The sequence below is a fragment of the Rummeliibacillus suwonensis genome, from assembly GCF_007896435.1.
GTDB lineage: Bacteria > Bacillota > Bacilli > Bacillales_A > Planococcaceae > Rummeliibacillus > Rummeliibacillus suwonensis.
In genome coordinates, this window is record NZ_VCBL01000001.1 from 645,016 (window position 1) to 1,106,388 (window position 461,373).

433 protein-coding genes, 1 tRNA gene, 1 other RNA gene, 3 pseudogenes, 3 riboswitches and 7 other annotated features (2 of these 448 cut by a window edge) are annotated in these 461,373 nt (G+C 36.2%); of the genes and pseudogenes, 357 read left to right on the plus strand and 81 right to left on the minus strand.

What is annotated here, in order from left to right; genetic code table 11:
• On the minus strand, nt 1–148 hold the beginning of the coding sequence (locus FEU33_RS03030; protein ID WP_146547953.1) for a gamma carbonic anhydrase. Its footprint begins 380 nt before the window's first position; the window shows 148 of its 528 coding nt (coding positions 1–148); its start codon is at nt 146–148; the stop codon falls past the left edge of the window.
• A gap of 126 nt (nt 149–274) precedes the next feature.
• On the opposite strand from FEU33_RS03030, the gene FEU33_RS03035 reads away from it, so the two are divergent.
• Nucleotides 275–1,075: an alpha/beta hydrolase gene (locus FEU33_RS03035; RefSeq protein ID WP_146547954.1), complete on the plus strand. Its 801-nt coding sequence runs from the start codon at nt 275–277 to the stop codon at nt 1,073–1,075.
• Between the two features lie 97 nt (nt 1,076–1,172).
• Here the strand turns inward: FEU33_RS03035 and FEU33_RS03040 are convergent, their stop codons facing one another.
• The 4 genes from FEU33_RS03040 to mnmL form a co-directional block, all read right to left on the minus strand.
• Entirely contained in the window at nt 1,173–1,697 is a 525-nt protein-coding gene (locus tag FEU33_RS03040; RefSeq protein ID WP_186731298.1) for an isoprenylcysteine carboxyl methyltransferase family protein, read from the minus strand.
• Complete coding sequence (locus FEU33_RS03045) at nt 1,688–2,755, minus strand: type III polyketide synthase (protein WP_146547955.1); 1,068 nt, start codon at nt 2,753–2,755, stop codon at nt 1,688–1,690. Before FEU33_RS03045 ends, FEU33_RS03040 begins: the two co-directional genes overlap by 10 nt.
• Nucleotides 2,756–2,930: 175 nt before the next feature.
• The gene (mnmM, locus tag FEU33_RS03050) at nt 2,931–3,500 is read right to left on the minus strand and encodes a tRNA 5-(aminomethyl)-2-thiouridylate-methyltransferase MnmM (protein WP_146547956.1); all 570 of its coding nucleotides are present in this window, start codon (nt 3,498–3,500) and stop codon (nt 2,931–2,933) included.
• Nucleotides 3,497–4,468, minus strand: coding sequence for a tRNA modification radical SAM protein MnmL/YtqA (gene mnmL, locus FEU33_RS03055; RefSeq protein ID WP_146547957.1), 972 nt, complete (start codon nt 4,466–4,468; stop codon nt 3,497–3,499). The genes mnmM and mnmL overlap by 4 nt, the downstream gene beginning before the upstream one ends.
• A 518-nt stretch (nt 4,469–4,986) precedes the next feature.
• On the opposite strand from mnmL, the gene FEU33_RS03060 reads away from it, so the two are divergent.
• From FEU33_RS03060 to FEU33_RS03135, 16 genes are all read left to right on the plus strand, one after another.
• On the plus strand, nt 4,987–6,156 hold the full coding sequence (locus tag FEU33_RS03060; protein ID WP_146547958.1) for an MDR family MFS transporter: 1,170 nt from the start codon (nt 4,987–4,989) through the stop codon (nt 6,154–6,156).
• A gap of 201 nt (nt 6,157–6,357) precedes the next feature.
• Nucleotides 6,358–6,567, plus strand: a binding site (T-box leader).
• Between the two features lie 87 nt (nt 6,568–6,654).
• The gene (leuS, locus tag FEU33_RS03065) at nt 6,655–9,072 is read left to right on the plus strand and encodes a leucine--tRNA ligase (RefSeq protein ID WP_146547959.1); all 2,418 of its coding nucleotides are present in this window, start codon (nt 6,655–6,657) and stop codon (nt 9,070–9,072) included.
• A gap of 741 nt (nt 9,073–9,813) precedes the next feature.
• The gene (locus FEU33_RS03070) at nt 9,814–10,443 is read left to right on the plus strand and encodes a Bax inhibitor-1/YccA family protein (protein ID WP_146547960.1); all 630 of its coding nucleotides are present in this window, start codon (nt 9,814–9,816) and stop codon (nt 10,441–10,443) included.
• Between the two features lie 483 nt (nt 10,444–10,926).
• Nucleotides 10,927–11,604 (plus strand): response regulator transcription factor, encoded by a 678-nt coding sequence (locus FEU33_RS03075; RefSeq protein ID WP_146547961.1) that lies wholly within the window; start codon nt 10,927–10,929, stop codon nt 11,602–11,604.
• Nucleotides 11,597–12,904, plus strand: a complete 1,308-nt coding sequence (locus tag FEU33_RS03080) for a sensor histidine kinase (RefSeq protein WP_186731299.1) — start codon at nt 11,597–11,599, stop codon at nt 12,902–12,904. The genes FEU33_RS03075 and FEU33_RS03080 overlap by 8 nt, the downstream gene beginning before the upstream one ends.
• A gap of 431 nt (nt 12,905–13,335) precedes the next feature.
• Nucleotides 13,336–14,001, plus strand: coding sequence for a copper amine oxidase N-terminal domain-containing protein (locus FEU33_RS03085; protein WP_186731300.1), 666 nt, complete (start codon nt 13,336–13,338; stop codon nt 13,999–14,001).
• A 372-nt stretch (nt 14,002–14,373) separates the two neighbouring features.
• Complete coding sequence (locus FEU33_RS03090) at nt 14,374–14,625, plus strand: hypothetical protein (protein ID WP_146547964.1); 252 nt, start codon at nt 14,374–14,376, stop codon at nt 14,623–14,625.
• A 2-nt stretch (nt 14,626–14,627) separates the two neighbouring features.
• The gene (locus FEU33_RS03095; RefSeq protein ID WP_146547965.1) at nt 14,628–15,545 is read left to right on the plus strand and encodes an FAD:protein FMN transferase; all 918 of its coding nucleotides are present in this window, start codon (nt 14,628–14,630) and stop codon (nt 15,543–15,545) included.
• Nucleotides 15,538–16,068, plus strand: coding sequence for a ferric reductase-like transmembrane domain-containing protein (locus tag FEU33_RS03100; RefSeq protein ID WP_243881249.1), 531 nt, complete (start codon nt 15,538–15,540; stop codon nt 16,066–16,068). Before FEU33_RS03095 ends, FEU33_RS03100 begins: the two co-directional genes overlap by 8 nt.
• 261 nt (nt 16,069–16,329) lie before the next feature.
• Nucleotides 16,330–17,028, plus strand: coding sequence for a response regulator transcription factor (locus FEU33_RS03105; RefSeq protein WP_146547966.1), 699 nt, complete (start codon nt 16,330–16,332; stop codon nt 17,026–17,028).
• 4 nt (nt 17,029–17,032) lie between these two features.
• Nucleotides 17,033–18,391 (plus strand): sensor histidine kinase, encoded by a 1,359-nt coding sequence (locus tag FEU33_RS03110; RefSeq protein ID WP_146547967.1) that lies wholly within the window; start codon nt 17,033–17,035, stop codon nt 18,389–18,391.
• Between the two features lie 99 nt (nt 18,392–18,490).
• Nucleotides 18,491–19,198 carry a polysaccharide deacetylase family protein gene (locus FEU33_RS03115; protein ID WP_244950970.1) on the plus strand — a complete coding sequence of 236 codons (708 nt, stop codon included), beginning with the start codon at nt 18,491–18,493 and terminating at the stop codon, nt 19,196–19,198.
• Nucleotides 19,195–19,794, plus strand: coding sequence for a DedA family protein (locus tag FEU33_RS03120; protein ID WP_146547968.1), 600 nt, complete (start codon nt 19,195–19,197; stop codon nt 19,792–19,794). Before FEU33_RS03115 ends, FEU33_RS03120 begins: the two co-directional genes overlap by 4 nt.
• 383 nt (nt 19,795–20,177) lie before the next feature.
• Nucleotides 20,178–21,353: an MGDG synthase family glycosyltransferase gene (locus FEU33_RS03125; RefSeq protein WP_146547969.1), complete on the plus strand. Its 1,176-nt coding sequence runs from the start codon at nt 20,178–20,180 to the stop codon at nt 21,351–21,353.
• A gap of 13 nt (nt 21,354–21,366) precedes the next feature.
• Nucleotides 21,367–21,930, plus strand: a complete 564-nt coding sequence (locus FEU33_RS03130) for a hypothetical protein (RefSeq protein ID WP_146547970.1) — start codon at nt 21,367–21,369, stop codon at nt 21,928–21,930.
• 60 nt (nt 21,931–21,990) lie between these two features.
• Complete coding sequence (locus FEU33_RS03135; RefSeq protein WP_146547971.1) at nt 21,991–22,449, plus strand: DUF2231 domain-containing protein; 459 nt, start codon at nt 21,991–21,993, stop codon at nt 22,447–22,449.
• A gap of 88 nt (nt 22,450–22,537) precedes the next feature.
• On the opposite strand, the gene FEU33_RS03140 is transcribed toward FEU33_RS03135, so the two are convergent.
• Entirely contained in the window at nt 22,538–23,803 is a 1,266-nt protein-coding gene (locus FEU33_RS03140) for a BaiN/RdsA family NAD(P)/FAD-dependent oxidoreductase (RefSeq protein WP_146547972.1), read from the minus strand.
• Nucleotides 23,804–24,121: 318 nt separating this feature from the next.
• On the opposite strand from FEU33_RS03140, the gene FEU33_RS03145 reads away from it, so the two are divergent.
• Complete coding sequence (locus tag FEU33_RS03145; protein WP_146547973.1) at nt 24,122–25,732, plus strand: putative polysaccharide biosynthesis protein; 1,611 nt, start codon at nt 24,122–24,124, stop codon at nt 25,730–25,732.
• Nucleotides 25,733–25,741: 9 nt separating this feature from the next.
• Nucleotides 25,742–26,467: a pseudouridine synthase gene (locus FEU33_RS03150; RefSeq protein WP_146547974.1), complete on the plus strand. Its 726-nt coding sequence runs from the start codon at nt 25,742–25,744 to the stop codon at nt 26,465–26,467.
• A gap of 328 nt (nt 26,468–26,795) precedes the next feature.
• Here the strand turns inward: FEU33_RS03150 and FEU33_RS03155 are convergent, their stop codons facing one another.
• On the minus strand, nt 26,796–27,017 hold the full coding sequence (locus FEU33_RS03155; protein WP_119415054.1) for a DeoR family transcriptional regulator: 222 nt from the start codon (nt 27,015–27,017) through the stop codon (nt 26,796–26,798).
• A 328-nt stretch (nt 27,018–27,345) separates the two neighbouring features.
• Here FEU33_RS03155 and pepV point away from each other — a divergent pair, with 328 nt between their 5' ends.
• From pepV to trmB, 4 genes are all read left to right on the plus strand, one after another.
• Entirely contained in the window at nt 27,346–28,746 is a 1,401-nt protein-coding gene (gene pepV, locus FEU33_RS03160; protein WP_146547975.1) for a dipeptidase PepV, read from the plus strand.
• A gap of 1,483 nt (nt 28,747–30,229) precedes the next feature.
• Complete coding sequence (locus FEU33_RS03165; RefSeq protein WP_146547976.1) at nt 30,230–32,545, plus strand: right-handed parallel beta-helix repeat-containing protein; 2,316 nt, start codon at nt 30,230–30,232, stop codon at nt 32,543–32,545.
• A gap of 637 nt (nt 32,546–33,182) precedes the next feature.
• Nucleotides 33,183–34,232 carry a nuclease-related domain-containing protein gene (locus FEU33_RS03170; protein ID WP_146547977.1) on the plus strand — a complete coding sequence of 350 codons (1,050 nt, stop codon included), beginning with the start codon at nt 33,183–33,185 and terminating at the stop codon, nt 34,230–34,232.
• A 336-nt stretch (nt 34,233–34,568) separates the two neighbouring features.
• Nucleotides 34,569–35,222 (plus strand): tRNA (guanosine(46)-N7)-methyltransferase TrmB, encoded by a 654-nt coding sequence (gene trmB, locus FEU33_RS03175; protein WP_146547978.1) that lies wholly within the window; start codon nt 34,569–34,571, stop codon nt 35,220–35,222.
• A 184-nt stretch (nt 35,223–35,406) separates the two neighbouring features.
• Here trmB and FEU33_RS18635 read toward each other — a convergent pair whose 3' ends face one another.
• Nucleotides 35,407–35,583 (minus strand): hypothetical protein, encoded by a 177-nt coding sequence (locus tag FEU33_RS18635; protein WP_186725710.1) that lies wholly within the window; start codon nt 35,581–35,583, stop codon nt 35,407–35,409.
• A gap of 224 nt (nt 35,584–35,807) precedes the next feature.
• On the opposite strand from FEU33_RS18635, the gene FEU33_RS03180 reads away from it, so the two are divergent.
• Nucleotides 35,808–36,674 (plus strand): YtnP family quorum-quenching lactonase, encoded by an 867-nt coding sequence (locus tag FEU33_RS03180; protein ID WP_146547979.1) that lies wholly within the window; start codon nt 35,808–35,810, stop codon nt 36,672–36,674.
• Nucleotides 36,675–36,879: 205 nt separating this feature from the next.
• On the opposite strand, the gene FEU33_RS03185 is transcribed toward FEU33_RS03180, so the two are convergent.
• Complete coding sequence (locus FEU33_RS03185) at nt 36,880–37,194, minus strand: hypothetical protein (protein ID WP_146547980.1); 315 nt, start codon at nt 37,192–37,194, stop codon at nt 36,880–36,882.
• Nucleotides 37,195–37,370: 176 nt separating this feature from the next.
• Here FEU33_RS03185 and FEU33_RS03190 point away from each other — a divergent pair, with 176 nt between their 5' ends.
• From FEU33_RS03190 to FEU33_RS03235, 10 genes are all read left to right on the plus strand, one after another.
• Nucleotides 37,371–38,444 (plus strand): M42 family metallopeptidase, encoded by a 1,074-nt coding sequence (locus tag FEU33_RS03190; RefSeq protein WP_146547981.1) that lies wholly within the window; start codon nt 37,371–37,373, stop codon nt 38,442–38,444.
• A 223-nt stretch (nt 38,445–38,667) separates the two neighbouring features.
• Nucleotides 38,668–39,216 carry a DUF84 family protein gene (locus tag FEU33_RS03195; RefSeq protein WP_146547982.1) on the plus strand — a complete coding sequence of 183 codons (549 nt, stop codon included), beginning with the start codon at nt 38,668–38,670 and terminating at the stop codon, nt 39,214–39,216.
• A gap of 210 nt (nt 39,217–39,426) precedes the next feature.
• Nucleotides 39,427–39,948: a hypothetical protein gene (locus tag FEU33_RS03200; protein ID WP_146547983.1), complete on the plus strand. Its 522-nt coding sequence runs from the start codon at nt 39,427–39,429 to the stop codon at nt 39,946–39,948.
• Between the two features lie 10 nt (nt 39,949–39,958).
• Nucleotides 39,959–40,270: a thioredoxin family protein gene (locus FEU33_RS03205; protein ID WP_146547984.1), complete on the plus strand. Its 312-nt coding sequence runs from the start codon at nt 39,959–39,961 to the stop codon at nt 40,268–40,270.
• Between the two features lie 27 nt (nt 40,271–40,297).
• On the plus strand, nt 40,298–41,113 hold the full coding sequence (locus FEU33_RS03210; protein WP_146547985.1) for a DUF1444 domain-containing protein: 816 nt from the start codon (nt 40,298–40,300) through the stop codon (nt 41,111–41,113).
• The gene (gene ytpR / locus FEU33_RS03215; RefSeq protein WP_146547986.1) at nt 41,110–41,718 is read left to right on the plus strand and encodes a YtpR family tRNA-binding protein; all 609 of its coding nucleotides are present in this window, start codon (nt 41,110–41,112) and stop codon (nt 41,716–41,718) included. Before FEU33_RS03210 ends, ytpR begins: the two co-directional genes overlap by 4 nt.
• Before the next feature lie 352 nt (nt 41,719–42,070).
• The gene (locus FEU33_RS03220) at nt 42,071–45,352 is read left to right on the plus strand and encodes a DNA translocase FtsK (RefSeq protein ID WP_244950971.1); all 3,282 of its coding nucleotides are present in this window, start codon (nt 42,071–42,073) and stop codon (nt 45,350–45,352) included.
• Nucleotides 45,353–45,719: 367 nt separating this feature from the next.
• Entirely contained in the window at nt 45,720–47,024 is a 1,305-nt protein-coding gene (gene murC, locus FEU33_RS03225) for a UDP-N-acetylmuramate--L-alanine ligase (RefSeq protein WP_146547987.1), read from the plus strand.
• A gap of 274 nt (nt 47,025–47,298) precedes the next feature.
• Nucleotides 47,299–47,763, plus strand: coding sequence for a DUF948 domain-containing protein (locus FEU33_RS03230; protein WP_146547988.1), 465 nt, complete (start codon nt 47,299–47,301; stop codon nt 47,761–47,763).
• Between the two features lie 13 nt (nt 47,764–47,776).
• Nucleotides 47,777–48,355 (plus strand): YtxH domain-containing protein, encoded by a 579-nt coding sequence (locus FEU33_RS03235; RefSeq protein ID WP_146547989.1) that lies wholly within the window; start codon nt 47,777–47,779, stop codon nt 48,353–48,355.
• Between the two features lie 192 nt (nt 48,356–48,547).
• Here FEU33_RS03235 and FEU33_RS03240 read toward each other — a convergent pair whose 3' ends face one another.
• A complete protein-coding gene (locus FEU33_RS03240) occupies nt 48,548–50,704 on the minus strand; it encodes a rod shape-determining protein (RefSeq protein ID WP_146547990.1) in 2,157 nt (718 codons plus the stop codon).
• A gap of 383 nt (nt 50,705–51,087) precedes the next feature.
• On the opposite strand from FEU33_RS03240, the gene FEU33_RS03245 reads away from it, so the two are divergent.
• Together FEU33_RS03245 and ccpA are read left to right on the plus strand one after the other, a co-directional pair.
• Complete coding sequence (locus tag FEU33_RS03245) at nt 51,088–52,173, plus strand: bifunctional 3-deoxy-7-phosphoheptulonate synthase/chorismate mutase (protein ID WP_146547991.1); 1,086 nt, start codon at nt 51,088–51,090, stop codon at nt 52,171–52,173.
• 110 nt (nt 52,174–52,283) lie between these two features.
• Nucleotides 52,284–53,285, plus strand: a complete 1,002-nt coding sequence (gene ccpA / locus FEU33_RS03250; RefSeq protein WP_146547992.1) for a catabolite control protein A — start codon at nt 52,284–52,286, stop codon at nt 53,283–53,285.
• Nucleotides 53,286–53,374: 89 nt separating this feature from the next.
• Here ccpA and FEU33_RS03255 read toward each other — a convergent pair whose 3' ends face one another.
• Genes FEU33_RS03255 through FEU33_RS03265 form a run of 3 tightly spaced genes read right to left on the minus strand, consistent with a single transcriptional unit; the run spans nt 53,375 to nt 55,834 of the window.
• Nucleotides 53,375–54,562 carry an acetoin utilization protein AcuC gene (locus tag FEU33_RS03255; protein ID WP_186731301.1) on the minus strand — a complete coding sequence of 396 codons (1,188 nt, stop codon included), beginning with the start codon at nt 54,560–54,562 and terminating at the stop codon, nt 53,375–53,377.
• Nucleotides 54,529–55,179, minus strand: a complete 651-nt coding sequence (locus FEU33_RS03260; protein ID WP_146547993.1) for an acetoin utilization AcuB family protein — start codon at nt 55,177–55,179, stop codon at nt 54,529–54,531. The genes FEU33_RS03255 and FEU33_RS03260 overlap by 34 nt, the downstream gene beginning before the upstream one ends.
• Before the next feature lie 22 nt (nt 55,180–55,201).
• Nucleotides 55,202–55,834, minus strand: coding sequence for a GNAT family N-acetyltransferase (locus tag FEU33_RS03265; protein ID WP_146547994.1), 633 nt, complete (start codon nt 55,832–55,834; stop codon nt 55,202–55,204).
• A gap of 193 nt (nt 55,835–56,027) precedes the next feature.
• Here FEU33_RS03265 and acsA point away from each other — a divergent pair, with 193 nt between their 5' ends.
• Nucleotides 56,028–57,752, plus strand: coding sequence for an acetate--CoA ligase (acsA, locus tag FEU33_RS03270; protein ID WP_425328603.1), 1,725 nt, complete (start codon nt 56,028–56,030; stop codon nt 57,750–57,752).
• Between the two features lie 366 nt (nt 57,753–58,118).
• Here acsA and FEU33_RS03275 read toward each other — a convergent pair whose 3' ends face one another.
• Nucleotides 58,119–60,809 carry a transglycosylase domain-containing protein gene (locus FEU33_RS03275; RefSeq protein ID WP_146547996.1) on the minus strand — a complete coding sequence of 897 codons (2,691 nt, stop codon included), beginning with the start codon at nt 60,807–60,809 and terminating at the stop codon, nt 58,119–58,121.
• 573 nt (nt 60,810–61,382) lie between these two features.
• Nucleotides 61,383–61,583, plus strand: a binding site (T-box leader).
• Nucleotides 61,584–61,690: 107 nt separating this feature from the next.
• Here FEU33_RS03275 and tyrS point away from each other — a divergent pair.
• Complete coding sequence (gene tyrS / locus FEU33_RS03280) at nt 61,691–62,959, plus strand: tyrosine--tRNA ligase (RefSeq protein ID WP_146547997.1); 1,269 nt, start codon at nt 61,691–61,693, stop codon at nt 62,957–62,959.
• A 339-nt stretch (nt 62,960–63,298) separates the two neighbouring features.
• Here the strand turns inward: tyrS and FEU33_RS03285 are convergent, their stop codons facing one another.
• Both FEU33_RS03285 and FEU33_RS03290 read right to left on the minus strand, forming a co-directional pair.
• Complete coding sequence (locus FEU33_RS03285; protein WP_146547998.1) at nt 63,299–64,111, minus strand: cobalamin-binding protein; 813 nt, start codon at nt 64,109–64,111, stop codon at nt 63,299–63,301.
• 126 nt (nt 64,112–64,237) lie between these two features.
• Complete coding sequence (locus FEU33_RS03290) at nt 64,238–64,486, minus strand: glutaredoxin family protein (protein WP_146547999.1); 249 nt, start codon at nt 64,484–64,486, stop codon at nt 64,238–64,240.
• 264 nt (nt 64,487–64,750) lie between these two features.
• Here FEU33_RS03290 and FEU33_RS03295 point away from each other — a divergent pair, with 264 nt between their 5' ends.
• Both FEU33_RS03295 and FEU33_RS03300 read left to right on the plus strand, forming a co-directional pair.
• Nucleotides 64,751–65,014, plus strand: a complete 264-nt coding sequence (locus FEU33_RS03295; RefSeq protein ID WP_146548000.1) for a metal-sensitive transcriptional regulator — start codon at nt 64,751–64,753, stop codon at nt 65,012–65,014.
• A gap of 162 nt (nt 65,015–65,176) precedes the next feature.
• Nucleotides 65,177–65,473, plus strand: a complete 297-nt coding sequence (locus FEU33_RS03300; protein WP_146548001.1) for a rhodanese-like domain-containing protein — start codon at nt 65,177–65,179, stop codon at nt 65,471–65,473.
• 206 nt (nt 65,474–65,679) lie between these two features.
• On the opposite strand, the gene FEU33_RS03305 is transcribed toward FEU33_RS03300, so the two are convergent.
• A complete protein-coding gene (locus FEU33_RS03305; protein ID WP_376752495.1) occupies nt 65,680–66,036 on the minus strand; it encodes a CotD family spore coat protein in 357 nt (118 codons plus the stop codon).
• A gap of 582 nt (nt 66,037–66,618) precedes the next feature.
• Here FEU33_RS03305 and FEU33_RS03310 point away from each other — a divergent pair.
• From FEU33_RS03310 to FEU33_RS03315, 3 genes and pseudogenes are all read left to right on the plus strand, one after another.
• A pseudogene (locus FEU33_RS03310) lies at nt 66,619–66,968 on the plus strand (zinc-binding dehydrogenase); the annotation flags it as partial.
• A 199-nt stretch (nt 66,969–67,167) separates the two neighbouring features.
• Nucleotides 67,168–67,293 carry a hypothetical protein gene (locus FEU33_RS19245; RefSeq protein ID WP_280524826.1) on the plus strand — a complete coding sequence of 42 codons (126 nt, stop codon included), beginning with the start codon at nt 67,168–67,170 and terminating at the stop codon, nt 67,291–67,293.
• Nucleotides 67,294–67,428: 135 nt separating this feature from the next.
• Nucleotides 67,429–67,953: an isochorismatase family protein gene (locus FEU33_RS03315; RefSeq protein WP_146548002.1), complete on the plus strand. Its 525-nt coding sequence runs from the start codon at nt 67,429–67,431 to the stop codon at nt 67,951–67,953.
• A 378-nt stretch (nt 67,954–68,331) separates the two neighbouring features.
• Here FEU33_RS03315 and rpsD read toward each other — a convergent pair whose 3' ends face one another.
• Nucleotides 68,332–68,934 carry a 30S ribosomal protein S4 gene (gene rpsD / locus FEU33_RS03320; protein WP_146548003.1) on the minus strand — a complete coding sequence of 201 codons (603 nt, stop codon included), beginning with the start codon at nt 68,932–68,934 and terminating at the stop codon, nt 68,332–68,334.
• 405 nt (nt 68,935–69,339) lie between these two features.
• Here rpsD and FEU33_RS03325 point away from each other — a divergent pair, with 405 nt between their 5' ends.
• Nucleotides 69,340–71,190 carry a sensor domain-containing diguanylate cyclase gene (locus FEU33_RS03325; protein WP_146548004.1) on the plus strand — a complete coding sequence of 617 codons (1,851 nt, stop codon included), beginning with the start codon at nt 69,340–69,342 and terminating at the stop codon, nt 71,188–71,190.
• Nucleotides 71,191–71,299: 109 nt separating this feature from the next.
• Here FEU33_RS03325 and FEU33_RS03330 read toward each other — a convergent pair whose 3' ends face one another.
• Complete coding sequence (locus FEU33_RS03330; RefSeq protein WP_146548005.1) at nt 71,300–71,785, minus strand: GAF domain-containing protein; 486 nt, start codon at nt 71,783–71,785, stop codon at nt 71,300–71,302.
• Between the two features lie 17 nt (nt 71,786–71,802).
• Nucleotides 71,803–72,603, minus strand: coding sequence for a histidinol-phosphatase HisJ (gene hisJ / locus FEU33_RS03335; RefSeq protein WP_146548006.1), 801 nt, complete (start codon nt 72,601–72,603; stop codon nt 71,803–71,805).
• A 146-nt stretch (nt 72,604–72,749) separates the two neighbouring features.
• Between hisJ and ezrA the strand changes: the two genes are divergently transcribed.
• The 11 genes from ezrA to FEU33_RS03390 all read left to right on the plus strand — a co-directional run bounded on the left by ezrA (nt 72,750) and on the right by FEU33_RS03390 (nt 84,319).
• Nucleotides 72,750–74,441: a septation ring formation regulator EzrA gene (gene ezrA, locus FEU33_RS03340; RefSeq protein WP_146548007.1), complete on the plus strand. Its 1,692-nt coding sequence runs from the start codon at nt 72,750–72,752 to the stop codon at nt 74,439–74,441.
• 88 nt (nt 74,442–74,529) lie between these two features.
• A complete protein-coding gene (locus FEU33_RS03345) occupies nt 74,530–75,666 on the plus strand; it encodes a cysteine desulfurase family protein (protein ID WP_146549889.1) in 1,137 nt (378 codons plus the stop codon).
• Nucleotides 75,667–75,670: 4 nt separating this feature from the next.
• A complete protein-coding gene (gene thiI, locus FEU33_RS03350) occupies nt 75,671–76,873 on the plus strand; it encodes a tRNA uracil 4-sulfurtransferase ThiI (RefSeq protein WP_146548008.1) in 1,203 nt (400 codons plus the stop codon).
• Between the two features lie 80 nt (nt 76,874–76,953).
• Entirely contained in the window at nt 76,954–77,157 is a 204-nt protein-coding gene (locus tag FEU33_RS03355) for an alpha/beta-type small acid-soluble spore protein (RefSeq protein WP_146548009.1), read from the plus strand.
• A gap of 539 nt (nt 77,158–77,696) precedes the next feature.
• Nucleotides 77,697–77,903: an alpha/beta-type small acid-soluble spore protein gene (locus FEU33_RS03360; RefSeq protein WP_146548010.1), complete on the plus strand. Its 207-nt coding sequence runs from the start codon at nt 77,697–77,699 to the stop codon at nt 77,901–77,903.
• A gap of 167 nt (nt 77,904–78,070) precedes the next feature.
• On the plus strand, nt 78,071–79,657 hold the full coding sequence (mbcS, locus tag FEU33_RS03365; protein ID WP_146548011.1) for an acyl-CoA synthetase MbcS: 1,587 nt from the start codon (nt 78,071–78,073) through the stop codon (nt 79,655–79,657).
• A 319-nt stretch (nt 79,658–79,976) separates the two neighbouring features.
• Nucleotides 79,977–80,888, plus strand: coding sequence for an EamA family transporter RarD (gene rarD / locus FEU33_RS03370; protein ID WP_146548012.1), 912 nt, complete (start codon nt 79,977–79,979; stop codon nt 80,886–80,888).
• A 54-nt stretch (nt 80,889–80,942) separates the two neighbouring features.
• Nucleotides 80,943–81,953, plus strand: coding sequence for a signal peptide peptidase SppA (gene sppA, locus FEU33_RS03375; protein WP_146548013.1), 1,011 nt, complete (start codon nt 80,943–80,945; stop codon nt 81,951–81,953).
• 14 nt (nt 81,954–81,967) lie between these two features.
• Complete coding sequence (locus FEU33_RS03380) at nt 81,968–82,561, plus strand: RDD family protein (RefSeq protein WP_146548014.1); 594 nt, start codon at nt 81,968–81,970, stop codon at nt 82,559–82,561.
• A gap of 54 nt (nt 82,562–82,615) precedes the next feature.
• Nucleotides 82,616–83,122, plus strand: coding sequence for a thiol peroxidase (gene tpx / locus FEU33_RS03385; protein WP_146548015.1), 507 nt, complete (start codon nt 82,616–82,618; stop codon nt 83,120–83,122).
• Between the two features lie 261 nt (nt 83,123–83,383).
• Entirely contained in the window at nt 83,384–84,319 is a 936-nt protein-coding gene (locus FEU33_RS03390) for a class I SAM-dependent methyltransferase (protein ID WP_146548016.1), read from the plus strand.
• A gap of 175 nt (nt 84,320–84,494) precedes the next feature.
• On the opposite strand, the gene FEU33_RS03395 is transcribed toward FEU33_RS03390, so the two are convergent.
• Nucleotides 84,495–84,953 (minus strand): universal stress protein, encoded by a 459-nt coding sequence (locus FEU33_RS03395; RefSeq protein WP_146548017.1) that lies wholly within the window; start codon nt 84,951–84,953, stop codon nt 84,495–84,497.
• A 1,011-nt stretch (nt 84,954–85,964) separates the two neighbouring features.
• Here FEU33_RS03395 and ald point away from each other — a divergent pair.
• Complete coding sequence (gene ald / locus FEU33_RS03400) at nt 85,965–87,077, plus strand: alanine dehydrogenase (RefSeq protein WP_146548018.1); 1,113 nt, start codon at nt 85,965–85,967, stop codon at nt 87,075–87,077.
• A gap of 95 nt (nt 87,078–87,172) precedes the next feature.
• Here the strand turns inward: ald and FEU33_RS03405 are convergent, their stop codons facing one another.
• Nucleotides 87,173–88,270 carry a M24 family metallopeptidase gene (locus FEU33_RS03405; RefSeq protein ID WP_146548019.1) on the minus strand — a complete coding sequence of 366 codons (1,098 nt, stop codon included), beginning with the start codon at nt 88,268–88,270 and terminating at the stop codon, nt 87,173–87,175.
• Between the two features lie 161 nt (nt 88,271–88,431).
• Between FEU33_RS03405 and FEU33_RS03410 the strand changes: the two genes are divergently transcribed.
• Both FEU33_RS03410 and FEU33_RS03415 read left to right on the plus strand, forming a co-directional pair.
• Complete coding sequence (locus FEU33_RS03410) at nt 88,432–89,112, plus strand: metal-dependent hydrolase (RefSeq protein WP_146548020.1); 681 nt, start codon at nt 88,432–88,434, stop codon at nt 89,110–89,112.
• Between the two features lie 106 nt (nt 89,113–89,218).
• Entirely contained in the window at nt 89,219–90,529 is a 1,311-nt protein-coding gene (locus tag FEU33_RS03415; RefSeq protein ID WP_146548021.1) for a DRTGG domain-containing protein, read from the plus strand.
• A gap of 50 nt (nt 90,530–90,579) precedes the next feature.
• Here FEU33_RS03415 and FEU33_RS03420 read toward each other — a convergent pair whose 3' ends face one another.
• Nucleotides 90,580–90,897 carry a YtpI family protein gene (locus tag FEU33_RS03420; protein ID WP_146548022.1) on the minus strand — a complete coding sequence of 106 codons (318 nt, stop codon included), beginning with the start codon at nt 90,895–90,897 and terminating at the stop codon, nt 90,580–90,582.
• A 115-nt stretch (nt 90,898–91,012) separates the two neighbouring features.
• Between FEU33_RS03420 and FEU33_RS03425 the strand changes: the two genes are divergently transcribed.
• The 8 genes from FEU33_RS03425 (at nt 91,013) to FEU33_RS03460 (ending at nt 101,070) form a co-directional block, all read left to right on the plus strand.
• Nucleotides 91,013–91,951 (plus strand): DHH family phosphoesterase, encoded by a 939-nt coding sequence (locus FEU33_RS03425; protein ID WP_146548023.1) that lies wholly within the window; start codon nt 91,013–91,015, stop codon nt 91,949–91,951.
• Between the two features lie 21 nt (nt 91,952–91,972).
• Nucleotides 91,973–95,062 (plus strand): DNA polymerase III subunit alpha, encoded by a 3,090-nt coding sequence (gene dnaE, locus FEU33_RS03430; RefSeq protein WP_146549890.1) that lies wholly within the window; start codon nt 91,973–91,975, stop codon nt 95,060–95,062.
• A 130-nt stretch (nt 95,063–95,192) separates the two neighbouring features.
• Nucleotides 95,193–95,840: a FadR/GntR family transcriptional regulator gene (locus FEU33_RS03435; RefSeq protein WP_146548024.1), complete on the plus strand. Its 648-nt coding sequence runs from the start codon at nt 95,193–95,195 to the stop codon at nt 95,838–95,840.
• Between the two features lie 2 nt (nt 95,841–95,842).
• Nucleotides 95,843–96,700 (plus strand): acetyl-CoA carboxylase, carboxyltransferase subunit beta, encoded by an 858-nt coding sequence (gene accD / locus FEU33_RS03440; RefSeq protein ID WP_146548025.1) that lies wholly within the window; start codon nt 95,843–95,845, stop codon nt 96,698–96,700.
• Nucleotides 96,700–97,686, plus strand: a complete 987-nt coding sequence (gene accA, locus FEU33_RS03445) for an acetyl-CoA carboxylase carboxyl transferase subunit alpha (protein WP_146548026.1) — start codon at nt 96,700–96,702, stop codon at nt 97,684–97,686. Before accD ends, accA begins: the two co-directional genes overlap by 1 nt.
• Nucleotides 97,687–97,878: 192 nt before the next feature.
• The gene (gene pfkA, locus FEU33_RS03450) at nt 97,879–98,838 is read left to right on the plus strand and encodes a 6-phosphofructokinase (RefSeq protein ID WP_146548027.1); all 960 of its coding nucleotides are present in this window, start codon (nt 97,879–97,881) and stop codon (nt 98,836–98,838) included.
• An 18-nt stretch (nt 98,839–98,856) separates the two neighbouring features.
• Nucleotides 98,857–100,617, plus strand: coding sequence for a pyruvate kinase (gene pyk / locus FEU33_RS03455; protein WP_146548028.1), 1,761 nt, complete (start codon nt 98,857–98,859; stop codon nt 100,615–100,617).
• Between the two features lie 63 nt (nt 100,618–100,680).
• Entirely contained in the window at nt 100,681–101,070 is a 390-nt protein-coding gene (locus FEU33_RS03460; RefSeq protein WP_146548029.1) for an FxsA family protein, read from the plus strand.
• Here the strand turns inward: FEU33_RS03460 and FEU33_RS03465 are convergent.
• The gene (locus FEU33_RS03465) at nt 101,051–102,076 is read right to left on the minus strand and encodes an AI-2E family transporter (protein ID WP_146548030.1); all 1,026 of its coding nucleotides are present in this window, start codon (nt 102,074–102,076) and stop codon (nt 101,051–101,053) included. The genes FEU33_RS03460 and FEU33_RS03465 overlap by 20 nt on opposite strands.
• A 197-nt stretch (nt 102,077–102,273) precedes the next feature.
• Here FEU33_RS03465 and citZ point away from each other — a divergent pair, with 197 nt between their 5' ends.
• From citZ to rplT, 18 genes are all read left to right on the plus strand, one after another.
• Nucleotides 102,274–103,389, plus strand: coding sequence for a citrate synthase (gene citZ, locus FEU33_RS03470; protein ID WP_146548031.1), 1,116 nt, complete (start codon nt 102,274–102,276; stop codon nt 103,387–103,389).
• Between the two features lie 76 nt (nt 103,390–103,465).
• The gene (gene icd, locus FEU33_RS03475; RefSeq protein WP_146548032.1) at nt 103,466–104,731 is read left to right on the plus strand and encodes an NADP-dependent isocitrate dehydrogenase; all 1,266 of its coding nucleotides are present in this window, start codon (nt 103,466–103,468) and stop codon (nt 104,729–104,731) included.
• Between the two features lie 81 nt (nt 104,732–104,812).
• Entirely contained in the window at nt 104,813–105,751 is a 939-nt protein-coding gene (gene mdh / locus FEU33_RS03480) for a malate dehydrogenase (RefSeq protein WP_146548033.1), read from the plus strand.
• 118 nt (nt 105,752–105,869) lie between these two features.
• Entirely contained in the window at nt 105,870–106,334 is a 465-nt protein-coding gene (locus tag FEU33_RS03485) for a MaoC/PaaZ C-terminal domain-containing protein (RefSeq protein WP_146548034.1), read from the plus strand.
• Nucleotides 106,335–106,376: 42 nt separating this feature from the next.
• The gene (locus FEU33_RS03490; RefSeq protein ID WP_146548035.1) at nt 106,377–107,093 is read left to right on the plus strand and encodes a response regulator transcription factor; all 717 of its coding nucleotides are present in this window, start codon (nt 106,377–106,379) and stop codon (nt 107,091–107,093) included.
• Entirely contained in the window at nt 107,093–108,628 is a 1,536-nt protein-coding gene (gene pnpS, locus FEU33_RS03495; RefSeq protein ID WP_146549891.1) for a two-component system histidine kinase PnpS, read from the plus strand. Before FEU33_RS03490 ends, pnpS begins: the two co-directional genes overlap by 1 nt.
• A 679-nt stretch (nt 108,629–109,307) precedes the next feature.
• On the plus strand, nt 109,308–111,935 hold the full coding sequence (gene polA / locus FEU33_RS03500) for a DNA polymerase I (protein WP_146548036.1): 2,628 nt from the start codon (nt 109,308–109,310) through the stop codon (nt 111,933–111,935).
• 12 nt (nt 111,936–111,947) lie between these two features.
• Nucleotides 111,948–112,820 carry a bifunctional DNA-formamidopyrimidine glycosylase/DNA-(apurinic or apyrimidinic site) lyase gene (gene mutM, locus FEU33_RS03505; protein WP_146548037.1) on the plus strand — a complete coding sequence of 291 codons (873 nt, stop codon included), beginning with the start codon at nt 111,948–111,950 and terminating at the stop codon, nt 112,818–112,820.
• Nucleotides 112,821–112,834: 14 nt separating this feature from the next.
• Nucleotides 112,835–113,434 carry a dephospho-CoA kinase gene (gene coaE / locus FEU33_RS03510; protein ID WP_146548038.1) on the plus strand — a complete coding sequence of 200 codons (600 nt, stop codon included), beginning with the start codon at nt 112,835–112,837 and terminating at the stop codon, nt 113,432–113,434.
• A 130-nt stretch (nt 113,435–113,564) separates the two neighbouring features.
• Nucleotides 113,565–114,587 carry a glyceraldehyde-3-phosphate dehydrogenase gene (locus FEU33_RS03515; protein ID WP_146548039.1) on the plus strand — a complete coding sequence of 341 codons (1,023 nt, stop codon included), beginning with the start codon at nt 113,565–113,567 and terminating at the stop codon, nt 114,585–114,587.
• 566 nt (nt 114,588–115,153) lie between these two features.
• Complete coding sequence (gene nrdR, locus FEU33_RS03520; protein ID WP_146548040.1) at nt 115,154–115,630, plus strand: transcriptional regulator NrdR; 477 nt, start codon at nt 115,154–115,156, stop codon at nt 115,628–115,630.
• 27 nt (nt 115,631–115,657) lie between these two features.
• Nucleotides 115,658–117,469 (plus strand): DnaD domain protein, encoded by a 1,812-nt coding sequence (locus FEU33_RS03525; RefSeq protein ID WP_146548041.1) that lies wholly within the window; start codon nt 115,658–115,660, stop codon nt 117,467–117,469.
• A 1-nt stretch (nt 117,470) separates the two neighbouring features.
• On the plus strand, nt 117,471–118,418 hold the full coding sequence (gene dnaI / locus FEU33_RS03530) for a primosomal protein DnaI (protein ID WP_146548042.1): 948 nt from the start codon (nt 117,471–117,473) through the stop codon (nt 118,416–118,418).
• 83 nt (nt 118,419–118,501) lie between these two features.
• Nucleotides 118,502–118,741, plus strand: a binding site (T-box leader).
• A 279-nt stretch (nt 118,742–119,020) separates the two neighbouring features.
• Nucleotides 119,021–120,958: a threonine--tRNA ligase gene (thrS, locus tag FEU33_RS03535; protein ID WP_146548043.1), complete on the plus strand. Its 1,938-nt coding sequence runs from the start codon at nt 119,021–119,023 to the stop codon at nt 120,956–120,958.
• A gap of 520 nt (nt 120,959–121,478) precedes the next feature.
• Nucleotides 121,479–122,999 carry an acetaldehyde dehydrogenase ExaC gene (gene exaC / locus FEU33_RS03540; protein WP_146548044.1) on the plus strand — a complete coding sequence of 507 codons (1,521 nt, stop codon included), beginning with the start codon at nt 121,479–121,481 and terminating at the stop codon, nt 122,997–122,999.
• A 462-nt stretch (nt 123,000–123,461) separates the two neighbouring features.
• Complete coding sequence (infC, locus tag FEU33_RS03545; RefSeq protein ID WP_146548045.1) at nt 123,462–123,968, plus strand: translation initiation factor IF-3; 507 nt, start codon at nt 123,462–123,464, stop codon at nt 123,966–123,968.
• Nucleotides 123,969–124,000: 32 nt separating this feature from the next.
• On the plus strand, nt 124,001–124,201 hold the full coding sequence (gene rpmI, locus FEU33_RS03550) for a 50S ribosomal protein L35 (protein WP_146548046.1): 201 nt from the start codon (nt 124,001–124,003) through the stop codon (nt 124,199–124,201).
• A gap of 51 nt (nt 124,202–124,252) precedes the next feature.
• On the plus strand, nt 124,253–124,612 hold the full coding sequence (gene rplT, locus FEU33_RS03555; protein ID WP_146548047.1) for a 50S ribosomal protein L20: 360 nt from the start codon (nt 124,253–124,255) through the stop codon (nt 124,610–124,612).
• 406 nt (nt 124,613–125,018) lie between these two features.
• On the opposite strand, the gene FEU33_RS03560 is transcribed toward rplT, so the two are convergent.
• The gene (locus FEU33_RS03560) at nt 125,019–125,459 is read right to left on the minus strand and encodes an Rrf2 family transcriptional regulator (RefSeq protein ID WP_146548048.1); all 441 of its coding nucleotides are present in this window, start codon (nt 125,457–125,459) and stop codon (nt 125,019–125,021) included.
• Nucleotides 125,460–125,627: 168 nt separating this feature from the next.
• Here FEU33_RS03560 and hmpA point away from each other — a divergent pair, with 168 nt between their 5' ends.
• The 12 genes from hmpA (at nt 125,628) to FEU33_RS03625 (ending at nt 140,300) form a co-directional block, all read left to right on the plus strand.
• A complete protein-coding gene (gene hmpA / locus FEU33_RS03565; protein WP_146548049.1) occupies nt 125,628–126,815 on the plus strand; it encodes an NO-inducible flavohemoprotein in 1,188 nt (395 codons plus the stop codon).
• Nucleotides 126,816–127,298: 483 nt separating this feature from the next.
• Nucleotides 127,299–128,837, plus strand: coding sequence for a DUF5776 domain-containing protein (locus FEU33_RS03570; RefSeq protein ID WP_146548050.1), 1,539 nt, complete (start codon nt 127,299–127,301; stop codon nt 128,835–128,837).
• Nucleotides 128,838–129,187: 350 nt separating this feature from the next.
• A complete protein-coding gene (locus FEU33_RS03575; RefSeq protein WP_146548051.1) occupies nt 129,188–130,648 on the plus strand; it encodes a DUF5776 domain-containing protein in 1,461 nt (486 codons plus the stop codon).
• A 305-nt stretch (nt 130,649–130,953) separates the two neighbouring features.
• The gene (gene dut / locus FEU33_RS03580; RefSeq protein ID WP_146549892.1) at nt 130,954–131,391 is read left to right on the plus strand and encodes a dUTP diphosphatase; all 438 of its coding nucleotides are present in this window, start codon (nt 130,954–130,956) and stop codon (nt 131,389–131,391) included.
• Nucleotides 131,392–131,675: 284 nt separating this feature from the next.
• Nucleotides 131,676–132,764: a M42 family metallopeptidase gene (locus FEU33_RS03590; RefSeq protein ID WP_146548052.1), complete on the plus strand. Its 1,089-nt coding sequence runs from the start codon at nt 131,676–131,678 to the stop codon at nt 132,762–132,764.
• A gap of 1,170 nt (nt 132,765–133,934) precedes the next feature.
• Nucleotides 133,935–134,510 carry a TetR/AcrR family transcriptional regulator gene (locus FEU33_RS03595; protein ID WP_146548053.1) on the plus strand — a complete coding sequence of 192 codons (576 nt, stop codon included), beginning with the start codon at nt 133,935–133,937 and terminating at the stop codon, nt 134,508–134,510.
• 96 nt (nt 134,511–134,606) lie between these two features.
• On the plus strand, nt 134,607–135,722 hold the full coding sequence (locus FEU33_RS03600) for an ABC transporter permease (protein WP_146548054.1): 1,116 nt from the start codon (nt 134,607–134,609) through the stop codon (nt 135,720–135,722).
• Entirely contained in the window at nt 135,723–136,400 is a 678-nt protein-coding gene (locus FEU33_RS03605; RefSeq protein ID WP_146548055.1) for an ABC transporter ATP-binding protein, read from the plus strand. It begins immediately after the preceding gene.
• Between the two features lie 54 nt (nt 136,401–136,454).
• The gene (locus tag FEU33_RS03610; RefSeq protein ID WP_146548056.1) at nt 136,455–136,775 is read left to right on the plus strand and encodes a heme oxygenase; all 321 of its coding nucleotides are present in this window, start codon (nt 136,455–136,457) and stop codon (nt 136,773–136,775) included.
• Between the two features lie 199 nt (nt 136,776–136,974).
• Nucleotides 136,975–137,943 (plus strand): ornithine carbamoyltransferase, encoded by a 969-nt coding sequence (gene argF, locus FEU33_RS03615; RefSeq protein WP_146548057.1) that lies wholly within the window; start codon nt 136,975–136,977, stop codon nt 137,941–137,943.
• 1,190 nt (nt 137,944–139,133) lie between these two features.
• Nucleotides 139,134–139,652 carry a hypothetical protein gene (locus tag FEU33_RS03620; protein ID WP_146548058.1) on the plus strand — a complete coding sequence of 173 codons (519 nt, stop codon included), beginning with the start codon at nt 139,134–139,136 and terminating at the stop codon, nt 139,650–139,652.
• Between the two features lie 15 nt (nt 139,653–139,667).
• Nucleotides 139,668–140,300: a hypothetical protein gene (locus tag FEU33_RS03625; protein ID WP_146548059.1), complete on the plus strand. Its 633-nt coding sequence runs from the start codon at nt 139,668–139,670 to the stop codon at nt 140,298–140,300.
• 103 nt (nt 140,301–140,403) lie between these two features.
• Here the strand turns inward: FEU33_RS03625 and FEU33_RS03630 are convergent, their stop codons facing one another.
• Entirely contained in the window at nt 140,404–141,792 is a 1,389-nt protein-coding gene (locus tag FEU33_RS03630) for an FAD-binding oxidoreductase (protein ID WP_146548060.1), read from the minus strand.
• A gap of 556 nt (nt 141,793–142,348) precedes the next feature.
• The gene (gene sspI, locus FEU33_RS03635) at nt 142,349–142,555 is read right to left on the minus strand and encodes a small acid-soluble spore protein SspI (RefSeq protein ID WP_146548061.1); all 207 of its coding nucleotides are present in this window, start codon (nt 142,553–142,555) and stop codon (nt 142,349–142,351) included.
• A gap of 103 nt (nt 142,556–142,658) precedes the next feature.
• Here sspI and FEU33_RS03640 point away from each other — a divergent pair, with 103 nt between their 5' ends.
• The 5 genes from FEU33_RS03640 (at nt 142,659) to FEU33_RS03660 (ending at nt 150,305) form a co-directional block, all read left to right on the plus strand.
• Nucleotides 142,659–143,639 (plus strand): zinc-binding dehydrogenase, encoded by a 981-nt coding sequence (locus FEU33_RS03640; RefSeq protein WP_146548062.1) that lies wholly within the window; start codon nt 142,659–142,661, stop codon nt 143,637–143,639.
• 16 nt (nt 143,640–143,655) lie between these two features.
• Entirely contained in the window at nt 143,656–144,417 is a 762-nt protein-coding gene (locus tag FEU33_RS03645; RefSeq protein ID WP_146548063.1) for a TrmH family RNA methyltransferase, read from the plus strand.
• A gap of 71 nt (nt 144,418–144,488) precedes the next feature.
• Nucleotides 144,489–144,723 (plus strand) — a binding site (T-box leader).
• Between the two features lie 46 nt (nt 144,724–144,769).
• Nucleotides 144,770–145,807, plus strand: a complete 1,038-nt coding sequence (pheS, locus tag FEU33_RS03650) for a phenylalanine--tRNA ligase subunit alpha (protein WP_146549893.1) — start codon at nt 144,770–144,772, stop codon at nt 145,805–145,807.
• Between the two features lie 12 nt (nt 145,808–145,819).
• Nucleotides 145,820–148,225, plus strand: a complete 2,406-nt coding sequence (gene pheT, locus FEU33_RS03655) for a phenylalanine--tRNA ligase subunit beta (protein ID WP_146548064.1) — start codon at nt 145,820–145,822, stop codon at nt 148,223–148,225.
• A gap of 289 nt (nt 148,226–148,514) precedes the next feature.
• Nucleotides 148,515–150,305, plus strand: a complete 1,791-nt coding sequence (locus FEU33_RS03660) for an oligopeptide ABC transporter substrate-binding protein (protein ID WP_146548065.1) — start codon at nt 148,515–148,517, stop codon at nt 150,303–150,305.
• Between the two features lie 271 nt (nt 150,306–150,576).
• On the opposite strand, the gene rnhC is transcribed toward FEU33_RS03660, so the two are convergent.
• Nucleotides 150,577–151,512 carry a ribonuclease HIII gene (gene rnhC / locus FEU33_RS03665; RefSeq protein WP_146548066.1) on the minus strand — a complete coding sequence of 312 codons (936 nt, stop codon included), beginning with the start codon at nt 151,510–151,512 and terminating at the stop codon, nt 150,577–150,579.
• Nucleotides 151,513–151,599: 87 nt separating this feature from the next.
• Here rnhC and zapA point away from each other — a divergent pair, with 87 nt between their 5' ends.
• From zapA to FEU33_RS03730, 14 genes and pseudogenes are all read left to right on the plus strand, one after another.
• The gene (gene zapA, locus FEU33_RS03670) at nt 151,600–151,872 is read left to right on the plus strand and encodes a cell division protein ZapA (protein ID WP_146548067.1); all 273 of its coding nucleotides are present in this window, start codon (nt 151,600–151,602) and stop codon (nt 151,870–151,872) included.
• Entirely contained in the window at nt 151,865–152,404 is a 540-nt protein-coding gene (locus FEU33_RS03675; protein ID WP_146548068.1) for a CvpA family protein, read from the plus strand. Before zapA ends, FEU33_RS03675 begins: the two co-directional genes overlap by 8 nt.
• A 93-nt stretch (nt 152,405–152,497) precedes the next feature.
• Nucleotides 152,498–154,201, plus strand: coding sequence for a DNA polymerase/3'-5' exonuclease PolX (gene polX, locus FEU33_RS03680; RefSeq protein ID WP_186731302.1), 1,704 nt, complete (start codon nt 152,498–152,500; stop codon nt 154,199–154,201).
• A 12-nt stretch (nt 154,202–154,213) separates the two neighbouring features.
• Entirely contained in the window at nt 154,214–156,580 is a 2,367-nt protein-coding gene (locus FEU33_RS03685) for an endonuclease MutS2 (protein ID WP_146548070.1), read from the plus strand.
• 26 nt (nt 156,581–156,606) lie between these two features.
• Entirely contained in the window at nt 156,607–157,020 is a 414-nt protein-coding gene (locus tag FEU33_RS03690) for a DUF350 domain-containing protein (protein ID WP_146548071.1), read from the plus strand.
• Nucleotides 157,021–157,629: 609 nt separating this feature from the next.
• Nucleotides 157,630–157,849 (plus strand): annotated as a pseudogene (locus FEU33_RS19385) (hypothetical protein); the annotation flags it as partial.
• 131 nt (nt 157,850–157,980) lie between these two features.
• The gene (locus FEU33_RS03695) at nt 157,981–159,669 is read left to right on the plus strand and encodes an AMP-binding protein (RefSeq protein ID WP_146548072.1); all 1,689 of its coding nucleotides are present in this window, start codon (nt 157,981–157,983) and stop codon (nt 159,667–159,669) included.
• Between the two features lie 99 nt (nt 159,670–159,768).
• Nucleotides 159,769–160,353: a fatty acid metabolism transcriptional regulator FadR gene (locus tag FEU33_RS03700; protein ID WP_146548073.1), complete on the plus strand. Its 585-nt coding sequence runs from the start codon at nt 159,769–159,771 to the stop codon at nt 160,351–160,353.
• A 63-nt stretch (nt 160,354–160,416) separates the two neighbouring features.
• A complete protein-coding gene (locus FEU33_RS03705; RefSeq protein ID WP_146548074.1) occupies nt 160,417–161,190 on the plus strand; it encodes an enoyl-CoA hydratase in 774 nt (257 codons plus the stop codon).
• 21 nt (nt 161,191–161,211) lie between these two features.
• Nucleotides 161,212–161,985, plus strand: coding sequence for an electron transfer flavoprotein subunit beta/FixA family protein (locus FEU33_RS03710; RefSeq protein WP_146548075.1), 774 nt, complete (start codon nt 161,212–161,214; stop codon nt 161,983–161,985).
• Nucleotides 161,986–162,015: 30 nt separating this feature from the next.
• A complete protein-coding gene (locus FEU33_RS03715; RefSeq protein WP_146548076.1) occupies nt 162,016–162,996 on the plus strand; it encodes an electron transfer flavoprotein subunit alpha/FixB family protein in 981 nt (326 codons plus the stop codon).
• 216 nt (nt 162,997–163,212) lie between these two features.
• Nucleotides 163,213–163,527 carry a thioredoxin gene (gene trxA, locus FEU33_RS03720; protein WP_146548077.1) on the plus strand — a complete coding sequence of 105 codons (315 nt, stop codon included), beginning with the start codon at nt 163,213–163,215 and terminating at the stop codon, nt 163,525–163,527.
• A gap of 67 nt (nt 163,528–163,594) precedes the next feature.
• The gene (gene uvrC / locus FEU33_RS03725) at nt 163,595–165,370 is read left to right on the plus strand and encodes an excinuclease ABC subunit UvrC (RefSeq protein WP_146548078.1); all 1,776 of its coding nucleotides are present in this window, start codon (nt 163,595–163,597) and stop codon (nt 165,368–165,370) included.
• A gap of 58 nt (nt 165,371–165,428) precedes the next feature.
• Nucleotides 165,429–165,611: riboswitch (Lysine riboswitch) on the plus strand.
• Between the two features lie 121 nt (nt 165,612–165,732).
• Entirely contained in the window at nt 165,733–166,965 is a 1,233-nt protein-coding gene (locus tag FEU33_RS03730) for an aspartate kinase (protein ID WP_146548079.1), read from the plus strand.
• Between the two features lie 356 nt (nt 166,966–167,321).
• Here FEU33_RS03730 and FEU33_RS03735 read toward each other — a convergent pair whose 3' ends face one another.
• Nucleotides 167,322–167,741, minus strand: a complete 420-nt coding sequence (locus FEU33_RS03735) for a DUF2507 domain-containing protein (RefSeq protein WP_146548080.1) — start codon at nt 167,739–167,741, stop codon at nt 167,322–167,324.
• A 269-nt stretch (nt 167,742–168,010) separates the two neighbouring features.
• Here FEU33_RS03735 and FEU33_RS03740 point away from each other — a divergent pair, with 269 nt between their 5' ends.
• From FEU33_RS03740 to FEU33_RS03785, 10 genes are all read left to right on the plus strand, one after another.
• On the plus strand, nt 168,011–168,619 hold the full coding sequence (locus FEU33_RS03740) for a succinate dehydrogenase cytochrome b558 subunit (RefSeq protein ID WP_146548081.1): 609 nt from the start codon (nt 168,011–168,013) through the stop codon (nt 168,617–168,619).
• 61 nt (nt 168,620–168,680) lie between these two features.
• Complete coding sequence (gene sdhA, locus FEU33_RS03745; RefSeq protein ID WP_146548082.1) at nt 168,681–170,432, plus strand: succinate dehydrogenase flavoprotein subunit; 1,752 nt, start codon at nt 168,681–168,683, stop codon at nt 170,430–170,432.
• A gap of 2 nt (nt 170,433–170,434) precedes the next feature.
• Complete coding sequence (gene sdhB / locus FEU33_RS03750; RefSeq protein ID WP_146548083.1) at nt 170,435–171,208, plus strand: succinate dehydrogenase iron-sulfur subunit; 774 nt, start codon at nt 170,435–170,437, stop codon at nt 171,206–171,208.
• Between the two features lie 270 nt (nt 171,209–171,478).
• Nucleotides 171,479–171,931 carry an acyl-CoA thioesterase gene (locus FEU33_RS03755; protein ID WP_146548084.1) on the plus strand — a complete coding sequence of 151 codons (453 nt, stop codon included), beginning with the start codon at nt 171,479–171,481 and terminating at the stop codon, nt 171,929–171,931.
• A gap of 94 nt (nt 171,932–172,025) precedes the next feature.
• Complete coding sequence (locus FEU33_RS03760) at nt 172,026–172,244, plus strand: helix-turn-helix domain-containing protein (protein ID WP_119415556.1); 219 nt, start codon at nt 172,026–172,028, stop codon at nt 172,242–172,244.
• A gap of 75 nt (nt 172,245–172,319) precedes the next feature.
• A complete protein-coding gene (locus FEU33_RS03765; protein ID WP_146548085.1) occupies nt 172,320–172,790 on the plus strand; it encodes a MarR family winged helix-turn-helix transcriptional regulator in 471 nt (156 codons plus the stop codon).
• A gap of 1 nt (nt 172,791) precedes the next feature.
• Nucleotides 172,792–173,586 carry a glutamate racemase gene (racE, locus tag FEU33_RS03770; RefSeq protein WP_146548086.1) on the plus strand — a complete coding sequence of 265 codons (795 nt, stop codon included), beginning with the start codon at nt 172,792–172,794 and terminating at the stop codon, nt 173,584–173,586.
• A 377-nt stretch (nt 173,587–173,963) separates the two neighbouring features.
• Entirely contained in the window at nt 173,964–174,557 is a 594-nt protein-coding gene (locus FEU33_RS03775; RefSeq protein WP_146548087.1) for an XTP/dITP diphosphatase, read from the plus strand.
• Nucleotides 174,558–174,569: 12 nt separating this feature from the next.
• Entirely contained in the window at nt 174,570–175,073 is a 504-nt protein-coding gene (locus FEU33_RS03780) for a metallophosphoesterase (RefSeq protein WP_146548088.1), read from the plus strand.
• Nucleotides 175,074–175,145: 72 nt separating this feature from the next.
• Nucleotides 175,146–175,219 (plus strand) — tRNA-Arg (locus FEU33_RS03785).
• A 937-nt stretch (nt 175,220–176,156) separates the two neighbouring features.
• Here the strand turns inward: FEU33_RS03785 and FEU33_RS03790 are convergent.
• Complete coding sequence (locus FEU33_RS03790) at nt 176,157–176,549, minus strand: DUF1259 domain-containing protein (RefSeq protein WP_146548089.1); 393 nt, start codon at nt 176,547–176,549, stop codon at nt 176,157–176,159.
• A gap of 150 nt (nt 176,550–176,699) precedes the next feature.
• On the minus strand, nt 176,700–177,125 hold the full coding sequence (locus FEU33_RS03795) for a ferritin family protein (protein ID WP_186731303.1): 426 nt from the start codon (nt 177,123–177,125) through the stop codon (nt 176,700–176,702).
• Nucleotides 177,126–177,903: 778 nt separating this feature from the next.
• Between FEU33_RS03795 and FEU33_RS18640 the strand changes: the two genes are divergently transcribed.
• Nucleotides 177,904–178,071 carry a hypothetical protein gene (locus tag FEU33_RS18640; protein WP_186731304.1) on the plus strand — a complete coding sequence of 56 codons (168 nt, stop codon included), beginning with the start codon at nt 177,904–177,906 and terminating at the stop codon, nt 178,069–178,071.
• A gap of 20 nt (nt 178,072–178,091) precedes the next feature.
• On the opposite strand, the gene FEU33_RS03800 is transcribed toward FEU33_RS18640, so the two are convergent.
• Nucleotides 178,092–178,403 (minus strand): hypothetical protein, encoded by a 312-nt coding sequence (locus FEU33_RS03800; protein ID WP_146548090.1) that lies wholly within the window; start codon nt 178,401–178,403, stop codon nt 178,092–178,094.
• 298 nt (nt 178,404–178,701) lie between these two features.
• Between FEU33_RS03800 and FEU33_RS03805 the strand changes: the two genes are divergently transcribed.
• The 3 genes from FEU33_RS03805 to FEU33_RS03810 all read left to right on the plus strand — a co-directional run bounded on the left by FEU33_RS03805 (nt 178,702) and on the right by FEU33_RS03810 (nt 180,606).
• Nucleotides 178,702–179,625: a DMT family transporter gene (locus tag FEU33_RS03805; protein ID WP_146548091.1), complete on the plus strand. Its 924-nt coding sequence runs from the start codon at nt 178,702–178,704 to the stop codon at nt 179,623–179,625.
• Nucleotides 179,626–179,727: 102 nt separating this feature from the next.
• Nucleotides 179,728–179,895 carry a hypothetical protein gene (locus tag FEU33_RS18645; protein WP_186725714.1) on the plus strand — a complete coding sequence of 56 codons (168 nt, stop codon included), beginning with the start codon at nt 179,728–179,730 and terminating at the stop codon, nt 179,893–179,895.
• A 408-nt stretch (nt 179,896–180,303) separates the two neighbouring features.
• On the plus strand, nt 180,304–180,606 hold the full coding sequence (locus FEU33_RS03810) for a hypothetical protein (RefSeq protein WP_146548092.1): 303 nt from the start codon (nt 180,304–180,306) through the stop codon (nt 180,604–180,606).
• 299 nt (nt 180,607–180,905) lie between these two features.
• On the opposite strand, the gene FEU33_RS18650 is transcribed toward FEU33_RS03810, so the two are convergent.
• The 3 genes from FEU33_RS18650 to FEU33_RS03825 all read right to left on the minus strand — a co-directional run bounded on the left by FEU33_RS18650 (nt 180,906) and on the right by FEU33_RS03825 (nt 184,566).
• Complete coding sequence (locus tag FEU33_RS18650; protein ID WP_186731305.1) at nt 180,906–181,805, minus strand: sensor histidine kinase; 900 nt, start codon at nt 181,803–181,805, stop codon at nt 180,906–180,908.
• Nucleotides 181,806–182,349: 544 nt separating this feature from the next.
• Entirely contained in the window at nt 182,350–183,540 is a 1,191-nt protein-coding gene (locus FEU33_RS03820) for a beta-ketoacyl synthase N-terminal-like domain-containing protein (RefSeq protein WP_146548094.1), read from the minus strand.
• 837 nt (nt 183,541–184,377) lie between these two features.
• Complete coding sequence (locus FEU33_RS03825; protein ID WP_146548095.1) at nt 184,378–184,566, minus strand: hypothetical protein; 189 nt, start codon at nt 184,564–184,566, stop codon at nt 184,378–184,380.
• Between the two features lie 193 nt (nt 184,567–184,759).
• Here FEU33_RS03825 and FEU33_RS03830 point away from each other — a divergent pair, with 193 nt between their 5' ends.
• The 4 genes from FEU33_RS03830 to FEU33_RS03845 are packed head-to-tail and all read left to right on the plus strand — an operon-like array spanning nt 184,760 to nt 189,104.
• Nucleotides 184,760–185,494, plus strand: a complete 735-nt coding sequence (locus FEU33_RS03830; RefSeq protein ID WP_146548096.1) for an ABC transporter ATP-binding protein — start codon at nt 184,760–184,762, stop codon at nt 185,492–185,494.
• On the plus strand, nt 185,454–187,928 hold the full coding sequence (locus FEU33_RS03835) for an ABC transporter permease (RefSeq protein ID WP_186731306.1): 2,475 nt from the start codon (nt 185,454–185,456) through the stop codon (nt 187,926–187,928). The genes FEU33_RS03830 and FEU33_RS03835 overlap by 41 nt, the downstream gene beginning before the upstream one ends.
• Nucleotides 187,929–187,948: 20 nt before the next feature.
• A complete protein-coding gene (locus tag FEU33_RS03840) occupies nt 187,949–188,458 on the plus strand; it encodes a PadR family transcriptional regulator (RefSeq protein WP_146548098.1) in 510 nt (169 codons plus the stop codon).
• A 4-nt stretch (nt 188,459–188,462) separates the two neighbouring features.
• On the plus strand, nt 188,463–189,104 hold the full coding sequence (locus FEU33_RS03845; RefSeq protein ID WP_146549895.1) for a hypothetical protein: 642 nt from the start codon (nt 188,463–188,465) through the stop codon (nt 189,102–189,104).
• Between the two features lie 50 nt (nt 189,105–189,154).
• Here the strand turns inward: FEU33_RS03845 and FEU33_RS03850 are convergent, their stop codons facing one another.
• On the minus strand, nt 189,155–190,135 hold the full coding sequence (locus tag FEU33_RS03850) for a GGDEF domain-containing protein (protein WP_146548099.1): 981 nt from the start codon (nt 190,133–190,135) through the stop codon (nt 189,155–189,157).
• A gap of 39 nt (nt 190,136–190,174) precedes the next feature.
• Nucleotides 190,175–191,035, minus strand: a complete 861-nt coding sequence (locus tag FEU33_RS03855; protein WP_146548100.1) for an EAL domain-containing protein — start codon at nt 191,033–191,035, stop codon at nt 190,175–190,177.
• A gap of 929 nt (nt 191,036–191,964) precedes the next feature.
• Here FEU33_RS03855 and FEU33_RS03860 point away from each other — a divergent pair.
• The 28 genes from FEU33_RS03860 (at nt 191,965) to FEU33_RS04000 (ending at nt 230,621) form a co-directional block, all read left to right on the plus strand.
• Complete coding sequence (locus FEU33_RS03860) at nt 191,965–192,564, plus strand: hypothetical protein (RefSeq protein WP_146548101.1); 600 nt, start codon at nt 191,965–191,967, stop codon at nt 192,562–192,564.
• An 80-nt stretch (nt 192,565–192,644) separates the two neighbouring features.
• Entirely contained in the window at nt 192,645–193,328 is a 684-nt protein-coding gene (locus FEU33_RS03865; RefSeq protein WP_146548102.1) for a hypothetical protein, read from the plus strand.
• Nucleotides 193,329–193,347: 19 nt separating this feature from the next.
• Nucleotides 193,348–195,324: a DUF6792 domain-containing protein gene (locus FEU33_RS03870; protein WP_146548103.1), complete on the plus strand. Its 1,977-nt coding sequence runs from the start codon at nt 193,348–193,350 to the stop codon at nt 195,322–195,324.
• A 12-nt stretch (nt 195,325–195,336) separates the two neighbouring features.
• Nucleotides 195,337–195,669, plus strand: a complete 333-nt coding sequence (locus FEU33_RS03875; protein ID WP_146548104.1) for a hypothetical protein — start codon at nt 195,337–195,339, stop codon at nt 195,667–195,669.
• A gap of 103 nt (nt 195,670–195,772) precedes the next feature.
• The gene (locus FEU33_RS03880; RefSeq protein ID WP_146548105.1) at nt 195,773–196,066 is read left to right on the plus strand and encodes a WXG100 family type VII secretion target; all 294 of its coding nucleotides are present in this window, start codon (nt 195,773–195,775) and stop codon (nt 196,064–196,066) included.
• A 326-nt stretch (nt 196,067–196,392) separates the two neighbouring features.
• Nucleotides 196,393–196,632, plus strand: a complete 240-nt coding sequence (gene yukD, locus FEU33_RS03885; RefSeq protein ID WP_146548106.1) for an ESX secretion system protein YukD — start codon at nt 196,393–196,395, stop codon at nt 196,630–196,632.
• A 14-nt stretch (nt 196,633–196,646) separates the two neighbouring features.
• Nucleotides 196,647–197,960, plus strand: a complete 1,314-nt coding sequence (essB, locus tag FEU33_RS03890; RefSeq protein WP_146548107.1) for a type VII secretion protein EssB — start codon at nt 196,647–196,649, stop codon at nt 197,958–197,960.
• 33 nt (nt 197,961–197,993) lie between these two features.
• A complete protein-coding gene (gene essC / locus FEU33_RS03895; RefSeq protein WP_146548108.1) occupies nt 197,994–202,415 on the plus strand; it encodes a type VII secretion protein EssC in 4,422 nt (1,473 codons plus the stop codon).
• Nucleotides 202,412–205,147, plus strand: coding sequence for a type VII secretion protein EsaA (esaA, locus tag FEU33_RS03900; protein ID WP_146548109.1), 2,736 nt, complete (start codon nt 202,412–202,414; stop codon nt 205,145–205,147). The genes essC and esaA overlap by 4 nt, the downstream gene beginning before the upstream one ends.
• Entirely contained in the window at nt 205,134–205,622 is a 489-nt protein-coding gene (essA, locus tag FEU33_RS03905; RefSeq protein WP_146548110.1) for a type VII secretion protein EssA, read from the plus strand. The genes esaA and essA overlap by 14 nt, the downstream gene beginning before the upstream one ends.
• A 257-nt stretch (nt 205,623–205,879) precedes the next feature.
• The gene (locus FEU33_RS03910) at nt 205,880–206,059 is read left to right on the plus strand and encodes a hypothetical protein (protein ID WP_146548111.1); all 180 of its coding nucleotides are present in this window, start codon (nt 205,880–205,882) and stop codon (nt 206,057–206,059) included.
• The gene (tnpB, locus tag FEU33_RS03915; RefSeq protein ID WP_146548112.1) at nt 206,056–206,409 is read left to right on the plus strand and encodes an IS66 family insertion sequence element accessory protein TnpB; all 354 of its coding nucleotides are present in this window, start codon (nt 206,056–206,058) and stop codon (nt 206,407–206,409) included. Before FEU33_RS03910 ends, tnpB begins: the two co-directional genes overlap by 4 nt.
• A 62-nt stretch (nt 206,410–206,471) precedes the next feature.
• A complete protein-coding gene (tnpC, locus tag FEU33_RS03920) occupies nt 206,472–208,049 on the plus strand; it encodes an IS66 family transposase (protein ID WP_425328574.1) in 1,578 nt (525 codons plus the stop codon).
• A gap of 965 nt (nt 208,050–209,014) precedes the next feature.
• Nucleotides 209,015–210,382, plus strand: coding sequence for an amino acid permease (locus FEU33_RS03925; RefSeq protein WP_146548114.1), 1,368 nt, complete (start codon nt 209,015–209,017; stop codon nt 210,380–210,382).
• 279 nt (nt 210,383–210,661) lie between these two features.
• A complete protein-coding gene (locus tag FEU33_RS03930; protein ID WP_146548115.1) occupies nt 210,662–211,567 on the plus strand; it encodes an HNH endonuclease in 906 nt (301 codons plus the stop codon).
• Nucleotides 211,568–211,681: 114 nt separating this feature from the next.
• Complete coding sequence (locus FEU33_RS03935) at nt 211,682–212,677, plus strand: tetratricopeptide repeat protein (protein ID WP_146548116.1); 996 nt, start codon at nt 211,682–211,684, stop codon at nt 212,675–212,677.
• A 105-nt stretch (nt 212,678–212,782) separates the two neighbouring features.
• Nucleotides 212,783–214,075, plus strand: a complete 1,293-nt coding sequence (gene tig, locus FEU33_RS03940) for a trigger factor (protein WP_146548117.1) — start codon at nt 212,783–212,785, stop codon at nt 214,073–214,075.
• A 184-nt stretch (nt 214,076–214,259) separates the two neighbouring features.
• Nucleotides 214,260–215,528 carry an ATP-dependent protease ATP-binding subunit ClpX gene (clpX, locus tag FEU33_RS03945; protein ID WP_146548118.1) on the plus strand — a complete coding sequence of 423 codons (1,269 nt, stop codon included), beginning with the start codon at nt 214,260–214,262 and terminating at the stop codon, nt 215,526–215,528.
• A 639-nt stretch (nt 215,529–216,167) separates the two neighbouring features.
• A complete protein-coding gene (lon, locus tag FEU33_RS03950; RefSeq protein WP_146548119.1) occupies nt 216,168–218,495 on the plus strand; it encodes an endopeptidase La in 2,328 nt (775 codons plus the stop codon).
• Nucleotides 218,492–219,073 carry a ribosome biogenesis GTP-binding protein YihA/YsxC gene (gene yihA, locus FEU33_RS03955; RefSeq protein WP_146548120.1) on the plus strand — a complete coding sequence of 194 codons (582 nt, stop codon included), beginning with the start codon at nt 218,492–218,494 and terminating at the stop codon, nt 219,071–219,073. Before lon ends, yihA begins: the two co-directional genes overlap by 4 nt.
• A gap of 758 nt (nt 219,074–219,831) precedes the next feature.
• Entirely contained in the window at nt 219,832–221,196 is a 1,365-nt protein-coding gene (gene hemA / locus FEU33_RS03960; protein WP_146548121.1) for a glutamyl-tRNA reductase, read from the plus strand.
• 98 nt (nt 221,197–221,294) lie between these two features.
• Nucleotides 221,295–222,125, plus strand: coding sequence for a cytochrome c biogenesis protein CcsA (gene ccsA / locus FEU33_RS03965; RefSeq protein WP_146548122.1), 831 nt, complete (start codon nt 221,295–221,297; stop codon nt 222,123–222,125).
• A 19-nt stretch (nt 222,126–222,144) separates the two neighbouring features.
• Nucleotides 222,145–223,077: a hydroxymethylbilane synthase gene (gene hemC / locus FEU33_RS03970; protein WP_146548123.1), complete on the plus strand. Its 933-nt coding sequence runs from the start codon at nt 222,145–222,147 to the stop codon at nt 223,075–223,077.
• Nucleotides 223,067–223,846 (plus strand): uroporphyrinogen-III synthase, encoded by a 780-nt coding sequence (locus FEU33_RS03975; protein ID WP_146548124.1) that lies wholly within the window; start codon nt 223,067–223,069, stop codon nt 223,844–223,846. Before hemC ends, FEU33_RS03975 begins: the two co-directional genes overlap by 11 nt.
• Entirely contained in the window at nt 223,827–224,810 is a 984-nt protein-coding gene (gene hemB / locus FEU33_RS03980; RefSeq protein WP_146548125.1) for a porphobilinogen synthase, read from the plus strand. Before FEU33_RS03975 ends, hemB begins: the two co-directional genes overlap by 20 nt.
• A 3-nt stretch (nt 224,811–224,813) precedes the next feature.
• The gene (gene hemL, locus FEU33_RS03985) at nt 224,814–226,106 is read left to right on the plus strand and encodes a glutamate-1-semialdehyde 2,1-aminomutase (protein ID WP_146548126.1); all 1,293 of its coding nucleotides are present in this window, start codon (nt 224,814–224,816) and stop codon (nt 226,104–226,106) included.
• A 468-nt stretch (nt 226,107–226,574) separates the two neighbouring features.
• Nucleotides 226,575–227,150 carry a hypothetical protein gene (locus FEU33_RS03990; protein ID WP_146548127.1) on the plus strand — a complete coding sequence of 192 codons (576 nt, stop codon included), beginning with the start codon at nt 226,575–226,577 and terminating at the stop codon, nt 227,148–227,150.
• Nucleotides 227,151–227,525: 375 nt separating this feature from the next.
• Nucleotides 227,526–227,744, plus strand: a binding site (T-box leader).
• Nucleotides 227,745–227,993: 249 nt separating this feature from the next.
• Nucleotides 227,994–230,621, plus strand: coding sequence for a valine--tRNA ligase (locus FEU33_RS04000; RefSeq protein ID WP_244951035.1), 2,628 nt, complete (start codon nt 227,994–227,996; stop codon nt 230,619–230,621).
• Between the two features lie 664 nt (nt 230,622–231,285).
• Here FEU33_RS04000 and FEU33_RS04005 read toward each other — a convergent pair.
• Both FEU33_RS04005 and FEU33_RS04010 read right to left on the minus strand, forming a co-directional pair.
• The gene (locus FEU33_RS04005) at nt 231,286–232,095 is read right to left on the minus strand and encodes an ATP-grasp domain-containing protein (RefSeq protein ID WP_146548130.1); all 810 of its coding nucleotides are present in this window, start codon (nt 232,093–232,095) and stop codon (nt 231,286–231,288) included.
• A gap of 4 nt (nt 232,096–232,099) precedes the next feature.
• Nucleotides 232,100–232,966 (minus strand): ATP-grasp domain-containing protein, encoded by an 867-nt coding sequence (locus FEU33_RS04010; protein ID WP_146548131.1) that lies wholly within the window; start codon nt 232,964–232,966, stop codon nt 232,100–232,102.
• 238 nt (nt 232,967–233,204) lie between these two features.
• Here FEU33_RS04010 and FEU33_RS04015 point away from each other — a divergent pair, with 238 nt between their 5' ends.
• Together FEU33_RS04015 and FEU33_RS04020 are read left to right on the plus strand one after the other, a co-directional pair.
• Nucleotides 233,205–234,479, plus strand: a complete 1,275-nt coding sequence (locus tag FEU33_RS04015; protein WP_146548132.1) for a bifunctional folylpolyglutamate synthase/dihydrofolate synthase — start codon at nt 233,205–233,207, stop codon at nt 234,477–234,479.
• Between the two features lie 60 nt (nt 234,480–234,539).
• On the plus strand, nt 234,540–236,246 hold the full coding sequence (locus FEU33_RS04020; protein ID WP_146548133.1) for a sensor domain-containing diguanylate cyclase: 1,707 nt from the start codon (nt 234,540–234,542) through the stop codon (nt 236,244–236,246).
• A 48-nt stretch (nt 236,247–236,294) separates the two neighbouring features.
• Here FEU33_RS04020 and FEU33_RS18655 read toward each other — a convergent pair whose 3' ends face one another.
• The 4 genes from FEU33_RS18655 to FEU33_RS04035 all read right to left on the minus strand — a co-directional run bounded on the left by FEU33_RS18655 (nt 236,295) and on the right by FEU33_RS04035 (nt 239,518).
• Nucleotides 236,295–236,450 (minus strand): hypothetical protein, encoded by a 156-nt coding sequence (locus tag FEU33_RS18655; protein WP_186731424.1) that lies wholly within the window; start codon nt 236,448–236,450, stop codon nt 236,295–236,297.
• 137 nt (nt 236,451–236,587) lie between these two features.
• On the minus strand, nt 236,588–238,543 hold the full coding sequence (locus FEU33_RS04025; protein ID WP_146548134.1) for a PilX N-terminal domain-containing pilus assembly protein: 1,956 nt from the start codon (nt 238,541–238,543) through the stop codon (nt 236,588–236,590).
• Between the two features lie 4 nt (nt 238,544–238,547).
• Nucleotides 238,548–239,030 (minus strand): type II secretion system protein, encoded by a 483-nt coding sequence (locus FEU33_RS04030; RefSeq protein WP_186731308.1) that lies wholly within the window; start codon nt 239,028–239,030, stop codon nt 238,548–238,550.
• A complete protein-coding gene (locus tag FEU33_RS04035) occupies nt 239,030–239,518 on the minus strand; it encodes a type IV pilus modification PilV family protein (RefSeq protein WP_146548136.1) in 489 nt (162 codons plus the stop codon). The genes FEU33_RS04030 and FEU33_RS04035 overlap by 1 nt, the downstream gene beginning before the upstream one ends.
• 268 nt (nt 239,519–239,786) lie before the next feature.
• Here FEU33_RS04035 and FEU33_RS04040 point away from each other — a divergent pair, with 268 nt between their 5' ends.
• Nucleotides 239,787–240,011 carry a hypothetical protein gene (locus FEU33_RS04040; protein WP_146548137.1) on the plus strand — a complete coding sequence of 75 codons (225 nt, stop codon included), beginning with the start codon at nt 239,787–239,789 and terminating at the stop codon, nt 240,009–240,011.
• Between the two features lie 84 nt (nt 240,012–240,095).
• Here FEU33_RS04040 and FEU33_RS04045 read toward each other — a convergent pair whose 3' ends face one another.
• The 3 genes from FEU33_RS04045 to FEU33_RS04055 all read right to left on the minus strand — a co-directional run bounded on the left by FEU33_RS04045 (nt 240,096) and on the right by FEU33_RS04055 (nt 242,919).
• Nucleotides 240,096–241,775: a hypothetical protein gene (locus FEU33_RS04045; RefSeq protein ID WP_146548138.1), complete on the minus strand. Its 1,680-nt coding sequence runs from the start codon at nt 241,773–241,775 to the stop codon at nt 240,096–240,098.
• A 123-nt stretch (nt 241,776–241,898) separates the two neighbouring features.
• Nucleotides 241,899–242,483 (minus strand): hypothetical protein, encoded by a 585-nt coding sequence (locus FEU33_RS04050; RefSeq protein WP_146548139.1) that lies wholly within the window; start codon nt 242,481–242,483, stop codon nt 241,899–241,901.
• Nucleotides 242,476–242,919 (minus strand): type IV pilus modification PilV family protein, encoded by a 444-nt coding sequence (locus FEU33_RS04055; protein ID WP_146548140.1) that lies wholly within the window; start codon nt 242,917–242,919, stop codon nt 242,476–242,478. The genes FEU33_RS04050 and FEU33_RS04055 overlap by 8 nt, the downstream gene beginning before the upstream one ends.
• A gap of 311 nt (nt 242,920–243,230) precedes the next feature.
• On the opposite strand from FEU33_RS04055, the gene FEU33_RS04060 reads away from it, so the two are divergent.
• The 26 genes and pseudogenes from FEU33_RS04060 (at nt 243,231) to pheA (ending at nt 264,954) form a co-directional block, all read left to right on the plus strand.
• Nucleotides 243,231–244,622, plus strand: coding sequence for a G5 domain-containing protein (locus tag FEU33_RS04060; RefSeq protein WP_146548141.1), 1,392 nt, complete (start codon nt 243,231–243,233; stop codon nt 244,620–244,622).
• A 19-nt stretch (nt 244,623–244,641) separates the two neighbouring features.
• On the plus strand, nt 244,642–246,306 hold the full coding sequence (locus tag FEU33_RS04065; protein WP_146548142.1) for a GspE/PulE family protein: 1,665 nt from the start codon (nt 244,642–244,644) through the stop codon (nt 246,304–246,306).
• 11 nt (nt 246,307–246,317) lie between these two features.
• On the plus strand, nt 246,318–247,361 hold the full coding sequence (locus FEU33_RS04070) for a type IV pilus twitching motility protein PilT (protein ID WP_146548143.1): 1,044 nt from the start codon (nt 246,318–246,320) through the stop codon (nt 247,359–247,361).
• On the plus strand, nt 247,358–248,563 hold the full coding sequence (locus tag FEU33_RS04075; protein WP_146548144.1) for a type II secretion system F family protein: 1,206 nt from the start codon (nt 247,358–247,360) through the stop codon (nt 248,561–248,563). The genes FEU33_RS04070 and FEU33_RS04075 overlap by 4 nt, the downstream gene beginning before the upstream one ends.
• A 104-nt stretch (nt 248,564–248,667) precedes the next feature.
• Complete coding sequence (locus FEU33_RS04080; protein ID WP_146548145.1) at nt 248,668–249,111, plus strand: prepilin-type N-terminal cleavage/methylation domain-containing protein; 444 nt, start codon at nt 248,668–248,670, stop codon at nt 249,109–249,111.
• Nucleotides 249,112–249,247: 136 nt separating this feature from the next.
• On the plus strand, nt 249,248–250,228 hold the full coding sequence (gene pilM / locus FEU33_RS04085) for a type IV pilus biogenesis protein PilM (RefSeq protein ID WP_146548146.1): 981 nt from the start codon (nt 249,248–249,250) through the stop codon (nt 250,226–250,228).
• Complete coding sequence (locus tag FEU33_RS04090) at nt 250,225–250,812, plus strand: PilN domain-containing protein (protein WP_146548147.1); 588 nt, start codon at nt 250,225–250,227, stop codon at nt 250,810–250,812. The genes pilM and FEU33_RS04090 overlap by 4 nt, the downstream gene beginning before the upstream one ends.
• Entirely contained in the window at nt 250,809–251,642 is an 834-nt protein-coding gene (locus FEU33_RS04095; RefSeq protein ID WP_146548148.1) for a hypothetical protein, read from the plus strand. The genes FEU33_RS04090 and FEU33_RS04095 overlap by 4 nt, the downstream gene beginning before the upstream one ends.
• Nucleotides 251,643–251,908: 266 nt before the next feature.
• On the plus strand, nt 251,909–252,664 hold the full coding sequence (locus FEU33_RS04100; protein WP_146548149.1) for a prepilin peptidase: 756 nt from the start codon (nt 251,909–251,911) through the stop codon (nt 252,662–252,664).
• Nucleotides 252,665–252,751: 87 nt separating this feature from the next.
• Nucleotides 252,752–253,372, plus strand: coding sequence for a hypothetical protein (locus FEU33_RS04105; protein WP_146548150.1), 621 nt, complete (start codon nt 252,752–252,754; stop codon nt 253,370–253,372).
• 95 nt (nt 253,373–253,467) lie between these two features.
• Complete coding sequence (locus FEU33_RS04110; RefSeq protein WP_146548151.1) at nt 253,468–254,079, plus strand: Maf family protein; 612 nt, start codon at nt 253,468–253,470, stop codon at nt 254,077–254,079.
• The gene (gene radC, locus FEU33_RS04115; RefSeq protein ID WP_146548152.1) at nt 254,069–254,767 is read left to right on the plus strand and encodes a RadC family protein; all 699 of its coding nucleotides are present in this window, start codon (nt 254,069–254,071) and stop codon (nt 254,765–254,767) included. The genes FEU33_RS04110 and radC overlap by 11 nt, the downstream gene beginning before the upstream one ends.
• A 96-nt stretch (nt 254,768–254,863) precedes the next feature.
• On the plus strand, nt 254,864–255,880 hold the full coding sequence (locus tag FEU33_RS04120; protein WP_146548153.1) for a rod shape-determining protein: 1,017 nt from the start codon (nt 254,864–254,866) through the stop codon (nt 255,878–255,880).
• A gap of 13 nt (nt 255,881–255,893) precedes the next feature.
• On the plus strand, nt 255,894–256,796 hold the full coding sequence (mreC, locus tag FEU33_RS04125; protein WP_146548154.1) for a rod shape-determining protein MreC: 903 nt from the start codon (nt 255,894–255,896) through the stop codon (nt 256,794–256,796).
• A 2-nt stretch (nt 256,797–256,798) separates the two neighbouring features.
• Nucleotides 256,799–257,323 (plus strand): rod shape-determining protein MreD, encoded by a 525-nt coding sequence (gene mreD / locus FEU33_RS04130; RefSeq protein ID WP_146548155.1) that lies wholly within the window; start codon nt 256,799–256,801, stop codon nt 257,321–257,323.
• Nucleotides 257,324–257,346: 23 nt separating this feature from the next.
• A complete protein-coding gene (minC, locus tag FEU33_RS04135) occupies nt 257,347–258,018 on the plus strand; it encodes a septum site-determining protein MinC (RefSeq protein ID WP_146548156.1) in 672 nt (223 codons plus the stop codon).
• A 1-nt stretch (nt 258,019) separates the two neighbouring features.
• The gene (gene minD, locus FEU33_RS04140; RefSeq protein WP_146548157.1) at nt 258,020–258,817 is read left to right on the plus strand and encodes a septum site-determining protein MinD; all 798 of its coding nucleotides are present in this window, start codon (nt 258,020–258,022) and stop codon (nt 258,815–258,817) included.
• Nucleotides 258,818–259,232: 415 nt separating this feature from the next.
• Nucleotides 259,233–259,754, plus strand: a complete 522-nt coding sequence (locus tag FEU33_RS04145; protein ID WP_146548158.1) for a peptidoglycan DD-metalloendopeptidase family protein — start codon at nt 259,233–259,235, stop codon at nt 259,752–259,754.
• A complete protein-coding gene (locus tag FEU33_RS04150; protein WP_146548159.1) occupies nt 259,754–260,371 on the plus strand; it encodes a site-2 protease family protein in 618 nt (205 codons plus the stop codon). The genes FEU33_RS04145 and FEU33_RS04150 overlap by 1 nt, the downstream gene beginning before the upstream one ends.
• Nucleotides 260,372–260,405: 34 nt before the next feature.
• Nucleotides 260,406–260,481 (plus strand) — a sequence feature (ribosomal protein L21 leader region).
• 13 nt (nt 260,482–260,494) lie between these two features.
• Entirely contained in the window at nt 260,495–260,803 is a 309-nt protein-coding gene (gene rplU, locus FEU33_RS04155; RefSeq protein WP_146548160.1) for a 50S ribosomal protein L21, read from the plus strand.
• Nucleotides 260,804–260,818: 15 nt separating this feature from the next.
• On the plus strand, nt 260,819–261,160 hold the full coding sequence (locus tag FEU33_RS04160; RefSeq protein WP_146548161.1) for a ribosomal-processing cysteine protease Prp: 342 nt from the start codon (nt 260,819–260,821) through the stop codon (nt 261,158–261,160).
• 12 nt (nt 261,161–261,172) lie between these two features.
• Nucleotides 261,173–261,469: a 50S ribosomal protein L27 gene (rpmA, locus tag FEU33_RS04165; RefSeq protein WP_146548162.1), complete on the plus strand. Its 297-nt coding sequence runs from the start codon at nt 261,173–261,175 to the stop codon at nt 261,467–261,469.
• 274 nt (nt 261,470–261,743) lie between these two features.
• Nucleotides 261,744–262,286 carry a Spo0B domain-containing protein gene (locus FEU33_RS04170; protein WP_146548163.1) on the plus strand — a complete coding sequence of 181 codons (543 nt, stop codon included), beginning with the start codon at nt 261,744–261,746 and terminating at the stop codon, nt 262,284–262,286.
• Nucleotides 262,286–263,575, plus strand: coding sequence for a GTPase ObgE (obgE, locus tag FEU33_RS04175; protein ID WP_146548164.1), 1,290 nt, complete (start codon nt 262,286–262,288; stop codon nt 263,573–263,575). The genes FEU33_RS04170 and obgE overlap by 1 nt, the downstream gene beginning before the upstream one ends.
• A 19-nt stretch (nt 263,576–263,594) precedes the next feature.
• A pseudogene (locus FEU33_RS04180) lies at nt 263,595–264,051 on the plus strand (ACT domain-containing protein).
• A 15-nt stretch (nt 264,052–264,066) separates the two neighbouring features.
• Entirely contained in the window at nt 264,067–264,954 is an 888-nt protein-coding gene (gene pheA, locus FEU33_RS04185; protein ID WP_146548165.1) for a prephenate dehydratase, read from the plus strand.
• 290 nt (nt 264,955–265,244) lie between these two features.
• Here the strand turns inward: pheA and FEU33_RS04190 are convergent, their stop codons facing one another.
• The 3 genes from FEU33_RS04190 to FEU33_RS04200 all read right to left on the minus strand — a co-directional run bounded on the left by FEU33_RS04190 (nt 265,245) and on the right by FEU33_RS04200 (nt 267,676).
• Nucleotides 265,245–265,778, minus strand: a complete 534-nt coding sequence (locus tag FEU33_RS04190) for a transcription repressor NadR (RefSeq protein WP_186725719.1) — start codon at nt 265,776–265,778, stop codon at nt 265,245–265,247.
• Nucleotides 265,779–265,883: 105 nt separating this feature from the next.
• Nucleotides 265,884–267,065, minus strand: a complete 1,182-nt coding sequence (locus tag FEU33_RS04195; RefSeq protein WP_146548166.1) for a tyrosine-type recombinase/integrase — start codon at nt 267,063–267,065, stop codon at nt 265,884–265,886.
• A 401-nt stretch (nt 267,066–267,466) separates the two neighbouring features.
• Nucleotides 267,467–267,676, minus strand: coding sequence for a helix-turn-helix transcriptional regulator (locus tag FEU33_RS04200; RefSeq protein WP_146548167.1), 210 nt, complete (start codon nt 267,674–267,676; stop codon nt 267,467–267,469).
• Between the two features lie 422 nt (nt 267,677–268,098).
• Here FEU33_RS04200 and FEU33_RS04205 point away from each other — a divergent pair, with 422 nt between their 5' ends.
• The 16 genes from FEU33_RS04205 to FEU33_RS04280 all read left to right on the plus strand — a co-directional run bounded on the left by FEU33_RS04205 (nt 268,099) and on the right by FEU33_RS04280 (nt 281,196).
• On the plus strand, nt 268,099–268,422 hold the full coding sequence (locus FEU33_RS04205; RefSeq protein ID WP_146548168.1) for a hypothetical protein: 324 nt from the start codon (nt 268,099–268,101) through the stop codon (nt 268,420–268,422).
• Nucleotides 268,423–269,449: 1,027 nt separating this feature from the next.
• On the plus strand, nt 269,450–269,878 hold the full coding sequence (locus tag FEU33_RS04210) for a hypothetical protein (RefSeq protein ID WP_146548169.1): 429 nt from the start codon (nt 269,450–269,452) through the stop codon (nt 269,876–269,878).
• Nucleotides 269,879–269,940: 62 nt separating this feature from the next.
• A complete protein-coding gene (locus FEU33_RS04215; RefSeq protein ID WP_146548170.1) occupies nt 269,941–270,150 on the plus strand; it encodes a hypothetical protein in 210 nt (69 codons plus the stop codon).
• A gap of 471 nt (nt 270,151–270,621) precedes the next feature.
• Nucleotides 270,622–271,092, plus strand: coding sequence for a hypothetical protein (locus FEU33_RS04220; RefSeq protein WP_146548171.1), 471 nt, complete (start codon nt 270,622–270,624; stop codon nt 271,090–271,092).
• Between the two features lie 101 nt (nt 271,093–271,193).
• A complete protein-coding gene (locus FEU33_RS04225; protein WP_146548172.1) occupies nt 271,194–271,751 on the plus strand; it encodes a YfbU family protein in 558 nt (185 codons plus the stop codon).
• A 140-nt stretch (nt 271,752–271,891) separates the two neighbouring features.
• Nucleotides 271,892–272,419 (plus strand): hypothetical protein, encoded by a 528-nt coding sequence (locus FEU33_RS04230; protein WP_146548173.1) that lies wholly within the window; start codon nt 271,892–271,894, stop codon nt 272,417–272,419.
• Nucleotides 272,416–272,868 carry a hypothetical protein gene (locus FEU33_RS04235; protein ID WP_146548174.1) on the plus strand — a complete coding sequence of 151 codons (453 nt, stop codon included), beginning with the start codon at nt 272,416–272,418 and terminating at the stop codon, nt 272,866–272,868. Before FEU33_RS04230 ends, FEU33_RS04235 begins: the two co-directional genes overlap by 4 nt.
• Before the next feature lie 432 nt (nt 272,869–273,300).
• Nucleotides 273,301–274,557: a LysM peptidoglycan-binding domain-containing protein gene (locus FEU33_RS04240; RefSeq protein WP_186731310.1), complete on the plus strand. Its 1,257-nt coding sequence runs from the start codon at nt 273,301–273,303 to the stop codon at nt 274,555–274,557.
• Complete coding sequence (locus FEU33_RS04245) at nt 274,558–275,421, plus strand: phosphotransferase (RefSeq protein WP_146548176.1); 864 nt, start codon at nt 274,558–274,560, stop codon at nt 275,419–275,421. It begins immediately after the preceding gene.
• A gap of 136 nt (nt 275,422–275,557) precedes the next feature.
• Nucleotides 275,558–276,178, plus strand: coding sequence for a Holliday junction branch migration protein RuvA (ruvA, locus tag FEU33_RS04250; RefSeq protein WP_146548177.1), 621 nt, complete (start codon nt 275,558–275,560; stop codon nt 276,176–276,178).
• Nucleotides 276,179–276,196: 18 nt separating this feature from the next.
• Nucleotides 276,197–277,201, plus strand: a complete 1,005-nt coding sequence (ruvB, locus tag FEU33_RS04255) for a Holliday junction branch migration DNA helicase RuvB (protein ID WP_146548178.1) — start codon at nt 276,197–276,199, stop codon at nt 277,199–277,201.
• Between the two features lie 193 nt (nt 277,202–277,394).
• Nucleotides 277,395–278,444, plus strand: coding sequence for a tRNA preQ1(34) S-adenosylmethionine ribosyltransferase-isomerase QueA (gene queA / locus FEU33_RS04260; RefSeq protein WP_146548179.1), 1,050 nt, complete (start codon nt 277,395–277,397; stop codon nt 278,442–278,444).
• 3 nt (nt 278,445–278,447) lie between these two features.
• Nucleotides 278,448–279,590, plus strand: coding sequence for a tRNA guanosine(34) transglycosylase Tgt (gene tgt, locus FEU33_RS04265; protein WP_146548180.1), 1,143 nt, complete (start codon nt 278,448–278,450; stop codon nt 279,588–279,590).
• A 45-nt stretch (nt 279,591–279,635) separates the two neighbouring features.
• The gene (yajC, locus tag FEU33_RS04270; RefSeq protein WP_146548181.1) at nt 279,636–279,914 is read left to right on the plus strand and encodes a preprotein translocase subunit YajC; all 279 of its coding nucleotides are present in this window, start codon (nt 279,636–279,638) and stop codon (nt 279,912–279,914) included.
• 154 nt (nt 279,915–280,068) lie between these two features.
• Nucleotides 280,069–280,293: a hypothetical protein gene (locus FEU33_RS04275; RefSeq protein WP_146548182.1), complete on the plus strand. Its 225-nt coding sequence runs from the start codon at nt 280,069–280,071 to the stop codon at nt 280,291–280,293.
• Nucleotides 280,294–280,557: 264 nt separating this feature from the next.
• The gene (locus FEU33_RS04280) at nt 280,558–281,196 is read left to right on the plus strand and encodes a DUF421 domain-containing protein (protein ID WP_146548183.1); all 639 of its coding nucleotides are present in this window, start codon (nt 280,558–280,560) and stop codon (nt 281,194–281,196) included.
• Here the strand turns inward: FEU33_RS04280 and FEU33_RS04285 are convergent.
• Entirely contained in the window at nt 281,191–282,708 is a 1,518-nt protein-coding gene (locus FEU33_RS04285; protein ID WP_146548184.1) for a putative polysaccharide biosynthesis protein, read from the minus strand. The genes FEU33_RS04280 and FEU33_RS04285 overlap by 6 nt on opposite strands.
• Nucleotides 282,709–282,753: 45 nt before the next feature.
• Here FEU33_RS04285 and FEU33_RS04290 point away from each other — a divergent pair, with 45 nt between their 5' ends.
• The 8 genes from FEU33_RS04290 to dtd all read left to right on the plus strand — a co-directional run bounded on the left by FEU33_RS04290 (nt 282,754) and on the right by dtd (nt 295,062).
• On the plus strand, nt 282,754–283,113 hold the full coding sequence (locus FEU33_RS04290) for a post-transcriptional regulator (RefSeq protein ID WP_186731311.1): 360 nt from the start codon (nt 282,754–282,756) through the stop codon (nt 283,111–283,113).
• A gap of 489 nt (nt 283,114–283,602) precedes the next feature.
• A complete protein-coding gene (gene secDF / locus FEU33_RS04295; protein WP_146548186.1) occupies nt 283,603–285,873 on the plus strand; it encodes a protein translocase subunit SecDF in 2,271 nt (756 codons plus the stop codon).
• Between the two features lie 598 nt (nt 285,874–286,471).
• Entirely contained in the window at nt 286,472–288,400 is a 1,929-nt protein-coding gene (locus tag FEU33_RS04300; RefSeq protein WP_146548187.1) for a S8 family peptidase, read from the plus strand.
• A gap of 41 nt (nt 288,401–288,441) precedes the next feature.
• Nucleotides 288,442–288,777, plus strand: a complete 336-nt coding sequence (locus tag FEU33_RS04305) for a hypothetical protein (RefSeq protein WP_146548188.1) — start codon at nt 288,442–288,444, stop codon at nt 288,775–288,777.
• 75 nt (nt 288,778–288,852) lie between these two features.
• Nucleotides 288,853–291,198 (plus strand): single-stranded-DNA-specific exonuclease RecJ, encoded by a 2,346-nt coding sequence (recJ, locus tag FEU33_RS04310; RefSeq protein WP_146548189.1) that lies wholly within the window; start codon nt 288,853–288,855, stop codon nt 291,196–291,198.
• Between the two features lie 2 nt (nt 291,199–291,200).
• Nucleotides 291,201–291,713 (plus strand): adenine phosphoribosyltransferase, encoded by a 513-nt coding sequence (locus FEU33_RS04315; RefSeq protein ID WP_146548190.1) that lies wholly within the window; start codon nt 291,201–291,203, stop codon nt 291,711–291,713.
• A 695-nt stretch (nt 291,714–292,408) separates the two neighbouring features.
• On the plus strand, nt 292,409–294,604 hold the full coding sequence (locus tag FEU33_RS04320) for a RelA/SpoT family protein (protein ID WP_146548191.1): 2,196 nt from the start codon (nt 292,409–292,411) through the stop codon (nt 294,602–294,604).
• Nucleotides 294,605–294,621: 17 nt separating this feature from the next.
• Nucleotides 294,622–295,062, plus strand: coding sequence for a D-aminoacyl-tRNA deacylase (dtd, locus tag FEU33_RS04325; protein WP_146548192.1), 441 nt, complete (start codon nt 294,622–294,624; stop codon nt 295,060–295,062).
• Between the two features lie 199 nt (nt 295,063–295,261).
• Here the strand turns inward: dtd and FEU33_RS04330 are convergent, their stop codons facing one another.
• Nucleotides 295,262–297,091 (minus strand): SH3 domain-containing protein, encoded by a 1,830-nt coding sequence (locus tag FEU33_RS04330; RefSeq protein WP_186731312.1) that lies wholly within the window; start codon nt 297,089–297,091, stop codon nt 295,262–295,264.
• 115 nt (nt 297,092–297,206) lie between these two features.
• Nucleotides 297,207–297,443 (plus strand) — a binding site (T-box leader).
• Between the two features lie 346 nt (nt 297,444–297,789).
• Between FEU33_RS04330 and hisS the strand changes: the two genes are divergently transcribed.
• The 4 genes from hisS (at nt 297,790) to FEU33_RS04350 (ending at nt 302,344) form a co-directional block, all read left to right on the plus strand.
• Nucleotides 297,790–299,064, plus strand: a complete 1,275-nt coding sequence (hisS, locus tag FEU33_RS04335; RefSeq protein ID WP_146548194.1) for a histidine--tRNA ligase — start codon at nt 297,790–297,792, stop codon at nt 299,062–299,064.
• 16 nt (nt 299,065–299,080) lie between these two features.
• Nucleotides 299,081–300,859, plus strand: a complete 1,779-nt coding sequence (gene aspS / locus FEU33_RS04340; RefSeq protein ID WP_146548195.1) for an aspartate--tRNA ligase — start codon at nt 299,081–299,083, stop codon at nt 300,857–300,859.
• 250 nt (nt 300,860–301,109) lie between these two features.
• A non-coding RNA gene (gene ssrS, locus FEU33_RS04345) (6S RNA) lies at nt 301,110–301,291 on the plus strand.
• 291 nt (nt 301,292–301,582) lie between these two features.
• Nucleotides 301,583–302,344, plus strand: coding sequence for a tRNA threonylcarbamoyladenosine dehydratase (locus tag FEU33_RS04350; protein WP_146548196.1), 762 nt, complete (start codon nt 301,583–301,585; stop codon nt 302,342–302,344).
• Between the two features lie 181 nt (nt 302,345–302,525).
• Here the strand turns inward: FEU33_RS04350 and FEU33_RS04355 are convergent, their stop codons facing one another.
• Nucleotides 302,526–303,350, minus strand: coding sequence for a uroporphyrinogen-III synthase (locus tag FEU33_RS04355; protein WP_146548197.1), 825 nt, complete (start codon nt 303,348–303,350; stop codon nt 302,526–302,528).
• Nucleotides 303,351–303,745: 395 nt separating this feature from the next.
• On the opposite strand from FEU33_RS04355, the gene FEU33_RS04360 reads away from it, so the two are divergent.
• The 4 genes from FEU33_RS04360 (at nt 303,746) to FEU33_RS04375 (ending at nt 306,938) form a co-directional block, all read left to right on the plus strand.
• Complete coding sequence (locus tag FEU33_RS04360; protein WP_146548198.1) at nt 303,746–304,060, plus strand: PadR family transcriptional regulator; 315 nt, start codon at nt 303,746–303,748, stop codon at nt 304,058–304,060.
• A 2-nt stretch (nt 304,061–304,062) separates the two neighbouring features.
• Nucleotides 304,063–304,593, plus strand: a complete 531-nt coding sequence (locus tag FEU33_RS04365) for a DUF2812 domain-containing protein (RefSeq protein WP_186731313.1) — start codon at nt 304,063–304,065, stop codon at nt 304,591–304,593.
• A 214-nt stretch (nt 304,594–304,807) separates the two neighbouring features.
• Nucleotides 304,808–305,707 carry an ABC transporter ATP-binding protein gene (locus FEU33_RS04370; RefSeq protein WP_146548200.1) on the plus strand — a complete coding sequence of 300 codons (900 nt, stop codon included), beginning with the start codon at nt 304,808–304,810 and terminating at the stop codon, nt 305,705–305,707.
• A complete protein-coding gene (locus FEU33_RS04375; RefSeq protein WP_146548201.1) occupies nt 305,700–306,938 on the plus strand; it encodes an ABC transporter permease in 1,239 nt (412 codons plus the stop codon). The genes FEU33_RS04370 and FEU33_RS04375 overlap by 8 nt, the downstream gene beginning before the upstream one ends.
• A gap of 79 nt (nt 306,939–307,017) precedes the next feature.
• Here FEU33_RS04375 and FEU33_RS04380 read toward each other — a convergent pair whose 3' ends face one another.
• Nucleotides 307,018–308,304: a replication-associated recombination protein A gene (locus tag FEU33_RS04380; RefSeq protein WP_146548202.1), complete on the minus strand. Its 1,287-nt coding sequence runs from the start codon at nt 308,302–308,304 to the stop codon at nt 307,018–307,020.
• 147 nt (nt 308,305–308,451) lie between these two features.
• On the opposite strand from FEU33_RS04380, the gene cymR reads away from it, so the two are divergent.
• From cymR to mtnN, 19 genes are all read left to right on the plus strand, one after another.
• Nucleotides 308,452–308,871, plus strand: a complete 420-nt coding sequence (cymR, locus tag FEU33_RS04385) for a cysteine metabolism transcriptional regulator CymR (protein ID WP_146548203.1) — start codon at nt 308,452–308,454, stop codon at nt 308,869–308,871.
• A gap of 14 nt (nt 308,872–308,885) precedes the next feature.
• On the plus strand, nt 308,886–310,028 hold the full coding sequence (locus FEU33_RS04390; protein ID WP_186731314.1) for a cysteine desulfurase family protein: 1,143 nt from the start codon (nt 308,886–308,888) through the stop codon (nt 310,026–310,028).
• Between the two features lie 19 nt (nt 310,029–310,047).
• On the plus strand, nt 310,048–311,169 hold the full coding sequence (gene mnmA, locus FEU33_RS04395) for a tRNA 2-thiouridine(34) synthase MnmA (protein WP_146548205.1): 1,122 nt from the start codon (nt 310,048–310,050) through the stop codon (nt 311,167–311,169).
• Between the two features lie 14 nt (nt 311,170–311,183).
• Complete coding sequence (locus FEU33_RS04400; RefSeq protein WP_146548206.1) at nt 311,184–311,843, plus strand: tetratricopeptide repeat protein; 660 nt, start codon at nt 311,184–311,186, stop codon at nt 311,841–311,843.
• Between the two features lie 19 nt (nt 311,844–311,862).
• Nucleotides 311,863–314,349, plus strand: a complete 2,487-nt coding sequence (gene recD2, locus FEU33_RS04405) for an SF1B family DNA helicase RecD2 (RefSeq protein WP_146548207.1) — start codon at nt 311,863–311,865, stop codon at nt 314,347–314,349.
• A gap of 764 nt (nt 314,350–315,113) precedes the next feature.
• Nucleotides 315,114–317,777, plus strand: coding sequence for an alanine--tRNA ligase (gene alaS, locus FEU33_RS04410; RefSeq protein WP_146548208.1), 2,664 nt, complete (start codon nt 315,114–315,116; stop codon nt 317,775–317,777).
• 412 nt (nt 317,778–318,189) lie between these two features.
• Complete coding sequence (locus tag FEU33_RS04415; protein WP_146548209.1) at nt 318,190–318,456, plus strand: IreB family regulatory phosphoprotein; 267 nt, start codon at nt 318,190–318,192, stop codon at nt 318,454–318,456.
• A 2-nt stretch (nt 318,457–318,458) separates the two neighbouring features.
• Nucleotides 318,459–318,878, plus strand: coding sequence for a Holliday junction resolvase RuvX (gene ruvX, locus FEU33_RS04420; protein WP_146548210.1), 420 nt, complete (start codon nt 318,459–318,461; stop codon nt 318,876–318,878).
• Between the two features lie 9 nt (nt 318,879–318,887).
• On the plus strand, nt 318,888–319,178 hold the full coding sequence (locus FEU33_RS04425; protein WP_146548211.1) for a DUF1292 domain-containing protein: 291 nt from the start codon (nt 318,888–318,890) through the stop codon (nt 319,176–319,178).
• A gap of 32 nt (nt 319,179–319,210) precedes the next feature.
• Complete coding sequence (locus FEU33_RS04430; RefSeq protein ID WP_146548212.1) at nt 319,211–319,510, plus strand: DUF1292 domain-containing protein; 300 nt, start codon at nt 319,211–319,213, stop codon at nt 319,508–319,510.
• Between the two features lie 129 nt (nt 319,511–319,639).
• On the plus strand, nt 319,640–320,758 hold the full coding sequence (gene mltG, locus FEU33_RS04435; RefSeq protein ID WP_146548213.1) for an endolytic transglycosylase MltG: 1,119 nt from the start codon (nt 319,640–319,642) through the stop codon (nt 320,756–320,758).
• 137 nt (nt 320,759–320,895) lie between these two features.
• A complete protein-coding gene (locus FEU33_RS04440; RefSeq protein WP_146548214.1) occupies nt 320,896–321,528 on the plus strand; it encodes an O-methyltransferase in 633 nt (210 codons plus the stop codon).
• A 6-nt stretch (nt 321,529–321,534) separates the two neighbouring features.
• Nucleotides 321,535–322,464 (plus strand): peptidase U32 family protein, encoded by a 930-nt coding sequence (locus FEU33_RS04445; protein WP_146548215.1) that lies wholly within the window; start codon nt 321,535–321,537, stop codon nt 322,462–322,464.
• Between the two features lie 15 nt (nt 322,465–322,479).
• On the plus strand, nt 322,480–323,754 hold the full coding sequence (locus tag FEU33_RS04450; protein WP_146548216.1) for a peptidase U32 family protein: 1,275 nt from the start codon (nt 322,480–322,482) through the stop codon (nt 323,752–323,754).
• Nucleotides 323,754–324,392, plus strand: coding sequence for a uridine kinase (udk, locus tag FEU33_RS04455; RefSeq protein ID WP_146548217.1), 639 nt, complete (start codon nt 323,754–323,756; stop codon nt 324,390–324,392). Before FEU33_RS04450 ends, udk begins: the two co-directional genes overlap by 1 nt.
• A 472-nt stretch (nt 324,393–324,864) precedes the next feature.
• Entirely contained in the window at nt 324,865–325,341 is a 477-nt protein-coding gene (gene greA / locus FEU33_RS04460) for a transcription elongation factor GreA (protein WP_146548218.1), read from the plus strand.
• 132 nt (nt 325,342–325,473) lie between these two features.
• Entirely contained in the window at nt 325,474–325,614 is a 141-nt protein-coding gene (locus FEU33_RS18660; protein WP_186731315.1) for a hypothetical protein, read from the plus strand.
• A gap of 505 nt (nt 325,615–326,119) precedes the next feature.
• A complete protein-coding gene (locus FEU33_RS04465) occupies nt 326,120–326,923 on the plus strand; it encodes a YrrS family protein (protein ID WP_146548219.1) in 804 nt (267 codons plus the stop codon).
• Between the two features lie 101 nt (nt 326,924–327,024).
• A complete protein-coding gene (mtnN, locus tag FEU33_RS04470; protein ID WP_146548220.1) occupies nt 327,025–327,717 on the plus strand; it encodes a 5'-methylthioadenosine/S-adenosylhomocysteine nucleosidase in 693 nt (230 codons plus the stop codon).
• A 627-nt stretch (nt 327,718–328,344) separates the two neighbouring features.
• Here the strand turns inward: mtnN and sigK are convergent.
• Nucleotides 328,345–329,043, minus strand: coding sequence for an RNA polymerase sporulation sigma factor SigK (gene sigK / locus FEU33_RS04475; RefSeq protein WP_146549897.1), 699 nt, complete (start codon nt 329,041–329,043; stop codon nt 328,345–328,347).
• A 390-nt stretch (nt 329,044–329,433) separates the two neighbouring features.
• Entirely contained in the window at nt 329,434–329,973 is a 540-nt protein-coding gene (pssA, locus tag FEU33_RS04480; protein WP_146548221.1) for a CDP-diacylglycerol--serine O-phosphatidyltransferase, read from the minus strand.
• An 87-nt stretch (nt 329,974–330,060) separates the two neighbouring features.
• On the opposite strand from pssA, the gene FEU33_RS04485 reads away from it, so the two are divergent.
• From FEU33_RS04485 to FEU33_RS04540, 12 genes are all read left to right on the plus strand, one after another.
• On the plus strand, nt 330,061–330,846 hold the full coding sequence (locus FEU33_RS04485) for a phosphatidylserine decarboxylase (RefSeq protein ID WP_146548222.1): 786 nt from the start codon (nt 330,061–330,063) through the stop codon (nt 330,844–330,846).
• Between the two features lie 60 nt (nt 330,847–330,906).
• The gene (locus FEU33_RS04490) at nt 330,907–331,428 is read left to right on the plus strand and encodes a YqeG family HAD IIIA-type phosphatase (protein WP_146548223.1); all 522 of its coding nucleotides are present in this window, start codon (nt 330,907–330,909) and stop codon (nt 331,426–331,428) included.
• Nucleotides 331,425–332,528: a ribosome biogenesis GTPase YqeH gene (yqeH, locus tag FEU33_RS04495; RefSeq protein WP_146548224.1), complete on the plus strand. Its 1,104-nt coding sequence runs from the start codon at nt 331,425–331,427 to the stop codon at nt 332,526–332,528. The genes FEU33_RS04490 and yqeH overlap by 4 nt, the downstream gene beginning before the upstream one ends.
• A gap of 12 nt (nt 332,529–332,540) precedes the next feature.
• The gene (gene aroE / locus FEU33_RS04500) at nt 332,541–333,374 is read left to right on the plus strand and encodes a shikimate dehydrogenase (RefSeq protein ID WP_146548225.1); all 834 of its coding nucleotides are present in this window, start codon (nt 332,541–332,543) and stop codon (nt 333,372–333,374) included.
• A 4-nt stretch (nt 333,375–333,378) separates the two neighbouring features.
• Complete coding sequence (yhbY, locus tag FEU33_RS04505; RefSeq protein WP_146548226.1) at nt 333,379–333,684, plus strand: ribosome assembly RNA-binding protein YhbY; 306 nt, start codon at nt 333,379–333,381, stop codon at nt 333,682–333,684.
• A 12-nt stretch (nt 333,685–333,696) separates the two neighbouring features.
• Nucleotides 333,697–334,269 (plus strand): nicotinate-nucleotide adenylyltransferase, encoded by a 573-nt coding sequence (locus tag FEU33_RS04510; protein ID WP_146548227.1) that lies wholly within the window; start codon nt 333,697–333,699, stop codon nt 334,267–334,269.
• Nucleotides 334,256–334,837 carry a bis(5'-nucleosyl)-tetraphosphatase (symmetrical) YqeK gene (gene yqeK, locus FEU33_RS04515; RefSeq protein WP_146548228.1) on the plus strand — a complete coding sequence of 194 codons (582 nt, stop codon included), beginning with the start codon at nt 334,256–334,258 and terminating at the stop codon, nt 334,835–334,837. The genes FEU33_RS04510 and yqeK overlap by 14 nt, the downstream gene beginning before the upstream one ends.
• Nucleotides 334,834–335,187, plus strand: coding sequence for a ribosome silencing factor (gene rsfS / locus FEU33_RS04520; protein ID WP_146548229.1), 354 nt, complete (start codon nt 334,834–334,836; stop codon nt 335,185–335,187). The genes yqeK and rsfS overlap by 4 nt, the downstream gene beginning before the upstream one ends.
• Nucleotides 335,184–335,921 (plus strand): class I SAM-dependent DNA methyltransferase, encoded by a 738-nt coding sequence (locus FEU33_RS04525; protein ID WP_146548230.1) that lies wholly within the window; start codon nt 335,184–335,186, stop codon nt 335,919–335,921. The genes rsfS and FEU33_RS04525 overlap by 4 nt, the downstream gene beginning before the upstream one ends.
• A gap of 70 nt (nt 335,922–335,991) precedes the next feature.
• Complete coding sequence (locus tag FEU33_RS04530) at nt 335,992–336,696, plus strand: helix-hairpin-helix domain-containing protein (protein WP_146548231.1); 705 nt, start codon at nt 335,992–335,994, stop codon at nt 336,694–336,696.
• Between the two features lie 77 nt (nt 336,697–336,773).
• Nucleotides 336,774–337,364 (plus strand): ComE operon protein 2, encoded by a 591-nt coding sequence (locus FEU33_RS04535; RefSeq protein ID WP_146548232.1) that lies wholly within the window; start codon nt 336,774–336,776, stop codon nt 337,362–337,364.
• Nucleotides 337,365–337,471: 107 nt separating this feature from the next.
• Entirely contained in the window at nt 337,472–339,652 is a 2,181-nt protein-coding gene (locus tag FEU33_RS04540; RefSeq protein ID WP_146548233.1) for a DNA internalization-related competence protein ComEC/Rec2, read from the plus strand.
• 23 nt (nt 339,653–339,675) lie between these two features.
• Here FEU33_RS04540 and FEU33_RS04545 read toward each other — a convergent pair whose 3' ends face one another.
• The gene (locus FEU33_RS04545; RefSeq protein ID WP_146548234.1) at nt 339,676–339,810 is read right to left on the minus strand and encodes a YqzM family protein; all 135 of its coding nucleotides are present in this window, start codon (nt 339,808–339,810) and stop codon (nt 339,676–339,678) included.
• A gap of 165 nt (nt 339,811–339,975) precedes the next feature.
• Here FEU33_RS04545 and holA point away from each other — a divergent pair, with 165 nt between their 5' ends.
• Nucleotides 339,976–340,986, plus strand: coding sequence for a DNA polymerase III subunit delta (gene holA / locus FEU33_RS04550; protein ID WP_146548235.1), 1,011 nt, complete (start codon nt 339,976–339,978; stop codon nt 340,984–340,986).
• Nucleotides 340,987–341,106: 120 nt separating this feature from the next.
• Here the strand turns inward: holA and FEU33_RS04555 are convergent, their stop codons facing one another.
• The 4 genes from FEU33_RS04555 to rpsT form a co-directional block, all read right to left on the minus strand.
• On the minus strand, nt 341,107–341,346 hold the full coding sequence (locus tag FEU33_RS04555) for an LptA/OstA family protein (RefSeq protein ID WP_146548236.1): 240 nt from the start codon (nt 341,344–341,346) through the stop codon (nt 341,107–341,109).
• Between the two features lie 13 nt (nt 341,347–341,359).
• Nucleotides 341,360–342,019, minus strand: coding sequence for a peroxiredoxin (locus FEU33_RS04560; RefSeq protein ID WP_146548237.1), 660 nt, complete (start codon nt 342,017–342,019; stop codon nt 341,360–341,362).
• Between the two features lie 337 nt (nt 342,020–342,356).
• Nucleotides 342,357–343,229, minus strand: coding sequence for a DMT family transporter (locus FEU33_RS04565; protein ID WP_146548238.1), 873 nt, complete (start codon nt 343,227–343,229; stop codon nt 342,357–342,359).
• A gap of 300 nt (nt 343,230–343,529) precedes the next feature.
• The gene (gene rpsT / locus FEU33_RS04570; RefSeq protein ID WP_146548239.1) at nt 343,530–343,778 is read right to left on the minus strand and encodes a 30S ribosomal protein S20; all 249 of its coding nucleotides are present in this window, start codon (nt 343,776–343,778) and stop codon (nt 343,530–343,532) included.
• A 164-nt stretch (nt 343,779–343,942) separates the two neighbouring features.
• Here rpsT and gpr point away from each other — a divergent pair, with 164 nt between their 5' ends.
• The 44 genes from gpr to FEU33_RS04780 all read left to right on the plus strand — a co-directional run bounded on the left by gpr (nt 343,943) and on the right by FEU33_RS04780 (nt 388,624).
• Nucleotides 343,943–344,950: a GPR endopeptidase gene (gene gpr / locus FEU33_RS04575; protein ID WP_146548240.1), complete on the plus strand. Its 1,008-nt coding sequence runs from the start codon at nt 343,943–343,945 to the stop codon at nt 344,948–344,950.
• Nucleotides 344,951–345,002: 52 nt separating this feature from the next.
• Entirely contained in the window at nt 345,003–345,845 is an 843-nt protein-coding gene (gene spoIIP, locus FEU33_RS04580) for a stage II sporulation protein P (RefSeq protein WP_146548241.1), read from the plus strand.
• 60 nt (nt 345,846–345,905) lie between these two features.
• Nucleotides 345,906–347,741, plus strand: a complete 1,836-nt coding sequence (gene lepA / locus FEU33_RS04585) for a translation elongation factor 4 (RefSeq protein WP_146548242.1) — start codon at nt 345,906–345,908, stop codon at nt 347,739–347,741.
• 756 nt (nt 347,742–348,497) lie between these two features.
• A complete protein-coding gene (locus tag FEU33_RS18665; RefSeq protein ID WP_186725728.1) occupies nt 348,498–348,647 on the plus strand; it encodes a hypothetical protein in 150 nt (49 codons plus the stop codon).
• A gap of 202 nt (nt 348,648–348,849) precedes the next feature.
• On the plus strand, nt 348,850–349,080 hold the full coding sequence (locus tag FEU33_RS04590) for a hypothetical protein (protein WP_146548243.1): 231 nt from the start codon (nt 348,850–348,852) through the stop codon (nt 349,078–349,080).
• A gap of 455 nt (nt 349,081–349,535) precedes the next feature.
• The gene (locus FEU33_RS19250; RefSeq protein ID WP_280524835.1) at nt 349,536–349,658 is read left to right on the plus strand and encodes a hypothetical protein; all 123 of its coding nucleotides are present in this window, start codon (nt 349,536–349,538) and stop codon (nt 349,656–349,658) included.
• 14 nt (nt 349,659–349,672) lie between these two features.
• A complete protein-coding gene (gene hemW / locus FEU33_RS04595; RefSeq protein WP_146548244.1) occupies nt 349,673–350,806 on the plus strand; it encodes a radical SAM family heme chaperone HemW in 1,134 nt (377 codons plus the stop codon).
• Nucleotides 350,807–350,905: 99 nt separating this feature from the next.
• Nucleotides 350,906–351,919: a heat-inducible transcriptional repressor HrcA gene (gene hrcA, locus FEU33_RS04600; protein WP_146548245.1), complete on the plus strand. Its 1,014-nt coding sequence runs from the start codon at nt 350,906–350,908 to the stop codon at nt 351,917–351,919.
• Between the two features lie 25 nt (nt 351,920–351,944).
• On the plus strand, nt 351,945–352,538 hold the full coding sequence (gene grpE, locus FEU33_RS04605) for a nucleotide exchange factor GrpE (RefSeq protein ID WP_146548246.1): 594 nt from the start codon (nt 351,945–351,947) through the stop codon (nt 352,536–352,538).
• Nucleotides 352,539–352,582: 44 nt separating this feature from the next.
• Nucleotides 352,583–354,412 (plus strand): molecular chaperone DnaK, encoded by a 1,830-nt coding sequence (dnaK, locus tag FEU33_RS04610; protein ID WP_146548247.1) that lies wholly within the window; start codon nt 352,583–352,585, stop codon nt 354,410–354,412.
• A gap of 479 nt (nt 354,413–354,891) precedes the next feature.
• Nucleotides 354,892–356,022 (plus strand): molecular chaperone DnaJ, encoded by a 1,131-nt coding sequence (gene dnaJ / locus FEU33_RS04615; RefSeq protein WP_146548248.1) that lies wholly within the window; start codon nt 354,892–354,894, stop codon nt 356,020–356,022.
• Between the two features lie 18 nt (nt 356,023–356,040).
• A complete protein-coding gene (gene prmA, locus FEU33_RS04620) occupies nt 356,041–356,985 on the plus strand; it encodes a 50S ribosomal protein L11 methyltransferase (RefSeq protein WP_146548249.1) in 945 nt (314 codons plus the stop codon).
• Nucleotides 356,986–356,997: 12 nt separating this feature from the next.
• Nucleotides 356,998–357,735, plus strand: coding sequence for a 16S rRNA (uracil(1498)-N(3))-methyltransferase (locus FEU33_RS04625; protein ID WP_146548250.1), 738 nt, complete (start codon nt 356,998–357,000; stop codon nt 357,733–357,735).
• A 592-nt stretch (nt 357,736–358,327) separates the two neighbouring features.
• A complete protein-coding gene (locus tag FEU33_RS04630; protein ID WP_146548251.1) occupies nt 358,328–358,525 on the plus strand; it encodes a hypothetical protein in 198 nt (65 codons plus the stop codon).
• Nucleotides 358,526–359,425: 900 nt separating this feature from the next.
• A complete protein-coding gene (gene vanR, locus FEU33_RS04635; RefSeq protein WP_425328576.1) occupies nt 359,426–360,133 on the plus strand; it encodes a VanR-ABDEGLN family response regulator transcription factor in 708 nt (235 codons plus the stop codon).
• Nucleotides 360,111–361,274, plus strand: a complete 1,164-nt coding sequence (locus FEU33_RS04640) for a sensor histidine kinase (RefSeq protein ID WP_425328577.1) — start codon at nt 360,111–360,113, stop codon at nt 361,272–361,274. Before vanR ends, FEU33_RS04640 begins: the two co-directional genes overlap by 23 nt.
• Nucleotides 361,275–361,371: 97 nt before the next feature.
• Nucleotides 361,372–362,346, plus strand: coding sequence for a D-alanyl-D-alanine carboxypeptidase family protein (locus tag FEU33_RS04645; protein ID WP_146548254.1), 975 nt, complete (start codon nt 361,372–361,374; stop codon nt 362,344–362,346).
• A gap of 50 nt (nt 362,347–362,396) precedes the next feature.
• On the plus strand, nt 362,397–362,900 hold the full coding sequence (gene vanZ-A / locus FEU33_RS04650) for a glycopeptide resistance protein VanZ-A (protein ID WP_146548255.1): 504 nt from the start codon (nt 362,397–362,399) through the stop codon (nt 362,898–362,900).
• Between the two features lie 177 nt (nt 362,901–363,077).
• A complete protein-coding gene (gene mtaB / locus FEU33_RS04655) occupies nt 363,078–364,427 on the plus strand; it encodes a tRNA (N(6)-L-threonylcarbamoyladenosine(37)-C(2))-methylthiotransferase MtaB (protein ID WP_146548256.1) in 1,350 nt (449 codons plus the stop codon).
• A 98-nt stretch (nt 364,428–364,525) separates the two neighbouring features.
• The gene (locus FEU33_RS04660; protein WP_186731316.1) at nt 364,526–365,395 is read left to right on the plus strand and encodes an N-acetylmuramoyl-L-alanine amidase family protein; all 870 of its coding nucleotides are present in this window, start codon (nt 364,526–364,528) and stop codon (nt 365,393–365,395) included.
• A 304-nt stretch (nt 365,396–365,699) separates the two neighbouring features.
• Nucleotides 365,700–366,368 (plus strand): deoxyribose-phosphate aldolase, encoded by a 669-nt coding sequence (gene deoC, locus FEU33_RS04665; RefSeq protein ID WP_146548258.1) that lies wholly within the window; start codon nt 365,700–365,702, stop codon nt 366,366–366,368.
• 116 nt (nt 366,369–366,484) lie between these two features.
• Nucleotides 366,485–366,658, plus strand: coding sequence for a 30S ribosomal protein S21 (rpsU, locus tag FEU33_RS04670; RefSeq protein ID WP_146548259.1), 174 nt, complete (start codon nt 366,485–366,487; stop codon nt 366,656–366,658).
• Between the two features lie 265 nt (nt 366,659–366,923).
• Nucleotides 366,924–368,915, plus strand: a complete 1,992-nt coding sequence (locus FEU33_RS04675) for an ABC1 kinase family protein (protein WP_146548260.1) — start codon at nt 366,924–366,926, stop codon at nt 368,913–368,915.
• Nucleotides 368,916–369,275: 360 nt separating this feature from the next.
• Nucleotides 369,276–370,028: an NfeD family protein gene (locus FEU33_RS04680; protein WP_146548261.1), complete on the plus strand. Its 753-nt coding sequence runs from the start codon at nt 369,276–369,278 to the stop codon at nt 370,026–370,028.
• A gap of 38 nt (nt 370,029–370,066) precedes the next feature.
• A complete protein-coding gene (gene floA, locus FEU33_RS04685; RefSeq protein ID WP_186725863.1) occupies nt 370,067–371,047 on the plus strand; it encodes a flotillin-like protein FloA in 981 nt (326 codons plus the stop codon).
• Between the two features lie 36 nt (nt 371,048–371,083).
• Nucleotides 371,084–371,551 (plus strand): hypothetical protein, encoded by a 468-nt coding sequence (locus FEU33_RS04690; RefSeq protein ID WP_146548263.1) that lies wholly within the window; start codon nt 371,084–371,086, stop codon nt 371,549–371,551.
• A 48-nt stretch (nt 371,552–371,599) separates the two neighbouring features.
• A complete protein-coding gene (locus FEU33_RS04695; protein ID WP_146548264.1) occupies nt 371,600–371,839 on the plus strand; it encodes a hypothetical protein in 240 nt (79 codons plus the stop codon).
• A gap of 5 nt (nt 371,840–371,844) precedes the next feature.
• Nucleotides 371,845–372,963 (plus strand): sporulation protein YqfD, encoded by a 1,119-nt coding sequence (locus FEU33_RS04700; RefSeq protein ID WP_146548265.1) that lies wholly within the window; start codon nt 371,845–371,847, stop codon nt 372,961–372,963.
• Between the two features lie 2 nt (nt 372,964–372,965).
• A complete protein-coding gene (locus FEU33_RS04705) occupies nt 372,966–373,922 on the plus strand; it encodes a PhoH family protein (protein WP_146548266.1) in 957 nt (318 codons plus the stop codon).
• A 650-nt stretch (nt 373,923–374,572) separates the two neighbouring features.
• Entirely contained in the window at nt 374,573–376,702 is a 2,130-nt protein-coding gene (locus tag FEU33_RS04710; RefSeq protein ID WP_146548267.1) for an HD family phosphohydrolase, read from the plus strand.
• A gap of 16 nt (nt 376,703–376,718) precedes the next feature.
• Nucleotides 376,719–377,207, plus strand: a complete 489-nt coding sequence (gene ybeY, locus FEU33_RS04715; protein ID WP_146548268.1) for an rRNA maturation RNase YbeY — start codon at nt 376,719–376,721, stop codon at nt 377,205–377,207.
• Complete coding sequence (locus FEU33_RS04720) at nt 377,194–377,556, plus strand: diacylglycerol kinase family protein (RefSeq protein ID WP_146549898.1); 363 nt, start codon at nt 377,194–377,196, stop codon at nt 377,554–377,556. Before ybeY ends, FEU33_RS04720 begins: the two co-directional genes overlap by 14 nt.
• Nucleotides 377,557–377,566: 10 nt before the next feature.
• Nucleotides 377,567–377,974, plus strand: coding sequence for a cytidine deaminase (locus tag FEU33_RS04725; protein ID WP_146548269.1), 408 nt, complete (start codon nt 377,567–377,569; stop codon nt 377,972–377,974).
• On the plus strand, nt 377,961–378,872 hold the full coding sequence (gene era, locus FEU33_RS04730; protein ID WP_146548270.1) for a GTPase Era: 912 nt from the start codon (nt 377,961–377,963) through the stop codon (nt 378,870–378,872). Before FEU33_RS04725 ends, era begins: the two co-directional genes overlap by 14 nt.
• Before the next feature lie 21 nt (nt 378,873–378,893).
• A complete protein-coding gene (gene recO / locus FEU33_RS04735; RefSeq protein ID WP_146548271.1) occupies nt 378,894–379,691 on the plus strand; it encodes a DNA repair protein RecO in 798 nt (265 codons plus the stop codon).
• Nucleotides 379,692–380,357: 666 nt separating this feature from the next.
• Nucleotides 380,358–380,723: a DUF4362 domain-containing protein gene (locus FEU33_RS04740; RefSeq protein WP_186731317.1), complete on the plus strand. Its 366-nt coding sequence runs from the start codon at nt 380,358–380,360 to the stop codon at nt 380,721–380,723.
• Nucleotides 380,724–381,047: 324 nt separating this feature from the next.
• Nucleotides 381,048–381,368 (plus strand): ArsR/SmtB family transcription factor, encoded by a 321-nt coding sequence (locus FEU33_RS04745; protein WP_146548273.1) that lies wholly within the window; start codon nt 381,048–381,050, stop codon nt 381,366–381,368.
• A gap of 12 nt (nt 381,369–381,380) precedes the next feature.
• The gene (locus FEU33_RS04750; RefSeq protein WP_146548274.1) at nt 381,381–382,337 is read left to right on the plus strand and encodes a cation diffusion facilitator family transporter; all 957 of its coding nucleotides are present in this window, start codon (nt 381,381–381,383) and stop codon (nt 382,335–382,337) included.
• A 246-nt stretch (nt 382,338–382,583) separates the two neighbouring features.
• Nucleotides 382,584–383,405 (plus strand): AraC family transcriptional regulator, encoded by an 822-nt coding sequence (locus FEU33_RS04755; protein ID WP_146548275.1) that lies wholly within the window; start codon nt 382,584–382,586, stop codon nt 383,403–383,405.
• A 128-nt stretch (nt 383,406–383,533) separates the two neighbouring features.
• Nucleotides 383,534–384,517, plus strand: a complete 984-nt coding sequence (locus FEU33_RS04760; RefSeq protein ID WP_425127960.1) for an ABC transporter substrate-binding protein — start codon at nt 383,534–383,536, stop codon at nt 384,515–384,517.
• A gap of 395 nt (nt 384,518–384,912) precedes the next feature.
• On the plus strand, nt 384,913–385,923 hold the full coding sequence (locus FEU33_RS04765; protein WP_146548277.1) for a FecCD family ABC transporter permease: 1,011 nt from the start codon (nt 384,913–384,915) through the stop codon (nt 385,921–385,923).
• Entirely contained in the window at nt 385,913–386,941 is a 1,029-nt protein-coding gene (locus FEU33_RS04770; RefSeq protein WP_146548278.1) for a FecCD family ABC transporter permease, read from the plus strand. The genes FEU33_RS04765 and FEU33_RS04770 overlap by 11 nt, the downstream gene beginning before the upstream one ends.
• An 11-nt stretch (nt 386,942–386,952) precedes the next feature.
• On the plus strand, nt 386,953–387,714 hold the full coding sequence (locus tag FEU33_RS04775) for an alpha/beta hydrolase (protein ID WP_146548279.1): 762 nt from the start codon (nt 386,953–386,955) through the stop codon (nt 387,712–387,714).
• Between the two features lie 205 nt (nt 387,715–387,919).
• Nucleotides 387,920–388,624 carry a class I SAM-dependent methyltransferase gene (locus FEU33_RS04780; protein WP_244950972.1) on the plus strand — a complete coding sequence of 235 codons (705 nt, stop codon included), beginning with the start codon at nt 387,920–387,922 and terminating at the stop codon, nt 388,622–388,624.
• A gap of 145 nt (nt 388,625–388,769) precedes the next feature.
• Here the strand turns inward: FEU33_RS04780 and FEU33_RS04785 are convergent, their stop codons facing one another.
• Nucleotides 388,770–389,612, minus strand: a complete 843-nt coding sequence (locus FEU33_RS04785; RefSeq protein WP_146548281.1) for a DUF2268 domain-containing putative Zn-dependent protease — start codon at nt 389,610–389,612, stop codon at nt 388,770–388,772.
• 677 nt (nt 389,613–390,289) lie between these two features.
• Between FEU33_RS04785 and FEU33_RS04790 the strand changes: the two genes are divergently transcribed.
• Complete coding sequence (locus FEU33_RS04790; RefSeq protein ID WP_146548282.1) at nt 390,290–390,562, plus strand: hypothetical protein; 273 nt, start codon at nt 390,290–390,292, stop codon at nt 390,560–390,562.
• A 379-nt stretch (nt 390,563–390,941) separates the two neighbouring features.
• Here the strand turns inward: FEU33_RS04790 and FEU33_RS04795 are convergent, their stop codons facing one another.
• The 4 genes from FEU33_RS04795 to FEU33_RS04810 form a co-directional block, all read right to left on the minus strand.
• A complete protein-coding gene (locus FEU33_RS04795; RefSeq protein ID WP_146548283.1) occupies nt 390,942–391,109 on the minus strand; it encodes a FeoB-associated Cys-rich membrane protein in 168 nt (55 codons plus the stop codon).
• 18 nt (nt 391,110–391,127) lie between these two features.
• Nucleotides 391,128–393,137 carry a ferrous iron transport protein B gene (gene feoB / locus FEU33_RS04800; protein WP_146549899.1) on the minus strand — a complete coding sequence of 670 codons (2,010 nt, stop codon included), beginning with the start codon at nt 393,135–393,137 and terminating at the stop codon, nt 391,128–391,130.
• Complete coding sequence (locus tag FEU33_RS04805; RefSeq protein WP_146548284.1) at nt 393,137–393,364, minus strand: FeoA family protein; 228 nt, start codon at nt 393,362–393,364, stop codon at nt 393,137–393,139. Before FEU33_RS04805 ends, feoB begins: the two co-directional genes overlap by 1 nt.
• A gap of 314 nt (nt 393,365–393,678) precedes the next feature.
• Nucleotides 393,679–395,061: a glycine--tRNA ligase gene (locus FEU33_RS04810; RefSeq protein ID WP_146548285.1), complete on the minus strand. Its 1,383-nt coding sequence runs from the start codon at nt 395,059–395,061 to the stop codon at nt 393,679–393,681.
• A 456-nt stretch (nt 395,062–395,517) separates the two neighbouring features.
• On the opposite strand from FEU33_RS04810, the gene ccpN reads away from it, so the two are divergent.
• The 8 genes from ccpN to FEU33_RS04850 all read left to right on the plus strand — a co-directional run bounded on the left by ccpN (nt 395,518) and on the right by FEU33_RS04850 (nt 403,800).
• A complete protein-coding gene (gene ccpN, locus FEU33_RS04815; protein WP_146548286.1) occupies nt 395,518–396,156 on the plus strand; it encodes a transcriptional regulator CcpN in 639 nt (212 codons plus the stop codon).
• Nucleotides 396,157–396,168: 12 nt separating this feature from the next.
• Entirely contained in the window at nt 396,169–396,987 is an 819-nt protein-coding gene (locus FEU33_RS04820; RefSeq protein WP_146548287.1) for a pyruvate, water dikinase regulatory protein, read from the plus strand.
• A gap of 270 nt (nt 396,988–397,257) precedes the next feature.
• Nucleotides 397,258–399,081, plus strand: a complete 1,824-nt coding sequence (dnaG, locus tag FEU33_RS04825) for a DNA primase (protein WP_146549900.1) — start codon at nt 397,258–397,260, stop codon at nt 399,079–399,081.
• Between the two features lie 33 nt (nt 399,082–399,114).
• On the plus strand, nt 399,115–400,263 hold the full coding sequence (rpoD, locus tag FEU33_RS04830) for an RNA polymerase sigma factor RpoD (RefSeq protein WP_146548288.1): 1,149 nt from the start codon (nt 399,115–399,117) through the stop codon (nt 400,261–400,263).
• A gap of 90 nt (nt 400,264–400,353) precedes the next feature.
• Nucleotides 400,354–400,920, plus strand: coding sequence for a hypothetical protein (locus tag FEU33_RS04835; protein ID WP_146548289.1), 567 nt, complete (start codon nt 400,354–400,356; stop codon nt 400,918–400,920).
• A gap of 520 nt (nt 400,921–401,440) precedes the next feature.
• Nucleotides 401,441–401,833 carry a c-type cytochrome gene (locus tag FEU33_RS04840; protein ID WP_146548290.1) on the plus strand — a complete coding sequence of 131 codons (393 nt, stop codon included), beginning with the start codon at nt 401,441–401,443 and terminating at the stop codon, nt 401,831–401,833.
• A 153-nt stretch (nt 401,834–401,986) separates the two neighbouring features.
• Nucleotides 401,987–402,682, plus strand: coding sequence for a tRNA (adenine(22)-N(1))-methyltransferase (locus FEU33_RS04845; RefSeq protein WP_146548291.1), 696 nt, complete (start codon nt 401,987–401,989; stop codon nt 402,680–402,682).
• Entirely contained in the window at nt 402,682–403,800 is a 1,119-nt protein-coding gene (locus tag FEU33_RS04850; RefSeq protein ID WP_146549901.1) for a Nif3-like dinuclear metal center hexameric protein, read from the plus strand. The genes FEU33_RS04845 and FEU33_RS04850 overlap by 1 nt, the downstream gene beginning before the upstream one ends.
• 227 nt (nt 403,801–404,027) lie before the next feature.
• Here FEU33_RS04850 and FEU33_RS04855 read toward each other — a convergent pair whose 3' ends face one another.
• Complete coding sequence (locus tag FEU33_RS04855) at nt 404,028–405,011, minus strand: 4-hydroxy-3-methylbut-2-enyl diphosphate reductase (protein WP_146548292.1); 984 nt, start codon at nt 405,009–405,011, stop codon at nt 404,028–404,030.
• A gap of 70 nt (nt 405,012–405,081) precedes the next feature.
• Nucleotides 405,082–405,765: a VrrA/YqfQ family protein gene (gene vrrA / locus FEU33_RS04860; protein ID WP_146548293.1), complete on the minus strand. Its 684-nt coding sequence runs from the start codon at nt 405,763–405,765 to the stop codon at nt 405,082–405,084.
• Nucleotides 405,766–406,051: 286 nt separating this feature from the next.
• On the opposite strand from vrrA, the gene FEU33_RS04865 reads away from it, so the two are divergent.
• Both FEU33_RS04865 and FEU33_RS04870 read left to right on the plus strand, forming a co-directional pair.
• Nucleotides 406,052–407,350: a DEAD/DEAH box helicase gene (locus tag FEU33_RS04865; RefSeq protein ID WP_146548294.1), complete on the plus strand. Its 1,299-nt coding sequence runs from the start codon at nt 406,052–406,054 to the stop codon at nt 407,348–407,350.
• Between the two features lie 23 nt (nt 407,351–407,373).
• Nucleotides 407,374–408,264, plus strand: coding sequence for a deoxyribonuclease IV (locus FEU33_RS04870; protein WP_146548295.1), 891 nt, complete (start codon nt 407,374–407,376; stop codon nt 408,262–408,264).
• A 209-nt stretch (nt 408,265–408,473) separates the two neighbouring features.
• On the opposite strand, the gene FEU33_RS04875 is transcribed toward FEU33_RS04870, so the two are convergent.
• Both FEU33_RS04875 and FEU33_RS04880 read right to left on the minus strand, forming a co-directional pair.
• Nucleotides 408,474–409,826, minus strand: a complete 1,353-nt coding sequence (locus tag FEU33_RS04875) for a DHA2 family efflux MFS transporter permease subunit (RefSeq protein ID WP_146549902.1) — start codon at nt 409,824–409,826, stop codon at nt 408,474–408,476.
• A 130-nt stretch (nt 409,827–409,956) separates the two neighbouring features.
• Nucleotides 409,957–410,106, minus strand: a complete 150-nt coding sequence (locus FEU33_RS04880; RefSeq protein WP_146548296.1) for a helix-turn-helix domain-containing protein — start codon at nt 410,104–410,106, stop codon at nt 409,957–409,959.
• 997 nt (nt 410,107–411,103) lie between these two features.
• Here FEU33_RS04880 and FEU33_RS04885 point away from each other — a divergent pair.
• From FEU33_RS04885 to FEU33_RS04915, 7 genes are all read left to right on the plus strand, one after another.
• On the plus strand, nt 411,104–411,517 hold the full coding sequence (locus tag FEU33_RS04885; protein WP_186725733.1) for a YwqH-like family protein: 414 nt from the start codon (nt 411,104–411,106) through the stop codon (nt 411,515–411,517).
• A 7-nt stretch (nt 411,518–411,524) separates the two neighbouring features.
• A complete protein-coding gene (locus FEU33_RS04890; RefSeq protein ID WP_146548298.1) occupies nt 411,525–411,800 on the plus strand; it encodes a TIGR04197 family type VII secretion effector in 276 nt (91 codons plus the stop codon).
• A gap of 24 nt (nt 411,801–411,824) precedes the next feature.
• Nucleotides 411,825–413,405 carry a T7SS effector LXG polymorphic toxin gene (locus FEU33_RS04895; RefSeq protein WP_146548299.1) on the plus strand — a complete coding sequence of 527 codons (1,581 nt, stop codon included), beginning with the start codon at nt 411,825–411,827 and terminating at the stop codon, nt 413,403–413,405.
• A gap of 13 nt (nt 413,406–413,418) precedes the next feature.
• Nucleotides 413,419–414,114, plus strand: coding sequence for a hypothetical protein (locus FEU33_RS04900; protein WP_146548300.1), 696 nt, complete (start codon nt 413,419–413,421; stop codon nt 414,112–414,114).
• A gap of 71 nt (nt 414,115–414,185) precedes the next feature.
• Complete coding sequence (locus FEU33_RS04905) at nt 414,186–414,956, plus strand: hypothetical protein (protein WP_146548301.1); 771 nt, start codon at nt 414,186–414,188, stop codon at nt 414,954–414,956.
• Between the two features lie 54 nt (nt 414,957–415,010).
• Entirely contained in the window at nt 415,011–415,454 is a 444-nt protein-coding gene (locus tag FEU33_RS04910; protein ID WP_146548302.1) for a DUF5085 family protein, read from the plus strand.
• Nucleotides 415,455–415,457: 3 nt separating this feature from the next.
• Entirely contained in the window at nt 415,458–415,910 is a 453-nt protein-coding gene (locus FEU33_RS04915) for a DUF5085 family protein (protein WP_146548303.1), read from the plus strand.
• 266 nt (nt 415,911–416,176) lie between these two features.
• Here the strand turns inward: FEU33_RS04915 and FEU33_RS04920 are convergent, their stop codons facing one another.
• Nucleotides 416,177–416,422: a DUF2624 family protein gene (locus FEU33_RS04920; RefSeq protein ID WP_146548304.1), complete on the minus strand. Its 246-nt coding sequence runs from the start codon at nt 416,420–416,422 to the stop codon at nt 416,177–416,179.
• Nucleotides 416,423–416,525: 103 nt separating this feature from the next.
• Here FEU33_RS04920 and FEU33_RS04925 point away from each other — a divergent pair, with 103 nt between their 5' ends.
• The 5 genes from FEU33_RS04925 (at nt 416,526) to FEU33_RS04945 (ending at nt 420,417) form a co-directional block, all read left to right on the plus strand.
• Nucleotides 416,526–417,299, plus strand: a complete 774-nt coding sequence (locus FEU33_RS04925) for a metal ABC transporter ATP-binding protein (RefSeq protein ID WP_146548305.1) — start codon at nt 416,526–416,528, stop codon at nt 417,297–417,299.
• Nucleotides 417,296–418,144 (plus strand): metal ABC transporter permease, encoded by an 849-nt coding sequence (locus FEU33_RS04930; protein ID WP_146548306.1) that lies wholly within the window; start codon nt 417,296–417,298, stop codon nt 418,142–418,144. Before FEU33_RS04925 ends, FEU33_RS04930 begins: the two co-directional genes overlap by 4 nt.
• Before the next feature lie 16 nt (nt 418,145–418,160).
• On the plus strand, nt 418,161–418,589 hold the full coding sequence (locus tag FEU33_RS04935; RefSeq protein ID WP_146548307.1) for a Fur family transcriptional regulator: 429 nt from the start codon (nt 418,161–418,163) through the stop codon (nt 418,587–418,589).
• Nucleotides 418,590–418,777: 188 nt separating this feature from the next.
• Complete coding sequence (locus FEU33_RS04940; protein WP_146548308.1) at nt 418,778–419,155, plus strand: hypothetical protein; 378 nt, start codon at nt 418,778–418,780, stop codon at nt 419,153–419,155.
• Between the two features lie 782 nt (nt 419,156–419,937).
• Entirely contained in the window at nt 419,938–420,417 is a 480-nt protein-coding gene (locus tag FEU33_RS04945) for a hypothetical protein (RefSeq protein WP_146548309.1), read from the plus strand.
• A gap of 342 nt (nt 420,418–420,759) precedes the next feature.
• Here the strand turns inward: FEU33_RS04945 and FEU33_RS04950 are convergent, their stop codons facing one another.
• The 4 genes from FEU33_RS04950 to FEU33_RS04965 form a co-directional block, all read right to left on the minus strand.
• Complete coding sequence (locus FEU33_RS04950; RefSeq protein WP_312755832.1) at nt 420,760–421,332, minus strand: hypothetical protein; 573 nt, start codon at nt 421,330–421,332, stop codon at nt 420,760–420,762.
• A gap of 18 nt (nt 421,333–421,350) precedes the next feature.
• Nucleotides 421,351–422,466 carry a flavodoxin-dependent (E)-4-hydroxy-3-methylbut-2-enyl-diphosphate synthase gene (gene ispG / locus FEU33_RS04955; RefSeq protein WP_146548310.1) on the minus strand — a complete coding sequence of 372 codons (1,116 nt, stop codon included), beginning with the start codon at nt 422,464–422,466 and terminating at the stop codon, nt 421,351–421,353.
• A gap of 93 nt (nt 422,467–422,559) precedes the next feature.
• A complete protein-coding gene (locus FEU33_RS04960; RefSeq protein ID WP_146548311.1) occupies nt 422,560–422,892 on the minus strand; it encodes a hypothetical protein in 333 nt (110 codons plus the stop codon).
• Between the two features lie 51 nt (nt 422,893–422,943).
• A complete protein-coding gene (locus FEU33_RS04965) occupies nt 422,944–423,456 on the minus strand; it encodes a DUF1189 family protein (RefSeq protein WP_244950973.1) in 513 nt (170 codons plus the stop codon).
• A 352-nt stretch (nt 423,457–423,808) separates the two neighbouring features.
• Here FEU33_RS04965 and FEU33_RS04970 point away from each other — a divergent pair, with 352 nt between their 5' ends.
• The 5 genes from FEU33_RS04970 to phoU all read left to right on the plus strand — a co-directional run bounded on the left by FEU33_RS04970 (nt 423,809) and on the right by phoU (nt 429,911).
• Nucleotides 423,809–424,288 carry a DUF456 domain-containing protein gene (locus tag FEU33_RS04970; protein ID WP_146548312.1) on the plus strand — a complete coding sequence of 160 codons (480 nt, stop codon included), beginning with the start codon at nt 423,809–423,811 and terminating at the stop codon, nt 424,286–424,288.
• A 129-nt stretch (nt 424,289–424,417) separates the two neighbouring features.
• Nucleotides 424,418–425,026: a superoxide dismutase gene (locus FEU33_RS04975; protein WP_146548313.1), complete on the plus strand. Its 609-nt coding sequence runs from the start codon at nt 424,418–424,420 to the stop codon at nt 425,024–425,026.
• Between the two features lie 453 nt (nt 425,027–425,479).
• Nucleotides 425,480–427,669 carry a peptidoglycan D,D-transpeptidase FtsI family protein gene (locus tag FEU33_RS04980; protein ID WP_146548314.1) on the plus strand — a complete coding sequence of 730 codons (2,190 nt, stop codon included), beginning with the start codon at nt 425,480–425,482 and terminating at the stop codon, nt 427,667–427,669.
• 738 nt (nt 427,670–428,407) lie between these two features.
• The gene (gene pstB / locus FEU33_RS04985) at nt 428,408–429,238 is read left to right on the plus strand and encodes a phosphate ABC transporter ATP-binding protein PstB (protein ID WP_146548315.1); all 831 of its coding nucleotides are present in this window, start codon (nt 428,408–428,410) and stop codon (nt 429,236–429,238) included.
• Between the two features lie 16 nt (nt 429,239–429,254).
• Nucleotides 429,255–429,911 (plus strand): phosphate signaling complex protein PhoU, encoded by a 657-nt coding sequence (gene phoU / locus FEU33_RS04990; protein ID WP_146548316.1) that lies wholly within the window; start codon nt 429,255–429,257, stop codon nt 429,909–429,911.
• Between the two features lie 278 nt (nt 429,912–430,189).
• On the opposite strand, the gene FEU33_RS04995 is transcribed toward phoU, so the two are convergent.
• Together FEU33_RS04995 and FEU33_RS05000 are read right to left on the minus strand one after the other, a co-directional pair.
• Nucleotides 430,190–430,681 carry an endolytic transglycosylase MltG gene (locus FEU33_RS04995; RefSeq protein WP_146548317.1) on the minus strand — a complete coding sequence of 164 codons (492 nt, stop codon included), beginning with the start codon at nt 430,679–430,681 and terminating at the stop codon, nt 430,190–430,192.
• Nucleotides 430,678–431,058: a hypothetical protein gene (locus FEU33_RS05000; protein WP_146548318.1), complete on the minus strand. Its 381-nt coding sequence runs from the start codon at nt 431,056–431,058 to the stop codon at nt 430,678–430,680. Before FEU33_RS05000 ends, FEU33_RS04995 begins: the two co-directional genes overlap by 4 nt.
• Nucleotides 431,059–431,224: 166 nt before the next feature.
• Here FEU33_RS05000 and rpmG point away from each other — a divergent pair, with 166 nt between their 5' ends.
• The 5 genes from rpmG to FEU33_RS05025 all read left to right on the plus strand — a co-directional run bounded on the left by rpmG (nt 431,225) and on the right by FEU33_RS05025 (nt 435,917).
• On the plus strand, nt 431,225–431,374 hold the full coding sequence (gene rpmG, locus FEU33_RS05005; protein ID WP_066786565.1) for a 50S ribosomal protein L33: 150 nt from the start codon (nt 431,225–431,227) through the stop codon (nt 431,372–431,374).
• Between the two features lie 67 nt (nt 431,375–431,441).
• Nucleotides 431,442–432,005, plus strand: a complete 564-nt coding sequence (locus tag FEU33_RS05010) for a 5-formyltetrahydrofolate cyclo-ligase (protein ID WP_146548319.1) — start codon at nt 431,442–431,444, stop codon at nt 432,003–432,005.
• Between the two features lie 22 nt (nt 432,006–432,027).
• A complete protein-coding gene (locus FEU33_RS05015) occupies nt 432,028–432,243 on the plus strand; it encodes a YqgQ family protein (RefSeq protein WP_186725734.1) in 216 nt (71 codons plus the stop codon).
• 488 nt (nt 432,244–432,731) lie between these two features.
• A complete protein-coding gene (locus tag FEU33_RS05020; protein ID WP_146548320.1) occupies nt 432,732–434,612 on the plus strand; it encodes an LTA synthase family protein in 1,881 nt (626 codons plus the stop codon).
• A gap of 213 nt (nt 434,613–434,825) precedes the next feature.
• Nucleotides 434,826–435,917: a YqgU-like beta propeller domain-containing protein gene (locus tag FEU33_RS05025; RefSeq protein WP_146548321.1), complete on the plus strand. Its 1,092-nt coding sequence runs from the start codon at nt 434,826–434,828 to the stop codon at nt 435,915–435,917.
• Between the two features lie 213 nt (nt 435,918–436,130).
• Here FEU33_RS05025 and FEU33_RS05030 read toward each other — a convergent pair whose 3' ends face one another.
• The gene (locus FEU33_RS05030; RefSeq protein ID WP_146548322.1) at nt 436,131–436,310 is read right to left on the minus strand and encodes a DUF2759 domain-containing protein; all 180 of its coding nucleotides are present in this window, start codon (nt 436,308–436,310) and stop codon (nt 436,131–436,133) included.
• Nucleotides 436,311–437,026: 716 nt separating this feature from the next.
• Between FEU33_RS05030 and FEU33_RS05035 the strand changes: the two genes are divergently transcribed.
• A complete protein-coding gene (locus tag FEU33_RS05035) occupies nt 437,027–437,665 on the plus strand; it encodes an MBL fold metallo-hydrolase (protein WP_146548323.1) in 639 nt (212 codons plus the stop codon).
• 429 nt (nt 437,666–438,094) lie between these two features.
• Here FEU33_RS05035 and FEU33_RS05040 read toward each other — a convergent pair whose 3' ends face one another.
• Nucleotides 438,095–438,337, minus strand: a complete 243-nt coding sequence (locus FEU33_RS05040; RefSeq protein ID WP_119416339.1) for a DUF2626 family protein — start codon at nt 438,335–438,337, stop codon at nt 438,095–438,097.
• A gap of 315 nt (nt 438,338–438,652) precedes the next feature.
• A complete protein-coding gene (locus tag FEU33_RS05045; protein WP_146548324.1) occupies nt 438,653–439,348 on the minus strand; it encodes a helix-turn-helix transcriptional regulator in 696 nt (231 codons plus the stop codon).
• A gap of 427 nt (nt 439,349–439,775) precedes the next feature.
• Here FEU33_RS05045 and comGA point away from each other — a divergent pair, with 427 nt between their 5' ends.
• From comGA to gcvPB, 11 genes are all read left to right on the plus strand, one after another.
• Complete coding sequence (gene comGA / locus FEU33_RS05050) at nt 439,776–440,804, plus strand: competence type IV pilus ATPase ComGA (RefSeq protein WP_146548325.1); 1,029 nt, start codon at nt 439,776–439,778, stop codon at nt 440,802–440,804.
• Nucleotides 440,767–441,840, plus strand: a complete 1,074-nt coding sequence (gene comGB, locus FEU33_RS05055; protein WP_146548326.1) for a competence type IV pilus assembly protein ComGB — start codon at nt 440,767–440,769, stop codon at nt 441,838–441,840. The genes comGA and comGB overlap by 38 nt, the downstream gene beginning before the upstream one ends.
• Nucleotides 441,841–441,870: 30 nt before the next feature.
• Nucleotides 441,871–442,167, plus strand: coding sequence for a competence type IV pilus major pilin ComGC (comGC, locus tag FEU33_RS05060; RefSeq protein WP_146549906.1), 297 nt, complete (start codon nt 441,871–441,873; stop codon nt 442,165–442,167).
• Entirely contained in the window at nt 442,142–442,612 is a 471-nt protein-coding gene (comGD, locus tag FEU33_RS05065; RefSeq protein WP_146548327.1) for a competence type IV pilus minor pilin ComGD, read from the plus strand. Before comGC ends, comGD begins: the two co-directional genes overlap by 26 nt.
• The gene (locus FEU33_RS05070) at nt 442,602–442,904 is read left to right on the plus strand and encodes a hypothetical protein (RefSeq protein ID WP_146548328.1); all 303 of its coding nucleotides are present in this window, start codon (nt 442,602–442,604) and stop codon (nt 442,902–442,904) included. The genes comGD and FEU33_RS05070 overlap by 11 nt, the downstream gene beginning before the upstream one ends.
• Nucleotides 442,886–443,329 carry a competence type IV pilus minor pilin ComGF gene (comGF, locus tag FEU33_RS05075; protein WP_146548329.1) on the plus strand — a complete coding sequence of 148 codons (444 nt, stop codon included), beginning with the start codon at nt 442,886–442,888 and terminating at the stop codon, nt 443,327–443,329. Before FEU33_RS05070 ends, comGF begins: the two co-directional genes overlap by 19 nt.
• On the plus strand, nt 443,307–443,534 hold the full coding sequence (locus FEU33_RS05080) for a hypothetical protein (RefSeq protein WP_146548330.1): 228 nt from the start codon (nt 443,307–443,309) through the stop codon (nt 443,532–443,534). The genes comGF and FEU33_RS05080 overlap by 23 nt, the downstream gene beginning before the upstream one ends.
• A gap of 317 nt (nt 443,535–443,851) precedes the next feature.
• Entirely contained in the window at nt 443,852–444,364 is a 513-nt protein-coding gene (locus FEU33_RS05085) for a shikimate kinase (RefSeq protein ID WP_146548331.1), read from the plus strand.
• Nucleotides 444,365–444,510: 146 nt separating this feature from the next.
• A riboswitch (glycine riboswitch) is annotated at nt 444,511–444,604 on the plus strand.
• Between the two features lie 3 nt (nt 444,605–444,607).
• Nucleotides 444,608–444,682, plus strand: a riboswitch (glycine riboswitch).
• A gap of 62 nt (nt 444,683–444,744) precedes the next feature.
• On the plus strand, nt 444,745–445,845 hold the full coding sequence (gene gcvT, locus FEU33_RS05090; RefSeq protein WP_146548332.1) for a glycine cleavage system aminomethyltransferase GcvT: 1,101 nt from the start codon (nt 444,745–444,747) through the stop codon (nt 445,843–445,845).
• A 25-nt stretch (nt 445,846–445,870) separates the two neighbouring features.
• Nucleotides 445,871–447,220 carry an aminomethyl-transferring glycine dehydrogenase subunit GcvPA gene (gene gcvPA, locus FEU33_RS05095; RefSeq protein ID WP_146548333.1) on the plus strand — a complete coding sequence of 450 codons (1,350 nt, stop codon included), beginning with the start codon at nt 445,871–445,873 and terminating at the stop codon, nt 447,218–447,220.
• Nucleotides 447,213–448,691 carry an aminomethyl-transferring glycine dehydrogenase subunit GcvPB gene (gene gcvPB / locus FEU33_RS05100; protein ID WP_146548334.1) on the plus strand — a complete coding sequence of 493 codons (1,479 nt, stop codon included), beginning with the start codon at nt 447,213–447,215 and terminating at the stop codon, nt 448,689–448,691. The genes gcvPA and gcvPB overlap by 8 nt, the downstream gene beginning before the upstream one ends.
• Before the next feature lie 1,097 nt (nt 448,692–449,788).
• On the opposite strand, the gene FEU33_RS05105 is transcribed toward gcvPB, so the two are convergent.
• Nucleotides 449,789–450,169, minus strand: a complete 381-nt coding sequence (locus tag FEU33_RS05105) for a rhodanese-like domain-containing protein (protein WP_146548335.1) — start codon at nt 450,167–450,169, stop codon at nt 449,789–449,791.
• Nucleotides 450,170–450,276: 107 nt separating this feature from the next.
• Between FEU33_RS05105 and FEU33_RS05110 the strand changes: the two genes are divergently transcribed.
• From FEU33_RS05110 to FEU33_RS05125, 5 genes are all read left to right on the plus strand, one after another.
• On the plus strand, nt 450,277–451,110 hold the full coding sequence (locus FEU33_RS05110) for a lipoate--protein ligase family protein (protein ID WP_146548336.1): 834 nt from the start codon (nt 450,277–450,279) through the stop codon (nt 451,108–451,110).
• A gap of 175 nt (nt 451,111–451,285) precedes the next feature.
• Nucleotides 451,286–453,850: a vitamin B12-dependent ribonucleotide reductase gene (locus FEU33_RS05115; RefSeq protein ID WP_146548337.1), complete on the plus strand. Its 2,565-nt coding sequence runs from the start codon at nt 451,286–451,288 to the stop codon at nt 453,848–453,850.
• A 60-nt stretch (nt 453,851–453,910) separates the two neighbouring features.
• On the plus strand, nt 453,911–454,486 hold the full coding sequence (locus tag FEU33_RS05120; protein WP_146548338.1) for an HAD-IA family hydrolase: 576 nt from the start codon (nt 453,911–453,913) through the stop codon (nt 454,484–454,486).
• Nucleotides 454,487–454,536: 50 nt separating this feature from the next.
• A complete protein-coding gene (locus tag FEU33_RS18670) occupies nt 454,537–454,692 on the plus strand; it encodes a hypothetical protein (protein ID WP_186731318.1) in 156 nt (51 codons plus the stop codon).
• A gap of 80 nt (nt 454,693–454,772) precedes the next feature.
• Complete coding sequence (locus FEU33_RS05125) at nt 454,773–455,120, plus strand: hypothetical protein (protein WP_146548339.1); 348 nt, start codon at nt 454,773–454,775, stop codon at nt 455,118–455,120.
• Nucleotides 455,121–455,138: 18 nt separating this feature from the next.
• Here the strand turns inward: FEU33_RS05125 and FEU33_RS05130 are convergent, their stop codons facing one another.
• Nucleotides 455,139–456,035, minus strand: coding sequence for a DUF1385 domain-containing protein (locus FEU33_RS05130; RefSeq protein WP_146549907.1), 897 nt, complete (start codon nt 456,033–456,035; stop codon nt 455,139–455,141).
• Between the two features lie 453 nt (nt 456,036–456,488).
• Between FEU33_RS05130 and FEU33_RS05135 the strand changes: the two genes are divergently transcribed.
• From FEU33_RS05135 to FEU33_RS05170, 9 genes are all read left to right on the plus strand, one after another.
• On the plus strand, nt 456,489–456,806 hold the full coding sequence (locus FEU33_RS05135; RefSeq protein ID WP_146548340.1) for a hypothetical protein: 318 nt from the start codon (nt 456,489–456,491) through the stop codon (nt 456,804–456,806).
• 52 nt (nt 456,807–456,858) lie between these two features.
• Nucleotides 456,859–457,299 (plus strand): type II 3-dehydroquinate dehydratase, encoded by a 441-nt coding sequence (gene aroQ, locus FEU33_RS05140; protein WP_146548341.1) that lies wholly within the window; start codon nt 456,859–456,861, stop codon nt 457,297–457,299.
• Nucleotides 457,300–457,305: 6 nt separating this feature from the next.
• On the plus strand, nt 457,306–458,367 hold the full coding sequence (locus FEU33_RS05145; RefSeq protein ID WP_146548342.1) for a M24 family metallopeptidase: 1,062 nt from the start codon (nt 457,306–457,308) through the stop codon (nt 458,365–458,367).
• A 24-nt stretch (nt 458,368–458,391) separates the two neighbouring features.
• Nucleotides 458,392–458,949: an elongation factor P gene (gene efp / locus FEU33_RS05150; RefSeq protein ID WP_146548343.1), complete on the plus strand. Its 558-nt coding sequence runs from the start codon at nt 458,392–458,394 to the stop codon at nt 458,947–458,949.
• A gap of 361 nt (nt 458,950–459,310) precedes the next feature.
• The gene (locus tag FEU33_RS05155) at nt 459,311–459,535 is read left to right on the plus strand and encodes a SpoIIIAC/SpoIIIAD family protein (RefSeq protein WP_146548344.1); all 225 of its coding nucleotides are present in this window, start codon (nt 459,311–459,313) and stop codon (nt 459,533–459,535) included.
• Nucleotides 459,536–459,589: 54 nt separating this feature from the next.
• Complete coding sequence (locus FEU33_RS05160) at nt 459,590–459,910, plus strand: hypothetical protein (protein ID WP_146548345.1); 321 nt, start codon at nt 459,590–459,592, stop codon at nt 459,908–459,910.
• 6 nt (nt 459,911–459,916) lie between these two features.
• On the plus strand, nt 459,917–460,837 hold the full coding sequence (locus FEU33_RS05165; RefSeq protein WP_146548346.1) for a stage III sporulation protein AE: 921 nt from the start codon (nt 459,917–459,919) through the stop codon (nt 460,835–460,837).
• A complete protein-coding gene (locus FEU33_RS18675) occupies nt 460,837–460,983 on the plus strand; it encodes a hypothetical protein (protein WP_186725735.1) in 147 nt (48 codons plus the stop codon). The genes FEU33_RS05165 and FEU33_RS18675 overlap by 1 nt, the downstream gene beginning before the upstream one ends.
• A gap of 264 nt (nt 460,984–461,247) precedes the next feature.
• Nucleotides 461,248–461,373 carry the 5' portion of a hypothetical protein gene (locus tag FEU33_RS05170; protein ID WP_146548347.1) on the plus strand. It continues 123 nt past the right edge of the window, so the window shows 126 of its 249 coding nt (coding positions 1–126); the start codon lies at nt 461,248–461,250; the stop codon falls past the right edge of the window.

Consider the following 461,373-nt stretch of genomic DNA (forward strand, 5'->3'; position numbering starts at 1 on the left):
TAGTAGGCGAAACATCACCACGAATAACGGTATTATAAAAGATAGATGAATCTGGACCTATTGTCACATCTCCTGTTATAACAACATGATCACCAATGAAAGCAGATGGGTCAATAGATGGTTTTTTATCTTTAAATGGATAAATCATCGAAAATACGCCTCATTTCAAGTTAGAATTTTTTATAATTATCGTAACAAACGGATGTGATAATTGGAACAGAAAAACATAGAATACGTTAAAATAGAGATAGAATCAATGAGGAGAGAAGTAATTATGTGGAAATGGGAAGCTGAAGGTCAAGCGAAAGCAGTGGTTGTTTTTATACATAGTGCATACGAGCACCATCGAAGATATGCTTGGTTAATTGAAAAATTGAGAACGTCTGGAATGCATGTTATCACTGGTGATTTACCAGGACATGGTGAAGAGAGCAGGCGTAAAAAAGCGCATGACGAAGATTTTAGAGATTATGCAAAGTTTATTCGTCAAATGATGCAAATCGCATTTACTTACAATTTGCCGATCTTTATCATTGGGCATGGGTTAGGCGCAACACTTGCCATTCAAATAGAAAGAAAACATAAATACGAATGCGCTGGGATGATTTTGACATCTCCATGGATGCATTTAATTCATCAACCCTCTAAGTTATCCAATGCCTTAACAGGATTGAGCAAATTAACGGGGAATATGAAGATTCATCATGACATTACGGTAAAACAGCTAACACGTAGCTATGAATTTTATAAAGAAGAAAAAGATGATATTTACTATAATTCAGTGATTACTGTTAATTGGTATCGAGAATTACATCAATTTATGAAGAATGTTGTGATAGCCACCGAAGAATTTCCAGACATCCCCGTACTGTTGATGAATGGCGGAAATGATAAAATCGTTTCACCAGCGCACAGTAAAAAGTGGCTTATGCAGCAAAATATTTCGGAATTGCAATATAAGGAATGGAAAGTTTGTTATCATGATTTGTATCAAGAACCTGAGCGGAATGATATTTATCAGTATATGGAATCTTTTATCTATAACGCATTACGAAATATTGGCTATATTATTTAATCATGCTATATAAGAAAGATGTCCGTCGTTGAATCATCAATTGACGGACATCTTTTTGGTATTGCCTGAAACATTTTTCAACGCATCGTCTGTTCAGTTAATAATCATTTTGACTTTTTAATGCCGCTTCTTCAGCAGGAATACGAACGAACATCATCATTATATTCAAAGCTGAAAATACAATGGTGGTGAAGTAGGCTTGGAAAATTAATGGAATAACAGCAATTTCTAAAGCAACGATGATATAGTTTGGGTGAGAAAGCCATTTGTATGGACCTTTTTTTACCAAAGTGGTATTGGGCAATACAATAATCTTCGTATTCCAGAAATGCCCAAGCGATTTAATAGACCAGATTCGACCAATCTGTAAGAGTAGAAAAAATCCAAGCAAAATAATCCAAAATGGACTAAGAGGAGCATCCTTTAAAATATATTCAATCCATAAACTGCTCAAAAATAATCCATGCAACATAACGATAAAGGGATAATGTGATTGACCGAATTCAATCGCTCCACGATTTTTCATGTAACGTTCATTTTCTCTAGCAATTCGTAATTCTACTAATCTTTGGATACAAATGATTGTAAAAATAATGGCAAATAAAATATTTATCACTCCCATTCTAGTAATACTAACTCTCCACTAAAACCTGGGCCGAGAGAAGCCATTATTCCGAATTCACCGCGATTTGGTTGTTGATCCATAACATATTTCAATACATAGAGTACCGTTGGAGAAGACATATTGCCGTGCTGCTTCAAAATAATAGAACTGGGTGCTACTAATTCTTTTGGAAGTTCCAAGGCGGACTCATACGCAGTAAGAACCTTTTTGCCACCCGGATGAGCGATAAAGCGATGAATAGTTTGCGGAGAAAGTTCATGCTGAGCAAGAAAGCTTTCTACAAATGGTGCAAACCATTTTACGATAATATTAGGAATGCTTTTGGCAAAGATCACATGCAGACCATCATCCTCAATTCTCCATCCCATAATATCCTCAGAATTTGGTAATAATTTTGAAGCAGTTGCTTGAATACGAGGTAAAGTTTTGTTATGAGATAATTTTACTTGGTCACCGCTTATTAAAGCGCAGGCAACTCCATCCCCAAAAAGGGAAGTGCCGATAAAGTTACTTTTATTCAAATCTTTTGGTTGAAATGTTAGACTGCATAGCTCAACGCAAATCACCAAGACTAATGATTCTGGATGTGCCAAGCAATAGTCATTTGCACGGCCAATTCCAGCAGCACCGCCACCACAGCCAAGCCCCCATAGCGGAATGCGGACAACATCATTGGAAAAAGATAATTGGTTCATTAATCGGGCCTCTATACTAGGTGTTGAAATCCCTGTAGTCGAAACAAAAATAATAGCGTTAATATCCCTTATTGTCACATCTGCTGCTTCTGATAAACATTTCTGAATAACTTTTATGCTATATTCCGTCGCTAATTCAATATATAAGTCATTTTTTTCTGAAAAAGAGTGATTTTCTTTATACCATTCTATTGGCATAGCCAGTTGACGATTAAAAATTTCCGCATTTTTAAATACTTTTAAATAGCGTTCAAGCTTATTCATCTTTCCCGCAAAAAGTTCCTTGATAAAATTCTCTGCATTGTTCTGCGTTAGCGAATAAGGAGGAGCATATGTACTAACGGCTTGTATTTTAGGCATAGATCATTGAACTCCTTTATAATTAGATGGTTTCAATAATCTATGCATACGATCAAATATTTAAAACAAAATATGGTTCAATAGAAAAAAGTTCTAGGTTAGTACCTGTTCTTTTCTTTTTGCGTAGAACCATGTAAAAGACACCCTAAATCGTTCATTTAAGGTGTCTAGAAGATTATAGTTCCTTCAATTTTTCAAGTGCAATGACAAAGGGAGGATCATTTTTTTGATTGATAAATTCATAACGCAAAACACGGACTTTTTTTTGCGGCAAGCTTGAAACGTAGTCGATGATTCGATCGCGCTCCTCTTTGCCACCTTCGTGACCATAGTAGATAACTAATATAATGATGCCACCTATTTTTAACAAGCTTAATAGACGATCAATCGCTCGCAAAGTTGTATTTGACTTAGTAATAATGGTGTGTTCACCACCAGGTAAATAACCTAGATTGAAAATAGCTGCACTAACAGGCTCTTTTACATATTGATCTATGTTTTCATGACCATCTAAAATAAGGGATACTTGTTTCGACACTCCTGCTTCCATTAACCGTTTGCCGGTCGCATCGATCGCCTGTTGTTGTATATCAAATGCGTAGACATGACCATCTTCACCGACAAGCTGTGCAAGAAATGCTGTATCATATCCATTTCCGGCTGTCGCATCGACTACAATGTCGCCAGCTTCTATTGTATCCTGAAGTAAAAGTTGAGCATATTGTAAGACAAGTTTTAATGTCATAGGGTTTTCACTTCTTTCGCATTGTAAAACTTACCTTGCCAGCTTTCTCTGCGTTCTAGCTCTGCATCAATCCCGTTTAAAACTTCCCATTTGTTTACTGACCACATGGGTCCGATCATTAAATCGATAGGTCCATCACCCGTAATACGTTGTACAATCATTTCTGTAGGGATGACTTCTAGTTGGTCAGCCACTAAATGGATATATGCCTCTTTGTCCATTAATTGTAACATGCCTTTTTCGTATTGCTTGACAAGCGGTGTCCCCTTTAATAGATGAAGCAAATGAATTTTGATGGCTTGGACATCTAGTGTTGCCACTTCTCGGGCAGTTTCCATCATCATATCGTAGTTTTCAAGAGGCAAGCCATTGATGATATGCGTACAAACTCGAATATTATGCTTACGAAGTTTTTCTACACCCTCTATATAAGTGGCATAATCATGAGCGCGATTGATCAAATTTGCTGTGCGTTCATGAACAGTTTGTAGTCCAAGTTCAATCCATAAGTACGTGCGTTCATTTAATTCAGCTAAATATTCGACAACATCATCAGGCAAGCAATCAGGACGAGTAGCAATACTTAACCCCATCACACCTTCGCAGGCAAGAGCTGCTTCGAATTTTTCTTTCAATACGGGAAGTGGTGCGTGTGTATTGGTATAGGCTTGGAAGTAGGCCATTGTTTTGCCGTCCTTCCATTTATGTTGCATTTTTTCTTTAATTTTCTCAAATTGAACAGGGATAGGGTCGACACGATCTCCTGCAAAATCACCTGATCCAGCAGCACTGCAGAACGTGCAGCCTCCAAAAGCAACTGTACCGTCTCGGTTTGGACAATCGAATCCTGCATCTAATGCCACTTTATAAACTTTACAGCCAAATTGATCACGTAAATAACGATTCCATGTATAATAACGTTTCCCATCTGAAGGAAACGGAAATTCATTGTTTTTCACATCCGTCATAATTTCAACTCCTCAACTTTCTATTCTATCACGTAGTGGCGAAAGTGGACGAATACTTTAACTGTGACAGGAAGAAAGATCGAATTTAACTCTTAAGGTTGTACATTTTTGAAAAGGTTGATACCATTACTTAGATATGCGAAATAAAGTGCGGCTTCCATCAATGGGGGTTCTCTTCATTTCCCACTGAACTAGAGGAACTCAGGTTAAAAGCGCCACGTCCTGTGGCAACACTTGGGTGATCAACATCCTGTTGCCCCGAACCAATCGGGCGCATGCGGCAGTTGATCTCCCACCTATTTTTCTCGTTTCTCTCTAAAACTTGATGGGGATCTTACTGCCCGTTAACGCGGGATAAAATGAAATTTCCCCCAATCGTTTTTGGGGGAAGTGTTAGTTGTTAGTTGCACAAAGTAAGCTTTTCCAGACGGTTCCACCATACATAATTCTCGTTGATTATTTGAATCGTGATTAATGGGAACTTTTTGTCTGTTAAAGTGGTAAATGGAGGATTTGTAATGCCAAGAAGTGTTTGGTTATTAATTATGGGGATGCTTGTCAATACGGTAGGTAACGCATTTTTATGGCCATTGAATACCATCTATATGCACGATCATCTGGGGCAATCATTATCAGTAGCAGGACTTGTACTAATGGGGAATGCTGCAGCAGGGGTTGTTGGAAATCTCATAGGTGGCTACGTTTTTGATAAGTTTGGTGGCTTTAAATCGATCATGCTTGGAACGATTATTACAATCATCGGTTTGATTTGTTTAGTGATTTGGCATGGGTGGCCTCATTATGTTTGGTTTTTGACACTAATCGGCTTTAGTGGAGGAATCGTTTTTCCAAGTATGTTCGCAATGGTGGGAACTGCTTGGCCAGAAGGGGGCAGAAAGGGCTTTAATGCCATCTACCTTTCACAAAATCTAGGTGTAGCCATAGGTCCAGCACTTGCAGGTGTTGTTGCTAATAAAAGCTTTGACTATTTGTTTGTCGCTAATTTAATCATGTATATTCTATTTTTCTTTATTGCTCTATCCTATAAAGGAATTTCAACAGAGAGTGTAATGCCACCAAGTTCTGTTATTAGTGAGAGTGCAAAGATAAAGGATCGTTCTTCTTTATATGCGCTGATGATTTTAGGGATTGGTTATCTTTTAAGTTGGATGGTCTATACGCAATGGACGACTACCATTTCATCTTATACGCAATTTCTAGGAATATCGTTAAATCAGTATAGTTTGCTATGGACTACCAATGGTTTATTGATTGTTTTAGGTCAACCACTTATTCATCCGATTATTAAGAGAATAGGGGAGTATTATAAAGGGCAAATTTTTATAGGCGTTGCGATTTTCATCGTGTCATTCTTTGTTGTTAGCTTTGCACATACATTTAAAATGTTTTTAATCGCCATTATTATTTTGACCTTTGGCGAAATGTTTGTATTTCCAATTGTACCGACAATTGCTAGTAAGCTTGCGCCAAAGGGAAGAGATGGTTTTTATCAAGGACTTATCAATAGTTTTAGTGCAACGGGAAAAATGATCGGCCCATTTTTAGGCGGTGTTTTAGCGGATCAATACGGGATGAAAATTACTTTTTATGTATTAATCGCTATATTGGTGGTGGCACTGATTCCGTATACGATGTATGACCGACCGATGAAGCAAAAAAATGTATAAGGATTTTTGGGGGAATAACAAAATAGTGAAGCTCTCATCTGTGTGTGAAGTTTTACGATAGGTTTTGAAATATGAATTTTGAAAGATAGAAGTTTATAGAAGAGTTTTGAATAATTGAATCGTGAATTTTCATAAGAAATTCATAATTTTGCTAAATCTCTTGTCAATTTACGTTATTTCGATTAGAATAAAACTCAATATGATACGATTGTGAAAGGGATTAGTAAGTTTAATTGATTTTATAGAGAGCTAACGATTGGTGAAAGTTGGTAAATCATTAGGCTGAACTCGCCCGGGAGTCACGTTGGTGAAATAAATGATAGCCAAAGTCGTTTTCCACGTTAAGGAATCAAGTTGAGTGCTTACACTAATTTGGGTGGTACCGCGGGAGATTTTACTCTCGTCCCTTTTCTTGGGACGGGAGTTTTTAAATTTCACGGAATATTTCATTTTAGTAGCAACTATGCTGTCTTTTTATATATTAAGGAGGAATAACCGTTGAATTTCAATCATCAAGAAATTGAAAAAAAGTGGCAAAAATACTGGGCAGAACATAAAACATTCAAAACAGTAAATGACAATTCTAAACCTAAATTTTATGCGTTAGATATGTTTCCATATCCATCAGGAGCAGGTCTGCATGTAGGACATCCAGAAGGATATACGGCAACCGATATTTTATCTCGCTTCAAACGAATGCAAGGCTATAATGTTATGCATCCAATGGGGTGGGATGCATTTGGTCTTCCTGCCGAACAATATGCTTTGGATACAGGAAACGATCCTGCAGAATTTACAGAAAAGAATATAGGTACATTTAAACGTCAAATTCAAGAATTAGGATTTAGCTATGACTGGGACCGTGAGATCAACACAACTGATCCCGAGTACTATAAATGGACGCAATGGATTTTCATCCAACTTTACAAAAAAGGTCTAGCTTATATTGATGAAGTTGCTGTCAACTGGTGTCCAGCACTTGGTACAGTGCTTGCTAATGAGGAAGTGATCGATGGCAAATCCGAACGTGGCGGTCACCCAGTAGAACGTCGTCCAATGAAACAATGGATGCTTAAAATTACGGCATACGCTGATCGCTTACTGGATGATTTAGATGAAGTCGATTGGCCAGAGAATATTAAAGATATGCAACGTCACTGGATTGGACGTTCTGAAGGTGCTGAAGTAGATTTCAATATTAAGGGCACTGACAAGCACTTCCGCGTATTTACGACACGTCCAGATACTTTGTTCGGTGCAACCTATGCAGTGCTAGCCCCCGAACATACATTGGTAAAAGAAATTACATCTGATGGACAGCGAGCAGCGGTTGAAGCCTATCTTGATAAAGTAAAAGTGAAATCTGATCTTGAACGTACAGATTTAGCAAAAGAAAAAACAGGTGTATTTACAGGTGCCTATGCTGTAAATCCTATTAATGATAGAGAAATTCCGATTTGGATTGCGGATTATGTATTGGCAAGCTACGGTACAGGTGCGATTATGGCTGTTCCCGCACACGATGATCGTGACTATGAATTTGCAAAACAATTCAATTTACCGATCATTCCAGTACTAGAAGGTGGAGATGTTTCAAAAGAAGCCTTCACTGAAGATGGAACTCATATCAATTCTGATTTCTTAAATGGTTTAAACAAGCCAGAAGGTATTAAAAAAGCGATCGAATGGCTTGAAGAAAACAAAGTCGGTGAAAAGAAAATTTCTTATCGTCTACGTGATTGGTTATTCTCTCGCCAACGTTATTGGGGGGAACCAATTCCTGTCATCCATTGGGAAGATGGCACAATTACGACGGTCCCTGAAGAAGAACTTCCATTAGTTCTACCAAAAACATCTGATATCCGTCCATCTGGAACTGGCGAATCGCCTCTTGCTAATATTGAGGAATGGGTAAATGTTGTAGATCCAGTAACAGGGAAAAAAGGCCGTCGTGAAACAAATACGATGCCGCAATGGGCGGGTTCAAGCTGGTACTTCTTACGTTATATCGATCCACACAACAAAGAAAAAATCGCAGATCTAGAGCTATTGAAACGCTGGTTGCCGGTCGATATTTATATCGGTGGTCAAGAACACGCGGTGCTTCACCTGTTGTATGCTCGTTTCTGGCATAAAGTGCTTTATGATTTGGGCGTTGTACCAACAAAAGAACCATTCCAAAAACTATTCAACCAGGGCATGATTCTAGGTGAAGGTAATGAAAAAATGTCGAAATCAAAAGGAAATGTTGTCAATCCTGATGACATCGTTGCTAGTCACGGTGCAGACACACTTCGTCTTTATGAAATGTTCATGGGACCACTTGAAGCTTCTATTCCATGGTCTACAAATGGTCTAGATGGAGCACGTCGTTTCTTAGATCGTATTTGGCGTCTATTAATCAACGAAGAAACTGGTGAGTTGTCAGATAAAGTTCAAGCTTCAAATGATAAGACTTTAGAAAAAGTGTATAACCAAACAGTTCAAAAAGTTACGGATAACAACGAACATATTCGTTTCAATACATCTATTTCTCAAATGATGGTCTTCATCAATGAATGTTACAAAACGGATATAGTACCTACCCAATACGCTGAAGGCTTTGTTAAAATGCTATCGCCAATTGCGCCTCACATCGCTGAAGAGCTTTGGTCTAAACTAGGTCATGATTCCACGATTACCTATGAACCATGGCCAACATTCGATCCTGCGAAACTGGTTGACGATGAAATCGAAGTCGTCGTTCAAGTCAACGGTAAAGTACGAGCAAAACTAATGGTAGCCAAAGATGCCTCCCGTGAGGATTTAGAAGCAGCAGCACTCGCCGATGATCACATAAAAGAATTCATCGAAGGCAAGGATATTAAGAAAATCATTGCTGTACCAGGAAAATTAGTAAATATTGTAGCGAAGTAATAGTAGTAAGTTTAAAGCCATGCCCATTCTTATGTTTAGGCATGGTTTTTATTTGGGCTGAGGAATAAAGCCTTCGAAAGGGGCAAATAAACTCGTCGGAGGAGAGAATAAATCTGAGGAGAGCGAATAAATCTTGGGAGAGCAAATAAATCCCTGGAGAGAGCGAATAAATCTTGGGAGAGCAAATAAATCCCTGGAGAGAGCGAATAAAGTCTTCGAAAGAGTAAATAAATCATCGAGGAGAGCGAATAAATCATCGGAGGGAGCGAATAAATCTGAGGAGAGCGAATAAATCATCGGAGGGAGCGAATAAATCTGAGGAGAGCGAATAAATCATCGGAGGGAGCGAATAAATCCCTGGAGAGAGCGAATAAATCCCTGGAGAGAGCGAATAAATCCTTCGAAAGAGCCAATAAATCATCGGAGAGAGCGAATAAATCTGAGGAGAGCGAATAAATCATCGGAGGGAGCGAATAAATCCCTGGAGAGAGCGAATAAATCCTTCGAAAGAGCCAATAAATCATCGGAGAGAGCGAATAAATCTGAGGAGAGCAAATAAATCCCTGTGGAGAGCAAATAAATCCTTCGAAAGAGCGAATAAATCATCGGAGGGAGCAAATAAAACTCCAGAGAAAGCGAATAAAATGAAAAGAGTCAAATTTCACTGGGCGGGTTTGAAACTTTACTAGTCTTATTACGTATATAATAGAAAGTGAACAATTTGAGAAGAGGTTATGTTAGATGGAATCGCAATTTCCGAAGGTTCTTCGGTTCTTTACGTTATTGTGGGTGGTAACGGCAGTTGGTTTATTTGTTGGTGTGTTTATTCCTCCGGCATTGATTTTGCCAATTAGTATTGCCACAGTAATTTTATTGATCATCGTGATGTTTAGCCGTGCGGCAAGGAGAGCGAGCAAGCTGATTTCTATTTTGTTCGCATTTTTAACAGGTATTACACTATTTAGCCTGCTCAATTTTTATATAGGTGCTTTAGGTGGAAACCTGGTACTTGTTATTTTTGGAACATCAGCAGCCATTTTTATAGTTGCAGGGCTAATTGGTTATTATACAAAGCGAGATTTAGGAAATTGGGGTAAATTTTTATTTATCACATTAATCGGTGTGTTGATCTTCTCGATCATTACCATTTTTGTTGGCTTTAGCGACATTGTTATGGTCGTAGCAAGTGGAATAGGGGTATTGCTATTTGTGGGCTATACGCTGTACGATATGAATCAAATCGCCCGTAGCTACATTAGTGATGATGAAGTACCGCTTGTCGCATTAGATTTATATCTCGACTTTATCAACCTATTTACAGAGCTGCTCAAACTTATTTATCATTTAAAAAATATTTTTGATGAAGATTGATGCCGATAGATAGAAGAACCTTCAAAAAAGTCAAAATAGTATGCTAGGAGCAATCCCAGCATGCTATTTTTAATATGCAGGAAACGTAAAAAAAGTGCTAAAAACATCGATTTATTTCCATAATGTCATAAAACCGACTTTTTGGTAAATAAGATAAACGAAAAGATCTATTTTAAGAATTTCCTATAATTAAGGCTTTATTGATCCCACATGGTGATAGGATTTCCCCAGTAATGTGAACTGTCTCGATTTTATCCCGCATTAATGGCCAGTAAAGACCCCCATCTTAAGGTATAGAGAGAAACAAGAAAGGTAGATGGGGATCAACTGCCCGTAAAAGTCCGATTGGTTCAGCTAACTATCAGTGGGGGATAAAGAAAACCCCCACTGATGGAAGCTTCACTTTATTGGCAAGGATTCAGTTCCATTTCAGCTTTATTCATTAAAATGAACGAAAAGATTTTAAAGTAAAGGGTGAGGTCTGTGAAAATTTTAGTAGCAGAGGATGATTTGCGCTTATTAAAGAACATTGCTTTTATGTTAAAGAAAGAATGTTATGTTGTGAGCTGTGCTAAAAATGGTGAAGAAGCTTTAGAAATGGCCCTGATTGAAGATTATGATTTGATCATACTGGATTGGATGATGCCCAAAATGGACGGGGTTATAGTATGTAAAGAGCTTCGAAAACGAAACTATGAAGGTGGTATTTTAATGCTTACCGCAAGAGATGACGCACAGGATGTCATCTTTGGACTCGATAATGGGGCAGATGATTATCTCATTAAGCCGTTTAAAATGGAGGTATTGTTTGCGAGAGTACGTGCTATCTTAAGAAGAAAATCAAAACCAATCGAACGAATCATTCCATTGGGTGAATATGTACTCCATATGGATGAAAGGACGCTTTATCGAAATCAAGAAAAAATTGAATTGACGAAAAATGAATTTTTATTGTTAGAGTATTTATTTATCAATAAGGGACGTATTTTAACTCGTGAGCAGATTTATGATCATATTTGGGGATATGATGAATATGTTTCCAATAACGCACTCGATGCATTAGTAAAACTAGTGCGAAAGAAAGTGGATACGGATGATAGTCCTTCTCTCATTCAAACAATTAGGGGGACAGGCTATAAGCTGAGGGATGCCTATGTTTAAACAAATTCAACGAAAACTGACCATTCAATACGCAGCTTTTTTTGTTCTGTTTGTATTGATCCTAATGATTATTCTTTATATAGCTATTCAAACAATTATGCAACAACAGCAAGTACAAGAATTAAAAATGTTTTATACGAAAGAGCAGTATCATTTGATGGGCGATAATATCGAAAGGGATCAGGAAATCGAATCGGATCAAACAGACCGCCATGAGAAGGAACTTCATGATCATACAACAGATGAGGAAAAGGAAATCGAGTACGATACGAACCGAGTTTATTTTTATTATGTATTTACCAAAAAACATGAATTGGTACATGCCGATGAATCTTTAATCGGACTTCAGAAAGATATTGATCGATTGATGCTTCAAGCAAAAGATGGTGAACCACAATCGGTGAAGTGGAAACAAGAGCACTTACTGCTCATTAAATATCATGCAAAATCAGATAAAAATGGAAATTATATAATTGTTGGACAATCTATCACAAAACAACATCGTTTGTTAGAACGAATGATGTATGCATTTGTTGTTTTAACGATGATTGGCACGTTGTTTATTACTGTTCTTAGCCATTATCTAGCAGGTAAAGCTATGGTACCTATAAGACGTTCTTTTGAACGACAACGAAAATTTGTATCCGATGCATCACACGAGTTGCGTACACCTTTAACGGTTTTTTATAGTTCTTTAGAAGTTTTGGAAAGTGATGAAGAAAATCACTTTAGTTCTTTTGGGCAGGAAGTATTGGACGATCTAAAAGAAGAAACACAACATATGAAATCGTTATTGGAAGGACTTTTATTTCTTGCACGGTATGATCAGAAAAAGCTTAAAACAAAAAAAGAAACCATTGAGTTATCTAAAATTGTGAATAATATTGCTAAATCCTTTGAGAGAACTTTGCCAGCTACGATTACACTTAAACTTGAAATAGAAGAAGGGATTTTATTTGAAGGAGATGAAACGAGCATACGAGAATTATTGTATATTTTATTGGATAATGCAGCTAAATTTACAGAGCAAGGTTATATAAAAATAACGCTTTCCAAATTAAAAGAAAAAATAGAGCTTGTCGTTGAAGATACAGGTATCGGGATCAGTGACAATGATTTGCCAAATGTATTTGAACGATTTTATCAAGCAACGAAGAATCGTCAAAAGAAAGGCACAGGATTGGGATTAGCCATTGCACAGGCCATTGTCTTCCAACATCATGGTCAAATTACGGTAGAAAGTCAATTACAAAAAGGTACTAAATTTACGATCCTTCTCCCTACTGTGGATCATAACTAGTTCTATAAAAATTTTTCAGCTAATTAGTTCTACTCCATCTGATGTTTAAAGGAAGCTACTGAAAAAGTCTATTCATCTTCAAAAAATATTTTAGTTCATAAAATGGATCAAAGATCGATTTTTATCTATAAAAATGATGATGCTATAGCGGTCTTGCTTAGAGGTGAATAAAGCTCTTTATGAAAGAAGAAAAAAATTGCGAAAAAACAAAGTAATAGAAGTAAATGTTTACCCTGCACCCTAAAAGGTAGAATGGAAATTCACCTTTTAGGGTGTTTTTTACTTTTGTAGCAAGTTCATTCATTTTGTTAGTGTGGCGTTCTTACAGGAAAGATCATTGATTTGTAAAAATATTTTTGAGTTTTTGATATTTCTTCAGATTCATTTCATAATGGGATCCTAAACTGTAGCTATAAAAGGAGATGATCAAGTTGAAGAAAAAAATTGTATTTTTCATTATTAGTTTGGTCACCACTTTATCTATTGGACAATATATCGTCCATGCAGATGATGATGACCACGAATATTATGAAAAGTATGAAAATCACGGTGAAAAAGAGGAACATCACAAGGATTATAATGGAGAGAATGACGAAAAATGGGATGATGATGAAGATGAAGAATATTATGAAGACGACGGCTACTATGAGGATGAAGAGAACGATAGTTTAGCCGAACAAGGAAAATGGAATCTTTGGACTCGTTCAATGGTACAAAATGATGGCGTATTACCATTCAATGATTCAAAAACGGTGAACTTTGCAATTGAAGGAAAAACTATCAAATGCTATGTAATACCGAAAAATGGAGATGTGTTTGTACCTGTACAAAAATTAACAGAAGCGCTAGGTGGTCAAGTGACATATTACAAGACATCCAAAATTATGGATGCAAAATTGAAGGATGAGCAGCTGATTTTTCGAGTGAATACAAATGTTGTATATGAAAATCTGACGAAAACGCCTATGACATCAAAAACATTTTTGTTCAATAAAGATGTTTATGTACCAGCAAGTGTCCTTTTAAATGCTTATGGCTATTCAGTCGATTGGCAAGAAGAGAAGCAACAATTTATCTGCCAGTCCCTTAATAAATAAGCCCTATTTTATCAGTGATCAAGGAAAATGTGGAAAAGAGAAATCAATCCACGGAAAGAGCGATTCAACCCATGGAAAAGAGGCTTCAATCCACGGAAAGAGCGATTCAACCCATGGAAAAGAGGCTTCAATCCACGGAGAGAGCGATCCAATCCATGGAAGAGAGGCTTCAATCCACGGAGAGAGCAATCCAATCCACGAAGAGGGACTCAATCCACGGAAAAGAAGACTCAATCCACGAAAAGGGAGCCAATCCACGGAAAAAAGGACTCAATCCACGGAGAAACCAGTTCAATCCACGGAAAGGAACTTCTCCACCAATAGCAAAATAGATAAAGTCAATAAATAAAATAGTGAGGAGAGATGTTAAACATGAAGGATACAAAAAAGGCAAAATGGCTTGTAGGAACATCTGCAGTTGTTTTATCCGGTTTGTTATTATCGCAACTGGATGATCAAGGAACTGCTGAAACAAAAACTACTTCTCAAAATCAGCTATCATCTATTGATCAATCAAAAATTGGTAAGAAAGAAAAAGAACTATTACAACTTGATTGGACGAATTTTGAAATGACCAATGCGACAACAGTAGAAAAAAATGATCGACAAACAAGAAGATCCTAGAGGTGAAAAAAGTGGAATCGATGACAATGCAAATAATGAATACTAACTTTTATATAGAAGTACCCTCAACTTCATATAACTGGAAGAAACAGGTTTCCAAATGGTTGCATTATGTTGCAAAAGAGTGGTCTCGATTTATCCCAAATAATGAGTTAGACCAAATCAATCAATTACCTATTGGTAAAACTTTAACCATCAATTCATCTCTATATGATTGCTTAAAAATGGCTAATGACTATTATAAGCAAACAGATGGATTATTTTCACCCTATTTAAAAAAACAAATAGAGCATCATGGTTATGATAAACCCTTTCCTTTTTATATAAATGACAAGCAAAAAGATGAACAAAATGTAGAGCTAAAGCAAAATGTAAAAAATCCTTTGTGTTTTTTGGCTAATCACCAAATTTATAAGACTTCGGATCAACCTATTGATCTTGGTGGTTTTGCAAAAGGCTATGCTGCTGAAACGGTTAAACAATGGTTACAATCACGAGGCTTCCGCTACGGAATCGTTGATGGTGGTGGCGATATGGCAATATGGTCAGATGGAGAAAAAGAATGGACGATTGGTATTGCTGATCCCTATGATCAAGAAGATATTGGACGCATTAAAATCCAAAATGGAGCGATTGCAACATCCAATAGTGTTTATAGAAGTTGGCGCTATCATCATGAAGTAAAGCATCATATTTTAAATGGACAAACTGGAGAAGTAGCGGCATCTCCTATCATTCAGGCAACAGTTGTGACAGATCGTTTATACCAAGCAGAAGTAGCGACCAAATTAAGTTTTTTAATGCCTGAGAATCAGTTACAGGAATGGTTGGACAAAAGGAAATGGCGTGTCGTACGTTTCCTTGTCTATCAAGATCATAAAACAAAATGGATAAAAACAGGTGGTGATCATCATGCTTAATACTTGGGAATGGATTCGACTTTGTGGCTTTGTTGCTTATTTTTACTTTACTGTTGCAGTGATTTTTGGACTTTTTCGAAAATCACCTACTATAAAAAAACAGAAAAACTTGTTGTTTCAATTGCATTTGAGTGCAGGATGGCTGGGGCTATTCGCATTGATCGCACATGCATTGTTGTTATTAATCGATCAGTACCAACCCTATCGTTTGATCGAAATCCTTATACCTTTTACGAGTACTTATCAAACGATACTATCAGCACTAGGAATATTCAGTTTCTATGTTTTCCTGTTGGTTTTAATAACATCAGACCTTTGGATAACGAAGATGAACCGGAAAATTTGGAAGTCTATTCATTTTCTTGTGCTACCGGCTTGGGTGATGTCTTTTGTTCATGGAGTATTCATCGGTACAGATAGTAGCAATCCGATTGTTCAGCTATTTTATATTGTTACAGGTTGCAGTATCGTCATTGCATGCTGCATCAGGATATACGGTCAAAATGCTAGAAAGATGGCTTAAATTAGGTCAAAATCCTATTCCACAAAATAATACTCCCGCTAGTTACTAAGAATCTGCTCAATCTCACTGTAGAAAGGGGCAGATTTTTATCTTGATTCAACAAATCTTTTTTGTACCGAAAGCGTAGCGACAGGTATAAAAGATGCTCACCTCTTTTTTTTTGAGAAATTCATGCAAAAAAATTAAAGTTCCATTAAAAAATGAAATTATACATAAAATAATGCTAAATTGAAATGGAGATGTAAATGAGGAGTGTATAGAATGGTTAAGCGAATTTTGGTGGTTGAGGATGAAATCCAAATCGCTAAAATATTGAAATTAGAATTAGAATATGAAGGCTATGAAGTAGTTGTTGCAAATAACGGTAAATTTGGTTTGAAAATAGCATTACAAGGTAAAATTGATCTAATGCTTTTAGATATTATGTTGCCAGAGATGAATGGTATTGAAGTGTTAAGAAGGGTCCGTCAAGAAAATGAACTGATGCCCATTATATTATTAACAGCACGTAACATGACAATGGATAAAGTAAGGGGACTCGATCTCGGTGCGAATGACTATATGACAAAACCATTTGAGATGGAAGAACTATTAGCGAGAGTGCGTTCATGTTTGCGTCAAAACGAAATCATCACAAATGTGACAAATCATGAGGAGGACTTATTATCCATTCGTGATTTATCGATCAATATGGAAACAAGAGAAGTGATCAGGGCAAATACATCCATTTCCTTAACCCCAAAGGAATTTGATTTACTTGTCTATTTGATTTCTCATAAAAACAAGATTGTCACAAGAGAAAATATTATCAAAGATGTTTGGGATTATGACTACGAAGGCGATACAAATGTTATCGATGTCTTTATCTGGCATTTAAGAAAGAAGATTGATGAAGGGTATACAAGCCCCACAATTATTCAGACAGTTAGAGGAGTGGGGTATATAGTAAAGGAGAATTAAATATATGAAAATTACTACTAAAATCAATTTAATTACAACAGCGTGGATTATTTGCGTATTGGTTGTTGTAAATATTGTTGTTTTTTACTCCTTTATGAATGTAACAGTTAACGTAGAAAAGAAAATAGTTCTTCAAAATGCAGATGCTATTTTAGAGGATATTAACAACGGAGATTCGAATGAAGTGATAAAAGAAAAGTTATTGAAGTATTTAACAAATGGATCTTTTATCAGAATCATTGATCACAAATCCAAAATTATTCATCAAGTAACAAATAATAAACAAATCGCTAATAAAATCAAAGGGAAATTTGTCACTCAAACAAAATCCAAAAGATATTTAATCAGATCGGCACAGGGGGAAGAGCAGATTCTTGTTGTCCGAATTCCCATCGAATCCAATGGGCAAGTAATCGAAACACTAGAAATTGGTGCAAGATTAGTGGGATTAGAATTGGGAAAGGATGTTTTACTTTCCATTCTTATTGGTTGTACTGTATTTGGTGCGATCATTTCTCTTTTAGGTGGAAAATGGCTGGCAAATATCCTTATTCATCCTGTATCTAATATGATTGATACGATGGAGGAAATTGAACAAAGTGGTGTAACGAAGCGAATGGTCGTTGATGGACAACCTAAAGATGAGTTGCAGAAAATGGCTGTAACTTTTAATCGAATGCTTGATCGCTTAGATGATAATATCGAAAGGCAACAGCAATTTCTTTCAGATGCTTCCCATGAGTTAAAGACACCTATTACTGTCATTAAAAGTTATATAGATTTTTTGCGAAGGCATGGTATTCAAAACGAAGCGGTGGCACTGGATGCGATAGAAGTTATTTATTCAGAAGCCACGAGAATACAAGTTATGACAGAAAAGTTTTTAGATTTAGCGAATACAGAATTAGAAAATATGGTGGAAAAAACAACCATTGATTTGGTAACATTAAGTGAGAGCATTGTTAAGCAGTTACACAGTGCCTATAAAAGAGAAATAACACTCCATTATGATGAAAGACCGATCTTGGCCGTAGCAGATGAACTAAAATTGAAGCAAGTGATCATTATCCTTTTGGACAATGCCATCAAATATAGTAAAGATCGTATTGATCTATATTTAGAAAATCGTGAAAATGATACCGTTATTCGAGTAAAAGACTATGGTATAGGAATACCTGTCCGTGAGATGGAAAACATATTTGAACGTTTTTATCGGATAGATAAGGCAAGGAGTAGAGAAACCGGTGGAACAGGGCTTGGCTTAGCTATCGCTAAAAATATTATGAAACAGCATGATGGAGAGATTAAAGTAGAAAGTACGGAAGGAGAAGGGACAGAAGTAGCATTATTTTTGCCAAAATAAACTTTCATGCGTGATTGCTTTCAACTATACATGAAAGATTAGTTTGCACAGAAAAATGTTCGATTTACACAATATAAATTGAAAAGGGTTGTTTGAAAAGTGTCATATGTATTGATAGGAATCGCTCTTGTTATCATACTGTTCCTTTGCTATGGGGCAGTACCGACAGTGCTGATTCGAGTATTTGAATGGGGAATTGTCAAAAGAATCCATACGAAAGAAATGGCTTTAACTTTTGATGATGGACCCAATCCCAAATACACGCCACAGTTATTGGATTTATTGAAAAAATATCATATAAAAGCTACTTTTTTCGTTGTAGGTAGTAATGTAAAAAAATATCCTGAAATCATTAAACGTATGGCTGATGAAGGTCATACAATCGGCATTCATAGTTTTGATCATATATCTAGCTGGATCTTGTCGCCATCTCAATTAAAAAAACAATTAGAAATGACAGAAAAGGCAATAACAGAGTGTACGGGTGAAAAAGTTTCATTTTACAGACCTCCATGGGGACATTTTAATCTTTTCACATTATGGGTCAGTAAAAAATATACCAAAATAATGTGGACCTCTATTTTTGGCGATTGGAAGGCAGCAAAAGCAAAAAATGGACTTTTGGAGGAACTACAGGTATATGCAAAAGAGGGAGCCATTTTTGTACTCCATGACAATGGTGATACTTTAGGGGCAGAGGAAGAAGCACCAGGATATATGATCCGGAATTTGGAGATTTTTCTTGAAGAAAGTAAACAGAGAAATATTCATTTTATTACATTAAAAGAGTTAGAGAGGGATTTATGAGTATAGACGCAATTACAGAATATATAAATTCATACGGCTATATTATTTTATTTATCTGCTTGTTTTTTGGAATTGTTGGGATTCCAGCTCCTGAAGAGTCTTTATTGTTTTTAACAGGGATCTTAGTCAGCCATCATCATCTTTCTATGGGGGAGTCCCTCATCTATTCAGAGCTTGGAGCCTTTTTAGGGATGCTGACAGCCTATTTTTTGGGAAAATATTTAGGAAAACCTTTCGTCAATCGATACGGTCATTACTTTGGATTGACAAGCGAAAAATGGAAAACGATAGAGAAAAGATATAGAGGAAATGCTCATAAAGCGATAATATTTGGTTATTACTTGCCAGGAATACGTCAGATTAGTCCTTATTTTGCAGGAATTGCTCATATTTCGTTTCGTTATTTTTTCTGTTTTTCCCTAATAGGAAGTATTATTTGGACGATTCCGCTCATTTTGGCAGGCTATTATACAGCAAAAGTGATCTACATCAATCCTAAATATGTTCCTTATTTTGGAGTAGTCTTGTTCGTTTTGTTTTTAATACAACTTTTATGGAAGAAAATGTTGCCAAAAAATAAACGAAATTTGAAATAAAAAACGTAGGAATGCGAACCTTTCTTACCATTCTTACGTTTTTTAATTAGACCCTATTTCATTTTTTTAGCGGCACTTGAAATTGAAGGAAAAATTTGTTTTAAAAATGGGTGAAGACCTTGAAATAAACATCCGATGCTAGCTTTTCTTTTCTACCATTACCATGACAGCTTCCATTTGTAGCGGAGCTTATTATTGAATGATTATAAAGACAACCTGAAAATTAAATTAAAAATACATTAAAACTACAAGGTATTGAAAAAACTGTGATATTGTCAAATTGTTAAATACAAAGCCGATCACATCAGGCGTGTTGATTAGGAAAAAATGAAATAAATATTCGAGCATAAACAAAATATTGATTGTAAAAGGAGTTCTTAAAAGTGAAAAAGATTCTATTCTTACCACTCTTACAAATGCAATCAGGGCATCATCAAGTTGCAGACGCACTAATGGACATGTTAAAAATTCAAAATGCAGATATCGTACTAAAGAAAATAGATATTATGAGCTATTCTAATCAAACATTAGAAAAAATAATTTCTACTAATTATTTAAAATGGATCAAGCTAGCTCCTGAATCTTATGATTTTGTATATAAAAAGCGATTCTATTCTTCCAATCCATCAAAAGGCTTAAGTAGGTTTTATGAGAAATTTTTCGTAAAGAAAATGCATAGCTTAATGACAGAAGAAAAGCCTGATGTGATCGTTTGTACACATGGTTTTCCATCTTATCTTATAAGCAAACTAAAAGCGATGGGAAAATGTGATATTCCTGTCATCAACGCGTACACAGACTTTTTTGTTAATAATGTCTGGGCCAAGGAGGGCATAGATCTTCACTTTGTCCCAAGTCGTGAAGTAAAAGAAAATTTAATCGCTATGTATGATGTTCCGAGTGAAAAAATAATTGTGACGGGAATCCCTGTCCATAAAAATATTATGAAAGTCACTCATCGAGATATTCATACAGAAAAACCTAAAATATTGATTGCTGGAGGAAATAGTGGTTTAGGTGGAATATTGAAGCTATCTGCTGAGTTGAAAAAAATAAAACAATTCCAATTCATCGTGCTCTGTGGCAATAACAAAAAGCTTTATGATGAAATAACCTCTTGGCAAATAGAAAATATCAAGCCATTGCCTTATATTTCATCACGAGAAAAAATGAATGAACTTTACGATGCGGTAGATGCAATTATGACAAAGCCAGGTGGTGTGACCATCAGTGAAGCTTTAAGAAAAAGACTGCCAATTTTCGTCCATTCATATCTTCCAGGGCAAGAAAAGATCAATTTAACTTATTTAAAAGAACATCAATTGGTATTTGAAATGGATCAAACTATTCCACTAGAAATCCAATTGAAGACCATATTAAAAAATACTGAAAAAATGAAACAGTGGGAACAAGCTATTGACGTTTTTCAGCAAGAAATAGAAATGGATACACCCAATCAGCTAGTGGATGTTATGAATTGGATACTAGATAAAAAAACAAATCGTATGCCATTACAGGATAGAACACCATCTATTCATTTACGAGTAGCTAGGGTATAGGAGCGGATTGGTAATGGAAATAACAAAAGCATTTATAAGGGAAACAGAAATACCTATTCAAAAAGGGATATTAAGATTAGTCGAATATGAAGATGAGCTTACAGTGGATGATGATGAAACGACTGTAGAGGTAGAACTAAATGTCCATCCTACTGTAGCTAGTTTTATTGATTCTGTCGTGGACTATGGAGAAGAGCGGGTCGTTTTAATCGCTAAGAACGGCGATAGAGTAACAGGCCTATTTGATATTCATGTAGGAAAGGCAGGTGTGTTACTGCTAGGAGATCCAAGCTTTGTAAAGGGAGTCAGTCATATAGCAGCTATCCCATATGAAAAAAGGTCTTTTCAATTAGAAAAAGGTCAAGGAATCCCTTTGAATAGAGAATTACAGGAAAACCCACAATTGAAATTCATCCATTTTTTGGACAGATTCGCTAAAAGTGATCTTCAAGATCATGAAAACCAACAATTCATTTTCAAATTGAAGGATAAACTCCAAAAAGGGGAAAAATTAAATGCTTTTGATCGGTATTTAAAAAGAGAAATTTACAATTATATAATGGAAGCATTTGCTTAAAATTTCAGTCTCCTTTCAGTTTTTATCAGTATGATAAGAAAAGAAAGGAGATTGATTTATATGCCATTACATCCATCCATTGTTCATTTTCCGATTGCTTTATTGGTATTAGGAGCTGTCATTGAGATTGTCAATTGTTTTGTGAAAAAAGACACACTCAACAGATTTGGCACTTTATTAATCGTTATTGGGGTAATTTCAGGATTCGTTGCACTTTTAACAGGTGAAGGAGCAGAAAAATTTGCCTTTCAAAATTGGGGTCACAGTTTACACGATCAGGTAGAAATGCATGCTTTCTTTGCAGATGTTTCAATAATCCTATTCAGTATCGTAGCTGTTATTAAATTAGTTTTTAAACATACTTTATTCAAATGGAGACCCAAGCGAATAAAAGACGGACTCGTTTCAATCATTATTGTCATTCTTTGTGTAGCTGGTATTGCCTCCTTAGCTACTACTGGTCACTTAGGTGGTAAAATTGTATACGAACATGACACGACAGAATCTGCTCATTCCTAAAATTAGAATGAGCAGATTTTTACAGCCTAGTTGAAAAGTATTTTATGGAATTGGTTAGATCAATCGGATAAGCCTTTTTCGTAAAATATCACTTTGCGTCAACATATTGTGCTGCACTCATTCCGGCGATTCTTCCTGTAACGAGTGCAGACGTAATGTTGTAGCCCCCAGTATAACCATGGATATCTAAAATCTCCCCACAGAAATATAGACCTGCTTTCTTTTTAGAAGCCATTGTTTTAGGTTCGATTTCTTTGATCGATACACCGCCTCCCGTAACAAATGCTTTTTCAAGTGGTTGGGTGCCATTAACGGTCATTTCAAACCCAACAAGATCATTTGCAAGCAGGCGCGCTTGATCGGCTGAAAGATCTGCACCAGTGAGCGATTCTGCTATATCACAGTTAGTCATTAAAAAAAGTAACCAACGTTCTGGAACAAGTCCTTTCCAGACGTTTTTTAATGTTTTTTTAGGCTCCGCTTTTGCTAATTTGAAAATAAGCTGAAAAGCAGATTCAGCATTATGTTCAGTTAATGCTTGAATACGAAGGGTTACTGGATTTTCATCGTTTTTCTTCATCTCTTTGACAACAAATTGGCTACAACGCAAAATAGCTGGACCACTTAAACCAAAATGTGTAAAAAGCATGTCCATTTGATGAGTAATGATGATTTTCCCCTTTTTATTTAATACTGAAACTTTTGCATTTCTAAGTGCTAAACCCTGCAACTCTTTGGTGCGAATAAACGTCTCATTGGAAAGTAGAGGGACTTCGGTCGGAAACAGCTCCGTAATAGTATGACCGGCTTTTTCTGCCCAAGGGTAACCATCACCTGTAGACCCTGTCTTAGGAACAGCTTTTCCGCCTACAGCAACTACGACAGCCTTTGTTTTGATTTCGTTTCCATCCTTTAAGCGGACACCTAAAACTTTGTCATCGTCCATTAATAGTTTTGCGACAGGCGTATTTTGACGAATTTCTACTTTTAAACGATTGAGCTCGCGCAGCATTGCGTCCACAACATCTTGGGCACGATTGGAAACAGGGAACATTCGACCATGGTCTTCTTCTTTTAATGCGACGCCATGATCTTCAAAAAAAGCTATAATATCTTCATTGTTGTAAACAGTAAATGGACTATATAAAAAGCGGCCATTTCCTGGGATATGTTTAATGATTTCATCAGTTGATAGTCGATTGGTGACATTGCACCTGCCACCACCAGAGATGGCTAATTTGTGTCCCAGTTTTTGCCCCTTTTCGAGAAGAAGGACTTTCTTTTTCTCTATACCAGCAGCAATAGCCGCCATTAGACCGGATGGACCTCCACCGATCACGATTACATCATACATGCTATAGAAACTCACTTTCTTTTTTGAATTGATTTTTGTCATATAATAATATCGATTTTTGCCCATAGTGAGGGTAGCGGTGGTTCTTGCAGAAAATGGGCAAGAAGCAACCTTATGTGCGTAACGAATAAAAAGATTGGAGAAATGTTCGTATATTTTTATCTGAATTCTGCATTATGAAATGGATTCTATCAAAAGTATTTTTAAAAAGAATCTTAATTAATTATACACGAAGTGCAGAAACTATTTGAGTAATTGTATGACGAGTTGTAAACTAAAATTTAGGTTTATGAGATTTGGATAGATTGGAAGGGTATTATGTCATCTTTAATGAAGGGCACTGCCATACTAACGGTTGGCATGTTTTTATCAAAGGTACTTGGCCTCGTTTACATATTCCCGTTTTACGCCATCATTGGGCAAAAAAACGTGGCATTGTATTCGTACGCCTATGTTCCATATACAATTATGCTATCGGTAGCGATTTCGGGTGCTCCGATTGCTGTATCGAAGTTTGTAGCAAAATATAACAGTCTTGGTGATTATGAGTCAGGAAGAAAGCTTGTAAAATCAGGTTTAATGATTATGACACTTACTGGCTTTTTATCATTTTTGGCACTGTTTCTTTTAGCAGATCCAATTGCTCATTTGGTCATTAAAGATGAAGAACAGGTTTTTACGGTATCACAGATCGCGGGCGTTATTCGATGGGTTAGCTTTGCTTTAATCGTCGTGCCGTTTATGAGCTTAGTTCGTGGGTTTTTCCAAGGTTATGATCATATGGAGCCAACAGCAATTTCTCAACTGGTAGAGCAAATTGTCCGTATTATCGTTCTATTGACCGGTTCGTACCTTGTGATGCGTGTTTTTGATGGGAAGGCGCAAACAGCCGTTTCATTTGCTGTATTTTCGGCATTTATCGGTGCCGTAGCTGGTTTGATCGCACTTTGGTATTATTGGCGAAAGTTAAAGCCAGAGTTTGATCTAAAGTTACAATATAGTGTATCGTCAGGACAGCTATCCTATAAAAGTATTTATAGAGAGGTCATCACATATTCCATTCCTTATGTGTTTGTGGGGATCGCCAATCCGCTATTCCAATTAGTTGACATGCTAACGTTTAATACGGCTATGACGAATATCGGCTTAGCTAAAGTATCGGATGATTATCTTGGTATGTTAAATTTTACAACACAAAAAATTGTCATTATCCCGGTGATGCTTGCAACCGGTTTTTCTATGGCACTTGTACCAACTATTACTAATTACTATACTAAAAACCAACATAGTGCATTGATCAATGCAATGGATAAGACATATCAGGTTTTATTATTTATAACATTGCCAGCAGTCATAGGGATTTCTTTATTATCTACAGATATCTATCATTTACTTTATTCAGAAAGTGCAATGGGCTCTAGTGTCCTTGCTTTCTACGCGCCTGTAGCGATTCTTTTTGCTTTCTTCCAAGTAACAGCTGCTCTATTACAAGGAATCGATTATCAAAAATGGATTGTTTTTAGTTTGTTGACAGGGATCTTGGTGAAATTAGCCATTAATATTCCTTTGATCGAAACATTTGAAACAAAAGGTGCCATTATAGCGACAGCAATTGGCTATCTGATTTCGATTACGATCAATATGCTTGTTTTGAAAAAGGCACTAAATTATAAATCCAGATTGGTCATAAGACGTTCAATTCTAATTATGGCATTAACAGTTATTATGGCGGCATTTGTTATTGTGGCGCATAAAGTATTAGTTATTCTGTTCGGCGTTGCGCATACTAAGATGCTGGCACTAATGTATCTAGTCGTATGCATTAGTATCGCTGTAGCTGTATACGCCTTCTTATCATTCCGAATTGGACTCGCACAAAAATTGTTAGGTGAGAAAATAACTAAAATTGTTGGTAAGTTTGGTCTGTAGGAGGGAACAATGCGGTTAGATAAATTATTATCCAATATGGGATATGGTTCGCGTAAAGAAGTAAAAAAATTGTTGAAAATGAAAGCTGTGTCTGTAGACGGAGCAGTTGTAAAAGATGTATCACTCCATGTCGATCCAAAAGAACAAAATGTCACAGTTCTTGGTGAGAGGGTATTCTATCAAGAATTTATCTACTTAATGATGAACAAACCAGCAGGCGTTATTTCTGCTACAGAAGATTTGTACGATCAAACAGTGATTGATCTACTGAATCCGTTTCATGCACATTTCAAGCCGTTCCCAGTAGGGCGATTAGATAAAGATACAGAGGGCTTGTTACTCATCACCAACGATGGGGGATTAGCACATAACTTACTGTCACCCAAAAAACATGTTCCAAAAGTCTATTATGCAAAAATTGAGGGCAGAGTGATGGAAGAAGATGTAGAATTATTTCAGCACGGTGTCATTTTAGATGATGGCTACCATACGAAGCCGGGGAAATTAAAGATATTAAATGCTGGTGCGATTTCTGAAATCGAGTTGGAAATCTCAGAAGGAAAGTTTCATCAAGTGAAAAGAATGTTTGAAGCGGTTGACAAAAAGGTTATCTATTTAAAACGTTTATCAATGGGAAGTCTACAATTGGACGAGCATTTAAAACTTGGGCAGTATCGAGAATTATCAGCGGAGGAGATTGAAAAAATTCAATCATGTCCGCCAGTTCAAGGGTAAGGGAATCTAACCATCTTTATAAAGTGAAATTTCACACAGCAGGTTTCTTCAACCTCCGCTGCGTTAGCTGGATTCATCGGGTTATGCGGGCAAGATTTCACACTCATCCATTGTATTTTATAGGTGTCTTGTCTTGAAGCAGGAGCATGCATACAATTTGTTCATGCGGGATAAAATACAAAAAGAATGACCAAGCGACGCAGCATGGTCATTCTTTTTTAAATTTCAATAATTAGCATAGTAACATGTTAGACGAATTTGCCACCAGCATATGGCGAGTTGACCGTCCATTCAACGAAAAGCGTGAGATCCAACTCGTTGAATCTTTCTAAGATGTCATTTTCACTTTCTTACGCGTCGTTGTCCATTTGCCACGACTTGGACTTTCTACCAAATCGTTAAAGGCTAACACATTCAAATCTCTTTGAATGGTGCGAGGAGTGATGCCGAATTCATCGACTAAATCTTGTGTAGTCACAGTACCTTTACTATGGATGTACATATACACATCTTTTATTCGATTGAGCATCCGATCAGTGGTTGGTTTCATTGGTGAACCACTCCTTCATCTTATTTCTCAAGACTAGCGGACGAAAATAATTGTGAGGTATTCAGGCTCCTAATTTAGTTTGCCTTAGACATCCCCTTTTCAATTTTAATTGTCAGACTTTATTATCTGACAATTCCATTATAGCGAATGTATTTTCAGTTTTCCATACTTTTGTTTGATTTTTCATGATTGTAATATTTGGTTTCCTTTTAAATACGAATGATATATCTATGCTAAACACTTAACGTACGCCTTTTTGCTATTCCTATGTGAAAAATAGAAAAGGGTGTAAAATAATCATGAGGTTATTTGTAAGGAGGAAATATGAATGGATTGGATGAAACAAGCCCAACGACGCCAAGATGAATTAATCGGCAACTTGAAAGAATTAGTACAAATTAACAGTGTGCTAGATGAAAGCACTGCGTCTTCTGATGCACCTTTTGGTGAAGGACCAAAAAAAGCTTTAGATTGGATGCTTCAGCAAGGTAAAGAACAAGGGCTAAAAACGAAGTTAATCGATAATATAGTGGGTTATATTGAAATGGGAGAAGGAGAAGAACTAGTCGGTATCCTTTGCCATGTGGATGTGGTTCCTGCTGGAAGTGATTGGATACATCCTCCATTTGGTGCTGTCATTGAAGATGGCAAATTATTCGGTCGCGGTTCTATTGACGACAAAGGTCCAACAATGGCTGCATGGTTAGCTATGAAGATGGTTAAAGATGCTGGCATAAAATTAGACCGTAGAGTCCGCATGATTATTGGATCTGATGAAGAAAGTGGTTTCCGCTGCGTCAAACGTTATGTGGAAAAAGAAGAAATGCCAACATTAGGTTTTGCACCAGATGCAGATTTCCCAATCATTAATGCAGAAAAGGGAATCGCTGAACTTTCATTCCATCAGCAAGCAAGATCACAAGAAAACGAACAATTGGTTTCATTCCATGCAGGTCATCGTATCAACATGGTGCCAGATTTTGCGGAAGCGATCGTTCGTCATGTACCAGAAGAATTTGAAGTAACTTTTAATAGCTATTTAAAAATTAGTGAATTAGAAGGGACAATCGAAAAAAACACAGATGGTTTTAAATTATCTATAAAAGGACGTTCTGCTCATGCAATGGAGCCAAATGCTGGCATCAATGCTGCTGTCAAACTAGCTCAGTATTTGAATACCGTATTCACAACTCCACAATCAAAAGAATTTACTCAATTTTTAGTGACTGGTTTTGCAAACGAAAGTCGTGGTCACGCATTAGGATTAGCGTTTACAGATGAAATTTCAGGAGACACGACATTAAATGCCGGTGTTGTTTCATTTGAAGAAGGTAAAGGCGGCCAAATCGATGTAAGTATGAGATATTCTGTTTCGTATCCATACGAAGAAAAAATCACTGCTGCAAGCACCATTGTAGCTAAGCTTGGTTTTGCACTTGACGTTGTAGATGATTCTAAACCACATTATGTGGATCCACAAGAAGAACTAATCCAAAAACTTTCAAAAGTATATGAACGCAATACAGGAGAAAAAGCAGAGTTGCTATCTATTGGCGGCGGTACTTATGCTCGTGAATTAAAAACTGGTGTAGCATTCGGCATGCTATTCCCAGGCGAACCTGATTTAGCTCACCAAGCAGACGAATATGTAGTCATCGAAAATTTAGTAAAAGGTGCAGCGATTTATGCGGATGCTATTGTTGAATTAGGCACAAAAAATAGCAAATAGTCTTCTAAAAATGTAAAGGAATTGTTAATATAGTATTAAAAGCCCTCATGAATTTAAAAATGAGGGCTTTTTAGGCTATACCCTAAAGGTCTGGAAGATTGGAACTTTCACATCATATAGCCAAAAACATAGGGACATCCTTATCCGTCTGTAGTGAAATATGCAAGTTTGGATGTTGAGTTGGTATTATTTTTTAACAGGCGTGTTGATTAGGCAGAAATTAGGAAATATTTTTGATATAATTCTTAAAAAAACATGTATTTTTCGTTTCATTTATGTAGATTGGAGCTACGGCTTGCTCGACTCCTCGAAAATGCAAGCATTTCCTTCGTGCGGTGTGATTCGAGGAAGAAAATTCAACGTCCCGCGGGAAAAGCGAGACAGTTGAGACCCTGCAGCGAAGCGATTAAGGAACGGAGTCTAAGGGCGCCACGTCCTGTGGCAACGACTCCGTGACCAACATCCTGTTGCCCCCAGCGCTCGCCCGCAGGAAAGCGAGCAAGCCGTAGCGAAAATCAACGAATTCTCCCTATCTTCATGGAGAAAATTGGATAATCAACACGCCTGATTTTTTAAATGTTCGTATTTCAAAGTTAAAATAATTTAGATTCAATTTATCAATATTTTACATAAGTTAGTTCTTTATTTATATGTATAATGATTGATCTTTAAGCCTGATCGATGGAAAAGAAATTTTTGCCACGTTGGATTTTGATAAGTGACCGAATAACAATGTCCCAATGGCAAATAATACGTTTAAATCATTAGACAGCGCAATAAGAAATCATCAAAATCTGGATGAAAACTTGCATAATGTAGTGATTTTTCGAAATAATACTACACGCGTGTTGATTTGACAAAAATTAGTGGTGTCTGTCTGACATAGTTTTTGAAAAACTCTGTATTTTCAAGACCATTTATATAGATTGGAGCGGAGGCTTGCTCGAGTCCTCGAAAATGCAAGCATTTCCTTCGTGCGGTGTGATTCGAGGAAGAAAATTCAACGTCCCGCGGGAAAAGCGAATAGTTGAGACCCCGCAGCGTAGCGATTAAGGAACGGAGTCTAAGGGCGCCACGTCCTGTGGCAACGACTCCGTGACCAACATCCTGTTGCCCCCAGCATTCGCCCGCAGGAAAGCGAGCAAGCCGTAGCGGAAATCAACAAATTCCCCTATTTTCATGGATTAAATTGGATAATCAACATGCCTGATAATACTATTCAAAATATGCGGCTTTACTGTTATTTCAAATGGCCAATTCAATATAAGGCGTGATGAAGATAATGGCTCATATTAACTTAACCAGAGCTTATCCCACATAAATGAGCGGTAAGATCGCACTTTGAAAAATTTTACTTTGTTTATAATAATACACACATGCAGCACAAAGGGTAGGAAAAGAACTGTACGATAATTTTTTAGGATGTGCAGTAACGGTAGAAACATGTTCAAAATAATTTTAACGAGGAAGGAGTGACTTAGCAGTGAAGAACATAGGTAAGATATCCATCTACATAATAGCCCTAAGTATTTTGTTTAGTATTTTATATTTAAAAAATGATGTCTTAACTGCTTCTGCAAATCAGTGGACCTATACGATTTCTCCCAGCACAACACCATTAAATAAAAAGATGAAAAAGTATAAAACTTATTCATCCCAAACCCAAAATTATTATACGATAAGATCTTATCTTGAAAAGCTGGAAGTGAATGGTGGAGGAAAGTTAATACTAAAAAAAGGAAATTATAAGATTACAAACACATTATATGTACCTTCAAACATAACAATACAATTAAATGATGGCGTAAAGCTAGAAAAAAGCATGGAAACAGGTAATTCATTAAAAGCTTCAAAGTCCATGTTTCAACTTGTAGCACCCAATATTAAAAAGAATGGAGATCTGAATGATGGCTATTCGGGGTCAAAAAATATTAAGATTATAAGTAAAGGGAAGGCAACTATTGACTTAAAAAATAATAAAAATGTAAACGGTATTATTACAGGGCATAATCAAAACTTGACCATTAAAAATATACAATTCAAAAACGCTAATAATGGATATTTCATCCAATTGGTAGCTACTCAAAATGCCAAAATTCAAAATAACACATTTACAAATGAAAATTCTACATCCAAACCCTCTATTAGCATTGAAGCAGCTGACTTTTCGTATGGCACATACAAAGTTGATTGGAGTATGTATGATGAAACCCCTAATTCACAGATCGTCATCGAAAAAAATAAATTCGATCAAGTTTTCGAAGCCATTAGTTCCAATCAATTTACTGGCGATATTTTTCATTCAAAAGTAAAAATTTTGGACAATACGATCAAAAATACGACGTCATATGCGATTGTAGCTAAAAATTGGAAGTTGCCTACAATCGAGAATAATAAGATTCAATCTGTAAATGGAGACTATGGGATCTTTGTGAAGGGGACTTATAAACCGATTATTCAACATAACCAATTTGTAAAAATGAACATAGCAGTCATGTTAGCTGCGCAAACTGGATTAAACGAAGCAGCAAATTCCAATACAGTTACGCTAGGAACAAAAAAAGCACTTGCATCAAATGAAGGAAAAGACTTACGAGAATATTTTATGCATATCGAGCATGATTCGGCAGAACCTGTTGAGAAAATTGAAATCACGGATATGAATGATTTAGGAAAAAAAGAGTATAAGGTGACTCCAGAATCATCTCCACTTAATAAAGAATTCCTTTTACGGGCGTCATATACTCCGCAAACCAAGCAATATTATGCTTTGCGCTCTTATATGGAACAACTTGAAAAACAGGGTGGAGGCAAACTTATTTTTACAAAGGGCGTATATACCGTATCAAATGTTCTATATGTACCATCGAACGTATCACTTGTATTTGAAGATGGTACAGAGATTCAAAAAGGCGATGATACGGGAACAACCGTTATAAACCCATCTAGCTCTATTTTTCAATTGATCCGACCATCTTTATCCAAAAAGGAGCGAGTCGTAAGTGGTCATGGTGGTGAAAAAAATATAAGTTTTGTGGGCAAAGGGAAAGTTGTTTTCAATTTGAATTATAAGCTAAGCAGTTTTGCCATTATTATGGGACATAACAAAAATGTTCATATATCGAATATAGAATTTCGTAATATGAACGCTGGGCATTTTATTGAAATAGATGCATCAGAGGATGTGACGATTGAAAATAATAAATTTATCGACTCTCAACCTTCTGATCGAAACATTAAAGAAGCGATTAATGTTGATACGCCAGATAAAACCACTTTAGGATGGAGTTCAAAATGGAGTAATTTTGACTGTACGGCTAACAATCGTTTGAATATCATTAATAATGAATTTCGAAATTTAGATCGAGCGGTCGGAACTCACAAATATTCTGGTGGGCATCTTCATACAAATGTTATAATCCGCGGCAATACGATTGATACGATGCGAAATGATGCGATACGAGTGATGAACTGGAAAACACCGATTATCGAAAATAATGCTATTCGAAATGTTGCGATTAATAATCCTAAAAAAAGAGGGATTTTATCAAGTGGTGCTATTCATCCGAAGATCCGAAATAACACATTTACAAATGTAGGACGAGCAGTTCAATTCATTGCATGGAAAAATAGTGGACCGGGAGAACAATACGATGAGATCAAAGACGTCTTATCCAATGAAGAAAAGGATTTATTGAAAACAAATCAACTTTTCAATACAACGGAAAGTTTTATACGAATTTCTTCAGTTTACTTACAATACCGTGAACCTGAAAAAATAACATTAAAGCCGTTTTAGGGAAAGACATGTTGAAATATACTCCGCCTCATGGTTTTGTCAGAGGAGAATATTTTCCTCGCAAGGGCAGCTGTCCATTTTCTTAACTGTTAGTATGAATCGGCGAAGTCTTAACTCAGGTCGCTTATTTCTAACTGAGTAATTTATCGAATATCACCATAGTAGGTCCAAAGAAAAGATGTGATGAAGAATGACAAATTTCATCACATCTTTTTTGCGATTAATGAAAATGGAAGGAATGAAGAGAACGGAAAATGAATGTACAGGATGATCGCACATAGACGATATAAATATTAAATCAATATTTCAGTTCAAAAATAAAAATTTTTTGGTCAGGTTGCCTGATAAAATCATTCAAATTATAACCTAAATCTTGAAACAAAGTGTTTTTAAAAGTGATTAACTTCTCTTTTTTTCGCTTCATATCGTGGTAAAATAGAAGCATATGCCTTTTTATCCTACTTTAACAGGTAGTAAAGTCAACCAGTTATGATGATGAACCGATTGTTGAAAGACAAAAGATATATAGTGTGTTTAGTCTACTTGCTCATATAGATATAGTGAATAATATAGAACGATAACATCAATAGAATCATTTTATTTGTAATCGTGGGATCATTTTTTAGGAGGAACAGTTATGGCACAATTGGTGAAGTTACAAGATTATGTTTCACGTTATCAAAATGATTTAAAAAGATATCCAACCCAATTTGTGAGATTAAAAAAAATACAATGGGAACGCATGAAGAAAGATTGGGCATCTGGGGAGGAAATTCCTCAATGGGACCATGAAGAATTGGAAGAAAAAACTCATAAAAGTTTCTTGCAACGTATTTTATCTTTTAATCGAAAAAAGAAAGAGGATCATGAGGAAGAGGATATGGATATTAGGGATAGAGAAGACTTTCTCGACCAAATATCTGAAGAGCTTTCCAAACAACAGCAAGATGAGGAAGAGATTCAGGAAGAGTCAAATACGTTCATGTTCCAGCCAACCATATTTTACTATCCGCAAACCATTGAAGAATTAAAGAAAATGTATGTAGATCAACTTTTTCAATTTCAGATAAAGTGGGCAAGTTCTACTTTAAGAGAAAAATCATACGTAGATTCAAAATATTATCGAGATTCTTTGCTAAGGGCATTTACACAACGTTTACCAGATAGCTATTTGTTGTTTTACTATCCAATTTTTCAAGTGAAAAAGGCACCTGTTGAAATGGGAATCCTCTTATTAACACCTACTGATTGCTTCTGCATTCAAGTTTTAGAGGAAGAATTCCAAGCTGTATTTGTCGGTGATAGCAGTCGATTTTGGGAGAAGAAAGTCGGTAAAATAGATAAAAAGGTTTTAAATCCCCTTATTGGATTAAATCGCATGGAATCTATTGTGAAACAGATTTTTAAAAAGAATACAATCGATCTACCTATCCGCAAAGTTGTCCTTTCAAGGAATGGTTATATTGACTATCCAGGTTCTAGTTATAGTGTTGAATTTGTCGATAAAAGAAAATACTCAGATTGGTTTGCTCGTCTGAAGAAAAACCATTCCCCGATGAAACTGATGCAATTTAAAGCCGCGCAATATTTGTTGAATAATGTACAGACGACTTCTTATCACAGACTTGATTTGAATGATGACGATCTCATATCTCCTGAACAGGTTATTGCGGAAAAGCATTCATAAAACTTCTTTTTATCGTCAATAGCAGAGCTGAGAATGGTAATGAAAAGAGAATGTGGCAGAAGATTGAGAAGGATTTAGCTGTTCCTTATAATAAGCTGATCGGTTCGACTAATACCCGGTGAAAGATGAAGAAAGCCCCAACTGACTGGATGGTTCACTTTATAGAAGGGCTTTGCTATACTTCAATTGTTGATATGAATAATCGTCAAATAAAAAGTAACCGGTCCAGTGAAAAGAGGTCTGTTGTGAAGCGCTGTAAAATGGATTGTATTTTAACAGACCGAATAATGAAATAAAACATTGGAATAGATGAAAAAATAGAAATGAGGAAATACATTGAGAGTCCGACATAAACCATGGGCAGCTGATTTTATCAAAGCACATCCAGAAATCATCATACCTGATCCAGAAAAATGTAAAGGAAATTGGAAAGAGTTGTTTGAAAATAATAATCCATTGCATATTGAAGTAGGTTCAGGTAAAGGGCAATTTATCACTGGTATGGCTTTGCAAAATCCAGAGATCAACTATCTTGGTATTGAATTATTTGATAGTGTCATCGTGAAAGCAGCAGAAAAAGTTATGGAGGCTGGTTCACCGAAGAATGTCCGTTTACTATTAGTAAATGGTGCAGAATTAGAAAAATATTTTGAAAAAAATGAAGTGAGTCGTATCTATTTGAACTTTTCTGATCCATGGCCAAAGACACGTCATGCAAAACGACGCTTAACGCATGAAAACTTCTTAAAATTATACGAAGCAGTGTTAGTAGACAATGGAGAAATACATTTCAAAACAGACAACCGCGGTTTGTTTGAATATTCTTTAGTGAGCATGTCACACTATGGCATGAAATTGAACTACGTGTCGCTTGATTTACATGCAGAAATGCCAGAAGATAATATCATGACGGAATATGAGGAAAAATTTTCTTCGAAGGGGCAACCGATTTATCGTTTAGAAGCTCAGTTCCAAACAAAACAGTCATAAGCTTTTTACCATAAGAACTTTTTTGTATAAGTTGCTTCTGAAGGAATCAAGAAAATTCGAATTCTGTAATGTTTTACTTTATAAAAGTCTTAAAAAGATAAATATGTCATTATAAAAAGCACAGAATGTTGTCAAAGCCGCATTCTGTGCTTTGTTTTGGGATACGTCTTTTTTAGACATAGTTTTATTTAATGTCATGGTCATACAGTGATTGGCGTAATATTTCCTTTTCTAATTGCTGTAGCTGATTGCCTATGTCTTTTTGCAAATCTTTAGATAGATCTGTTTTCCTTTCTAAATTCTCGATAGATACCAGTAATTTTAAATATTTTTGACATGTTATTTCATGGTCATTGAACATCTTCATGGCTCTCCTCACTTAGTCATAAAGTTTTATTACCTTTTTATATATTTTTTATCATAAAATAGTAAAATTTGTAGATATAAATATCTAATCTATTACATTATAGAAAATGTTGTCTATTTATGGTATGAATAAGTACAAATTTTTTTAAACATGTTACAATTATGTGAAGCATCATCTATCCATTTTGATGCATAGATTTACACAAAGGGGGATTTAATGTGGACGCATTTCAGTTTCACGATATGAAGCTTACATGGCTGAATGGAGGAGTCACTCATTTAGATGGGGGAGCAATGTTTGGGGTAGTGCCAAAGCCGTTATGGTCACGAAAATATCCGGCGAATGATAGCAATCAAATTGAATTACGAACAGACCCAATTTTGATCCAATATCAAGGGAAAAATTTATTGATCGATTCAGGGATTGGAAATGAAAAATTTACCGATAAGCAACTGCGCAATTATGGGATAACCGAACAATCAAAAATTGTTGCGAGTCTAGGAGAACTAGGATTAACAACAAATGATATCGACTATATATTGATGACACATTTACATTTTGACCATGCATGTGGTTTGACAAGGTGGCAAGACGATCAATTGATCCCTACATTTGAAAACGCTACCATTTTAGTTTCTCAAGTAGAATGGGATGAGATGCGTGATCCGAATATTCGTTCAGTAAATACGTACTGGGAGGCTAATTGGAAGTCAATCGTAAACCAAGTGAAAACCTTTGAGCAGCAATTAGAAGTGTTACCGGGTATCCTTATGGTTCATACTGGTGGTCATAGTGATGGGCATTGTATTATTCGTTTAACGCAAAAGGGAGAAACGATTATACACATGGCAGATATAATGCCAACTCATGCACATCAAAATCCATTATGGGTATTAGCTTACGATGATTATCCAATGACCTCTGTTTTTGCAAAACAAAAATTAGTGAGGGAAATAGTAGAAAATGGTTATTGGGTTAGTTTTTATCATGATGCCTACAAACGTCTTATCAAATGGGATACAACTGGTAAAAATATAATAGCAGAGTTACCACGTACAAGAGAATCTCATACAACTGCTAAATAATACGAGAGTAATAAAGTAAGGGACCGAAGTTTCATATATGAAAAATAAAGCACAGAATGCTGTTCAATCCGCATTTTGTGCTTTTGTGTTGAAGGTGATGCGTATACTTTTCTTAGAAGGACCCGCAGAAAAGCGAGCAATATGTAGCAGAAATCTCTCATGCCTATTGCAATGGATAAAATTCGATGATCAATCTATTATTTTATTAAACTCTTACCAAGTCAACAATGGACCCTGTTTTTGCATCAGCTGCAAATTCAAAATTCACCGTTTCTCCTTCTTCTACTCGAGAAATACCACCCTTATACACTGGAATTTCGATATTTTCTTTATGAAATAATTGAGGCTCCATGAAAATCCATGATCCATCTATTGGTCCTTGAATTTTAAAGGCGTTTTTTATATTTTCTAAAACAGCATTGGCATTTTTATAGGGATTTACCTTTTCACTTACTTCTTTAATGACATATGCAGTAGCAATCCCTGTCGCAACGCCCAGTAAGAAATCCTGTAATTTCATTTAACATCCTCCTTTGAGTATATGCCATTAGTTTAACATATACTATTTATCGTGTGGAAATCAGAAGGATACGGGATGATTTTTGTAAAGAGCATTTCGATATTCGAAGTAAAGTGGTAGAATTTTATCCAAGCTTTGTCTACAATAGGAGTGAACGTTCTAAGGGAGGCTTTATCATGAATCAAGATATGCTAGAAATGTTTAAGACACTTACAGAATTACCAGGTGCTCCAGGAAATGAGCATGCGGTTCGTGCTTATATGCGTCAAGAATTATCAAAATATGCTGATGAAATTGTGCAAGATAATTTAGGTGGTGTTTTTGGCCTGAAGAAGGGCGATGAAAATGGTCCGAGAATTTTAGTCGCAGGTCATATGGATGAAGTAGCATTCATGGTCACTCAAATTACGGAAAATGGTATGATTCGTTTCCAAACGCTTGGCGGCTGGTGGAATCAAGTGATGCTTGCTCAGCGCATAGAAGTTTATACAAAAAATGGTCCTGTTCCAGGTGTAATTTCTTCAGTTCCCAAACATCTACTAACACCGGAAATGCAATCAAAACCGATGGAGATTAACAATATGTTAATTGATATTGGTGCAGATGATAAAGAAGACGCGATTCGATTAGGTGTCCGACCAGGGCAATCGATTATTCCTGTTTGTCCATTTACACCAATGGCCAATCCAAAGAAAGTGATGGCGAAAGCATGGGATAATCGATATGGCTGCGGTTTAGCAATCGAATTGTTAAAAGAATTAAAAGATGAAAAATTACCAAATACCTTGTATTCAGGCGCTAATGTGATGGAAGAGGTTGGTTTAAGAGGGGCAAAAGTTTCTGCTAACATGATCAAACCAGATCTTTTCTTTGCACTAGATGCGAGCCCTGCGAACGATACTTCAGGTGATAAAAATCAATTTGGTCAACTCGGGAAAGGCCCGTTAGTCAGAATTTATGATCGTACAATGGTCACTCATAAGGGGATACGTGAATATGTGTTAGATACGGCTGAATCGAATCATATTCCCTATCAATATTTTGTCGCTCCAGGTGGCGGTACAGATGCTGGAAGTGTACATTTATCAAATGAAGGTGTACCAAGTACAGTTATTGGTATTTGCGCACGTTACATTCATTCTCATGCATCGATTATTCATACAGATGATATTGATGCTGCGAAGGAATTACTTGTAAAATTAGTCAAAAATGCAGACCGTTCAACTCTAGAAACGATTCGCAAAAGCTGAGCATGCTCATGAGTGCTGCGGAGCTCGAATCAAAATCATTTTTTCAACTGTCGATCGAGAAACTAAGGCGACACGAGAAGATGCGTTTAGAAGCAACTAAAATGAAAAGCTGAACATGTTCAATCAGAAACAGCTAGCTAGATAAAGACAACTAAAATTTGGTATAGTAAAGGAGATTTTCATTGGGAATCTCCTTTAATTTTGATAGTTAGGAAGTGTCATGATGAAAGTAGGAATTGGTACGACAAACAAAGCCAAAGTAAGTGCAGTACTTTCCGTAGTGACGAAACATTTTCATGATATTTTAACATTTGAACATATTTCAGTAGATTCAGGTGTTTCTGCGCAACCAATGTCAACGGAGGAAACTAGAACGGGTGCTATAAATCGTGCAAGAAGGGCATTGGCAGAAACAAATGCCACCATTGCCTTTGGTTTAGAAGGCGGTGTCACAATGATTGACGACATCATGTATTTATGCAATTGGGGTGCATTGGCTATAGAAAATGGGCAATTGTTTACGGCTGCAGGTGCTCAAATTCCGTTGCCAGATGAAATAGCAGAGCAAATAGCTGCCGGTCGAGAGTTAGGACCTGTTATGGATGACTTTGTTCATCAATCAGATACTCATCAAAATGCGGGAGCTATTGGTATTTTAACGGATGGTATGCTGGATCGAAAAGAAATGTTTGAACATATTTTGCAACAATTAGTAGGTCAATATTTTTTTTATCCCGCTTTAACGGGCAGTAAGACCCCATCTCAAGATTGAGAGAGAAACGAAAAATATAGATGGGGGATCAACTGCCCGTAAAAGTCCGATTGGTTCAACTAACCATCAGTGGGGGGGGAAGAAAACCCCACTGATGGAGTTTCACTTTATCAAAAATATGCGAAATAGGTAGAAAAGACACGATAGTTGCATAGGTGTCGCATGACTTTTACAATAAAGGTAGTCCAAGTACGAATGGAGGAATTACATATGTTCCGTCAATGTACCAAGCTATTCGTCCCAGCATTACTTATATTGAATATTGCAGCATGTGGCAATTCGGTAGATTCTCAAATATCAGAAGGACTTTCAGATGCCGATACAATTTTCAATGCGAAACCAGAGAGTAGTACGGCATCAACTGAACATTTGCAATTTTATCTACCTAAAGGCTATGAAGTGAAAAATTCTTCTGATGAGACCAATGTGATTTTATCAAAGGATAAGCAAACATACGCCATATTTTTTAATCCAAATGAATCCAAGAAGAGTCAACACTTTTATAAAGCGCTACAGAAAAGCGAAAAAGAAGAGATCGTTAAAGAGCAAACATATAAAAAAGATAATCGTTTTGGCTTTGCAACTGTATTAAAGAAAGGCCAAGAAAATTATGAAGTCATTGCAAGCACGGGTGGAGTGAAAGTTACGGGCTTAGTAAAAACAGAAGATGTCAATGCTACTATATCTGAATTAATGACGATTGCCCATTCCGTACAATTGAAAAACAAGTGAGGCTATGAAAATGGAAAAATTACAATCAGTAGAACAATATCATTCTTTAAAAGAACAAGGTAAACATGTTTTTGTATTTGAAGCAGGATGGTGCAAAGACTGTCGCTTTATTGAACCCTTTATGCCAGCGGTTGAGGGAAAATTTAATGATTTTACATTTGTTTCTGTGGATCGAGATGAATTCATCGATTTATGTGGAGAACTAAATGTATATGGTATTCCTAGTTTTATCGCATACAATAACGGTGACGAAACAGGACGCCTTGTCTCAAAAGACCGCAAAACACAAGAAGAGATTGAAAAATTTTTACAACAACAATAAGCTATTTTGGATGAGGTGAGTAACTAGGTGACGGCACAAGATTTAGTTAAAAAATTAAAAGAGCGTCTAGGTGAAGCTCACTTTGAATGGAAACTAGATTTAAAAACAAACAAATTAAGATTAGAGCATCGTGAGCTAGGCAAGGGAATGGATTTGTTGTTAGGCGATGTTCTAACAAAATATGATATACGTAAAGAAAAGGCGATTGATGAAGTTGTTTACACGATTGAGCAAACTTTTGAAGCGATGAAGAAGGAAAAGGAGCAAGGCTTCGAAGAGCTTACAAATATTTATCCTGTGATTCGTTCAGGCTCTTTTCCTAAAAAATCAAAAGAAGGACACGCTTTTATCACAACAGAACATACTGCTGAAACAAGGATTTACTATGCGCTAGATCTTGGAAATACGTATCGCTTAATCGATGAAGAGATGGTCCAAAAATTACAAGTTCCCGTGGAACAAATCAAAGAATCTGCACGCTTCCAAATACGTAAATTGCCGACAAATATTAAACAGGATGAAGTGGCTGGCAATATCTTTTATTTTCTAAATGAAAATGATGGGTATGACGCAAGCCGTATTTTAAATGACGCCTTTTTAAAGGAAATGCGTGGTAAAATTGAAGGCGACATGACGGTTTCAGTGCCTCATCAAGATGTGTTGATCATCGGTGATATTCGCAATAATACAGGATATGATGTTTTAGCCCAAATGACCATGCATTTCTTTACAGTAGGAGCAGTTCCTATTACATCATTATCCTTTATCTACGAAGATGGCCACTTAGAGCCGATCTTTATCCTAGCCAAAAACAGAGTAAAAAAGGAGCAAGAAAGAAAATGATTGTATCGTATAACAAAGCGCATGTAGGTGACATATTACTAGTTCAGTTGACGACAGAAACGATTGTCAAAACAGAATTAGAAAAACACGGAGATTTAGTATTATTAAAAGAAGGAGCAACTGGCGAAGTAAAAGGGTTTAATCTTTTTAATGCTAGTAATTATTTGACAATAGAAGAAGTCGGCAATGTAGAAGTGACGAAAGAACTTGTTGCACAATTAGAAGAGGCTATCGCGAAAAATGGGGTTGTACTCAGTCTTGATGTAGACTTATCTCCTAAATTTGTAGTAGGCCATGTGAAAGAGATGGGGGAACATCCAAATGCTGACAAACTACATATTTGTCAAGTAGATGTTGGCGAAGATGAACCATTACAAATTGTATGTGGTGCTCCAAATGTTGCAGAAGGACAACATGTAGTCGTTGCTAAAATCGGTGCAGTAATGCCTTCTGGTATGGTCATTAAAGAATCTGCGTTGCGGGGTGTGGATTCTTATGGCATGATGTGCTCTGCGCGTGAATTAGCTATTCCAAATGCACCACAAGTAAGAGGCATCATGGTTTTAGATAACGACACAGAAATCGGCTCAGCATTCAAATTTTAACTAATACTATTTAAAAGGGGTCTTTATCAAGTATGTACTTGCTTAAATAAGCATATGCATAGCAGACCGTAGCGGAAATCAGCGAATCAACTATGTTTGTGGATAATTTGGTGTTGACTCAAAAATGAAAATATCAAACAGCAAGGTGTCTTTCTCAAAAAGGGTAAGACACTTTTTTACATTTTAATAAAGAGCATGAGGGGGATCATTCGTATATTTTAAAACGACTCTATGAATAATATCCTAGTAAAAAAATAAAGATATATGATGGAATCGTTTTAAACGCGTTGCATGAATGCATTTATTATTGATAAAATGAAGGCAATGATTTAGAAAAGAGTGGTGCAAATATATGAGCTGGTTTAAAAAAATCGTCTCTCGCATTCTAGGTGATGAAATAGAAGAACCATCAGCTAAGAATAATATGAATAACAATGATAATAATGAAGAACAATATAAATCATTCGAACAATTTGAAAATGATTATGAATACGAAGAAACTAAATATGAGGATGAATATATTCAACAGCAGCAAAGAAAACAGGCACGGAGCGTTGAACCAAATTTTATCAAAAAAAGAGAGTCTTTTAAATTCCCTTTGATTCCAGATGAAAATGAGCAATATGGGGATGAAACAGGGTTTACGAAGTCATCTAGCAAGCAACAAGCTCAGCAAGAAAATATGACTTTTCCTGATTGGGTATCACCGAATAAATCAGTACGTCCTGTTCGAAAAGAAGCGTCCAATCAGGTACAACATGAGCGTTCCTATCAAGCAGCACAACATATGGATCAGCGACCAGAAATGTATTCGCCTTTTGCGCGTGAACCTCGTGGATTAAAGGGAGTCGTTGAAAAAACAAGTAGAGAAAATTATAATCCATTTAATCCTAATGGGACAAAAAGCTTGAATCCCTCCAAAAAATACACACCACAACAAAATAGGGTGGAAAAGAAAGCTGTTAGCGAACCTGTAAAACCTTCATACGTACCTAAAAAGAAAAAATTTGTACCGACAGAAGTACCATCGCCCATTTATGGTTTTCAAAAGCCACCAAAGCGTGGTCGAAGCATATATGATTTGTTAGATGAGAAACAAAAAGAAAAAGAGCAAAGTAGTGGCAAAGTGGATTTTCGGAATGAAATAGCTGCCACAACTGTAAAGGCATCCTCTAATCAAAAAAACACAGAAAGTATTTCATCAGCAATGGTTGACGAAACTTATGGCAATGAAGCGACAACAGTTAACGAAAATGCAGTGGAACTAAAAAATAGTGAAAAACACCTTTATGAAAAGGATCAGAACAAAGTAACAAAAACCGAAGAACAAGAAGGACAGGTTCAAAATGTAGTAAATGAACATATAGTTGTAGAAAAGGAACAAAATCGGGCACAATTACAAAATACATCTCCATTAAAAGAGGAATCCATAGAGGAGACAGGACCTCTATTAAACAAAGAAGAAACGAATATGGATGAAAAAGTAGAAATAGAGGAAACGATTTTAAAATCAGATGAAACAACTATTGAAACAGAGCCTATGCGACCATTTAAAGAAGCGGTCGATATCGAAGAAACCAATCACTCAGATGATTCATCAGAAACGATTAGGTCAATCGCAGAAACTGATCCTAAAGTAAGCGAAACGATGAAAGTTGAAACAATAGAAATAGAGAAAGCTTTAGATCCAGAAGAAGTGACAAGAGAAGAGCCTGAAGTGTCTATAAACGGTGGAATACCCGATAAAGGAATTAAAACTACGGAGGTTTTTACTCAATTAGAAGATGAGGAGATATCTAAAGAAGAAATAGCTCAAAGCCAACCAGTTAAAGTGGAAAATTTCGAAAATCGAAAATCGGGTAGTCAAATCCCGTTTAATGTTGTCATGTTAAAATCGGATAAGAAAAAAATAGAACAATCCATTGCACAGACAACTCCATTATCTCGCGCAAAAACTTGGAGTGAACCTGATTCAAAATCTGTTCGTAGTGAGTCTGAATCACCTAAGGATGTAATGCCGAAAGAAGAATATAAGGAACTTGCTGAACAAGATACAAAGAAAGTTGAAGAGGTTAATGGTGAATCATCAGCAACTGCGGTTAGAATGTCAGTTCCGCTAAAACAAGAGGAACAAGAAAAAACAGCGTCTATTCAAGATACTTCTGAGCACCAAAGAAATATGATAGTAGAACAGGAACCGTCGACTGTAAATGATTATCTTGAAACAGCACTTTCTTATTTGGAACCGCCAGAAGAGCAAACAGAGGATTTTGAATGGATGGATACACAAGGCGTGAAGTTGATCGAGGCATTGTCTTATTTCCAAATTGAAGGAGAAATTGTACAGATCGTTCAAGGTCCTGCTGTAACACAATTTGAAATTACAGTAGGTCATGGAGTAAAAGTAAGTAAAATACGGAACTTAGCGGATGACTTAAAACTTGCACTAGCGGCAAAGGATATCCGTATCCAAGCGCCAATACCAGGGAAAAGTTCAATTGGCATCGAAATCCCAAATCGCAAATCGCGACCTGTTAGACTTTCAGAAGTGGTGACCCATGAATCCTTTGTTGATTCTAAATCGCCTCTTGAAGCGGCATTGGGATTAGATTTAACGGGGGAACCTGTTACTATTGATTTACGAAAAATGCCACATGGAATGATCGCTGGGGCTACTGGTTCAGGAAAATCTGTGTGCATAAACTCACTTTTAATCAGTTTACTCTTGAAAGCTAGTCCACAAGATGTAAAATTGATGTTAATCGATCCAAAGATGGTGGAACTTGCACCTTTCAATCATATTCCACATCTAGTTAGTCCAGTTATTACAGACGTCAAGGCTGCTACTGCCGCGCTTAAATGGGCAGTAGATGAAATGGATCGCCGTTATCAACTATTTGCTCATGTTGGTGCACGTGATATTACAAGATATAACAAAATGGTTGAAAAAGAGCGCAAATATTCATTGAAAATGCCTTATCTCGTGATTGTTATTGATGAATTAGCCGATTTAATGATGATGTCTCCACAAGAGGTGGAGGAATCGATTTGTCGAATAGCACAAAAAGCACGTGCTTGTGGTATTCATCTTGTATTAGCAACACAAAGGCCCTCAGTGGATGTTATCACTGGTTTGATTAAATCGAATATTCCAACGCGAATTGCATTCTCTGTATCATCCCATGTGGATTCTCGTACAATATTAGATTGTCAGGGAGCTGAAAGATTATTAGGGAGAGGAGATATGCTTTACCTTGGTAATGGCATGTCTGCACCGGTGCGAGTACAAGGCACATATGTTACGGATGAAGAGATTGAAGCTGTAACGAATTTTGTCCGTACACTTGGTGAGCCTGATTATCTATTCGAACAAGATGAATTATTAAAAAAAGTCGATTCTATTGATGAACAAGATGAACTTTTTGAAGAAGCTTGTCGCTATATTTGCAGTGAAGGATCTGTTTCAGCATCCTCATTACAGAGAAAATATCGTATTGGCTATAATCGTGCAGCTAGGCTAGTAGATATGATGGAAGCACAAGGTTTTATCTCAGAATCTAAGGGAACAAAACCGAGAGATGTTTTTTTAACAGAGCATGATATAGAGGAAATATTCGGTACACATGATGCATAAATTTTATGTGTTTTAACATATTTTTTCTATTTTAAGTCGAAAATAATAAGGAATTGGTGATTAGTTTAGAACTGTGGAAAATCGTGCTATAATGAAAGATGTTTTAATTGACGATTACAAAAATAGGACTTACTAAATTAGTAAGTATGAAAAAAGCGAAAGTAAATGAAAGAGCTAGTGTCATAGAACTATTAATGGATTAAATTATTCAGTAATAGAGTCTATTGGCAACTTAAAACTTGAAGAACAAGAGGGTTTGCTTGATGAAGTATGCTTAGCATTATCCATCAAGAAGTCACCGGTTTTACGGGACAGTTCATAGATTTAATTATTCAAGGGTGAGGAAACTTTCCCGGGAGGTTTCAACATGACAGTTTATCATTTTACAGGTATTAAAGGTTCAGGAATGAGTCCACTTGCTCAAATTTTATTTGATTCAGGAGAACAAGTACAAGGATCAGACATAGAAAAATATTTTTTTACAGAAGAACCACTTAGAAAACGTAATATTACTATTTTGCCTTTTAACGCAGACAATATTAAACCTGGCATGACTGTAATCGCAGGTAATGCGTTTCCAGATAACCATCCAGAAATTGTGCGCGCAAAAGAATTAGGTGTCGAAGTTATTCGATATCACAAATTCTTAGGAAGTTACCTAGAAAACTTTACATCCATTGCTATTACAGGGGCACATGGCAAAACTTCAACAACTGGGTTAATGGCGCATGTATTAGAAGGAGCGCATCCTACATCCTATCTAATCGGTGATGGCACAGGTGGTGGCACAAAGAACGCACAAAATTTCGTAATGGAAGCTTGTGAATATCGCCGCCATTTCCTAGCATATCATCCGGATTATGCAGTTATGACGAATATTGATTTTGACCATCCAGATTATTATAAAGACGCTGAGGACGTATTTGATGCATTCCAAACATTGGCTCTTCAAGTGAAGAGAGCAATTGTGGCCTGTGGGGATGACGAATATTTACAAAAGATTAAAGCGAATGTTCCGGTTGTATATTACGGTTTCGGTTCTGAGAATGATTTTGAAGCTCGTAATGTAGAAAAGACAACAGAAGGTACTTCCTTTGAAGTATATGTTCGAAATGAATTTTATAGTAAATTCTTTATCCCAATGTTCGGAGACCATAATGTGTTAAATACATTGGCTGTTATTTCGCTTTGTCATTATGAAGGTCTGCCAACAGAACTAATTCAAGAGCGCCTTCATACTTATCATGGTGTCAAACGCAGATTTACTGAAACAGATATTGGTGAACGTACATTAATCGATGATTATGCACATCATCCAACTGAAATAAGTGCAACGATTCAAGCTGCACGTCAAAAATTTCCAGGTCGTGAACTTGTCGCTATTTTTCAACCACATACATTTACACGTACACAAGCATTTCTACAAAACTTTGCCAATAGTTTAAATCAAGCGGACAGTGTTTATCTATGCAATATTTTTGGCTCTGCCCGTGAAAAATCTGGTGCACTATCTATTCAAGATCTAGCTAATCTAGTGGAAGGTAGCAAAATATTAACAATGGATAGCGTATCAGATTTGCTAACGCATAAAGATTCAGTCTTCTTATTTATGGGTGCCGGAGATATTCATAAATTCCAAGAGGCTTTTGAAAATCTGCTCAAAGAAAACTAGAGGATTTAATATTTATAAGGGAAAGTTGTCGAAAACATCAGGAACGTTTTCGACAGCTTTTTTAATATGGAATAACAGTCTTATATGAACAATATAATGCTAAATACTCATGGCCTTCCATAATCCATTAGAAGAAAAGAAATTTCGTACTTTTTCGTACAATATTTTACTGGCAGGATATAGAAAGAATTTGTAGAATATAATTAAGTAAGTGATGTTTAAATACACTTATTTTGTGGAAAAATCCGTATATAGAGAATGGAGGTATTTAAAAATGATTGTTATTCTATACATTGCTGCATTAGTAGCCGCCATTGGCTTCCTTGTGTTGTGTATTAGTTTAGCTATGACATTAAATTCGTTGAAAAAAACGATGAATAATGTCGCCAGTACAATGGCTGGCATTGAAGGACAAATGGAAGGGATTACAAGAGAATCTACAAGTCTATTAGAAAAAACGAATGGGCTTGCTGAAGATATTCAAGAAAAATCTCAACAATTGAATTCAGTAGTGACTGCTGCTAAGGGATTTGCAGATTCTGTTAGTAACTTAAGCGATTCTGTAAAACATGTTACTTCATCCATTAATACGAATGTCGTGAAAAACAGCGACCAGATTGCCAAAGTGATTCAATGGAGTAATGCCTTTATGGGAATTCGTGATAAGCTGAAAGATCAAAAAGATTCTCAGGTAGAAACGATTTATGAAGATGTACCAAGGAAAAGAAAACGCAAATAAGAGGGGGATTTATATGGTAGAACAGAAACCGAACTATAGTGAAGTAAGAAATGTAGGTTATGAGGAAAATGGCCAAACACTTTTACCGCAGACATATGAAAGACGTGCTGAATCTTTATATTCAAATGATAATGGCAATGTGAATATCAAAGACTTTATCATTGGCGCCTTTGTTGGCGGTGTAGTTGGGGCAGCTACAGCATTGTTCTTAGCTCCTAAAGCAGGAAAAGAATTGCGTAATGACGTGGCGATTCAAGCTAGTCAGTTTAAAGAAAAAAGTGCTGAATTGACATCAACTGCAAAAGAAAAAACAGTGGAACTATCCAAGAAGGTCCAAGCACAATCAGGTCAATTGGTTGATAAAGTAAAATCTTTTAAATCTACTGCAACACCTCCACTTGATGATGGTACGGTTTCCTACGAAGGAGAAGAACCCTTAGATATTATGGAAACAATGGAAAAGACAATTGCTGAATTTGAAGCTGAAGACAAAGAGCATACAGCTGTAAGTGCAGCGATCGAAGAAGCCATATCAGATACAGATGAAAAAGAAAACAATGAAAAAGAAACCAACGAAAAAGAAACAAAATAGGATAGAAAAAATCTGCCCAAAAGAAAAATAGTATGTTAGGAGTAATCCTAGCATGCTATTTTTTAACTTGGGCATAAATTGATCATACAATGACAGATCAAAATCCACATAGAATATAGATATAGAGGATTTTGATCATTGAAGATAAGTATGGGGAAATGATCGGGTGCCCATTTTTTAAAATAGTCTTTTTTAAGGGGTTACGCTTGTTGGCACAAGGTGAATTGTAAGTTGGTCTCCACCAAAAATTTCTGCATCAAAATGCGATGGGTCCCCATTTCTTAATATCTTGAAGGTTCCTTTAAAATTAGTAGGTATTTGCCAATTAGAAAATAGGAAAACATCTTGATAGATAAAATTAGATGCTTCCATTGCGGAAAATTCTATGTTGTCTCCACTATGAATAACAGCAGTGTCTTTTACTGATTGTCCATTTACGAATATACGATAGCATGGTTTTTTTAACTCTAACTGTTCATTTTGGAATGATACAAGGATACGATTTTCTAATAACATATTGAAATGTTCAGCAATAGCATGGATGGTTGGATGTTTTGCTTCTTGAATGTTTATATGATCTCCATTTTTTACTTGAAAGTATAATTTAGTAGGTTGATCATTCACAAGAATCTTATGACTGAATTCTGGCAATTCTATTGTTGTGCCATTTTTTATAATAAAAAATGGTTTAAGTTGGCTCAATATATTTTCTCTTCCTGCCCATTTTAAAATCTGCTCAACCGTTTGTGCTGTTTCCATTGTTAAAACATCCCCATCTTTAAGGGGAACGGTTAGTTCTGCCGGCTGTCCGTTTAGTCTTATTTTAGGTTCAATGATAAACGATTCATCATTAATATATATGGTATATTCTTTCTCAGATTCAATCATATCTTGAACCGTTGCTTTTGCGGGCTCACCATCAGCACCTTCAACAAGTTCAATTACATCCCCATTTTGTATAGGATGCTTTGTGGATACTTTTTCTCCGTTTACGAATATTTCTGTTGGGTTTCCATGACCGCCCGGTACGAAGATGTCTTGTCCATTGACCGTTATGCTGATAGCTAATCCAGGTTTCCCGTACAAACGATTAACATTTACGTTTGCTGCTAGTAGAGCGTCAGCAACGGTCATTTCTTTTAGCTCAAACAGTCGGATGACTTGCTGATTCACCTGCACGGACATGTATTTAATCGGAGAAATTTTCGCTGCAATAGCAATTCCGATTGGTGTAACAAGTTCGGGTGAAATCGGAATATGATCTTCGTGTGTAAGTTTTTGAATAGCGTCAATTCCTCTCACTGCGGCACGGTTTTTCGGGATTTCAAGAGTTTTACATAACTCATCAGTGATGTCAGGTGTTAAACTTCCACCACCAACAAGTAAAACTGCTTTTGGAGCGACATGACTATTAAGTTGGAGAATTTCATTTCCTATTGCCTTTGCTAAGGAAGATACAGCAGGTCTTAAAACATCCATAACTTCATCTTTGGTATATACTTGTTCAAAACCTAAAATATCTGCAATAGCGATTTCATCGTATTGGGACATATCACGTTTTACTTTTTCTGCAACGGGAAAATCCAATAGATAATGATCACATAAAGCTTCAGTGATTTCATCGCCTGCTGTTGGGACCATTCCATATGCAACAACTGTGCCTGCATTTGTAATCGCGATATCAGAAGTACCGGCACCGATATCAACGAGAGCGATATTTAAACGACGCATGGTGGAAGGAATTAAAGCATTGATGGCTGCAATAGGCTCTAAAGTTAATCCTGCCATTTCTAAACCAGCACGTTTTAACGCGGCTAGAAGGGATTCTACAACAACTCTTGGGAGGAATGTAGCAATTACCTCTACTTCTGCCTCTTCGCCTTGTTGATCCATCAAACTGCCGATTTCTTCACCATCTAACCGATAGTATAAAACTGAATAACCAACACAATAATAATGACTACTGTGACTTTTCTCTTTATGATCCAGTAATTGTCGTTGTGCTTTTTGAACGGCTGCCAATTCTAACCGATTGATATCATCTTCTGTCATTACAGGTCGATTTTTGATATCTAATGTGGCAGCAGCTTTTTCGGTTTTCAAGGCTCTTCCGGCTGCCGCTACACTAACTGAATGAAGTGGACCATGTTTTTCTTCCAGTTGTTCTTTAATATGCTGAATAACGGATGCAACATGTATCACATTATGTATTTGACCATCAACCATTGCACGTTCTTTATGTTCTTCTGCAATTAAATCTACTACATGAAATTTTTCATCGTGTTCCTCTAAAATAATACCAACGACAGATCGAGTACCAATATCTAATGCAAAAAGTTTTGAAGCCACATTTACACAACCTTTCTAATAAAGTAAAATATTCTAACTTTACTCGCACTAATAAGCAATAAGCCCTTCGCTTCAAGCCACAAGTAAACGTTCATGAGCGATTGTGCTTAACTTGTATATGAAAAAGTTTTTACACAGAAACAAGCAGAGGATATACATTGGAAATCCACTGCTAGTAAAAGCTCGATTGGTTCAACAAACACCCAGTGGAGGGTGGAGAAAACCCTTCTTTAGATGAAGATTTGCTTTATTGCGTTGAAGCGTTAAAGAAAATACGTGACATTCTCGTGTGAATTGATTATAATGTTCCTAATATCATAAAATGTATCATAGTTTTCAGACTTCTGAAAGTACCTGATACGAGGAAGAGAGGAGAAACGGCAATGAGTCATCAAAATTTGGATCACCTACGCGAACGCGTTGATGAATTAAACCTTGAAATTCTACGTTTAATCAATGAACGTGCTGGTGTTGTAGAAGAAATTGGGAAAATAAAAGAGAAACAAGGTGTCAACCGTTATGATCCTCTTCGTGAGCGACATATGTTGAATCTATTGAAAGAGCATCATCAAGGTCCATTAAGTCAAGGTACAGTTGAGCACATTTTTAAAGAAATTTTTAAATCAGCATTAAAATTACAAGAAACAAATCAGAAAAAAGAGTTGCTAGTATCACGTAAACGCAAACCAGAAGATACAATCGTTACAGTAAATGAAGAACCTATCGGAAAGGGAAGTCCGACATTTGTGTTTGGTCCATGTGCTGTTGAGTCTTATGAACAAACAGCAGCAGTTGCATCATCTATTCATGACAAAGGCTTAAAATTAATGCGTGGAGGTGCATACAAACCACGTACATCACCATATGATTTCCAAGGCCTTGGTGTTGAAGGTTTGAAAATATTAAAAGAAGTTGGTCAAAAATATGGTTTAGGTATTGTTAGTGAAATTGTTACACCTGCTCATTTGGAAGAAGCGTTAGATTACATTGATGTTATCCAAATCGGCGCTAGAAATATGCAAAACTTCGAGCTACTAAAAGCAGCTGGTTCCGTTAACAAACCTGTGTTATTAAAACGTGGTATTGCAGCAACAATTGATGAATTTATCAATGCAGCCGAATACATTATCTCTAAAGGTAATGATCAAATTATTCTATGTGAGCGCGGTATTCGTACTTATGAAAGAGCAACGCGAAATACACTAGATATATCAGCTGTTCCAATCTTAAAACAAGAAACGCATTTACCGGTATTTGTGGATGTGACGCATTCAACTGGCCGACGCGATTTGCTTTTACCATGTGCGAAGGCTGCAATTGCAATCGGGGCAGATGGTGTTATGGCGGAAGTTCATCCGGACCCAGCAGTTGCGTTATCAGATTCTCAACAACAAATGAGCATTCCACAATTTGATGATTTCTACGATCAAATTCAAAACTTCATGAAAAATTACCAAGTTCAATCATAATTGAATGCAAGTGACGATTCGAGTTACGAGAATCGTCACTTTTATTTTCTTGAAAATCGCTTCCAATTTATCGTATCATTGAAATAGGATATGAAAAGGGGTGGCATTAAGTGACCGTAACAATTTATGATGTTGCACGAGAGGCAAATGTTTCAATGGCAACAGTTTCTCGTGTTGTAAATGGAAATCCAAACGTTAAACCTACCACAAGAAAAAAAGTACTCGATGTTATTGCACGTTTAGAGTATAGACCTAATGCGGTTGCTCGAGGCTTAGCAAGTAAAAAAACAACAACAGTAGGTGTTATTATTCCGGATATTTCGAATATCTTCTATGCAGAATTAGCTCGTGGTATTGAAGATATTGCGACAATGTATCGCTATAATATTATCCTTTCTAACTCTGATCAACGAGTAGAAAAAGAATTACAGCTATTAGACAATATGTACGGCAAGCAAGTCGATGGTATTGTTTTAATGAGCGATCAAGTGAATGATGAATTATTAAAGAAAATGAGCCATTCACCAGTACCAATCGTATTAGCTGGTTCTATCGATGAAACGAAGCAGGTTTCTTCTGTCAATATTGACTATTTGCAGGCTGCATATGAGGCAGTTCAACGTTTTATCGATAATGGGCATAAACGTATTGCCTATGTGTCAGGACCATTTACATCAACGATTAACAGAATGTATAAATTTGAAGGCTATAAAAAAGCCTTAGAAGAAGCAGGCATTCCATTAGATGAAAGTTTAGTAATGGCTACTGAGGATTCGTATGATAGTGGATTAGAGGATTTTAATACTTTAAATCAACTACAAGATCCACCAACTGCATTTTTCGCAGGTAGCGATGAATTAGCAATTGGAATTATCCATGGTGCACAAGATTTAGGTAAAAAAGTTCCGGATGATTACGAAGTTATTAGCTTTGAAAATTCAAAATTGGCTCGTATGGTACGTCCACAACTAACAAGTGTTGTATTACCACTTTATGATATCGGTGCTGTATCGATGAGACTGCTGACTAAAATTATGAGTAAAGAAGATGTTGAAGAACGTCAAGTCATTTTACCATATCGTTTAGAAATACGAAATTCAACACAAAATTAGAGCAATGTTTATCAATAGTTAAAAATGCCAAAAGCACGAATGCTGTTTAATCAGTATTCGTGCTTTTGGCTATGTGAATGAGTTTCACTTTAAGATTTGTCATGATGAAGAGTATATAGTGCTTTTTCGAGCATTTGAGCATTTCTTTCTGTGATTTCCGCTTTACGTGGTATAGGATCATAAAGGTTTTCCGGATCCATCCAGGTAGAGATTAATGGTACAGGAGATTCTTTTTGCCATTTATCAAGCCATGCTTGGGGAAGTTTGCCAGTTGGTGTAGGCTGATCAGTCATTTCTGTCCATATCAGTGACCATGCTCGTGGCACAACTCTCCATATGTCATAACCACCACCGCCCACTGCAATCCATTTGCCATTGCAAAATTCATGTGCGAGTTCATGAGCAAGCTTTGGAATTTCTTTATAAATATTCATGGTTCCGTATAAGTGGGTTAAAGGATCAAAGTAATGGGCATCGGCACCATTTTGAGAAAGAATGACGTCAGGTTTGAAGTAAGTAGTGATTTCCCGAAGTGCTGTTTTATATACATCTAGGAAAGATTCATCTTCTGTAAAGGCATCAATTGGGAAATTAAAGGCCGTTCCATAACCTTGCCCGCTCCCTCTTTCTGTTACTGCCCCTGTACCTGGAAATAGATAACGTCCTGTTTCATGAATCGATAGAGTACAAACATTTGGATCGTCATAAAAACTCCACTGAACGCCATCACCATGATGCGCATCCGTATCGATATATAAGACACGTGCATTATATTTTTTCTGCATATATTTGATGGCAACCGTACTGTCATTATATATACAAAATCCTGAAGCACGACCTTTGAAACCATGGTGTAGACCGCCTCCAAGATTTAATGCATGTTGAGATTTCTCTTGCATGACGTAGTCACATGCCGTGAGTGTACCTCCCACAATTTTTGCACTTGCTTCATGCATATTTGGAAAAATAGGAGTGTCTTCTGTTCCAATGCCAAAAGGTTCTCCTTGCTTTTCTGTAAGATGACCATGACCAGCCATTTTAACCGCATTTATGTAGCGAATATCGTGTCCAAGAAGAAGTTCTTCATCTGTTGCGGTGCGCAGAGTTACAATATCTTTTGGATCAAGTGCACTTATGCTAGTCAGAAGGTCAACTGTTAGTTCTAATCGCTTTTGATTAAATGGGTGTGTGTCAGAGAATTTATAGTCTAATTGTTCGGGTGAATAAACAAAAACCGCCTTTTTTATAGACGATTGATGCCCGGCATATTTGGCCATAGCACATCAAATCCTTCCTTGCGTAGATCATCAATAATGGCTAATGGATTCATGATTTTCACGCGAATTGATAAAATCTTTTGTTCTTCGTGTTCAGCGTCAGAATATACTAGTACACTCAAGATACTTGCATGATGGTTCGCGAAAATCTTAGTTACGTCATGAAGAATCCCGACTCGATCACTAACACGAATTTCAATTTGAGAACTTGGCTTTGTGGCACCTGTTATTTCAATATATGTGTAAAGTAAATCGCTGCCAGTAACAATCCCCACTAATTTTCCACCACTTACGATGGGTAAGCAACCTATTCGCTGTTCATAAAAAATTAATGCCACTTCTTCTACAAAATCAAGTGGATGACCCACCATTGGGTCAGGGATCATTACTTTATCTAAGGTCTGTTCGTATATATTGTCGTCTTTTACTTTTAAAAGAGGGGAAGGGAGTGCATTTTTTAAATCTCTTTCAGTGATTAATCCGACTAAATGATGATCATCATTAATAATTGGTAAATGGCGAATTTTTTTGGCTTTCATAATTGTAGAGGCATCTTTAATGGTATTCGATGGTTTCAATGTAATAATATCCGTTTTCATGATTTCTTCGATCAGCATCATATCCACCCCTTCATAAAAATCAATACATATAGCGATTCATAAAACGTAGTTGGTCAAACTTTTCGATGGCTTCTTGATCGACTCGATTACCGATTCTGACCATTAGACAGTTTGCAGGATGGGAGGAAATCTCTGGATCATCTGTCGCAGTCACTTCTAATCCACCTGCTTGCATCGTTTTTTCCATTATTTTTCGGTATTCCCATACATTTAAGCCTGTTCTTTTTAAATCCCAATGCCAATAATATTCTGTTGTGATAACAATATAGTCTTCCATCGCATCGTCCATCATGGACACTTGTAGGATCGTTTTGCCAACGCCTGTTCCACGAAACTCAGGAGCCACTTCAATAGCACCTAATTCTATCAAATTTTCCATTTTACCTTCTGACCAACGCTCAAGAGGATCTGGATAAAGGAAAGTTGCATATGCAATAATTGTATCATCTAAACGGGCGATAATCATACGTCCTTCAGGAAGCTTCGAGATTTCTATGACTGCAGCAAATTGTTGTTTGGGAATTCTAAAAGATGTCAATCCTTCATGAAATTTAAGTTTTTGAAGGTTTTCTGTTGAAACAGGTCCCTCCACAAGAATCGTTCCAAGAGAGGTTTCCAGTTTTTTAGAATAATATGTTCGTAGATGCTCCATAAATTCACCTTCTTATTCCTACTTTTGAATTTATTATACATGAATAAAGCAGAAAAAAATCTCATAAATGAGAAAATTCTGTGTACTTATACATAGTTACAAAACAAATAGAATTCTTTTTAAAATATTTGTTATACAATAGGTTGAATCTGTTATATAATAGTGAGGAGGCAGTTGATATAAGGGGGGATCGATATTGAGAATCGAACCATTGTCAGCAATAAAAGGCGAATACCAATTACAAAATTATGACGAAGTAAGATCCACTTTTGAATGGGAGAAAACTGAACAGGCTTTTAGCTGGCATAAAACTGGTAAAGTGAATATGGCTTATGAAGCAGTTGATCGTCATGCTGAATCCGAACGGAAAGACAAAGTAGCACTTTATTTTGAAAATGAAACAAGAAAAGAATCATATACATTTGCTGATGTTAAGGAATGGACCAATAAAGCTGCAAATGTTTTCCAACAAACGGGATTGAAAAAAGGAGATCGACTTTTTATCTTCATGCCTCGTTTACCAGAATTATACTTTTCAATCATTGGTGGTTTGAAAAAAGGACTGATCATTGGACCTCTTTTTGAAGCATTTATGGAAGGTGCCGTTTATGACCGTTTAAGTGATAGTGAGGCAAAGGCACTTGTTACAACACCGTCATTATTAAAACGTGTGCCATTAGAGCGATTACCACTTCTTGAAACTGTTTTTCTTGTGGGAGAGAAAGAGGATATAGAGGAGACAGAACAATTAAAGGATTTTCATAAGTTATTATTACAAGTTTCTAATGACACAGATATGGTATGGGTTGATCGTGAAGATGGCATGGTGCTCCACTATACATCTGGTTCTACGGGTAAACCAAAAGGTGTGTTGCATGTGCACAATGCAATGCTTCAACAATATCAAACTTCCAAATGGGTGCTTGATTTAAGAGATGATGATATTTTATGGTGCACAGCAGATCCGGGATGGGTGACTGGTACAGCATATGGCATTTTTGGACCATGGTTAACAGGTACAACTGTTGTTGTTATAGGGGGACGCTTTTCACCGCAATCATGGTATCAGGCATTGCAAGATTATGGTGTGACTGTTTGGTATAGTGCACCTACTGCATTTCGTATGCTGATGGGTGCTGGGGATGATATTTTGAACGACTATGATTTATCGACATTGCGTCATGTATTATCTGTTGGCGAACCGTTAAATCCTGAAGTGATTAAATGGGGATACCAAGTACTTCATCATCGGATTCATGATACATGGTGGATGACAGAAACAGGGGCTCAAATGATTTGCAATTATCCCTCCATGGATATTAAGCCTGGTTCTATGGGGAAACCAATTCCAGGAGTCGAAGCGGCGATCGTTGACGATCAGGGAAAAGAGCTGCCCCCATATACGATGGGAAACTTGGCTTTTAAAAAGGGATGGCCATCTATGATGAGGCAGATTTGGAATAATCCAGCTCGCTATGAATCCTATTTTTTGGCAGGACAATGGTATGTATCTGGAGACTCGGCATATATGGATAAGGATGGCTATTTCTGGTTCCAAGGACGTGTTGATGATGTCATTATGACATCTGGTGAGAGAGTAGGGCCTTTTGAAGTTGAAAGTAAATTAATAGAGCATCCTCTAATCGTTGAAGCGGGTGTTATAGGTAAGCCAGATCCAATACGTGGTGAGATTATCAAGGCATTCATTGCATTAAAAGATGGAGTAGAGCCATCTCCTGAATTAGAAGAAGATATTAAACAATTTGTCAAAAAGGGTCTAGCCGCCCATGCAGCACCTCGTGAAATTGAATTTAGAGATAAACTACCGAAAACACGAAGCGGAAAAATTATGCGTCGCGTCTTAAAAGCTTGGGAACTTGATCTTCCTACCGGCGATCTCTCCACGATAGAAGATTAAGGAATCACTAAGAAGAATAAAAATGAATTTAATGTTGAGCATCGGGGATAATAATGTTCATATATTGAAGGGGTATATTTTTTATATAAACATGAACCGTATTTAAATGTTAAAAGCACATCTCAAAGTTAGGGGACTTTTGAGATGTGCTTTTGCCTTTTTCAAATATGTGTGTAAGGCTTTTCTAATTTCTATTGTAGCAAGTTGACATAGAATCTGAAAAAGTAATTCAAAATATTGAACCCCCAAAAGGTAGATTTTCTAACCTAACTTTTGGGGGTTCATGACGGATTCAAAATTGTACTCTTTTAGTTTTTCAAACAGTCTCTACCATTTTCGCATGGCGAGTAGTTTCATGACTAAATATTATTGAGTTTTTTCATCATCTTTGCTAGGTTCCTGATGGTTATTTGAGTCACCTGTACCCGTGTTACCTGAATCATTTTGGTTATTTGAGTCATTTGAATTATCTTTTTCATTCGACTTATCTTTTGACTTATCATTTGAATTTCCATCATTCTGATTTGAGCTGTTCGGGTCATTCGAATTCACAGGTTTTTTTGTGTTGTTCGGACTGTTTTTGTTATTTTTATTGTCTGTTTTATTGTTGTTTGTGTTATTTGTATTAGTTTCGGAATTATTTTCAGTTTCTTTCTTCTTCTCTTTTTCCTTCTTTTTCTTTTCCTTTTCTTCTTTTTCTTTTGCACCGAATAGTTTTGAATAATCTCCACCAAATGGACTTAATATCTTTTGCTTGAAGGCATTTGATAAAACACCTCCTGAGAAGGCTGTTTCAGCACCTGGTAACATAACATTAGCATTGAACAAATCGGTGCGTGAATTTCCAGAACATGCATCTGTATAGGCATTACCTGTAATTCCACAGAAAGTTTGGCTGACAACACCAGATGGCTGTTTGAAAGTCTTACCGTTTGCAGTAGCTAATGTTGGGTTCGTATCATAAACAGCATTCATCAATCGAGCCCACAGCAGGTTTATACGCGTACTTGGTTCGCCATAGACACCATTAGCTTGATATAGTGTTTTAGGTTGATCATAGCCCATCCAAACACCTAAAGAAATATCAGGGTTATAGCCGACTAACCATACATCTTTGTATTCTTGGGATGTACCCGTTTTGGCAGCAAAATCTGCTCTAAACTTCAAATTGCTATTGGCAGTTGCACCTGTACCTTGTTTTAAAACATCCCGCAACATATCTGTAGTAATATAGGCTGTCTGTTTACTGTAGACTGTCTTCGTTTTTTCTTTATGCTTATAAATAGTTTTACCGTTGTTATCGACGATTTTAGAAATCATATAGGCATCTACAAATTTGCCGCCATTGGCAAATGTCGCATAGGCATTTGTATTTTCTTCAATGGTGACGCCATATTTTAGCGCACCGATAGCAGTCGCATAGTTCGTATAGTCATCAGCATCTAAACTTGTAAAACCGTTTTTCTTTAATAATCCAGCAGGTCTATAATTCATGATCTGCGCATATAGCCGAATAGCCGGTAAGTTCTGAGAATCTTTTAGGGCTTCACGTGCTGAGATCAAGCCACGCTCATCTGTTTCAGTATAGTTAGAAGGTGACCATCCATTTATACTGAATTTTACATCTGCAACGGGGCTACCTGCGCCAATCACACCATATTGAATAGCTGGTGCATAGACAAGTAATGGCTTCATAGTAGAACCATTAGAACGTTTTGCCTGTGTGGCATGATTCAATTCCTCTAATTTATGATCTCTACCACCGACAAAACTTAAAATCCTACCAGTCTTGTTTTCTATCACAATACTACCCACTTGGACAGGATCGGGAACATTACTAACCTTACCCGTTTCGGAGTCCGTCACTTGCTTAGTGAAAGTTGTACCGTAATAAGGGAAGTTATCTTTTACCTTTTGCATCGTATCGTACATTTTTTTATCGATAGTTGAGTAGATTTTATATCCTTTTGAACGTAATTCACGGTCTGCTAGGATGACATATTTTTCTTTTAGCTTGTCTTCTTGGTCTAATCGGTCAACATCGATCCCATCTTTTTTCGCTAAAATCTTTGCCATAATATCTTTTGCACGATTTTCGATTTCATAGGTTACGTACGGATATTTTTCTTCTGGGCGAACTTCTGGTTTGCGGAAATCTTTTTTAATATTGTATTTCAATGCTTTTTTGTATTGCTGATCTGTGATATAACCCGTTTCATGCATACGGTATAAAACGGTTTTCATTCGATTAATACCAAGTTGCAAACTTTTAGCGTCTTTCAGCTTGCCACCTTGTGTAAAAGGTGTATAGGCGAATGGAGATTGAGGAATCCCGGCGATATACGCAGCCTGTGCAAGATTTAAATTTTTAGCACTTTTATTAAAAATTCCTTCAGCAGCAGTTTCGACCCCGGCAATATTGCGTCCACTAGCATTTCGTCCATAAGGTATAACATTTAAGTAGGCCTCTAAAATTTCATCTTTGGTCATAAAATGTTCCAAGCGCATAGCAAGAAGTAATTCCTTTGCTTTCCGCTCATAAGAAACTTCATTTGTTAAAATTTGGTTTTTGATCAATTGCTGCGTCAAAGTGGAACCACCAGTTTGAGTATTCGAGTTGCTCACATCTTGTAGTAAACCACGTACTACTGCTTTTGGCACAATCCCGTTATGTTGGTAAAAATATTCATCCTCAGTAGCTAATACAGCATGAGTAACATTGGGTGAAACTTTGTCCAAAGATGTTTCCTGACGTTCTAGATCCGTCCGCATTTTTCCTAAATACTTATTACTAGCAAAATAGAGTGTACTGGTTTCATCATAATCAAAGATGGCACTGCGCATTTCTGCTTTTGAACGTAAAGGCTCATCTTTAACAAGAGAAGCGAAGTAACCAGCACCAATTGAACCGACAAATACAAATCCCATCACAATAAAGAGGATGAAAATTAATAATAAGTTCCAAATAACACTAGAAGTAATACGAAAATATTTCATCCTTGTTGTTTTGGATAATTCATCGATTTTTTGATTTATATTGGCTATCCATTCCTTCATCTTTTTAATTATTCGACCAATGCCAAAAATCTAAATCTTTATCAATTATGCCTCGCTCTGGATTTTGAATGGTGCTTGCACACAATCCACTCCTCTCAAAATTCGTGACATCCATTGGAGGTTTTATTTTTATCCAGTGTTGCGTACTTACTGAATGAAGATAAAAGTTTATAAAGATTGGATGGTGCACTTTTGACAGTAGGTCTACCTCCTTCAATTGTTTTCGCTGAAATTCACTATTGATGCATCCACAATAGATGATTTCTATGCAGCTACTGTTGTTTTAGAAGTATGCTAATTTGATGTTGTTTCATAGGGTGCCTGTTAGAGAAATCACTCGTCTATTCATTTCATTGAACAACAGTCTTATCTACATTTTGCTCACTTCTTATTAAAAGATGGTTACCATGCTTATCAATTTAGATTAAGCAGTTTAGTATCATTACACTTGCATACTAATAACCTTCTAAAATATTGTCTATTATACCATAATACGAATTGACAATAATATATATTAAAATTGACAATGGTCTAGATGTACATCTATAATGGGGTACAATAGTCATTAATCATTTTCTGGCGTTGAAGGATGCGCAGTAGTGGACATATTTCCTGTTTAGAGAGCTAGCGGTTGGTGCAAGCTAGACATAATATGGACATGAATTACACATTTGGAGCGAGAACGGTAGCGACGATAAAGCTATTGAAGCGGGAGAATTGTATATTCTTCAAGCTGGGTGGTACCGCGTTAAATTCGTTATTAACGTCCCTGCATTTTATGTGCAGGGGCGTTTTTTTGGTTTTAAAGTGACGGTGCATATCATCTAAAATGATTCAATAGTTCAGTCGTTAAACCAGAACAATTGATAGGAGGAATTTTAATGGCAAACAAACTAATTGAAGATCTAAAATGGCGTGGCTTGTTATATCAACAAACAGATGCTGAAGGTATGGAAAAATTATTAAACGAAGAGAAAGTTTCTTTATATGTGGGTGTTGATCCAACCGCAGATTCCATGCATATTGGTCATATCGTACCATTGTTAACATTACGTCGTTTTCAACAAGCTGGTCATCGTCCGATTCTACTTGTAGGTGGTGCAACGGGAATGATCGGTGACCCATCAGGACGTTCTACAGAAAGGAACTTGCTTACGGCAAAACAAATCGACAATAATGTGGCAGGTATCAAAAAACAGCTTGAACGTATTTTCGATTTTTCTGGTGATCAAAATGGCGCACAATTGGTCAATAATTATGACTGGGTAGGAAAACTAAGTGCAATCGAATTTTTACGCGATTATGGTAAATTGATCAATATTAACTACATGCTGAACAAAGATACCATTTCATCTCGTCTAGAAACTGGCTTATCTTTTACTGAATTCGCCTATACACTCATTCAAGGTATTGATTTCAACCATTTATATGACCATTATGATGTCCGTATCCAAGTTGGGGGATCAGACCAATGGGGGAACATCACAACAGGTCTTGAGGTCATCCGCAAAACGCATGATGAAGAGGCTAGAGCATTCGGTATCACCATTCCATTGGTGACAAAATCAGATGGCACAAAATTCGGTAAAACAGCTGGAGGGGCAGTTTGGTTAGATGCTGAAAAAACATCTCCGTATGAGTTTTACCAATTCTGGTTGAATACTGCTGATGCAGATGTTGTGAAATACTTAAAAATCTTTACATTTTTAAGCCACGAAGAAATAGAGACATTAGCGCAAAAGGTGGAAACTGAACCACATCTTCGTGAAGCTCAAAAAACTTTAGCTGCTGAAATGACAAAGCTTATCCATGGTGAAGCAGGCTTAGAACAAGCACTTCGCATTACGGCTGCATTATTCTCAGGAGATTTAAAATCACTTTCTGTAGATGAAATGAAAGTAGCCTTTTCAGGTGTTCCTTCAATAGAACTTCCAAAAGAATCTAAAAATATAGTAGATTTGTTAGTAGAAGCTAAAATTTCCTCTTCAAAGCGTCAGGCGCGCGAGGATGTGACAAATGGAGCCATCTCTGTGAATGGTGAAAAAGTTAAAGACCTTGATTATATCATTGATACAAAAGATCGCATGGAAGATGCATTTGCCATTATTCGTCGTGGTAAAAAGAAATATCATATGGTGAAATTTAACTAATTAACGATAAGGTAAATCGTCTTGTTGATCTTTTATGTATATGTGAAAGTTTGAGATTCATGAAGAAAGGATGCTCGCTATATGCTGATGAAATTTCAACAGTATACTTATTCACATTCAAATGTATAAAAGATGTAATGTTTTCTTTCAAATTAATGGGTGACTTTAAAGTACTTTCTAATACTTTGAAGTCACCCTATTTTATTCCCTTTTAGGGTAGTCAACTCTTCATATGAAGACATAAATAAGTGAGTGATAAACTCCCGAAAAGGTTGATTAGTTCGACTAATACACAATGCGGATGAAGAAACTCACTGTATGAAGCTTCGCTATATGAAATCAGGTATGGTCAATCCAGCTAGGCAATACAATGTGGGAGTATTCGGCAGGATGTAATATTTTGGCCAATTTCAAAGCACCTTCTAATAATCGAGGAGAAGGGCGGCAATAGAGCCATTCCTCCATGATATGCAGATGTCCCTCTGCAATCGCGGTGAGTTCTGGCCAACCAGGTCGTTTCATGAGTAGGGAGGGGTTAATTCGCTTATAGGGTACCCCTACCCATGCTAGAAATATAAAATCAGGATTGCGCAGACGAACATCCTCCCAGTCTGTTTGAACACTAGCTTCTCCTACATCATTGAATAAATTATACCCACCAGCTATTTCACTTATTTCAGTAAGCCAATTGATTTGACCTGGTGTGAAGACTGGATTGGGCCACCATTCCCAATAACAAGCTGGAATGTCAGTACAGTTCTTTGCTACTAACCGCATTTTTTCAATAAATGCTTCAAATTGAGCAGCCCTTTTCATACCACGGTCAGGGATAAGACATGCTTTGGCTACGTTTCTCAAATCCTCGACGATTTCCGATAAGCTATTGGCATTTAATACAAGATGGGGAATCCCACGTCTTTCTAATTCCGCTACGTTTTTTTCCATGCCAGGTACACTTAAAGAAGCTAGCACTAAATCGGGTTCTAATTTTTCAAGCATATCCATATCTATTGATAAGTCCGGCCCTAATTTAGGTAAATTTTCTATTGTAGAAGGCCAATCAGAAAAATCGTCGACAGCAATCAGATTGTTTTCTAAACCCAAATAAGCCAAAATTTCTGTATTGCTTGGACAAATAGATATTAACTTCATTAGAAACGGCTCCTTTCCCTCAAAAATTCCATAAGTTGTGTGTTATTATAACATCCTCCTGAAGGAAAATTCTCCAGCAATCTCATTGCCCTTTTGCATTCTCAACATCCTGAAAGTCGGCACTTGCTAAAAACGTTGGACTTTTTCTATGATTTTCATTGCCTGATTCGGCTCATAGCCCAGCACCCACTCACCGTTAATGCAAGTTTGAGGAGCGCCGAGACGTCCAGTCTGTTGCATCAAAAATTGTGCCATGTCTGGATCATTATGAATATTGATGACTTTAAAGTCTATGCTTTGCTCATGTAAGAAATTTTTCATCAATTCACAATATCCACAATTTGTAGTTGAATATATGGTTACATCCAATTCCATTATTTTTTCTCCTTTGTAATAGTTTTTCTTATAGAATAAACTTGAAGTATTGACCTAGTGAATTTGTGTTGAAATGTATATAAATATTAGGATAGAAACTATTTAATTACACCTTCTATTAGCATAGAGGAATATTTATATCATACTGTCAGGGGTATTCGAGTGCAATGAATTTGTTTTCATTCATTTGCTTTTCTTGACATAATACCTTTAGGGGATATAATATCGATACGAGTTATATTCAAAGTTTTTAGGGGTGAATAGATGGAATATAATGATCAGATTCGCAATCGTTTAAAGCGTTTAGAAGGTCAGCTAAAAGGTGTTATTAGAATGATTGATGAAGGAAAAGATTGCAAAGAAGTCGTTACACAATTATCTGCTTCACGTTCTGCCATTGATCGAGCAATCGGATTAATAGTTAGTACAAATTTAGTATATTGCATGTCAGATGAACAACAACTTCAAGATAAGAATAAAGAAGCGCTTATTAAAGAAGCTGTTGATTTATTAGTGAAAAGTCGTTGATAGAGTTGGAGCGTTCAAGCTGGATAATTTATTGAAAGGGAGGATCGAGGCATCATTTAGGACTTCAAGCGATGGACTGAAATGATTCGAGATCCACTGCCGAAACTAGATAAGCTGTAGCGGAGAGCGCTCTATAGCCAAATAAGAAGGAGACAAGTTCGTATGAAAATTATTACACCAGAAGAAGTATTAAAAAAGATTGATGAAGGACAAGAACTCCATCTTATTGATGTTCGTGAGCCAGAAGAAATAGCCACTGGAAAAATTGGCATTGCACAAACGATTCCATTGGGAACTCTTGAATTCCATCTAGATGAGTTGGATAAAAATCTTGAATATATTATGGTTTGTCGTTCAGGGCGCAGAAGTGCACAAGCAACATCATTTTTAGAGGAAAATGGATATAAAGCAGCTAATATGGAAGGCGGAATGTTAGCGTGGGAAGGTCCTGTAGAATAGTTTAAAATGGTGATTGAAGAAGGGGTATGCTTTTCGTAAGCATACCTCTTTTGGAATTGAATTTTGATGTTGTTGAATTTTATCCCGTTAAAGCGGGATAAAAGGTAAAAAGGCCAGACTATAAATAGCCTGGCAAAGGATTGGATTGAAGAAGAGGCATAAGTTTTAGTAACTAGGCATTACTAAGAAAATCTCCTTTGATTTTCTTATCTTCTTCCCCAATGATGTGGCGGGCAGCAACCATTATGGGGCTTACCGCACATAGTATTTGTTTCGACATATTCGTTTACCACAGACTCTGTATGAGGGAAGTAATGTTGGTTATTGATAACATGACGATTAACTGTTGTTGTATGAGACGGATGGATATGTGGGACTACAGTATTTATGACGTTTGTTCTAACATATTGTCTTGTTGGTGAAACGCGTGCTGGGTCGAATTGTGCAGGAGATGTTTGCGGCGGACAGAATTCTGCAGGAGATGTTTGATGTGGGAAACAATGTGCTGACATACCTTGATGACCTCTCCCGCCAAATGAATGATCGTGATATTTGCTGTTCATTTTATGACCTCCTTTGTAATAAGGTATATGTCATTAATAACATATGAAAAGAAAGGAAGTGGGGAGTGGTTTTATGCCTATTTGATTTTCAAATAAAAAATTTATGAAATAACAAAACATGTGATTCCATTTTGACTCAATTGAATGTATTGATGCAATCGTAGTTAAGTTCTTGTAAACTATTCAAGTTATTATGTAGCTCTCTCATAAAATAGAAGAGCTTTTTTATATGTTTACTACTTAAAGGCTGAGAGTAAAGCATTAGAAGTTGTATTATAATAAAAATCCCCTAATCATAGGATAGTTTTGTGAAATCGTTTCCGAAAACCATGTTCATAAAAGAGACTCACTATCTCAGAGCCATTTATATGATTTAATTTTTGGAGGGTCTAGGCTAAACAATGGTATGGTAAGAAAGACATTCGTATTGAAGAAAAAGAATTAAAACCATTAAAAGATCATGAAGTAACCGTTCGTGTCGCATGGGCAGGGATCTGTGGTAGTGACTTATATGAATATCAAAAGGGACCTGTGTTTGTACTATTTGAAAAAGCAGATGAACTCACTGGGGAAATCGTCCCTGATGGCGTAGATGTAACATTTGAAGTGGCTGGCGTGGCTCCAACCTTTAAACAAGCCATCGATTCAACTCGTGCACGAGGGATAATGGTGATCGTTTCTATCTTTGCGCGTCCTATCGAATGAACCCATTACATTTAACGAATACAGGTGTCAAAATCACTTCAACCATTGCTTATACCCCAACTACATTCCAACAAACTGTAGATTTAATGGGCACTGGCCGATTGAAACCACAAGGTAACGTCACCTCTCAAATTATATTAGACGATATTGTAGAAAAAGGCTTCGGAGCATTAACAAACGACAAATCTCAAGCTAAAATTCTAGTTGAATTAAGTGGAGAAAAATAAATCCTGCTACTATAGATGTAAACTTCATAAATAGTGAAATAATTATAGAAATAAGAGACCATGAGATATTCCTTCGTGGTCTCTTATTATGTAATTTTGAATAGAATGAGTTAAAAAGTAATTTAAGTTTCAATGATATTATGGAGGAGATTTTTGTGGTAAAATAATTTACAAAAATACCAATAAAAAGAGGAGAATTATGAAGCAATTTGCGGATGTTTTAATTGTAATAGATTTACAAAATGCAGTATGTACTGGAGTGGGGAATTTATATAATTTATATAATTTATATAATTTAGATGATTTATTGATAAAAGGTAAATAAAAGAATCACGCGTGTTGATTTTACAAAAAATAGGGGTGTCTGTTTGACAGAGTTTTTCAAAAACTCTGTATTTTTAGGACTATTTATATAGATTGGAGCGGAGGCTTGCTCGACTCCAGCGGGAAAAGCGAATAGATGAGACCCCGCAGCGTAGCGAGGAGGCTCAGCATTCGCCCGCAGGAAAGCGAGCAAGCCGGAGTGGAAATTAACAAATCCTCTTATTTTTATGGATTAAACTTGGATAATCGACACGCTTGTAAGAGAATATCTTTATACAAAGAATTGGATAAACCTGTAATTTTTGTGCAACACTGTGATGATGAATTAGTACCTGAAGAAGATTCATGGAATATCAATTCAAAGATAGACTTTCGTAAACAAGACCTTTTTGTAAGAAAAACTCATGCTAATTCATTTTACAAAACTAATTTGAAGGATCTCTTAGATATATTATCTATACATAGTATTGAATTTTGTGGAGCCCAAACAGAATATTGCATGGATGCAACTATCAAATTTTTCCATGGATTAGGATATAAAAATTATATGGTGCGAAAAGCAACTTCTACTTTGAATAATGCCTATATGTCTGCAAAAGAGACTATTAATTTTTATGAGAATATATGGAGTAATAGATTTTTAGAATTTATAGAAGACTGATATTAGTTTTATCATTCCTGTTTAAGTCCTAATGATTGGTTAAATAAAAATATGATTAGTGATGAAAATATCAACTTTATTGAAATCATTTTGACTTTTATTTCTTCAGTAAAAATACTTGCAGATAAGCAAACACTCATAAATAGAAGTCTACGCATATTAAAAGCTCCCCCACCAATAGTATCAAGGCTTTGAGAGATCCCCCAATATATTTTAAGAGAAAATAACGGTAATGAGAAAAAGCTCCCCCAATAATTCCCCCCAAAAAACGGTAAAGTTTTAGCGTTTTTGGGTAGCGGTAAAAAACAAAAAACCTCGCAACCGCTAATATAACGGTAACAAGGTTTTGAGAATGATACACTTTGAAATCCATGAAGATTAACGTGAATAGTATTCGACGATGAATGATTCGTTGATTTCTGCTGATAATTCGCTACGTTCTGGAAGACGTACAAAAGTACCTTCTTTTTTATCTGCATCAAGTGAAAGGTATTCTGGTACAAAGTTAGTAACTTCGATTGCTTCAGCTACAATATCAAGGTTTTGAGATTTTTCACGAAGAGAAATCACTTGACCTGGTTTTACACTGTATGAAGGGATATCAACGCGTTTACCATCAACTAAGATGTGACCATGGTTTACTAATTGGCGAGCAGCACGACGAGTGCGAGCTAGACCAAGACGATAAACTAGGTTGTCTAAGCGAGTTTCAAGAAGGATCATGAAGTTTTCACCATGAACACCATTCATTTTACCAGCTTTTACAAATAAGTTGTGGAATTGACGTTCGTTCATACCATACATATGGCGAAGTTTTTGTTTTTCTTGTAATTGTAAGCCGTACTCAGATAATTTTTTACGTTGAGTTGGGCCGTGTTGACCTGGAGCATATGGGCGTTTTTCGATTTCTTTACCAGTACCGCTTAAAGAAATGCCTAAACGACGTGATAGCTTCCAAGATGGACCTGTATAACGAGACATTTAGAAGTCTCCTCCTTTGGTTTTTTATTCGGCATAAAATAAAAACCAGATGTATTTAACCTTATGGTCATTTTATTTTCATGTACCTTCGCTCTTGCAGCCGAAGAGTTACGCAATACCCCGTCTACATTAGTAGAGGAATAAAATGATCCAATAAAGCCATACAACCGCTGCATTTATTTTACACAAGTCCCATTCTATCTGTTACAGGAGTGAGTGTCAAGAAAAGTTACCTTTTTTATTATAATAAATGCTATAGAAATAAATTTTATAGTAATTTATAATGGAATTTGTGTTAATTAATAAAAAATAATAGATTGGTCATAGTTAAAAAGGCTTGTTTAGTGTATAATAAAATAGTAAAAAATATATACATATTGTATCGGAGAAAAAGGTGATGGAACGTTGCGAAATCTACAAATAATGCAAAGTATTAAATGCCAATTGCTTGATTTGTGGATAAAAAATGCTGGGAAACCACTTACTGCAATTGAGTACTTAGAATTATTTAATGGGGTTATGCTCCGAGAATTTAATATCAAAAAAATAGAATACTTAAATGCTGAAAATGACGTATTATATCCTTTAACCACTTCTGATATATCAAATGGAATTCCATGTACATCGTTGGCGCCTCACTTGGAACAGAGGCATCGGTCTCCCCATTTGCTTATTGAAACGCTAAAGCGTTACTTTGAGTACGCTGGTGATGTACTTGTTTTGAAAGGAAATGGTGAAATATTAGGAATCCTTATTATAGAAGATACACCAATATGGAATAGTTTTGCACAAACTCCATATGTCGCGGATTTGGAGAAACTTCTATCGGATATGTTTAGGGTGATCAAAAATAGTTGGAAAAATACGTATGAGAAAAAGTTAAATCGTGAACTTTTTGAAATGACAGAGGTTTTTCACTCAACGATGGATATTAATCATATTTTAGAAGCAATGATTCACGGTGTTAAAAGAATTTTTCCAAAATTTAATTCAAAGTTGATTTTATCGAATGATCAAGATCGTAGGGGAATAGAGAATGTTTATGTCTTTGATTATCTATTAGAACGTCCTTCCACCATTGAGGCATTTGTATCAGGTGAGATGACGATCGATCATGCTTCAGATATAGATAGTCGTCTATTGAATGCACCTATTAAAGGAAAACAAGGTATTTATGGTGTTTTGCAAATTTTCACCCCGATTGATTATCGATTTAGTCCAAGAGAGAAGAAATTCATACAGCATCTTACACAAATTTCTGGCAATGCACTTGAAAATGCTAAGCTATACCACCAATCCCATCGTCTCGTTTCAGATTTACAGCTTATAAATGAAACTTCACAACGATTGAATATGAAGTTGAACAAAGAAGAGATATTATCCTTTTTAACAAAACAATTGAACAAATCTTTTACGCCTTCCGAGATATGCTTTGCATTACTTGATGATGATCAGTTTCAAAATGCAAAAGGGACTTCAGCTTTTTTCTATCAAGAAGAAGCAAGAGTATACAAAAACTATATTGCCAAGCATTTTGCTAGCTCAACAGATCCTTTATTCGTAGCAGAATTTGATAGCCTAATCGAACAAAAAGTTGCGTATAACTCTATGATGGTAGTACCAATTATTATTCGGGAGAAAGTGCAAGGATATTGCGCTATTTTACATCTTGATCCTTATTATTTTTCATTTGATAGCTTTAAGTTAATGCAATCACTTATTCGCCATTCTTCACTTGCAATCTCCAATATTTTATTGCGTGAACAATTACAGGAAATGGTCGATCGTGACTATTTGACAAAATTATATGCACGCAAGTACTTAGATCGTTACGTAGAAAACTCAATGGAAGAGGATGAGTATGGGGCTTTTGTATTGCTTGATATTGATAACTTTAAAATGATCAATGATACATTTGGTCATCAAACGGGTGATTTTATCTTAAAAACAATTGGCAATCAGTTGCAACTGAGTATTCAAGATCAAGGGATATGTGCTCGATGGGGTGGCGAAGAAATGGCCATTTATTTACCAAACAAGGATGCAAATGATGCTATCGAAATTGTTAGGAAAATAATTAAGTTAATACCAAATGTGACAGAGCCATCTGTAACATTATCATCAGGTATTGCCGAATGGCACAATGATTTGGATCTAACATATCAACATTTACTCAAAAATGCAGATATTGCTTTATATGAGGCAAAAAATAGTGGTAAAAACCGATATTGTTTATTTCAGTCCATCAGTTCTTAAATAAAGTGAAACTTCCATCAACTGCCTATTAACGCGGGATAAAAGTCTGATCGGTTCTATTCATATACAGTGGGGAATGAAAGAAGCCCCCACTGTATAAAATTTCACCTTATAGATAAAGATGATCGGTCAATACAGAAACAAATTGTTCAAGACCAGCTTGGTCATCTTTAGAAAAACGTCCTTTTATAGGGCTATCGATATCAAGTACTCCATAAAGGACATTATCAACTATAATAGGAACAACAATTTCAGATTGAGAAGCGCTGTCACAAGCAATATGACCAGGAAATGCATGGACATCCTCTACAATAAGAGTTTGTTTAGATTGTGCTACAGTGCCGCAAACCCCTTTGCCAAGTGGAATATGAACACAAGCAGGGAGTCCTTGGAATGGACCTAAGAGCAATTCATTGTTTTTTACTAAATAAAAACCGCACCAATTGATATTTTCTAAAAATTGGTTGAGAAGAGCAGAGGCATTGCTTAAATTTGAAACGTTATCTAATTCACCCTCCAATAATGCATCTAATTGTTTAGCTAATAGATTGTATTTTGTGGCTAAATCCCCGCTAGGATTTTTTGTTTGAAACATATTTTACTACCTCCTGATTAATCTTTTAATGGAAAAATTTCATCGTAAAACTGATGTAAATCTGCAACTTGATGTGCATCTGAGCCAAAAACTAATGGGATATTCAATGATTTTGCGTATCGAACATATGGTAATGGTGGATAAGGTTCTTTGCAATATTTTTTTGCAAGTCCTGCACTATTAACATCGAGTTCATATTGTTTGTCTGCCATTAATTGTAGAACCTGTTTAATTTGATCATCATCGTCAATTTGTTCGCCATGAGCAAGCTGGAATTTATGAATAAGTGTAGGATGTCCAATCCTCTTTGGTTTATATTGACCAAGATTAGCAGAAATTGATTGTTTTAATGTCTCATAGTATAAATCATATACGGCTTGAACAGAACCTAATTTTTGGGCAAATTCTAAAAAAACTTCACTTGAATAATCGATGCATGTATATTCATCGTTATACTTTAGAAAATGTACGGATAAAATAGCATCATCAATTTGTGGGCCTACAATATTTAAAAAACTAGTTGTTTCCGTTTCATATCCAACAATATAGTCCACCTCGAAGCCAATACGAATATGTATGTCTTCTTTGTATTGCTCCTTAAGTGTATTTAGTTCGTCCAAATACGCAATCAGCTTATGAGGATCCATACCACTATCCTTTTCAGGTGTAGGATCTATAAAATTTGTAGGTAAAGGAGCATGTTCAGTAAAAGTTATATCTTGGAATCCCAATTTCATAGCTTTTTTGATATAATTTTCTATAGAATCTTTAGTGCCATGTGGACAATATGAGGTATGAATATGTGCATCACGCTTCAAAAAAATCCCTCCATTAATAATCATTTAGTTGAATTATAGAGGATTTTATAAGAAATCTCTCTAAAAAGTAAACAAAATATCCAAAAACATGGTACTATTAAGCATAATTAGAAGCTGCAAAACTGATTTTGGATAGGGGGCTTACGATGAAGTATATCATTCCTACCATCATCGTACTATGTGTAATTATAGCAATTGTCTTTCTATTTCGTCGAAAACATAGAAATGAGATTCAAAGACTTGACCAAAAAAAACTACAGATCCAAAATAAACCAGTGCTAGAAGAGCTAACTAAAGTAAAGGCGCTGAATATGAATGGACAAACTGAAGAAATGTTCGAACGTTGGCGCAATAAGTGGACAGAGCTGATGGATGTAGAAATGCCTAAAATTGATGTCCTTTTATTTGATGCTGAAGAACAAGTAGACCAATTTCATTTTGGCAAAGCTACAGAGATTGAAAAAGAAATTGAATCTCGAATTACAGAGTACGATCAAGAAATGGTAAAAATTTTAAAAGAATTAGATGAATTAATTGGTAGTGAAGAAAAAAATCGAATTGAAATTGAACAGTTAAAAGAACAATATCGTTCTGCGCGGAAGACATTACTGGCACATCAATATTCTTATGGCCCAGCTGCGGAACCTCTTGAAAACCGTTTGGAAAAGTTCAATCCTCAATTTGAGGAATATGATCAGTTAACAGCATCTGGTAACTATTTAAAAGCAAGAGAAATTGTAGTGAGTTTAAAGGAAGAAGGACAAACTCTCTTTAAGCTTATAAATGAAATCCCAACATTGCTGACGGAGATCCAACATAAAATCCCATCTGATATTCATGAAATCCGTAATGGACACCAAGAGATGGAAGAGCAGTCTTATTTTCTTGTTCATCTTGAAATATTAGAAAAGTTGAACCAAATAGAAGAAAATTTAGTCGAGTTCAAACAAAAAATAGCTGATCTTGACATTGCTCCTGTTCAATTACGTGTAGTTGAAATCAAAGATGAGATTGAATCATTTTATGATGCACTTGAAAAGGAAGTTATCGGTAGAAAATATGTGGATGACCATTTTACAGAAATAGGTGACCTACTAGAATCTGCTATTGAAGCGACTGAAAAAACAGTTGAAGAAGCAGAGGTTGTTCAAAAAAGTTATCGGATATCGCCAAAAGAAGCGAATGTACCAGTAAATTGTAAGCAGCAATTACTTTCTTTACGTCAACGTTATGAATTATTGACGGTAGAAGTACAAGAAGAGCAGTCTGCTTATTCAAGCATGGAAGAAACATTAAAAGAATTAAAATTATCTATTGAGCAATTATTTGAAGAACAAGAGCAATTCGCTGATCGTATGAAGAATTTACGAATAGATGAAAATAAAGCGAGAGCAACATTAGCCAAACAAAAAAGGTTGCTACATGATACAGAACGCATGCTACATAAAGCCAATTTGCCAGGTATACCAGAAGAAATGGATGCACGGTTGGAAGAAGCAGCCGAACAGATATTTGTTGCTGTTAATAGTCTTCAAGAAATCCCGCTTAATATGGAAACAGTGAATAAAAATCTTGAGATTGCAGAGAAATGTATAGAGGATGTACATAATACAGCGGTTGAAATGCTTGAAAACGTACAATTAATCGAACGAATTATTCAGTACGGCAATCGTTATAGAAATTCGAATCCAGCAATGCACCAACAACTTTTGGAAGCTGAAGATGCATTTCGTGAGATGCGTTATGCAAAGGCACTCGAATATGCAGCAACTGCGGTAGAAGCCGCTGAACCAGGTGCGATGAAAAAAATTCAAGTACTTGCCAAAAACAAAGGTTGACGTTCATAATAAGAAAAGCATTAAGCCACCCGCGATATTGTGCTGGTGGTTTTCTTTTGAAAGGAAATGAATGATATTGAAAGACAAAATGATTTATTTAGATCATAGTGCAACAACAAAACCGGATCCAGCGGTTTTACAAACATTTGTCCAAGTAAATGAACATTACTATGCAAACCCAGCGTCTCTTCATCAAATGGGTGTTGAGTCAAACGCATTACTCAGTCGAGCAAGAGAACAAATCGCTGATATTATAAATACTTTACCCGAACAAATTATTTTTACATCTGGTGGTTCGGAGTCCAATAACTTTGCTATTAAAGGATTAGCTAGAGCAAATAAACATCGAGGTACAAAAATCCTTGTTTCATCTATTGAACATGCATCTGTTTTAGAAAGTGCTAAAGCAATGGAAGAAGAAGGTTTTACAATTGAATATATCGATGTTGACAAAAACGGCGTGATCTTAATAGATGATCTAAAGAAAAAACTGACAAAAGATACTGTTGTCGTTAGCATCATGCATGTGAATAATGAAATAGGTGCTATTCAACCGGTGGCAGAAATCGCTAAAATAGTGCATCAAAATAGTCGAGCCTTTTATCATATGGATGCTGTACAAAGTTTCGGTAAAATTCCTGTACAATTTACAGGAGAAGATGGCCCAGATGCCATTACAGTTTCTGGTCATAAAATTAATGCATTAAAAGGATCCGGATTTTTAGCCTTACGAAAACAAATGAACATTCAACCTATTATTCATGGTGGTGGTCAAGAAATGGGCTTTCGAAGTGGCACAGTTGCAGTACCACAGGATGTGGCTTTAGCGAAAGCCGTTCGACTAGCCATTGAAAAACAATCTAAGAAAGCAGCACAATTCAGTAAATGGAGAGATGAATTACATGAATTTTTCAAGCAATTTTCATATGTAAGTACACTCTCAAGTAGTCAAGGTGCGCCACATATTATTAGTTGTGCAGTGCAAGGTTTAAAAGGAGAAATTTTAGTCAATGCCATGCAGCATGAAGGCATTATTATTTCAACTTCAAGTGCATGCTCATCAAAAGATCATTCGGTTAGTCATGTCGTCAAAGCAATACAAGTTGAACCATCTTATGAAAAAGGTGTCATTCGTATGAGTCTAGGTGAGGGAATCACAGATGCAGATATCGCATTCTTTAAAACAGCTTTTAGTAAGGTAATGCACCAAGTAAAGGAGTTTTAACCACATGAAATGGCATGAAATTTTAATCCGTTATGGAGAAATTACGACAAAGGGACGTAACCGTAAATTATTTATCAATCGATTGAAAGAAAATTTACGTTATACGTTCGCTGATATTCCCAATTTGCGTATTCGTTCAGAACGTGACCGCATGTATTTGAGCAGTAATGTAGATACTGAAATGGAAGAACTCATAAAACGTTTACCACATATTTTTGGTATCCATTCATTTAGCCCTGTGGCTCAATGTGAACCAACCATCGAAGAGATGGGGAAATTAGCTGTTGAAATTGTGAAGGACATGAATTATCAAGGAAAAACATTTAAAGTAAATGCCAAACGCTCATTCAAAAAATTCCCGATGGATACATATGAACTCCAACGGACTTTAGGTAGTCATGTATTAAGTTCGTTACCTGGCATGACCGTTCAAATGAAAAATCCTGATATCGAGCTTCGTGTAGAAGTTCGTGAAAAAGCAGTTTATATGATGGTCGATGTCATTTCTGGAGCTGGCGGTTTACCAATTGGCTCTAATGGTAAAGCGTTGTTGCTTTTATCTGGTGGAATTGATAGTCCTGTAGCAGCTTATTATATGATGAAACGCGGCGTAAGAGTAGAAGCTATTCATTTTTTTAGTCCGCCATTTACGAGTGATCAATCATTAGGAAAAGTTAAAGAGTTATGTGAAAAAATTAGCCGCTTCGGTGGTAATATCCGCTTACATGTTATACCTTTTACAGAAATTCAACAAAAAATTCAAAATAGTGTTCCTGAAAACGTAACAATGACTTCTACCCGACGGATGATGATGAAGGTAGCGGATGTTGTTCGAAAAGAAATCGATGCCAAAGCAATTGTTACAGGTGAAAATTTAGGACAAGTTGCTAGTCAAACATTAGAAAGCTTAGCTGCGATTAATGCTGTTACAACTACACCTATTTTGCGCCCATTAATCACATTTGATAAATTAGAAATTATAGAAGTTGCCAAAAAAATTGGCACTTATGATATTTCCATTCGTCCATTTGAGGACTGTTGTACCGTATTTACACCAGCAAATCCAAAAACAAAGCCTAGAATCGACAAGATGAACTACTATGAAAGCTTTACTGATTTTGATGAATTGATCGAAAGAGCCGTGAAAAATCGAGAAATTCATACATTCCCGAAAAAACAGACAGATGAATTTCTAGATTTTTTATAATACAAGAATAAATTTCCTGTATTTTTGTTGTATGTTTTCTTCTCTTCTGTACATTCTATGTACACAAGGAGGTGATACACATGCCAAACAACACTTCTTCAAACCAATTAGAAGTTCGTGGAGCTAAACAAGCTATCGATCAAATGAAATACGAAATTGCACAAGAATTCGGTGTGCAACTAGGTGCAGATGCATCAGCGCGTGCTAACGGATCCGTTGGCGGAGAAATCACTAAGCGCTTAGTTGCATTAGCTGAACAACAACTAAACGGTTATTCTAAATAACAAATCCTGAGTACAGTATGCTCAAGAAAAAGCAAAAAAACCGAGGAAGAATTCGAGAGAATTTTTTCTCGGTTTTTCAATGATTAGCAATAGAAACATTGTCGAAAGGAATGTTCCTATTCAGATCGTATTTCTGTAGTTTTGCATAAAACTATAGAAAATAGAAGACGTATATCAGGTATGATGGTCCGAAAAAATTAGATATGCAGGGATACAATCGTCACATATTTTTTATTTTACGAATTGTAACAGAGGATTACTCAAGTCCTTGAAAATACGGAAATGCATCTACAATTTCTTTGTACGGTGTTCATTCGGTAAAGTCAGTTCGATATTTCACAGGAAAAACGAGTAATTTGTAGTGGAAATCATTGACCATCTATATTTTATGGATAATATCTATTTGAGATTCATCACTGCAACTTGGAGTTATAATATTCGATTAACTCTCATTTATATCCATAAATCATTTTTTTTAAACTTAAGTGCATGATTTTTTTTCAAACGCACATTCTATAAGTGCAAAGGAGGTGATTTACATGGCAAGAAGCGGGAACTCAAATCAATTAGAAGTTCGTGGTGCACAACAAGCAGTAGATCAAATGAAATATGAGATCGCACAAGAATTTGGTGTGAGTCTTGGAGCAGATGCATCGGCGCGTGCTAACGGATCCGTTGGAGGAGAAATTACAAAGCGTCTAGTTGCATTAGCTCAACAACAAATCAGTGGCTTTCCAAAAAAATAATTAAATTAAATAAATGGCGTAAAAGCCGGGGGAGAATAAAACATTCTTTCTCGGCTTTTTAAATTTAGTACTAACTACTAATTACTAATATTTATATCTAGTTGTAATTTCGAAATACATTACATATAATAATTTGTGATGTCAATTTGTTATTCAGGGGGGTTTTTATGAAACAAGAAGATTTAATTGCACCTGAAGATTATAATTTAGTGGAAGAAATTGAACGATTCGCAAAAGGGCAAGAAAAAATTGCTATTCAATTTGAAAATGAGATTGGCAGTACAGATTCCATCACATATGATGGGTTAATAAGAAGAGCCAACCAAGTAGCAAATGTTTTTACAAATCATGGGTTGCAAAAAGGTGATGTAGTCCTGATTATGGTACCTCGTTTAATCGATGCCTATATTACATATATAGCGGCATTAAAAGCGGGATTGGTTGTAATTCCAAGTTCTGAAATGCTAAGAGCGAAAGAAATTGATTATCGAATCGCTCATAGTAACGCGAAAGCGGTCATTGTTTATGAACCGTATATAGAACAGTTCCACCAAGTAGAAAACATACAGGGTGTACAACAATATGTGATTGGGCAAGCAAACGTACCTTGGATCCAATTGATTCAGGAAGCTGAAAAAGAGTCAGAACAGTTTGAAAACGCTAAAGTGAAAAGCGCGGATAGCGCATTTTTATCTTATACGAGTGGTACGACAGGAAATCCTAAAGGGGTTGTCCACACACATGGATGGGCTTATGCACATCTGAAAACAGCTTCATCCCATTGGTTAGGTATTCGGGAAGATGATTTAGTATGGGCAACTGCAAGCCCCGGGTGGCAAAAGTGGATTTGGAGCCCATTCTTATCTGTATTGGGGAGTGGGGCAACAGGATTTGTCTATAATGGACGTTTTAAAGCAGATAAATATTTAACTTTATTGGAAAAATATCAAATTCAAGTTTTATGTTGTACACCAACGGAATATCGCATAATGGCAAAAGTCGATAATTTAGCGGATTATAATTTATCAGCCTTGCATAGCGCTGTTTCAGCTGGGGAGCCATTAAATCAGGAAGTCATTAATGTTTTCAAAAAAGTGTTTCATCTGAATGTCCGAGATGGGTATGGTCAAACGGAAAACACATTACTGATCGGAAATCTTAAGGGTGTACCGACAAAGCCAGGGGCGATGGGAAAACCTACGCCAGGTAATATCGTAGAAATCATCGATGAAAATGGAAACGCTTGCCCTGTTGGGGAAGTTGGAGATATTGCTGTTCATCGTTCAACACCAGCATTATTTAAAGAATATCTTCATGATCCTGAACGGACTTCAAAACAATTCAGGGGAGATTATTATATAACTGGAGATCGTGCCAAAAAAGATGCGGATGGGTATTTCTTTTTTGAAGGTAGAAATGATGACATTATTATTAGTTCAGGCTACACAATTGGACCATTTGAAGTCGAAGATGCATTAGTGAACCATCCTAAGGTTCAGGAATGTGCAGTAGTGGCAAGTCCAGATGCAGTTCGTGGAAATATAGTAAAAGCATTTATTGTCTTAAAGGATATTGTCAAGCCTTCAGATGAATTAGTGAAGGAATTACAAGAACACGTGAAAAAGAGAACAGCACCCTATAAATATCCAAGAGCCATTGAATTTGTAAAAGAATTACCTAAAACATCATCAGGTAAAATACGGAGAATTGAATTGCGTGAGAAAGAAAAAAGAAACCATCGTATAAATTCATGATAAGTGGATATGTCTCGCATTAACGGGCAGTAAGATCCCCATCTCAAGATTTAGAGAGGATGTGGGATTAGCTATTAAAGTGACTGTTTAAAAGATAGAATAGTATGCTAGAAAGTATTCTGGCATACTATTTTTATATGAGTATGACTGTATTTTTATACATATTTTTAATGCTGATAAAAAATTTTTCCTCGAAGTTGTAGTTATAATATAAGTGTAACTTTACTCTAAATGAGAGAATGCAAGTTTTTAATATTTACATTCACTAGTTAAAAATTTATAATTTGGAAATGAACGCACTAGAAATTGAGGTGAGATTGTGCAAAATGAAAGAAAGGGTATTATTGCATCAGTAGGTGCTTATTTTTTATGGGGTTTATTCCCTATTTATTGGAAGTTTGTTGAACATGTTTCAAGTGAAGAAATCTTGGCAAGTCGTATCATTTGGTCATTTATATTAACATTGTTTTTTGTATTGTTATTCAAACAATGGCATATATTGATTTTGGATTTTAAAAAACTGTGGCATCATCAGAAATCTTTTTGGTCTCTATTTTTTGCAGCCTATTTAGTTTCTCTAAACTGGTTCATCTATATTTGGGCTGTAAATCATGATCACATCGTGCAAACAAGTCTTGGGTATTATATGAATCCAATCATTTCGATTCTTTTAGGGATTATTTTTTTAAAAGAAAAATTATCAAAATCACAAATTATTGCATTTTTGCTCGCTGCGATTGGTGTTCTTATCTTAATCACTTCATATGGTCAAATCCCTTGGGTTGCCATTGGATTAGCATTAAGCTTTGGTATCTATGGTTTATTGAAGAAACAGATTGTGCTTGATGCAACACGTGGCTTAGTGATTGAAACAATGTTTATTTTACCCGTTGCATTGATCTATTATGTATATCTTTATTTCCAGGGAAATATGTCGTTTTTGCATGTCGATATGAAAACTGATTTATTTTTAATTGGAACAGGGATTGTAACAGCTGTTCCACTTATTCTTTTTGCAATGGGGGCACAAAACATCCCTTTATATTTGGTTGGCTTTATTCAGTATATTGCTCCTACAATGACCCTTATTTTAGGCGTTATTGTTTACCATGAATCGTTTGGTGGAATTGAGTTAGTATCGTTTTCATTTATATGGCTTGCATTAGTCATTTTCTCTATTTCTACTATTGTAGGAGTAAAAAAATCTCATAGAATTCATCAAAAAGCATGAAACGTTTTAAGGTTTCATTCGTATAAACAATTGAAGACCAAAGGAGGAGAAATAATGACAGCAAAACGATGGATCGCTCTAGCTATAGCGGCGGCATTATTTGTCGTTTCTACATTTGCAAGTGTACTGTGGTCAGTTGCTAAGCTAGACTTTAAGAAAGAGTTTACATCTGCATTTAATATGAATGCTACATATGATACAGATATTATTAAAACTGGAAATCCTGCGAACAAAATAGCAGTTTTAACAGTGAACGGAACGATACAAGATACTGGAGAGGGAGCATCTTTATTGAATTCAGGAACATATAATCATCAATTTTTTATGAATCAGCTAGATGAAATTTTAGATAATCATCAGGTGAAGGGTGTACTGTTAAAAGTGAATTCTCCTGGTGGAGGAACAAATGAATCAAAGCAAATTTATGAAAAAATTGTACAAATAAAAAAAGAACGTAAAATCCCTGTTTACGTATCCATGGGATCGATGGCTGCATCAGGCGGTTATTATATTTCCGCACCTGCTGATAAAATATTTGCGGATGAAGAAACGATTACTGGTTCGATCGGTGTTATTATGCAAGGATTGGATTATAGTAAATTAGCCAAAAAATATGGTATCGAATTCAACACAATCAAAACAGGTCCGTATAAAGATATTATGAATGGTTCTAGAGAAATGACGGATGCTGAAAGAAAACTATTACAGGATATGGTGAATGATTCATATGGACGATTTGTTAAAGTGGTGGCAGATGGTCGTGGAATGTCTCAAAAAGAAGTAAAGAAAATTGCGGATGGGCGTATTATGAATGGTTCACAAGCAGTAAAAGCAGGGTTAGTCGATCAAATTGGATATAGCGAAGATGCACTCCAATCTCTTATGAAGGATCATCATCTTGAAGGTGCTGAAGTATATGAGTACACATCTTTAGATGACTGGGCATCACTTTTCTCTTCAAAGATCAATACGTTACTTGGGGGATCTACTGAAAAAGAAGCGATCACTAAATTGTTAACGAAAAATAGTGCACCTCGTATGATGTATTTGTATGGTGAAGAATAAGGAGGTTTTAGATGATGGCAGAAGCAATTGATGTTGGAACACTCCCCCCAGAACCGATACAAATAAAAAAAGAAATGGACTACCAATTGAAAACGGCAGGCTTTTGGACTCGATTTTGGGCATATTTGATTGATCTAATCGTTGTATTTTCTATAAGTGCTATTACAGTTAAACCGTTATTTTTCTTTACTGGCTGGGAGAATATTGAAATTTCTCATATCCCGCTTTATGGATACATGACAAGTCTTTTATTTTATGCCTATTTCGTTGTGATGACGAAAATCTGGGGACAGACAGTTGGGAAAATGGTTCTTGGTATTCGTGTTGTTTCAGATAATGATAAGCCCTTATCTTGGGCAACTGTGTTTTTCCGTGAATGGATTGGTCGATTTATTTCTGTTACAATTGATATTCTTTATATTTTGGTCGCATTTACACCAAATCATAAGGCTATTCATGACTATATAGCAGATACAAAGGTTATACATGAAAGAACATTTGAACCAAAAGCAAAAATACTAGAAGCTGGAGTTCAACCTAAGCAAAAGACAGTAGACTTAGATGAAAACAATAGAGAAGATACAATCACAAATGATCGTGAGTCTTGAAAGTTGCATGACTAAGAGAAATTCGAGTAATATTGTTTTTGAGGAGGCGTTGAAATGGTACAGGTAACATTTATTAACAAACCAGTAACATTAGTAGGACCAGAAATTAAAGTAGGTGACAAAGCACCTGACTTCACAGTGTTATCAACAGATCTTACAGAAAAACATTTATCAGATTTTGCAGGTCAAACTGTTTTAATCAGTGTTGTTCCATCATTAGATACAGGTGTATGTGATGCACAAACTCGTCGTTTTAATGAAGAAGCAGCAGGATTAGGTGAAGATGTAGTTATCTTAACGATCTCTTGTGACCTTCCATTTGCTCAAAAACGTTGGTGCGGTGCAAATGGTATCCAAAACGTCCATACTTTATCCGATCATCGTGATTTATCTTTTGGTGATGCATACGGTGTTCATATGAAAGAATTGCGTTTATTAGCTCGTTCCATCTTTGTTGTCGATAAAGAAGGAAAGGTTTCTTATGTAGAATACGTATCAGAAGGTACCAATCATCCGGACTATGATAGTGCCATAGCTGCTGTAAAATCACTGACAAAATAAGTGAGTTTTATATTGATTCAGCCCATCTCTCTTATAGGTGGCGAGATAAATGTCGTATTTTCTATTTAGAGGTACAAATGGTCGCCGAATCGAGACAGAGCCTCCGTTGGCGAATATCACGGATTTTGAAAAGGAGCTTTTCGAGTAAGTTCGAAAAATCTGGATACCATTACGCTGGGCGTAATTGATAGGAAGAAATAAAGAAACAAGTTGAAACCCACTCGTTAGTTTGAGTGGGTTTCCATTTTGAGGGAGAAGAAAATGGAAACGATTGAAAAACTATTTTCATTTATAGATGAATACACAGAAAATACCGCGAAAGAGCATGAGATGACTTATTTAGAGGGTGTTCTTGAAACGCTAAACACATGGCTAGAGGGTGAGATAAAACCCGCTGATCTTGAACCTTCTAAAGAAGAAATTCGTAAAGCGATACAGCTAGTCCTATTAAAGGGTATGCATCAAAGCACACAGCCAAATCACCAAATGACTCCTGATTCACTTGGGCTGCTATTAGGATATTTTGTAGAACAGTTTTATGAAAAAGAGTTGACATCCAATAGAAAAATTACTGTATTAGATCCAGCGATCGGAACTGGTAATTTGCTATTAACTGTAATGGGCTTAGTGGGAGATAAAATAGAAGGCATTGGTGTAGAAATTGATGACTTATTGATACAACTTGCAGCGGCATCTGCAGAATTAGAAAAGCGATCCGTTTCTTTATATCGTCAGGATGCACTAGAGAACTTAATCATTGATCCTGTAGATGCCGTTATATGTGATCTTCCTGTTGGCTATTATCCCAACGATGAAGTCGCAAAAGATTATGAGGTGACAGCACCAGAAGGAATGACATATGCTCATCATTTATTTATCGAGCAATCATTAAAATATGTAAAAGATGGAGGATATCTTTTCTTCCTAGTACCAAGCCATATATTCGAATCTGAACAGTCTTCCATATTAAATAAATTTATTACTTCAAAAGCTTGGATTCAAGCAGTTGTGCAATTGCCAGATGAACTTTTCAAAAGTAAAGCACATGCAAAGTGCTTATTTATACTGCAAAAGAAAAATGATACAGGTAAACCTGTAAAAGAAGTATTATTGGCAAAGGTCCCCAATTTAAAAAATATAAAAGCATTAGAACTATTCTTTGCTAAAGTTCAAAAATGGAAGAAAGAACAAAAATAAGGTTTATCAACATAACTCAGGATGGGCTTTCGAAAGCTTACAGAGCATGTTATATAGGTTTCGAAATGTAACATGACAGCGTCTTGCTTAAAATAGAATCCATCATTAAAAAAGGTACTATTCAGATTGACACTGAATAGCACCTTTTGTTATTTTTCAAACAGTTTTGTTCAAATTATTTTTCTTTGGCAGCTGAATCTGTACGAACAACAAGTACATCGCATTTTGCAGAGCGTACAATATTTTCAGATACACTACCGATTAAGAATCTTTCTACAGCATTAAGACCAGTAGCACCACAGATGATTAAATCTGCGTTAACTTTGCTAGAAACTTCTCTTGTGATGATTGTTTTTGGAGAACCGTATTCAATTAATACGTTTACATCTTTAACACCTGAAGTTTCAGCTTCTTTTTTGTAGCCTTCTAATAATTCTTCCGCGAATTCTTGAGCGCGTTCTTGAATGGAACGATCATAAGCTTCAATTGCCGCAAAAGAACGAGTATCAATAATATTGACTAAGTATAGAGCTGCTTCGTTACGATTTGCTATAGCAACAGCCTTTTTGAATGCGTATTCAGCTTCTTTTGAACCATCTACTGCTACAACGATGTTTTTATAATTTAATGCCATAATGGATTCCTCCTTTTTTATGTTTCTATTATAACATCCTTCTTTTAGAAATACTCTCCCTAAATTTCCAAATTCAAAATTTCGTAAAATATAATATAACTATGGAAATAATAAAATCGAATCAATCTCATAAAGCTATTTTCACCAGACGTGGATTTAATCAATTTTATAATGCAAAATTCAGATAAGAAATGCGAACATTTTACATCTATATGAGTATTAATATTCAGAAATTATGTTCCGCTCCAGACGGCGCTTTCCACGGGCTTGGCTTCAATCTCCTCGGGTCGACACGATGTTGACCCCGAAGCCGTTGCCACAGGACGTGGCGAACTTAGGCTTTGTCCCTTAAAACGTTCCTGCGGGGCTTTCCGCTCAAGCTTTTCCCGTAGGACTTTGAATAAGCCTCCTTGAACTCACACCGCACGAAGGAAATGCGCATGCATTTTCGAGGAGTCGCCGTCTTCCGCTCCACAACTATAAAATTAGCTATTATTAAATGTTCGTATTTTTTAAGAAGAAAATGATTTATAAAATTGATTCAACTATGGAAATAATAGAATCAAATCAATTTCATAGATTTTTCACTAGGTATGGATTTAATCAATTAATACTAAATATAGATAAAAAATCAGGTGTGTTAATTATCCGATTTTATCCATAAAGATAGGAAGAATTCGTTGTTTTCCGCTGCGGCTTGCTCGCTTTTCCCGTGGGAAATTGAATTAGTCTCATCGAATTATGTCAAAGATATTTGCTGATTTCTGCCTAATCATCAATACGTCTGAAAAAACAAATATATTCCATCGATATGAACATTAATATTCAGACTTATGTGTGCATTTTACAGGAAATTTGTTTTCTCTTTTTGATAGTGCTTTCAAAAAATAATTTTCAAAATTATCAACAAAATATTATAGAAATCTGATACAATGAACTTGTTTTTATGTGGGTATACAACTTTATACATAAAAAACAATCGATATTTTTTACACATGAGGAGGATGGAGTATGAAGATTGGTATTCCAAAGGAGATTAAAAACAATGAAAACCGTGTGGCTATGACACCAGCTGGAGTTGTAAACTTAGCGACGTTTGGTCATGAGGTATTTATTGAAACAGGGGCAGGATTAGGTTCAGGCTTCACAGACGAAGATTATCAAGCAGCAGGAGCGCATATTGTTCCAACAGCGCAAGAAGCTTGGAAGCAAGAAATGGTCATGAAGGTGAAAGAACCAATATCTCCAGAGTATGATTACTTTTATGAAGGTCAAATTCTTTTCACTTATTTACATTTAGCTCCTGAACCTGAGTTAACTCAAGCGCTACTTGATAAAAAAGTAGTAGCCATTGCATATGAAACGGTGCAATTACCAAATCGTTCATTACCATTATTAACGCCAATGAGCGAAGTAGCAGGACGTATGGCTACGCAAATTGGTGCGCAATATTTAGAAAGACAAGAAGGCGGAAAAGGAATTTTACTTGGTGGCGTGTCTGGGGTACCACGTGCTAAAGTAACGATTATCGGCGGAGGTATGGCAGGTACTAATGCTGCAAAAGTGGCAATTGGTATGGGTGCCGAAGTAACGATCATCGATTTAAATCCTGAACGCTTACGTCAATTAGAAGATCAATTTGGAAATGATATACAAACATTAATGTCTAATCCATATAATATTGCTGAATCCGTAAAACATTCTGATTTAGTCATTGGAGCTGTACTAATTCCAGGAGCAAAAGCGCCAAAACTAGTAACTGAAGAAATGATCGAGTCTATGTCTCCAGGTTCTGTAGTGGTAGATATTGCTATTGACCAAGGTGGTATTTTTGAAACATCTGATCATATCACAACACATGATAATCCAACATTTATCAAGCATGGTGTCGTCCACTATGCAGTAGCAAACATGCCAGGTGCTGTGCCTCGTACATCAACGATCGCTTTAACCAATAATACAGTTCCTTATGCATTAGAAATTGCCAATAAAGGCTATAGACGTGCATGCTTAACAAACGAGGCATTGAAAAAAGGAATCAATACATTGGATGGCAATGTTACGTTTGAAGCTGTAGCGGAAGCGTTGAACTATCCATATGTTCCAGCTGATTCACTATTATAATGAAATGAAATCTTAACAAAAAATAAAGAGGTGACTCAACGATCGTTTATACAACGATTTTCGAGTCCCTCTTTTTTATCTAAAAATAATTCCTCTTATTTTGGTTGAATGATTTGCAATTCTTTGGGGAAGCTTGTTAAAACTTCTACGCCATCAGCCGTTACATAGACATCGTCTTCAATACGGACACCCGCTGTATCGCCTTTGTAGATACCTGGTTCGATGGTAAAGACCATTCCTTCTTTGATGGCAATTTCGTTTGCACCATGTACAGATGGAAATTCATGTACGGATATTCCAAGACCATGACCAAGACGGTGGGTGAAATATTCACCATAGCCAGCTTCACGAATAACATCACGAGCAATTTTATCTAAATCCATAGCTCGTACACCTGGCTTAACAGCAGCAATTGCGGCTTCATTCGCATTTTTGACAGCTTCATAGACAGTTTTTTGTGCTTCGGAAGGTTCACCAAATGCTACTGTACGAGTAATGTCTGAGCAGTAACCTTCATAAATCACGCCAAGATCGAATAGTACTAAATCGCCTTTTTGGATCTTTTGAGTTCCTGGTGTTCCATGTGGAGAAGCGGCGTTTAATCCAGTAAGTACCATTGTGTCGAATGACATGTAGACGCCTTTTTCTTTCATTGCTGCTTCGATAGTAGACAATACTTCAATTTCAGTTTTGCCTTCTGCTAGTTCATGACAGCCAACTTCAATAGCATAGTCAGCTAGTTTAGCTGCTTCACGTAGTTTTTCTAATTCATCTTTCGATTTGACTAAACGCATATTGTTGAGTTGTTCGTCTATAGCAACGAAGTTAGTTGCTGGATAAAATGCTTGTAAAGACTCTAAACGTTCAACGGTTAAATGATTTTTTTCAATAGCAATTGTATTTAATGGAACATTACGAGTTTCAGCAGTGTTATGGAAAATTTCCCATGCATTTTCCGTATCATCATGACCTACCACTTCGTATGACCAGCCAGCGGATTTTGCATCAGGAACTTCCATTTTAGGACAAATCATAAATGGTTGTGCATTTTTAAATACCATTACGCCAAGAAGACGCTCATGAGGATCACTACTAAAACCTGAGAGATAAAATACGTTATCAGGTGTTGTAATAAATGCTGCATCGATGTTGTTTTCTTGTAAATAATTTTGAATCAATTGAACCTTGTTCATAAGAATCCTCCTTAGAAATATTAGAGCTCTTGAAATAATGATAGAAAACTAATTTCAATTTAAGTAACTCTTTTCAACTATAGTCTACCAAAAAAGAGGAAAATATGTATCAATAACGAATTGAAATATAGTGAAGCTATATATTGAAAGGATGATACATCATGCAAATTTCTTATCATGGACATTCTATTGTGAAAGTTGAAACGAATGGCTACACAATTTTAATGGATCCTTTTATTACAGGTAACAGTTTGACAGATTTAAAGGTGGAAGAACAGAAGCCAGATATTATTTTGCTAACGCATGGTCATAATGATCATGTCGGCGATACCATTGAAATTGCAAAACAATCTGGGGCTTTGGTGATTGCTCCAAATGAGTTAGCTGTGTATCTTTCTTGGCAAGGCATTAAAACGCACCCTATGCATATAGGAGGGGCACATCAATTTGATTTTGGTAAAGTAAAATTCACACAGGCCTTCCATGGTTCATCTTATGTAACGGATGATCAACAAATTATTTATACAGGCATGCCTGCAGGAATTCTTCTATTTGTGGAGGGAAAAACAATTTATCACGCAGGAGATACGGCACTATTCTCAGATATGAAACTAATCGGTGAAAACCATCCAATCGATGTTGCATTTTTGCCAATCGGCGATAATTTTACGATGGGGCCAGAAGATGCTGCTAGAGCTGCCCAATTTTTGAAACCAAAAGAGGTCGTACCTATCCATTACAATACATTTCCGGTTATCGAGCAAGATCCTGAAGAATTTGCCGAAATGGTGTCGAATACTACTGTTCAAGTGATGAAACCTGGAGATAAATTTGACATTTAATTGAATTATATATAATAATCTTGATTTCGAAGGTTAAATTATTAAAGAAAATGGTCAAATTATGTTACACTTAAGCCAAGAATGATGTTGGAAAATAGGTGATTTTTTGGCTACAAAACATGAAAAGATTCTTCAATATATTGAATCATTACCAGTAGGAGATAAAATTTCAGTTCGTCAAATTGCTAAAGAGATGTCCGTTAGTGAAGGCACAGCTTATCGCGCAATTAAAGAGGCTGAAACGAGAAGATTAGTTAGTACGATCGAACGTGTAGGGACAATTCGTATCGAAAAAAAGAAAAAAGAAAATATCGAAAGACTTACATTTGCAGAGATTGTTAATATTGTTGAAGGTCAAGTATTAGGTGGCAAAAGTGGTCTGCACAAAACGTTAACGAAATTTGTTATTGGTGCGATGAAATTAGAAGATATGATGCGTTATACAGATGCAGGGAGTCTACTAATCGTAGGAAATCGGGAACGGACACATGAGTATGCTCTAAAAGCAGGAGCTGCTGTTTTAATTACAGGTGGATTTGATACGACCGATGAAACAAAGAAATTAGCAGATCAGCTAGAGCTTCCTATTATTTCAACAAGTTATGATACGTTTACAGTTGCGACGATGATCAACCGTGCTATTTATGACCAATTGATCAAAAAAGAGATTTTGTTAATTGAAGATATTGTCATTCCGATTAAAAATACATCTTATTTAAGATCAACAGACACTGTAAAAGATTATAATCTACTCAATTCTAAGACAAATCATGGTGGATATCCTGTTGTAGATAAGCATGGGAAAATCGTTGGAATTGTTACAGCTCGTGACCTGATCGGTAAGTTGGATAGTGATCATATCGATCGATTGATGACACGCAACCCAATTACTGTAACATTAAAAACAAGTGTAGCTACTGCGGGGCATAGAATGATTTGGGAAGGTATTGATCTTTTGCCGGTTGCGGACGAGCATGGGGTTTTACAAGGCGTTGTTAGTCGTCAAGATGTTTTAAAGGCATTGCAAATGGCGCAAAGACAACCACAACATGGAGAAACGATTGATGATTTGGTGAAAAATGAAATATCCATTGATTCAGAGGATGAGGAAAATACTGTTAAATTCTCCGTAACACCACAAATGACTAATCAATTTGGTGCTATTTCATATGGGGCATTTATGACTTTAGTGGTTGAATCAGGCTCCTTTATGTTGAAAAAGGTGAAACGTGGAGAAAGCGTATTAGAGAATATGGCTATTTACTTTATCAAACCTATTCAAATGGAAACGATGGTTATCGTAAAACCACAAATACTTGATATGAGCCGTAAATTTGCAAAAATGGACTTTGAAGTGTTTAGTGAAGAAATGCTAGTTGGGAAAGCAATGGCTACATTTCAAATACTTGAACGTTAGCGGATAGATATATTTATATGCAACCAAAAAGTGATGCACACTTTTGTGCATCACTTTTTGTTCAATTCCTCTTCTTCCGCAATATACTGACCATAGTGGCGAACACGCTTATTATAGTTAATAGAGGCATACACCCCGAATAGAATCATAATCATGCAGACTATATATGTAAGGGTAGTATGATATATAATCATTTGGTTGATTCCAAATAAGGTCAATAAGATGCCAAGTGAAACACCTGCTCGATTAGCATACCATTTTTTATGAATCGGTAAGGTTGTGCGGAATTGCTTTGTTTTAAAATATAAATAAAACACAAATGAAATAACAATTAAAAATGCTAAAATAATATTTAAGATATTACTCATGGTGCTCCTCCTAAAAAAGCAAATCTGTCTTTATTTTAACGATAATGTTTAAAAAAAGATAGTAAGAAGTAGGGAGTTCCTTATGAGAGACCATTTATTAGTAGGAGGTTTTTTTTTGAAAACCAAAATTATTGAAACGATTCAATCGTATGATACGATCATTATTCACCGACATGTACGTCCTGACCCAGATGCATATGGCTCACAGCTTGGATTACAAGCAATTCTGCAAGCTACTTACCCAGAAAAAAATATATATGCTGTTGGTGAACATGATCTGGCTTTTGACTATTTAGGCAAACCTGAAGTGATTGCAGATGATGTATACCAGAATGCGCTAGTTATTTGTACAGATACTGCCAATACGGAACGAGTAGATGATCAACGTTATCATACAGGGGCTTTTTTGATTAAAATAGATCATCATCCTAATGATGATGCATATGGCAATTTATTGTGGATTAATACTTCTGCCAGTTCTTGTAGTGAAATGATTTATGAATTATTTAAGAAAGGTCAAGAAATAGCTGGTTGGAAACTGGATGCAAAAGGTGCGCGCCTATTATTTGCAGGTATCGTTGGCGATACAGGACGCTTTATTTACCCTAGTACAACAGAAAAGACGTTTCACGTAGTAGGGGAGCTTATTCAATATGATTTTGATCGTACAGAGCTATTTAATAGTATGTATGAATTAGATCGATCATTGTTGCATTTACAAGGGTATATCTATCAAAACTTTTCAATTGATGAAAACGGCGCAGCTTATATTAAACTACCTATCAATCTTTTAAAAGAATTTGGAGTGACAGCTAATGATACATCTGCATTAGTTGGATCGCTTGGCGATGTCAAAGGCATCAAAGCATGGGCTATGTTCGTAGAAGAAGAAGATCAGATCCGTGTTCGCTTACGTTCAAAAGGTCCGATTATTAATACTTTAGCCAAACAATATCGTGGTGGCGGACATCCAATGGCTTCAGGAGCTAAAATCTTTGAGTGGTCTGAAGCGGACGAAATGATCGATAAATTACAAAAACTATGTAAAGCATAAAAAAGAAAGGAAGAGATGATGATGCAACCTGTTTACTCTCAGATAGTGACAGCTGCGGACATGCTAAAAAGTACAATTCGCATAAGTGAGCTCATTTCCTTCCTTCAACATGAAAAAGCAAGGGCTGCGGCGATTACAAATTCAAAATTGTACGGATTATTGCCCTTTTGGCGTGCACTAAAAAAAACAGCTATTCACCCTGTTGTCGGCCTGACTGTCAAAGTTGAGTTTTCTCAAGAAGACATTAGGCCATTGGTGTTATATGCCCAAAATATAGATGGCTATCAAAATCTATTAAAAATGACTTCATCCATTTCTTTAAGGGAAAATGAAACTTTACCACTTCGTTGGTTAGAAGGGTATCACAAAGGATGTATTGCATTAGTACCGATTACAAATGATTTATGGCAACAAGAAAACTCTTATGAAGCAGTAGAAAGACTTTTGAATATTTTTGACCGAGGTTACTTATGGATCGGAATTGATCGCCCAGGTGGCATTAGGCATCCGGCAGAAGAGGTAATAGTTGCTTATTGCTTAGAGAATTCACTAAAAGTATGTGCTACCCATTTAAGTACTTTTGTGAAGGAAGAGGATGCTTTTACATATGAGGTAGCAAAGGCCATCTCATTGGGTTCTAAATTGGCTGATCAGGACAAACTCACTTTTCGGGAGAGCAAACAGTTTTTACCTTCTGAACAAAACTATTGCGAGTGGTTTGAGGATCATCCAGAATGGCTGCAAGCAACGGAAGAGATGCTTTTGTCATGCCAAGTGGAACTGAACTACGATCGCTTTTATATGCCAAAATTCCCTGTGCTAGAGGGAGAGACGACAGCCAAAGCTTTACAAAAAAATTGTTTGGCTGGCTTGCAAGAACGTGTCCCTCATGCAGGAAGAGAATATCATAAAAGATTGTCCTATGAGTTAGGCATCATTATAAAAATGGGCTATGCAGATTATTTTTTGATCGTTGCAGATTATATCCAATTTGCAAGAAGTAAACATATTTTAACGGGGCCTGGTCGTGGTTCCTCAGCAAGCTCTTTAGTCGCTTATACGTTGCGCATTACGGATGTAGATCCCATCCAGTATGGTTTGCTGTTTGAACGATTTTTAAATCCAGACCGTATTACACTACCTGATATCGATGTTGATTTTGCTGATTATCGCAGACAAGAAGTGATTCAATACGTTGCAGATAAGTATGGAGCAAATTACACATCTCAAATCATCACATTTGGGACATTATCAGCGAAGGCTGTAGCTCGTGATGTTGCACGTGTTTTTGGATTCGACAGTGAAGAACTTGCCCATATTTCTAAGCTGATACCTGGAAAACCTGGCATAACATTAAAAGAAGCTATAGCGCAGTCTGAGCCTTTAAGAGGATTTATCAACTCCAGTGAAATCCGTAGACAATGGATGCAAGTTGCTTTAAATTTAGAAGGATTGCCACGCAACGCATCTACGCATGCAGCAGGAGTTGTGTTATGCCCAGAGCCGATCGTTAATGTGGCGCCAATCGAAAAGGGCAATGAAGGTCTCTATTTAACACAATGGCCAATGCAAGAAGTTGAATCAGTTGGCCTGTTAAAAATGGACTTTTTAGGTTTGCGTAATTTGACTATTTTGGAAAGAATTCGTTCGATGATTTACTATGATCAAAAGAGATTCTTGCAATTCGAGAAAATTCCATTACATGATCCCAAAACATTTGAATTATTACAAAATGGCGATACAATAGGTGTTTTCCAATTGGAATCGGAAGGTATGAAAAAGGCTTTGCGTGAGATCCGGCCAACTGTTTTTCAAGATATCGTTGCGGTGAATGCTTTATACCGTCCTGGGCCAATGGATTTTATCCCTGTTTATAGCAGACGAAAACATGGACAAGAACGTGTTGAAATGCCACATCCTGCTTTAGAATCCATCCTAGGTGAAACATATGGGGTGATTGTCTATCAAGAACAAATCATGCTGATTGCTTCTAAAATGGCTGGATTTACGATGGGAGAAGCGGATATTCTTCGCAGAGCAGTAAGTAAAAAGAAGAAAGAGGTTCTTGATTCGGAAAAGACTCACTTTGTCCATAATTCAGTTGCTAATGGATTCTCCGAGAAAACTGCAGTGGATGTTTATAATTTGATCATCCGTTTTGCAAATTATGGATTTCCCAAAAGTCATGCAGTTGCATATAGTATCATTTCCTATCAAATGGCCTATCTGAAAGCTCATTTTCCAGCTTATTTTTATGCGGCATTATTAACTTCTACGATAGGAAATCGAGATAAATTCAATAAAATATTGCATGAAGCCAAACAAAAAGGTGTTGTTATTTTACCTCCATCTATCAATGATAGTGGACGATCATTTCGTGTTCAAAATGGTGTCATTCGCTTTGCATTATCTGCGATCAAAGGTGTTCCACATACATTTATCAACAAAGTAATGGAAATACGAAGAACAGAAGGACATAAGAGGTGGCAAGACATATTTGATATGGCCATCGATTTAACAGCGATCCATTTTACGCATAAAGCGATTGAACCATTGGTTAAGGCAGGGGCACTCGACGAATTTGGCAAAGATCGTGCGATACTTTTAGCAACAATCGATGCTGCTGTTAAACATGCTGAACTGTATCGACCTGAAGAAGAGGATCAGCTTTTAGAGGATGTATCATTTTTCTTTGGCAAACCGAAGCATGCGAAAGCTAGTCCCATTTCAGAAAAGCTAAAATTACAATTTGAAAAAGAAGTTTTGGGATTGTATATATCTACACATCCAGTTCAAAGAGTAAAGCAGGAACAACAAATCCAGTCAACTACTGCAGATATTATACGGCGTATGACAGGCGGTCAATATGTTAAAATGGTTGGAATGATTGCCGCTATTAAACAGATAAGGACTAAAAAGGGCGAATTGATGGGTTTTATAGAAATGGAAGATGAAACAGGTAGTATTTCTGTGACTATTTTCCCGAAAGAATATATAAAAGTCATCGAATGGATAAAAGAAGATCAAATGCTATTCATTGAAGGGATTGTTGAGGTAAGAAAGGGATTCCCTCAAATTATATTAAAAAAATGTACAGCCATTTCATCCTAAAGTAAACTGTGTGACTATCGCACAGTTTTTTGTTTTTTACTTTACAGATGCTAACAGTTTTTGTATGATAAAATTGTTCAAAAGTGGTCAGACCACTTTTATAGAATATTTGGGCACTGGGGAGACGGCTATGGGTGTAGATAAACCTGCTTCGAAAATGTTTATACAAATCGTACGTGAATTACGTGAAATTATTCAAAATGAGAAAATTCCTCCTGGAGGTAAAATCCCATCAGAACGTGTTTTGGCTGAGCGGTTGAATGTAGGACGGTCCTCTATTCGAGAAGCTTTGCGCAGTTTAGAGTTATTAGGCTTGATCGAAACTCGTAGAGGTGGAGGAACATTTGTAGCAGATTTTCGTAATCATCAATTAGTAGAAGTATTATCAACATTTATCTTACAGGAAGAAAAAACCTTAAGAAATGTTCACGAAACAAGGAAAATTTTAGAACGTGATGCCATTCGTATCGTCGCGGAGGATGAAAAGCTTCGAAATTTACCAGTATGGGAAAGTTTGCTAACAAATTTAATTATAGAGGGACGTATTGAGCGAGAAGATTTGATGAGAGAAATCATTATCACGTCCAATAACCGACTTGTGCTTAAAATCTGGATACTTTTAAAACAATATGGCAAAGAACCCTACAATGGACTGTCTACAGAAGAAGAACAGCCATTTCTACAAACGTTTATCAGTGAGATCATGCTTGGACATACAGAAGAAGCCATCCAGGCTTTTGAACTTTGGACAATGTTATTACATAAGGAGAGAGAATGATTATGAGTATTCGAGATTTATTTAAAAAAAATAAACCTAATAAGAATATCACGATTACGCGCGAACAGCATAGTGTTCCAGAAGGTATTATGACAAAATGTCCAGAATGTAATCATGTTATGTTAACAAAGGATTTACAAAAAAATAAAAAGGTTTGCCCAAATTGTCAATATCATCACAAAATGACGGCGAAAGAACGGATTGATGATTTTTTAGATGAGGGATCATTTCAATCAATAGATGATCATTTACAAACAGTAAACCCATTAAATTTTCCAGGATATATTGAAAAAGTAACATCAGATATGCAGAAGACAGGTTTGAATGAAGCTGTTTTAACGGGTGTCGGAGAATTAGAAGGCAGACAAGTTGTTGTTGCCGTGATGGATTCATTTTTCCGTATGGGTTCTATGGGATCTGTTGTTGGTGAAAAGATTACTAGAGCAATAGAGAAAGCCACAGAGCTTAGTGCGCCATTTATTGTTTTTACTGCTAGTGGCGGGGCAAGAATGCAAGAAGGTGTTATTTCACTAATGCAAATGGCCAAAACAAGCGTTGCATTGGAACGCCATGGAGCAAAAGGAAATTTATTTATTTCGATTATGACTCATCCGACAACAGGAGGCGTCTCTGCAAGTTTTGCTTCACTTGGTGATATCAATTTAGCAGAGCCAAAAGCGTTGATTGGTTTTGCTGGCCGTCGCGTAATTGAACAAACTGTAAGAGAAAAATTACCAAATGATTTCCAAACAGCTGAATTTTTATTGGAACATGGTCAATTAGATGCTGTTGTATCGCGACATGAAATGCGAAAAACCGTTAGTACAATTGTGAAATTGCATGTAAGGGAGGCAATCTAATGGTAAAAACATTATCTTTTGAAGAGCCACTTGTTCAACTACGTTCCAAGATTACAGAACTAAAAGAATTTACATCAAATACTGAGGTAGATTTATCAAAAGAGATTGAACAGTTAGAGGAACGTTTTACAAATCTTGAAAAAGATATTTATCATCATTTGAGACCCTGGGATCGGGTCCAAATTGCACGTCATCCAGAGCGACCAACGACGCTTGATTATATTCATGAGCTTTTTGATGATTTTATCGAGCTGCATGGTGATCGTACCTTTGGCGATGATGCAGCGATTGTTGGTGGAATTGCTTGTTTTGAAGGAACGCCAATCACCATTATCGGTCATCAACGTGGGAAAGATACGAAAGAAAATATTCGCCGTAATTTTGGTATGCCTCACCCTGAAGGCTATAGAAAAGCTTTGCGCTTAATGAAACAAGCGGAGAAGTTCAAACGTCCAATTATTTGTTTCATTGACACAAAGGGAGCATATCCGGGAAAAGCAGCTGAGGAACGAGGACAGAGTGAAGCCATTGCAAGAAACTTATTGGAAATGGCAGGATTAAAGGTTCCAATTATCAGTATTGTAATCGGAGAAGGAGGAAGTGGCGGAGCACTAGCTTTAGGTGTGGCTAATCACGTACATATGCTAGAAAACTCTACTTATTCTGTCATTTCACCTGAAGGAGCAGCATCGATATTATGGAAAGATGCTGCTCTCGCTCAAAAAGCCGCGGAAGCTATGCGGATTACAGCTCCAGATTTAAAAGAAGAAAATATAATCGAAGAAATAATTCCAGAAGTATTAGGTGGAGCCCATAAAGATGTTCATAAACAAGCTCAGTTTTTAAAAGATGTTTTACAAAGCTCATTAGACAAATTAAAAGATTTATCAGAGGAAGAGCTAATAGAGCAACGTTACCATAAATTTAGAAAAATCGGCACTTTTTCAGATAAAGATTTTCAAAAGACGTCTGACAAGTTAAAATAATGGTATATTAGGTTAAAGGGCTGTTTTAAACGGATGATCGTTTGAATCAGCCTCTTTCTTTCAGACGATAAAACATTTGAACACAATACATATGAAATTTGGTGTGTTGATCAGAAAAAGTAGGATTGAACGATCAATACATCTGTATAAATATAAATGTTCAAATGAAGAGTTGGCGGGAGGTTTAAATAGATGAAAAAAATAGGTGTATTAACAAGTGGTGGAGATGCTCCTGGTATGAATGCTGCAGTTCGAGCAGTGGTTAGAAAAGCACTTTATCACGGGATAGAAGTGGCTGGTATTTATCATGGATATCAAGGATTGATCGAAGGAAATATCAAGGATTTAAATGCTGGTGATGTAGGGGATATTATTCAAAGAGGCGGAACAATATTATATTCTGCTCGCTGTCCCGAATTTAAAACAGAGCAAGGTCAAAAAAAGGCCATTGAACAATTAAAAAAACATGGAATTGAAGGATTAGTCGTCATAGGTGGAGATGGTTCATATCGTGGGGCACTGGCTTTAACAGAAAAAGGTTTCCCATGCGTTGGTGTTCCTGGAACGATTGATAATGATATTCCAGGTACAGACTATACGATTGGCTTTGATACAGCTTTAAACACAGTCATAGAAAGCATTGATAAAATCCGTGATACAGCTACCTCTCATGAGCGAACATTTATCATTGAAGTCATGGGACGCGACGCTGGAGATCTAGCTTTATGGGCAGGACTAGCAGGTGGTGCTGAAACAATCGTTATTCCAGAAGTTCCTGTGGATATTGATGGTTTAGTCAAGCGATTAAAACAAGGTCATGAACGTGGCAAAAAGCACAGTATTATTATCGTAGCTGAAGGTGTTATGTCTGGAGGAGAATTAGCAAAAATGCTTAAAGATAGAGCAGAAATCGAAACTCGAGTATCTGTTTTAGGGCATATTCAACGTGGGGGATCCCCAACTGCTAGAGATCGTGTTTTTGCTAGCCGACTCGGTGCAAAGGCAGTAGAAACTTTATTGGAAAACCGTGGGGGAGTGGCTATTGGCATTCATAATCGTGAGGTGGTAGACTATGAATTGAAAGAAACATTCAATAAGGAACATAAAGCTGAACTATCAATGTATACATTATCGAAAGAATTATCGATCTAACGGATTGGAGTGGTAGTGATGAGAAAAACAAAAATTGTCTGTACAATTGGACCCGCAAGTGAATCACAAGAAATACTGGTGTCATTAATCGAAGCTGGGATGAATGTTGCGCGATTGAACTTTTCTCATGGTAATCATGAGGAACATGCAGCACGTATTCAAGCCATTCGTGAAGCTGCTAAAAAAACGGGTAAAGTAATAGCTATTTTACTTGATACAAAAGGACCTGAAATACGTACACATAATATGGAAAATGGAGCAATTGAACTGGTAACAGGTCAAAATATCGATATTTCCATGACAGAGGTTCTTGGAAATAAAAATATATTTTCGATTACTTATGAGAGATTAATTGAAGACGTTCAAGTCGGCTCCGTTATTTTACTAGATGATGGATTAATTGAATTACATGTAACAGGTATTGATCAACAGGCTGGTATTATCCATACAACAGTTGCCAATGCTGGTGTCTTAAAAAATAAAAAAGGCGTCAATGTACCAGGCGTTTCAGTCCAACTTCCAGGGATTACAGAAAAAGATGCTCAAGATATTTTGTTTGGGATTGAGCAAAAAGTCGATTTTATTGCAGCTTCTTTTGTCCGTCGTCCCTCAGATGTTATGGAAATACGTGAGCTGCTCGAACAAAATGGAGGAGCTCATATTCATATTATTCCAAAAATTGAAAATCAAGAAGGCGTTGATAATATTGATGAAATTATTCAAGTATCTGACGGCCTAATGGTTGCTCGTGGAGATCTAGGCGTGGAAATTCCAGCCGAAGAAGTCCCAGTTGTGCAAAAAAGTTTGATCCATAAATGTAATAAGGCTGGAAAACCAGTTATCACAGCTACTCAAATGCTTGATTCGATGCAGCGTAATCCTCGTCCAACTCGTGCTGAAGCAAGTGATGTTGCCAATGCAATCTTAGATGGTACAGATGCGATCATGCTGTCAGGAGAGACAGCAGCAGGTCTGTATCCATTAGAATCAGTTAAAACAATGGATAAAATTGCAAGACGTATTGAACAAACATTAGACCATAAACGTATTGTTAATGAGCGTAGTAAAGAAAAAGGTGGCAACATGACAGAAGCCATCAGTCAAGCTGTTGCACACACTTCTTTAAGCCTCCAAGTGTCTGCCATACTAGCTCCAACAGAAAGTGGTAATACAGCGAAAATGATTGCTAAATATCGTCCGGGTGTACCGATTATTGCGATGACCTCATCCGAAGAAGTTTGTCGTAATTTAGTGCTTGTTTGGGGAGTCCAACCAATAGTAGCGCCGCAAGTTGCTTCGACAGATGGTGTTTTAGAACAAGTTGTTCAACAAAGTATTGATCGTGGTTATGTAAAACATGGAGATTTAGTAGTGATCACTGCAGGTGTGCCAGTAGGAGAAGCTGGTACAACGAACTTGATGAAATTGCATGTCATTGGTGATGTATTAACAAGAGGACAAGGCATTGGTAAATCCACTGCTATCGGAAAAGCATTGGTCGTGCATAATGCAGAAGAAGCATTAAGCCAAGACACAACGGATCGCATTATCGTTACGATTGGATCAGATAGAGATATGATGCCGGCTATTTCGAAATGTGCAGGGCTCATTACCGAAGAGGGTGGTTTAACAAGCCATGCTGCGGTTGTAGGATTAAGTCTAGGAATCCCGGTAATCGTAGGAGTAAAGGATGCTACTAAACTGATTAAAAACAATCAAGAAGTATCGATGGATGCTGTTTCAGGTGTTATTTATTACGGATCATCAAGAATTTTATAATCTAAAACATATGGATTTGATAGATTGTACATCTTTGGGTATTCTAAAGAAGAGGTGAAGGCAATGAGAAAGTTTCTAATGCTTTTAATTGCAGTTCCAATTGTCGAAATAGCTGTTGTATTACTTTCAGGAAAATTGATAGGAGCAATCCCAACCCTTTTATTGATTGTCGGAACAGGTGTGCTAGGTGTATATCTAGCCAAAACAAAAGGATTGAATGCCTTTCAACAGTTGAAAAGAGAAATTGAAAAGGGAAGAGCACCTGGAGATGCAATAATCGATGGTGTATTAACGTTTATCGGCTCTATCGTGCTCATTCTTCCAGGATTCATTTCGGATATAATTGGGATTTTACTGGTGATTCCAATAACCAGAAAATTATTTAAGCCTGCCATATACTACTGGCTACGAAAAAAAATGAAAAATGGTCAAATTATTTTGATACAAAAATAGGATGGCGTTGCAATTTCACGGCGATTAATAATATGAATGGGCTAATAATGATCCCTGCCACTCCGAAGAGCAATAGACTAATAGCACTTAAGATGAAGGCGTGTACCGAGCGAATCTGCATGGTAGACGCCCACATCATGGATTCGGCAAATTGCCTTGTCAGTTGAATCACAATATATAAAACGATCAGTTGAATACCTATTGCAACTTTTCCGGTTGCCATAAATACAATACTAATAGGAATTAGAAATACTCCGATACCTAAAAAAGGTAAAAAATCACATACTGAAACAAGTAATGCTTTTCCAACAGGTTGAGAAAAGTTTAGAAAATAAAAGCCAATAGATAGCATTCCAAATGTAATAAGTGCTAGACGAATTTCAACTGTAATAAAATAACTAAATAATGTTGTCGCCTCTTCGAAAATAGTATATATAGGCTTTCTAAAACGAGCAGGAATATAAACAAAAAACCAATGTTTATTTCTGCTCGTTTCATATAGAGAAAAATAAAATGCTACGATAAATATCGTTACTTCCACTAAATGCTGTAAGATATCTTGTATAGATTGAAATATTTTGGATAACAATATGTCGAATAACTCAAATAGTTGATCCCTGATTTGAGTAGTAATTGCTACAGGAACATGGATGAACGATGACACATTTAATAGGTTTTCTTTCAGGACAGGAAGGGTATCTATTAATACTGAAATTAGGAACAATAAACCTACTGTTATACCTGCAACTACTATGAATTCAGTCAGAAGTGCAGTTATAAACGAAGGCAATTTCAATTGCTTATGGAATAATTGAAGTAAGGGCGATAGGAAATAAGCTAAAACGATTGCTAATGTTACAGGTAGTATGAGCCAAGCGAAAAGAACTAAAAAAAGTATAAAAGTCCATAATTTTATATTATTTTTTATATTTTCATCAGGAAATTTTATAATATGGTCACCAACTTCCTTTTTTGCTAATTTATGTTTTCTTAATAATTTTAATATCTTCTATAAAATACTTAAATTTTCTTGAAAGCGCTGTTTTTTCATAAAATGAAGGTTTTTCATTCACAAAGCCGTCAAAATTTATTATAATATCAATGTAAGCGATTTACTTATAGGTTCATATGGATTTGACTATTTTTTTGATAAGTTGAAACTTGGTTTCAACGCTATTGGAAATCGAAAAAGGAGCGAGAATAATGGCAACAACTAAAGGTTTAGAAGGCGTTATAGCAGCGGAAACTAAGATTAGTTCAATCATTGATGATACTCTTACATATGTGGGTTATAACATTGATGATTTAGCAGAAAACGCATCTTTTGAAGAGGTAGTTTACTTACTATGGCACACTCGTTTACCAAAAGCAGACGAATTAGCAGAGCTAAAACAACAATTGGCTGACAATATGGCAGTGCCACAAGCAGTATTGGACCACTTCAAAACTTACGATCTTCAATCTGTTCATCCTATGGCAGCTTTACGCACAGCTGTATCTCTATTAGGTTTATATGATGAAGATGCAGAAGATATGTCAACTGAAGCGAACTATCGCAAAGCTATCAAATTACAAGCTCGTATAGCAACAGTGGTTACTGCATTTGGTCGTATCCGCGCTGGTAAAGAACCAGTTGCACCAAAAAAAGATTTGTCATATGCAGCTAATTTCTTGTATATGTTACATGGTGAAGTGCCACAACCACTCGAGGAAGAAGCTTTCAACAAAGCATTAGTGCTTCACGCTGACCACGAATTAAATGCTTCTACATTTACTGCTCGTGTATGTGTTGCAACATTATCAGATATGTATTCAGGTGTTACTGCAGCGATCGGTGCTCTTAAAGGACCTCTTCACGGCGGTGCAAATGAACAAGTTATGAAAATGTTGAGTGAAATTGGTTCAGTTGATAATGTAGAACCATATATCCAAAACAAATTAGATCATAAAGAAAAAATCATGGGCTTCGGACACCGCGTTTACCGTAATGGTGACCCACGTGCAAAACATTTGCGTTTAATGTCTGAAAAATTGACAAAACTAAAAGGTAAACCAGAACTTTACGAAATGTCAGTTAAAATTCATGATATGATTCAAGAACAAAAACATTTACCAGCAAACGTAGACTTCTTCTCTGCATCAGTTTACGATTCGCTAGGTATTGAACATGATCTATTCACTCCAGTATTCGCTGTTTCACGTGTATCTGGTTGGGTAGCTCACATCTTAGAACAATATGCTAATAACCGTTTAATCCGTCCACGTGCAGAATATGTTGGACCTGGTATGCAAAAATATATACCAGTAGAAGAAAGATAATTGCTATAATGGTAATATCGCAGGGCAGACTTTTAGTTTCTGCCCTACGTGTATGAATATAGGAGGAAAGAAACCAATGTCTAACGAGAAAATCATAGTAGAAAATGGTGTACTTAAAGTACCAAACAACCCTGTTATTCCATTCATCGAAGGGGACGGAATTGGCCCTGATATCTGGGCAGCTGCTTCTCGCGTAATCGATGCAGCAGTAGAAAAAGCTTATAATGGCGAAAAGAAAATTCAATGGCTTGAAGTTTTAGCTGGTCAAAAAGCATTCGACAAAACTGGCGAATGGTTACCACAAGAAACTTTAGACAAAATCAATGAATATTTAATCGCTATTAAAGGACCTCTTACAACACCAATCGGTGGAGGAATTCGTTCATTAAACGTAGCATTACGTCAACAACTTGACTTATATGTTTGCTTACGTCCAGTACGTCACTTTGAAGGTGTTCCTTCTCCAGTTAAACACCCTGAAAATGTTGACATGGTAATCTTCCGTGAAAACACTGAAGATATTTACGCAGGTATCGAATATCAAGAAGGTTCAGATGATGTGAAAAAAGTTCTTAACTTCCTTCAAAATGAAATGGGCGTAACTAAAATCCGTTTCCCAGAAACTTCTGGTATCGGTATTAAACCAGTATCTAAAGAAGGTACAGAACGTCTAGTGCGTGCTGCTATCAACTATGCAATTAAAGAAGGCCGCAAATCAGTTACTTTAGTACACAAAGGTAACATTATGAAATTCACTGAAGGTGCATTCAAAGCTTGGGGTTATGCTGTAGCTGAAAATGAATTCGCTGATCAAACTTTCACTTGGAACCAATATGATGCTATTAAAGCTGAACAAGGTCAAGAAGCAGCTGACAAAGCTCAAGCGGACGCTTTAGCTGCTGGTAAAATCTTAGTTAAAGATTCTATCGCTGATATCTTCTTACAACAAATTTTGACTCGTCCAAAAGAATTCGATGTTGTTGCAACAATGAACCTAAACGGAGACTACATCTCAGATGCACTTGCTGCACAAGTTGGTGGTATCGGTATTGCTCCAGGAGCTAACATTAACTATGTAACTGGACACGCAATCTTCGAAGCAACTCATGGTACAGCTCCTAAATACACTGGTTTAGACAAAGTTAACCCATCTTCAATTCTTCTTTCAGGCGTTCTTTTGCTTGAACACTTAGGATGGAAAGAAGCTGCTGATTCCATTACTGCTTCAGTTGAAAAAACAATTGCTTCTAAAGTTGTAACTTATGACTTTGCTCGTCTAATGGATGGTGCAACAGAAGTTAAATGTTCTGAATTTGCTAATGAGTTAATCAAAAACCTTTAATCTAATTAGAAAGATTGAAAAAGGGAACGGGGTGTTATCCCTGTTCCCTTTTTACATTATAAATAAAAGGGAGAGTTTATAATGGCATCTAATCGTAAAAAAATCTCAGTAATCGGCGCTGGTTTCACTGGTGCTACTAGTGCATTTTTATTAGCTCAAAAAGAACTTGGAGATGTTGTATTAGTCGATATTCCGCAAGCAGAAAATCCAACAAAAGGTAAAGCTTTAGATATGGCTGAAGCTGCTCCAGTTCAAGGTTTCGATTCTCGTATTATTGGTACTTCTCACTATGAAGATACGAAAGATTCAGATGTAGTCATCATCACTGCGGGTGTTGCCAGAAAACCTGGTATGAGCCGCGATGATTTAGTTCAAATTAATCAAAAAGTGATGAAATCAATCACAGGAGAAATTGTTAAATACTCCCCAAACTCAATTATCATTGTATTAACAAATCCTGTTGATGCGATGACTTATACAGTGTACAAAGAATCAGGGTTCCCTAAAAACCGAGTAATCGGTCAATCAGGCGTCCTTGATACTGCTCGTTTCCGTGCTTTTGTGGCAGAAGAACTAAATCTGTCGGTTAAAGATGTAACAGGTTTCGTTCTTGGTGGCCACGGTGATACAATGGTTCCGCTAACGCGTTTTTCTTATGCTGGTGGCATCCCATTAGAAACGCTAATTGCTAAAGAACGTTTAGATGAAATTGTTGCTCGTACTCGTACTGGTGGTGGTGAAATCGTTAATCTACTAGGTAATGGTTCTGCCTATTATGCTCCAGCGGCATCCCTTGTGGAAATGGCGGAAGCCGTTCTTAAAGATCAGCGTCGTATACTACCAGTAATTGCTTATTTAGAAGGAGAATATGGTTACGAAGGTATTTATCTCGGTGTCCCAACGGTTTTAGGTGGTAATGGGATAGAAAAAATTATTGAATTAGATTTAACCGCAGATGAAAAAACGGCTTTAGATAAATCTGCCGAAGCAGTTAAAAATGTCATGACCATTCTTTCTTAATATTTCGTGCCAATATAGCCGAGTAGGTATAGCCTATTCGGTTTTTTGTTTTCATACTCGATTTTTCTTACGATTATTGATACTATAAAATTACTGGAGATTTCAAAGGGGGAATCCTGTGTTACTTGATAAAAAAGGAAAGCTGGGCAAACAGCTTGAAGAGTTATCAGTAGGGGAGTCGATTCAGTTAACAGAGAAGATCGAGGATAAGGATTTATTATTGTATTTAGGATTAACAAATGATAATAATCCTTTGTACATACAACATGACTATGCTGCTCAAACTATTTATGAGAAACCAGTAGTACCTACAATCATGTTAACTGGAATAGTTACATCAGCTATTTCAAAATATTTACCTGGTGCAGGAGCATATATTCGTGAACAAATATTTCGATATCCAAAGCCTTTGTATCATTATGAAACAGTTCAAATTCAATTAACAGTTGAAAATATCGATATTGTTAATCGTGAAATTATTATAAAAATCGAGGGGAATAACAGTAACGAAGAGATTGTATTAGAGGGCACAGTAGTGGCTGTCCCACCTACTCGTCCAATAGATTCACCTAATGGCAAATAGATTTGAGATGGGGGTTTCAAATCAGTTGCGGAGGAACATAAAATGACAAACAAAATCTTAGTAGTGGAAGATGAAGTATCAATTGCGACTTTATTACAATACAATTTAAAACAGGCGGGCTATGATGTCATAATAGCTAATGATGGTCTGGATGGATTACACAAAGCCATAGAAGAAAAACCTGATTTAATCTTATTGGATTTAATGTTGCCAAAATTGGATGGTATGGAAGTTTGCAAAGAATTACGTATGAAAAAGCTAGATATACCGATCATTATGCTCACGGCGAAGGATGATGAGTTTGATAAAGTACTTGGCTTAGAGTTGGGTGCTGATGATTATATGACAAAGCCATTCAGTCCAAGAGAAGTAATGGCACGTGTTAAAGCGGTTTTAAGACGTTCCAAAGTCATTAATAATTCTCAAGAAGCAGAACAATCTTCAGGAGAAAAATCATATCACATCGGTCTTTTAAATGTTTATCCAGATCGATTCGAAGCATTTTTGGATGATAAATTATTAGAATTTACCCCAAAGGAATTTGAATTACTGTTGTACCTTTTAGAAAATAAAAATCGTGTATTAACACGTGATCAATTATTAAGTGCCGTATGGCATTATGATTTTGCGGGCGATACACGTATAGTAGATGTTCATATTAGTCATTTGCGTGATCAAATTGAAGAAAATAGCCGAAAACCAAAGTTTATTAAAACCATTCGGGGATTAGGTTATAAATTTGAGGAGCCAAAAGTTTGATGCAATCACTACGATTTCGTTTATTATTTACCTTTGGGTCATTATATATTATTACATTAGCTGGCTTAGGATTTATACTGGGTCAGCTTTTCCCGCTATTACTACAGGATTCCATAAAAACGAATATTGTGACATCGAAAGAAAAAGTGACGCATGCGATTGAACAGCAACATCTTTCCTTAACAAATTCACAAAGGGATGCAATTATAAACTCTATTGGGGATCATACGAAAATACAAGATGTATCAGATATTCGACTACAGTTATGGATTTTACTTGGAATTATTTTTATGCTGGCATTTATTATTTTAATCTTAGTTACATATCGTCTTATTAAAAACTTATCACAACCAATAGATAATATGATGATGACAGCATTTGAATTAGCAAAAGGAAATTATCGTGCACGTGCCTTTGAAGTAACAGGTTCTTTTACATTGCGTTTAAGTAAAGCCATCAATATTCTTGCTAGAAATTTACAAGATATGGCGATTACTCGTGAAATCGAACAAGAACGTTTAAAAACATTAATTGAAAATATGGGCAGCGCTTTGATCATGATTGGTAGAGAAGGAGATATAACTATTGTCAATCGTACATTTACGGAGCTGTTTGATCAATCTTATGAAGACGTACAAAGACAGCAATTTCGCGAGTTAGGGCTACCTCATGAATTAGAAGAGTTTGTAGATTATGTTTTTATGACGGAAGTTCCATATAGGAAACAACTTCATATTCAGCTTCAACAGGAATTTCGTGATATGGAAGTGTATGGTGCACCTGTAGTTGGAGAGCACGGATTGTGGCTTGGTATTGTCATTGTCATGCATGATATCACTGAACTTAAAAAGCTTGAACAAGTTCGGAAAGATTTTGTGGCAAACGTATCACATGAGCTTAGAACACCCATTACATCTATAAAAGGTTTTTCTGAAACATTATTGGATGGTGCCTATAAAGATCAAGAAACATTATTAGGGTTTTTAAAAATTATGAATAAGGAGAGTAATCGTTTACAAATGCTTGTCAATGATTTACTTGATTTATCCAAAATTGAAAAATCAGGTTTTACAGTGAATATGGAAAAAACAAGTTTACGGGATGTTATTATTCGTACAATCGAAATGACACATCAAAAACTGGAAAAAAAGCATATACAGTTTGAGGCAAAAATTGATGAAGATGTTTATATAAATGGTGATCCTAATCGTTTAGTGCAAATCGTCATGAATTTAGTGATTAATGCGATTAATTATTCTCCTGAACAGACGAAAATTACTGTTCATCTTTTTGAAAAGGATCAAACTGCTATTCTCGAAATATCAGATGAAGGAATAGGGATAAGTGAAGAAGAAATTCCTCGTGTATTTGAACGTTTTTATCGAGTTAACCGCGATCGAAGCCGCAATTCTGGTGGCACTGGTTTAGGTTTAGCGATTGTGAAGCATTTAGTAGAAGCTCATCGCGGTAAAATTCAAGTTGAAAGTACTGTTGGAAAAGGAACAACAATGCGACTTCTTTTTCCAAAAGCTTAAGAGATAAACATAATGTTGATATTGCCGTAAGATCAGAGAGCTTTAGATAAGATGATATTTGATCGAAAAAACGGCTAGAAATTTGTGGAGGGTTTTACTATCTTTTAAATTTTGTATGATGAAATGGATGTATTTACAATGTTTTTACAATTTGTTTATATAAAATTCAAAATAGAAAATTATACTAAAGGATGAAGCCCCCTTCAAATTTAGTATCGTAAAAGAGAGTTGCAAAATCCTTGCACTCTCTTTTTCTATTTGCCCAGGTATGTTGATTAAACAGAAATCAGGAAAAATATTTGACATGATCTTTAAAAAAACATGTATTTTAGCGTTATCTTAATAAATATTGATAGTTTCAAAACATCAACAAATAAGTCTAAAAGCAAATGGGCATATTCCTACCACTTTGATCGAGATATTTATCGAGAACCACTCGTCAATATGATCGAATAGACTAGATGTTCGAGGGGAAAAAGAAGGACAGGTATCAGATATACGGTTTGAGAAATATAGCTAAATCCTATCACCAACATCTGACTTTTCATGGTCACTCTTTTCCTTTCCTATTATAGGCATGGTAAAATATATAATAAGAAATCATTCATGAAAAATCTTAATTAGGCAAAAATGAATTTAAGAAATAAATGATTTAATTATTTAGTAGGAGTGTGCCAACATGACAAGTGAAAAATTACTTTTATTAGATGGTAATAGTTTGGCGTATCGAGCGTTTTTTGCGCTTCCATTATTAACGAATGACCATGGGATTCATACAAATTCCGTCTACGGCTTTACAATGATGCTGCAAAAAATATTAGAAGAAGAAAAGCCAACAAAAATGCTCGTTGCCTTTGATGCTGGAAAAACGACTTTCCGACATGCAACCTATTCAGAATATAAAGGTGGACGACAAAAAACACCGCCAGAATTATCAGAACAATTTCCATATCTGCGAAAATTATTGGATGCTTATCGTATTAAACAATATGAATTGGAAATGTATGAAGCAGACGATATTATTGGCACATTAAGTAAACAGGCAGATGAACAAGGGCTTGAAGTGGTTATTGTTTCAGGTGATAAGGACTTAACCCAACTGGCATCTAGTAATACAACTGTCTATATTACTCGTAAGGGTATGACAGATATTGAGCATTATACACCGGATCATGTACATGAAAAGTATGGATTGACCCCTCATCAAATTATCGATATGAAGGGACTAATGGGTGATTCATCTGATAATATCCCAGGTGTTCCTGGTGTTGGAGAAAAAACAGCGATTAAATTATTAAAACAATTCCCAACAGTTGAAGAAGTTTATGAACATATTGATGAAGTGAGTGGCGCAAAACTAAAAGAAAAACTTGTTCATAATGAGGAACAGGCAAAAATGAGCAAACAATTGGCAACGATCAATCGTGAAGCACCTATTGATATAGCGATCGATGATTTAAGCTATGAAGGCCCCGATATGGAAACATTATTCGCTGTCTGGCAAGAGCTCTCTTTCAAATCTTTAATTGAAAAAAGTGAATTCGAATCGGAAGCAAAAGAAACGGCAGACTTAGATTTCAAGATTGTTGATGATCTTTCTGAGGATCAATTAGCAAATCCAATGGCTGTACATCTTGAATTAGCAGACGAACATTATCACACTTGTGAAAGATTTGGGATTGCCTTAACAGCTGGAGAAATTGCCTATTATATTCCTTTTGAAAAAGCATTAGCATCCAAAGCGCTTATAGCATGGCTTGAAGATGATGCACAGAAAAAATATTTATTTGATTCGAAAGCAACTCAAGCTGCATTATTACGGAGTGGTGTCAGATTAAAAGGAGTGGAATTCGATCTTTTATTGGCGGCATATATTTTGAATCCTGCGATGCCCTCAGATGATGTAGCGATTGTTGCTAAAGAATTTGGTTTTACCGATGTCCAACCAAATGAAGTAGTCTATGGTAAAGGTGCAAAAAAATCCATTCCTGAGACAAAAGTTGTGGCAGAGCATGCAAGTCGAAAAGCTACGGCAGTCTTTAGCCTTCAACCCAAACTTGAAAAGCAGTTAAAAGAGAATGAACAATACGAATTATATCGTAATCTTGAATTGCCGCTTGCTGCGATTCTTAGCCAAATGGAAAGTGAAGGAGTAGCGGTGGATCGTAATCGTCTAGTTGAGATGGGAGCAGAACTAACGGCTAAGCTAAAGGACATTGAAGAGGATATATACCAAATAGCAGGAGAGAAATTCAACATCAATTCACCAAAGCAATTAGGTGTTATTTTGTTTGAAAAACTGGGACTGCCTGTCATTAAAAAGACAAAAACAGGCTATTCTACAGCTGCTGATGTCTTAGAAAAATTAGCCCCAGCGCATGAGATTATTCAGCATATTTTAAAATATCGTCAACTCGGAAAATTGCAATCTACTTATATTGAAGGTTTGTTGAAGGTGATTCATGAGGATGATCATAAAATTCATACACACTATCAACAAGCATTAACGTCTACTGGTCGTTTAAGCTCAACAGATCCTAATCTACAAAATATTCCAATACGTTTGGAAGAGGGACGTAAAATTCGTCAAGCTTTTATTCCTTCTCATGAAGGGTGGAAAATGTTTGCTGCCGATTATTCTCAAATTGAATTGCGTGTGCTCGCTCATATGTCTAACGACGATAATCTAATCAGTGCCTTTAATCATGGTATGGATATTCATATGAAAACAGCAATGGATGTTTTTCATGTCAATGCAGAAGATGTGACACCAAACATGCGGCGGGCAGCAAAGGCCGTTAACTTTGGGATTGTTTATGGAATCAGTGATTATGGATTATCTCAAAACTTAAAGATTACCCGTAAGGAAGCCGCTGATTTTATCGATCGTTATTTTAAAAGCTTTCCTGGTGTTCAGGCTTATATGAAAAATATCGTAGATGAAGCGAAAAAGAATGGATATGTGACAACAATATTAAATCGTCGTCGTTATTTACCGGATTTAAAAAGTTCAAACTTTAATTTACGCAGTTTTGCGGAAAGGACTGCGATGAATACGCCAATACAAGGGAGTGCCGCTGATATCATTAAAAAAGCAATGATTGATATGGCAAAGGCGCTAGAAGAACATCAGCTACAAGCAAAAATGCTGTTACAAGTTCATGATGAATTGATCTTTGAAGCGCCAGAAGAAGAAATCCCTATATTAGAAAAGATAGTTCCTCAAGTGATGGCGAATGCGATTAAATTACAAGTGCCATTAAAGGCAGATTTTGCATCAGGTTCTACTTGGTATGAAACGAAATAAGGGAGTGATTGTATGCCAGAATTGCCTGAAGTAGAGGGAGTTGTGCGTGCACTTCAGCCTGTTGTGGCGGGAAAAGTGATCCGTCATGTTCAGGTTTCAAATACAATTTGCACCTCCATAAAAGAAGGAAAAGCATGTATTATTAAGGACATGAATCCTGAAAAATTTTCAAATACATTGCAAAGTATGACGATTAAAGAAGTCGAACGACGCTCGAAATATATCTTTTTTTATTTAGAAAATCATGATTTGAACTATGTTCTTGTTAATCATTTGGGGATGACAGGAGCATGGTTCCATGTTCATTCATTGAATGAAATAACAGAGGGGAAATTTCAAAAGCATATACATATTGTATTCACTTTTGATGAGGATGAATATCTTGTCTATGCGGATATTCGACGCTTTGGTGAGATGCGGCTGTTGCATTCAATCGATGAGTATCCTCCACTATTAGAAATAGCACCGGAGCCCTTTTCAAAAGAAGCATTGTCTCATTTTCTGACTAAATCAACATTGCCGAAGTATATGAATAAGCCTGTGAAAGAAGTTATTATGGATAGTCATGTGATTGCCGGATGTGGCAATATCTATGCGACGGAATCTTTATTTCGTATGAAAATTCATCCTGCAAGAAAACTTTCAAGAATAAGTGCTAAAAGAAAAATAGAGTTGTTTTATACGATTGTGGAAGTTTTGAAGGAAAGTATACATGCGGGTGGTTCAAGTATCTCTGATTATCGAAATATTAATGGCGAAGCAGGTGGTATGCAAGATCGTTTACAGATGTATGGGAAGAAAGAGTGCCCAATATGTCATACTAATACAAAACAATTGGTAATTTCAGGACGCAATTCTGTGTACTGTCCAAATTGCCAGCATTAAAAGGTGAGTGAAAAATGATTATTGGTTTAACTGGAAGTATTGCCAGTGGTAAAAGTACAGTAGCTAAGATGTTTCAAGAATTGGGTATTCCCATTGTAGATGCTGACATCGTTGCGAGAGTTGTTGTCGAACCAGGAACCGAAACGTTAGGAAAAATTGTGGAATCGTTTGGAAAAGAAATTCTGAAGGACAATGGAGAACTCAATCGTGCAAAATTAGGGGATATTATTTTCCATAATCCGTCCAAAAGAAAAGAATTGAACGATATCATGCATCCCGCTATCCGTAAAGAAATGTTGCGACAAAGGGATGAATGGCTTGAAAAAGGGGAACAACATGTAGTGATGGATATTCCATTGCTTTTCGAAAGTCGTTTACAACATTTTGTAGAAAAGATTTTAGTTGTTTCTGTGTCCGAGGATACACAATTAGCAAGATTGATGGAAAGAAATCACTTATCAGAAGAGGAAGCAAGAGCGAGAATTGCTTCACAACTTCCTCTTTCTGAAAAAGAAAAAGGGGCTGACGCTGTCATCTACAATAACGGGAATTTAGAAAATACACGTGATCAATTGTTGCAAATATTGAATTTGTGGGGCGTTATTGATTGTTGAATAAAAATTTAGAAAATATAAATATTAAAATATAGTTTATATTATGTTTTACTTTCTTGGAAATGTGCTATACTATTTGAGAATAATACAAATTAAGTATAACTCATAGTGAACAGGGAGGATATTATTCATGACAGTTTCGATTGCTATTAACGGATTTGGCCGTATTGGACGTATGGTGTTCCGTCAAGCGATTCTACAAGATGATTTAAATATCGTTGCGGTAAATGCAAGTTATCCAGCTGAGACATTAGCTCACTTGGTAAAATATGATACAACACATGGTAAATTTGATGGTGAAGTAAAAGCGGAAGAAGATGCACTCATTGTGAACGGTAAACGTGTGCAGCTTGTGAATGATCGTAATCCTCAAAACTTACCTTGGAAAGAAATGGGCGTAGATGTTGTCATTGAAGCAACTGGTAAATTCAATGAACGCAGCAAAGCAGCATTACATCTTGAAGCAGGTGCTAAAAAAGTCATTTTAACAGCACCAGGAAAAAATGAAGATGTCACAATTGTAATGGGTGTTAATGATGATCAATTAGATCTTTCAAAACATGATATTATTTCAAATGCAAGTTGTACAACAAACTGCCTTGCACCAGTTGCAAAGGTTTTAAATGATACATTTGGAATTGTAAATGGTTTGATGACAACCGTTCACTCTTATACGAATGACCAAAAAAACATTGATAATCCACATAAAGATTTACGCCGTGCTCGTGCATGTGCCGAATCCATTATCCCAACTTCTACAGGTGCTGCGAAAGCGTTAACACTTGTACTACCTGAATTACAAGGAAAATTACATGGTTTGGCTTTGCGTGTTCCTACACCAAATGTTTCTTTAGTCGATCTAGTTGTAGATTTACAACGCGATGTAACTGCTGAAGAAGTAAATGATGCATTCATAAAAGCATCTGCAGGCTCATTAAAAGGCATTTTAGATTTCACAATGGAACCACTTGTTTCTCGTGATTACAATTCAAATCCTGCATCAGCAACAATTGATGGTCTTACGACAATGACAATCGGTGGCAATAAAGTGAAAGTACTTGCTTGGTACGATAACGAGTGGGGTTACTCAGCACGTGTCGTAGACTTAACTAGAAAAGTGGTTTCTGAATTAAAAGAAGAAGTGAATGTTTAATCATTACTTTTTGTAAAAGGTTTCACTTTTATGAGGGAAAATCCATTTAAATAGCAACAAAAAATCCTCGGTATTGTCGGGGATGTCTAAAAAGTAGAGAGAGTGCGATTCACTGAATCGTGCTCTCTCTACTTTCATTTTGGTTTTGAATGCTTTCTACAGGGAGGACAAGCATCACCTAGAAAAATTTTCTCCACGTTAACAGGTAGTAAAATTCCCATCTCAAGATTTAGAGAAAAACGAGAAAGATAGGTGGGGAATCGACTGCCACATACGCCCGATTGATTCGAGCCAACGAGATATTTGTCACTCAGGTGTTGCCACAGGACGTGGTACTTTTCACTTCCGTTCCTCTAGTTCAGTGTGGATGAAGAAAACCCCACTGATGGAAGTTTCACTTTATCAGACAAGCTAGCTTCGATATTTTGAAATTCTCTACTAAATCGACAATATTGTGTAGGAAAGCCTCGAGTAAAGAGGATTTTCTACACTTTTTTCGATTTATACCATTATTTTTTGTTATAATAGATAAACTAATACGTTTTCGAAATCAGGAGAGAAAAATTATGAAATGTCCAGCTTGTCAATATAACGGAACAAAAGTCATTGATAGCAGACCTGTTGATGATAACAAAGCAATTCGTAGACGCCGAGAATGTGAATCTTGTGGCTTTCGCTTTACCACTTTTGAGAAAGTAGAAGAAATGCCGCTTATTGTGATCAAAAAGGATGGATCGCGTGAGGAATTTAGTCACGAAAAAGTACTTCGTGGACTGATACGTGCATGTGAAAAGCGCCCTGTCGCATTAGATATATTAGAGGATTTAGTGTTTAACATCGAACAAGATCTACGACGTATTGGCAATGCAGAAGTAAAATCAGAAGATGTTGGAGAAATGGTGATGGATCGACTTTCTAAAATCGATGAAGTTTCATATGTACGTTTTGCTTCTGTTTATCGTCAATTTAAGGATATCAATGTTTTTATCGACGAACTAAGAGAGTTAATCGAAAGACAATCCAAAGAACATGAAAATGAGTAATAAGTCGATATTTGGAGGGACTAGTCGGTGAATTTACATAACGAATTGCAATCTGTAGATCGTCTTTCCATTCGCGTACCTTTTCCTTTATCTAGCTATGATCGGAAATTGATAACCCTCTTGTATCAACCACTTGTTGGAGCAGAACCAGTTAGTCTTTATTTTTTATTATGGGCTGAGGGGGAAAATATAGAGGATAATACAATGTCGCATTATCATTTGATGAATGCATTGAATATGCCGATCGGTAAAATTTTTGAATCACGAATAGCACTTGAAGCGATTGGTTTACTTCGTACATGGCGTAAAGATCAACAAGAAATGCGGTCTTTTATCTATGATGTGATGCCGCCACTCGATGCCGCTACTTTTTTCGACGATCCTCTTTTATCTATGTTTTTATATAGTAAGATTGGGGAATCGGCTTATCGTAATTTACGGCAACGTTTTGTTTCAAAAGGATTGTCTAATCATGGTTATCAGGAAGTTTCTAGAACATTCACAGATGTTTATCGACCTGTTCAACACAATTTGCCATCTGATGAAATACAACTTACAGGATTGCAAGAAAAACCAAAAAAATTGCCATTTAACTATGAAGATTTTGATTTTAATCTATTAAGAGTTGGCCTGTCGGAACAACTTGTACCATCTTCTGTCTTGACTGCTGAAGCAAAGGCGACTATTGCAAAGTTAGCGTTTCTTTATCATTTAACACCGCTCGACATGCAAAAGATTATTCTTTTAGCACTCGATGAACAAATGGTTTTAAGCGATTTACGTTTAAAAAAAGAAGCAGCCGATTATTATAAATTAACGGTTTCAAAAGAGCCGCCAACCATGCAAATAGTTATTGAGAAGCAAAGTCAGGAAGTCTTTACACAAACAGCCATCGTTGATGATGATATCGATCCAATGGAGGCTGAACTGATTCGATGGTTTGAGAAATCTTCTCCCATTGATATATTAAAAGCTGTTGCGGGAGGCAAAGAGCCATTTCCAAATGATTGTCAATTGGTGGAAGATTTAGTCATGCAATATGGCATCCCCACGCCTGTTGTCAACGTACTAATACATTATGTATTTTTACGCAATCACGGGAAGCTCAATCGAAAATACGTTGAAACAATCGCTTCACACTGGCGTAATACAGGTGTGAAAACGGCTAGGGAAGCGATGAAACTAGCTAGGGATTTTGAAGAACAAAAGGGCAGTGATTCTAAACAAGAAGAAGCTCCTATGGAAACTAAAGATTATTCAACAGAATATAAATTATTAAAAGCAGGGGCAGGTATTTTTTTTCAGTTGCCACAGTTTGTTGACGCTGATTTTACAAATACAGATCAGTTAAAAAAAGAATTGCTGGTTATATTGAATAGTGTGAAGCCAATTGACTTATTGACGATGCTCGTAAAAGGAAAAACACCTTTTGAAAAGGACGTCAAAGTGGTGCTTGATTTCACTGCGAAATATGACATGCCAATACCGGTTGTCAATGTTTTGATTCATTATGCTTATTATGTAAGTAATGCAAATCTAAATAATGCATTTTTACAAGCGATTGCTTCCAATTGGCAAAAAAACAATATACAAACGGCAGAGCAAGCATTAAGCTTTGCAAGAGATTATCAAATTCAAAAAGCACGTAAGCAAAATGTTCCAAAAGGAAAGCTAAATGCGAAGGCTCAAAATGTGCCCAATTGGTATTATGAAAATAAACTAAAGCAGCAAAAGAAGAAGGAAGAAAGACAATCAGATAATAGCCATACAGATTATGAAAAAAAACGTCAAGAGATTATGAAAAAACTAGGTATGGATGAAGGGGAGGTGGATTCATAGAATGGAGCCAATCAACAGTAGATTAACAAAATTGATGGATTCTCAGTTTCAAGCTCGTTTTCATGAGATGCAAAAGGAGATCCTTGAAGATAAGGGTGTACAAAAGTTCCTAGCTGAAAATGATCAATTAGCCAGCCGTGAAATGGTTGAAAGAGGCTTAGGGAAGCTTTATGAATACGTCAATCAACAGCATGATTGTGGCCGATGTGAATCTGTTGCTACTTGTAAGAATGCGATCAACGGTTTTATCCCAAAACTGACGATCATTCGAGGACAAATTGATGTAGAATACGTTCCATGTCAGACAAAAAGAATGGAAGATGCACGTCGCAAAGCAGCTTCCATGATCTCTAGTATGCATATGCCGAAGGATGTATTAAAAGCTAAAATCAATGATTTAGATACGAGCAATGAATCTAAAAAGGCCATTCGTGCATTCGCTGAATTGTTTATCCAAAATGTCCGTCATACAGGAAACTTACCAAGGACGGGATACTATATCTATGGGAACTTTGGTGTTGGTAAATCCTTTGTCCTAGGTGCAATTGCCAATGAACTTGCATCGATGGAGATTAAGACTGTGATGGTTTATGTCCCTGATTTTTTAAGTGAAATAAAAAGTTCTATCCAAGATCAATCTTTGCAAGAAAAAGTTGATTTCGTGAAGAAAGCACCTGTTCTCATGTTGGATGATTTAGGGGCGGAAAATTTATCAGCTTGGACAAGAGATGAAATTATCGGTACAATCCTACAATATCGGATGAATGAAGGACTGCCAGTTTTTATTACGTCTAATTATAATTATGATCAGCTTGAGAATCATTTCGCGACGACTCAAAAAGGCGAGGTAGATGTCCTGAAAGCTGCTCGAATAATGGAGCGAATCAAGGCGTTGACAACAGATGTTGAAATGATCGGCGAAAATAGAAGGCTGTATCAAACAGATTGACTTTTTCTATGCTGATGAAGCAGGACTCAATTGAAGCTTGATTTTCAAAACAATTCAGTATATAATTTCAACCATAATCTAATACAAATGCTTTGAAAAGGACAACAATTTTCTGCACGACTCAAAGAGAGAGAAGCCTTGGCTGAAAGCTTCTTAGTAACGGCATAAAGTTTACCGCCTTGGAGCAGCGACAGTGAATGTCAGTAATTGTCGACGGTTGCGGCCCGTTAGCCGAACTAGAGCTTCGTCTAAGCAAATTTGCTATCACAAACTTTGTTTAGAAGGAAGAAGGGTGGAACCACGAGTATCATCTCGTCCCTTTGTGGACGGGATTTTTTTATGCATAAATTTAGCTAATAGCAGCTTGTTTAGATATCCAAAACGAAAATTATGAGAAGATTTGATTCGGAAGTGTGTTTTTCGGCTTCCCATCAATTGACGGTTTTAGAGGAGAGTATAGCACTTAAATTGCGGGTGTTTGGAGTGATCCTCGAAGTTCTCATCATGAAAATTGGACTTTTTGAATAAGTAAAATTTATGCATGAAACAATTTCTCCAGCTTGTGGCCCAGAGCTCTAGAATATAAAAAAGGAGAGATTATTATGGCAGACATGATCAAATTAACATTTCCAGATGGCTCAGTAAAAGAGTTTGAAAAAGGTATCACTACTGATGCAGTGGCATTATCCATCAGCCCAGGATTGCGCAAAAAAGCAATCGTTGGTAAGTTCAACGATATCCTAGTTGATACAAAAACACCTCTTGAAGAAGATGGTTCCATTGCTATCATTACACCAGCAGATAAAGAAGCACTTGAAGTAATCCGTCATTCCACAGCACATCTTTTAGCGCAGGCTGTGAAACGCTTATTCCCAGGTGTGAAATTAGGTGTGGGTCCGGTAATCGATGATGGTTTTTACTATGATATAGATTCTCCAGAACCGATTACTTCAGAAGATTTCCCACGCATCGAAAAAGAAATGAAAAAAATCGTTGCAGAAAATATTGAAATCGTTCGTCATGATGTATCTCGTGCAGAAGCGAAAAAACGTTTTGAAGAAATTGACGATGAATATAAATTAGAGCTTCTTGAAGCCATTCCAGAAGATGAACAAGTTTCAATTTATGAACAAGGTGATTTCTTCGATCTTTGCCGTGGTGTACATGTACCTTCAACAGGCAAAATTAAAGAATTTAAATTGTTGTCAATCGCTGGTGCTTATTGGAGAGGCAACTCAGATAACAAAATGTTACAACGTATTTACGGTACAGCATTCTTCACGAAAGATGAATTAAAAGCCCATCTTCAAATGCTGGAAGAGGCAAAAGAAAGAGATCACCGTAAAATCGGGAAGGAACTTGAATTATTCACTACCAACAAATTAGTAGGTCAAGGGTTACCTCTATGGTTGCCAAATGGTGCTACAATCCGTCGCACCATTGAACGTTATATCGTCGATAAGGAAGTGTCACTTGGTTACAAGCATGTTTATACGCCAGTATTGGGATCTAAAGAGCTCTATGTAACTTCTGGACACTGGGATCACTATCAAGAGGATATGTTCCCTCCAATGGAAATGGATAACGAAACACTAGTACTTCGTCCAATGAACTGCCCTCATCACATGATGGTCTACAAATCAGCAATGCGTTCATACCGTGACCTACCATACCGAGTTGCAGAACTTGGTACAATGCATCGTTATGAAATGAGTGGCGCTGTTTCTGGCTTACAACGTGTTCGTGGTATGACTTTAAATGATGCCCATATATTTGTCCGCCCAGACCAAATCAAAGAAGAATTCAAAAGAGTCGTTGAGTTGATCCTAGATGTGTATAAAGACTTTGATTTAAACGACTATGAATTCCGTCTTTCTTATCGTGATCCAGAGGATACTGAAAAATATTTTGATGATGATGCTATGTGGGAAAAAGCGCAAAGTATGTTAAAAGAGGCTATGGATGATCTCGGCTTAGATTATTATGAAGCTGAAGGTGAAGCAGCATTCTATGGTCCAAAACTAGATGTTCAAGTAAAAACTGCCATCGGTAAACAAGAAACATTATCTACTGTTCAATTAGACTTCTTATTACCAGAACGTTTTGATCTTGGCTATGTAGGTGAAGATGGTAAGCAACATCGCCCAGTTGTTATTCACCGTGGTGTTGTATCAACGATGGAACGTTTTGTAGCATTCTTGATCGAGGAATACAAAGGAGCCTTCCCAACATGGTTAGCACCTGTTCAAGTACAAGTCATCCCTGTATCAAATGATGCTCACTTTGACTATGCAAAAGATGTTCAAGAAAAACTGCAAGCAGCAGGTTTCCGAGTAGAAATGGATTACCGCGATGAAAAACTTGGTTACAAAATCCGTGAAGCACAAATGAAGAAAATTCCTTATATGCTTGTTATTGGAGATAAAGAATTAGAAGCGGGTAGTGTAAATGTACGTCGTTATGGCTCAAAAGATTCTGAAACAGTATCATTTGAAGAATTTTTAAAGGCTATTCGAGAAGACGTTGCTCATAAGGGATAGTAGATATCTATAGAAAAGTCGGGGAAAAATCCTCGGCTTTTTTTGTGTTTGAATAATTTCTAGGTTTTGCATAAAAATTTTATTTATAAAGAAAAAGTATTAAAAGATACTCATTCAAACGTGAAAATATTCACAAGAATATGTGATGATTTTCACAAATAATCGTGAAATATTTCACAAGTATTTGTGTAATTTTTCACATGGCATTTGTTAAATATTTCACAAACTAAAAATACTATATTTTTTAATTGAATATGCTAAATAATCTCGAAAATGTTCTAAAAATATTCATAAAACAACATATTATCTTATTATTTATTGATTATTTATAAATATAAAATGAAAAAATATTCTCTTTATATCAATAATTTTCTTAGTATATATGTGTATTTCACAAACTTTTGTAATCACAGAAAAATATCATAGATTACTATTGTACTTTTAGGGAAAAAGGTTCATGATGAAGGAAAACAAAATAGTAAATCTGTTTTGTAATTTCATTGAAAGAAGGGGTTTTAGAATGATTTATGCAAATCCAAATACAGCAGGTGCTGTCATTCATTTCAAAGAACGTTACGATAACTTTATTGGTGGTGAATGGATCGCACCTGTAAAAGGAAATTATGCAGCTGTTACTACGCCAGTTACTGGAGAAAAATATACAACAGTTGCAAAGTCAACTACAGAAGATATTGAATTAGCTTTAGATGCGGCCCATGCAGCAAAAGATACTTGGGGAACAACATCTCCTGCTGAACGTGCAAAATTATTAAACAAAATTGCAGATCGTTTAGAAGAAAACTTAGAAAAATTAGCAGTTGCGGAAACTTGGGACAATGGGAAAGCAGTACGTGAAACTTTAAATGCTGATATTCCTTTGGCAATTGACCATTTCCGTTATTTTGCCGCTGCTATTCGTGCTCAAGAAGGAAGAACTACTCAAATTGATCATGATACCGTTGCTTATCATTTCCAAGAGCCTCTAGGTGTTGTTGGACAAATTATTCCATGGAATTTTCCAATTCTAATGGCGGCGTGGAAGATTGCACCAGCCCTCGCTGCTGGTAACTGTATCGTATTAAAGCCAGCTTCTCAAACACCTATTTCTATTCTTGTATTAATCGAAATAATTCAAGATTTGCTACCAAAAGGTATCTTAAATATTGTCAATGGTCCTGGGGCTGAAATTGGAGAAGCACTTGCAACAAATCCGCGTATTTCTAAAATCGCATTTACAGGTTCGACAGCTGTTGGTCGTCAAATTATGCAATATGCCACTGAAAATATTATCCCTGTAACCCTTGAACTTGGCGGGAAATCACCAAATGTTTTCTTTGAAGATATCATGGATAAAGATGATGAATTTTTAGATAAAGCACTTGAAGGTTTTGCATTATTCGCATTAAATTCTGGTGAAATTTGTTCATGCCCTTCACGTGCATTGATTCAAGAATCTATTTATGATCGATTTATTGAAAAAGCTTTAGAACGTGTAAAAGCTATTAAAATCGGCAATCCTCTAGATACAGAAGTCATGATGGGGGCACAAGCTTCAACAGCACAGCAACGTAAAATTTTATCTTACCTACAAATTGGGAAAGAAGAAGGCGCGGAAGTATTAATCGGTGGTGACGCCAATCGTTTAGATGGTGAATTTGCTGAAGGTAATTATATCCAACCTACAGTATTTAAAGGTACAAATGATATGCGGATTTTCCAAGAAGAAATCTTTGGCCCTGTCCTTTCAGTAACAACTTTTAAAGACTATGATGAGGCCATTAAAATTGCAAATGATACAGTATATGGCTTAGGTGCTGGTGTTTGGACACGTTCTGGTGATCTGGCATATCGTGCTGGTCGCGCTATTCAAGCAGGCCGTGTTTGGACAAATACGTATCATCAATATGTAGCTGGGGCTGCATTTGGTGGTTACAAACAATCAGGTATTGGACGCGAAACACATAAAATGGTGTTAGATCTTTATCAACAAACAAAATGTTTGCTTGTAAGCTATGATCGCAAGGCACAAGGATTCTTCTAATGTAATTATTTGAAGGATTTAAATACAAGGCTTAGAATATATTTGTTATCTTGAATAAGTCAGAAGTTAAATAGAAGAATGCTCGTATTTTAAAGGCAAAAAGTTGTCCATAAAATGATTTGTTTAAGGTAGAACATATATATTGGCTATAGTTTTGAAAATATGTTGACTATATGTACAGAACGTGGTAAAGTATAAAAGGTTATGAATACAAGTTTGTGGTTGAAGTAGAGGCTGCCCGCTTCTCACCTGATCAATCTAAGCCATTAGTGTTGGCAGGTTACATGATAGAAGAACGGATCACGCATTTCGGCGTGTGCATATATCTTGCGGGCGGACATTTCGACAGTGTCCGCCCTTTTTTAGTGGACATCGAAATACCCGTACCGATCATCATCGGGCAACTAGCCCAAACCATGTATTCGCGACACTACTCGGAGGTGGATTGTTATTAGCAAAGACATGTATGTAAACGAAGGTATTCGCGCTCGTGAACTTCGTGTAATCGACCATAATGGAGATCAACTTGGAGTAAAATCACGCAATGAAGCCTTAACAATTGCAGAACGTGCAAATTTGGATCTTGTCCTTGTGGCTCCTCAAGCCAAGCCACCAGTCGCTCGTATCATGGACTATGGTAAATTTAAATTCGAGCAACAAAAGAAAGATCGCGAAGTACGCAAAAATCAAAAAGTGATCGTGATGAAAGAAGTAAGACTAAGTCCTACTATCGATGAACATGATTTCCAAACGAAATTGCGTAACGGGATCAAGTTCCTAGAAAAAGGGGACAAAGTAAAAGCATCCATTCGGTTCAAAGGTCGTGCGATTACACACAAAGAAATCGGTCAAAAAGTATTAGACCGCTTTGCAGAAGCTTGTGCAGAATATGCAACGGTTGAACAAAAACCGAAAATGGAAGGCAGAAGCATGTTCTTAGTATTACAACCTAAGAACGAAAAAAAATAAGTTTTAGTCGAACAGTTTAGGAGGAATTCGAAATGCCAAAAATGAAAACTCACCGTGGCGCAGCTAAACGTTTCAAAAAAACGGGTACTGGTAAATTAAAATATGACCGTGCTTTTGGTAGCCACTTATTTGCAAACAAATCTACAAAAGCAAAACGTCACTTACGTAAAGCAAATATTGTCTCTCCAAGTGACTACAAACGTATCAAATCTTTACTTTCAAACATTAAATAATTTCGAAAAAAATAATATATTCATGTAATTGAATAGCAGGAGGTAATTAGTATGCCACGCGTAAAAGGCGGTACTGTAACACGCGCACGTCGCAAAAAAGTTTTAAAATTAGCTAAAGGTTACTTTGGCTCTAAACACACATTATATAAAGTTGCTAACCAAGCAGTGATGAAATCAGGTCAATATGCATATCGTGACCGTCGTCAAAAGAAACGTGATTTCCGTAAATTATGGATTACACGTATTAACGCCGCTGCTCGTATTAATGGTCTTTCTTATAGCCGTTTAATGCACGGTTTAAAAATTGCTGAAATCGAAGTTAACCGTAAAATGTTAGCTGATCTTGCAGTAAATGATGCAGCTGCATTTGCACAATTAGCAGATGTTGCTAAAAAAGCCATCGCTAAATAGTTTTAAAAGAAGGAGTGCTTGTTCAGATTCTCGACATTAGAGAATCTGAATCGAAGCGCGCTTTAGCTTTTAACAGAAATTCCAGTGTTTACACGGATATGGATGGTTATAAGTATACCCAGGGTTTGGTCTTAAAGTCTCTTTTGGGATGAAATTTGTAACAGTAAAAAACACGAATGTTGTTCAATCAACATTCGTGTTTTTTCTATTCTAAATTATTTTTTCTATACTAAATGTTAAGGGAGATAAACGATAAATAGTTTTATAACAGATAACTACTTATCGTATAAAAGTGAAGGGGCATGCCCTAAACACCAAAATTGCATTCGTAAGGTTCTTCTAAATCCTACACCAACTTATGACATAGAACTGTTATTCAGTAGAAATCCATTTCTTAATCGCGCAATTACTTGTCGTTAAATAGTAATGCAGCCATCTTCTCTTTTGAATCTAACAGATCGTTTAAAGTATATTCATCTAAAACAGCTAAATAAGCGTGAAGTGCTTTATTTAGCACGCCCTTCAACTGACAGACGGGAGAAATGATGCAGCCAACAGATTCAGGATTGAAACAGTCTACTAGGTAGAAATCTTCCTCTGTTTGTCGAATCACTTCCCCTATAACAATATTTTTAGGGTTCATGGCAAGACGTATACCGCCACCACGACCACGTATTGTTTCAATATATCCAAGTTTACCAAGCTCATGGGTTACTTTCATTAAATGATTTTTCGAAATTCCATATGTGTCCGATATTTCTTTAATCGTGGCTAGCTTTTCGGGATCCATTGCACCGAGAAAAAGCAGGACACGTAAAGAATAATCGGTATATAAAGTTAATCGCATCCAATACACCACCATTTCTATGTCTATTATACCATGTAAAGTAAAAACCCTGTTATTTTTAAAAGATGTATTTAAAATATGTCTTTTTCGTTAAAGATGTATATAAAATATTGCTTTAAAGGATATATGGGTGTAGCTTTGAATTATAAAAGAAAAGGAGTGTTCATGATGTTATCACAACAAACAATGGATATTGTAAAATCTACTGCACCAGTACTAGAAGTGCATGGAACAGAAATCACCAAAACTTTCTATAAAAACATGTTTGCAGCACACCCAGAGTTATTAAATATTTTCAACCATGCAAACCAAGTAAAGGGTCGTCAACAAGCAGCATTAGCGAACACAGTTTATGCAGCAGCAGTTCATATTGAAAATCTCGGCGAAATTTTGCCAGTCGTGCAGCAAATTGCACAAAAGCACCGTAGTTTGGGTGTTAAACCTGAACATTACCCAATCGTAGGGGAATTTTTACTTGGAGCTATAAAAGAAGTTCTTGGTGATGCTGCCACAGACAATATTATCAATGCTTGGAAGGAAGCATATGGTGTCATTGCCGATATCTTTATGTCAACAGAAGAAGATATGTATACGGAAGCTGAAAGCCAAAAAGGGGGATGGAGATTCTTCAAAGAGTTTGAAATTGTTGAGAAAGTAGTAGAAAATGAAGAGATCACTTCTTTCTATTTAAAACCAGTGGATGGCAAAGCTTTACCAGATTATAAACCAGGACAATATATTACGCTAAAAGTTGAGATCCCTAACGAAAAATTCACTCACTGTCGTCAATATAGTTTATCAAGAGCTGCCAATAAAGAAGCATTTCGTATTTCTGTAAAACGAGAAGATTTACATGATCCGGCAGGTAAAGTATCGGTTTACTTGCATGATCAAGCAAAAGTGGGAGATCGCATTGAAGTGAGTGCACCAGCGGGAGAATTTCAACTAGACATTGCATCTAAAGCACCTGTAACCTTTATCGCAGGTGGTGTTGGTATTACGCCATTAATGGCTATGTTTGATACTTTAGCTTCACTAGATGCAAATAGACCTGTAACGTTCATTCACAGTACACGTACAGCCAAATTGCATGTATTTGATCAAGAAATTGCTGCTAACTTAGAAAAAATGCCAAATGCTAGCTACATTACAATCAATACTGATGAAGTGGGTTATGTCACGAAGGAATTTTTAAAGGAAAATGTAAGTCTTGAAAATGATGTTTATGTTTGTGGTCCATCTGAATTTATGGAAGCAATGATCAATCATTTATATGCAATTGGCTTTAAGGAATCTCAAATTCACTTTGAATTCTTCGGTCCAGCACAACAATTAAAAGTTGAATTAGACGCTTAAGGATACAATGAAAATCATAGCAAAAGTTCAAGTGGCCAGAAAAATTTTCTGGCTGCTTTTTTTATCCCGATTTAACGGGTAAATAAGCCCCCATCTCAAGATTTGGAGAGAAACGAGAAAGTTAGATGGGAGACGGACTGCCCTTAAAAGCCCGATTGGTTCAGACCAACAAGATGTTGGTCACTCAGGTGTTGCACAGGGCGTGGCGCTTTTAACCTTAGTTCTTCTAGTTTAGTGGGGGATGAAGAAAATTCCCACTGATGGAAGCTTCACTTTATTGAATATCCATATCTATGTAAGAAAAGATTGTGAATAGATTTAAGTGTTCGAGTTTTTATAGGCTCCTAGTAGAAGATTTAAGAATGCGACAAAAATTTTACATTTTCTCATTTTTTAATTTATGATTCTTTATACCTATTAAAAATTTGTTATTCTATAATAAAGTACTAAGTCTATAGATACATTAAAAAAGGAGATGGCAACATGAGAAATGTAAAGTTGTTAGTAGCGATTTTTGCTGCCTTAGTTGTATGTGCAATTGGTGTGCAGCGTGCACAAGCAGAAGAATTTGCTCCTGCCAACCCAGATAGCACTACAAAATGGGAAACAACCCCTATTATCGTAGATACAACGAGTCAAAAATTAAGATTGATGGGATCTTCTCCTATTATTGCTGATATTTCAAAATGGCAAGGAGACATAAATTGGGCAAAAGCTAGTAAAAAATTGGATCTAGCCATTATACGTACACAACATGGTAGTACAGAAGAAGATACATATCATAAGAAAAATGAGACAGAGGCAAAGAAGTATGGGGTTCCTTTTGGCGTATATGCGTTCAGTTTAGCTGAATCTTCAAGTGATGCGAAAACAGAGGCGAATAATTTTTATAACCGTGCCGATAAGAATGCATTATTTTATGTGATCGATGTTGAAAAAAATACAAGCACATCTGGCGAAAGTATGCGAACGATTACAAATGCCTATATGAAGCAACTTCGCACAAAAACAGATAAGAAAATCGGATTATATATAGCACATCATTTATACAAAAGTTTTAATCTAGATACGACGAAGGCAGATTTTGTCTGGATTCCTCGATATAGTACGACGAAACCAGATTTTTCTTATGATTTATGGCAATATACAGATAAAGGGCGAATCGATGGGATCAATACAAATGTCGATTTGAACCGATTAAATCCAAATCTTACACTAAATCAGTTTTTAGCGAATGTAACATCAACAAATGATCAGTATACAGTTGATCCAGATCAACATTTTAATGAAGGACAATCAAACGATAATGCATCTGAAACAGAACCGGCAAGTGTACACATTGAATATCACACTTCAAATCCTAAGCATATTATATTAAGTTCAAATACAAACCAATATAGTAGCAGTAGTTTAAGTGAATCTACTAAAACCAATACTTTGAAAAAGGGACAAGTATTTGAAACCGTTGACCTTATAAAGAACACACAAGGCAAAATGGTTTTAAAGTTGGCAAACGGGCAATATATCACAGCAGACAAAAGAGTTGCGATCAAGTGTATAGCTAATATGGCATCTTATTATACAGTGAAACCTTCTTTCATCATTTTAAAAACAACAGTAGGTGCTTATTCTTCCACAACATTCAATAATTCTACAATGCTTGGTAAGGTAAAAAAGAACACAATTTTGACCGTTCGAGATATAGAATACACATCAACGGGAGTTCCAAGATTCAAAACCGTTTCAGGTAGCTATGTAACAGCGAACAAATCGTATGTAAATGCGTTGACAACAAAATATAAAAATTATGTAGTAACGAAACCAAGCTATGTAAAATTAAAGAAGAGTATTTATCAATATAGCAATATTTCTTTGACAAAATCGGCAAAAGGTTCGCTCCTTCTAAAAGGAAAAGTATTAAATATTAAAGGAATTACTTATACATCAGGTGGAACTCCACGTTTACAACTTACAAATGGTCGATTTATTACTGCCAATAAAAGTTATTTAATAGCATACTAAGTATCAATGAGCACAGATTTTTGAGGAAGAAATTTGTGCTTTTTATGTCGCATGAACAGACGGTAAGACCTATTTCGAGAGAAGGACCAGTGAATTAATTGTCCTTAAAAAACACAATTGGTTCGACTACAATGGGGATAAAGAAACTTCCCTTGTGAGAAGTTTCAACTTATTTTCTAATAAAAATAGCATAAAGTTAAAGAATTTTAAAAGAAATGTAACTTTTGTAATGCATTTGAAGGTAATATGTTTTATATTTTCCCTTAATAGTTTGGTATTCTATAGTTGGCAAAGACTTATATCGTTAAGTATTTTGTTCGAATTAAAATACATAGAAGGAGACGAAAATAGTGAAAGTTATTCGGAATTTAGCAGCTGTAGTTTGTATGATGGTTATTTGTCTTATCACTGTACATACTGCATCAGCAGAAGAGCCTGCACCTGCAAACCCTGATCATACAGAAAAATGGGAAACAGCTCCAACAACGATTATGAAGACTCAGAGTTTATTAAAAACAGCTTCCTCAGAACCTATCATTGCAGATATCTCATATTACCAAAAAGATGTCGATTGGGCACAGGCAAGTAAAGTGTTAGATTTAGTCATCATTCGAACACAGTACGGCAGTACGTTTGAAGATCCAATGCATAAAACATATGAAGCTGGTGCAAAAAAATACGAAGTACCATTTGGCGTTTATGCATATAGTTTAGCTGAATCTTCAAGTGATGCAAAAACAGAAGCCAATAATTTTTATAATCGCGCAAGCAAGGGTACGAAATTTTATGTGCTGGATGTTGAAGAAAACACAAGTAAATCTGGCGAAAGCATGCGAACAATTATTAATTCATACGTAAAACAATTACGAACAAAAACCAATAAGAAAATTGGACTTTATGTAGCCCATCACTTATACACTTCATTAAATTTAGATACTTCTAAATTCGATTTTGTTTGGATCCCACGATATAACAATAGTACCGCTGCCCCTGCCTATCCTTATGATTTATGGCAATATACGGATCAAGGTAGAGTAGCAGGCATTAGTACATATGTTGACCTAAATCGTCTAAATTCAAAGGTGAGCTTAAGCTATTTGACTGGAACAAGTAGTGTCACACCTGCAAGTAAACCAAGATATTACACAACTAATCCAGGAACAGTTGCTACTAAAGTACAAGTGAATCAATACTCTTCAACAAGTTTTACAAGTGCGACAAAAGGGAAAGCAATGGCAAAGAATACTTTAGTAAAAGTTGCTGGAATTGTAAAAACAAGTGCTGGTACACCAAGACTTAAACTAACGAATGGTACGTATATGACAGCTAATCTTGATTATGTTGTAAAAGTGACGTCTAAAATCAATCAATATTACACAAAAAAACCAAGTAAGGTTCTAGTTAAATCAGGCTTATATGCATATAACAATGCGGACTTGGATAGTAGAGTGACTGGTGTAAAGAAAAATACAGTATTGAGTATTAAGGATCTTGCTTATTCTTCAGGTGGAACACCACGATTAAAATTATCAAATGGATATTATATTACAGCAAGTAAAGATTTTGTTAGAGCAGTGACATCATCCATTGCCAATTATATTTATGTCAATCCAGGAAAGGTTCAACTGAAAAGAAGCGTCTATCAATATAGTAGCCCTAATATGTCAAGTGCTACACGAAAAAGTGCATTGTCAAAAGGTAAAACATATACTGTAAAATCGATTTCATTCTCTTCAGGTGGAACACCACGATTGAAATTATCAAATGGGAATTATATTACAGCAAACAAGAATTATGTGGTAGCGAAATAAGAACTAAACAAAAAATTGATCCCGCTTTAACGGGCAGTAAGACCGCATCTCAAGATTTAGAGCGAAACGAGAAAGATAGATGGGGGATCAACTGCCCGTAAAAGTCCGATTGGTTCAACTTAACCATCAGTGGGGGATGAAGAAAACCCCACTGATGGAAATTTCACTTTATCCCATTTAGCATATGGAGAAGAGGATTCTCCATATGTTTTTTTATATTTGTATGTATTAATCTTTTCAATCATCTCTTTTTTAGATACGATAAGAAGGAGGAAATATTGATTACAAAAAAGGTAGGTAAAACGATGGATTTCACATTAAAAGTACAACTTATTCATAAAGATGCAAAATTGCCATTTCGAGCAAATCCAGGTGATGCAGGATTAGATTTATACGCAGTGGAGGAACAAGTCATCAAAGCAGGGGAATCTGCATTGATTCCAACAGGGATCGTGATTGAACTGCCAAAAGGTACAGAGGCACAGGTACGTCCAAGAAGCGGACTCGCATTAAAGCATTCGATCACAGTACTAAATAGCCCGGGAACTGTTGATGAAGGTTATCGTGGGGAAATAAGAGTCATATTAATTAATCATGGTAAAAAAGATTTCTTAGTGGAAAAGCATATGAGAATTGCACAAATGGTTATAGCTCCAGTACTTCAAGTAAATGTAGAACAAGTAGATGCAGTTTCTGATTCGGTTCGTTCTGTTGAAGGTTTTGGTTCATCCGGTAAATTCTAAATATTATTTTTTTGAATTGATCCCGCATGAACGGGCAGTAATACCCCCACCTCAAAATTCAGCGAAAGCAAAGAAGTTAGGTGGGAGATCAACTGCCGCATGCGCCCGATTGGTTCGGGCGGGCAAGATGCTGGCTACTCAGGTGTTGCCATACGACGTGACGCTTTTAACCTGAGTTCCTCTAGTTCAGTGGGGATGAAGAAAATCCCCACTGATTAAAGTTTCACTTTATGATCTATCAGGATTATAATGGGTGAGGAAAGAATATTTAGGGGGACGAAATAATGGCTCGATTAGATGAAACATTAACCATGTTAAAAGATTTAACGGATGCAAGAGCTATTGCTGGTAATGAAAAAGAATCTCGTGAGGTGATGAAAAAATATATAACACCCTACGCAGATCAAGTGGAAAGTGATAACTTAGGTGCAGTGATTGCCAAAAAAGTAGGTGATCTAAATGGTCCTAAAATCATGGTAGCAGGTCACTTAGACGAAGTAGGTTTTATGGTGACCAAAATCGATGATCAAGGCTTCTTGAAATTCCAGACAATTGGTGGCTGGTGGTCACAAGTAATGCTTGCGCAACGTGTGCAAGTCGTCACACGCTCTGGCGAAACGATTGTTGGTGTCATCGGTTCGAAGCCGCCACATATTTTGCCTGCTGCTGCTCGTAAACAATCATATGAAATAAAAGATATGTTTATCGATATTGGTGCAGCTTCCAAAGAAGAAGCAGAAAGCTGGGGAGTAAGTCCTGGCGATATGGTGGCACCATACTTTGAATTTACAGTGATGAAAAACGACAAACATCTACTTGCAAAAGCTTGGGATAATCGTATTGGTTGTGCCATTGCCATCGAAGTTTTAAAAGGATTGAAAGATGTCAGCCATCCGAATATTGTGTATGGCTGTGGTGTTGTTCAAGAAGAAGTGGGTCTTCGTGGCTCCAAAACAGCGGCCAATAAGATCCAACCTGACATTGGTTTTGCAGTAGATGTAGGGATTGCTGGTGACACACCGGGAATCACCTCAAAAGAATCCAATAGTAAAATGGGTGCTGGGCCACAAATTATCGTTTATGATGGTTCAATGGTAGCCCATAAAGGTTTACGCGATTTTGTTGTGGATATAGCAGAAGAAAATAATATCCCATACCAATTCGAGTCCATCCCAGGTGGCGGCACAGATGCGGGCTCCATTCATTTAACAGCAAATGGTGTACCGGCTCTTTCCATTGGTATCGCAACACGCTATATTCACTCTCATGCAGGAATTTTGCACCGCGATGACTTTGAAAACACCGTCAAATTAGTGATTGAAGTTATTAAAAAATTAGACCGTGAAACAGTAAATAAGATTATTTTTGAATAGAAAAAGAACAATGCATTAAGTGGAAAGAATGAGTATAAACCATTTGCTTTCTTTCGCTTCTACAAATTCAAATAAAACTTAGTGATTAACTACCTTCTAACTAAAATTGTTGGGGGTAGTTTTTTTGTCCACAAGAAGATTAGGAATATTTGATGTAGATAACGCATTGTCAAATATCTAGTAATGAAACTTTGTTTGAAAAGCATAATTAGTAGAGGAAATATATAACAGTAATATGAAACCTTTTCCTGTTCTTTTCGTATAGTTAATAGACAATTGTTTACAGAGGAGGGATTCCAATGAGTGAATCTAATGAGATACTAAAGAAGTCAAGTTTCGTATTGCCTGTTTTTATTGGTTTGGGGTTAGGTGCGTTATTAGGTTTAGTTGCTTATGTAAAAGATTGGTTTTAATTTGATAAGTCTTTTTGGTATTAATATGGATAAACTTTGAATAATGGGCAGTTGTTAATGTTAAATGAAAATAGGAAACCATTGTTATAGCGATTTCCTATTAATTATATTTAATAGCCAACATTTAACAGAGCGTAGAAAATAAACTTTAATTTTGAATAATAGTCATAATTCGTTTGAGATTAAAGGCGAATATAGTCATCGCTCTTTGCATTTTCATACCTAAATAGATCCGTAGATGATGTTATATCATACCCATTTCTGTGTTTTAATTCGCTATTCTTTGCGTCAATCTTATAGTGGATTTTACTTTTCCTTTCCTGGGTATTTTGAAATATTTCTTGGTCCTTATGTTTTGCTGATTGAATTGATACCTATATATTTACTTCATGTAATTTTACAGGAAAGGACTTGCCTTTTAAGACAAAAGAATTTTGGAAAAGAAAAAATAGTGGATTGGAGTGGAAGGCAGCGACTCCAGCGGGAACAGCACGAGCCGAAGCACCCGGACTGAGCGTAGCGAGGGAGAAGGCTGAGGCCATGCCCGCGGAAAGCGTCTGCCTGGAAAGGAAATCCACGGCTTTAAATGAAAAAAGTTAGTATGAGAACAATTAATTCGTTCTCATACTCGTAATAAAAATCAGAAATAACTTTTTCAGTGCTCTCAGTTTATCTGCAGTCTTTTTAAATAATAATTCTTGTCGCTTGTTATGCTTAAGTGATACGATTAAACAAATAGAAGAAATGAGGTGGCGGATTGGGTAGAGACCGTAAGTTTTCAACAATCGATCTTTTTATAGCTACAAAGAAGCAAATTCTTCAAGTTGGCTACGATGGCTTTACAATCAGCCATTTAGCGGAGACTTTAGAGGTTTCTCGAGCAGCGATTTATAAACAATATGTAAACAAAGATGAGTTATTAATAGATTTCATGTTGTATGAGATGGAAAAAAGTGTAGGTGATTTAAAACAAGTTAGACAAGAAGGTACATTTGAACAACAGCTTGAGGATTTGTTAAATCGTATGGCTCATTTTAATGAATTACATCAAATTCTGGGAATGGCTTCACTTATTCAAAATGTATCGGAGGAAGTGATTCAAAAAAAAGAAAAATTATCATCGATGCATAAGGATCTGTATGAACCATTATTAAGAATTGTAACAAATGGCAAGAAAGAAAAGAAGATCGATGCTACTTTCCCAGACTCACTAGTATTGGGATTTATTTTTCAAACAATTGATATTCCCAGACAACATAATTTGTCTACAGAAGAACAACTTCAATATATTAAACAACTAATTTTACATGGCGTTTGTGGAAAAAATAAGTGACACAAGTGTAACTTATGTGTATAATGATTCTGAAGTATATTTGATTTTTATAAATCAAAAGTGACATATGTGTAACTTATAAGGAGGAATAATTCCATGTTTTTAGCATTAAAAGAATTAAAACACGCAAAACTACGCTATACATTGATGAGTATCATCATTGTATTAATCGCATGGCTAGTCTTTATTTTATCTGGACTTGGTAATGGTTTATCTACACTCAGTGCTGCAGCAGTAAAGAATTTAGATGCAGATTATGTAGTATATGAAGATGGAGCGAAAGCAACATTTAGTAAATCGCTAATCTCTAATTCATTAGTCGATGATATTAAGAAAAATAAAGACGTCAAAGATGCAACACCATTTGGTGCAGCTATGGCTGCGATTTCTCATGGTAAAAAAGATGAGGAAAAAACAGATATCGCTGTATTAGGTATTAAACCAGGTGAATTCATCGAACCTAAAGTAGTTGAAGGTAAACAACTAGACCCAGACATCAAAAATGGTGTACTTGCCAATGATACTTTGAAAGATAAAGGATATAAAATTGGTGACGAAGTTCAAGTGGATAGTTCTACGATTAAACTAAAAATTGTTGGTTTCGTAGAAGGAGAAACGTATAACCATTTACCTGTACTATTCTCAAACGTAGATCAATGGAGAGATTATGCATTCGCTGCACCGGGATCTAACAATGGAATAAAAGACGTGGTAAATGCAATTGTTTTGCAAGCACCAGATTTAGACCCAGCACAATTAGATAAATCTATTAACGGTATTGAAACTGTAACAAAGAGTGCCGCTATTAACGGAATGCCTGGTTATATGGAAGAAAACGGAACAATTTTAATGATGCTTGCATTCTTAATCGTTATTTCCGCATTTGTTATAGCAGTATTTTTCTATGTTATTACCATTCAAAAAACACAACAATTTGGTGTAATGAAAGCTATTGGAGCAAGCAATGGTTTCATCACAAAAGCCATCGTATCACAAGTATTTGTTTTATCAGTAGTTGGTATTTTAATAGGAGTTGCTTTAACTTACTTAACAGCGCTTGTTTTCCCAGAGAATATGCCATTTAATTTGGACGCTAAACTTGTTGTTTTATATGGTATTGCATTACTTGTTATTAGCTTGTTAAGTTCACTTATTTCTGTTCGTCAAATCGCGAAGATTGATCCATTAACTGCATTAGGGAGAGTGGAATAAATGAATGGATTACAGATTAAGAATGTTACAAAAAACTATAAAGAAGGAAATTCTTCTATTACAGCATTAAATAATGCTTCTATGGAAGTAAAACCAGGAGAATTTGTGGCAATTGTAGGACCTTCAGGATCTGGAAAAAGTACACTTTTATCTGTTGTTGGCGCGTTATTAAAGCCAACTTCAGGAACCGTTAGTATCAATGATAAAGAGATTACGAAATTATCTTCAAAAGCGTTGTCAAAATTTCGTTTGCAAGAAATTGGTTTTATCTTACAAAGCTCAAATTTAATTCCTTATCTAAACGTAACAGATCAATTGATTTTAGTGAAGAAAATGACAGGTAAAGTAACAAAAGAGGATCAAGAAAAAGCTAAAAAATTACTCACTGAACTTGGATTAGGTGGGAAATTGAAAAAGTATCCAAATGAACTTTCCGGTGGGGAACGCCAACGTGTCGCAATTGCTCGCTCATTGATGAATGATTCTAATGTTATTCTAGCCGATGAACCAACAGCTAGTTTAGATTCTAAACGTGCACATGAAGTCGTAAAATTGATTGCGGACGAAGTCAAGAAACGCAACAAAGCAGCTATTATGGTAACACATGATGAACGTATGTTAACGTACTGCGATAAAGTATATAAAATGGAAGACGGTATTTTAACTTTACAAAAATAATTTTTGCTAAAGGTACATGTTTTTTCATAATCTTTAATTAAAGGAGAGATTATCATGTTTGTTATTACAAATCGTATCAAAACGAAAAAAGGATTCGCTAGTCGTATGGCTCCGGGTTTTACAGGTGATAAACAAATTGGAGATTTCAAAGGATTTATTAAAACTGAAGTTTTAGTTTGTACATCTAATGAAGAATACGATGAAATGGATGTTAATATGTATTGGGATAATTTAGAAAACTTTAAAGCTTGGCGTGAAAGTGATGCTTTCAAAAATGCTCACAAACAATCACCAAGTGATGCTGCGAAGGAATCACCTTTACTTGGAAGCCAAATTATTATTTCAGAAATTGCTTCTACTACAGAAAACAAATAAGCTAACCATTAGTAAGAGTTATCAAAATTTATAAAATTAAACGTATATGCTATTTCAACATAACGTTTGATTAAAATCCTTTACGTGATATCGTAAAGGATTTTAATTTTTTTGAAAAAATTATAAAAATACATTTGATTTAATATTTATTCATATGTATAATGAATTTTATCACAAGAAAATGTAAGGAGCGATTTTGATGAAATTATTAGAACTTGTTCAACTTAAGTTAGTGACTTCTTTAAAAGATAAAGATTTACTTGCACTTGCAGATTATACAAGCGAGGAAGTACAAGGTTTACTTGATCTTGCTATGAAGTTAAAAGTGATTACAAAAGAAGGTAGCTGCCCTCCATTATTAGAAGGTAAGACTTTAGGGATGATCTTCGAGAAAAATTCAACTCGTACACGTATTTCGTTTGAAGTTGGGATGAATCAACTAGGCGGTAAAGGAATGTATATGAATACACGCGACTTACAAATAGGCCGTGGTGAATCGATTCATGATACAGGTCACGTACTATCAGGCTACCTAGATGGCATTATGATTCGTGCTAACTCTCATGAAATGGTCAAAGAGCTTGCTGAACATGCTTCTATTCCTGTCATCAATGGTTTAACTGATTTAACTCATCCATGCCAAGCTTTAGCAGACTTAGAAACAATCGCTGAAGAAAAAAGTGAACTAAAAGGATTAAAATTAGCGTATATCGGGGATGGCAATAACGTAGCGCATTCGCTAGTGGTCGCTTGTGCTCATGTCGGAATCGATGTTGTCGTAGCAACACCAAAAAACTATGAGCCAAAAGAAGAATTTATGAAAAAAGCGGCAGAAATCGCATTGCAAAATGGAAGCACGGTTGCACACACATATGATCCTGTTGAAGCTGCAAAAGATGCAGATGTCATTTATACAGATGTATGGACGTCAATGGGGCAAGAAGAAGAAGCTGCCAAACGATTACAAGATTTTAAAGGCTATCAAATTAATGATGCACTTGTCGCACATGCGAAATCTGATTATATGTTCCTTCACTGTTTACCTGCTCACCGTGAAGAAGAAGTAGCGACATCCGTTATTGATGGACCAAACTCCTTTATCTTCCAACAAGCTGAAAACCGTTTACATGCGCAAAAAGCTGTCCTTGCTTCTATTTTGGGCGAATAGGCCAATTTTAACAAGTAGAAGTATTATAAAATTTATTGGAGTCTTATTTATCCCGCGTTAACGGGCACTAAGACCCCCACCTCAAGGTTTAGAGAGAAACGAGAAAGATAGGTGGGGATGAACTGCCGCATGCGCCCGATGGTTTAGCTAACCATCAGTGGGGATGAAGAAAACCCCACACTGATGGAAGCTTCACTTTATCATTTAATTTAAGCTTTAATCAAAGATTGAAATCTTTATAAATGTGCAAGTCAAATTATTTGTCGTATTTTCAATAAATCTTATTGAAAATACGGCTTTTTTTAGCGATTCAATATAATAATACGTTAAGATTGAAAAAGTAAATGTTGTAAATAATGGTCAACATTATATGAAGTGAATATCCCATTTTTTAATCTAAAAAAACTGGTGAAAGATTTATATATTTTAAGGCTCCGTTCCCTAAATTGCCCCGCTCTCATCTGGATACTAACCCTCTATGAGCTACACCAGCTTTGCTACAGCCTATTTACACTATATAATCAAACCGATTTTCGATGAAAAATATTTTTTAAGCTATATTTGAATCAATTTCATAAATCATTTTCTTCTTAAAAATACGAACATTTAATAATAACTAATTTTGATAGTTGTGGAGCGGAAGACGGCGACTCCTCGAAAATGCCTGCGCATTTCCTTCGTGCGGTGTGAGTTCAGGGAGGCTTATGCAAAGTCCTACGGGAAAAGCTTGAGCTGAAAGCCCCGCAGGAACGATTGAAGGGACAAAGCCTAAGTTCGCCACGTCCTGTGGCAACGGCTTCGGGGTCAACATCGTGTCGACCCGAGGAGATTGAAGCCAAGCCCGTGGAAAGCGCCGTCTGGAGTGGAACAAAAATTTATGAATATTAATGTTCATGTTGATTTAAAACGTTCGTGTTTTTTATCTGAATTTTGCATTATGAAATTGATTCATTTATAAACAATTAGTTGTTTTGTACGATAAACTAAAAAAGTATATTATATCCATGATCTACGAGTGCAAAATATAGTAGATAGGATTAATTGTTAATGTAGAATGAAAAAAGCATAAATATGATCTTTTTATGACTCTGAAAAAGAAAGCATTATTTAAAAAATCTAATTCTGTCATAACATATTATTTTATTTATGTTATAATTATACAAAAATAAACAAAGAAAGGATTGATTAGCTTGAAAAAATTCACAATGCTCATTTCGTTTTTGGTGCTGATTTTATTTTTTGCTATTCCACAAAACACGAAGGCTGCTTCTATTTACAGTGCTGGTTCTAGTTCACCTTCCATTGTTAAAGTATATGGAACATATAATTGGTCCGAAGCTGGATATTGGGATTTAACCGATGTGGATACAATTCCAGATACAGCCGTTGTTACAGCTGCTAAGGTAAATTGGAGTATTTGTTTAAGTTGTGGTATGAATTACGCTGATACGTACGTCGCTTTATTTAATGAGGATGGATATGGTTATTGGATGGATTCTGGCATCTTTAATACTAATTTTGAAGGTGAACCATTAAAACAAAATTGGTCCACGCAATTTTATGTAACCAAAGTTAATAGTTCGGGAGGATATATAACGCCTAATTTAACACTTAGCTGGGAAGATTCAGAAACTTCAGCGAGTGGTAAAGTCAATTTAGTAAACTCAACTGAAAAAAATCAGGTAAAAATTGAAGAAACAATCGAGTAGGGAGTGGTGTATTCCATGAAAGTTCATCTTAATAATCCTATTACAAATATAGTAACAACCTCCTCACTTCGAAAAAATGAAACCACATTCGACATCAATAAAGTATTGGAAGATGATTCGAAGAAAGCTGAAATTGAACTTTCGAGGAGAAAACATGCAGAATTTATTCAATCGACAATGGCTATTTTAAATGAGAACTCTCCGAGTGAATTAGTGGATTCAAAAACGAATACCATTCATATTGAAAAAGGCGTTTATTATTCTCTTGGAACAGTCAATGGTAAACCGTTAAATGCAACGCCTTTGACGAGTGGAGGTGTGAACTCTAACTTTTCGCCTAAATTATATGTGAAGCCTGGTAGTGCAGGAATGCCTGTAACATCAGAACAACTATATTCTTCGAAAGTATTTCAATCCTATACGGAAGAAGAGCACAAAGAGGCAAATCAGATCATTGGCGTTTTTTTAGCATTAGAATTGGTCGGGAACGGCACCTTATCGGTCAACAGTTTTAACGAAAAGGATGCTACCTATTTCCCACAATTTGCAGAAGGTATCGGACTAGATTTGGATAAGCCTTTCTCCATTAACGGGAAAGTGTTTGAATTTAAAGATGGTAAACTTAACCGATTGAAGATAGAAGAATGATACTTATAGAGTCAAAACACATATATGATCATCTTAAAAGCATTGATTCTTAAAATAGAAAACCTTCCTACAATCACTGCTTGTAGGAAGGCTTTTTCATATGTCATAACGATTCTTGAATATCCACTAATTTTCCGGGATTTAAAATATCTTTTGGATCTATCGCTTTTTTGATCGTTTTCATAACATTCAATGCTTCTCCGTGCTCTAGGACTTGATATTTTTGCTTTCCGAAGCCAACGCCATGTTCACCTGTGCATGTACCATTGCGTTCGATGGCAAAGCGTACTAATTTTTCATTGTATGCTTCGGCTCTTGCTAATTCTTCTTTGTTACTCATATCAATCATCAATAATACGTGGAAGTTGCCATCACCGACATGACCTAAAATACCACCAGGAATATTCACTTTTTCTAGTTCAGCACGGGCAAATAATACGGCATCTGCTAAGTCTGTAATAGAAACGCAAACATCCGTTGTCATCAGTTTTTTCCCTTTGAAGCCATGGATATAGGCATAAGCTAAATTGTGGCGAGCCTCCCATAGTTTATGACGAGCAGCGGTGTCTGTTTCAAATTGAATTGATAAACAGCCACTATCATTCATAATTTCTTTTGTAAATTCTACGTCTTGTGCAAGCCCTGCTTCATTACCATGAAATTCTAAAAATAAGGTTGGTTTCACTGGAAAATTTGTTTCACTATATTGATTGACTTGTTCGATAGATTGTTCATCTACTAACTCAACACGTGCAATTGGAACACCCGCTTGTAGAATTCCTGTCACAGCTTCAACGGCAGATTGAACATCAGGGAATACAGCAATAGCCGCTGTTTCAAATTCGGGAATACCATAAACTTGTAAGGTCAACTCTGTAAAGCAGCCGAGTGTACCTTCAGAGCCAACGAACAAGCCGTTGAGATGATAGCCAGAAGAAGATTTCGCGGCTAAATTTCCTGTATGGATGACTCGTCCATCTGCAAGCACGACCTCTAAATCACGCACTTGGTCACGCATAACACCATAGCGAACAGCCGTTGTACCACTAGCGTTTGTAGCAGCCATACCACCAAGTGAAGCATCTGCTCCGGGGTCTACGGAGAAGAAAAGACCATATTTTTTAAGTTCTTTATTCAATTCCGTTCTTGTGACACCAGGTTGAACACGCACAAGCAAATCTCCGGGGCGAATTTCTAAAATCTTATTCATCCATGAAAAATCAATCGTGATACTTTGTCTGATCGGGATCACATGACCTTCAAGACTAGATCCTCTTCCAAATGGAATAACGGCAATTCCAAAATCATTGGCAATTTTTAAGATATCACTGACTTCTTTTGTAGAGGAAGGAAAAACAACAACATCCGGCAATCGCCCTTCATGATAGGATTCATCTTTACTATGTAATTCTCGTATGGTTTCATTTACTGTTACTTGCTCATCACTTAAAATATCTTTTAATGCAGAAACAATGGTGTCAGTTATAGTCATATGCTCGTTCTCCTCTTCTCAAAAAATCTGTATTTTCTAATAATTATAAATCAAATGAGGAGAAAATTAAATATCGATAGCGGTTTGCTATTTTTTAAGAACCCGATTCTTTTAGATAAAGACAGATGGCTGGATAAGGAGAAACTTAGAAAATGTATTGGATATAGGCCTAAAAAGGCATTCCATCCTTGGAAAATGGCTATCCACGGGAAATGTAGTTTTATCCATGGGAAATAGGCATCCATCCACGGAGTAGACTATCCTATCCACGGAACGAGCCTCCCAATCCACGGAAAAACCAATTGTATCCACGAAGGAGAAAACTTAAGTCCTACGTTGTGCTAGATTTAGCGAAAAACTTTATCCTTAAAAGTTCAGTAGGAGATGGAGAAACTCCCACTGATGGAAGCTTTACTTTATTGTCCGGATTCTTCGTTGATTGTGACAACTTTTACCTAGTCTTTAAAGTGTTTCTAGAGACTAGTCAACCTTCCTTCCTCTCTACTATAAAAAAAGTAGCACAAACCATGGTTTTGGCTTGTACTACTTACTAATGTTAAGCTAAAGCTTTTGATAACTCACTTAAAAAATGTTCCTGTTCGTTTTTTTCTGCTTGTTGCCACCATGTTTCAAAGAATACGCCTAATCCTGGAAGTAGATGTTCTTCACCACGTTTAATGGCATCTTCCACGATATCCTTTAATTGTTCCGGACTATTCCCAGAGACATTCTGTTTAATAGCATCACGAATTTGAAAATTCACTTGGCATCCCTCCTAAAGATATTTTTGCCTATAACTCGATTGTTATACATACATTTGGTACACTTATTGTAGAAAAGTTTTACATATAAGGGGGAAAGATTTGATGAAAGCAGTTGTATTTGAAAAGGGACAATTACTTGTAAAAGATATGCCAGCACCAGCTCCAAAATCAGGTGAAGTGTTAGTAGCTATTAAGGCTGCCGGTTTGAACCGACGTGATTTATATACAGCAGGTCGATTAGGGAATGATCGCGAGGCATTGATTCTTGGGTCCGATGCAGTAGGAGTCGTAGAGGAAGTAGGGAATGGTGTAACGAATTGGAAAGTGGGCGACGAGGTTATTATCAATCCATCATTACGTTGGTATGAAACTTCTGATTTTCCACCCGAGGATTTTGAGATATTAAGTTTACCTGATAATGGGACTTTTGCCGAGAAGATTGCTATTTCTGCTGAACAACTAGAGCCAAAACCCGCTTATTTATCTCTTGAAGAAGCTTCAGTCATTGGTATTTCACCATTAACAGGCTATCGAGCATTGTTTACGAAAGGACAAATACAAGCAGGACAAACCGTATTTATTCCTGGAGCTGGCAGCGGAGTAGCAACATTTTTAATTCAAATAGCCAAAAATATTGGGGCTAGAGTCATCGTTACTTCGCGTTCAGAAGAAAAGCGCCAAGCTGCATTAAAAATTGGTGCAGATCTTGCAATCGATACAAATAGCGATTGGTCAAAGGAACTGGAAGAAGAAACGATCGATTTAGTGATTGACAGTGTTGGACGTGCGACTTTCAATCGTTCTCTAGCGGTTTTAAAAAAAGGTGGTAAAATAGTAGTGTTTGGCGCAACGACTGAAGATACTGTCGAGCTCAATTTGCGACAATTCTTTTACGCACAATATACGTTATTGGGGACAACGATGGGAAGTCGTGAAGAATTTAGAGCATGTATTGAACATTTAGAAAAATTCAATACGCATCCCATTATAGATCGTGTCTTTCCAATAGAGGAAGCACAAAAAGCACTTGATTATTTAAAAGAAAATCACCAGTTCGGTAAAATTGTCTTGGCGATTTCATAAAGGCGGTAAAGAATAGATGAAAAGAATTGAATCTTCACAAAATGCCCTTGTAAAGCATTGGAAAAAATTAGCGACAACACGAAAAGAACGTGATCGCTCAGGAGAATTTCTCGTAGAAGGTTTTCATTTAGTAGAAGAAGCGATCAACAGCAAAAGTGAAATTCTCCATTTGATTGTAAGGGAAGATGTAGCTATTCCAGTAAGTTGGAATATCGATCATATTTTTGTGGTGGAAGTCACTGTTCAAGTAGCGAAAGAGTTTGCAGAAACAGAAAACTCACAAGGGATTTTTGCTCAAGTAAAACAACCTGCGATCTCAGAGAAAGAACAAAAGAAATGGACAAAACTATTGCTAGTTGACGCTGTTCAAGATCCTGGAAATATAGGTACGATGATCCGGACTGCGGATGCTGCAGGGATCGACGCAGTTATTTTAGGAAAAGGAAGCGCTGATCCCTTTAATCCTAAGACAGTACGTTCAACACAAGGTTCCATTTTCCACATACCTGTTGTGCGAGGCGAGTTAAGTGAATGGATCGATTCATTAAAAGAAAAGAAAATACCTGTTTACGGAACAGCCTTAGAAAATGCAGTGCTCTACAATCAAGTAGAAAGAAAAGAGGAATTTGCACTTATTATGGGCAATGAAGGTAGTGGTATTCATCCTGATTTTTTAGAAAAGACAGATTTGAATGTCACAATTCCTATAATGGGTAGAGCAGAATCTTTAAATGTAGCAGTTGCAACAGGGATTGTGCTTTATTATTTTGCAACATGATTCTAAACTTGAAGTAAAGTGCTGAATTGCGTATAATGGTTGAGTATGATAAATATTGAAATGAACAATAATGAAATGCAATGAGCGGGAAGAGTACATTCATTTGACCCTTTTAGGGAGTGCACGTCATAGACTGAAAGCGTGTATAAGGTGTTGATAGATGGAAGTTCACCCCGTTAGCAGCCACCGGGACCAGTGTTATTACTGTAAAGGTAGGCCGGTGAAACGCCGTTAAGCGAATGAAGTGATTGCATTTTTGATTGGCAATAACTAGGGTGGTAACGCGAATATAACCTCGTCCCTTTTTGGGATGAGGTTTTTTTATTTTGGAAGGAGGAATTTATAAATGGCAATGATCGAGCAACTAACTCAACTAAAAAAAGAAGTTGTAGCAAAAGTCACAGCGGCAGAAAATGTAAAACAATTGAATGAAGTCCGCGTTGCATATTTAGGTAAAAAAGGTCCGATTACGGATTTATTAAAAGGGATGGGGAAACTTCCAGCAGAAGAACGCCCTAAAATGGGTGCGTTAGTCAATGAAGTACGTGCAGAAGTTCAACAGATCCATGATGTCCGTAAAGCAGAACTCGAAGAGAAAGCAATCCAAGAACAATTAGAAAAAGAAGCGATCGATGTAACACTACCAGGTCGTTCAGTGAATGTAGGCAATGCCCATCCATTGACTCGAGTTATCGAAGAAATCGAAGACTTATTTATTTCCATGGGCTATGAAGTGGCAGAAGGTCCTGAAGTTGAAAAAGATTACTACAACTTTGAAGCATTGAATTTGCCGAAGGGTCACCCTGCACGTGATATGCAAGACACTTTTTATATCTCAGAAGAAATTTTGATGCGTACACACACATCCCCTGTTCAAGCACGGACGATGGAGAAAAAACAAGGTGCATCATTTAAAATTATCTGCCCAGGAAAAGTATTCCGTCGTGATAATGATGATGCGACGCACTCTCACCAATTTACGCAAATTGAAGGATTAGTGGTCGGCGAAAATATTCGTATGAGTGATTTAAAGGGTACATTGGATATCTTCGCAAAGAAAATGTTCGGTGAAGACCGTGAAATCCGTCTCCGTCCAAGCTTCTTCCCATTCACAGAACCTTCTGTTGAAATGGATATTTCTTGTTTTAAATGTGGTGGTGAAGGCTGTAACGTATGTAAACATACAGGTTGGATTGAAATTCTTGGTGCCGGCATGGTTCATCCCAATGTCCTTTCAATGGCTGGCTATGATCCTAAAAAAGTATCTGGCTTCGCATTTGGTATGGGACCAGAACGTATCGCCATGTTGAAATATGGGGTGGATGATATTCGTCATTTCTATACAAATGATGTACGATTCCTATCACAATTTCATCGCATAGAAGAGTAAGGAGGGGTAGACATGTTAGTTTCTTTAAAATGGTTATCACAATATGTTGATTTACAAGGTTTAGAACCTGAAGTTTTAGCAGAAAAAATCACCCGTTCAGGAATTGAGGTAGAAGGGGTTCATCACCTATCACAAGGTTTAAAAAAGTTAATGGTCGGTCAAATTAAAGAAATAAAAAAACACCCTGATTCAGATCATTTAAATATTTGTCAAGTTGACTTTGGTGAAGAAGAGCTTTCACAGATTGTTTGTGGCGCTCCAAATGTTGCAGAAGGTCAAAAAATCGTGGCTGTTCGTCCAAACGGTTACGTTAGCGGTAAAAAAATCAAAAAAGGGAAACTTCGTGGTGAAGTATCCAACGGTATGATCTGTTCCCTACAAGAATTAGGAATTGAAGGAAAAGTTGTACCGAAAAAATATGCAGATGGTATTTATGTATTACCTGATGATACACCAATCGGTATGGATGCTATTGAGGCATTAGGTTTAGACGATGTTGTTCTTGAATTGGGATTGACACCGAACCGTTCAGATGCCATGAGTATGTTAGGTGTTGCCTATGAAGTAGCAGCAATTCTTTCTGAAGATGTCAAGCTTCCAGAAACGAGTCATAAGGCAGCTACTGAAAAAGCAGAAGATGTTTTGAAAGTTCGTGTAGAGGCACCAACGATAAACCCAATGTACACAGCAAAAGTTGTGAAAAATGTGAAAATCGCTGAATCTCCATTATGGTTGCAACAACGATTGATGGCTGCTGGCGTTCGCCCATTAAATAATGTTGTGGATATTACAAACTATATTTTGATGGAATATGGACAACCACTTCATGCATTTGATTATGATGCGCTTGGTACCGGTGAAATCGTCGTTCGATTGGCAAAAGAAGGCGAGCCAATGACAACATTAGATGGTCAGGATCGCGTATTAAATGCAAAGAATCTTGTGATTACTAATGGAAAAGAACCAGTTGCTGTAGCTGGTGTCATGGGTGGATTGGATTCAGAAGTAACTGAAAAAACAACCACTGTTGTGATTGAATCAGCATACTTTGATGGTCTATCTGTTCGTTATACAGCGAAAGACCTTGGTTTGCGTAGTGAAGCAAGTGCTCGCTATGAGAAAGGAATTGATCCAAACCGTATAATCCCTGCAGCAGAGCGCGCTGCACAATTATTAACTGAACTGGCAGGTGGGGAAGTATTATCTGGGTCTGTTGTTTTCGATGAATTAGATAAAACACCTTCAAAAGTCATCGTTTCACCAGATTTTGTGAATGCACGTCTTGGTATGAAAATTTCTCTTAATGAAATGGTTTCTATTTTGAATCGCTTGAAATTTGATGTAGAAACAGCTAACGGTCGACTTTATATCGATGCGCCAACTCGCCGCCAAGATATCAAGATTGAAGAAGATATTGTGGAAGAAATTGCTCGTTTGTATGGTTATGATGAAATTCCAGCCACAGTACCTGTCAGTGAGGCAAAAGCAGGTGGTTTAAATTCATATCAAGCAAAACGCCGTATTGTCCGTCATCAATTGCAAGGATCGGGCTTGTATCAAGCATTGACTTACTCACTTACATCTGATGAACTTTCACAAAAATACGCATTAGAAACTGCACCAACAACACGTCTTTTAATGCCAATGAGTGAGGAACGCAGCACTTTGCGTCAAAGTATTCTTCCGCATCTTATTGAAAGTGTCACTTATAATGTTTCTCGTCAGCAAGATTCCGTAGCTCTTTATGAAATAGGTTCCGTATTTTTAGGTAAAACAGAAGAAGGTCTTCCAAAAGAAGAAGAACATCTTGCAGCTGTTATGACTGGGGATTGGTTGAATAATGCTTGGCAAGGTGAACAGAAGAAAGTCGATTTCTTTGTATTAAAAGGAATTTTAGAAGCTTTATTTGCTAAACTTGATTTAACAGATCGTGTTAAGTATGAAACGGCTGTAGTCGATGGTTTACATCCAGGACGTACAGCAAACATAATCTTAGATGGTACACGTATCGGTTTCCTAGGCCAATTACATCCAGCACAACAAAAAGCAAATGGTATCAAAGAAACATATGTGATGGAATTAAATCTAGAAGCTGTTCTTGCAGCTCCTATCGATCCACTAGTATATGTTCCTGTTCCACGTTTCCCATCTGTTTCACGTGATATTGCGCTAATCGTTGATCGTACTACAAAAGCAGCTGATATAGAAGCAATTATCCATAAAGCAGGCGGTAAATTATTAAAAGATGTTCATGTATTCGACCTTTACGAAGGCGAAAAAATGGAAAAAGGAAAGAAATCAGTAGCATTTACACTGACTTACTTTACACCAGAACGTACGCTTACTGATGACGAAGTAGTAGCTGCTCATGATAAGGTAGTAGCAGCATTAACGGAGTCAGGCGCAGAGCTGCGATAAATTGAAACTTCCATCAGTGGGAGGCTTACTGCCCGTTAAAGCGGGATAAAAAAGCGATGCATTAAAGAGATGAAACAAAAAATCAAGGCAGAGATGATTTTTTGGATTCATCTCTTTTTTCTTTTCTATTGATATTAATATTTATACGAATAGTAAGCATAGAATATATTGGTCAAGTTTATATATTTCTTACAAGCATGAACCGATTTAAAAATCTATGGATATATAATCTAGCATTATGAAATTGCTTCATAGGTATAAAAATTAATTTCATAAAAGGAGAGAAGGAATGAGGAAAAAAGTCTGCTTTTTAGGGTTGCTTATGTGCGTAGGGTTCTTTGCATTAGTGGCTTGTGATGGAACAGATTTAAATACGAAGGTGGAAAAGAAGGTAAGTAAAAAAGAAACAGGTTTATGGTCGATTGAAACAAAAAATGATGGACAAGCGATTCAAGGAGGAACTTTAAAAGTAGGGCTAGTCACCGATTCCCCATTTCAAGGAGTTTTCAGCTCTGAACTTTATGAGGATCGTTATGATGCCGAAATCTTACAATATGCTTCTAATTCAATTTTTGAATTAAAAGAGGATTTTCTCATTGGAAATGAGGGTTTAGCCAAATTAGACGTGGATGTGCCGGCAAAAAAAGCAACCATTACAATTAGAAAAGATGTCAAGTGGTCTGATGGTCACCCATTCACCATTGACGATGTGATTTATCCATATTATATAATCGCAGATAAAGATTACACAGGTATTCGTTATGATACGGATTTTCAGAATATCGTTGGTGTCGTTGAATATCATAAAGAAAAAGCCAAAAAAATTACAGGCATTAAAAAAATAGATGCCTACACAATGGAAATCTCGTTCAAAAAGATATCACCGTCTATTTATTCTATTGGAAATGGACTTTGGGGTTATGCAGCGCCAAAGCATCAGCTAAAAAATATAAAGATAAAAAATTTAGGAAAATCTAATACAGTACGTCAAAAGCCAGTCACGCTTGGTGCATTCGTAATTGATAAAGTGGTCAAAGGAAAATCTGTTCAATTGGTGGCAAATAAAAATTATTATAAGGGAAGACCTAAGCTAGATAAAGTTGTGATAGAAGCTGTTCCATCTGCTTCAGCAGCTGTTGCTATTAAAAATGGCAAATATGATATGATATCTGGCTACAAACCAAATGATTATCAAGCCATCAAGAATTTCGATAATGTTGATATCTTGGGACGCGATGAATTGGCTTATACTTATCTAGGCTTTAAATTAGGAAAATATGATACCAAAAAAGGGATCAATAGGACAAATCCGAAAGCTAAAATGGGGAATATAAATTTACGAAAAGCGATTGTTTATGCGATGAATGTTGAACAAGTCACAAAAACATATTATGATCATCTTCGCACTCGTGCGAATGCATTATTACCACCTTCATTTAAAACGTTTTATGATGGCTCTTTAAATGGATATCAATATGATCCAGAAAAAGCAAAACAATTGCTCGATGAGGCTGGCTATAAAGATATAAACCATGATGGCTATCGTGAAGATCCAAAAGGGAAAGCTTTCAAAATCCGATTTGCAACAATGGCTGGTTCTGATGATGAGGAAAAGATAGATGAATTCTATATTCAAAATTGGAAAGCTGTAGGATTGAAAGTTGAGTATACAACAGGTCACCCGATCGAATTTAATAATTTCTACAATAAAGTACAGGCTGATGATAAGAATATGGATATGTTCATAGCGGCTTGGAAGATAGGTTCGAATCCATCACCAGTAGGACTATATTCCAAAAATGCAGCTTTCAATTTTAGTCGCTTTGCTTCTAGTAATCTAACAAAGCTGTTAAAAGATATAGATTCTGTCGCTGCAATGGATCGATCTTACCGCAGCAACGCATTTGCAAAATGGCAAGAGTATATGAGTGAGCAGGCAACAACTGTTCCAATCTATTTCCATACAGAAATTATTCCCGTAAATAAACGTGTAAAAATTTTCAATATTGATCATATTCATGGAACAGAATTACAAGATATCGAATTGATCGCTGATGAACCGATCCAGTCTAGTCAATAATTTGATCATATGAAACATAGAAAAGTGCCAATAAGGTGTAAAATCCCTTATTGACACTTTTTTGCAAATATCATAACACATGGCGCAAGAAACGAGCAAACTGTAGCGGATATCAGTAGATCCATTTATTTGGGATAAGATTGTACCATATAACATATCTAGTTTTGCATCAAGAACAGATTTTGCTGTTGCTACATACTTATAGCTGAAAAAATATAGAATGGTTACAACTTTGCAATAATTGTTCAGCTATACTGAAGAAGGTGATCATTTAAAAATTACGTTTTTTTGAAGCAATATGAGAAGCTTTTCGGGTATTCGCAAAATGCCACTTCGTTACGCTGTAAAGAGCTTCTTCACCCTGTGCTAGTAAGATTTGTGCTGCTATTTCATCTACTTGATGACTTGCCCCTTTTGGTAATGTGATACCGATTTGACGGCTTAATTTATCCATTTCCTGTAAAAATGCACAGCGAGCTAAAATAGATGCGGCTGCTACAGCAACATGAATTTGTTCGGCTTTTGTTGCAAATAATACATTTTCTGTTACGATTTCTTTTTCATTTTTAATATAATTGTAGTAGATTTTTCTTTCTGCGAATTGATCGATCAGTACATATTCTGGTTTTTCGGGTGCAATTTTTTTAAGAAGATGGCATAGTGCTTGGTTGTGGAGCAATGCTTTCATTTTTCCTTGTGAAGTACCTGCTTTTTGAACGGTATTGTATTTTTCGTTATGGAGTGTCAATACGCAATGCGGCAATGTCGCTTTTAAGTCAGGTGCGATTTGGAGCATATAGTCATCTTTGAGCATTTTAGAATCTTTAACTCCTAGTTCTTTGACCAGTTCGATCTTGTCTTGTGGTACATAAACGGCTGCCACCGTGATGGGACCAAAATAATCGCCCGTTCCAGTTTCATCGGATCCCATAACGGCCAAAGAAGATAGATTTTTAGGCAACGCATCCCCTTTTGATAACGTCATAGTAGGTGTATCTTCCGTTGATGCTTCCCAATGCTTTGCTTCACGCTCGCAACCACCACCTTGAAACATTACTTTTCCAGAGGAATAGATGGTAATCGCACAGTCTGGAAGCTTTGCAGCAAAGATAACACCAGGGGCTTTACGTTCGATCGTATTTTGAGAATAATAGTTCATTATTTCTTTTTGTGTTGTTGAAGTTAGCTTCATAACAATATTAGACATATTTAATATTCCTTTCTTCTCAAATCATTCACAACTTAGATACTTCATGATATCATAAGAAATAGGACTTTGAAGGAGGTTACGGCTTTGTCAGAGCAACAAAAAAATCGAGTTTCAGTTGAAATCTATGGTCAAACATATAATATAGTTGGAACAGAATCGCCTGGACATTTACGATTTGTAGCGGCAAGTGTTGACGACCAAATGCGAATGATTAAGCGCGCAAATCCAAGCCTCGACAGTGCCAAATTAGCCGTCCTTACTGCCTGTAACGCAGTAAACGATTACTTAAAATTAAACAAACAGGTAGAAATACTAGAATCACAATTGAAAAAATTAAAGGATGAAGTGAATGATTGATTTAGTCATAATTATATTATTAGTTGCTGGATTAGTAAGTGGTGCTAGAAGAGGGTTGATCGTGCAACTAATCCAGATGGCTGGTTTTTTAATATCTATTATAGTAGCTTATCTCTATTATAAGCCTTTAGCGGAAAAATTAGTATTGTGGATTCCATATCCTTCCGTTGATGAAAATACTACATTAAAATTTGCCGTTGAGCAATTAGATTTAAGCCAAACTTTTTATCAGTTACTAGCATTTGCGTTAATATTTTTTGTTGTAAAATTCGCAATACAAATTTTAGCATCGTTATTTGATTTTTTAAGATATATTCCGATTTTGGGTGGTTTAAATCGTCTATTAGGTGGAGTTTTAGGTGTAGTGGAAGCATACTTACTTATTTTTATTGTACTGTATGTATTAGCTTTACTGCCAATAGATGGCATCCAAAAATATATTGAAGGATCTTTCCTAACAACACTTATGCTTGAATACACACCGATTTTATCAAAAGTATTCCAACATTTATGGTTTGTGTATATGAAATAATGAGAGGCGTAGCTTAAAAAAACCAAAAGCACGAATGCTGTTTAACCAACATTCGTGCCTTTTTCATTTTATCTTTGTTCGAGGAGGAAAATGATGAATAAAAAAACAATCATCCACACATTAGAAAAAATTGCTCTCTATTTAGAACTTCAAGGGGCCAATCCTTTTAAAATAGCAGCATTCCGCAAAGCTGCCGCTGCATTAGAAGCAGATACTCGTAGTATCAATGAAATAGAAGATATTACAGCGATTAAAGGCATTGGGAAAGGAACAGCCGCAGTTATTCATGATTTGATCGAAAATGGACAATCTGAAGTACTGACACAATTGGAAAAAGAGGTTCCGAAAGGGTTGCCACCACTATTAAAACTGCCAGGGTTAGGTGGTAAGAAAATTGCAAAACTATATCAAGAGCTTGGTGTCGATTCGGCAGAAAGTTTGAAGCAAGCATGTGAGGAAGGAAAAGTATCTACTCTTTCTGGTTTTGGCAAAAAGACAGAAGAAAAGATATTAAAAGAACTTGAATCTTTTGGACAAAGAGCAGAATTTCATCCAATATGGTTGTTGGAAGAAATAGTAGGTGAAATTGAAAAAACACTACAGCAAATACCTGATATTGAACAGTTTTCAGTTGCTGGAAGTTTTAGACGTGTAAAGGAACAAAGTAAGGATGTTGACTTTATCATCGCGACTAACAAACCAGAAGCGGTAAAAGAAGCACTATTAACCAGATTGGCTATAAAAGAAATTATTGCAGCTGGAGATACAAAGATATCTGTAACTTTACATATAGAAGATGTGAATGTTGATTTTCGCTTGGTATCACAAGATGAATATGCAACTGCTCTTCATCATTTTACTGGATCAAAAGAGCATAATGTTCGTATGAGACAAATTGCAAAGGAACGTGGAGAAAAAATTAGTGAATATGGTGTTGAGCAGTCAGATGGCTCAGTTTTAACATTTCACACTGAAAAAGATTTTTTTCACCATTTTGATCTGCCTTTTATCCCACCGACAGTACGTGCAGGCACACATGAATTTGATCGTTTAGACGACATTCCAAAGCTTGTACAGCTTGGCGATATTCAAGCTGATTTGCATATGCATACGACTTGGTCTGATGGTGCCAATGCTATTCATGAGATGGGACAAGCGCTGATGGCAAAAGGGTATCAATATGCAGTTATCACGGATCACTCGCAATACCTAAAAGTAGCGAACGGTCTTACGCCAGAGCGCTTGATGAAACAGCGAGAAGAGATCTGGGCCTTCAATGCACAACATCCGAATTTCCGATTATTGGCTGGAACTGAAATGGATATATTACCAGATGGATCGCTCGATTTTGAGGATGATGTGATGGCAGAATTAGATTTCGTTATTGCATCCATTCATTCTAGTTTTTCACAACCGCAGGAAAAAATCATGGAGCGCTTGCATAATGCGATGAAAAATCCTCATGTTGATATGATTGCACATCCAACTGGGCGTGTGATCGGACAACGAGATGGTTATAATCCTGATATACCTCAACTTATTGCATGGGCGAAAGAATATGGTAAAATTTTAGAGTTAAATGCCAATCCATACCGACTTGATCTTTGCGTGGAACATTTAGAAATGGCTGTAGAAGCAGGTGTGCCTATTGCGATTGATACAGATGCACATGCGATTGAACAATTACGTTATATGGAGATAGGCACAAAGTATGCTCAGAAAGCATGGTTAAAAAAAGAAAATATAGTAAACACATGGTCATTCAATGATTTTGTGAATTTTTTAGAGAAGAAATAGGAGGTGTTTGAAGTGATTGCAGAACGCGCACTAAAAACACTAGAATTTGATAAAGTACGTGCTCAGGTTGCGAGTTATTGTACATGCTCGATTGGTACATCAGCCATTGAACAATTAGTACCTGAAACAGATTTAGAGCAAGTAAAAGTATTATTAGATGAAATGGATGAAGGTCTATCGATTCTACGCGTGAAAGGAACTGTGCCAATGGGAGGAATATTTGATATTCGTCCTCATGCAAAACGAGCACAAATTGGTGGGATGTTAAGCCCTCAAGAATTGATGGAAATCTCAAGTACTATTCGAGCAAGTCGCATTTTCCGCGAGTTTATCGAAGGTATTGAGGAGGAAGATGTGATTCAAATTCCATCTTTCATTCAAAAGAAAAATGATATTCCTGTTTTAACAGGTTTACAGCATGAGATCAATTCCTGTATCGATGACAATGCAGTAGTGATGGATTCCGCTAGTTCTGAATTGCGCTCTATTCGGCAACAACTTCGTGCTCAAGAGGGAAGAGTGCGTGAAAAATTAGCCAGTCTAACACGCGGTAGTAACGCATCCAAAATGCTTTCAGATTCCATTATTACGATTCGGAACGATCGCTTCGTTATTCCGGTCAAGCAAGAATATCGAGGACATTATGGTGGGATCGTGCATGATCAGTCCGCATCAGGTCAAACGCTTTATATTGAACCAGATGCAGTCGTTCAAGCGAATAATGAGATCCATCGTTTAAAAGCAAAAGAAAAAGTTGAAATCCAAAAAATATTGCTTCATCTTTCGTCATTAGTGCAAGAAGTTGCCCATTCATTATTTTTATTGGTTCAATTACTGGGTGAAATTGATGTTATTTTGGCAAAAGCAAAGTATGGTCAGGCTTATAAGTGCACAATGCCAATTATGAATGATGCTGGATATATCAAATTAGGAAAAGCACGCCACCCATTATTGCCAATCGATGAAGCAGTAGCTAATGATATCGAATTTGGTCGTGATATTACGGCGATCGTCATTACAGGTCCTAACACTGGTGGTAAAACTGTCACATTAAAGACAGTTGGTTTATGTACATTAATGGCGCAGGCCGGTATTCCAATACCTGCTTTAGACGGTTCGGAACTGTCCGTATTTACACAATTGTTTGCTGATATAGGTGATGAGCAGTCGATTGAACAAAGTTTGTCTACATTCTCCAGCCATATGGTCAATATCGTGGACATTTTACGAAAATTCGACGAGCGTTCACTTATCCTATTTGATGAATTAGGTGCAGGGACTGACCCACAAGAGGGGGCCGCTTTAGCCATTTCGATCTTGGATGAGGTTCATGGTAGAGGAGCTCGTGTTATGGCGACAACACACTATCCTGAGTTGAAGGCATATGGATATAACCGACAAGGTGTTGTCAATGCAAGTGTCGAATTTGATGTTGAAACACTCAGCCCAACGTATCGCTTACTAATAGGAGTACCTGGGCGCAGTAATGCCTTTGAAATTTCTACAAGACTTGGATTGCCAGAGCATATTATTAATAGTGCCAAATCCTTCACAGGTACAGATCGTCATGAAGTCGAATCGATGATTGCATCTCTTGAAGAAAGTCGTCGTCGTTCTGAGGCAGATGCAGAACGTTCGCACCAACTTTTAGAGAATGCAGAAAAATTACAAGAAGAGCTTGAAGGAAAACTAAAAGAGTATGAAGAGAACAAAGAAGAGCTTGTGAAAAAAGCAAAGGAAAAAGCTCGTAAAATAGTAGAAGACGCGAAGAAAGAGGCTGAAGAAGTCATCGATGAACTTCATAAAATGCGTTTGAATGCCAATAAAGTTGTGAAAGAGCATGAAATTATTGAAGCTCGTAAACGACTTGAAGAGGCCGCTCCTGAAGAAAATCGCATACTGAAAAAACAGCGTCAAGCAAACGCTCGAGCTGTCAATTTACAAAAGGGCGATGAAGTTAAAGTACTAAGCTATGGTCAAAAAGGGATATTGCTTGAAAAAGTTTCGGATAAAGAATGGATTGTTCAAATCGGTATTTTGAAGATGAAACTGGAAGAATCTGATTTGGAATATGTCAAACCTGAAAAAGCAAAAGATACCGTTTCTATTGCAACAGTTCGCAATCGCCAATCGAATGTAAAGCTTGAACTGGATTTACGTGGGGAACGTTATGAAGATGCCATGATCCGAACTGAAAAATATTTGGATGATGCATTATTATCTAATTATCATCGTGTAACCATTATCCATGGTAAGGGAACCGGCGCACTTCGACAAGGTATTCAATCACTACTGAAACGTCATAAAGGAGTCAAGTCATACCGCTATGGTGAAGCGGGAGAAGGCGGATATGGAGTAACGGTCGTGGATTTAAAATAGGAGAAAGCAAAGAGAGTGGGGGTTTTATGTTACCAAATAACTTTTGGCATCATCCAATTGTTGAAACAACGGGTTATTTTAGTCTGGTTGTCCTATGTCTTATCGTAGCTATGGCCATATTTGAATTTGTAACAAAATATAAAAATTGGCAAGAGATAAAAAATGGCAATATTGCTGTAGCATTAGCAACTGGTGGTAAAATTTTAGGGGTGTGCAATATATTTCGTTATTCCATTGAACGTCATAATTCATTGATTGAAATGATCGGATGGGGATTGTTTGGATTTATCTTACTTATTTTTGCGTATCTTCTTTTTGAATTTTTGACACCAACATTTAATATTGATCATGAAATTGAACAAGATAATCGATCTGTAGGTTTTGTTTCCTTTACGATTTCAGTTGGTTTATCATTTGTTATAGGTGCAAGTATTTCTTAGTTATTTAGGATTAGGAGTATTTAGATGGAAAATTTAGCAAAAGCATTAATGGTTGTATGTGTTCTCTTTATTCTTACAGGAGTTATTTATCTTTTAATGCATTAAAGAATATGCCTATTTCAGCCACAAAAGTTTAAGATTCATATCGTTGGGATTGTCCCAAAAGTAAGTTGGGACAAAAGCATTTTAGCCGATGAGAAATCCGAACAGTGAATAGAAGTTCTAATAAGAATTCTCTATTTGTTCGGATTTTTTTATCCTGCTTTAACGGGCAGTAAGACCCTCATCTTAAGATATTGAGAGAAACGAGAAAGATAAATGGGATCACCTGCCCGAAAAAGAAAGGTTCTTCAAAATCCTATCCACGGGAAATATTCTCTTATCCATGGGAAATGGCCTCCCATCCACGAAAGAAGAGGCCCTATCCACGAAAGTGACTCTTCTATCCACGAAAAAACAAATTGTATCCACGAATGAAAATATTTACGTCACCAATTACTCATTTAGAGTTTAAAATAGTGGTGGTTTTTTCAAAAATAGAGAGTAATCAGGAATTTTTGCCCTCATTTGAATTCATCAGTCACAACAATCCTTTCAAATACGGAGAAATTTAAAGCACTGGCAAAAATCCATTACAAAATAGAAGCGAAGAATAGTGAATTAAAAAATAGACACGGGTGTGAAGCAGTATTATCGGTTTGGCATGGAAATACAAGGAGCAACAGCGATTTTCACTTTTCAACCAGCAAATTGCCAAGTGAAAGGTAGAGACTACAATAGTCGTTTGAGCAGATCAGGCCATTTTACAAACAGAACTGCGGAACCCTGATGCTCGAATATGTAATATATATCTAGAAAAATCGTAAAATTAATGAATTTCAATTGAAAGCGCTGCCCTTCTTACTTATAATTAAGCTTAGAAATATTCTTACAATTTGTAAAATAAAGGAGGAGTATCGATTGACTGAAAAGATTTGGTTAAAGAACTATCCGCCTAATATTCCTACGACGATGAAATATGAAGACATTCCATTGCAGGAATATTTGACACGAGCTATTGAGAAAACTCCGAAAAAAATTGCGATTCATTTTCTGGGTAAGGATATTACGTATCAGGAATTATATGAATCCGCATTAAAATTTGCAAATTATTTAGTGAAGATAGGAATTGAAAAGGGAGATCGTATAGCGATCATGCTGCCGAACTGTCCTCAAAGTGTTATTTCATATTATGGCGTATTATATGCAGGCGGTACTGTCGTTCAAACAAATCCGCTTTACACGGAGAGAGAGGCAGAGTATCAGCTAAAAGATGCAGGTGTAAAAGCAATCGTCACCTTGGATATCCTCTATCCTCGAATTATGAAGATTTGGAAAAACACTGATTTAGAGAATATGATTGTGACAAGTATAAAAGACTATTTGCCATTCCCCAAAAATCTTTTGTATCCTTTTGTTCAAAAGAAAGAGTATGGCTTTAAAGTAGCGATTGAGCATAGCGGTCCGAATCATCTTTTTTCAGAAATAATGAAAATCGGCAACATAAATAATCTTAAAGTAGATTCCGATTATGAAGAGGATATTGCCTTACTTCAGTACACGGGTGGAACAACAGGTTTTCCGAAAGGTGTCATGCTAACACATAAAAACCTAGTATCAAACGTACAAATGTGTAGTGCATGGATGTCTGAATGTGTACCAGGAAAAGAAGTGATCATGGGGATATTGCCGTTTTTTCATGTTTATGGGATGACAACGGTTTTACTTCTTTCCGTTATGCGAGGAGATAAGATGGTATTGCTGCCGAAATTTAATGCAACTGAAGCCTTAAAAACGATTCAAAAACAAAGGCCAACGCTATTTCCAGGTGCACCAACGCTGTATATTGGCTTGTTAAATCATCCTGATATTGATAAATATAATCTTTCATCCATTAAGGCATGTATAAGCGGTTCAGCACCCTTACCTGTTGAAGTACAAGAAAAATTTGAAAAAGTTACTGGCGGAAAGCTGGTCGAAGGTTACGGTTTAAGTGAATCATCACCTGTAACACATGCTAATTTTATTTGGTCAAATGAACGTGTGAGGGGATCAATTGGTGTCCCATGGCCAGATACAGATGCGATCATTTTCAAACCAGATACAACAGAACCACTTTCGGTTGGAGAGATAGGCGAAATTGCTGTAAAAGGACCACAAGTGATGAAAGGTTACTGGAATCGCCCAGAAGATACAGCGATGACTTTACGTGATGGATGGTTGTTAACAGGAGATTTAGGTTATATGAACGAAGATGGTTATTTCTTTGTAGTCGATCGTAAAAAGGATATTATCATCGCAGGTGGTTATAATATCTATCCTCGTGAAGTGGAAGAGATTTTATATGAACATGACGCTGTACAGGAGTGCGTCGTTGCAGGTGTACCAGATCCTTATCGAGGGGAAACAGTAAAAGCCTACATTGTCTTAAAAGACGGTTATCAAGTATCAGAAGAAGAGTTCAATAAATATTGCAGAGCCAATTTAGCTGCATATAAGGTACCACGAATATATGAATTCCGTTCAGAGTTGCCTAAAACAACTGTCGGTAAAATTTTGCGTAGAACACTAGTAGATGAAGAAAAAACAAAGCACCAGCAGATCACTTAAAAAACAATACAGTACTTGACATTTTCCGGTTGAAAATATATTATGAAAATATGAATGAATAGTCATTCATATTTTTGTGATAAACCGGTGGTGATCAAATTGAAGAAAAACAAACCAAAATATAAACAGATATTGGACGCGGCTGTTATTGTAATTGCGGATAATGGTTATCACCAAGCGCAAGTTTCTAAAATTGCGAAACAAGCGGGTGTTGCAGATGGAACGATTTATCTATACTTTAAAAACAAAGAAGATATTTTAATATCTGTTTTTCAAGAGAAAATGTCCGTCTTTGTAGAAAACCTGCAAGAGATTATTAATGAAAGTGCTTCAGCATCTGAAATGCTTTATCGGATGATTGAAGGACATTTTAGGGTGCTATCAGAAGATCATCATTTAGCTGTCGTTACACAATTAGAACTTCGCCAATCCAACAAAGACCTTCGTTTGAAAATCAACAGCATTCTAAAAGTGTATTTAGGACTGCTCGATGAAATTCTAAAAAGAGGTATTCAAAATGGCGAGTTTCGAGAAGATATGGATATTCGTCTGACAAGACAAGTTATTTTCGGAACAATCGATGAAATATCCACAACTTGGGTAATGAAAGAACAAAAATATGATCTCGTCGAAATGGCGCCTCGCGTTCATCAGATTTTACTAAAGGGAATTCAAAAGGGGTAGTATGTTGGTAAATTGTTATAAATTTGCCACATGTATATTTTTTCACAAGGGAGGATATGGGAGATGAAATATCTAAATTATACAGTGGATGAAGGGGTTGCAATTGCTGGTATTAATCGTCCACCTGCAAACGCTTTATCTCGTGAATTGATTGAAGAAGTGAACCAACTACTTGATATGGTTGAAAATGATCCAGATATAAGAGTTGTTTTACTTCATGGTGAAGGTAGATTCTTTTCTGCGGGGGCAGATATAAAAGAATTCACTGAGTTTTCAACAAGCGAGAATTTTTCGGCATTATCCACTCGAGGACAAGATGTTTTTGAAAAGCTTGAAGTATTTCCTAAACCAATTATGGCAGCTGTTCATGGTGCAGCTCTCGGTGGCGGACTCGAACTTGCAATGAGCTGCCACTTCAGATATGTTAGCGAAACAGCCAAATTAGGCTTACCGGAATTGCAATTAGGCATAATACCAGGTTTTGGAGGTACACAGCGCTTACCACGCTATGTTGGTAAAGCAAAGGCAGCTGAAATGATACTCACAAGTGAGCCTATTTCAGGTACAGAAGCTGTACAATGGGGCTTAGCAAATCGTGCAATTCCTGAAGAGAAATTATTAGAGGAAGCGATAAAAACAGCGAAGAAAATTGCAAAGAAGAGCCCGATTGCATTAAAAACAGCCATCGAGATGTTGCAATTTACAAAATCAGCTTCTTTTTACGAAGGAATTACTGCTGAAGCAGAAGGATTTGGGAAAGTTTTTATTACGGAAGACGCAAAAGAGGGTATCCTAGCATTTATTGAAAAAAGAGAGCCTGTTTTTAAAGGTCAATAAAAGTATTGGGAGGTTAGGTATATGAACATTTATGTACTCGTTAAACGAACTTTTGACACTGAAGAGAAGATCGTATTAGATGGTGGTATCATTCAAGAAGATGGTGCAGAATTCATCATCAATCCTTATGATGAATACGCTATTGAGGAAGCTATCCAAATTCGCGATGCACAGGGTGGCGAAGTGACAGTTGTAACAATTGGCGGAGAAGATGTTGAAAAGCAACTTCGCACAGCATTAGCAATGGGTGCCGATAAAGCGGTGCTAATCAATGCAGAAGAAGATGTTGAAGATTTAGATCAGTTCTCCATAGCATATATTTTAGCTGAATACTTAAAAGACAAAAAAGCAGACTTGATTTTAGGTGGAAATGTTGCGATAGATGGAGGATCTGGTCAAGTAGGCCCTCGGGTTGCGGAATTATTAGGGATCAATTATGTAACGACGATAACAAGTCTTGAAATTGATGGGAATATAGCCAAAATCGTGCGCGATGTGGAAGGGGACTCGGAAGTGATCGAAGCCACTCTCCCTCTATTGGTGACCGCACAGCAAGGATTAAATGAGCCACGCTATCCTTCTTTGCCTGGGATCATGAAAGCGAAGAAAAAACCGTTAGAAGAACTAGAATTAGATGATTTAGATATAGATGAAGATGATGTTGAAGCAAAAACAGAAACAGTAGAGATCTTTTTACCAGCTCAAAAAGAAGCTGGTCGTGTATTGCAAGGAGAATTGCAAGACCAAGTGAAAGAGCTGGTTCAATTATTGCATTCAGAAGCAAAAGTTATTTAAGCTGATTCATATTGCTGAGGAGGAAATCGTATGACAAAAAAAGTTTTAGTTTTGGGTGAAGTACGTGAAGGAACTTTGAGAAATGTTTCGTTTGAGGCAATTGCAGCTGCAAAAACAATTGCTGATGGTGGTGAAGTGATCGGCGTCTTAATAGGTGATGCCGTCGAATCATTAAGTGCAGAACTTATTCAATATGGTGCCGATCGTATTGTGACTGTAGAGCATCCACATTTGAAACAGTATACTTCTGATGGTTTTAGTCAAGCATTTGTCGCTGTAACAGAAGCAGAAAATCCAGATGCCATTGTATTTGGTCATACAGCGCTAGGGAAAGATTTATCTCCGAAAATCGCAAGCAAATTGCAAAGTGGTTTGATCTCTGATGTCACAACGATTGAAGGTAATGGTGACGATGCCTTATTTGTCCGTCCAATATATTCTGGTAAAGCATTTGAGAAAGTCAAAGTAAAAGATGATGGCATCGTATTTATCACGGTTCGACCAAATAACATCACGCCGCTCGAAAAAGATGAAACCCGTTCAGGGGAAGTTTCAAGTCTATCAGTAGATATTACAAATTTACGAACGGTTATCAAAGAAGTGGTTCGTAAAGCTGCGGATGGCGTTGATTTATCGGAAGCGAAGGTCGTTGTATCTGGTGGGCGCGGTGTGAAAAGTGCTGAAGGCTTCGAACCATTACAAGAATTAGCAAAACTTTTAGGTGGTGCTGTAGGTGCTTCCCGTGGGGCCTGTGATGCAGATTATTGTGATTATTCATTGCAAATCGGCCAAACGGGTAAGGTGGTAACACCAGATTTATATATTGCATGTGGTATTTCAGGGGCCATTCAACATTTAGCAGGTATGTCTAACTCCAAAATTATCGTAGCGATCAATAAAGATCCAGAAGCGAATATTTTTAAAATAGCAGACTACGGAATTGTTGGTGATCTATTTGAAGTTGTCCCATTGCTGATCGAAGAATTTAAAAATGTAGTCGTTCAATCTTAATGAAAATGAGGGATTACTATAAAAATAGTGTGTTAGGAAATATCCCTAGCATACTATTTTTTGATGTGTGAGTTAGAACCAAAATCGATTGTTAGAAAAATTTATAGTTTGATTTTTTAGTAGGTAAATGAATCGTTTCAAGTGAGCAGAAAAGTCGCCTCATATTTTCTTTTATGCTACACTACCGATACATAGAGTTAAGGAGGAAATGAAAAAATGGCAATTGTACATTCAACAGATGCAACATTTTCAAATGATATTGCAAATGGATTAACATTAGTAGATTTTTGGGCAACTTGGTGTGGCCCATGTAAAATGATTGCTCCAATTTTAGAAGAATTAGATCAAGAATTAGCCGGTAAAGTGAACATTGTAAAAGTTGATGTTGATCAAAACCAAGAAACAGCTAGCCAATTCGGTATTATGTCAATCCCAACATTACTATTATTTAAAGATGGAGAACAAATTGACAAAACAGTTGGTTTCCAACCAAAAGAAGCATTAGCTGAATTCATCCAAAAACACGCTTAATCATTTAAGACTTACAAACGAAACCGGGTCCCTACAAAAGGTGCCCGGTTTTTTTAGAGGTGATTTGATGAATGAATTAATCAAACAAAAGCTAGCTATCTTGCCAGACCAACCGGGATGTTATCTCATGAAAGATCGACAAGGCACTATTATTTATGTCGGCAAAGCAAAAGTTTTAAAAAATCGGGTTCGTTCTTATTTTACAGGCACACATGATGGTAAAACGCAAAGACTCGTTAGTGAGATTGAAGATTTTGAATACATTGTCACTTCTTCAAATAAAGAAGCATTTTTGCTCGAACTCAATTTGATCAAGCTACACGATCCAAAATATAATGTTATGTTAAAGGATGATAAAACATATCCTTATATCAAAATCACAAATGAGAAATATCCAAGATTACTCACAGTTCGCAAAGTAAAAAGGGATAAAGGAAAATATTTTGGTCCTTATCCGAATGTCTATGCGGCAAATGAGACCAGGAAACTGCTTAATCGACTATACCCTTTAAGGAAATGTTATTCACTTCCGAATCGTGTTTGTCTATATTATCATCTAGGTCAATGTTTAGCTCCATGTGTCAAAGATATTGATAAACAGGTTTATGATGAGATGGTCCAAGAAATTACGAATTTCTTGAATGGCGGATATACGGCAGTCAAAGAGGAATTGCATCAGAAAATGTTGGATGCTTCAGAAAAACTAGATTTTGAACGTGCAAAGGAATATCGAGATCAAATAGCCCATATTGACGCTGTAATGGAAAAACAAAAGATCACCACAACTGATTTTATCAATCGGGATGTTTTTGGCTATGCGGTAGATAAAGGCTGGATGTGTGTACAAGTATTCTTTGTTAGACAAGGGAAACTAATTGAACGTGCCGTCTCTTTATTTCCTTCATATGGAGAACCAGAGGATGAATTTTTAACATATGTCGGGCAATTTTATGAAAAAGCTGAACATATAAAACCTAAGGAAATTCTTATCCCAAAAGAAATAGATGGTGATATGTTACAGCAAGTATTGAATATTAAAGTGTTAAAGCCACAAAGAGGTAGGAAAAAGGAATTACTCGATTTGGCATCAAAAAATGCTCAAATAGCTATTACTGAGAAATTCCAATTGCTTGAGAGACAAGAACAAAGAACAATAGGTGCTTGCGAACAATTGGGGGATGCGATGAATATTGCAACTCCTCTACGTATCGAAGCTTTTGACAATTCTCATATTTTTGGAGCGGATACAGTTTCGGCAATGGTTGTTTTTATTGATGGTAAACCGAGTAAAAAAGAATATCGTAAATTTAAAATTCAAAATGCCCATGCACATGATGATTATGGAGCGATGCGCGAAGTTATTCGTCGCCGCTATTCAAGAGTTTTAAAGGAAGGCCTCCCTCTTCCAGACTTACTCGTAACCGATGGAGGGAAGGGACAGATGGAAGTAGCAAGAGAAATTTTAGAGGATGAGCTTGGATTGGATATTCCAATTGCGGGATTAGCAAAAGACGATAAGCATCAAACTTCTCAACTGTTATATGGAAATCCGCCTGAAATCATTCCGCTAAAACGAACAAGTGAAGCTTTTTATTTGTTACAACGCGTTCAAGATGAAGTACACCGATTTGCGATCACATTCCATAGGCAGCTGCACGAAAAAAATGCGATTACATCCATTTTAGACGAAATTTCAGGAATCGGACCAAAAAGAAAGCAACAGCTATTAAAACACTTTGGTTCGATCAAGAAGATTAAAGAAGCAACGTTTGAAGAATTACAAGAAGCTGGTGTACCTAAAAAACTGGCTCAGGCAATCATTGACTTTTTTTTGAAAAAATAATTGCAAAAATAGCGATTTATATGGTATCGTAGTGTCACCAATTAAAAATCACTGATTTAGTGATGATAGAGGCGCGGGTTTCAAGAGTACCCGACTGGAGGATGAATAGATCCTTTGAAGGTCGATGAAAGGGGAGGCCGCCGAAGTTGCAAGATTGCTAATTCCATCTTGCTGCTGGTTCTACATTGAAGAAATGTAGAATTGTCAGAGTCAACATAGATTCTGGAGGGCTATCTCACATGAATGTTCTTTTGAACGTGCATGCTAAGAGCAGCTCTTCACACATGTGAAAGGGCTGCTCTTTTTTCATTAGAAATCATTGTGAAAGTCGCCCACATACAACTATGTAGGGGAGCGTTTTGATGAGTATTTTAGTGGTAAAATTTGGCGGGACTTCCGTCGCAACAACAGAAAGAATTATGCATGTTGCCAAACGCATTCAGCGTGAGAGACAAAACGGGCATGACATTGTCGTAGTTGTATCTGCAATGGGGAAAACGACAGATCAACTTGTAGATATGGCTCATGAAATTTCTGAATCACCTTCAAAAAGAGAAATGGATGTACTATTGACAACTGGAGAACAAGTAACGATATCATTGTTATCCATTGCTTTGCATAAGTTAGGAATTGAGGCGCAGTCATTTACTGGTTGGCAAGCCGGTATTATGACAGAGCATGTGCCAAGTAATGCAAGAATCGAGAATATTGCACCAAAGGCTGTCAAAGATGCTTTGGAAAAGGGGAAGGTTGCTGTAGTCGCTGGTTTCCAAGGTATTGATGATGAAGGAAATATTACAACATTAGGCCGCGGAGGTTCAGATACGACTGCTGTTGCACTTGCAGCAGCACTAAATGCTGAACGCTGTGATATTTATACAGATGTTGATGGTGTTTATACAAGTGATCCTCGATATGTTAAAGGCGCCAGAAAGTTACTGGAAATGTCCTATGATGAAATGCTCGAACTAGCGAATCTGGGAGCAGGTGTTTTACATCCTCGCTCTGTAGAGGTAGCCAAGAATCATCATATTCCTATGTCTGTTCGTTCGAGTTATGAGGATGTTGAAGGTACTATCTTGAAGGAGGAAATTACAGTGGAAAAAGGCTTGGTTGTACGTGGTGTTGCATTTGAATCGGATATTATTCGTTTAACGGTATATTATAAGGAAGCATATAATAGTTCATTAGCTAATATTTTTACAACATTAGCCAAAAATCATGTCAATGTCGATATTATTGTCCAAACGATTATTGAAGGAACGGAACCATCTGTGTCGTTCTCAGTAAAAAAAGAAAATCTTCAAGATACATTACAAGTTTTATCAGAACACAAAGATACATTGGGCTACCACCATGTGGACTATGAAGGGGAGCTGTCAAAAGTTTCAATCGTCGGATCTGGTATGGTGTCAAATCCAGGTGTTGCGGCATCGATGTTCGAACGCTTATATCGTGAAGGGATTCCTGTTAAAATGGTCAGCACTTCAGAAATTAAAGTATCTGTTGTTGTACCGCAGGAAGATATGTTAAAAGCAGCAAATGCTTTACATGACGAATTTGGTTTATCCGTCAAAGAAAAAATCGCACATTAATAAATGACTTTCACCTGATGGCTACTACAATTAATGAGTAAGCGTCAATATGTTCATAAAGGACTTTTCATATGAACGAACGTATGCGTGGAGTCCTTTATTACGTAAATAAAACTCCTACCAGTATTTTGATGACTACTGAAAAAACTGTGATAAAAATCATGGTTCTATAGTTTTTCAGTATTCTCCATTTTTTCTGGTAGGAGTTTTTGATGAATGAATCTATCGTGTATGAACAAGCAGAAAGTTTTCTTTTAAAATAACTAGTAAAGTATAGAATCAATTGCTTATAAAAGATGAATTGGTCCAACTAACTAACCCAAGTGAAAGAAAATTTCCCTGGGTAAAGGTTCACTCTAGCCTTCTATCCTATCCTTCAAATCCCATTTGATGTGAAATTTAACTTGTGCTTGTTTTGGTTTCGTTTCTTCGTAGCACTCTGTTAGGAAGCCACAGTATTTTTGTTGGTTCTGCGCCAAAAATCCAGCCTCAAGTTGAAAACAGCGACTATCAAATTTTAATACTTCGGGATCTCCGGTTAAAGTACAAAAAGCTTCATCAGTTGAGACCTTATCAATCGTTAAATCTCCCCAACCAGCTTCTTTAAAGAATGAGATTGCTTCTTCTAAATCATAGAGCGGAAATTGACGAGCTAGTTCTTTTCCACACCAATATAGTATATCTTTTTCATTTTTCCCCAATATAGAAGAGAGTACATGATCACGAATTAGCTCATAACCAAATTGTGTTATTTCATTTTTTTGTTGAGTAGACATGAAAATCCTTCTTTCATATTTTGTCTAAATTATGTCAGTAAAAGAATTAATACACATTAGACATGAATGATTGCTTTTTTCGAGAATAATATGAACGAGAATAGCTCATAAAAAAGTTCATGTTGCCTTGACGCTATTGTGGTATGAGAGTACAATAAACTTGTCATAATATTGTACCATTATGAAACAAGCAGTCAATAGATGTCGAGTGATAATTACATGACAAAAAATTGACATCTTGCTTTCAAGTATTAAGGGGGGTAACAGTCTTGTCGAAAGATCGAGAGTTTTATTGGCGTCGTCTGCATTCTCTTCTTGGAATTATTCCAGTAGGGTTATTCGTGACGCAACACTTGTTAATCAACTTCCAAGCAACACACGGTGCAGAAGCATTTAACACAGCAAGTGGATTTATGGGGAATTTACCATTCTTATGGTTCCTTGAATGGTTTGTCATTTACATTCCTTTAATGTTCCATGCATTCTATGGAGTGTATATTGCCTTTACAGCAGCACCAAATAATCAACGTTTTGGTACTTTCCGTAACTGGATGTTCCTACTTCAACGTATTACAGGCGTTATTCTTGTAATATTCATTGCATGGCACATTTTCCAAACTCGAATTCAAAAAGCGCTTGGTACAGAAGTTGACTATGATATGATGGCTAATATTTTATCTAACCCAGTCATGGTTGCGTTCTATGCATTAGGTATTATTTCAGCTACGTTCCACTTGGCTAACGGTATTTGGTCATTTTTAGTAAGTTGGGGAATTACACAATCTCCAAAATCTCAAAAAATTGCAACTTACATCACATTGATTTTCTTTGTAGTGTTATCTGTAATCGGCGTGGGTGCTCTACTTGCATTTATTTAAGTGGTCATGTGTAAACTTGTAAGCGCTTGATTACTATTTGAACGAGGAGTGAGAAAAAAACATGGCTAAAAGCAAATTGATAGTCGTTGGTGGCGGTTTAGCTGGCTTGATGTCTACTATGAAAGCTGCCGAAATGGGCACAGAAGTTGAATTATTCTCATTAGTTCCGGTAAAACGCTCACACTCTGTATGTGCGCAAGGCGGGATTAATGGTGCCGTAAATACAAAAGGTGAAGGGGACTCTCCTTGGATCCACTTTGATGATACAGTTTATGGTGGGGATTTCTTAGCAAACCAACCACCAGTTAAAGCAATGACTCAAGCAGCACCTGGTATTATTCACTTATTTGACCGTATGGGCGTTATGTTTAACCGTACACCTGAAGGTCTGTTGGATTTCCGTCGTTTCGGTGGTACTATCCATCACCGTACAGCGTTTGCTGGTGCGACTACTGGTCAACAACTTCTTTATGCACTTGATGAACAAGTTCGTCGTTGGGAAGTTGAAGGATTAGTGACAAAATATGAAGGCTGGGAATTCCTAGGCGTAATTCTTGATGATGAAGGCGTATGTAAAGGTATTAAAGCTCAAAACCTTACAACTCATGAAATCAAAGCATTTCGTGCTGATGCCGTAATCATGGCTAGTGGTGGTCCTGGTATCATCTTTGGTAAATCAACAAACTCAATGATTAATACAGGTTCTGCAGCATCAATCGTTTATCAACAAGGTGCAAAATATGCAAATGGTGAAATGATTCAAATTCACCCAACAGCAATTCCTGGCGATGACAAATTACGTTTAATGTCAGAATCTGCTCGTGGTGAAGGTGGACGAATTTGGACATATAAAGACGGTAAACCTTGGTACTTCTTAGAAGAAAAATATCCTGCATTCGGTAACTTAGTACCACGTGATATTGCAACACGTGAAATCTTTGACGTATGTATTAACCAAAAACTAGGCATTAACGGTGAAAACGTTGTGTACTTAGATCTTTCTCACAAAGATCCACATGAATTAGACGTTAAACTTGGTGGTATCATTGAAATTTATCAAAAATTCGTTGGTGATGATCCACATAAAGTACCTATGAAAATCTTCCCAGCTGTTCACTATTCTATGGGTGGTCTATGGGTTGACTTTGATCAACATACTTCAATTCCTGGTCTATTTGCTGCAGGTGAATGTGATTACTCTCAACATGGTGCAAACCGTCTTGGTGCAAACTCATTACTTTCAGCTATTTACGGTGGTAGTGTAGCAGGTCCTAACGCTGTTCATTACATCCAAGGATTAGATAAACACGTTGAAGATCTTTCATCTTCTTTATACGATAACGCTGTGAAAGAAGAACAAGCTAAATGGGATGAAGTATTGCGTTTAGATGGTAATGAAAATGCATACTTACTTCACAAAGAACTTGGTGAAGTCATGACTTCAAACGTTACAGTTGTTCGTTACAATGATAAATTAGAACAAACTCTTGTAAAATTACAAGAATTAAAAGAACGTTGGAACAATATCAATATTAACGATACATCTAAGTGGTCCAACCAAGGTGTTCAATTTACTCGTCAATTGAAGAACATGCTTGCTTTAGCAAATGTTATTACAAAAGGTGCTTTACTTCGTAACGAATCTCGTGGAGCTCATTACAAACCTGATTTCCCAGAACGTGATGATGAAAACTTCCTTAAAACAACAATTGCTGAATTTACACCTTCATTTGATCCGAAAATTACTTACGATGACGTTGATATTTCACTTATCAAGCCTCGTAAACGTGACTATACGAAAGGAGCTCACTAATTATGGGTAACGAAGCACAAAAATATGTTGAAGTTGAAGTCCAACGTCAAGATGACTCGAACTCAAACCCTTATTGGGAAAAATTTAGAGTTCCTTATCGTCCAAATATGAACGTTATTTCCGTTCTTATGGCAATTCGTGAAAACCCTGTAACAACTGATGGTAAACAAACTACACCTATTGCATGGAACATGAACTGTTTAGAAGAAGTTTGTGGGGCATGTTCAATGGTTATCAATGGTCGTCCTCGTCAATCTTGTTCTGCATTGGTAGATCAATTAGAACAACCATTGAAATTACAACCAATGAGTACTTTCCCTGTTATTCGTGACTTACAAATCGATCGTAGCCGCATGTTTGATTCATTGAAAAAAGTGAAAGCATGGGTTCCAATTGATGGTTCTTACGATTTAGGCGAAGGCCCTCGGATGCCTGAACGTAAACGTGAATGGGCTTATGAATTATCTAAATGTATGACTTGTGGTGTATGTTTAGAATCTTGTCCAAATGTCAATAGCCATTCAGACTTCATCGGACCAGCTCCACTTTCACAAGTACGTCTATTTAACTCGCATCCAACAGGTGCTATGAACAAAGATGTACGTTTAAACGCAATTATGGGTGAAGGCGGTCTTGCCAATTGTGGTAACGCACAAAACTGTGTGGCTGCTTGTCCAAAAGGTATTCCTTTGACAACTTCTATTGCAGCTTTAAACCGTGCTACAACTGTTCAAATGTTCAGAAACTTCTTTGGCTCTGATCATATGGTTGACTAGTAATAAAATAGATAACGAGAAAGCACAGAATGCTATTGATCAGCATTCTGTGCTTTTTATTTTCTCCTGTAAATTTTCAAGAGTAATTGTCTCCCAATCATACATAAAAATTTTTACACAAAAAATAAACAAAGAACACAGGCTTAAATAAGAATCACTGTGTGCCCAAAAGGCCAGTACAAAATCGATTCGTTCAATTGAATAGATTCCATAGCCAACTTTTTGTTATAATAAATGAATAACTATTCATTTTTAACAGGGGGAATATGGATGTTAAAAAGTTATATAGAAAATATAGAAAAATGGAGAGAAGAATTTTCGTTTTATGTGCCGATCAAAGTACGCTTTTCAGATACAGATATGTATGGACATTTGAATAATACAGTGCCAATTGTTTATTTTGAACAGGCTAGAATTGATTTTTTTAATCATTTAGGATTAATGGAGGATTGGACGGATCAGGATGTGAATAACATCCCTGTAGTCGCAGACATACAATGTGACTATCTAAAACAGGTGTATTTCAACGAACCATTGAAGGTATATGCCAAGATTGCCAAAATAGGATCTTCGTCTGTCGATTTGCATTATTTAGGTGTAGATCATCTTGAACAAATATGTTTTACAGGCAGAGGAACAATCGTTCAAATAAACCAAAACAACGGAAAATCAGCATCTTGGACGGAAAAACAACTGGAGAAATTGTCTGGATCAAAAAAGTAATTTTAATCTCTAAAATTCATCGGGCAAATGCCGTCACCGCAACGCAACTCCTATCATACTGTACAGTGTGAGGGGATTGGAGGGGCGCACGTAAATGAGTCGTTTTCATCATTCAATTTTGACGAAAAGAGAACACGAAATATTCCTTTTATTAATGAAGGATTATACGACGAAAGAAATTGCTAAAGAGCTAGGTATAAGTGAAAAAACAGTTCGAAATCATATTTCCAATACTATTCAAAAATTAGGCGTATCTAGTCGCGCACAAGCAATGCTTGAGTTGATCCGATTAGGGGAGTTTACTTTAGAATAAAAAGTATACTTGCCATTTTGTAAAAAACACTTCACAATAGGGATAAGTAATCCTTTTGAGGAGTGGAAAAGCTACATGTCAAACCAGGAGCATCATAAGATTATCCATAATATGGAACAAATAGAGTTGTTAGAAAGAGAATTACGCCATATTGCAGCTCTTATTAAACAAAAAGGCAGAGAAATTTTAAGTAATTATACGATTACACCACCACAGTTTATCGCTCTACAATGGCTTCATGAGCTAGGAGACATGACAATTGGTGATCTTTCGAATAAAATGTATTTAGCGTTCAGTACGACGACGGATTTAGTTGATCGTATGGAAAGAAATGAGCTGGTACAGCGTATTCGAGATAATCAGGATCGTCGTGTCGTTCGTATCCATTTGCTTACAGAAGGAGAACGCATTATTGAAGAAGTAATTGAACAACGCCAACACTATTTGGCAGGTATCGTAAAAGATTTTCATATCGAAGAAGTTCAATCTCTTTCAATATTATTAAGCAAACTATACAAAGAAATGAACCAGGATAGAGGCGGTTAAAGTGAATGCTCCCATTGGAGTAATTGATTCAGGAGTTGGTGGGCTAACCGTTGTGAAGGAAATGCTGCGCTATTTACCAAATGAATCGATAACCTATTTAGGCGACACTGCTCGTTGCCCATATGGTCCCCGTTCTAAGGAACAGGTGATTCAATTTACTTGGCAAATAGTCGATCAGCTTGAAAAGATGAATATTAAAATGCTTGTGATTGCTTGTAACACTATAACAGCGGTAGCTTTAGATGGGTTACAGAAGCGTTGTAAATTCCCTGTAGTGGGCGTTATCAATGCGGGCGCACAAGCAGCTATTAAAGCGACAAAAACACATGATATTGCAGTTATTGCAACTCAAGGAACAGTCAAAAGCGGAGCATATGAAAATGCTCTTTATTCATTATATTCTTCTAGTAACGTAACATCATTAGCATGTCCAAGATTAGTGCCACTTGTTGAAAGTGGTGAATATGAAGGCAAATTTGCCCAAAACTTGGTAGCGGAAACACTAGCACCATTAAAAAATACAAAGTTTGATACGATGATTTTAGGATGCACACATTATCCAATTATTCAAGGACTTATTGAAGAAGTAGTGGGCGATCAAGTGCATGTTGTTTCTTCTGCAGAGGAAACAGCGAAACAGGTAAAGGAGATTTTACGATTTCAGCACATTGCTAGAACAGATAAAAAACCTCCTGAGTATCTTTTTTATACGACAGGATCAGTTCCTATTTTTAGATCAATCGCAAGTAATTGGTTACCCTTAAAAGAAATCAATGTCAAACGAATAAAACTATAGTATAAAGCTCGAAAAGTTTTCTTTTCGGGCTTTCATAATACTACCCTTTAGGACAAGTATATGAATTTTTAATTACATAACGCTTTCGATATAAAAAAGTGAATTGTACCTAGCTTAGGGAGGGCATCCTATTGTAGTAAAATCGGAGACCACTGAAAAGGTTAACTTCTCTCCAAACGCATGATAAAAATCAGTTTTTTGGTTTATAACAATGAAAGAGAAGATAGATTTTGATCTATAAAAATGGTGATGCTACAGTTTTCAATGATCGTGAAATTAGGCAGAAGGGTAAAAAACTTTTGATTTTTTTAACCATACTGGCTTATATAAAGGATGTAAAATTTTAATTTTAGATGAAAACAGGAGGACTTTTTAAATTGAAACAAGTAATCATTGCAACGAAAAATAAAGGGAAAGCAAAAGATTTTGAAGCTATTTTTGCGCCGCTAGGTTATAAAGTTCTTACACTATTTGATGTAGCACCTGATATGGAAATTGAAGAAACAGGAACAACTTTTGAGGAAAATGCCATTTTGAAAGCAGAAGCTGTTGCCAAACGATTAAATACATTTGTCATTGCCGACGATAGCGGACTACAAATTGACGCTTTAAATGGCGAACCAGGGGTTTATTCTGCTCGATATGCAGGAGATCACGATGATGAAGCGAATATTAACAAAGTGTTGACAAAATTAAAGGGTGTACCTGAAGAAAAACGCACTGCACGCTTTTGTTGCTGTATAGCGATAACAGGTCCAAGCCACAAAACAGAAACTTTCTTTGGTACATGCGAGGGCAAAATTCTTACAGAAAAACGTGGGAATCGTGGCTTTGGGTATGATCCTATTTTTTATGTACCATCACTTGGTCGTACAATGGCGGAATTAACAGCTGAAGAAAAAGGTGCGATTTCTCACCGTGGTCATGCCATTCACAAATTAGCTGAACAATTACCATCATGGTTTCAATAGGAGTGAATATCGATGAAAATATTGGTCATGAGTGATACACATGGTGATGCAACAGTCATTTCACATGTCATTCATCAAAATCCTGATGTAGATAAAATCTTTCATTGTGGTGATAGTGAATTAAACTTTTCTGCACCAGAACTGCAAAATGCACTGAAGGTAAGAGGAAACTGTGACCATGACGGGCAATTGCCACTTGAAATCATAGAAGAAATAGAGGGAAAACGAATTTTCATGACACACGGTCATTTATTCAACGTAAAATTTGAATTGACCACATTGTCCTTTAGAGCAAGAGAACTAGGAGCAGATGTCGTTCTTTTCGGACATTCTCATGTATTAGGCGTGGAATTAGTCGATGGGATTTTATACGTCAATCCAGGTAGTCTGCTACTTCCTAGAGGTCGTAAAGAAAAAAGCTATGCAATTGTCGAGAACGTTGAAAATGGCTGGCATATTATTTTTTACACAAAAGAAAAACAAGTGATTGAAGAAAAAACATTATTATACAAATAAAACATGTTGACATATTCCTTACCAATGTTATAATAGTAAATGTCTTACTGATTATGACTCAGTAAGCATACTGTCTCAGTAGCTCAGCTGGATAGAGCAACGGCCTTCTAAGCCGTCGGTCGGGGGTTCGAATCCCTCCTGGGACATCTTTTGCGTGGATTTGCTTGGATTTGAGTAAATCTAAAATAGCCTTGAAACCTTTATATATAAGGGTTTTGGGGCTTTTTTCTTTTTTGTGAGAATCGATGTATTTGGAACTATGTGTTGTACTGTGCAACACAAAGCACAACACAAGATTACCCAATACGCATATCAGCAAAAACTTTTGCAGAAATAGTTTCATCACGTTCTTCTTTTTCTTTTAAAACATGAGCATAATCGAATCAGAATCCTGCATTGGGATATGTTAATGATTTTTAGAAAACAAGGGAATTTGGAAGACGTATGTAGGGAGTAATGAGTTACTCGAAGACGGGATGCGCCATTTATATGAATGAAAGATAACCATATGAAAAATAGGCGATTGAAAACAGGCTATAACATACAAGTCGCAATGGCAGGTCAATAGGTGCTTGCCTATACTTGTCCCTCCTGTATTGTCAGTGTTCGGAGTGTTTTGTGAAGTTGCTCAAAAGCATGACGCTACTGCTTCATTTCTTTTTCACCTTCACAATGACGATACTGATTGTAAATTACCATGGTGCTCTTGCCCATACTGACATCAAAAGCCACAACATGTTTCATTCGCATTTTTTAGCCAATCATAAAAGTTTTCATATCACCTTATTGATTCCATTTTCTTATACGATCTCTTGAACCCAACATATTAAACTGATTCATATAAGGGTGTGAAGTTAGTCTGTTTATTGATAAGGACTCTAAAATGATTTCAGAGACTGGTCGATTTTCCTTCACTTCTACTAAAAAAATAGTAGTACAAACTATGGTCCGGGTTTGTACTACTAATGTTAATATGTTTATTTTGCGTAGTTTTAATATATTAGGTGGAACCAAATTAATTTTTAAATATAACAGAAAAAGCCATACCTTGTTAAGAATTATTTATTCAAAGAGTCAATGAAACTAATGTTTTAGAACACTAAATGCTTCTGCAACTTTTTGTGCAAACGTTAACGGAGGTTCTACAGATTGAAAATGAATATATAAAATATTGGGGTTGGTAAAAATCCAGTGATTATGAATGGCACTTATAATTAGATGATTACGAACTAATACATTAACAAAAGGTTGGAGTTCTTCTTCTAAAAGGACAACTTCTCCAAGATTCAGTGCATCTCCTTTGGAATCCAATGATTCAAACGATATTCCTGCATGAAGTACACTGTGACTTGGACGTCCTTGAATAGTGACATGGAGATTCCGATTGATTTCAACTGAACAAACTTCATGTTTCACATTAGCTTTCCCATTAACAATTTGAGCATATTGATGACATAGATAATTGAAGTTCGACATATTAAAACACCTCATTTTTTAAAATTTATGAATTAAGGTAAATGTCTAGAACTAATAATCACTATGTCAATGCGGTAATAGTTTGGAGAAGTAGCATAGAAAAATAATAATATTAATTATTAAGTAGCCAGTATGTTATGTTATTTCTAATTATTGATGATTCATGAAATATAAGAACCAAACAGCGTGGTTTTGTTCATCAGCAGAGGCATGTGTAAATGCATTTCTGATATTTTCATTGTTGTATCTTCTTGCGATTTCATGGTAAAAATCTACCGTTTCCTGTTCATCTACAAATGCAGCTTGAACTCCACTTTTATAATCATTTGGACATGGTTGTGTTATTTGTGGAGAAGGCTGATTTCCAGTTAAGGAAGAATAAATTTGGGCAAAAGTTTGATAATGCCGGATTTCATCATTCCTGATTTCAAGGATTCTATTTTTCACCCAAGAATTAGGAGCTTGATTAGCTAATAATTCATAGCAATAAATAGCATGGTATTCTCCATTAATTGCTTTTGAAAGATCATTAAGGATTTCCATGTTTGCAGAACTCTGCATGGAGCTATGATTCATTTTATTATCACCTCCAATCTTTAATGTATGACTTTCTTCATAATATGAAACTTATCCAAGCGGACAGATTTATAAACATGATTGATTTCCTTCACAAAGAATACAGTTGGAATGTTAAAAGATAATAATCAATTTAAGAAAGTGAAAAGTTGAAGAAAATAAAAATTATTCTAATCGAATTGTCTTGCATGGTAACGAAAATTCTCTTGCCAGTAAAGAAAACATTATGAACAAACTAGGAAAGTTTCATGTGAAATAAAGAAGGAATCATTAGAAAGTAAATTGAAGTTACAACTATCTGTAAGTTTTTAATCGACGGGTATTTAGGTGGGAAGGTACAAAGAGAAATGGGGGAGGACTGATTATTTTGAAAAATGCAAGGATATTAAGAATATGGATGTGTGTAGGATTATTAAGTTTAAGTCTAATAAGTCTGTTTTCCAGCAGATTGATTAATTGTTTGAAATACAACAGAATGATTTTGTTATCTAGGAAATACGCTTCAACCTTCTCAGTGGTTTTCCCCGATTGGTATACAAAGATAGTTTAAGTTATTGATATATAAGTTTTTTTGCACTCTCTCCCGGGCATCAATTGCATGAATCTGAGTGAATCTAAAATAGCTTTAAAACCTTGATATATGAGGTTTTGGGGCTTTTTTCTTTTGAAAGAATTAATGTTTTGAAACTTTGTGTTGTACTGTGCAACACAAAGCATCGGTTATGAGTGAAAATAAAAATCCTCACAAGCTACTGGAACAACGAGTGAGGAAAAGATAATGGAACATGATTATGAGTATCTTCAAAATATTTTATCTAATCACGATATTGACAGACTGAATATTGCTGTTAAAGTAGGTAGCCCAATCATCGTGGAAGGTCCTCAAGATCTGACAAGAAAATCAGCGTTTGTTAAATATCTTAGATCACATGGTGTATTGCTATAAAATCCAATGAAACTGAGACATTACATTAAATAGATTGTTTCTTTGACTTGGTCAATTGAGCGTTTCGAGACATTGAAGCACCAATTTTTCAGTAGTTCATCTTTCACTTCGTAACCAGCTGCAAGCATAGCACCTTTAAATTGCCCGTTAGTGATATAAAAACCATTTAACGAATCACTAAAAATATGCTTTAAATCGTAAGAATTGGTAGCAAGATCAAATCGGTTATCACGTTCTAAATTTTTTAAAATCCAGTCTTGAAGAATCTCTTGTTGCTCTTCAGTAAGATTTTTGAAATCATCTGGATTATTTAGATCAGCATTATTTACCACATCCATCACCTACCTTTCACAGTTAATTATACAAAAATATGGAATTAAAAAAGACTGAAATTGTGACTAATTTGTAAACAAATTCACTAATTTCAAAATAGAGGGATATAATTAAAGAGGATTTATACAAAATATGTATTAATTGTGATTATTCCTTATTGAGATGATAAAATTATGATGAAAGATGCTGATTATTAGGAAGTGAATGATCAAATGGGAGAAGTATTTATGGCTTCAAATTCGAATCTATCATTGATGCTTGATTGGATTAAAAATAGTGAAATAAGGAATTTTGCAAATGAAAAGTAAATATGGTAGGGGCATATTGCTAGCTTTAGGGGCAGCTTTTTTTAATGGAACAGTTGGAATACTAAGTAAAGGTCTATTTGACAGTGATTTAACGGCTTCAGCAGTTTCTTTCTATAAATGTGTATTTGCATTTATTGGTTTATCTATTATCGCATTATTTAATTTAAAAATAAGAAAAGAAATAAAAAGATTAACTAAAAAGATCTTACATATTGCGATATGCTCTTTTTTGGGGATTTTTGTATTATATTTCTTTGAAACAACAGGATATAAATATGATAAGGTACCATACATTGTATTCATTTTATTGGGAATATCGGTACTTACAACATTTGTATTCAGCACAATCATATTAAAGGAAAAGAAAAGTGTTATGAATTATATAGGTCTTGTATTGTTAGTTGTAGGCTTATTTATAATGGAATTTGCTTCAGGAGTATCAAATGCCGTATCAATCGGTACGTTATTTGCTGCGATTGCAGGATGTGGATATGGTCTGTTTTTGGTATTGACAAAAAAGTTTAATTTAGAAGGCGGATTAGCGCTAATTTGGTACTTTATGCTCTTTGGAATTATTTATTTGTTTATACCATTTTATAAAGAGGAGATCGTTATTCCAAATGATTCCTCTATGCCTTCGTTAATAGCTTTGGCTATACTTCCTACAATTGGCGGATTTTATTGCACAACTAAAGCATTAACCTTCTTAGAGGCAAACAAAGTGCAGCTTTTAGAACTTACGGAACCTTTATTTGCAACGTTATTTTCATATATTTTTTTAAGAGAGGTAATAAGCAATATTGAATTTTTGGGTGCTTTTTTGATTTTATTTGCCATATATATTTCAGAATATAAGTTGAAAAAGGAAAATAATTTTAGTAAAAATAAAAGGAGGGGCGTAATTGAAAAATAGAAAATTTTATACCTATGAGTCTATGCTTTTTACTTTTAGTATTTTTGTGTTGGATGTTCTAACATAGAAGACTCACTATTCCAAAAGGAAGCGGAACAAATAGTGATTGACTATAATAATAATGGAAATGGTTCGCCCAAAATCATTTCAACAAAAATAAAAGGGAATGCCTATTATATAAAATGGGAGAACAAAGGTAATTTAGAAGAAGGTACTGATAAGGTGGATAAAAATGGAAAAGTAACAATGATCGATAGAAAAATTGAATAACTTCCATGGAAAAATAGAAATGAGTCCAGAAAGTATTTGTTTGGCATTTAATTAAAAGGTCATTTTTTGTCAATTCTAAACGTGTTGTTGGCGCTTTCCACGGGTTTGGCTTCAGTCTCCTCGGTGCCCGGATATGATGTTGATTCCGAAGACATTGCCACAGGGCGTGGCCTCTTAGACTTAGACTACTTGGTCAACATTCTATTGCCCCCAATATTCGCCCTCAGGAAAGCGAGCAAGTCTTCGCTGTAATCAACGAATCCCCCTATTTTTATGGGCTAAATTGGATAATCAACACGCTTGATAATGGAATCAACTTCCGAAAGTTAAAAAATCATGATTGACTTCGATACAGAAATAAGTAATACTTATTCTTAAATTAAAGGAAAATTTAGGAGATGCAGTAAAGTGATTATAAGAGTGTTTTTAGAATTTTTTCGAGTGCTCATTTTGTTATTTTTATTAATGGCTATCATATCTTATCCTATAAGAAAACTATATGATTTAATCGGTATTGGAACGGACAATTATTTTTATATAACAGAATTCGCTATTTTTCTTCTTGTTTATGTTATTTACAATAATAAACTACAATTTACAGGATTTTATACAGAGGGGGCTAAAAAGCTACCTTCTAAAGTAACATGGTCAATCGTATCCATTTCAATTTTGCTACTATCAATACCCATTATTATGAATGGCTTTAAATAAACGAATATATTAAAAAATAAATATTTTAAGTTAAGAGGGAGATGAACAATAAGCTGGATTGTTCGTCTTTTTCTTTTGAGAAAAGAGGGAGGTGCATAAAATAAAACAATCATTAACAAATTTTTAGCAGTGAACGAAGTGAAGGCAAATTAGTAAATAGATGATAGGAGCGGATGATTAGGTTTTAAAAATGGAAGAAGGTGAATAACACGATTTACAGCGCAACTTATTTATTGATCCACAGTGGGGGAGGAAGAAAATCCTCCATTGTGCAAAGTTTCACTTGATGCTTCTTTTTTTTACCATACATTATGTTGAGGTATTGTTATTTGGAATTCTGTTCCTTCAGGAGTACTGTTTAAAACCTTTAAATCACCACTGTGCTCATACATAATTTTTCGGCTGAAGGCTAAACCGATGCCCATTCCTTTCTCTTTATCACTTACGAAAGGATTAAAAATCTTATCCCATTCTTCCTGTGGAATACCCTTTCCTGTATCTTTTATGTGGATGTAGACAAGCCCTTTAGAATACATAGTGTCTATGCTGATCAGGCGTTGTTGTCGTTCTTCTGGAATGGACTCTGCGCAATTCTTTATAATATTTACAAGTACTTGAGTGAAAGAAATTGGGTTTGCTAATATCTTTAGCTTTTCATATTTTTTCTCAAATATCACGTTTACACGATTTTCTTTTGTGTTCTCATTCGTTAAATAGATTGCATGATCAATGATTTCATTCAAATCCACTTTTTCAAGCTCTGGCTTTTTGTTTTTCATGTAATCCGTAAAATTTCCAACAATATTTTCTAGTTGCTTTGTAGCAGAATTTATATACTTTAAGTATTCCACACCATTCTCCGATAATTTTTCATTTTTCTCAAGAACAATGGAGAAGTTTTTAATAATATGAAGTGGATTTCGGATCTCATGAATAAGAGAAGAAGATAGACTACCTATATAATCCATTTTCTTTTCCCGTTCCATCAATACACGAAATTGCTCATTTTGCTCAAGATGCAATCTAAAAAATGAAAGCATTAATCCTATGGAGAAGATAATCACAAAAATACTCGTCACTAAGCTTCCTAAATTCGGGATCAGGTTAACCGTTCCGCATAATATTAATACAGTCGAATATACGAAAAAGGCGGCCATAAAACGTTTGATCGTTCTGCTTTGGACTTTACTTATAGACATGAAGCTACTGATACTCACTATTATGGATAATAGAACTTCTGTAATAAAGAAATAAGCCTGTGTAGGGCTGCTAATAGGATATAAATAAAATAAGTCCTTTTTATAGATGAGCTCTACATAATGCATATCGGAAATTCCATAGGGCGTCCAGTTTAAAATATATAAAAACGTGCTCACGATAAAAGTTATCCAAAACATTTTTTTGCTTACAATCATTGATAAAAGTTTATTATGATTATCCCTCAGTATTACATCATTATACATTTTATAACTTATGTAAATCATAACAGGGAAAAAGTATAAAACGGCAAATCTAAATAATTTGAAAACCCACATAATCACATTTTTAGGTAGCAATTCATAAAAATAAAGTATCCCTATATCCATTTGCCAAGAAAACATGAGGACCATGTAAATGGACAACGGTATGGAGAGTTGTGTACCCCGTAATACTTGAAAAATGAATTTTGCTAAGATTAGTGGTATGAAACCAATTGCGATTACTAAAATTCCTATTATATACATTTATTTACTCACACCTGTTTTATACTTTTTTTAAATAGGCAACCGCATTATTTCCACCAAGTCCATGATTGGTCACTAGTACTTCGTTGATCTCTTTATATTGAATATCTGTATTGATAAACATTTCTTCATATCCCAACTTTTGCGTTTTTATAGTAGGAGGGATAAAACCATATTTAATGCTTAACAACCCAGAGATAACTTGTATAGCACCTGCTGCTCCGAAAGGGTTGCCGACCATTGCCTTTATAGATGTATAAGGCACTTCATGATTAAAAACTTCTTTTGAACATCTTTTTTCTATTTGATCATTTATTTGAATTCCTAATGCTTGGCTATTAACATAATCGGGTTTTCTATTATATGCAATTTGCTGTACTAATTTTTTTAATTGTTCGCCCTTAGTATCGGTGGAAAAAGCACCGATTCCATCATTGTTAGAGATGACTTGTTCTATTTCACCTAAGATTTCTGCATTTCTTTTTAGGGCATCTTCTTCTCTTTCTAAGATTAGAAAAGCTGCTGCCTCCGCAATAGCAAAACCTCTACTACTTTTACTAAATGGAATGGCTCCTTCTTCTAATGTTTGATTGATCGTTATGGATCTATTTTTTATAAAGGCTTGATTTGTTGTCTTTGACATGGCACTGTCTACTCCACCTACTACAGCCACATCTATAAGTCCGTTCTTTAAGTATAGCATGGCAATTTCTATTGCTTCTAAACTAGATGTACAACCTGTACTAATCGTTTTTTCAATACCTTTGATTCCTAAATCATGACCAATTGCTGATGTAAGGCTATGATGGTTTGCAAAATGGATAAAATGAGTGACCATTTTATTAGGGTCTTCTTCCATAAGAGCAATAGATTTAAGAAAACCTTCTTCGGAGATACCACCTATAGCCGTTCCTACAAATAACCCCACTCGCATAGAAGTAAGGTCGATATCCGCAGATGCGATCGCTTCTTTTGCTGCCTTTATGCCTAGTAACATAGCCTTGCTGTAACGTTTATATGCAGGATTATTTTGATATTCTTTTAATCCATTTTCGACTATTCCTAAAATGGTTGATTTTTTTTCATGCGGCATAAGTGTGCTGTTTTCTTTTAAAGTATTTTCTCCTGTTTGAAGAACATTCAAGAAATCTTTGATATTCTCTACTTTTGGACTAATTACGCCTACTCCCGTAGCAACAATGTGATTCATATGATCGCCCTTCTTTTAGCTATTTTCTCATACCTATACTAATCTTAGCCTTTTTATTTATTTGTCACAATATGAATTTGCTATACAAAAATACTATATACGAATAGAAAATAAAGGAATAGGAAATAATGGTTTTATATATATATTTAATTTACTTTCCATCCAAATCATCCCTTTTTATGATCTTTGAACGTATAAAATAGTTTGTATAAAGGCAAAGTCTAAAAAAGGAAGATCTTTTTTTGATCAAATAAAGTCATCCCAACTCATCAAAGAAAAAAAGGTCTTTCTTCCTATAAATCAGTTTACAACAGAAATGATAGATGCTCTAGTAAAAAAATAAAATATTACAGAAGTTTTTCATAATTGATCGTGATACAATCTCTATTGATGCGACTTTTTTGTAGTAATATGTCGTAATATCATGTTTAAAGAAGCTGTTTTTATCAATGTAAGAAAGAATTAACTTCAATTCAGGTGGATTTAACACAATAAACTTTCATGAGTGTTTGATAATCATATATGAAAAAATTTTTACATAAAAAAACATCCCAAAGACTTTTCTTCATAAAAGTTTTAAGATGTTTTATCAAGTGTGTTGATTACCTAATTTTTTCCACAAAATATAGTATATTCGCTGATTTCTGTTACGGTTGCATGACTCATGTGGGCGAACGCTGAGCCCCCTTAGAGATAGACCACTGAAAAAGTTAACCTAGTTCTAAAAATATGATAAAAAAACTTTTTTAGCTTACAAAATGAAGGAAAAGGTAGATTTTATCAGTGAAAATAGCAATTCTATAGTTTTCAGCGGCTCTCAAGTGAAGATGCTGGTTCTCAACTGTTCGCTTTTTCCGTGGAACATTGAACCGGCTTTGCGGGAAAAGCGAGTAGATGAGCCCTCACAGCGTAGCGATTGAAGGAACGGAATCTAAGAGCGCCACATCCTGTGACAACGATTCCGTGACCAACATCCTGTTGCCCCCAGCATTCGCCCGCAGGAAAGCGAGTAAGCCTTCGCTGCAATCAACGAATTTCCCCGTTTTTGTGGATTATATTGGATAATCGACATACCTGATTCATTTATTTACTTAGTAAATAATGAAAGAGAACAAAAATTAGAACTTTTTTGAAATTTTATATATACTTAGTATATAATCTTACATATACTAAATATATATTATAATAAATACTAAAAAGTAAAAATAAGGAGGAAAAAATGATAAATGTTCGAAACTTAAAAAAAAGTTATCAAATCAGCGATGACAGGTATCAAGTACTTAATGATATAAATTTAGACGTATCAAAAGGTGAATTCGTTTCGATAATGGGACCTTCTGGATCAGGGAAAAGTACATTGTTAAATATATTAGGAGGTTTAGATACACCTGATTCAGGTGAAGTTCTAATCAATAATATAAATATTGACTCACTGAATGATAAAAAGAAAACATTATTTAGACGAGAAAATATAGGATTTATTTTTCAAAACTATCAGCTACTACATAACATGACAGTGGAAGAGAATATTTCGATGCCGATGCATGCAGATAAAATAAACAAAAACATTATAGAAAAACAAGTTAAGGACATAATTGATGCTGTTGGATTAAAAGGAAAAGAAAAAAATTTTCCATCTCAATTGAGTGGTGGACAACAACAAAGAGTTTCAATTGCCAGGGCTTTAATCATGAATCCGGTGTTGATTTTAGCAGATGAACCTACGGGAAATTTAGATAGAAAAACAGGGACGGAGGTATTAAAGCTGCTTTCAAACCTTCATCGGAACAATCATTTGACGATTTTAATGGTGACACACGATATCTATGCCGCAAGTTACTCAGATAGAATTATTCTACTAAAAGATGGACATGTAGAGATGGATGTTAAGCATGAGAAGGAAGGTGAAAATGTTGATCTCATTACGAATATCCTTGAGAAACTTAATTCGTAAAAAATATAGAACACTTTTTACCTTATTGGCAATGGTAATTGGAATAGCTAGTATGTTTGCTGTAATTAGTACAGTAGAAACAGCAAAAAAGATGACAGAAGATCGTTTAAAGTTGTACTTAGGAAACGCAGATTATTCGATTCTCTCGACAAACGGGACGTTTTCAGAAGTATATTTAGATAAGATCTTTCATACTGAGGGGGTTGACCATGCATTAGGTCTCATGCACAGAAGATCCCAAGTAGAATTAAAAGAAGAAAGATCAAAATTGCAGAGTCGTTTGCGAATTACAGGTTTATCTTCTCTAGATAGTAATATGTTGCATTTTAATGTTTTAAAAGGCAATTTGAATGAAGAAGGTATAATTATTCCTAAAGAAACAGCTGAATTATGGAAAGTAAACATAGGTGACACTGTCATGATTCATTTTCCTTCAGGAAAAAAGAATATTAAAATTATTGCTATTGTACAAAATACGCCATTATTAGAAGGACCCAATGATTGGCAAGAAGCAGATAATAAAATTTGGCGTGCGGCGGCATCCTTATCACTTGTACAAAAATGGTATATGGAAGAGCATAGAATCGATGAGGTTCGTATTAAATATGATCAAAACTTTCAAGCAAGCCATATTACAAATGAAATTGAAAAAGAACTACTAGAAAAAGATTTATACTTACAAAAAGTTATTTTAGATGAAAAACAGACTAACCAGTTAGATGATTTATATTTTATGCTTTATGCCGTTGGCGGTTTAGCGATGTTAATTAGTGCATTTATTTTGTATAATACGCTTTATGTAAATGTTATGGAACGTAGAAATGAAATAGCGATAATGAAGACGATTGGTTATACTACTCAACAAATAAAGCAGTTGTTTTTGTCAGAAGTACTGATTTTATCAGTACTAGGAATCGTAATAGGTATACCTATAGGAAGCATACTATCTAAGTTTTTACAACAAAGTTTATTCAGTTCATTCCAAGAAAATTTAACTTTTCAAATGCAGTATGCTTATACTCTTCCAACTGTTGTTACATTAGGAATTTTAATACCATTAATAGCAGCATTATTGCCACTTAAATTTGCAAGTAAAGTCGATATTATTAGTAATTTAAAAAATACTCCTAAGGAATCAAAAAGCAATCCAAAATGGAGATTAGCAATTGGGTTAGTCCTTTTAGTAGGAGCTTTTCTACCAAATGGGATAGGAATTATTTGTATATTTATTGCTATATTCTTTTTAGCCCCTTATATTACGCAGCTATTATTAAACATTTTGACGCATTTGAAGTTATTAGGATATGAAGGAAAAGTTGCTGTTAATAACAGCAAACGTACACTGAATCGTTCTGCAAGTATGTCTTTAATTTTAGCATTTGTGATTTGTTTGGGCTTATTAGTATCGTCTATCTTTAGTTCCATTGAAAAAAATATTGATAAAGATCTTTCAAAATCTTTTGGTGGAAATATACAATTAAGCTTTGAAGCACCTTTATCCGATATTAAAATGGAATCCATTAAAAAAGCTATTAATGGTTATGGAGAATTTAATCTTTATCCCGAAAAAATAGTGGGATGGGAAAGAAATAATGAGCCACGTCAGTTCACTATCATAAGTGCGGATACCAATTGGTATAAAAAATATCCATTATTTTATAAAGATGAACAATCAAATTCGTCTATTTTGAATCAATTAGAAAAGGAAAATAATATAGTCTTGGGTGAATACGCATTTAGAGAATGGGGAGGCAAAATAGGAGAAAATATTACAGTTTTTGATAACAATAAAAAGTATCAGTTTAAAGTGATAGGGAAAGTTACTACAACTCAACATTCTGGTTATACAGCTTTTGTTTCGAAAAAGATTTTTGATCAAAATTTTAAAGTCATTAAACCAACAAAAGGATTAATCAATGTTAGAGATCCTGAAGAAGAGCAACAATTTAAAAATAGTCTTGTAGATAAGTTTTCAAATGAAATTAGTGATATTCAATCTATTAAAGAAGAAGCGAAAAAACAACAGGATACTTTGTCAGGGATAAAACCTCTATTTAATATTTTAATAATTATTGCAATCTTAGTTGCAGGTATAGGTATTCTAAATTCTTTAGTAATTAGTATATTAGATCGTTTAAGAGAGATTGGCGTTATGAGAGCGGTAGCTTTTACAAATTATCAAATTCATAAAATGATTATTATCGAGGGAGTAATTATTGGTATAATAGGCGTTTTCATAGGTATTGTTTTGGGATTAGTTACAAGTTATTTGAATGCTCAAACGATATCAGATTCTCAGATAGACTTTGTCCTTCCTATAGATACTTTAATCATGTCAGTTTTTAGTGGGATATTCATAAGTATTTTAGCTGCATTTATGCCAGCCTACAAAGCGACAAAAATAAAGCTGATTGATTCACTTAAACAAGAATAACTTTTAGGAATGATGAAAAAATGTCAGTGAAATATGGGATACTCACGATTCTCTCTCAATCACCTAAACATCGGTATGATTTAAAAGTCACACTCGAAAATATGATGTATAAGCAATGGACATTAAACCCAGGTCAAGTATATTCGACAATTGATCGATTGGTCCGTGACAAACTAGTTGAAGAAGTATCTAATGCTGAAAATGATTTAAAATTGTATCAAATCACGAAAAACGGAAGAGAAGAGGTAGAAAGATGGTTGCAGAATCCTATTGAAGTTTTGCTACTACATGATGAATTTTTCTTTAAAATTCTATGTGCAAAAAGATTAAATTTTGATTTACTAAATAAAATGATTTTTCAACAAAAAGAAGCAGTGATAAAGAAAATACTTCAATTACATTATCTAAGGAAGGAGTTGGAAAATACTGCCGAGAGTGAAGCGATGCTATATTTAATTGAAGGAGGATTATTACATTTGGAAGCGGATTTGAAATGGATGGATATGATTTCGGATTTGGAGGGTTATTGATTTGATGGAGTTTGTTTTAGAAAATAAATGGATATTTTTAGTTATTGCAGAAGCTGTATTTTGGATTTGTTTGATTACATTTCTTGTTTTAAGGTATTGGTTTAATCTAAATAAGTTAAGTATGCTATTTGTGGCGATATTTATCATTAATGATTTATGGATTGCAGCGATGGCTTTTATGGACTATATGAATACTGGAAAATTTTCAAGCTATCAAATAATTATTATGGTTATTATAATTTATGCAATGACTTTTGGAAAATCTGATTTCAAAAAGTTAGATTTCTATATTAAAAGAAAAGTGGCTCAATTAAAGGGTGAGACACTAACAAGTCTTAATCCTCCAAAACAATATTATGGCTTAGAATATGCTATTCTGGAATGGAAACAATTTTTATTCCATTTTGTAATATTTGGGATTGTGCATGGGATGCTGTTTTTTATTTTTGGTATTTCCAAAGATATAGGGGAAATAGCTTCAATAAATCAATTATTTACTCTATGGTTCGATAAAAATAATGGTCAAATACCATTCGATAATACTAGTGCAAATAATTTTAGCCGAATATGGTTGCTGGTCCTAACGATTGATTTTGTAATAACATTATCATATTCGATTTTTCCCAAAAAGCGAGTTAGTTCATAATTAGTATTGCTAAAAAAAGAGAATTTAGTAAAAACATAATATTATGAAGCCTAATGCATTGTCATGCAATCACTTTCGTCGATTAAATAGCAACTTTTCTTTATCTGTTTGCATTTTCTTTTGACCGATGCAACTGCATCTGAAATGTTTTCTACTTTTTCGTAATTCTTTTTTTTATTTGTTAATACAGCGATGGATAGGGAGATGATAGTAAATGGCTCCATATCCTCAGACCGACCTTTTATTTGAAAATGAGGATCTAGAAGATGCTTGGGATTATAAAAGTTTAAAATGGTCGTATCGAAATCATTAATAATTTGCGAACAAATGGCGTCTACTTCATAATGCGGAAGGATGGCCATAAAATCATCCCCACCAATGTGACCTAGAAAATAGCCAAGTTGCTGAACGTTTTTTTTCAGTATTTCGGTTAGATGGAGCAGTACTTTATCTCCCTTATTGAAGCCATATAAATCGTTATAGGCTTTGAAGTGATCGAGATCAAAATACATAATGCTATACATTTCCAAGGTCAACACTTCACTTAATTTTTTTTCAATTAGGCGATTGCCAGGAAGACTGCTTAATGGATTTAAAAAACTCGCCATTTCTACTTGTATTTCAACAAAATTCATCAATAATGCTCTGATACTGACAACTCCTATATATTTTCCTTCTTTTGTGACAATTACGTCATCGTATAAATCTTCTTCTTTTCTTGCCATAGCCAGTTTACTAACTTCTGTGATGGGCTGACAATATTCTACAATGAGTGGATTTTGTTTGGACAGCAAGTTGTTTTCTCTTCCCATATAAAGATTATAACCATATAATGTTCCGATTTTTTGATAGAAATGTGTTCTCGTTATATGTGCAATTGGTTTTTCATGATGTACAACGACAATTCCTCTCATATTGGGATTTTCGACAAATAATTTGTCTACTTCTTTATTTTTGACTGTTGGGTCGATTGAGGGAACTGTTTTCACGATTTGACCAATAGTTGTTACTACTACCCCTTTATTTGCCATAACTTCCTCACTCCTGCAACAAAATGCCAAATCATTTGGTTAACGATTTGGAATACTTCCGTCAGTAATTTCTGTTTTTGGTTTTCCTAATGCATAACCTTGTCCAAAGTGAATACCAATGGATTGAAGGTATGCTATTTCTTCTATTTGCTCGATTCCCTCTGCAATTATTTTTGTATTGGATTGCGTGGCGTATTCGTAGATCAATGAAACCAGTTTTTGTGCGGCATCATTTTGATGAATGCTTTGTATAAGAGAACAATCTAATTTGATAAACTCAGGTCTTAAATAGATGAGTGTTTTTAAGCTATTGTAGCCAGAGCCTACATCATCAATAGCAATACGGTAACCTTGTGAGCGATAGTTAGAGAGTACTCGTTCAAACTCTCGATAATCCGTAACCGCACTACGTTCTGTTAATTCGAATACAATTTGATTTGGCTGGACGCCCATTTCGTTTAGAAGCTGCATCGTTTCGCCCATATGATAATTTTTATCCAATAATATAGAGGGATGAATGTTTAAAAATAATGTGTAGTGTTTTTTTATAATTGTCTCTTTATTTAATCTAGCCACATATCTTTGAAGAGAAAGATTCCTGCAAAATTTTTCAAACTCAAAAATCATATCTGTCGTTCCAACAAAATCATAAAAAGCATCAGTAGTTGAAAATAAATGAGATTTTGTTGGACGGTTTAATGCTTCAAACCCAAATGTTTCACTTGTTTTTAAGTCAACGATCGGCTGGAAAAACGTATCGAGTTTTTCATTTTTCAATATTCTTTTTAATTCATGGTATCTTTTGTAATCGAGTAGATTTTCATGGCGACGGTTGAACAAATAATGAACATATGAAAAAAAGTTAGCGGGTAAATCCTCGGAATTTAGTAAAAAATGCATAAGAACTCCTTATAAATAAAGGTATTTTTTCTTATTGTAATCTTTTATTATTAAAGCTATGTTAATTTTTTCTAAATTTTCGAAAGAAAACGAACTGGATAAAATGATACCAAGATTGAGGACTTCTACAAAGAGGATTTAAAATTTCTCATGTTTTATGTTGTTGGAGTGGTTCATTCAGTTTTGAGAATATGATGAAATAAGATTTTTCAGACGTGTCGATGATCCAGTTTAATCTAAAAATACGAGGCCTTTTAGAATTGTAGTAAAGTGATCCGAATTTTTTCTAATTAACATACCTGAAGATTTTTAACCTAAAATAAGCGGAAATAATACGAAAGTTACAGGGCGATTTAATGAAAAAAGGAGAAAGACTTATGTTTGAGTTAAAAAAATGATTATTTGAAAAATGATTATATAAAAAATCAAATAGTTATAAGAGAAAAGATAGCTTGTTTTGATTTAGTTGAGCCTCGTAAAAAAAAGGAGAAAATAACTATAAATTTTTCAAAAATAAAAAACAGGAAAATATGGGACTGGTAAGTTTTATGTGACTTATTTCCTGTATAAAATGTTATGATATGGAAACATTGCTTTTGGAAGAAACTTGTTAAAAACGTGATCATTATAAGGATTTTTGGAGAATTTAAAAGAATTTATCGTAAATATAAAAACTGAAATATCCAAATTTTTAGTTTTTTTATAGTAATAAATTACCAATGTAAATATAGGAAAATATGATTTTTACTTTGATAGCTAAATCATGTAATATTTATCCATAAATGATGAATTAATGACCATTTTATTGAACAATGGGAATCAAAATTTAACGATGTGGGTTTGATAATATGATACTGAACCATGTAAAGAAGTTAGTTTTTATTCTTTTTTTTACAATAATCTCCTCTTTTTTTATGGGCGGATGCAATGTGAATATCAGTGTAGATAAAGCCCCAGACAAAAGTGTAGATCCAAATGAGGAAAAACTATTAAATTCAAGGGCAATGAAAGATGCCTATTCAGCCAAATTCTTATCCATCAATCCAAAAGAAAGGGATTATCTAACATTTACCTCAGGAACAAAGGGATACAAGATGCTATTTTATAAAGATGCCATTGTCAATGATTTTTACGAAATTCATGGCAAGATTTTTGAACGATTGACTGTAACGTTCGAATATAAACCAGATAATTTATTAGTTTACCAAGATATGACTTATTATGATAGCGAACATTTAGGTGCGAATGTAGATTATTTGGTTGAGGAAATGAAAGAAGAACTAAAGGGAGAAAAGATTAAGCATTTTGAGGATGATGAAAATGTATATTATACCGGAAAAATATTTAAATATGACGAAAAAATTCCTTATAGCTTCTTTTATGCAGTTATTCATTCCAAAAAACATGATACAAAAAGTGTCGAGTTTTATGGTTATGGAAGCTGCTCAGATGTGGATAAGACATGTAATGCAAAGGATGAAAGAATCGAAAAACATTTCAATAAAATTATTAGATCCTTTGAATTTTGATGAAAGCTAGAGGGTTACAAACGAATTCATAAAATTAAGAGATGGATTTTAAGAAATCTTAAAAAAACAGGAGTAAATAAATGAAATTATTTAAAAAGGGAGATTTCATAATAGTAAGTTTATTTCTCATTATAACAACCACCTTACTAGGAGGATGCAATGTGGATATAAGTGTAGACAAAGAGGATACTACAAAAGCTAAAAATGCAAACGAACAGAAATTATTAAACTCAAGAGCAATGAAAGATGCTTATTCAGCCAAATTCTTATCCATCAATCCAAAAGAAAAGGATTATCTAACCTTTACCTCTGGGACAAAGGGATATAAGATGCTGTTTTATAAAGATGCCATTGTCAATGATTTTTACGAAATTCATGACACGAATTTTGAACGATTAACTGTAACTTTTGAATATAAACCAGATAATTTACTAGTCTATCAAGATATGACCTATTATGATAGCGAAGATTTTGGAAAAGATGTAGATTATTTGGTTGAAAAAATGAAAGAAGAACTAAAGGGAGAAAAGATTAAGCATTTTGAGGATGATGAAAATGTATATTATATGGGGAAAATACTCAAAGAACGCCAAGGAACTCCGTTTAATGAAGTTTATGCAATTATTCATTCCAAAAAATATGATACAAAAAGCGTAAAGTTTTATTGTACAGGGACTTGTTCAGATGATTCGAAAAAATGCAATGTGAAAGATGAACGAATCGAAAAACATATTAATAAAATCATTAGATCTTATGAATTTTAAAGAAATATAGGTGATGGAAATGGGGAATAAAAAAGAAGTTTTTGATTCAGATATTATAAAAGTTCGGCTGGCTAAAGAAGAGTATGCAGGAATTAGTGAAGAACAAGTAAAACAGATTTATTTAGAAGAAACAGGTCAAAAACTAGATGCAAAGGTAAAAGTATATAAAAGCAGTGATTATATTAAATCAGATTCAGGGTTTGCAGGTTCCATCATACATGTTTACAATCTTGAAAAAGGCATTAATGAAGCTTACACGATAACAAGGGGAACCGAAGATGCAAAAGATTGGGAATATAATGTATTTGGACTATTTGGAGGGATTGATCAAAAACAATATGATGCTGCTAAAAAATTTCATACAAAAGTATTAAAAAAAATAGAAAAAGAATCTAGTGTAAAAAATAGTAATTTGAAAATTGATGAATATGGTATGGGACATTCTTTAGGTGGCAATCTAATTCAGACCTTAAATATTACAGGTACAAAATTTAAAAAGGTAACGGCTATTAATGATGCACCACCAAATGCTTATCAATTAGCAATGTTAGATAAAGACTTTCAGTTTTATTTAAAAAATAAATTGGGGATAGGATTCAATTTTAAAAATAAATTAATAAAAACCGATCCTCAAAAGCTAAAAAAACTGGCGGAAGACTATTACGCTAAAAAAGGTTCTAATATTCATCATATAACAGCGAAAGACGATATGCTTTTTTGGGCTTCAAAAATTCGAGGCTTTATTGATTTAGGCACTCGAGGGCAAACAATCGAAACAAATCCTAAGTTTTCAGGATTAGATGGAACGTTGGGGAGCGTTACCAATTTAAATGATAAAGATTTGGCGACACTTCAACTGTATATGGACAAATTTCAAGGTGAATATCAAACGGGTGGATTAAAGGGCTTCGTATATGCGGCTACAGGTATAGATTCTCTAAAAAAGGCTTGGAAAAACTATCAAAAAAATTTGAAAGATATGATTTCTCCTGTTGACATAAGAGCTTCAGCTACTAAGAAAAAACTAACCATCGATTTTGGTATCGGCAAGCTACCATTCAATGTGTTAGATATTGATCTTTCTGTTCAACTAAAAAATCCGGTCCGTTCGCTGACAAAATTATATACGGGCAGTCTTATAATGGCTGATCAGGTGATAAAAACCGTTGTAAAAACAGCCACATTAGTAGGCATTTTGTCTAAAATATTAAAACCACTGTTAGATACACCGAATGACAGGATTTCAACCAGGATAGATGCTATTTCTTCTAAATTTGATACGATCAATAAGCAAATCGAACATCTGAAAAAAATAAAAGATCAGCTTGCAAAGAGTGGATTGGTAGGTACTCCCAATTTGTCTCTCATGTCTGATCTAACGTCAGAAATGACAAAAATTGTCCTCGAATTCTCTGAGCTTATGGCAGATATAGGTGTTACGCTCGATGAAGTGATTGACATCATTAAAGAAGTCCTTTCAGGTGTCTCAGCACATGGATTAGAGGAGTTATTGAATGGTCTTTCTGGTTCTAAAAAAAGTTACAAGGGATCTGATCTCATCTTAACAGGGGACATTGGAAAAACAAAGGTAAAAGTCAATATTTCCTCTGCATTGCGAATTTATAAAAAAGGTTTAGAACTATATGATGAAAAATCTACATTGCTGACAAGAATGCAAGCCCGTTATGAAGAGGAATACCCGGATTACTATAATCATCATGTAAAAGGACTTTTAAAAGAAATTCTTTTAATGGAAACCAATCCAGGCGCATATCGTTCACTCGTACCATACTCGGATATAAGAGTTACGGCTATTTCAGTAGAGGAGAAAATAGACCCCATGAATCATAATATCGCCAACACTTTCACGACAATATTTGAAGAATTGGCGACTGAAATTGAAACGGGAAGAAAATTCATCGCAAAAATTAGGTCATCTATTGAAAAAATATTTCAAAAAGATGAAATGGTCTCGCAAATGTTCAAAAATATCTAGGGGGGTGTGAAGGTGGGCGTCTATACAACGGATTACCGCTTTTTATCAGATAAGGATCTATTACACAAATCTACATTGATGAACAATCTCTTTGAGGAAAACCTCAATTTACATATGCAGCTCAATGACAGTATAAATAGTGAGTTAAAAGTAAGTAAAGGAATGTTGATCGATGAAATATTAAAAAAACTACAAGAAAAAACCAAAAGGCATAATAGTTTGATTACGGATGCCAAAACAAAAGGATATTTTCAAACAACTGTTTTTGAATATTGTATCAATGAAATGAACAAACAAAACATTCATATTTACTATGAAGTTATAGAAAAAATGAAGAATAGTTGATAATTAGATGGTTGCGTCCATTTTATAATGCCGAAAGATAAATATAAAATGAATTCATTTCCATCAATTATATAAATATTAAAAATTTAAAGGAGATGTTTTTATGTCAGGTCTTATTCGAGTTACACCAGCAGAATTAGAATCAATGTCAAGCAGGTATTCAAAAGAAAGTAGAGAAACAGAAGAACAAATCACACGTCTGAATCAAATGATTCAAGAACTACAAGGAGTATGGGAAGGGGAATCGAGTAAAGCCTTTGCGGAACAATACGAATCATTGAGACCTTCTTTTGTAGAAATGCAAAACTTGCTAGCGGATATTGCAACTCAATTATCAGCTGCAGGACGTGCTCTTGAAGATGCGGATCGTCAAATTGCAGGTCAAATTAGAAGCTAACTGCTGCGATTCTATAGAAGTGCCTATAAATAGCGGCACTTCTTTTTTATCCCGCTTTAAACAGGCAGTAAGTTACCGCAAGCAAGACGCAAGTAATAGGCAGGGAATAAGAATGGGAACAAACTGCCTGTAAAAGCCCGATTGGTTCGGGCCAACAAGATGTTGGTCACTCAGGTGTTGCCACAGGACGTGGCGCTTTTAACCTGAGTTCCTCTATTTCAGAGGGGATAAAGCCCCCCCTGTGAGAAGTTTCACTTTATCCCGTTTAAACAGCCAGTAAGAGGAAACCCCCTATGTAGAGTTTCACTTTATAAGGAGTGCAAAGTATGTATGTAGATATAACGATCGATTTAAAAAATTATAATTCTTCCATCTTTGACTTAAGAATCTCTAATTACCATTCCATTAGAACCATGATTGACATGGTTTGGCAGGTGCAAAATTTGATGGAACCACCTCGAGATGGGTATTGGATAAGAGTGGACAATAAAGAGAAGGTACATGGTGGTTATGAAAAACTTATCCATGCAAATATAACTTCTGGAGATCGTATCGAAATATTATAGGAGGAAATCGAAAAATGAGCGAATATCCAAAAAATTATCTGAGTCAACAGCTAGATGCTCTGACAGAAATTCGAGATCATGAGCTCGAAATTACTTTTCAAAGAGAAAGAATCAAATTAGATGATCCATTAGAAGTTACGTTTATAGAATCTTTAGACAAGCTCATCCATCGAAAAGTTGAATGGAGTGATGTTGAACTAAAAATAAGTTATCAATTTGAATCACCGCTGCAATGGAGTAACAAAATTGTCAAGGAAGCCGAATTAAGCCGCCTTTATTTCTCAGCGAATCTCGTTAAAAAAGTAAAATTCCATGAATTAAGTCGGCTACATATCATCATCAGTCCTGAAAATGTTATTTATGATGATGCCATGCAAGTGTACTTTTTGCATTATGGAGTAGAAAATAGTGTTCCTCCTTATATTCAAGAAGAAAGGCGTCTATTTCAAGAGGTGAGAGCATTATGCTGTGCGGCTATTGAACCCAAGTTCGATTTTTTACACTATTTAAATTATTCTGCAACGACAGCTATCCCTCCTAGGGCAAAAAAAATGATGGCATGTGAATCGTACCAGGAATTGCTTGAAGCGATTTCCAAAATGATTCAAAACTATCATACATATGAAAAAACGATTACACAAATACCAGTAAAAAGATGGAAAACAATGAAATACAGCTTTATAGCTGTAAGTGTGCTATTAGTTCCTCTATTGGTCTATGTGATTTACTCATTCACTTTTTCTTTGCCAAAATATAAAGCATACATAGCGAGCCAAGAACATTTTCTAAATAGTGAATATAGCGACGTAGTAGATCAATTAGAGCCGTATGATGTGGAGAAAATGCCCTATGTTACGAAATATATTCTCAGTCTTTCTTATGTGACAAGTGAACAGCTAGATGAAACACAACGAGATAATGTTTTAAAAACGATTACACTTCAAACGGATGAACGGTATTTTTTATTTTGGATCTACATAGGGCGTGGTGAATCAGAAGAAGCATTGAAAATCGCCCGTGAATTAGAAGATACCGATCTAACCATTTTTGCATTATTAAATCTAGAAGAGAATGTGAAAAACGATTCTTCCTTAGATGATGAAGAAAAAGAGGACAAGTTAAACAATATTGAACAGGAAATAGAAGACTATAAGGGTCAACTTGATGAGGCAAAAAAGGAAGAACAGGGTGAAATAACAGAAAATGAGCTAGATTCTTCCACACAAACGCCAAATACAGTGGAAGAAAAGGATTCAAAAACGACGGACACTGATCAAAAAGAGTCCCCTAAAAAAGAAAACAAGTCAGAAAAGAAATCGGAAAAGTAAATCATTTAATCTACAAGAAAGGAGGAGATCATTTTGAGAACACTTTGGATCTATGCAAATGATTTTGTCTACTATTATCCAATTGAAAAAGAAAAAGAATTAACAATCGGAAAAGAAAAAAATCAGACGATCACATTGAATACTTTATCCGATCACACAAAACTAACTGTCAAAATGACAGCACCTGATATTAGCATTTATTTAAAGGAACAGTTATTGTGCAATCTTTCGCATATGCAATCTTCTAGCAAACAAATCGATGGTCACTCCATTAGATTTTTATATACGAATGAGGAACCCAAAACGGAACGTTATTATGTTGGGAAACAAACAGCGTTTTCTGTCAGTGGAAATGACGTGATCCAAATAGATAAAGAACTGTCCCATTCAGAAGGCCTGCGGTTTGTAAAATACAATGATAGCTGGAGCGTGTATCCGGGTAGTACAGATGTCTATATCAATGGAAAAAAACAATTATCGCCATCTCCATTGAATATCGGGGATCAGATTATGGATGAATGCCATACTTTTTCATTTATACAAAACGATATTTTCGAGGTAACTGCGTATAGACCGATTGAATCAGCTCTTCCAACCATTACTGTCCCAACTTCGAAAATAGCAGAAAATTATCCATTCTATCGTAGAACGCCTCGTATGATCTATGAGTTGCCAAAAGAGAAAGTTTCTTTATCCTTTCCTTCTCAGAAAAATGAGGATCATCATAGGGGCTTATTATTAGTCGTCCTGCCCCCTCTTATTATGCTGATTGCCCTTGCGATCATGGCTTTTATTCAGCCGAGAGGTATTTATATCGTCGTCACGCTTTTGATGTTTATCGTTTCAATCGTGACCTCGTCTGTTCAATTCGTGAAGGATAAGAAGCAACAGTTGAAAAGAGAAAAGAAGAGAATTGATGTCTATCAAAAATATTTGGAAGCTAAAAGAGCCCATTTACACGAATTGGCTTCAGAACAAAGAACAGTCATGGAATACCATTTTCCGTCATTTGAACAAATGAAAGGATTAACAAGTTCGCTTAGTGATCGTATATGGGAGAGATCACTCAAAAGTCATGATTTTCTACAATTTCGTTTAGGAACAGGAACAGTAGAATCTAGCTTTCAAATCGATTTTAACGCGAATGATTTAGCCAATAGAGAGCTGGATGATCTGATCGAACAATCTCAACAACTTGAAAATACATATAGTCATCTTCAAGACTTACCGATGATTGCTGATTTAGCGAAAGGACCCTTAGGGATAGTTGGACAAGAACCAATCGTGAAACGAGAATTACATCAGATGATTGGACAACTTGCTTTCTTTAATAGCTATCATGATTTGCGTATTGTTTTGATTTTTCATCAAGAAAATTATCAAGAATGGGAGTGGATGAAGTGGTTGCCCCATTTCACATTGCCTCATATGCAAGCGAAAGGGTTTATATATGATGACCAGACAAAGGATCAATTATTGAACTCCCTTTATGAATTGATTCGAGAGAGAGAACTGAATGATGAGGAAAATGTTTTATATAGGCCGCATATGCTATTCGTTGTTCTCAATCAGGATCTATTAGTAGACCATAAAATCATGGAATATTTAGAAAAAAATCTTCATGATATAGGGATTTCAACTGTTTTTGCCGCTAAGTCTAAAGAAGAGCTACATGAAGAAATAGCCACTTTGGTGCGATATGTCAATCCATTTGAGGGTGACATTTTAATTGAAAATAAACGGGCGATCAAGCGCTCCTTTAAAATGGATAAACATTACCGTGTATCCAATGAAAAGTTTGCAAGAGAACTGAAAGCGCTAAATCATCAAATAGGTTTCACCAATTCAATCCCTGAATCCATTTCATTTTTGGAAATGCTAGATGTCCATGATATGTCACAGTTGCCGATCGCTACTAACTGGAGAGAACATGAAGCCAAAAGTTCTTTAGCAGTCCCGATAGGGGTAAAAGGTGTTAACGAGGTTGTCGAGCTGAATTTACATGAGCGTGCTCACGGGCCTCATGGATTACTAGCTGGTACTACCGGATCAGGGAAAAGTGAATTTCTACAAACGTATATTTTATCACTGGCTGTTCATTTTCATCCTTATGAAGTCGCGTTCCTGCTAATTGACTACAAAGGTGGTGGGATGGCGCAACCATTTAGAAGCTTGCCTCATTTACTCGGGACCATTACGAATCTAGATGGCAGTAAGAACTTTAGCGCGCGTGCATTAGCTTCGATTAAAAGTGAATTGAAACGAAGACAGCAATTATTTGATACATTTAATGTTAACCATATCAATGATTACAATGATCTTGTGAAAAATCATATAGCTGCAATCCCTATGCCACACCTATTTCTTATTTGTGATGAATTTGCAGAGCTCAAAACAGAAGAACCAGAATTCATAGGGGAGCTAGTTAGTGCTGCACGAATCGGCCGTAGTTTAGGGGTCCATTTAATACTGGCAACACAAAAGCCAGGAGGTATCATTGATGATCAAATCTGGAGTAATACTAATTTCCGTATCGCCTTAAAGGTTCAAAATGCCTCAGATAGTAAAGATATTCTGAAAAATTCAGATGCTGCTGCGATTTCTGTAACGGGGAGAGGCTACCTGCAAGTGGGGAATAATGAGGTATACGAACTTTTCCAATCTGCTTGGAGTGGTGCACCTTATTTGGAGGATACTTCAGATGCTGAATCAGAGGTTGCCATCATAGCAGATTTAGGACTGATTCCACTTTCAAATGTGGAAAGCAAAAAAACATCCAAGCGCCAAGAGCAAACGGAAATTGACATGATTGTCCATGAAATCGAACAGGTGCAGAAAGAATTGAAAATTGACAAGCTACCAAGCCCTTGGTTGCCACCATTAAAAGAACTGATTCATCAAGACGATGCTGTATGTGATGATCCGATGAAAATCCCGATCGCTATGGTGGATGAACCCGAACTGCAAAAACAATCTCCTTATTATTATGAAATGATCAAGGATGGCAATATAGCCATTTTCGGTTCTGCTGGATATGGAAAATCGACGACAGCATTACTGATTCTTCTGAGTATGGCACGAAACTTTTCACCAGAAGAAATCCATTACTATATTTTGGATTTTGGCAACGGTGCCTTACTACCTTTGGCCTCACTAGCGCATACAGCTGATGTGTTTACAGTTGATGACCATCGTAAAATCGAAAAATTCCTAAAAAGAATTCGACTGGAAATGGCATCAAGGAAAAAGGTATTGCAGAAAATGCAAGTGAATACGATTCAAATGTATAATCAGATAGCTGAAAAACAATTACCGCTTCTTTTTATAACAATTGAAAACTTTGATTTTATCAAAGAAGAAATGCCGGATATTGAAATGATTTTGAACCAATATGTACGTGATGGTCAGTCATTAGGGATCTATTTCATCTTTACTGCCACAAGGATCAATGCGATTCGGTCAGGTATGATGAATAATTTAAAAACGAAAATCGTTCACTATTTGCTCGATCACACAGAAGCAGCTTCAGTTCTTGGAAGATTACCGTATTTGCCAGAGCCGATACCTGGCAGATCTATTATAAAAAAAGAATCAGCCTATTTTTCACAAGTCTTCATACATGCTGAAGGTAAGGATGATTTCGAGCGTTTTGAAAATGTTAAACAAATGATCCAATTTTACAATGAAAAATATAAATATGCGATGAAACCAGAACCGATTCCAATGTTGCCAGATCGATTAACAACAGCAGATATGCAGAAATATATTTCTGCAGAAAATCCAAAATTACAAATCCCAATTGGATTAGAGGAAGAAAATGTAACACCTGTCTGCTTGAATTTACATCAGGTCAATCATTGTTTAATCGTTGGCCCTAGCCAAAGTGGAAAAACAAATATATGTAAATTCATAGTCGAAGCTTTATTGAAAGAAGATATTCAATATTTTGGTATTTTTGAAGCATTCCAGAAAAACTTTACACATATGGCTCATCTAGATTATCTGAGCCATTTATCAACAAAAGAAGAAATAGCCGAGTGGATTGAAACAGTAGAAGAAATATTAACCTATCGTGCAGAAAATGAAGACAACCTGCAGGAGCATCCACCAATCGTGCTATTAATAGATGGCTATAGTTTCTTCCAAAATATAGTTGACTCGCGTCTTCAAGAACGATTATCAAAGTTGATCAAAAACTATACAAATATCGGATTTACACTGATCGTAACAGGAAGTAACAATGATTTCTCGAAAGGATATGACGCATTTACAAATGAGTTAAAACAATTGCGCCAAGGTATTCTATTGATGAAAAAATCAGATCAAACCATATTCAATCTACCATTTGATCGAAAAGAAAGGGAGATTCATAACGGCTTCGGCTATTATGTGAAAAATGGTCAAGCGTCGTTTATTCAAATACCATTAGTAGTAGAAAGTGGGGTAACAATATGACATCAGGCAAAAAATACGTTTTCAAGGTGCTGGTTTTAATCCTTCTCATTGTCGCATTGCCTACACTTTCCTTTCAATTTGTCAATCATAAAACAAGCCAAGATCAAGAAGTATCCAACACGATTGCTATTATAAATGAAGATATTGGCGCCAAAAAGGAAGGAAAATCATTAGCATTAGGCAATGAATTATCGACCATTTTAAATAAGAATTCAAATTATGAGTGGAAAGTCATCGGGCGAAGTGCTGCACAGAATGGTTTGAAAAATAATCGTTATGCAGCTGTACTTTATATACCTTCTGATTTTTCAAAGAATTTAATGCAATACGAAGAAAAGAATACCGTGGCGACTGATTTTGACTATTCCATTCAGGATAATCTCACAGCCTTAGAAAAAGAAAAGGTACAAAGAGAAGTGGAAAGAGCTACAGGCGTTGCCAATGATAAAGTTTCTGCATTATATTGGAGCTATGTTTCTCAAGACCTTCAGAATGTTCGTCTAGGTTTTGACGGCATATTGAACAAAGAAATCGATTTCCAAACGAAAATGACTTCATTTTACAAAACAATCTCTTCAGATTTCTCCAATACCATGAATGATCAAACAAAGCAATTGAAGCTGATCCAATCAGGTATTCAGAATTATGCTGAAAATACAAATGAATCGATTACATCCGCAGATCAATTTCAAACACAGTTAAAGGATTTTACGCAGCAGGTTCAACAATTTCAAGAGTATCAGGCTGCACAAGAGAAAATTTTGCAGCAAGATTCAGATAAGCAATTACAAATTGTGAAAGACGACTTATTCAAGCAACAATCAGATGTAAAAACGATTAATGAGTTATTGAATAATCAGGGAACAGTCATTGAAAAAGAATTTACTGGTTTTTCAAACAATATTGGAAACAGTAATCGCGTATTAGAGGATCTGTACTTATTAAGATCTAAAAATAATAACTATGAAGTCGTCCTAGATACGCTGACCCAATTAGAGAATAGTAATATCGAAGATCAATCAAGAGATATTATCAATCAAAGAAATGCTTTGCCTCATTCGGATCCTTCAGATTCAGGGGATGATTCAAAAACGATTTCGCCTTTACCACAATTAAAATTAAATATCCAAAATGAAAAAGATGCCTTAAACAGCGTTGCGACTAGTATCACACAGGTACAGAAGAGCATAGAAACAGCAAATAAAGATGAATTGCCAGAGCTAGCGAAAGCAAGCGAAAATCTGCAAACGATTCAATCGAATATTGAAACGATTCAAACGAATCTCGAAGCGATAAAAGGTGAACAATCGACCTTCTATACATCAGCTCAACAATTACTTGTAACTGCTAAAAATTTAGAAAAAGAAAATGTCAATCTACAATATCAGCTTGATCAATTATTAGATGGAAATGAATCGAATCTCATAGAACAAATTCAAAAAATAGAAACGAAGATCCTAAAGCAAGCAGTTTTAACGGATTCACAAAAGGCTGAGCTGAGAGCGGTATTTAACACACCGATTACAACAGATGATCATGATCGACTTCTAAACTATTATGAAGCACTAAACCAATTTGATGGTACACTTTCATCAAGTCTATTAAATGAAGAAAAACTGGAAACATTTAAAGAAAAAGTGAAACCAAAGTTGGAAATTTCCAAAGAGGAAACAGATTTATATCAGCTCTTATTAAACGATTTACCATCGATCCAAAAGAAGATTGACGAAACGAAGCCTTCACTTCTTGACAATATCAATAAAACAAATGATTCAGTGACAACTCACTTTGAACAGATCTCAAATGATTTAAATAATATGAGTGATTTAACGCAAAACTTGCAAGGTCAAATTTCAGAAACCATTCATCCGCCTTTAACCAGTAATTTAGAGGAAGGCAGCTCTTTAGAAGGTGTACATGATCAAATACGTACCGCGATGAAATCTGTTGAAGACTCGATCCAATCAATTGATGAATCGCAATCATCTGTAATTGGCAATGCACAGCGTATCCTATCAAATGTCAACGGCGTAAAAACAGATGCGGATGTGTTAGATGATAACTTAGGGAGCAACCTACTGGTTACCAAGAAATATAAAGATGATCTATTTTCTGTGCTACCTAATACATTTGTAGATGGACAAAGGAATACACAGGTCTTTGATGCTTTAGCCGCACCGATAAATGTAGAGAACAAAAGTCCGATTGTAGAGGAAGTCAAGAAAGTTCCACCTTTAGTATTGATTATCATTATCTTAGTTTGTAGTTTATTGATTGGCTATCTAGTGAATGAGATAAAATATTCATCCTGGTTAATGAAAAGCACCATTTTTATCATCCTAAATCTTATCGTTGGGTTAATCATCAGCATGTTCAGTTTGAAAATGTATGATTTAGATGGGACAAAGGGGATTCAATGGTCCATTTTCACAGTATTATTATTAATGACAGGCTCAGCGTTTATATTGGGCACAAATATAATTGGGCGCTTTATGGGTTGGATCGGTAGTATTATGCTTTTATTATTCTTTATTGCACCATTACTAGCCATAACGGTTCCTGATTTTAATTATCGGGATCCTATGACAACGATGTATATGTCGATCCAATATGATGTCCATCCTCCGACTGAACTTGCTTATTTTATCCTAGTGTGCTTAATTGTTGTATTTATGGGTATTTCATTGGCTACGATGAAGCTTAAAAGGAGTGAGGAGGTTGTCGAAGAATAGAAGGATCATCATCGGGATTTTTATGTGGTGTATGTTCTGTGCAATGCCTTCTCAAGTGCTTGCGGCGACACCAGATATTCGCACACTTGTCCCAAATAGCTACCAATATAAAGAATTTAAAGAAAATAAAGAAGTATTGCATGATGATCATAGGCAAAAGAGAATTCAATTATTAAGTGATGATCTGAAGCTACTTACATTTGAAAAAAAACCTTATCCGAATCATGATGAACTAAAAGCAACACTATTTGCTCGAAATGTTTCTGAACATAATACGATTCAGCTAAAATCTCAAAAACTTGATCTTTTTAAGGAAAAAAACAATGCACTCAAAGATTACTCTTATAAAACAGATCAAACAGAAGGTTTCACACTCTCTTTACCGTCTCTATTTTTAGGGATTGTGATCATCCTTTGCCTTGTACTTTTCTTTATCGTTTTACCTAAGGTTCTCGTAAAGAAAAAGATATCCTAAAAGTACTCAAGCTGTAAATGTCGAAATACGTTTGAATTTTATAAGTTTGAATGATCATACGTTAAAGAATGAAATATGATCTATTTTTTCACAGAATGGCGGCTACTGCTGATATGATCATGACCTGAATTAGAGAAATCTATCTTCTAATTCAGGTTTTTTATTTTTGATTTGTAAGCCCGTAATCAAACAACGCATATAAATCTCCAGCGCTTCCCGGTATGATGAATCTATCAAATCAAAAGGAGGTGCTTTCTATGTCCACCAACCAACAGACGATCGTTCCTGTGACACTCAATCCCATTCCTGAACCTGAACAAACTCCTTCCTCACAACCAAGTTGTATGATTACCATTCATGGTGCAGAAATTGCGCTCTTTCCTGGTGTAGAGGAGCACATCATTCAAACGATCATGAGGGAGTTGAACAAGCGATGAAGCAGGACTTCACACACGTGAAAAACATTTACATCATTTGTGGCAAAACCGATATGCGAAAAGGCATTGATGGCTTAGCAACACTTATCCAAGATACCTTTGAGCTGGATCCCTATAGTGACGCCATTTTCTTATTTTCAGGGTGGAGTAAGGATCGCTATAAATGTTTATATTTTGATGGCGATGGCTTCGCCATGCTTTATAAACGGCTGGATCAAGGAAAGCTGCAATGGCCCAGAAATGAGAAGGAGGTTCGAAAGCTCACCCAGCAGGAACTTCGATGGTTGTTAGAAGGTTTGTCTATTCAACAGCCTAAAGCCATTTCAACCGCGAAAAAAAGTGTCTTTTAAACGTGTTCCTTCCAATGGTATAATCTTTCTATCGAATAAAGAACGGAAATGGGGTGAACGGTTTGGACCACACTTCTACCAACGAAAAAGTCATTCAATTACTGGAACAGCAATTAGCTCATACCCATCAGCAGAATATGGAACTGACAAGAAAGCTAGATCAATCGCTCCAACAAATTGAAGGATTGACGGAACAAATTCACTACCTGACAAAAGCTCTCTATGGCTCCAAATCGGAGAAATCAAAATACCAATCGCCAGATGGACAGATTTCTCTCTTTGATGATGACTCATCTTTTAACGAATCTGAGCACACAGAAGAACAAAGCACAACGGTGATGACGTATACCGTTGTTCGCAAAGCTAAAAATAAAAAGCGCAACGATTCCTTTTTGGATACGGTGGAGATGGAAGAAGTGCATCATCACCCTGATCATATACAATGCGACAGATGTCAATCGGACATGCGTGAAATCGGTAGTCAAATGATCCGTGAGGAAGCGAAATTCATCCCGGCTAAAATGAAGCGTGTGCAGCATTTTGAACATGCCTATGAATGTTTACATTGTAAAAAGAATGCCACCCAAAAAGCACAAATCAAACGGGGGCAAGCTCCGCAAGCCGTCATTCAGCGAAGTATTGCAGGACCTACTGTTTTAGCCAAACTGATTTATGATAAATTTATCCAGTACTTACCTCTTTACCGTCAGGTGAAAGAATGGGAACGATATGGGCTACTCACTAATGATAAGAACTTATCGAATTGGGTCATTCGTGTTGCAGAAGATTGGCTTTTTCCTGTATATGAACAGATGAAGCAGATTCTCCTAGCGAAATCCGTTTTACACGTAGATGAAACCTATTCGCAAATCATCCATCGTTCGGATGGAAAATCCGGTCAAACGAATGCCTACAATTGGGTATTTAAAAGTATCCCGAGTCAGGGGCCCATCCTCGTTCTGTTTCAAAGTGCGCTCTCTCGAAGTCGTGCTGCCTTAGCTGATTTTACAGCAGGCTTTAAAGGAACGATCATTTGTGATGGTTATTCGGCCTATCGTCATTTACCAGATGTCCAATTCGCCAACTGTTGGGCTCATTTGCGACGTTATTGGTTAAAAGCCGATAGTCAAAATGGTCAAATCGGAGTGGATTATTGTGATCGCTTATTCCAATTAGAACGCAAGTTCAAGCAGTTTTCACCGAGTGAACGTCGAAAAGCCAGACAAAAACACTCGAAGCCCATCGTTGAAAAGTTTTTCAAATGGGTAGACGAATCCCCTTTCTTCGGGAAAAATGCCTTAGCCAAAGCGGCAGAATACACTTTAAATCGTGTCCAAGGATTAAAAGCGTTTCTATTCGATGGTCGCATTGAAATCGACAATAATCCAGCCGAAAATGCGATTCGTCCAAATGTCATCGGGCGCAAGAACTGGTTATTCTCTGTGAGTGAGGCAGGTGCCAAGGCGAACGCCATCTGCTTAAGCTTAGCGGAAACAGCCAAAGCAAATGGCATTGATTTTTATCAATACCTTGTGAAGCTTTTGACGGATCTCCCCAATTTACGGATTCATCAGCAACCAGAAATTTTACAACTATATATGCCTTGGTCGAAGAATATTCAAGCGACCTGTGCAAAATAGCCAACTATCTGAAAAAAATACTCAGCTAGTTGGCTATTCGTCGTGCGTACCATGAAGGTGCGCTTATTTTTTATATTTCGGGCTTACTTTGATTTCACGAAGGGGGATGAAATATCCTTGGTCTAACACGAAGACTTCCTCCACATCAAAAGCGTAAGAGAAAGATGTGAAACCCTGTCACAGAACCTGATGTTTTTAGGCTTTGTTCCTTCAAGTGGTGTTTTCAAATCAGGCGTGTTGATTATCCAATTTAATCCATAAAAATAGGGAGATTTGTTGATTTCCGCTCCGGCTTGCTCGCTTTCCTGCGGGCGAATGCTGAGGGCAACAGGATGTTGGTCACGGAGTCGTTGCCACAGGACGTGGCGCCCTTAGACTCCGTTCCTTAATCGCTACGCTGTGGGGTCTCATCTATTCGCTTTTCCCGCGGGAGTCGAGCAATCCTCCGCTCCAATCTATATAAATAGTCTTAAAAATACAGAGTTTTTCAAAAATTACGCCTAATATGTATTCCTAATTTTTGTAAAATCAACACGTGTGTTTTCAAATCAAGGTTTTCCAGTGACGAAGGAATTTTTTATCCAGATGGGCAACACAATTGTAGGGATTATCTAAAACTGCTTTAAATAACATAGTAAAATAGAAAGACGCGGATGTTGCTAACCAACGTTCGTGTCTTTTTTGTAAGTTCTTTTTAAAAGAAATGAGTAAGATGAAACCGACGACGATCTGAGTTATGATCTTTTTTTATATAATTACAGTGTATATTTAGAAAATACAATTGTATTTTCCGGAGAAATTGTTTAAAATTAATGACGTAAATAAACTTGTTGTATAACACAATATAGTTTTGTGTGATTTTTGTTTTCATATAGAAATTACTAAGATAAATGACCTCATTTGTTCTTTATATGAAGTATAAAACTATGAAAATGCAATTGTGTTCATACATTAGGAGGATAATAATGTTTGATAAAGAATTGAAAAGGGGATTAGAAGCAAGACATATTCAAATGATCGCGCTAGGTGGAACAATTGGCGTCGGTCTATTTATGGGTTCAGCAAGTACAATCAGCTGGACTGGACCATCAGTTATGCTTGCTTATGCGATCGCCGGTATTTTTGTGTATTTTATTATGCGTGCGATGGGGGAAATGCTTTATATCGAGCCTAAAACAGGTTCATTTGCCACATTTGCTCATGAATATATTCACCCATTAGCTGGTTATTTAACAGCGTGGAGCAATTGGTTCCAATGGGTCATTGTAGGAATGTCAGAAATCATTGCAGTTGGTGCATATATGCAATATTGGTTCCCAGATCTTCCAGCATGGGTACCAGGGATCATCGTTATGGTGATTTTAGGGATTGCTAATTTAGTATCTGTTAAATCATTTGGTGAATTTGAATTTTGGTTTGCTATGATTAAAATTGTCACCATTATTTTAATGATTATTGCTGGTTTCGGATTGATCTTCTTTGGTCTTGGAAATGGTGGGCATGCAATCGGCTTTTCAAATTTATGGTCACATGGAGGATTCTTTACAGGAGGGATAAAAGGTTTCTTCTTTGCCCTATCACTTGTAATTGGAGCCTATCAAGGTGTCGAACTAATTGGTATTACAGCTGGTGAAGCAAAAGATCCTCAAAAAACGATTACCAAAGCAACAAAATCTATTATATGGCGTATTTTAATCTTCTATATAGGTGCGATTTTTGTCATTGTTACTGTTTATCCTTGGGATGAACTAAAAGCTGTAGGTAGCCCATTTGTGGTAACCTTTGCAAAGGTTGGTATTACAGTCGCAGCAGGCTTTATCAATTTTGTTGTGATCACGGCTGCCATGTCTGGATGTAATAGTGGTATTTACAGTGCTGGTCGTATGGTTTATACGCTTGCTGAAAACGGACAAGCACCTAAAATGTTCTTAAAAGTGTCTAAAAATGGTGTGCCTTATTGGGGCACAATCGCTGTTTTGATCGGCCTAGCTGTTGGCGTTATTTTGAATTTTGTTGCGCCATCTAAGCTTTTTGTTTATGTGTATAGTGCAAGTGTGTTACCGGGCATGATACCATGGTTTGCTATTTTACTTAGTCAGATCCGTTTTAGAAAAGTCCATGCAAAAGAAATGGCACAGCATCCATTTAAAATGCCTTTCGCACCGGTAAGTAATTATTTAACGATTATTTTCTTATTGATCGTGTTAGTTGGTATGTGGATTAATGACGATACACGTATTTCATTGATCGTAGGAATTATTTTCTTAGCGCTTATGACTGTTTTGTTCTATGCATTTGGTATGAATAAACGCGAATATAAAACATACAAGTAATCCATCATCAATAGAAAACTAAGACAAAAGTATTTCAGTTAATAAAAAATCCGAACGATGAATCGAAATTCTAATTAGAATTTCACATTAGTTCGGATTTTCTTTTTGTTGTTGAGTTCGTATCTTTGTCATAGCAGCAGGAGAATATAGAGAGTTTGGCTGTATACTTAAAAAATTAGGCTGCATACTATTTTTACTTTTGGGGCAATCTTTCACTCCTATCCAAACTGATAGCGTTATAATAGGGATAGAAAGTAAATGGAGCAAGGAGTGTTTTAGATGCGTAGCTTTATCGTGATGCAGGGGGAAACCTATGAAGAGGATAAGGATTTGGGGATCATTTGGTCACCCATCTATGATAAGGCAGGTCTAGAACCGCATTTTTGGTCACGAATGAAACAGGTGAAAAAAGGAGATCTTATTTTTCATTATGTAAAGGGTGCGATCGTTGCAATAAGCATTGCACAAAGCGATTGCAGAGAAGAAGTGAAGCCGGTTCTATTTCGTTTACAGACAGAGGAAAAAGGTCATGTTGTTCAGACTACCTATTATCCTTTAGAGATTCCTTTTATCATTCGTGATTTTTGGCAGGAAATCCATCCCCTACTGCCAGCAAAATATTCTGCTTTTCAAGATGATGCTAGTGGAAATAGCGGCTATTTATATCCATGCAGTGAAGAAATGACATTGACTTTTTCACGTATCATTCGTTCCCTGAATAAGAAGAATGAAGAACAACAATTATCATTATCTATCGATGATATTCAACAAACCAATCCTCTTTTTTCTCTACTAGATCGTATAGATGTACAAGTAAAAATGCATTTACAACAAGAACAATCACATTTTTTGGAACAACAACGAACATTATGGCAAGAAAGATGTCCGATTTGTGATATTCATCTCCCAGCACTGATGCAAGCTACTCATGCGAAACCGATCAAAGACAGCCTATTAGAAGAAAAAAACGATCCTTATAATGGTATTCTTCTTTGTGCCAATCATGCTATTTTATATGAAGAAGGATTGATTACATTTGATGGAAGCGGAAGATTGCATATCTCACAACAAATTGATCCTGAAGATTATAGTAAATTTCAATTGGTCCAAAATAAGAAAATAAAAATCCATCCAGAAAATAAGTCTTATTTTAGATGGCATAAACGGTACCATTTTCACCCATAATGGTGAATACCGTCCGTTTCGATATGACATGAAGGATCAATAAGTTTTGTCATATGAAATTGTTTCAGCTTCAATTGAAAATATGCTATGATGTTGTAGGGAGAGTGAACACAATTGCGTAAAAAAAGAGGAAAACTTCAAAAACAAGGTAATGTTATTGTGTTCCCTGGGACAGTAGAGAAGCTGATTGATGAAGGTCAGCGATATGCTGAAAATTACCAATATGATAAAGCTGTCGAATTATTGCGTGAGGCATTGCAATATACGGAAGATGATGAAGGACTATTAAGTATTTATGCATTTTCCCTGTATGAAACACGAAATTTCCAAGAAGCGAAAGCGGTTTGTGAAAAATTATTGGCTATTGGTTCACAATTATACATAGAAACCATGGAGCTTTATTTGACGGTATTAATGGAGTTGAAAGAATTTAGACAGGTAGAGACACTCATTAGCTCACTACTCGAAGAAGATGTCATTCCACCGGAGTCTCGAGATAAATTTATTCGGATTCAAAATCTTAATGCAATGGTTGCGGATACACAACATAAAGAGCAATCAGGTGGAATAGAATTAGAAAAAGTGTTTGAACAATTCAAAACAGATTCCTTTTTTACTCAAACAAATTTACAACAATTGCAAAATTTACAAACTATTCGTGATATGAACCTTCGCCCACTCAAAGACTTAATGGTCGCTATAATTGAAGATAAACGAGCACATCCAATGATTCAAAGTTTTGTATTGTACTTACTTGTTCAACAACAAATTGATGCAGAAGTACAAGTGAGAAAATTTGATGAAATGTGTACGGTAAACACCAAAAATCTAAAATTTCCTGAGGAAATGCCTGTCGCTAAGGAAGTTTTAAAACTCGTAGAAGAGAAATTAGAACAAGAACCATCTGCATTAGAAATGGTCCAATATCTATTAACAAGACATATGTTTGTGACATATCCATTTGAATGGTTTCACTATTTATCAGAGGAAATAGCTGAGGGCTATATTGATTTTGTACATGCTATGTTTGGTGAGGTAAAAGAAACTGACTACGATTTAATAGACCTTATCAATCTTCTTGAAGAACAGTCTGAGCTGTTCGATGTATGAAATCAGTTGAAACTATAGTTATCTATGATATACTAAAACAGTTGTGAAAGTCGTATTAACGAATGAATTGTCCAACATTTGAATTTAATTTTGGAGGTATTATAAATGTCAGCAAAATGGGAAAAACAAGAGGGCAACGTTGGCTTATTAACAGTTGAAGTTGCTGCTGAAAAAGTAGACGAAGCTTTAGATAAAGCTTTCAAAAAAGTTGTAAAACAGATCAATGTACCAGGTTTTCGTAAAGGTAAATTGCCTCGTCAATTGTTCGAAAAGAGATTTGGCGTAGAGTCATTATTCCAAGATGCTTTAGAATTTTTAGTCAATGAAAATTATCCTATCGCTATCGACGAAGCTGGTATTGAACCTGTTGATCAACCAGAAATCGATTTTGAAATTGAAGATTTAGGAAAACATAAAGAATTCAAATTTACTGCTAAAGTTACAGTAAAACCAGAAGTGGCTCTTGGTGACTACAAAGGTTTAGAAGTAACTAAGCAAGAAACTGCAGTAACTGATGAAGAAATCGAACAACAATTAAAAGATCAACAAAATCGTCTTGCAGAATTAGTTGTTAAAGAAGAAGGCGCTATCGAAGAAGGTGATACTGCTGTCATCGATTTCGAAGGCTTCCAAGATGGCGTAGCTTTTGAAGGCGGAAAAGGTGAAAATTATTCACTTGAAATCGGTTCAGGTTCATTCATCCCAGGATTCGAAGAACAATTAGTAGGTGCAAAAGCTGGCGAATCGAAAGATGTAGTTGTGACATTCCCTGAAGAATATCATGCTGCAGAATTAGCTGGTAAAGAGGCTACTTTCAAAGTAACTGTCAAAGAAGTGAAAGCAAAAGAACTTCCAGAATTGGATGATGACTTAGCTGCAGAAATTGATCCAGACGTAGAAACGCTAGATGAGCTTCGTACTAAACTAAAAGAAAAAGCTGTTTCTGAAAAAGAAACTTCTGCTGACACAGCTTTACGCGATGATTTAGTAGAAAAAGCTGCTGAAAATGCAACAGTTGAAATTCCAGAAGTAATGATTGAATCAGAAGTGAACCGTATGCTACAAGAATACGATCAAAGCTTACAAATGCAAGGTATGAACCTTGATCTATACTATCAATTCTCAGGTCAAGATGAAGCCGCTTTGCGTGCTCAAATGAAAGAAGATGCTGAATCTCGCGTTCGCGTGGCATTAGTTCTTGAAACAATTGCTGAAGCTGAAAAAATTGAAGCAATTGAAGAAGATATTAACTCTGAATTAGAAAAAATGGCTGAACAATTCAAAATGGATGTAGAACAAATTAAATCAGTTTTAGGCGGTACTAGTGTAATTGAACATGATGTTAAAATTCGTAAAACAGTTGAATTCCTAGTAGAAAATGCTAAAATATCTGAATAATACATTTGATTTTGAGTAAACCTGAACAAGGTACGGGTTTTAAATCCGTACCTTGTTTTCTTACTATAAATTTAGAAAATTTAGAATTATACATATTGAGAAGTAATATTGTAGCAAGAGTTCATAACATTTGATAATATAGATAGAATCTTGTAACATTGTTGCTTGAGTAGGGGTGAAATAATTGTTCAAATTTAATGATGAAAAAGGTAATTTAAAATGCTCATTCTGTGGCAAACCGCAAGAACAAGTTCGCAAACTGGTTGCAGGACCTGGAGTATATATTTGTGATGAATGTATTGAGCTTTGTTCTGAAATTGTAGTTGAAGAACTTGGTACTGAAGAGGAAGTTGAGCTAAAAGACATACCAAAGCCAAAAGAAATACTAGACATTTTGGATGATTATGTCATCGGTCAAGAGCGTGCGAAAAAAGCGTTATCTGTAGCTGTATACAATCACTACAAACGCATAAACTCAAATAGTAAAATTGATGATGTTGAGTTGTCAAAATCTAATATTGTATTAATCGGACCAACTGGTAGCGGCAAAACATTATTAGCGCAAACTTTAGCACGCATTATCAATGTGCCATTTGCTATTGCGGATGCTACATCATTAACAGAAGCAGGTTATGTTGGAGAAGATGTTGAGAATATCTTACTTAAACTGATACAAGCAGCTGATTATGATATTGAACGTGCTGAAAAAGGAATTATTTACATCGATGAAATTGACAAAGTAGCTCGTAAATCTGAAAACCCATCTATTACGCGTGACGTATCTGGTGAAGGGGTTCAACAAGCCCTATTGAAAATTCTTGAAGGTACGACTGCAAGCGTTCCACCACAAGGCGGCCGCAAACATCCACATCAAGAATTTATCCAAATTGATACGACGAATATCTTATTCATCGTAGGTGGTGCTTTTGATGGAATCGAGTCCATCATCAAGCGTCGTATGGGTGAGAAAGTGATCGGTTTTGGATCCGATAACACCAAACATAATATGGATGAAAAAGATTTGATGAAGCATTTAATCCCAGAGGATCTGCTTAAATTCGGTTTGATCCCTGAATTTATTGGTCGTTTACCAGTATTGGCTAGTCTAGAACAATTAGATGAGGACGCACTTGTCCAAATTCTAACAGAACCAAAAAATGCATTGACAAAGCAATACGAAAAAATGTTAGAACTTGATAATGTTGAGCTCGAATTTGATAAAAATGCACTATATGAAATCGCAAAAGAAGCGATCGAACGTAAAACGGGTGCACGTGGCTTGCGTTCCATTATCGAGAATATTATGCTGGATGTCATGTTCGAGTTACCTTCTCGTGATGATATTGCAAAATGTATTATTACAAAGGAAACAGTTACAGAAAAAGCTCGGCCGAAACTTCTTTTACAAGATGGTACAGAGTTAGAGCCAGGCAACAAAAAAACGTCTGCATAAGAACTGATTGAAAAGCTGGCTTCGAACAAGTGCCAATCAGCACTTGTTCGGTGCCATTTTTTTATACCGTATTAACAACCTGCACGAAGCGTTTTAAGAAACGAGACTCTAGGGACGCCACTCCATTCATAAAACGAAAGAAAAATCAATTTAATCAATCAAATCGTTGTTCTATAATGATTGTTGTGCTTTCAAACGTTACCAGAATGAGAAAATTTTATCCCGCTTTAACGGGCAGTAAGATCCCCATCTTAAGATTTAGAGAGAAATGAGAGAGAGATGGGGGATCAACTACCTGTAAAAGTCCGATTGGTTCGGGCCAACAGGATGTTGGTCACTCAGGTGTTGCCACAGGACGTGGTGCTTTTAACCTGAGTTCCTCTATTTCAGTGGGGATGAAGAAAGCCCCCACTGATGGAGTTTCACTTTATCCATTCTTTTGTGAAACGTCTATTTGTAATAAAACTGATGAAATATCGACGGTATTAATTAAGCTTTATTAAAGGCAGAACGAGTTGCTTTAATAAACTTTTACTGTGCATGAAAAGAGCATTCTGTAACATACTTATTGTGTAAATAACAATGTTCAAAAGATACTATGATAAGATATTTTGAAATCACTTGGAGGTGTTCACTCGTATGACAGAAGTAACAAGAACGAAGGACATACCACTTTTACCACTTAGAGGGTTACTCGTTTACCCAACGATATTATTACATATTGATGTAGGTCGTGAACGCTCTATTGTTGCATTGGAAAAAGCGATGGCAGATGATAATTTGATCTTTCTTGTCACACAAAAAGTAATGAGTGTCGAAAATCCTGTTGAAGAGGATTTATATGAAGTGGGAACAGTTGCCTATGTCAAGCAAATGTTGAAATTACCAAATGGTACAGTGCGAGTACTTGTAGAAGGTCTCAATCGTGCAAAAATAAAGAAATGTTTAGAACATGATGATTATATGTCTGCTAACTTAGAAAATTTAGTGGATTCAAAAGATGTAGATATTGAAACAGAGGCATTGATGCGAACATTATTATCGTATTTTGAAAAATATTCTAAAGCCTCTAGTAAAATTTCAAACGAATCTTATGAAACAGTTGCAGATATTGAAGAACCGGGACGTTTTGCTGATACAATCGCATCCTATTTGCCATTAAAAATGCAAGGAAAACAAGAAATCCTTCGTGCCATAGATGTCAAAGAGAGGATTAAAATCTTAATTCAGCGCCTACATGACGAGCAAGAAGTATTAAATCTTGAACAGAAGATTAATACGAAAGTAAAGCGTGCAATGGAAAAAACGCAAAAAGAATTTTATTTGCGTGAGCAGATGAAAGCTATTCAAGAAGAATTAGGCGATCGTGAAGGCAAACAAGCTGAAGTGGCAGCACTAAAAAAACGTATTGAGACTTCGGATATGCCAGAAGATACGATGAATGTCGCGTTAAAAGAATTAGGACGTTACGAGAAAATACCAATTGCTTCTGCAGAAAGTGGCGTTATTCGAAATTATTTGGATTGGCTTCTTTCTATACCATGGCGTACGGCAACGAAAGATCGTCGTGATATTCATGTGGCAGAAAAAATTCTAAATCGTGATCATGAAGGATTAGAAGAAGTAAAAGAACGGATTTTAGAATATCTATCTGTCCAACAATTAACCAATTCTTTGCGGGGACCAATCCTTTGTTTAGTTGGACCACCAGGAGTGGGAAAAACATCTTTAGCTAAGTCAATCGCGGAGTCTTTGAATAGGAAATTTGTTCGGATTTCACTTGGTGGAGTGCGTGATGAATCCGAAATCCGTGGTCACAGAAGAACGTATGTTGGCGCAATGCCAGGGCGTATTATCCAAGGTATGAAAAAAGCAGGTACGATCAATCCTGTTTTCTTACTGGATGAGATTGATAAGATGTCGAATGATTTTCGTGGTGATCCTTCTGCAGCCATGTTAGAAGTATTAGATCCTAACCAAAACAGTACGTTTAGCGATCATTACATTGAGGAAACATATGATTTATCCAATGTAATGTTTATTGCAACAGCAAATGATTTAAGCACGATCCCAGGCCCTTTAAGAGATCGTATGGAAATTATCTCAATTGCTGGTTACACAGAAGTCGAAAAACAAGAAATTACGAAAAAACACTTAATTCCAAAACAAATGAAAGAAAACGGTTTATCCAAATCTCAATTACAAATTCGTGATGATGCAGTGCTTGACTTGATTCGTTATTATACTCGAGAAGCAGGTGTTCGAGGCTTAGAACGTCAAGTTGCTTCACTATGCCGAAAAGCAGCCAAAAAGATTGTTTCAGGTGATAAAAAGCGAGTGGTGATGACTTCGAAAAATTTAGAGGAGTTTCTTGGAAAGCATCGATTCCATCATGGACAAGCTGAAACAGAAAACCAAATCGGTGTTGCAACAGGTTTAGCCTATACCGTTGTTGGTGGCGATACGCTTCAGATCGAAGTTTCACTTACTCCAGGAAAAGGGAAGATTCAATTGACTGGTAAGTTAGGAGATGTCATGAAAGAATCTGCCCAAACAGCATTATCTTATGTGCGTTCAAAATCAGATGAATTGGGTGTGAAGGATGATTTCTTTGATACACATGATATTCATATCCATGTCCCAGAAGGGGCTGTACCAAAAGATGGACCTTCAGCTGGGGTGACAATGGTGACGGCCATTACTTCTGCTATTACTAAACGTCCAATTCGACGTGAAATAGGAATGACTGGAGAAGTTACTTTACGTGGGCGCGTTCTACCGATTGGCGGTTTAAAAGAAAAATCACTAGGAGCTCATCGCGCAGGATTAACAACCATTATTTTACCAAAAGACAATGAACGTGATATTGATGATATTCCAGAAAGTGTTCGTAAGGGACTCACATTTAAGCTCGTGTCAAATGCGGATGAAGTATTGGAATTAGCATTAGACGGAGGGATTTCATGAAAGTTCATAATGTAGAGATAGTCATCAGTGCTGTTCGACCATCTCAATACCCGGATGACGGTCTGCCAGAGTTCGCTCTAGCAGGTCGTTCTAATGTCGGTAAATCTTCTTTTATAAATCGAATGATTGGCCGAAAGAGTATGGCTCGTATATCTTCAAAGCCAGGAAAAACACAAACTTTAAACTTCTATAAAATCGAAGAACAATTATTTTTTGTGGACGTCCCCGGATATGGCTATGCGAAAGTATCAAAATCTGAACGTGCAGCATGGGGCAAAATGATCGAGCAATATTTAACAGGACGAAGTGTGTTAAAAGCGGTCGTACAAATCGTCGATATTCGCCATGAACCAACGGATGATGATTGTATGATGTATGACTTTTTAAAACATTACAATATTCCAACGATCGTCATAGCGACAAAAGCAGATAAGATTAAAAAAGGAAACTATGCCAAACATAAAAAAATAGTCAAAGACGTACTCGATATGGACCCAAGTGATCCACTCATCTTATTTTCAGCTGAACTGGGAATGGGAGTGGAGGAAGCTTGGGAAGAGATTGAGAAAAGAATGTAATGACTACATAAAGTGAAGCTTCACTCATTAGGGCTTCATCTCCAATGGGTGTCAGTAGAACTAGTCGGTATTACAGGCAGTATCCCTATAACCTCTACAGGTTGCTTGAATCTAAAGGAGAAGAGAGGTACTGCCTGTTCATACAGATATAAAAGTAGAATATTGTTTCAGCTAACAAAAAGGAGCCAGGAATGTTCCAACATACATTTTCTTGACTCTTTTATCTTGATTTAGCAATCTTTTATGCGAGAAAAGCGAAGCGGCAGGTATAGATGTTTTTTGTACCGAAAGCGGAAACAGCAGGTACAGAAAACGATCCATCTCTCTATAGGGTGAGATGAATGCAATTTGAATTCCGATTCAGCGAGTGTACACAAACGCTCACAGAAACGATTTGTCAGATCTTTTTTTAAAGTCCTTCACCTATTTGACATTACTTGCAGAAAACGCTTACTTATAGTGAAAATCAATTGCAAAGTTGAAAAGAAGTTTTAAAATAAAAAGAGGTTTATGAAATGGGCTCAAATGCATAAAATATTGAAAAGGATATTCAATATCAGAAATTTCAATATAAGTGCAACAATATTGTGCTTAGGGGTATGATTTGATAAAATATAGATTATAATAATTCTAAAGAGCAATAATAAAAGAAAAAAGTCGATTTTATGTCATATCCTGTTCATAATTGCAAATGGGATGAAGCGATATTTATGCTATAATAGAAATCGTCAATTAGAACGTGAGAGGTGTATAATTTCATGCATACCATCATAGTAGGCTTGAATTATAAAACAGCGCCCGTCGAAATTCGCGAAAAATTCTCCTTTATGGAAGAAGAACTTCCCGAAGCGATGAGAGCATTACAAAGTCGAAAAAGTATATTAGAAAATGTAATCGTTTCAACATGTAACCGTACTGAAATTTATGCAGTTGTCGATCAATTGCATACAGGGCGTTATTATATCAAACAATTTTTAGCGGATTGGTTTAAAGTTCCAGTCAGCACTTTTGAATCGCATTTATATATTCGTGAAGAAGATAGCTCAATTATGCATCTATTCAAAGTTTCTTCAGGAATTGACTCAATGGTGTTAGGTGAAACTCAAATTTTAGGACAGGTCAAAGGTAGCTTTTTAAAGGCTCAAGAAATTGGTACGACTGGTACTGTGTATAATAAATTATTTAAACAAGCTATTACCTTTGCCAAACGTGCCCATGGCGAAACGGCTATTGGTGAAAATGCAGTTTCTGTTTCTTACGCTGCTGTGGAACTTGCAAAGAAAATATTTGGATCATTGTCTAACAAGCATATTGCCATATTAGGCGCTGGAAAAATGGGTGAATTGGCTGCTGAAAATTTATACGGAAGCGGTGTTGGAAAAGTAACCGTTATCAATCGTACATTCTCAAAGGCTGAAACGCTAGCTGAAAAATTCCACGGTACGGCAAAGTCTATGCGCGAGCTACAATGTGTACTATTAGAAGCAGATATTTTAATCAGTTCAACCGGTGCGACAGAGTATGTCATTGATTATGACTTGATGCAATTTGTAGAACGTTTGCGTAAAGGAAAACCAATATTCATGGTGGATATTGCTGTTCCACGTGATTTAGATCCACGAATCGGCGATCTACCAAATGTTTTCCTATATGATATCGATGATTTACATGGGATTGTCGAAGCAAATCTTGCTGAACGTCAACGTGCGGCTGAACAAATTACATCTATGATCGATACTGAGATCGATGAATTCAAAGATTGGATGTCTACTTTAGGCGTAGTTCCTGTTATTGCAGCACTTCGTCAAAAAGCTGCTCGTATTCAATCAGAAACAATGCAAAGTATTGAAAATAAAATGCCTGATTTAACAGAACGAGAAAAAAAGGTATTAAATAAGCATACGAAATCGATCATCAATCAATTGTTAAAAGAACCAATTTTACAAGCAAAAGAAATGGCTGGCTCTCAAAAATCGAAAGAGCAACTCGCGTTATTCCAACAAATTTTTGGGATTGAAGAAGAAGTTGAAGAAGAAGCTCAAAGACAACAACTTCATGAAAAAGAACGCATGCAAAAATTAGTATTAGAAGCACAAACAACTGATGCTAAATTGTCATATTAGAGGACTTTTTAGAAGGCGTTTTCGTATCTATGTGGTAAACTGATAGGTGCGAGGACGCTTTTTTCTTTTAAGAAACAATTATTGAAAAGGAGTCGGTTATGGCTGATTTGACAATGGCAAGGCTGCATGAAGCAATGACCGTCTTATATGCAATCAGTCTTGTCTTTTATTTTATAGATTATCTCAATAAAGACGCGAAGGCTCATCGGATTGCTTTCTGGTTAGTGTCAATTGTTTGGGTGATGCAGTCTGTATTTTTAGGACTTTATATTACAGAAACACATCGTTTTCCAATATTATCTTTATTTGAAGGCATTTATTTTTATGCGTGGTTATTAGTAACAATTTCGATATTGTTGCATTGCTTATATCGTGTCGATCTACCGGTATTTTTTCTGAATGTGATTGGTTTTATCTTTATTTCCATTCATACATTCGCGCCAAATCAGATTGCACAGTCGCCGGTAGGAGATTCACTTATTTCTGAGTTGCTTATTATTCATATAACGTTCGCAATATTGTCATATGTAGCATTTTCTTTGTCATTTGTTTTCTCCACATTGTACTTAATCCTTTATAATGTACTTAAGAAAAAGAAATGGACAAAACAATGGACAAGATTACCTTCTTTGGACCAAGCTCAAAAAGGAATGTCGAGTGCATTATTAACAGGTATTCCATTTTTACTTATTAGTTTAATATTAGGATTGCAATGGGGCTTTGCATCATTTGATCATTTTTCCATTTTTGATGCTAAAATTATAGGTTCTTTTATATCCCTATTAATTTATTGTTTGATTTTATTTGGATATCGAAAGGGAAAACTACATACTACCATGTATGCTTGGACACATGTCTATGCATTTTTGATCATTATTATCAACTTCTTTTTAGGAAGTCGTTTATCAAGTTTTCACTTTTGGAATTGAGAGAAAGGTTGGATTGTAAGTGCGTAAAATTATTGTAGGTTCAAGAAGGAGCAAACTTGCTTTGACGCAAACGAATTGGTTTATCGAGCAGTTAAAACAAGCAGGTGCACCATTTGAATTTGAAGTGAAGGAGATTGTTACAAAAGGTGATAAAATCCTGGATGTTCAATTATCCAAAGTTGGTGGGAAAGGCCTATTCGTAAAAGAAATCGAACAAGAGTTATATGATAAAGAAATCGACTTTGCTGTTCATAGCATGAAGGATATGCCAGCAGTACTTCCAGAAGGACTTGTTATTGGCTGTATCCCCAAACGTGAAGATCCACGTGATGCATTTATTTCTAAGGGGCATGTAAAATTTGCGGATCTTCCTAAGGGTGCGGTTGTCGGTACAAGTAGTTTACGTCGTAGTGCTCAATTGTTACTTGCTCGTCCCGATCTAGAAATCAAATGGATTCGTGGTAATGTAGATACGCGTTTGGCAAAATTAGAAACGGATGAATACGATGCGATTATTTTAGCGGCGGCAGGTTTAAAACGTCTAGGCTGGAATGATGAAGTCGTTACAGAATATTTATCGACTGATATTTGTATGCCAGCTGTTGGTCAAGGTTCGCTCGGAATCGAATGCCGTGGAGACGATGAAGAATTGCTAGCAGAGCTTGCGAAACTAACAGATCAAGCAACTTGGAAAGAAGCACAAGCTGAACGTGCATTCTTAGCAGCAATGGATGGCGGTTGCCAAGTGCCAATCGCGGGGTTTGCTCGTTATACGAAAGGAACAGTTTGCTTCAATGGTTTAGTAGCAGCACCCGATGCTTCTGTTTTCTATAAAGAAGCATTCACTTCAGAGGATGCATCCTTAGCAGGAAAAGAAGTCGCAGCTAAGCTTACAGAACAAGGCGCTTATGAATTGATACAAAAAGTGAAGGCTGAGCAAGATGCCAAGTAATTTGCCATTACAAGGACGACAAATTGTGCTAACTGGTACGAAAATGATGGATTCAGTGTTTTCCAAAATAACAGCTTTAGGCGGTACAGTACATTACTTACCGCTTATTACTGTTCATGAAATCGAGACATCTGAAGATAGTATAATGTTGCACCGTGCCTTCAGTAGCGAATGGCTGATTTTCACCAGTCAAAATGCAGTACGAGCATTTTCAAATAAACTAAAACGATTGAACAAAGCAAAAGAAAATTGTAGGGCGAAAATTGCCGTAGTTGGAGAGAAAACAGCACAAGCACTTCAAAAACTAGGATTTACAATCGATTTTATGCCTTCTACATATAGTGCAGATATTTTCGTGAAAGAATTCCCCAATCATGTGGGACCATTAAAAAGTTGTCTATTCTTGAAAGGTAGTTTAGCAAAAGCTACTATAAAAGAGGGTTTACCTTTTCCGGTAGAGGAATGGACGGTTTACGAGACCATTCAAACGACTGAACATGTTTCTGCGATGAAAAAATTGGTCGAACAATCAGCACCTGTTACTGTGATCTTTGCAAGTCCATCTGCAGTAGATGTTTTTGCAAAGCATATAGCGCCTACAACAGGGTGGAAAGGTTTTCAAATCGCAGCAATCGGCCATGTAACGGAAAGGGCACTACAACATGTGGGTGCTCAGGTAGATGTAAAACCAGAAAAATATACAATGATGGCCATTATTGAAGAACTGGCTAAAGAAGGGAACTTGAATCATGACAGACTTGAATTTTAAAAGACATCGACGTTTACGCCAATCTGCAACGATGCGTGCAATGGTGAAAGAAACACATTTACACAAAGAAGATTTCATCTATCCTATTTTTGTAATTGATGGAGAAAATATTAAAAATCCTGTACCTTCAATGCCAGGAGTTTATCAATTTTCACTAGACCGTTTAGGTGAGGAAATGGATGAAGTTGTATCTTTAGGTATTCCATCTGTGATCCTTTTTGGGCTTCCTGCTGAAAAAGATGAAGTGGGAACACAAGCTTTCCATGATCATGGGATTGTTCAAGAAGCAACTCGATTGATCAAAAAAGATTATCCTGATATTGTTGTTGTCGCAGATACTTGCCTATGTGAATTTACTTCCCATGGTCATTGCGGAGTCGTATCAGAAGATCATAAAATTTTAAATGATCCTTCATTAGATATCCTTGCAAAAACAGCTGTGTCACAAGCACAAGCCGGAGCAGATATTATTGCGCCTTCTAATATGATGGATGGCTTTGTGGCTGCGATCCGTAAAGGATTAGATGAAGCTGGCTTTGAAGATGTTCCAATTATGTCTTATGCTGTGAAATATGCATCTGCATACTACGGTCCATTCCGTGATGCGGCAGATGGAGCGCCTAAATTTGGCGACCGTAAAACATATCAAATGGATCCGTCAAATCGTTATGAAGCTATGCGTGAAGCTACAAGCGATGTAGAAGAAGGAGCAGATTTCTTAATCGTCAAACCGGCATTAGCTTACCTAGATATTGTTCGTGATGTTCGTAACAACTATGATTTACCGATCGTTGCCTATAATGTAAGTGGTGAATATGCAATGGTGAAAGCGGCGGCACAGAATGGCTGGATCGATGAAAAGCAAGTTGTTCTCGAAACATTAACAGGTATGAAACGCGCAGGAGCAGATTTAATCATTACTTATCATGCAAAAGATGCAATTCGATGGATGGAGGAAAAATAAGCAATGACTCGTTCACATGAAAAATCAAAAGCAGCATTTGCTGAAGCAATCAATTTAATGCCAGGTGGGGTCAACAGTCCTGTTCGTGCATTTAATGCCGTAAACATGGATCCTATCGTAATGGAAAAAGGCCATGGGGCTATCATTACAGATGTAGATGGCAATGACTATATAGATTATGTATTATCATGGGGACCACTTATCATTGGTCATACTCATCCGGATGTTGTAGCGGCTATCAAACGAGTAGCAGAAACAGGTACAAGCTTTGGGGCATCTACTGTTGTCGAAAACGAATTAGCAAAAGAAGTGATCAAACGTGTACCATCAGTGGAAATGGTACGTATGGTTTCATCAGGTACTGAAGCCACAATGAGTGCGATTCGTGTAGCACGTGGCTATACAGGACGTGATAAAATCCTTAAATTCGAAGGCTCTTATCACGGTCATGGTGATTCTTTGCTGATCAAAGCAGGTTCAGGTGTTGCAACACTTGGTTTACCTGACAGTCCTGGGGTTCCGATGGGGATTGCTCAAAATACTTTAACAGTTCCTTACAATGATTTAGCAGCTGTACAACAAGTGTTTGACAAATATGGTGAAGATATTGCAGCTATTATTGTAGAACCAGTTGCAGGTAATATGGGCTGTGTTCCTCCACTACCAGGTTTCTTAGAGGGTTTACGAGATATTACGACAAAGGCTGGTTCACTATTGATCTTTGATGAAGTGATGACAGGTTTCCGTGTAGGTTTTAACTGTGCACAAGGCTACCTTGGGATTACACCAGATCTTACATGCTTAGGAAAGGTAATCGGTGGTGGTCTTCCAGTGGGCGCTTTCGGTGGTCGTCGTGAAATTATGGAACATGTGGCACCAGCTGGTCCGATTTATCAGGCCGGTACACTTTCTGGTAATCCATTAGCAATGGCTGCCGGTCTTGAAACATTGAATCATGTAACACCAGCATCATATGAATACTTCAAAAAATTGGGGGACCAATTAGAAGCTGGTTTCCGTGAAGCAGCTGAAACATATAATATTCCTCATACTGTAAACCGAGTAGGTTCTATGATTGGCTACTTCTTAACAAACGAAAAAGTGATCAACTTTGAAACAGCTAAAACGGCTGATTTGCAATTATTCGCAGATTACTATGCATTAATGGCTGAAGAAGGAATCTTCCTTCCACCATCTCAATTCGAATGTGTATTCTTCTCAACAGCACATACAGAAGAACATATTGCTAAAACGGTAGAAGCGTTCCAAAAGGTATTCAAGAAATTGGCTAGATAGATCATAACGGATATTTGGAAAAGGTTTGAGTTTACTTAAGCACAACAAGGGACAGAAGCAAAATTAAATTTTCTGTTTTTGAAAAAGGAGTTTAGTTTGGGTTTGTCTTTTGATAAATGAAAACAATGAAAACACAGAATGCCCTAAACGAGCGTTCTGTGTTTTTTCAGTTTAGCAGCTTATGCGCGGTGGGGAAGGATCAAGAAGATCACACTGTGTAAAGTTTTCTTTATAATAAGAAATTAAATGAGAGTATTAGGTGTGTTGATGATCTCATTCTATCTATAAGATATAGAGTTTTTTAGGATTACATCAAATATTCATCCTCATTTTCCCCCATCAACACGCTGTAATGATATTTTAAAATAACTTCAATAATAAAATAGCACTCGGACAAATTCCCTCTTAGTAGAAGTTCTTTTTAAAATTTTTTCTGCATATACATGAAGATAGAGGAGGGATGTCGGAGTGTCAAACATTACCTGGGAAATAAATGAGTCATTTATTTTTCCTGAAGCGTATGGCCGCCCAGTAAAAACAGAAGAGATTAAAGTGGTTCCACGTTGGGAACAACAAATAGATGATTTATCGCTCCAAGTTTCCGGAATTTATCATGTATCGGCTTATTTAGAATTTGATAAAGAAAAGGAAAGAGCGAAACAATTATCAAATGATTGTACATTAATAGACGATGTGGAATGGCGAGACGACAAAGGATATTTTGAATATGCGATTGCTTTTGATGTGAGTCTACCAAAGGAAGTGGTGCAGTCATCTATTCAATTGGATGCGCGAGATGTTAAGGTGGAATTACAAGACGATGGAATTTGCCACGTTAACTATCAAGTAGATTGTCACTATGATGAAGTGAAAAAGGAGCAACCAGAGATCTTAGTACAATCTACTGAAAGTACAGCTTCAGCTGATCTTTTAGAAACTCCTATAGAATTAAATTCGGAAGAATCTATCTTAAGTGAATTTTTATGGGATTTAGAAGAACATTATACAACGGTTGAGATTCCATTAAATGATATCGGTAAATAATAAATACCAAAGTAATATAAAGATTAAGAGGAGGACAACATCTAAAGTCGTTGGGACAATAATGACCCGTATGAATTGAAAACAGGATAAAGGTAAGATGATATTTCTGCAGTAAAATCTTGTCTTACGTAACCAAGGGGGAAGTAAATAAGGATTGTAACGTCCTCTTTTCATTATTGAATCTCCTTTCTTTTTGAAATGAAAAATCCATTCCTAGTAGTATATGTTGCTAGGAATGGGTTTTTGTCGTTAAAGTTATAAATATTATTTCATCTGTAGGAAATCAAATAACTTGTAGATCGAATAATGGTGATGAAATGATGTATTGAAAAACTTGAAAAATAATGTCGTATTCGGTAAAATAAAGATAGCTATATATATGCGAAGAAGGGGAGGAGTAGAACGCTCCTACTTGTTAGAGAGGAAACGGTTGGTGCGAGTTTCTCAAGTAGACGTTTGAAGGTAGCCCTGGAGCAGTTTCTGTGAACAAATGAAGTAGCAGAAACCGGTGTGATAAAGCCGTTATCCGATGAAGTGTCAGCTCATATTGGCTGAAATTAAGGTGGTACCGCGAATAGAACCTTCGCCCTTTGTTTAGGGTGAAGGTTTTTTATTTATCTTCTCCCCCGATTACTTTGTCCTGTATTAACGGACAGTAAGATTTCCTGTTTCAAGACTTTAATCACAAGCAGGAAGAATGGAGGTCCACCACCTATAAAGGTCCAATTGGTTCAGCTCATACACCAGTGGGAATGAAGAAAATTCCCACTGATGGAAGCTTCACTTTATGGAATAACAAGATATTCAAAGGAGGTCATACGATTGACTGAACAAAATACATCAATGCCTACAAAATACGATCCACAGTCGATTGAACAAGGTCGCTATGATTGGTGGCTGAAAGGCGAATTTTTTAAAGCACAACCTGAAAGTGGAAAACAACCATATTCTATTGTTATTCCACCACCAAATGTAACTGGTAAATTACATTTAGGTCACGCCTGGGATACGACACTACAAGATATCTTAATCCGTATGAAACGCATGCAAGGCTATGATGCTCTTTGGTTACCAGGGATGGACCATGCAGGTATTGCAACACAAGCAAAGGTAGAAGCAAAACTCCGTGAAGAAGGCGTTTCTCGTTATGACCTAGGCCGCGAAAAATTCCTCGAAAAAACATGGCAATGGAAAGAAGAATACGCGGGTACAATTCGTCAGCAATGGGCGAAATTAGGTTTAGCTCTTGATTATTCTCGTGAACGCTTCACCCTTGATAAAGGTCTTTCTGATGCAGTAAAAGAAGTATTCGTCAAATTATATGAAAAAGGTTTAATTTATCGTGGTGAACGTATTATCAACTGGGACCCACAAGCCAAAACAGCCCTATCTGATATTGAAGTTATTTATAAAGATATCGAAGGGGCATTCTATCATATGGAATATCCTTTGGCTGATGGTTCTGGCAAACTTGAAATCGCTACAACACGTCCAGAAACCATGCTTGGTGATACAGGTATCGCTGTCAATCCAAAAGATGAACGCTATGCACATTTAGTTGGTAAAACAGCTATTCTTCCAATCGTAGGTCGGGAGCTTCCGATTGTAGCAGATGATTATGTCGATATGGAATTCGGTACAGGTGTTGTTAAAATGACTCCTGCGCATGACCCTAATGACTTTGAAGTAGGGAATCGCCACAATTTAGAACGGATTATCGTGATGAACGAAGACGGTACGATGAACGAAAACGCTGGCAAATATCAAGGTATGGATCGTTTTGAATGTCGTAAACAAATCGTCAAAGATCTACAAGAAATGGGTGTATTGATCCGCATCGAACCATATATGCACTCTGTTGGTCACTCTGAGCGCACGGGTGTTGTTGTAGAACCTTATCTATCCGCACAATGGTTTGTTAAAATGGAGCCTCTTGCAAAAGCGGCATTAGCGCTTCAACAAAAAGAAACAGAAAAAGTAAACTTTGTACCAAACCGTTTTGAAAACACGTATTCTCGCTGGATGGAAAATGTTCATGATTGGTGTATTTCTCGTCAATTATGGTGGGGGCACCAAATTCCAGCTTGGTATCATAAAGAAACAGGTGAAATTTACGTAGGAAAAGAAGCACCAGCTGATGAAGAAAACTGGACGCGCGATGAGGACGTACTAGATACTTGGTTTTCATCTGCATTATGGCCTTTTTCTACAATGGGATGGCCTGATACAGAAGCAGCCGATTTTAAACGCTACTATCCAACAGACGCTTTAGTAACAGGTTATGATATTATTTTCTTCTGGGTATCCCGTATGATTTTCCAAGGCCTTGAGTTTACAGGGGAACGTCCTTTCAAAGATGTACTCATTCATGGATTAGTACGTGATGGTGAAGGACGTAAAATGTCTAAATCCCTTGGCAATGGTGTCGATCCAATGGATGTTATCGAAAAATACGGTGCAGATTCATTGCGTTACTTCTTGGCAACTGGTTCATCTCCAGGTCAAGATTTACGTTACACCACTGAAAAAGTAGAAGCTGTTTGGAACTTTGCTAACAAAATATGGAATGCATCTCGTTTTGCATTGATGAATATGGATGGCTTAAAATACGAAGAAATCGATCTTTCAGGTGAAAAATCAGTTGCGGATAAATGGGTTTTGACACGTTTAAATGAAACAATTGAAGAAGTAACTCGACTTGCCGATAAGTATGAATTCGGTGAAGTTGGTCGTCATCTACACAACTTTATCTGGGACGATTTCTGTGACTGGTACATTGAAATGGCCAAACTGCCGCTTTACGGTGAAGATGAAGCAGCCAAGAAAACGACTCGTTCTGTACTTGCTTATGTTCTAGACAATACAATGCGTCTATTACATCCATTGATGCCATTTATGACAGAAGAAATTTGGCAAAACTTGCCTCATGATGGTGTATCAATCACTCAAGCTTCATGGCCTGTAGTAAAACAAGAATATATTTTCGATCAACAATCACAAGACATGAAATTATTGATGGATATCATCCGTGCAGTACGGAATATTCGTGCAGAAGTAAATACGCCAATGAGTAAAAAAGTGCCAATGTATATTTCTGCTAAAGATCAAGTAACACTTGCAGTTTTAGAGGCTAATAAAGCGTATATCGAAAAATTCTGTAATCCTGAAACACTTACATTAAGTGAAAATTCACAACCTACGGTGAAAACGATGTCAGCTGTCGTATCAGGTGCTGAATTATTTTTACCACTTGAAGGTTTAATCGATGTAACAGCGGAAATTGAACGTTTGACGCATGAACTTGAAAAATGGGATAAGGAAGTAAAACGTGTTCAAGGCAAACTAAGTAATGAACGCTTTGTTTCCAAAGCTCCAGAAGCAGTCGTTGCTGCAGAACGTGCAAAAGAAGCAGACTATCTTGAAAAATTTGCAACTGTTGAAAAACGCATTACCGAATTGAAAAACATGTAATTTGAAAGTGGGACTACGCTTATTGTAGAGATTTTCAATAGGTGTCAGCGAAAGCAATCGAGCAGAATTACACGTCTTTAGAAATGGGGATTTCCCCCGATTAATGCGAGATCAATAAAATCGTCGAAGTCTTTATGAATGGACTTCGACGATTTTTTTATGGAAGAGAAGACTTCATTTGTCGATAAATAAATAGGCTTTATCTCAAAAAGTTTGGATTTCATTCACCGAAAAGGAGACTCGATTTATAGAAGAGGGAGGTTCCATCCACGGAAGAAGGAGTTCTATCCACGGAAGGAGAGGTCCCATCCACGGAAGAAAGGGTCCCATCCATGGAAGGAGGGGTTCTATCCACGGAGGAAGGTCCCATCCACGGAAGGAGGGGTTCTATCCACGGAGGAAGGTCCCATCCACGGAAGCAAGAGTTCTATCCACGGAAGGAGAGGTCCCATCCACGGAAGAAAGGGTCCCATCCACGGAAGAAGGAGTTCTATCCACGGAAGGAGAGGTCCCATCCACGGAAGAAAGGCCACAATCCACGGAAGAACGAATTCCATCCATGGAGAAGCCAGCCGACCCATGGAAAATAAAAATGCAAGGTCCCATTTAAAACTCTTCTAAACGAATTCTTTATCTTTAACCAACCAAATCAGTATGATGATAACTATAAATTTTCTGCAAAATATTCCATAATCAATGTAGGTAATTCTTCGTTATATAATTGATAAAAAGATCTGGCGCCAACCGGATCCTCGATTTCATTTAAAAGCCAGTCGCCGTTTGGTAATAGTAAAAAGTCGATGCCGATGTAATCGCTTTTCAATGCTTTTTGTAGCTGAAGAACCTGTTGTCGTTGAAGAGCATTTAATGGATATTTTTCGATTGTTCCTCCTAGAGTATAGTTGGAGCGGAAATCGTGACTGCCCATGCGTTTGACAGCGCCGATGATGGTTGAGCCAAGCACCCATACACGAACATCCGTAGCTTTTGTTTCGATATAGGGTTGGATAATCGTTTGGCGATTGCTCCATATATGCTGATATTTTTTTAATTCATTTTCATCCGAGCATAATGCTACCTCTTTGCCGCCATGTCCATCAACGGTTTTGATGATAACTGGAAATTGATTGATTGGGTCTTCCGACAAAATAGGGACAGAAGGAATGCCATGTAATTTTCCAAATTGTAGAGTCCTTTTTTTATTATTCGCAATGCTATTGACAAATGAATTATTGAAAACTTTAATGCCTGCTTGCTCCAACTTTTTGGCTATTTGAGGATTGCGTGTACGATTCCAGACAAATGATAATGGATCGATTGTATAGTTTTCAAACTGCAATTGTCCATCTACTTCATCATCAGTGATGAATGAAAGTGCTATGTCATACTTTTTAGCCGTTTCAATCATTTCCTTGATAAAATACTTATTTTTCTCTACATCCTGTTGTTCATATATGAGATAAGCATGTTTCATCGTGTCACCCGATTTTCTTTAAAATATATTCGACGAATGCTACACCTACATTAATACCTGTCACATTATACAGATTTCGGATATGTGCAGCGGCATTGACTTCACACACAATCGGCTCCTCATCGGGACCGAATAGCAAATCCACACCAGCAAATTCAGCTCCTACAGCTTTGGCTGCTTGAATAGCCACTTCTTTTTGGATATCAGTCAACATGATTTTTTCGGCATGACCGCCATTTGTAATATTGGCACGAAAATCCGTTTCAGAATGGCGATACATAGAGGCAATGATTTCGTCCCCAATAATATTCACACGAATATCACGACCACGACTTGAAGCCACAAATTGTTGGAAGACAAAATCTACACCTCGTAGGGCATCTACTTTCTCATAGAATTCCTCTTCCGTATGGATCAAATATACATTCATCCCAAATGAGCCGTGTCCTTCTTTTATAATCATTGGTAGCCCCAATGTATGTAAGACATTTTCGAAATAGCCACTGTCACGAATCGTAAACTTAGGATAGACCTTGGGCGCGATAATTGTGGTAGGCATTGGCACATGAGCCTTTGCCAATTGTATGTATTGCTTTGCTTTGTTGTCGCAGGTTTCAATCACTTCAGGATCATTGAATACAGGAATTCCACAATTTTTTAAATAAGTAGCAAGTAAAATATCTTTATCCAAAAAGATAACGAAATCAGGTTTGTTTTGAAGCTCTTCATCTAGCTTCATCATCATTTCATAGTTCTTTAAAATAGTTGGTTGAACATTTAGTTGTTCACAAGCTTCAGCCATTAATCTGGCTTGGTCGAGAAATTTATCATTGATAAGACTACCATTGTAAATAATCCAACATGTTTTCATTATAAAATCCCCTTCATACAAGTGAGTGCTATAATAATAAAGTAAAATTTCATACAGTAGATGTTTTTTCCATTTCCACTGTGTATGACTAGTTGAACCAATCAGGCTTATACAGGCAGCTGTTTCCACACTTATTTCTTTCCTTTTATTGGAGTATTGAAGTGGGGTCTTCCTGTTAATGCGGGATAAATAAAAGTTTAGCACGAAAATGATTGAATATATAGGATGGAGTGTTAAAATGATTCCTAAATTAGATGAATATAAAAAACGCTGGCATATTTCAAGTGATCCAGCGATCAAACCAGGACTAGATGCGATGACAGAAGCATTGGCATTAGTAAAAAATCCGCAAAACGATCTTCCTGTTATTCATTTAGCAGGAACAAATGGCAAAGGTTCTACCGTCACCTTTATTGAACATATTGCTCAACAGCATGGATTAAAAACAGCAACATTCATGTCTCCTTGTATTGAAGATGTTCATGATCAAATCCAGCTTAATGAAAAACCAATAACGCCGAAAGAAATGAATGCCGTTTTTCAAATCATGCATGATGCAGGGGTAGATGGGAAATTGACTGATTTTGAACTTCTCACAGTGGCAGCTTTTCTTGCCTTCAGTCGATTCCAACCTGATATTGCGATCATCGAATGTGGAATGGGCGGCCGTTTTGATTGTACAAATGTGATGATCCCTGTTGTTTCAGTTGTACCAAGCATTGCGTTAGAACATACCAATTTCTTGGGCGATACATTGAGGAAAATCGCTTATCACAAATCAGGCATTATTAAAAAAGACAGACCTATTGTGACAGGAGCTCTTCCAACTGAAGCAATGGAAGTTTTTGAAGAAGAAGCGACAAAACAAAGTGCGCCCCTCTATGTATTTAATAAAGATTTTTCAGTAGAAACAACTAAAGATGGTGAAAAATACATCAATCCGAATTACGAATTTACGAACTTAAAACGCATCATGCCAGGCACTCACCAAAGAAGTAATATGGCACTTGCTATTACTGCCTTTACATTATTTGCAGGGGAGAAAAATATTAAAATCGACTCGACAAAGCTGCAAAAAGGTATACATGAGGCTCATTTAGCCGGGAGATTCGAGAAAATAGTCCCAAATCTATATATTGATGGTGCCCATAATCCTGCCAGCGCAAAAGCGCTAATTAAGTCGATTAAGGAAGAATTTCCAGGGAAAAAGATTCATTTTATAGTAGGAATGCTAAAGGATAAAAATATAGAAGGTGTTTTAAGGTTATTAGAAGAAATAGGTACTAGTTTTACTTTTGTGGATGTGGACAATGAAAGAGCAATGCCTGCTGAAACGATCTATGACATAAGTCACAGTGAAAATAAGCGCGTATCAGATGAAGATATCATTCGTATAATTGATGAAAAGCTAGATGAAACAAGCATTGTTATCATGACAGGATCACTTTATTTATTAACACAGTGGAGGAAAGCACTATTAACAAGGTTTAAATGTACTAAATTTTTATATTGAAATATGAGTATATTTTGGTATAATTTACATTACAAATTTTAAAAAAGCAGGGTGAAAAGTATGAAAAAGACAATTGGTTTTCAAGTGTTGATCTTCATCTCATGGATTGCATTAGTACCTATAAGTATTTATGCGATTTATGTCCAATTTCCCCCTGCTTTCAATATAGATTGGTCTTTGCTGATAGGATTGACCATCTTAGGTCTTGTAACAGCTTCCTGTCCGGCCAATATTAATGGAGTACCTTATTTTTTGATTCAGTGGGTAGGTCTTGCTGTATTTTTAAGATTTGGCTTATTTATAGAAATCATTGTGTCCCAGATCGCCATCATACCATTGATTTATCGCTTAAAATTAACCCGGCAAGATATTTATCGAATTCCCTGGAATTCAATGATGTTTTTAATGGTGTCATTTATCAGTGGTTTTGTCTTTTTGAAATTAGGAGGGACTATTCATTCCATTGACCCTATACATATGGTTGGTTATGGATTGCTTTATATTTTGGTGAATAATGGGGTAAATCACACACTTATAAAACTAAGTGGTTTTTTATTAGGCAACAGAACACCATTCTTTACGATGGAAGATGCTTGGGATTATTTGATAGGTTGCTATGTACTGCCAATGGGGATTAGCTTGTACTTTTTATGTGAGTATGTAGGGATTATCGCCATCATATTATTAGGCATTCCTTTTTATATTTCAACAAAACTTTTACAGCTTTATGGAATCTCCAATAAATTGAATAAGGAACTTTCTGAAGCCGCCCATTTCGGCCACCAATTGGCTGATCGGCTAAGTTCAGAAGAAACACTCGACTTATTTATGGAACAAGTGCCGAAAATGGTATCAATTGATGGATTTTATATGATCGATCGTCGAAAACAAACGGGAATCCTTTCTATTTTGAAAGCTTATGAAAATGGACAAACGATCATGAAAAACGTCACACATAAAGAGCTTAGCAAGGGGATATTAGAGGAAACATTATATACAGAAGAAAAAATTAAATTTAAGAGGCGAGTGGAATGGGAATCAAAATCTAGCGACTATTTGCTCCCTGATACCCAAAGCATTTTAGTATTGCCTCTATCAAGAAACCATGAAATGGAAGGGATTCTCATATTAACATCTAAAAAGAAAAATTTCTTTAAAGATTATCAAGTGAAGATCCTCGAACTGGTTTGTTCGTATTTTACGGTTTCTTTAGAAAAAGCAAGATATGTAGAAAAGGCAAAGCATACGAGTGAGCGCTGTGGCTTAACAGGATTATATAATTATAGGTATTTTGATGAGCATTTAACCATCACGATGGAGCAATTGAAAAGAAGAATGATTTCTAATTTATCGTTAGTCATGTTAGATATCGATTATTTTAAAAAGATCAATGATAATTACGGTCATCAAAGTGGCAATGATATCCTATGCGGGATTGCAGATATTTTACGAAGAGAAATCGGTGAACTTGGCACAATCGCTAGGTATGGAGGAGAAGAGTTCGTCATTCTTTTGCCAGGCTATTCAAAAGCAGCAGCACTTCATATTGCAGAGCATCTACGCAAGACCATCGAACAACAACCATTTGAAATCACACCTGATTTGATGAAAAATGTCACACACTTAGTTGTCCATGTAACAGCAAGTATAGGTGTATCTGCTGCACTTGAAGACACCGATGATGCTCCAGCGCTACTACGAAATGCTGATCAGGCCATGTATATCGGCGCGAAGAAAAAGGGAAGAAATAGGGTTGCTGGGTATTGATATTTTGAACAATAATAAAAAACTTATGACAGTTTTACTAAATACATTTTATAAAGTGAAGCTTCCATCAGTGGGGTTTTCTTCATCTCCCACTGAGCTAGAAGAACTCAAGTTAAAAGCGCCACGTCCTGTGGCAACGCTTGAGTGACCAACATCTTGTTGGCCCAAACCAATCGAACTTTTACGGGCAGTTGATCCCCCCACCTATCTTTCTCGTTTCTCTCTAAACCTTGAGGTGGGGGTCTTACTGCCCGTTAACGTGGGATAAAAATGAAAAGTGAAGAATACGGTTATTATTCAAACTGAATCTTGAAATAAAGAAAAACTAGGGCTTATTTACCCTAGTTTTCTTTTTCGCCATTTTCTTCAATTTGCGATTGGACAAATAAAAATTCATCTGTAGTATTGGGATAATCATCTAATTCAATCGTAGTGGTCGAACCTCCACCAGGATTTGTTGTGCCAGGTTGATCGGTTTTGGTTGGGGGATTGACTGTTGCTCCACCAGAATTTGTATAAGCTTTTGCGACAATATTGCCGTTAATGGTTCCTCCTCCACTTTGGATAAAATTACTATTTGGAGCTAAAAATAATTGTTCTACGTCATTAGATCCCCCAGAAACTTCTACGTTGTTATTTCCATAAACATATATATTACCTTTAACTTGACTACCAGCAGTTAGAGTTAAATCAGCATTTTTTACGTGTAAGGAGCTCATTAGATTAATATTACTAGCAATTGTTAGTTTGTCTGATCCTCCGTAATAAATATTTGCTTGTGAAGAATTACCGTTGCTATTGATAGAACCATAAGCAAAATTCATCTGATCTTTTACGTAAAGATTTAAGGTTCCTGGGTTGGTAAGTTTGATTTCACCAGCCAAATCTAATGAATCTACATATAAAGAATGAGATTGTCCCTTTAAATCAATATTAAGTGTTTCATTTCCTGTGATATTAATTTTTTTTAAGTAAATATCTGAATCTAATGATAAAGTTTGATTCCTTGCTTTTGAATTTACGGTAAGGGTCCCATTTTTTATAAAATCAAAGGAAGTCCCACTACCATCTGTGCTAGTAATTGTTTTATCGTTTAGAATGGGGATATTCGTAGGTTTTTTAAAAACAGTATCTGCATCTTCCAATTTAGGTATACTTGCTGTGCAAGAATTATGGAAAACATTCTCGGGATTACTTTCAAGTGAATATTCATTTATCAATTCTTCTTTTTCTTCATTTGTTAATTGACTTGCTTTTGAAGCTTCTTGTGAAGTAGTTGTGTTTGAAAAACTATTCCCGTATTTGTATTGTCCATTAATATTTACCCAACTAGTGATGTTAATATTATTTAATGCAATCACATCTTTTGAAATATTCGGGTAGCCACTTATGAATATGTTATTTCCATAAACAGATCCACTGATATTTCCCCCACCTAAAGTAACATTCTTTTGTGAGTAAACATTTTTGATTCCTGAAGAGCCATTAATGACAATATCTTCTGTCGAATACACATTTCCGTTGTAACTTGCTCCGTTATTCCCAATCTCTATTTTCTTTGTCGAATACACATCTCCATTTATTGTTCCACTACCACTATTAATAGACCCATAAGTATAAATTGCATAGCAGGCATTCAATTTGGGTGTTGTTGTATCTGTTTTGTCTTCAATGACCACTTCTTTTTTGCCGGGATTTTGGTCTAGAGAAATTTGGATTTTCTGTGAGATGGATCTTTTGTTGTTTTCTCCAATTTTCCCAGTTGATTGAATCGTGTAAATCAACTTTTGGGATGTACTATTTTGAAGATCAGGCTTTACAGTTGTTGTTGATGTCGGTTCGATTCCTTTTTGTTTAGTGTATTTTACTTTGCTGCTCATTTCTTTAAGATCACTATCGTTTATAATAGTAGGATCGGTGTTTGGTAGTAAATTCGTATATTGTGAGTTTATTTTTGCTTTCGCTGTTTGAATAAATTCCGTTTGAAAATCAAATGGCTCTGGCTCTTGATGATCTTTTAAAGCATTGATATATGCAGCTTCAGCGACCTTCGTTTCATCAAAAGCCTCTTTCGCTAATTTTTTTATCTCCACGCGTTCTTGTGTAACACCAGATTCAGCTATGTAATAGGCCGATTGATTTTCTCTTTCACTAGAGGATTGTTTCATGGTTGTAGCGGTGGTATTCATCAAGCCTAGTCCAAGTACAGATATTACGACAAGCGTTAAAATCGCGATGATTAATGTATAACCATTTTCGTTATGATGCGTATATTTGAAACAAAACCGTTTTTTCATAGCTTCAGCTCCTAGAAAATATTGTTGTTTCGATTTTTTTATCATAATTATCTTGAATCAGAATGCGCCACTCTGTATTATTCTCCTGTGCGGATGGGTTGATTTTCTCAATGTTAAACGTGTGAATATGATTTGCGACTACTTCATCGTCATCATCAAAAGTATTGGGGTCACCGCTGTATTTGTAAATAGAGTGGGTAGTCGTATCTAATTGATAGTTTGTATCCGTATTTTTGAAACGTATGCCGTTATCAATTTCTTCAATATTAGTAGCGTTTGTCATTCGGATTTCTTTTGTTACCACTTTTAATACATATGAAATATCATGAATTTGAGTATTTTCCTGTAATTGGTCGCTGTATTGACTAGAACTACCTGTTAAGGTGTTGAGAAGAAGTAGAGATAGAAAACCGATAATCACAAGCACTGCCACTGTTTCAACAAGTGTCATTCCTCTTTGATGTTTCAAAATTTCTTTGCCTTTCATCACAATCCCGCCTTCCATTCAATGACGTTTTGCATAATCGCTTTATAGTTTTGAGGATTACCACAGACAGCATCGGGATTTTCTAACGTTTTTTTATCATAAACAGTAATCGTCATATCGGAAAGGTTAGAGGGGAATTGAGCATTTTGAGCTAGTTGTAATGCAATCGTATAGCCAGGATATTGAGCGTCTTCTTTAAAATAAGTATTTACACAAGATGCATTTTGATAGTGTAGACTTGTGATGCCATCTTCTTTATGGTTAAAAGTATATTTTTTACTGATGCTATAGAAATTCTCCATCTCCGTTTGCGCAACGTATGTTGCATCAACGATTGTCTCTGAAGAATTTGTCGTTTGTTTTGTTTGAATAAAAAGTGTGAAAAATGACACTAATAGAATGACTAATATGACAAAGGATGCAATGACTTCTACGAGTGTGCTTCCTTTTTCGTTACAAATGTTATGGGTTATATTCAAATCATTCATCCCTGCCTTCTATCATTAGTGAAAAAGTAATATATATTCGTTTAAAATGATAACATATTTTAAGATGGTTTTTACGAGAATAAAGGTGAAAAAGAAATAAATTTTATTAAAATGAATGCTAGATTGGTATCGTCATGAAAAATATAAAAATAGGGCACAAAGAATAGTGATTTAATAGTATTCTTTGTGCCCTATTTAATAAGTTTATCCCGCTTTAACAGGCAGTAAGACCCTCATCTCAAGATTTAGAGAGAAACGAAAAAGATAGATGGGGGGATCGACTGCCCGTAAAAATCCGATTGGTTCGGCCCAACAAGAGGAGGTTGGTCCCTCAGGTGTTGCCACGGGGCATGGCGCTTTTAACCTGAGTTCTTCTATTTCAGCGGGGGATGAAGAAAACCCCCACTGTTGGAGTTTCACCTTATTGTTGAAATTTATTTTAGAGTCTATCCCAAAAATTCAAGAATCGAGTAATAAACAGAGGATAGAGTAGCAGATCAAACTACTTATAAGCATTCAATCGGTTCAACTAATAGAAAGTGAGGAATGAAGAAATCTCACACTATGAAATTTCACTCTATTGATTGGAACGTTCTATATATTCTGGAGGATTCAGTTCCGTAATATATTCTTCTTGTTGATCTCGCATAAAGGTTGTATATTGTTGAATTAGATTTTCATCGTATGTTACTTTTAGCCGAGATGGATAGGTGGGTTGTCCATTCGTTAAACTTTCTTGGTTTGATGTAGGGTGTGTTTGTTTAGAAACATTGCCTCTAAGGGCAGTTAAAATTAGCCTTTTGGAAGAAATTCCGCCCGTCAACCTAATATTAGAACCTACACCATACATAATCATATTAGACTTGGAGTAGAAAAAGCCTTTTATCATACTAGGGTTATTATAGTCACTATACTCGGAAATGTTAGAAATTTGAATATTTCCATTCGCAAAAATGATCAGTGTGCTATCAGGATTTAAACCTTGTAATGTGCTATCTCTTATTTCTACATTTCCTTTTACATAAATTAAAGCATCACTTTTTAAATTTGTATCATTTATCGTTAAATCACCGTTAACGTAGTAGGAACCTTTTAAGGGCACACTGTTTTTAGAGTTGTTGGCATCAATGACCATATCTCCAACATAATTACCTGTTTCCTTCCACTCTAAACAAATTAGGAACCATTTAGTACAGACTTTTTCTTTTTCACCAACTAAAATAGTTTTATCTTTAGTATAATTTTTTGTTGGATTGTCATTTGATGAAATATGTAAATCATCATATTGATAATCTACTGTTCCTATATTTTTTTCCTGTATTTTTGCTAATACATCAATTTGATCCGCTGGCAAAGATTTTGTCACAATGTCTAGATTAGGTGTATTAAATAAATAATTATTTTTTAGATTATTTGTTGTATTAGTATCTAAAGGGGATAACTTAGTATATGGTGACTTATCTAAATAATGTATTCCGCTTCCATCTATAGGATTTGAAATATGTTTATCATAGTTATTTGCCGCATTTACCGTGTAAATGTTTTTTTCATTTTCTCTCATAATGATTTTAGGGGTTATACTTTTTGTATCTTTTACTAATCTTGGTCCGACACTATTTTCCCAGATAGCATTATTTCCATTCATCCAATGTGCATTCCTTGTAATAATCAAATTCCCATCTGTTTTAATATCCCCTTGTATCTCAACTCCGCCATGTAGATAGAGGTCACCACCATCATTCGTTGAGAGTGCATAGCGAAGCTGGTCTGGGATGGCATCTGTTCCAATAATGACTTTGCTAGTGGTGATGCGTGTTTTTCCATTGACAATACCAGTGCTTTTAAATGTGACAAGGCGTTTATAGAGATCTTTTTCATCGTTAGAAACCATTTCTACTCGGTCAATGCATACCTTCGTTTCTTTGGTTTGATCCTGTTTTTCCCCTGGAATTGTGATTCCTCCTCCTTCTGAGCAATTAGGTTTTATTTTATCCTCTAATAATTGGTAGAAGTCTGTTTTTCCCATCGGATTGTTTTTGATCTCATTTTGTAAAAATAGTTGAATATCGTTCACCGCATATTTAATGCCTTTATCGGATAAGTCTTGTGCCTGAACATTGTCTTGCCGGATTTCATTTTTCTTAATGCCGCTTGATGTTAACGTTAATAAGCTTAGTCCCAATACCGTGAAAATAACGATAACAGCTACTGTGAGTATAAGCGTATAGCCTTTTTCATTTTCTAATCGCTTTTTCAATGATGTCCCTCCTCCAAATATTAGTGTAAGAGCTCTTTCCATTGGAATTTCCAGCTGATCTTAACAGTTGGGGGATCTGCTAGATTTCCTATATGACCGTCTAATGGCTCCTTCCTTCAATCATTAGTTAGATGTGGAGAAAAGAGGTTGAATCGTATTTTTGAAAGCTATCTTTTTTTTCGTCACGTTTTGACTGCGTTTCGTTGTTTTTTCAAGAACAAGGTAGATTTCATAGGAAGGGTCCGTCTCAGGATCCCCATTTATCTTCGATTCTGGTAATATACGAATATTCGTATTTTCTATATGATAATTGTCGTTTTTTAAAAGAATATTCGTTGTAGTCCCATTTGTTTGAAAGCCAATTTTTTGCAATGTATTTTGACAAGCACTATCATCGATATTCCAATTTCCTTCCTCATCTTTGCGGCATTTTGTTAGATCCGTCGTTACTTCTAGAAAGCTGTCACCTTCATTTGTTGTATTGCGTACGATCGTATTTTGATTGGTCGAGTATATCATTTTGATGAATTGACTCATGATAAGATCCGCCTCATCACGTAACTCTGTATCTGTTTGAATATCATTCGCTTCTTCACTACCTTTTATAAAAACATTCACAATGATGATAGAAATAATAGAAAGGAGCACGAGACTTGCTAACACTTCTACCAGTGTGATACCCATATTATTTTTTAGGATTTTATTCAATAGAAACATACCCTTCCGTTGAACTTTTGGTTTTCCCATCTGGTGCAGTAACAGTGACGACCACTTTCATGATTTTTAATTCTACTTCAGAATTGCGCCCATATTTTTCTGTTCCTTGAGAAGCAACATAAGAAACGGTATATGCTTTTTCATTAAATGTAATTGTATCGGGTGGGGCAGCAGGATTAGTAGCGATTTTAAAATAATCTTGAACATCCGAAGCAGTCTTGATTTCTTTCATTGGTTTTGCTTTTAATCCTTCTAATATCCCGTCTGCCAAATTGATAACGACTAATTTCTCATTATTGATGTTTGCGGCTTTATTTGTTTGCACAAATAATTGAGTAAAAGATAGCAAAATAATCACAAGTAAGACAATGGATGCAAGAGTCTCTACAAGTGTGAAGCCATTTTGAGTGGCAGTAGTCTTATTCATAACATAAGAAACCTCCGATCCTCCTTATTAATAGAAGAATTTGAAAATCCTTAGCTCTTTTTGCTGATAAAAAAGCTCAGTTTTAATTTTAAAGATAAGATAATTATCCATACCTATCCTTTTTGTATTATTATATATCCTTTAATATACAATAGCTGTGATATTTAGCATATTGAAATTTGAAACATTTACATAATTTTTAAAAATTGATGTGAAAAAAGGCATATCTTTTCTTCATTTTTTCATTTATAATGTTGACTGTAGCTAAATATACATATACGAAAAAGAGAAAATGATGGGAGATCTATAAGATGAAGATATTCTCTAAAGCTATGATCATCACGCTTTTGATATCCGTAGCGCTAGTTTCAGGAGAATATATGAGTATCCATACACTAGCAGCTTCTGAGGGTTCTACTATTGGATCTATTTCTGTGAAAGATTTATCTGAAAGTGATTTAAAGAAAAAGTTAAATACTGCAATTGCAGAATGGAAAAATAACAAGATTGAAATCATGATTGGAAATCATAAAGTACGCTTGAGCGGAGATGATTTTCTATTTGATGTAGATGCTTCTATTCAACAATATGAGGTAGCTATAGACAAACCGTGGTATGCCTTTTGGGAAAAGACACCAATCGTTCATGAACCACTTCAAGTAAAAGCCAATCATTCACTGATTGAGAAAATTGAAAGTGAAGCAAAGCTAAAGGGAGGGAATATAGATCAGCAAGTTTTAGAAGCAGCATCTTATTTAAAAAAGTCTCCTATTGAAATACAAATAAATGATGTTTCGATAGAAGATGCTGAGCGCATATCATTTGAATCGATTTCAATCCCTGACAACCTGCAAACAGAGGTCGAAACCATTGCCAAGGAATTAGATGGCATCATGATCGAACCTGAGAAAACATTCTCTTTTAATAAAGTAGCCACACAGGTCGGGAGTAATGATGATGCGATGTCGCTTGTAGCATCCGCATTATATAGTACTGTTTTACAAAGTAGCTTTGAAGTCATTGAAAGACATCAAGCAGAGGATATTCCAACCGATGTGAAACCAGGATATGAAGCAAGCGTTAGTCCTTTTTTAGAACAGGATCTGCAATTTGTTTCACATAGTCATGTTCTCGCTAAAATCATGGCAAAAGTAGAAGATGGAAAGTTGAAAGTCTCCTTATATTCGTTACCGGGAAATCCACAGGTGACGATTTCCGAAAAAGATAGGCAGACTGTTGCACCACGTACGATATATCGCTATACGAAAAGCTTAGATGAAGGTGAGAGTAAAACGATTCAACAGTCAAAGCCAGGTTTACAGTTGCTTATATTCCGCACCATTACGGATGAAAATGGTGATACCAAGACGCAATTGATCAGCCAAAACTATTATGCTCCTAAAAATGAAATTATTGAAAAGTCTTCTATAGAAGCACCAGCTGATACGAATGCAACGGCCAATGCTGAGGATGGTAATACGGACAATACCAATGGCACTGATGAAAATGTAGGTCAATCGAATCATGGTCAAACAGAGGATAACAGTAGCCATTCAAACAATAGTAAAAGCCAAACAAATAAAGATCAATCCAATACATCAACTCATAAAAAAGCAACAGAAAGCAAAAATGGTGGGACTGTACCAAAAGGTAGCTACTATAATGATTCTGGCGATATTGTAACACCAAAAGACACTAAATAAGCATGTAGAGGTGATAATGATGGGGCTTTCTGCAAGAAAAAGATTAGGGGATCTGCTCGTTGAAGCAGGGGCGATCACTCAGCAACAGCTTGATTTTGCATTGGCAAATAAACCAAAAGCCGAAAAACTAGGTGACTTTTTAATCAGCGAAAATTTATTGACAGAGCAACAACTTATTGAAGTACTAGAATTTCAATTAGGGGTCCCGCATATTAGCATTAGTCAATTTATGATCGACCCAGAGTTGGTGCAATTATTGCCCAAGGATTTAGCAAAACGATCACTTATCATGCCGCTTACACGTGAAAAAAACAAATTATTGATCGCAATGGCAGACCCTATGGATTATTTTGCGATTGAAGAGGTTCGTATGGCGACTGGCTGCCAGATCGAAACATGTATCGCTACAAAGGATGATCTAAAACGTGCCATTAGCAAATATTACGATTTGCAAGAAACAATGGACGCAGCGCTCAATGATTTGATGCCGGCAGAAAATAGCGACGAAACAGAAATATTAGATGATGACTCACCTATTGTCAAATTAGTCAATCAAATTATTTCTAATGCAGTTGTGCAAAGAGCCAGTGATATCCACTTCGATCCACAAGAAACAGAATTCCGCATTCGTTATCGGATCGACGGTGTTTTAAGAACAGAGCGTTCACTTCCAAAGAATATGCAAAATATGGTCATTGCTCGCATTAAAATCATGGGCAATCTGAATATCACGGAAAGTCGTTTACCGCAAGATGGACGGATTAAAGCAAACATCAATTTACATCCTGTAGATATTCGATTATCTACTTTGCCAACTGTTTATGGAGAAAAAGTGGTGATGCGTGTCCTAGACTTAAATAATTCGCACGGTGATTTAGGAAAATTGGGATTTTCAGAAAATAATTTAGTTCATTTTAAAGAAATGATCAGTAAGCCGAATGGCATCGTACTGATCACTGGGCCAACAGGTTCTGGTAAATCTTCTACATTGTCGACTGCCTTGACTTATTTGAATAGCGAAGAAGTCAATATTATTACAGTAGAAGACCCGGTCGAATATCAATTAGATGGTGTCAATCAAATTCAGGTTCGTGAGGAAATCGGTTTAACATTTGCCACTGGTTTACGTTCTATTTTGCGTCAGGACCCAGATATTATCATGATTGGTGAAATTCGTGATCTAGAAACAGCACAGATTGCCACAAGAGCCTCACTAACAGGGCATTTAGTATTAAGTACACTACATACCAATAGTGCTGCGGAATCGATTTCTCGGCTTTTTGATATGGGTATCGAACCATTCCTATTATCATCATCAATCGTAGGGGTAGTGGCCCAACGACTTGTGCGTCGTGTTTGTCGAGATTGTGGCGAATACCATGATTTATCGAGTGAAGAACTAGAGATATTTGCCAAACATCATATTCCTATTTCAAAAGTAAAAAGAGGCAAAGGCTGTACCTCTTGCAATAACACAGGGTATCGCGGTCGATTAGCGATCCATGAAATCTTAGGCGTAGATGAAGAAGTAAAAGAATTGATTTTGAAAAAGGCTAGTTTGGCGGATATAAAGAGGCATATGTCGAGGAATGGCTATCGGACATTGCTGGAGGATGGATTATTAAAAGTGGCAGATGGTGTAACGACAACGGAAGAAATATTACGTGTGGCAACAGAAGAGTAGGGTGTGAAAAAATGACAGTATCCATAGTAGAATTACTAACTTATGCAGATGACAAAGACGCTTCAGATTTGCATGCAACAGTGGGGGTTCCTCCATACTATCGAATTAATGGTCAGCTAATGCCGCATGGAGAAGAAAAGTTAACACCTGCTGATTTAGAACAAATGGTTCGTGAGGTGTTGCCATCCCATCGTATGGAAGAATTTGAAACGAAGGGTGAGGTGGATTTTAACTATTCATTACCGGGAAGATGTCGTTTTCGTATGAATGCTTACCATCAGCGCAACAGTTGCACGATAGCGGCCCGTAAAATTACTGCGGAAATACCAACGATTGAGCAGCTTGGAATGCCGGAAGTGCTGAAAAGCCTATGTCAAAAACCACAAGGCTTGATCCTTGTCACAGGACCAACGGGTTCAGGTAAATCGACCACTTTAGCGGCGATGATCAATGATATCAACGACCATCAAGCCAAACATATCATCACACTAGAGGACCCGATCGAGTATTTGCATAAGCATAAAAAATCAATTGTCAACCAGCGAGAGGTAGGTTCTGATACGAAAAGCTTTGCCAATGGTTTACGTGCTGCCCTTCGTCAAGATCCTGACATTATTCTAGTAGGAGAAATGCGAGATTTAGAGACGATTTCGACAGCTATTACAGCGGCTGAAACAGGGCATTTGGTGATGGCGACCTTACATACCAGTAGTGCACCTACTACGATCGATCGTATTATCGATGTTTTTCCACCACATCAGCAAGGACAGATTCGTATTCAGTTAGCCAATGTACTACAAGGGATCATTTCACAACGTTTATTTAAACGGATAGACAAGCCGGGGCGTATTGCAGCGACAGAGATTTTAGTCCATACGCCATCTGTTGCGAATTTGATCCGCAACGACAAAGTTCACCAGTTGACGAATATTATGCAAACGAATCGTGCACTTGGTATGCATACGATTGATCATTCGATTCAACAGCTGCTTACCCAAAGGATCATTGACTATGAAACTGCGCGACTTTATATGAATGCAGGTGATCTTGCATGACAGTCTTTCGCTTTACAGGTCGAACTTTGCAGGGAACGATGGAAAAAGGCACGATTGAAGCGATGTCCAAGCAGCAAGCGATGAAAAAACTGCGTGATAAAGGCATCAATCCACGCCAAATTGAAGAATCCAAAAGTATCTTTCATAAAGATTTAACGCTTGGAAGAGCAATCAAAAATGAGGATTTTGTCATCTATTGTCGTCAATTCTCCACGCTGATTCGTGCGGGTATTTCCATTGTGGAGGCGACGCATATTTTAGGCGAGCAAACATCCAGTAAAGGCTTGAAAAAAGCATTGAATGGTGTAGAGGAAGACTTACGTTCAGGGATCGCCTTTTCAGATGCGGCCGCTAAATTTCCAAGGATTTTTCCAACACTTTTTGTCAATATGATGAGATCTGGAGAAGCCACAGGGAATTTGGACGACACATTAGATCGTATGGCATTTAGCTATGAGAAGTCATTTAAGTTAAAGAAGAAAATACAGTCGGCGATGGCTTATCCGATGGTGTTATCAATTTTGATCGTTTGCGTCGCCGCTTTTATGCTGATTTGGTTAGTCCCAAAATTCACCGCGAACTTTGCGAGTTTTGGGGCGCAATTGCCACCGATCACTTTAATCGTACTAGCCTTTAGCCATGCGCTGAAAAAGTTTTGGTGGATTTTTTTACTCGTCATCATCATTGTGACGGGCACGTTTATCTATCTTTACAAAAACAATAAGAGATTTCATTTCTATACACATTATGTGCTATTGAAATTACCGATTTTTGGGAAAGTTTTTCAAAAATCAGCAATCGCTCGTATGACAAGAACATTAGCCACGCTATTTAGCAGTTCGGTGCCGATTTTAAACGCATTAGTCATTGTGGAAAAAATCATCGGCAATCCCGTGATTGAAGATGTGGTAAAAAAATCCAAAACATCGTTAGAGAAAGGGAGCTCACTTGCTGAGCCATTAGAAGCCAGCTGGGTCTTTCCGCCATTAGTGACGCAAATGGTATCAATCGGCGAGCAAACGGGTTCACTGGACTATATGCTGGAAAAAATCGCGGAGTTTTACGAAGATGATGTTGACCGAACCGTTGACTCTTTAAAATCATTGATCGAGCCGATTATGATTATTTTATTGGCAGCGGTCGTCGGCTTTATCATGGCAGCGGTCATGCTACCGATGTTTAGTTTATATGAACAAATTTAATAGATTCGTATTCTACTTGAAAGGAGGTGAAAGGGAAATTGACGAACGACTCATCAAGAAATTCCCTGAACAAACAATATACGAACCCTAGAGGAGGAAATAAAATGAAAGCAAAATTTAAAAAATTGATGAAGAATCAAAAAGGTATGACATTGATCGAACTATTAGCAGTTATCGTAATCATCGCTATTATCGCATTGATTGCTATTCCAGCGATTGCAAATGTTATTCAAAACTCTAAAGATAAAGCTGCATTATCAGATGCTAGTCAAGTAGTTTCTGCGGCTAAAATTGCAATTTCTGATGGTGCTTGTGGTGATGCAGATGGTACTGGAGCCATTTCATGCGAAAAAAGTGAACTTCAACCATTTGTAGATGGACTTACTTTGGCTGATGGCGATAAAGTAGTAAAAGCTAAAAATGGATCTTATTCATTGGTGTTTGCGAGATTACAGGATATAGATTCATCCGGTAAGTTTAAAACTGCTAAACCGACTAATGAAACTACTTCAATTGAGTATAGTGTAATAACAGGTCTCATGAAATAGTTTAACAGCAGCTCCAAAGCTGCTGTTCCCCTTTAATCTTTCGTTGAAGAAAGCCAGATTCTGATCATATGTACAATCATTGACCATTTGGCTTTCTCCACCGAAGCATTAAAGCTTTCGCGTAGGAGGTCTTACAATGTTATTTGGCAAGAAAAAGCGACATGTTTCGCTGGATTATAATGATTTTGGCTTACAGGTATTAACCTATAGTTCAGCTGATTTATCACAGGCAAAGGCTTATTCGATTCCACTAGATGAGGGGATTGTCGTGGAAGGGATTATTGAAGATGAATTGGCTTTCTTTGAGCTATTAAAAGAGCAAGTGAAAAATTGGGGGATTAAAGGGCAGAATGTTCGTTTTTTTGTGCCTGAAAGTACGGTGATGATGAAGTCTATCGATCATCCGAAAGAGTTAGTAGACAAAAAAGCGATTAAAGAATATGTAGAAATGGAATTAGGTCGTGCGATCCATCTTCCTTTTGAAAATCCTTTGATCGATATATACGACGCAAAACAGGGAGACGGAAAAGCAACCATTTTTGCGACAAATGCAGAAGAAGTGCAAAAAGTAGTGAGTATTTTAATGGATGCAGGACTAACACCCGCTGTGGCGGATATTAAAGTGATTTCGCTTATTCGATTCGTCGATCGCATTTTACCCAATCTAGCGGATACGACATCTCTTATTGTCAATTGGTCGATCAATGAAATATCCTTAGCGATTTATTCGTTCGGTGAAGTAGAGTTTTTACGTTTCCAAATGATTGAAACGGAGCGCAGTAAATGGCAATCTCGCTATACAGAAGATGGTTTTGAGTATGTGTATCAAGATGATATCAGTCATTATCAGATGGCTTTAATGGATTCGATTGCTGAAATCGAACGTATTATTAACTTTTATCGTTTTTCATTGAACAAGGGTGAAAAAGGTGTTGAGCAAATTGTAGTGATGGGCGATTCACCGGAGCTTTCCTATATTGCGAAAACGATTGAAGGGCAAGGGGCAATACCTGTACATATTTTCACGGATCAAATGATCGCTGATGCGTTTCCCAATTTTAAGTCTTCTCAAGCGAGTTTGATCAGTTTGGCTTTGAAGGAGGATGTAAAGGCATGATTCCTGATATTAACCTCTTACCCAAAGTAGAAAAAAGAGCATCCAAAAATTCAATATGGTTATTAGCGATGATCATCGTTGTCCTGTTAGCTATCATATTTGGTATTTATTATGCTTCCCTCAGAAGTGATGTGAAAGCTTTGGATGCGCAGCAACAGGCATTATCCAATGAAATCAATGCCTATCAAAAACAAATCGATCGTTTTCAAAAGGAATCACAAGGTTCTTTTGATCAATCGGTCAAATATGTAGAATCCGTTTCCTATCCTGTCACACCGATTATTGATAGTATTGAAAGTCATCTTCAATCCTATGAAAAGCTGACAGATCTTACATATGGCGAAGCAGGTGTAACGATAACAGCCGATTTTGAAACATTACATGGTGTGTCAACGTATGTTCAAAATCTGTTGACAGATCCTTTATATACGGATGTACAAGTAACATCTATCACATCCTTTGAACCGGATAAGAAGGAATACCAAGAAGCGACTCCAAATGATCGATTGGTCCCCCGCTATACGGCTACGATCCAATTAACGGTCAATCAAGTAAAACTATTAGCGGAAGGTGAAAGACCATGAATTCATTAGGAAGCAATAAAAAGATGACGATCTTTCTTATGGTTGCATTGGTACTCGTTGTTGTTTTCGCCCTTTTTTACTATGTGATTTATCCGAAAATAGAAGAAAAGGATTCATTGCAGCTTCAGCTATCAAGTTCACAATCGGAGTCGAAACAATTAGAGAAACAGCTAGAAACACTTCAATCGAACCAACAGGCTGAACAAAAAAGTACTGCTGAACTGAAGATGAAAGTACCTACAAGCCGTGAGCTGAATCATTTGATCGATTCGATTGAACAAATAGAATCCGTCAGCAATACCGATGTAACAGAGGTAGCCTTTAATAATTATGATGCGACTGTAAAAGAAACACTTAAAACAGATGAGCAAGAAGATAAAAATAAGCAAACAGAGCAAGCGAATGGAGCGAACTCTTCAGCTGATTCGGCGGCATCTACTGATACAACACAGGCTAAAGACGAAAATACAGATTCAAACGATCAAAATAATGCTTCTCAAACATCAGATGAACAAAACAATGATGAAGAAAAAACAGCACCTATTTCACCAATCGCATCGAGTAGTCTGCCAGATACATTAAAATTAGTCACGATGAATGTCACAGTGGCGGCAATGGATAAAAAAGAAATAAAAAATTTTTTAAAGGAAATCGAGCTTTTGCCTCGAATTATGCGTATCGACTCTGTTTCTTATGCAACCCCCAATACAGAAGTAACAGGGACAACGGATGGATCACAAGAAGATTCTTCAAAAGAAAAATTGCAAGCCACCATACAACTAACCACTTTCTACTATGTCGGTCAGCTGGATGATCAAAAAGAAAAGTAAGGAGAACTGAGGCAGTGAATCCCCATCATAGCCAAATGCTAGGGATGACTGCCTTTTATCCCGCAGTAGTGGGTAAGTAGTAAAACTTCATATCATATGTGTTGATTAGGCAGAGCAAGTCGTAGCGGAAATCAACGAATTCTTCCTATTCAGTGGACAAGATTGGATAATTAACACAACTAACCTCATATCAAAAATCAAGTAAACTTTCATAAGTGTATTTGAATTGGTCATAGAACATTTTAGATGAAATAGAGGTGAATCAAATGGAAATTGTTTATCTAATATTTTGGATGATACTGGGTCTCGTATTCGGCTCCTTTTTTAATGTGGTCGGATTACGAGTTTCCAAAGGCGAGTCGATCGTGACGCCACCATCCCATTGTGATCAATGCAATAGGAGATTGACGGCTATTGATCTGGTTCCTGTGCTTTCCTATATCTTCTTAGGTGGAAAATGCAGAACCTGCGGAGCAAGGATAGGGTTTTTTTATCCGTTGATGGAATTATTGACTGGTGTGTTATATGGCTTAGCCTATTGGCATTTTGGCTTTACAGTAGAATTCATCGTAGCAATTTTGTTTATTTCATTGCTTGCCATTATTACAGTTTCAGATATTGTGTATATGTTAATCCCGGATAAAATTTTACTGCCTTTTGCATGTGTATTTATTATTTTAAGGATTTTTTCTCCTTTAAATCCATGGTGGGATGCCTTTATCGGTGCTGCTATTGGATTTGGTATTTTATTTCTGATTGCGGTTGTGTCGAAAGGTGGAATGGGTGGTGGCGATATTAAGTTATTTTTCGTCATCGGTCTTATTTTAGGCTTTAAGCTAACGATTGTTGCATTGTTTATATCATCTATCATTGGTTTAATAGCGGGTATTATACAACTTCTATGGCAAAAGAAAGGGCGTAAACATCCAATTCCATTTGGACCTTGGATTGCATTGGGAAGTACGATCACTTATTTTTATGGTTTGAAAATACTCGAATGGTATACCAATTTGTTATTTTAACAAGAAAACTTTTTAGGGCGAGACGACAGCAGTCTCGTCTTTTTTTATGTCTATTCTGCTACGGTATTGAATAGGGGTGATGTCGTTATGAAATTAAAGCGCAACAAAGAGGAAAAACAATTTCTATTAGCTGCGGTCATTCATGGTGTAATGATTGGGGCTGCGGGGGTACTATTATTTTTCTTTATATTACAGGCGGTTGAGAAAAAAGATGGGGCTTCTGACAAAGTATTACCTGTCAATTTACCAAAAAGTACAAAGGTGGAAAGTAAATCAGTGCCATTCTATGCGATGCAATACGGTGTCTATTCTTCGTCGCAGGCGGCTTCTGATTTTCTAGCAGGGCATCCGGAATATGAGAGTGTAGCTATCATACCTGCCGATAAGCAATTCTATCTTTGGGGAGCGATTAGTACTAGTGAAAAGAAGATCAAGTCGATTGTTACAAAAGATTCCTTTGTAAAGCCTTTTCGTCTGAGTGGTGCTGCATGTGAAGAAAAAGGGCTCAAAAGTATACCACAATTGCTAGAAGTGAGCAAAGTAGCGAAATTAAATAGTAGCGATTCTCAATCTAAACTCGCTGCACCTGTTGATTGGAAGGCGGCGGTTGCAGATGCGACAAAGGCTTCGGATAAATTGGAACTCGTCAAATTAATGCTTTTGGAGCATTATGTATCGCAAAATGACTGTTTGAAAATCGAATTTTGATAGAAAAAAAGTATGCAAAATTTAGTTTCTCTTATTTTTTCTGATTTCCCTAATTTTTACTTTTATATTATGATGTTTAAAAAAGGAGTGATTATATGTCCATACGATTAAACAGAGATATGATTCTATTGAATCCGCAAGGGAATTGTGAGGAGTTGTTAAAGAAATTGCAAGTTCCTTTTTCAGTCATTCACCAAAACATAGCACTAGATTGTCCATTACCACCGACTCCCTTTGAATATGCAAATACTTCAGTTGTCGTTCGATTATTGAGGATGAACGCATCGCATTCCTCTATATGTTATATGACTGTTGAGCGTGTCATCAGTTTAAATGGTGTTATTATGCGTTTACCCGATGCTAGAAAGGAAGCAATATCATTTTTAAGGCAATTGTCCAATCAAAAACATGTAGTCACTACTGCTGTGGGCATACGCTATGATGATAAACTATCATCCTTTGTTGTACAGTCTGATGTGATCATGCATCGCCTTTCAACAAAAATAATTACACAATATATCGAAACAGGGGAACCTTTTGAACAAGATATTGGTTATAATATAATGGGAGTCGGACAAAATTTAGTGAAGAGGATAGATGGAAGTAAGTATAATGTCGCTGGTCTACCATTAGATGTACTGAAGATCTTTCTAGCAGAAAAGCATATTATTTCTGTGGAAAAGGAGGAATCCATCCATGGCAACTAATGTTGAAACGCCATTGATGATCCGCGATGTTCATCTGGATGATCGACCAAGAGAAAGACTCAAGCGGCAAGGCGCAGATAGTTTATCAAATCAAGAGTTACTAGCGATTCTCCTACGCACAGGGACAAAGCAAGAATCTGTTCTCTATGTGGCGAATCGTGTCTTAACCCATTTTGAACAGCTTCACGAATTAAAGAATGCGACAATTGAAGAAATCATGTGCATTAAAGGGATTGGTGAAGCAAAAGCCATTCAATTGTTAGCGGCTATTGAATTAGGAAGACGTTTACATAAGCAAAGGACAGATGAACGTTTTACGATTCGCTCACCACATGATGCGGCTCGTTATTTGATGCCCGATATGTCTTCTTTATTGCAAGAAAATTTTGTGACGCTATTTTTAAATGTCAAAAACCAGATTATTCATCAGCAAACGATTTTTATAGGGAGTTTAAATGCAAGTATTGTACATCCCCGTGAAATTTTTCGTGAAGCTGTAAAACGATCTGCCGCCTCGATTATTTGTGCTCACAACCATCCATCTGGTAATCCTTCTCCTAGCTCGGAAGACATAGACGTGACCAAACGTCTACAAGAAGCAGGTTTAATCATTGGAATCGAACTTTTAGACCATGTCATCATCGGGGATCATCAATTTATAAGTTTAAAAGAGAAAGGGTATATGTAGCACTGTAATTTTTAACTCTTTTCCGTTATAATGAAATTTATGATTTGATGAACAGCTACGAAAGTTATGGCTAAAAAGAGAAAGGAAGAACAGAAAGTGTTTGGATTAGGTGGAAAAGATGTCGGGATTGACCTTGGCACAGCAAATACATTGGTATTTTTGAAAGGGAAAGGAATCGTACTCAGAGAACCTTCTGTAGTAGCGAAAAATACAAAAACTGGTGAAATCGTTGCGGTAGGTAACGACGCCAAAAATATGATCGGTCGTACACCAGGTTCAATCGTGGCTATTCGTCCGATGAAAGACGGTGTTATTGCAGACTTCGATATTACAACTGCAATGATCGAATATTATATGAGAGAAGCAATGAAAGCTTCTGGCGGTAACTGGAAAAAGCCAAACGTCATGGTTTGTGTGCCTTATGGCATTACATCCGTAGAACAACGTGCGGTGATCGATGCATCTCGTCAAGCAGGTGCGAAGGAAGCCTATACGATCGAAGAACCATTTGCAGCTGCGATTGGCGCAAATCTACCAGTTTGGGAACCAACAGGTAGTATGGTAGTAGATATAGGTGGCGGTACTTCTGAAGTGGCAGTGATCTCTTTAGGTGGTATTGTGACAAGTGAATCTGTACGTGTCGGTGGAGATGCAATGGATGCGGCTATTATTGCTTATATTCGTAAATCTTATAATCTCACTATCGGTGAACGTACAGCTGAAACGGTTAAAATGGAAATCGGTTCTGCAAGTACTGAAGGTCCAGAAGCAAAAATGGAAATCCGTGGTCGCGATTTGGTAACTGGACTACCAAAAACAATTGAAATTTCGTCTGTTGAAATTGTAGCTGCATTGAAAGAATCGATTGCGGCGATTATCGATGGCGTGAAAAAAACATTAGAACAAACTCCACCTGAATTGTCTGCCGACGTGATGGAACGAGGAATCGTGTTAACTGGTGGTGGCGCTTTACTGAAAAACTTGGACAAAGTAATTAGTGATGAAACAAATATGCCTGTATTTATCGCAGAAAACCCATTAGACTGTGTTGCAATAGGGACAGGTATGGCATTAGAACATATTGACCTAATGCGTCGTCACCAAACAAAATAAGGGGGATTAGACAATGCCACAGTTTTTCTCGAATAAGCGATTGATATTGCTGCTTGTCGGCGTAATCTTCTTAGTGGCATTGATTAGCTTTTCCTTACGCGATCGTCAAAACGCATCTCTTCCTGAACAAATTATCAAAGACACTGTCGGATTTGGACAATCCATTGTTGCCAAACCGGCAAGTTATATTACAGGATTTGTCAATAATGTAGATGAATTATTGAACACCTATGATGAAAACAAACGTTTAAAATCGCGCCTGGAAGAATTCGGAACATTACAAGCTAAAGTCAATGAATTGAAAGTTGAAAATGACAAGTTAAAAGATTTAGTTGGAAAAAAGGATGATTTACGTAACTTTGATCCGATTCAAGCAAATGTCATTGCACGTAATCCTGACCAATGGGAAGAAAAACTCATTTTAAATGAGGGCTCTATGAGTGGTATCAAAGTTAATATGGCTGTACTAACTTCTAAGGGCTTAATTGGTAAAATCGTTCAAACTACCCCTTATACGTCGCAAGTTGAATTACTATCAACCAATAACACAAATTATCGCGTATCTGCTGTTGTAGCCAATAAAAAGTCAGAAGCATTCGGCTTAATCGAAGGTTTTAATGCAAAACGTGGGGAATTGGTCTTAAAAAGAATTGATTCAAGTCTGCCTGTTAAAAAAGGTGATAAAGTGACAACTTCTGGTCTAGGAGGAATATTCCCTAAAGGCGTGTTAATCGGTGAAGTGACAAAAGTTTCTACAGATGATTTTGGTTTGACGAAATTAGCATATGTCAAACCGGCGGCTGATTTTTCTATGTTAGATCATGTTGTCATTGCGAAACGTCAATCTATCTCTGTTGATGGTTCAGATGGCAATGGTACAAATAAATCTATCACTACAGAAACTGGGGATCAGTAACAATGGTTAAATTTCTTATTCCGCTTGTAGCCGTTCTATTGTTTTTTTTAGAAACAGAGTTTTCGCTTTATTCTCCAATTGAATGGCACGGTCATTTATATTACCTAGTACCGAGATTTTTGATTCTTTACTTGATTTTCTTGTCTATTTATTATGATCGTAAACGTGCGATGTGGTACGGATTAATATTTGGGGTATTGTATGATATTTTTTATATTGATATTATTGGATTGTACACATTCTTATATCCATTTATTTGTTTTATAGCGGGTTATACAGTAAAATATATCCATCAACATCTAGCTATTACAACAGTCCTTTCATTGGTACTCGTAGCACTACTAGAGATCGTTTTACATCAATTTTTCTTATTGATTTCTTTTACTTCGGTTCCATTTACTGAGTTTTTAAACCAACGGCTGATTCCAACGATGATCGCAAACTCTATCTATTTGATCATGCTGGGTTGGACATTTAAATATTTGATAGAAGCTCGACTCTTTAAAGCAAATCAATCAACTTTATAATAGAGAAGCGTGAGGTGAAGCATTTGACAACTAAGCAACTTGTCTTAATCAAAGGTACAAAAGAGGGACTTGTGCTTCAGCTTGATGATCAATGCGCTTACTCTGATTTATTGGATGAATTAAAGCGTAAAGTCACTGAAGATGGTTTAGAAGGACAAGCAGAAGTAACGATACATGTGGGAAATCGATATTGTAATCAGGAGCAGTTAAAGGAAATTCTTCATATCGTTCAACAATCTAAACACTTAAAAGTTTCAAAGATTAAGAGTGATGTGATTACTGTAGAAGAATGTAATCAAAAGCTTTTGAAAAGTCAATCTGCAACTTACATAGGTATTGTACGTTCTGGACAAGAATTGAGAGCTGACGGTGATCTTGTTGTTATTGGCGATGTCAATCCCAACGGTAAAGTGATTGCTGGAGGTAGTATCTATGTCATGGGACGTTTAAAGGGAATGGCACATGCAGGCGTTGAAGGAAACCGTGAATGTGTAATTGCTGCTTCATGGTTAGAGGCCACCCATCTTATGATTGCCGATTTAATGGAATTGATGACCAATGAGGTGACCATTTTAGCGGAAAAACCAGAAATGGAATGTGCTTATATTCATCCGAACGGACATATTGCTATAGACCGCTTGCAGGATTTACGCATTTTAAGACCAAATTTATCGACATTTAAGGGAGGAAGCTAATGTGGGTGAAGCTATCGTAATTACTTCTGGTAAAGGTGGAGTAGGGAAGACAACTACTACTGCCAATTTAGGTACTGCATTGGCACTTCAAAACAAAAAAGTATGCTTAATAGATACGGATATCGGTTTACGTAACCTAGATGTCATTTTAGGTTTAGAAAACCGTATTATCTATGACTTAGTAGATACTGTTGAAGGGCGTTGTAAAATTCAGCAGGCACTTGTAAAGGATAAGCGATTTGATGATTTACTTTTCTTATTACCAGCTGCCCAAACCTCTGATAAAAATGCTGTAACACCGCAGCAAATGGCAAAGTTAGTGGAAGAATTGAAACTTGATTTTGACTATGTTTTAATTGACTGCCCTGCAGGAATTGAACAAGGTTATAAAAACGCTGTTGCAGGTGCTGATAAAGCAATTGTTGTGACAACGCCTGAAATTTCGGCAGTCCGTGATGCTGACCGCATAATTGGATTATTGGAAAAAGAAGAAATAGAACCACCAAGGCTAATTATCAATCGTATCCGACCTCAATTAATGAAAAATGGTGATTCAATGGATGTCAATGAAATCACGACACATTTATCGATCGATTTGCTAGGGATCATTCCAGATGATGAGCAAGTCATCCGTTCTTCTAATAAGGGAGAACCAATCGTTATGGAACCATCTACTCAAGCAGCGATTGCCTATCGGAATATTGTGCGTAGAATTTTAGGCGAATCTGTGCCACTGATGTCATTGGAAAATGAACATAAAGGTGTTTTTTCAAAAATTAAAGCTTTATTTGCTAAATAATAGGATACTACATAATGTGTAACAAGGTGCTAGCTGCTTAAAAGCAAGCCCTGTTCTAACAAGATAATTAGTTACTAGTTAAGTTAGTAAAGCTCTTCTCTATTATTTTAGAGATCAGCCATCATTTGTACGATGACAAGTGCCATTCATCATAATTGAATGGCGCTTTTTTTGTTTAAAAAGTTTTTTATGCACAGCTCTTGAATGCTATGGGAATTTCATAGACTTATGGGGAAAGAGAGACAATAAAACGTATTCTACATTATGAAATGGATTCAGGTGAATAATTTCATAGAAGGTATAAAACCTTTTTGAATGGTTTTCATCTCGACTATTGAAGTGTGATCGATAGTTGTACTGTTTGCAAGGGATGCCTCATAAACTGATAGAAAATGTAGTTTTGGGGTGGTAGTTCTTGAAAAAGTGGAAATTGACGCTATTCGTTGCAGTATTACTATTTACATTCATCGTATTAGAAAAAAAGCAAATACTAAATAGTCATGTAACGGATTATGTCTTATCAAATGATGACTTACTGATTCTCACGAATTGGACAAAGGAAGTATTCCAGGAGGAAGAAAAAGTAACAGTTATGGCGCCAGTAGCTGACTCACATATCGGAGAATACAACACGATGCAATCTTTTTCAAACGGAGTGCTATTATCTTACGATGAACCATTGACTATTTATGCAAAACATGACGGCTTTGTTATTTTCACAGGGCATACAAAATCACTTGGTAAAACAATGACGATTACATATGATACAGGTGAGCGGGTAACATATGGATTGCTAAAATCACTAGATTATTTGCCCTATACAACTATTAAGGAAGGAGAACCTCTAGCTACAATGGATTCGGGAACTTTCTATTTGCAAATTGAGCGTAGAGGCGCTATGTTAGATCCGGATTCTATAAAGGGTTGGCTTCAGTGATGAGGAAACTAAAGCTTCACCCCACACTTTTGCCATTGATTGTATGGTTAATCATTACGGGGCAGTTTGCTAATTATGCGTTATTATTTATTTCTTTATGCTTGCATGAATTTGGACATTTATTCGTTGCTTATGTCCTTCATGTGAAAGTAAAATCTTGCGTTATCATGCCTTATGGTGGGGAGATCCTTTATGCTACAAGGTGGCAAGTGACAAAAAGACAGCAATTTATGATTGCTCTAGGAGGTCCGATTGTCACGATGATCCTTTATGGGATTGCATTTTTCTTTCCGAAATCTTTAAGTGAGCCGTTTCAAGCCATACAGATTTTATTGCTTTTGATCAATATTTTACCTATTTGGCCTCTTGATGGCGGGAGAATGCTAGAAATACTATGGAGTGAAAAAAAGTCATTACAAACGACTAAAACGTCTTTTTTGCTATTATCCATGTCTTGTTGTGCAACATGTTTTGTTCTGGCTATATGGTATTTTCCACATTCCATCTTTTTTATGCTGATTCTGTTATTGCTTTTTGTTCAAAATATCAAGGCTTTTCGTTACAGAAAATATGAACAAGCTTTTGAAAACGTTGTGCTAAATAGGTTGACGTCATAGTTTTAGTGTGATAATATTTCTATGTTATGTAGCACCCGTGCTACAACCGCGCTGAAAAGGTTATAAGCATCCATCTGGATCACCTATTGAAGGCGAGTCTGAGACTTTTGAGGAGGTGCAGTTATGTACGCAATTATTGAAACTGGTGGTAAACAAGTTAAAGTAGAAGCTGGCCAAGAAATCTACGTTGAAAAAATCAACGCTGAAGCTGGTGAAACAGTTACTTTTGACAAAGTTCTTTTCGTTGGTGGCGAAGATGTTAAAGTTGGAGCTCCATTCGTTGAAGGCGCAACAGTTACAGCTAAAGTTGAAAAACAAGGCCGTGAGAAAAAGGTTGTTGTTTTCAAATTAAAAGCTAAAAAGAACTACCGTCGTAAACAAGGTCATCGTCAACCATACACAAAATTAGTTGTTGAAGCAATCAACGCTTAATAGTGGAGGGATTCGATGATTACAGTTAAGATTCATAGCGATGAAAACCGCAAATCTTATGGCTTTGAAGTTTCAGGTCATGCCTATTCTGGTGATCCTGGCCATGATTTAGTTTGTGCAGGCGCATCTGCTATTGCTTTTGGCACGGTAAATGCAATTGGACAAATCCTACAATTACAACCAGGTATTGAACAAGGCGAGAACGGAGGATTTTTATCCTGTGTGATCGATCAGGCAGATCTTGACGCTGAGGCTGATGCAAAACTGCAAATCATTCTTCAAACAATGGTGACCCAGTATTATACGATGGTCGCAAGTTATGGAGATTTTATCGAATTAAAATATAAAATGATCTAGGAGGTGGAACATATGTTACTAGTATCTTTAGATTTACAATTCTTCTCTTCTAAAAAAGGTGTAGGTTCTACTAAGAACGGTCGTGATTCTGAAGCAAAACGTTTAGGTGCTAAACGTGCTGATGGTCAATTCGCAACAGCTGGCTCTATTTTGTATCGTCAACGTGGTACTAAAATCTATCCAGGTGAAAATGTAGGTCGCGGTGGTGACGATACTTTATTCGCAAAAGTTGATGGCGTTGTTAAATTCGAACGCCTAGGCCGTGAAAAACGTAAAGTCAGCGTATACCCAGTTGCTCAAGAAGCATAATGAACGTGTATTAGATTTGTCTCATCAGTTTCTTTTGAGACGAGATCTTGCAAAAGCAGAGAGGCACGAATGTTGATTTAACAGCATTCGTGCTTTTTTGCTATTCTAAGTCATCTGGGAAAAACCTCCCTTTCTTTTCATCCATAATTGAGGGAGGAAAGTTCAATATTCTTTTGCTACAATTTACGAAAATCGAATTTTTTCTAATTAGAAGAAAATTTCTAGGGAAATTGGTATACTGTAAAATGAACATCTCATCGAAGGAGAGTGAACGATGATGAACGGAAATACACTCACCATAAATGAAGCGCTACGTTTTGCAAACCATGATTTTCTAAATCAACTTCAACTTATTAAGATTAATCTTGACTTAGGTAGGACAGATTCAGCTAAAACAGCTGTAGAAGAAATTACTGAACAATGTAAAACCTTTTTCAATATCAATAGATTGGGTTTACCAAAAACGATTGAATGGATTCATACATTAGGATGGCGTTATCAAAACTTCCATGTTGACATTCAGAGCATGATTGAACATGAAGTAAATCCAATTTTGGATGATGCGATTTGTAACTATTTGGAGAAATCTGTATTACATGTTTATTCATCACTAGATCCGTTTGTTGATCAACAACTATCATTACAAATCTATTCAACAGCAAGAAAATTCGAGATTTTGTTTCATGCAAAAGGACGTTGGGAGCAAAAAGATGTTTTTCAACAATCGATTCAACAGCCATTATTAGTGGTTGAAGATGACCAATTTTCAGAACAAGAATGGCAATACGTCATTTTAAACAACAAGGAGGGACTTTAATGTTTGTCGACCACGTAAAAATTTATGTTAAAGGTGGAGATGGAGGCAATGGTATGGTAGCCTTCCGCCGTGAAAAATTCGTGCCAAACGGTGGTCCTGCTGGTGGGGATGGCGGTAAGGGCGGTGACGTAGTATTCGTAGTTGACGAAGGTTTACGCACATTAATGGATTTCCGCTATAAACGCCATTTTAAAGCTAACCGTGGCGAACACGGCATGAGCAAAAACCAACATGGTAAAAATGCAGAGTCTTTATATGTTTCTGTGCCACCTGGTACTGTCGTAACAGACGAAGAAAACGGCCGTGTGATCGCGGATTTAGTAGAGCACGGTCAAAAAGTGGTCATTGCAAGAGGAGGACGTGGCGGTCGAGGCAACTCTCGTTTTGCTACACCTGCAAATCCAGCTCCAGAACTTTCAGAAAAAGGGGAGCCAGGACAAGAACTTAATGTTATATTAGAATTAAAAGTATTAGCTGATGTTGGTTTAGTTGGATTTCCAAGCGTTGGAAAATCAACTCTATTATCAGTTGTTACATCAGCAAAGCCGAAGATTGGCGCTTATCACTTTACAACGATCGTGCCGAACTTAGGTATGGTTCGTATTGATGATGGGAGAAGTTTTGTCATGGCTGATCTTCCAGGTCTTATTGAAGGTGCATCTGAGGGGATAGGCTTAGGCCATCAATTCCTACGTCACATCGAACGCACACGTGTCATCGTCCATGTGATTGATATGTCTGGTATGGAAGGTCGCGATCCATATGAAGATTATTTGACCATCAATAAAGAGTTAGAACAATATAATATGCGACTAACAGAGCGTCCGCAAATCGTCGTTGCCAATAAAATGGATATGCCAGATGCCGAAGAGAATTTCAAAGTGTTTAAAGATCAAGTAGGGGAAGATGTTAAGATTTTTCCGATCTCAGCTATTTCACGCCAAGGTTTAAAAGAAATGTTATTTGCAGTTGCAGATCTTTTAGATGAAACGCCTGAATTCCCACTCCATGAAATGGAAGATGAGGAAACAGATGCAACTGTTCTATACAAGCATGAGGCGAAAGGTGAAGATTTTGTTATCAGTCGTGACGATGATGGCGCTTACGTATTATCAGGCTATACCATTGAACGGCTATTTAAAATGACAGACTTTAGCCGTGAAGAATCAGTACGACGTTTTTCACGCCAATTACGTGGTATGGGTGTCGATGATGCACTACGTGAACGAGGTGCTCAAAATGGGGATACCGTTCGCTTATTAAAGTTTGAGTTTGATTTTATAGAGTAGTTAATCAGGGGGGAAAAAGATGAAAAATATTGCAGATCAACGCTATTATTTAGTACGCGAAGATGTATTAACAGATGCTATGCAAAAAACATTAGAGGCAAAGCATTTGTTACAAACCGGTGCTGTCACTTCTATTTGGGATGCTGTTAAGCAGGTAGATTTATCCAGAAGTGCGTTTTATAAGTATCGAGATGCTGTTTTCCCCTTCCACTCTATTGTACAAGAACGTATTTTAACAGTTTTTTTACAGCTAGAGGACCGCAAAGGAACACTAGCTCGACTTCTATCCACCGTAACAGATACGCATTGTAATGTACTAACCATCCATCAAACGGATTCCGATTCAAGGGCGGGCAAATGTTACACTATCACTTGATGTGACAGCAATGGATGTAGAGTTAGATGAGTTATTGCAAAATCTTAAGAAATTAGATTTTGTAGAGTCAGCAGAGGTTATTAGTTCAGGCGCGCTATAAGGGGGCATTTTCGAGTTGGTATCCGAAGAATGGAAAAATCGAGTGGCTTATTTGGGCCCAAAAGGTACATTTACACATTTAGCAGCACAAGAATTATTTCCAAATGAATGGATGATTCCATTTAGAACGATTCCAGAATGTATTGAAGCTGTAGCAGAAAGTCAAGTAGAATTAGCCATTGTTCCATTAGAAAACGCTTTAGAGGGTATTGTCCCATTGACCATCGATTATTTATATCATGAGGTCAATTTATACGTAGTGGGTGAAGTACTGTCACCAATTGAACAGCATTTAATGGTACATAAAAAGCAAGTAGCAAATTGGAAGAATATACAAGGCGTCTATTCTCATCCTCATGCATTAGCACAATGCCATAAATATTTGTATTATCGCTTTCGAGGTGTTCCACTACATCAGACTTCATCTACTGCAGCAGCTGCAAAATTTGTTTTTGAACATCCGGAAGAGTGTATTGCAGCAATTGGTAACTCCGCTGCAGCCGAGACCTATGATTTGGAAATTGTTCAACCTAAAATTCACGATTTTCATTTTAATCATACTCGTTTTGTTGTACTTTCAAGAAGTAATGGACGTATTGAATTAGCAGAACGAGAAGAACAGATTAAAACAACGCTTATGATCAAATTATCCAATGACCATTCTGGGGCATTGCATCAGATTTTATCAGTTTTTGCTTGGCGAAAAATTAATTTAAGTAAAATTGAATCACGACCTTTAAAAACAGGTTTAGGCGATTATTTCTTTATATTGGATTTGTTAGAAGATGAAAATGCTCCATTGATGAAAGGTGCTATGGAAGAATTAGCAGCACTAGGCTGTACGGTTAAATCGTTAGGAAGCTACTACACCTATAAACAACATTCAAAAAAAGCATCCAAATGATAAGGTGAAATTTCACCCAGTGGGAGCTTTTCCTCATTTCCTACTGGGTTGTTTGTTGGTCCAACCAGACCGTTATAGGTGGTGAGCCTCTGTTATATTGGAACGTTAGAGTAGCGGAAGCTTTACTGTCTGTTACTACCAGATTAATTGGTCTCAATATGGTTGATATTCATCATTCACGATGGTTAATCAGTAGCTTTGTCAATTATTGCAGTACTATTCATATGGAATTATAGAAGAGATGTTACATAGTAGGTGTACTTTATGTTCCTTATGCAACAACTCTTTTTTTAATCCTTTGAGAGTAAATAGCCTTTTTCTTTTAATCGTTTTTCGGCTAAGTCAAGTTGAGCTACCGTGGGGGCAGAAATGGTATGAAGATGTGCACCATCTGTCAATGCCATCAGTGGACTTGCATTTGTTTCCTGAAGTTTTTTCATAAATTGCTGTACCTCAAAACGATTTTTTACCATAATATTAGCTGTGATTTCTCCATAGACAGGATGTTCGACTGTAACATCCTTTACAGTGGTTCCTGCATCCACTAATGTATTTAATTCATCCTCGGTCTGTTCAGAAGTATGGTAAGCGGCGATCTGCCGTTCAAAATTTTGTACACTTGCTTGCTGATTAAAATAGAGATAGCCTTGACTCGTAGCGACAATTGGTTCATTCCTTGCTTTTAGTAAGGCAATGTCATTCACAATCACTTGTCTGGAAACATTCGTTCTTTTGGCGAATTCTGTTCCTGTAATGGCTTTTCCCTCTGTTTTCAATAAATTTAACAAAAATGTTCTACGTTCTTCCCCAAGTAATTTTTTCATAAATAACACCTCAAAATACAAGCATAAATAGTACTTCTCTATACATAGTGTAACATGAAACGAATACATAAAACCGCATTAAATCAATGCTTGAAGCCTGCTTTTTTATGAGTTAGCCCCAGTTTTAGCCCCATTTAGTGCTTGTTTGAATACTAAAACCGATTCTTTTTCGGTCTTTTTCATAACATGTCCATATACATTATAAATCATTTGAACGGTGTTCCCTAAGCGATCCGCAATTGCTTTTACATTAAAATCATTATTCAATAAGATGGTAGCGTGAGTATGCCGTAAACCATGTACATTTATCTTATGAATGCCCGTTCTTTTAATGGATTTTCTAATGATGTGTATGGGAATATGCTCTTTTATAGGTTCTGGCATGTCGCTGGAAATAAAAACAAAAGTTTCACCGGTTATTTTTTTACCGTCTTTTAGCAACTCTTTCTTACACCATTTTTTATAGTTTTCAAGTTGTACCATAACGATTTCATCAACTACAATAGTTCTATAACTATTCTTTGTTTTGGGTGTTCGTGATCCCTTATCATCACGAGTTCGTTCAACGGTAATTGTATGCTTTTTAAAGTCTATGTTTTTCCATTGAAGCCCCAATGCTTCACCGCGGCGAATGCCAGTATAAGCAAGCGTAAGAATCAAAGAATAGTTTGTGATATTTTCGTTTAGTTTAACATCATTCAATAAGATATTTAACTCGGCGGGTGTGAGAAAGTTATTTTTCACATCCGTTTCGTCATTCAATATGGCAACTTTCGTGAAGCGGTTCCGATCTAATATTTCATTTTCTACTGCAGCATTAACGGCTATTTTAAAAATCGTATGCCAAAGTCTAACGGTTCCACTTTTAAATTTGCCTTCCACTTTATGAATAAATTCACGTTCATACGTTATTTTATCGAGTTTTTGCAACTTGAAGTGGCTTAGATAGGTTTTTAATTGAGTACGTATTATCCATTCTCTTTGAATAGCGGTTCCAATTTTCCACTTCTTTTTGTTGGATCCATACCAAATATCAAGCCATTGGCCAACTGTCATATTTTCATATTCCACTTTTTTAGATCCGCCACTTAATAACTCGGCTTTTACTTGGAGCAGTGCTTTGATTGCTGCTTTTTCGGTAGCATAGCCGCTTCCCTTCTTCTCTTTGCGTTCGCCTAGAGCATTGTAGTATTTATGGCGAAATCCCCATAGAACACCCTTCGTTTTCGTTTCATAGCAATATACTTCTGCTTCTTTTTTTGATTTGATCTTTGTCACCTTTACCATTCCTTGACGAGTGTGTGAACGATATTTTCAAACAAATTGAAGCCTTAGAAGGTGAATTGTTAGAAAAAAGTTAGAACTTTCATTTCTGAAAGCTTATGAAAAAGGTATAGAAGACGGTTATAAGAATTATTCATATCCCAATGTACTCAAAAAAGAACATTTGATAGAAATTTTTCAAGCTGAATTATCGACTATAAATCGAATTGTAGCGCGTCCAATTTTCCAAAATTAATTGGTATTAGAGCCGTTATCCAAGAGATAAAGTTTTCGAATGGTTTGACCAACATACAGCTATCTTGGATAGGAATATAACTTAATTTGTACGGATATTAAATTAATCTAAAATGTTTTAAATAATATTGAAAAGGCACTTAATCATTACGATTAGTGTCTTTTTTTGCTTATATACGATCCCCATCTTCTAAGAAGAAGAATCCTTCATACTTTACATCCAGTGTTTTTGCGATTTCTTCTAAGTCTTTCTCACTGAAATTATCTCTACTCATTTTTTTAGACAAGTTTGGTTGCGAAGTACCTATTTTCTCTGCAAGTTGAGAAACATTCATTCCTTTTTTTATTAAAAGTATTTTTATTTTTTGAGCCATTGTCATATTATAAACCCCTCTCATATTTGTATTATAACATAAAATATATATAAAATATTATAAAATATAATAAAAAAGTTATTTTTGTTGAATGTATGATTTAAATAGAATAATATATAATTAATTAGTTATAAAAATAAGTAGAAAAGGAGGTTTCTCATAATGTGTGAATCAGTACCAACTTACATCTATGAAATTTGTCCGAAGTGTTACCCTAATTTGCTTGAAAAGACACTTGCCAAATTTACAGGTTAAGTAGAGAAGGTAGAGACTATCAATGGTAATAGTGAAAGAAATTTTTCAAAAGAGTACCTTTATACGTGTTGTATATGTGGATCTAAGTTTTGGGTGGCGAGAATTAGGAATTAGAACATGCGGCAAACATAGAGGAAACTGGTGGATTAAATAATAGGAGGGGGCAATGATAATTGGAACTTCAAGACTATTTTCAAGTGCGTTCAAAAGTGATTTTAGGTGTAGAAATAAAAGTAGAAATGTACATTGTTGTCACTTGGTGTGACACTAAAAAATTACGTCCATTCAAAAGCGTTTGTGTTTCAAAAGAGAAAGCCATTCACCTAATTAATGCTTATAAGCAAGTAGTTATGGAGGAAAATTATATACCGTATGTAGCAGCCGATTTTTTATGTGATTATTTTGGAATAAATAAACAAGGGAAGACAATAGAAGAAGTTGCTACAGAAATAAAAACAATAGCGAAAAAAAGAATGGAGGAAGCAGAGCATGAATAATTTATTTTCATTAGAAATTAGCGATACAAACAATGGGTTAGGGTTATTAGAAGGTGACGAGGTTATTGTGTCTACAATCGAGTAACCACAGGGTAATGGAGAGGATTTAGCGGTATTTGAAGTAGCTGGACAACGCTTTGTAAGTACATTCACACGCTTTGGCAATCAGATCATGTTGTTAGGTGAAAAATACAAGTTGTGAGGGAACATCAAGTAAAAATCATTGGTAAAGTAGTTGGCGGCAGTCATTTGAGCAAACAAAAGGCTCCTGCTGCAACAGGAGCATAAATTAATAAAACAAACATGGACCACTCAAAAAAGGTGGTCTTTTTTTATTGTATATCAAATTTATGATATACGCACTTCTGGAAATTATTTATAGTAAATACAGAAGGGGTGCATTATGGAAGAAACGCCTAGTTATTTTTTAATCAAATAGCCATACAATCATTTCTTATCTATTTATTTGTGTTGCTTTGTATGCTGTAAGGTTGATTGTTGTTGATTGTGTGATTTTTAGAGTACCCTATAAAATTGCTAATTTCATTGCTGGCAGTGCATTTTTATATTCGGCTTATTATTTGTTTACACGATCTGTACAGAATATTTAGGAGCTCGATTGTGAATCAAATAATTAATATTAAAAATAAGGAAGGTTAAGAGTATGAATGAATACAAAGTTGAATTAAAAAAATAATTGGAGAAGAAAAGGTAGAAACAGCCTTGGATTATCGAACTTTGCATCTTATGATGTTATCTGAGTACATTACTATTGCTAGTAATACTGTTCGAGTTGATTATAAAGAGGTAACTGATGATGGAATGGTTAAATTCACTGGGGAAAAAGTAAATTAAAGATTTACGTGTCTAGTAGCCTTCGGGGTTCCTTTATTTATATCAAATATGTAATATAATTCTCATTCTCCATATATTAAACTTCGTAGAAAGTTAATATTTAGTATAAGAACCCCTATTTACAAATATGTTGACTTAGACATTTGTATATACAATAGACAAGGTGGTTTTCATGAAAGATATTATGTTACTAAAAGTAGTTAAAGTTTTATTAGGTTGGTATTTACTATTCTTTGAAATTGTAAAACCTGGGCATTTGTTGTATAGCGCTTATAAGGCAAATTCAAGAGAATATTATCAGATTTTGTGGCACCAAACAGGAACACAATTATTGTTTTCAGTGTTTTTATTAGTAATCTTATTTGGATTTTCTGTATTAAAAATTGTCTTTCCTATATTTTCAGAACCCAGAACATCGGTATATATGGGGAAATACTATTACACTATAAGGAATACACATATAATTATTTCTTTCTTTTTTATGATTGTTCATTTATTAATATTTATTCCAATCTTGCTTATATCAACATTATTTAGATTAATAAGTGAGACTGTTGTGATAATTCGGAAGCTTTTTTTTATGGTTCAAAAATCCATATAGAAGAACTGGATTAAATGTAAAAATAATACAATTTTTAAAAGTAGTAGTCTTGGAGGCATTTTATGGAGATAGTTGACAATAATTTTGATAACAGTGTTATCAATGGAATGGCTATTCAATTTGGTATATACATAGGGATTTTAGTTATAGCGATTATAGTATTAATAATTTTATTTAAAATGTTGAGAATACCACGTAAAATAGCTGGGACATTAGCTTCATTAATATTTCTTATCATTGCATATTATGTTTTTAAGTTAGTCATATCATGATGATAAATATTTTTACTAAGTTTGGAAGTGGAAGGACACAACATACTTCTTTAGCCAATTTAATAGAAGGGGGTACTATATGAATGCTAGACTAAAGAACAATCTATCATTTTTATTGAATGAACACCAAATTAGGAAACAACTAAATAAAGATTATATTTTTCAAACAAATGATGGTTATCTAATTAACAATGATAACTTGTGTGGTTACCATTTTGGGAAGTTTATTTTCTTCGATTATTCCAAAAGAGGATACTCAAAGAATTGGCGAATATACAGTTAAATCTATTTGTACGGGTGCAATAATAATTGGCATAGCGTATTTTATCATTTTTTTTGGATATTACATATATTCTGCTACACTTGCAAATAAACGTTCAAAATTACTTACAGTATTAAAAATTGCATTGAAGTATAGACAGGGCTAATTTAGAATTTCCCTTGTATTATGAAATATGTGAGGTGAAACTTATGACAAAAACAGAAGAAATAACTGCTGATGTAAATTATATCTTTATAAAAGATCTATTAGAGATGTCTAAGAAAAAAGATAAAGTGTTTAAGGCATTTATTGATGAAAATCTTTTTCCAAAAAAATCAAGTTTAAGTGATGAACATATAAAAAATAATATATATTCTTTAAAGTTTATGGACAAAAAAGAGCAACTAATAATTCAAGCGAGAGCTAAAAGCTTTGAAGAAACATTTGATCCTTCAAAGTATTTTCCTAGTCTATTGGCTATATTTGGGGGTGTTTTCGCTATTTATAAGGCCTTAGCAGATAGAAGTGGTAATATAGTAATATTTCTTATATACATCATTATTATGCTATATTTATTCTTTTATTCTGCTAGACTTTTTATAAAAGCAGTTAATATACGCCCTACGGCTGTGTATTTTAATACTTTAATTAATAAGATTGAATTTGAAAGTGAATGTTAATTCATTAATTATTTTCTTTATGATGTTTTTGTTATAATATCAAATATGTAATATACTTCCTACTGTTAATTTAATATAGTTAAAATTGAAGAGGTGAGGAAATGGATAGCAGTTTGAGTATAAAAGATAGATTAATAATTGCCAATCAGTATGAAATCTTATCAAGATTAACGGAAGATCCACACGAAAAGAAGCAATTCGAAAACTTTAGAGATATCTTTACTGCGGGTTTTAGTAGATACTATTCTCTAGCTACTGAGTACTTTTCTGATGAGCTTTCTGATGAAGAATGCAAATTTGTAATAGATGTACTCTCCCTATATCGTGATTTGTATTATTCAAGAGAACACAGTGTTAAAGCGAAAGAAGTTATCGATGAAAAGGATGTATTGTTTAATGGGTTTGACCTAAACGATGAAACAGAAGTTAAATACCTCAGTTTCTATGAGTTCTTAGTCAAACAGCTTGGGAGATATGAAGAAATTAAAGAATTGATGGAATCTGGAAAAATTGAGAGTTTTAATTCTCATGGTTTTGGACCGAGTATGCGAAAATTGAAAAAGATGATAGACAAAAGAAAAGCAATACTAAAATCAAGAGATTATGGTTATTCTGATGATCTATCTATTGAGGAAATTCAAGAAATCATTAATGGATGATAAAATAAAAAGTCATCCTTCGGGGTGCTTTTATTATCAATAATTAAAATATAGGATAGGTATATTAAAAAAGAATAATTTTAAAAAGTTCGCAACTATGATACTATATTGAAAGACAAATTTTGCAAGGATGATATTGAATGAACGGTTTTTTTCTTCTACGTATAGTATATGTAATTATATGTTGGATAATATTGTTAGCGCCGATACATAGTTCAAATAATTTAGCTACTATTTGTTCTAGTTTTTTGTTATATTATATACCTTTTTGTTTTGATTATTGGAGCCATGAACCTTTAACAGTTACTAAAAATGACAGATTTAGGAGAAGAATAGGCGTAATAGCGCCAGCAATTCTTAGTGGTGTTTGTATTAGTATCGTTATTTTAAATTCTCAAGGTTTGATTGTTCATAATGGACTTATCTCATACATAAAATACGGAATATGGGTTATCAGTTTTGGATTTGTTTACCTTGCTATTAAAGATTTTATAGCATATAGTGATAATGAAGAGATTGAAACAAGACAACAACGACGTCAAGAGTATAGGAAAAATTTCGAAACGAAACGTATGGATATGGGTAAAAGAGAGGAATACTACAAAAAAGCTAAAACCAAGCAATATGTAGTTAGAAACTCTAAAAAGAATGGGAGGAAAAGAAGATGATTTTGTTAATAACATTTTTTATTTTCTTTGCTATTTACTCCGCAGTAGTTAGGGCCACATATTTAAAATTTAAAAATAATGGAATTGGATTTAATTTTAAATACAAACTGTTAGTAGTGTTGTTGCCTTTACTTATATTACTTGTCCATTTTAAATTGGCATTAAAATTTTTCCCTAGTGACAAAAAAAGGTCTTTACAAATAGTGGCTATCGCATTTGTAAAGTATCCTATTATATTAGGAAATTTAATTGAAGTCATACTTGAAAGTATGGCAGAATGTAGAGTTTTTGGGTCAAGTAAATATTTGAAAATGAAAAATAAGAAACAAGTTGAAAAGAAAAATAAGATTAACTTAGATACTGTTTCATTAAGGATAAGAGAGATAATCGATTTTTTGAAGAGGGATTCTAACTACGAAAGAGAGTTATTATCAGGCATATCTTATTAATTTAATGTTTCTTTGTTTAGCCAGAGCACATATCTATAGCTCTGGCTTTTTATTTTTCATAAATTTAGTCAATTTTAAATAATAGCGAGAATTATTATAAATTAGAAAGAATCCAATTAAATTAATTAAAAAACTTATTTTTATTACAAAGCACTCATCCATTCCTACACACGCTCGCCGTTATTTTAATCATTAGTCCCAACTAGCCCCAATCAGCCCCAAATACATACTTTTTTATGCTTTATTTTGCATGCTGAACATTTTCAAAAATAGGCAAGAATCCTTGATACAAAAGGATTTAAGAAATTATAAAAATCCATTCTACAATCATAATTTGGTACATAGTGTAACATGAAAGGCGTAAACAAATAAGATTAGAGTGTCCAAATAATGATGCTTTTCATATTGTATAGAGATGGAAGGAGGAAAAGCGTGCGCGTTCATACTGTCAAAAAGGGCGAAACACTTTGGAAAATTGCAAGACAATACGGAATTTCTTTTGAGGATATGAAGAGATTAAATGCTCATTTAGCAAACCCTGATTATATTGTTCCGGGGATGGAATTATTTTTGCCTGATGCGCCTAAAAAGGAACAACCTAAAAGCCAGCCGAAAGAATATCCGAGGGTACAACCAAAAGAATATCCAGTAGCAAGACCAAAGGAACAACCGGTAACACCGCCAAAAGAGCAGCCGGTAGCGAGACCAAAGGAGCAACCAGTGACACGACCAAAAGAGCAGCCGGTAACGAGACCGAAAGAGCACCCGATAGCGAGGCCGAAAGAACAACCGGTGACACGACCAAAAGAGCACCCGATAGCGAGACCAAAAGAACAACCGGTGACACGACCAAAAGAGCATCCGATAGCAAAACCAAAAGAACAACCAGTGGTAAAACCAAAGGAAATACCGATTCCTATCCCTATACCAATAGAAGAACCAAAACCAATCCCCCATATACATCCATTTGAAGAAGCCCGCCCCATTAGAGCCAGAATAGAATTGACAGAGCAACATGAGGAGGAATTCTTTATTCAACCGCAAAAAGAACATAAGCCGGAGCCTGAATGTGAACCTTGTGCACAGGCGGCACCGTTACCAGCACCTGTTCCAATACCTGCTCCACCACCAATGCCATGCCCGCCACCGATGCCGATGCCGTGTGCACCAATACCATGTTTCCCACAATATGCAGCCCCACAATATCATCATGACTGTGGATGTGGAGGACATCAATCGATGCCGCAATGGCCAGCACCCGTTCCAGTGCAGGTACCGCAATGGCCAGTGCCAGTTCCAACACCACAATGGCCAGTGCAGTCATCAGTCCCTCAATGGACTGAACCAATGGTGTCACCTGTGGAACAGATGACACCAACGACACAGCCAAGTTGGGCTATGCCAGAATCAACAAGAGAATGTGAAGAACCACCATCGTATCAACATCATGACGACCGTCAAGAATTCCATCAACAACCAATGGAATCATGGTACCATGCTCCGGCAATGCCATATCCAAATTATGTTGATCCATACTGGAATTTCGGACCGCCGATCTATCAGCATAATCCAATGCCACAAGCGTGGCCAGGACATTATTATTCACCATACCCACCAGCTCAACATTGGCCACAACCACAGCCACATCACGTGCCAAACTTCCCGCAAGCAGGCTATGAGTCTTGCTAGGTGAACAAATTCAATGTAAAAAAGAAGATTAAATCAAATGTCTGGCATTGTCAGTCAGGGAATGAAGAATTTGTTGTTAAAAAATATGATAATCCTATGGTTGCGAAGAAGGTAAAAGTAATTCATGAAAGTCTTGCTGACATACAATTTCCACATACGATTTCAAAGGTTACATTAGAAGATGAAAATATACTTATACAACCATGGATAAAAAACGCTAGAGCATTTAAGTATCACTATAAGCATGATCGTACAAATTCTCTAGCTATTTTGTACCAGTTACATCAAACGGGCAAAAAAATAGACTGGTCAAAAGATGAATATCTTTTGCCACCATATGATTTAAGGCTTAAATGGCAAGAACGATTACAAAAATTTATCTTGCATTATGCACAAGTATCTGTTTATCTAGGTGCAGATAAATGTAATCAGCTCATTTTATATGCACAAGAAGCTCTATCAGGATTTAATCAAATTGAACCTTTGGAAAGTCAAAAAACATTACTTCATGGTGATATCGTCCATCATAATTTTTTGAAGGATTCAAAGGGGAAAAACATTTTAATAGACTTTGATCTGGCTTCTTATGGATATCCAGAGGAAGAGCTGATTATGTGGATGCACCGCGTATTGCCAAATGTGAATTACAACTTGAGGGCATTGTTAAATGAGCAACCTATACTGAAACGAATACCAAAGAATTACTTACAGACATTACGTTTTCCAAATGAATTATTACGTGAATGGATGTATGTAAAAACAGTGACTACTGAAAGACAACAGGCATTTGTGGAGGAACTAATACGCTTTACGGAAGCGGCACTCTCTTCTTGGCCAAAACTGTGGTATGATTGTGATAGGTGAAATTAGAATACATGTTTGTATTTTAAGATAGGTCGTATGTTGACCTATCTTTTTTCACGATGATCCTAGGTTCATATATCATCACTCATTTAAAATTATGCTATAATCTATAACGTTGAATAAAAGGAGAATTGCAATGTATGACTACATAAAGGGTTCTGTTACGCGTGTTACCCCAGAATATATTGTTATAGAGCAGCAAGGAATTGGCTGGCAGTTGTATACGCCAAATCCATTTGCATTTCAAGTGAATAAAGAGCAAATAAAAGTCTTTACACATTTACATGTTCGTGAAGATGCACATCATTTATTTGCTTTTAAAACATTAGAACAACGTGAATTATTCCGCAAGCTCATCCAAGTATCGGGAATTGGACCAAAAGGAGCACTTGCCATATTAGCGAGTGGTGATCCAAGTCAAGTAATCTCTGCCATTGAACATGAGGATGAGAAATTCCTTGTGAAGTTTCCTGGTGTTGGTAAAAAAACAGCCCGCCAAATGATTTTAGATTTAAAAGGAAAATTAGATAGTTTACTAGAAGAGATTGAATTGCCAAGTGCAGAAAATGAGCTGCCACTATTTGGTGTCAATCCAAATAAACACGAATTAGAGGAAGCTCTTTTAGCACTTGCTGCATTGGGCTATTCAGAACGTGAACTAACGAAAATCCGCTTGCAATTGGACAAGGATGAACGTTTAAAAACGACGGAAGATTATATGAAAGAAGCGTTAAAACTTTTACTAAAACAGCAATAATGGAAAGGAGGGAATACGATGGATGATCGTGTCGTTTCAGGTGAGGCGATAAAGGATGATGTTCAATTTGAATTATCATTACGCCCTCAAACACTTACGCAATATATAGGACAGCATAAGGTAAAAGAAAATTTGAAAATTTTCATAGAAGCCGCTAAAATGCGTGAAGAGAGCCTTGACCATGTTCTCCTATACGGACCTCCGGGACTTGGAAAAACAACGCTGGCAGCTGTTATCGCCAATGAACTAGGCGTTCATATACGTATGACAAGTGGTCCAGCTATTGAACGTCCAGGCGATTTGGCCGCTATTGTCAGCTCACTAGAACCTGGAGATGTCTTATTTATCGATGAAATTCATCGTCTGCCAAGAGCTATTGAGGAAGTCCTCTATCCAGCAATGGAAGATTTCTGCTTAGATATTGTAGTGGGAAAGGGACCTCAAGCACGATCGGTGAGACTGGATTTACCTCCTTTTACATTAGTTGGTGCAACAACAAGAGCTGGTGCACTGTCAGCTCCACTTAGAGACCGTTTTGGTGTATTATTACGATTGGACTATTATGATGAGCATTCATTGACAGAGATCGTATGTAGAAGTGCTGAATTATTTGATGTCCATGTGGATCAAAGTGCGGCAATCGAATTAGCCAAACGATCTCGTGGCACACCGCGAATTGCCAATCGCCTATTAAAGCGGGTACGTGATTATGCACAAGTTATAGGTGATGGTGATATTACATTGAAATTAGCACAGGATGCATTAGAATTACTCCAAGTCGATCCATTGGGATTAGACCATATCGACCATAAACTGATTGAAAATATGGTAGAACGTTTCCGAGGTGGTCCGGTTGGGTTAGATACGATTGCTGCAAGTATTGGTGAAGAGTCTATGACGATTGAAGATGTTTATGAGCCGTATTTAATGCAAATCGGATTTATCCAAAGAACACCAAGAGGTCGAATCGTTACGGCGCTTGCCTATGAACACTTTGGCTACAAATATCCATCTGAATCCTAATGGTGGGAATTAAACTGAATATAGAAAATCAAAAGGATGCTTTGATATCCATTTATTTTCTACTGCATATGAAGAATAAAGTTAGTGAAAACTAGGCTTGAGCATTTTTTCTTTGCATTCAGTCAATAGGCAGGAGTAACCAATACAATAGCTATGTATCATTGATAGTCAAATAACAAAAAGGAAGTTTACCATGAAATTAGAAGACTTTGATTACTATTTACCAGAAGAATTGATCGCGCAAACACCATTAAAAGATCGTGCATCAAGTCGTCTAATGGTATTGGATCGTGAAACTGGTGAAGTATCACATCATCATTTCCGTGATATTTTAGATGAATTACATGAAGGCGATTGCCTGATTTTGAACGATACACGTGTATTACCAGCACGTTTAATCGGTGTTAAAGAAGAAACAGGAGCACATATAGAAGTATTATTATTAAAACAAACGAATGAAAATGAATGGGAAACACTTGTAAAGCCTGCTAAACGTGTAAAAGTCGGTACTGAAATCACGTTTGGTGATGGACTATTGAAAGCAGTATGTACGGGTGAATTAGAACACGGTGGCCGAATGTTCAAATTTGAATATGAAGGAATTTTTGTGGAAATACTTGAGAAATTAGGGACGATGCCACTGCCACCATATATTCATGAGAAATTAGAGGACCAAGAACGTTACCAAACGGTTTATTCTAAAGAGCTTGGTTCAGCAGCGGCTCCAACAGCTGGGCTTCACTTCACTGAAGAATTATTAGATCAAATCCGTGCAAAGGGTGTTAAGGTAGCATTCTTAACTTTACATGTAGGGATTGGTACATTTCGTCCAGTCAGTGTTGAAAATATTGAAGATCATGATATGCATGCAGAATTCTATCATTTATCTGAAAATACAGCGAAGGTTATTCATGACACAAAGGCAAATGGTGGTCGCGTTATTGCGGTAGGGACAACTTCTACACGTACACTTGAAACAATTGCTCAACGCCATCATGGAGGAATTGTGGCAGAGTCAGGGTGGACGACCATCTTTATCTATCCAGGATTTGAATATCAAGCAATTGATGGTATGATTACAAACTTCCACTTACCGAAATCAACACTTGTCATGATGATCAGTGCACTTGCAGGGCGTGAAAACGTATTAAATGCATATAAAATCGCTGTTGAAAATAAATACCGATTCTTCAGTTTCGGTGATGCTATGTTCATCCGACCAAAAGCAAAGAAAGGAAATTAATACATGTCTCAAGCAATTCGATACGAACTTATCAAAACAGATAAGCAGACAGGTGCAAGATTAGGAATTGTGCATACACCGCATGGCTCCTTTGAAACGCCTGCTTTCATGCCAGTTGGCACACAAGCAACCGTAAAAACAATGTCTCCAGAAGAAGTCAAAGAAATGGGTGCAGGTATTATTTTAAGTAACACCTATCATTTATGGCTTCGTCCAGGCCACGAAATTGTTCGTGAAGCAGGTGGCTTACACAAATTTATGAACTGGGATCGTGCCATCTTAACCGATTCAGGTGGTTTCCAAGTATTTAGTTTAAGTGATATTCGTCGTATTGAAGAAGAGGGTGTCCACTTCCGCAATCATTTAAATGGGGATAAGCTTTTCTTAAGTCCAGAAAAATCCATGGAGATTCAAAATGCTTTAGGCTCAGATATTATGATGGCGTTTGATGAATGTCCTCCGTATCCAGCTACGTATGAATATATGAAAAACTCTGTAGAACGCACTTCTCGCTGGGCGGAACGTTGCTTAAAGGCACATGCACGTCCAGAGGATCAAGGATTATTTGGAATTGTACAAGGTGGAGAATTTGAGGATCTTCGGAAACAATCGGCAAAAGATTTAGTTTCACTTGATTTTCCGGGATATGCAATTGGTGGTTTATCTGTAGGGGAGCCAAAGGAAATCATGAATCGTATGTTAGAATTTACGACACCATTATTACCGAACGATAAACCACGTTATTTAATGGGTGTAGGTTCACCGGATTCCTTAATAGATGGTGCAATTCGTGGCATTGATATGTTTGACTGTGTGTTACCCACTCGTATTGCGAGAAATGGTACATGTATGACGAGTCAAGGTCGTCTAGTTGTCAAAAACGCCAAGTATGCTCGTGATTTTGGACCACTTGATCAGAACTGTGATTGCTATACTTGCAAAAACTATTCACGTGCCTATATCCGTCATCTGATTAAAGCAGATGAAACATTCGGTATTCGATTAACTTCCTACCATAATCTTTATTTCTTACAAGATTTGATGCGTCAAGTACGCCTTGCTATTCGTCAAGATCGTCTTGGTGATTTTCGTGAAGAATTCTTCGAACAATACGGCTTCAATAAACCGAATGCAAAAAACTTCTGATTCTTGTATAATATACGCTAGTGATAGAAAGGGGGATATATAAGAATGGGACAACAATTACAAGCGCTACTACCAATGATTATTATCTTCGCATTAATGTATTTTATGTTAATTCGTCCGGCTCAAAAGCAACGTAAAAATACACAAACGATGCAAAATAGTTTAGCAAAGGGTAATAAGATCGTGACAATCGGTGGTTTACATGGTGAGATCGAAGCAATCGATGACTCTTCCGTATTGATCAAAGTAGAAGATGGTTCTAAATTACGTTTTGAACGTGCTGCTATTGGAAAAATAATAGATACAGCAGCAGAAGCAAAATAATTTTTTGCAACATATCCAGCATGGAATTCCTAGATAGTTGAATACTATTTACGACAAAAAAAGTCTTTATTTCAAACAGAAATAAAGGCTTTTTTTTACTTTTGTCGAAATAATATAGTATTCATCATGTTGAAAAATGAAGGGATTTCAGATAATGTCTAAAAAGCTTCAAAATCAAAAAAAGAAAATAGAACAATTAGGATTTGATGATGATACTATCCACTCACGATTAACAGCAAAACAGCGCATGGCTCAAAGACGTACAGGAAGCCATCTAAAAATACAGCCTAAGCCAAAATGGATTCGTTCTTTAGGCTATATTATTTTTATACTCCTTATGTGTGGTTTTGCTGCAACTGCCATTTTCCTTTTGTTTTAATGAATAATTTTTTTTGAAAGACAAAGGATAGAAGATAAAGTGAAACTCCATCAGTGGGGGTTTTTTTCATCCCCCACTGAACTAGAGGAACGGAAGTGAAAAACGCCACGTCCTGTGGCAACACCTGAGGGACCAACATCTTGTTGGCCCGAACCAATCGGACTTTTACGGGCAGTTGATCCCCCATCTATCTTTCTCGTTTCTCTATATCTTGAAGATGGGGGTCCTACTGCCCGTTAAAGCGGGATAAAAAGGGGTCGTAATGTGAACGATTTATTAGTTATCTCTTTTCGTATGATTTTCCTATACTTTGTCATATTGATTATTTTCAAACTAATGGGAAAACGTGAAGTCGGAGAATTGAGTGTAATGGATCTTGTGATCTTTGTATTGATTGCAGATGTAGCATCGTTTGCAGTTGATGATCCAAAACGAAATTTATTTGAATCTATTTTGCCAATGATTATTTTATTAGTGATACAAGTAGCCATTTCTTGTATTTCCTTAAAAAGTAAAAAGATACGTGATAAAATTGATGGTGATCCCACAACAATCATTCGAGATGGTGTACTCTTTGAACAAGAGATGAAAAAACAGCGCTATAATTTAGATGACTTGTTTCAACAACTGAGAGAACAAAAAATTGGTTCTATCCAGAAAATTGCCTATGCTTTCTTAGAACCATCTGGCAATCTTTCTGTATTTATGAAAGACAGCTTACCACCTATATTGCCGTTGATTGTTGATGGTGAGATCCAAAAACGGCATCTTCAACTAATCGAAAAAAATGAGCAATGGTTAAGAGAAGAACTAATGAAAATTGGACATAAAGATACAGAGAATATTTTTTACTGTTGCTTTGAAGATGGCGAAATCTATGTCCAACTAAAATCTTCATCATAATCTTTTTCTCAATGTTTTGGTTAAATAGCGAAAATCATTTAAACGGATTTGATCAGCGAACATCAGAACAATGAGTGTTAAACCAAGTGTGATAGAACCATTAACCCATATATTAAATTCGGAGGTAGGGAGAATATATTGGCGGAACACAACGATTAAAATACAAGCCCAATATGGTATAACGAATAGCTTAAAACCCGTGTCCACATATTTCTTTTTCCGAATCGTCGCTATATGCAAAAAGGATGTGATCAGTACGCCAAAGCCAATAGCGATTACGGCTCCTGTTTCTGCAATCCCAGGTTGTGACGCGAGAGCAAGCATTACAACAAGCTTACCGATTCCTCCATATACTGAGTTCATCATCGCTGCTCTTGCTTCATTTAGCGCCTGAAGAATCGAATTTAAAGGGCTCTGTATATAGTAAAAGAAGAAAATCGGGGCTAATAATTTCATATATCCTCGATTTTCCGATAAATGGAATAGCTTGGTGGCAAATTCATCGCCGTATAAATAAAAGAAAACAGCACTAAAACATCCAACAATGGTTGATAGTCTGAGAGCGATATGAACGCGCTCTCTTAGTAGTGGCTGGTTGCCTCTTGCAACCGCGTCACTAACTGCAGGAATCAACACAACGGCTAATGCATAAGGGATAAATGATGGGAATAACAACAATGGTATATGGACACCCGATATAATGCCGTATTGTTTTGTAGCGGCTGCAGCCGTTAAGCCGGCCAATGTTAGGGCTTTTAAAAATACGATTGGTTCTAAAAACCATGTAAAAGAACCAAATAATCTGCTACCCGTTGAGGGTAATGCGATATTCAAAATCGGTTTTGGAGAAGAATAGCCTTTCGATGATAAAACAAGTCCTTTTTGTCTTGCATGTACATATTTCCAATATAGGTAGAGAAGTGCCGCCGCTTCTGCAAGTCCTGTGATGACCATTGCATATGTGGCGGTCATTGCAGGAGACTCTTGAACTACACCATATGGTAATAGCCATGTGATCATGGCAATTCGTATAACTTGTTCAATCGTTTGAGACCAAGCTGTTTCTTCAATCCGTGCAAGACCCTGGAACAATCCTTTAAACAAGGCAGAAGCCATTGAAAGCGGCACAGTAAACAATGATATATATAAAAGCATGCGAACTTGATTGTCGTGTAAAAGATTTTCTGCTAAATAGGGGATGAATAATAATATCAATGGAAAGAAAACGAGTATAGAAATATAACTTAATAGTCTAGATGTTCGCATTACTTTATTGATTTCTACTCGTTTACCTTTTGCTTCTAGCTCAGCGACGATTTTAGCGATAGCTGTAGGTATCCCCAATTGAACAAGTGATAAAAAGAAGATGAATGCTGGATAGGCTGTCATATAAATTCCAACTGCATCTTCACCAGCGACTCGCATAAATTGCATCCGATATAAAAAGCCTAATAATTTAGATAGTAGAACAGCTCCCATTAACAAAAAGGTGCCATGAAAAAACGAGGTCATAAGATCCCTTCTTTCTGTAAATACAATTTCGGTGGAAGACTAATCATGTACGTTCAAAAAATTGAAAAGGACGTGAGTATATTGGTAGTTCAATATGAGTCATTATTTCAAAAAGTATTACCTGTCCTAACCATTAGAAAAGCAGACTTCAAGATGGAAGGTTTGAAACACGTTACAGAACAAGAAATTTGGCATTATTTAGTTGCAAAAAAGTGGAAAAAAATAAATGAATCAGATTTAGCTTTACATAAAGTAATTGCCGATATTTTTTCATTAACTGTTGCTCAGTATATGACCTTTATGCAAGTGGAAGAACTAAAAAGCGCAAATTGGTTTGCTTCTGTTGGTGAAAACGAATTACAAGTTTTACTGGGAAAGCAGGAATCTTCTAAAATTTCATCTTAAACCAGAAAGTAGATAGGATTAATTTGACAGGCAGGCAAACCTGTTTCATAATAAACGTGTTATGCAATTATAGTGACAAATAGAATCAATAGAATCATGAACATTAATATGCAACAAGGTGTGCTGATTGGAGAAAATAGGAGAAAATTTAGCGTGATCGAAAGAAACTCCATATTTTAATGCCATTTTTATGGATAACAGCGGAGAAAAAAGCTTAGCATTTACTGCAGAACAGCGAGCAATCCGTAGCGGAAATCAGAAGATTATTTATATTTTGGTGAATAAATTGGATCATCAACATACCTGATATGTAACAATTCTACTGCTTCAAAAGGGCGATGGATGCCCGTAATTGTGAGATAGTTTACTGACTAGGATGATAACTTTGATACAAAGTAGTGACAGGATAACTAGCGAGCAGAACGGACATCAAGAATCGTCTGCTGTCATTTCGTAATATCGCGGCATTTGTTTGAGGAGGAAGTTTTAATGAAATTAAAAAGCCGAATTGTCGCGTTTCTAATGATTGTTGTTGTAATTGGCGCACTCATGGGAACGACCATAAAAGGCGTACTAAGTAATATTAACTTAGGCTTGGATCTTCAAGGTGGCTTCGAAGTTCTTTATCAAGTAGAACCATTGAAAAAAGGGCAGAAAATTACAGAAAGTGATGTTAAGGCAACAGCTGAGTCGATTAATAAACGTGTCAATGTTCTTGGAGTAAGTGAACCTAGCATTCAAATTGAAAGTGGAAATCGTATCCGCGTTCAGTTAGCAGGTGTAAAGGATCAAGAATCTGCACGAGAAGTTTTATCTAATCAAGCAAATCTAACATTCCGTGATGTCAATGATAAAGTATTATTAGACGGAAACGATTTGCAACAAGGCGGAGCAAAAGCATCATTTGACCAACAAGGTCGTCCAATGGTTACGCTTAAATTAAAAGACCCTAATAAGTTTGGTAATGTAACGAATAAAGTTGCAGCAATGGGAGAACCAAATAATCTATTAGTTATTTGGATGGACTTCGATGAGGGCAAGGATTCTTACAAAAAAGAGGTTTTAAAGAAAAAACCTCGGTTTATTTCAAATCCACAAGTTACACAAACGATTAACTCAAAAGACGTGCAAATCACAGGTAACTTTACAGTACAAGAAACAAAAGATTTATCAGGTATTTTAAATGCAGGTGCTCTTCCAGCTAAATTAGTTGAAAAGTATTCCACTTCAGTTGGGGCACAATTTGGGGACGAAGCACTAAATGATACAGTATTTGCTAGTATTGTTGGTGTAGCATTAATCTTTATCTTTATGCTATTGGTTTATCGTTTACCAGGTTTAGTGGCAGATCTCACACTAACCATTTTTACATTTATTGTGTTAGTGCTATTTGACTGGATTCATGTCGTATTGACCTTACCGGGGATTGCTGCATTGGTACTAGGGATAGGGATGGCAGTCGATGCCAACATTTTGATGTATGAGCGTATTAAAGAAGAATTGCGTGTCGGTAAATCTGTCAAAGCCGCATTCCATTCCGGTTCTAAATCTTCATTTAGCGCAATTTTCGATGCCAACATTACAACGATTCTTGCAGCTGCGGTATTATTTGCTTTTGGTACAAGCTCGATCAGAGGGTTTGCAACAACATTGATGATATCTATTTTAGTCAGCTTCTTAACCGCTGTTTGGGGGACTCGTGTTCTTTTGGGGTTACTTGTCAATAGTGGTTACTTAGATGGTAAAGTCGGTTTATTTGGTGTCAAAAAATCTCGTGTACATAAACTTGAAGAAGGCGTTGATACACTTGATCTAGCAACACACTTTGATCGCTTTGACTTTGTTCACAGTCGCAACAAATTCTTTGTACTATCAACTGTTTTGATTCTTGCCGGTATGATTGTACTTGGTATTTTTAAATTGAATCTAGGAATCGATTTTACAAGTGGATCTCGTGTTGAAGTGACATCTAATCATGCATTAACGAAGGAAAATGTTGAATCTTATATTGATAAGATTGGTTTTTCTTCTGATGATATTGTTATTTCTGGTGACAAAAATGATCGTGCTGTCATTCGATATAAACAAAACTTTTCAAAAGAAAAAGTGAAAGAAATCAAAACTGAGTTCAAAAAAGAGTTTGGTGATACACCAGCGATTAGTACTGTTTCACCAACGATTGGTAAAGAACTTGCCAAGGATGCGATAAAAGCATTGCTTTGGTCATCACTTGGTATCATTATTTATGTTGCTTTCCGATTTGAATGGCGGATGGGCGTTAGTACGATTATTGCCACGCTCCATGATGTATTCTTCATGGTCGCGATTTTCAGTCTCTTCCGTATAGAGGTTGATATAACCTTTATCGCAGCTGTTCTAACAATTATCGGATACTCCATAAATGATACGATCGTTACATTTGACCGTATTCGGGAAAATCTACATCGTATTAAGAAGATTAAAGATGCAGATGATCTAGCTCATATTGTCAATAAATCATTACGTCAGACATTAGGACGTTCTGTCAATACGGTTATGACAGTGCTTATTGTAGTTGTTGCCTTATTAATCTTTGGGGCAAGCTCCATTACAACATTCTCTATCGCCTTATTGATCGGTTTAGTAACAGGTATGTATTCTTCTATTTACATTGCAGCACAAATTTGGTATGTCTTAAAAGTTCGTGAAATGAAGAAAAAAGGACATGTAGATGTAAGTAAGAAGAAAAAACAATGGGGTTCAGATGAGCCTGTCGTTTAGCTTATCTTTTTCATAAATAACAAATAAAAGTCCATCCTATAGGATTTTCTGTAGGATGGGCTTTTTTGTTGGAAGCACTTTATCCCGCTTTAAAGGACAGTAAGAACTCCGTCTCAAGATATAGAGAGAAGCGAGAAAGATAGATGGGGATCAACTGCTCATAAAAGTCCGATTGGTTCGGGCAGGCAGAATGTTGGTCCCTCAGGTGTTGCCACAGGACGTGGCACTTTTTACTTCCGTTCTTTAGTGAGGGATGAAGAAAACCACCACTGATGGAGTTTCACTTTAGCTTGATTCCTTATGAACAGGCGGTGTTGAACCTCGACTACAAGATTCAATGAGCAACAGTCTGTGAAAGCTTGATTGGTTTAGCTAGTATACAGAAAGAGAAAACCCCCTACTGAGAGAAAATTCACTTTACGAAAAAATAACAATTGCCCCATTTAAAATGATAGCAAACTATAAAAAATATGATAATATAATAGAAGTATAAAGTACTATTAGAAAAGCAGGTGATAAGACTTAAGTATTAGTTTGGCGATTGTGTAAAATTTAGTGCGGTGGGATGTGCTAATTTATATAGAAAGCGGAGAAGCAAATGAATAATTTGATGAAATGGCTCACGATATTATTGACACCTTGTATTGTTTTTATTTTTTTACCATTGTTTGCTCACGCAGCAGACGAGCAGTATAACAATGTGATGGTTGTTTACAAAAATGATAGCGGGAAAGAACAGGTATTAAATCAGGCTACTAAGATTGAACATACATATGAAAATCTTCATACAATTGAAGGTACATTTACGAAAGAGGCAGTAGATGCCTTGAAAAAGGTGCCTGATATTCAAGTGGTCGAAAAAAATCCGACAACAGTGGAAACCAATAACACCACAAGCTTGCTTCTTACAACGATTACACCTAATTGGAATATTCAAGCTGTCAATGCGCAAAAAGCTTGGTCCTCCGGTTTAACAGGGAAAAACGTAAAAGTTGCAGTAGTTGATACGGGAGTTTCTATGAATCCTTTATTGCCGAATGTTGAGCGCCATTCTTTTGTAGATGACAATCCTAGAACTCGTATAGATGAAAGTTCACCGTATGATACGGAAGGGCATGGTACATTTGTTTCAGGCATTATTGCTTCTGGAGTAACGTCCAGTCAATTATATGGCAATATCGTCGGAGTTGCGCCAGATGTATCTTTATATAGTCTAAAAGTTTTTGAAAAAGATGGCGCAAGCATGGAATCTCTATTAAAAGCACTTGAATGGTCAATCGAAAATAACATTGATATTGTCAATATGTCACTCGGTACTACCGATGATGATCCTATTTTGAAGAATGCGGTCAAAATAGCTTACGATGCGGGTCTGACATTAGTTGCAGCCGCAGGAAATGATGGTGTGGGAAAAGACGTGGAATATCCCGCAAAATACGATGAAGTAATCGCGGTTTCTTCTTTGGACCAAAGTAATCAAATATCCTATTTTTCTAATACGGGCTCAAAAGTAGAATTTTCAGCACCTGGCAGTGATGTTTATTCTCTAGGGATATATGATGAATTTAGAGAAGATTCTGGAACCTCTTTTTCAACGCCACACGTGACAGGGTTTTTAGCTTTATTAAAACAACAATATCCTGATTACACAAACAAGCAATTAAGAAAGGTCCTTCAAAATTATACAATGGATCTAGGGGCAAAAGGGAAAGATCCTTACTATGGTTATGGCTTGGTCAACTATGTTCAAACAACACCAGAAGATGTCCAAACACTTGAAGTCCGTAATGTATCCAGAACATCCGCGACTGTTTTCTATACACAAAAGGAAAATGGAGAAATACCTACTGATAAATACCGAATATATGTCAATGGTCAATTAATTGCTACAACTACAGATTTGAACTATGTTCTTCCCAATTTAAAAGAGGGTACGAAATATACCGTATTAGTTGAAGCGGTAAGTGCCAATAATGTTTCGTCAGTAGGGAAGACAATTAGTTTTACAACATTAAAACCTACCGTAGAAGAACAATATATAGAAAATCATAAGAGCACCATTACAAGTTGGATGAATCGGTTAAAAAAGGGTCAATCGTTGACATTCCAAACACAATTTGCACCTTTATATTCGATAACAGCAGGATTGACGACTTCACAAAAAAATATGGTAACGAATTATAGTAAAAAAATTAATCTCGTTGCTATTTCAGTAACGTCTTCATCCAGTTATATAAAGGCGACAAACTTAAAAAATATGAAAAGTAAAAAATCAACGACAATCACATTCGGAACAGCGATAAAGCCATCAACGCTTACTTCAAGCAAAATATCTATCATAAGTGCAGGTAAAAAAATAACAGGGTTCACACTCACAAAAGGGGCTAAAGGCAAGAACATTAAACTATCGACTAAAAAAACATTAGCAACCGGAAAATATACGATTTTTATAGATAATAAGGGCGTGAAAACTTCCAAAGGAAAATCTTTCTTAAAGCCGATTGCTATAAAATTTGAAGTGAAATAAGGTTTCTTTTGAGAAGAGACCTGTAAAAGTAAGAATATGGATTGAACAGCATAGATGAGACCTTAAAAGGATGGACGAATTATTTAATTGACTTCTCGGTAGTGAGAACTCTGTATAAAACAGGGGTTTTGCTACCGAGTTTTTTTGTCGATCTTGGACATAAATCGCTGTATGGAAAATATAATTTAAAAGGAGCAGATAAGTGGACGGAGAGAGCAAATAAATGGTCCGAGTTAGCGAATAAAACCTTCAAAGTAGCGAATAAATCCATCAAAAGAGCGAATAAACCACCAAAAGTAGCAAATAAACCTATCGAAGGAGCAAATAAATCCCCTCAATGGTTATCTATGAAGTTTCACTTGATCCATCCGCTATAATCATATAAAGATAGTCTTCTACTTTCATTATCTAGCATATATTTTGTATAATGAATCTCATGAGGAAGTGACACAATGATAGCAACGGAAAAAAGATGGCGTATTAATCGCCCAGATGAACAGCTTGTGAAAAAATTTGTGGATGAACTTAAAATTTCTTCAATATCAGCTAAAATTTTAGTAGCACGCGGTTTCACAACAGTTGAAGCAGCCCGTGCTTTTTTAACGATTGATGAACAAACCATCCATGATCCATTTGAAATGTATGGGATGAAGGAAGCGGTTGATCGGATTCAAAAAGCCATACAAAATAGAGAAAAAATATTAGTATATGGGGATTATGATAGTGATGGAATTACCAGTACAACGGTTATGAAAACTGTTCTCCAAGATTTGGGGGCGGATGTATCTCATATGATTCCAAACCGATTCATTGATGGCTATGGACCGAGTGAACGCTTATTTAAACAGGCACATGAAGAGGGATACCAACTCATCATCACTGTCGATAATGGGATTGCCGGGAACCATGAAGTGCAGGTAGCGAAAGAATTAGGAATGGATGTTATCGTTACAGACCACCATGAACCAGGGGAAATATTGCCCCCAGCCGATGTGATTATCCACCCAAGACATCCGGCTGGAAACTATCCATTTGGTGAGTTGGCAGGTGTTGGCGTCGCATTTAAAGTGGCACACGCCTTGTATGGTAAGTTGCCTAAGCATTTATTAGAGATTGCAGCAATTGGTACCGTAGCAGATTTAGTACCCCTTTTAGACGAAAATCGTTATCTTGTCAAAGCAGGACTAGAGGCACTGCAACATTCTACAAGGCCGGCTATTCAAGCGTTATGTAAAGTAGCAGGTGTCAATCAGCAAGAGATCGATGAAGAAACGATTGGCTTTGGCTTTGCACCAAGATTAAATGCATTAGGAAGATTGGGAGATGCGGCACCTGGTGTAGATTTTTTAATGGCACAAAATGCAGCGGAAGCAATGACGATGGCCAGCTCCTTAAACGAAAAAAATAAAGAACGCCAAGCAATGGTAACAAGTATTACAGAACAAGCTATTGCTATGATCGAAAATGATGAAGAAATTGGACATTCACAAGTACTAGTCATTTCAGGTGAAGGATGGAATCCAGGAGTTGTCGGTATTGTTGCATCGAGACTTGTAGAAAAATACTATCGTCCAACGATTATTCTTTCCATAGATGTCGAAAAAGGTGTAGCAAAAGGCTCTGCTCGAAGTATAGAAGGTTTCCATATGTATAAGGAGCTTGCTAAAAATAAAGATATTCTACCGGCTTTTGGAGGGCACCCAATGGCTGCTGGTATGACACTCGCAATGGAGGATATTGATGAATTGCGTTATCGTTTGGATCAGCAAGCAAGAGAATGTTTAACAGAAGATGCATTAACACCGGTGCTAGATATCGATATACCACTGACACTCGATGAAATCGATATAAATGCGATCGAAGATGTTCGTAAGCTAGCGCCCTTTGGTACAAGTTTTGCGAAGCCTGTCTATGCAATAGAAGATACATCTATTCGTTCCATGAAAAAAATCGGTGCCAATGAAGACCATATCAAACTGCAAATCGTTTCAAATAATCAAGAACTAGATGTAGTAGGATTTCATAAGGGCTATCTAGTTGATGAACTAACATATGGTATTCAAGTATTTTTTGCAGGTGATCTTCAAATCAATGAATGGAATGGCCGCAAAAAACCGCAGCTACTGTTGCAGGATGCTCGAACGGATGAATGGCAATTATTCGATTTGAGAGGTATCAGGCAGGTTGCACGTTGGTTACAAACGATTCCACTTGAGGAGGTAACATTTATAGCTTTTAGGGAAATGACAGTAAATTATTATGATTCTTTAATTCCCCAAAAGATTCAAAGTTACTCTGAGGATATCTCAAATGAAAATTGCATGCCGTATGTTGTATTATTAGATTTGCCCCCAAATGTTCGAATGCTGGAACAGCTATTAGAAAATGTGAGACCCAATCGAATTTATGCGCACTTTTATATTCCAGACTCTCACTATTTTGATGGAATGCCTACAAGGGAACAATTTGTATGGTATTATACTTTTTTGAGAAAACGGCGAATTTTTCAACTGCGTCAAAATTTAACTGAATTGGCCAAACATAAAGGCTGGAGTCGCGATATGCTTATTTTCATGACGCAGGTGTTTTTTGAACTTGGATTTGTTACAATAGATAATGGACTCGCGAAAATTGTTGATCATCCGCCTAAAAAAGAGTTAACTAGCGCGAAAATCTATCAACAACGTGCGCAACAAATGGCTTTAGAGCAAACTCTGCTGTATGCACCGTATAAGGATTTAAGAGAGTGGTTTGACCTTCGTTTAAACGGTCAATCGGTTTCTGAGGAGGAACAATAATAATGGATTTAAAACAATATGTGACGGTCGTAGAAGATTGGCCTAAAAAAGGCATCTCTTTCAAAGACATCACGACAATTATGGATAATGGAGAAGCGTATAAATATGCTACTGACCAAATCGTTGAATATGCTAAAAAAGTTGGTGCAGAATTAATTGTTGGTCCAGAAGCACGAGGATTTATCACAGGATGTCCAGTTGCTTATGCGCTTGGAATTGGTTTTGCTCCAGTTCGTAAGCCAGGTAAATTACCGCGTGAAGTAGTTTCTGTAAGTTACGGTCTTGAATATGGGAAAGATACGTTAACGATGCATAAAGATGCCGTAAAAGCTGGTCAAAAAGTTTTAATCATAGATGATTTACTAGCCACTGGAGGTACCGTAGATGCTGCCATCCGTTTAGTTGAACAACTTGGTGGGGAAGTAGTGGGCTGTGCTTTTTTAATTGAACTAGAAGAATTACATGGTCGCGATAAGCTTCATGGCCACGATGTCTTAACATTAATGAAATACTAATGATAAAGTGAAGCTTCCATCAGTGGGGATTTTCTTTATCCCCCATTGAGCTAGAAGAACTCAGGTTAAAAGCGCCACGTCCTGTGGCAACACCTGAGGGACCAACATCCTGCCCCCCCAAACCAATCGGACCCATGCGGCAGTTAATCCCCATCTATCTTCTCGTTTCTCTCTATATCTTTGAGATGGGGGTCTTACTGCCCGTTAAAGCGGGATAAATGGCTATCTAAAAAATTCATATACACTAGGTAAAATTTCACCACACTTTTACAGGCAAAGACGAGGGATAGGTCGCACTACGAACTTGTCATGGTTCTCGTGTTTTTTCTGTTAGAGTTTGCACAGATCTTTACTTATATTTCAAAAATAGCATGCTAAGTTTACGCTTAGCATACTATTTTTACTTTTAGCTTGTATAAACAGGCGGTAAATTCATGGATGGCAACTGGGGATTTGCTTGGCTTCCGAGAAAGCAAAGCGAACAAGTTGTAGAGTGATTGGTTGAACATCTCTATTTTTGAGGACAAAATGGAATGATCACCACATTTGAATTCATGGGATCTTATTGTCGAAGTTTCGCGTAATTTGTCGAACTATTATTTTTTTTGAAGAATTAGCCTTTACAAATAGGCTCTTTTTTTTATACAATTAACGTTATACATAATCGGAAAAATTATGAAATAGGGTGGGCTAACATGGCGAAAGATCAAGTGATGACAGTAGAGGAAGTATTCGCAATTCTAACATCGTATATGAATAGCGAACACGTTGCATTTGTAAAAAAAGCATATGAACTGGCAAAAGATGCACATAAAGAACAGTTCAGAAGTTCAGGAGAGCCATATATCTTACATCCTGTCCAAGTTGCCGGAATTTTGGCAGAGTTACAAATGGATCCGGAAACAGTTGCAGCGGGTTTTTTACATGATGTTGTAGAAGATACACCTGTCACACATGAAGACCTTGTCGAACAGTTCAATGAAGAAGTTGCAATGCTTGTAGATGGTGTTACGAAATTAGGAAAGATTAAATATAAGTCAAAAGCTGAGCAGCAGGCTGAAAATCATCGTAAAATGTTCGTAGCGATGGCGCAGGATATCCGCGTTATCCTCATTAAATTAGCAGACCGATTACATAATATGAGAACGCTTAAACATTTACCAGTTGAAAAGCAGCGCCGTATCTCAAAAGAAACACTAGAAATCTTTGCTCCACTGGCACATCGTCTAGGAATGTCAGCTATTAAGTGGGAGTTAGAAGATACTGCACTCCGTTATTTAAATCCACAGCAATATTACCGCATCGTTAACCTTATGAAGCGTAAACGAGTAGAACGCGAAGATTATTTAAAATCAGTAATGGATGAAATTCACGTTCAACTTGATGACATCCATATCAATGCAGATTTATCTGGCCGTCCCAAGCATATCTATAGTATTTATCGTAAAATGGTTTTGCAAAATAAGCAATTTAATGAAATCTACGACTTATTAGCTGTTCGTGTCATAGTAGACAGTATAAAAGATTGCTACGCAGTTCTCGGTATTATTCATACGCTTTGGAAGCCGATGCCTGGCCGTTTCAAAGATTATATTGCGATGCCAAAACAAAACCTTTATCAATCCCTTCATACAACTGTCATCGGACCATATGGAGATCCTCTTGAAGTCCAAATTCGCACAAAAGAAATGCATAAGATCGCTGAATATGGGGTCGCAGCACATTGGGCATATAAAGAAGGTAGAACCGTTGATAAAAATAAATCGAATATCGATAATAAGCTAACATGGTTTCGTGAAATTTTAGAATTCCAAAACGAATCATCTAATGCAGAAGAATTCATGGAATCACTGAAATTTGATTTATTCTCTGACATGGTTTATGTATTCTCTCCAAAAGGCGATGTGATCGAGTTGCCAGCAGGTTCAGTACCCATTGATTTTGCGTATCGAGTACACTCTGAAATTGGTAACAAAACAATTGGTGCTAAGGTAAATGGGAAAATGGTTCCTCTTGATACACCTTTAAAGACAGGCGATATTGTAGAAATTATGACATCCAAGCAATCATTCGGTCCAAGCCGAGATTGGCTGAATATCGCACAATCTTCACAGGCCAAACATAAGATTAAGCAATTTTTTAAAAAACAATTGCGTGAAGATAATGTCAATAAAGGTCGTGAAATGATTGAAAAAGAAATTGTTGAACAGGGATATGATCCAAAAGAAATATTGACACCTGAAAACTTTAAACGAGTATGTGAAAAATTGAATTATGCAAATGAGGATGATTTAGTCGCAGCTGTTGGATTTAACGGAATGACAGCACTCCAAGTCGTTAATCGCCTTGCTGAACGTGTAAGAAGACAACGTAGTCAAGAAGAAACGATAGAGAAAATTGCGAAAGAGATGAAAACACCTCCAAAGGAAAAAGTAACGGAGACAGGTGTGATTGTTAAAGGTTTGGACAACTTATTAATCCGTTTATCTCGTTGCTGTAATCCAGTACCAGGCGATGATATTGTTGGGTTTATCACAAAAGGTCGTGGTGTTTCAGTTCATCGTGCAGATTGTCCAAATATCCAAACATCAGAAGATCATGAACGATTGATCGAAGTTGAATGGGGAAAGAATTTAGAACAAGAACATAAATTATTCAATGTGGATATTGAAATTTCTGGCTTTGATCGTGTAGGTTTGTTAAACGAGGTCATACAGGTCGTCACTGAAACAAAAACACCGATTAGTGGCATTAGTGCACGGACGGATCGAGATAAAATTGCGACCATCAATTTGACTTTACAGATCAAGCATATTCAAAATCTTTATAAAGTAGTAGATCGTGTCAAACAAATTCCAGATGTCTATTCTGTACAACGTATTATGCATTAAGATTGGAGATTATATCAATGAGAGTAGTTCTGCAACGGAGCAAAGAAGCTTCCGTTACTGTCAATGGAAAGGTTACAGGGAAGATCGATCAGGGCTATGTGTTATTAGTTGGGATTACACATGGTGATACGAAAGATGATGCAGATTATCTGGCAAAGAAAATTGCAAAATTACGAATTTGGGAAGATGAAGAGGGCAAGATGAATCGCTCTATTAAAGAACATGGTGGTGACATTTTGTCAGTCTCCCAATTTACTTTGTATGCTGATACAAGAAAGGGCAATCGTCCAAGTTTTACAGATGCTGCCCGACCTGAAGAGGCTTTTGGTTTATGGGAATACTTTAACAGTACACTTCATGCACTAGGATTACATGTTGAAACGGGTGTCTTTGGTGCAATGATGGATGTCAAACTTACAAATGATGGACCTGTAACGATATTGCTGGAGTCGAAATAATGAAAAAACGTCTGATTAATGAGAAATCAGACGTTTTTTTTCTCGTAAAGTAGTGAAACGTGCATTCATAATAGGACACATAGTCTAACAAATAAACTAGATGGTCAAGCCTAAGCTAAATTTGTATATTCAATGACTTCAAATCTCTAAACAAAAACAACCATATCAATTGAAGATATGGTTGTCCATTGTGTTGTGATTAGTCGCGGCCATAGTAGCTTAAAAGTCCATTTACAACACCTTTAGCAACTGTTTCGCGATAATCATTACTATTCACTAGTTTGGCATCTGAAGCATTTGAAACAAAGCCAAGTTCTAATAATACAGATACAACGGAATTGTATCTTACCACATAGTAGTCCATTGCTTTGAGTTTGCGATCTTTATAATTCGGATATTCCTCTTTTATTGCGTCTTTGATACCATCATGTATAGCATCTGCAAATTTCTTGCTGCTTACTTTAGCTGAAGTTGAATAATAGCTTTCATAGCCCGTAGCAGAAGAAGGTCCCGAATTGTGATGTACGCTTATAAAGGCGTTTGCCCCTTTTTGTTTCGCGTAAGCAGCGCGTTCATCTAATGTTAAAAACTGATTGTCCGTTGTACGTGTCATGTACACGATACCGCCAACTTCTTCAATAGCAGATTGAATGGCTTTCGCTGCTTTTAAGTTGAGTGTTTTTTCAACTACATGATTGCCAGATGCTCCATTATCTTGCTTCCCATGTCCAGGATCAACAACAATCTTAATCCCTTTTAAAGTTCCTTTTACACTATCAGAAACAGTTGTAGTTGGTTTCTTTGTAGTGATTTTACTACTAGTAGTATTGGAAGAAATCCAGCCTTTTTGTTTGGAAGTATACTGAACTTCTACCCAATTATTGTTGGAGATACGTAGGATCTTAAAATAATTGCCCTTTGACGCTTTTCCAAGTGATGGAGCAGCAGTTGTTGGTAACGATCTTACGTTCAAAGTACCGGAACGCATGACAAAATATTGTGTTTTAGATGGTTTCTTTGCTGTAAATGAGATATTAGTCGTTGAAGCAAAACCGTAGGATGTACTACCATTGATCCAACCTTTTTTATCATTATAATTTACATAAATCCACCCGTTGCTTGCTTGTTTCAAGATTTGAACTTTTGATTCAAAAGGTACGATTTGACCGAGAGATTTTGCATTCACACTGTAACTGTTTCGTATTGTCAGTCCAGTTGGTTCTGTTACATAATAGTAGGTTGTTTTTTTAGGTACAACAACGGTGATTGAACTAGTAGTTGGTTCTTTTACCTTTTGAGTGCCGTAATGGGTGGAAACCCAACCTTTTTTGCCAGTTTGATATGTAACTTCTACCCAATCATTACTTGCAATACGAGAAATGAGTAAAGATTCGTTTTTCTTTACATATGCCAGTAATTTAGACTTTGAATTTGGCTCTGAACGTACAGATAATGACTTAGCTGTAACGACAAAATATAAATTCTTTTTAGCGTTTGTAATTTTAGGTTTTGCTGTAGTAGCCTTTTTGGTGGAAACCGTAACATAAGTAGCACTTACCCACCCAGTTATACTAGAAGTTTTAATTTTAACCCAGCCATTTTTTTGTTGGATATATGTAGCGGTTTTTCCTTTGTTTAATTTTCCTAAAACCGTAGAATTAGTGGAATTAGATTTTCGAATATTTAGATTGTCCGTTTTAGAAGTAACAATTTTGGAAGTAGTAGAAGCGGTCGAAACGGTTGTTTTGACAGTTTTTAAATATTTGGCTGATGCCCAACCTGTTTTGTTCTTATACTTCACTTGATACCATTTTCCGCTTGCCTTTACTTTTACTAGGGTCGTATTTTTTTTAACAGTTGTTATGACCTTTGAACTAGTGCTAGGAGCCGTTCTTATATTTAGTGCGCTGGCAGTAACCTTTAATTTTGTGGAAGAGGCATGTGCTTTAGGAATTACTGCGAACATTGAAAAGACTAAAACTAGACAAAGTGAGACAATAGTCGCTGCATTTAGTTTTTTGGTATTCATATTTTTCCTCCTTTTTTCCATTGTAAGATGAAAAGAGATAAAAAACTATAAGTTTTTTTAAATAGTTGACATATTTTGCGGAAATGTTATGATATGAAGTAATCTTTATGATTATTAAATACCTATGACCAAGAAAGTAACAATCAAGTTGTACTTTTTAGAGAGGAAAAGACGTGGCTGAGATCTTTTCTATTGTACCGATATGTGAAAAACACTTGAGAGGTTTTTCTTCGAACGATTAGTGAGCTAGTAGGGGAAAACGGTATCGGCCGTTATCCGATTTGAGAGGATCTAGTAATGCTAGGTCAACTAGGGTGGAACCGCGGAAGCATATACAGCTCTCGTCCCTTGCATTAAGCAAGGGGCGGGAGCTTTTTGTTTGCAGAAGATAGCATGTAGAGTCTTCAGAAACATTGAAAAGTTTGAATCAAAATGTTTTTTCAGTTTTCAACAGCAAGACTGAAACTAATTTATCCCGCATTAACGGGCAGTAATACTTCCCCTCAAAATTCAGCGAAAGCAAAGAAGGTAGGAGGGAGATCAACTGCCGCATGCGCTCGATTGGTTCAACTAATCATCCGTGAGGGATGAAGAAAACCCCCCACTGGTTAAAGTTTCACTTTATGACAGTAGCTGTCGAAGCTTCATATCGCGTTCATCATCAGTGAAGCCTGTTAAAAATAGAAAGGAGATTGTGTATGAGTTTTAAAGTACCTAGAGGCACCCAAGATATCTTGCCTGGTCAAACAGAAAAATGGCAAAAAGTTGAGGAAATCATTCGACATCTTTGCCATGTTTACCGTTACCAAGAAATTCGCACACCTATTTTTGAATCAACTGAGTTATTCCAACGTGGTGTTGGCGATACAACAGATATTGTGCAAAAGGAAATGTACACATTTGAGGATCGGGGAGGACGTTCCATAACACTTCGACCAGAAGGTACAGCCTCTGTCGTTCGTTCTTATGTTGAACATAAAATGTTTGGTCAACCTGATCAGCCAGTAAAATTATCTTACATGGGACCAATGTTCCGTTATGAACGCCAACAAGCTGGACGTTATCGACAATTCGTACAATTTGGCGTAGAAGCAATTGGTAGTAAAGATCCTGCAATTGATGCAGAAGTGATTGCGCTTGCGATGAACGTTTATGCAACAGCTGGATTAAAAGATATAAAATTAGTGATTAATTCTCTAGGGGATCATGAAGTTCGAACAAAACACCGTGAAGCATTAGTGAAGCATTTTGAACCGCATATTCATGAGTTTTGCTCTGACTGTCAATCACGTCTTAAAAAAAATCCACTTCGTATTTTAGATTGTAAAGTGGATCGTGAACATCCATTAATGGCGACAGCACCTGCTTTAACAGACTATCTAAATGAAGAATCTGCAAGTTACTTCGACCAAGTGAAAAACTATTTAGATATACTTGGTATTTCGTATGAAGTAGATCCAAATTTAGTAAGAGGTTTGGATTACTATAATCATACTACCTTCGAAATTATGAGTACTGCTGAAGGATTGGGCGCGATCACCACTTTATGTGGTGGAGGTCGCTATAACGGTCTTGTTGAAGAAATTGGTGGACCTGAATCACCTGGTATTGGATTTGCTATGAGTATCGAACGTTTACTTTTAGCTTTAGAAGCTGAGGGGAAAGAGTTAAATACTGAAAATCAATTAGATGTGTTTATCGTTACGATGGATGCTGATTCGAAACGAAAAGCTGTAGAATTAGCAAGTTCTTTCCGTGCAAAAGGTATTTCTACAGAAATCGATTATTCAAACCGTAAAATGAAAGCACAAATGAAATCAGCTGACCGTCAACATGCAACATGGGTAATTGTACTTGGCGAAACGGAATTGGCTGAACAACAAGCAACTGTGAAAAACATGGTAACGGGTCATCAAGAAATGATTCCATTCCATGATTTAGTAAATTATTTAACAAAACAGAAAGAACAGTAATTGGAGGAAATTCGAAATGGCTACAAGAACACATGAATGTGGTATTCTACGAGGTGAACATGAAGGCGAACGCGTAGTTCTTAAAGGTTGGGTACAACGCCGCCGTGACTTTGGCGGGTTAATCTTCATTGACCTACGTGACCGTACAGGATTAGTACAAATTGTATTTACACCGGAAAATTCTAAAGAAGCGCTTGACCTTGCAGATACTTTCCGAAATGAATACGTGATCGAAGTTGAAGGCGAAGTGAAACGCCGTACACCAGATATGATTAACCCTAATATGGAAACAGGTATGGTGGAAGTTTACATTGATAAAGCAACACTTATCAATAAAGCAAAGAATCCTCCATTCCAAATTGAAGACCGTATTCAAGTAAATGAAGATTTGCGCTTAAAATACCGTTATTTAGACTTACGTCGTCCTGTTATGTATAAAACATTCAAATTACGCTCTGATGTAACAAAAGTAATCCGTAACTTCTTACAAGATGAAGGATTTTTAGAAGTAGAAACACCGATCCTAACAAAATCAACTCCAGAAGGTGCACGCGACTATCTTGTACCATCACGTGTGCATGAAGGTGAATTTTATGCTCTTCCACAATCACCACAATTATTTAAACAATTATTGATGGTTTCTGGATTTGAAAAGTACTTCCAAATCGCTCGTTGTTTCCGTGATGAAGACTTGCGTGCTGATCGCCAACCTGAATTTACTCAAATCGATATGGAAATGAGCTTTTTAACACAAGAAGAGATTCTTGGTATTAATGAACGCCTAATCCAAAAAGTGATGAAAGAAATTAAAGGCATCGATATCCCACGTCCATTCCAACGTATGAAATATGACGAAGCGATGGCACGTTTCGGTTCAGATAAACCAGATGTTCGTTTTGGTTTAGAATTAATCGATTTAACAGATGTTGTTGGTGGCTGCAGCTTTAAAGTATTCGCACAAACTGTTGAAGCTGGCAACCAAGTAAAAGGCCTTAATATTAAAGGGGCTAATGATAAATACTCTCGTAAAGATTTAGATGAATTGACAAAATTCGTTGGTCGTTACGGTGCAAAAGGTCTTGCTTGGATCAAAGTAACTGAAGAAGGGCTTACGGGTCCTATCGGTAAGTTCTTCCAAGATGACTACGGCAAAAAATTAGTTGAACGTATGAAAGCAGAGCCAGGAGATACATTAGTATTTGTTGCAGATAAAAAGTCTGTTGTGGCAGATTCGCTTGGTGCTCTTCGAAAAAAATTAGGGAAAGAATTAGAATTGATCGATGAATCCCAATTCGCCTTTTTATGGATTACAGATTGGCCATTATTGGAATACTCAGAAGAAGAAGGACGTTATACAGCAGCTCACCATCCATTCACACGTCCGTTCGATGAAGATGTTGACAAAATGGAAACAGCTCCTGGCGAAGTTCGTGCACAAGCTTATGATATCGTTTTGAATGGTTATGAACTAGGCGGTGGTTCTCTTCGTATCTACGAAAAAGACCTTCAAGAAAAAATGTTCAAAGTACTTGGCTTCACCCAAGAACAAGCACAGGAACAATTCGGTTTCTTGATGGATGCCTTTGAATATGGTGTTCCGCCACATGGTGGTTTAGCATTTGGCTTGGATCGTTTCATCATGCTACTTGCTGGGCGCGATAACTTACGCGACACCATTGCATTTCCGAAAACAGCATCTGCAAGCTGCTTGTTGACAGATGCCCCAAGCTCAGTAGCAACAGCTCAGTTAGACGATTTACACATCCGTACAAAGACATTAGCTGACGAAAACTAAAAGGGTAATATTTTGTTTAAGGAAAGGTAAAGTATAGATTATTTACATTCCTGACTATATTTTGTGGAATGGCTATTTTAACTATTTTCGTTTTTGAATCAACATTATAAGTGATTTTTGGTTTATAAAAATGAACAATTTCCATTCATATTTGAACTATTATGTTCTGCTTATTTTTAAAAATTTTCCATTAAATTCTTCATGGTTTATTTTGATTTTTCTGAACCCTTATGTTAGTATTAATTAACAACAAATCCTGATATGTTCGTTGAAACGTAATCAGTCTTGACCGAACATAATATCATTGGGAGTTGTTATTTTGGAACGGCAAACATGCCCGATGGGGACTTTTAAAGTTTCAAATACGACACCCACCTGCAAAGAGTGCGGGTTCAAAACGATTTAAAAAGCAACGGCATTATTGGGATTTGTTCCATAAGAGACTTATAACCTTTGATTCTTATAGGATCAGAGGTTTTTTGTTTTTATTCCTTATTAATGTGGGCATAAGATCTCCATATCAAAACTCCAATAACAAGCTAGGCATAGGATAAGTGAGGCATTTTAGACAAGATCTTATGAAATGAAAAATGAGTTTTGGATTTTTGATATATTTTCACTTTCCGTGAATCATGCTATAATTAATAATTGCTTTATGAATGATCAAAGTAATTGACTGGGTTTACTACAAAATAGAAATTTTGATAGATGGAGAGTGTTTTCATGTTACATCAATTTTCAAGAAATGAACTGGCAATAGGACAAGAAGGTTTAGATAAACTTAAAAAAACGACAGTCGCTATTTTAGGTATTGGAGGCGTTGGCTCTTTCGCTGCTGAAGCATGTGCTAGAAGTGGAGTGGGGCGAATTATTTTAGTCGATAAGGATGAAGTAGATATTACTAATATCAATCGTCAATTAGTGGCTTATCTCTCTACCATTGGCAAATCCAAATCAGCAGTAATGAAAGAAAGAATTGCGGATATTAACCCAGAATGTGAAGTCATCGATCTGCATATGTTTTATACAGAAGAAACATATGAAAAATTCTTTAGCTATGGTATAGACTATGTCATTGATGCTTCTGATACAGTAAAATATAAAATCCACATTATTAAAGAATGCTTGAAACGTAATATTAAAGTGATTTCTAGTATGGGGGCTGCTAACAAAACAGATCCAACTCGTTTTAGAATTGCTGATATTTCAAAAACACATACAGATCCACTTGCCAAAGTAATTCGTCTAAAATTGCGCAAAGAAGGTATTAAAAAGGGCGTCCCTGTTATTTTTTCTGATGAAAGTCCAGTTGTTATTCGGGAGGACGTTGCACAAACAGTAGGGAAGCCAGATGCAGCGATCAGAAAGGCAAAGATGCCGCCATCTTCCAATGCATTCACACCTTCTACAGTAGGATTATTTGCTGCAAGTTGGGTGATTAATGATATCTTAAAAGACGTTCATATTCAACATATCCAAGGTTAGAAGGAACTGTCGGAAAAATAGAAAGGTACAATTTAGTATGGAATCTAAATTGTACCTTTTGCTTTTCAATGATTGATGATTGCTCCAAGTAGTTCCTTTTTTGATCAATGAATGGCACTTTCTTTCGCTAAATGGATATCAAGAGAGAGTACCTGCCTTTCTAAACTTATTTCTTCGCTTTTTATTCACTTAAGACATTTTCAAGTTGATCATAATATTGGGCAAGTTTTACTAAGGCGCTGCCCATTCGTTCGTTTTCTGGTATAACAATTCGTTGGACACCTTGTTCTTTTAAAGCTTGTCCTGTTACTTTTCCAATGGATAATGCCACTGCATTTGTTTCAAAAGCTTGAAGTAGTTTCGCTTTTTTTCCTTTTTCTTCTGCATAAGCAAAAAGGTAACGAACTTGAGGGGTACTTGTAAAACTTACAGCATCAACTTTTTGTTCGAGTATCTCAGCTAATAATTTTTCTAAAATCGTCGTTTCAGGTGGGATATGTTGATAAGGAAGGATTTCATGGAATTCGGCTTGCTGCTGCTCTAACCAATTGACCAGATTGGGTGCTGGATCTCCATGAAGTTGCAATGCGATATGTAAATCTTTTAAATCAAAGCGTTTTAAGTCTCTTATTAAGCCAACCGTACTTCCATCATCATCTCTTGCAATCGGGGTAAGGCTGTACTTTTTTAATGTATTCACAGTTTTATAGCCTCTTGCCGCAATATTTGTATTTTTTAAAGCGACTAGAAAATCGTCTTTTTTTCCTAGTTCATCCGCAATTTTAATGAGTGTTTCCGTACCAACTCCTGTTGTCAAGATGATCCAATCAAAATAACCTTCTAAGATATTTAACACTTCAGTTTTTACATTTTCATCATTTAAAAAAATGGTTCCTTGAGAAGGGCGCAATATGGGCGTGCCGCCAAGATTTTGGACGATTGTACTTTGCTCTTCTGCTTTTCGAGCGCCTAAAAGTGCAATTCGCTTTCCTTCTAATTTTGTCAATGCATTCATCTCCAATATGATTACTTTATATTATTATTTTAACAGAAATTTCGTTGCATTTATATAGTGTTCATGTTGGGGATTGGAAATTCTTTGTCTTCATCAACGGCGGTTTTTATGATGAAAGCGAAGCGACAAAAAGAAGCTGTTTTTGTGTTGAAGAAAAAGATGTCAGCTATAGAAGAGACTCTTTGGAAAGGAGGAATGTGGTGGAGGACATCCTAATGCACATTAGTGAAAGTACCTTTGAACCTAAATCTCAAACTCTGAATACCATTTACACAAAATATAATTAGGCATTATTTCCATTTATGGTTGACTGAATATATCGAGTGCTGATATATTTAATATATCGACATACGATATATCATATGCCAATGTATGGAGGGATTTTCATGTCAGATGAGTATGCTCCTTTAACGGAAGGCGTGTATTATATTTTACTGGCACTTTATGAGCCGCGTCACGGATATGGCATTATGCAGTTTGCAGATGACATGAGTCGTGGACGTGTTAAGTTAGGAGCAGGAACCATATATGGTGCCATTAAATCGTTGCAAAAGAAAAAATGGATTGTTCCATATGATGAAGATGGGCGAAAAAAGGAATATATTATTACTGATTTAGGCAAAGAAATAGTAAAAAAAGAAGTTGAACGTTTAAAAGAGCTTTATAAGAATGGACAACATTTATTAAGTCAGGAGGAATGATGATGAAGAGATATTTTCGGGGCTTTATCGATTATGAAAAAGAAGAAAAATGGATTAATGAACAAAGCCAAAAAGGACGTCAGCTAAAGAAAGTTTTCCCATTTTATTATGGCTTTGAGGAAGGTGGCTCAGAAAAGTATACTTATCGCATTGTATTATTACCAAAAGATCGCCAAGACTATTTAGATTTTTTAGAATCAGCAGGCGTGGAAATTGTCTGTATTTTTAACAAATGGGTATATGTTCGTAGAAAATCGACTGAGGAAACGTTTGAATTGTATACAAATTATGCTTCCAAAATCATTTATTATAAACAAATCTCTCACTTCTATTTCTACGTATTGATTTTCAATTTAGTTGCTGGAATATTGAATTTATTTCTATTTTTTATGGGAGAGGGAGAAAAAAGTGACGTAAATGCCTTGAGTAGTTTATTCAATTTCTTTGTTGTCATTCTTTTATTTTTCGCTTTTAAAAAGATACATAGAAAAAAGAAAATTTTACAACAGGATCATGGAATATTTGCTGATTAAGGTGATTATATATCAGATGTGTTGATTAGAAAAAATAAGGAGAAGCATAAGACAGCTGATCTTTCATTATTTTATTGCTCTTTACTAGAGTTTTGAAGTTGATGTCTTCCTGTTCATTCCTAAGATAAATAAAATTAGTAAAAAGTGAATACATTTTGAATGTTGAGACGTATATGTAATAGGTTTGGAAATTTTCGATAAAAGGAGAAGGAGAATGACGCTAGTAATAGATCAAGTTACAAAAAGATATCAAGATTTCACAGCGGTAGATCAGCTATCTTTTACCATTAAAAAGGGAGAGATATTTGGTTTAATCGGTCAAAACGGAGCTGGTAAAACAACAACGTTTCGAATGATTCTAGATTTGCAGGAGACAACAGAAGGGGATATTACCTGGAACGAACAACCGATGAACAAAGTCAATCGAGATATACTTGGTTATCTGCCGGAAGAAAGAGGAATCTTCCCCACTATGGCGGTAGAAGAACAACTATATTTCTTTGGCATTTTACGTGGATGGACAAAAAAAGATTTGAAAAAAGAAGTAGATTACTGGATCAAGAGATTTGATTTAGAAGATAAACGGAAAGCAAAAGCTGAGACCCTTTCTAAAGGAAATCAGCAAAAAGTGCAATTGATCGCAAGTTTTATCCATCAGCCAGAGTTTCTCATACTAGATGAACCGTTTAGTGGTCTCGATCCAGTGAATCGACAATTATTAATGAATGCTATTTTATTTTTAAAGGAAAAAGGAACGACCATCCTTTTTTCAAGTCATCAAATGGATAATGTAGAGGAACTTTGCGATCATCTATGTGTGCTAAAAAAAGGTGCATCCTTGTTCACGGGTAGTTTACTAGATTTAAAGGAGCAGTATGGAAAGATCAAGTTAAGCATTCGATCTGAGCTAGAAGAATCACAGTTGAATGCACTGCCTGGTGTCAAAAGAGTAAAGAAAACGAAGGATGGATACACGTTACTATTAGAAAATGAGCTATATGGGGAACAACTTTTTCAAATACTTGGAAAAGGTAAATATATGGAGAAGTTTAGTATGGATTATTTATCGTTAGATGAAATCTTCAAAGATTTGGTAGGTGGAGAACATGTCTAAATTTTGGTTATTAGCAACACAACTGTATAAACAAAAGATTAGATCGAAGTCCTTTATTTTTTCTACATTACTTTATGTAGCAATTGTTAGTGGGATTATGTTTTGGTCTGATATTAAAGCGGCTATATTTTCGGAAGAACCCCTTAAAATTGCGATGGTCAATGATACGAAGCAGGATTTTAAAGAAGTGTTTCAATCTGATGATGATGTGAAATTTTCATTTCCTACTGAAGATCAGGCAACGATTGAGAAGCAGATAAAAGCTGAAAAACTAGACGCAGCTGTTTTTCTGACGGAAAAAGATGGTCGATTAAATGCTGAGATTGTAACCTATACACCACTTGAATTCAATGACCAAACAAAATTATCATCAATGATACAATATGCTGGAAAAATATATGCTGTACAGCAACTACATTTAACAACTAAACAAGCAGCTCAAATTATTGAATCGCAAACGCCTATTCATATGAAAAATCTAGATATGCAAAAGCAAGATGGTAAAAGTGAAGATGAAAAGGCTGCGGGTATTGGAGCCTCTATTTTAGTTGGTTCGATTGTGTATTCAATCGTTATTTCATTTTTATCCATTATTACGACAGATGTAGCTTCTGAGAAAGGCTCGCGTGTATTAGAGGTGTTGCTCGCAAGTGTCAAACCTTCTACTCACTTTTTAGCAAAAATTACAGGAACTTATTTACTGGCTTTTTCGCAAGTAGCCTTATTATTAGTTGTACAAATTTTGTTATTGTTAACGGTTGATGATGGTTCAAAATGGAAGAAAGTTGCAGGGGTTATTGAAAATTTGTCCGTCAGTTATGTAGTGTATACACTTGCTTATCTCATCTTATCTATTTTCTTGTTCTTGATTGTGGGTGCTCTTTTTGGTTCACTCGTATCCAAAGTGGAAGAGGCTGGTCAGACAATGATGCCGGTCATGTTCATGGGCATCGCTGGTTTCTATGTATTGATGTCAGGCTTATATAGTCCAGATACACTGCTTGTGAAAATATTTTCATTTATTCCTTTTACGACAGTGATGGTTATGCCACTTCGAATAGGCGCAACAGATTTATCACCTACAGAACCACTGATTGCCCTGATCATATTAATCGCTACGGTTGTGGTATTGTTTTATGTTAGTCTTTCATTCTACAAACGAAGCGTGTTAACATATAGCTCAGGTGGAATTATTCAAAAAATTAAAACCGTATTGAAAGTCACTACATAATCTCATCATTTCACAGTATAAAGTGGCGATAACAAAAGACAAGTAGCATTTTAGTTACTTGTCTTTTATATTTTTTTTATTATTTTTTCTTTTTCAAGCTATTCAAATGATCATAGATTCCTGCCATTCGTTTTTCTTGTCCGGCAATGACGGGATGGTAGAATTCAACTCCTTCTAGTTCATCTGGCAAATATTGCTGATCTACCCAACCGCCAAATGTACCTATAGGTGTGTCATGCGGATATCGATAGCCTTCGACTCCAAGCACTTTTGCACCGGCATAATGCGCATCACGCAAATGCATAGGAATCTCTCCTGTTTTGCCAGCATGGATCGTTGCGATTGCTGTATCGATTGCAATAATGGCTGAGTTTGACTTTTCGGCAAGACACATTTCAATGACTGCATGGGCTAGAGGAATTCGGGCTTCTGGCATTCCTAGCCTTTCAGCTGATTGGACGGCTGCCAGTACATGTGAGCCAACTTCTGGCGCGGCGAGTCCAACATCTTCATAGCTCATCACAAGCAATCTACGACTTACTGCGACTAAATCTCCATTTTCCAAGCAATTAGCTAAATAGTAAATGGCCGCATTGACATCGCTGCCACGAACAGATTTTTGTAATGCAGACAATAGATTATAAAAATGGCTGCCCTTTTTATCACCATACACACCAATGCGTTCTGCTAGATTTTTCACGATGGAATCTTGTACAATTGTTTCATCATTTTCTTCATCTGAAGAGTAATAGACCGATTCCAATAGCGTTAGTGCTTTTCGTGCATCCCCATGAGCAGCTTGTACGATCATAGCACGTTGGTCATCGGTCATTCGAATTTTGTAGCGTCCTAGTCCACGTTCTTTATCTTTTAAGGCACGAAGAATAAGTGTGTTTATATCATCGTCTGTTAGTCGTTTGAGTTGTTTGATTTCTCCACAACGAGAGCGGATAGCGGGATTGACATCATGAAATGGATTTTCAGTTGTAGCCCCGATTAACACGATAGAGCCATTTTCAACATGAGGAAGCAATGTATCTTGTTGTAATTTGTTAAATCGATGAATTTCATCTAAAAACAAAATGACTTGTCCAGATAATTTGGCTTCCTCTACAACGTTTTCTACATCTTTTTTTCCTGCACGTGTGGCATTCAAGGCAAAAAAGGGTAGTTTGGATGAGCCGGCGATTGCAAAGGCAATAGACGTTTTACCGATTCCTGGCTCTCCGTAGAGTAACATAGATGGCACATGACCGTTTTGAATCATTTTATAAAGAGTCGTATTTTGTCCGATTATTTCTTGGTGACCGACCACCTCATCAAGATTACGTGGTCGCATACGAAATGCGAGTGGTTCGTTTGGCATGTGGGCACCTCTTTCTTTCACAATAATAGTTGTCATTAAACATTTTTCGATAACTCGTAACAATAATCATAAATCATTCCTGAGTAGAATGAAAAGAAATATGCTATACTTTAATCTAGACAAATAGCTTATTTTAGAGGTGTATATATGAAAATATCAACAAAAGGGCGTTATGGCCTAACAATTATGATTGAATTAGCAAAAGAATATGGTCAGGGACCTATTCCACTTAGACAGATCGCTTCAGACAACAACTTATCGGAAGCATACTTAGAACAGCTTGTTTCTCCATTACGAAACTCTGGTCTTGTTAAGAGTGTTCGCGGTGCATACGGTGGTTATATGTTGTCAAAAGCACCACATTTAATTTCATCAGCTGATGTGATTAAAGTGTTAGAAGGACCGATTCAACCTGTAGAAGGAATTGAAGAAGAGGCACCACCACAACGAGAGTTATGGCTACGAGTTCGCGATGCAGTAAAAGAAGTGCTTGAAACAACGACACTTGATGATTTAGCGACTTATACAGAAGAACAAAATGATGATGGTTATATGTTTTACATTTAAAAGGAGTTTTTATCATGAAAGAAATATATCTTGACCATGCTGCCACTTCTCCTATGCATCCAGCAGTCATTGAGAAGATGGCAGAAACGATGAGTACTGTCTTTGGCAATCCCTCTAGTATTCATGGTATTGGTCGCTATGCTCGAAAATATTTGGACGAAGCAAGAGCAGTATTAGCAAACGCTATTGGTGCAATGGAACACGAAATCATTTTAACAAGTGGTGGTAGTGAAGCAGATAACTTAGCGATTATCGGTACTGCACATGCTAGACGCAATGAGGGTCGTCATATTATTACAACCCAAATCGAGCATCATGCAGTGCTTCATACTTGCCAACAACTTGAAAAAGAAGGCTTTGAAGTGACTTATCTTCCTGTCAATGAAAAAGGGATGATTTCACTTGAAGACGTAAAAAAAGCTCTTCGTGATGATACCATTTTAGTAACCGTTATGTTTGGTAATAACGAAGTCGGCACACTACAACCAATTAAGGAAATTGGGGCACTATTAAAAAATCATCAAGCAAGTTTCCATACAGACGCAGTTCAAGCTTTTGGTATCCAAAAGCTTGATGTCGATGAACTTCAAGTAAATCTACTATCTGTTTCATCACATAAACTAAACGGTCCAAAAGGTTTGGGCTTCTTATATCAGCGCGATCATACGAAACTTCAACCCATTATTTTGGGTGGTGAGCAAGAGCGTAAACGTCGTGCAGGCACTGAGAATGTACCAGCAGTTGTTGGCTTTGCAGAGGCTACTAAAATTGCCCAAGCAAGTTTTGAAGAAAAACAACAACAATTTAAAAATTTCCGCGAAATATTCTTGGGAAAGTTAGATCAAGCGGGCATCTCCTATCATGTAAATGGTGATGAAGTCCACTATTTACCACATGTTTTAAACATTAGTTTTACGGGAATGGAAGTTGAATCTTTCTTAGTCAATTTAGATATGGCGGGAGTAGCTGCATCAAGTGGATCTGCATGCACGGCTGGTTCTATTGATCCATCACATGTATTAGTTGCTATGTATGGAAAAGATGCGGATGAACTGCATAACTCTATTCGTTTTAGTTTTGGCTATGGTTTGACAACAGAGGATGTTCAAACAGCTGCATACAAAACAATTGATATTGTAAAACGCTTAGTGAAATAACAGAAAAAAGGTGAACAATATGAGCGCAACAAAAGACCCCTCACAAACCCGTGTTGTTGTCGGCATGTCTGGAGGAGTCGATTCCTCTGTAGCGGCTTATTTATTAAAAAAGCAAGGCTACGATGTGATCGGTATCTTTATGAAAAACTGGGATGATACTGATGAAAATGGCGTTTGTACTGCTACGGAAGATTATGAAGATGTTATCAAAGTTTGTAACCAAATCGGCATTCCTTACTATGCTGTAAACTTTGAAAAACAATATTGGGATAGAGTATTTACTTACTTTTTAGAAGAATATAAGGCTGGTCGTACACCAAACCCTGATGTTATGTGCAATAAAGAAATCAAGTTCAAAGCATTTTTAGAACATGCCATGAAACTTGGTGCAGATTATCTTGCAACAGGTCACTATGCACGAGTAGAAGTTCGTGATGGTGAAACAAGAATGCTGCGAGGTGTCGATCAAAACAAGGACCAAACTTATTTCTTAAACCAATTATCACAAGAACAATTATCGAAAGTTATGTTCCCGATTGGCGAATTAGAAAAGCCACGTGTTCGTGAAATCGCAGCGGAAGCAGGTTTAGCAACCGCTCACAAAAAGGATTCCACAGGTATTTGTTTTATCGGTGAACGTAATTTCAAACAATTTCTAAGTCAATACTTACCTGCCAAGCCAGGTAATATGGAAACATTCGATGGCAAAGTAATGGGTAAGCATGATGGGCTTATGTACTATACAATTGGGCAACGTCATGGTCTTGGTATTGGTGGCGATGGTGATCCTTGGTTTGTATTAGGAAAAGATTTAAAAAGAAATGTTTTATTAGTTGGACAAAATTTTTATAATGATAAACTTTTCTCCACGAGCTTAACCGCAGTTAAAACAAGCTTTACAACACATCGTAAAATGCCAAAGAAGTTTAATGCTACCGCAAAATTCCGCTATCGCCAAAAAGATGTACCAGTAGAAGTAGAATTACTTGATGAAGATAAATGGCATGTCACCTTTCATGAACCTGCACGTGCTATCACACCTGGACAATCTGTCGTTTTATATGACAACGATGAATGCCTAGGTGGTGCAACGATCGATGAAGTATTTAAAAATGGCGAAAAATTAACATATGTCGGGTGATAGAGGTGGAAAAAGTGGATTTTAATGAAGAAGGCGTCAAAGCAATTCAAGAAAAGCGTTATGAGGATGCAGCGAAAGCATTCACAAAAGCAATAGATGAAAGTCCTCATGATCCTGTAGGCTATATTAACTTTGGCAATCTATTAGCTTCAATGGACGATCTTGAAAGAGCTGAGCGCTTTTTCCAAAAAGCATTAACCTTAGATGAAAAAGCTGCTACAGCTTATTATGGATTAGCTAATTTATATTACAATTCTGAACGTTTCTTAGAAGCTGCAAAATTATATGAACAATCGATTCGTAATGGAATCGAAGGTGCAGATGCGTATTATATGTTAGGAAAAAGCTTTGAACACGAGGGGCAGTCTAAGTTAGGCTTACCTTATATGCAACGCGCAGCTGAACTAGCACCACAAGATTTGCAAATAAGGCTTTCCTATGGCATTATGCTTTGCACATTGGAATTATTTGAGCCAGCAGAGAAAGAATTGCAGTTTGTTATCGCTGAAGACTGGAATAATGCGGATGCTCATTATAATTTAGGCGTGTTATATGCAGTTTCAACCGAGCGAATAGATGATGCCATGTACCATCTAAAGCTAGCTTTTACACTACAGCCTGAATTTGAGCAAGCACGCTACATCCATGACATGCTTGCGATGAAAAAGGACTAATGGAAAGAAGGGGACAGTGTTGACTGAAAACTTATCGTTCTTGAAAGACGAACAGCTTTTTATCGTCGGTCGACCTGTTGTCACTATTTTTCACAATGCACAGAATTTGTTTTCCATTGTTAAATTGAAAATTCAAGAAACGAACACAGATTATAAAGACAAGGAAATAATTGTGACAGGTTATTTTCCATCAGTTACTGATGATGCTTTATATCGTTATACAGGACAGTTAAAGCAACATCCCAAATACGGCCTACAGTTTCAAGCTGCTACTTTTGAAAAAGAGATTCCAGCTACTGAAACTGGGGTCGTTCAATATTTAGCGAGTGATTTATTTCCTGGCATTGGGCGTCGCACTGCCGAAATGATTGTCAAAAAGCTTGGTTCTGATGCGATTAAAATCATTATTGAAAATCCTGATGCATTAGATGAAATTCCTCGGTTAACAGAAGATAAAAAGCAAACGCTTCGTGCAGTACTAGAACAAAACCTCGGACTTGATCGTATTATGATTCAACTGAATGAGTGGGGATTTGGTGCACAGATAGCAGTGAAAATTTACCAAACATATAAAAGCGAAACATTGCAGGTGTTACAAAAAAATCCATACCGATTAATTGAAGATATTGATGGAGTTGGTTTTCAGCGTGCTGATGAACTAGGTGCGAAATTACATATAACAGGAAATCATCCAGAGCGTATAAAAGCGGCTATTTTACATCTTTTGAATATAGCTGCATTATCTGAAGGCCATGTTTTTCTTGAGGCTCAAGAAATCATGACGGAAGCAAAGCGATTATTGGAAACAAGCCAACGTTGTACGATAACGTATGAAGATGTTTCAAAATGTATCATTGAATTAGGCGAGGATAGTAAGGTATGTGGCGAAGAAACAAGAATATACATGCCCTCTCTCTACTATTCAGAAATTGGCATCGCAACAAAAATTACAGAACTCGTTCAAAAAAATAAAGAGCATTCTGCATTTCCTTCTTCCGAAATTCGTAAACGAATTGGCGATGCTGAGGAACGATTTGGTGTAGCTTATGCTGAGACACAGATTCAAGCAATCGAAACCGCAATCAATTCAGCCGTAATGATTTTAACAGGTGGCCCAGGTACTGGTAAAACAACAGTCGTCAAGGGGATTGTAGATGTTTATGCAGAATTGCATGGGTTGTCCTTGAATCCTAAGGAATATGCGGCGAAAGACGAAGAGTTCCCCATTGTTTTAGTTGCACCAACGGGACGTGCCGCTAAACGCTTAAGTGAATCAACAGAACTACCTGCTATGACAATCCATCGCTTATTAGGTTTTACTGGGCAAGAAAAAGACGAAGATACGGAGCGTGAAGTAGCGGGTCGACTTATTATTGTTGATGAAATGTCAATGGTCGATACATGGCTTGCCTATCAATTATTAAAAGCCTTAAATGATGATTGCCAAGTGATTTTTGTGGGAGATCAGGATCAACTTCCACCAGTGGGTCCAGGTCAAGTGCTGAAAGATTTACTTGCCTCTAAAACTATTCCGACTGTTGAATTAACGGATGTTTATCGTCAATCCGAAGGTTCTTCCATAATAGAACTGGCACATCAGATGAAGCAAGGAGAAATACCTCAAGATTTAATGGCTAAAACAGGTGATCGATCATTTATTCGAGCTAGACAAGAACAAATTGCGGATGTTGTTGGTCAGGTTGTAAAAAGTGCTATCAAAAAAGGTTTCTCTATTCACGATATTCAGGTATTGGCCCCCATCTATCGTGGAAACGCAGGGATTGATGCGATGAACAAAATGCTACAGGAACTTATCAATCCAAAGGAGAGTGCTAAAACAAAAGAAATCGCATTTGGTGATACTATCTACCGTATTGGAGATAAAGTTCTGCAGCTGGTGAATCAGCCAAATAATAATGTTTTCAATGGTGACATGGGGGAAGTTATTTCAATTATTAAAGCCAAAGAAACCATTGAAAAAACAGATTTATTGGTGGTTTCTTTTGATGGTATTGAAGTGACCTATCAAAAAAGTGACTTAAATCAATTGACACTCGCATATTGCTGTTCGATCCATAAATCACAAGGTAGCGAGTTTCCGATGGTCATTATGCCCATTGTCCGAGGGTATTCAAAAATGCTTCGAAAGAATCTACTGTACACAGGTATCACGCGGGCGAAAAACTATCTGATTCTTTGCGGTGAACCGGATACTTTTATTTATGGTCTCCAAAGAACAGATGATTTACAAAGACACACAAGTCTTGCGGATCGTTTAAATAATGATTTAACAGTAGATGAAGCTTCACCTAAAAGCATGGGCAGTAAAGAAAATGTCGATGAATCTTCGCCCCATTTAGAGGATGAACAATTATTGGAGGAAGCTTCTGTAGAAGGGGAACCGGAGGAAACTGTAAAGCTAACATTGGACAATGTTTATACCATTCATCCTATGATCGGCATGAAAGGGATTAGTCCATATGACTTCATGAACAATGAGAATTGACATAATGACAGGCATTTTTTAAAATAAGATAGAGAAAAAGTGGATACAACTAGTAATACCGCGAATGTACTATTCAAATGCCCTATAAATGAAAACGTTGATGGAAAAAAGTACTTTTGGGAAAATGTTCAGAAAGAGGTTCCTAGGCTGTGAGAATCTTCATCTACCAATTTGGAAAAGCTCGTCCTGAGTGCAGTCAAAAACTGCCGTTAACCGCGTTAAGGTCAATTAAGAGATAATAGTGTAGGCTATTGTAATTTAGGGTGGTACCGCGAAAATTAACCTTCGTCCCTGGTTAAGAGGATGAGGGTTTTTTATTGTATTGGCTCTGTTATAGGATATGGTTGTATTTTTTCATACATCAATTTTTCGCTAAGCTAAAGGCAACAACCTCTATGAGAAAGCGAGGAAGCCACTGGAAATTGGTTTAAATGTCGATTTGTCATGATGAAAATTGGATCTTATTAAACTTCATTAGATAAAAGCAAGTTGCTATTATATGGATTAGAAATAAATTGACTTTTTCAGTGTGCTTGAAAACAAATTTCGTAGTATTTTTCATAATGAAGGCAAAGCGACAGAAACAAAATTTTTCTGTGACGAAGCAAAGCGAGCGACAGGAATATATCTCTTCTACGACGAGCAATCGCAGAAAACAAGCTTGGCCAAATGAGAGTTATTTGAAAAACGACCTGAAGCGAAACGAAAGAGTAGCAACAATATGACTAAACAAAGCTATTGTATTAAAGGAGGAACTTATATTTATGCAATCATCTGCAGAAATTCGTCGAAAATTCATTGAATTTTTCAAAGAAAAAAATCATAGACAAGAACCAAGTATGCCGCTTGTGCCAATTAATGACCCATCCTTACTTTGGATTAACTCTGGCGTAGCCACATTAAAAAAATATTTTGATGGTACGGTGATTCCTGAAAATCCACGTATCACAAATGCACAAAAAGCCATTCGTACGAATGATATTGAGAACGTTGGAAAAACAGCAAGACACCATACTTTTTTTGAAATGCTTGGTAACTTTTCAATCGGTGACTATTTTAAAAGAGAAGCTATTCACTTTGCATGGGAATTCCTAACTGATTCAAAATGGATGGGCTTCGATGGAGATAAATTATCCATTACGATTCATCCAGAAGATCAAGAAGCATATGATATTTGGAAGAACGAAATTGGCGTGCCAGAGGAACGTCTTATCCGTCTTGAAGGAAACTTCTGGGATATCGGTGAAGGTCCAAGTGGTCCAAACTCTGAAATTTTCTATGATCGTGGCGAACAATACGGCAATGATTCGAAAGATCCTGAATTATATCCAGGTGGAGAAAACGAACGTTATCTTGAAATTTGGAACCTCGTGTTCTCTCAATTTAACCATAATCCTGATGGCACTTATACACCATTGCCAAAGCAAAATATTGATACAGGTATGGGGCTTGAACGGATGGCTTCAGTTGTACAAAATGTTCCAACAAACTTTGACACGGATTTATTTATGCCTATCATTGAAAAAATTGAAGAATTTGCGAATCGCAAATATAAACGACCTAACGAAATCGACTTCAAAGAAATATTCGGTAGCCAAGAAGATATCAACACGCCATTTAAAGTGATTGCAGACCATATCCGTACAGTCGCATTTGCTATTGGTGACGGGGCACTCCCATCAAATGAAGGACGTGGTTATGTATTGCGTCGTTTGTTGCGTCGTGCAGTGCGCTATGCGAAGAAAATCGGCATTGAGAAGCCATTTATGTTCGAGTTAGTTCCTACAGTTGGCAATATTATGGCTGATTTTTATCCAGAAGTAAAAGAAAAAGCTGAATTCATCGCGCGTGTTATTAAAAACGAAGAAGTTCGTTTCCATGAAACACTTCACGATGGTTTAGCCATTTTCAATGAAGTAGTAGAATCACAAAAGGTCAAAGGTGAAACAGTCATCCCAGGGGCTGATGCATTCCGCCTATATGATACGTACGGTTTTCCAATAGAACTAACAGAGGAATATGCAGAAGAAGTTGGCATGACAGTGGATGAAGTAGGGTTCGAAGCTGAAATGGAAGCGCAACGAGAACGTGCTCGTAATGCTCGGCAAGATGTCGATTCCATGCATGTTCAATCAGAGGTATTAGCGAACTTAAAACAAAAAAGTACATTTGTGGGCTATGATACATTGACATCTCATACAACAGTTGCTGCAATGGTTGCTGGAGGACAAGAGGTAAAAGTGGCCTCTGAAGGTGATGAAGTACTTGTCATTTTATCTGAAACACCATTTTATGCAGAAATGGGTGGACAAATTGCTGATCATGGTACGATTTCAAATGATGCCTTCACAGCATCTGTCAAAGATGTACAAAAGGCACCTAATGGTCAAGCATTGCACACAGTTATTATTGAATCTGGTGAAATGCATGTAGAAGATGAAGTATTGGCTCAAGTTGATCGTGCAGAACGTAACTTAATCGTGAAAAATCATACGGCAACTCACCTTCTACAACGTGCTTTAAAAGATACACTTGGTGAACATGTCAATCAAGCAGGTTCATATGTTGGTCCAGATCGTTTACGTTTTGACTTCTCTCATTTTGGTGCAGTTACAAAAGAGGAATTAGAAAAAGTAGAGCGTATTGTCAATGAAAAAGTTTGGCAAGATATTCCGGTAGTGATAGAAGAAATGCCAATAGCAGATGCAAAAGCAATAGGTGCTATGGCATTATTTGGTGAAAAATATGGCGACATTGTTCGTGTTGTCCAAGTTTCTGACTATTCTATTGAACTTTGTGGTGGTGTCCATGTAAAACGCACTTCAGAAATCGGTTTCTTTAAAATTATTTCTGAAGGAGGCATTGGTGCAGGTACTCGGCGGATTGAAGCTGTAACAGGTAAAGCAGCATATTTGGCAGCAAAAGAAGAACAACATATCCTTGAGCAAACAGCTAGTCTTCTAAAATCAAATCCAAAAGATTTGGTTGTTCGTGTTGAAGGACTACAACATGATTTAAAAGAACAACAACGTGAAAATGAATCATTATCGGCTAAGATTGCAGGTGCTCAAGCATCTAATATTTTATCAGCAGCACAACAAATCGGTGATGTTACAGTGCTCGCTACGAAAGTAGATGCAAAAGATAATAATCAATTACGTCAATTAATGGACGATTTAAAAGAAAAAATGGATAATAGTATTATCGTTCTTGGTGCAACTGCTGGCGAAAAAGTAATGTTATGCGCAGGTATAACGAAGGATATAGCTGGTGGAAGCTATCATGCTGGTAAAATCGTCAAACATGTTGCAGAATTATGTGGTGGTAAAGGTGGCGGTCGTCCAGATATGGCGATGGCTGGAGCGAAAGATGGTTCAAAATTGGCGGAAGCACTTGATTCTGTGTATAATTATGTAAAATCTATTTAAATGGAAGAGAAATTCAGGTATACTAACAAAGAAAAGTTCATCTTGATTCAGTGAATGTTTTATGCGACGAAAGCGTAGCGACAGGACCAATGCTCTATGCAACGAACAGGAATAAATATTTTTATACCGAAAGCGTAGCAACACAGAAGATGCCCACTTCAATAGGAGGCGAGATGAATATGATTTTAAGTCCTATTGAGCCGGGAGTACGAAAGCTGAATCAGAGAAACTCGGACTTAAAAGTGCTACATCCTGTGGCAACACCTGAGTGATTAAAATCGTGTTGACCCAAAACCTCTGGTGGATGTCATGGATTTTGAAGGAGCTTTTTGAGCAAGCTCGAAAAAATTCGGATGCAATGACACTGGAACGTAGTTGATTATTCCAATAACTTTAAAGCGAGGTGCTGAGCATGAGTAAATTTGATCAAACGATGAAATTTAATTTCCCAGAAGAATCTATGGAACAAGAAGTGAAAGAAACCATGCTTCATGTTCATGCAGCACTAGAAGAAAAAGGATATAATCCGATTAACCAAATCGTTGGATACCTATTATCAGGAGATCCTGCTTATATCCCTCGTCATCAAGATGCACGTAATAAAATTCGCAAGCTTGAACGCGATGAAATTTTAGAAGAACTTGTAAAATTTTATATTAAAAAGAATAACGAGGCTTGATGATGAGAATAATGGGTTTAGATGTTGGCTCCAAAACAGTTGGAGTAGCAGTTAGCGACGCACTTGGATGGACTGCACAGGGAATTGAAACTGTTAAAATTGATGAGGAAAATGGAGAATTCGGTATCGATCGAATTCAGGAACTTGTCAAACAATATGGAGTGACGGAATTCGTTGTTGGTTTTCCAAAAAATATGAATAACACAATTGGTCCTAGAGGTGAAGCGTCCAAGGCATATGCAAAGTTGCTAGAGAATACTTTTTCCGTGCCTGTCACACTCTGGGATGAGCGTTTAACTACGATGGCTGCAGAGCGTCTACTTATTGAAGCGGATGTGCGACGCAAAAATCGTAAAAAAGTGATAGATAAAATGGCCGCGGTCATGATTTTGCAAGGCTTTTTGGATCGAAAACAAATATGAGGTGAAAAAATGGAAGAAGAATTAGAACAACGCCATATTACTATCGTTGACGAAGATGGAAATGAGCAACTTTGCGAGGTCCTTCATACTTTTGATTCTGAGGAGTTTGGAAAATCCTATGTTCTTTACTCTGTCATCGGATCTGAAGATGAAGATGGTACAGTTGAAATTTTTGCGTCATCATTTGTTCCTTCTGAAAATGATACAGATGGTGAATTATCACCAATCGAAACAGAGGAAGAATGGGATTATATTGAATCCATTATTGAAGAACTTGATGAAGGTATTGAACAAGAATAAGTAGTTTAAATAATTTGAAGAGGTGACTAATGATGGCACATGATCACGAACATGAACATAATCACGAACACATTATTGCTGTAGATGAAAATGGTAACGAGCAAGTTTACGCTGTCCTTTATACATTTGATTCGGAAGACTTTGGAAAATCTTATGTATTATATTACAAAGAAGGCGCAAAAGAAGGCGAAGAGGTAGAAATTTTCGCATCTGCGATTGTGCCAGCTGAAGATGGCGAAGGTGGAGAACTTGTCCCTATTGAAACCGATGAAGAATGGGATATGGTGGAAGAAGTATTAAACACTCTCGATGCTGAATTCGGCGAAGAGTAACGAGTAGCAATCGTTCAAGCGGGATGAGTAACTTAGCATTCCGCTTTTTTATTTGATAGCAGTAGCTTTTTAGAGCTAAAGCTAGATAAAAATAAGCGAGGCATACTCTTCTCAAAGGAGGACAAGCAAGTGGGTACGAACTCGTCAAAACAAGATCAGATCAATCTATTAAAGGAACGACAAGCAGAGAAACGGCTTGTTCGAAAAATCGTTTTAATCATATCAGCGATCATAGCTGCGCTCGTACTTATTGTTGGAATAAGTATGTACTTTTATATTTCTGGCGCATTAAAGCCTGTAAATGAAAATGCAAAAAAATCGATAAAAGTGGAATTCCCGATTGGTTCATCACTTGACTCGATTTCACAAACTTTAGAAGATAAGGGAATTATCAAAAACGCAAAGGTATTTAAATACTATGCTAAATTTAAAAACGAATCAGCCTTTCAAGCAGGTACATATAAGTTAACCCAAGCAATGACAATTGATGAGATTATCAAAAGCTTGAAGACAGGGAAAGTATATCGTCAACCTGAATTTACAATTACCATACCTGAAGGATTCACTCTCGATCAAATAGCTGAGCGTGTAGCCAAAAATACAAGCTATTCGGAAAAAGAATTTATGAATTTAGTAACAAGTAAAAAGTTTATCAATGATATGAAGAAAAAATATCCAATGACAGTGACTAAAGCAGTAGATAATAAGAATATCCGTTATGCGCTCGAAGGATATCTGTATCCTTCAACTTATCCATTTTTTGAAGAAAAACCAAAACTGGAAGAGATAGCTGAACAAATGGTTGCTATGACCGACGAGGTGGTAGGAACTTACTCTGCACAGTTAAAAGAAAAGCATATGTCAGTGCATAAATTTTTAACTTTTGCATCTCTACTAGAGCGGGAAGCGACAGCAAAGGCGGATCGTGAAACAATTGCGAGTGTATTTTATAATCGCCTTGATAAGAAAATGCCGCTACAAACAGACCCAACCGTTCTATATGCTTTAGGAAAACATAAATCTCGTGTATTATACAAAGATTTAAAGGTCGATAATCCGTATAACACCTATGAAAATACAGGATTACCACCTGGTCCAATTTCAAATGCAGGTAAAGAATCTCTAGAAGCAACGATAAATCCAGCTGAAACAGATTATTTATACTTTGTGGCTGATGAAAAAGGAAATAATCATTTCTCTAAAACGTATAACGAACATTTAGATAAAGTTGAACAGCATGTTAAATAACCTAAGATGGAAGAAAGGCGATTCTCGCTTTTCTTCTATTTTCGTGATAAGATAAAGTGTATTTTTATCTTGATAAAAAAGCACTTGTATTCGGTTGATCACAAGTGCTGGATATGAAATGAAGGAGTGAGTGTTGAATGGCTATTTCGGATGCATATACAAAATCCTTCATTCAACCACGAGATGCATTATTAATGGAAATGGAACGATTTGCTGAGGAAAATTATGTTCCCATCATGCAATTACCGGCGATTGAAATCTTACTTCAACTGCTCCGTATACAAAATCCTACAACCATTTTGGAAATTGGCAGTGCTATTGGTTATTCGGCCATTCGAATGGCTGAAACGGTACCGGACGTGAAAATCGTCACCATCGAACGTGATGAAGAACGGATTGAACAAGCCAAGCATTTCCTATCAAAGTCCAATGTGAAAGATCGTATTACGTTACTTGAAGGAGACGCGTTAGAAATGGATGTCGAAAGCACTTATCCATCTTTTGATGCGGTTTTTATTGATGCCGCAAAAGGACAATACAAAAAGTTTTTTGAAAAATATAGCCCACTTGTGAAAAAAGGCGGTATATTATATATCGATAATATGTACATGCACGGTCTTTCAGATTTAGATATAAAAGATGTACCAAAGCGAAAAAGAACAATGATTAAAAAACTACACCAATTTGCAGAGTGGATCATTGCAAATCCTGCATATTACTCTACATTCTTTCCTGTTGGTGATGGTTTATTGATTTGTGTAAAGAGGTGACCACTTATGAAAAAGCCTGAATTACTCGTGACACCAAAATCTGTCGAACATATTAGAGCACTTATCCAGGCAGGGGCAGATGCTTTTTTAATAGGTGAACAGCAATTTGGTTTGCGTTTAGCAGGGGAGTTTAACATTGAACAGATAACAGAAGCAACAAAATTCATCCATCATTCTGGCAAAAAAGTTTATGTAGCTATGAATGCCATTTATCACAATGATCGTGTGGATCGTTTAGCTTCATATATGCAAAAACTATCAGAAATCGGTGTGGATGCAATTGTCTTTGGTGATCCCGCTGTTGTGATGATAAAACGTGAAACAGGTATTCCTATTCCGTTACATTGGAATCCAGAAACAATTGCGACAAACTGGTTTCAAGCTAATTATTGGGGAAAGCGAGGGGCAACGCGCGCTGTATTGGCACGTGAATTAAGCATGGATGAGATTATAGAGATTAAGGAAAATGCTGAAGTTGAGATTCAAGTACAAGTACACGGTATGACCTGTATGTTCCAGTCCAAGCGGCCACTTCTAGGCCATTATTTTATGTATGAAGGAAAAGCGATGGAAGTGGAAAATCGCAAACACGCACGTAATATGTATCTGCATGATAAGGAACGTAATAGTAAATACCCGATTTATGAAGATTTGAATGGCACACATATTTTCAGCCCAAATGATGTATGTATGATTGATGAATTAGAAGAATTATTGGAAGCAGAAATAGATGCTTTCAAAATTGAGGGTGTCTTGCAATCAGAAGATTATGTGATAGCAGTGACGAAATGTTATCGTCAAGCGATTGATGCTTACGCTGAGTCCCCAGATGCTTATTTTGATATTAAAGAAGAATTATTAGCAAAAATTGAAGAAATTCAACCCAAATTACGCCCGCTTGATACTGGTTTCTTCTTTAAAGAGACTGTTTATTAGGAGGGAGGAGATATCGTGACATTATTACAAAATGACCATATTAGTGAAATTCATGATGGTAAAAGAGTTATTGTCAAGAAACCAGAGCTATTAGCTCCAGCTGGTAACTTAGAAAAATTAAAAATTGCTGTTCACTATGGGGCAGATGCTGTTTTTATTGGTGGACAAGAATTTGGGTTGCGTTCTAATGCAGGCAATTTCTCTATTGAAGAAATTCATGAAGGCGTAAAATTTGCTCGAAAATACGGGGCGAGAATTTATGTAACAACTAATATTTTTGCTCACAATGAAAATATGACTGGACTTGAAGCGTATTTACGTGCGCTTGAAAATGCTGGTGCAGCAGGAATTATTGTAGCTGATCCCTTGATCATTGAAGCATGTAAACAAGTCGCACCAAAACTTGAAATCCATTTAAGTACACAACAATCACTAACGAACTGGAAAGCTGTGCAGTATTGGAAAGAAGAAGGCTTGCATCGAGTAGTTCTGGCAAGAGAAACAAGTGCAGAGGAAATCAAACGAATGAAGGAAAACGTCGATATTGAGATCGAATCTTTTATCCATGGAGCACTATGTATCGCTTATTCAGGCCGTTGTGTATTGTCTAACCATATGACAGCACGTGATTCAAACCGTGGAGGTTGCTGTCAATCTTGCCGATGGGATTATGATTTATATGCTGTAGAAGATGGTGAATCAAAGCCATTATTTGAAGAAGGCAATGAGGCTTTTGCCATGAGTCCTAAAGATTTAAAATTAATCGAATCGATCCCTAAAATTATTGAATTGGGCATTGATTCATTAAAAGTCGAAGGACGTATGAAATCGATTCACTATATTGCAACAGTTGTTAGTGTATATCGTAAAGTGATCGATGCTTATTGCGCAGATCCCGATCATTTTAAGATTAAACAGGAATGGTTAGAGGAATTAGATAAATGCGCGAATCGTGAAACAGCATCTGCCTACTTTGAAGGCGCACCAGGCTATGAACAACAGATGTTTGGCGAGCATGGAAAGCAAACAAAATATGACTTTGTAGGTATGGTATTAGAATATGACGAAGAAACAAAGATGGTAACATTACAGCAACGTAATTATTTTAAACCAGGTGATGAAGTAGAATTTTTTGGCCCTGAAATCGAAAACTTCACAGTAGTCATCGATGAAGTCTGGGATGAGGACGGAGAATCACTTGATGCCGCACGACATCCATTGCAAATAGTTCGCTTCAAATGCGGCCATAAATTATATCCACATAATATGATGCGCAAGGAGATGCGATAATGGGGTATAAACGTCCAGTTCTGATTGGCATTGCTGGAGGTTCAGGTTCGGGGAAAACAAGTGTTACTCATGCTATTCATGATGTTTTTAAAGAGCATTCCGTAGTTGTCATCGAACAAGATTATTATTATAAAGATCAAAGTCATTTAGAGTTTGAACAACGACTAGGAACGAATTACGATCATCCAGATGCCTTTGATACAGATTTATTGATTGAAGATATAAAGCGTTTGCTAAATCGTCAAGCGATTGAAAAGCCTATATATGACTATGCACTCCATACTCGTTCAAAAGAAACGCTTCATATTGAGCCACAGGATGTCATTATTTTGGAAGGCATCCTTGTATTAGGTGATCCACAACTGCGGGATTTAATGGATATTAAATTATTTGTAGATACAGATGCAGATTTGCGTATTATTCGACGTATTTTAAGGGATATTAATGAACGAGGACGCTCAATGGATTCTGTTATTGAACAATATCTTTCAGTTGTTCGTCCTATGCATAACCAATTTATCGAACCGACCAAACGCTATGCAGATATTATTATTCCTGAAGGCGGACAAAATGAGGTCGCAATTGATTTAATGGTAACAAAAATTAAAACAATCCTTGAAACTGATAGTATTGTGTAATATCATGGTAATTGATAAGCAAATATTTTTTTAGAAGCTATGTCGCATTCTTTATGAAGTTGCGACATAGTATTTTTATTAAGTTCGGCGATGTTCAGTTCATTATTGTAAAAAGTCATGAGACTCGACCGTAATTGGACGAGACAAGATACGAATGATGCTTATACGATCAAATGGAACTTTCCACAGTGGAGGTTTTCTTCATCCCAACACTGTGTATAAGTTGAACCAACTGTGCTTTACAGGCAGTTGATTTCCAGCTTAACCTCTTCTTTTTCGATGTAAAGAGCTATTTCAGGATGGTTGGGCGCAATCACTCATGGAAAATTCGTTTAAATCTTGAAGAGTGCTGTACGTTAATGCGAGATACAAATATAGTGAGCCATTTGGCATATCCGTTATCGATTTTCATATAAGCAACTACATTGATGAACAGAGCCATGCTAAGATGTAACTTAAGGAGTGAATTATATTGTCAACTGAAAAACAATATCCAATGACTGCTGCTGGAAAGCAAAAATTGGAGGAAGAATTAGAATACTTAATCTCAACAAAACGTAAAGAAGTAGTAGAACGTATTAAAATAGCTCGGGGTTTTGGCGACCTATCTGAAAACTCTGAGTATGATGCAGCAAAAGACGAACAAGGTTTTGTCGAAGGACGTATTTCACTTCTTCAAACAATGATCCGTAATGCGGTGATTATTGAAGAAGGTACAAGTGCCTCAGACATCGTTACAATCGGTCGTACAGTAACATTCAAAGAACTTCCTGATGAAGATCCAGAAACTTATACGATTGTAGGTTCTGCAGAAGCAGATCCATTTGAAGGACGTATTTCAAACGATTCACCAATTGCAAGAGGTTTAATAGGCAATAAAGTTGGCGATAAAGTAAAAATCACAACTCCTGGTGGAGATATGGATGTTGAAATTGTGGCAATCAAATAATCGGTTACTCTTTCAAAAAACTCACCTCTTATAAAGGTGGGTTTTTTCTTTATTTCGCTTTAACAGGCAGTAAGATCCCCATCTTAAGATTTAGAGAGAAATGAGAAAGATAAATGGGGGATCAACTTTCGTATGCGTCTGATTGGTTCAGGCGGGCAGAATGTTGATCCCTCAGGTGTTGGCACAGGATATGGTGCTTTTCACTTTCATTCCTCTATTTCAGTATTGGATGAAGAAAACCTCCCACTGATGGAAGCTTCATTTTATATGTGAAAATGAAGCGTTAACAACTATAGAAGAGCCCCAATAAAGTAACTAGAATAGCTCTGTCATTAGAAGTTAGAGAGTTTAGAATATTTCCTTACTATGGTTCATATAGATGTCATTAGTTGCGTTTTTGATAACCGCTAGAAGATGTTCTCTATTTTATGCTATGATATATTTATCTTGATCCAACAAAAGCAGACCATTGATAGGTGGCAAGATGAATACGATTTTATTTTTGATTCCATGTGGAAATGCTCTTGAATCAAGACAAAGGCCCAGGAAGCAATACGCTGGGCATAATTGATACATAGTTGTTGAAGCAACCTTTAAGGACTTGAACCCGTCACCATAAGTGAAACTTCACACAGTGGTTTTCCTTCATACTCTTGGGTATTAGTTGAAACAATCGGGTATTTACAGGCAAGTGATTCTCCCGACTAGCCTCTTGCTAACTGGGGTCTATAGTGGGAGTTTACTGCCGTTAATAAAGAGATAAATAGGGGGAATACATATGGCTGAACTTGGACGTCGATATAACCCAAAAGAAAAAAAGACAAAAAACACCAAAAATACAGGTAAGAAAAAGCTAGATAAAATATTAAACCTGTTAATAGGAGTTGTGGTTGTATTAATACTGATCGTTGCTGCTTTTATCGTTATTGGAGGTACAGATGATCCAGATACCAATAATAAAAAAGTGGCAAAAACAACTCAACAAGATCCAGAAGAAAAAGATGAAAATATAGTGGAGAAAGATCCTAAAGAAATAGAAAAAGAGAAAGCTCAGCAAGCAGAAGATGCTCAAGAGGCTGAGGAACAGGATCAAACTCAAACGGATACTAATGAAAATTCGATCAATACAACAGAAGAAAATATGGATGATACAACTACAGAAACGGATACTTCTTCGAATGATACTACTACAACAAACGATGATTATAATTATGAAGATAGTCAAACAGCTTCTACCGAAGCATCTAGTGATCCAAATGTAGCAAAAGTAATCACAGATTCTAGTTGGCAGCCTACTAAAACTTCTCAAAAAGATAGTGGTAGCACTCATGTTTCAAGTTATTCTGAAGGATCCGCTGATTGGAATGAAAAAATCACGACGATTGCGAATACTACAGGATTAGATAAAAAAGATATGATTATTTGGTATGTCAAAAACGGTGGTAGCCCTGATACCTCAGTTGGAATTGTTTCATCAAAAGATAAAAAGAAAAGTTATCGTGTTTCGATGAAATGGATTGCGAATGAGGGTTGGAAACCAACAAAGTTGGAAGTACTAAAAACGTATAAAGGTGCATATTAGTATGTTAAGACGGTTGTCCAAATCTTGACGGATAGCCGTCTTTTGCTTTAGATTAAAAAACGAAGGTTGTATGATCATATAGAGAAGGGAAGATTGATGACATGAAAATTGCTGTCATTGGAGCAATGGAAGAAGAAGTGGAATTATTAAGAAATACACTTCAAAATACTTCAACAAAAATAATTGCCAATAGTGAATATACAAAAGGTACATATGCTAGTCATGATGTTATTGTATTAAAAAGTGGAATAGGTAAAGTAAATGCAGCTATGTCTACAACTATTTTATTAGATGAATATCAACCAGATGTTGTGATCAACACGGGTTCTGCAGGCGGCTTTGATGAAAAATTAGAAATAGGTGCAATTGTTATTTCTGATGAAGTTCGTCATCATGATGTAGATGCTACGATCTTTGGATATGAAATGGGACAAGTACCACAAATGCCAGCATCATTTAAATCTGATGAGAAATTGATGAAACTTGCTGAAGAAGCAGTAACAGAAATTGGGGAACATCAATTTGCTGTTGGATTAATCACAACAGGCGATTCATTTATGAACGATCCAGTTCGCGTCGAAAAAGTGCGGAGTTATTTCCCCACTATGAAAGCAGCTGAAATGGAAGCAGCGGCAATCGCACAAGTTTGTTATCAGTTTGGCACTCCATTTGTAGTTATTCGTGCATTATCAGATATTGCCGGAAAAGAATCCAATATCAGTTTTGATGAGTTTTTACCAGTTGCTGCAAAACATTCAACTCAAATCGTATTAAAAGTTATCTCTAAATTATAAGCTGTCACAATTTCGTCAACCTTTTGACAGGGGATGTTCAAAAAGTATTCGTATAAACCCTCCTTTCAAGTGTTAAGATATAGGTAATAAGTTACTACAATCTAGGGATGTTGGGAGGGTTTAATATGACATTCATTATGGTAGGAGCTGTGGCTATTACTGCAATTCTAAGTCTTATTATGGTATCAGAAGTATCTGCTTGATTGAACAATGATTCTATATTGTTTTCAGGGGTTTTGAATACAGTTTTAAGCTAAGATCCAGCAGATTTATATTGACTTTGCGACTACTCATGGAAAGTTTTTATCCATAGAAGTATGTGCATGGAACATATTATTAATTTGAACTAAAAAGAAATAAATAGGATAGAGCTAACGATTTTTTTAGCTCAAATTGAAAGCGCTTTTCCAAGTTTGGATGATTAAAAAAAGATTATTTAATTTTACAATCTTTTTTCACAATGCTCATCGAATTGATGCATGTAATCTTAATCTACTACAGGCTGATGTTGGCAAGATTCAAAACAAGCAAAATACCCCCAATTGAATGTAAAATTAAGAAGGAGTTGCCCCAAGACCGCATGGGGAACTCCTTTTTTGATTATTTTTTTGCGAACCTCCTTTTTTTTTAAAGGTTTTTTCGTTTAAAGTGTTGATATAGCTTGATCAAAGCTCTTTTTTCAATGCGGCTTACATAACTTCTCGAAATATTCATCTCCTGAGCAATTTCCTTTTGCGTTTTGGCATCTTGCTGTCCAAGACCATACCGCTGCTGGATAATAGATAGCTCTCTTTCATCCAATAAATCTAAGTGTTCATATAACTTTTGTTCTTCTTCTCGACGTTCAATTTGTTGTTCAGTTGTGGGATCATCACTTTGAAGAAAATCTGCAATTTCAAGAGGGTTTCCATCTTTGTCAGAACCAATTGTTTCATAAAGTGAAACATCTTTTTGTACCTTTTTTTGACTTCTCAGATGCATTAAAATTTCATTTTCAATACAACGAGCTGCATAAGTGGCCAATCTTGTTTTTCTCTGTGGCGTAAAACTCGCGACGGCCTTCATCAAACCGATTGTTCCGATTGAAATATAATCATCTAATTGTTCATGTTTTGGATGGAATTTTTTTACTACATGTGCTACGAGCCGCATATTTCTTTCAATCAACTCCAGTTTGGCTGATTCGTCACCATTCAAAAAGCGTTCGAGACACTCTGCTTCTTCTTCCTTTGTAAAGGGCTGAGGAAATGATTGCCCTTTTAAATAGCCAAGTAAGATGGGGAGTTCAACCCAAAACTGTAGGATGGCTGTTAAAAGGGTGCTAATGGTCGTCATCCTTTCGTAATTGTTAATAGTACACCATATGACATGAAATGTCTTTTTACAACAAAAAAATGATTGTAAAAAGAATAGAATGACTTTTGCAAGAGGTGAATGGCTTATGGGGTGTAAGTTTGAAGGAAAGTTAAAAAAGCTTATGACAAACAAATAAAGTGGAAATTTGATTTTAAGAACGATGAGATGAATTATTATGGATGATTTTCGTTCCAGATGACGAATCTTTGAAAGTCGTGGTATTACCTTCGAAATTGATTCTTTTATTGAAAAATAACAAAAGTACCGAGAAGAGAAATCCTTTCGATACTTTTTTGACATTCTGAAACGATTGATCCATTATTAACAGGCAGTAAAATCTCCAATGTGTGAAGGTTCACTTTATACTTTCTTCAGTGAAAATGTGCTAACCATAAGATAAGATAATAGCGGGAACAAAAATAGATAAAAAGCCGTTGAAAGTATAGGTATGAAGAAAAATGATACCGTTAAGATTGCACCTGCTGCAGTAATGGGTAAACCACAAAAGTATCCATTCGATTCAGTAATGTTAAAACGAGCAAGTCGGAATGCCCCACAAGCGATGTATAATACAGCTAGACTCATACCGAGCGTACCATAATTGATGATGGTCATTTCATACATTAATATCGCAGGAGCTACGCCAAATGATATAATATCACTCATGGAATCCAATTGTTTTCCTAATTCAGATTCCTGATTAAATTTCCGGGCTACTTTCCCATCATAGCGATCTAAAAAAGCCGCGATAAATATAAATAAGACTGCGAAGTTATATGATTCATTGATAGTGGCCATTATGGAGGCTCCACCAAATGAGATATTTCCAATTGTAATCAAATTTGCAATATGAGCTTTCATTTTTTTAATTGTGGTATCCACTTTATGAATAAGGAACAATGGACAGCACTCCTTTATATTCAGTATTTAGATATTATACTGCTATTTTGTTGCTACTGTAAAACTATTTAAGAATGAGGTATTAAATTGTTAAGAGAAAAACTGTATCGCTCCATAGTAGAATTGACAAACGGAAGATGGACATCTTTTTTGCTAAAGCATTTTACAACTTCCCGAATTAGTAAAAGATTGATTTCTTCATACATTCATATATACGATATTAAACTTGACGAAGTTTCAGAAAAAAAGGAAGATTTTCGAAATCTCCATGATTTTTTTATCCGACGTTTACGAGAAAATGCACGCCTTATTGAGGAAGGGGCATGTGTGTATACCAGTCCTGTTGATGCAAAAATTGAATCATTTGGGAATATCGAAAAAAACACAGCATTTTATGTGAAAGGGAAAACCTATGATTTAAAAGATTTACTTGGCAAAGATGAAATTGTCAATCATTATATAAATGGAAAATATATCGTGTTTTATCTAAGTCCTGCTGATTATCATCGATTCCATAGCCCGATCGACGCTAAAGTCATTAGACAATTTACATTGGGAAGAAAATCTTATCCAGTCAATCGTTTAGGCTTAACTTATGGTAATCAGCCGATTTCAAAAAATTACCGGCAAATAACAGAATTGATCACTAAAAATGGATCGCGCTGTGCCTTTATTAAAGTGGGGGCGATGTTTGTCAATTCGATTCATATTACAAATACTTCAGAAAAGTGGAATAAAGGAGAAGAAGTCGGCTTTTTTGGATTTGGTTCAACGGTCGTTATGTTATTTAATGAAAACAGTATCCAGTTTTCGGAAAATGTCATACAAGGTATGCACATCAAGGTGGGTCAAGCGTTCGCACATATGTTATAATTTTAAAAGTTAGTTGTAGCGCGAAAAAAAGAAGTACTAATTAGAATAGGAGAAAGAAATTTGTATAAATTGATCATGCCAAAGGAATTTGCTCTTTCAATATTTGACATAACACCTAAAAAGCTAAAGCAAATGGGCATTAGAGGGATTATTACAGACCTTGATAATACATTAATCGAATGGAATCGAGCAGATGCAACAGATGAACTCATTGAGTGGTTTAAAATAATGCATGATGCTGACATTCAAATCGTCGTATTATCAAACAACAAAGAATCTCGCGTCAAAAAATTTGCAGATCCATTGGGAATTCCTTATATATTCAGAGCACGTAAACCGCTTATGAGTGGATTTAAACGAGCGCTTGCATTGTTGAAGTTGAAACCAGAAGAAGTCATGATGGTGGGTGACCAGATGTTCACAGATATGATGGGAGCGAATCTTAGTAGATTACACACCATTTTAGTGAAGCCTGTAGCCCAATCTGACGGCTTTGCAACGCGTTTTAATCGTTTTATCGAAAGGCGTGTTTATAAATATTTAGACAAAAAAGGTATTCATATTTGGGAGGAAAAACGATGAACGAAATGCCACATTGTATCGGCTGTGGTACACAAATCCAGACAGAGGACAAAAATGCACCAGGATACGCTCCTGTCTCAACTTTAGAAAAAGAAGATATCATTTGCCAACGTTGCTTTCGTCTGAAAAACTACAATGAACTTCAACCTGTGTCTTTAACAGATGATGATTTTTTACGTATTTTAAATGGCTTGGGCAAGCATGAAGGCCTGATCGTGAAAATTGTAGATATTTTTGACTTTAATGGCAGCTGGTTGCCTGGTCTACATCGTTTTGTAGGCAATAATCAAGTATTGTTGATTGCAAACAAGGCAGACTTGCTTCCTAAATCAGTGAAAAAACAAAAAGTCATTCATTGGTTAAAACGAGAAGCAAAGGCTTTAGGGCTTAAGCCAATCGACGTACTACTTGTTAGTGCCCATAAAGGAAATGGTATGCAACAAGCTATGGAAGCCATTGATGAATATCGTAGAGGGCGTGATGTCTATGTTGTTGGGTGTACAAATGTAGGAAAATCTACGTTTATTAATCGTATTATCAAACAAGCTACAGGTGCTGGGGATATTATAACAACCTCCTATTTTCCAGGGACAACGCTTGATATGATTGAAATTCCTCTTGATGATGGTCATGCTATTTATGATACCCCTGGAATTATCAATCATCATCAAATGGCGCATTATTTAGATCCGTCTGAATTGAAATATATTATGCCTAAAAAAGAGATCAAACCGAAAGTATTTCAGCTGAACCCTGAACAAACATTATTCATCGGTGCTTTAGCACGTTTTGATTTTATACAAGGAAAAAGATCAGCTTTTACAGTGTATATTGCAAATGATTTGAATATTCACCGTACAAAGCTAGAAAATGCAGATGAATTATACAGAAATCATAAAGGTGAATTGCTGACTCCACCATCTGAAAAATATATTGATCAACTACCGAAATTAGTCCGCCATGAATTTTCGATAAAAGAGGCAAAGACAGACATTGTTTTCTCGGGTCTTGGATGGATAACCATTCAAAATCCAAACGTAGTAGTTGCAGCATATGCCCCAGAAGGCGTAGAAATTCAAATTCGCCCTTCACTAATTTAGGGGGGATAGGTTTTGAGAAAATGGTACGCAGTGATTGGAGATCCGATCGAGCATTCGATGTCGCCACTTATGCATAATGCCTGGATGGCAGAAGAAAGCAGAGATGCTAGTTATATTCCGATTCATGTACAGCCAGAAAATCTAGAACAAGCGGTTGCATCATTAAAACTATTAGGTTGTAGTGGCTGGAATATTACGATTCCACATAAAGAAAAGATCATCCCATATTTAGATGAGCTGGATGAATCTGCTCGTAAAATGGGGGCAGTTAATACTGTCGTAAGGCAACCAAATGGGACGTATAAGGGATATAATACAGACGGTTTAGGCTTTGTCCGTTCACTAGAAGATGAAATAGGCGACAGTCATCGTGATGAACAGGTCTTAATAATTGGAGCTGGAGGAGCAGCACGGGGTATTGCTTTTGCTCTTGTTGCAACAGGTTACAGACATATTACGATTGCTAACCGCACTGTTTCCAAAGCGCAAGCGATTTGCGACGAATTAGATATTACGGCAAAAGCAATTTCGTTGACTGAAGCAGCTGAACAACTTAGCGGTTTTGAAATTCTCGTACAAACTACTTCAGCAGGGTTAAATCACAGTGCGTTTGCATTGCCGATTGCAATGGATCGACTATCAAGCACTGCAATTGTTGCAGATATTGTGTATAATCCTTTAATGACACCGTTTTTAATAGAAGCAAAGAAAAAGGGAGCAACTGTCATAACAGGACTCGGCATGTTTATCCATCAAGGTGCACTTGCTTATAGTTATTGGACAGATACGTACCCAAAAGCAAAAGTTGTCCGTCATCTTTTGCTTGAGCATTTAGGAGGAAAATAATTACATGTTAACAGGTAAACAAAAACGTTTTTTACGTGCAGAAGCACATCATTTAGAGCCCATTTTCCAAGTAGGGAAAGGTGGCGTAAACGAAGCGATGCTTGTTCAAATTAAACAAGCATTAGAAGTACGCGAATTATTGAAAGTGCGCATTTTAGACAACTGTGAAGTCGATAAACGTGAAGTGGCGGAACAATTAGCTGAAGGGACAAATTCCGAGCTTGTACAATTAATTGGTCTAACAGTCGTTTTATATAAACAAGCGTCCAAACGTGAGCATCGAAAAATCGAGTTACCAAAAGTAAAGTAAGGATTTGATGATATGAAAAAAGTAGGTCTTCTTGGCGGTACATTTAATCCACCTCATATGGCGCATCTATTAATGGCGAACGAGGCTTATGATGTCCTTGGATTGGATGAGGTACGTTTTATGCCTAATGCGATTCCACCACATAAAGCGGATCCCGAAGATGCTACTGCAGAAGAGCGACTACATATGACCGAACTTGCTATTCAATCGATCCCCTACTTTAAAATAGAATTGTATGAAATTGAACGTGGAGGAGTATCTTATTCATATGATACTTTAAAGGGTTTAACAGAACGTGAGCCAGATACAGAATTTTATTTTATTATTGGTGGCGATATGATTGATACGTTAGATGAATGGTACCATATTAAAGAGCTGACAAAGTTAGTTCATTTTGTTGGTGTTCTTCGACCGGGTACTGCAGGTGCTACAAAATTGCCCATCCAGCTTATAGAAGCACCACTAATAGATTTGTCTTCAACGATGATTCGCGATCGATTACGTGAAGGTCGAACTGTAACATTTCTAGTACCAGCAGCCGTTGAACAGTATATACGAGAGGAAGGTTTATATGGAACGCGATGAATTATTAGCAGCGATAAAAGACCGTATGCCGGAAAAACGTTATATCCATACAATAGGCGTGACGGATACAGCCATAAAACTCGCAAAGCAATTTGGAGAGGATCCCAAAAAAGCAGAGGTAGCAGCAATTTTACATGATTCGTGCAAATATGCTGATCGCAATTGGATGAAACAAATCATTATTGAGCAACAAATGGATCCCACATTACTTCAATATCATCATGAATTGTGGCATGGTCCTGTAGGTGCGTATATTGCTAAAACAGAATTTAATGTGACAGATGAAGATGTACTAAATGCCATTCGTTTCCACACAACGGGTCGGATAGGCCAAAGTAATTTAGAAAAAATTGTATATATTGCAGATATGATTGAGCCTAATCGTAAATTTCCAGGAGTAGACGATTTACGGAAGGCATCTGAAGAATTAACGTTACATGATTTAATGATTAAATGTATCACACATTCCATTTCATTTTTGATCAATAAATATCAACCTATATTTCCAGATTCATTTGAATGCTATAATGACTTATTGTTGCAAAAGAAAGGACAAGTGAAAGAATGACAAATAGTACATTACTAGATATTGCTTTTAAAGCTGCAGATGACAAACGTGCAGAAGACATTGTTGTATTGAATATGCAAGGAATCTCATTACTAGCAGATTATTTTTTAATTTGCCATGGTAATTCTGATCGCCAAACACAAGCCATTGCACGTGAAATTGCAGATGCAGCTCATAAAGCAGGCTTTCCGGTAAAACGTATGGAAGGCTTTGATGCAGCTCGTTGGATTCTTGTAGACTTAGGGGATGTAGTGTGCCATGTTTTCCATAAGGATGAACGTCAGTACTATAATCTAGAACGTCTATGGGGAGATGCACCAGAGAAATTCATAGCAGTGGATCCAAAATGAGCAGCTACGGTCGATTTGCAGAAGTATATGACGCATTGATGACAGACATACCCTATGACGATTATAGTCGTTGGATTGCAAAATATGCTCCATCCACACAGTACAAAAAACTTTTGGACATTGGCTGTGGTACAGGTACGCTAGCTGCAAAATTCGCATCATTAGGATATGAAGTAAGTGGACTTGATTTATCTGAAGAGATGCTTATGATGGCGTCAGAACGCTTACTAGGACAAGGTTTGAATGTACCTTTATATTGTATGTCGATGGATCAACTTGAAGGTTTTGAAAATCTAGATGTGATCACAATACCGATTGATTCGCTCAATTATTTATGTGAACGGGATGCTGTACAGGAAACTTTCAGCCGTATCTATCAATCTTTAAAAATGGGTGGTCAATTATTTTTTGATGTACACTCATTATTTAAGATGGACGAAATTTTCATGGATTCTCCCTTTACTTATGATGATGGTGAGATCACCTATTTATGGGTAACAGAGCCTGGAGAAGAACTCCATTCTGTCCATCATGATATCGTTTTTTATGTGCAACAGCCTAATCGTTTCTATGAGCGTTTTGAAGAATATCATTATCAACGAACTTTTCCTATCGAAACATATATCGATATGTTACAGCAATCAGGTTTTAACAATATAACCATTACCGCTGATTTTACGGAGACAGCACCGACAGAAGAATCCGAAAGAATTTTTTTCCGTGCAGTAAAATAGTCTTTTCAAATATTGTAAAATCATTTATATTGGAATTAGCTCCATATGATTTGTCTTCTGATTAGAAAGGATGTGCGAGCTAATTCCTTCTTTTTTAAAGAAAAACGGTAAAAAGTATGGCATCCCCATTGCTGCACTGCTACTGTGCATCATTATATTTTATATCTCCAAGCAATCGTCCGCACCCCCACAGGACGAGTTATTCTCAACTATTCAAAATGAAGAACAACCGAATATAGAAAAAACAGAGTCGGAAGTAGAAAACGCTCAACAAGATACTCAGAAAAAAAGTGTTGTCGCTACGACATCTATCATGGTAGACATTAAAGGGGCGGTCAAAAATCCCGGTGTCTATCAATTAGATGCAGATAGTCGTGTGATCGATGCCATCACACTTGCAGGTGGGTATGCCAAGAATGCTCAGTCTCATCAGATCAATCATGCCCAAAAACTACAAGATGAAATGGTTATTTATGTTCCTAAAAAAGGGGAGGCGATCGAAGAAATAAATGCGATCGCCTCAGTTGAAAAAACGACATCTGTATCCTCTACGCAAGGAACGACACCGGAAGCAAAATCGGATTTGGTCAATATAAATACGGCCGATGAAGCTGGGCTAACGACATTAAATGGAGTTGGTCCTGCCAAAGCTCAGGCCATCATTACTTATCGAACAGAAAATGGACCTTTTAAAACAGTGGAAGACTTAAAAAATGTCACAGGAATCGGCGAAAAAACATTTGAAGCTCTGAAAGATTCCCTCACAGTGAATTAAAGTAAAATAATGACTGTTGAAAAAGCCAGTTTCTATCTCTAAACTATGGATAGAGGAATTACTCAGGAGGCATTTATATGGAGCGTATTACATGGAACCAATTTTTCATGGCACAAAGCCATTTACTAGCATTAAGAAGTACTTGTACGAGATTGTCGGTCGGCGCAACGATCGTTCGGGATAAACGCATCATTGCAGGCGGATACAATGGTTCTATTTCAGGTGATGACCACTGTATCGATAAAGGTTGTTATGTAGTAGATAATCACTGTGTTCGAACAGTTCATGCTGAAATCAATGCATTGTTACAGTGTGCAAAGTATGGTACCCCTACGAATGGCGCAGACTTGTATGTCACACATTTCCCTTGCTTGCCTTGTACAAAATCAATTATTCAAGCAGGTATTCAAGATTTATATTATGCAGAGGACTATAAAAATAATCCTTATGCATTGGAACTTTTAGAACAAGCAGGTGTAAATGTCGTACATGTCCCATTCGATGAACGAAAGATCGACTTTTTAAGTGATGAGAAAATAACGCTTTATGTTGATTTGTTGTCAAAACTTCGTGAGCATGGCGCAACACATGAAGAATTGGAGCCGTATGAACGGAAGGTGGAAGGATTATTTGGTCTATCAACATTAGACACAAAATCATTTATGTAGCGCTTATTCTTTTACTAGCATCACTTGCGGCACATTTCAATAAATGGCTGCTAGTTTTATTCATTCTCCTTAGTCTATTTTTGTGGTGGAAAAAAGAACATTTTTGGATGATTGCAGCTCTTGCGGTCATCTCTTTTTCTTCCTTTTTTTATACCTCACACATACTACAACACAGAGAAAAAAGTATTCCAAAAGAAACGGTTTTAACCTGGACAGATAGTTATACAATCAATGGTACAAAGCTTCGAGGATTTGCCTACTTAGAAAATGGTACAAAAATATATGCTGTTCAAACATTTCAAACAGAACAGGAAAAAAAGAAGTATGAAAAAATTTCTTTATGTGGTCTCACATTTCATGTAAAGGGAAAAATGGTTCCACCACCTTTACAATCTCATCAATTCGCTTTTTCAATGGAAAATTATATCGAGAGCCATGAGGCACAGGGAATCTACGAAATTGAACAAGCTGTATTTAGAAAAAAGGAAAATACAATTTCGACTATTTTAGCTGATCAACGATTTCGAGTGAAAAAACAGATTGAGGAAACATTCCCAGAAAGCCTGATTGCAGAAGCACAGGCACTTATAATCGGCGAACAAGAAAATGTAGATCCAGATGTAAACAGAGCCTATCAAAAACTAGGAATCACGCATTTGTTTGCGATTTCAGGGCTTCATGTAGCACTTGTCTCTCTATTAGTCTTTGAAATACTGTTAAGGCTTCGTGTCAGGCGTGAGCATGCAACAATCATTATAATGATCATACTACCTATTTATGCTTGTATTGCTGGTGGAGCTCCCTCTGTTTGGCGTTCTGTGCTGGTTGTAGAAATGGTAATGATGAGCAAAATTTTTTCTTCAAAACTGTCCATTGATGACGCATTATCATTAAGTTTTATCGCTTTAGTATTGTATCAGCCGAGTATTATATTTCAAATAGGTTTTCAGTTATCCTATTTGGCAACCATAGCACTGGTCTTTTCGAGCATTATCTTACAATCGACACAGAGTTTCATCATGCGGTCCTTTTATATGACGACCGTATGTCAATTACTCGTCTATCCACTTCTCATCTATCATTTTTTTGAAATGAGTTTATCGTCATTTTTGGCTAATATTCTATTTGTTCCTCTTTTCTCATTTGTCATTTTGCCGATGAATCTGATCCTATTTGTTTTGACCATCATTTTTCGACCGCTTGCACAATTGCTATTTTTCATATATGAACCATTCAGAGAACTGATCACAAAGTTAATCATGTTATGTCAGGCAATACCCTATCAAATGTGGGTTACTGGAAGACCAAGCGTACTTTTGTGCTGCATTGCCTTTCTTGGGGTTTTATGTGCATTTGTTTATGTTGAAAAAAGAAGATATTTAGTGGCATCATTGCATATATTTATTCCAGCAATCATGATATACATTGCCCCCAGTTTACATTCAGATATACGTATTACATTTTTAAGTGTGGGGCAAGGTGATAGTGCTGTTATTGAACTACCATTTCGGAAGAAAGTATATGTTGTGGATACAGGTGGTTTATTACGTTTTGATCAAGAGAGCTGGAAACAATCGAAAACAGAATATGAGATAGGGAGACGAATCGTTGTGCCTTATTTAAAAGGACGTGGCATCAGGGAGGTCGATACTATAATTATGACTCATGCCGATGCTGATCATGTGGAGGGTGCTGAAGAGGTGATAGAAGAAATCCGTGTAAGCGAAATTCATGTTAGCCCTAATTCATGGAAGAAATCGATCATGCATGAAGTCATCGATCTTGTTAAAAAGGAAAAAATACCATTAAAAGAGAAAGTAGCAGGAGATCGATGGCAAGTGGGTGACATTCATTTCGAATATCTATCACCAGCTGATACCCAGTATGAAGGGAATAATGATTCGCTTGTGTTATGGATGCGATATGGGCACTTTAAAATGCTCTTAACAGGTGATCTTGAGGAACCTGGGGAATTGCAGCTGATAAAAAATAAAAGCCGGTTGATCGATCATGTTAGTCTATTAAAAGCAGGACATCATGGGAGCAAGACGTCAAGTGCGGAACCATTCCTGAAAGTCACAAGACCAGCTTTGTCGATATTTTCAACGGGGCTAAATAATCGATACAAACATCCTAGTAAAGAAGTGGTGGAGCGATTTCAGCGTCTTGGCTTACCAACTATGAATACAGCTGAGGTTGGATCAATCGAGGTACGAGTATCAAAAAAAAATTGGGAGATTATGACGACATCCCAACTAATAGAAATGAAAAAAGCTTTGTCCAAGTGACAAAGCTTCTTTGAGTTAGACGCTTATAGATTTACATAGTCAATTACAGTTGCAATAATGAACATAAATGCGAAGAATACGAATGATACTATAAAACCTACGCCTGAATCTATAGCGTCATTTCTTTTACTTTGTACATCTTTTTCAAATGGATTCATTTATATCCCTCCTGATTCGTATTAATTATACGGTAACGCATTCAAAAAAGCTATATTGAATGCAGAAATTACGTTATTCAGCGTACTTTGACACAATTTGTACATACTCGCAGTTAAGAAAAAATGAATGTATACTAAGAATAGTATTGTGCTAGGAGGAAGAGTATGTTCTCAAAATTGTGGAATGATATTCAAAAAGGAAAAATAGCACCTGTTTATCTATTAGCAGGGCTTGAATCCTATTTTATAGAGGAAACGATTCATCGTATGAAAGCAAAGCTTGAAGAAAAAGGAGAAATCGAGACAACTACGATTGATCTTGATGAAAAGCCCGTTGATATGGTTATTGATGAATCGGATACAATCCCTTTTTTCTCGAATAAAAAATTAATCATCGCTAAAAATGCGTCTTTTCTAAAAGCTACAGATAAAACGAAAGAGAAAATAAATCATGATTTGAAAAGATTTGCGAAATGGCTTGAGTTTCCTTCAGATACCTCTGTCACTGTTTTTATCGCACCATATGAAAAACTCGATGAACGTAAAAAAGTGACAAAGCAATTGAAAGAACACGCTGTTTATTTGCTTGCAGAAACACCAAAAGAACATGATTTAGCAGTTTGGGTGCAAAATGAGGTTTCTTCATTAGGAAAAACGATTGATGATGAAGCAATTTCTAAACTCATTGAGATGGTTGGTTTGGATATGGTGCATTTACAATCTGAAATCGAAAAAATTTGCTTATATCTTGGTGAGGATAAGAAGATCACGGTTTCGGTAGTAGAAAAATTGGTGGCTAAAACATTAGAACAAGATGCTTTTAAGATGCTCAATGCCTATATGCAGCATGATGTTTCGGGGGCATTGTCCATTTATCATGATTTGATCCGACAAAAGCAAGAACCAATTATGCTCGTTGCTTTGTTAGCTTCTCAAATTCGTTTAATGTCTAATGTGTATTATTTGTTGTCAAAAGGATATCATCCACAACAAATCGCCAAACAGCTAAAAGTGAATCCCTATCGTGTAAAAAGAATCGTAGAGGATAGACGGAAAGTATCTGATCAATCTTTGTTGAAGGCTTTGTATGGATTAAGTGAAGTAGACCTCCAATTAAAATCGATGGGCGGAAGAAGAGAAAGATTTTTGGAATTATTTTTGATGAAACCGTTATAAGGATGACATGATTAGAAGAGTTAGTATGAACTAGTATTTTTTGAATCAATATACCTGATAGAAACTGATAAAAAGGCGTGAGACCATACACACTTAGTCTCACGCTTTTTATTCTCTGTTTTATTTATCCAAGTTATTTTTTTCTAAAATTTGTTTACCCTTTTCGCTTATTTTGTATTGATTATTTTCTTCAATGATAAGCTCAGCATTTAACATTTCACGTAGATTACTACGTACTTTAAAAATTGGTAACCCTGAATTCTTTGAAATATCTTGAGTAGTTAAAGATTCAACTGCAAGTGATCCTAATAGTTTTTTTCCTGCAGGACTTAATTGACCTTTTTCATTCACACAAGCCATTGTAATTGCTCCTTTATAATTTTTTTGTACAATAGTACCAATCGATACATTCAATACTATCATCATTCATTCTTTCATTTGCAAGTTCATCTGTTGTTGCAGGTGGAACAAGAACTTTGTCACCTTCTTGCCAATTTGCCGGAGTAGCAATGTTGTGCTCATCAGTTGCTTGTAGTGCTTTTACTAGACGTAGGATTTCTTGCATATTTCGTCCTGTTGAAAGTGGATAATAAATGATAGCACGCACAATTTGTTTATCATCAATGACAAATACAGCACGTGATGTTTCTGTTGAGCTTTCTTCAGGCATAATCATACCGTATTTTTGAGCGACTTCTTTATTTAAATCTGCGATAATCGGAAATTCAAGTGTAACACCGAATTTTTCTTGAACGTTACGAATCCAAGCAACGTGTGAGCTGACACTATCAACGCTTAATCCAAGTAATTCAGTATTCATCTCACGAAGTTGAGGGTAAATTTCTTGAAAACCAATAAATTCACTCGTACAGACAGGTGTAAAATCTGCAGGATGAGAGAATAATACTAACCAACTTCCTTTATAATCGGATAATCGAAGTGTTCCTTGAGATGTGGCAGCTTCAAATTCAGGTGCAACTGATCCAATCCGTGGTAAAGATTTTACTTCATTTGTAACATTGTTCTCAATCATTGAGAATCCCTCCTATTTAGTAATGATTATAATTTAAATCTTATTACAATTTGTATTGTATACGTATGGGGGTATAAAATCAATTCATTTGCACTATGTATATGTTACAAGTATGTGTCCAAAGATGAATGGATTACAATCAAGGAAACAAGCATAAATGAAGGAAATTGAAACCTATCAAAATCGTATTAATAAGCTACGTGCGATTGATGAAAACGAATCTTTTCACACTCTATGCTCGGTATAAAAGTTTCTCAAAGCATGGATAAGGTGAGATTTCACATAATAAATAAAGTGCGTCTCTTTCAAATAGAAACGCACTTACTAAATATATAATCTATTCGTCTTTCATAACTATAAACACACCACTAAAAATTAAAATGGTACCTAACCAAAAGGAAGCGCCTATAGTTTCTTGTAATAATAACCAGCCCAAGAAAGCCCCAACAATTGGTTGGAAGAAGAAGAACAATCCGCCACTAGAGGCATTCATTAGTTGTAAACCTTTGTTCCATAATAAAAACCCACCAGCCGTTGAAACAATGCCTAAATACAATAAACCGCCAGAAATGGTCGGATCAACAATCCTAGTATAGTCTAAATCGTTTAATTTCGGTAGAACAAAAGGCGTCAATAAAATGACAGCGATCATAGACGAATAGGTTGTCACAACAATTTGTGAATAATGACTAGGGATTTTTTTCACTAATACAGACATAATTGCCCATGTTACTGCGGCTATCAATAATGATAATCCACCTAATTTTTGTGTCACATCAATTCGTCCACTTCCAACAATGACGACAACTCCGATTGTTGCTAGCAAAATAGAAAGACATTTTTTTATCGTTATTTTTTCTTTTAAAATAAAACGTGCAAATATGACCATAAATGCAGGGGTTGTTGCTGTGATGATCGCTCCCATTTGAGCAGTGGATAACATCGTACCTGTTTCTTGTGTGACAATCGATATGGTATTACCAATTAGACCAACAAGGAAAATCAACAACCAATCCCTTTTAGCTATTTTCCATGATTGCTTCATGCAAATACCAATAATAGCAAGTGTAATGACAGCAATCACATAACGAATCCACACAAGTTCCAAAGGTGGAACAACATCCACTACTACTTTTACGACAACATACATGGCGCCCCAAATACTTGCAGCAAGTGATAAAAATAGGGCACCTATTACTTTATTTCTCATGTTTTTTCCTCCGTTTTTCATAGATATCTATGTCCTTAACGGAGAAAGATTCTTCAACCGTTAAGGAAGAAGGATTGCAGGTACATCTTGTTCAAATAACGGAGAAAACATCATATGAATCACTCCTTTCTATGGTCATTTTCATTTAGTATAAATCAAATTTAATCATTTAAATAGAGGGGCTAATAACAAAAGATTAGATATCTAAAATTTACAATTATTGTATATGAGAGATAAACCGCACAAACAAAAAAAGACTAGAGAAATTCTCTAGTCCCTTTGAATCCATATGAGGATGGATTAAGCTTTTTTCAATAAACGTGCTTTTTGACGAGAAGCTGCGTTTTTGTGGATTAAGCCTTTAGAAGCTGCTTTATCTAGTGATTTAATAGCAGCATTTACTAATTCTTTTGCGTTTTCATCTTCAGCAACTAATGCAGCATCAGCTTTTTTGATAGCAGTACGCATAGCAGATTTTACTTGTGCATTTTGTGCGTTTGCTTCAGAAGCAGTTTTTACGCGTTTAATTGCAGATTTAATATTTGGCATTAATGGTTCACCTCCTAAAAAGGATCGAGATGAGTAGATTCTCAACTGTTCATTTGTCTATACAACAAGCCCCATTATAGCAAAATCCTAATAGAAAAATCAAGAGAGAAAAGCAAAGAATATTTACTTGACACAATGTACAGACTAGAACAGAGGTGAGATTTATGGAAAATTTTCAATGGTCAACAACAGACCTAGTAGATGAGACCGAAGCATATATTAATCATAAGACAGAAGAAGAAAGAACAAAACTAAGAGAATCAAACGGAATCGACATTCAAGAAAATTGGGAGGAAATTGTAAAGGTTACACAGGTAACAGTTTCCAAACAAGGCGAAGAACATATTGGCAAAAAAGAAGGAACTTATATTACATTATCAGTACCAACATTAGAAGCAAATGATCAAGAGGGACTTCAAATTTTTGAAGAATCGATTGTTAAAGCGCTTCAAAAAATCCACTCCAAAGAAAAGCTAGAGAAAATTCTTATAATTGGTTTAGGCAATCGAACCATTACACCAGATGCAATTGGACCGTTGACGATTGATCATTTGCATAACCAGGATGAAGTGATTCAGGATAATTGTATTATATATGCGCCTGGTGTAACGGCACAAACAGGCTATGAAACGAGTGAATTCGTCAAAGCACTTGCGGATAATATTCAACCATCTTTAGTCGTTATTATTGATGCTCTTGCGACAAATTCTAGTGAAAGGCTTTGTAAAACCGTGCAAATTACTAATACAGGTATTCAACCGGGTGCGGGTGTGGGAAATTCGAGAAAGGAAATTTCTGAGGATACTATGGGATGTCCAGTCATTGCAATTGGATTACCAACAGTCGTTGATGGTCCAGTGCTGATTACAGATGCGGTTGAAACATTATTTAGATATATTTCAGCAAAAATATCAGAGAAGGACAGACCTTCATCCGCATTATCTGTCTCCTCCTTTACGGTCGATGAAAATACAGAAATTTTGACAGAAACGTTGTTGCCGATTTTTGGAGAGTGGGTAAAATGGGATAAACAAGAGAGGCTCCAGCTTTTTCAAGAAGTATTAACAGGCCAACAGCGTTTATTTGTAACGCCTAAAAATATTGATGATTGGGTTTCAGCCTATGTCGCCATGCTTGCCAGCGTGTGTACAAGATGGTTGAGTGTCGCTTAGTTGTTCTAAATTATATCCTTTCTCCATAAAGTAATTGGAGGAGGGATATTGGATGCAAAGACGGCAACGAGGACGATGGAAAATCATTGTATTATTCTTAGCAATCTTTTTTTCACTACCTATTATTGCAGCGAAAGTTCCGCTTTTGGCTGAAGAGCAACCGGTTATTGAATCACCAAAACAAGACACCAAAATCGCTTACGCAGCAAACAAAGACAAAGCGCTTGCAACAAAAGTTTCTGAGAAAAAACAGACAAAATCTTTTAATACGTTAATTTATTTCACACACTCCCATGAGGCATACTATCCTATACTGAAAAAACAGCAACAGACGATCACGGTTTACAATGATTCAACGAATGTACAATCTTTAGGTGATTTATTTGTTAAACATTTTAAACAGAATCATATAGACACTGATGTTTTAGGTGTTGATACCATGAAGGTTATGAAACAACAACAAATGGCATTTTACCAAGCGTATGATGCAGTCCGTCCCTATGTAAAAAAACAGATCGACAAAAAAGATTATGATTTAATCATGGATATTCATAGAGATTCTGCGGGAAGAAAAGTAACGACTACCACTTATAAAGGGACTCCATATGCTAGGATGGTCCTTGTTATTGGCGGAAAAAATAAACAATTTCAAGCAAATGAAGCTTATGCAGAACAATTATCTAAAAAGTTAAATCGTCTAGTTCCTGGAATTTCTAGAGGTGTGATGAGAAAGACAGGTACAGGTGTCAATGGCATATATAATCAAGATTTATCTAAGCAGATTATTTTAATTGAACTTGGTGGAGTGGAAAATAATGAGGAAGAGTTGAATCGTTCAATCGCTATTTTAGCGCGAGCGATTGAAGAAGCGTTTGTGGAACCAGCATCATCCTAACATTGCAATATAAGGCGAATCACTGCTATAATTCTAGTAGTTTAAATAGGAGTGGAACGCATGAATCGAGAAGAACTGATCAAACGACAAGAACATATACGAAATTTCTCTATTATTGCTCATATTGACCACGGTAAATCAACATTAGCAGATCGTATTTTAGAGAAAACACATGCATTAACTGCGCGTGAGATGAAAGAACAACTTCTAGATTCTATGGATCTTGAAAGAGAACGTGGAATTACGATTAAATTAAATGCAGTACAATTACACTACACTGCTAAAGATGGAGAAACGTATATTTTTCACCTAATCGATACGCCAGGACATGTCGATTTCACATATGAAGTTTCAAGAAGCTTAGCTGCTTGTGAGGGTGCCATTTTGGTTGTTGATGCGGCGCAAGGGATTGAGGCACAGACCTTAGCAAATGTTTACCTTGCTTTAGATAATAACCTCGAAATATTGCCAGTCATTAACAAAATCGATCTTCCCTCAGCCGATCCCGAACGTGTTCGTAAGGAAATTGAGGATGTTATTGGGTTGGATGCATCAGAGGCTGTCTTAGCCTCAGCAAAAGCAGGTATAGGAATTGAAGAAATACTAGAGCAAATTGTTGAAAAGGTACCAGCACCAACGGGTGATCCCGAAGCGCCTTTACAAGCACTTATTTTTGACTCTGTTTATGATGCTTATCGTGGCGTCATTACATCCATTCGAATTGTTGAGGGGACTGTAAAACCAGGGGATAAGATTCGTATGATGGCAACAGGCGCTGAATTTGAAGTGATCGAAGTGGGTGTACATACACCGAAAATTACACCTACAGAATTTTTAACTGTTGGAGATGTTGGGTATTTAACGGCTTCTATCAAAAATGTCAGTGATACACGTGTAGGGGACACGATTACATTTGCTGATCATCCAGCATCAGAAGCATTATCAGGTTATCGTAAATTGAATCCCATGGTTTATTGCGGTTTATATCCAATCGATACAGCAAAATACAATGATCTTCGCGATGCACTAGAGAAACTAGAGCTTAATGATTCAGCCTTACAATATGAACCGGAGACATCACAAGCGCTTGGTTTTGGCTTCCGCTGTGGGTTCTTAGGATTGCTCCACATGGAAATCATTCAGGAGCGTATCGAACGTGAATTTAATATTGATTTAATCACAACGGCTCCAAGTGTTATTTACCATGTACACATGACAGACGGAGAAGAGGTAAAAGTGGACAACCCTTCTATGATGCCGGAACCGCAAAAAATTGAGCGTATCGAAGAACCCTATGTAAAGGCAAATATCATGGTGCCAAACGATTATGTCGGTGCTGTCATGGAAATTTGTCAGCGTAAACGTGGTAATTTCTTAACAATGGATTATATTGATACGACACGTGTCAATATTTTCTATGAAATTCCGCTATCTGAAATTGTCTATGATTTCTTTGATCAACTAAAATCTAGTACAAAGGGATATGCTTCTTTTGACTATGAATTAATCGGCTATAAACCATCTAAACTAGTGAAAATGGACATCTTATTAAACGCAGAGCAAGTCGATGCATTAAGCTTTATTGTCCACAAAGATTTTGCTTATGAACGTGGTAAAGTGATTGTCGAAAAACTGAAAGAATTAATCCCACGCCAACAATTCGAAGTACCTGTACAAGCTGCGATCGGTCAAAAAATTGTAGCTCGCTCAACGATTAAAGCGATGCGTAAAAATGTCCTAGCAAAATGTTATGGCGGAGATATTTCTCGTAAACGAAAACTTCTTGAAAAACAAAAAGAAGGTAAAAAACGAATGAAACAAGTAGGTTCCGTGGAAGTTCCGCAGGAAGCTTTTATGGCGGTATTGAAGATGGATAATGACCAATCGAAAAAATAATGATAATTAGATGGATGGAGGAGCTGTCTACGCTATGAAGATGGCTCCTCTTTTAATTTGGCTATGACTTAATCTATCAATTCTATGTGTAAGCAAAAGACGATAAATCGACTCTAACAATCATAATAAGGGAAGTACCTATCTGTAACAATAATTTAAAACCAACAGAATTATTGGTTTCTCTAAATAAATCATAAAATCCTTATACATGAATCAATTTCATAAATCATTTTCTTCTTAAAAAATACGAACATTTAAGAATAACTAATTTTGATAGTTGTGGAGCGGAAGACGGCGACTCCTACGGGAAAAGCTTGAGCTGAAAGCCCCGCAGGAACGTAGTGACGAGGAGATTGAAGCCAAGCCCGTGGAAAGCGCCGTCTGGAGCGGAACAAAAATTTCTGAATATTAATGTTCATGTTGATTTAAAATGTTCGTGTTTTTTATCTGAATTTTGTATTATGAAATTGATTCACATAAAATATTTTAAAAGTAAAATTGTATGATTACATCCTAAAAATAGTCCTAATGTAATACTTTTCTGTTTTAAAAAATGAGTATTTTCTCTATTTTTACAATGTAAAATTCTGTATAATAGATGAATGCAAAGTTGTTGTTCACTATTTTGAATTTTAAAACTTTGTAAATGAATCCATTCCATGAGTCTTTCTCTTTTTTTGAAAGATCCTACATATAATAGGAAACTGCATGATGGAATTGATTTAAATATGAATATTCAATGGGAGTGATACGATCATGTTTAAAGAGGATGTAGATTGCTTGGAGCGATTGTTAAAAAAGATTGAAACGAAACTTGCAGCATTTGAAATCCATATCACTCATATGCAAGCTAAATTAGATGAGGTAAAAGAGCAGGATCAAATATATTATGTTCGTAAATTTTAATTGTATTTATTGGTTTAATGAAAAATATGCTTTTTACGTAGAAACGATGTGGTTGATATTTCATTCTAGATAGCTGTTTTGTCGTGGGAATAGACGAGCCTTCTTCGTGTTCATATCCGCTGAAAATATTTTCGTAATTCGACACTTTTTCATTGGTTATTTCTACTATAGATATGAAATAATAGAGTCGGAGGCGATTAGCATGAAAAATCTCGAAAAAATTAAAGACACACATCAATGTTTTAATTGTGGTCATGAATTTGAATGGAAGGCCGTATATTTTAATCCGCCAATTACAACAGCAACTGTAAATGCTGCACGTGAAATGTCAGGCAACGTTGCAAAAGTTACTTTTATTGATAAAGGATCAATAGAAATAGAAGTTGCGTGTGATGAATGTTATAATTTAAATCGTTTTACATATTCGAAATAGTTTAAACAAAGCCGTATGTATAATCTATGCATACGGTTTTGTTTTGAAAAATAATCTGTGCTGGAAGCAAGTGGTCATGAATATTCATCTTGCATGAACGACTGATGACTCTTATACCAAGACTTAAGTAAAAGAAGGGAATAAATGTGGGATCCAACTACCTATCAAAAGCTGACTTATTCAACTAACATACAATCGAGGACGAAGGAAACTTCTATTGTAAGAAGTTACACTGCATAGTGATTTGGGGATAGGGGAAGTTGATATGTTTCTCCCAATTTTGCAGTATGCTGTATATTTGTTGTACTAGACATTTTGAGAATAGTGTAAAATACATTAAACTATATTTAATGTCGATTAAAATGTTGACTCCATATGAACAGGCAGTAAGATTAGATTTCCATATTAAGACACAAGTAAGTGGAGGAATCGGCTGCCTGTAAAGTCCGATTGGTTTGGGCCAACAAGATGTTGGTCCCTCAGGTGTTGCCACAGGACGTGGCGCTTTTCACTTCCGTTCCTCTAGTTCAGTGGGGGATGAAGAAAACCCCCACGGATGGAAGTTTCACTTTATTTGAAAGAGGGTTTTAGGTTGGTTAGAGGTATTTATATTCATATTCCATTTTGCCATCAGATTTGCAATTACTGCGATTTCAACAAAGTTTTTTTCAAAAACCAGCCAGTTGATGAGTACATAGAGACATTGGGCGAAGAAATGCGCCTGTGGACAGCGAATCATGATTTTCATAATATAGAAACGATTTTTTTAGGTGGTGGTACGCCAACATCATTATCACCTAAACAATTGAATAAACTACTATCATTCATCCAAATGTATATACCATTGGAACATGTCACAGAATTTACATCAGAAGCAAATCCAGATGAACTAACGAAAGAAAAACTAGAAGTGCTTTATCAAGGCGGTGTCAATCGTCTAAGTCTGGGAGTACAAGCCTTTCAAGAAGATCTATTGAAAAAATTAGGAAGAACGCATTCAAATGATCATGTTTTTCACACAATCGATGAAGCTAGGCGTATTGGATTCGATAATATTAGTATAGATTTAATGTACGGATTACCTGGTCAAACGATGCAGCAATGGAAAGAAACCTTGAATATTGCTTTTTCACTTCAACTACCGCATTACTCAGCTTATTCCTTAATTGTCGAGCCAAAGACTATTTTTTATAACTTAATGGCTAAAAGAAAATTACGATTAACAAGCGAAGATTTAGAAGCTGATATGTATGATGTGTTGATGCAACAAATGGAGCAACATGATTTGCACCAATATGAAATTAGCAATTTTAGTAGAAGAGGATATTCTTCTATCCATAATCAAATTTATTGGGATAATGATGAGTATGTTGGAATGGGTGCAGGTGCTCATGGGTATATTAATGGTATCCGTTATTCCAATCATGGTCCACTCAAAAAATATATGAAATCTATTGCTGACGGTGAAAAGTCGATTTATGAAACACATATCGAAACAAAGCAAGAACGAATAGAAGAGGAGCTTTTTTTAGGTTTACGAAAAACAATGGGCGTAAGCAAAAAACATTTTTATGAAAAATTCAACTGTACAATAGAAAGTATTTATGAAAAACAATTACAAGCACTTCTCCAAAAAGAGCTGATTGTTACCGAGGGAGATTATATAAAACTTACTCGAAATGGTCGTTTTGTTGGAAATGAAGTATTTGAAGAATTTTTGCTGTAAACCTATGCATTTTCGTTGACATCATTATATAGAGGTGATAAATTAATAATTGTATTAGCACTCCTCTATAGTGAGTGCTAACAACGAGAGGTGATGATCATGCTAACAAATCGACAGTTGCAAATTTTGCAAGTGATCGTAGATGACTTCATAGCGACGGCACAGCCTGTAGGATCTCGCCAAATTGCGAAGAAGGAAGGAATACCTTTTAGTGCAGCTACTATTCGAAATGAAATGGCTGATTTAGAGGATTTAGGATTTTTGGAAAAAACGCATACTTCTTCTGGACGAGTACCTTCGGAAAAAGGTTATAGATTTTATGTGGATCATTTGTTAAAGCCTCAAGTTATTACTACTCAAGATATCAAAGCCATCCAATCCTTATTTCAAGATCGGGTGATAGAAACGGAACAGGTCATTCGTAAATCTGCAAGTATTTTATCAGATTTGACGACATACACTTCCATTATTTTGGGTCCAGATGTTCAGCTTCATAAAGTAAAACAATTTGCGATTGTTTCTTTAACAGCTGACTCAGCCGTGGCCATTATCGTTACGGATAATGGGCATGTTGAAAACCGCCTGATTTCAATACCGAAGAATTATTCGCCCTCGGATATTGAAAAAGTCGTAAACATTCTAAATGATCGACTTGTCGGTGTTCCGCTTGAGCAGCTTCAAAATAAGCTTGAGCAAGAGGCAGCGACAGTGATTAAACAGCATTTAGGCGCATACGAAGGCTTGCTATCGTCAATCTTTGATATTCATAAATATCAAGGTGAGGGTAAAATATACTATGGTGGAAAGACGAATATGCTTAACCAGCCGGAATTCCATGACTTAAATAAAGTCCGAATGCTAATGGAACTAATGGAGAGAACGAGCCAAATTCAATCGATCTTCCCATTAGATGAAACAGGTATTCATATCCGAATAGGCTCTGAAAACAGTCATTTAGCAATGGAAGATTGCAGTGTGATTACCGCATCTTATTCAGTTGGCTCAGAGCAAAAAGGATCTATTGCTATCATCGGTCCTACTCGAATGGATTACAAACGAGTAGTTTCTATACTAGATTTCATGACAAATGAATTTACAAAACGAATCTGGTAAGATCGACATTAGAGGAGGATGACAATTGTCTCAAGCAAAAGAAGAAAAAGATCAACTAGTTAATAACGAAGAAGCTACGACTGAGGAAACCATTATTGAAGAAACTACTGGAGAAACATCAGTAGAAGAAACTGTAGCTGAGGATAAAGAAACTGCTAAAGAAGATGAATCAGACGAACTAGCGCTGCTAAAAGAAAAGCTAGAAAAAGAAGAAGAACGCTATTTACGACTGCTCGCTGATTTCGATAATTTAAAACGTCGTAATCAGATCGACCGTGTAGCTCAAGAAAAGTATCGTGCACAAAATTTACTAACAGATTTATTACCTGTATTAGATAATTTTGAACGTGCACTACAAGTTGAAGCAACAACGGAAGATGCCAAATCGATGAAACAAGGAATCGAAATGGTATACCGTTCATTAGTAGAAGCTACAACAAAAGAAGGCTTAGAACCAATTGCAACAGAAAATGTAGCATTTGATCCCAACATCCATCATGCGGTGATGCAAGAAAAGGATGACACAAAAGAATCAGGGATTGTTCTACAAGAATTGCAAAAAGGTTATATGCTGAAAGATCGCGTATTACGACCAGCAATGGTCAAAGTTAATGAATAGAAAACATCATAATTTGATGAATTGAATTATAGGAGGAAATTGAAATGAGCAAAATTATTGGTATTGACTTAGGTACAACTAACTCTTGCGTATCTGTATTAGAAGGCGGTGAACCCGTAGTTATCGCAAACAAAGAAGGCGCTCGTACAACTCCATCAGTTGTAGCATTCAAAAACGGTGAACGCCAAGTTGGTGAGGTAGCAAAACGTCAATCAATCACTAACCCAAATACGATTATCTCTATTAAACGTCATATGGGTACTGACTATAAAGTGAAAATTGAAGATAAAGAATATACGCCACAAGAAGTTTCAGCCATGATTCTTACGCACTTAAAAGAATATGCTGAAGATTACCTTGGTGAAAAAGTAACAAAAGCAGTTATCACGGTTCCTGCATACTTCAATGATGCTCAACGTCAAGCAACTAAAGATGCTGGTAAGATCGCAGGTCTTGAAGTTGAACGTATTATTAACGAACCTACAGCTGCTGCTCTTGCATACGGCTTAGATAAAACAGAAGAAGACCAAAAAATATTGGTATTTGACCTTGGCGGTGGTACATTCGACGTATCTATCCTTGAATTAGGTGATGGTGTATTTGAAGTATTAGCAACTGCTGGTGATAACCATCTTGGTGGCGACGACTTCGACCAAAAAATTATTGATTATTTAGTGGCAGAATTCAAAAAAGAAAATGGTATTGATCTATCTAAAGATAAAATGGCATTACAACGTTTAAAAGATGCTGCTGAAAAAGCGAAAAAAGAATTATCAGGGGTTTCAACAACTCAAATTTCTTTACCATTTATCACTGCTGGAGAAAATGGTCCATTACATTTAGAAGTAACATTATCACGTGCTAAATTTAATGAGTTAACAGCAGATTTAGTTGAACGTACAATGGTTCCAACTCGTCAAGCATTATCTGATGCAGGTTTATCAGCTTCTGATATCCATGAAGTAATCCTTGTTGGTGGTTCAACTCGTATTCCAGCAGTACAAGAAGCAGTTAAAAAGGCTACTGGTAAAGAACCTCATAAAGGTGTAAACCCTGATGAAGTTGTAGCAATGGGTGCTGCTATTCAAGGTGGCGTTATCACAGGTGATGTAAAAGACGTTGTATTACTTGACGTAACTCCACTTTCACTTGGTATTGAAACAATGGGCGGTGTATTTACAAAATTAATCGATCGTAATACAACGATTCCGACTTCAAAATCACAAGTATTCTCAACAGCTGCAGATAACCAACCTGCTGTAGACATTCATGTATTACAAGGTGAACGTTCAATGGCTGCAGATAACAAAACGTTAGGTCGCTTCCAATTAACGGATATTCCACCAGCTCCACGTGGTGTTCCACAAATCGAAGTAACATTCGATATTGATAAAAACGGTATTGTGAATGTAAAAGCAAAAGACCTTGGTACTCAAAAAGAACAAAATATCACTATCCAATCTGATTCAGGTTTATCTGAAGAAGATATCGATCGTATGGTAAAAGAAGCAGAGGCAAATGCTGAAGCAGATAAGAAACGTAAAGAAGAAGTTGATCTTAAAAACGAAGCAGATCAATTAATCTTCCAAGTCGATAAAACAATCACTGATCTAGGTGATCAAATCACTGAAGATGAAAAGAAATCAGTAACTGATGCAAAAGAAGAATTACAAAAAGCACTTGAAGCTGGTGAAATCGAAGGCATCAAATCAGCTAAAGAAAAATTAGAAGGTGTTCTTCAACCATTAGTGATGAAAGTTTATCAAAAAGCTGCAGAAGCACAACAAGCTCAAGCAGGTGCAGATGGCAACGCAACAGATAAAAAAGATGATGGTGTAGTTGATGCCGATTTTACAGAAGTAAACGATAAATAATCATAAAGAACCGCGCCTATTACAGTAGATAGAAATAAGAGCGCGACATTGGAATCGTAACAGCTATCTGTCATCCAAGTCAGATATCCATCGTTATTGAGAAATATTAAAAAGCCAAAGACCGCTCTCGGGCTTTGGCTTTTTATATTAAAACTTTGTTATAGGATTGTTCGCTCTTGCAATAACAGATAGAATTTCTCTCTACAAGGCTTTAGTCAAGAGGGAATCGACAATTATCTATATAAATAGCATTGGATGACAAACACGCCTGAAAATCTATATTCTAAGGAAAAATAGTTGTTAGGCTGTGAAGACTACTTGAAGTCTCTTTTAGTTTTCAACTAGGGAACTATTTTAACGAAGGATAGCTGCAAGCAAGATCAAATGACAACAAAATGATGACTTGTAAATTATTGCTTTTGTCATCTTATCGATACATGATACAATATTAACTATGTGAAAAGAGCGGAGTGTGGAAGATGGAAAAACGCGATTACTATGAAATCTTAGGTCTTGAAAAAACTGCATCTAAAGACGAAATTAAAAAAGCATATCGTAAACTCTCAAAAAAATACCACCCTGATTTAAACAAAGAACCAGGGGCAGAGGAAAAATTTAAAGAAATCGCTGAAGCATATGAAGTGCTAAGTGACGATCAAAAACGTGCTCGTTACGATCAGTTCGGTCATCAAGATCCGAACCAAGGTTTTGGAGGCTTTAGCGGATTTGGTAGTACTGAAGGTTTTGGAGGATTTGAAGATATCTTTAGTTCATTCTTTGGCGGTGGAAGCAGAACTCGTCGTGATCCCAATGCGCCACGTAAGGGTGATGATCTTCAATACCGAATGACGATTAGTTTTGAAGAAGCCGTATTCGGTAAAGAAAAAGAAATCGAAATCCCACGTGAAGAAACTTGTGATACTTGTCATGGTACAGGGGCTAAACCAGGAACATCAAAAGAAACATGTTCGTACTGTAACGGTACTGGCCAAATATCAGAAACTGTTAATACACCATTTGGTCAAATCGTAAATCGTCGTACATGTAGTCATTGTCAAGGTACTGGCCAAATGATCAAAGAAAAATGTTCAACATGCCATGGTACAGGTACTGTTAAAAAACGTAAGAAAATCAAAGTCAATATTCCAGCAGGTGTAGATGACGGACAACAATTACGAGTAAGTGGTCAAGGTGAAGCAGGTGTAAACGGAGGCCCAGCAGGTGATTTATACATCGTGTTCCATGTTCGTGCTAGCGACAAGTTTGAACGTGATGGAGATGATATTTATTTAGAATTACCAATCACATTCGCTCAAGCTGCACTGGGTGATGAAATAGAAGTACCAACCATCTATGGTAAAGTAAAAATGAAAATCCCAGCAGGTACGCAATCAGGCGACCGTTTCCGCTTAAAAGATAAAGGGGTTAAAAACGTCCATGGTTATGGTAATGGTGATCAACATGTCATTGTTAAAATAAAAACGCCTAAAAAGCTTACAGAAAAACAAAAGGAATTACTTCGTGAATTTGCAAGTATTTCAGGCGATATTCCTGATGAGCAGAGTAGCTCATTAATCGATAAATTAAAGAAAAAATTTAAAGGTGAATAATTAGAGGAGTGATTGCAAGTGAAATGGTCGGAGTTATCCATCCATACAACAAATGAAGCTGTAGAACCTATCTCAAATATATTGCATGAGGCAGGTGCAAGTGGTGTCGTTATTGAAGATTCAGAAGATCTGAGCAAGGTTCGTGAAAATGAATTTGGCGAAATATATGAATTAGATCCTTCAGATTTCCCAGTAGATGGAGTGATCATCAAAGCTTATTTACCTGTCACAAGTTTTTTAGGGGAAACAGTGGAAGAAATTAAACTTGCAATCACTAATCTAGTCAATTTTGATATTAATATTGGTGCCAATGAGGTGTCCATTAGCGAAGTGAACGAAGAAGAATGGGCAACAGCCTGGAAAAAATACTATCATCCAGTGAAAATTTCAAATCGCTTTACGATCGTTCCAACATGGGAAATCTACAAGCCTGTTGACAGCGATGAACTGATTATCGAATTAGATCCTGGTATGGCCTTTGGTACAGGAACACATCCTACAACGGTGATGAGTTTACAAGCACTTGAAAAGTATATGACAGAAGATTCTACAGTAATTGATGTTGGTACGGGTTCAGGTGTATTAGCGATTGGGGCGGCGATGCTAGGTGCACAACATGTCCATGCGCTAGATCTCGATGAAGTAGCTGTCCGATCTGCTAAATTAAATGTCAAGCTAAACAAAGTTCAAGATCATGTTGAAGTAGTGCAAGGAAATTTATTGGATACGGTAAAAGAGCCCGCTGAAATAGTTGTCGCCAATATATTAGCAGAGATCATTATGACCTTTATAGATGATGCACATCGTCTTGTCCGACCAAATGGATATTTTATCGCTTCAGGGATTATTGAAACGAAAAAAGAAGAAGTGAAAACAGCGCTTGAAAAAGCAGGGTTTGTGATTGAAGAAGTGATGATGATGGAAGATTGGGTCACCATTATTTCTCGTAAAGCCAAAGATTAATGGAGTGTATTTATGCAACGATATTTTATAAATGAATCATTTAATCATGAACTAGCGATTATCAGTGGTGATGATGCACACCATATTATGAAGGTCATGCGAATGCGTGCTGGCGATGAAATAATCGTTGTACATAATGGGGAAGCTACGATTTGTGAAATTGCAAAACTAACGGAAGAAGGCGTGCATGTACAAAAAACAATGCGCACACTTCCATCTCCAGAGCTTCCGATTCATGTCACAATCGCCTGCGGCTTACCTAAAGGTGATAAGTTAGATTTAATGGTTCAAAAATCAACAGAGCTGGGAATGTATTCTTTCATCCCTTTTGAAGCAGAACGTTCCGTCGTCAAATGGGATTCTAAAAAAGGAAAAAAGAAACAAGAACGATTGCAAAAAATCGCTAAAGAAGCGGCAGAACAATCACATCGTACACATATCCCAATGATTCAAGAACCTATTAGTTTCAAAAGATTATTACAAGAAGTGGAAAACTATGATGTTGTTTTTCTAGCAGATGAAGAAGATGCTAAACAAGAAGTGCGCACGAGATTCGCCGAACAGCTAAAAAAGGTTTACGATGATCAATCAATGCTTGTCATTTTTGGACCAGAAGGTGGAATTGATCGCGGAGAAGCGCAAGCACTGCGACAATTAGGATGTCAGCCTATAGCGCTAGGCCCTAGAATATTACGAGCAGAAACCGCCCCCTTCTATGTACTTTCTGCTATTTCTTATGAATTTGAATAAAAAAGCGAACAGATTTGTCTGGGCTTTTCACACGCTCGGATGTGTAACTATGATTGAGTATAAAGTTAATAGTGATAAGGCTTCAAGCGCCTTGCAAAAAACTAATTAAAACCGTTATTTTTAAGTGGTTTTTTTGTTTAAGTGATACTTGATGCCAATAGAATTTGCCACATTTCATAACTAAATTTCTCCCCATGCTTATGCAATAAATGACAAAGCTTCTACGTTTTATGTTAGTCAATTTTTCAATATTTGTTCTTGAAGTACACTCATTTTCTTTTCAATATTTAATTGCCATTCTTCGTATGCTTTACAAAGTGATTTTTTGACGAATTATTGCCTTTATGTTCTATAAGCGATTGTAGATGAATTAGATTAGTAATGTAATTTAAAATAACAGTGCGATTACCATGTCATTATCAAGTTTTATGACAGGTGTGATTGAAAAAACACGCTATGCCAAAAGCATTAAAAAGTAGATGAATAAATTCCAGCAACGTGTTAAAGTAAAAGTAGATAAGCGTTCAACACGTAAATCAAGTTTATTGAAGTAAGAGTTAGCTAAATATAAATCATGCCGAGGTGTTTAACTATGAATGAGCAAACTGTTCGTGAACAATCAACATGGGAGCACTACAAATCCATCGAAGCTGAAAACTATCACTTGAAACGACAATTAGCTAATAAAAGCAAAGAAAATAAGCGACTGAAACGTGTTATTAGCGCTTTAAAAGAAAATAGAAAAAAAGATAAACAACGTTTTCGTAATAATGGAAAAGCTGGAAAGTAATTTGAATCATAATAGATAATAAGTTAAAAATATACCGAATTAATACGCTTATCGGAACAATTGGAGACACTGAATTTACGCATTTATCGCGCTTATTTGGTGTTTTTTTATTGAATAAAGAATATTGGTTTGAGAATGTACAGGATAAAAGTCATTCGAGTATAAAAATTTAAAATTGGATATGGATTATAAACACAAAGAAATAATTATCACAAAAACATTAACATTTTGCTTGAAAACTGAATGAAGAAAGGCATCCCAGTGGAATATATGATTACCTCAGCAGAGGATGCATTAAGGAAGTACTCCCACGAAGAAATTGATTGCGCAAAAATACTGGATTGCCTAACGCTGCTCGATGGCACTTTATCAGGGCAAGAGTGAAAGGACTTTGTCTCTGGAAATAGGGGTTCCACCGATGACGATCCAGATTGTAAGTGCATACTTGAAAAACGAAGAAAGCTTATGTCACAATAGTGGTTCATATTGAATTCCTTAGAAAAGCTCGAGGAATCTATTGCTTAAAGCCCTCGCTATTGGCGAAAGTGATATTTATCTCGCTTTAACGGGCAGTAAGACACCATCTCAAGATTTTAGAGAGAAACGAGAAAGATAGATGAGAGAACAACTGCCCGTAAAAGTCTGATTGGTTCAGGCCAACAAGATGTTGGTCACTCAGGTGTTGCCACAGGACGTGGCTCCTTTAACCTGAGTTCCTCTACTTCAGTGGGGGATGAAGAAAACCCCCACTGATGGAGTTTCACCTTATATTTGTGTGTTAAAGCCTATCGGTATCGTGATGTTCAGAAAATCTTAAGATTTTAATAAGTAAAAAGCTATAAAATGGATTTTTGCTTCGCGGTATAACAATCATGGGGATATATATTTAAAAGAAAGAGGATGACACTTTTGGCTGCAAATATTTTAATCGTTGATGATGAACAAGCTATTGCCGATTTGGTTGAAGTTTATTTAAAAAATGAGAATTATTCTGTCTTTAAATTTTATAAAGGCAATGATGCTCTTAACTGCATTGAAAAAGAAAGATTGGATCTCGCCATTTTGGACGTCATGCTTCCTGATGTAGACGGTTTTTCAATATGTCAGCAAATCCGGGAAAAGCATAATTTCCCGGTTATTATGCTGACAGCCAAAGAAGAAGAAATTGATAAGATCACTGGGCTAACATTAGGTGCGGACGACTATATCACGAAACCGTTCCGTCCTTTGGAACTTATTGCCCGTGTAAAGGCACAGCTTCGGAGATTTACCAAATATAATTCGGCGGAGCTAAACCAGAAAGAACACTTGGTTGCCTTTTCCGGCTTGGTATTGGACAAGGATACTCATGAATGTACGCTGAATGAAAAAAAGCTTTCTCTCACTCCTACAGAATTCTCCATCCTTTGGGTTCTTTGTTCCAATCGCGGACGGGTGGTTAGTTCGGAAGAATTGTTCCATGAGGTATGGGGAGATAAGTATTTCACTAACAGTAATAATACAGTAATGGTACATATCCGTCATTTAAGGGAAAAAATGCACGACAGCGCGGAACATCCTAAATATATCAAAACGGTATGGGGGGTTGGCTATAAAATTGAAAAGTAAGAGAAAAAATGATTATTCGAAATTAAAAAGGAAAGTATTTTTTCGAATGCTCCTTATTATGTTTACCGCGGTTGCAGCTGTTATCTTCCTGCGCTTTATCATCCAAAAAAGCTTTAGTTTAGGAGACAACATCGTTAGTTTTCTAATGAATACATTTTATTTGCGTGACAGGGAAGCTCTGATGATTTATCAATATGCATTTCTTAACAATATTGAATTCATTACACTTATTGTGATTCTTATATTCTTGGTTATATCACTTAGATTAACAATTTCTTGGTTTACCAAATATTTCGATGAAGTCAGTGCTGGAATGGATAAACTTGTTGGAAAATCCGATGATGAAATTACATTATCACCGGAGTTGGATTTTATGGAAAATAAGCTTAATCAAATAAAAAATAACTTAGAAAAACAAAAGAAGGCTGTACTTGATGCTGAGCAGCGCAAAAATGATTTGGTAGTTTACCTGGCTCATGATATAAAGACACCTCTGACCTCCGTTATAGGATATTTAAGTCTTCTAGATGAAGCTTCAGATATGCCTCCGAAACAGAAGGCAAAATATGTCGGTATTACATTAGAAAAAGCTTATCGATTAGAGCAACTTATCAATGAATTTTTTGAGATCACAAGATTTAATCTTCAAACAATTGTTTTGAATAAAGTAAAAATCAATTTACTATTCATGCTCCAGCAGATGGCTGATGAATTCTATCCAATGCTGACTCCACAGGAAAAGCGGGTGTCCGTCAATGTACCTGACGGCCTCACTCTATGGGGGGATGCGGACAAACTGGCTCGTGTATTCAATAACATTCTGAAAAATGCGATAGCCTATAGCTATGAAAACAGCGTCATTGACATTTCTGCTCAGCAGCAAGATGAAAATATTATGATTACTTTTACGAATCAAGGTCATCCAATCCCACGAGAAAAACTGGAAACGATATTTGAGAAATTTTTTCGGTTGGACACATCCCGTTCTACCCATACAGGTGGCGCCGGGCTTGGACTGGCTATTGCCAAAGAAATTATAAATGCGCATGGAGGCAATATTTTCGTGCAAAGTCATACAGAAAAGACCGTCTTTACCGTCGTGCTTCCACAAAAGCAAGAAAAGGATAAGTTATCTGCTTGAGATAAGAAAATCTTAAGAAATTCATAAGCTGAAATTCCAACATAGCTTCCTATTCTGTGGTTAAATAATATCATCACAGAACAAGGAGCTCTTTTATATGGTACGAAAAGTAAAAAGGAAAAAGCCGAGGATCAACATATTTGTCACTTTTTTATTGATGGTCGCCATTGCTGTTTTGGCTTACAAATCGATCATTTCTCTCGGAAATCATCCTATATTTAAGAAAGAATATGATGATAGAACAGCGCTGGTTTCTTCGTCAAAGATAGAACCCGGTCCCTCTGTTTCCATATCTCCCGATAAGCTGAACAGTTCCAATGCGATTCTGGTCCGATTAAAAGATCATACCATCCTAATGCAAAAAAACAGCGAAGAAAAAATTTATCCGGCTTCTTTGACTAAGATGATGACAGCCATTGTTGCGATAGAAAATTTACCTGATCTGAAGGAAGAAATCAAACTTACCAATTCGACGTTTCAGGGGCTGTACGAAGCAAATGCATCAATGGCTGGTTTTCAGCTAGGTGAGCAGGTGCAAGCAATCGATCTGTTATACGGAGCAATGCTACCGAGTGGTGCGGAATGCTCTTTGGGATTAGCTAACCAGATTGCGGGATCAGAGCGGGATTTTGTAAAATTAATGAATCAAAAGGCGGCAGATATTGGAATGGAAAATACTCATTTTGAAAATGCAACTGGACTTCACAATGGTAACCACTACACAACAGTCAAAGATATGGCTGTTCTTCTAAGCTATGCTCTGCAAAATGATACTTTCCGGGAGATTTTTACTTCATCCCGTCATTCCACACAACCTACAAATATGCATCCTGATGGGCTGACCTTTAACAGCACCCTGTTTGAAAAACTCAACCATCAAAACATTACGGGCGGGAAAATTTTAGGAGGGAAAACTGGATATACTGATGAAGCCGGTCTATGTCTCGCGAGTCTCGCTAAAGTAGGTAACCAAGAGTATATTTTGATTTCGGTTGGTGCGAAAGGGGATCACCATTCGGAACAGTATAATATTACCGATGCATTAGCTGTATATAACAGTATAGAAAAATAATAAGTTTTTCTATTTTTGATCTACTTAAAAAAAGAATTAGAGGAGATTATATGGGGAAAATATTATCTAGAGGATTGCTAGCTTTATATTTAGTGATACTAATCTGGTTAGTGTTATTCAAATTCTCATTCAATATTTCATCAGTACTTAATTATCAACATAGAAGTCTAAACTTGATTCCATTTGCTGCTCCCTCAATCGTAAATGGAGAAATTAATTTTAGAGAGAGCATCTATAATTGTATAGTCTTTATTCCTTTTGGTTTGCTTTTGAATGTCAATTTTAAAAAAACTGGATTTTACCCTAAGTTCGCTTTTATACTGTTTTTTAGCCTCACTGCTGAGTTCCTTCAATTTGTCTTTGCTATTGGAGCGACAGACATAACCGATTTAATAACAAATACTGCTGGAGGTTTTCTTGGACTGAAATTATATGAGTTAAGCAATAAGTATATGAATAATGAAAAATTAGACAGAGTTATTATTTCTGTTGGTATACTTTTGTTCGTATTATTTATCTCAATGGATGCCATTCATTTTCGTCGAAGGTTCTGAGGTAAATTGAGGGGAGTTCTTTTTTTAATAAGAATTAACGAACACATCGCGTAACCATCAGTGGAGGATGAAGAAAACCCCCACTGATGGAGTTTCACTTTATCAAATTTTATGATTTGTGCTATTATTAATAGATGCGATAATTTGAAGTGTAAGCGTGAAAGGATGTAATAAATCATGATTGAAAAGCTACCGAAAACCGTGAGCTTTTATACATTAGGTTGTAAGGTGAATCACTATGAAACCGAAGCGATTTGGCAGCTATTTAAGGATAATGGATATGAACGTACGGAATTTGATCATCAATCCGATGTTTATGTCATTAATACATGTACAGTGACCAATACAGGTGATAAAAAAAGCCGTCAAGTCATTCGTCGTGCCATTCGGCAAAATCCAGATGCTGTTATTTGTGTAACAGGATGCTATGCGCAAACATCTCCTGCTGAAATCATGGCAATTCCGGGTGTCGATATTGTCGTAGGTACGCAGGATCGTGTGAAAATGCTGGACTATATCGAGCAATATAGAGAGCAGCGCCAACCCATCAATGCGGTTAAAAATATTATGAAAAATCGCGTGTACGAAGAATTAGATGTTCCATACTTTACAGATCGCACGCGTGCCTCTTTGAAAATACAAGAAGGCTGTAATAACTTCTGTACATTTTGCATCATCCCTTGGGCTCGTGGCTTAATGCGTTCGCGTGATCCAAAAGAAGTGGTTCGACAAGCACAGCAACTGGTGGATGCTGGGTATCTTGAAATTGTCTTAACAGGTATCCATACAGGTGGTTATGGACAAGATTTAAAAGATTATAATTTAGCACAGCTTTTACGTGACATTGAAGCAAATGTGAAAGGATTAAAACGTCTTCGAATTAGTTCTATTGAAGCGAGTCAACTAACAGATGAAGTAATAGAAGTGTTACGCGATTCTAAGATTGTTGTCAATCATTTACACATTCCAATTCAATCCGGTTCTGATACAGTATTGAAACGTATGCGCCGAAAATATACAATGGCGTTCTTTGGTGAACGTTTAGAGCGTTTGCGTGAAGCGTTACCGGATTTAGCTGTTACTTCAGACGTCATAGTTGGTTTCCCAGGTGAGACAGAGGAAGAATTTATGGAAACATATCATTTTATTGCAAAACATAAATTTGCGGAACTTCATGTATTTCCATTCTCAAAACGTACAGGTACTCCTGCTGCTCGTATGGAAGATCAAATCGATGAAGAAATTAAAGATGAACGTGTGCATCGTTTATTAACATTGAACGATCAGCTAGCCAAAGAATATGCTTCAAGATTTGAAGGAGAAGTTTTGGAAGTTATCCCAGAGGAAATCATCCAAGAAGGTGAAGAAGCGGGATTGCTTACAGGCTATACTGGAAACTATATGAAAATTGTATTTGAAGGTACAGAAGATATGATCGGTAAACTAGTAAAAGTCAAAATTGACAAATCAGGATATCCTCATTCACATGCACAATTTGTTCGAGTGTTGGACACTGTTGAAGCATAATTTTGAGAATATGTCCAAAAGCCTAGCGACCAAAGCTGGGCTTTTTTGTTATAGTTATATATATATCAAATGGAGGATAACGAATTGAGGCGATGCAGATGAAAAAATTGGCACTAACATTAATCATAATGACGCTCGTTGTCTCAAGCGCTATTTTGATCGTCAACCATCAAACACATCAAGGACTATTGAATAATAGTGATAGCAATCATATGAATTCCATGGATGCTGCACACAAAAAAGAAAACACCAGCAATAAAATGAAAAAAGAAACTGCGACAACCACTTCAAAGAAAAAAGAAAAGAAGCCCTTACAACAAAAAAAGGATACGAAGCAAGTCGTCATTACCATTGATCCTGGTCATCAAAAGCATGCCAATACGGAACAAGAGCCGATTGCACCGGGATCAGAGGTAAGAAAATACAAGGCTACTGTCGGTTCGATGGGAATCATTACTAGAAGACCTGAATATGCCATTACGCTAGATGCCTCTAAAATGCTCCAAAAGAAATTGACCAAAAGAGGCTATAAGGTGATTTTAACCCGTAATACAAATGATGTAGATCTATCCAATCAAGATCGTGCTAAAATAGCAAACAAGCATCACTCAACTTTATTTATAAGAGTTCATGCAGATGGAGCAGAGAGCCCCGATGCACATGGCTTTTCGATTATTGCACCATCTAAGAATAATCCATACACCAAAAAAGTATTTAAAGAAAGCCAAAAAGCATCAAAATCAATTGTTCAATATGTAAAGCAAGACTTTACACTCTATCAAAGTGGGATAAGCTATCGCAGTGACTTATCAGGATTTAATTGGTCAAAAGTACCTGTTATCCTTGTAGAATTAGGTTATATAACAAATCCACAGGAAGATCGCAACCTTACAAATCCTAAATTTTTAGAAAAATTAACAACTTCTATTGCACAAGGTGTCGATCATTATTTAGATGAAAACAAATAAAAGTGGTCAAAAATTTCTTGGGAAATAGAGTGGCAGCTTCATCATGTGAAAAGAGCACAAAATGCTGTTTAATCAGCACGTGTGTTCTTTTTTAGTATATTCTTTTCTTGAACAGCTTTGATCTGTCTATAAATGGCTCTATGAAAGGCTAGGCTAGAGCCATTTTCAAGTAAAGCATATTCTAATGTTTTAGTGAAAAAAACAATTGTACGGATAGTTTGTGTTACTTTTTGTGGAAAAGATATCATGTATCGTGATAGACTTTAGATGTACGTACATCTTATGGCTAAAGGAGTTTGACAATATGACGAAAAGCTATGCCTCATACATTGATCACACATTATTGAAACCAGAGGCAACAAAAGAACAAATCCAAAGAATTTGTGCTGAGGCAAAAGAATATGGATTTGCTTCTGTTTGTGTAAATCCTACTTGGGTAAGTTTAGCTGCCGCAGAGTTAAAAGAGGTAGCATCGAAAGTTTGCACAGTAATCGGTTTTCCATTGGGAGCATCAACAAGTGCTACAAAAGCTTTTGAAACAAAAGATGCCATTGCAAATGGCGCGGATGAAATCGATATGGTGATCAATATTGGTGCTTTAAAAAGCAAACAGTATAAAGCAGTGGAAAAAGATATTCGAGCTGTTGTAGAAGCAGCAAATGGCACTTTGGTAAAAGTCATCATCGAAACATGTCTCCTTTCAAAAGAAGAAAAGATGAAAGCCTGTGAATTAGCTGTCTCAGCTGGTGCCGATTTCGTGAAAACTTCTACTGGTTTTTCAACAGGAGGAGCTACAGTAGAAGATGTAGCGTTGATGCGCCAAACAGTCGGTCCTAAAATCGGTGTAAAAGCATCTGGCGGCGTTAGAAGTTTAGAAGATTTAGAATCGATGGTGAAAGCAGGTGCCACACGTATAGGCGCAAGCTCCGGTGTTAAAATCATAAAAGGTCAAAGTATAAAAACAGACTATTAATTCAACCAATGGTATTGACCAAAACCTAGTAATAAGTTATAATTTTTAATACACGACGTTATAACGTCATAAATAATGTTGTGTGTTGACGTGTGTTCGGAGGGAGGGAAAAAGAGATGACAAAAACTGTCGTTAGAAAAAACGAATCGCTTGAAGATGCTCTTCGTCGCTTCAAACGTACTGTTTCTAAAAGTGGTACTATTCAAGAGGTAAGAAAACGCGAATTTTATGAAAAACCTAGCGTAAGACGCAAAAAGAAATCAGAAGCTGCTCGTAAACGTAAGTGGTAATTTCCGTTCCTAGACAATCCCTACGTTCTAAACACGCACTATCATGATTTATTAAACTCGCAATCATTGTAAGCCGAGAAATCTTAATGGATTTCTCGGCTTATTTACATTTTGAGAAGAAAATGTACTGGCTTTGATCTAAAAATGGGTCTTCATCAGATTTTTACATAAAAATGGATCGATCATATAGTAGGCTCTGACAAGCTTTACCAAGTTTTTTATGGTTTAATATACATAACCGAAATAATTTTGCGAAGGTGATTCCATGCATTATCTATGGACAGCTTTAGAACTAATTGTAATAGGGATCTTGATCTATTTCGTTAGTGGACGACTTATAGGGACAAAGCTTAATTTTATGAAAAAGATATTATCAGCTGTGCTAAGCGTTGTCTTTACGACATTTGTATACTGGTACTCATATTTAAGACACACAGACTTTCCTAAAGAGGATATGCTTCAAGAAGTCACGAATATAAGTACACTCGTATGGATTGGGAGCATGCTTTTAATTGCGATGTTGTTTTATTTGATATTAGAATTATTTGATCCAATCCAACTAGGTGAACGAGGAGAAAGATTAACAGGAAATCGCAATATTATATCTAGGGCTCTTAGTAGCTGGAGAAGACAAAGACGCCTTGCACAAGTGTTTAGAATTGCGTTTCAACAAGGGATCGGACGTACACTAAGATATAAAAGAACCTATGAAAATGATCGTTTTTTAGCTAGTATTTTGCGAAAGACATTAGAAGAATGTGGCGGTATCTTTATAAAATTTGGACAGGTGCTGTCGACCAGAAAGGATATATTACCGCCTGTCTTTATCGATGAATTATCGAAGTTGCAGCAATATGTTAAATCGATGACGACTGAGCAAGTATATGAGCAGTTATCTGAAAATCTTCAGCATCCCATAGAGGAAGTTTTCAAATATTTTGATGACAAGCCTCTTGCAGCTGGCTCCATCGGACAAGTCCACAAGGCAGTCTTAAAAGAAAATGGCGATGAGGTAATTGTCAAAATACTGCGCCCCGATGTTGTATCTGTGATGAATCAGGATTTAGATATTCTTCTTCACTTCGCCAACTGGCTTGCTGAGGAATCTTCATGGGCTGAAAATTTAGGATTATATCAATTAGCAACCGGATTCGCGGACAATCTCCGTGAAGAGATCAATTTTGAAATTGAAGCAAGAAACATGGAGCAAGTGACAAATGCATTGGGGAATAACCAAAAAAATATTAAGATTCCAAAGGTTTATAAAAAATATAGTAATCGCATGATTTTAGTGGTTGAGTTTTTACATGGTGTCAGTATAAAAGATAGCACATTATTATTAAAGCAGCACGGGATAGAGGAAAATGAATTGTTGCGTACAATTTTCTATTCATTCTTACAGCAATTGCTTGTGGCAGGTGTATTTCATGCAGATCCTCATCCAGGAAATATTTATGTGCTAGAGGAAACAGGACAGGCTTGTTTCCTCGATTTTGGGGCAGTAGGAAGAATTGGACCTATTCAACAACAAGGATTCCGCACATTGTTTATCGGCATTGAACGAAACGATCCAAAGGTTGTACTAGAGGGTTTAAAGCATTTAATCCAAGATGAAGAAATACGGCATGAAGAAAATCTTCTGCAAGCAATCAGCCAACTACTTATTCAACTATCTTATTTGGATCGGATATCAGCAGAAGAATTGGTTCAATCATTATTTACAATTATCCAAAAATATGAATTGCGACTTTATCCGATGGTCAGTGTAGCATTGCGTGCACTTATCACATTAGAAGGCACTTTAAATATTTTGGATACAGACTATGACTTATTTTCTGAAGTTAAGCGGTTTACATCCAAGAACAAGAAAGAGTTTTTAGCCGTTTCAAGTTTTAAAGATGCAAAAGACCTTATAGAACAAGAGCTTGTCATGATGCTGCCGACTTTACAAGATTTACCTCGTCGTTTTGAAAATATGGCCGAAACCATTGAAAAAGGTAAAGTAACAGTGAGATTAGATATTTTTTCAGAAAAAGCAAGCAGTACATTTGTGAACCAATGGCTATCTCATTTTATGCTCTTGTTAGTTGGTATTACGATCGGTATTATTTCAGTTTCTTTGCTAGCTATCTCTCAATTTATAAACTCTGTTTCAGCCATCTATCTAAACACGGCTTCTTTTTTGGGGCTCTTTTTAAGTGCCATTATTCTTGTCCGTCTATCTATTCATGCGATTAGAAGTTCCAAGAGAGTATAAGTGAAAATAAATCAGGATCAGGTGTGTTGATTAGGAAAAAATCAGGCTGAATATTTGGTGCAATTCTAAAAAATATTGTATTTTTAACTCCATTTATATAGATTGTAGCTGCGGTTTGCTCGACTCCAGCGGGAAAAGCGAGACAGCTGAGACCCTGCACGAGCGCAGCGAAGGAAGCGGCTCAGCGTTCGCCCGCAGGAAAGCGAGCAAGCCGTAGCGGAAATCAGCAAATATTCTATATTTCAGTGGATAGAATTGGATAATAAATACGCCTGAAAATAAATGAAACTTATACCGTATTGGATCGTATGTTATAACGAATCGTTTTTTAGTGAGAGGAGAGGTAGATGGTATTAAAAAATGCAAAAAATAATTTTATTCATGATGTTCATATTCTTGGCATTGAGCATTGTTAGTCCAAGTTATGCTATTTCTTTAGATGATGCCTCGTCAACTCAGGCAACAGATGGGTGGCTATGGTGGATGACAAACCCATTTGTTGTGACAATTATACTTTGTATAGCAAGCAGCGGCATGGTATTGCAGTTATTTCAGCCACATTTTAGTTTTGGTGGTATGATCAGCATTTTTGCACTATTTATATTTTACGTGACTCATATGATTGCTGGATATGCAACTTGGCAAAGTATATTTATATTAGTCTTAGGGATTCTTTTATTACTATTAGAGTTGATATTGCCCGGTGGTATTGTAGGTATCTTAGGCTTTGCAGCAATTATCATAAGCTTGTTAAGCTCTGGAACCGATACAATACATATGGCATATGCAATTTTGATCGCCTTAATCATGGCGGTCTTAGGAATGGTGATTCTGATGAAGTTTTTTGGCAAAAAGTTAAATATGTTTAACAAAATGGTGTTAAATGATTCAACGGATACCGAAAAAGGTTATGTATCCAATAAGAATCGTACGGAATTGTTGGGATTAGAAGCGATAACGACAACTCCGCTCCGTCCTTCTGGCACTGCTATGTTGGGAAATGAGCGGATTGATGTTGTCACAGAGGGTGGCTATATAGAAGCTCATAAAAAAGTTACGATTATTAAAGTAGAAGGCGTTCGTATAGTCGTGCGAGAGTCTCATCAAGAATAGGAGGAAACAAAATGGCACTTTTAAGTGGTAGTCTTTTGATGACAATTATCGGAATTGTAGTAGTGTTTTTAGCTTTAGTCATCTTATTTACCTTTGTACCAGTAGCACTTTGGATTTCAGCGTTAGCTGCGGGTGTTAAAGTCAGTATTTTTACATTAGTCGGAATGCGTTTGCGCCGTGTTATTCCTGCACGTATCGTGAATCCTTTGATCAAAGCACATAAGGCAGGTCTTCCTGTAACGATCAATCAGCTAGAAAGTCACTATTTAGCTGGTGGGAATGTTGATCGTGTCGTCAATGCATTGATAGCGGCTCATCGTGCCAATATTTCATTGACCTTTGAACGTTGTGCTGCCATTGATCTAGCAGGTCGTGACGTATTAGAAGCTGTACAAATGTCTGTTAATCCAAAAGTCATTGAAACACCTTTTATCGCAGGGGTTGCGATGAACGGTATCGAAGTAAAGGCAAAAGCACGTATAACAGTTCGTGCCAATATTGATCGTTTAGTCGGCGGTGCTGGTGAAGAAACGATTGTTGCTCGTGTAGGGGAAGGGATTGTCAGCACGATCGGTAGTTCTCAAAGCCATACAGATGTTCTTGAAAACCCTGACTCTATTTCACAAACGGTATTATCAAAAGGATTAGATTCAGGTACTGCATTTGAAATTTTATCCATCGATATCGCAGACGTTGATGTTGGCAAAAATATTGGAGCAGAACTTCAAATTGAGCAAGCCCAAGCTGATAAAAATATTGCCCAAGCAAAAGCAGAAGAACGTCGTGCAATGGCGGTTGCATCTGAACAAGAAATGATTGCAAAAGTTCAAGAGATGAAAGCAAAAGTCGTTGAAGCAGAGGCAGAAGTTCCAATGGCGATGGCAGAAGCTTTACGCAATGGTAATATTGGCTTTATGGATTATATGAATTATAAAAACATTCAAGCGGATACAGGAATGCGTGATTCCATTGGAAAGATGAATCAAAGTGGTCATGATGGAAACAAGGCTGGTCAATAATAGAAATATGAATCAATAGAGAAAGGCGGGCGTCATATGGAAGCGATTATATTATTAATCATTTCTTCACTTATTGGTTATTTCTTAAAAAATAAAGAAGAGACGTCAAACGTACCACCGCCACTTGATCGCAGAGTCCAACGTTCTGAATCAAAGAAGATCGGACCATCGATGCGCCAAAAGCTCGACGAAGTTTCAAAAGAGGTATTACAGGATTTAGAGAAAAAAATACCTGAGCCAGATGAGTTACAAAAACAGACGGGGCGAATGATGAGGCAGATGGAACCACCTTTTGAGAAGAGGATATTTGAGCATACTGAACGCTTGAAGCCATCTCAAAATTCAAATGCCCCTTCTACGATGATGCTAGGGGCAACGCAACAGCCAATGCCTAAACAAGAAACGGCTGATGCCAACGGTTTTAAATTTCCAAGTTCCTCAAATGAATTAGCGCAAGCAATGATCATGGCTGAAATTTTAGGCCCACCTAAATCGAAAAGATAACATGCCCTCCTCTCTTTAAGCATATGCTACAAAGAGAGGAGGTTTTTTATGTCGAAAAGGCTATTACAAGTCATGCCTCTGATCGAAATCGAAAACTTCCGGCAAATCAGGATCAGAGGAGATTTACTGCTTGAAACGATTGCAGACCACCATATGGTTTTTTTACATGAAGATTATCGCATCAAAATCGAAGCCGATTCCTTTCATGTAAGACTTCTTCGCGATGAATTGTTGGCACTTGACATGAAAAACTTAAAAAAAATTGAGCTTACCAGAATAGAGGAATAGGAAGTATGAAAAAAAGTCGTGAATATCGCATTGTTCGTATTCGTATCAAACGAACGAAAAGACTCCCAGCTTTTTTAACAGCCTTGACCAAAAATAAAATCGCATTGCATCATCTTACAACCACTGACAATGAAGTGTCATTCCATACGATTCGAAAACATCTACCAACTATAAGAAAATTACGCTATCAATATGGCATTTCATTTCGCATTGAGTCATTGGATGATGATCAAGTACTACGAAAAGAATGGATTGTTTACGTAGGATTGCTGATTTTGTTTGCCATTCCTTTTTTCTTTTCTCAATGGATATGGCAGGTTTCAGTTGAAAATGCCACACCAGAACAATCAGAAGAATTATCGGAAACCCTTCATGAGATGCATTTGGCAGGTCCATTTATGAAAAGGAATAAACCAGATGATTCACTTATACGTCAATATATTTTATCTAAACATCGAGATTTATCTTGGGTGCATATACATCGAAGAGGCAGTAAGATTATTTTTGAACCCTTAGAAGCACCAGTTATCGAAAATGAAGTTAACAATGATTCAGTAAAGGGCAATTTAATCGCAAATAAAAGTGGTGTTATTACACATTTTAATTTACTAAAGGGAGAAAGAGTTGTAGAAGAAAATGATGCTGTGAAAAATGGTCAATTATTAGTGTCTGGTGTTATAAAAAGTGGCGAAGATAGTATTGTTTATGGTGCGGAGGGAGAAGTATATGCAGATTATTGGATAGAATCGGCGTTTTCATTGCCAAAGAAAATTACCTATCAAACGATGGGAGAAAAAACTTACCATTTTCGCTGGGCAAATGAAAAAAAGAGTGGGAATGAATGGAAAATTGTAAAGCTTCCTAAATGGTTTTCCATGATTGGCGAGGTATACTTACAACAGGAATTAATCGAAAAACAAGTGACATTGGATGAAAAATCGATCGAGGATATCGTGATCCCTCTATTGCACCAAAGATATATAAAAGACTTACCGCCTAAAACAGTCGTTAAACGTGAAAAACTTTTGAATGTTACATTTGATAATGATACAGTTAAAGGGAAAGTATTGTTTTTGGTAAATGAAAATATTGCGATTAAACAAGCGATTAACCAAGGAGATTGAGCATGGCAGAACAACAACCTATTCAATTACAAGTGCAGGATCCAAACGAAGCAGTCATGCTTCTAGGCATATCTGATGCCAATTTAAAATTAATCGAAGAAGCTTTCAAAATTCAGATGATTACGCGCGGTGATTCGATTGTTATTGTCGGAGAAGAAGAAAATAAGCAACAAGCTAGCCTTTTAATAGAACAATTATTGAAAGTGATTCGGAAAGGCATTAATATCAACCAACGTGATGTTGTGTCAGCATTGGAAATGTCTAAAAATGGAACGATTGAATATTTTGCAGAGCTGTATGATGAAGTTATTGCAAGAAATACAAAAGGAAAAGCTATCCGTGCAAAAACAATTGGACAAAGACAGTATATTCAAGCAATCCGTCACAAAGATTTGGTATTTTGCATTGGACCTGCTGGAACAGGGAAAACCTATTTGGCCGTTGTTATGGCGATCCAAGCCTTGAAAAATGGTCAAGTCAAACGAATCATCTTAACAAGGCCAGCAGTAGAAGCCGGTGAAAGCTTAGGCTTTTTGCCAGGTGATCTAAAAGAAAAGGTAGATCCTTATTTAAGACCGTTATATGATGCTTTACATGATATCTTGGGCTCGGAGCAAACAACTCGTATGATTGAGCGAGGTACAATCGAAATTGCTCCCCTTGCCTATATGCGTGGTCGAACACTAGATGATGCTTTTGTCATTCTTGATGAAGCACAGAATACAACAGAGGCACAGATGAAAATGTTTTTAACTCGTTTAGGATTTGGGTCTAAAATGGTGATTACAGGTGATGAAACACAAATTGATTTACCTAATGGAGCAAAATCCGGTCTCATCAGTGCTGAAAAAACATTGCGATATGTCAAAGGTATTGAGTTCCGATTTTTAGAACAAGGGGACGTTGTACGACATCCACTCGTTGCGAAAATTATTCAAGCATATGAACAACAAAAATAATGGAAATTTAGTTTTGTAAATAATGCTTTAACTAATTTATAAAAATCTGCCTAATCTCCTGTGTAAAGATTAGCAGATTTTTTTATTTATCCCGCTTTAACGGGCAGTAAGACTCCCATCTCAAGATATAGAGAGAAACGAGAAAGATAGGTGGGGAGTCAACTGCCCGTAAAAGTCCGATTGGTTCAGCTAACCATCAGTGGGGGATGAAGAAACCCCCCACTGATGGAAGCTTCACTTTATCCCGCTTTAACGGGCAGTAAGACTCCCATCTCAAGATATAGAGAGAAACGAGAAAGATAGATGGTGGAACAATTGCCCGTAAAAGTCCGATTGGTTCAGCTAACCATCAGTGGGGGATGAAGAAACCCCCCACTGATGGAAGCTTCACTTTCTTGTAGGAGCAGGCAGAGGACGTCTAAAAAGTTTTATGACAAAAAATAAAATGAACATACCGCACTAAAAAAGACGACTGACATCAAAGAAAGATGAAATGGTATAAACGTATGTAATGCCAGCCTCTAGCCTGCATACGAAGAACTATTTTTAACCTTTATACTTTAGGATAAAGATAAAATTATGAGTTAACGATAAAATAATGATGGAAAATCCTTTGTCAATTGGTATGATAGGAGAAGGGAGGTGGCGTGATGATTCATTTCATAAAAACACTTAACCGATATGTACGTTTTCCTTTATTGTTAGCTAGTTTGTTAATAATAGCGGGAATCATACAATTTTTTCTGATGGTAAGAGATATTGAGGGTGAACATTATGATATCAAATTGTTTCAATTATCACCTGAAACCATTCGCTCTGCCAAGACTGTAGAGGATACTGAAAAAACCGAGGAAGATAAAGAAAAAGTGGCAAACGAGGTAAACCCTGTTTATACTTTTTCACCGGATATCGGGAAAAACCAAGCAGCTATTATTAAATCTACATTTGACTACATAATTGAAGCGCAAAAGACCATTAGCGAGGAAAAAAAGAAATCTAAAAAAGAAAGTTTAAGGCAAGAGCAGATTAAAAATCTTCGAGAGAAACTAGATGAAATTGACACAGAGGGACAAACTATTCGATTAACAGATCAAGAAATTTCAACATTACTCGCACAAAACAATGAAGATCTGATCAATGCAAGAGATGTATTAACATCGATTATTTTGAAAAAATTATCTGAATCGATTCGACAAGAACAAGTAGTGGATGCTAAAGCCAGTGTAGAGCAATCTGTACGTGAGAATTTTACGATTCCAGAAAGTATTCGCTCTATTGCCATTGCATTAGCAAGGACATCTATCGTAGAAACAGAAAAGAAGGACAACAAGTTAACGAAGGAAAGGATTGAAGAGGCAAAGGCAAGTGTTGATCCCACAAGGATTCTACAAGGACAAATTATTGTACAGGAAGGTCAGCTTATCGATCGAGATGTATACCATCAGTTAGAAATAACGGGCATGTTGTCCAACAAACAATCGACCAAGCCCATTATTGGTTTAGGCCTTTTTATCTTTTTGCAAATGGCTTTCTTTTATGCGGCGTTTTATAATTGGAAGGCTGATTCAAAATTAAAAACACGTAATTTGATCATCACGATGATTATATATCTTTCATCTATTATTGTTATGAAATTATTAAACTTAGTAACAAGTGAATTTGATGTGAATATTGGTTTTCTATTTCCGGCAGCTGTGATACCCATGCTTATATTAGTTTTGGTCAATGAACGAATTGCATTGCTTACAACAACTATGACTGCAGCGGTTGGCGGAATTGTTTTCCAAGAGGGCTATTCGTCTGTTCTTCAGATGGAGGTGTCTTTATATATCATATTCAGTGGTTTTGCTAGTATCTATTTCATGAGGAATGCTAAAAAAAGATCGAGTGTTATGAAGACTAGCTTATATGTAGCGGCTGTTAATATCGCTTTCATTTCCTTTTATCTACTTTTATCACAATCTAACTATGGAGCAAAGGAATTAGCCTATTATATTATCGCGGCAATTTCCTCAGCTATTTTATCAGGGGCATTAATGCTTGGGTTATTGCCATTTATCGAATCAGCGTTTGGTATGCTGACAACCTACCGTTTAATCGAATTAGCCAATCCTAATCATCCACTATTAAAGAAAATATTAGTGGAAACTCCTGGCACGTATCATCATAGTATAATGGTAGCTAATCTAGCGGATGCTGCCTGTGAAGCCATTGGAGCGGATGGATTACTGGCGCGGGTAGGCTGTTATTATCACGATATTGGAAAAACGAGGCGTCCAGGGTTTTTTGTAGAAAATCAGATGTCAGGCATTAATCCACATGATCAACTGCCAACTACTACTAGTAAAGATATCATTATTGCACATGTTGAAGATGGTGCTAAAATATTAGAGCAACATAAGATGCCTAAAGAAATCGTTGATGTAGCGAGACAGCATCATGGTACGAGCCTAGTGAAGTACTTTTTCTTTAAAGAAAAGGAAAATAATCCTGATGTAGAAGAATCCGAATTTCGTTATGCAGGACCGAAGCCACAAACAAAAGAAATTGCTATAATAAGTGTAGCAGATAGTGTGGAGGCAGCTGTTCGTTCGATGAAAACCCCGACATCAGAAGGCATTAAACAGCTTGTTCATAATATCGTACAAGATAAACTGCAGGATGGACAGTTTGATGAATGTGATCTTTCTATTCGTGAACTGAAAACGGTGGAATACGTTTTTTGTGCTACATTAAATGGAATTTTCCATTCACGTATCGAATATCCGAAGCCAAAATAAGCCTAGGAGGCAAATAATGAGTTTAAATATTGATTTTTTAGATGAAACAGGAAAAGTAAAGGAATCTGATATAGCATTGGTCGAAAATCTATTGCAACATGCAGCCAAAATCGAAAATGTTGAAGATGGCACTGAATTGTCGATTACTTTTGTGACCAATGAAGAAATCCATAAGATTAACCGTGAGTACCGTCATAAAGATGCACCAACAGACGTCATTTCTTTTGCTCTTGAAGAAGTTGGCGAAGGTGAAACACCGATTATTGCGGAAGGGATGCCACGTGTTTTAGGGGATGTCATTATTTCGATTGATCGGACAACAGAGCAAGCTGAGGAGTATGGACATTCATTTGAAAGAGAACTTGGTTTTCTTGCCGTTCATGGTTTCCTTCACGTTCTTGGCTATGACCATATGGTACCAGAAGATGAAAAAGTGATGTTTGGAAAACAAGATGAGATTTTAGAATCTTACGGATTATCACGTGAAAACAATGGACATGCGTAAGTTTTTTCGTTCTTTTAAATATGCCATTGAAGGAATACAACAAGCCATGGCCGAACAAAACTTTCGCTTTGATCTAATGTTTGCATTTATCGTTATTATAGCAGGAGTATTTACAGACATTTCAAAGACGGAGTGGATTATTCTCATCATTGTTATAGCGCTAACATTATCGTTGGAGATGATAAATACGGCTATTGAGAGAGTAGTTGATCTTGCATCTCCTGATCAGCATCCATTAGCAAAAGCGGCAAAGGATATCGCAGCAGGGGCTGTGCTTGTGTTTGCATGTGCAAGTGTTATAATCGGGTTACTTATTTTTTTACCGAAATGGATCAATCTATGGATTTGAGGTGTATGAAATGGACATAGAGCAGTTGATGAGCCTTGCAAAAAAGGCACGTGAAAAGGCGTATGTTCCTTATTCAAAATTTAAAGTAGGGGCAGCATTATTGACGGCTGATGGCAAAATATATAAAGGCTGTAATATTGAAAACTCGGGTTATTCCCTGACAAATTGTGCTGAAAGAACGGCAATGTTCAAGGCTGTTTCTGAAGGTGAACGGCATTTTGCTGCAATCGCCATTGTGGCTGATACGGAGGGACCTTGCTCGCCATGTGGAGCTTGTCGACAAGTGATTTCAGAGTTTTGTGCACCTAATATGCCAGTTTATTTAACAAATATGAAGGGCGATGTACAAGAAACAACTGTTGCGGAGTTGTTACCTGGCGCCTTTTCACCGGAGGATTTATGGAATGCAGGAAAATAAAAATTTTAAATCAGGATTTGTCACAATTGTTGGCCGACCAAATGTAGGAAAATCTACATTCTTAAATAATGTTATTGGACAGAAAATCGCCATCATGAGTGATAAACCTCAAACAACGAGAAACAAAGTTCAAGGTGTATATACAACAGATGATTCGCAAATGATTTTCATCGACACACCGGGAATTCATAAACCTAAACATAAATTAGGTGAATTCATGTTAAAAGTATCTAAAAATGCTTTACGTGAAGTAGAAGTCATTATGTTCATGATTAATGCTACTCAAAAGCTTGGTGCTGGTGACAAATACATTATGGAAATGCTAAAAGACACGAAAACACCTGTCTTTTTAGTGGTGAATAAAATCGATGCCGTACACCCAGATGAATTATTAGAAATAATTGACGCTTATAAAGGGGAATTCGATTTTACTGAAATCATTCCCATCTCTGCATTGCAGGGCAATAATGTCCAACAATTATTGGATACATTAAAAAAATATCTACCAGAAGGCCCTCAGTACTATCCAGCCGATCAAGTAACAGATCACCCAGAACGATTTATTATTGCGGAGTTAATACGAGAAAAGGTACTGCACTTAACGCGTGATGAAGTACCACATTCAGTCGCGGTGGAAATTGAGAAAATCGCTAAAGATGATAACAAAGATTTAGTGCGTATCAATGCCTCTATCATTGTTGAACGCGATTCGCAAAAAGGGATTGTTATTGGTAAGCGTGGCGCTTTGCTAAAAGAAATTGGTACACGTGCTCGCAAAGATATTGAGACATTGCTAGGGAGCAAAGTGTATTTGGAACTGTGGGTAAAAGTACAAAAGGATTGGCGCGATCGTGCATCACAGCTCCGTGATTACGGATATCGTGATGATGAATACTAAAACAGTAGGAAGTGAAGACAGTTGCTACATAAATGGGAAGGCATTGTCTTAAAAACGCGGCCATATGGTGAGACCAATAAGGTCGTTACCCTTATGACAAAGGAGGTCGGCAAAGTTGCAGCAATGGCTAGAGGGGCAAAAAAGCCTTCTAGTCGTTTAGCAGCGATCAGCCAGCCCTTTGTACATGGGATTTTTATGATCCAACAAGGTCGCGGTATGGGGACATTGCAGCAGGGTGAGCCTTTGGAATCCATGCGTCATATTCAAGAAGATATTGTAGCAACTGCATATGCTAGTTATGTGGTCGAGATAGTGGATCGCCTAGTAGAATCAGAGAAACCCGAGCCTTATGCCTTTGATCTATTATCACAAGCACTTCATGCTATAGAAGAGGGATATGACCCTGAAGCGATTGCCATGTTTGTAGAATGGAAGATGCTCCCTTATACAGGGGTTCAACCGATTCTCCATGCCTGTTCGAGTTGTGGAGCAGTGGAAGGGGAATTCGCGTTTTCTTTTACGCAGGGCGGCTTCTTATGTCACCGTTGTTTTCATCAAGACCCTTATCTTATCCGATTAACGCCAACACAAGTGAAGCTGATCCGGATGTTCTATAATGTGCCAATAGATCAAATTGGCAAGCTAACATTAAAAAAAGAGACGAAGAAATTTATCCGTAAAATTGTGACGACCATTTATGAAGAACAAACGGGGATGCGCTTTAAAAGTCGTTCCTTTATTGACCAATTAGAGCGAACTCCCTTATTATTTGATGCGCATTTTGAAAAGCAACGTGAAGAGCCAGATGAAAAAAATTAAAAAGTTACGAGATTGGGATAAAAGCTAATCTTGTAGCTTTTTCTTTATTTTAGAAAAAAAGGCTTTCTACTAAGGGGTGGATACAATAGATAGATTCACGCCATATAGCTTAAAATCGCATACAAGTGAAGAGGAAATGTTCCCATACTATCACTTTTTCGGTACAAATTAAGATTTGTCTAAAAAACGGCTTCCAAGATCCAATAAAGAGCTTTCACGAATAAGGAAAATCGGTGGTGGTCAGCGAAAAGAAATGTATTTATGCGTTTTTTGTTTTATTCCAATATAGATGAATCAATTTCATAATGTAAAATTCAGATAAAAAACACGAACATTTTAAATCAACATGAATATTAACATTCAGAAATTTTTTTCCGCTCCAGACGGCGCTTTCCACGGGCTTGGCTTCAATCTCCTCGTCACTACGTTCCTGCGGGGCTTTCCGCTCAAGCTTTTCCCGTAGGAGTCGCCGTCTTCCGCTCCACAACTATAAAATTAGCTATTATTAAATGTTCGTATTTTTTAAGAAGAAAATGATTTATGAAATTGATTCAGATACAGAACTAAAATAAATTGTCGCTAATGAAAAAAGGAATTTTTTAAAATAAAACGAATGTGTTAAATAGATCAATGAACGAAGTAGTTGGAATAGGGAGGAGATTATTAGTGAAAAAAATAGTTAGGTTGAAGGCGCTGATTATTCTACTCTTTGTTTTACTTTTGTTCGCGTGCAGCCAAAATGAAAATAATAAAAGTGATGTTGGTGGCTATGAATCTGCAGAAGCTATTGAAAGGGGAGATGTTGTTATTACTTCCGACGGTTTAAGTAATTTTGATCGATTTGAGGACTTTTTAGATCATATTTCAAAGAAAAAAGAAGATTACATTCGAATCACAAGTTATACGATCGAAGGAGATCCTATATTTCAAGATTTGCATTATGATGGAAAAGTGATTCAATATAAGCATGATCATACACATGATGAATATGGAGAAAAAAGGTTGATACAGATGACTGTAAAAAGATTCTAAAAAAAATCAATGACGGTGGAAAAACAGAATATTACGCTACAAGCTGTGAAAAAGATGGTCCAATACTATTGCTGGAAAAATAAAATGAAATCTATTCAAAATTCGAATAAAAGTACGAACAGCTAAGAGGCTAAGATGTGATCAACTGCCTGTAAAAGCTGGATTGATTCAGTGAATATCCAGTGGGAATGAAAACTCTCACTAGGTAAAGTGTCATTTTATATTAGATTGACATTTTTAGTTGTTCGTACATATAATATGTATATATGAATAGATACGCATATACTCAAATAATCAGAAATAGGATGGAAAGGAGCTATGCTTGTGAATGAGGAACATACGACATCTGAAAATGAAGATTTGGATGAAGAAATATTATTTTTAGTATCTCAAACTTTTAAAGCCATCAGTGATCCAACTCGTATTCGTATTTTAAATTTATTGAGTAAAAAAGAGCATTCTGTCAATGAACTTGGGGAAAAATTAAATTTAAAGCAGTCTACTGTATCCCATCAATTAAGTTTTTTAAAAAATCTAAGATTAGTGAAATTTCGTCGTGAGGGAACAACGCTTTATTATTCACAAGATGATGAGCATGTCATGGCCATTCTGCAACAAACCATTGATCATGCAAAACATAATTAGGAGTGATAGACAATGGAACATTCACATACTGAGCATGGCCATAGTCATGACCATACACACGGGGCAAATAAAAAGACGTTAATGATTGCTTTAGCTATTATCGCGGTTTATATGATTATTGAAGTTGTAGGAGGGTTTATCACCAATAGTCTGGCATTGTTATCTGATGCTGGCCATATGTTAAGTGATGCTATTTCACTTGGAGTAGGTGTACTCGCATTTACGTTTAGTGAAAAGGTTTCAAATTATCGAAATACTTATGGCTATAAGCGATTTGAAATTTTAGCGGCTGTTTTCAATGGTGTCACATTAATCTTAATAGCAATTTTTATCTCTGTTGAAGCTATACAACGCTTTAAAAATCCTCCAGAGGTCGCTTCAAGTGGAATGTTAGTGATTGCAGTTATAGGACTTCTCGTCAATATTTTAGTTGCATGGATATTGATGCATGGTGGTGATACGCATGAAAACTTAAATATGCGAGCAGCATTTTTACACGTAATCGGTGATTTGTTTGGCTCGGTTGGTGCGATCATAGCAGCTATTTTAATCATGCTGTTTGGTTGGGAATGGACCGATCCAGCAGCCAGTATCATTGTAGCAGTGCTAGTACTAACAAGCGGCTGGCGTGTTACGAAAGATTCTATGCATGTGCTGATGGAGGGGACACCTTCGAATGTCAAGACTGATGATATCATTCGTACTTTTAAGGAAACGGAAGGTGTGAAAGCAATTCATGATTTACACATTTGGAGTATTACGAGTGGACAAAACGCCCTTTCATGCCATATTGTCGTAGATGGATCACTTACAGTAAAGGAAAGCCAAAGTATACTTCAAAATTTAGAGCATAAATTGCTGCATCTTGGGATTGGACATATGACGGTACAACTTGAAAATGATGCTCATAAGCATGATAATTCTATTTTGTGCAATTATCATGCAAACCATGAAGATCATGAACACTAGATGTAGATCCAACAATTATCCATACTCTCTAATAAGCATTTAGATAAAAAGCATTCAGAGCAGCCTCATTCTGAATGCTTTTGTACTTTGATAACGCATCTGCTGAAACGTCAGAAAGAGCGTCACTTATCTACAAGCCAGCTACCTTTCTCTTTGGAAAAAAAGATAGAAAGTCTTTACATTTTGCCTTTTATTGATTACTATTTTAAATGATAACTATTTTCAATTAGAAGGTGTTCAGGATTTATGGAAACTTCATTAAATGAAATTATTGACTATTATGCAAAATCTTCTTTTTCATTTGCGAATATTTTTGCGGCGAACTTAGAGCCTGGAAAAAAAGATAGCGGACGTAGGACAGCACCAGGTATGTGTGGACTGATTATTCCATTGCAGGGAGGTGCCGTTTTTAAACTGAACAATGAATCTTATGATATGAAACTTGGCACAATTGTCCATGCAGGACCACAGATGAATATTAAGGTCGAAGCGACAGAAAAAGAATCATGGCGATATGCTGTTTTACATTACGAGGTTCCTGCAAAAGAGCAGGATCGTTTTCCATTGTATCACCAACATTTTTCTTTAAAGGTGGACAACCAAGCTAGGATCAATCGGTATGTAGATCAATTGTTAAAGGCCTATTCGATTCCTGGGAGTTTGTCTGCCATCACAGCTAAAACACTATTCCTCCAAATTGTAGAAGAACTTGTACTTGGGGCAAAAAGGTATACCAAATCGGATAAAGATAAAATTATTGAACAGGCAGTTGATTATATACACAATCACTATACGGAGAAAATATCCGTCACTGAAATAGCGGAGCACTTCAATTTGGATAGACGCCGCTTTTCAGAAATATTTGAGCGACATACAGGGCTCAATCCTTCGAATTATATGATCGAGTTAAAGATTAAAGAAGCAAAAGAGATGCTTCGTCTAAGTAAATTATCTATAGCAACTGTTGCTTTTCAATTAGGTTATGATGATCCATTCTACTTTAGCAGAATTTTCAAAAAATATGCAGGTGTATCACCATCAACATTTCGAAGAAACATGCAATTTTAAGGAACAGTCGGCAAAAGTCCATAAAAATATAATTTTTGTCCATTGTCATTGTAGTATTTTTTTGGTAGATTAGTAATCGACAATGATAATTATTATCAATTGGAAAAGAAATTCATTTTAGGAGGATTATAATGAAAAAATATTGGAAATTAGGTGCGATTGCTATGCTTTCTTTAGCAATTGTCACAGGCTGTAATTCAAACAGTGACTCTTCAAAATCGAGTGACACAAAAACAACTGATAGTAGCTCTTCAGGATCAGAAAAAGAAGCTACTACACAAAAGATTACATATCTTGGAAAGGAATATACAGTACCATCAAAAATTGATAATATTGTTACAGCAAGTTTAGAAGCAATGGAAGATGCTGCTGCATTAGGTGTGAAACCAACTGGTGTTGTTTCAATTGCTGGAAATGAAATCCCTGAATATCTTGCAGATGATTTAAAGGGAGCTACTGTTGTTGGAACAAAATTTGAACCAAGTGCTGAAGCAATGTTAAAACTAAAACCAGATGTTATCTTAGGTACAGATAAATGGGATGCTAAGAATCTAGCAAAATACAACAAAGTAGCACCAACTTTCCCATATACATTTATTTCAGAAAAATGGCGTGAAAACTTACGCTTGTTTGGCGAACTAACAAACAAACAAGATGAAGCTGAAAAAATTATCAGTGATTATGAAGCAAAAGCAGCAGAATTAAAAGAAAAAGCTGCAAAAGATCTTAAAGGTCAAAAAGTATTAGTCATTCGTATTCGTGGAACTATGGCAGCTTATGGTCCATCTCTTTATCTAAACCCTATTTTATATGATGATCTAGGTCTTGAAGTACCAAAAGAAATTGCAGATGCAAAAACACAAATTGAATTATCTTATGAAACACTTGCTAAGATCAATCCAGATGTTATTTTTCTTCAATTTGACAAAGCTGAAAACGCCAAAACACCAAAAGCATTGGATGAAGTATTAAATAATAGTATCTTCAAAAGTGTAAACGCTGCTAAAAATGACAAAGTATTTGTCAACTCTATTTCTCCTTCTGCACAAGGTGGAACAGCTTGGTCTAAAACAAGATTTTTAGATGTAGTTGCTGAAAAACTTTTAAAATAATGATGTTAAAAGATTCTGTTAGATGATCTGATATAGGGACGACGCTGAATGAAGCATGTTGGCTTCAGCTGGAGCAAAGCTAAATTCTATACGAAATGTAGTGGAAAAAAGCGACTCGCAGATTGCTCCAGAAAGCGTTTACCTGTAGCGAAAAATCAGTATTTTTCTTCGACAGAACTTTTTAAAAAAGAAGATATTCTAAATGTTTTTTTGTCATCCCATAGATCAAATTTATCACCAGAATATATATTTTCTTCTGAATTTGATCTGTTTTACTCAAAAAAGCAGTTGGAAGAGGAGCCATCTCTCTCATCCATCTGCTCTTTTTCTCATTATAGAATATCTCATCATCTTTTTTTCAATAATTGCATACATTCTATGAATGAGGTGTCTCAATGAATAAACAACATTGGAATGTTGTCGTCATATCTGTTGTAGCTCCGGTTCTAATTGTGGCTATTATGATCATTTCAATTATCTTAGGAACAAAGGATATTCCTTTTGCAACTGTATGGCAGGCTTTCATTCACTATGATGCGACAAATGTGGATCATCAAATTATTTGGACAAATAGACTTCCAAGAGCAGTTGCCGTTATGATGGTAGGTGCATTTTTGGCTGTAGCTGGAGCTATTATGCAAGGGATTACACGTAACTATTTAGCTTCTCCATCATTAATGGGTGTCAATGATGGTTCTGCTTTTGTTATTACACTTGCTATGATTTTTTTACCCGGGATTGCCAATTATCAGCTAATCTTATTATCAATGCTTGGATCTGCATTAGGAGCAGGTCTTGTTTTTGGATTTGGATCTCTCATTCGAGATGGTTTATCTCCGGTCAGACTGGCCATTATCGGTACAGTAATAGGAACCTTTTTAAGTAGTGTAGCCACAGCCATTGCCATGTATTTCCAAGTTTCTCAATCTATTAGTGCGTGGTATAACACCAAAATTCAGATGGTGGATCCGAAATTACTATTAATCTCTATTCCTTTTGGTTTGATTGGTTTGGTTCTTGCTCTTTCTTGTTCAAAATCTATTGCAGTCACTGCATTAGGAGAAGACATCGCTACTGGGCTTGGACAAAACACCAAATGGGTAAAAATAATTAGTATGTTTGCCGTTGTTTGTTTAACGGGAACAGCAGTTGCACTTGTTGGGAAAATTGCTTTTATCGGTTTAGTTGTGCCACATATCACCCGCTTTTTAGTAGGAGCAGATTATCGTATCATTATTCCTTTTTCGGCATTGCTTGGTGCTTTGTTTTTATCTCTCTGCGACTTAGTAAGCCGGTATATTAATTTTCCATTCGAAACACCAATTGGCGTGGTAACGGCCATTATCGGTGTACCGTTCTTCTTATATTTAATTCGTACGCATGGAGGTGGGAAACATGCGTCATAAAAAGTTTAAAACAACCATTACGGTATTCGTATTGTTAGGCTGTATTCTATTTGCTAGTTACATACATATGACAAATGGCGTATTTGATATAAGTGTGAAAGATATTTTCAAAACAATTTTAGGTATAGAAGAAAACGAACAATTTAAACTTGTTATTTTTGAATTTCGTTTGCCTCGTATCATTATTGCGGCCGTTGTCGGTGTAGGACTAGCGTTAGCTGGTGTTGTATTGCAAGGGATGACTCGTAATCCACTCGCTGATCCAGGAATCCTTGGTATTAACGCAGGGGCGGGAGCAGCTATTGTCTTGTTTATGTTTTTCTTTCAAGTACAAGTAACGCAAGCAGATATACAGGATTGGCTAGCTATTCTGTTGATGCCTATTTTTGGCTTTGTTGGAGGAGGACTAGCTGCTTTCATTATCTTTTCATTTGCTTACAAACAAAAGAGACTGGATATGCAAAGACTTATTTTGACGGGTATTGCGATCAATAGCGGTTTTAGTGCTTTGTCTATGTATTTTTCGTTAAAGATGAATGCATCTGATTTTGAAGCGGCTGCTGTTTGGATGAATGGTTCGATTTATAATGCAGATTGGCTTTTTGTTTGGACAATCCTTCCATGGGTAGTGATTTTGTCTATCTATCTTTTTTGGAAAGCACATCTTTTAGATTATTTCCAACTGGGTGAAGAGAATATGGTCAGCCTAGGAATCGAAACGGAAGTTGAAAAAAGAAAGTTGATGATGGCAAGTGTGGGTTTAGTGAGTGCTTGCGTATCCGTTTCAGGAAGCATTGGCTTTATCGGTTTAATAGCACCACATATAGCAAAACAGCTTGTTGGGAATCATCATCGATCTGTTATTGTTATCAGTGCGTTAATGGGAGCATTTTTACTTATTTTTGCAGATTTTATCGGCAAAACCGTATTTGCGCCATCTGAATTATCTGTGGGCATTGTTGTGTCCATTATTGGAATTCCATATTTTCTTTACTTATTGGTTAAGACAAAGTCCTAGGAGGAGTATAAATGGTTTCAAAGATAGAAACTTTCAATTTAAATTCTGTATATACAGATTACACATATACCATTCGTATATTTATACCTGAATATATAGAAAAAGCGGATCAGCTGCCGATTTATTATATTTTAGATGGTAGTTCATATTTTCCATTCGCCAGTCAAATTATTAATCTCCAATCTTCAAATGCACCTAAAACCAAAGTTTCTCCCGCAATAGTAGTTAGTATTGAACATGGGGAAGACAGACGTGACCGGAGATTTTATGATTTTACTGCACCCGCAAAAACTTATGTATATCCAGAACGTTTTCAAAACCGGGATGTGCGCAAAAACGGAGGAGCCAAAAAATTTACAGAATTTCTTATGAAGGAATTAAAACCGATTGTACATCAAAAATTCCCTTCCCATGGTGCTGAGATCATATTTGGTCACTCACTTGGCGGTTATTATGCGCTTTGGTTATTATTTATGAATGCAGCCTATTTTGATCGGTATATCGCATTTAGTCCTTCTATATGGTGGAATCAATATGAGCTTGAAAAGTTGGTATTGCCATTTATAAAGGCGAAAGACTTTTCACCATCTCCTTTATTTATAGCTGTTGGTGGAAAAGAAGGTTTTATGGTAGAAGATTCCGATAAAATGTATCAATTACTTCAACCATCATTTCAAAATAACATCGCATTTTATAAAGCTGAAGATGAAAATCATGCCTCTGTTGTTCCAACTGCCATGAGTAGGGCAATCCGCTTTATATCAAGCTTCTAATATGCATATTTCTGTTGGTAATAGCTAATTTCTCTTAAAAAAGCAACTGGATGAAAAAATGTTTCTCATCTAGCTGCTTTTTTGATGGCGTGGTCATGCTGTTTCCATGTATCTACTGATCGGTTTTTTAGACGTATAAGTTTCCGTACACTCTAGGATTTATCACATATTATAACAATATCTAAATTTAGAGGAGGATCTTATGATGAATCAGTATTTAGATTTACTTGCCCACTTCGGTATTGGTGGTGCACATCCAGGAGGAATGGCACTTACACACTCGATTTTTGCAAAAGAGAAAATCAAACCGCAAGATCATGTACTAGATATTGGCTGTGGTACAGGAAAAACGGCGTCCTTTCTAGCAAAAAATTTTAACTGCACAGTATCAGCCATCGATTTACATCCAACGATGATCGAAAAAGCCAAAAAAAGATTTGCAACGGAAGGCCTTACTATAAAAGCGATTTTAGGCGATGTGCAAAACATGGAATTTGCAGATCATTCGTTTAACTACGTCCTGTCGGAATCCGTCATTTCTTTTACGGATATTTCAAAGACTTTAAGTGAGATTGCTAGAGTATTAAAAGAAAATGGTTGTTTGTTAATGATCGAGATGACGGCTGAGCAAGATTTATCAGATGATGTGAAAGAAAAAGTGGTAGAGATTTATGGAATTGATGAAGTATTAACAGAAAAAGAATGGATTTCTCGTTTGCAGCAAGTGGGATTTGCCGATATAGAAAAAATTCCTACATCTGGTTTGCTTATTCCGAGTGAAATTGCTGATATGGATCTATCTGATCATATTTCTATGGCACTCCACGATGTCTGGGAAGCACACAATCAATTTATAGAACAAAATGGGCATCTTATCAATTACCGTGTATTTAAATGTTATTTGCGATAAAAAATATCATAAACTTATTAACAGTAGGCGGCATTCAGTCATTTATTGTGCAGCAACAAAAAAACGAAGTTGGGGGACCGACTACCTGTAAAAGTTTTTTTGATTTAATGAATATCCAGAAGTACCAACCTCACTTGAAGATGCTTTACTTTATTGGGAATTTTGAACCGGCTATTAATGTATCAGCAGATTTTTGGTATAATTCGTTCTTTTTAAAGGGACCATGCTGTTCTTGATACGTATCAATAATTTGATAGCCTATATAATAACCAATCCATTTTGGCAATGGGCTTCCTTTTTGACCATATAAAAAAGCATGGTGATTCGTTAAACCTTTGATAGATAAGGATGGCAAAAAGTGTTTTTTCCAAATTTGGAGTGCCTGATCAAAGGGATAAAGATTCGTCCATGGTGCTAGAAGTTTTTCCCCATATAAATCTTTTACTGCGTATTCACCCAGCCCTTCAATAATAAGTGACTCTTTTAGAGGTGTTTTTTCAGGTGATAAGTTTATGAAATGTAATCGACATGCATGATTATATTCATGAGCCAGCATTGCCTTTATTTCCTCTTTACTGAGATCCGTTGATAAAAATAAAAAAATAGCTTCTTTATAGGCAACACCATTTTTACGATGCATATCTTTTCTAAATCCTAGTAATCCTCTTTTAATAGGAAAAATATAAATGGGCACATTTGGACCGTTCCATATTTTTTTTAAAGATTGAAATTCTTTTTCGATGATTTTCCAAACGTTTTGTTTTTCCATTTCTTCTACAACTGTTTCGATTTTAAACCATTCAAAAGGATCAAATAACCCATGATTTAGTAACTCCTGCTGCATTGCCTGTGAATGTACTTTTGGAAATGCTTTTTTTAAAGGGTTACAAATCGTCTCACACTGTACACTAGCATAATCTACAATCGATTTTTCTTTACACTCTTTGACAAATTCATAGAGCCATTTTTGAGTTTGAATAACTGACAAATACCCCATCCTTTATAAGCTTTTATTGTTATCATATGTATCCTTGGTGGTATTGTTTTTTAAAATTATACGCCCCTTCATATTGCTGGTGAGATCTTACTTTCTTTCTAGAAATAACTGTATTTCACTTTTCAAGTGTCACTAGCTGAAAAGATCAACAATATATTATAACAACACCTTTGATCAACATGAATATTATTTTTCATACGTGTTGATTTACAAAAATTAGGAGTGCCTGTTTGACGTAATTTTTGAAAAACTCTGTATCTTCAGGACCATTTATATAGATTGGAGCGGAGGCTTGCTCGAGTCCTCGAAAATGCATGCGCATTTCCTTCGTGCGGTGTGGATTCAGGAAGTCCATTCAATGTCCCGCGGGAAAAGCGAATAGATGAGACCCCACAGCGTAGCGATTAAGGAACGGAGTTGTAGTGCGCCACGTCCTGTGGCAACGACTCCGTGACCAACATCCTGTTGCCCCCAGCATTCGCCCGCAGGAAAGCGAGCAAGTCGAAGCGGAAATCAACGAATCCCTCTATTTTTATGGATTATATTGGATAATCAACACGCCTGATTATTTTTATATTGTTAGACCTTTGGCCATTCAGCACTATCTCTCACGCCATATAATACAAGGCATACTTTTATGCAAAAATAATTTGGGGAGGAGGGATAAGATGAATCAAAATGATGCTTATCAATTATGTTGTCGATATCATGGTCAAAATGTAAGAATTAAATGTAATGATGGTACTGTGCATGTAGGAGAGATTACAAGAGTTACTCGCAATATGGTCTGGGTTCGCCCACAAGGTGGCGGATTAGGAGGAGGATATGGTCTAGGCTTTTGGGGATATGGCCCAGGTTTTGGCTATAGACCAGGACTTGGTGTTGGAATAGCACTTGGGGCAATCTTAGGAATTGGCTTAGCTTCAGCCTTTTTCTGGTAATCAGCAAGATGTAAGTAATGTTTTTGTCGATTATTCTTTTAGGAATGCATATGTAAAATAAACAGTGTCTCAATGATAATAGAGGTGTCCTAAAGGCATTCTTTATAAGCCTTTTAGGACACCTTTTTTTACATGAAATCCATTTAACTACTTTTAAAACTTATTGGAAAACGGCATGAAGCGGTTAACTCCTACAATTATTTGCCTTGCAGAAACAGACAGGTAATCCGCAGAAATACATCAAGGCCCAAGAAAAAGAAGAGACTTGATGGAGGACAACTGCCTGTAAGAAGGCCCCCCCAATTGGTTTCATTAAAACACCTAATGGGAAATGAAGAAGACCCTCCCTTGGCGAGATTTCATTTTGATAAATAAGTGGTTAATGGTTATTATGTTTTAATTTCATAGCTGCAGGACTACAACATTCGCAATTACTTTTTAATTCGCAAGACCCGCATTTTCCTTTCTTACTTTTTTGAACATGACGATAAATAGTCCAACTTGCATACCCAAAAATAAGTAATCCAATTACAATATTTGCAATCATTTGAATCGCTTCCTTCCTTTAGAATCCTAAGAGCCTTCCACATTGATAAAGGATAAACGAAACAATATAGGCCAATATCAGTGCGTAAATAACTGCAAAAAAAGTCCATTTTGCTGAACCCGTTTCTTTTTTGATTGTACCAACAGTAGCTAAGCAAGGGACATACAATAAAATGAAAACGATAAAAGAAAAGGCTGATAAAGGAGTATAGGCTTGTGTCAATAATCCTTGTAGGCTGTCAGTATTTGGTGCGTGATAAATAATATTCATACTTGAAACGACCACTTCTTTTGCCAAAAATCCAGTTAGAAGTGAGGCACCAGCTTGCCATGTGCCAAATCCGAGTGGTGTAAGTATGGGTGCAAGTACACCGCCAATTGCTGCAAGGAAACTTTTATCCATATCAACATTCAAACCTCCGGGACCTGCATAGGACAATAGCCAGATGGCAACAGATCCACCGAAGATAAATGTACCGGCTTTACGGAGAAAGCCTTTTCCTTTATCCCAAGTGCTTCTTAACAAAGTTTTTGCTTGTGGAATGCGATAGGGAGGCAGTTCCACAACAAAGATAGATGTTTCACTCTTTAGCAATGTTTTTGAAAAGATTTTAGCCATCAGTAATGCTAGCGCAATACCCAAAACATAGAGTGAAAAGACAATAATAGTTTGATGACCAGCAAAAAAAGCACCAACAAATAGCGCATAAACTGGTAATCGAGCTGAACAGGACATTAATGGCGTTAACAGAATGGTGATTAAACGTTCCCTCGGCTGTTCAATTGTTCTTGCTGCCATAACACCAGGTACATTACAGCCGAAGCCAATGATCATTGGAATAAAAGCTTTTCCATTAAGACCGACAGCTTCCATTAGTTTGTCCATTACAAGGGCAGCACGTGCCATATAGCCCGAATCTTCAAGGAATGAAATAAAGAAAAATAAGATGAAAATTTGTGGCACAAAGACAAGCACTCCGCCGACACCAGCAACAATCCCATCTAAAACTAAGGATTGAATAAAATTAGATGTACCAAGATCTTCTAGTAATATCTTCAACCATCCTGTCAACGAACCAGATATAAATTGATCTAGTAAATCTGAAAGTGGTGTCCCGAGCCAGTCAAATGTTAGTTTAAACATTAAAAACATGCATAACAAAAAGATCGGCATTCCTAAAAATCGATTGGTCACAATGGCATCAATTCGATCTGTTAGATTAGCTCGATGAGTTTGTTCTTTTTTAACAGATTGCTCTAAAATAGCTAAAATATAATTCTTTCTTACTTGATAAATCCATTGAGAAAGCCCTTTCACACGATGATTGCTCTTTACTTGTTTTTCTACTTCTTGATAGAGCTCGTTCAATTGTCTTTTTGGAACAAGTGTTTCTAAATAATTTTCAATAATCTTATTTCCTTCAAAAAATTGCAGCGCTAGCCACCTAGGGGAAAGGTGTTGAATCGTTTCTATTGGCAGTATAGATAATAATCGATCAATCCCGTTTTCAATGTCTAGACCGTAATCTAGTCTCAGCCGCTCCGCTGGCTTTGTCCCGATAGATGAAATAGAGCGCATCAAATCATTACAGCCTTTCCCAGTTCGTGCAATAATTGAAACGACGGGTGTATGTAACGCTTCTGAAAGTTTTTCTTCGTCTAATAAAATGCCCCGCTGTTTTGCTACGTCTGACATATTTAAACCAATGACGATGGGCTTTCCATATTCTAAAAGCTGAATGGTTAAGATTAAGTTACGTTCTAACTGAGATGCGTCAACGATATTCACAATGCCGCTAAAATCTTCTGAAATAAAATAACTTGAAACAACGCTTTCATCTTTAGATAAAGGACTTAATGAATAAATTCCTGGCAGATCAATTAGATGATCTCGCTTATTTTTTAATGTCCCAACCTTCTTTTCAACGGTAACTCCGCTCCAGTTGCCGATATATTCATAAGAACCTGTTAGGTAGTTAAACAAAGATGTTTTCCCAGTATTGGGGTTCCCAACTAATGCAATATTCATCATGATGTTTTTATCTCGATTTGCAAAGCTTCTCTATAGCGGATTCCTAAAATTTGTCCATTATGTTCAATCATGAAAGGACCGTGAAATGGCATACGATTTTTTAGCAAAACTTCTTCACCCTCTAAAATTCCTAAATCTAACAATCTTCTTTTAATGTATCTATTTAATGATGATAAATTGACGATGGTTGCTTTCTCGCCAAGGTGCAATTCATTTAAAGACATTTAACCACTCCAATGAATTTAATCTCTTCGCATTCATGATAACACCTCTCAATTGGGCAGTCGATACTATCTAGTAAAAATTCTTTTTATTGACTAATATCATAAATATGTGCATGCATTTTCGAGGAGGTGCCGTTCTCTGCTCCAATCTATCTAAATGGAGTTAAAACTCACTATTCAGCACTATTTTTTACCAATAAATCTGTCTATTCATCCCGCATTTATAAGAAAATAAAAAAATCTGCTCATTTTGAAAAATAGAATGAGCAGATTCTTTTTCATTAGTTCATGAATTTTTGGTGATATTAAAAGCTTTAAAATACAAGATGTTTTTCAATATAAGCTTTCACATCAGCGATCGGCATACGTACTTGTTCCATGGAATCACGATGACGAACGGTTACTTGACCATCTTCAACTGAATCAAAATCATAAGTAATACAGAATGGTGTGCCGATTTCATCTTGTCGACGGTAGCGTTTACCTATAGATTGGGATTCATCATAATCTACTGGGAAAGATTTGCGTAATTCAGCCCACACATCATTTGCTTGTTCAGATAATTTTTTAGACAGTGGTAATACGGCTGCTTTGAATGGTGCAAGAGCAGGGTGTAAGTGAAGAACCGTTCGAGAATCTCCGCCTTCTAATGCTTCTTCGTCATATGCATCGCATAAAAATGCTAGGGTTACGCGATCGGCACCAAGTGAAGGTTCGATACAATAGGGTACATAACGTTCGTTTGAGATTGGATCGATGTAGGTGAAATCTTCACCGGAATATTCCATATGTCGTTTTAAGTCGAAATCTGTACGGGATGCAACGCCCCATAACTCTCCCCAGCCAAATGGGAATTTAAATTCGATATCTGTTGTAGCATTTGAGTAGTGGGAAAGTTCCTCTTGCTCATGATCACGGAGACGTATAGAATCCTCTTTTACATCTAAATTCAATAGGAAGTTTTTACAAAATTTCTTCCAGTATGCATGCCATTCCAACTCCGTACCTGGTTTACAAAAGAATTCAAGTTCCATTTGTTCGAATTCACGCGTACGGAACGTAAAGTTACCAGGTGTGATTTCGTTACGGAATGATTTCCCGATTTGTGCAATACCAAATGGTGTACGTTTGCGCATAGAACGCTGTACATTTTTAAAGTTAACGAAGATACCTTGTGCTGTTTCAGGGCGTAGGAAGAGTTCATTTGTAGAATCTTCAGTCACACCTTGGAATGTTTTAAACATAAGGTTGAATTGACGAATTTCAGTGAAATCTTGTGCACCACAGTCTGGACAGTGAACGTCGTATGTTTTCATCACTTCAGCCATTTTGTCAAAAGGCATACCATCGACGATGATTTCTTCCCCTTTTGCAAGTGCTGCTTCTTCGATTAGTTTGTCAGCGCGATGACGAGCCTTACATTGTTTACAGTCAATCATTGGATCATTAAAGTTACCAACATGACCAGAAGCTACCCAAGTTTTTGGGTTCATCAAAATAGCCGCGTCAAGTCCAACATTATAGGGTGATTCTTGCACAAATTTTTTCCACCATGCTTTTTTGACATTATTCTTCAATTCGACACCGAGTGGACCATAGTCCCAAGTATTGGCTAAACCTCCATAGATTTCAGAACCAGGAAAAACAAAGCCACGATGTTTAGCCAAGCTTACGATACTTTCCATTGTTTTTGCCATTAGATATCCCTCCAAATATTAAAGCACCCGTCTCCGGGCACAAATTGTACCCGGGGACGAGTGCGTATAGACCCGCGGTTCCACCCCGATTGGCTACTCAAAAAGTAACCCTCTTTCAAAAGTTTAGCTCCCGGCTGCCTTTTTCTGATTTCTTGTAGACTTTCACCATCTCTACTCGCTTTAGTAAGATGAAATCATACTTATAGACCGTTCATTGCTTATTCCCCCGTACTAACGGGTAATATAGTCCCCAACTTTAAGACTTACATGTGGGGGATTGCTGCTCATGAAAACCTGATGGTTCGACTAACCATACAGTGGGAGATGAAGAAAATCCTACTGTGTGAAGTTTCACTCTACAATCGAACACAATTGTAACATGTGATTCTTTTCTTCGCAATATAATCGGAAATAGTATATAATAATTAGGCATTGAGTATAACATTTTTTGAGGCGGTGAGTCCAATAGAACTCAACAAACGTCAGGAAGAGATCTTAGAAATTGTTAAGGAAAATGGCCCTATTACTGGGGAACAGATAGCTGAGCGTCTTTCACTGACTAGAGCGACACTTAGACCAGATTTAGCCATTTTAACAATGGCAGGTTTTTTGGATGCTAGACCGCGTGTTGGTTATTTTTACTCTGGTAAAAAAACAAACCAAGCTGTTGTCGATAGCATGACGAATATGAAGGTGAAAGACTTTCAATCGATTCCGGTAGTAGTTTCTGAGAATGTTTCTGTATATGATGCCATTTGTCAAATGTTTTTAGAAGACGTGGGTACATTATTTGTTGTAGACCATAGTTCTTATTTGACTGGTGTGCTTTCAAGAAAAGATTTACTTCGAACAAGTATAGGTAGTCAAGACTTAAATCATATTCCCGTACATATAATCATGACGAGGATGCCGAATATTGCGTATTGTTTTAAATCAGATGGTTTAATTCAGGCAGCACATAAGCTTATCGAAAGGCAAATAGATGCATTACCTGTCGTAATCGAACATCCAGATGGCTTAGAGGTCATAGGTCGTTTGACAAAAACAAATATTACACGAGCGTTTTTGTCGCTTGCTGAAAATCATGATTTGTGAGGTGATGCTTTCATGAATAACTTAACTGTTTTTATCATTTCAGATTCTGTGGGAGAAACCGGTGATTTGGTAACAAAAGCAGCTATTAGTCAATTTAGACCTGGTATGCAGGATACAAAGATTCAGCGCTTTCCCCATATAGAAAGTAAAGAACAATTGACCGAGATTGTCCATCTTGCATTAGAGCAGGATGCGATCATTGTTTTTACTTTAGTAAAAGAAGTAATGAGAGACTTTTTGCGACATATATGCCTTGAAAATAATATTCCAAATGTTGATTTGATGGGGCCAATCATGACAATTTTAGGAAACACTCTACAGGTTGAACCTTTGGAAGCACCTGGGTTGGTTCGCAAATTAGATGATGATTATTTCAAAAAAATAGAGGCGATTGAATTTGCAGTAAAATACGATGATGGTCGTGATCCAAGAGGTTTACTAAAAGCCGATATCGTATTAATAGGAGTTTCCCGTACTTCTAAAACGCCATTATCGCAATTTTTAGCCCATAAACGTTATAAAGTAGCGAATGTACCACTCGTTCCTGAAGTAGAGCCACCTGAAGAATTATTTTTAGTGGATCCAGCAAAATGCTTTGGACTTATTATATCTCCTGAAAAACTAAATAGCATACGCAAAGAACGTCTACTTGCTTTAGGTCTAAATGATGGTGCAAATTATGCAAAACTTGAGCGGATTAACGAGGAAATTACGCATTTTCAAAATGTAGTCAATCGAATAGGGTGCCAAGTGATTGATGTGACAAACAAAGCTGTTGAAGAAACCGCTAATGATATTATTCATCGTATTCAACTAGCCAATCATGATTGACTATGTATCCTCCTTCTTGGGGAGGTTTTTTTCTGTGTGGAAACTTTTTCATCTATAGGTGGAAAGTAATCGTTCAAAGTTTATTTTGATTAAAAATGTTAAAAAAGTAATAGAATTTTTAGACGTAATGTTTTATAATAAAAAATTGTGGTAAAAATAATTACAAGTGTTTAGTCCATACTAACTTCAATTAAATTTTTTTGTCGAAAAATGAAGGACTTTTTGATAATTATCTCGAATTCAGTTATGAGCAAAAAAGATGGTGATGGAATAGTGCAAAAAATACCTGAAGAGATCATCGAACAAATACGTTCCCAGACAGATATTGTGGATATTGTTGGTGAATATGTTCAGTTGACAAAAAGAGGAAGAAACTATTTCGGCTTGTGCCCATTTCATGGTGAACAAACCCCTTCTTTTTCTGTATCCACAGACAAACAAATATTCCATTGCTTTGGTTGTGGTGCTGGAGGCAGTGCTATCACATTTTTAATGGACATTGAGAATATCTCTTTCCAAGAGGCAACAGCCAAGCTTGGTGAACGCGTCGGTATTCATGTCGATGTGTCATCAACACCTAATCAGCATACGCATCTTATTTCTCCAGAAGAAGGGCGTATGAAAGATGCCCATACATTCGCTGCTGAATATTTTCAGCATTTACTTTTAAATACTGAAGAAGGCGAAAAAGGGCTTGAGTATTTGCAACAAAGAGGTTTTACAAAAGAAGAAATCGAAATAAATGGGATAGGCTATTCTTTACCCCATTGGGATTCTTTAACTCAGCTTTTAACACGAAAGGGCTTTCGTTTAGATGAAATGGAACAGAGCGGATTAATTATAAAACGAGAGGACGGTTCTGGCTATTTTGACCGTTTCAGGGGCCGCGTCATGTTTCCAATTCGTGATGAGCAAAGCAATATTATTGCGTTCTCTGGTCGTATTCTTGACAGTGGTGGAGAAGATGCTAAGTATTTAAATAGTCCAGAATCCCCCATTTTCCATAAAGGACAAGTCTTATATAACTTGGATCAAGCAAGACCTATTATACGAAAAGAACGTAAAGTTGTTCTATTTGAAGGTTTTATGGATGTGCTCTCTGCAAAAAGGGCAGATGTGTTTAATGGTGTTGCATCGATGGGGACAGCGTTGACTATGCAACACATGACCAAGTTAAAACGTCTAACCAATCATATAATTGTTTGCTATGATGGCGATAAAGCGGGTTGGGAAGCTGCAAAAAAGGCTGCGGAAATGTTACACGCAGAAGGATTAAATGTTGAAGTTGCAGTGCTTCCTACAGGTTTAGACCCAGATGAATATATACAGCAATTTGGTCCAGAAGCTTTTAAAGAAAAAGTAATCAGTGAACCTCAAAGTTATGTTGCATTTATGTTGATGTATGCAAGACGCAATAAAAATTTTCAGTATCAAAACGACATATTGCAATATGTGGATGAAGCTTTGAGTTTTTTAGTTAAAGGAATTTCTCCTATTGAAAAAGAATTATATCTCAAACAGATTTCAATGGATACAAACATTTCCGAAGAAACATTACAGATTCAGTTACGTCAAAAGGATGCACAGGTTGTAAAAGATTCTAAACGATTTGAGCAACAAGCGCAACCAATAACTGAACAATTACCTCTTCCAAAAGAAAAAATCACAGCGACTGATCGTGCTGAAAGACTGCTCTTAGCACATATGTTACATAACATTGACGTTGTAGATAGGATTCGCCAAGAAGAGGATGAAAATCCCTTTGTGAGGGATAATTATATAGCAATCTATATTCACCTAATTGGTTTTTATGAAGAACATCAAAAAGCGGATTACCAGCGTTTTGCTGAAGTCATCGGTGATAGAGAGCTACGCAAAATCATAATGGAAGCTGCTCTTGTGGAGCGGGATCCTGATCATACGGAAGAGGAGATCTCTGACTGTTTAAAACAAATAAAGAAATTCAGGATTAAACAACTTATACAAGATAAAAATCATGCAATTAAAGAAGCAGAAAAAATGCACGATTTAAGAAGTGCTTTGCAGCTTTCAAAGGAAGTCATTGATTTAAGGAATTCACTATCAAAAGTGTAGTGTGATAGTGAAGGTTAGAAGGAGGAAACACCTGTGGCGGACAAGTCTAAACGTTTAACTAATGAAAAAAAAGTAAAAGAAACAGAACATGAGCATACTTTAGAAGAAACAAAAAAATTCTTACTAGATTTGGGTAAGAAAAATGGCGAATTAACATATGCAGAAATTGCAGACAAGTTACAAACTTATGAAATGGAAGCTGATCAAGTAGAAGAATTCATCGAAAAACTTGAATCTAAAGGTATAGAATTAGGTGGTAAAGATGGCGATGAAGAAAATTTAGATCGACTTCTCAAAGGCAAGGACCATGAAGAAACGTTTGACTTGAATGATTTAAGTGTTCCACCAGGCGTTAAGATAAATGACCCAGTTCGTATGTATCTGAAAGAAATTGGCCGTGTCGATTTGCTGAGTGCGGAGCAAGAAATTGCACTTGCTGAACGCATAGAACAAGGAGACGATGAAGCACGCAAACGGCTAGCAGAAGCGAATTTACGACTTGTTGTCAGTATTGCAAAACGATATGTTGGCCGTGGTATGCTATTTCTTGACCTTATTCAAGAAGGAAATATGGGATTGATCAAAGCAGTTGAAAAATTCGATTACCGAAAAGGTTTCAAATTCTCAACATATGCTACTTGGTGGATTCGTCAAGCCATTACGCGTGCGATAGCTGACCAGGCGCGTACGATTCGTATTCCAGTGCACATGGTAGAAACGATCAACAAGCTGATTCGGGTTCAACGTCAATTACTTCAAGACTTAGGTCGTGAACCGACACCGGAAGAAATTGGTGAAGAAATGGATTTAACGCCAGAAAAAGTTCGTGAAATTTTAAAGATTGCCCAAGAACCAGTATCATTAGAAACCCCAATTGGGGAAGAAGACGATTCACATTTAGGGGACTTTATCGAAGATTCTGAAGCTCAATCACCTTCTGAACATGCAGCATATGAGCTTTTAAAAGAACAATTAGAAGATGTTTTAGATACGTTGACGGATCGGGAAGAGAATGTTTTACGCTTACGTTTTGGCTTAGATGATGGCCGTACTCGGACACTTGAAGAAGTAGGGAAGGTCTTTGGTGTAACAAGAGAGCGTATTCGGCAAATAGAAGCAAAAGCACTAAGAAAATTGCGCCATCCATCAAGAAGTAAACGTCTAAAGGATTTTCTAGAATAGTAAAAAGGGCACTCTAAAAAAGGGTGCCTTTTTTTAATTGAATAAGGTAAAATTATGGATGAAATGGTTTCTAGAGCTGGGGGCATTTACGTGAACAGTCAAAAGAAAGAAGTAATCCTTAACGAAATCGCATTTTGGAAGAAAAATAAATTATTACCGGAACAATATTGTGATTTTTTAACGACATTATATTCAGAGGGACAAGAAGTAAAGGATTCCTCTCAAATCGAAGTAAATGCTAAAAGGTCTTTATTAGCAGAAAATTCGAGGAAAAATCATTGGAAGATAGTTTTGGGCTTAGTTGGAACTATTTCCTTATTGATCGCACTGTTTTGGTTAAAAGCACCTTTTGTTTTTATCCCAATTGTTTTGAGTATTAGTATTATTATTGCGCTCATATTATTCCTTTTTAAATTTAAGCCCAATAAAACAGTAATGACAACTTTTACTTATGCGACAATCGCGTTACTCATTTTTGGTGTCTCCATTAAAATAGTGAATCTCTTTTTAGGCGGACATCCTTTCATGCTGTATAGTGTGCTGATTGGTAATTGTATTTTATGGTTGGTGGCGGGTCAATTATTACATCTTATTTATTTTAAAATTTCAGGAATTGTTGGATTGATTATCGTTATTTTTTACACGATATTTAAATAAATTTCGTAAATTCGATGAGAAAGTCATGAAGTCGAAACTGATTGGATCGATGAACAGAAATATGACAGAAAATGATAAGAATATTCGGGAGAAAAGTTGTTACACTAGAAATAAGAAAAAGATCATATAAAACAATTTTTAGAAGAAATTTTAACACAATTAAGCGAATTGGGAATAATGAGCCGCCCTTTGAAGAAACTTAAGATATGACAAGTTTTGATATGTTCGTTTTGTCATTATAACGAAAAATTGAGTAAAACAGCTGCGTCTTAGACAACTTGAAATCAAACGTTATCAAAGAGATGTGAAGCTGTTAGAAATTGGTGAAGGTACTTCTGAAATAGGCAGAATGGTATAGTAAAGCCAATGGTGTGTTAATGTGTCGATTGTGTCAAATTTGTCACAAACGAACGAAAACTTATACAGAAAGCCTTTTCGTTTCAGCAGTTATGAAGTACAATATAAAGTGTTGACTGATTCTATTTATAGAAATAGATTGAACTTATGAGGAGGGTAATTAATGAAAAAAAATCCTATCATTCCGTATCTTTTAATCATGGCTTTCGGTTTAGGTTTAATCTTCTTCATGTCTATTGAAGGAGCAGATAATAAGGCCGATATTGCTAAAAGCGGAGACAAAGCGAAAACTGAACAAAAAGCTGAAGGTGGCGCTGCATCAGGGGATGTTGATCCAAAAGCTATTGCTCAAGCAAAATGTTCATCTTGTCACGGTGGAGACCTTAAAGGTCAAGTAGGTCCAAGCTTGCATGGAACGGGTTTATCTGAAGCTAAAGTTAAAGATATTCTTACTAAAGGTCAAGACAAACCAAATGTAGATGGTCAAATGCCTGCTGGTTTAGTTTCAGGTGCAGAACTTGATGCAATGGCTAAATATATCTCTGAATTAAAATAATTAATTCTAATATATTTCTCCAAACCCTTATCTCAAAAGGATAAGGGTTTTTTATGTGAAAACAGATGCGCGTTATCCAAGCTCGATCTATCACTTTTCTATACAAAAAGTGATTATTTTCGATACAATACAACAAGAAAGGAGAAGCCGAATATGAATGCTCAAAAATTATCTAAACGCCTTGAAAAAGTGGCTTCATTTGTACCTGAAAATACAATAGTAGCTGATATAGGTAGTGATCATGCCTATTTACCATGTTATTTAGTTTTAAATCATATTGCTACAAAGGTGATTGCAGGCGAAGTTGTAAAAGGTCCATATGAATCAGCATGCCACGAAGTAAAACAAGAAGGCTTACAAAACCAAATTACAGTACGTCTAGCAGATGGACTACAAGCCATCGAGCAAGAAGACCACATAACTGTTATTACAATTGCAGGAATGGGTGGACCTTTAATAGCATCTATTTTAGAAAAAGATGTGAAGCGATTGACGGGCGTAAAGCGGTTAATCCTTCAGCCTAATATACATGCAATTGCTATTCGGGAATGGGCCGTTCAACGTAATTGGAAGATTATCGATGAATCCATTTTAAAAGAAGACGGGAAAATTTATGAAATATTAGTACTTGAACCTGGGGGACAGCTCTTATCAGCTGAAGCATTGCTATTGGGCCCAGTATTGATGCAACAACAAAATGATGTGTTTAAAGAAAAATGGAACCATGAAATCGAGCAATGGCAAACTGTTTTAAAAGCACTTGAAAAAGCCGGCCGATCAGAAGAAATCATTGAGAAACAGAAATCATTAGAACAGCGTATTAAAATGGTGAAGGAGATTTTACAATGATGAAGAAAACAAATGGACAAGAAATTATACAAATTTTTGAATCATGGTCTCCCAAAAAAATTGCAGCAATGGATGGTGATCCTATTGGCTTAGCAATCGGAACTCTAAACAAGCCTGTTTCAAAAGTATTGGTGACATTGGATGTCAACGAAGAGGTAGTTAATGAAGCCATCGACAACAATTGTCAACTGATCATTGCTCATCATCCACCTATTTTCCGAAAACTAGCCAACCTACGTACAGATAATCCAAAAGGCCAATTATTTGAAAAATGTATTAAAAATGATGTTGCGGTATATGCAGCACATACAAATTTAGATGTTGCTGATGGGGGAGTAAATGATCTTTTGGCAGAAGCACTACAATTGAAAAATTGCAAAGTGCTAGTACCTACATTTACAGAAAAAATGTATAAGCTAGCTGTTTATGTTCCTGAAAATTATGCTGAACAATTACGTCAAGCAATGGCGGGGGCTGGTGCGGGAAAAATAGGGGATTATGATTCATGTAGTTATACCGTTTCAGGAGAGGGAAGATTTAGAGCGTTAAATGGAGCACAACCCTTTGTAGGTGAAATTGGGAAATTACATACAGAAGCAGAAACTAAAATAGAAGTTGTCGTCGCAGAAACAAACAAAAATAAAGTCTTACGCGCCATGTTAAACCATCATCCTTATGAAGAACCTGCATACGATTTATTTGCCTTGGAGACCCCTGCAAAAGAAATGGGATTAGGCAGAATCGGCACCATCGATCCTATGACTTTACAAGAATTTGCTGAACATGTAAAAAAATCATTGAATGTACCAACAGTTCGTGTTGTTGGTGATTTATCAACGCAAGTCAGTAAAATAGCTGTTCTAGGTGGTGATGGCAATAAATATATCTATGCTGCGAAACGTGTGGGGGCTGATGTATTTGTAACTGGAGATATGTATTTTCATATTGCACAAGATGCAGAGAGTATAGGATTACACATTGTCGATCCAGGTCATCATGTAGAAAGTGTGATGAAAATAGGCGTAGCCGAAAAAATGACACTACTTTGCGCTGAATATGGACTTGATTGTACGTTTATTCCTTCTAAAATTTCAACGGAGCCCTTCCAATTTATATAATTTTTTAAACTACATGAGCCTAAGAAAAAATGGAACTTTTTATAAAAAGAAAGAGCGCCTAATCACTCTAAAAATGATGCTAGGCGCTCTTTTCCTATGGCTTTTCATATAGAGTAATGCTTGAAAAAGATTACAAAATACGAACACACAGTAATCACTACGAAACGCCAGTAAAAAGCAGAGAACGAGTAGGGAACGAAGAAAATCCCGTAGTGTGAAGTTTTGCTTTATTTTTCAGTTAGATTATAAGGCATGATTTTTTCAACTGGCGTAGGCTGTTTAATTTTAGGCAAAATTTTATTCAGTGTAACGGTTCTCGTTAAATCATGTGTTGCAGGGTCATTAGGATCATATTGTTCTAAAAATTTAATCACTTCTTTAACAATTGGTGTTGGTGTAGAAGCGCCTGCAGTAACTCCTACCTTTTCGACTCCATCCAACCATTCAAGTTTGAGTTCTGATAAATCCGCAATCCGATAAGAGTGTGTATGAGCAATCTCTTCAGAAACTTGCGTTAAACGATTTGAATTGTTACTCCTAGGATCTCCAACGACCAGTAATAGGTCAGCCTCACCTGCTTGTTTCGCGACAGCTTCTTGTCGAACCTGAGTCGCTAAACAGATTTCTTTATGAATCTCAATATATGGGTATTTTTCTTTTAAACGTTCCATTAAATCCGCCACATCCCATTGACTCATCGTCGTTTGGTTTGTCACGAGGATCTTATTTGTTTGTAGGTTTAATTGTTCAACATCCTTTAAATTTTGCACTAAATGCACATGACCTGGAGCGACACCGATAGCACCTTCTGGCTCAGGGTGTCCTTTCTTACCAATATAAATAATTTCATAACCTTGAGCGGATTTTTCTTTGATCAATTCATGCGTAACGGTGACATCTGGGCATGTTGCATCAATAGCGATTAATCCTTTTTTACGTGCTAATTCACGAACTTCTGGCGACACGCCATGTGCCGTAAAAATAACAGTTCCTTGTTCAACTTGTTCTAAAATCGCAAGTCGGTTTGGTCCATCTAAAGTAATAATTCCATCTTGTTCGAATGCATCCGTAACGTGTTTATTATGAACAATCATTCCGAGTATATATATCGGTCTTGGTAATGTTTTATCAAGAGCTGCATTGCGTGCAATGACCATGGCATCAACCACGCCATAACAATATCCCCTTGGTGTAATTTTAATGACTTGCATGATTCGAACTCCTTTCAATGCTCGCTACGTCTATTATAACGGACTCATGATTTGAATACAAAGTTAGAGTTTAAGCATCAAATGGAGGTTGGAATATACGCGGTGTGGATGGACGTGTTCTTGGTGTAAATGTTTGTGCTTGCGTTTCTGGTTGTGGAGTTGGAGGTGGAGCTCCATTTCCACCAAACCTAAACCTCATTGGTCTTCTTTGTTGTGTATCGCCATTTTGTGCAGGGCCGGCCGCATTTGTTGGACCATTAGCGTTAGGAATAGATCGGAAACCTTTGTAAAGTCTATAGAGGGCAGGAAGATTCTGGAACATAGGCGAGATTTGTTTGACCATAGGCGTAAATTTCTGAGCAGTATTGAATAATTGATCAGCTGTATTTAAGTATTGTTCTATTTTGGCAAAGCCCCCCAGCGCACCGGCTCCTCCAACCGCAGCTGCAGCTCCAGTTGCTTCGGCAGCCCCAGCAAAATTCCCCGCTGAATCAGCAGCCCTTGCGGCTCCGCCGGCAAAGTTCCCAGCAGCTCTCGCCATACTTGCAAAATTCCCACCACCTCCGCCACCTCTTGCAAAATTTTGAGCAGCATTATTGATAGCTCTAGGTATAGCTTGTGGTGGTCCGCCAAAATTTCCAACGGCTCTAGTAGGTGGAACGGGCATAGGTCGCATCATTTGTTGCATTCCATACGGATTAAAACCTCTTTGAAATGAGGAGTTACCATATGGGAAAAAAGATGGGTAAACCATAAGATTCTCCTTTCATGTTTTCAAGATAAAATCAAATTTACACAAGGCAAAGAACGATCTAACTTGTTTGACATATTGGTTAAGTCAATCTGAGTTATCCTCTGTTATTTCATATGAGAGAAGTGAAAAAGAGGTTTTAAATACTCATTAAAGTGATGACAAAAGAGTACATAGGAAAAATCACCAAAGGAATTGACGAATGCCTTATTAATAGATATGATATGCAAATGGTCTAATGAATGCGAATCGTGTTACAATGATTGAAGGAAGTTAGGAGGGACAATTGATGTCCAAATATACAGATTATAATTTTCAGCCTTTTTTACGAGAGGCTATTCAAAAGTTAGGCTTTACAGAGCCAACACCCATTCAAAAAGAAATGATCCCACTTATTTTAAAAGGAAAAAGTGCGATCGGACAAGCACACACTGGTACAGGAAAGACGCATAGTTTTTTAATCCCGATTGTAGAACGTATTCGTCAAGACAAACAGGAAGTGCAAGCTGTAATTGCAGCTCCAACACGTGAATTAGCTATGCAAATTAATGTGGAATTGCACAAGTTAATAGAAGAAACCGATATTCAAGCAAAACTATTTATTGGAGGTACTGACAAACAGCGTTCAATTGATAAGCTAAAAACACAGCCGCAAATTGTCGTTGGTACACCAGGACGAATTCGTGATTTAGTGAACGAAAAGGCGTTGCTTGTTCATACAGCATCTATTCTTGTCATTGATGAAGCGGATCTTGCCTTTGACATGGGCTTTATAGAGGATATTGATCAATTTGCATCACAAATGCCAGAAACTCTTGAAATGTTTGTTTTCTCTGCAACAGTACCTGAAAGCTTACAACCATTTTTGAAAAAATATATGGAATCACCTGTTCACATTCAGATGGATGATAAAAAGCCTGTAGCGGAAAACTTAGATTTCTATCTTATTCCGACTCGTAGTAAATCAAGAAACCAAAAATTATTAGAGATAATGGAAGCCATAAATCCCTATTTGGCCATTATTTTTACGAATACCCGTAAACAAGCGGAATATGTTGCTGATTTTCTTACGACGAATGGTTATCGTGTGGGTCGTGTTCATGGAGATCTTACGCCCCGTGACCGCAAAAAAATGATGAAACAAATACGTGATCTCGAATTCCAATATATTGTTGCGACAGATTTAGCTGCTCGTGGTATCGATATTCCTGGCGTCAGCCATGTCATAAATTATGAATTACCAACAGATTTAGAGTTTTTCATCCATCGCGTAGGTCGAACAGCACGTGCTGGCAATAAGGGACTAGCCATAACTATTTTCGAACCATCTGATGAAGATGCCATTGCACGCGTTGAAAATATGGGAATTCCATTCCAAGCAAAAGACATTAAAAATGAAGAAATTGTGGATATGAAAGACCGCCATCAACGTCAAAAACGTGAAAGAAAAGAAGACGAAATCGACAAAATCGCAAAAGCACGCGTTCGTAAACCAAAAAAAGTAAAACCGGGCTATAAACGAAATATGCGATGGGAAATGGAAAAAATCAAGAAAAAAGAAAGACGTAAACGTAGTCGCAATCGTTAACATTAGAAAGGAGATCTTAGAACATGCTTATTGGTTCTCATGTATCAATGAGTGGCAAAAAAATGCTTCTCGCATCAAGTGAAGAAGCTGCTTCTTATGGAGCAACTACTTTCATGATTTATACAGGTGCACCACAAAACACGCGTAGAAAACCTATTGAAGAATTGAATATTGAAGCAGGTTTAGCACATATGAAAGAACATGGTTTATCGAATATCGTTGTGCATGCGCCATATATTATTAATATCGCTAACACAACGAAGCCAGAGGTCTTTGCACTTGGTGTAGATTTTTTGCAAAAAGAAATTGAACGTACAGCTGCAATCGGTGCAACACAAATTGTATTGCATCCAGGTGCTCATGTTGGTGCAGGTGCCGATGTAGGAATTGCAAAAATCATCGAAGGCTTAAATGAGGTCTTATCAACTGATTATCCGGTTCAAATTGCGTTAGAAACAATGGCTGGCAAGGGATCTGAATGTGGTCGGACATTTGAAGAATTAGCCAAAATTATAGATGGTGTCACCAATAATGAACGCTTATCTATATGTTATGATACATGCCATACACATGATGCAGGATATGATATCATAAATGATTTTGACGGCGTTTTAGATCATTTTGACAAAGTCATTGGCGTTGATCGCATCAAAGTTCTACATATCAATGATAGTAAAAATGTTTGTGGCGCTGCAAAGGACCGCCACGAAAACATTGGCTTCGGATATATCGGCTTTGAAGCATTGAATCGTATCGCACATCATGAGGCATTTACAGAAATCCCTAAAATCCTTGAAACACCATGGGTTGGCACAGATGCTAAACACAAAAAAGCCCCATATGCTTATGAAATCGAAATGCTCCAATCCCAAAAGTTTATGCCTGAAAAAATTGACGCATTACGTGGAGAATAAAAATTAAAAAAGCCATTCCATTTGTTATAATAATTGCAAATGGAATGGCTTTTAATACTTTAGTATAGGGTTTAAATACATGCAGGTCGCATTATTAATGATATACATAATATTGAGTCAAATATACTCGATTTTCAATGCAAATTCCAAATGGAGTAGAGTTAAAATTTTATTACTATGAATATATTAACAATCATTTTTAAATTTCATTATGTTCTTTTCAAAAACAGTGAAAGTACAAAATTAATAAGAGCTAAAACCAAACTAATCGTGAAAACAAATGAAGAACCTGTTGCTACCGCGTTTGGTAAATCGTTTGCTACAGTAGCTAGATAGCTATTTTTTTGTGCAGAGAAAAGTGAAACCATCACAGCAATTCCAATGGCTCCAGATACTTGTTGAGCTGTTTGTGTAATAGCGATACCATCCGGATAGAATTGCTTTGGTAATGCATTTAATGTATTGGTTTGTACAGAAGCAAGTACCATACCGATACCAAGCATCATCACAATATGTGTGATCACCATCATCCATAAAGCAGTTTCTGTCCCATACATTGCATATAAACTATAGCCAATGACAACAAGGACTGTTCCAGGAGTGATGACAGCACGAGGACCATATTGATCAAATAGTCGTCCTATAGTTGGAGCTAGAATACAGTTCAATAAACTACCAGGTAACATGATTAAACCTGTTACAAATGCTGAGACTAAGAGTGCCATTTGCATATACATAGGTAATACGACAAGCATTGATAACATATTTAAAAATGTAATGATATTCATGAGAACTCCTAATACAAACATCGGATATTTAAATGCTATTAAATTCAACATTGGATGATCCATTTTTGTTTGACGAATAGCGAAAAGAATGAGCGCAATTAGACCAATAATGGTAGTTGCAAATACGGTTGCACTTGCCCATCCAATATCTCCGCCAATACTGACTCCATATACGACTCCTCCAAAACCGATCGTTGATAATACTACAGAAATAATATCAATGGATACTTTTTGGACATCATTGACATTTGGGACATAGTAATACCCGAAGATTATGGAGAATAATAAGAATGGGACTGTAAACCAGAAAATCCAGTGCCAAGATAACGTATCTAAAATGATCCCAGCTAAGGTAGGACCAAACGCTGGTCCGGCTAAAATAACTAAACCCATGATCCCCATAGCACCACCACGTTTCGTTGGCGGGAAAATCGTAAAAATAACATTTTGTGTTAATGGTAAAATAATAGCAAGTCCAGCTGCTTGAATAACGCGCGCTGTTAACAATAGACTGAAAACGGGTGCTAAAGCTGCAAGAACAGTTCCAACAATAGAGAAGATTAATGACACCATAAACATTTGGCGAGTGGTGAACTTTTGCATTAAAATTCCAGTTACAGGCACTAAAATACCAAGGGTTAAAAAATAGCCTGTTGCTAACCATTGGATAGTTGTAGTGTCTGCATGGAATATCTTACTTAGATCTCCCAATGCTATATTTAAAGCTGTTTCACTAAATAATCCAACAAATCCAGCTACTAAAAGTGCAGCCATTATTGGGCCAGTTTTAATTTTTTTATTCACTCATAAGGCTCCTTCAATAATTTTGGTAGTTAATTTGAAATTCCTTTTAAGGGTTCAGCAGCAGCTTTTTTTGTTAAGCAAAGCAATACATAATGATTGATCATTCTTCTTTACCATTCGAAAAATGATAATAAAGTGAACCTTGGGTAATATTGCATTCTTTTATGATTTCATTAAAATCAACACCTTTATATCCTTTTAGCTGAAAAAGTTTTTTCGCGATGTTGATTATCAGCGATTTTGTTTCCATTTAGTTAGTACACCCCCATCATACCAACTGGTCTATTTTTCACTATAGCAAAAAATTTTTCTTTGATGTAAGTGTTTTTTTCTCGTATATATGTGATTTCACAATTTGGACAAAAAATTTGGATGAAAAAAGCCTTCGCTCCAATCCATATAGATGAGAATTAATAATAGGGAGTTTTTTTACCAGGCGTGTTGATTATCCAATTTAATCCATGAAAATAGGGGGATTTGTTGATTGCAGCGAAGGCTTGCTCGCTTTCCCGCGGGCGAATGCTGGGGGCAACAGGATGTTGGTCACGGAGTCGTTGCCACAGGACGTGGCGCACTACAACTCTGTTCCTTAATCGCTACGCTGCGGGGTCTCATCTATTCGCTTTTCCCGCGGGACATTGAATTGGCTTCATCGAATCAACACCGCACGAAGGAAATGCGCATGCATTTTCGAGGACTCGAGCAAGCCGCAGCGAAGATCTATATAAATGTTCTTAAAAATACAGAGTTTTTCAAAAGCTATGCCAAACAGACACCCCTAATTTTGTCAAATCAACACGCGTGTTTTTTTACGTTTATACTCACATCACATGTGTTGATTTTATAAAATTTTGATAGGTGAGAAAAATGTAAAAACATTAGGATGTCTTTCATGCACATTATTCGAATACTCGCTATCTTAGACCTAAACATTTTGCAAAACACTTGTCCTTTTAAATAAAAGAACAGGTGTTTTTACGGGCAGTTGATTCCCCCAACCTATCCTTCTCGTTTTTCCCTAAACCTTGAGATGGGGGTCTTACTGCCCGTTAACGCGGGATGAAAAATTACAAATGCACCAAAACATGAAAATGGATAGGATAATTTACATATGCAAAATGTTTTAGATAGGAATATTATAATTAGCAAAATAAAGTCTAAAGTTCTGTTATTTGGAAAACTATTGATTTATGAAGTGTAAATGTTGGAAAATAATACATATGGCGATTTTGAAGGTAGGTGTGAATTTGGATAAAGCGGAACTAATTAGCAGAAGATCTGCTTTGCAAGGACAAATAGCTCAAAAAAGGCAACAAATTACTATTTTAAATGGTAAAATTGAGCGTCTTAAATCAGCAAAAGCACAACTAATTGATGTCATAAATGAAAGTAGCCATTATGAAAGGAAAATTCAAAGTTTAGACATAGATACAACACTTTGGAAGGGTATTACGAAAAATAAATATGAAAATGTAAAGCATAATATCGGACAATCCTTAGGAGATTATAATCAAAGTTTGCAAAGTATAGAAGATAGCATGGAAGAGGAAATTGTGAGATTGTCCAATCAGCTACAACTTTGTTATGAAGATATTTTTTCTTTACAATCTAGTATTTCAAGTCTCAGTCATTCTATTGAAATATCGGCGAAAGAAGGATGAATAATCTATGGGAGAAATCTCGATCAATAAATTAGTATTTGATTCAACGGTTAAGGAGATTAAAAATGCTAAATCTGTTTTAGAAGGTGTTAAAATACCAAGGCATCAATTCAAAATGACAGATGTAAGCAGCATAGAAGAACAACTAAAGGTCATAGAGGATTTAAAAAATGTATTAAGCTTATATGACCAATTTTTGGGAACAGATCTGACCAAGTTACAAACTATAGGAGATTCTATGATACAGCACGATGAGCATCTAGCAAACCAAATAAAAAAATAATGAAGATGCTAGGAGTTGAAATGCATGAAGATAGCGATGGAAGAATTGCTAGATCTTCAATTCGATTTAAAGAGTAGTGTGGAGAATATCACTGCCAAATTAGATACAGTTAAACAAAAAACAAATAACATAAGCAAAATGCATTCGTTTCAAGGAGTAACTGCAGATACAACGAAACAATATTTTCAGAATGTTCACGGACAAATAATAATGGATTTACAAGAAACTACGCGACATGTATTGGAAAATTATTCAAAAATGATTTATGCATTTCAGCAAATGGTGGATGTGGATTCTAATGCTATTCTAACAAAAGAATATTTAATCGATTTAAATAAAGAAGTAAAAACATTAGAAAATAGCATGAAGGATATACATCATGAAGGACAACAAATCATAACAAGCGTGTCAGATATCATCAGCTTACAGCCACCAGTCATTTCAATGTTTATCGACAATATGGGCAACTCAGAGAAGTATATACAAGATGTTAAGGAAAGATATCATCATTTTAATCAAAAGGGATTACAGATCGTTAACGATTCCAAACAAGATGTAGAAAAAGTGATGCAGAAAATTAGACAGCTTACTACAAATAGCATAGCATCGTCCAATAATTTTCCTAAACTCAATTCAAAAGATATTGAAAACATACAAATCGAATGGGCAACCATGACTGTGGGAATGTTGGCTGGCATGAAGAGCTTTGAAAAGGTATTAAAAAATATTAATAAGGCAAACACACTAATGACTGCCGCAGCACAGTTATATATTTATTTTAACCTAGATGAAGCATCTCGAAGAAAGTTGAAAAATTTGGGTAGCCATGCTTTAACAAAAGAACAATATCGAAATCTTAATAATTTACTTTTAAATACCACTTTATATAAATTCAAAGTAAAGGAATTTATGCATCATTTAGGGGAATTTAAAACAAAGGCATTCACAAAGGATAATTATAAAATATTAAGAAATAGCTTGGAGGTATATGGAAAAGAACGTGGTAAGCTTGCGATGCTGCGAGAATATGATAAATTATTTGGATTAGAAAAATATAGAAAGTTTATAAAGCTCTCCGCTTCGAAAAAAGTTATAAGAATGGCTACAACATTTGGGGATGAATTTGCAGGAAAAAAATATAAAGCAACCAAAAAGACGATCAAATCGTTACCAAACTGGAAAAATCCTAAAATTGCTTATAAAAATGCAACAGAAAGTTTTAAAGAAGGTACTAAGGGTATGAATTTACTGGGGAAAAGTATGAAAGGTGTAGGAAAAGGATTAGGACCCCTAGGCGTAGGAATTGTTGCTGCGGACAATTATAAAACTTACAAAGGAGATACCCAAAAAGTTGTTGTGGGTACAGTTGTTGATACAGCGTTTAGCTCAGGGGCTGCAGCTGCAGGAGCAACTGTGGGTTCAATGTTATTTCCTCCAATAGGAACAGTTGTTGGAGCTGTAACAGGAGTATTGGTTAGTTCAACTGTAAATGGAAAGTATGGAAAACCTCCAAAAAGTATAACGGATCACACTAAAGATCTAGTTAATAAAGGAGTGAATTCTTTTGAAAATTTTGGAAAGTCTGTTGTTAAATTTTTTAAATAAAAGGAGTGGAAAAATGGGACGTTTAGCAGAAAATAATAAGCAGGTTGTGTTAAAAAATGATCGATTTTCAATATCAATCATGAAACATAATATTTTTGTATTATTACTAGTATCGGGCTTTTTTGTTGGATTGGCTTTAATAGTGGCAAATGCAAATACTGTAGGATGGGAAAACCTTTCTAGTATATGGCATTCGGTTTTCTATGTCGAAGCATTATTATTTGCATTACAAATAATAATTCTATTTGTTTGTCGTAGAGAGAACATATTTAACCAAAAAGTATTAATTCTTGGAATGGTATTATTTCTTTACAAGTTTTCAATTGACCCGTTTATCACTATTTCAATGTTCTTGATGGATGATGGGATTTTTGAACAGTATGTTATTTATTTATGGGGGATTATTTTGGTAGGGATAATGTTTCAAATTATGATCTTAATTAGAATGAAGAATAATATATCTGAGAAATCTGATAAAAAACCTTCCAAAAAAGTTTTTTGGTTCCCAGTGCTATTTTTATTGGTATCTCTAACTGGAATGGTAGTAAAAAACGGTATGGGGGAATTTGAGAATCATTTTTTTATTTTCATAGGGACAGTTATATACATAGGTGTATTAATTGGAGTTTGTGAGTATATTGAAGTTGCTAAAACTATATTTCGTAAGCAAAAGCCAATAACTAGAACTGGCAAAAAAGCTAAAAAATAATTTACTGCATCTAATAGGAGGATTTAAAATTGTGTAATATATTTTTAAAATAAAAAATTAGAGGTGTCTATATGTCACAATTGACTGAAAACGACTGTATAGATATTAAATATGAACTTCAAAAGGGACGACTTACTATACCAGGAATGAGAGTATATCTTTTAGGGGTACTTTTATATTCTGGGTGTACAGTTGGTATTTCTTTATTTGTTGCGACTGCCAACACTGTAGGATGGGAATCACTCTCTAATATTTGGCATACCATTTACTATATTGAAACTATTTTATTTGCTGTTAATATATTACTACCTCTACTTTGTTGGAAAATTAATAATGTTAATCAAAATGTATTAGCTATAGCTGTTGTTCTATTTACATATAAAACAATGTTGGATCAATATATTGCAATTTTAATGTTTTCAAAGGATAGAGGTTTATATCATTTATATGCTCCATTGGTATTGATAATAATTGCAATAGGATTCATTATTCAAATAATTGTGTTAAGAAATTGGATAAAGGGAATTAAGAATAAAAATAAATTAAATAATAAAAGAAAAAGAGTAAAAAAGAAATTATTATTTCTGATCATATTTTTATTTGCCATCATAGTGGGAACAATGTTTACTAATGATTTATTCGTAGATAAGGAAATTATGTTTATTTTTGTAGTTATGTCAGTGGTTCATATTGCAATGTTAATAGGAAATTGTGAATTCATAATAGCCGCTTATTGTGTTTTCCGCTTTCCATCTTTTGCAGTTAATCCGCCACCGCAAAAGAAATCACCATATGTAAATCCTAAGAATCACAGAAAAAAGAAAAAGAAGAACAAAAGATAAATAGTTATTCCATATTTTAAATTCTGAATCTATTATATAAAAAGGAGATTGAACATGATCGTACGTGAAGAATCACTTGTCATTCGCAATGTTATTTGTGTAGAGGAGATTATTCCACATGAGGAATGGTATTTGCCTGCTTTAAGTTTACGTAGAAATTTAGTGAATAAAGATATTTACTATACAAGTCCTGTCGTTTTTAAAGCAGAGGAGATGAAAAACGAGCCTGCCTTTGGAAAATATTCCTATTATATTGGGTTAAATACAGAAGTTGAAATAGATGATGATGCAGAATTTAAACAATTAGAGTATTTGGAAATTTCTCCAGCCATTTATGTGAGATGTGCAGAAATTGACGAATTAGAAGAGGCTTATGCACTTTTAAGAAATTACGCGCAAGAAAATGATTTTATGATAGAAGAACCTTTTTATCATGTATGTTTTGATGCATTTGATCGTGTGATTATGAATATTTATGCTCGAGTGAAAGAAGGGTGAGGAATGGTTGTAGATTTTGAAACAATGATGTATAAGAATGTGGTCTGGCATACATATGAACTCCATTTTAGCCAATTTGAGCTTGCAATGGAGGATTTTAATGACAAATTGGTGGACGCAAATTTAACAGTAGCAGGTCCCCTCTTTTATGCATTACATAACATTCCTTTTGACGAAAAAATACTGATCGATATTTATATTCCAATAGAACAATCTTATGTTCCGAAAGAGTCGGATTTATTCTTTCAAAGTTATTTCTGTATAGATGAGATGTTAATGACGAGAGTAAGAGATCATTTTGAAGCGAGGACCGAAATAGCCTACGATGAATTATTTCAATATGCGATTCGGCATGATTATCAGATCAATTCACCAATCTTCCATATTTTAAGAGGTGACGATGAAGGGGAATGGGCAGAATTGAAAGTACGAGTTTACAAGGAAAATGATTTATAAAGTGAAGCTTCCATCAGTGGGGGTTTTCTTCATCCCCCACTGATGGTTAGCTGAACCAATCGGGCTTTTACGGGCAGTTGTATCTTTCTCGTTTCTCTCTAAACCTTGAGGTTGGGGGTCTTACTGCCCGTTAAAGCGGGATAAAATAAAATTTATAATGAACATAAATAACAGGCGTGTTGATTGGAGAAAAATGAATAAATAGCACGTCTGGATAAAGATTGTATCTGTTGAGGTGACGTGCTATTTATATTGCTTACTTCTACCTATATATATTTGCTGTATTTTCCTAGTAATTCTTTTGCTTTCTTTTTGCCAAGTACCGTTTCGATTTCTTTCGTCACATGATCAGGGATACCTGTTAGTAGCCATGAGATCGAAAACGATGAAAGAAGTGGGCGGAGTTTTTGTATTTCTTTTTTCGAAAGTGGAATCTGATAAGTTTTGGCATATTCAGCAAGCTCCTTATCTGATTTACGATTAATTTCACTTAATAATGCAAGATAATCCATATACTCATCCTTTCAAGAGATTGTTCTTTACAAAGCTCCCTCTATCTATTATACTTTGATTCTGTAAATCGTAATGATTATGGATTGGAAAGAAGCGAAGCATATGGCGCAACAGTTGTTAATTGAATTACAAGATGTTTCATTTCAATATGAATTTACGCAAGTGTTAACAGATATATCTTTAACTGTTAGAGAAGGTGATTTTTTAGCGTTACTCGGTCCAAATGGTTCTGGAAAATCTACTTTGTTGAAAATTATTTTAGGTCTATTAAAGCCTACAAAGGGTACTGTCAAGTTATTTGGAGAACCAAGTTCAACTTTTAAGCATAGAGAGTGGATTGGCTATGTTTCACAAAAATCCAATTCATTTAATGCTGGATTCCCTGCAACTGTAAAAGAGGTTGTAACGAGTGGGCTTACTAAAAAAATTGGTCTATTCAAAAGACATTTACCTAATCAGCAAGAGCTTGTGATAAACTCTTTGAAAGCTGTTGGTATGGAACAATTTGCAAATCGAAACATTGGTGAACTTTCTGGTGGTCAGCAACAACGTGTCTTTATAGCAAGAGCACTAGTTGCAGAGCCAAAACTACTTATTTTAGATGAACCAACTGTCGGAATTGACCACGAAAATGTGCAGTCATTTTATGATATGCTGACGAATTTAAATGAGCAACATCATATGACCATGATTTTAGTGACACATGATGTTGATACCGTAGCGAGTTCGATCAGCCACGTTGCTTGTTTGAATCAAACGATCCACTTTCATGGCTATAAAGACGACTATGATTCTTTATCCGAGGATCAATTGAATGCATGGTATGGTCATGCCGTTCGCAAAATTCATCATGACAATAAGGTGAAACAAAAATGATTGAATCAATATTACATTATGACTTTCTGCAAAATGCTTTTTTATCAGGAATTATTATCGGCATCATTGCCCCATTATTAGGTGTTTTTATTGTTGTGCGCCGCTTATCTCTTATTGCAGATGCATTAAGCCATGTTACGTTGGCGGGGATTGCTGGCAGTTTGTACATTAGCCAAAGTTTCGCAGCACTTGCCACCTTGAATCCAATTTATTTGGGCATTATTTCTGCTGTAGGGGGATCTGTTTTCATTGAACGCCTGCGCAGATTATATAAGCATTTTGAAGAACTAGCGATCCCTATTATTATGTCAGCAGGCCTTGGGATGAGTGCTATTTTCATTTCCTTGGCACAAGGCTTTAGTACGGATTTATTTAGCTATTTATTTGGTTCTGTTTCGGCAGTCAGTAGGCAGGATTTATGGATCGTTCTGGGTATTGCTCTATTGGTATTAGTGTTTATCTCTATGTTTTATAAAGAATTATTTGTTCTTTCTTTTGATGAAGAATATGCAAAAGCAAGTGGTCTACCTGCTAAAACTATTCATCTGTTCTTTATGATAGTAACAGCACTTGTCATTGCAGCAAGCATGCGGATCGTGGGGATTTTGCTTGTATCATCTTTGATCACATTACCTGTTGCAGCAAGTATTCGAATTGCAAAAGGATTCAAGCAAACGATTTTCTTTGCTATTCTATTTGGCGAGTTAGCGGTAGTCGTTGGATTAGTCACTGCATTCTATTTAAATTTGGCACCTGGTGGTACAATTGTAGTAACTTCTATTTTAATTTTACTATTCGTCATTATTGGAAAGAAAATGGTAATGACTATTCGGGCAAAGAATTGAAAGGAGTAGGAGGGCTATGAATTTAACAAAAGCATGGGAAATTTTAAAGAAAAGCGGCTTTAAAAAAACAGATAAGCGTGAGCAAATTCTAGAAATGTTCGAAGCGACTGAAAAATATTTAACAGCCCGCGACCTGCTTGTTGTGATGAAAAAGGATTATCCAGGTATGAGCTATGATACCATCTATCGCAATCTAGCTACATTTGTAAAACTTGGCATATTAGAGGAAACTGAGCTGTCAGGTGAACGCCATTTTCGTATGCAATGTGAAACCGAGCATCATCACCATCACTTTATCTGTATGGAATGTGGAAAGATCAAAGAAATCCATCTCTGTCCAATGGATATGCTACAAGAACAATTACCAGAGTATGAAATAGATGACCACAAATTTGAAATTTATGGAAAATGTCCTGAATGTATCGCAAAAGCCTGTCATAGTTAATGGATGACAGGTTTTTGCTTTTTTTATGACCCGAAAATCGAGTTTATTAACTTTCTGAGGTCGAGTATTTTTAAGGATTTTAGAAGATTTCCAAAATCATACATTGATTGTTTTTTATTATTTTACTTAATTTTTTTTATTCTAAACCGATAAAGTAGAGAGAAATAGATTGGAAAGAGGCAAGAGCGTTGGAGCATAAAGAATTAATTGCCATAATAAATAAATTGGTTGATGAATTAGATTTTATTTCTGCAAGAAAACTGATCGAGGAAAATATGGAGTGGGTCAATCAATATAGGGTTCATCTCAACAGCAATGCTAGAGAGATCCTTGCATTTCTCAAACATAAACTAGATTCTGGTGAAAAGCCATTGACGAAATCTGATATTGCCACAATAAATGCTATCAATATGTATGCTTCTAAATTTGATTTAAGAGGCTTAAAGCTGACTATAAAAGGAAAAGAACAATTACTATTAAGAAAAGAAACATTAAATTTCTTAAATACTGATGCCAAGACGTTGCTAGAAAGCATGGGGACAATTAAAAAAGAGAGCCAAGAATAGTAAGCATTTGACTCTTTGAATGGGCAAAAGGAAACTCGTCATTAACAGTATTTTTATGAGGAAAATCAGTGAAGATTGATGAATGGTTATCAATTGCTTGAAAGAAATCACAAAATAATTATTCATAATAGGAAATGAAGATGGGACATAAGTTAAAAATGAATAGATTTTAATAAAAATCTTGAAAATAAAACCGTATGAAAATCAGCTTTATCAATCTGATTTCATACGGTTTATTCATTTAATAAGGTTTTGGGTTGGTCTCTTGGATCTTATTCTTCAAAAGGAAATTCAATCACATATCCCAATCGAATATCACATTGTTCAAGAACAGGTATAGATAATGTGATCATGGTTGAGATAATCAGGCAATTGATGAGTATTTTGGATAATAGATCTTTGTTTTTCGATTTAAATGTACTGATAATGTATTGAATGAAAAAGAGGAAAATAAAACAATTTACGAAGACATTCAAAAAATATTGCCAGTCCATTATTCTACACCACTTTTCTCGATTCTTATATGTTTTTCATGCGGATTAATTAGAAAAAAATAGGGCAAAAATGATAATAGATCATCAATACGCCTAACATCTCTTTCTTTATTAATTATTATACAAAAAGATTGTTAAAGATAATAGTTTTATGGATTTTAAATATCGAAGATTTATGATAAGGTTTGCCAATCTTGTTACAAGTTCATCTATAGTGAATTTTATAATATTTTACAATGTATAATATGAGTTGGGGAAAGTTATAGTAGGGAAAAGGAGAGTTCTGCCATGAGATTATTAAAAGCCTCTTTATTAGTAATTGTTTTAATCATTGGATTAGTCGGCTGTGGAAAAGGTGATTCTAAAGCAAATACAAGAGAAATTATTATTCCTAAAACTGAATTTTATCAATATCTATATATTCAAAGTGTAAATGATAAAGGTGTTTCAACAAAAGAGACAAACAAACTAATTCAAGATCCTGCCGTCGTACAAGATTATATACGAACTGTTAATCGATCTGTTGTAATGGTTCCTAAATCTGAAAAGCAGGCAGAAGTTGTAAAACAATTAGATAAAAAAGGAAGTTATATAGTAGCGCTTGGTGATACAAAAGAAATGAATAAACTAACTTATAAGATCTACATGCTTAAGGATGGTACGATTTTCTTCCAAGATACAATGAAAAAAGAAATGATGTATATGACAGTCAAAAAAGAGCCTAAGAAACTAGAAAAAGCTAAAGAAATCTTGAATATCAATTTTTGATGGACATTGAGTAAGTTTTTTGATAAGGAATATATGGCATAGGCACAATAGTAGAAGTGTTGGTTCACAACACAAATAGAATACTTCAATGCATTAGTTTTGTATCTCTTGCTTTATTTTCTATGCAAAAACTTTGTATCTTTTCTCTGCTTAGAAAGATTCCGCAACAAATCTAGAGTTTTATTTACGCTGACAGAAAATACGTGTTTACTCGAAAGAAAAAGAGTGCAATTCAGATCGATGCTGAATTGCACTCTTGCTTTTTAGAGAGCCTTTCTTTGGAAGATGAAGCTCTTGAATGAATGGATTACCTAGCTTCCAATACTTCTTTCTCACAATCTATTAAATTCCAAATTCCTTTTTCACCCAATGTTCGGCATCAAGCCAAGTATTGACACGAATAACCCCCTTTGGAATGGGATCACGATTATACGGAGCATCGAACAACAAAACAGGAACATCTAATTCTTCATGAATATGAATCGCATTATCATGTTTATCTTCCATAAACAATTCAACCCCATGTCTACGTCCAGCAAGTACTTTGTCAGTTGAACCAACAATATCAATCGTATCATATGGTAATTGCTTTGTTTTAAACCACTGATCGGTCACTTCACGGGAGTTTTCTTCACGAGCTGTAATATAGTTTAATGCGACATTGGGATACCAGTCAGATAAAATACGCTGTGCATTTAATTGAACTGGTGGATTTTTGTAAATGTTAAGTTCTTCTTTTTTATACCATTTAAAGAATTCCTCTTTAGCAACAGTAAGTGATTCAGTCAGATCATAGGTTTTAAGGTCGTCTAATATAATATTCGTGCGAAATGCTTTATTGATATAAGGTAAAAGAAAATCGGGTGTTGTTACTGTACCATCAATATCAATGCCAAAACTATATTTTTTCATCATAGAAAATCCTCCTAGATGCTAATGTTGCGTGTTTACAGTTTTTTCTTCTTCTTGTTTTTTATAATACTCTTCTGCAAGAATATCAATTTCTTTTTTCAATTCTTCGACCATTGTTTCTTCTGGTACTTTACGAACTGTTTTACCATGACGGAAAAGTAATCCTTCACCACGTGCACCTGCGATACCGATATCTGCTTCACGTGCTTCACCAGGACCGTTTACTGCACAACCAAGAACAGAAACCTTGATCGGTGCTTTGATGGTTTGCAGATATTCTTCTACTTCGTTAGCGATTGAAATTAAATCGATTTCAATACGTCCACAAGTAGGACATGAGATCAATGTTGGCATATTAGAAGCTAAACCGAAAGATTTTAACAATTCTTTGGCTACTTTGACTTCTTCCACAGGATCAGCGCTTAAAGAAACGCGTAATGTGTTGCCGATACCTTTTGAAAGGATAGAACCCAAACCAGCAGCAGATTTAATCGTACCAGAGAACAGTGTCCCCGATTCTGTGATGCCTAAATGTAGTGGATAATCAAATGCACGAGCAGCTTTTTCATAGGCTTCAATAGCCAGATTAATATCAGATGCTTTCATCGATACAATGATATCGTGAAAATCAAGATCTTCTAAAATTTTAATATGGTGTAATGCGCTTTCTACCATACCATCAGCTGTTGGATAACCATATTTGTCAAGAATTTTACGTTCAAGTGATCCGGCATTGACACCTATACGGATCGGTACACCTTTTGCCTTTGCTGCATTGACAACAGCTTCTACTTTTTCTTTACGACCGATATTACCTGGATTGATCCGGATTTTATCCACACCAGCATCAATGGCTTTTAATGCAAGTTTATAGTCAAAGTGAATATCCGCAACGAGTGGGATATGAATACGTTTTTTTATGTCAGCTAAAGCATTAGCAGCTCGTTCATCAGGACAAGCAACGCGAACGATTTGGCAACCTGCATCTTCTAAACGAAGAATTTCAGCGACTGTTGCTTCAACATCATGTGTTTTTGTAGTTGTCATACTTTGGATGATTACTTCATTGCTTCCGCCGATTGTTAAATCACCTACACGAACTTTACGTGTTTTCGAACGGTGCGTGATTTCATTCATGAATTACTCTCTCCTTCGTGGCTTTAAAAGCCTTCACTACAACCTATTTTAGCAGTGTTTCAAAGAAAATGACAAGAAAGAAACATAAACCGTTTAATTTGCACATGAATTAGCGTTTTTTGTCCGAAATGGCAACACAACCTGTTCACCAGGTTTAAAACTTTGCTTTAACAAGTGGGGATTGAATTTATATACAAGTTCAAGACGATCAGCAAAGGTTAAATTTTCTGCTGGGTATAAAGAAAATAATGATTCCCACGTATCTCCTGGTGCAGTTGTAACAGTGATCGTTTGAATTTTATCCGTTTCCTCGCATTTTTGTTTTGGGGTGTAAAAATCCGCTTTTGATATGGTTCCTTCCATTAAATCTACTTTTATAAAATATGCACAAATTAAAATAATAAGTGCAGAAACTAGTACTCTCACAAAAAATCCCTCCCTTTTCCATCAATATATGAAAAAGAAAGAGATTCAGACCTATTTTTTCGGTTGAATAGGATATTTTGAACAAGCAATGATCAAGAAAATAGCTGTAATAACAATACTAATGCTGGATACTAAGCGATTATTCGTCGTGATAAAGACAGAAAGTGTCGTGAAAATCGTTGCTAATGTTACAGCAAATGCAGCAGTACGCCAAATATGTCGGAATTCCCCACGTCTATTTTGAAGCTTCAAAATGCCCAGCCCGACAAAAGCGTAAATACTAATTTGAACAAAAAGCGTAAACGAATTAATGATAAATAATAGTACAAAAGCAAATGGATATATCAGCCATTCAATGTCGTCGACAAATTGTTTCAATCCTTTCATTTGGCTTGTTTCAAATCCTACCCCAGTTATAAATTGAATAAAAGAAACAATGGTAACGAATAGCACCAGTAGCAAGACGTATTGAATAACTTTTCCAATTGGAAGCAGTCGATATGCAGCAAGCTTTTTAGGATGAATGAGGCTGTCAGTGAATAACTGCCAATGTTTGATCTTCATATATATAACCTCCAATAGTATAGTAACATGGAAATCACCAGGATATGCACACACAACGCATAAATGATTTCAAAAATGTTTGAGATCAAGTTTTGCTAGATACAGATACAGACACAGATACAGATATAGATATTGATTTTGAAGATTGCTAGGAAAAATTGAGAATCTATAAATTGGCATTTTTCATGTCTTAATGAGAAAATATATAAAGTGAATTTAATTATTGGGGGATGGATAGCTTTTTATTAATGTGGATTTTTCGGACATCTCCTTCATTCATTTTATGGATAAAATCGAATAATAGAAAACATCTACTTAACTATATTGAGGTATTATAGAAAGGAGAAAGTGAATGGATATTCTCTCATGGATTCTTGTTATTACTAGTTTTATCATTGCATTTGTTGGACTGATCTATCCGATTATTCCTTCTGTTTTATTTATCTTTTTAGGTTTCATCATCCATGGACTTTTTCATGGATTTAGTGAATTTCCGTGGTGGTTCTGGGTTAGTGAAGTACTTTTTACTATATTGCTGTTTGGTGCCGATACATTGGCAAACGCATTTGGTGTGAAGAAATTTGGAGGGTCTGAGGCTGGTATTTGGGGAAGTACCATTGGGTTATTGGTGGGTCCTTTTGTGATTCCTTTTGCGGGGATTTTAATCGGACCGTTTATCGGAGCCGTCATTGCAGAATTACTATTTTCAAAGAGTTCTCTGAAACTGGCCTTAAAAACAGGGGTTGGATCGCTTGTTGGCTTTTTGACTTCCGTCGTGACAAAGGGAATTGTGCAAATCGTGATGATCGTTCTATTCGCGTTAGCTGTATAAAATGAGTAGTATTTCAGACTAAAGACTGAAATTGCAAAATATAGTTAATAATATTTGAAGGCAAATCTAAATTTTGTTAACCTATTGAATGTAGTAAATAACTATTAAATTTTGAGGAGGAATTTTATTATGGCATTTGAATTACCAAACTTACCATACGCATTTGATGCATTAGAACCACATATTGATGCTAAAACAATGGAAATCCATCACGACAAACATCATGCTACATACGTAGCGGGCTTAAACGCTGCTTTAGAAGGCAAAGCAGAATTCGAAGGAAAATCAGTTGAAGAAATTATCGCTAACTTAGCTGCTGTTCCTGAAGCAATTCGTACAGCTGTTCGTAACAATGGCGGCGGTCACGCTAACCACTCATTATTCTGGGAATCATTATCTCCAAATGGTGGCGGTCAACCAACTGGCGAATTAGCAAAAGCAATCGATGAAAAATTCGGTTCATTTGATGCATTTAAAGAAAAATTCGCTACAGCAGCTAAAACTCGTTTTGGGTCAGGCTGGGCTTGGCTATCATTAGCTAACGGCGAACTAGAAATTTCTTCTACTCCAAACCAAGATTCTCCACTAAGTGAAGGTAAAACACCATTACTAGGTCTTGATGTTTGGGAACATGCTTACTACTTAAATTATCAAAACCGTCGTCCTGACTATATTGCAGCATTTTGGAATGTTGTAGATTGGGATAAAGTTGCAGAACGTTACGCTGCTGCAAAATAATATTGGTTTTATTGGAACTAAGCACGTATCTTACACGTCAGTAAGATGCGTGCTTATTTTTTTGCCAAGTGAAACTGGATCTTGTTTTTTTCTGTATATAAAAATTGATCCATTAGCTAAAATAAAATCTTCAAAATCTTTGTGGATTTTGAAGAATTACCTACATATAAATTTTCAAAACAATGTACCCTAGAAAAATAGATCGCGATACCGCAGAATTATTTTGAGGATAGAAGAAGCTTTCAAATATTACTAAGCCTTCCTTTATAGCGGATCGTTTCACCAAACTTTTCGGTATAGATTGAAACAAATACATAGATATAGGTAGGGAATGCTAACTCTCTATGTTTTGGAAAAGCATGCAATTCTTCATTTTTTACGAAATCGTTTTATGTTTCTGGTTAAAAAATGATATACTACTAATTGTAAATTGAGCGGAAAGGGGCTAAAAGCATGCGCCAAAAAAACAAAAATATAAAGAAACGTGCTTCAAATGTCAAAGCAAAACAGCGTGCAAATCTTTCTTTTCGAATGAACATTCTTTTCTTCTCGATTTTCTTGTTATTTTCAATCCTTATTTTACGTTTAGGTTATATGCAAATCGTAAAAGGGGAAGATTATGTTAGGGAATTAGAACAAACAGAAGAAGTCACAGTTAATACTAGTGTTCCAAGAGGGAGAATATATGACCGTCAAGGACGAGTATTAGTTGATAATAAACCGAAGAATGCTATTACGTATACGAAGTTACAATCAACTACAAGTAAGGAAATGCTTAAAACCGCTAAAAAATTGGCACAACTTATTAAAATGGATACGAAAAAAATCGCGTTGCGTGATAAACAAGATTATTGGATCACGATTCATAAAACAGAGGCCTATGCAAAGGTAACCAAACAAGAAAAATCTGCTATTGAAAAAGATGAAAAATTATCAGCATCAGATAAACAAGCAGAGATTGATAAATTAGTACGTAAACGTATTACAAAAGCCGAACTAAACAGTTTTACCAAAAAAGATTTACAGGTTTTAGCCATTTATAGCAAAATGTTAGCCGGCTATAATTTATCCCCTCAAATTATCAAAAGTGATAAAGTCACAGATAAAGAGTTTGCCATTGTATCCGAACATTTAAATGAATTGCCAAATGTCAATACAACAACAGACTGGGAGCGCAAAAAGAATTCCGATTTAAGTATCTTAGGGTCCACCACGACACCGTCGGAAGGAATTCCAAAAGACAAGCTAGATTATTATTTGGCACGTGGTTATTCTAGAAATGATCGTGTGGGAAAAAGTTATATCGAAGCCCAATACGAAGATCTATTACAAGGTCAAAAAGCTGTCGTAAAAAATGAAACCAATGGGAAGGGACAAGTAGTCGAAACAAAAACAACTTTCCCAGGTTCTCCAGGAAAAGACTTAGTTCTAACCATTGATAGTCAGTTGCAAAAGAAATTAGAAAAGATTGTGGAACAACATTTGCTCTCAGCAAAGGCAACGGGTGCTTCCAGTTTGCTAGACCGAGCATTCCTTGTCATGATGAATCCGAATACGGGTGAAATCTTATCAATGGTCGGGAAAAAAATTGATACGGATGAAAACGGTCGCTCCGTCGTCAATGATTATGCAATCGGTACATTCACATCTGCTTATGAAGTAGGATCAGTGATTAAACCTGCGACACTATTAACGGGATATTCCTATCATGCTGTAAGTCCGAATGAAGTATTAACCGATAAACCTATTAAAATTGCTAGTACAGCACCTAAATCATCTATCTTTAATCGAAATGGTGCGATTCCAATGTCCGATTTGGACGCTCTTGAGCAATCATCGAACTCGTATATGTTCCAAGTTGCAATGAAAATTGCTGGTGTTCACTATGTGTATAATGGTGGGCTTGCTGTAAAACCGTCTGATTTTACGAAAATGCGGAACTCTTATGCACAATTTGGGTTAGGATCTGATACAGGCATTGACTTACCAGGGGAGTTTGCAGGTTTTAAAGGGCAAGAACTATTGCCTGGTAAATTACTTGACTTAGCCATCGGACAATTTGATACATTTACACCACTTCAATTAGCGCAATATGTTTCAACAGTGGCCAATGGCGGGAAAAGAGTTCAACCACGTCTTGCAAAAGAGATTCGCGAGCCTTCAGAAGATGGGAAGACACTTGGCCCCATTATTGAAGAGTTTAGTCCTAACGTATTAAATACGATCAATAATTCTCAATATGAGATTGATCATGTTAAAGAAGGAATGCATCGCGTGTATTTTGGTAGTAAAGGTACGGCAGCCAAATATTTTCAAGATGCGAAATTTGATGCCGCTGGTAAAACAGGTACAGCAGAAGTTGTCTATTACGGTCCGAAAAAAGCTGCATACGGTTTACGGACATTGACGATTACACATATTGGTTTTGCACCGTATAAGAATCCAGAAATCGCTTATGCAGTAGTTGTCCCATGGGTAACGACGAATGATAATTATGAAGCAATCAATAATGAAATTGCGAGAGAAGCGGTTGACACTTATTTTTCTTTAAAAAAGAAAGAGTTAAAAAAAGATGAGGAAACTGTAGGACAAAAAATTATCAGATCCACATCTAAAAATACTTCTGATAACACAGAAGAATAACGTTTTTATATGACAATATAGCTGTCTTATAAATTGAGATAAAACGCAAAGTACGAATGTTGGGTGCGAAACAACATTCGTACTTTTTGTATTTTCCATACGATTTGAAATCATCTCTTGTGGGAACATTTTTATATCTAAAGCTGCCAATCAACGAATGCCTAATATTTTTATGGATATAATTGGATAATCAACACGTCTGTTTTATGATAGAAAAAATTTTTAAATAGATTCCACACAAAATGCAGTATGTCTTTATAAGAAGCGACCACGACTTTTGGTAAAAAACTAACTGGATATCAACAAGCTTAATAAATGTATTTATTTACAATCTATTTACAAAAACATAATAATATATAACATTCCATTTATATTCCCTCAACAAACCTTCTATATAGTATGTATTGTAATAAACAAAACATGGGCTTTGAAAAATTCATTAACGGCGAAACTGATTTTTTAAATGCATCTCATGAAGAAGCTGGAGAAGTTGACCAGTTGAAAAAACAGGAATTAACTATACGAAATTTAAAATTGCACATGATGGTTTATCTATTGTTATAAATAAAGGTAATAATTAGATTGAATAGTTCATTTAAAACATGGCAACTTATATTGTGCAGGTATCAAACGGTAATGTAGTTATGAAACGACTATTTATATTATTCGTATTTCAAATTATTTTAATCTCGATGGCTTATTTTTATCCGAAAAACGTTATCAATAGGGGGATATTAGATGTTGAAAATTCAAGCAAAGGAAACGACTGTTGAAAGTTCGGTTGAAGATATAAAAGTGCTTCATACAAAAGAGAAAAAAAAAGTTTATCAAACCGAAAGTTTAAATCTTTGGTATGGTGACCAACAAGCTTTAAAGGATATTAATCTTGATATTGCTGAAAACGAAGTAACGGCTATTATTGGACCTTCTGGTTGTGGTAAATCGACCTACATTAAAACATTGAATCGTATGATAGAACTGATCCCGTCTGTTCATACAACAGGTGAAATTATTTATCGCGACCGTAATATTTTGGATAAAAATTATAGTGTAGAGGAATTAAGAACAAAAGTAGGAATGGTTTTCCAAAAACCAAATCCGTTTCCAAAATCTATTTATGATAATATCGCGTACGGACCAAGAATTCACGGTATCAAAAATAAGAAAGTATTAGATGAAATTGTAGAAAAAAGTTTGCGCGGAGCAGCTGTTTGGGATGATGTAAAGGACCGTTTAAATCAAAATGCATACGGCTTATCGGGTGGACAACAGCAACGTATTTGTATCGCACGTTGTTTAGCTATTGAACCAGATGTTATTTTAATGGATGAGCCAACTTCAGCTCTTGATCCAATTTCAACATTAAAAGTGGAAGAACTTGTTCAAGAACTAAAACAAAATTATTCTATTATTATCGTGACGCACAATATGCAACAAGCTGCTCGTATTTCTGATAAAACAGCGTTCTTCCTAAATGGTGAAGTGATTGAGTTTGACGATACCAATAAATTATTCTCAACACCAGCAGATCGAAGAACAGAAGATTATATTTCTGGAAGATTCGGTTAAGAAAGGTGAAAAGTCTATGACACCCAGAGAAAAATTTGATAACGATTTACAGCACGTACAAAGTTTATTAGTTGAATTATGTGAACGTTCAATCCATGCTTTTGAAAAATCATTAAATGTATTCTTTTCAAAAAATATGGATGGTGCCATTATTATTATTGAACAGGATCGTTTTATCAATCGATTGGAAGAGCATTTACTTGACGAAGTGATTCTTTTGATCATCAAGCAACAGCCTGTTGCAACAGACTTGCGGAGATTAGTTGCTCTTATTAGAGCAGCACAAGACATGGAAAGAATAGGGGATTATGCAGTCAATATTGGAAAAGAAACCATTCGCATCGGAACAAATCTTAACCCTTATCCGGAAGAACAGCTTCGTGAAATGGGCAAATTGACGATCGACATGTTGAAAGAGATGTTAGATGCTTTTGTTCAAGAAGATGTGGAAAAAGCAAAAGAAATTGCTTTACGTGATGATCAAATTGATCGTTATTATGGTGAAACAATGGCGGCAATTGAAAACATGGTGTCAACTGAAAATACGAATAATCAAGCCATTCAATTAGCATTAATATGTAAATATATTGAAAGAGCGGCGGATCATGCGACCAATCTAGCAGAGGCATTGTTCTTTATTGTACAGGGAAAAAGATTCGCACTGAATTCTTAAAATGAGTTTCCAAAAGATACTTTTGGGAGCTCTTTTTTCTGCATCATCAAATATTTTCTAGCAGTAAAATGAGTATAGTTGCCAAATAAATTCCAAAGAAAAACGCTCCAACAGTAATTTTTTCACTGTTGGAGCGTTTTTTAATCCCGTATGCCGTATTGATCAGGCAATAAAATCGTCATTTTTAAATGATAAGTGGGGAAATCTACTATAAAACTCAATAGGTAATTCAAATCTAGTGGAAGATGAAGAAAACTTCCACTGAAGGAAACTTCACTTTATTTACCAGAAGTTATTATTTTTAAGATTTCTTCATTAGACATATCGGATGTTAATGGATAGTCACCGATCTGAATATATTTTGCCTTATCCTCATTAATGATGTATCTTTCAAATTCTGCAGCATCCTTAATAATGCCGCCTTCCTTCAGAGCCTCGCTAACTTCTGTAGTACCCATTCCTTTTTTGATAGCTAGTTTGTAAGAAGTTACTTTGTTTTTCTCATTGCTTTTAGAAGATTGTTCCTTTTTTAAGTTTTGATAATCCGTTTGAATTTTAGCAAGCTGTTCTTTTGCATCAGCAGCTTCCTCTTTTAAAGTATTAAGTTCTGCTTTTTTGATAACAACTGTTCCTTTTTGATCGGTTGCTGAAGATTTTGATGAAGAAATAGATGCTGTTGTTTTCTCTGGATTAAACTGATTATTAATCGCCATGATACTGCCGGCTAGGAAAAAACCAATACCAAGTGAACGAATCGTTGATTTCATCATAAACGGTTGCCTCCAGCAGCAATAATAGCTTGTACTTGCTCAAGGGAGAGGGAAGACCGTTTGCTGATTTCTTCAAAGTTATAACCTTGTTTATGTAAAGTTAGCACTTGACTAATGAGAATTTGATGAATGCCATTGATACTAACTTTTGCATTTTGCTTTGGACTTCCTTTTTGGGGCTTCGCAAAGGCTTGAGGCTCCATAAGCAATTCTTCTTCGACTGCTTTTAATCTGCGTTTTAAATGCTGTGTTTCTTGATAAAAATTAAGCGATAATTCTTCAACATCGTGTTCTAATTGTTTCGATTGGTTGCCAACAAAAAAGGATGCGATGAAGATAAGCATTCCAACAATGATTAGTATGAGTGATAAGTCCATTCCATTCACCTCATGTAGTTATTTAGTTGTGTATTTAATTGTAACATAACAAAATCTAATTAGAAATGACAGTAGATTTTTTTGCAATATATGATATAATAAGCTAGTCGTATAAATCATGCTCACTAAGACATTTTATTCTGTATATAGAGTGGGAGGGATAGCAATGCGCGTTAACATTACATTAGCTTGTACTGAATGTGGCGAACGTAACTACATTTCAAAGAAAAATAAACGTAACAATCCAGAACGTCTTGAGTTGAAAAAATACTGTTCTCGTGATCACAAAATGACACTTCACCGTGAAACAAAATAATGCTCATTGCCAAAACCCTCGTGGTTTTGGCTTTTTCCATTTTTAAAGAATTTGAGGTGAAAAATATATGCATAAAAAAGAACTTCGTATAATAATAATGAATCATTTAAAAAAACTTACTGAAACAACCTATAAAGAAAAATCCGTACTTATACATAAAAAACTTCTTCAAGAACAAGGCATAAAGAATGCTCAAGTAATTGGGATCACCCTTTCTGTGTTTCCGGAAGTTGAAACTTGGGATCTGATTAAACTATTTTGGTCACAAGGCAAAAGGGTAGTTGTGCCTAAGTGTGAACCAAAATCGCGTATGATGACATTTTATGAAATTACGTCATTTAACCAAATTGAAAACGTATACATGAATCTTTCGGAACCTATCCCACATATGACGACAAAAGTATCAAAAGAAGAAATTGACTATTTAATTGTGCCAGGACTTGCATATGATCGCCAAGGCTTCAGACTTGGTTTTGGCGGCGGATATTATGATCGATTTTTGACAGATTTTAAAAAGCCAACTATTTCTTTAGCATTTCACATGCAGATAGTTGAAAAAATTCCAACAGATGATTATGATGTACCTATTGAAAAAATAATGACAGAAAATGAAACCATTCAATGTAAATGATTGAAAGGGGGCGGAAGTACCCTTGGAAACAGTATATGATGTAATGCAATTTTTGAAACGCTTTGGAACGTTTATTTATACAAAAAATCGGGTGGGTGATCTGCAATTAATGGAGATCGACTTAATGGAATTGTATAAAGGTGGTTTGATTGAAGCTCGAGAATTCCAATCAGCTCGCCATATTTTAAGAACAGAAGAAATAAGATTAGAAAATGAAATAGCAAAAAAAGATCAATAACATCATTTTGGGTGAAACTTTTTTAGAATTTATTCGTTTATATATGAGTACAAACTTAATTATTGGAAAAAACAAGGAAAAAGTTACTGATACTTTACTAAAGATGTAGGGAGTGGAGGAGCATTTGTCCTGAGGAAAAAGCAGATCTACATGAAGCGATGGAAGAAACAAAGTTGTAGTGCATCATATCCCGTGGCAACTGCTCCTCGTGACCAATATTCTACTGTCTAGAAGTGGCACAAACACCTATTTGAGGAAAGCAAGGAAAGAGATCAATCACAGAAATCAGTTGACGATATCTATTTTAATGGGTAAAATTGGTTAATAATATAAGTGATAGGAGTAACAAAAATAATAATATTTAACGGACAGTGAAGATGTAATAAATATGTTGCGTTTTTGTAAAAAAAGTATTAATATATATTTTGTTTCTTTCATATGTAGAATTAAATCTGTAACGAACGAAAGAAAGTAGGAGGATGTTAGGAATGAAACTCAATAAGCTACCTAAACATTCAATATTGGTGATCGCAATTGTCACCACTTGGATTAAGACATATATTACTTATCAAACAAGCTTTGATATGAAAATTGAAAATACAATGCAACAACTTATATTATTGATTAATCCACTTGCATTTTTATTGTTTATATATGGGATTTCGTTATTCTTTAAAACAGCAAAAGTACGTAATCGATATATGATTACTGTAAGTGCCATTTTGTCAGTTGTTTTATATGGTAATGTTGCGTTTTACAGATTCTTTAATGACTTTATTACACTACCTGTATTATTCCAAACAAGTAACTTCGGAGATTTAGGAAATTCAGCTGCATCATCTATTTATTGGTATGATATTTTCTATTTCACAGATGTAGTGTTATTGATTTTAGCTGTTAAATTCTTACCTGTCGCAAAAGAAGCAGCAATTATAAAACCAAATATGCGTCGCACATATTTTGTGTTGTCTTTTGCTATGCTATTCCTAAATTTAGGTTTGGCAGAAACAGAAAGACCTCAACTATTAACTCGTAGTTTTGACCGCGAATTATTAGTTAAGAATATTGGTACGTATAACTATCATTTATATGATATTTTCATTCAATCCAAATCACACGCTCAACGCGCTTTGGCTGATGGCAGTGAGTTAACGGATGTAACAAACTATGTGAAGTCAAACCAAGGTGAAAATAACAAGAAGACATTTGGCATTGCCAAAAAACGTAACGTTATTATTATTTCGCTCGAATCTACCCAAAACTTTGTTATTAACAATAAAGTGAATGGTCAAGAAATTACGCCATTCCTTAACAGCTTAACAAAAGATAAAGATACGTTCTATTTCGATAATTTTTATCATCAAACAGGTTTAGGCAAAACATCTGATGCAGAATTTATCGTTGAAAACTCTTTATATGGTACAGGACGAGGAGCCGTATTCTTTACAAACAGTGGAAACACTTTCAACTCAATGTCAGAGAGATTAAATGATAATGGCTATTATACTTCTGTATTGCATGCGAATAACAAGAGTTTCTGGAATCGTGATATGATGTACCAAGCGTTGAATATTAAACATTTCTATGACGTAGAATCATATGATGTAACGGATGAAAACTCCGCAAACTGGGGCTTGAAGGATATTCCTTATATGGATCAATCAGTGAAAATAATGAAAACATTGCCACAACCATTCTATACACGTTTGATTACATTATCTAATCACTATCCGTTTACATCAGATCCTGAAGATCAATTGATCAAACCTTATACTTCAGATGATAATACTGTAAATCGTTATTTCCAAACGGTGCGATATACAGATGAAGCTATAAAAGAATTGTTCAAAGACCTAAAAGAATCTGGCTTATATGATAACTCAGTGATTGTGATGTATGGTGACCATTATGGTATTTCTGAAAATCATAACAAGGCAATGGCCCAATATTTAGGCAAAGATTCAATTACACCATTTGATTCTGCTCAACTTCAAAAAGTGCCATTCTTTATCCATGTTCCACATTCAGGTATTGGTAAAGAAATGCATGAAATTGCTGGGCAAATGGATATACGTCCAACCGTTTTACATCTACTTGGTATTGATACGAAAAATGACTTGCAAATGGGAACGGATCTATTCTCTAAAGATCATAAAGATTTTATCACATTCCGCGATGGACGCTTTGTAACAGATAAATTAGTTTATGCTGGTGAAGTATGTTACGATAAATCAACCGGAGAAAAAACAGATTCATCTAAATGTGATCCTTATATTGATCAAGCAAACAAAAAATTAGATTACTCTGATAAGATTATCAATGGGGATTTACTTCGCTTTTACAATAACAAAACAGGTGAAGCAAAATAAGAATAGATGACATTTTTGGACCACATAGCTAATTGTGCTATGTGGTTTTTATCTTGATTCAATAAGAAGAATGCCATTATAGAAAAAGTAGTAAAAGCTCGATTGTTTATAATAAAGGAAAAAAATCTAGGTTATGTGAAATTTCACTTTATAAACCTCTCGTTTTTTATCGTTTAATCGTATAATAGAATAATTAGAAAGGGTGTGATAAGAGTGAAGAAGGTGATTTATCTAGTAACGATTACAGTATTTTTTCTTGTGGCATGCCAGCAGCACTCCCATTCAAAGGAAAATTCAAAAACAAATACAAAGAAAACCATTGCGACTATCGACTCATCATTAAATATTGTTCCATATCATTTAATGGAAGATCATTTCTATAGAGTTGTTGGATTTTCATCTGAAGTCGAAGTTCTATTAATTGAACAGCAGCCAGAAGGGGAGCAATTAGTTCAATATAATTTATTGACAGGAAAGAAGAAGACCCTTTATTTTTCCAAAGATGATATTATACAAGCTTTTATCCATCCGAGTATGAAACAAATCCTTTTACAAACGGCAACGAATGAAAAAAGAGCGACAGTTATGATACTATCGAATACTGGTGAACTTTTACATAAGTTTCAGGTGAAATCCTCAGAAATCTCCATTGTATGGAATCCAAGCAATGCAAATCTTTTGGCATTGGCAGCTTTTAGCGATGATTTTTCATATAAAAGTTATATTTATGAAAGTAACAAAGAAAAGCTTCATAGATTTCAATCTGCAAACCCTTTTTGGACATGGCTTACGGATGATTCATTATGGATGAATAGAATGAGTAATAACCCTTTGAATGGTGGTACATTATCAATAATAGATTGGAAAAAGAATCAAGAAATACCGCAGTCTGAACACAAAGTGATCTATATGAGTAGCTTTAAACAATCAAAGATTATTGTCACAATGGATTTTAAACATGAAGAATTTCAATATGTATTACAAAAAGGAAAGCAAAAGAAAGTGTGGAAAACACCAGCCGTTTCGAGCTTTTCCCAATGGTTTGTGCCGGAAATTCAGTGGCTTGAAGATCAATCTATGATGACATTACTTCCGATGAAAAATGGTATAGTAGATGATGGAGAACATCCATTTCAGCTTGTTCATGTAACTTTAAAAGGTGTTCAAAACATAGGACAATTCAAAAATTATGAGCCCATTACTTGTTCGTCTAAGGGAATCGTATGTCTATCGGGAAATAATTATGAAACCTTAATCAGTACCAAATCATATGAAATGAAAAAATGGCTATTGTTGAAGAAATAATATACCTGCATAATGTCTAAAAATTTATCCGTAAACAGGCAGTAATATCCTTATTTCAAGCTAAGCTGTAAACAAGTAGAGAAGTGAGGGATAACTGCCAGTAAATTTGATTGGTTTAACTCTACCCAGTCGAACCAACACGAGGTAAAGCTTGTAAACGAATACAAAAAGGATACCCCAAAATTGGGATATCCTTTTTGTATCAATTTTTAATTAGTGTAGGCTTGGTGGGAAACCTTGATGAAGAATCGTCATAACAACGAACCATCCAAACACGGCGAATGCCGCAAGGTTAAAGATGACACCAAGAATAGCTTTTTCTTTAAGCGCTTGCACAGTTCCTACTAGGCCTAGAATTGCAACTAGACCAAAGATAACCATTAATAAGTTCAATATAGACACTCCTTTCGACATCAGAAAATGAATGTCGCAAAACAATATTCCTTCTTTATTGTAAAGCTATTTGTGAAGTTTGTCGAGAACTTAATGTGACGTATATTTGAACGTATTTTAAAATAGTTGTTTTTTTGTGAAAAAAGATTGTTCATTTTTGAACCAATCATTTAACAAGCAAAAAGCAACAATTCCTTCGACAAATTGAAGAAATTCAACCTTTGCATGCAAAAGTTTGGAGAAGTTTTAGTTTCATCACAAAAGTTTTTCCCTCTATTTATCAATAGTATTATGAATTAGAGATAAAATTATAACTGAATCAATTTCATAAATCATTTTCTTCTTAAAAAATACGAACATTTAATAATAGCTAATTTTATAGTTGTGGAGCGGAAGATGGCGACTCCTACGGGAAAAGCTTGAGCTGAAAGCCCCGCAGGAACGAAGTGACGAGGAGATTGAAGCCAAGCCCGTGGAAAGCGCCGTCTGGAGCGGAACAAAAATTTCTGAATATTAATGTTCATGTTGATTTAAAATGTTCGTGTTTTTTATCTGAATTTTACATTATGAAATTGATTCAACTATGTATTAATTAAAAATAACTCAAGGTGATTTCACATATAATGATTTATAAATAGTACCAATAATTTATCACAAAATACTTTCATCTTGAGTGCTGATTCACTTTTTCTGTATAATGGGAGTGAGGTGAAGAAATGTTAAATATTCGTACATATCCATTAGGACCAATTCAGGCAAATTGTTATGTTGTTAGCAACTCGGAGAAGGAATGTCTTATAGTAGATCCAGGTGGAGAAGGAAATACATTAGTCAGACAGTTGAGAGCCTTCAATTTAAAACCCGTTGCGATTTTGTTAACTCACGCCCATTTTGATCATATCGGAGCGGTAGATGCAGTTAGAGAAGCCTATAAGATACCAGTATATTTGCATAAAAAAGAATCTAGCTGGCTTCAAGATCCTATGAAAAATGGCTCAGGACGATACTCAGAAATTCCAAATGTCTTAGTTTCTCCTGCTGATCACTTAATCGAAAATGAGCAAATATTGGTGATTCATCATTTCAAATTTGAAATATTGCATACACCTGGGCATTCACCAGGAAGCGTTAGCTTTTTCTTCAAGGATGATGGATTTGCTATAGTGGGGGATACGTTGTTTGAAGGTAGTATTGGTCGTACAGATTTAGAAGGTGGGAATCATAAACAATTATTGTTATCTATTCATCAAAAGCTATTAACATTAGATGAGGAAACCATCATTTATCCTGGTCATGGAGGACCAACACGAATTGATATTGAAATGGAACAAAACCCATTTTTAAATGGATTTTAAAGTTCGAGCATCTAAACTTAGTTTGGGTGCTATTTTTATACAAATGAACCGATTTTTAATTTCAAGTTGCACTACTCTATCCATTGTTTAGATTGTGAGATCAGCCATTCATACAGGCAACTATTCTTTGCGAGTCTGGTTTAGTTTCTTTTATATTTATTTCATAGTGGTGCGTATGAAGTGGATTCAAGTATAAAGTGAAGCCTCCATAAGTGGGGGTTTAAAGCAGGATAAAAAATAAAAAAGAGGCACTGAGGCCTCTTAGTTCGAAGAGATTATCTTCATTTAGGGGATGTTTTCTCTCCATATATAAAAGGGAGGGATAAAGTTAAGCTACGAATATATCATATAGCATCTTTTCTAATATGTCAATAGTGTAAACTGATAATTACAATAAAAAAAAGACAGCCAATGACTGCCTCTTTCTTTTTAATGCTCTAAACCTGGTACGTGAATGAATGTAGCGTAATATGTGAATCCAGCAAAGAATACTGTTAAGTAAGCACCGAAAATATACATATACATACGTTCTGTAAGGTTTAAGAAGCCTAATAGAAGGAAAAATCCTGTGTTAGCTACGAATAATAGCGAAACCTCTTTCATACCACCTAAATAAAACATAACTGCGAAAATACCTGTCCAAAAGCCAAGCACTTTATACATATTATCCATGTACGGTTCCCTCCTTTTCGACGACACAATAATCTCATATCCATTATAAATGATTTTATTGATACATGTAAACTGCAAGTTAATAAGAGTTTGTGACAATACAGTGTAAAAAATTCACAAAGCTTAAAAAAATATAAATATTAATGGAATCAGTAGCAAAAAAATATTTACTTGTCGGTATTTTATATGTTTAGTTTAAATTGATTGAACATGTTTGCTAAAAAGCGTACAATCGATTGAAGATTTGTACTAGCACAGATTTAATAATTGAGTGAAGAAAATAATATCCTATGAAAGCGGTTTATCTATAATCTATTATATATTTACGCGATAAGTACAGTAATCACAATTATTCGTCATGCTTTCAATTTGCACAAAATCTTTAACGTCAAACAGCGCATCAAATTGTCCCTTTAAATAGGATTCGTGTAAATCACATATGATGGATGCATGCTGACCAATTTTATCATGATAAGGGCAATTATAAACAGCAAATGATATTGTTTTGCCATCTGGCGTATTTTTGATGAGAGGAACATAACCGATAAGAGATGCAGCTTCTGTCATAAATTCTACTTTTTCTTCAAATGTTAATTGAAGTTTGTCTTTTCCATGACTTAAAATAAGCTGGTCCATATCTTTTATGCCTTTTTTATAGCTAATTTTTTTACCAATTTGATTTGCTTGTTCTCCAATTTCATTGATAATTTCGAGAGTCCATTCCAGCAACTCTTCATAATTTCTTTTTGGAAATGATATAGTGATACCATTTTCATTTGCTTTATATCTTCTTCCAGGACGTCCGCCTTTACCTGTTTTTTCATATTCTGAATTCACTACTTCAATTTCTGTGAGTTTTGTTAAATGTAGTCTGGCTACGTTAGGATGAATTTGAAACTTTTCAGCAATTTCTTGAACAGAAAAGGATTTCTTTTCTTGTAATATAAATTGATATATGGAAAACCTAGTTTCGTCTGATAAAGTGCTTGTAACTTTTAATGGATTTAACATGATTCATTCACCTCCGATTGTCACTTACTATTATATAACAATAATTCAATTGTAACAGTAGAAAACAACTATTCTTCAAGAAAATGTGATTTTTTTGAGAAGTTTTAAAGAATTTTATTGAAAGCTTTATAAATTCAGCAAGATTGTACGAATAGTAAATAAAATTTTTTAGAGATATTAAAAATTCACGCTGCTGTAGTTTTCTTCATTCCTCATTGTATGTTGGGCAATCGATCAAGCATTTGCTCTTATAGTCGATCTTCTTGATCTCTTTGTTTGACTTGCGTTTTGAAGTTGAGGGGGATACTGTCTGTTCATACGAGATAAAAATATTTTCGATAAATTCTTCCAATTTTATAATAGACTATGTATAATACTGTTAACAAGTATTGAGCGGTCGTTACTTGTATGGTTAAAAGGAGGTAAAATGTCTTTTACTGAAACGATTATTGAACAAAAATCGATGCAGTTATTACAAAAGGCGATAGAGTTTGGCGCATCAGATTTACATTTAATGCCGTCAACAGATCAGTACAGCGTTTATTTTAGAAAATATGGACAACTTATACCGGTTGGACAACTTCCCCAAGATATAGGAGATCGGATGATTTCTTATTTAAAATTTTTATCCTCATTAGACATAAGTGAAAAACGTAAACCTCAAAGTGGCTCATTCGAGCAAACATTCAGTAAACAGCTTATTTCTTTTCGTGTTTCTACCTTACCGTCCGTCTATTTAAAAGAGAGCTTAGTCGTTCGATTAATGCTTCAAAATCGTGCACGCCCGATTTCAGAACTTAGCTTATTTATACATTCTGCGAACCAATTAGTTCAACTTGTAGAACGATCTCAAGGAATCTTGTTTACAACTGGCCCAACAGGATGTGGGAAATCAACAACTTTATATTCACTAATACATCACCTTGCAACAAAATATCAAAAACATATTATTTCTTTAGAAGACCCTGTTGAAAATAACCAATCAGATTTATTACAAATACAGGTAAATGAAAGAGCGGGTGTCACCTATGCTGTAGGCTTAAAAGCTATATTAAGACACTCACCTGATGTGATTATGATCGGTGAAATAAGGGACCGAGAAACTGCGCAAATCGCTATCGAGGCAGCATTAAGTGGCCATTTAGTGGTGACAACAATTCATAGCAAAGACACTGTCGGCTGTCTATTCCGTTTATTAGACTTAGGAATCTCACTGGAAGAACTAAAACAAACAGTTGTAGGTGTCGTAGCCCAGCGACTTGTTCATCTTATGTCAACTCAAAAGATGACTGCCGTTTTTGAAATATTATCAGGCTGTTATTTGGCTGAAGCCTTTCGATCCATAGAATATGGTCATTCATATGAACTCCCAATGGAAATTACACTAGAAGGTCAAATCGCAAAGGGGGTAAAGATGGGTGCAATTACCCTTCATCCACAAGAAAAATTGGATTGATAAATTGTCCTTTAAAAAGCCAAAGCAAATAAAAGAACCAGCACAATTATTGAAAAAGTTGAGTGTGTTGCTAGAAGAAGGTTATACATTTTCTGATTCATTGTTCATGCTGATGCCCCACCATTTAAAACATAAACCAGAGATGGAAGAAAAGGTTAAAAAACAATTACGTAATGGAGCATCAATGACTGAAGTTCTAAGTCTGTTAGGTTACCCTAAGATTTACCTTATGACGATTTTAGTTGCAGAACAATATGGAAAAACCATTCGAGTTTTGAAAACAGTGGCAAATCAAATGAAAAAGAAAGAAGAAAATAAACAGCGATTTGTAAAATTGATGACCTATCCAATCATTCTTTTCTTCTTTCTTATTGTGCTTTTTTTAGCTTTTAGATCGTACTTTTTACCTAATATGTCCTTAATGATGAATAATCAAACAACAGAAGATCGTTTTGATTTAAAATTGTCTACGTTTTTTTTACATTTACCAGATTTGTTTATGATATTAGCGGCTTTACTAATGATTTTATTATGGATAAGCGTCTATTGGCTAAGTAGAAAAACAATTGACGACCAAATTCAATTCATATTGAAAATTCCAATTGTAAATCGTCAATTCAAATTACACATGACAAGGCAAATCTCATATGAATTAGGTGGTTTGATCGAAAGTGGAATGTCGATGCAAGATGGTCTCCATATATTGCAAAAACAATCATTACAGCCTTATTTATCCGAGGTCGCTGAAAAAATCAAGAAACGAATCATCTACGGTGATTCGTTATCGACAGCTATTAACAAAGAAAATTTTTTTTATAAAGGATTCGCAGAGCATGTACTTCATGGTGAGCAGGGTGGAAACTTAGGACGTGAATTACAAATTTATAGTGAATTTCTGACCAACCGAACTGAAACCAATATCCAAAGAGTACTTGCACTCGTACAGCCAATACTCTTTGTCATTGTAGCACTCTGTATTTTGGGCGCTTACCTTGCCATATTGTTGCCCATGTATAAAATGATGGATCTTGTGTAAAAGGAGGAGAAAAAAATTTTGAAACAGCATATGCAAAAAGGCTTTACACTGATCGAAATGTTAATTGTTCTATTTATTATATCTGTTCTCATCTTGATCTCCATTCCAAATGTAACACGGCATTTTGCAACCGTCGATGAGAAGGGATGCAATGCTTATAGCAAAATGGTGCAAGGACAGGTCGAAGCATTTAGGATCGATCAAGGACAATATCCGACAACAATAACGGAATTAGAAAGCGAAGATTACTTAAAAACAAGTGATTCTAAAGCATGTAAAGGAAAAACAATTACGATAACTGATGGTAAAGTGGAAGTTTCAAGTTAAGCAATTCCAGATTAATCAAAAGGGTTTTACATTAATCGAAATGTTACTTGTTTTAACCATTACAATGATCACTTGTACAATGGGTATTACTGTCGGAAAGAAATATATGGATCAGCAACTAGAAAATCGTTTTATGGAGCAATTAAAAGCTGATATTGAAATGACACAAGCATTGTCGTTTCAATATCAATCACCTGCAAGCTTATATATTTATCAAAGCCTAAGGGAAATCCATATTTATTCAACGGGCTATAGTATGGAAAAACCACTATTAATACGAAAATATCCTGCAAATATAGTGTTTCAATCAGGGAATATGGATCATGTCATATTTACAGAGAACCAAACAGTTAATAGAGCAGGAACAATTGGCTTTAAAGTGAATGGGAAAAGAAAAAACCTAATCGTATATCTAGGTGAGGGAAGGGTGAAAATTGATCAATGAAGAAGGGCACTCGCTGCCAGAAACCTTATTAACATTAGTCATTATTATCCTGATATTTGGTACGTTATTGCCGTTTTTTTATCGCCTAGAGACGTCACTTTATGAAAAAAAATTGAGTTTACATGCTGCAGAAGCGGCATTATATGCTGCGGGAAATATTAAAAAATTTAAAAAATACGAAGGACAGATAACAATTGATCAAGTTACGTACTCGTGGGAGGGAGACGATCAGACCATTTGTATCCGATATTTGGGTATTCAAGAAGAAGAGTTATGTGTAAACAAAGATTGAAGCATCCTCAACAGGAGTGTGGCTTTACATTATTAGATTCGTTATTACAGCTCATCGTTTTGGTGCTTTTCGCCCAGTTTTTTCTTTTGTTCTATTCATGGTACAGTCAAAAGGATAACGGTATGTTCAATAACAATGAGTTGCAATGGGAGATATTTGCCTTTCAGCTGCAAAAAGAATTGACGCATACAAAACAATTTACCCGTAATACGATACAAAATATTTCTTATTCGTCAGATCGGGGAACATTAAGTGTAGCAATCGGGCCAGGAGAGTTAAAAAGGGAAAAAGGATACCAGCCACTATTATTTGGGATAACAACTGTTAAATTTGAATATTCAGACTATACATTAGATGCAACGATTAATTTTGAAAACGGAAAGGGAAGGAGTCGAAAGTTTATTGTTCCGAATAATACGAGATGAGAAAGGCTTTTTACTACTTACGGCTATGATTTTCTTGTTTTTTATTACTCATATGATGATAGCAGCAAGTGCAGCCTATGACTCACATTATCGTGCGTATGACGCATTAAAGATTGCGGCAGTCGATCAAACGAAAATGGTGTTGAACTCCATAGAAGAGGATCGTGAAGATGTGAATATGGAGGATTTAGAAAATAACCATTGAATGATCCGCATGAACAGACAATAAGACCCTCAATTCAACATCAGGAAGCGGATAGGCTTATAGAGAACAACTACTTGTAATAGTTATTTGGTTCAACTAATGGAGCGGGGAAAGAGGAAATCTACTACTGTGTACTTTGTTTACTATGCCTGATGAAATAAGGAAACATATGGTCATATGAATTGACATCGTTTTCTGATTAGCCTATATTTTTTCTCATCATTGAATGAATGATTGGAATCGACAAGTGTTCATGCTACTATTATAAAAAGTGATAATTAGTTGTAAGGCAGTCGAAAGTCTAAGAAGGTGAGAAGATGAGAAAAGTTTATCTAGTTGGCTATATGGGCAGTGGAAAAAGTGCAATCGGTAGAAGACTTAGCTATTTTTTAAGAATGCCTTACTATGATATGGACAAAGAGATCGTGAGACGGGAAAAAATGACGATCCCTGAGATTTTTGAAAAAAAAGGAGAAGCGTATTTTCGCAAAATCGAAACAGAATTTTTAAGAAATTTCCGTGATGAATTTTGCATTATCTCGACGGGCGGAGGTGTAGCGGTTAATGCAGAAAATCGGAAAATCATGCGACAAACAGGTTTAGTATTGTTTTTAGATGCAACATTTCCTGACATATGGAAGAGAATCCATAAAGACAAAAATCGCCCCATTGTCCAACGTTCAACGAAAAAAGAATTAGAAGATTTATTTTATCAGCGTAGAAGATGTTATAAAAGTGCGGCACATATCAATATTCGTACGGAGGGGCGCTCTTTAAGACAGATTGTCGAATATGCTGCATATCAAATAACCAGATTAAAAGGCGAATAATAATTTTTGATTTATGACACATTATTCGTTTTTAAAACATTTTTCATAAAAATATTGCAAGGCGTCTTATTCAATGTTAGGATATAGTCAGCGATCCTGTTATAGCACATTTAAATGAGAATAGTACCAAGATAATTCTTGGGCGGATGATTGTACGGGGAGAGAACGCAAATTTGCGTCGCCGAAGGAGCAAGTAGTGAATACTATGAATCTCTCAGGCAAAAAGACTCGTACGGGACGCAACTCTGGAGAGCGCTATTTCACTAGCCACCAAAGAGGCCAGCCGTAATGGTTAAACTTTCAGGTGCATGGACAGAGAAATCCTTTTAGGGGGTTTCTCTGTCTTTTTTTTGAATTTAACAAATAGGGGGAAGAAGGATATGGCGACTGACTTAAAACACACACCATTATTTGATTCATATGCAAAATATGGTGGTAAAACAATTGATTTTGGTGGATGGGATTTACCCGTGCAGTTTTCTTCTATCAAAGCTGAACATGAAGCAGTTCGCACAAAAGCGGGATTATTTGATGTTTCGCATATGGGGGAAATTTTCGTTGAAGGTTCAGAAAGTTTAGCTTATTTGCAAAAACTTGTGACCAACGATGTCTCAAAAGTAGCAATCAATCAAACCCAATATACAGCAATGTGTTACGAGAATGGAGGGGTTGTAGACGATTTAATTATTTACAGACTCGATGAAAATCGATATTTATTGGTCGTGAATGCTGCGAACATTGAAAAAGACTTTGAATGGATGCTCAGTCAATTATTTGGAGATGTAGCTATTACAAACCATTCACATGAATTTGGCCAATTAGCACTACAAGGACCGCTCGCTGAAGAAGTACTACAACAACTGACAAAAGTAGATTTACATGACATTAAGCCTTTCCGTTTGAAGCAACATGTAGTGATAAATGGTTTTGATACACTGGTATCTCGTACAGGATATACAGGTGAAGATGGCTTTGAGATTTATGCTTCAAATGAGGCGACAGTAGCGTTATGGGATGAAATTTTAACAACTGGTGAAGCAAAGGGAGTTGTTCCCTGTGGCTTAGGTGCCCGTGATACTTTACGCTTTGAAGCATGTCTTCCTTTATATGGTCAAGAATTGTCAAGTTCCATTTCTCCTCTTGAGGCAGGGATCAATTTTGTTGTGAAGTTGAACAAAGAAGATTTCAATGGTAAAGCGGCCTTAGTTGCTCAAAAAGAAAATGGGCTGCCACGTAAAAGTATTGGCATTGAAATGATTGACAAAGGGATTCCTCGTCATGGTTATAAAATATTTAAAGAAAACGAGGAAATTGGTGAAGTGACAACAGGTACACAATCACCTTTGACAAAACGCAATATCGGATTGGCACTGATAAAAAGTGAATTCGCAGTGGTTGGTCAAGAATTAGAAATTGAAATTCGTAATCGCCGCTTACAAGTAAAAACAGTTGAAACACCTTTTTATAAACGTCAAAAATAACCAAAAGAAGAGAGGGCTTATTGGCATGAAACATCGTTATTTACCAATGACTGAGCAAGATCAGCAAGAAATGTTAAAGGTGATTGGCGTTTCATCAGTTGATGAATTATTCGCAGACATCCCAGAAAAAGTTCGATTTAAGGGTGAATATCATATCAAACCTGCTAAATCGGAATCAGCTTTATTGAAAGAACTAACACAACTAGCAAAACAAAACGCAAATAGTGACGAGTATATTTCTTTTTTAGGCGCAGGTGTTTATGATCACTACAAACCAGTAATAGTAGACCACGTTATTTCTCGTTCAGAATTTTATACGGCGTATACGCCATATCAACCTGAAATTTCTCAGGGTGAATTACAAGCAATCTTTGAATTCCAAACAATGATTGCTGAGCTAACAGGAATGGATTTAGCAAACTCTTCTATGTATGATGGTGGCACAGCACTTGCTGAAGCAGGGATGCTTGCGGCAGGGCAAACTAGACGCAAGAAAATATTAGTTTCAGAAGCTATACACCCAATTTCACAAGATGTTGTGAAAACATATGCATATGGTCAATCTATCGACATCGTAAACGTTCCGTTAAAAGATGGTGTGACAGACTTAGAAGCACTAAATACGCTAATCGATAAAGAAACAGCAGCAGTAATGGTGCAATATCCTAATTTCTATGGTCAAATTGAAAACGTTCAAGCTGTTTCTGATGCAATCCATGCAGTGAAAGGCCTTTCCATTGTATCGGCCAATCCTCTAGCATTAGCTATTTTGACACCACCAGGAAAAATGGGGGCAGATATTACGGTAGGAGATGCCCAACCTTTTGGTATTCCTGAAAGTTTTGGCGGTCCTCATTGCGGCTATTTTGCAACAACTTCAAAATTAATGCGTAAAGTGCCAGGTCGACTAGTTGGTGAAACGGTGGACGAAGAAGGACGTCGTGGATATGTCCTTACTTTGCAAGCACGTGAACAACATATTCGTCGTGAAAAGGCGACTTCGAATATTTGTTCAAACCAAGCTTTAAATGCTTTAGCGGCTTCTGTAGCAATGACAGCACTCGGTAAAAAAGGCGTTCAAGAAATGGCAAAACAAAATATTTTAAAGACACATTATGCAAAAACAGCTTTTGAAAAGGCAGGTTTTAAAGTACCTTTCCAAGGGGCTCATTTCAACGAGATTGTTGTGAAAGTAGATGGATCGGTTGAAGCTGTAAACAATACATTATTTGAAAAAGGAATTATTGGTGGCTTTGATCTAGGAAAAGTAAGTCCTGAACTTCAAGGGCATATTTTGATTGCAGTGACTGAACAACGTACAAAAGAAGAAATCGACGCACTCGTGCAAGAAATGGGGGCTCTACAACATGCATAAAGAAAACCAACCGCTTGTTTTTGAATTATCAAAAGAAGGTCGTGTGGGCTATAGTTTATCAGAACTAGATGTACCTGAAGTAGAATTATCAAGTATTTTACCAACTGAATTTATTCGACAAGAAGAAGCTGAGCTTCCAGAGCTTTCAGAATTGGATATTATGCGCCATTATACAGCCCTATCTCGTCGTAACCATGGTGTAGACTCTGGATTTTATCCACTTGGTTCTTGTACGATGAAATATAATCCCAAAATCAATGAATCTGTTGCCCGTTTCCCTGGATTCGCGAATATTCATCCATTACAAGATGAAAAAACGGTTCAAGGTGCTCTTGCATTAATGTATGATTTGCAACAACAATTGGTTGAAATCACGGGTATGGATGAAGTAACTTTACAACCTGCAGCTGGAGCTCATGGTGAATGGACAGCGCTTAGGATGATTCGTGCATTCCATGAAGCAAATGGTGATTATCAACGCACAAAAGTAATCGTTCCGGACTCAGCGCATGGTACAAATCCAGCCTCTGCTTCTGTTGCAGGATTTAATATTGTAACGGTGAAATCTGATGAAAATGGATTAGTTGATTTAGAGGATTTACGCAAAGTGGTAGGATCTGATACGGCTGCCTTGATGTTAACAAATCCAAATACTTTAGGCTTATTTGAAGAACATATTCTTGAAATTGCCGAAATCATCCATGGGGTCGGGGGAAAAGTTTACTATGATGGTGCAAATCTAAACGCTGTCATGTCGAAAGTAAGACCCGGAGATATGGGCTTTGACTGTGTGCATTTAAACTTGCATAAAACTTTTACTGGTCCTCATGGCGGTGGCGGTCCAGGTTCAGGTCCTGTCGGAGTAAAAACAGATATGATTCCATTCCTTCCTAAACCAGTGCTTGTTAAAACAGCAGATGGCTATCATTTTGATGGCGACCGTCCACAATCAATTGGTCGTGTAAAACCTTACTACGGCAACTTTGGTATCAATGTGCGTGCATACACTTATATTCGCTCTATGGGACCAGATGGTTTGAAAGCTGTTACAGAAAATGCTGTTATCAACGCAAACTATATGATGCGCCGCTTACAACCATATTACGAGCTGCCATATGATCGTCATTGCAAGCATGAATTTGTTTTAAGTGGTAGCCGTCAGAAGAAACTAGGTGTTCGTACACTTGATATTGCCAAAAGACTGCTAGATTTTGGCTATCATCCACCAACCACTTACTTCCCATTAAATGTAGAGGAAGGATTAATGATCGAACCAACAGAAACGGAATCAAAAGAAACACTAGATGCCTTCTGCGATGCGATGATTCAAATTGCGAAAGAAGCGGAAGAAACACCTGAAATTGTGCAAGAAGCACCACATACAACAGTTATTAAACGTTTAGATGAAACGCGTGCTGCACGTCATCCCGTTTTGAGATATGTAAAACCAACTGAAACTGCAGAAATATAGTTAAGTGGTCAAGAAAAATAAATAGTATTTTTATTTTAGATAAGTTATCGGACGATTCATCTCCTACTGATTGGTATGGATGAATCGTCTTTTTTTGCTTGAATAAGAACAAATGTTCCTGTATAATCTTTTTAAGAAAGCATATGTTTTCATTTATTCTGCATGAACAGTCAATGAGTTTCTCCACAACAAGCAGAGGATAGAAGGGGGGCAACTGCCTGTAAAAGTTCGATTGGTTCAGCTAGAATCCAGTAGAAGAGTGAAAAAACTTTCACTGAATGAAATTTCACTTTGTATAGATCTAAAAAATCACATGAATCATTTGGAGTTTCTTCCTATTATATTGTCCAGGAAATGAACCGGGAAATAAAATATCAATATTTGGTGCCGGATGATTTATATTTGATTCAATCCACTCAATCATTTTAGACAATCTTATCTTCAAAAAGAGAAAGATATGACTTTCTATCTAAAAATCTTTTTAAGAATAACTAGATATGAAGTGAAGCGATACGCTTTCTATGAAAAAACATATAAAAGAGATTTCAGGATAAGCAGCTGGTGAAGAAGTTTTTATTGTTTATTCATTTACTTGAATCAATTTCATAAATCATTTTCTTCTTAAAAAATACGAACATTTGATAATAACTAATTTTGATAGTTGTGGAGAGGAGGACGGCGACTCCTCGAAAATGCATGCGCATTTCCTTCGTGCGATGTGAGTTCAGGGAGGCTTATTTTCAAAGTCCTACGGGAAAAGCTTGAGCTGAAAGCCCCGCAGGAACAATTTAAGGGACAAAGCCTAAGTTCGCCACGTCCTGTGGCAACGGCTTCGGGGGCAACATCGTGTCGACCCGAGGAGATTGAAGCCAAGCCCGTGGAAAGCGCCGTCTGTAGCGGAACAAAAATTTCTGAATATTAATTTTCATGTTGATTTGAAATGTTCGTGTTTTTTATCTGAATTTTATATTATGAAATTGATTCACTTAGAAGAAAACGATGAATCATTTAGGAGCTATTTGTGACAATTTCTAAAAATAGTATATAAAAAAGAAGACCATTCCAAACTAGAAATGACCTTCCTATTTAGAAGAAAACTATTTAACTTTAATCTTACCATGCCAATTTTTATAGCCGCCTTCTAATTGATACAATTGATTGTATCCCTTTTTCTTTAGAAATAGTGCAGCACGTGCACTACGACCAGCATTTTGACAGTAAAGGTAAACAGGTTTATCTGGGCGAAGTTCGTGGTAACGATTGCGAAGTTGGGTTGTAGGTAGGTTACGAGCACCTAAAATATGTCCGCCCTCAAATTCTTTTAATTCGCGAACATCGATTAATTGTGCTTTTCGATATCCCTTTTTAAATTCTTCTTCATTTAAAGTAGTTACTGCTTTTTTTAAGCGAAATGCGTTTATAAGTGCGTAAATAATAATTACGCCAAGGATGATTAGTATTGTATATAACCAACTCAAGATGACTTACCCCTTTCTATCTATAAATAATATTATAAAAGAAGAACTAGCGATAGTCCAATGACTTTGATAAAATAGAAAAGCTGATATAAAAGGGAGACGATAGAATGACAAAAAAATGGTATTTTATTAATTCAGGACCATGTAGTCCCGCTTATAATATGGCCTTAGATGAAGCGCTATTGCATTGGCATAGTAAGAGCTTAATTCCCCCAGTAATTCGATTTTACGAATGGAATCCGGCAACACTATCAATTGGATATTTCCAACGAGCAAAAAAAGATATTGATTTTGATCAATTACATAAATTAAATTTAGGATTTGTGAGACGACCAACAGGTGGACGAGCAGTTTTGCATGAGCATGAACTAACATACAGTGTAATCGTTTCAGAAGAATATCCTAATATGCCTACAACGGTTACAGAAGCTTATAGAGTCATTAGTGAAGGACTGCTATTCGGCTTTCGTCATTTAGGTTTAGACGCCTATTTCTCTGTTCCTGACACAGAAGAAAAAAGGGAACTTTTGAAGAAACCAAAAAGCGCAGTTTGCTTTGATGCACCTAGTTGGTATGAACTTGTCGTAGAAGGAAAAAAAGTTGCAGGTAGTGCACAAACTAGACAAGAGGGTGTAATTTTACAGCACGGTGCCATATTAATTGATCTGGATGATGAAAAATTGATCTCTCTTTTCAAATTTCCATCAGAGGCATCAAAAGAACGCATGCGCAAACATTTACCACAAAAAGCAGTTGCAATTAATCAATTAGCGAATCATAAAATAGACATTGAAGCATGTGTAAAAGCATTCCACAAAGGATTTGAGGATGCGCTTGATATCGAATTAGTACCTTATGAATTGACACAAGAACAACAAGATTTTGTTGAGAATCTTGCAAAGACAAAGTATGAAACAGATGAATGGAATTTCAGAAAATAATAGGTTTTTTGGCTTATTTTTTGTGATGAAAAAACGAAGATACCTATGAATCGCGATATAACAACATTTTTCAGAAAAAGCACTATTTGCTTTTCTAATCAATATATAGTATTGTATTTAATTGTATAAATACTATATATTGTGTTTTTCTATATAAATAGGGGAGGCGGATGGTATGGTACTTGCATCACAGCATCATAATCAGACAATCAACATTGAACAATTAAACAAAGATATTCAACAATTTCCTCAAGTTCATCCAATCACAGAGGACATGCATTTAACACATAAAGGCGTTTCTCGACTTGTGATGATCGACCGTTATTCTTTTAAAGATACTAAAAAGAAAACGTTAAAAGTAGGGGATTTTGTTGTTTTAACAGTGAAAGCAGATCCTAAGTTCCCTGCTCGTGGGCTTGGCTATATCGTTTCAATTGATGACACTAATAAAAGAGCCAAAATATTAATAGAAGATGATTATCGCAGTGCAATTGATGATCCGCAAGAACAATCAACGGGAATTGTCACTCGCCCACTAGACGTTATTGAAAAGCCTCTTGAAGTTTTTTACGAACAAATAGCAAAACGTAATGCAAAGGGCTTAGCATCTGTCGAAAAGACGGAAGAAAAACGTAAAGAATGGTATCAAAAATTTTACCGTCAGCTTGTCAATCTAAACTTCATCCCAGCTGGACGTGTCATATATGGAGCAGGATCAGGTACAGATGTTACATATTTTAACTGCTATGTCATGCCATTTGTAGCTGATTCTCGTGAGGGAATAAGTGACCACCGTAAACAAGTCATGGAGATCATGAGTCGTGGAGGTGGCGTTGGTACAAACGGTTCAACATTAAGACCACGTAACACATTGGCAAGAGGTGTAAATGGTAAATCTTCTGGTTCCGTATCATGGCTGGATGATATAGCGAAATTGACACATCTTGTTGAACAAGGTGGATCACGTCGCGGAGCACAAATGATTATGCTCTCTTGTACTCATCCTGATATTTTTGAATTTATCATTTCTAAAATGCAAAATCCACGGATTTTACGATTTTTAATCGAAAATACAAAGGATGAAGAAATCAGTCGATTAGCAAAAGAAAAACTGAAATTTACACCTTTAACAGAACAAGAAAAAGCAATGTATCAAGGGATCATCAATTATAAAACTATCCCTGGTTTCGGCGGATTCAATGAAGCGATTTTCAAGGACGCAGAAACAAAGTTACGAGATGGTGGTACGTATACAGTCAACAATCCAGAATTCTTAACGGGTGCTAACATTTCTGTCACATTAACAAATGAATTCATGGAAGCTGTTGAAAAGGACGAGGAATTCGATTTGCGTTTCCCAGCCGTCGAATCCTACAATGAGCAAGAAATGGCCATCTATAATGAAGAATGGCATAAATGTGGTGATGTTCGCGAATGGGAAGCAATGGGGCATGCTGTTCGTGTTTATCGTACGATAAAAGCACGGGAACTTTGGAACTTGATCAATATTTGTGCAACATACTCAGCAGAACCGGGTATTTTCTTTATCGATAATGCCAACGAAATGACGAATGCGAAAAGCTATGGTCAAAAAGTAGTTGCAACAAATCCTTGTGGGGAACAACCATTGGCACCGTACTCAGTATGTAATTTAGCTGCAGTGAACCTAGCACAATTTGCACAAAAAGATACAAAAACAGTTGATTTTGATGCATTAAAAGAAACAGTACGTGTAGGCGTCCGTATGCAGGATAATGTAATTGATGCAACACCTTACTTCCTTGAAGAAAATCGTGTACAAGCATTGGGCGAACGTCGTGTAGGACTTGGGGTAATGGGACTTGCAGATTTACTCATCTACTGTGAAAAAGAATATGGCTCTAAAGAAGGCAATATTTTAGTAGATGAAATCTTTAAGACAATCGCGATCACAGCTTACGAAACTTCTATAGAATTAGCGAAGGAACGGGGAAGTTTCCCATTTTTAGTAGGGAAAACAGATGAAGAAACAAAGGCACTTCGTGAACGTTTCACAGAAACAGGCTATATGAAGAAAATGCCAGAACATGTTCGTCAAGCAGTGCTCGAAAGTGGTATTCGCAATTCTCATTTATTGACAGTTGCACCTACTGGTTCTACAGGGACAATGGTAGGCGTATCAACAGGTCTAGAACCATACTTTTCTTTCACTTACTATCGTAGTGGTCGTTTAGGTAAATTTATCGAAGTAAAAGCAGATATAGTGCAGGAGTATTTAGAAACGCATCCAGAAGCAGATGAAAATAACCTACCAAAATGGTTCGTCACTGCGATGGAATTAGCTCCTGAAGCACATGCAGATGTGCAATGCATTATTCAACGCTGGGTTGATAGCTCCATATCTAAAACGGTCAACGCACCACGCGGCTATAGTGTAGAACAAGTTCAAAAAGTATATGAACGTCTTTATAATGGTGGCGCAAAAGGCGGTACGGTTTACGTTGATGGTAGTCGTGATTCTCAAGTTTTAACTTTAAAAGCAGAAGAAAATCATATGGATGAAATATTGCAAGAAGAAAAGGTGATTGAACCGCGACCAGTTGTTCTTGTAGATACCATCCAAGATTTACGCTCTACAGATGTAACAATTGGGTCAGAAGTAGGGAATACATGCCCTGTATGTCGTAAAGGAACAGTAGAAGAATTAGGTGGCTGTAACACTTGCACAAATTGCGGTGCCCAATTAAAATGTGGTTTATAAAATAGAAAAAATCCAAGTATGTGCAACATGCTTGGATTTTTTTTAATGGGAGATCGTTCAATGAACATATTATGGGACTTTGATGGCACAATTTGTAATTCATATCCGGCTTATGCAAAGCTTTTTTATGAAACAACTAAAAAAGGAGAAAGTGGTCATGAGGTATTACAACATTTAAAAATATCATTTTCGCATGCATTTGAATATTTTCAACTAACAAAGCAAGAAATCAATGCTTTTATGGAGAAAAATCATGAGCTTGATATGGCGCAATTACCACCATTTTCATATATCGAAGAGGTGTTAAAACAAGCAGATCACAATGTGGTGATGACACATAAAGATAGAGCAACAGTTGAAAGAGTGTTAGAAAACTATGATCTTGCTCAATACTTTACTGAAATTGTGACACCTGAGGATGGCTTTCCAAGAAAACCGGATTCAGCCTCTTATCAATATCTGCATCAAAAATATCATTTAACACTAGCGATTGGAGATCGCGAATTAGACCTAATTCCCGCAAAAAAGATTGGCGTAGCCACATGTATGTTTCAAGGGCAATGCTCATCGGCAGATTTCAGCATTCAATCGTATGCCCAATTCCATAATGCGTGGAACCGATTTATCCGGCTTTAACGGGCAGTAAGACCCCCATCTCAAGATTTAGAGAGAAACGAGAAAGATAGATGGGGGGATCAACTGCCCGTAAAAGTCCGATTGGTTCGGGCCAACAAGATGTTGGTCCCTCAGGTGTTGCCACAGGACGTGGCGTTTTTCACTTCCGTTCCTCTTGTTCAGTGGGGGATGAAGAAACCCCTACTGATGGAAGCTTCACTTTATAAAAGCACAAAATTCTCTCTATTAATACTTCTTGAAATTCTTTTCATGTTAAAATAAAAAGAACTACAAGGAGTTGAATAACGTGTACAATAAAATTGCTGGTTTGATATTTCCAGCTTTTACAATGTTAACATTATCTGTATTAGCAATGTTTGGTCTTTTCGGTGAAGGTGATGTCAATAAATCTTTCTTTATATTGGGACTCATCATTATTTTTCCGTTAACCTTCTTAGTACAAGGGATATCATGTGCTATGAATCATATGAATCCTTTTATCGCACTACTTGTATCGTATATTGCTTTTGCGATAGTGGTTATAACATTTTTAAATAGTTCGGCATGGGTATATTCTATCTATTATTTAGTATTTTGGATTGTCGGATTTTTTGGAGCAAAAGCTATTCGCAAGTGGAGAAATCGTCAAAAATAGAGAAATGCAAGGCACTGATTAGGCGCCTTGCATTTCTTTTTGTACAGGGATTTTAGAGGGATCTTTTTCAATTTCTAATAATTTATTGAATGAGGCGATTGCAACCTCTACTTGATCGTCTTTCGGCTCTTTTGTTGTTAATAATTGTAGCCATAATCCTGGATATCCTAAAAATCGTAAAATGGGGATATTGCGGCATGCATTTGTTGCCTGTAAGACTTCAAAAGCAGCACCAAGCACAACAGGGATTAACAAAATACGATCCACAATTCGTAGCCAAAATGGATCTGTTGGTACTAGGAAATAGATGAACATTCCAACAATGACAGTGAATAATATAAAGCTACTGCCACAGCGGTAATGCAATCGAGATTGTGCTTGCACATTTTCGACAGTCAATGGAAGCCCATTTTCAAAACAGTTAATCACCTTATGCTCAGAACCGTGATATTGGAATACACGTTTAATAAGTGGTGTTAATGATACAAAATAAATATAGCCTAGTAAAAGAAGCAGCTTAAAACCACTTTCTATTAAAATTTGTGCCGTTTTGCCGGGAAACCAAGTGTGAAAAAGCTGTGCTAAAAAGACAGGTATTAGCGTGAAAATAAATTTACCAAAAATAAAGGATAACACACCAATCGCAGCAACACCGAGCCACATTTCTAATTTTGAACCTTCTTCTTTTTTTTCTGTATTTTCTTCGCCAGGATTGACACCATACCTCTCACTAGCAAATTGTAAATGCTGGGAGCCGTTCGCTGCCGACTCTATTAGTGCAATAATCCCTCGCACAAAGGGAATTTTTTTTAGCTTTCGAAGTTTAGGATTTTTTTTCCTTGCTACGTAAAAGTATTCGATTGAATGGTCATTTCGACGAATGGCTGATATTGTATGTTCCTTGCTCCCCATCATGACACCTTCAACCAAAGCTTGTCCTCCATATACAGGAAGATTAGGTTGGTTTTTCACGATCGACACCGCTCTCTTTAAATATAATAAAATGAAACTTCACACAGTGGGATTTTTCTTTATACTCATTGTGTGTTAGTTGAACCATCAGGCTTTTACAGGCGGCTACCCCTCCATTTATCCTCTGCTTGTTTCTTGCGTTGGTGGGAAGGATTGTTACTGCCAGTTAATGCAGAGTAAAACTGTTTTAATTGTACTAAAAAATCATAGAAAGCTCTAGGAAAAGCATATTATTATTGGAATTTGTCTATCCTTTTGACGAAGGAGGGGGACGATTTGAGATTACAAGTGTATTTTTGGACAGTTTTGTGTAGTTCTATAACATTTCTGATTTCATTAAAACTTCTAAAAGTGTTTTCATTTATAAAATATTCGCCAATAGGGTGGACAAAAAAGATGCATGTATTTCAGGATTCTGAGCCACTTGTCAAATGGTTTATGCTTTGGATCGCGGTGATTGTAATCCTTACCTTATTATTTGCTTTAGGAGAATGGCTAAAAAAAATTCGAATAGATTTTGTAGCTGTTTTCTTAAGTGTTGCTATTGTGTGGCTGATTGAATGGTCTATACAAAAAACACCCTATATCCACAAATTTTCTATACCTTTAGCGGTTATTATTGCTATTCATCTTCTTTGGATATTAGAAACAGCTGTCTATCATGCAAAAGTTAGAAGCTTAGATGCTCGAAATAAGTTGCCCAATTCTATTTAGGAATGTGCTAAAATAAGAATATTATGGAATGGAAGATGAGGGGATTTATTGGATGAAGTATTTAATCTTAAACGGACCTAATTTGAATCGCCTAGGTAAAAGAGAACCGACTATTTATGGTTCTGAGACATTACAGGATATCGAATCACAGCTAGAAAAACTTGCAGCTCAATTTGATGCTGAGATTGAATGCAAGCAATCGAACTATGAAGGCCAGCTCATTGATTGGATTTATGAAGCTGAGGATATAGGTGTGAATGGAATTGTCTTTAATCCAGGCGCATTCACTCACACCAGTGTAGCACTAAGAGATGCAATTGCAGGTGTTGAAGTGCCAGTAGTTGAAATCCATATCTCTAATGTACATAAGCGCGAGGAATTTAGACATCATTCTTATCTTGCACCCGTTTGTGTAGGACAGATAACAGGACTTGGTACATTCGGCTATCAAGCTGCGTTACGAATGTTTTTAGAAACAAAGAGAGGGGAATAGATCACTATGGGAAAATTAGAAAAATTACGCGAAGCACTTCAAACGCAAAATCTAGATGCTTTATTGATCACCAATGGCTATAATCGTTGTTACATGACAGGATTTACTGGAACGACAGGTGTAGCGATTGTTTCACAAAATGATGCTGTGTTTATCACAGATTTTCGCTATACAGAACAAGCCGGACAGCAAGTGAAGGATTATCGGATTGTTGAAAACAAAAGGACTATTATGGAGGAAATCGCAAATCAAGTTAAATTGATGGGCATAAAAACACTAGGTTTTGAGAAAGATACAGTAAGCTATAGTATGTTTGAAATTTATTCTAAACTAATTTCCGCAGAGCTAGTGGGTGTTTCTGGCATCATTGAAAATATTCGCTTGATAAAGACTCCAGAAGAGATTAAAATTATTAAGGTCGCATGTGACATTGTGGATGCCACTTTTGAACATATTATTCAGTTTATCCAACCAGGAAAAACGGAACTTGAAGTTTCCAATGAGATGGAATTCTTCATGAGAAAACTTGGTGCAACTTCTTCTTCCTTTGACACCATTGTTGCTTCAGGTCTGCGCTCAGCATTGCCACATGGCGTTGCAACTGATAAAATAATTGAAAAAGGTGATTTAGTCACTTTAGACTATGGTGCTTTATACAATGGCTATATCTCTGATACAACCCGTACAGTTGCTGTCGGTGAACCTACTGCTAAACTAAAAGAGATTTATCAAATTGTTTTAGATGCGCAATTACTAGGACTTGAAAAATTAAAACCTGGTATGACGGGCATTGAAGCAGATGCAGTTGCACGTGATTATATTAAGAAACATGGCTACGGAGATGCATTTGGTCATTCAACAGGTCATGGGATTGGTTTAGAAGTACATGAAGGTCCTGCATTATCAATGCGCTCAAGTGTAGTATTAGAACCGGGAATGGTCGTAACTTGTGAACCGGGAATCTATCTACCAGGTATTGGTGGCGTACGTATTGAAGATGATACGCTTATTACAGCGACTGGCAATGAAAAATTAACTCATGCCCCAAAAGAATTAATGATCTTATAATTTAATATTGGAGGATATTTAGAAATGATTTCAGTAAACGATTTTAAAACAGGTTTAACAATCCTTGTTGACGGTAACTTATTTCGTGTTATCGAGTTCCAACATGTAAAGCCAGGTAAAGGTGCTGCTTTCGTACGTTCAAAATTACGTAATTTACGTAATGGCAACGTAACAGAAAAAACTTTCCGTGCTGGTGAAAAAGTTGAAAAAGCACAAATCGATACTCGTAAAATGCAATATCTATATGCATCAGGTGATCAATATGCATTCATGGATATGGAAACTTATGAACAAATTGAACTTTCTAAAGAACAATTAGAATATGAGCTACAATTCTTATTGGAAAACATGGAAGTATTCATCATGATGTATGAAGGTGAAATCTTAGGTATTGATCTTCCAAATACAGTTGAATTAGAAGTGGCTGAAACAGAACCAGGTATTAAAGGTGATACGGCTACTGGTGGCTCTAAACCAGCGACTCTTGAAACAGGTTTAGTTGTCAACGTACCATTCTTCGTTAACCAAGGTGACAAATTAGTGATCAACACATCTGATGGTTCATACGTTTCACGTGCATAATGAAATCTATTTATTGCTTATGAATAGGTAGGGAGTAAGATCTCCATCCCAATATCCCACTACCAAGCAGAGGATAATTGAAGATCAACTGCCTATAAAAGCTAGATTAGTTCAGTGAATACACATATTGATATACATCAAAAACCTGCCATTCAACGTCAAATTGAATGGCAGGTTTTTTACTTTTTCTTTTATAAATTTTGCATGATGAAATTCCCTCCATCATATGAATAAAAAATCTCCAAATCATCCCTTCTGGAAAGTACAAATCTATTTCAAGCATTATAAATTTACTTCGTTAATATCTATAATTCCATCTCTTTCTTTTTTGCATATTTTTTAATACTGTACATAGATTGAAGTGAGAGGAGGGGCGGCTTCGGAACTTCAAGATTTGCTACGTATCGCAGGAATCGGACTTGTTTTAGGATTATTGCATATTTTCTTTGAACAAACAGGGAAAAAGGAATTTTCTTTTTTCTTAAATTTCGTTGCTTATCTCTATATAACCATAGAATTATTAAGATTTATGCGTCTCTTCTTTGATGAGATTATATCTTTTTTCCAATGGCTGATGACGTCATAGATGGTGTTTCTATTTTTTATATTGCTATCACTTTTGCTTTTGGTAGGAATACAAATGGTATCTCCAGCATTACATCGATTATTAGCCATTGTATTTTTTTTCATATTATGCAGCTATTTGATGATGCAAGTTGTCATCCCTTTTTTTCAGAGGCTTAGGACCTTCTATTTATTTGATCTACCTTATTTACCCTTAATTCTAGGAAGTTCTTTGCTTTATTTATGTTCCATTATTGTTTCACAGGTACTAGAAGATAATGATTATGGAAGTATTGCTTTAATAAGCCATCTGGCGATCAAAATATGGATCATTACACTTTGGTTGGACAAGCTAGGAGAACTTTTAAAACAATGGGAAAAGCTATTAGTACCATAGGAGGTTGTGAAAATCGAACAACTGACTACATTTTTTTGGGAACCATTTAAAGAACAAATTTTTGCATTACGTTCTTTTTTTCTATATGGGTTTTTATTTCTTTGTATCAATTGGTTGATACCATCCATGAAAGAGTGGACAAGGTTCTTCTTTTTGATCGTCGTCATCATGGTTACTATTCGTCCAGTATTCGCTGCATTTGAGAAGATGCAAAGTATAACAGATCAGCTGATGCATATTTATGTAGTATTATCGCCACTATTAACTTCATCGCTGCTTCTTGGTTCGGGACTATTTTCTGTTTTAGCGATTAGTCCCGTTTTTTTGTTGTTTTTGCAAACGATTTTAGTAGTGGTTTCAAAATTCCTGATTCCCATGTTAATCGCTACACTAGTATTCGATTTTATCACGAGAATGATCCCCGAGTTGTCTTTTGCCAAAATGTCCGATTTTTTACGGATGTCTGTTTTAAGTATTGTTTCTGCCTCTGTTGTTGTGTATGCCATGTTGCTAGCTGCAAACGGGGTGATCGTCGGTTCTTATAGCAATGATTTATCTGAACCGATAAAGAGGCTTATCCAACAGAACATTCCGATTATCGGCTCGTTGGTCACTGAGTCATTGAATACATTTAAAACGTATTCTTCGACGGCTATTGTTACAACAAGTACGGGGTTATTGATAAGTGTTTGGGGAGTAACCATCTTACCAACATTAAATATTTTAATCTTAGGTTTTAGCTATCGATTTATGTCTGCTGTGCTAGAGCCCTTTACAGATAGTAAGGTGAATGGCCTTATTGAGGATATTAGTAAAACACTTTTTATATTATGTGCTGTTTCATTTTTGATCGCTTTCGCTTACTTCTTCACCATTATGATGGTGTTACTTATGATCCAAATGCAGATTGGGAGGGGAGGAGCGTAGTGAGAGATTTCTTATTTGGTTTGTTGGTCTACAGTGTGATTGTGAAAATATTACTTTTAATCATTCCGCAAGATTATGAAGAAGAATCTACTACTCTCTTTAAAATGTTCGTGGCACTCTATTGTATTAACTATTTCTTTTTATAACTAATTTTGCATATTGGGTTTGATACATTCATAAGATGAACTAGTTGTTAATGTATTGAAGGAGGAGATGTCCTTGGAAAAGCACCAAATATCAAAAAAACACAATTTCTCATTGCCGGCATCATTATCGTATTACTTGTAGTTAGCGGTTTTTGGAGTCTTTCAAAAGGAGCGAAAGATGATGTCAATACTTCTACGAACGATCTCGAGCAGTATCAGCAACTAACATCAACTCTTAGTTCAATTGAAGGCGTTGGAAAGGTCATGATTTATTTTTATTATGATCAGCCAACAACGGAAACTAAAACGGATGATTCGTCACTAAGTCAATATTTTAGTTGGCAACAAAACGATAAAAGCAAACAGAAGGTGACGGGCGTTTTAGTCGTA

What these genes read in the sequence shown, in the direction of transcription:
- FEU33_RS03035 (WP_146547954.1), top strand. Translation starts at nt 275, where the DNA reads ATGTGGAAATGGGAAGCTGAAGGTCAAGCGAAAGCAGTGGTTGTTTTT.
- FEU33_RS03040 (WP_186731298.1), bottom strand. Translation starts at nt 1,697, where the DNA reads ATGGGAGTGATAAATATTTTATTTGCCATTATTTTTACAATCATTTGT.
- FEU33_RS03045 (WP_146547955.1), bottom strand. Translation starts at nt 2,755, where the DNA reads ATGCCTAAAATACAAGCCGTTAGTACATATGCTCCTCCTTATTCGCTA.
- mnmM (WP_146547956.1), bottom strand. Translation starts at nt 3,500, where the DNA reads ATGACATTAAAACTTGTCTTACAATATGCTCAACTTTTACTTCAGGAT.
- mnmL (WP_146547957.1), bottom strand. Translation starts at nt 4,468, where the DNA reads ATGACGGATGTGAAAAACAATGAATTTCCGTTTCCTTCAGATGGGAAA.
- FEU33_RS03060 (WP_146547958.1), top strand. Translation starts at nt 4,987, where the DNA reads ATGCCAAGAAGTGTTTGGTTATTAATTATGGGGATGCTTGTCAATACG.
- FEU33_RS03070 (WP_146547960.1), top strand. Translation starts at nt 9,814, where the DNA reads ATGGAATCGCAATTTCCGAAGGTTCTTCGGTTCTTTACGTTATTGTGG.
- FEU33_RS03080 (WP_186731299.1), top strand. Translation starts at nt 11,597, where the DNA reads ATGTTTAAACAAATTCAACGAAAACTGACCATTCAATACGCAGCTTTT.
- FEU33_RS03090 (WP_146547964.1), top strand. Translation starts at nt 14,374, where the DNA reads ATGAAGGATACAAAAAAGGCAAAATGGCTTGTAGGAACATCTGCAGTT.
- FEU33_RS03100 (WP_243881249.1), top strand. Translation starts at nt 15,538, where the DNA reads ATGCTTAATACTTGGGAATGGATTCGACTTTGTGGCTTTGTTGCTTAT.
- FEU33_RS03105 (WP_146547966.1), top strand. Translation starts at nt 16,330, where the DNA reads ATGGTTAAGCGAATTTTGGTGGTTGAGGATGAAATCCAAATCGCTAAA.
- FEU33_RS03110 (WP_146547967.1), top strand. Translation starts at nt 17,033, where the DNA reads ATGAAAATTACTACTAAAATCAATTTAATTACAACAGCGTGGATTATT.
- FEU33_RS03120 (WP_146547968.1), top strand. Translation starts at nt 19,195, where the DNA reads ATGAGTATAGACGCAATTACAGAATATATAAATTCATACGGCTATATT.
- FEU33_RS03130 (WP_146547970.1), top strand. Translation starts at nt 21,367, where the DNA reads ATGGAAATAACAAAAGCATTTATAAGGGAAACAGAAATACCTATTCAA.
- FEU33_RS03135 (WP_146547971.1), top strand. Translation starts at nt 21,991, where the DNA reads ATGCCATTACATCCATCCATTGTTCATTTTCCGATTGCTTTATTGGTA.
- FEU33_RS03140 (WP_146547972.1), bottom strand. Translation starts at nt 23,803, where the DNA reads ATGTATGATGTAATCGTGATCGGTGGAGGTCCATCCGGTCTAATGGCG.
- FEU33_RS03145 (WP_146547973.1), top strand. Translation starts at nt 24,122, where the DNA reads ATGTCATCTTTAATGAAGGGCACTGCCATACTAACGGTTGGCATGTTT.
- FEU33_RS03150 (WP_146547974.1), top strand. Translation starts at nt 25,742, where the DNA reads ATGCGGTTAGATAAATTATTATCCAATATGGGATATGGTTCGCGTAAA.
- FEU33_RS03155 (WP_119415054.1), bottom strand. Translation starts at nt 27,017, where the DNA reads ATGAAACCAACCACTGATCGGATGCTCAATCGAATAAAAGATGTGTAT.
- pepV (WP_146547975.1), top strand. Translation starts at nt 27,346, where the DNA reads ATGGATTGGATGAAACAAGCCCAACGACGCCAAGATGAATTAATCGGC.
- FEU33_RS03170 (WP_146547977.1), top strand. Translation starts at nt 33,183, where the DNA reads ATGGCACAATTGGTGAAGTTACAAGATTATGTTTCACGTTATCAAAAT.
- FEU33_RS18635 (WP_186725710.1), bottom strand. Translation starts at nt 35,583, where the DNA reads ATGTTCAATGACCATGAAATAACATGTCAAAAATATTTAAAATTACTG.
- FEU33_RS03185 (WP_146547980.1), bottom strand. Translation starts at nt 37,194, where the DNA reads ATGAAATTACAGGATTTCTTACTGGGCGTTGCGACAGGGATTGCTACT.
- FEU33_RS03190 (WP_146547981.1), top strand. Translation starts at nt 37,371, where the DNA reads ATGAATCAAGATATGCTAGAAATGTTTAAGACACTTACAGAATTACCA.
- FEU33_RS03195 (WP_146547982.1), top strand. Translation starts at nt 38,668, where the DNA reads ATGAAAGTAGGAATTGGTACGACAAACAAAGCCAAAGTAAGTGCAGTA.
- FEU33_RS03200 (WP_146547983.1), top strand. Translation starts at nt 39,427, where the DNA reads ATGTTCCGTCAATGTACCAAGCTATTCGTCCCAGCATTACTTATATTG.
- FEU33_RS03205 (WP_146547984.1), top strand. Translation starts at nt 39,959, where the DNA reads ATGGAAAAATTACAATCAGTAGAACAATATCATTCTTTAAAAGAACAA.
- ytpR (WP_146547986.1), top strand. Translation starts at nt 41,110, where the DNA reads ATGATTGTATCGTATAACAAAGCGCATGTAGGTGACATATTACTAGTT.
- FEU33_RS03220 (WP_244950971.1), top strand. Translation starts at nt 42,071, where the DNA reads ATGAGCTGGTTTAAAAAAATCGTCTCTCGCATTCTAGGTGATGAAATA.
- murC (WP_146547987.1), top strand. Translation starts at nt 45,720, where the DNA reads ATGACAGTTTATCATTTTACAGGTATTAAAGGTTCAGGAATGAGTCCA.
- FEU33_RS03230 (WP_146547988.1), top strand. Translation starts at nt 47,299, where the DNA reads ATGATTGTTATTCTATACATTGCTGCATTAGTAGCCGCCATTGGCTTC.
- FEU33_RS03235 (WP_146547989.1), top strand. Translation starts at nt 47,777, where the DNA reads ATGGTAGAACAGAAACCGAACTATAGTGAAGTAAGAAATGTAGGTTAT.
- FEU33_RS03245 (WP_146547991.1), top strand. Translation starts at nt 51,088, where the DNA reads ATGAGTCATCAAAATTTGGATCACCTACGCGAACGCGTTGATGAATTA.
- FEU33_RS03255 (WP_186731301.1), bottom strand. Translation starts at nt 54,562, where the DNA reads ATGGCCAAATATGCCGGGCATCAATCGTCTATAAAAAAGGCGGTTTTT.
- FEU33_RS03260 (WP_146547993.1), bottom strand. Translation starts at nt 55,179, where the DNA reads ATGCTGATCGAAGAAATCATGAAAACGGATATTATTACATTGAAACCA.
- FEU33_RS03265 (WP_146547994.1), bottom strand. Translation starts at nt 55,834, where the DNA reads ATGGAGCATCTACGAACATATTATTCTAAAAAACTGGAAACCTCTCTT.
- FEU33_RS03275 (WP_146547996.1), bottom strand. Translation starts at nt 60,809, where the DNA reads ATGAAGGAATGGATAGCCAATATAAATCAAAAAATCGATGAATTATCC.
- tyrS (WP_146547997.1), top strand. Translation starts at nt 61,691, where the DNA reads ATGGCAAACAAACTAATTGAAGATCTAAAATGGCGTGGCTTGTTATAT.
- FEU33_RS03285 (WP_146547998.1), bottom strand. Translation starts at nt 64,111, where the DNA reads ATGAAGTTAATATCTATTTGTCCAAGCAATACAGAAATTTTGGCTTAT.
- FEU33_RS03290 (WP_146547999.1), bottom strand. Translation starts at nt 64,486, where the DNA reads ATGGAATTGGATGTAACCATATATTCAACTACAAATTGTGGATATTGT.
- FEU33_RS03295 (WP_146548000.1), top strand. Translation starts at nt 64,751, where the DNA reads ATGGAATATAATGATCAGATTCGCAATCGTTTAAAGCGTTTAGAAGGT.
- FEU33_RS03300 (WP_146548001.1), top strand. Translation starts at nt 65,177, where the DNA reads ATGAAAATTATTACACCAGAAGAAGTATTAAAAAAGATTGATGAAGGA.
- FEU33_RS03305 (WP_376752495.1), bottom strand. Translation starts at nt 66,036, where the DNA reads ATGAACAGCAAATATCACGATCATTCATTTGGCGGGAGAGGTCATCAA.
- FEU33_RS19245 (WP_280524826.1), top strand. Translation starts at nt 67,168, where the DNA reads ATGAAGCAATTTGCGGATGTTTTAATTGTAATAGATTTACAAAATGCA.
- FEU33_RS03315 (WP_146548002.1), top strand. Translation starts at nt 67,429, where the DNA reads ATGAGACCCCGCAGCGTAGCGAGGAGGCTCAGCATTCGCCCGCAGGAA.
- rpsD (WP_146548003.1), bottom strand. Translation starts at nt 68,934, where the DNA reads ATGTCTCGTTATACAGGTCCATCTTGGAAGCTATCACGTCGTTTAGGC.
- FEU33_RS03330 (WP_146548005.1), bottom strand. Translation starts at nt 71,785, where the DNA reads ATGTTTCAAACAAAAAATCCTAGCGGGGATTTAGCCACAAAATACAAT.
- ezrA (WP_146548007.1), top strand. Translation starts at nt 72,750, where the DNA reads ATGAAGTATATCATTCCTACCATCATCGTACTATGTGTAATTATAGCA.
- FEU33_RS03345 (WP_146549889.1), top strand. Translation starts at nt 74,530, where the DNA reads ATGATTTATTTAGATCATAGTGCAACAACAAAACCGGATCCAGCGGTT.
- thiI (WP_146548008.1), top strand. Translation starts at nt 75,671, where the DNA reads ATGAAATGGCATGAAATTTTAATCCGTTATGGAGAAATTACGACAAAG.
- FEU33_RS03355 (WP_146548009.1), top strand. Translation starts at nt 76,954, where the DNA reads ATGCCAAACAACACTTCTTCAAACCAATTAGAAGTTCGTGGAGCTAAA.
- FEU33_RS03360 (WP_146548010.1), top strand. Translation starts at nt 77,697, where the DNA reads ATGGCAAGAAGCGGGAACTCAAATCAATTAGAAGTTCGTGGTGCACAA.
- mbcS (WP_146548011.1), top strand. Translation starts at nt 78,071, where the DNA reads ATGAAACAAGAAGATTTAATTGCACCTGAAGATTATAATTTAGTGGAA.
- sppA (WP_146548013.1), top strand. Translation starts at nt 80,943, where the DNA reads ATGACAGCAAAACGATGGATCGCTCTAGCTATAGCGGCGGCATTATTT.
- FEU33_RS03380 (WP_146548014.1), top strand. Translation starts at nt 81,968, where the DNA reads ATGGCAGAAGCAATTGATGTTGGAACACTCCCCCCAGAACCGATACAA.
- tpx (WP_146548015.1), top strand. Translation starts at nt 82,616, where the DNA reads ATGGTACAGGTAACATTTATTAACAAACCAGTAACATTAGTAGGACCA.
- FEU33_RS03390 (WP_146548016.1), top strand. Translation starts at nt 83,384, where the DNA reads ATGGAAACGATTGAAAAACTATTTTCATTTATAGATGAATACACAGAA.
- FEU33_RS03395 (WP_146548017.1), bottom strand. Translation starts at nt 84,953, where the DNA reads ATGGCATTAAATTATAAAAACATCGTTGTAGCAGTAGATGGTTCAAAA.
- ald (WP_146548018.1), top strand. Translation starts at nt 85,965, where the DNA reads ATGAAGATTGGTATTCCAAAGGAGATTAAAAACAATGAAAACCGTGTG.
- FEU33_RS03405 (WP_146548019.1), bottom strand. Translation starts at nt 88,270, where the DNA reads ATGAACAAGGTTCAATTGATTCAAAATTATTTACAAGAAAACAACATC.
- FEU33_RS03410 (WP_146548020.1), top strand. Translation starts at nt 88,432, where the DNA reads ATGCAAATTTCTTATCATGGACATTCTATTGTGAAAGTTGAAACGAAT.
- FEU33_RS03420 (WP_146548022.1), bottom strand. Translation starts at nt 90,897, where the DNA reads ATGAGTAATATCTTAAATATTATTTTAGCATTTTTAATTGTTATTTCA.
- dnaE (WP_146549890.1), top strand. Translation starts at nt 91,973, where the DNA reads ATGCAACCTGTTTACTCTCAGATAGTGACAGCTGCGGACATGCTAAAA.
- FEU33_RS03435 (WP_146548024.1), top strand. Translation starts at nt 95,193, where the DNA reads ATGGGTGTAGATAAACCTGCTTCGAAAATGTTTATACAAATCGTACGT.
- accD (WP_146548025.1), top strand. Translation starts at nt 95,843, where the DNA reads ATGAGTATTCGAGATTTATTTAAAAAAAATAAACCTAATAAGAATATC.
- accA (WP_146548026.1), top strand. Translation starts at nt 96,700, where the DNA reads ATGGTAAAAACATTATCTTTTGAAGAGCCACTTGTTCAACTACGTTCC.
- pfkA (WP_146548027.1), top strand. Translation starts at nt 97,879, where the DNA reads ATGAAAAAAATAGGTGTATTAACAAGTGGTGGAGATGCTCCTGGTATG.
- pyk (WP_146548028.1), top strand. Translation starts at nt 98,857, where the DNA reads ATGAGAAAAACAAAAATTGTCTGTACAATTGGACCCGCAAGTGAATCA.
- FEU33_RS03460 (WP_146548029.1), top strand. Translation starts at nt 100,681, where the DNA reads ATGAGAAAGTTTCTAATGCTTTTAATTGCAGTTCCAATTGTCGAAATA.
- citZ (WP_146548031.1), top strand. Translation starts at nt 102,274, where the DNA reads ATGGCAACAACTAAAGGTTTAGAAGGCGTTATAGCAGCGGAAACTAAG.
- icd (WP_146548032.1), top strand. Translation starts at nt 103,466, where the DNA reads ATGTCTAACGAGAAAATCATAGTAGAAAATGGTGTACTTAAAGTACCA.
- mdh (WP_146548033.1), top strand. Translation starts at nt 104,813, where the DNA reads ATGGCATCTAATCGTAAAAAAATCTCAGTAATCGGCGCTGGTTTCACT.
- FEU33_RS03490 (WP_146548035.1), top strand. Translation starts at nt 106,377, where the DNA reads ATGACAAACAAAATCTTAGTAGTGGAAGATGAAGTATCAATTGCGACT.
- pnpS (WP_146549891.1), top strand. Translation starts at nt 107,093, where the DNA reads ATGCAATCACTACGATTTCGTTTATTATTTACCTTTGGGTCATTATAT.
- polA (WP_146548036.1), top strand. Translation starts at nt 109,308, where the DNA reads ATGACAAGTGAAAAATTACTTTTATTAGATGGTAATAGTTTGGCGTAT.
- mutM (WP_146548037.1), top strand. Translation starts at nt 111,948, where the DNA reads ATGCCAGAATTGCCTGAAGTAGAGGGAGTTGTGCGTGCACTTCAGCCT.
- coaE (WP_146548038.1), top strand. Translation starts at nt 112,835, where the DNA reads ATGATTATTGGTTTAACTGGAAGTATTGCCAGTGGTAAAAGTACAGTA.
- FEU33_RS03515 (WP_146548039.1), top strand. Translation starts at nt 113,565, where the DNA reads ATGACAGTTTCGATTGCTATTAACGGATTTGGCCGTATTGGACGTATG.
- nrdR (WP_146548040.1), top strand. Translation starts at nt 115,154, where the DNA reads ATGAAATGTCCAGCTTGTCAATATAACGGAACAAAAGTCATTGATAGC.
- dnaI (WP_146548042.1), top strand. Translation starts at nt 117,471, where the DNA reads ATGGAGCCAATCAACAGTAGATTAACAAAATTGATGGATTCTCAGTTT.
- thrS (WP_146548043.1), top strand. Translation starts at nt 119,021, where the DNA reads ATGGCAGACATGATCAAATTAACATTTCCAGATGGCTCAGTAAAAGAG.
- exaC (WP_146548044.1), top strand. Translation starts at nt 121,479, where the DNA reads ATGATTTATGCAAATCCAAATACAGCAGGTGCTGTCATTCATTTCAAA.
- infC (WP_146548045.1), top strand. Translation starts at nt 123,462, where the DNA reads ATGTATGTAAACGAAGGTATTCGCGCTCGTGAACTTCGTGTAATCGAC.
- rpmI (WP_146548046.1), top strand. Translation starts at nt 124,001, where the DNA reads ATGCCAAAAATGAAAACTCACCGTGGCGCAGCTAAACGTTTCAAAAAA.
- rplT (WP_146548047.1), top strand. Translation starts at nt 124,253, where the DNA reads ATGCCACGCGTAAAAGGCGGTACTGTAACACGCGCACGTCGCAAAAAA.
- FEU33_RS03560 (WP_146548048.1), bottom strand. Translation starts at nt 125,459, where the DNA reads ATGCGATTAACTTTATATACCGATTATTCTTTACGTGTCCTGCTTTTT.
- hmpA (WP_146548049.1), top strand. Translation starts at nt 125,628, where the DNA reads ATGTTATCACAACAAACAATGGATATTGTAAAATCTACTGCACCAGTA.
- FEU33_RS03570 (WP_146548050.1), top strand. Translation starts at nt 127,299, where the DNA reads ATGAGAAATGTAAAGTTGTTAGTAGCGATTTTTGCTGCCTTAGTTGTA.
- dut (WP_146549892.1), top strand. Translation starts at nt 130,954, where the DNA reads ATGGATTTCACATTAAAAGTACAACTTATTCATAAAGATGCAAAATTG.
- FEU33_RS03590 (WP_146548052.1), top strand. Translation starts at nt 131,676, where the DNA reads ATGGCTCGATTAGATGAAACATTAACCATGTTAAAAGATTTAACGGAT.
- FEU33_RS03600 (WP_146548054.1), top strand. Translation starts at nt 134,607, where the DNA reads ATGTTTTTAGCATTAAAAGAATTAAAACACGCAAAACTACGCTATACA.
- FEU33_RS03605 (WP_146548055.1), top strand. Translation starts at nt 135,723, where the DNA reads ATGAATGGATTACAGATTAAGAATGTTACAAAAAACTATAAAGAAGGA.
- FEU33_RS03610 (WP_146548056.1), top strand. Translation starts at nt 136,455, where the DNA reads ATGTTTGTTATTACAAATCGTATCAAAACGAAAAAAGGATTCGCTAGT.
- argF (WP_146548057.1), top strand. Translation starts at nt 136,975, where the DNA reads ATGAAATTATTAGAACTTGTTCAACTTAAGTTAGTGACTTCTTTAAAA.
- FEU33_RS03625 (WP_146548059.1), top strand. Translation starts at nt 139,668, where the DNA reads ATGAAAGTTCATCTTAATAATCCTATTACAAATATAGTAACAACCTCC.
- FEU33_RS03630 (WP_146548060.1), bottom strand. Translation starts at nt 141,792, where the DNA reads ATGACTATAACTGACACCATTGTTTCTGCATTAAAAGATATTTTAAGT.
- FEU33_RS03640 (WP_146548062.1), top strand. Translation starts at nt 142,659, where the DNA reads ATGAAAGCAGTTGTATTTGAAAAGGGACAATTACTTGTAAAAGATATG.
- FEU33_RS03645 (WP_146548063.1), top strand. Translation starts at nt 143,656, where the DNA reads ATGAAAAGAATTGAATCTTCACAAAATGCCCTTGTAAAGCATTGGAAA.
- pheS (WP_146549893.1), top strand. Translation starts at nt 144,770, where the DNA reads ATGATCGAGCAACTAACTCAACTAAAAAAAGAAGTTGTAGCAAAAGTC.
- pheT (WP_146548064.1), top strand. Translation starts at nt 145,820, where the DNA reads ATGTTAGTTTCTTTAAAATGGTTATCACAATATGTTGATTTACAAGGT.
- FEU33_RS03660 (WP_146548065.1), top strand. Translation starts at nt 148,515, where the DNA reads ATGAGGAAAAAAGTCTGCTTTTTAGGGTTGCTTATGTGCGTAGGGTTC.
- rnhC (WP_146548066.1), bottom strand. Translation starts at nt 151,512, where the DNA reads ATGTCTAATATTGTTATGAAGCTAACTTCAACAACACAAAAAGAAATA.
- FEU33_RS03675 (WP_146548068.1), top strand. Translation starts at nt 151,865, where the DNA reads ATGATTGATTTAGTCATAATTATATTATTAGTTGCTGGATTAGTAAGT.
- polX (WP_186731302.1), top strand. Translation starts at nt 152,498, where the DNA reads ATGAATAAAAAAACAATCATCCACACATTAGAAAAAATTGCTCTCTAT.
- FEU33_RS03690 (WP_146548071.1), top strand. Translation starts at nt 156,607, where the DNA reads ATGTTACCAAATAACTTTTGGCATCATCCAATTGTTGAAACAACGGGT.
- FEU33_RS03705 (WP_146548074.1), top strand. Translation starts at nt 160,417, where the DNA reads ATGAAATATCTAAATTATACAGTGGATGAAGGGGTTGCAATTGCTGGT.
- FEU33_RS03710 (WP_146548075.1), top strand. Translation starts at nt 161,212, where the DNA reads ATGAACATTTATGTACTCGTTAAACGAACTTTTGACACTGAAGAGAAG.
- FEU33_RS03715 (WP_146548076.1), top strand. Translation starts at nt 162,016, where the DNA reads ATGACAAAAAAAGTTTTAGTTTTGGGTGAAGTACGTGAAGGAACTTTG.
- trxA (WP_146548077.1), top strand. Translation starts at nt 163,213, where the DNA reads ATGGCAATTGTACATTCAACAGATGCAACATTTTCAAATGATATTGCA.
- uvrC (WP_146548078.1), top strand. Translation starts at nt 163,595, where the DNA reads ATGAATGAATTAATCAAACAAAAGCTAGCTATCTTGCCAGACCAACCG.
- FEU33_RS03730 (WP_146548079.1), top strand. Translation starts at nt 165,733, where the DNA reads ATGAGTATTTTAGTGGTAAAATTTGGCGGGACTTCCGTCGCAACAACA.
- FEU33_RS03735 (WP_146548080.1), bottom strand. Translation starts at nt 167,741, where the DNA reads ATGTCTACTCAACAAAAAAATGAAATAACACAATTTGGTTATGAGCTA.
- sdhA (WP_146548082.1), top strand. Translation starts at nt 168,681, where the DNA reads ATGGCTAAAAGCAAATTGATAGTCGTTGGTGGCGGTTTAGCTGGCTTG.
- sdhB (WP_146548083.1), top strand. Translation starts at nt 170,435, where the DNA reads ATGGGTAACGAAGCACAAAAATATGTTGAAGTTGAAGTCCAACGTCAA.
- FEU33_RS03755 (WP_146548084.1), top strand. Translation starts at nt 171,479, where the DNA reads ATGTTAAAAAGTTATATAGAAAATATAGAAAAATGGAGAGAAGAATTT.
- FEU33_RS03760 (WP_119415556.1), top strand. Translation starts at nt 172,026, where the DNA reads ATGAGTCGTTTTCATCATTCAATTTTGACGAAAAGAGAACACGAAATA.
- FEU33_RS03765 (WP_146548085.1), top strand. Translation starts at nt 172,320, where the DNA reads ATGTCAAACCAGGAGCATCATAAGATTATCCATAATATGGAACAAATA.
- FEU33_RS03780 (WP_146548088.1), top strand. Translation starts at nt 174,570, where the DNA reads ATGAAAATATTGGTCATGAGTGATACACATGGTGATGCAACAGTCATT.
- FEU33_RS03790 (WP_146548089.1), bottom strand. Translation starts at nt 176,549, where the DNA reads ATGTCGAACTTCAATTATCTATGTCATCAATATGCTCAAATTGTTAAT.
- FEU33_RS03795 (WP_186731303.1), bottom strand. Translation starts at nt 177,125, where the DNA reads ATGAATCATAGCTCCATGCAGAGTTCTGCAAACATGGAAATCCTTAAT.
- FEU33_RS18640 (WP_186731304.1), top strand. Translation starts at nt 177,904, where the DNA reads ATGGAACATGATTATGAGTATCTTCAAAATATTTTATCTAATCACGAT.
- FEU33_RS03805 (WP_146548091.1), top strand. Translation starts at nt 178,702, where the DNA reads ATGAAAAGTAAATATGGTAGGGGCATATTGCTAGCTTTAGGGGCAGCT.
- FEU33_RS18650 (WP_186731305.1), bottom strand. Translation starts at nt 181,805, where the DNA reads ATGTCTATAAGTAAAGTCCAAAGCAGAACGATCAAACGTTTTATGGCC.
- FEU33_RS03820 (WP_146548094.1), bottom strand. Translation starts at nt 183,540, where the DNA reads ATGAATCACATTGTTGCTACGGGAGTAGGCGTAATTAGTCCAAAAGTA.
- FEU33_RS03830 (WP_146548096.1), top strand. Translation starts at nt 184,760, where the DNA reads ATGATAAATGTTCGAAACTTAAAAAAAAGTTATCAAATCAGCGATGAC.
- FEU33_RS03840 (WP_146548098.1), top strand. Translation starts at nt 187,949, where the DNA reads ATGTCAGTGAAATATGGGATACTCACGATTCTCTCTCAATCACCTAAA.
- FEU33_RS03845 (WP_146549895.1), top strand. Translation starts at nt 188,463, where the DNA reads ATGGAGTTTGTTTTAGAAAATAAATGGATATTTTTAGTTATTGCAGAA.
- FEU33_RS03850 (WP_146548099.1), bottom strand. Translation starts at nt 190,135, where the DNA reads ATGGCAAATAAAGGGGTAGTAGTAACAACTATTGGTCAAATCGTGAAA.
- FEU33_RS03855 (WP_146548100.1), bottom strand. Translation starts at nt 191,035, where the DNA reads ATGCATTTTTTACTAAATTCCGAGGATTTACCCGCTAACTTTTTTTCA.
- FEU33_RS03865 (WP_146548102.1), top strand. Translation starts at nt 192,645, where the DNA reads ATGAAATTATTTAAAAAGGGAGATTTCATAATAGTAAGTTTATTTCTC.
- FEU33_RS03870 (WP_146548103.1), top strand. Translation starts at nt 193,348, where the DNA reads ATGGGGAATAAAAAAGAAGTTTTTGATTCAGATATTATAAAAGTTCGG.
- FEU33_RS03880 (WP_146548105.1), top strand. Translation starts at nt 195,773, where the DNA reads ATGTCAGGTCTTATTCGAGTTACACCAGCAGAATTAGAATCAATGTCA.
- yukD (WP_146548106.1), top strand. Translation starts at nt 196,393, where the DNA reads ATGTATGTAGATATAACGATCGATTTAAAAAATTATAATTCTTCCATC.
- essB (WP_146548107.1), top strand. Translation starts at nt 196,647, where the DNA reads ATGAGCGAATATCCAAAAAATTATCTGAGTCAACAGCTAGATGCTCTG.
- esaA (WP_146548109.1), top strand. Translation starts at nt 202,412, where the DNA reads ATGACATCAGGCAAAAAATACGTTTTCAAGGTGCTGGTTTTAATCCTT.
- FEU33_RS03910 (WP_146548111.1), top strand. Translation starts at nt 205,880, where the DNA reads ATGTCCACCAACCAACAGACGATCGTTCCTGTGACACTCAATCCCATT.
- tnpB (WP_146548112.1), top strand. Translation starts at nt 206,056, where the DNA reads ATGAAGCAGGACTTCACACACGTGAAAAACATTTACATCATTTGTGGC.
- FEU33_RS03925 (WP_146548114.1), top strand. Translation starts at nt 209,015, where the DNA reads ATGTTTGATAAAGAATTGAAAAGGGGATTAGAAGCAAGACATATTCAA.
- FEU33_RS03930 (WP_146548115.1), top strand. Translation starts at nt 210,662, where the DNA reads ATGCGTAGCTTTATCGTGATGCAGGGGGAAACCTATGAAGAGGATAAG.
- tig (WP_146548117.1), top strand. Translation starts at nt 212,783, where the DNA reads ATGTCAGCAAAATGGGAAAAACAAGAGGGCAACGTTGGCTTATTAACA.
- lon (WP_146548119.1), top strand. Translation starts at nt 216,168, where the DNA reads ATGACAGAAGTAACAAGAACGAAGGACATACCACTTTTACCACTTAGA.
- yihA (WP_146548120.1), top strand. Translation starts at nt 218,492, where the DNA reads ATGAAAGTTCATAATGTAGAGATAGTCATCAGTGCTGTTCGACCATCT.
- hemA (WP_146548121.1), top strand. Translation starts at nt 219,832, where the DNA reads ATGCATACCATCATAGTAGGCTTGAATTATAAAACAGCGCCCGTCGAA.
- ccsA (WP_146548122.1), top strand. Translation starts at nt 221,295, where the DNA reads ATGGCTGATTTGACAATGGCAAGGCTGCATGAAGCAATGACCGTCTTA.
- FEU33_RS03975 (WP_146548124.1), top strand. Translation starts at nt 223,067, where the DNA reads ATGCCAAGTAATTTGCCATTACAAGGACGACAAATTGTGCTAACTGGT.
- hemB (WP_146548125.1), top strand. Translation starts at nt 223,827, where the DNA reads ATGACAGACTTGAATTTTAAAAGACATCGACGTTTACGCCAATCTGCA.
- hemL (WP_146548126.1), top strand. Translation starts at nt 224,814, where the DNA reads ATGACTCGTTCACATGAAAAATCAAAAGCAGCATTTGCTGAAGCAATC.
- FEU33_RS04000 (WP_244951035.1), top strand. Translation starts at nt 227,994, where the DNA reads ATGCCTACAAAATACGATCCACAGTCGATTGAACAAGGTCGCTATGAT.
- FEU33_RS04005 (WP_146548130.1), bottom strand. Translation starts at nt 232,095, where the DNA reads ATGAAACATGCTTATCTCATATATGAACAACAGGATGTAGAGAAAAAT.
- FEU33_RS04010 (WP_146548131.1), bottom strand. Translation starts at nt 232,966, where the DNA reads ATGAAAACATGTTGGATTATTTACAATGGTAGTCTTATCAATGATAAA.
- FEU33_RS04015 (WP_146548132.1), top strand. Translation starts at nt 233,205, where the DNA reads ATGATTCCTAAATTAGATGAATATAAAAAACGCTGGCATATTTCAAGT.
- FEU33_RS04020 (WP_146548133.1), top strand. Translation starts at nt 234,540, where the DNA reads ATGAAAAAGACAATTGGTTTTCAAGTGTTGATCTTCATCTCATGGATT.
- FEU33_RS04025 (WP_146548134.1), bottom strand. Translation starts at nt 238,543, where the DNA reads ATGAAAAAACGGTTTTGTTTCAAATATACGCATCATAACGAAAATGGT.
- FEU33_RS04030 (WP_186731308.1), bottom strand. Translation starts at nt 239,030, where the DNA reads ATGAAAGGCAAAGAAATTTTGAAACATCAAAGAGGAATGACACTTGTT.
- FEU33_RS04035 (WP_146548136.1), bottom strand. Translation starts at nt 239,518, where the DNA reads ATGAATGATTTGAATATAACCCATAACATTTGTAACGAAAAAGGAAGC.
- FEU33_RS04040 (WP_146548137.1), top strand. Translation starts at nt 239,787, where the DNA reads ATGGGGGGATCGACTGCCCGTAAAAATCCGATTGGTTCGGCCCAACAA.
- FEU33_RS04055 (WP_146548140.1), bottom strand. Translation starts at nt 242,919, where the DNA reads ATGAATAAGACTACTGCCACTCAAAATGGCTTCACACTTGTAGAGACT.
- FEU33_RS04060 (WP_146548141.1), top strand. Translation starts at nt 243,231, where the DNA reads ATGAAGATATTCTCTAAAGCTATGATCATCACGCTTTTGATATCCGTA.
- FEU33_RS04065 (WP_146548142.1), top strand. Translation starts at nt 244,642, where the DNA reads ATGGGGCTTTCTGCAAGAAAAAGATTAGGGGATCTGCTCGTTGAAGCA.
- FEU33_RS04070 (WP_146548143.1), top strand. Translation starts at nt 246,318, where the DNA reads ATGACAGTATCCATAGTAGAATTACTAACTTATGCAGATGACAAAGAC.
- FEU33_RS04075 (WP_146548144.1), top strand. Translation starts at nt 247,358, where the DNA reads ATGACAGTCTTTCGCTTTACAGGTCGAACTTTGCAGGGAACGATGGAA.
- FEU33_RS04080 (WP_146548145.1), top strand. Translation starts at nt 248,668, where the DNA reads ATGAAAGCAAAATTTAAAAAATTGATGAAGAATCAAAAAGGTATGACA.
- pilM (WP_146548146.1), top strand. Translation starts at nt 249,248, where the DNA reads ATGTTATTTGGCAAGAAAAAGCGACATGTTTCGCTGGATTATAATGAT.
- FEU33_RS04090 (WP_146548147.1), top strand. Translation starts at nt 250,225, where the DNA reads ATGATTCCTGATATTAACCTCTTACCCAAAGTAGAAAAAAGAGCATCC.
- FEU33_RS04095 (WP_146548148.1), top strand. Translation starts at nt 250,809, where the DNA reads ATGAATTCATTAGGAAGCAATAAAAAGATGACGATCTTTCTTATGGTT.
- FEU33_RS04100 (WP_146548149.1), top strand. Translation starts at nt 251,909, where the DNA reads ATGGAAATTGTTTATCTAATATTTTGGATGATACTGGGTCTCGTATTC.
- FEU33_RS04105 (WP_146548150.1), top strand. Translation starts at nt 252,752, where the DNA reads ATGAAATTAAAGCGCAACAAAGAGGAAAAACAATTTCTATTAGCTGCG.
- FEU33_RS04110 (WP_146548151.1), top strand. Translation starts at nt 253,468, where the DNA reads ATGTCCATACGATTAAACAGAGATATGATTCTATTGAATCCGCAAGGG.
- radC (WP_146548152.1), top strand. Translation starts at nt 254,069, where the DNA reads ATGGCAACTAATGTTGAAACGCCATTGATGATCCGCGATGTTCATCTG.
- mreC (WP_146548154.1), top strand. Translation starts at nt 255,894, where the DNA reads ATGCCACAGTTTTTCTCGAATAAGCGATTGATATTGCTGCTTGTCGGC.
- mreD (WP_146548155.1), top strand. Translation starts at nt 256,799, where the DNA reads ATGGTTAAATTTCTTATTCCGCTTGTAGCCGTTCTATTGTTTTTTTTA.
- FEU33_RS04150 (WP_146548159.1), top strand. Translation starts at nt 259,754, where the DNA reads ATGAGGAAACTAAAGCTTCACCCCACACTTTTGCCATTGATTGTATGG.
- rplU (WP_146548160.1), top strand. Translation starts at nt 260,495, where the DNA reads ATGTACGCAATTATTGAAACTGGTGGTAAACAAGTTAAAGTAGAAGCT.
- FEU33_RS04160 (WP_146548161.1), top strand. Translation starts at nt 260,819, where the DNA reads ATGATTACAGTTAAGATTCATAGCGATGAAAACCGCAAATCTTATGGC.
- rpmA (WP_146548162.1), top strand. Translation starts at nt 261,173, where the DNA reads ATGTTACTAGTATCTTTAGATTTACAATTCTTCTCTTCTAAAAAAGGT.
- FEU33_RS04170 (WP_146548163.1), top strand. Translation starts at nt 261,744, where the DNA reads ATGATGAACGGAAATACACTCACCATAAATGAAGCGCTACGTTTTGCA.
- obgE (WP_146548164.1), top strand. Translation starts at nt 262,286, where the DNA reads ATGTTTGTCGACCACGTAAAAATTTATGTTAAAGGTGGAGATGGAGGC.
- FEU33_RS04190 (WP_186725719.1), bottom strand. Translation starts at nt 265,778, where the DNA reads ATGAAAAAATTACTTGGGGAAGAACGTAGAACATTTTTGTTAAATTTA.
- FEU33_RS04195 (WP_146548166.1), bottom strand. Translation starts at nt 267,065, where the DNA reads ATGGTAAAGGTGACAAAGATCAAATCAAAAAAAGAAGCAGAAGTATAT.
- FEU33_RS04200 (WP_146548167.1), bottom strand. Translation starts at nt 267,676, where the DNA reads ATGACAATGGCTCAAAAAATAAAAATACTTTTAATAAAAAAAGGAATG.
- FEU33_RS04210 (WP_146548169.1), top strand. Translation starts at nt 269,450, where the DNA reads ATGAAAGATATTATGTTACTAAAAGTAGTTAAAGTTTTATTAGGTTGG.
- FEU33_RS04215 (WP_146548170.1), top strand. Translation starts at nt 269,941, where the DNA reads ATGGAGATAGTTGACAATAATTTTGATAACAGTGTTATCAATGGAATG.
- FEU33_RS04220 (WP_146548171.1), top strand. Translation starts at nt 270,622, where the DNA reads ATGACAAAAACAGAAGAAATAACTGCTGATGTAAATTATATCTTTATA.
- FEU33_RS04225 (WP_146548172.1), top strand. Translation starts at nt 271,194, where the DNA reads ATGGATAGCAGTTTGAGTATAAAAGATAGATTAATAATTGCCAATCAG.
- FEU33_RS04230 (WP_146548173.1), top strand. Translation starts at nt 271,892, where the DNA reads ATGAACGGTTTTTTTCTTCTACGTATAGTATATGTAATTATATGTTGG.
- FEU33_RS04235 (WP_146548174.1), top strand. Translation starts at nt 272,416, where the DNA reads ATGATTTTGTTAATAACATTTTTTATTTTCTTTGCTATTTACTCCGCA.
- ruvA (WP_146548177.1), top strand. Translation starts at nt 275,558, where the DNA reads ATGTATGACTACATAAAGGGTTCTGTTACGCGTGTTACCCCAGAATAT.
- ruvB (WP_146548178.1), top strand. Translation starts at nt 276,197, where the DNA reads ATGGATGATCGTGTCGTTTCAGGTGAGGCGATAAAGGATGATGTTCAA.
- queA (WP_146548179.1), top strand. Translation starts at nt 277,395, where the DNA reads ATGAAATTAGAAGACTTTGATTACTATTTACCAGAAGAATTGATCGCG.
- tgt (WP_146548180.1), top strand. Translation starts at nt 278,448, where the DNA reads ATGTCTCAAGCAATTCGATACGAACTTATCAAAACAGATAAGCAGACA.
- yajC (WP_146548181.1), top strand. Translation starts at nt 279,636, where the DNA reads ATGGGACAACAATTACAAGCGCTACTACCAATGATTATTATCTTCGCA.
- FEU33_RS04275 (WP_146548182.1), top strand. Translation starts at nt 280,069, where the DNA reads ATGTCTAAAAAGCTTCAAAATCAAAAAAAGAAAATAGAACAATTAGGA.
- FEU33_RS04285 (WP_146548184.1), bottom strand. Translation starts at nt 282,708, where the DNA reads ATGACCTCGTTTTTTCATGGCACCTTTTTGTTAATGGGAGCTGTTCTA.
- FEU33_RS04290 (WP_186731311.1), top strand. Translation starts at nt 282,754, where the DNA reads ATGTACGTTCAAAAAATTGAAAAGGACGTGAGTATATTGGTAGTTCAA.
- secDF (WP_146548186.1), top strand. Translation starts at nt 283,603, where the DNA reads ATGAAATTAAAAAGCCGAATTGTCGCGTTTCTAATGATTGTTGTTGTA.
- FEU33_RS04300 (WP_146548187.1), top strand. Translation starts at nt 286,472, where the DNA reads ATGAATAATTTGATGAAATGGCTCACGATATTATTGACACCTTGTATT.
- recJ (WP_146548189.1), top strand. Translation starts at nt 288,853, where the DNA reads ATGATAGCAACGGAAAAAAGATGGCGTATTAATCGCCCAGATGAACAG.
- FEU33_RS04315 (WP_146548190.1), top strand. Translation starts at nt 291,201, where the DNA reads ATGGATTTAAAACAATATGTGACGGTCGTAGAAGATTGGCCTAAAAAA.
- FEU33_RS04320 (WP_146548191.1), top strand. Translation starts at nt 292,409, where the DNA reads ATGGCGAAAGATCAAGTGATGACAGTAGAGGAAGTATTCGCAATTCTA.
- dtd (WP_146548192.1), top strand. Translation starts at nt 294,622, where the DNA reads ATGAGAGTAGTTCTGCAACGGAGCAAAGAAGCTTCCGTTACTGTCAAT.
- FEU33_RS04330 (WP_186731312.1), bottom strand. Translation starts at nt 297,091, where the DNA reads ATGAATACCAAAAAACTAAATGCAGCGACTATTGTCTCACTTTGTCTA.
- hisS (WP_146548194.1), top strand. Translation starts at nt 297,790, where the DNA reads ATGAGTTTTAAAGTACCTAGAGGCACCCAAGATATCTTGCCTGGTCAA.
- aspS (WP_146548195.1), top strand. Translation starts at nt 299,081, where the DNA reads ATGGCTACAAGAACACATGAATGTGGTATTCTACGAGGTGAACATGAA.
- FEU33_RS04350 (WP_146548196.1), top strand. Translation starts at nt 301,583, where the DNA reads ATGTTACATCAATTTTCAAGAAATGAACTGGCAATAGGACAAGAAGGT.
- FEU33_RS04360 (WP_146548198.1), top strand. Translation starts at nt 303,746, where the DNA reads ATGTCAGATGAGTATGCTCCTTTAACGGAAGGCGTGTATTATATTTTA.
- FEU33_RS04365 (WP_186731313.1), top strand. Translation starts at nt 304,063, where the DNA reads ATGAAGAGATATTTTCGGGGCTTTATCGATTATGAAAAAGAAGAAAAA.
- FEU33_RS04370 (WP_146548200.1), top strand. Translation starts at nt 304,808, where the DNA reads ATGACGCTAGTAATAGATCAAGTTACAAAAAGATATCAAGATTTCACA.
- FEU33_RS04375 (WP_146548201.1), top strand. Translation starts at nt 305,700, where the DNA reads ATGTCTAAATTTTGGTTATTAGCAACACAACTGTATAAACAAAAGATT.
- FEU33_RS04380 (WP_146548202.1), bottom strand. Translation starts at nt 308,304, where the DNA reads ATGCCAAACGAACCACTCGCATTTCGTATGCGACCACGTAATCTTGAT.
- cymR (WP_146548203.1), top strand. Translation starts at nt 308,452, where the DNA reads ATGAAAATATCAACAAAAGGGCGTTATGGCCTAACAATTATGATTGAA.
- FEU33_RS04390 (WP_186731314.1), top strand. Translation starts at nt 308,886, where the DNA reads ATGAAAGAAATATATCTTGACCATGCTGCCACTTCTCCTATGCATCCA.
- mnmA (WP_146548205.1), top strand. Translation starts at nt 310,048, where the DNA reads ATGAGCGCAACAAAAGACCCCTCACAAACCCGTGTTGTTGTCGGCATG.
- alaS (WP_146548208.1), top strand. Translation starts at nt 315,114, where the DNA reads ATGCAATCATCTGCAGAAATTCGTCGAAAATTCATTGAATTTTTCAAA.
- FEU33_RS04415 (WP_146548209.1), top strand. Translation starts at nt 318,190, where the DNA reads ATGAGTAAATTTGATCAAACGATGAAATTTAATTTCCCAGAAGAATCT.
- ruvX (WP_146548210.1), top strand. Translation starts at nt 318,459, where the DNA reads ATGAGAATAATGGGTTTAGATGTTGGCTCCAAAACAGTTGGAGTAGCA.
- FEU33_RS04425 (WP_146548211.1), top strand. Translation starts at nt 318,888, where the DNA reads ATGGAAGAAGAATTAGAACAACGCCATATTACTATCGTTGACGAAGAT.
- FEU33_RS04430 (WP_146548212.1), top strand. Translation starts at nt 319,211, where the DNA reads ATGGCACATGATCACGAACATGAACATAATCACGAACACATTATTGCT.
- FEU33_RS04440 (WP_146548214.1), top strand. Translation starts at nt 320,896, where the DNA reads ATGGCTATTTCGGATGCATATACAAAATCCTTCATTCAACCACGAGAT.
- FEU33_RS04445 (WP_146548215.1), top strand. Translation starts at nt 321,535, where the DNA reads ATGAAAAAGCCTGAATTACTCGTGACACCAAAATCTGTCGAACATATT.
- udk (WP_146548217.1), top strand. Translation starts at nt 323,754, where the DNA reads ATGGGGTATAAACGTCCAGTTCTGATTGGCATTGCTGGAGGTTCAGGT.
- FEU33_RS18660 (WP_186731315.1), top strand. Translation starts at nt 325,474, where the DNA reads ATGCGTCTGATTGGTTCAGGCGGGCAGAATGTTGATCCCTCAGGTGTT.
- FEU33_RS04465 (WP_146548219.1), top strand. Translation starts at nt 326,120, where the DNA reads ATGGCTGAACTTGGACGTCGATATAACCCAAAAGAAAAAAAGACAAAA.
- mtnN (WP_146548220.1), top strand. Translation starts at nt 327,025, where the DNA reads ATGAAAATTGCTGTCATTGGAGCAATGGAAGAAGAAGTGGAATTATTA.
- yqeH (WP_146548224.1), top strand. Translation starts at nt 331,425, where the DNA reads ATGAACGAAATGCCACATTGTATCGGCTGTGGTACACAAATCCAGACA.
- yhbY (WP_146548226.1), top strand. Translation starts at nt 333,379, where the DNA reads ATGTTAACAGGTAAACAAAAACGTTTTTTACGTGCAGAAGCACATCAT.
- FEU33_RS04510 (WP_146548227.1), top strand. Translation starts at nt 333,697, where the DNA reads ATGAAAAAAGTAGGTCTTCTTGGCGGTACATTTAATCCACCTCATATG.
- yqeK (WP_146548228.1), top strand. Translation starts at nt 334,256, where the DNA reads ATGGAACGCGATGAATTATTAGCAGCGATAAAAGACCGTATGCCGGAA.
- rsfS (WP_146548229.1), top strand. Translation starts at nt 334,834, where the DNA reads ATGACAAATAGTACATTACTAGATATTGCTTTTAAAGCTGCAGATGAC.
- FEU33_RS04525 (WP_146548230.1), top strand. Translation starts at nt 335,184, where the DNA reads ATGAGCAGCTACGGTCGATTTGCAGAAGTATATGACGCATTGATGACA.
- FEU33_RS04530 (WP_146548231.1), top strand. Translation starts at nt 335,992, where the DNA reads ATGTGCGAGCTAATTCCTTCTTTTTTAAAGAAAAACGGTAAAAAGTAT.
- FEU33_RS04535 (WP_146548232.1), top strand. Translation starts at nt 336,774, where the DNA reads ATGGAGCGTATTACATGGAACCAATTTTTCATGGCACAAAGCCATTTA.
- FEU33_RS04540 (WP_146548233.1), top strand. Translation starts at nt 337,472, where the DNA reads ATGATTGCAGCTCTTGCGGTCATCTCTTTTTCTTCCTTTTTTTATACC.
- FEU33_RS04545 (WP_146548234.1), bottom strand. Translation starts at nt 339,810, where the DNA reads ATGAATCCATTTGAAAAAGATGTACAAAGTAAAAGAAATGACGCTATA.
- holA (WP_146548235.1), top strand. Translation starts at nt 339,976, where the DNA reads ATGTTCTCAAAATTGTGGAATGATATTCAAAAAGGAAAAATAGCACCT.
- FEU33_RS04555 (WP_146548236.1), bottom strand. Translation starts at nt 341,346, where the DNA reads ATGGCTTGTGTGAATGAAAAAGGTCAATTAAGTCCTGCAGGAAAAAAA.
- FEU33_RS04560 (WP_146548237.1), bottom strand. Translation starts at nt 342,019, where the DNA reads ATGATTGAGAACAATGTTACAAATGAAGTAAAATCTTTACCACGGATT.
- FEU33_RS04565 (WP_146548238.1), bottom strand. Translation starts at nt 343,229, where the DNA reads ATGAGAAATAAAGTAATAGGTGCCCTATTTTTATCACTTGCTGCAAGT.
- rpsT (WP_146548239.1), bottom strand. Translation starts at nt 343,778, where the DNA reads ATGCCAAATATTAAATCTGCAATTAAACGCGTAAAAACTGCTTCTGAA.
- gpr (WP_146548240.1), top strand. Translation starts at nt 343,943, where the DNA reads ATGGAAAATTTTCAATGGTCAACAACAGACCTAGTAGATGAGACCGAA.
- spoIIP (WP_146548241.1), top strand. Translation starts at nt 345,003, where the DNA reads ATGCAAAGACGGCAACGAGGACGATGGAAAATCATTGTATTATTCTTA.
- lepA (WP_146548242.1), top strand. Translation starts at nt 345,906, where the DNA reads ATGAATCGAGAAGAACTGATCAAACGACAAGAACATATACGAAATTTC.
- FEU33_RS18665 (WP_186725728.1), top strand. Translation starts at nt 348,498, where the DNA reads ATGTTTAAAGAGGATGTAGATTGCTTGGAGCGATTGTTAAAAAAGATT.
- FEU33_RS04590 (WP_146548243.1), top strand. Translation starts at nt 348,850, where the DNA reads ATGAAAAATCTCGAAAAAATTAAAGACACACATCAATGTTTTAATTGT.
- hrcA (WP_146548245.1), top strand. Translation starts at nt 350,906, where the DNA reads ATGCTAACAAATCGACAGTTGCAAATTTTGCAAGTGATCGTAGATGAC.
- dnaK (WP_146548247.1), top strand. Translation starts at nt 352,583, where the DNA reads ATGAGCAAAATTATTGGTATTGACTTAGGTACAACTAACTCTTGCGTA.
- dnaJ (WP_146548248.1), top strand. Translation starts at nt 354,892, where the DNA reads ATGGAAAAACGCGATTACTATGAAATCTTAGGTCTTGAAAAAACTGCA.
- FEU33_RS04625 (WP_146548250.1), top strand. Translation starts at nt 356,998, where the DNA reads ATGCAACGATATTTTATAAATGAATCATTTAATCATGAACTAGCGATT.
- FEU33_RS04630 (WP_146548251.1), top strand. Translation starts at nt 358,328, where the DNA reads ATGAATGAGCAAACTGTTCGTGAACAATCAACATGGGAGCACTACAAA.
- vanR (WP_425328576.1), top strand. Translation starts at nt 359,426, where the DNA reads ATGACACTTTTGGCTGCAAATATTTTAATCGTTGATGATGAACAAGCT.
- FEU33_RS04645 (WP_146548254.1), top strand. Translation starts at nt 361,372, where the DNA reads ATGGTACGAAAAGTAAAAAGGAAAAAGCCGAGGATCAACATATTTGTC.
- vanZ-A (WP_146548255.1), top strand. Translation starts at nt 362,397, where the DNA reads ATGGGGAAAATATTATCTAGAGGATTGCTAGCTTTATATTTAGTGATA.
- mtaB (WP_146548256.1), top strand. Translation starts at nt 363,078, where the DNA reads ATGATTGAAAAGCTACCGAAAACCGTGAGCTTTTATACATTAGGTTGT.
- FEU33_RS04660 (WP_186731316.1), top strand. Translation starts at nt 364,526, where the DNA reads ATGAAAAAATTGGCACTAACATTAATCATAATGACGCTCGTTGTCTCA.
- deoC (WP_146548258.1), top strand. Translation starts at nt 365,700, where the DNA reads ATGACGAAAAGCTATGCCTCATACATTGATCACACATTATTGAAACCA.
- rpsU (WP_146548259.1), top strand. Translation starts at nt 366,485, where the DNA reads ATGACAAAAACTGTCGTTAGAAAAAACGAATCGCTTGAAGATGCTCTT.
- FEU33_RS04675 (WP_146548260.1), top strand. Translation starts at nt 366,924, where the DNA reads ATGCATTATCTATGGACAGCTTTAGAACTAATTGTAATAGGGATCTTG.
- FEU33_RS04680 (WP_146548261.1), top strand. Translation starts at nt 369,276, where the DNA reads ATGCAAAAAATAATTTTATTCATGATGTTCATATTCTTGGCATTGAGC.
- floA (WP_186725863.1), top strand. Translation starts at nt 370,067, where the DNA reads ATGACAATTATCGGAATTGTAGTAGTGTTTTTAGCTTTAGTCATCTTA.
- FEU33_RS04690 (WP_146548263.1), top strand. Translation starts at nt 371,084, where the DNA reads ATGGAAGCGATTATATTATTAATCATTTCTTCACTTATTGGTTATTTC.
- FEU33_RS04695 (WP_146548264.1), top strand. Translation starts at nt 371,600, where the DNA reads ATGTCGAAAAGGCTATTACAAGTCATGCCTCTGATCGAAATCGAAAAC.
- FEU33_RS04700 (WP_146548265.1), top strand. Translation starts at nt 371,845, where the DNA reads ATGAAAAAAAGTCGTGAATATCGCATTGTTCGTATTCGTATCAAACGA.
- FEU33_RS04705 (WP_146548266.1), top strand. Translation starts at nt 372,966, where the DNA reads ATGGCAGAACAACAACCTATTCAATTACAAGTGCAGGATCCAAACGAA.
- FEU33_RS04710 (WP_146548267.1), top strand. Translation starts at nt 374,573, where the DNA reads ATGATTCATTTCATAAAAACACTTAACCGATATGTACGTTTTCCTTTA.
- ybeY (WP_146548268.1), top strand. Translation starts at nt 376,719, where the DNA reads ATGAGTTTAAATATTGATTTTTTAGATGAAACAGGAAAAGTAAAGGAA.
- FEU33_RS04720 (WP_146549898.1), top strand. Translation starts at nt 377,194, where the DNA reads ATGGACATGCGTAAGTTTTTTCGTTCTTTTAAATATGCCATTGAAGGA.
- FEU33_RS04725 (WP_146548269.1), top strand. Translation starts at nt 377,567, where the DNA reads ATGGACATAGAGCAGTTGATGAGCCTTGCAAAAAAGGCACGTGAAAAG.
- era (WP_146548270.1), top strand. Translation starts at nt 377,961, where the DNA reads ATGCAGGAAAATAAAAATTTTAAATCAGGATTTGTCACAATTGTTGGC.
- FEU33_RS04750 (WP_146548274.1), top strand. Translation starts at nt 381,381, where the DNA reads ATGGAACATTCACATACTGAGCATGGCCATAGTCATGACCATACACAC.
- FEU33_RS04755 (WP_146548275.1), top strand. Translation starts at nt 382,584, where the DNA reads ATGGAAACTTCATTAAATGAAATTATTGACTATTATGCAAAATCTTCT.
- FEU33_RS04765 (WP_146548277.1), top strand. Translation starts at nt 384,913, where the DNA reads ATGAATAAACAACATTGGAATGTTGTCGTCATATCTGTTGTAGCTCCG.
- FEU33_RS04770 (WP_146548278.1), top strand. Translation starts at nt 385,913, where the DNA reads ATGCGTCATAAAAAGTTTAAAACAACCATTACGGTATTCGTATTGTTA.
- FEU33_RS04775 (WP_146548279.1), top strand. Translation starts at nt 386,953, where the DNA reads ATGGTTTCAAAGATAGAAACTTTCAATTTAAATTCTGTATATACAGAT.
- FEU33_RS04780 (WP_244950972.1), top strand. Translation starts at nt 387,920, where the DNA reads ATGAATCAGTATTTAGATTTACTTGCCCACTTCGGTATTGGTGGTGCA.
- FEU33_RS04790 (WP_146548282.1), top strand. Translation starts at nt 390,290, where the DNA reads ATGAATCAAAATGATGCTTATCAATTATGTTGTCGATATCATGGTCAA.
- FEU33_RS04795 (WP_146548283.1), bottom strand. Translation starts at nt 391,109, where the DNA reads ATGATTGCAAATATTGTAATTGGATTACTTATTTTTGGGTATGCAAGT.
- feoB (WP_146549899.1), bottom strand. Translation starts at nt 393,137, where the DNA reads ATGAATATTGCATTAGTTGGGAACCCCAATACTGGGAAAACATCTTTG.
- FEU33_RS04805 (WP_146548284.1), bottom strand. Translation starts at nt 393,364, where the DNA reads ATGTCTTTAAATGAATTGCACCTTGGCGAGAAAGCAACCATCGTCAAT.
- FEU33_RS04810 (WP_146548285.1), bottom strand. Translation starts at nt 395,061, where the DNA reads ATGGCAAAAACAATGGAAAGTATCGTAAGCTTGGCTAAACATCGTGGC.
- FEU33_RS04820 (WP_146548287.1), top strand. Translation starts at nt 396,169, where the DNA reads ATGAATAACTTAACTGTTTTTATCATTTCAGATTCTGTGGGAGAAACC.
- FEU33_RS04840 (WP_146548290.1), top strand. Translation starts at nt 401,441, where the DNA reads ATGAAAAAAAATCCTATCATTCCGTATCTTTTAATCATGGCTTTCGGT.
- FEU33_RS04845 (WP_146548291.1), top strand. Translation starts at nt 401,987, where the DNA reads ATGAATGCTCAAAAATTATCTAAACGCCTTGAAAAAGTGGCTTCATTT.
- FEU33_RS04850 (WP_146549901.1), top strand. Translation starts at nt 402,682, where the DNA reads ATGAAGAAAACAAATGGACAAGAAATTATACAAATTTTTGAATCATGG.
- FEU33_RS04855 (WP_146548292.1), bottom strand. Translation starts at nt 405,011, where the DNA reads ATGCAAGTCATTAAAATTACACCAAGGGGATATTGTTATGGCGTGGTT.
- vrrA (WP_146548293.1), bottom strand. Translation starts at nt 405,765, where the DNA reads ATGGTTTACCCATCTTTTTTCCCATATGGTAACTCCTCATTTCAAAGA.
- FEU33_RS04865 (WP_146548294.1), top strand. Translation starts at nt 406,052, where the DNA reads ATGTCCAAATATACAGATTATAATTTTCAGCCTTTTTTACGAGAGGCT.
- FEU33_RS04870 (WP_146548295.1), top strand. Translation starts at nt 407,374, where the DNA reads ATGCTTATTGGTTCTCATGTATCAATGAGTGGCAAAAAAATGCTTCTC.
- FEU33_RS04875 (WP_146549902.1), bottom strand. Translation starts at nt 409,826, where the DNA reads ATGGCTGCACTTTTAGTAGCTGGATTTGTTGGATTATTTAGTGAAACA.
- FEU33_RS04880 (WP_146548296.1), bottom strand. Translation starts at nt 410,106, where the DNA reads ATGGAAACAAAATCGCTGATAATCAACATCGCGAAAAAACTTTTTCAG.
- FEU33_RS04890 (WP_146548298.1), top strand. Translation starts at nt 411,525, where the DNA reads ATGGGAGAAATCTCGATCAATAAATTAGTATTTGATTCAACGGTTAAG.
- FEU33_RS04895 (WP_146548299.1), top strand. Translation starts at nt 411,825, where the DNA reads ATGAAGATAGCGATGGAAGAATTGCTAGATCTTCAATTCGATTTAAAG.
- FEU33_RS04900 (WP_146548300.1), top strand. Translation starts at nt 413,419, where the DNA reads ATGGGACGTTTAGCAGAAAATAATAAGCAGGTTGTGTTAAAAAATGAT.
- FEU33_RS04905 (WP_146548301.1), top strand. Translation starts at nt 414,186, where the DNA reads ATGTCACAATTGACTGAAAACGACTGTATAGATATTAAATATGAACTT.
- FEU33_RS04910 (WP_146548302.1), top strand. Translation starts at nt 415,011, where the DNA reads ATGATCGTACGTGAAGAATCACTTGTCATTCGCAATGTTATTTGTGTA.
- FEU33_RS04915 (WP_146548303.1), top strand. Translation starts at nt 415,458, where the DNA reads ATGGTTGTAGATTTTGAAACAATGATGTATAAGAATGTGGTCTGGCAT.
- FEU33_RS04920 (WP_146548304.1), bottom strand. Translation starts at nt 416,422, where the DNA reads ATGGATTATCTTGCATTATTAAGTGAAATTAATCGTAAATCAGATAAG.
- FEU33_RS04925 (WP_146548305.1), top strand. Translation starts at nt 416,526, where the DNA reads ATGGCGCAACAGTTGTTAATTGAATTACAAGATGTTTCATTTCAATAT.
- FEU33_RS04930 (WP_146548306.1), top strand. Translation starts at nt 417,296, where the DNA reads ATGATTGAATCAATATTACATTATGACTTTCTGCAAAATGCTTTTTTA.
- FEU33_RS04935 (WP_146548307.1), top strand. Translation starts at nt 418,161, where the DNA reads ATGAATTTAACAAAAGCATGGGAAATTTTAAAGAAAAGCGGCTTTAAA.
- FEU33_RS04945 (WP_146548309.1), top strand. Translation starts at nt 419,938, where the DNA reads ATGAGATTATTAAAAGCCTCTTTATTAGTAATTGTTTTAATCATTGGA.
- FEU33_RS04950 (WP_312755832.1), bottom strand. Translation starts at nt 421,332, where the DNA reads ATGATGAAAAAATATAGTTTTGGCATTGATATTGATGGTACAGTAACA.
- ispG (WP_146548310.1), bottom strand. Translation starts at nt 422,466, where the DNA reads ATGAATGAAATCACGCACCGTTCGAAAACACGTAAAGTTCGTGTAGGT.
- FEU33_RS04965 (WP_244950973.1), bottom strand. Translation starts at nt 423,456, where the DNA reads ATGAAGATCAAACATTGGCAGTTATTCACTGACAGCCTCATTCATCCT.
- FEU33_RS04970 (WP_146548312.1), top strand. Translation starts at nt 423,809, where the DNA reads ATGGATATTCTCTCATGGATTCTTGTTATTACTAGTTTTATCATTGCA.
- FEU33_RS04975 (WP_146548313.1), top strand. Translation starts at nt 424,418, where the DNA reads ATGGCATTTGAATTACCAAACTTACCATACGCATTTGATGCATTAGAA.
- FEU33_RS04980 (WP_146548314.1), top strand. Translation starts at nt 425,480, where the DNA reads ATGCGCCAAAAAAACAAAAATATAAAGAAACGTGCTTCAAATGTCAAA.
- pstB (WP_146548315.1), top strand. Translation starts at nt 428,408, where the DNA reads ATGTTGAAAATTCAAGCAAAGGAAACGACTGTTGAAAGTTCGGTTGAA.
- phoU (WP_146548316.1), top strand. Translation starts at nt 429,255, where the DNA reads ATGACACCCAGAGAAAAATTTGATAACGATTTACAGCACGTACAAAGT.
- FEU33_RS04995 (WP_146548317.1), bottom strand. Translation starts at nt 430,681, where the DNA reads ATGATGAAATCAACGATTCGTTCACTTGGTATTGGTTTTTTCCTAGCC.
- FEU33_RS05000 (WP_146548318.1), bottom strand. Translation starts at nt 431,058, where the DNA reads ATGGACTTATCACTCATACTAATCATTGTTGGAATGCTTATCTTCATC.
- rpmG (WP_066786565.1), top strand. Translation starts at nt 431,225, where the DNA reads ATGCGCGTTAACATTACATTAGCTTGTACTGAATGTGGCGAACGTAAC.
- FEU33_RS05010 (WP_146548319.1), top strand. Translation starts at nt 431,442, where the DNA reads ATGCATAAAAAAGAACTTCGTATAATAATAATGAATCATTTAAAAAAA.
- FEU33_RS05020 (WP_146548320.1), top strand. Translation starts at nt 432,732, where the DNA reads ATGAAACTCAATAAGCTACCTAAACATTCAATATTGGTGATCGCAATT.
- FEU33_RS05035 (WP_146548323.1), top strand. Translation starts at nt 437,027, where the DNA reads ATGTTAAATATTCGTACATATCCATTAGGACCAATTCAGGCAAATTGT.
- FEU33_RS05040 (WP_119416339.1), bottom strand. Translation starts at nt 438,337, where the DNA reads ATGGATAATATGTATAAAGTGCTTGGCTTTTGGACAGGTATTTTCGCA.
- FEU33_RS05045 (WP_146548324.1), bottom strand. Translation starts at nt 439,348, where the DNA reads ATGTTAAATCCATTAAAAGTTACAAGCACTTTATCAGACGAAACTAGG.
- comGA (WP_146548325.1), top strand. Translation starts at nt 439,776, where the DNA reads ATGTCTTTTACTGAAACGATTATTGAACAAAAATCGATGCAGTTATTA.
- comGC (WP_146549906.1), top strand. Translation starts at nt 441,871, where the DNA reads ATGCAAAAAGGCTTTACACTGATCGAAATGTTAATTGTTCTATTTATT.
- comGD (WP_146548327.1), top strand. Translation starts at nt 442,142, where the DNA reads ATGGTAAAGTGGAAGTTTCAAGTTAAGCAATTCCAGATTAATCAAAAG.
- comGF (WP_146548329.1), top strand. Translation starts at nt 442,886, where the DNA reads ATGTGTAAACAAAGATTGAAGCATCCTCAACAGGAGTGTGGCTTTACA.
- FEU33_RS05085 (WP_146548331.1), top strand. Translation starts at nt 443,852, where the DNA reads ATGAGAAAAGTTTATCTAGTTGGCTATATGGGCAGTGGAAAAAGTGCA.
- gcvT (WP_146548332.1), top strand. Translation starts at nt 444,745, where the DNA reads ATGGCGACTGACTTAAAACACACACCATTATTTGATTCATATGCAAAA.
- gcvPA (WP_146548333.1), top strand. Translation starts at nt 445,871, where the DNA reads ATGAAACATCGTTATTTACCAATGACTGAGCAAGATCAGCAAGAAATG.
- gcvPB (WP_146548334.1), top strand. Translation starts at nt 447,213, where the DNA reads ATGCATAAAGAAAACCAACCGCTTGTTTTTGAATTATCAAAAGAAGGT.
- FEU33_RS05110 (WP_146548336.1), top strand. Translation starts at nt 450,277, where the DNA reads ATGACAAAAAAATGGTATTTTATTAATTCAGGACCATGTAGTCCCGCT.
- FEU33_RS05115 (WP_146548337.1), top strand. Translation starts at nt 451,286, where the DNA reads ATGGTACTTGCATCACAGCATCATAATCAGACAATCAACATTGAACAA.
- FEU33_RS05120 (WP_146548338.1), top strand. Translation starts at nt 453,911, where the DNA reads ATGAACATATTATGGGACTTTGATGGCACAATTTGTAATTCATATCCG.
- FEU33_RS18670 (WP_186731318.1), top strand. Translation starts at nt 454,537, where the DNA reads ATGGGGGGATCAACTGCCCGTAAAAGTCCGATTGGTTCGGGCCAACAA.
- FEU33_RS05130 (WP_146549907.1), bottom strand. Translation starts at nt 456,035, where the DNA reads ATGATGGGGAGCAAGGAACATACAATATCAGCCATTCGTCGAAATGAC.
- FEU33_RS05135 (WP_146548340.1), top strand. Translation starts at nt 456,489, where the DNA reads ATGCATGTATTTCAGGATTCTGAGCCACTTGTCAAATGGTTTATGCTT.
- aroQ (WP_146548341.1), top strand. Translation starts at nt 456,859, where the DNA reads ATGAAGTATTTAATCTTAAACGGACCTAATTTGAATCGCCTAGGTAAA.
- FEU33_RS05145 (WP_146548342.1), top strand. Translation starts at nt 457,306, where the DNA reads ATGGGAAAATTAGAAAAATTACGCGAAGCACTTCAAACGCAAAATCTA.
- efp (WP_146548343.1), top strand. Translation starts at nt 458,392, where the DNA reads ATGATTTCAGTAAACGATTTTAAAACAGGTTTAACAATCCTTGTTGAC.
- FEU33_RS05160 (WP_146548345.1), top strand. Translation starts at nt 459,590, where the DNA reads ATGGTATCTCCAGCATTACATCGATTATTAGCCATTGTATTTTTTTTC.